Annotated in this window: 392 protein-coding genes, 4 tRNA genes, 8 pseudogenes and 1 riboswitch (2 of these 405 running past the window's edge); of the genes and pseudogenes, 178 read left to right on the forward strand and 226 right to left on the reverse strand. The window is 71.5% G+C overall.

The features are described 5' to 3' along the window. The 3 genes in view from ABZ016_RS07350 to ABZ016_RS07360 are tightly spaced (at most 52 nt apart) and all read right to left on the reverse strand, a layout consistent with a single transcriptional unit that may run on beyond the window. Window positions 1-459 carry the 5' portion of a GNAT family N-acetyltransferase gene (locus ABZ016_RS07350; protein WP_356915567.1) on the reverse strand. Its footprint begins 135 nt before the window's first position, so the window shows 459 of its 594 coding nt (coding positions 1-459); it begins with the start codon at window positions 457-459; its stop codon lies off the left edge, out of view. A gap of 27 nt (window positions 460-486) precedes the next feature. Further along, complete coding sequence (locus ABZ016_RS07355) at window positions 487-969, reverse strand: GNAT family N-acetyltransferase (protein WP_356915568.1); 483 nt, start codon at window positions 967-969, stop codon at window positions 487-489. A 52-nt stretch (window positions 970-1,021) separates the two neighbouring features. Beyond that, window positions 1,022-1,195: a hypothetical protein gene (locus tag ABZ016_RS07360; RefSeq protein ID WP_356915569.1), complete on the reverse strand. Its 174-nt coding sequence runs from the start codon at window positions 1,193-1,195 to the stop codon at window positions 1,022-1,024. Window positions 1,196-1,651: 456 nt separating this feature from the next. Here ABZ016_RS07360 and ABZ016_RS07365 point away from each other — a divergent pair, with 456 nt between their 5' ends. Both ABZ016_RS07365 and ABZ016_RS07370 read left to right on the forward strand, forming a co-directional pair. Further along, window positions 1,652-2,131 (forward strand): hypothetical protein, encoded by a 480-nt coding sequence (locus ABZ016_RS07365; RefSeq protein WP_356915570.1) that lies wholly within the window; start codon window positions 1,652-1,654, stop codon window positions 2,129-2,131. 25 nt (window positions 2,132-2,156) lie between these two features. Beyond that, window positions 2,157-2,921 carry an SDR family oxidoreductase gene (locus ABZ016_RS07370; RefSeq protein WP_356915571.1) on the forward strand — a complete coding sequence of 255 codons (765 nt, stop codon included), beginning with the start codon at window positions 2,157-2,159 and terminating at the stop codon, window positions 2,919-2,921. 75 nt (window positions 2,922-2,996) lie between these two features. Here the strand turns inward: ABZ016_RS07370 and ABZ016_RS07375 are convergent, their stop codons facing one another. From ABZ016_RS07375 to ABZ016_RS07400, 6 genes are all read right to left on the reverse strand, one after another. Then, window positions 2,997-4,499 carry an SDR family NAD(P)-dependent oxidoreductase gene (locus tag ABZ016_RS07375; protein ID WP_356915572.1) on the reverse strand — a complete coding sequence of 501 codons (1,503 nt, stop codon included), beginning with the start codon at window positions 4,497-4,499 and terminating at the stop codon, window positions 2,997-2,999. A gap of 105 nt (window positions 4,500-4,604) precedes the next feature. After that, a complete protein-coding gene (locus ABZ016_RS07380; protein WP_356915573.1) occupies window positions 4,605-5,948 on the reverse strand; it encodes a wax ester/triacylglycerol synthase family O-acyltransferase in 1,344 nt (447 codons plus the stop codon). Between the two features lie 144 nt (window positions 5,949-6,092). After that, complete coding sequence (locus ABZ016_RS07385) at window positions 6,093-8,711, reverse strand: PA14 domain-containing protein (protein ID WP_356915574.1); 2,619 nt, start codon at window positions 8,709-8,711, stop codon at window positions 6,093-6,095. A 100-nt stretch (window positions 8,712-8,811) separates the two neighbouring features. Further along, on the reverse strand, window positions 8,812-10,032 hold the full coding sequence (gene glgC, locus ABZ016_RS07390) for a glucose-1-phosphate adenylyltransferase (RefSeq protein WP_356915575.1): 1,221 nt from the start codon (window positions 10,030-10,032) through the stop codon (window positions 8,812-8,814). A 51-nt stretch (window positions 10,033-10,083) separates the two neighbouring features. Continuing rightward, window positions 10,084-11,235 (reverse strand): glycogen synthase, encoded by a 1,152-nt coding sequence (gene glgA / locus ABZ016_RS07395; RefSeq protein ID WP_356915576.1) that lies wholly within the window; start codon window positions 11,233-11,235, stop codon window positions 10,084-10,086. Between the two features lie 39 nt (window positions 11,236-11,274). Then, a complete protein-coding gene (locus ABZ016_RS07400) occupies window positions 11,275-12,012 on the reverse strand; it encodes a (2Fe-2S)-binding protein (RefSeq protein WP_356915577.1) in 738 nt (245 codons plus the stop codon). Between the two features lie 228 nt (window positions 12,013-12,240). Here ABZ016_RS07400 and ABZ016_RS07405 point away from each other — a divergent pair, with 228 nt between their 5' ends. Further along, the gene (locus ABZ016_RS07405; RefSeq protein ID WP_356915578.1) at window positions 12,241-13,512 is read left to right on the forward strand and encodes a DMT family transporter; all 1,272 of its coding nucleotides are present in this window, start codon (window positions 12,241-12,243) and stop codon (window positions 13,510-13,512) included. Here the strand turns inward: ABZ016_RS07405 and ABZ016_RS07410 are convergent. Further along, window positions 13,502-14,746 (reverse strand): transglycosylase family protein, encoded by a 1,245-nt coding sequence (locus ABZ016_RS07410; protein ID WP_356915579.1) that lies wholly within the window; start codon window positions 14,744-14,746, stop codon window positions 13,502-13,504. The two genes, ABZ016_RS07405 and ABZ016_RS07410, sit on opposite strands and share 11 nt — an antisense overlap. A 351-nt stretch (window positions 14,747-15,097) precedes the next feature. On the opposite strand from ABZ016_RS07410, the gene gndA reads away from it, so the two are divergent. Next, entirely contained in the window at window positions 15,098-16,537 is a 1,440-nt protein-coding gene (gene gndA / locus ABZ016_RS07415) for an NADP-dependent phosphogluconate dehydrogenase (RefSeq protein WP_356915580.1), read from the forward strand. 695 nt (window positions 16,538-17,232) lie between these two features. On the opposite strand, the gene ABZ016_RS07420 is transcribed toward gndA, so the two are convergent. Both ABZ016_RS07420 and panD read right to left on the reverse strand, forming a co-directional pair. Next, window positions 17,233-17,577 (reverse strand): GNAT family N-acetyltransferase, encoded by a 345-nt coding sequence (locus ABZ016_RS07420; protein ID WP_356915581.1) that lies wholly within the window; start codon window positions 17,575-17,577, stop codon window positions 17,233-17,235. A 21-nt stretch (window positions 17,578-17,598) separates the two neighbouring features. After that, a complete protein-coding gene (gene panD / locus ABZ016_RS07425) occupies window positions 17,599-18,018 on the reverse strand; it encodes an aspartate 1-decarboxylase (RefSeq protein ID WP_356915582.1) in 420 nt (139 codons plus the stop codon). A 257-nt stretch (window positions 18,019-18,275) separates the two neighbouring features. On the opposite strand from panD, the pseudogene ABZ016_RS07430 reads away from it, so the two are divergent. Further along, a pseudogene (locus tag ABZ016_RS07430) lies at window positions 18,276-18,451 on the forward strand (IS5/IS1182 family transposase); the annotation flags it as partial. A 420-nt stretch (window positions 18,452-18,871) separates the two neighbouring features. On the opposite strand, the pseudogene ABZ016_RS07435 reads toward ABZ016_RS07430, so the two are convergent. From ABZ016_RS07435 to ABZ016_RS07455, 5 genes and pseudogenes are all read right to left on the reverse strand, one after another. Further along, window positions 18,872-19,171 (reverse strand): annotated as a pseudogene (locus tag ABZ016_RS07435) (nucleotidyl transferase AbiEii/AbiGii toxin family protein); the annotation flags it as partial. 97 nt (window positions 19,172-19,268) lie between these two features. Beyond that, window positions 19,269-19,415, reverse strand: a pseudogene (locus ABZ016_RS07440) (SDR family oxidoreductase); the annotation flags it as partial. Between the two features lie 101 nt (window positions 19,416-19,516). After that, window positions 19,517-19,672, reverse strand: a complete 156-nt coding sequence (locus tag ABZ016_RS07445; protein WP_356915583.1) for a transposase — start codon at window positions 19,670-19,672, stop codon at window positions 19,517-19,519. A gap of 421 nt (window positions 19,673-20,093) precedes the next feature. After that, the gene (locus tag ABZ016_RS07450; RefSeq protein ID WP_356915584.1) at window positions 20,094-20,237 is read right to left on the reverse strand and encodes a transposase; all 144 of its coding nucleotides are present in this window, start codon (window positions 20,235-20,237) and stop codon (window positions 20,094-20,096) included. Between the two features lie 210 nt (window positions 20,238-20,447). Continuing rightward, the gene (locus tag ABZ016_RS07455) at window positions 20,448-20,675 is read right to left on the reverse strand and encodes a hypothetical protein (protein WP_356915585.1); all 228 of its coding nucleotides are present in this window, start codon (window positions 20,673-20,675) and stop codon (window positions 20,448-20,450) included. Window positions 20,676-20,735: 60 nt separating this feature from the next. Between ABZ016_RS07455 and ABZ016_RS07460 the strand changes: the two genes are divergently transcribed. After that, the gene (locus ABZ016_RS07460) at window positions 20,736-21,584 is read left to right on the forward strand and encodes an oxidoreductase (RefSeq protein ID WP_356915586.1); all 849 of its coding nucleotides are present in this window, start codon (window positions 20,736-20,738) and stop codon (window positions 21,582-21,584) included. Continuing rightward, window positions 21,584-22,198 (forward strand): TetR/AcrR family transcriptional regulator, encoded by a 615-nt coding sequence (locus ABZ016_RS07465; protein ID WP_356915587.1) that lies wholly within the window; start codon window positions 21,584-21,586, stop codon window positions 22,196-22,198. Before ABZ016_RS07460 ends, ABZ016_RS07465 begins: the two co-directional genes overlap by 1 nt. A 478-nt stretch (window positions 22,199-22,676) precedes the next feature. Here the strand turns inward: ABZ016_RS07465 and ABZ016_RS07470 are convergent, their stop codons facing one another. The 6 genes from ABZ016_RS07470 to ABZ016_RS07495 all read right to left on the reverse strand — a co-directional run bounded on the left by ABZ016_RS07470 (window position 22,677) and on the right by ABZ016_RS07495 (window position 28,965). Then, complete coding sequence (locus ABZ016_RS07470) at window positions 22,677-23,201, reverse strand: hypothetical protein (protein ID WP_356915588.1); 525 nt, start codon at window positions 23,199-23,201, stop codon at window positions 22,677-22,679. Between the two features lie 11 nt (window positions 23,202-23,212). Next, window positions 23,213-24,193 (reverse strand): hypothetical protein, encoded by a 981-nt coding sequence (locus ABZ016_RS07475; RefSeq protein ID WP_356915589.1) that lies wholly within the window; start codon window positions 24,191-24,193, stop codon window positions 23,213-23,215. A gap of 36 nt (window positions 24,194-24,229) precedes the next feature. Further along, window positions 24,230-24,829 (reverse strand): carboxymuconolactone decarboxylase, encoded by a 600-nt coding sequence (locus ABZ016_RS07480; protein ID WP_356915590.1) that lies wholly within the window; start codon window positions 24,827-24,829, stop codon window positions 24,230-24,232. A gap of 10 nt (window positions 24,830-24,839) precedes the next feature. After that, window positions 24,840-25,337 (reverse strand): hypothetical protein, encoded by a 498-nt coding sequence (locus ABZ016_RS07485; RefSeq protein ID WP_356915591.1) that lies wholly within the window; start codon window positions 25,335-25,337, stop codon window positions 24,840-24,842. A gap of 455 nt (window positions 25,338-25,792) precedes the next feature. Beyond that, window positions 25,793-27,271, reverse strand: coding sequence for a class II fumarate hydratase (fumC, locus tag ABZ016_RS07490; protein ID WP_356915592.1), 1,479 nt, complete (start codon window positions 27,269-27,271; stop codon window positions 25,793-25,795). Further along, window positions 27,268-28,965, reverse strand: a complete 1,698-nt coding sequence (locus tag ABZ016_RS07495; protein WP_356915593.1) for an NAD-dependent malic enzyme — start codon at window positions 28,963-28,965, stop codon at window positions 27,268-27,270. Before ABZ016_RS07495 ends, fumC begins: the two co-directional genes overlap by 4 nt. A 273-nt stretch (window positions 28,966-29,238) precedes the next feature. On the opposite strand from ABZ016_RS07495, the gene ABZ016_RS07500 reads away from it, so the two are divergent. Continuing rightward, window positions 29,239-29,544 (forward strand): hypothetical protein, encoded by a 306-nt coding sequence (locus ABZ016_RS07500; protein ID WP_356915594.1) that lies wholly within the window; start codon window positions 29,239-29,241, stop codon window positions 29,542-29,544. A gap of 135 nt (window positions 29,545-29,679) precedes the next feature. Here ABZ016_RS07500 and ABZ016_RS07505 read toward each other — a convergent pair. Together ABZ016_RS07505 and ABZ016_RS07510 are read right to left on the reverse strand one after the other, a co-directional pair. Further along, window positions 29,680-30,545: pseudogene (locus tag ABZ016_RS07505) on the reverse strand (alpha/beta hydrolase). A 162-nt stretch (window positions 30,546-30,707) separates the two neighbouring features. After that, window positions 30,708-31,106, reverse strand: coding sequence for a nuclear transport factor 2 family protein (locus ABZ016_RS07510; protein WP_356915595.1), 399 nt, complete (start codon window positions 31,104-31,106; stop codon window positions 30,708-30,710). Here ABZ016_RS07510 and ABZ016_RS07515 point away from each other — a divergent pair. Then, the gene (locus ABZ016_RS07515) at window positions 31,098-31,256 is read left to right on the forward strand and encodes a hypothetical protein (protein ID WP_356915596.1); all 159 of its coding nucleotides are present in this window, start codon (window positions 31,098-31,100) and stop codon (window positions 31,254-31,256) included. The genes ABZ016_RS07510 and ABZ016_RS07515 overlap by 9 nt on opposite strands. A 1,519-nt stretch (window positions 31,257-32,775) precedes the next feature. Here ABZ016_RS07515 and ABZ016_RS07520 read toward each other — a convergent pair. The 5 genes from ABZ016_RS07520 to ABZ016_RS07540 form a co-directional block, all read right to left on the reverse strand. Next, window positions 32,776-33,777 carry a helix-turn-helix transcriptional regulator gene (locus ABZ016_RS07520; protein WP_356915597.1) on the reverse strand — a complete coding sequence of 334 codons (1,002 nt, stop codon included), beginning with the start codon at window positions 33,775-33,777 and terminating at the stop codon, window positions 32,776-32,778. A gap of 97 nt (window positions 33,778-33,874) precedes the next feature. Then, window positions 33,875-37,552 (reverse strand): S8 family serine peptidase, encoded by a 3,678-nt coding sequence (locus tag ABZ016_RS07525; RefSeq protein WP_356915598.1) that lies wholly within the window; start codon window positions 37,550-37,552, stop codon window positions 33,875-33,877. Between the two features lie 229 nt (window positions 37,553-37,781). After that, entirely contained in the window at window positions 37,782-38,093 is a 312-nt protein-coding gene (locus tag ABZ016_RS07530; protein ID WP_356915599.1) for an ANTAR domain-containing protein, read from the reverse strand. Beyond that, complete coding sequence (locus ABZ016_RS07535) at window positions 38,005-39,201, reverse strand: PP2C family protein-serine/threonine phosphatase (RefSeq protein WP_356915600.1); 1,197 nt, start codon at window positions 39,199-39,201, stop codon at window positions 38,005-38,007. The genes ABZ016_RS07530 and ABZ016_RS07535 overlap by 89 nt, the downstream gene beginning before the upstream one ends. A 166-nt stretch (window positions 39,202-39,367) precedes the next feature. Further along, complete coding sequence (locus ABZ016_RS07540) at window positions 39,368-41,269, reverse strand: NAD-binding lipoprotein (protein ID WP_356915601.1); 1,902 nt, start codon at window positions 41,267-41,269, stop codon at window positions 39,368-39,370. Window positions 41,270-41,489: 220 nt separating this feature from the next. Here ABZ016_RS07540 and ABZ016_RS07545 point away from each other — a divergent pair, with 220 nt between their 5' ends. From ABZ016_RS07545 to ABZ016_RS07555, 3 genes are all read left to right on the forward strand, one after another. Continuing rightward, a complete protein-coding gene (locus tag ABZ016_RS07545) occupies window positions 41,490-43,511 on the forward strand; it encodes an NAD(P)/FAD-dependent oxidoreductase (protein WP_356915602.1) in 2,022 nt (673 codons plus the stop codon). Then, window positions 43,512-43,787: a hypothetical protein gene (locus ABZ016_RS07550; RefSeq protein ID WP_356915603.1), complete on the forward strand. Its 276-nt coding sequence runs from the start codon at window positions 43,512-43,514 to the stop codon at window positions 43,785-43,787. 424 nt (window positions 43,788-44,211) lie between these two features. Next, entirely contained in the window at window positions 44,212-44,523 is a 312-nt protein-coding gene (locus ABZ016_RS07555; RefSeq protein ID WP_356915604.1) for a hypothetical protein, read from the forward strand. Between the two features lie 13 nt (window positions 44,524-44,536). On the opposite strand, the gene ABZ016_RS07560 is transcribed toward ABZ016_RS07555, so the two are convergent. Then, entirely contained in the window at window positions 44,537-45,253 is a 717-nt protein-coding gene (locus ABZ016_RS07560) for a response regulator (RefSeq protein WP_356915605.1), read from the reverse strand. Continuing rightward, on the reverse strand, window positions 45,250-46,881 hold the full coding sequence (locus tag ABZ016_RS07565) for an ATP-binding protein (protein ID WP_356915606.1): 1,632 nt from the start codon (window positions 46,879-46,881) through the stop codon (window positions 45,250-45,252). The genes ABZ016_RS07560 and ABZ016_RS07565 overlap by 4 nt, the downstream gene beginning before the upstream one ends. 97 nt (window positions 46,882-46,978) lie before the next feature. Between ABZ016_RS07565 and ABZ016_RS07570 the strand changes: the two genes are divergently transcribed. Further along, entirely contained in the window at window positions 46,979-47,962 is a 984-nt protein-coding gene (locus tag ABZ016_RS07570; RefSeq protein WP_356915607.1) for a tripartite tricarboxylate transporter substrate binding protein, read from the forward strand. Window positions 47,963-47,964: 2 nt separating this feature from the next. Here the strand turns inward: ABZ016_RS07570 and ABZ016_RS07575 are convergent, their stop codons facing one another. Together ABZ016_RS07575 and ABZ016_RS07580 are read right to left on the reverse strand one after the other, a co-directional pair. Beyond that, window positions 47,965-48,474, reverse strand: a complete 510-nt coding sequence (locus ABZ016_RS07575) for a hypothetical protein (protein ID WP_356915608.1) — start codon at window positions 48,472-48,474, stop codon at window positions 47,965-47,967. An 84-nt stretch (window positions 48,475-48,558) separates the two neighbouring features. Further along, window positions 48,559-50,439 (reverse strand): ABC transporter ATP-binding protein, encoded by a 1,881-nt coding sequence (locus ABZ016_RS07580; RefSeq protein ID WP_356915930.1) that lies wholly within the window; start codon window positions 50,437-50,439, stop codon window positions 48,559-48,561. Window positions 50,440-50,736: 297 nt separating this feature from the next. On the opposite strand from ABZ016_RS07580, the gene ABZ016_RS07585 reads away from it, so the two are divergent. The 8 genes from ABZ016_RS07585 to ABZ016_RS07620 all read left to right on the forward strand — a co-directional run bounded on the left by ABZ016_RS07585 (window position 50,737) and on the right by ABZ016_RS07620 (window position 62,529). Then, complete coding sequence (locus tag ABZ016_RS07585) at window positions 50,737-51,636, forward strand: lysylphosphatidylglycerol synthase transmembrane domain-containing protein (RefSeq protein WP_356915931.1); 900 nt, start codon at window positions 50,737-50,739, stop codon at window positions 51,634-51,636. A gap of 254 nt (window positions 51,637-51,890) precedes the next feature. After that, window positions 51,891-52,988 carry a mechanosensitive ion channel family protein gene (locus ABZ016_RS07590; RefSeq protein ID WP_356915609.1) on the forward strand — a complete coding sequence of 366 codons (1,098 nt, stop codon included), beginning with the start codon at window positions 51,891-51,893 and terminating at the stop codon, window positions 52,986-52,988. Between the two features lie 205 nt (window positions 52,989-53,193). Continuing rightward, window positions 53,194-55,413, forward strand: coding sequence for an NADP-dependent isocitrate dehydrogenase (locus ABZ016_RS07595; RefSeq protein WP_356915610.1), 2,220 nt, complete (start codon window positions 53,194-53,196; stop codon window positions 55,411-55,413). 138 nt (window positions 55,414-55,551) lie between these two features. After that, complete coding sequence (locus ABZ016_RS07600) at window positions 55,552-56,361, forward strand: N-formylglutamate amidohydrolase (protein WP_356915611.1); 810 nt, start codon at window positions 55,552-55,554, stop codon at window positions 56,359-56,361. 490 nt (window positions 56,362-56,851) lie between these two features. Next, the gene (locus tag ABZ016_RS07605; RefSeq protein ID WP_356915612.1) at window positions 56,852-58,144 is read left to right on the forward strand and encodes a hypothetical protein; all 1,293 of its coding nucleotides are present in this window, start codon (window positions 56,852-56,854) and stop codon (window positions 58,142-58,144) included. 145 nt (window positions 58,145-58,289) lie between these two features. Beyond that, window positions 58,290-59,129, forward strand: a complete 840-nt coding sequence (locus tag ABZ016_RS07610) for a hypothetical protein (RefSeq protein ID WP_356915613.1) — start codon at window positions 58,290-58,292, stop codon at window positions 59,127-59,129. Continuing rightward, the gene (locus tag ABZ016_RS07615; protein WP_356915614.1) at window positions 59,126-60,220 is read left to right on the forward strand and encodes an ATP-binding protein; all 1,095 of its coding nucleotides are present in this window, start codon (window positions 59,126-59,128) and stop codon (window positions 60,218-60,220) included. The genes ABZ016_RS07610 and ABZ016_RS07615 overlap by 4 nt, the downstream gene beginning before the upstream one ends. Window positions 60,221-60,273: 53 nt before the next feature. Then, a complete protein-coding gene (locus ABZ016_RS07620) occupies window positions 60,274-62,529 on the forward strand; it encodes a hypothetical protein (RefSeq protein WP_356915615.1) in 2,256 nt (751 codons plus the stop codon). On the opposite strand, the gene ABZ016_RS07625 is transcribed toward ABZ016_RS07620, so the two are convergent. From ABZ016_RS07625 to fxsA, 3 genes are all read right to left on the reverse strand, one after another. Continuing rightward, window positions 62,507-63,376, reverse strand: a complete 870-nt coding sequence (locus ABZ016_RS07625) for a hypothetical protein (protein WP_356915616.1) — start codon at window positions 63,374-63,376, stop codon at window positions 62,507-62,509. The two genes, ABZ016_RS07620 and ABZ016_RS07625, sit on opposite strands and share 23 nt — an antisense overlap. A 190-nt stretch (window positions 63,377-63,566) precedes the next feature. Continuing rightward, on the reverse strand, window positions 63,567-67,262 hold the full coding sequence (fxsT, locus tag ABZ016_RS07630) for an FxSxx-COOH system tetratricopeptide repeat protein (RefSeq protein WP_356915617.1): 3,696 nt from the start codon (window positions 67,260-67,262) through the stop codon (window positions 63,567-63,569). A gap of 124 nt (window positions 67,263-67,386) precedes the next feature. Next, window positions 67,387-67,581: an FxSxx-COOH cyclophane-containing RiPP peptide gene (gene fxsA / locus ABZ016_RS07635; RefSeq protein WP_356915618.1), complete on the reverse strand. Its 195-nt coding sequence runs from the start codon at window positions 67,579-67,581 to the stop codon at window positions 67,387-67,389. Between the two features lie 255 nt (window positions 67,582-67,836). Between fxsA and ABZ016_RS07640 the strand changes: the two genes are divergently transcribed. Both ABZ016_RS07640 and ABZ016_RS07645 read left to right on the forward strand, forming a co-directional pair. Continuing rightward, window positions 67,837-69,069: an FxsB family cyclophane-forming radical SAM/SPASM peptide maturase gene (locus ABZ016_RS07640; RefSeq protein ID WP_356915619.1), complete on the forward strand. Its 1,233-nt coding sequence runs from the start codon at window positions 67,837-67,839 to the stop codon at window positions 69,067-69,069. A 17-nt stretch (window positions 69,070-69,086) separates the two neighbouring features. Then, a complete protein-coding gene (locus ABZ016_RS07645) occupies window positions 69,087-70,550 on the forward strand; it encodes an HEXXH motif-containing putative peptide modification protein (protein WP_356915620.1) in 1,464 nt (487 codons plus the stop codon). Here the strand turns inward: ABZ016_RS07645 and ABZ016_RS07650 are convergent. From ABZ016_RS07650 to ABZ016_RS07670, 5 genes are all read right to left on the reverse strand, one after another. After that, a tRNA-Pro gene (locus tag ABZ016_RS07650) sits at window positions 70,516-70,589 on the reverse strand. The genes ABZ016_RS07645 and ABZ016_RS07650 overlap by 35 nt on opposite strands. A gap of 79 nt (window positions 70,590-70,668) precedes the next feature. After that, window positions 70,669-70,983 (reverse strand): hypothetical protein, encoded by a 315-nt coding sequence (locus tag ABZ016_RS07655; RefSeq protein WP_356915621.1) that lies wholly within the window; start codon window positions 70,981-70,983, stop codon window positions 70,669-70,671. Between the two features lie 136 nt (window positions 70,984-71,119). After that, window positions 71,120-72,085 (reverse strand): M20/M25/M40 family metallo-hydrolase, encoded by a 966-nt coding sequence (locus tag ABZ016_RS07660; RefSeq protein WP_356915622.1) that lies wholly within the window; start codon window positions 72,083-72,085, stop codon window positions 71,120-71,122. Between the two features lie 11 nt (window positions 72,086-72,096). Next, window positions 72,097-74,865, reverse strand: a complete 2,769-nt coding sequence (locus tag ABZ016_RS07665) for a hypothetical protein (RefSeq protein WP_356915623.1) — start codon at window positions 74,863-74,865, stop codon at window positions 72,097-72,099. A gap of 210 nt (window positions 74,866-75,075) precedes the next feature. After that, window positions 75,076-76,074, reverse strand: a complete 999-nt coding sequence (locus tag ABZ016_RS07670; protein WP_356915624.1) for a LacI family DNA-binding transcriptional regulator — start codon at window positions 76,072-76,074, stop codon at window positions 75,076-75,078. Window positions 76,075-76,184: 110 nt separating this feature from the next. Here ABZ016_RS07670 and ABZ016_RS07675 point away from each other — a divergent pair, with 110 nt between their 5' ends. Next, window positions 76,185-77,348, forward strand: a complete 1,164-nt coding sequence (locus ABZ016_RS07675; RefSeq protein WP_356915625.1) for a Gfo/Idh/MocA family oxidoreductase — start codon at window positions 76,185-76,187, stop codon at window positions 77,346-77,348. A 9-nt stretch (window positions 77,349-77,357) separates the two neighbouring features. Here the strand turns inward: ABZ016_RS07675 and ABZ016_RS07680 are convergent, their stop codons facing one another. Both ABZ016_RS07680 and ABZ016_RS07685 read right to left on the reverse strand, forming a co-directional pair. Then, window positions 77,358-77,969, reverse strand: coding sequence for a TMEM175 family protein (locus tag ABZ016_RS07680; protein WP_356915626.1), 612 nt, complete (start codon window positions 77,967-77,969; stop codon window positions 77,358-77,360). A 64-nt stretch (window positions 77,970-78,033) separates the two neighbouring features. Further along, window positions 78,034-79,065 (reverse strand): LacI family DNA-binding transcriptional regulator, encoded by a 1,032-nt coding sequence (locus tag ABZ016_RS07685; RefSeq protein ID WP_356915627.1) that lies wholly within the window; start codon window positions 79,063-79,065, stop codon window positions 78,034-78,036. A 109-nt stretch (window positions 79,066-79,174) separates the two neighbouring features. Between ABZ016_RS07685 and ABZ016_RS07690 the strand changes: the two genes are divergently transcribed. The 3 genes from ABZ016_RS07690 (at window position 79,175) to ABZ016_RS07700 (ending at window position 82,223) form a co-directional block, all read left to right on the forward strand. After that, window positions 79,175-80,332 (forward strand): phytanoyl-CoA dioxygenase family protein, encoded by a 1,158-nt coding sequence (locus tag ABZ016_RS07690; protein WP_356915628.1) that lies wholly within the window; start codon window positions 79,175-79,177, stop codon window positions 80,330-80,332. Between the two features lie 7 nt (window positions 80,333-80,339). Continuing rightward, window positions 80,340-81,116 (forward strand): SDR family oxidoreductase, encoded by a 777-nt coding sequence (locus tag ABZ016_RS07695; protein WP_356915629.1) that lies wholly within the window; start codon window positions 80,340-80,342, stop codon window positions 81,114-81,116. A gap of 102 nt (window positions 81,117-81,218) precedes the next feature. Then, a complete protein-coding gene (locus tag ABZ016_RS07700; RefSeq protein ID WP_356915630.1) occupies window positions 81,219-82,223 on the forward strand; it encodes a Gfo/Idh/MocA family oxidoreductase in 1,005 nt (334 codons plus the stop codon). An 18-nt stretch (window positions 82,224-82,241) separates the two neighbouring features. Here the strand turns inward: ABZ016_RS07700 and ABZ016_RS07705 are convergent, their stop codons facing one another. Then, window positions 82,242-82,847 carry a GPP34 family phosphoprotein gene (locus tag ABZ016_RS07705; RefSeq protein ID WP_356915631.1) on the reverse strand — a complete coding sequence of 202 codons (606 nt, stop codon included), beginning with the start codon at window positions 82,845-82,847 and terminating at the stop codon, window positions 82,242-82,244. 132 nt (window positions 82,848-82,979) lie between these two features. Here ABZ016_RS07705 and ABZ016_RS07710 point away from each other — a divergent pair, with 132 nt between their 5' ends. Further along, the gene (locus ABZ016_RS07710; RefSeq protein ID WP_356915932.1) at window positions 82,980-83,996 is read left to right on the forward strand and encodes a Gfo/Idh/MocA family oxidoreductase; all 1,017 of its coding nucleotides are present in this window, start codon (window positions 82,980-82,982) and stop codon (window positions 83,994-83,996) included. 49 nt (window positions 83,997-84,045) lie between these two features. Here ABZ016_RS07710 and ABZ016_RS07715 read toward each other — a convergent pair whose 3' ends face one another. Genes ABZ016_RS07715 through ABZ016_RS07735 form a run of 5 tightly spaced genes read right to left on the reverse strand, consistent with a single transcriptional unit; the run spans window position 84,046 to window position 89,010 of the window. Next, window positions 84,046-85,074 (reverse strand): Gfo/Idh/MocA family oxidoreductase, encoded by a 1,029-nt coding sequence (locus ABZ016_RS07715; protein ID WP_356915632.1) that lies wholly within the window; start codon window positions 85,072-85,074, stop codon window positions 84,046-84,048. A gap of 19 nt (window positions 85,075-85,093) precedes the next feature. Then, window positions 85,094-85,996: a sugar phosphate isomerase/epimerase gene (locus tag ABZ016_RS07720; protein ID WP_356915633.1), complete on the reverse strand. Its 903-nt coding sequence runs from the start codon at window positions 85,994-85,996 to the stop codon at window positions 85,094-85,096. A 1-nt stretch (window position 85,997) separates the two neighbouring features. After that, window positions 85,998-86,909, reverse strand: coding sequence for an ATP-binding cassette domain-containing protein (locus ABZ016_RS07725; RefSeq protein WP_356915634.1), 912 nt, complete (start codon window positions 86,907-86,909; stop codon window positions 85,998-86,000). Between the two features lie 5 nt (window positions 86,910-86,914). Then, window positions 86,915-87,991, reverse strand: a complete 1,077-nt coding sequence (locus ABZ016_RS07730; protein ID WP_356915635.1) for an ABC transporter permease — start codon at window positions 87,989-87,991, stop codon at window positions 86,915-86,917. Beyond that, on the reverse strand, window positions 87,991-89,010 hold the full coding sequence (locus ABZ016_RS07735) for a sugar ABC transporter substrate-binding protein (RefSeq protein ID WP_356915636.1): 1,020 nt from the start codon (window positions 89,008-89,010) through the stop codon (window positions 87,991-87,993). The genes ABZ016_RS07730 and ABZ016_RS07735 overlap by 1 nt, the downstream gene beginning before the upstream one ends. Before the next feature lie 321 nt (window positions 89,011-89,331). On the opposite strand from ABZ016_RS07735, the gene iolC reads away from it, so the two are divergent. From iolC to ABZ016_RS07765, 6 genes are read left to right on the forward strand one after another with little or no spacing between them, the layout of a single operon-like run. Continuing rightward, window positions 89,332-90,309 (forward strand): 5-dehydro-2-deoxygluconokinase, encoded by a 978-nt coding sequence (gene iolC, locus ABZ016_RS07740; protein WP_356915637.1) that lies wholly within the window; start codon window positions 89,332-89,334, stop codon window positions 90,307-90,309. Between the two features lie 13 nt (window positions 90,310-90,322). Next, a complete protein-coding gene (locus ABZ016_RS07745; RefSeq protein WP_356915638.1) occupies window positions 90,323-91,201 on the forward strand; it encodes a deoxyribose-phosphate aldolase in 879 nt (292 codons plus the stop codon). 54 nt (window positions 91,202-91,255) lie between these two features. Beyond that, window positions 91,256-92,149 (forward strand): 5-deoxy-glucuronate isomerase, encoded by an 894-nt coding sequence (iolB, locus tag ABZ016_RS07750; protein ID WP_356915639.1) that lies wholly within the window; start codon window positions 91,256-91,258, stop codon window positions 92,147-92,149. Then, entirely contained in the window at window positions 92,146-94,017 is a 1,872-nt protein-coding gene (iolD, locus tag ABZ016_RS07755) for a 3D-(3,5/4)-trihydroxycyclohexane-1,2-dione acylhydrolase (decyclizing) (RefSeq protein ID WP_356915640.1), read from the forward strand. Before iolB ends, iolD begins: the two co-directional genes overlap by 4 nt. 54 nt (window positions 94,018-94,071) lie before the next feature. After that, on the forward strand, window positions 94,072-95,565 hold the full coding sequence (locus tag ABZ016_RS07760) for a CoA-acylating methylmalonate-semialdehyde dehydrogenase (RefSeq protein WP_356915641.1): 1,494 nt from the start codon (window positions 94,072-94,074) through the stop codon (window positions 95,563-95,565). Window positions 95,566-95,587: 22 nt separating this feature from the next. Beyond that, entirely contained in the window at window positions 95,588-96,373 is a 786-nt protein-coding gene (locus tag ABZ016_RS07765; RefSeq protein WP_356915642.1) for a GntR family transcriptional regulator, read from the forward strand. A gap of 9 nt (window positions 96,374-96,382) precedes the next feature. Here the strand turns inward: ABZ016_RS07765 and ABZ016_RS07770 are convergent, their stop codons facing one another. Then, the gene (locus ABZ016_RS07770; RefSeq protein WP_356915643.1) at window positions 96,383-97,198 is read right to left on the reverse strand and encodes a DUF427 domain-containing protein; all 816 of its coding nucleotides are present in this window, start codon (window positions 97,196-97,198) and stop codon (window positions 96,383-96,385) included. 103 nt (window positions 97,199-97,301) lie between these two features. Here ABZ016_RS07770 and ABZ016_RS07775 point away from each other — a divergent pair, with 103 nt between their 5' ends. After that, window positions 97,302-98,663, forward strand: a complete 1,362-nt coding sequence (locus tag ABZ016_RS07775; protein WP_356915644.1) for a GAF domain-containing SpoIIE family protein phosphatase — start codon at window positions 97,302-97,304, stop codon at window positions 98,661-98,663. An 81-nt stretch (window positions 98,664-98,744) separates the two neighbouring features. Next, window positions 98,745-99,752: an MASE1 domain-containing protein gene (locus tag ABZ016_RS07780; protein ID WP_356915645.1), complete on the forward strand. Its 1,008-nt coding sequence runs from the start codon at window positions 98,745-98,747 to the stop codon at window positions 99,750-99,752. Window positions 99,753-100,111: 359 nt separating this feature from the next. Here the strand turns inward: ABZ016_RS07780 and ABZ016_RS07785 are convergent. Beyond that, window positions 100,112-100,185 (reverse strand) — tRNA-Pro (locus ABZ016_RS07785). A 99-nt stretch (window positions 100,186-100,284) separates the two neighbouring features. Between ABZ016_RS07785 and ABZ016_RS07790 the strand changes: the two genes are divergently transcribed. The 3 genes from ABZ016_RS07790 to ABZ016_RS07800 are packed head-to-tail and all read left to right on the forward strand — an operon-like array spanning window position 100,285 to window position 102,490. Further along, the gene (locus ABZ016_RS07790) at window positions 100,285-100,842 is read left to right on the forward strand and encodes a DUF309 domain-containing protein (protein ID WP_356915646.1); all 558 of its coding nucleotides are present in this window, start codon (window positions 100,285-100,287) and stop codon (window positions 100,840-100,842) included. A gap of 49 nt (window positions 100,843-100,891) precedes the next feature. Beyond that, complete coding sequence (gene cobF, locus ABZ016_RS07795) at window positions 100,892-101,662, forward strand: precorrin-6A synthase (deacetylating) (protein ID WP_356915647.1); 771 nt, start codon at window positions 100,892-100,894, stop codon at window positions 101,660-101,662. A 27-nt stretch (window positions 101,663-101,689) separates the two neighbouring features. Next, window positions 101,690-102,490, forward strand: a complete 801-nt coding sequence (locus ABZ016_RS07800; protein WP_356915648.1) for an HAD-IIA family hydrolase — start codon at window positions 101,690-101,692, stop codon at window positions 102,488-102,490. Here ABZ016_RS07800 and ABZ016_RS07805 read toward each other — a convergent pair. Then, on the reverse strand, window positions 102,476-103,249 hold the full coding sequence (locus ABZ016_RS07805; protein ID WP_356915649.1) for a sulfite exporter TauE/SafE family protein: 774 nt from the start codon (window positions 103,247-103,249) through the stop codon (window positions 102,476-102,478). The two genes, ABZ016_RS07800 and ABZ016_RS07805, sit on opposite strands and share 15 nt — an antisense overlap. Before the next feature lie 103 nt (window positions 103,250-103,352). Further along, entirely contained in the window at window positions 103,353-104,540 is a 1,188-nt protein-coding gene (locus ABZ016_RS07810) for a thiolase family protein (RefSeq protein ID WP_356915650.1), read from the reverse strand. A gap of 185 nt (window positions 104,541-104,725) precedes the next feature. Here ABZ016_RS07810 and ABZ016_RS07815 point away from each other — a divergent pair, with 185 nt between their 5' ends. From ABZ016_RS07815 to ABZ016_RS07825, 3 genes are read left to right on the forward strand one after another with little or no spacing between them, the layout of a single operon-like run. After that, window positions 104,726-104,980: a WhiB family transcriptional regulator gene (locus tag ABZ016_RS07815; RefSeq protein ID WP_356915651.1), complete on the forward strand. Its 255-nt coding sequence runs from the start codon at window positions 104,726-104,728 to the stop codon at window positions 104,978-104,980. Next, complete coding sequence (locus ABZ016_RS07820) at window positions 104,977-105,459, forward strand: DNA starvation/stationary phase protection protein (protein WP_356915652.1); 483 nt, start codon at window positions 104,977-104,979, stop codon at window positions 105,457-105,459. Before ABZ016_RS07815 ends, ABZ016_RS07820 begins: the two co-directional genes overlap by 4 nt. Before the next feature lie 39 nt (window positions 105,460-105,498). Beyond that, entirely contained in the window at window positions 105,499-105,843 is a 345-nt protein-coding gene (locus tag ABZ016_RS07825) for a DUF3140 domain-containing protein (RefSeq protein ID WP_356915653.1), read from the forward strand. Here ABZ016_RS07825 and ABZ016_RS07830 read toward each other — a convergent pair. Next, the gene (locus ABZ016_RS07830; RefSeq protein ID WP_356915957.1) at window positions 105,840-105,971 is read right to left on the reverse strand and encodes a hypothetical protein; all 132 of its coding nucleotides are present in this window, start codon (window positions 105,969-105,971) and stop codon (window positions 105,840-105,842) included. The genes ABZ016_RS07825 and ABZ016_RS07830 overlap by 4 nt on opposite strands. On the opposite strand from ABZ016_RS07830, the gene ABZ016_RS07835 reads away from it, so the two are divergent. Continuing rightward, on the forward strand, window positions 105,918-106,493 hold the full coding sequence (locus ABZ016_RS07835; protein ID WP_356915933.1) for an endonuclease: 576 nt from the start codon (window positions 105,918-105,920) through the stop codon (window positions 106,491-106,493). The genes ABZ016_RS07830 and ABZ016_RS07835 overlap by 54 nt on opposite strands. 28 nt (window positions 106,494-106,521) lie before the next feature. Here the strand turns inward: ABZ016_RS07835 and ABZ016_RS07840 are convergent, their stop codons facing one another. From ABZ016_RS07840 to ABZ016_RS07870, 7 genes are read right to left on the reverse strand one after another with little or no spacing between them, the layout of a single operon-like run. Continuing rightward, window positions 106,522-107,211, reverse strand: coding sequence for an SDR family oxidoreductase (locus ABZ016_RS07840; protein ID WP_356915654.1), 690 nt, complete (start codon window positions 107,209-107,211; stop codon window positions 106,522-106,524). After that, a complete protein-coding gene (locus ABZ016_RS07845; RefSeq protein WP_356915655.1) occupies window positions 107,208-108,089 on the reverse strand; it encodes a cupin domain-containing protein in 882 nt (293 codons plus the stop codon). Before ABZ016_RS07845 ends, ABZ016_RS07840 begins: the two co-directional genes overlap by 4 nt. Next, window positions 108,086-109,462 carry an amidohydrolase family protein gene (locus ABZ016_RS07850; RefSeq protein ID WP_356915656.1) on the reverse strand — a complete coding sequence of 459 codons (1,377 nt, stop codon included), beginning with the start codon at window positions 109,460-109,462 and terminating at the stop codon, window positions 108,086-108,088. Before ABZ016_RS07850 ends, ABZ016_RS07845 begins: the two co-directional genes overlap by 4 nt. A gap of 39 nt (window positions 109,463-109,501) precedes the next feature. Then, the gene (locus ABZ016_RS07855; protein WP_356915657.1) at window positions 109,502-110,482 is read right to left on the reverse strand and encodes an alpha-ketoacid dehydrogenase subunit beta; all 981 of its coding nucleotides are present in this window, start codon (window positions 110,480-110,482) and stop codon (window positions 109,502-109,504) included. Then, window positions 110,470-111,447 (reverse strand): thiamine pyrophosphate-dependent dehydrogenase E1 component subunit alpha, encoded by a 978-nt coding sequence (locus ABZ016_RS07860; protein WP_356915658.1) that lies wholly within the window; start codon window positions 111,445-111,447, stop codon window positions 110,470-110,472. Before ABZ016_RS07860 ends, ABZ016_RS07855 begins: the two co-directional genes overlap by 13 nt. Further along, window positions 111,447-112,784 carry a Xaa-Pro peptidase family protein gene (locus tag ABZ016_RS07865; RefSeq protein ID WP_356915659.1) on the reverse strand — a complete coding sequence of 446 codons (1,338 nt, stop codon included), beginning with the start codon at window positions 112,782-112,784 and terminating at the stop codon, window positions 111,447-111,449. The genes ABZ016_RS07860 and ABZ016_RS07865 overlap by 1 nt, the downstream gene beginning before the upstream one ends. Before the next feature lie 52 nt (window positions 112,785-112,836). Then, complete coding sequence (locus ABZ016_RS07870; RefSeq protein WP_356915660.1) at window positions 112,837-113,475, reverse strand: XRE family transcriptional regulator; 639 nt, start codon at window positions 113,473-113,475, stop codon at window positions 112,837-112,839. A gap of 178 nt (window positions 113,476-113,653) precedes the next feature. Between ABZ016_RS07870 and ABZ016_RS07875 the strand changes: the two genes are divergently transcribed. The 6 genes from ABZ016_RS07875 to ABZ016_RS07900 all read left to right on the forward strand — a co-directional run bounded on the left by ABZ016_RS07875 (window position 113,654) and on the right by ABZ016_RS07900 (window position 119,664). Continuing rightward, entirely contained in the window at window positions 113,654-114,487 is an 834-nt protein-coding gene (locus ABZ016_RS07875) for a hypothetical protein (protein WP_356915661.1), read from the forward strand. A 138-nt stretch (window positions 114,488-114,625) separates the two neighbouring features. Beyond that, window positions 114,626-115,438: an SAM-dependent methyltransferase gene (locus ABZ016_RS07880; RefSeq protein WP_356915662.1), complete on the forward strand. Its 813-nt coding sequence runs from the start codon at window positions 114,626-114,628 to the stop codon at window positions 115,436-115,438. A gap of 24 nt (window positions 115,439-115,462) precedes the next feature. Next, a complete protein-coding gene (locus ABZ016_RS07885) occupies window positions 115,463-116,866 on the forward strand; it encodes a glutamine synthetase family protein (RefSeq protein ID WP_356915663.1) in 1,404 nt (467 codons plus the stop codon). A 1-nt stretch (window position 116,867) separates the two neighbouring features. After that, on the forward strand, window positions 116,868-118,007 hold the full coding sequence (locus ABZ016_RS07890; protein ID WP_356915664.1) for an amidohydrolase family protein: 1,140 nt from the start codon (window positions 116,868-116,870) through the stop codon (window positions 118,005-118,007). A gap of 95 nt (window positions 118,008-118,102) precedes the next feature. Further along, window positions 118,103-118,630: an NUDIX hydrolase family protein gene (locus ABZ016_RS07895; RefSeq protein ID WP_356915934.1), complete on the forward strand. Its 528-nt coding sequence runs from the start codon at window positions 118,103-118,105 to the stop codon at window positions 118,628-118,630. A gap of 32 nt (window positions 118,631-118,662) precedes the next feature. Continuing rightward, complete coding sequence (locus tag ABZ016_RS07900) at window positions 118,663-119,664, forward strand: glycoside hydrolase family 43 protein (protein ID WP_356915665.1); 1,002 nt, start codon at window positions 118,663-118,665, stop codon at window positions 119,662-119,664. A 53-nt stretch (window positions 119,665-119,717) separates the two neighbouring features. Here the strand turns inward: ABZ016_RS07900 and ABZ016_RS07905 are convergent. After that, window positions 119,718-119,791: transfer RNA gene (locus tag ABZ016_RS07905), tRNA-Pro, on the reverse strand. A 136-nt stretch (window positions 119,792-119,927) separates the two neighbouring features. Between ABZ016_RS07905 and ABZ016_RS07910 the strand changes: the two genes are divergently transcribed. Together ABZ016_RS07910 and ABZ016_RS07915 are read left to right on the forward strand one after the other, a co-directional pair. After that, a complete protein-coding gene (locus ABZ016_RS07910) occupies window positions 119,928-120,647 on the forward strand; it encodes a transketolase (RefSeq protein WP_356915666.1) in 720 nt (239 codons plus the stop codon). Between the two features lie 29 nt (window positions 120,648-120,676). Then, a complete protein-coding gene (locus ABZ016_RS07915) occupies window positions 120,677-121,600 on the forward strand; it encodes a transketolase C-terminal domain-containing protein (RefSeq protein WP_356915667.1) in 924 nt (307 codons plus the stop codon). Window positions 121,601-121,613: 13 nt separating this feature from the next. On the opposite strand, the gene ABZ016_RS07920 is transcribed toward ABZ016_RS07915, so the two are convergent. From ABZ016_RS07920 to ABZ016_RS07975, 12 genes are all read right to left on the reverse strand, one after another. Then, complete coding sequence (locus ABZ016_RS07920) at window positions 121,614-121,973, reverse strand: MmcQ/YjbR family DNA-binding protein (RefSeq protein WP_356915668.1); 360 nt, start codon at window positions 121,971-121,973, stop codon at window positions 121,614-121,616. 30 nt (window positions 121,974-122,003) lie between these two features. Further along, the gene (locus tag ABZ016_RS07925; RefSeq protein WP_356915669.1) at window positions 122,004-122,537 is read right to left on the reverse strand and encodes a GNAT family N-acetyltransferase; all 534 of its coding nucleotides are present in this window, start codon (window positions 122,535-122,537) and stop codon (window positions 122,004-122,006) included. Further along, window positions 122,534-123,109, reverse strand: a complete 576-nt coding sequence (locus ABZ016_RS07930; RefSeq protein ID WP_356915670.1) for an XRE family transcriptional regulator — start codon at window positions 123,107-123,109, stop codon at window positions 122,534-122,536. Before ABZ016_RS07930 ends, ABZ016_RS07925 begins: the two co-directional genes overlap by 4 nt. A gap of 46 nt (window positions 123,110-123,155) precedes the next feature. Then, on the reverse strand, window positions 123,156-124,073 hold the full coding sequence (locus ABZ016_RS07935; protein WP_356915671.1) for a LysR family transcriptional regulator: 918 nt from the start codon (window positions 124,071-124,073) through the stop codon (window positions 123,156-123,158). A 31-nt stretch (window positions 124,074-124,104) separates the two neighbouring features. Then, on the reverse strand, window positions 124,105-125,298 hold the full coding sequence (locus ABZ016_RS07940) for a glycine C-acetyltransferase (protein WP_356915672.1): 1,194 nt from the start codon (window positions 125,296-125,298) through the stop codon (window positions 124,105-124,107). A 36-nt stretch (window positions 125,299-125,334) separates the two neighbouring features. Next, the gene (tdh, locus tag ABZ016_RS07945; RefSeq protein WP_356915673.1) at window positions 125,335-126,363 is read right to left on the reverse strand and encodes an L-threonine 3-dehydrogenase; all 1,029 of its coding nucleotides are present in this window, start codon (window positions 126,361-126,363) and stop codon (window positions 125,335-125,337) included. A 183-nt stretch (window positions 126,364-126,546) separates the two neighbouring features. Then, window positions 126,547-127,119, reverse strand: coding sequence for a GAF domain-containing protein (locus ABZ016_RS07950; protein WP_356915674.1), 573 nt, complete (start codon window positions 127,117-127,119; stop codon window positions 126,547-126,549). A 61-nt stretch (window positions 127,120-127,180) separates the two neighbouring features. Further along, window positions 127,181-127,810, reverse strand: coding sequence for an ATP/GTP-binding protein (locus ABZ016_RS07955; protein WP_356915675.1), 630 nt, complete (start codon window positions 127,808-127,810; stop codon window positions 127,181-127,183). Continuing rightward, complete coding sequence (locus tag ABZ016_RS07960) at window positions 127,788-128,159, reverse strand: DUF742 domain-containing protein (protein ID WP_345663025.1); 372 nt, start codon at window positions 128,157-128,159, stop codon at window positions 127,788-127,790. The genes ABZ016_RS07955 and ABZ016_RS07960 overlap by 23 nt, the downstream gene beginning before the upstream one ends. A 2-nt stretch (window positions 128,160-128,161) precedes the next feature. Then, window positions 128,162-128,596 carry a roadblock/LC7 domain-containing protein gene (locus tag ABZ016_RS07965; RefSeq protein ID WP_356915676.1) on the reverse strand — a complete coding sequence of 145 codons (435 nt, stop codon included), beginning with the start codon at window positions 128,594-128,596 and terminating at the stop codon, window positions 128,162-128,164. Window positions 128,597-128,664: 68 nt separating this feature from the next. Next, a complete protein-coding gene (locus ABZ016_RS07970; RefSeq protein ID WP_356915677.1) occupies window positions 128,665-130,650 on the reverse strand; it encodes an ATP-binding protein in 1,986 nt (661 codons plus the stop codon). Window positions 130,651-131,084: 434 nt separating this feature from the next. Continuing rightward, window positions 131,085-132,350 (reverse strand): MBL fold metallo-hydrolase, encoded by a 1,266-nt coding sequence (locus ABZ016_RS07975; RefSeq protein WP_356915678.1) that lies wholly within the window; start codon window positions 132,348-132,350, stop codon window positions 131,085-131,087. 125 nt (window positions 132,351-132,475) lie between these two features. Here ABZ016_RS07975 and ABZ016_RS07980 point away from each other — a divergent pair, with 125 nt between their 5' ends. From ABZ016_RS07980 to ABZ016_RS07990, 3 genes are all read left to right on the forward strand, one after another. Further along, window positions 132,476-133,654: a Glu/Leu/Phe/Val dehydrogenase dimerization domain-containing protein gene (locus ABZ016_RS07980; RefSeq protein WP_356915679.1), complete on the forward strand. Its 1,179-nt coding sequence runs from the start codon at window positions 132,476-132,478 to the stop codon at window positions 133,652-133,654. Window positions 133,655-133,728: 74 nt separating this feature from the next. Beyond that, window positions 133,729-134,349 carry a TetR/AcrR family transcriptional regulator gene (locus tag ABZ016_RS07985; RefSeq protein ID WP_356915680.1) on the forward strand — a complete coding sequence of 207 codons (621 nt, stop codon included), beginning with the start codon at window positions 133,729-133,731 and terminating at the stop codon, window positions 134,347-134,349. Window positions 134,350-134,405: 56 nt separating this feature from the next. After that, entirely contained in the window at window positions 134,406-135,167 is a 762-nt protein-coding gene (locus ABZ016_RS07990; protein WP_356915681.1) for a ZIP family zinc transporter, read from the forward strand. Window positions 135,168-135,262: 95 nt separating this feature from the next. On the opposite strand, the gene ABZ016_RS07995 is transcribed toward ABZ016_RS07990, so the two are convergent. The 4 genes from ABZ016_RS07995 to ABZ016_RS08010 form a co-directional block, all read right to left on the reverse strand. After that, window positions 135,263-136,048 carry an SGNH/GDSL hydrolase family protein gene (locus ABZ016_RS07995; protein ID WP_356915935.1) on the reverse strand — a complete coding sequence of 262 codons (786 nt, stop codon included), beginning with the start codon at window positions 136,046-136,048 and terminating at the stop codon, window positions 135,263-135,265. Between the two features lie 145 nt (window positions 136,049-136,193). Continuing rightward, the gene (locus tag ABZ016_RS08000) at window positions 136,194-136,907 is read right to left on the reverse strand and encodes a DUF6250 domain-containing protein (protein WP_356915682.1); all 714 of its coding nucleotides are present in this window, start codon (window positions 136,905-136,907) and stop codon (window positions 136,194-136,196) included. Between the two features lie 175 nt (window positions 136,908-137,082). Further along, window positions 137,083-137,991: a peptidoglycan DD-metalloendopeptidase family protein gene (locus ABZ016_RS08005; RefSeq protein ID WP_356915683.1), complete on the reverse strand. Its 909-nt coding sequence runs from the start codon at window positions 137,989-137,991 to the stop codon at window positions 137,083-137,085. A 4-nt stretch (window positions 137,992-137,995) separates the two neighbouring features. Then, a riboswitch (cyclic di-AMP (ydaO/yuaA leader) is annotated at window positions 137,996-138,157 on the reverse strand. Between the two features lie 309 nt (window positions 138,158-138,466). Further along, on the reverse strand, window positions 138,467-140,536 hold the full coding sequence (locus ABZ016_RS08010) for an alpha-galactosidase (RefSeq protein ID WP_356915684.1): 2,070 nt from the start codon (window positions 140,534-140,536) through the stop codon (window positions 138,467-138,469). 180 nt (window positions 140,537-140,716) lie between these two features. Between ABZ016_RS08010 and ABZ016_RS08015 the strand changes: the two genes are divergently transcribed. Then, window positions 140,717-141,514 carry a tyrosine-protein phosphatase gene (locus tag ABZ016_RS08015; protein ID WP_356915685.1) on the forward strand — a complete coding sequence of 266 codons (798 nt, stop codon included), beginning with the start codon at window positions 140,717-140,719 and terminating at the stop codon, window positions 141,512-141,514. Between the two features lie 9 nt (window positions 141,515-141,523). Here ABZ016_RS08015 and ABZ016_RS08020 read toward each other — a convergent pair whose 3' ends face one another. The 20 genes from ABZ016_RS08020 to ABZ016_RS08115 form a co-directional block, all read right to left on the reverse strand. Beyond that, the gene (locus ABZ016_RS08020; RefSeq protein WP_356915686.1) at window positions 141,524-141,643 is read right to left on the reverse strand and encodes a DUF6126 family protein; all 120 of its coding nucleotides are present in this window, start codon (window positions 141,641-141,643) and stop codon (window positions 141,524-141,526) included. Then, window positions 141,640-142,293, reverse strand: coding sequence for an XRE family transcriptional regulator (locus ABZ016_RS08025; protein ID WP_356915687.1), 654 nt, complete (start codon window positions 142,291-142,293; stop codon window positions 141,640-141,642). The genes ABZ016_RS08020 and ABZ016_RS08025 overlap by 4 nt, the downstream gene beginning before the upstream one ends. A gap of 59 nt (window positions 142,294-142,352) precedes the next feature. After that, window positions 142,353-143,768: an aspartate aminotransferase family protein gene (locus tag ABZ016_RS08030; RefSeq protein ID WP_356915688.1), complete on the reverse strand. Its 1,416-nt coding sequence runs from the start codon at window positions 143,766-143,768 to the stop codon at window positions 142,353-142,355. After that, the gene (gene dxs, locus ABZ016_RS08035; RefSeq protein ID WP_356915689.1) at window positions 143,765-145,660 is read right to left on the reverse strand and encodes a 1-deoxy-D-xylulose-5-phosphate synthase; all 1,896 of its coding nucleotides are present in this window, start codon (window positions 145,658-145,660) and stop codon (window positions 143,765-143,767) included. Before dxs ends, ABZ016_RS08030 begins: the two co-directional genes overlap by 4 nt. Before the next feature lie 28 nt (window positions 145,661-145,688). Next, window positions 145,689-146,846 (reverse strand): flavodoxin-dependent (E)-4-hydroxy-3-methylbut-2-enyl-diphosphate synthase, encoded by a 1,158-nt coding sequence (gene ispG / locus ABZ016_RS08040; protein WP_356915690.1) that lies wholly within the window; start codon window positions 146,844-146,846, stop codon window positions 145,689-145,691. Window positions 146,847-146,850: 4 nt separating this feature from the next. Further along, window positions 146,851-147,873, reverse strand: coding sequence for an adenosyl-hopene transferase HpnH (gene hpnH / locus ABZ016_RS08045; RefSeq protein WP_356915691.1), 1,023 nt, complete (start codon window positions 147,871-147,873; stop codon window positions 146,851-146,853). A 5-nt stretch (window positions 147,874-147,878) separates the two neighbouring features. After that, entirely contained in the window at window positions 147,879-148,520 is a 642-nt protein-coding gene (locus ABZ016_RS08050; protein WP_356915692.1) for a 1-hydroxy-2-methyl-2-butenyl 4-diphosphate reductase, read from the reverse strand. Continuing rightward, window positions 148,520-150,514 carry a squalene--hopene cyclase gene (gene shc / locus ABZ016_RS08055; RefSeq protein WP_356915693.1) on the reverse strand — a complete coding sequence of 665 codons (1,995 nt, stop codon included), beginning with the start codon at window positions 150,512-150,514 and terminating at the stop codon, window positions 148,520-148,522. The genes ABZ016_RS08050 and shc overlap by 1 nt, the downstream gene beginning before the upstream one ends. 120 nt (window positions 150,515-150,634) lie before the next feature. Continuing rightward, window positions 150,635-151,699, reverse strand: coding sequence for a polyprenyl synthetase family protein (locus ABZ016_RS08060; RefSeq protein ID WP_356915936.1), 1,065 nt, complete (start codon window positions 151,697-151,699; stop codon window positions 150,635-150,637). Window positions 151,700-151,773: 74 nt separating this feature from the next. Then, entirely contained in the window at window positions 151,774-153,180 is a 1,407-nt protein-coding gene (gene hpnE, locus ABZ016_RS08065; RefSeq protein ID WP_356915694.1) for a hydroxysqualene dehydroxylase HpnE, read from the reverse strand. Next, window positions 153,177-153,311 (reverse strand): DUF6380 family protein, encoded by a 135-nt coding sequence (locus ABZ016_RS08070; RefSeq protein WP_356915695.1) that lies wholly within the window; start codon window positions 153,309-153,311, stop codon window positions 153,177-153,179. The genes hpnE and ABZ016_RS08070 overlap by 4 nt, the downstream gene beginning before the upstream one ends. After that, the gene (hpnD, locus tag ABZ016_RS08075) at window positions 153,308-154,258 is read right to left on the reverse strand and encodes a presqualene diphosphate synthase HpnD (protein WP_356915696.1); all 951 of its coding nucleotides are present in this window, start codon (window positions 154,256-154,258) and stop codon (window positions 153,308-153,310) included. The genes ABZ016_RS08070 and hpnD overlap by 4 nt, the downstream gene beginning before the upstream one ends. Further along, window positions 154,255-155,160 (reverse strand): squalene synthase HpnC, encoded by a 906-nt coding sequence (gene hpnC, locus ABZ016_RS08080; protein WP_356915697.1) that lies wholly within the window; start codon window positions 155,158-155,160, stop codon window positions 154,255-154,257. The genes hpnD and hpnC overlap by 4 nt, the downstream gene beginning before the upstream one ends. Before the next feature lie 359 nt (window positions 155,161-155,519). Continuing rightward, window positions 155,520-156,299 carry an ABC transporter ATP-binding protein gene (locus ABZ016_RS08085; protein ID WP_356915698.1) on the reverse strand — a complete coding sequence of 260 codons (780 nt, stop codon included), beginning with the start codon at window positions 156,297-156,299 and terminating at the stop codon, window positions 155,520-155,522. Next, on the reverse strand, window positions 156,292-157,221 hold the full coding sequence (locus ABZ016_RS08090; protein ID WP_356915699.1) for an ABC transporter permease: 930 nt from the start codon (window positions 157,219-157,221) through the stop codon (window positions 156,292-156,294). Before ABZ016_RS08090 ends, ABZ016_RS08085 begins: the two co-directional genes overlap by 8 nt. A 110-nt stretch (window positions 157,222-157,331) precedes the next feature. Beyond that, window positions 157,332-158,204: a glycosyltransferase gene (locus tag ABZ016_RS08095; protein WP_356915937.1), complete on the reverse strand. Its 873-nt coding sequence runs from the start codon at window positions 158,202-158,204 to the stop codon at window positions 157,332-157,334. 5 nt (window positions 158,205-158,209) lie between these two features. Further along, window positions 158,210-158,989 carry a CDP-alcohol phosphatidyltransferase family protein gene (locus tag ABZ016_RS08100; protein ID WP_356915700.1) on the reverse strand — a complete coding sequence of 260 codons (780 nt, stop codon included), beginning with the start codon at window positions 158,987-158,989 and terminating at the stop codon, window positions 158,210-158,212. Beyond that, window positions 158,967-160,028, reverse strand: coding sequence for an iron-containing alcohol dehydrogenase family protein (locus ABZ016_RS08105; RefSeq protein ID WP_356915701.1), 1,062 nt, complete (start codon window positions 160,026-160,028; stop codon window positions 158,967-158,969). Before ABZ016_RS08105 ends, ABZ016_RS08100 begins: the two co-directional genes overlap by 23 nt. Beyond that, the gene (locus ABZ016_RS08110; protein WP_356915702.1) at window positions 160,016-160,768 is read right to left on the reverse strand and encodes a phosphocholine cytidylyltransferase family protein; all 753 of its coding nucleotides are present in this window, start codon (window positions 160,766-160,768) and stop codon (window positions 160,016-160,018) included. Before ABZ016_RS08110 ends, ABZ016_RS08105 begins: the two co-directional genes overlap by 13 nt. Continuing rightward, on the reverse strand, window positions 160,765-162,570 hold the full coding sequence (locus tag ABZ016_RS08115) for a DUF5941 domain-containing protein (protein WP_356915703.1): 1,806 nt from the start codon (window positions 162,568-162,570) through the stop codon (window positions 160,765-160,767). The genes ABZ016_RS08110 and ABZ016_RS08115 overlap by 4 nt, the downstream gene beginning before the upstream one ends. Before the next feature lie 279 nt (window positions 162,571-162,849). On the opposite strand from ABZ016_RS08115, the gene galE reads away from it, so the two are divergent. From galE to idi, 3 genes are all read left to right on the forward strand, one after another. Continuing rightward, window positions 162,850-163,821 (forward strand): UDP-glucose 4-epimerase GalE, encoded by a 972-nt coding sequence (gene galE / locus ABZ016_RS08120; RefSeq protein WP_356915704.1) that lies wholly within the window; start codon window positions 162,850-162,852, stop codon window positions 163,819-163,821. 154 nt (window positions 163,822-163,975) lie between these two features. Further along, window positions 163,976-164,914 carry a cation diffusion facilitator family transporter gene (locus ABZ016_RS08125; protein ID WP_356915705.1) on the forward strand — a complete coding sequence of 313 codons (939 nt, stop codon included), beginning with the start codon at window positions 163,976-163,978 and terminating at the stop codon, window positions 164,912-164,914. Between the two features lie 289 nt (window positions 164,915-165,203). After that, window positions 165,204-165,797 (forward strand): isopentenyl-diphosphate Delta-isomerase, encoded by a 594-nt coding sequence (gene idi, locus ABZ016_RS08130; RefSeq protein WP_356915706.1) that lies wholly within the window; start codon window positions 165,204-165,206, stop codon window positions 165,795-165,797. A gap of 31 nt (window positions 165,798-165,828) precedes the next feature. Here the strand turns inward: idi and ABZ016_RS08135 are convergent, their stop codons facing one another. Further along, on the reverse strand, window positions 165,829-166,335 hold the full coding sequence (locus tag ABZ016_RS08135) for an ATP-binding protein (protein ID WP_356915938.1): 507 nt from the start codon (window positions 166,333-166,335) through the stop codon (window positions 165,829-165,831). A 218-nt stretch (window positions 166,336-166,553) separates the two neighbouring features. Here ABZ016_RS08135 and ABZ016_RS08140 point away from each other — a divergent pair, with 218 nt between their 5' ends. Beyond that, window positions 166,554-167,309, forward strand: coding sequence for an enoyl-CoA hydratase/isomerase family protein (locus ABZ016_RS08140; RefSeq protein WP_356915707.1), 756 nt, complete (start codon window positions 166,554-166,556; stop codon window positions 167,307-167,309). Here the strand turns inward: ABZ016_RS08140 and ABZ016_RS08145 are convergent. Both ABZ016_RS08145 and ABZ016_RS08150 read right to left on the reverse strand, forming a co-directional pair. Further along, entirely contained in the window at window positions 167,296-167,931 is a 636-nt protein-coding gene (locus ABZ016_RS08145; RefSeq protein WP_356915708.1) for a DJ-1/PfpI family protein, read from the reverse strand. The two genes, ABZ016_RS08140 and ABZ016_RS08145, sit on opposite strands and share 14 nt — an antisense overlap. Before the next feature lie 28 nt (window positions 167,932-167,959). Further along, on the reverse strand, window positions 167,960-168,919 hold the full coding sequence (locus ABZ016_RS08150) for a GlxA family transcriptional regulator (RefSeq protein WP_356915709.1): 960 nt from the start codon (window positions 168,917-168,919) through the stop codon (window positions 167,960-167,962). Window positions 168,920-169,034: 115 nt separating this feature from the next. On the opposite strand from ABZ016_RS08150, the gene ABZ016_RS08155 reads away from it, so the two are divergent. The 4 genes from ABZ016_RS08155 to ABZ016_RS08170 all read left to right on the forward strand — a co-directional run bounded on the left by ABZ016_RS08155 (window position 169,035) and on the right by ABZ016_RS08170 (window position 173,328). After that, window positions 169,035-169,904, forward strand: a complete 870-nt coding sequence (locus tag ABZ016_RS08155; RefSeq protein ID WP_356915710.1) for a hypothetical protein — start codon at window positions 169,035-169,037, stop codon at window positions 169,902-169,904. Window positions 169,905-170,051: 147 nt separating this feature from the next. Then, a complete protein-coding gene (locus tag ABZ016_RS08160; protein WP_276327110.1) occupies window positions 170,052-170,183 on the forward strand; it encodes an LPFR motif small protein in 132 nt (43 codons plus the stop codon). A 99-nt stretch (window positions 170,184-170,282) separates the two neighbouring features. After that, window positions 170,283-172,667 carry a Tex family protein gene (locus ABZ016_RS08165; RefSeq protein ID WP_356915711.1) on the forward strand — a complete coding sequence of 795 codons (2,385 nt, stop codon included), beginning with the start codon at window positions 170,283-170,285 and terminating at the stop codon, window positions 172,665-172,667. 112 nt (window positions 172,668-172,779) lie between these two features. Then, on the forward strand, window positions 172,780-173,328 hold the full coding sequence (locus tag ABZ016_RS08170; RefSeq protein ID WP_356915712.1) for a putative glycolipid-binding domain-containing protein: 549 nt from the start codon (window positions 172,780-172,782) through the stop codon (window positions 173,326-173,328). Here the strand turns inward: ABZ016_RS08170 and ABZ016_RS08175 are convergent. Then, window positions 173,325-174,965 (reverse strand): ABC-F family ATP-binding cassette domain-containing protein, encoded by a 1,641-nt coding sequence (locus ABZ016_RS08175; protein WP_356915713.1) that lies wholly within the window; start codon window positions 174,963-174,965, stop codon window positions 173,325-173,327. The two genes, ABZ016_RS08170 and ABZ016_RS08175, sit on opposite strands and share 4 nt — an antisense overlap. Window positions 174,966-174,994: 29 nt before the next feature. Further along, on the reverse strand, window positions 174,995-176,014 hold the full coding sequence (locus ABZ016_RS08180; RefSeq protein WP_356915714.1) for an oxidoreductase: 1,020 nt from the start codon (window positions 176,012-176,014) through the stop codon (window positions 174,995-174,997). 67 nt (window positions 176,015-176,081) lie between these two features. On the opposite strand from ABZ016_RS08180, the gene ABZ016_RS08185 reads away from it, so the two are divergent. Beyond that, window positions 176,082-177,032 carry an FAD-dependent oxidoreductase gene (locus tag ABZ016_RS08185; protein WP_356915715.1) on the forward strand — a complete coding sequence of 317 codons (951 nt, stop codon included), beginning with the start codon at window positions 176,082-176,084 and terminating at the stop codon, window positions 177,030-177,032. Between the two features lie 164 nt (window positions 177,033-177,196). On the opposite strand, the gene ABZ016_RS08190 is transcribed toward ABZ016_RS08185, so the two are convergent. The 3 genes from ABZ016_RS08190 to ABZ016_RS08200 all read right to left on the reverse strand — a co-directional run bounded on the left by ABZ016_RS08190 (window position 177,197) and on the right by ABZ016_RS08200 (window position 182,229). Further along, complete coding sequence (locus ABZ016_RS08190) at window positions 177,197-178,936, reverse strand: BCCT family transporter (RefSeq protein WP_356915716.1); 1,740 nt, start codon at window positions 178,934-178,936, stop codon at window positions 177,197-177,199. Window positions 178,937-179,002: 66 nt separating this feature from the next. Further along, entirely contained in the window at window positions 179,003-180,277 is a 1,275-nt protein-coding gene (locus ABZ016_RS08195; protein ID WP_356915717.1) for a M14 family metallocarboxypeptidase, read from the reverse strand. Further along, complete coding sequence (locus tag ABZ016_RS08200; RefSeq protein WP_356915718.1) at window positions 180,274-182,229, reverse strand: Xaa-Pro dipeptidyl-peptidase; 1,956 nt, start codon at window positions 182,227-182,229, stop codon at window positions 180,274-180,276. Before ABZ016_RS08200 ends, ABZ016_RS08195 begins: the two co-directional genes overlap by 4 nt. Before the next feature lie 201 nt (window positions 182,230-182,430). On the opposite strand from ABZ016_RS08200, the gene ABZ016_RS08205 reads away from it, so the two are divergent. Further along, window positions 182,431-183,924, forward strand: coding sequence for a M1 family metallopeptidase (locus tag ABZ016_RS08205; RefSeq protein WP_356915719.1), 1,494 nt, complete (start codon window positions 182,431-182,433; stop codon window positions 183,922-183,924). Between the two features lie 47 nt (window positions 183,925-183,971). Here ABZ016_RS08205 and ABZ016_RS08210 read toward each other — a convergent pair whose 3' ends face one another. Further along, window positions 183,972-185,438, reverse strand: a complete 1,467-nt coding sequence (locus ABZ016_RS08210; RefSeq protein ID WP_356915720.1) for an amino acid permease — start codon at window positions 185,436-185,438, stop codon at window positions 183,972-183,974. 219 nt (window positions 185,439-185,657) lie between these two features. On the opposite strand from ABZ016_RS08210, the gene ABZ016_RS08215 reads away from it, so the two are divergent. Continuing rightward, the gene (locus tag ABZ016_RS08215; protein ID WP_356915721.1) at window positions 185,658-186,362 is read left to right on the forward strand and encodes a MerR family transcriptional regulator; all 705 of its coding nucleotides are present in this window, start codon (window positions 185,658-185,660) and stop codon (window positions 186,360-186,362) included. On the opposite strand, the gene ABZ016_RS08220 is transcribed toward ABZ016_RS08215, so the two are convergent. Genes ABZ016_RS08220 through ABZ016_RS08230 form a run of 3 tightly spaced genes read right to left on the reverse strand, consistent with a single transcriptional unit; the run spans window position 186,348 to window position 190,940 of the window. Next, complete coding sequence (locus ABZ016_RS08220) at window positions 186,348-188,534, reverse strand: 3-hydroxyacyl-CoA dehydrogenase NAD-binding domain-containing protein (protein WP_356915722.1); 2,187 nt, start codon at window positions 188,532-188,534, stop codon at window positions 186,348-186,350. The genes ABZ016_RS08215 and ABZ016_RS08220 overlap by 15 nt on opposite strands. Before the next feature lie 34 nt (window positions 188,535-188,568). Further along, window positions 188,569-189,783: an acetyl-CoA C-acetyltransferase gene (locus tag ABZ016_RS08225; RefSeq protein WP_356915723.1), complete on the reverse strand. Its 1,215-nt coding sequence runs from the start codon at window positions 189,781-189,783 to the stop codon at window positions 188,569-188,571. An 11-nt stretch (window positions 189,784-189,794) separates the two neighbouring features. After that, window positions 189,795-190,940, reverse strand: a complete 1,146-nt coding sequence (locus ABZ016_RS08230; protein ID WP_356915724.1) for a CaiB/BaiF CoA-transferase family protein — start codon at window positions 190,938-190,940, stop codon at window positions 189,795-189,797. A gap of 336 nt (window positions 190,941-191,276) precedes the next feature. On the opposite strand from ABZ016_RS08230, the gene ABZ016_RS08235 reads away from it, so the two are divergent. Then, window positions 191,277-192,455 carry a saccharopine dehydrogenase NADP-binding domain-containing protein gene (locus tag ABZ016_RS08235; RefSeq protein ID WP_356915725.1) on the forward strand — a complete coding sequence of 393 codons (1,179 nt, stop codon included), beginning with the start codon at window positions 191,277-191,279 and terminating at the stop codon, window positions 192,453-192,455. 22 nt (window positions 192,456-192,477) lie between these two features. On the opposite strand, the gene ABZ016_RS08240 is transcribed toward ABZ016_RS08235, so the two are convergent. After that, a complete protein-coding gene (locus tag ABZ016_RS08240; RefSeq protein WP_356915726.1) occupies window positions 192,478-192,624 on the reverse strand; it encodes a hypothetical protein in 147 nt (48 codons plus the stop codon). A gap of 199 nt (window positions 192,625-192,823) precedes the next feature. Between ABZ016_RS08240 and ABZ016_RS08245 the strand changes: the two genes are divergently transcribed. Next, window positions 192,824-193,018, forward strand: coding sequence for a hypothetical protein (locus tag ABZ016_RS08245; protein WP_356915727.1), 195 nt, complete (start codon window positions 192,824-192,826; stop codon window positions 193,016-193,018). Here the strand turns inward: ABZ016_RS08245 and ABZ016_RS08250 are convergent. Further along, window positions 193,006-193,698 carry an endonuclease V gene (locus ABZ016_RS08250; RefSeq protein WP_356915728.1) on the reverse strand — a complete coding sequence of 231 codons (693 nt, stop codon included), beginning with the start codon at window positions 193,696-193,698 and terminating at the stop codon, window positions 193,006-193,008. The genes ABZ016_RS08245 and ABZ016_RS08250 overlap by 13 nt on opposite strands. Before the next feature lie 61 nt (window positions 193,699-193,759). Here ABZ016_RS08250 and ABZ016_RS08255 point away from each other — a divergent pair, with 61 nt between their 5' ends. Then, on the forward strand, window positions 193,760-194,053 hold the full coding sequence (locus tag ABZ016_RS08255) for a YciI family protein (protein ID WP_356915729.1): 294 nt from the start codon (window positions 193,760-193,762) through the stop codon (window positions 194,051-194,053). Between the two features lie 10 nt (window positions 194,054-194,063). Here the strand turns inward: ABZ016_RS08255 and ABZ016_RS08260 are convergent, their stop codons facing one another. Both ABZ016_RS08260 and ABZ016_RS08265 read right to left on the reverse strand, forming a co-directional pair. Continuing rightward, window positions 194,064-194,387, reverse strand: coding sequence for a plasmid stabilization protein (locus ABZ016_RS08260; RefSeq protein WP_356915730.1), 324 nt, complete (start codon window positions 194,385-194,387; stop codon window positions 194,064-194,066). Between the two features lie 70 nt (window positions 194,388-194,457). Continuing rightward, the gene (locus ABZ016_RS08265; RefSeq protein WP_356915939.1) at window positions 194,458-195,513 is read right to left on the reverse strand and encodes an oxidoreductase; all 1,056 of its coding nucleotides are present in this window, start codon (window positions 195,511-195,513) and stop codon (window positions 194,458-194,460) included. A gap of 304 nt (window positions 195,514-195,817) precedes the next feature. On the opposite strand from ABZ016_RS08265, the gene ABZ016_RS08270 reads away from it, so the two are divergent. From ABZ016_RS08270 to ABZ016_RS08295, 6 genes are all read left to right on the forward strand, one after another. Beyond that, the gene (locus ABZ016_RS08270) at window positions 195,818-196,234 is read left to right on the forward strand and encodes an SsgA family sporulation/cell division regulator (RefSeq protein WP_356915731.1); all 417 of its coding nucleotides are present in this window, start codon (window positions 195,818-195,820) and stop codon (window positions 196,232-196,234) included. Between the two features lie 476 nt (window positions 196,235-196,710). Further along, on the forward strand, window positions 196,711-198,336 hold the full coding sequence (locus ABZ016_RS08275; protein ID WP_356915732.1) for an ABC-F family ATP-binding cassette domain-containing protein: 1,626 nt from the start codon (window positions 196,711-196,713) through the stop codon (window positions 198,334-198,336). Window positions 198,337-198,346: 10 nt separating this feature from the next. Next, window positions 198,347-200,650 carry an excinuclease ABC subunit UvrA gene (locus ABZ016_RS08280; RefSeq protein WP_356915733.1) on the forward strand — a complete coding sequence of 768 codons (2,304 nt, stop codon included), beginning with the start codon at window positions 198,347-198,349 and terminating at the stop codon, window positions 200,648-200,650. A gap of 139 nt (window positions 200,651-200,789) precedes the next feature. After that, entirely contained in the window at window positions 200,790-203,186 is a 2,397-nt protein-coding gene (locus tag ABZ016_RS08285; RefSeq protein ID WP_356915734.1) for an Orn/Lys/Arg decarboxylase N-terminal domain-containing protein, read from the forward strand. A 276-nt stretch (window positions 203,187-203,462) separates the two neighbouring features. Continuing rightward, window positions 203,463-204,239: a dimethylargininase gene (gene ddaH / locus ABZ016_RS08290; RefSeq protein WP_356915735.1), complete on the forward strand. Its 777-nt coding sequence runs from the start codon at window positions 203,463-203,465 to the stop codon at window positions 204,237-204,239. A 189-nt stretch (window positions 204,240-204,428) separates the two neighbouring features. Beyond that, the gene (locus ABZ016_RS08295; RefSeq protein WP_356915736.1) at window positions 204,429-205,406 is read left to right on the forward strand and encodes an acyl-ACP desaturase; all 978 of its coding nucleotides are present in this window, start codon (window positions 204,429-204,431) and stop codon (window positions 205,404-205,406) included. A gap of 81 nt (window positions 205,407-205,487) precedes the next feature. Here the strand turns inward: ABZ016_RS08295 and ABZ016_RS08300 are convergent, their stop codons facing one another. Further along, a complete protein-coding gene (locus tag ABZ016_RS08300) occupies window positions 205,488-205,733 on the reverse strand; it encodes a WhiB family transcriptional regulator (RefSeq protein WP_356915737.1) in 246 nt (81 codons plus the stop codon). A gap of 223 nt (window positions 205,734-205,956) precedes the next feature. Here ABZ016_RS08300 and ABZ016_RS08305 point away from each other — a divergent pair, with 223 nt between their 5' ends. After that, window positions 205,957-206,742, forward strand: coding sequence for a VOC family protein (locus ABZ016_RS08305; protein WP_356915738.1), 786 nt, complete (start codon window positions 205,957-205,959; stop codon window positions 206,740-206,742). Between the two features lie 7 nt (window positions 206,743-206,749). On the opposite strand, the gene ABZ016_RS08310 is transcribed toward ABZ016_RS08305, so the two are convergent. Both ABZ016_RS08310 and ABZ016_RS08315 read right to left on the reverse strand, forming a co-directional pair. Continuing rightward, window positions 206,750-207,787 (reverse strand): LacI family DNA-binding transcriptional regulator, encoded by a 1,038-nt coding sequence (locus ABZ016_RS08310; protein ID WP_356915739.1) that lies wholly within the window; start codon window positions 207,785-207,787, stop codon window positions 206,750-206,752. 104 nt (window positions 207,788-207,891) lie between these two features. Continuing rightward, window positions 207,892-208,869 carry a multicopper oxidase domain-containing protein gene (locus tag ABZ016_RS08315; protein ID WP_356915740.1) on the reverse strand — a complete coding sequence of 326 codons (978 nt, stop codon included), beginning with the start codon at window positions 208,867-208,869 and terminating at the stop codon, window positions 207,892-207,894. A 189-nt stretch (window positions 208,870-209,058) separates the two neighbouring features. On the opposite strand from ABZ016_RS08315, the gene ABZ016_RS08320 reads away from it, so the two are divergent. Together ABZ016_RS08320 and ABZ016_RS08325 are read left to right on the forward strand one after the other, a co-directional pair. Further along, on the forward strand, window positions 209,059-211,539 hold the full coding sequence (locus ABZ016_RS08320; protein ID WP_356915741.1) for a ThuA domain-containing protein: 2,481 nt from the start codon (window positions 209,059-209,061) through the stop codon (window positions 211,537-211,539). Window positions 211,540-211,586: 47 nt separating this feature from the next. Continuing rightward, window positions 211,587-213,728, forward strand: a complete 2,142-nt coding sequence (locus ABZ016_RS08325; protein WP_356915940.1) for a family 16 glycoside hydrolase — start codon at window positions 211,587-211,589, stop codon at window positions 213,726-213,728. On the opposite strand, the gene ligD is transcribed toward ABZ016_RS08325, so the two are convergent. Both ligD and ABZ016_RS08335 read right to left on the reverse strand, forming a co-directional pair. After that, window positions 213,715-214,746, reverse strand: coding sequence for a non-homologous end-joining DNA ligase (gene ligD, locus ABZ016_RS08330; protein WP_356915742.1), 1,032 nt, complete (start codon window positions 214,744-214,746; stop codon window positions 213,715-213,717). The genes ABZ016_RS08325 and ligD overlap by 14 nt on opposite strands. 53 nt (window positions 214,747-214,799) lie before the next feature. Continuing rightward, complete coding sequence (locus tag ABZ016_RS08335; protein ID WP_356915743.1) at window positions 214,800-216,560, reverse strand: SpoIIE family protein phosphatase; 1,761 nt, start codon at window positions 216,558-216,560, stop codon at window positions 214,800-214,802. A 156-nt stretch (window positions 216,561-216,716) separates the two neighbouring features. Between ABZ016_RS08335 and ABZ016_RS08340 the strand changes: the two genes are divergently transcribed. Next, window positions 216,717-217,781, forward strand: a complete 1,065-nt coding sequence (locus ABZ016_RS08340) for an ATP-dependent DNA ligase (RefSeq protein ID WP_356915744.1) — start codon at window positions 216,717-216,719, stop codon at window positions 217,779-217,781. Window positions 217,782-217,802: 21 nt separating this feature from the next. Here the strand turns inward: ABZ016_RS08340 and ABZ016_RS08345 are convergent, their stop codons facing one another. After that, window positions 217,803-218,993 (reverse strand): zinc-dependent alcohol dehydrogenase, encoded by a 1,191-nt coding sequence (locus ABZ016_RS08345; RefSeq protein WP_356915745.1) that lies wholly within the window; start codon window positions 218,991-218,993, stop codon window positions 217,803-217,805. 198 nt (window positions 218,994-219,191) lie between these two features. Here ABZ016_RS08345 and ABZ016_RS08350 point away from each other — a divergent pair, with 198 nt between their 5' ends. Then, window positions 219,192-220,172, forward strand: a complete 981-nt coding sequence (locus ABZ016_RS08350) for a DUF3048 domain-containing protein (protein WP_356915746.1) — start codon at window positions 219,192-219,194, stop codon at window positions 220,170-220,172. Between the two features lie 14 nt (window positions 220,173-220,186). On the opposite strand, the gene ABZ016_RS08355 is transcribed toward ABZ016_RS08350, so the two are convergent. Continuing rightward, window positions 220,187-220,651 carry a MarR family transcriptional regulator gene (locus ABZ016_RS08355; RefSeq protein ID WP_356915747.1) on the reverse strand — a complete coding sequence of 155 codons (465 nt, stop codon included), beginning with the start codon at window positions 220,649-220,651 and terminating at the stop codon, window positions 220,187-220,189. Window positions 220,652-220,858: 207 nt separating this feature from the next. Here ABZ016_RS08355 and ABZ016_RS08360 point away from each other — a divergent pair, with 207 nt between their 5' ends. The 8 genes from ABZ016_RS08360 (at window position 220,859) to ABZ016_RS08395 (ending at window position 228,233) form a co-directional block, all read left to right on the forward strand. After that, window positions 220,859-221,614, forward strand: coding sequence for a CoA transferase subunit A (locus tag ABZ016_RS08360; RefSeq protein WP_356915748.1), 756 nt, complete (start codon window positions 220,859-220,861; stop codon window positions 221,612-221,614). Continuing rightward, window positions 221,614-222,258 (forward strand): CoA transferase subunit B, encoded by a 645-nt coding sequence (locus tag ABZ016_RS08365; protein ID WP_356915749.1) that lies wholly within the window; start codon window positions 221,614-221,616, stop codon window positions 222,256-222,258. Before ABZ016_RS08360 ends, ABZ016_RS08365 begins: the two co-directional genes overlap by 1 nt. Continuing rightward, window positions 222,255-223,457, forward strand: coding sequence for an acetyl-CoA C-acyltransferase (locus tag ABZ016_RS08370; RefSeq protein ID WP_356915750.1), 1,203 nt, complete (start codon window positions 222,255-222,257; stop codon window positions 223,455-223,457). The genes ABZ016_RS08365 and ABZ016_RS08370 overlap by 4 nt, the downstream gene beginning before the upstream one ends. Before the next feature lie 113 nt (window positions 223,458-223,570). Continuing rightward, complete coding sequence (pcaH, locus tag ABZ016_RS08375; RefSeq protein ID WP_356915751.1) at window positions 223,571-224,344, forward strand: protocatechuate 3,4-dioxygenase subunit beta; 774 nt, start codon at window positions 223,571-223,573, stop codon at window positions 224,342-224,344. A 6-nt stretch (window positions 224,345-224,350) separates the two neighbouring features. Then, entirely contained in the window at window positions 224,351-224,956 is a 606-nt protein-coding gene (gene pcaG, locus ABZ016_RS08380; protein WP_356915752.1) for a protocatechuate 3,4-dioxygenase subunit alpha, read from the forward strand. After that, a complete protein-coding gene (pcaB, locus tag ABZ016_RS08385; protein WP_356915753.1) occupies window positions 224,953-226,248 on the forward strand; it encodes a 3-carboxy-cis,cis-muconate cycloisomerase in 1,296 nt (431 codons plus the stop codon). Before pcaG ends, pcaB begins: the two co-directional genes overlap by 4 nt. Continuing rightward, window positions 226,245-227,363, forward strand: coding sequence for a 3-oxoadipate enol-lactonase (pcaD, locus tag ABZ016_RS08390; protein ID WP_356915754.1), 1,119 nt, complete (start codon window positions 226,245-226,247; stop codon window positions 227,361-227,363). The genes pcaB and pcaD overlap by 4 nt, the downstream gene beginning before the upstream one ends. A gap of 78 nt (window positions 227,364-227,441) precedes the next feature. Beyond that, a complete protein-coding gene (locus ABZ016_RS08395) occupies window positions 227,442-228,233 on the forward strand; it encodes an SDR family NAD(P)-dependent oxidoreductase (protein ID WP_356915755.1) in 792 nt (263 codons plus the stop codon). Window positions 228,234-228,270: 37 nt separating this feature from the next. Here the strand turns inward: ABZ016_RS08395 and ABZ016_RS08400 are convergent. After that, a pseudogene (locus ABZ016_RS08400) lies at window positions 228,271-230,955 on the reverse strand (AAA family ATPase). Between the two features lie 180 nt (window positions 230,956-231,135). On the opposite strand from ABZ016_RS08400, the gene ABZ016_RS08405 reads away from it, so the two are divergent. The 4 genes and pseudogenes from ABZ016_RS08405 (at window position 231,136) to ABZ016_RS08420 (ending at window position 235,100) form a co-directional block, all read left to right on the forward strand. Further along, window positions 231,136-232,443 carry an MFS transporter gene (locus tag ABZ016_RS08405; protein WP_356915756.1) on the forward strand — a complete coding sequence of 436 codons (1,308 nt, stop codon included), beginning with the start codon at window positions 231,136-231,138 and terminating at the stop codon, window positions 232,441-232,443. Window positions 232,444-232,447: 4 nt separating this feature from the next. Further along, complete coding sequence (locus ABZ016_RS08410; RefSeq protein WP_356915757.1) at window positions 232,448-233,599, forward strand: anhydro-N-acetylmuramic acid kinase; 1,152 nt, start codon at window positions 232,448-232,450, stop codon at window positions 233,597-233,599. A 55-nt stretch (window positions 233,600-233,654) separates the two neighbouring features. After that, window positions 233,655-233,774, forward strand: a pseudogene (locus tag ABZ016_RS08415) (DUF2510 domain-containing protein); the annotation flags it as partial. A 171-nt stretch (window positions 233,775-233,945) separates the two neighbouring features. Then, a complete protein-coding gene (locus ABZ016_RS08420) occupies window positions 233,946-235,100 on the forward strand; it encodes a hypothetical protein (RefSeq protein WP_356915941.1) in 1,155 nt (384 codons plus the stop codon). Between the two features lie 156 nt (window positions 235,101-235,256). Here ABZ016_RS08420 and ABZ016_RS08425 read toward each other — a convergent pair whose 3' ends face one another. Beyond that, complete coding sequence (locus ABZ016_RS08425; protein ID WP_356915758.1) at window positions 235,257-235,865, reverse strand: TetR/AcrR family transcriptional regulator; 609 nt, start codon at window positions 235,863-235,865, stop codon at window positions 235,257-235,259. A 164-nt stretch (window positions 235,866-236,029) separates the two neighbouring features. Between ABZ016_RS08425 and ABZ016_RS08430 the strand changes: the two genes are divergently transcribed. Both ABZ016_RS08430 and ABZ016_RS08435 read left to right on the forward strand, forming a co-directional pair. After that, a complete protein-coding gene (locus tag ABZ016_RS08430; RefSeq protein ID WP_356915759.1) occupies window positions 236,030-236,833 on the forward strand; it encodes a phosphatase PAP2 family protein in 804 nt (267 codons plus the stop codon). Then, window positions 236,830-237,777, forward strand: a complete 948-nt coding sequence (locus tag ABZ016_RS08435) for a hypothetical protein (RefSeq protein WP_356915760.1) — start codon at window positions 236,830-236,832, stop codon at window positions 237,775-237,777. The genes ABZ016_RS08430 and ABZ016_RS08435 overlap by 4 nt, the downstream gene beginning before the upstream one ends. Here ABZ016_RS08435 and ABZ016_RS08440 read toward each other — a convergent pair. Continuing rightward, window positions 237,767-239,818: a phosphocholine-specific phospholipase C gene (locus ABZ016_RS08440; RefSeq protein ID WP_356915761.1), complete on the reverse strand. Its 2,052-nt coding sequence runs from the start codon at window positions 239,816-239,818 to the stop codon at window positions 237,767-237,769. The two genes, ABZ016_RS08435 and ABZ016_RS08440, sit on opposite strands and share 11 nt — an antisense overlap. Window positions 239,819-239,987: 169 nt before the next feature. Between ABZ016_RS08440 and ABZ016_RS08445 the strand changes: the two genes are divergently transcribed. Beyond that, complete coding sequence (locus tag ABZ016_RS08445; protein ID WP_356915762.1) at window positions 239,988-241,271, forward strand: MFS transporter; 1,284 nt, start codon at window positions 239,988-239,990, stop codon at window positions 241,269-241,271. On the opposite strand, the gene ABZ016_RS08450 is transcribed toward ABZ016_RS08445, so the two are convergent. The 3 genes from ABZ016_RS08450 to ABZ016_RS08460 form a co-directional block, all read right to left on the reverse strand. Continuing rightward, on the reverse strand, window positions 241,250-242,314 hold the full coding sequence (locus ABZ016_RS08450; RefSeq protein WP_356915763.1) for a hypothetical protein: 1,065 nt from the start codon (window positions 242,312-242,314) through the stop codon (window positions 241,250-241,252). The two genes, ABZ016_RS08445 and ABZ016_RS08450, sit on opposite strands and share 22 nt — an antisense overlap. Window positions 242,315-242,490: 176 nt before the next feature. Beyond that, a complete protein-coding gene (locus tag ABZ016_RS08455; RefSeq protein WP_356915764.1) occupies window positions 242,491-242,703 on the reverse strand; it encodes a peptidoglycan-binding protein in 213 nt (70 codons plus the stop codon). Beyond that, entirely contained in the window at window positions 242,700-242,924 is a 225-nt protein-coding gene (locus tag ABZ016_RS08460) for a LysM domain-containing protein (protein WP_356915765.1), read from the reverse strand. The genes ABZ016_RS08455 and ABZ016_RS08460 overlap by 4 nt, the downstream gene beginning before the upstream one ends. A 195-nt stretch (window positions 242,925-243,119) precedes the next feature. Between ABZ016_RS08460 and ABZ016_RS08465 the strand changes: the two genes are divergently transcribed. From ABZ016_RS08465 to ABZ016_RS08475, 3 genes are read left to right on the forward strand one after another with little or no spacing between them, the layout of a single operon-like run. Beyond that, window positions 243,120-244,190: an aromatic ring-hydroxylating dioxygenase subunit alpha gene (locus tag ABZ016_RS08465; RefSeq protein WP_356915766.1), complete on the forward strand. Its 1,071-nt coding sequence runs from the start codon at window positions 243,120-243,122 to the stop codon at window positions 244,188-244,190. Continuing rightward, window positions 244,187-244,381, forward strand: a complete 195-nt coding sequence (locus ABZ016_RS08470) for a hypothetical protein (RefSeq protein ID WP_356915767.1) — start codon at window positions 244,187-244,189, stop codon at window positions 244,379-244,381. The genes ABZ016_RS08465 and ABZ016_RS08470 overlap by 4 nt, the downstream gene beginning before the upstream one ends. Further along, complete coding sequence (locus ABZ016_RS08475) at window positions 244,378-245,313, forward strand: PDR/VanB family oxidoreductase (RefSeq protein ID WP_356915768.1); 936 nt, start codon at window positions 244,378-244,380, stop codon at window positions 245,311-245,313. The genes ABZ016_RS08470 and ABZ016_RS08475 overlap by 4 nt, the downstream gene beginning before the upstream one ends. A gap of 7 nt (window positions 245,314-245,320) precedes the next feature. Here ABZ016_RS08475 and ABZ016_RS08480 read toward each other — a convergent pair whose 3' ends face one another. The 7 genes from ABZ016_RS08480 to ABZ016_RS08510 all read right to left on the reverse strand — a co-directional run bounded on the left by ABZ016_RS08480 (window position 245,321) and on the right by ABZ016_RS08510 (window position 251,487). Continuing rightward, window positions 245,321-245,992 carry a GntR family transcriptional regulator gene (locus ABZ016_RS08480; RefSeq protein WP_356915769.1) on the reverse strand — a complete coding sequence of 224 codons (672 nt, stop codon included), beginning with the start codon at window positions 245,990-245,992 and terminating at the stop codon, window positions 245,321-245,323. Between the two features lie 54 nt (window positions 245,993-246,046). Next, window positions 246,047-247,048: a proline racemase family protein gene (locus tag ABZ016_RS08485; RefSeq protein WP_356915770.1), complete on the reverse strand. Its 1,002-nt coding sequence runs from the start codon at window positions 247,046-247,048 to the stop codon at window positions 246,047-246,049. Window positions 247,049-247,053: 5 nt separating this feature from the next. Continuing rightward, window positions 247,054-247,944 (reverse strand): dihydrodipicolinate synthase family protein, encoded by an 891-nt coding sequence (locus ABZ016_RS08490; RefSeq protein WP_356915771.1) that lies wholly within the window; start codon window positions 247,942-247,944, stop codon window positions 247,054-247,056. After that, on the reverse strand, window positions 247,941-249,305 hold the full coding sequence (locus ABZ016_RS08495; protein ID WP_356915772.1) for an FAD-dependent oxidoreductase: 1,365 nt from the start codon (window positions 249,303-249,305) through the stop codon (window positions 247,941-247,943). Before ABZ016_RS08495 ends, ABZ016_RS08490 begins: the two co-directional genes overlap by 4 nt. Then, complete coding sequence (locus ABZ016_RS08500) at window positions 249,295-249,594, reverse strand: (2Fe-2S)-binding protein (RefSeq protein ID WP_356915773.1); 300 nt, start codon at window positions 249,592-249,594, stop codon at window positions 249,295-249,297. Before ABZ016_RS08500 ends, ABZ016_RS08495 begins: the two co-directional genes overlap by 11 nt. Then, window positions 249,591-250,745 carry an FAD-binding oxidoreductase gene (locus ABZ016_RS08505; protein WP_356915774.1) on the reverse strand — a complete coding sequence of 385 codons (1,155 nt, stop codon included), beginning with the start codon at window positions 250,743-250,745 and terminating at the stop codon, window positions 249,591-249,593. Before ABZ016_RS08505 ends, ABZ016_RS08500 begins: the two co-directional genes overlap by 4 nt. An 82-nt stretch (window positions 250,746-250,827) precedes the next feature. Then, window positions 250,828-251,487 (reverse strand): hypothetical protein, encoded by a 660-nt coding sequence (locus ABZ016_RS08510; protein WP_356915775.1) that lies wholly within the window; start codon window positions 251,485-251,487, stop codon window positions 250,828-250,830. Window positions 251,488-251,725: 238 nt separating this feature from the next. Between ABZ016_RS08510 and ABZ016_RS08515 the strand changes: the two genes are divergently transcribed. The 3 genes from ABZ016_RS08515 to ABZ016_RS08525 all read left to right on the forward strand — a co-directional run bounded on the left by ABZ016_RS08515 (window position 251,726) and on the right by ABZ016_RS08525 (window position 253,364). Further along, window positions 251,726-252,385 carry a helix-turn-helix transcriptional regulator gene (locus tag ABZ016_RS08515; RefSeq protein ID WP_356915942.1) on the forward strand — a complete coding sequence of 220 codons (660 nt, stop codon included), beginning with the start codon at window positions 251,726-251,728 and terminating at the stop codon, window positions 252,383-252,385. A gap of 32 nt (window positions 252,386-252,417) precedes the next feature. Then, window positions 252,418-252,948, forward strand: a complete 531-nt coding sequence (locus ABZ016_RS08520) for a toxin-antitoxin system, toxin component (protein WP_356915943.1) — start codon at window positions 252,418-252,420, stop codon at window positions 252,946-252,948. Window positions 252,949-253,121: 173 nt separating this feature from the next. Then, a complete protein-coding gene (locus ABZ016_RS08525; RefSeq protein ID WP_356915776.1) occupies window positions 253,122-253,364 on the forward strand; it encodes a hypothetical protein in 243 nt (80 codons plus the stop codon). A gap of 106 nt (window positions 253,365-253,470) precedes the next feature. On the opposite strand, the gene ABZ016_RS08530 is transcribed toward ABZ016_RS08525, so the two are convergent. Continuing rightward, window positions 253,471-254,130: a 4'-phosphopantetheinyl transferase superfamily protein gene (locus tag ABZ016_RS08530; protein WP_356915777.1), complete on the reverse strand. Its 660-nt coding sequence runs from the start codon at window positions 254,128-254,130 to the stop codon at window positions 253,471-253,473. Continuing rightward, complete coding sequence (locus tag ABZ016_RS08535) at window positions 254,127-254,987, reverse strand: metallophosphoesterase (RefSeq protein ID WP_356915778.1); 861 nt, start codon at window positions 254,985-254,987, stop codon at window positions 254,127-254,129. Before ABZ016_RS08535 ends, ABZ016_RS08530 begins: the two co-directional genes overlap by 4 nt. 261 nt (window positions 254,988-255,248) lie before the next feature. Here ABZ016_RS08535 and ABZ016_RS08540 point away from each other — a divergent pair, with 261 nt between their 5' ends. Continuing rightward, a complete protein-coding gene (locus ABZ016_RS08540; RefSeq protein WP_356915779.1) occupies window positions 255,249-256,376 on the forward strand; it encodes an ATP-grasp domain-containing protein in 1,128 nt (375 codons plus the stop codon). Between the two features lie 24 nt (window positions 256,377-256,400). Here the strand turns inward: ABZ016_RS08540 and ABZ016_RS08545 are convergent, their stop codons facing one another. The 5 genes from ABZ016_RS08545 to ABZ016_RS08565 form a co-directional block, all read right to left on the reverse strand. Further along, window positions 256,401-257,270, reverse strand: a complete 870-nt coding sequence (locus tag ABZ016_RS08545) for a sulfotransferase (RefSeq protein ID WP_356915780.1) — start codon at window positions 257,268-257,270, stop codon at window positions 256,401-256,403. 143 nt (window positions 257,271-257,413) lie between these two features. Further along, a complete protein-coding gene (locus ABZ016_RS08550; RefSeq protein WP_356915781.1) occupies window positions 257,414-258,664 on the reverse strand; it encodes an alpha-L-fucosidase in 1,251 nt (416 codons plus the stop codon). 3 nt (window positions 258,665-258,667) lie between these two features. Then, window positions 258,668-261,709 carry a glycoside hydrolase family 38 C-terminal domain-containing protein gene (locus ABZ016_RS08555; protein WP_356915782.1) on the reverse strand — a complete coding sequence of 1,014 codons (3,042 nt, stop codon included), beginning with the start codon at window positions 261,707-261,709 and terminating at the stop codon, window positions 258,668-258,670. A 55-nt stretch (window positions 261,710-261,764) separates the two neighbouring features. Then, a complete protein-coding gene (locus ABZ016_RS08560; protein ID WP_356915783.1) occupies window positions 261,765-263,102 on the reverse strand; it encodes a 6-phospho-beta-glucosidase in 1,338 nt (445 codons plus the stop codon). Window positions 263,103-263,292: 190 nt separating this feature from the next. Continuing rightward, window positions 263,293-264,057 carry a DeoR/GlpR family DNA-binding transcription regulator gene (locus ABZ016_RS08565; RefSeq protein ID WP_356915944.1) on the reverse strand — a complete coding sequence of 255 codons (765 nt, stop codon included), beginning with the start codon at window positions 264,055-264,057 and terminating at the stop codon, window positions 263,293-263,295. A gap of 147 nt (window positions 264,058-264,204) precedes the next feature. Between ABZ016_RS08565 and ABZ016_RS08570 the strand changes: the two genes are divergently transcribed. From ABZ016_RS08570 to ABZ016_RS08610, 9 genes are all read left to right on the forward strand, one after another. After that, on the forward strand, window positions 264,205-265,257 hold the full coding sequence (locus ABZ016_RS08570; RefSeq protein ID WP_356915784.1) for a carbohydrate kinase family protein: 1,053 nt from the start codon (window positions 264,205-264,207) through the stop codon (window positions 265,255-265,257). Window positions 265,258-265,304: 47 nt separating this feature from the next. Next, window positions 265,305-266,582 (forward strand): extracellular solute-binding protein, encoded by a 1,278-nt coding sequence (locus tag ABZ016_RS08575; protein WP_356915785.1) that lies wholly within the window; start codon window positions 265,305-265,307, stop codon window positions 266,580-266,582. A gap of 126 nt (window positions 266,583-266,708) precedes the next feature. Next, window positions 266,709-267,593 (forward strand): sugar ABC transporter permease, encoded by an 885-nt coding sequence (locus ABZ016_RS08580; RefSeq protein WP_356915945.1) that lies wholly within the window; start codon window positions 266,709-266,711, stop codon window positions 267,591-267,593. After that, on the forward strand, window positions 267,590-268,438 hold the full coding sequence (locus ABZ016_RS08585; protein ID WP_356915786.1) for a carbohydrate ABC transporter permease: 849 nt from the start codon (window positions 267,590-267,592) through the stop codon (window positions 268,436-268,438). The genes ABZ016_RS08580 and ABZ016_RS08585 overlap by 4 nt, the downstream gene beginning before the upstream one ends. A 213-nt stretch (window positions 268,439-268,651) precedes the next feature. Further along, on the forward strand, window positions 268,652-269,515 hold the full coding sequence (locus ABZ016_RS08590) for an alkaline phosphatase family protein (protein WP_356915946.1): 864 nt from the start codon (window positions 268,652-268,654) through the stop codon (window positions 269,513-269,515). Further along, window positions 269,512-272,445 carry a glycoside hydrolase family 2 TIM barrel-domain containing protein gene (locus ABZ016_RS08595; RefSeq protein ID WP_356915787.1) on the forward strand — a complete coding sequence of 978 codons (2,934 nt, stop codon included), beginning with the start codon at window positions 269,512-269,514 and terminating at the stop codon, window positions 272,443-272,445. The genes ABZ016_RS08590 and ABZ016_RS08595 overlap by 4 nt, the downstream gene beginning before the upstream one ends. 42 nt (window positions 272,446-272,487) lie before the next feature. Continuing rightward, window positions 272,488-274,338, forward strand: a complete 1,851-nt coding sequence (locus tag ABZ016_RS08600; protein ID WP_356915788.1) for a LamG-like jellyroll fold domain-containing protein — start codon at window positions 272,488-272,490, stop codon at window positions 274,336-274,338. Window positions 274,339-274,360: 22 nt separating this feature from the next. Continuing rightward, a complete protein-coding gene (locus ABZ016_RS08605) occupies window positions 274,361-276,034 on the forward strand; it encodes a PHP domain-containing protein (protein ID WP_356915789.1) in 1,674 nt (557 codons plus the stop codon). A gap of 52 nt (window positions 276,035-276,086) precedes the next feature. Then, on the forward strand, window positions 276,087-276,914 hold the full coding sequence (locus ABZ016_RS08610; protein WP_356915790.1) for a PaaX family transcriptional regulator C-terminal domain-containing protein: 828 nt from the start codon (window positions 276,087-276,089) through the stop codon (window positions 276,912-276,914). Here the strand turns inward: ABZ016_RS08610 and ABZ016_RS08615 are convergent. From ABZ016_RS08615 to ABZ016_RS08630, 4 genes are read right to left on the reverse strand one after another with little or no spacing between them, the layout of a single operon-like run. After that, window positions 276,905-277,360, reverse strand: coding sequence for a MaoC family dehydratase (locus ABZ016_RS08615; protein ID WP_356915791.1), 456 nt, complete (start codon window positions 277,358-277,360; stop codon window positions 276,905-276,907). The genes ABZ016_RS08610 and ABZ016_RS08615 overlap by 10 nt on opposite strands. 11 nt (window positions 277,361-277,371) lie before the next feature. Next, window positions 277,372-278,880 (reverse strand): long-chain fatty acid--CoA ligase, encoded by a 1,509-nt coding sequence (locus ABZ016_RS08620; protein WP_356915792.1) that lies wholly within the window; start codon window positions 278,878-278,880, stop codon window positions 277,372-277,374. 10 nt (window positions 278,881-278,890) lie between these two features. After that, window positions 278,891-279,766 (reverse strand): amidohydrolase family protein, encoded by an 876-nt coding sequence (locus ABZ016_RS08625; protein ID WP_356915793.1) that lies wholly within the window; start codon window positions 279,764-279,766, stop codon window positions 278,891-278,893. A gap of 23 nt (window positions 279,767-279,789) precedes the next feature. Further along, the gene (locus tag ABZ016_RS08630) at window positions 279,790-280,707 is read right to left on the reverse strand and encodes an SDR family oxidoreductase (RefSeq protein WP_356915794.1); all 918 of its coding nucleotides are present in this window, start codon (window positions 280,705-280,707) and stop codon (window positions 279,790-279,792) included. 115 nt (window positions 280,708-280,822) lie between these two features. Here ABZ016_RS08630 and ABZ016_RS08635 point away from each other — a divergent pair, with 115 nt between their 5' ends. From ABZ016_RS08635 to ABZ016_RS08650, 4 genes are all read left to right on the forward strand, one after another. Continuing rightward, window positions 280,823-281,356, forward strand: a complete 534-nt coding sequence (locus ABZ016_RS08635; RefSeq protein ID WP_356915795.1) for a MarR family transcriptional regulator — start codon at window positions 280,823-280,825, stop codon at window positions 281,354-281,356. A gap of 80 nt (window positions 281,357-281,436) precedes the next feature. Continuing rightward, window positions 281,437-282,783, forward strand: a complete 1,347-nt coding sequence (locus ABZ016_RS08640) for an MFS transporter (protein WP_356915796.1) — start codon at window positions 281,437-281,439, stop codon at window positions 282,781-282,783. After that, entirely contained in the window at window positions 282,780-284,150 is a 1,371-nt protein-coding gene (locus ABZ016_RS08645; protein ID WP_356915797.1) for a prolyl oligopeptidase family serine peptidase, read from the forward strand. Before ABZ016_RS08640 ends, ABZ016_RS08645 begins: the two co-directional genes overlap by 4 nt. Next, window positions 284,147-284,911 carry an IclR family transcriptional regulator gene (locus ABZ016_RS08650; RefSeq protein ID WP_356915798.1) on the forward strand — a complete coding sequence of 255 codons (765 nt, stop codon included), beginning with the start codon at window positions 284,147-284,149 and terminating at the stop codon, window positions 284,909-284,911. The genes ABZ016_RS08645 and ABZ016_RS08650 overlap by 4 nt, the downstream gene beginning before the upstream one ends. Before the next feature lie 115 nt (window positions 284,912-285,026). On the opposite strand, the gene ABZ016_RS08655 is transcribed toward ABZ016_RS08650, so the two are convergent. Continuing rightward, window positions 285,027-286,325 carry a lipase family protein gene (locus tag ABZ016_RS08655; RefSeq protein ID WP_356915799.1) on the reverse strand — a complete coding sequence of 433 codons (1,299 nt, stop codon included), beginning with the start codon at window positions 286,323-286,325 and terminating at the stop codon, window positions 285,027-285,029. 326 nt (window positions 286,326-286,651) lie between these two features. On the opposite strand from ABZ016_RS08655, the gene ABZ016_RS08660 reads away from it, so the two are divergent. Both ABZ016_RS08660 and infA read left to right on the forward strand, forming a co-directional pair. Beyond that, on the forward strand, window positions 286,652-287,443 hold the full coding sequence (locus ABZ016_RS08660; protein WP_356915800.1) for a GNAT family N-acetyltransferase: 792 nt from the start codon (window positions 286,652-286,654) through the stop codon (window positions 287,441-287,443). Continuing rightward, a complete protein-coding gene (gene infA / locus ABZ016_RS08665) occupies window positions 287,440-287,664 on the forward strand; it encodes a translation initiation factor IF-1 (RefSeq protein ID WP_007386266.1) in 225 nt (74 codons plus the stop codon). Before ABZ016_RS08660 ends, infA begins: the two co-directional genes overlap by 4 nt. Window positions 287,665-287,747: 83 nt before the next feature. Here infA and ABZ016_RS08670 read toward each other — a convergent pair whose 3' ends face one another. From ABZ016_RS08670 to ABZ016_RS08685, 4 genes are all read right to left on the reverse strand, one after another. After that, window positions 287,748-288,494: a phosphotransferase gene (locus ABZ016_RS08670; RefSeq protein WP_356915801.1), complete on the reverse strand. Its 747-nt coding sequence runs from the start codon at window positions 288,492-288,494 to the stop codon at window positions 287,748-287,750. A 74-nt stretch (window positions 288,495-288,568) separates the two neighbouring features. Next, window positions 288,569-289,450 (reverse strand): SDR family oxidoreductase, encoded by an 882-nt coding sequence (locus tag ABZ016_RS08675; RefSeq protein WP_356915802.1) that lies wholly within the window; start codon window positions 289,448-289,450, stop codon window positions 288,569-288,571. Between the two features lie 176 nt (window positions 289,451-289,626). Continuing rightward, on the reverse strand, window positions 289,627-291,246 hold the full coding sequence (locus ABZ016_RS08680; RefSeq protein ID WP_356915803.1) for an NAD(P)/FAD-dependent oxidoreductase: 1,620 nt from the start codon (window positions 291,244-291,246) through the stop codon (window positions 289,627-289,629). Beyond that, the gene (locus tag ABZ016_RS08685; protein ID WP_356915804.1) at window positions 291,239-291,748 is read right to left on the reverse strand and encodes an SRPBCC family protein; all 510 of its coding nucleotides are present in this window, start codon (window positions 291,746-291,748) and stop codon (window positions 291,239-291,241) included. The genes ABZ016_RS08680 and ABZ016_RS08685 overlap by 8 nt, the downstream gene beginning before the upstream one ends. 301 nt (window positions 291,749-292,049) lie before the next feature. On the opposite strand from ABZ016_RS08685, the gene ABZ016_RS08690 reads away from it, so the two are divergent. Then, a complete protein-coding gene (locus ABZ016_RS08690; RefSeq protein ID WP_356915805.1) occupies window positions 292,050-293,444 on the forward strand; it encodes a glycoside hydrolase family 16 protein in 1,395 nt (464 codons plus the stop codon). A 63-nt stretch (window positions 293,445-293,507) separates the two neighbouring features. Here ABZ016_RS08690 and ABZ016_RS08695 read toward each other — a convergent pair whose 3' ends face one another. Beyond that, a complete protein-coding gene (locus ABZ016_RS08695) occupies window positions 293,508-294,401 on the reverse strand; it encodes an AraC family transcriptional regulator (protein ID WP_356915947.1) in 894 nt (297 codons plus the stop codon). 166 nt (window positions 294,402-294,567) lie between these two features. Between ABZ016_RS08695 and tkt the strand changes: the two genes are divergently transcribed. Genes tkt through ABZ016_RS08735 form a run of 8 tightly spaced genes read left to right on the forward strand, consistent with a single transcriptional unit; the run spans window position 294,568 to window position 305,064 of the window. Beyond that, entirely contained in the window at window positions 294,568-296,643 is a 2,076-nt protein-coding gene (gene tkt / locus ABZ016_RS08700) for a transketolase (RefSeq protein WP_356915806.1), read from the forward strand. A gap of 19 nt (window positions 296,644-296,662) precedes the next feature. Then, on the forward strand, window positions 296,663-297,808 hold the full coding sequence (gene tal, locus ABZ016_RS08705; protein ID WP_356915807.1) for a transaldolase: 1,146 nt from the start codon (window positions 296,663-296,665) through the stop codon (window positions 297,806-297,808). Next, the gene (gene zwf / locus ABZ016_RS08710; protein WP_356915808.1) at window positions 297,805-299,472 is read left to right on the forward strand and encodes a glucose-6-phosphate dehydrogenase; all 1,668 of its coding nucleotides are present in this window, start codon (window positions 297,805-297,807) and stop codon (window positions 299,470-299,472) included. The genes tal and zwf overlap by 4 nt, the downstream gene beginning before the upstream one ends. Then, entirely contained in the window at window positions 299,469-300,404 is a 936-nt protein-coding gene (opcA, locus tag ABZ016_RS08715; protein WP_356915809.1) for a glucose-6-phosphate dehydrogenase assembly protein OpcA, read from the forward strand. The genes zwf and opcA overlap by 4 nt, the downstream gene beginning before the upstream one ends. A 4-nt stretch (window positions 300,405-300,408) precedes the next feature. Continuing rightward, window positions 300,409-302,061: a glucose-6-phosphate isomerase gene (gene pgi, locus ABZ016_RS08720; RefSeq protein ID WP_356915948.1), complete on the forward strand. Its 1,653-nt coding sequence runs from the start codon at window positions 300,409-300,411 to the stop codon at window positions 302,059-302,061. 1 nt (window position 302,062) lies between these two features. Beyond that, window positions 302,063-302,947 carry a phosphogluconate dehydrogenase (NAD(+)-dependent, decarboxylating) gene (gene gnd / locus ABZ016_RS08725; protein ID WP_356915810.1) on the forward strand — a complete coding sequence of 295 codons (885 nt, stop codon included), beginning with the start codon at window positions 302,063-302,065 and terminating at the stop codon, window positions 302,945-302,947. Between the two features lie 4 nt (window positions 302,948-302,951). Beyond that, complete coding sequence (locus ABZ016_RS08730) at window positions 302,952-303,539, forward strand: histidine phosphatase family protein (RefSeq protein WP_356915812.1); 588 nt, start codon at window positions 302,952-302,954, stop codon at window positions 303,537-303,539. 58 nt (window positions 303,540-303,597) lie between these two features. After that, complete coding sequence (locus ABZ016_RS08735) at window positions 303,598-305,064, forward strand: membrane-associated oxidoreductase (RefSeq protein ID WP_356915813.1); 1,467 nt, start codon at window positions 303,598-303,600, stop codon at window positions 305,062-305,064. Here the strand turns inward: ABZ016_RS08735 and ABZ016_RS08740 are convergent. After that, the gene (locus tag ABZ016_RS08740) at window positions 305,051-306,856 is read right to left on the reverse strand and encodes a TIM barrel protein (RefSeq protein ID WP_356915814.1); all 1,806 of its coding nucleotides are present in this window, start codon (window positions 306,854-306,856) and stop codon (window positions 305,051-305,053) included. The genes ABZ016_RS08735 and ABZ016_RS08740 overlap by 14 nt on opposite strands. Before the next feature lie 14 nt (window positions 306,857-306,870). Further along, window positions 306,871-307,746, reverse strand: coding sequence for a shikimate dehydrogenase (locus ABZ016_RS08745; protein WP_356915815.1), 876 nt, complete (start codon window positions 307,744-307,746; stop codon window positions 306,871-306,873). Between the two features lie 141 nt (window positions 307,747-307,887). On the opposite strand from ABZ016_RS08745, the gene ABZ016_RS08750 reads away from it, so the two are divergent. Together ABZ016_RS08750 and ABZ016_RS08755 are read left to right on the forward strand one after the other, a co-directional pair. Continuing rightward, window positions 307,888-308,559: a TetR/AcrR family transcriptional regulator gene (locus tag ABZ016_RS08750; protein ID WP_356915816.1), complete on the forward strand. Its 672-nt coding sequence runs from the start codon at window positions 307,888-307,890 to the stop codon at window positions 308,557-308,559. Window positions 308,560-308,730: 171 nt separating this feature from the next. Beyond that, on the forward strand, window positions 308,731-310,089 hold the full coding sequence (locus ABZ016_RS08755; protein ID WP_356915817.1) for an MFS transporter: 1,359 nt from the start codon (window positions 308,731-308,733) through the stop codon (window positions 310,087-310,089). Window positions 310,090-310,136: 47 nt separating this feature from the next. Here ABZ016_RS08755 and ABZ016_RS08760 read toward each other — a convergent pair whose 3' ends face one another. Then, window positions 310,137-310,526, reverse strand: coding sequence for a VOC family protein (locus ABZ016_RS08760; RefSeq protein WP_356915818.1), 390 nt, complete (start codon window positions 310,524-310,526; stop codon window positions 310,137-310,139). Next, a pseudogene (locus tag ABZ016_RS08765) lies at window positions 310,523-310,686 on the reverse strand (transcriptional regulator); the annotation flags it as partial. The gene ABZ016_RS08760 and the pseudogene ABZ016_RS08765, both read right to left, overlap by 4 nt. Window positions 310,687-310,792: 106 nt before the next feature. Here ABZ016_RS08765 and ABZ016_RS08770 point away from each other — a divergent pair. Then, window positions 310,793-312,025, forward strand: a complete 1,233-nt coding sequence (locus tag ABZ016_RS08770; RefSeq protein WP_356915819.1) for a serine hydrolase domain-containing protein — start codon at window positions 310,793-310,795, stop codon at window positions 312,023-312,025. A 6-nt stretch (window positions 312,026-312,031) separates the two neighbouring features. Here the strand turns inward: ABZ016_RS08770 and ABZ016_RS08775 are convergent, their stop codons facing one another. From ABZ016_RS08775 to ribA, 3 genes are all read right to left on the reverse strand, one after another. Next, window positions 312,032-313,189, reverse strand: coding sequence for a saccharopine dehydrogenase family protein (locus ABZ016_RS08775; RefSeq protein ID WP_356915820.1), 1,158 nt, complete (start codon window positions 313,187-313,189; stop codon window positions 312,032-312,034). Between the two features lie 12 nt (window positions 313,190-313,201). Then, entirely contained in the window at window positions 313,202-314,242 is a 1,041-nt protein-coding gene (locus ABZ016_RS08780) for a saccharopine dehydrogenase (RefSeq protein WP_356915821.1), read from the reverse strand. Between the two features lie 174 nt (window positions 314,243-314,416). Then, window positions 314,417-315,076, reverse strand: a complete 660-nt coding sequence (gene ribA, locus ABZ016_RS08785; protein WP_356915822.1) for a GTP cyclohydrolase II — start codon at window positions 315,074-315,076, stop codon at window positions 314,417-314,419. Between the two features lie 41 nt (window positions 315,077-315,117). Between ribA and ABZ016_RS08790 the strand changes: the two genes are divergently transcribed. Then, complete coding sequence (locus ABZ016_RS08790) at window positions 315,118-315,846, forward strand: creatininase family protein (RefSeq protein WP_356915823.1); 729 nt, start codon at window positions 315,118-315,120, stop codon at window positions 315,844-315,846. Window positions 315,847-316,010: 164 nt separating this feature from the next. On the opposite strand, the pseudogene ABZ016_RS08795 reads toward ABZ016_RS08790, so the two are convergent. From ABZ016_RS08795 to ABZ016_RS08815, 5 genes and pseudogenes are all read right to left on the reverse strand, one after another. Continuing rightward, window positions 316,011-317,066: pseudogene (locus tag ABZ016_RS08795) on the reverse strand (lysylphosphatidylglycerol synthase transmembrane domain-containing protein); the annotation flags it as partial. After that, entirely contained in the window at window positions 317,063-318,166 is a 1,104-nt protein-coding gene (locus ABZ016_RS08800; RefSeq protein WP_356915824.1) for a class I SAM-dependent methyltransferase, read from the reverse strand. The pseudogene ABZ016_RS08795 and the gene ABZ016_RS08800, both read right to left, overlap by 4 nt. Then, window positions 318,163-319,362 (reverse strand): glycosyltransferase family 4 protein, encoded by a 1,200-nt coding sequence (locus tag ABZ016_RS08805; protein ID WP_356915825.1) that lies wholly within the window; start codon window positions 319,360-319,362, stop codon window positions 318,163-318,165. The genes ABZ016_RS08800 and ABZ016_RS08805 overlap by 4 nt, the downstream gene beginning before the upstream one ends. Continuing rightward, window positions 319,359-319,757: a 6-carboxytetrahydropterin synthase gene (locus tag ABZ016_RS08810; protein WP_039934123.1), complete on the reverse strand. Its 399-nt coding sequence runs from the start codon at window positions 319,755-319,757 to the stop codon at window positions 319,359-319,361. The genes ABZ016_RS08805 and ABZ016_RS08810 overlap by 4 nt, the downstream gene beginning before the upstream one ends. A 194-nt stretch (window positions 319,758-319,951) precedes the next feature. Beyond that, the gene (locus ABZ016_RS08815; protein WP_356915826.1) at window positions 319,952-320,932 is read right to left on the reverse strand and encodes a zinc-binding alcohol dehydrogenase; all 981 of its coding nucleotides are present in this window, start codon (window positions 320,930-320,932) and stop codon (window positions 319,952-319,954) included. 108 nt (window positions 320,933-321,040) lie between these two features. On the opposite strand from ABZ016_RS08815, the gene ABZ016_RS08820 reads away from it, so the two are divergent. After that, entirely contained in the window at window positions 321,041-321,802 is a 762-nt protein-coding gene (locus tag ABZ016_RS08820) for a CDP-alcohol phosphatidyltransferase family protein (RefSeq protein ID WP_356915827.1), read from the forward strand. Window positions 321,803-321,813: 11 nt separating this feature from the next. Here ABZ016_RS08820 and ABZ016_RS08825 read toward each other — a convergent pair whose 3' ends face one another. Then, complete coding sequence (locus tag ABZ016_RS08825; protein WP_356915828.1) at window positions 321,814-322,197, reverse strand: helix-turn-helix domain-containing protein; 384 nt, start codon at window positions 322,195-322,197, stop codon at window positions 321,814-321,816. 113 nt (window positions 322,198-322,310) lie between these two features. Between ABZ016_RS08825 and ABZ016_RS08830 the strand changes: the two genes are divergently transcribed. Further along, window positions 322,311-322,712, forward strand: a complete 402-nt coding sequence (locus ABZ016_RS08830; protein WP_356915829.1) for a Rid family hydrolase — start codon at window positions 322,311-322,313, stop codon at window positions 322,710-322,712. A gap of 8 nt (window positions 322,713-322,720) precedes the next feature. Here ABZ016_RS08830 and ABZ016_RS08835 read toward each other — a convergent pair whose 3' ends face one another. Next, window positions 322,721-324,235, reverse strand: coding sequence for an ABC transporter substrate-binding protein (locus tag ABZ016_RS08835; RefSeq protein ID WP_356915830.1), 1,515 nt, complete (start codon window positions 324,233-324,235; stop codon window positions 322,721-322,723). 122 nt (window positions 324,236-324,357) lie between these two features. Between ABZ016_RS08835 and ABZ016_RS08840 the strand changes: the two genes are divergently transcribed. Beyond that, window positions 324,358-325,317 (forward strand): ATP-binding protein, encoded by a 960-nt coding sequence (locus tag ABZ016_RS08840; RefSeq protein WP_356915831.1) that lies wholly within the window; start codon window positions 324,358-324,360, stop codon window positions 325,315-325,317. A gap of 19 nt (window positions 325,318-325,336) precedes the next feature. Here ABZ016_RS08840 and ABZ016_RS08845 read toward each other — a convergent pair whose 3' ends face one another. Continuing rightward, a complete protein-coding gene (locus ABZ016_RS08845) occupies window positions 325,337-325,879 on the reverse strand; it encodes a hypothetical protein (protein WP_356915832.1) in 543 nt (180 codons plus the stop codon). A 169-nt stretch (window positions 325,880-326,048) separates the two neighbouring features. On the opposite strand from ABZ016_RS08845, the gene ABZ016_RS08850 reads away from it, so the two are divergent. Genes ABZ016_RS08850 through ABZ016_RS08860 form a run of 3 tightly spaced genes read left to right on the forward strand, consistent with a single transcriptional unit; the run spans window position 326,049 to window position 327,265 of the window. Next, complete coding sequence (locus ABZ016_RS08850) at window positions 326,049-326,654, forward strand: HD domain-containing protein (RefSeq protein WP_356915833.1); 606 nt, start codon at window positions 326,049-326,051, stop codon at window positions 326,652-326,654. A 49-nt stretch (window positions 326,655-326,703) separates the two neighbouring features. Beyond that, window positions 326,704-327,024, forward strand: a complete 321-nt coding sequence (locus ABZ016_RS08855) for a hypothetical protein (protein WP_356915834.1) — start codon at window positions 326,704-326,706, stop codon at window positions 327,022-327,024. A gap of 13 nt (window positions 327,025-327,037) precedes the next feature. After that, window positions 327,038-327,265: a hypothetical protein gene (locus ABZ016_RS08860; RefSeq protein ID WP_356915835.1), complete on the forward strand. Its 228-nt coding sequence runs from the start codon at window positions 327,038-327,040 to the stop codon at window positions 327,263-327,265. 143 nt (window positions 327,266-327,408) lie between these two features. On the opposite strand, the gene ABZ016_RS08865 is transcribed toward ABZ016_RS08860, so the two are convergent. The 5 genes from ABZ016_RS08865 to ABZ016_RS08885 all read right to left on the reverse strand — a co-directional run bounded on the left by ABZ016_RS08865 (window position 327,409) and on the right by ABZ016_RS08885 (window position 333,947). After that, window positions 327,409-329,517: an Hsp70 family protein gene (locus tag ABZ016_RS08865; protein ID WP_356915836.1), complete on the reverse strand. Its 2,109-nt coding sequence runs from the start codon at window positions 329,515-329,517 to the stop codon at window positions 327,409-327,411. Further along, the gene (locus ABZ016_RS08870; protein ID WP_356915837.1) at window positions 329,514-330,164 is read right to left on the reverse strand and encodes a hypothetical protein; all 651 of its coding nucleotides are present in this window, start codon (window positions 330,162-330,164) and stop codon (window positions 329,514-329,516) included. The genes ABZ016_RS08865 and ABZ016_RS08870 overlap by 4 nt, the downstream gene beginning before the upstream one ends. A gap of 47 nt (window positions 330,165-330,211) precedes the next feature. Beyond that, complete coding sequence (locus tag ABZ016_RS08875) at window positions 330,212-331,912, reverse strand: hypothetical protein (RefSeq protein ID WP_356915949.1); 1,701 nt, start codon at window positions 331,910-331,912, stop codon at window positions 330,212-330,214. 128 nt (window positions 331,913-332,040) lie between these two features. After that, complete coding sequence (locus tag ABZ016_RS08880) at window positions 332,041-332,616, reverse strand: hypothetical protein (protein WP_356915838.1); 576 nt, start codon at window positions 332,614-332,616, stop codon at window positions 332,041-332,043. A gap of 116 nt (window positions 332,617-332,732) precedes the next feature. Beyond that, on the reverse strand, window positions 332,733-333,947 hold the full coding sequence (locus tag ABZ016_RS08885; protein WP_356915839.1) for a DNA sulfur modification protein DndB: 1,215 nt from the start codon (window positions 333,945-333,947) through the stop codon (window positions 332,733-332,735). Between the two features lie 159 nt (window positions 333,948-334,106). On the opposite strand from ABZ016_RS08885, the gene ABZ016_RS08890 reads away from it, so the two are divergent. The 4 genes from ABZ016_RS08890 (at window position 334,107) to ABZ016_RS08905 (ending at window position 342,855) form a co-directional block, all read left to right on the forward strand. Beyond that, window positions 334,107-336,326 carry an N-6 DNA methylase gene (locus ABZ016_RS08890; RefSeq protein WP_356915840.1) on the forward strand — a complete coding sequence of 740 codons (2,220 nt, stop codon included), beginning with the start codon at window positions 334,107-334,109 and terminating at the stop codon, window positions 336,324-336,326. Between the two features lie 105 nt (window positions 336,327-336,431). Then, window positions 336,432-338,441, forward strand: coding sequence for a class I SAM-dependent DNA methyltransferase (locus ABZ016_RS08895; protein WP_356915841.1), 2,010 nt, complete (start codon window positions 336,432-336,434; stop codon window positions 338,439-338,441). Further along, entirely contained in the window at window positions 338,438-339,676 is a 1,239-nt protein-coding gene (locus tag ABZ016_RS08900) for a restriction endonuclease subunit S (protein ID WP_356915842.1), read from the forward strand. Before ABZ016_RS08895 ends, ABZ016_RS08900 begins: the two co-directional genes overlap by 4 nt. Then, window positions 339,673-342,855 carry a type I restriction endonuclease gene (locus tag ABZ016_RS08905; RefSeq protein WP_356915843.1) on the forward strand — a complete coding sequence of 1,061 codons (3,183 nt, stop codon included), beginning with the start codon at window positions 339,673-339,675 and terminating at the stop codon, window positions 342,853-342,855. Before ABZ016_RS08900 ends, ABZ016_RS08905 begins: the two co-directional genes overlap by 4 nt. A gap of 67 nt (window positions 342,856-342,922) precedes the next feature. On the opposite strand, the gene ABZ016_RS08910 is transcribed toward ABZ016_RS08905, so the two are convergent. Next, complete coding sequence (locus ABZ016_RS08910) at window positions 342,923-343,129, reverse strand: DUF397 domain-containing protein (protein WP_356915844.1); 207 nt, start codon at window positions 343,127-343,129, stop codon at window positions 342,923-342,925. After that, window positions 343,126-343,968 carry a helix-turn-helix transcriptional regulator gene (locus tag ABZ016_RS08915; protein WP_356915845.1) on the reverse strand — a complete coding sequence of 281 codons (843 nt, stop codon included), beginning with the start codon at window positions 343,966-343,968 and terminating at the stop codon, window positions 343,126-343,128. Before ABZ016_RS08915 ends, ABZ016_RS08910 begins: the two co-directional genes overlap by 4 nt. Before the next feature lie 121 nt (window positions 343,969-344,089). On the opposite strand from ABZ016_RS08915, the gene ABZ016_RS08920 reads away from it, so the two are divergent. The 4 genes from ABZ016_RS08920 (at window position 344,090) to ABZ016_RS08935 (ending at window position 349,926) form a co-directional block, all read left to right on the forward strand. Continuing rightward, complete coding sequence (locus ABZ016_RS08920) at window positions 344,090-344,533, forward strand: ATP-binding protein (protein WP_356915846.1); 444 nt, start codon at window positions 344,090-344,092, stop codon at window positions 344,531-344,533. A 128-nt stretch (window positions 344,534-344,661) separates the two neighbouring features. Next, entirely contained in the window at window positions 344,662-346,275 is a 1,614-nt protein-coding gene (locus ABZ016_RS08925) for a serine/threonine-protein kinase (protein WP_356915847.1), read from the forward strand. Window positions 346,276-346,324: 49 nt separating this feature from the next. Continuing rightward, complete coding sequence (locus ABZ016_RS08930; protein WP_356915848.1) at window positions 346,325-348,478, forward strand: DEAD/DEAH box helicase; 2,154 nt, start codon at window positions 346,325-346,327, stop codon at window positions 348,476-348,478. A 275-nt stretch (window positions 348,479-348,753) separates the two neighbouring features. Further along, a complete protein-coding gene (locus tag ABZ016_RS08935) occupies window positions 348,754-349,926 on the forward strand; it encodes a hypothetical protein (RefSeq protein ID WP_356915849.1) in 1,173 nt (390 codons plus the stop codon). A 26-nt stretch (window positions 349,927-349,952) separates the two neighbouring features. Here ABZ016_RS08935 and ABZ016_RS08940 read toward each other — a convergent pair whose 3' ends face one another. From ABZ016_RS08940 to ABZ016_RS08955, 4 genes are all read right to left on the reverse strand, one after another. Next, entirely contained in the window at window positions 349,953-351,878 is a 1,926-nt protein-coding gene (locus ABZ016_RS08940; protein ID WP_356915850.1) for a DUF262 domain-containing protein, read from the reverse strand. 106 nt (window positions 351,879-351,984) lie between these two features. Beyond that, window positions 351,985-352,848: an alpha/beta hydrolase gene (locus ABZ016_RS08945; protein ID WP_356915851.1), complete on the reverse strand. Its 864-nt coding sequence runs from the start codon at window positions 352,846-352,848 to the stop codon at window positions 351,985-351,987. Between the two features lie 134 nt (window positions 352,849-352,982). Further along, complete coding sequence (gene fusA, locus ABZ016_RS08950) at window positions 352,983-355,025, reverse strand: elongation factor G (RefSeq protein WP_356915852.1); 2,043 nt, start codon at window positions 355,023-355,025, stop codon at window positions 352,983-352,985. Between the two features lie 333 nt (window positions 355,026-355,358). Further along, complete coding sequence (locus tag ABZ016_RS08955; RefSeq protein WP_356915853.1) at window positions 355,359-355,754, reverse strand: DUF6223 family protein; 396 nt, start codon at window positions 355,752-355,754, stop codon at window positions 355,359-355,361. A 230-nt stretch (window positions 355,755-355,984) separates the two neighbouring features. Between ABZ016_RS08955 and ABZ016_RS08960 the strand changes: the two genes are divergently transcribed. Continuing rightward, entirely contained in the window at window positions 355,985-357,112 is a 1,128-nt protein-coding gene (locus tag ABZ016_RS08960; protein ID WP_356915854.1) for a sensor histidine kinase, read from the forward strand. Next, window positions 357,109-357,768: a response regulator transcription factor gene (locus tag ABZ016_RS08965; protein ID WP_356915855.1), complete on the forward strand. Its 660-nt coding sequence runs from the start codon at window positions 357,109-357,111 to the stop codon at window positions 357,766-357,768. Before ABZ016_RS08960 ends, ABZ016_RS08965 begins: the two co-directional genes overlap by 4 nt. A gap of 35 nt (window positions 357,769-357,803) precedes the next feature. Here ABZ016_RS08965 and ABZ016_RS08970 read toward each other — a convergent pair whose 3' ends face one another. From ABZ016_RS08970 to ABZ016_RS08990, 5 genes are all read right to left on the reverse strand, one after another. Then, window positions 357,804-358,718: a YceI family protein gene (locus ABZ016_RS08970; protein ID WP_356915856.1), complete on the reverse strand. Its 915-nt coding sequence runs from the start codon at window positions 358,716-358,718 to the stop codon at window positions 357,804-357,806. A 142-nt stretch (window positions 358,719-358,860) separates the two neighbouring features. Next, complete coding sequence (locus ABZ016_RS08975; protein WP_356915857.1) at window positions 358,861-359,697, reverse strand: NAD(P)H-binding protein; 837 nt, start codon at window positions 359,695-359,697, stop codon at window positions 358,861-358,863. Window positions 359,698-359,722: 25 nt separating this feature from the next. Further along, window positions 359,723-360,838, reverse strand: a complete 1,116-nt coding sequence (locus tag ABZ016_RS08980; protein WP_356915858.1) for a maleylacetate reductase — start codon at window positions 360,836-360,838, stop codon at window positions 359,723-359,725. Then, a complete protein-coding gene (locus ABZ016_RS08985) occupies window positions 360,835-361,704 on the reverse strand; it encodes an intradiol ring-cleavage dioxygenase (protein WP_356915859.1) in 870 nt (289 codons plus the stop codon). The genes ABZ016_RS08980 and ABZ016_RS08985 overlap by 4 nt, the downstream gene beginning before the upstream one ends. A 57-nt stretch (window positions 361,705-361,761) precedes the next feature. Next, on the reverse strand, window positions 361,762-363,510 hold the full coding sequence (locus ABZ016_RS08990) for an FAD-dependent monooxygenase (protein ID WP_356915860.1): 1,749 nt from the start codon (window positions 363,508-363,510) through the stop codon (window positions 361,762-361,764). Window positions 363,511-363,694: 184 nt separating this feature from the next. On the opposite strand from ABZ016_RS08990, the gene ABZ016_RS08995 reads away from it, so the two are divergent. Next, on the forward strand, window positions 363,695-365,455 hold the full coding sequence (locus ABZ016_RS08995; protein WP_356915861.1) for a helix-turn-helix domain-containing protein: 1,761 nt from the start codon (window positions 363,695-363,697) through the stop codon (window positions 365,453-365,455). 76 nt (window positions 365,456-365,531) lie between these two features. Here ABZ016_RS08995 and ABZ016_RS09000 read toward each other — a convergent pair. Next, window positions 365,532-365,616, reverse strand: a tRNA-Leu gene (locus ABZ016_RS09000). A 142-nt stretch (window positions 365,617-365,758) separates the two neighbouring features. Here ABZ016_RS09000 and ABZ016_RS09005 point away from each other — a divergent pair. Beyond that, window positions 365,759-367,096 (forward strand): DUF2254 domain-containing protein, encoded by a 1,338-nt coding sequence (locus ABZ016_RS09005; RefSeq protein ID WP_356915862.1) that lies wholly within the window; start codon window positions 365,759-365,761, stop codon window positions 367,094-367,096. Window positions 367,097-367,242: 146 nt separating this feature from the next. On the opposite strand, the gene ABZ016_RS09010 is transcribed toward ABZ016_RS09005, so the two are convergent. The 3 genes from ABZ016_RS09010 to sucC form a co-directional block, all read right to left on the reverse strand. Beyond that, window positions 367,243-368,784 (reverse strand): aldehyde dehydrogenase family protein, encoded by a 1,542-nt coding sequence (locus tag ABZ016_RS09010; RefSeq protein ID WP_356915863.1) that lies wholly within the window; start codon window positions 368,782-368,784, stop codon window positions 367,243-367,245. A gap of 111 nt (window positions 368,785-368,895) precedes the next feature. Beyond that, entirely contained in the window at window positions 368,896-369,777 is an 882-nt protein-coding gene (sucD, locus tag ABZ016_RS09015) for a succinate--CoA ligase subunit alpha (RefSeq protein WP_356915864.1), read from the reverse strand. 14 nt (window positions 369,778-369,791) lie between these two features. Beyond that, a complete protein-coding gene (gene sucC / locus ABZ016_RS09020; RefSeq protein WP_356915865.1) occupies window positions 369,792-370,922 on the reverse strand; it encodes an ADP-forming succinate--CoA ligase subunit beta in 1,131 nt (376 codons plus the stop codon). Window positions 370,923-371,064: 142 nt separating this feature from the next. On the opposite strand from sucC, the gene ABZ016_RS09025 reads away from it, so the two are divergent. From ABZ016_RS09025 to ABZ016_RS09045, 5 genes are all read left to right on the forward strand, one after another. Continuing rightward, the gene (locus ABZ016_RS09025; RefSeq protein ID WP_356915866.1) at window positions 371,065-372,747 is read left to right on the forward strand and encodes a thiamine pyrophosphate-binding protein; all 1,683 of its coding nucleotides are present in this window, start codon (window positions 371,065-371,067) and stop codon (window positions 372,745-372,747) included. 8 nt (window positions 372,748-372,755) lie between these two features. Next, on the forward strand, window positions 372,756-373,997 hold the full coding sequence (frc, locus tag ABZ016_RS09030; RefSeq protein ID WP_356915867.1) for a formyl-CoA transferase: 1,242 nt from the start codon (window positions 372,756-372,758) through the stop codon (window positions 373,995-373,997). Window positions 373,998-374,001: 4 nt separating this feature from the next. Continuing rightward, a complete protein-coding gene (locus tag ABZ016_RS09035; protein WP_356915950.1) occupies window positions 374,002-376,146 on the forward strand; it encodes an acetate--CoA ligase family protein in 2,145 nt (714 codons plus the stop codon). Window positions 376,147-376,267: 121 nt separating this feature from the next. Continuing rightward, a complete protein-coding gene (locus ABZ016_RS09040; RefSeq protein ID WP_356915868.1) occupies window positions 376,268-377,656 on the forward strand; it encodes an OFA family MFS transporter in 1,389 nt (462 codons plus the stop codon). A 1-nt stretch (window position 377,657) separates the two neighbouring features. Beyond that, a complete protein-coding gene (locus ABZ016_RS09045; protein WP_356915869.1) occupies window positions 377,658-379,049 on the forward strand; it encodes an OFA family MFS transporter in 1,392 nt (463 codons plus the stop codon). Between the two features lie 67 nt (window positions 379,050-379,116). Here the strand turns inward: ABZ016_RS09045 and ABZ016_RS09050 are convergent, their stop codons facing one another. The 19 genes from ABZ016_RS09050 to ABZ016_RS09140 form a co-directional block, all read right to left on the reverse strand. After that, the gene (locus ABZ016_RS09050; protein ID WP_356915870.1) at window positions 379,117-380,172 is read right to left on the reverse strand and encodes a sugar phosphate isomerase/epimerase; all 1,056 of its coding nucleotides are present in this window, start codon (window positions 380,170-380,172) and stop codon (window positions 379,117-379,119) included. A gap of 81 nt (window positions 380,173-380,253) precedes the next feature. Beyond that, entirely contained in the window at window positions 380,254-381,669 is a 1,416-nt protein-coding gene (locus ABZ016_RS09055; protein ID WP_356915871.1) for a nucleotide pyrophosphatase/phosphodiesterase family protein, read from the reverse strand. Next, on the reverse strand, window positions 381,666-382,835 hold the full coding sequence (gene eboE / locus ABZ016_RS09060) for a metabolite traffic protein EboE (RefSeq protein WP_356915872.1): 1,170 nt from the start codon (window positions 382,833-382,835) through the stop codon (window positions 381,666-381,668). Before eboE ends, ABZ016_RS09055 begins: the two co-directional genes overlap by 4 nt. Window positions 382,836-382,838: 3 nt before the next feature. Next, window positions 382,839-383,750 (reverse strand): TatD family hydrolase, encoded by a 912-nt coding sequence (locus tag ABZ016_RS09065; RefSeq protein WP_356915873.1) that lies wholly within the window; start codon window positions 383,748-383,750, stop codon window positions 382,839-382,841. Next, complete coding sequence (locus ABZ016_RS09070; RefSeq protein WP_356915874.1) at window positions 383,750-384,475, reverse strand: EboA domain-containing protein; 726 nt, start codon at window positions 384,473-384,475, stop codon at window positions 383,750-383,752. The genes ABZ016_RS09065 and ABZ016_RS09070 overlap by 1 nt, the downstream gene beginning before the upstream one ends. After that, window positions 384,472-385,344, reverse strand: coding sequence for a sugar phosphate isomerase/epimerase family protein (locus ABZ016_RS09075; RefSeq protein ID WP_356915951.1), 873 nt, complete (start codon window positions 385,342-385,344; stop codon window positions 384,472-384,474). Before ABZ016_RS09075 ends, ABZ016_RS09070 begins: the two co-directional genes overlap by 4 nt. A 95-nt stretch (window positions 385,345-385,439) precedes the next feature. Then, entirely contained in the window at window positions 385,440-386,345 is a 906-nt protein-coding gene (locus ABZ016_RS09080; RefSeq protein WP_356915952.1) for an SCO3242 family prenyltransferase, read from the reverse strand. 110 nt (window positions 386,346-386,455) lie between these two features. Beyond that, a complete protein-coding gene (locus ABZ016_RS09085; protein WP_356915875.1) occupies window positions 386,456-387,595 on the reverse strand; it encodes an inositol-3-phosphate synthase in 1,140 nt (379 codons plus the stop codon). A gap of 83 nt (window positions 387,596-387,678) precedes the next feature. After that, the gene (locus ABZ016_RS09090; RefSeq protein ID WP_356915876.1) at window positions 387,679-391,401 is read right to left on the reverse strand and encodes a ThuA domain-containing protein; all 3,723 of its coding nucleotides are present in this window, start codon (window positions 391,399-391,401) and stop codon (window positions 387,679-387,681) included. Window positions 391,402-391,562: 161 nt separating this feature from the next. Further along, window positions 391,563-392,561, reverse strand: coding sequence for a sugar phosphate isomerase/epimerase family protein (locus tag ABZ016_RS09095; protein ID WP_356915877.1), 999 nt, complete (start codon window positions 392,559-392,561; stop codon window positions 391,563-391,565). Window positions 392,562-392,576: 15 nt separating this feature from the next. Further along, window positions 392,577-393,788, reverse strand: a complete 1,212-nt coding sequence (locus ABZ016_RS09100; RefSeq protein WP_356915878.1) for a Gfo/Idh/MocA family oxidoreductase — start codon at window positions 393,786-393,788, stop codon at window positions 392,577-392,579. A 55-nt stretch (window positions 393,789-393,843) separates the two neighbouring features. Then, entirely contained in the window at window positions 393,844-394,890 is a 1,047-nt protein-coding gene (locus tag ABZ016_RS09105) for a substrate-binding domain-containing protein (protein ID WP_356915879.1), read from the reverse strand. 17 nt (window positions 394,891-394,907) lie between these two features. After that, window positions 394,908-395,927 (reverse strand): ABC transporter permease, encoded by a 1,020-nt coding sequence (locus tag ABZ016_RS09110; RefSeq protein ID WP_356915880.1) that lies wholly within the window; start codon window positions 395,925-395,927, stop codon window positions 394,908-394,910. Beyond that, window positions 395,924-397,441, reverse strand: coding sequence for a sugar ABC transporter ATP-binding protein (locus tag ABZ016_RS09115; RefSeq protein ID WP_356915881.1), 1,518 nt, complete (start codon window positions 397,439-397,441; stop codon window positions 395,924-395,926). The genes ABZ016_RS09110 and ABZ016_RS09115 overlap by 4 nt, the downstream gene beginning before the upstream one ends. 110 nt (window positions 397,442-397,551) lie before the next feature. After that, window positions 397,552-398,733, reverse strand: a complete 1,182-nt coding sequence (locus ABZ016_RS09120; RefSeq protein WP_356915882.1) for an ROK family transcriptional regulator — start codon at window positions 398,731-398,733, stop codon at window positions 397,552-397,554. 200 nt (window positions 398,734-398,933) lie between these two features. Continuing rightward, the gene (locus ABZ016_RS09125; protein WP_356915883.1) at window positions 398,934-399,611 is read right to left on the reverse strand and encodes a GntR family transcriptional regulator; all 678 of its coding nucleotides are present in this window, start codon (window positions 399,609-399,611) and stop codon (window positions 398,934-398,936) included. A 143-nt stretch (window positions 399,612-399,754) separates the two neighbouring features. After that, window positions 399,755-400,693, reverse strand: a complete 939-nt coding sequence (locus ABZ016_RS09130; RefSeq protein WP_356915884.1) for a beta-ketoacyl-ACP synthase III — start codon at window positions 400,691-400,693, stop codon at window positions 399,755-399,757. A 150-nt stretch (window positions 400,694-400,843) separates the two neighbouring features. Then, the gene (locus ABZ016_RS09135; RefSeq protein WP_199808545.1) at window positions 400,844-400,984 is read right to left on the reverse strand and encodes a hypothetical protein; all 141 of its coding nucleotides are present in this window, start codon (window positions 400,982-400,984) and stop codon (window positions 400,844-400,846) included. Continuing rightward, complete coding sequence (locus ABZ016_RS09140) at window positions 400,953-402,290, reverse strand: OFA family MFS transporter (protein WP_356915885.1); 1,338 nt, start codon at window positions 402,288-402,290, stop codon at window positions 400,953-400,955. Before ABZ016_RS09140 ends, ABZ016_RS09135 begins: the two co-directional genes overlap by 32 nt. A 223-nt stretch (window positions 402,291-402,513) precedes the next feature. On the opposite strand from ABZ016_RS09140, the gene ABZ016_RS09145 reads away from it, so the two are divergent. From ABZ016_RS09145 to fdhD, 5 genes are read left to right on the forward strand one after another with little or no spacing between them, the layout of a single operon-like run. Continuing rightward, entirely contained in the window at window positions 402,514-403,485 is a 972-nt protein-coding gene (locus ABZ016_RS09145) for a 2-dehydropantoate 2-reductase (protein ID WP_356915886.1), read from the forward strand. Then, window positions 403,482-405,401, forward strand: coding sequence for a molybdopterin-dependent oxidoreductase (locus ABZ016_RS09150; protein WP_356915887.1), 1,920 nt, complete (start codon window positions 403,482-403,484; stop codon window positions 405,399-405,401). Before ABZ016_RS09145 ends, ABZ016_RS09150 begins: the two co-directional genes overlap by 4 nt. Before the next feature lie 6 nt (window positions 405,402-405,407). Continuing rightward, complete coding sequence (locus ABZ016_RS09155; RefSeq protein ID WP_356915888.1) at window positions 405,408-407,240, forward strand: NAD(P)H-dependent oxidoreductase subunit E; 1,833 nt, start codon at window positions 405,408-405,410, stop codon at window positions 407,238-407,240. Beyond that, window positions 407,237-408,097 carry a 2Fe-2S iron-sulfur cluster-binding protein gene (locus ABZ016_RS09160; RefSeq protein ID WP_356915889.1) on the forward strand — a complete coding sequence of 287 codons (861 nt, stop codon included), beginning with the start codon at window positions 407,237-407,239 and terminating at the stop codon, window positions 408,095-408,097. Before ABZ016_RS09155 ends, ABZ016_RS09160 begins: the two co-directional genes overlap by 4 nt. Window positions 408,098-408,105: 8 nt before the next feature. Then, window positions 408,106-408,954: a formate dehydrogenase accessory sulfurtransferase FdhD gene (fdhD, locus tag ABZ016_RS09165; RefSeq protein ID WP_356915890.1), complete on the forward strand. Its 849-nt coding sequence runs from the start codon at window positions 408,106-408,108 to the stop codon at window positions 408,952-408,954. 97 nt (window positions 408,955-409,051) lie between these two features. Here fdhD and ABZ016_RS09170 read toward each other — a convergent pair whose 3' ends face one another. Beyond that, window positions 409,052-409,489, reverse strand: a complete 438-nt coding sequence (locus ABZ016_RS09170; RefSeq protein ID WP_356915891.1) for a MarR family winged helix-turn-helix transcriptional regulator — start codon at window positions 409,487-409,489, stop codon at window positions 409,052-409,054. 104 nt (window positions 409,490-409,593) lie between these two features. Between ABZ016_RS09170 and ABZ016_RS09175 the strand changes: the two genes are divergently transcribed. From ABZ016_RS09175 to ABZ016_RS09185, 3 genes are all read left to right on the forward strand, one after another. Continuing rightward, window positions 409,594-410,511, forward strand: a complete 918-nt coding sequence (locus ABZ016_RS09175; RefSeq protein WP_356915892.1) for a zinc-binding dehydrogenase — start codon at window positions 409,594-409,596, stop codon at window positions 410,509-410,511. A 156-nt stretch (window positions 410,512-410,667) separates the two neighbouring features. Then, complete coding sequence (locus tag ABZ016_RS09180; protein ID WP_356915893.1) at window positions 410,668-412,551, forward strand: sialidase family protein; 1,884 nt, start codon at window positions 410,668-410,670, stop codon at window positions 412,549-412,551. Between the two features lie 11 nt (window positions 412,552-412,562). Further along, window positions 412,563-413,807, forward strand: coding sequence for a DUF4185 domain-containing protein (locus ABZ016_RS09185; protein WP_356915894.1), 1,245 nt, complete (start codon window positions 412,563-412,565; stop codon window positions 413,805-413,807). Here the strand turns inward: ABZ016_RS09185 and ABZ016_RS09190 are convergent. Then, the gene (locus ABZ016_RS09190) at window positions 413,743-414,756 is read right to left on the reverse strand and encodes a bile acid:sodium symporter family protein (RefSeq protein ID WP_356915953.1); all 1,014 of its coding nucleotides are present in this window, start codon (window positions 414,754-414,756) and stop codon (window positions 413,743-413,745) included. The two genes, ABZ016_RS09185 and ABZ016_RS09190, sit on opposite strands and share 65 nt — an antisense overlap. A 170-nt stretch (window positions 414,757-414,926) precedes the next feature. Here ABZ016_RS09190 and ABZ016_RS09195 point away from each other — a divergent pair, with 170 nt between their 5' ends. From ABZ016_RS09195 to ABZ016_RS09205, 3 genes are all read left to right on the forward strand, one after another. Beyond that, window positions 414,927-415,805 carry a LysR substrate-binding domain-containing protein gene (locus tag ABZ016_RS09195; protein ID WP_356915895.1) on the forward strand — a complete coding sequence of 293 codons (879 nt, stop codon included), beginning with the start codon at window positions 414,927-414,929 and terminating at the stop codon, window positions 415,803-415,805. 298 nt (window positions 415,806-416,103) lie between these two features. Next, window positions 416,104-417,930, forward strand: coding sequence for an AMP-dependent synthetase/ligase (locus ABZ016_RS09200; protein WP_356915896.1), 1,827 nt, complete (start codon window positions 416,104-416,106; stop codon window positions 417,928-417,930). A gap of 156 nt (window positions 417,931-418,086) precedes the next feature. Next, complete coding sequence (locus ABZ016_RS09205; protein ID WP_356915954.1) at window positions 418,087-418,878, forward strand: aldo/keto reductase; 792 nt, start codon at window positions 418,087-418,089, stop codon at window positions 418,876-418,878. 76 nt (window positions 418,879-418,954) lie between these two features. On the opposite strand, the gene ABZ016_RS09210 is transcribed toward ABZ016_RS09205, so the two are convergent. After that, entirely contained in the window at window positions 418,955-419,869 is a 915-nt protein-coding gene (locus ABZ016_RS09210; protein WP_356915897.1) for a methyltransferase domain-containing protein, read from the reverse strand. 134 nt (window positions 419,870-420,003) lie between these two features. After that, the gene (locus ABZ016_RS09215; RefSeq protein WP_356915898.1) at window positions 420,004-421,725 is read right to left on the reverse strand and encodes a glycoside hydrolase family 6 protein; all 1,722 of its coding nucleotides are present in this window, start codon (window positions 421,723-421,725) and stop codon (window positions 420,004-420,006) included. A 401-nt stretch (window positions 421,726-422,126) separates the two neighbouring features. Here ABZ016_RS09215 and ABZ016_RS09220 point away from each other — a divergent pair, with 401 nt between their 5' ends. Next, a complete protein-coding gene (locus tag ABZ016_RS09220) occupies window positions 422,127-425,045 on the forward strand; it encodes a glycoside hydrolase family 48 protein (protein WP_356915899.1) in 2,919 nt (972 codons plus the stop codon). A gap of 236 nt (window positions 425,046-425,281) precedes the next feature. Continuing rightward, complete coding sequence (locus ABZ016_RS09225) at window positions 425,282-427,939, forward strand: cellulose binding domain-containing protein (RefSeq protein WP_356915900.1); 2,658 nt, start codon at window positions 425,282-425,284, stop codon at window positions 427,937-427,939. Window positions 427,940-427,984: 45 nt separating this feature from the next. Here the strand turns inward: ABZ016_RS09225 and ABZ016_RS09230 are convergent, their stop codons facing one another. The 3 genes from ABZ016_RS09230 to ABZ016_RS09240 form a co-directional block, all read right to left on the reverse strand. Next, complete coding sequence (locus tag ABZ016_RS09230; RefSeq protein ID WP_356915901.1) at window positions 427,985-429,856, reverse strand: rhamnogalacturonan lyase; 1,872 nt, start codon at window positions 429,854-429,856, stop codon at window positions 427,985-427,987. Between the two features lie 116 nt (window positions 429,857-429,972). After that, window positions 429,973-430,716 carry a class I SAM-dependent methyltransferase gene (locus tag ABZ016_RS09235; RefSeq protein ID WP_356915902.1) on the reverse strand — a complete coding sequence of 248 codons (744 nt, stop codon included), beginning with the start codon at window positions 430,714-430,716 and terminating at the stop codon, window positions 429,973-429,975. A gap of 4 nt (window positions 430,717-430,720) precedes the next feature. After that, on the reverse strand, window positions 430,721-431,026 hold the full coding sequence (locus ABZ016_RS09240) for a 4a-hydroxytetrahydrobiopterin dehydratase (protein ID WP_356915903.1): 306 nt from the start codon (window positions 431,024-431,026) through the stop codon (window positions 430,721-430,723). A gap of 128 nt (window positions 431,027-431,154) precedes the next feature. Between ABZ016_RS09240 and ABZ016_RS09245 the strand changes: the two genes are divergently transcribed. Then, on the forward strand, window positions 431,155-431,970 hold the full coding sequence (locus tag ABZ016_RS09245) for a helix-turn-helix domain-containing protein (protein ID WP_356915904.1): 816 nt from the start codon (window positions 431,155-431,157) through the stop codon (window positions 431,968-431,970). On the opposite strand, the gene ABZ016_RS09250 is transcribed toward ABZ016_RS09245, so the two are convergent. Then, window positions 431,952-432,377 carry a hypothetical protein gene (locus tag ABZ016_RS09250; protein WP_356915905.1) on the reverse strand — a complete coding sequence of 142 codons (426 nt, stop codon included), beginning with the start codon at window positions 432,375-432,377 and terminating at the stop codon, window positions 431,952-431,954. The genes ABZ016_RS09245 and ABZ016_RS09250 overlap by 19 nt on opposite strands. Before the next feature lie 241 nt (window positions 432,378-432,618). Here ABZ016_RS09250 and ABZ016_RS09255 point away from each other — a divergent pair, with 241 nt between their 5' ends. Together ABZ016_RS09255 and ABZ016_RS09260 are read left to right on the forward strand one after the other, a co-directional pair. Further along, window positions 432,619-433,482 carry a helix-turn-helix transcriptional regulator gene (locus ABZ016_RS09255; RefSeq protein WP_356915906.1) on the forward strand — a complete coding sequence of 288 codons (864 nt, stop codon included), beginning with the start codon at window positions 432,619-432,621 and terminating at the stop codon, window positions 433,480-433,482. 85 nt (window positions 433,483-433,567) lie between these two features. Then, a complete protein-coding gene (locus ABZ016_RS09260) occupies window positions 433,568-434,029 on the forward strand; it encodes a molecular chaperone TorD family protein (protein ID WP_356915907.1) in 462 nt (153 codons plus the stop codon). Here ABZ016_RS09260 and dnaK read toward each other — a convergent pair. The 6 genes from dnaK to ABZ016_RS09290 form a co-directional block, all read right to left on the reverse strand. Continuing rightward, on the reverse strand, window positions 434,026-435,897 hold the full coding sequence (dnaK, locus tag ABZ016_RS09265; protein WP_356915908.1) for a molecular chaperone DnaK: 1,872 nt from the start codon (window positions 435,895-435,897) through the stop codon (window positions 434,026-434,028). The two genes, ABZ016_RS09260 and dnaK, sit on opposite strands and share 4 nt — an antisense overlap. 64 nt (window positions 435,898-435,961) lie before the next feature. Next, window positions 435,962-436,702, reverse strand: a complete 741-nt coding sequence (locus ABZ016_RS09270; protein WP_356915909.1) for a glycerophosphodiester phosphodiesterase family protein — start codon at window positions 436,700-436,702, stop codon at window positions 435,962-435,964. Further along, window positions 436,699-438,084 carry a hypothetical protein gene (locus ABZ016_RS09275; RefSeq protein WP_356915910.1) on the reverse strand — a complete coding sequence of 462 codons (1,386 nt, stop codon included), beginning with the start codon at window positions 438,082-438,084 and terminating at the stop codon, window positions 436,699-436,701. The genes ABZ016_RS09270 and ABZ016_RS09275 overlap by 4 nt, the downstream gene beginning before the upstream one ends. Before the next feature lie 381 nt (window positions 438,085-438,465). Further along, complete coding sequence (locus tag ABZ016_RS09280; RefSeq protein WP_356915911.1) at window positions 438,466-438,894, reverse strand: OsmC family peroxiredoxin; 429 nt, start codon at window positions 438,892-438,894, stop codon at window positions 438,466-438,468. Between the two features lie 121 nt (window positions 438,895-439,015). Next, window positions 439,016-441,088 (reverse strand): phage holin family protein, encoded by a 2,073-nt coding sequence (locus ABZ016_RS09285; RefSeq protein ID WP_356915955.1) that lies wholly within the window; start codon window positions 441,086-441,088, stop codon window positions 439,016-439,018. 216 nt (window positions 441,089-441,304) lie between these two features. Further along, window positions 441,305-441,706, reverse strand: a complete 402-nt coding sequence (locus ABZ016_RS09290) for a hypothetical protein (RefSeq protein ID WP_356915912.1) — start codon at window positions 441,704-441,706, stop codon at window positions 441,305-441,307. Window positions 441,707-441,789: 83 nt separating this feature from the next. On the opposite strand from ABZ016_RS09290, the gene ABZ016_RS09295 reads away from it, so the two are divergent. Together ABZ016_RS09295 and ABZ016_RS09300 are read left to right on the forward strand one after the other, a co-directional pair. Next, complete coding sequence (locus tag ABZ016_RS09295) at window positions 441,790-442,563, forward strand: MBL fold metallo-hydrolase (RefSeq protein WP_356915913.1); 774 nt, start codon at window positions 441,790-441,792, stop codon at window positions 442,561-442,563. 35 nt (window positions 442,564-442,598) lie between these two features. Further along, window positions 442,599-443,213, forward strand: a complete 615-nt coding sequence (locus tag ABZ016_RS09300) for a VTT domain-containing protein (RefSeq protein WP_356915956.1) — start codon at window positions 442,599-442,601, stop codon at window positions 443,211-443,213. Between the two features lie 86 nt (window positions 443,214-443,299). Here the strand turns inward: ABZ016_RS09300 and ABZ016_RS09305 are convergent, their stop codons facing one another. From ABZ016_RS09305 to ABZ016_RS09320, 4 genes are all read right to left on the reverse strand, one after another. Further along, complete coding sequence (locus ABZ016_RS09305) at window positions 443,300-444,361, reverse strand: MBL fold metallo-hydrolase (RefSeq protein WP_356915914.1); 1,062 nt, start codon at window positions 444,359-444,361, stop codon at window positions 443,300-443,302. Next, the gene (locus ABZ016_RS09310; protein ID WP_356915915.1) at window positions 444,358-445,605 is read right to left on the reverse strand and encodes an aminotransferase class I/II-fold pyridoxal phosphate-dependent enzyme; all 1,248 of its coding nucleotides are present in this window, start codon (window positions 445,603-445,605) and stop codon (window positions 444,358-444,360) included. Before ABZ016_RS09310 ends, ABZ016_RS09305 begins: the two co-directional genes overlap by 4 nt. A gap of 189 nt (window positions 445,606-445,794) precedes the next feature. Next, a complete protein-coding gene (locus tag ABZ016_RS09315; RefSeq protein WP_356915916.1) occupies window positions 445,795-446,520 on the reverse strand; it encodes a hypothetical protein in 726 nt (241 codons plus the stop codon). A 147-nt stretch (window positions 446,521-446,667) separates the two neighbouring features. After that, window positions 446,668-447,462 (reverse strand): RNA polymerase sigma factor SigF, encoded by a 795-nt coding sequence (locus ABZ016_RS09320; protein WP_356915917.1) that lies wholly within the window; start codon window positions 447,460-447,462, stop codon window positions 446,668-446,670. Window positions 447,463-447,704: 242 nt separating this feature from the next. On the opposite strand from ABZ016_RS09320, the gene ABZ016_RS09325 reads away from it, so the two are divergent. From ABZ016_RS09325 to ABZ016_RS09350, 6 genes are all read left to right on the forward strand, one after another. Next, a complete protein-coding gene (locus tag ABZ016_RS09325) occupies window positions 447,705-449,498 on the forward strand; it encodes a thiamine pyrophosphate-requiring protein (protein WP_356915918.1) in 1,794 nt (597 codons plus the stop codon). A gap of 303 nt (window positions 449,499-449,801) precedes the next feature. Beyond that, a complete protein-coding gene (locus tag ABZ016_RS09330) occupies window positions 449,802-450,203 on the forward strand; it encodes a DUF2795 domain-containing protein (protein WP_356915919.1) in 402 nt (133 codons plus the stop codon). Window positions 450,204-450,282: 79 nt separating this feature from the next. After that, complete coding sequence (locus ABZ016_RS09335; RefSeq protein WP_356915920.1) at window positions 450,283-450,717, forward strand: CBS domain-containing protein; 435 nt, start codon at window positions 450,283-450,285, stop codon at window positions 450,715-450,717. Beyond that, a complete protein-coding gene (locus ABZ016_RS09340; RefSeq protein WP_356915921.1) occupies window positions 450,714-451,361 on the forward strand; it encodes a diguanylate cyclase in 648 nt (215 codons plus the stop codon). The genes ABZ016_RS09335 and ABZ016_RS09340 overlap by 4 nt, the downstream gene beginning before the upstream one ends. 5 nt (window positions 451,362-451,366) lie before the next feature. Then, window positions 451,367-451,909, forward strand: coding sequence for a type 1 glutamine amidotransferase domain-containing protein (locus ABZ016_RS09345; protein ID WP_356915922.1), 543 nt, complete (start codon window positions 451,367-451,369; stop codon window positions 451,907-451,909). After that, window positions 451,909-454,011, forward strand: coding sequence for a catalase (locus tag ABZ016_RS09350; protein ID WP_356915923.1), 2,103 nt, complete (start codon window positions 451,909-451,911; stop codon window positions 454,009-454,011). The genes ABZ016_RS09345 and ABZ016_RS09350 overlap by 1 nt, the downstream gene beginning before the upstream one ends. A 71-nt stretch (window positions 454,012-454,082) precedes the next feature. Here the strand turns inward: ABZ016_RS09350 and ABZ016_RS09355 are convergent, their stop codons facing one another. Further along, window positions 454,083-454,370, reverse strand: coding sequence for a DUF6158 family protein (locus ABZ016_RS09355; protein ID WP_356915924.1), 288 nt, complete (start codon window positions 454,368-454,370; stop codon window positions 454,083-454,085). A 65-nt stretch (window positions 454,371-454,435) separates the two neighbouring features. Here ABZ016_RS09355 and ABZ016_RS09360 point away from each other — a divergent pair, with 65 nt between their 5' ends. Beyond that, window positions 454,436-455,536: a Vms1/Ankzf1 family peptidyl-tRNA hydrolase gene (locus ABZ016_RS09360; protein WP_356915925.1), complete on the forward strand. Its 1,101-nt coding sequence runs from the start codon at window positions 454,436-454,438 to the stop codon at window positions 455,534-455,536. 126 nt (window positions 455,537-455,662) lie between these two features. On the opposite strand, the gene ABZ016_RS09365 is transcribed toward ABZ016_RS09360, so the two are convergent. Further along, a protein-coding gene (locus tag ABZ016_RS09365; RefSeq protein ID WP_356915926.1) for an ATP-binding cassette domain-containing protein crosses the window boundary here: on the reverse strand, window positions 455,663-456,491 show its 3' portion. Its footprint extends 791 nt past the window's final position; only the last 829 of its 1,620 coding nucleotides appear in the window; the start codon falls outside the window, past its right edge; its stop codon occupies window positions 455,663-455,665.

The following is a 456,491-nucleotide window of genomic DNA, read 5'->3' on the forward strand; positions in this document are numbered from 1 at the left end:
GAAGGACGCGGAGACGGACCGGCCCTCGGCGTCCTCGGGGTAGCCCTCCACGCCGCCGCCTCCGAGCCGCGCGATCTCCTGGAGGGCGCCTTCGAGGGCGGCGGCCGCCACGCCCCTGCGGCGGTGGGCGCGATCGACGAAGAAACAGGTGATCCGCCAGTCCGGAGGGGTGCCGGGGTCCTTGTCGTAGGCGCGCCGGTGTTTGATGCGGGGCAGTTCGGAGGGCGGCCCGAACTGGCACCAGCCGACGCAGTCCTGGCCGTCGTAGACGAGGGCGGCGTGCGCGCGGCCCTCGCGGACCCGGGCTTCCTTCTCGGAGCGGTTCTGCTCGGGGGTCCTGTCACGGCCCACGCCCTCGGCGTGGAAGGCCATGCACCAGCAGCCGCCCCACACCCCCTTGTGCCGCTCGACGAGGCCGGCGAAGTCCGCCCAGGTGGCCGCCTCCAGAGGTCTGGTCACGAAGCCGGCCATGGAGTCTCCGATGCTCTAGAGCGTCCGGTGCATGATGTGCAGCCCCACGAGGCCGTGCCGGGGGTGCTCGAACGCGTCGGGCACCGTGCCGAGGATCGTGAAACCCAGGGAGGTCCACAGTTTCACGGCCGGGTTGGTCTCCACCACGGCGTTGAACACCATGCCGCGGTAGCCGGCCGCCCGGGCTTCGGTCAGGAGGTGTTCGGCGAGTGCCCGGCCGTAGCCGCGGCCGCCCTGGCCGGGGTCGACCATGAAGCCGGCGTTGGCGATGCCGGCGGCGGGACCGCCGTAGTTGGGGGTGAGGTAGGCGGAGGCGACGACGGTGGCGTTGTCGTCCTCGACGACGTAGACGCGTTTCGCCGGGTTCATCCACAGGACCCGGGCATCCTCCTCGGAGGTGTCCGGGTCCCATGCGTAGGTCTCGCCCGCGGCGACGATGCGGCGCCAGAACGGCCAGATGCGAGTCCAGTCGTCAGCCGTTGCTTCCCTGATCAGCATGGTCCGAGTCTGGCAGGCCCATGGGCTCGGCGATCGCGAAGGGGCCGCCCGGTCAGTCGACGCTGGGCAGGATGTGGGGCTCGGCGAGGTCCTCCTCGTAGCCCGCGAGGCGGATCGGGGCCGACCGGGCCCACACATCGAGGCTGCCGAGCTTGTCGGACCGGCGGACCTTGCCCTCGGTGCGTTCCTTGGGGCGTTGCTCGCGATTCGTCTTCTCCGGTGTCACCGCGCACTCCTTATGTGTCGGTCACCCTCGGGACGTGTGCGCCGGTCCTGCTGCGCCTGACGCCCACTCGGGCTTCTGATGCCAAATGCAGTTCGGACGCGGTGGCGCCGGTAACTCGCGGGAGCGCAGGCAGTGGTGAACCGGCTTGTCCCATGACGGACCGTGGGTGTGGGTAGGACCCGAGCTGCTGTCCGTCCGCCCTAGATTAACCAAATGAGCGGGCCCCCGCTCGATGGGGCTGAAAACGAGCGGTAACAATCGCGCGTCATCCCGTGTTCAACTCGATTTTACGCACCGATTTGTCACTCGCAGTCCCTTTTGCGGATCACCCGAACGGCGTATGTCCACGGCGACGCTTTCGAGTCGGTTGTGCAGTTCAAGCGCCGTTGGCCGGGTCGAAAGCTCGCCATGATCTGCTGCCGCACGGCAACGGCTGTCTCGCTGGAGGACTGACGCATGGAGCTGCGCAGCGTCGAGGAGCTGATGGATCTGCTGTACGCCTGCCGGGGCACCAGGGACGTCCCGGACCGTGACCGGCCGCCGGTCGACCTGCATGATCACGCGCTGCGGACCGCCGCGCTGCTGCGCCGGGGCCGCCCGGCGGACAAGGAGCTCCAGGTGGCGGGGCTGGTGCAGCCCGTCGGCGGGCTGCTGTGGCCCGGCGCCCCCGGCCGGTCGCGCCGGCCACGCCGCCGACGCGGTGCGCCCCCTGCTGGGCATGGGGCCCCCTGGTCCTTGAGACCTTGGGGGAGGGTCGCCCACCTGGTACGCCGCTGGCCGTACCAGGACGCCCCGGCCGACGACGACCTCCTCACCCTGCGCCAGGCGGCCGAGGAGGGCCGCACGGCCGGGTTCGACGCCGGGGTCCTGGAGGACTGGCGCACGATCCTGGAATTGCTGGCCGCCCACAACTCCCGCCTCGGGGCTGTTGACTGACGGCTCGTCATGAGACGGTACGCTGATGACACCGGCACCGTACGGACTCGAGGGCAGAGCCGCCGTGGTCACGGGCGCCACGCGCGGCATCGGACGCGCGGTCGCGCGGGCGCTCGCCTCGGCGGGAGCCCTGGTGTGCGTCACCGCCCGGGACGCCGACGAGGTACGGCGCGCCGCCGCGGAACTGGGCGGCATCGGCCGCGCGGGCGACGTGGCGGACCCCGGCCTCCCCCGCCGTCTGACGGACCTGGCCCTGCGCGAGTTCGGCCGCCTCGACGTCCTGGTCAACAACGCGGCGACGAACGAGCCGTACGGGCCGCTGATGGAGGCGGACCCCGGGGACTGGCGCACGGCCTTCGTGATCAACGTGGAGGCACCGCTCAGGTTCGTGCAGTGCGCCTGGCGGGCCTGGATGGCGGAGCACGGCGGCACCGTGATCAACGTGTGCACGGAGGGCGCCGGGCACGTCGGCCCGAACGTGGGGGCTTACGGCACGAGCAAGGCGGCGCTGCTCCACCTGACTCAGCAGCTGGCCGGCGAACTGGGACCCCGGGTACGCGTGAACTCCGTCTCCCCCGGCCTGGTACGCACCGAGATGGCCCGGTTCGTATGGGAACCCACTGAGTCAGAGGTATCGGCAGCCCTGCCGCTCGCCCGGATCGGGGAGCCGGAGGACATCGCGAGGGCGGTCCTGTGGCTGGCCTCGGACGCGGCGGAGTGGGTGACAGGTGCCGACCTGCTGGTGGACGGCGGCACCCGAGTGAGGGCAGCGCGTACCCCCACCCTTTAGGGGCGCGGGACTGTGTAGATGTGCGGCTCCGCCGCGTGGGCGCGAGCAACCACACTCAACCCGCACCCGAAACCCCTACCACTTCCCAGGCGCGTAATCCTTCAAGAACACCCCGTACACATCTTCCCCCGCCTCACCCCGCACGATCGGGTCGTACACCCGCGCCGCCCCGTCGACCAGGTCCAGCGGCGCGTGAAACCCCGCCTCCGCAAGCCGCAGCTTGTCGTAGTGAGGCCGCTCATCCGTGATCCACCCCGTGTCGACCGAGGTCATCAGAATCCCGTCGGCCTGGAACATCTCCTGCGCACTGGTCCGCGTCACCATGTTCATCGCGGCCTTCGCGGCGTTCGTGTTGGGATGCCCCGCACCCTTGTAACCGCGCCCGAAGACCCCCTCCATCGCCGACACGTTCACGACGTACGCGCGCCCGCTCTCCGCCTTCCTCGCGGCCGCGGCCATGGCCGGGCGCAACGCGCTGATCAGGATGAACGGCGACGTGTAGTTGCAGAGCTGCGTCTCCAGCAGCTCCACCGGGGAGATCTGGTCGATCGTCTGCACCCACGTGTTGGAGTCGACGACGTCGGGAACCAGCCCGCCCGCGTCGATCGCCGTGCCGTCGAGGTGCCGCTCGACGCTGGCGTTGCCCGCGACCAGGGCCAGGTCGGCGACCTTCTGGGCGTCGAGCCCGCTGGTGCCGAGGGGCAGGGCGGCCAGGCCGTCGACCGCGCCGGAGTTGAACGCGCCGATGACGTGGTGGGCGGGCAGCTCACCCGCGGGCAGCGGGGCGCTCTCGCCCTCGACCAGGGCGGCGTAGGCGGACGGCAGGCGGCGTACGGTCTGGGTCGCGTTGTTGACGAGGATGTCGAGCGGACCCGCCTCGGCGACCTGCTCGGCGAGCGCCACGGCCTGGGCCGGGTCGCGCAGGTCGATGCCGACGACCTCCAGGCGGTGCATCCAGTCCGCCGAGTCGTCCATGGCCTTGAAGCGGCGGATGGCGTCCTTGGGGAAGCGCGTGGTGATCGTGGTGTGCGCGCCGTCGCGCAGCAGCCGCAGCGCGATGTACATGCCGATCTTGGCGCGGCCGCCGGTGAGCAGGGCGCGCTTGCCGCTGAGGTCGGCGCGGGCGTCTCGCTTCTCGCGGTTCAAGCGGGCGCAGTCCGGACAGAGCTGGTGGTAGAAGTAGTCGACTTCCACGTACCGGGTCTTGCAGGTGTAGCAGGAGCGCGGGCGCTGGAGGATGCCCGCGATCCTGCCCTCCTCGGTGTTCGACGACGGCAGCAGCCCCTCGGTCTCGTCGTCGATGCGCTGGGCCGAGCCGGTCGCCGTGGCCTCCGTGACCGCCTTGTCGTGGGCGGTCTTGGCGGCCCGGCGCTCCTGGCGGCGGCGCTGCTTGACCGTGCGGTAGACGCCCGCGGTGGCCCGGCGCACGGCGATGGCGTCCGGGTGGTCGACCTCCAGCTTGTCGAGTTCCTCGAGCACGCTGAGGCAGACGGCCAGGCGCTCCGGGTCGATGCCGGGTCCGTACGAGAGCCCGCTCGCCTCGTCCATGGCCTGCGGGCCGTCCTGTGTCACCGTCATCGCCGCTGTCGTTCCCTGCTCTGCCGTCGCGGCGCGCCGTTCGCGCACGCTTACGAACGGCGGATTTTACTTCAGCGCCGGGCCGCACCGCCAAACCCGCTCGTTTCAGGTCCGGCAGGCCGCGCTCAGCGTCCGCACCTCCTCCGAGAAGGCCGCGGCGAACCGGTCGAGGTCCGGCACGGCCCGCCCGTCGGCCACGAGTCCGTAGTGGACGCTCCCCCGGTACGTCGAGACCGCCACGGCCAGCGAGTGGCCGGGGGCCAGCGGGGCGAAGGGGAAGACGGCCGTGAGCGGGTTGCCGCCGAGCCTCAGGCCGAGACTGGGCAGGGGCACGCTGGTGACCAGGATGTCGAACCAGAGCCGGGCCGCCTGGCCGACCAGTGGCCCGCCGAGCCGGTGGCCGAGCGCCGGGACGTGGTCGGCGAGCAGCGCGACGGCGCCCGCGCCCCGGTTGGGGCCGGCGTCCTTGTTGCGGTCCATGGCGGTGCGGACCGCGGCGAGACGGGCCAGCGGGTCCGGATCGTCCACCGGAAGCCGTATCAGGTAGCCGGAGAGCCGGTTGCCCTGCGGACAGGCGGTGCGCGGGCGGCGCTTGGAGACGGGGATCAGGGCGCGGGGCGCGACGCCCTCGACGCCGTCGCCGCGCTCGTCGAGCCAGCGGCGCAGGGCGCCCGCGACGACCGCGATCAGCACGTCGTTGACGGTGCCGCCGACGGTCTTGCGGACGCGGTGCACGTCGTCGAGGTCGAGCAGCACTCCGGCGGTGCGGCGGGTGCCGCTCGGCTCGCAGGTGAGCGCGGGGGTGGTGCGCACGTCGAGGGAGGAGCGGGCGACGGAGGCGCCGATGTCCAGGGCGCGGCTCACGTCGGACAGTGCGCCGCGCAGCAGGCCCGGCAGCTCGCGCACGTCCGGCAGCAGGGGGCGGGCGGGTTCGGCGGGGCGGGGCCGGGGGCTCGGCAGGTCCATGGGGTCCATGACGCCCGCGGCGAGGGTCAGCGCCCGCAGCCCGTCGGCCAGGGCGTGGTGGAACTTGAACAGCACCGCGTAGGACATGCCGTCCTCGCCCGGCACCACATGGGTCTCCCACGGCGGCCGTCCGCGCTCCAGCGGGCGCTCCATGAGCCGGCCCGCCACCTCGTGGAAGTCGGCGGTCGGGGCGTGCAGCCGCACGTGGTTCAGGGGGTCGAAGTCCGGGTCGGGCTCGCGGGCCGCGCCGCCGAAGGCGAGCGGCCGGCGCAGGGCGGAGGCGAGCGGCTGCCACACGTCCCGGATGCGCATCCGCAGTCCGGGCACGCCGGCGGCCCGGGCCGCGAGCAGGTCCGCCGCGTGGGCGCCCGCGGCCGGCGAGTGGGCGGTGAAGATCCCGAGCGCACCGAGGTGCATCGGGTGTTCCGCGGACTCGATGTTCCAGAACGCCAGGTCGAGAGGAGCGAGCAGGTCAGCAGTCAAGGGCTTGCCTCGCGTCGACGACGGGTGGGCCAGCAGTCAATCGCCCTACGCCGATTACGGTCAAGTACGATCACGCTACATACAGTTAACACCAGATTAAGTCCCGCCCCTGCGAGGGGGGCGGGACTTATGGTGCATGTGCGGTCAGTCCAACACAGGTTGCGGCGCCGGGCACCCCGTGGGAGTCACCCGGGAGGCGTCACGGATCAGCGCCTGGTGGGCGGCCTTCAGGCGGGCCGTGTCCGGTTTCAGCACGGCACGGTCGTAGGTGAGGAAGCCGTTCAGCTCGCCCTCGACGTCCGCGATCTGGGTGTACACGGCGCCGTTGCCGCCCTTGCAGGCCAGCGCCCGGACCTCGGCCAGCTTCGTCAGGTAGTCCTCGGTGTAGGTGGCCGGGTCGACGTCGACGTACGACTGCTGCACGGACCAGGCGTGGCCGGGCACCGCCAGTCCAAGGCCGCCGTACTCGCCGCTGACCAGGGCACGTTCGCCGTCCGGGTGAGGCGGCAGGGCCGGACTGGGATAGCCGTGCTCGTCCATGATGTCGCCGGTGCCGCCGTCGGCGCCGAGGTTCAGCCCGGACTGGCCGTTGACCAGCCGGGTGGGATCCCAGGCCTTGGCCTGTTCCGCCACCCGGCCGATGTCGTACTGCCCCCAGCCCTCGTTGAAGGTGACCCACATGATCACCGACGGGCTGCTGACGTGCTCGTCGATCATCTCCTTCATCTCGCGCTCGTAGCGGGCCCGGGAGGCGGTACTGGGGTTCACCCCGGCCGTCATCGCCGGCATGTCCTGCCACACCAGCAGACCCAGCCGGTCGGCCCAGTAGAACCAGCGGTCCGGCTCGACCTTGATGTGCTTGCGGACGGAGTTGAAGCCGAGCCGCTTGTGCGCCTTCAGGTCGAAGGCGAGGGCCTCGTCGGTGGGGGCGGTGTGCAGGCCGTCCGGCCAGAAGCCCTGGTCGAGGGTGGCCATCATGAAGACGGGCTCGCCGTTGAGGAGCGTGCGCGGCACGCCGTTGATCTTCTCGACGGCGATGGAACGCATCCCGAAGTAGCTGCCGACCCGGTCGGCGCCCACCGTCACCTTGAGCTTGTAGAGGAAGGGATCGTCGGGCGACCAGAGGTGCGGGTCGCGGACCGTCAGGGTCAGCGGGCGTCCCGTGCGGCCGCTCGCCGTGGCCACCTTGCGCCGGCCGTCGTACGCCGTCGCCGTGACCGGTACGCCGTCCCGGACGCCCCGTGCCTCCACGGTGAGCTTCTCGCCGGCCACGTCGGGCGTGAGCTTGAGCGAGTCCACGTGGTCCCGGGCCACCGGCTCCATCCAGACGGTCTGCCAGATGCCGGAGGACGGGGTGTACCAGATGCCGCTGGGGTCCAGGCGCTGCTTGCCGAGCGGCGGGTTCTCGCCGGAGGCCGCGTCGGTCGGGTCGTAGACGCCGACGATCAGCTCCTGGGTGCGGCCGGGCTTCAGCGCGTCGGTGACGTCGGCGCTGAACTTGTCGTAGCCGCCTTCGTGCGTGGCGACCTTCGTGCCGTTGACGTACACCTCGGAGCGCCAGTCGACGGCGCCGAAGTTGAGCCTGAGCCGCTTGCCGGAGCCGATGTGCCAGTCGGCCGGGACCGTGAAGGTGCGGCGGTACCACATGCGGTCCTCGTGCCGTTCGACGCCGGAGAGCTGGGACTCCACCGGGTACGGGACGAGGATGCGCTCCTTCAGCGTCCTGCCGACGGGCGGCTGCTCGCCCGGCTCGGCGGCGGCGAACTGCCAGCGGCCGTTGAGGGTGCGCCAGGCGTCCCGGGTCAGCTGCGGGCGCGGGTACTCCGGGTGGGCGTTGCCGGGTCCGACCTCGTCGGCCCAGCGGGTGCGCAGCTGGTGCGTCGAGTGGTTGGAGCCGCTGCTCCAGAACTCCCTGACAACGTTGCCGTCGGCATCGGAGAGGCCGCCCCGTCCGTCGTAGCGGACGTCGGCCGTGCCGCGGGCCGTGCCGGTCTTGTTGCCGACGACGGGTTCGTCGAGGGCGACCAGGAGGGAGGTGGGGTCGGACGGGTCCGGCCGGGCCGTGCCCAGGGGCCACTCGGCGCCGCCGATCACCGCCTTGAGGTGGTCGGTGAAGCCCGCCGGGGGTGCGGCGAGGGGGCGGGCGAAGTCGAGTTTCAGGGTGCGGCCGGTGGACTGGACGGTCGCCGCGAGGGCCCCGTCGTAGTCGAAGCCGTCGGGGAGGCGGAACGCCGACTGCGGTACGGGCTCCTTGCCGCCGCCGGGCTGGGTCCAGCGGAGGTGGAGGTTGGAGCCGCCGTAGTGCTCGAAGTACTCGACCTTGATGTCGTAGGCCTGGCCGGCGGTCAGCTCGACGGGCTGGGCGGTCTGCTCGCGGTCCCAGTCGTCGACCCAGTGGTCGATGGCGAGCCTGCCGTCGATCCAGAGGCGGAAGCCGTTGTCGCCGATGATCGAGAAGGTGTGGGCGCCGGTCTTCTCCGGGACGATCTTGCCGGTCCAGCGGACGCTGACGTCGTCCGAGCGGCCGGTGGTGAAGTTCAGGCGCGGCTCCAGGTTGTCGAAGTCGAGGTCCTGGTCGAAGGTCGTCGCCTTGAGGGTGTGGAAGTCGAAGGCGCCGGGGGCGGACTGGGTGTAGTACTCGCCCTTGAGGCCGTGGATCTCCACGGGGTCGTCCGCCAGGGCGGGTGCCGCGGTCAGGCCGGTGAGGGCGAGGAGCGCGGCGAGCAGTAACGCGGTCCGGTTTCTGAGGCGTCCGGTACGCACGGAACCTCCGTAACAACGTTGTCATGTACAGGAGGTGGCATGACAACACGGATTCCGCTCTTCGTCCAGTGGCAGGACAAAGTCCCGGGGCCGCATCTCGTCAGGTGACCAGCTGCCCCTTCCCGAGGGCGATGACCCCGCCCTTGGACACGGTGTACAGCTCGGCGTCCCGCTCCGGGTTGACACCGATCGTCGCCCCCGGCGGCACCTCGACGTTCTTGTCGAGGACGGCGCCGCGCACCACGGCGCCCCGGCCGATGTGCACGTTGTCGTGCAGCACCGAGCCCTGCACCACGGCCCCCGGGTCGACCACGACACCCGGCGACAGCACGGAGCGCGTGACCTGTCCGCGGACGAGGCAGCCCGCGCTGATGATGGACTCGCTGGCGATGCCGCCGGCGTTGAAGCGGGCCGGCGAGAGCTGGTAGGAGTGCGTGTAGATGGGCCAGTCGCGGTTGTACAGGTTGAAGGCGGGGCGCTCGGCGATCAGGTCCATGTGGGCCTCGTAGTAGGCGTCGAGCGTTCCGACGTCCCGCCAGTAGCCCTGGTCGCGGGTGGTCTCGCCGGGCACGTGGTTGGCGCTGAAGTCGTACAGCGCGGCCTCACCCCGGTCGGTGAGCTGGGGCAGGATCGAGCCGCCCATGTCGTGCACGGAGGACTCGTCCTCCGCGTCCCGCCGGAGCGCCTCGATCAGGGCCTTCGTGGTGAAGATGTAGTTGCCCATGGAGGCGAAGACGTAGTCGGGGTCGTCGGCGAGACCGGGCGGGGCGGTGGGCTTCTCCAGGAAACGCTCCACCGTCTGGCCGTCGGAGCCCGGCGTGATCACCCCGAAGGCCGAGGACTCGGTGCGCGGCACGCGGATCCCCGCCACCGTCACGCCCGCGCCGCTCTCGATGTGCTGGGCGAGCATCTGGCGCGGGTCCATGCGGTAGACGTGGTCGGCGCCGAAGACGGCGACGTACTCGGGCTGCTCGTCGTAGACGAGGTTCAGCGACTGCAGGATCGCGTCGGCGCTGCCCAGGTACCAGCGGGGGCCGAGGCGCTGCTGGGCGGGCACGGGCGTGACGTAGTTGCCGAGCAGGTTGGACATCCGCCAGGTGGTCGTGATGTGCCGGTCCAGCGAGTGCGACTTGTACTGCGTCAGGACGCAGATGCGCAGGATGTCGCCGTTGACGAGGTTGGACAGGACGAAGTCCACCAGGCGGTACGTACCACCGAAGGTGACCGCGGGTTTGGCGCGGTCCGCGGTCAGGGGCATCAGACGTTTGCCCTCGCCGCCGGCCAGCACGATTCCCAGGACCGAAGGACCACCACGCCGCATGGCCGCTCCCCTCACGCCGATTTCCCGATGCCTGCCCCTGAGCAGGACGGGCTAAGCCTGTTTCAGGATCTCCTCGTAGAGCCGGACCGTGCGGCGGGCCACCGCGTCCCAGCCGAACTCGCCGACCGCGCGTTCGCGCCCGGCCTCGCCCATCCGCCCGGCGGCCGCCGGATCACCCAGGAGGGTGTCCATGGCCCGGGCGAGACCCGCTTCGAAGCCGTCGCCGGGCGGGACCAGCAGGCCCGTCCCGCCGTCGTCCACGACCTCGGGGATACCGCCGACCGCCGAGGCCACCACGGGCGTGCCGCAGGCCATCGCCTCCAGGTTCACGATGCCGAGGGGCTCGTAGACCGACGGGCAGACGAACAGCGCGGCGTGCGTGAGGAGCTGGATCACCTCCGGACGCGGCAGCATCTTCGGGATCCAGAACACGCCGTCGCGGACCCGGCTCAGTTCCCCGAACAGCTCGCGGAACTCCTGGTCGATCTCCGGTGTGTCCGGTGCGCCCGCGCACAGCACGACCTGCGCGGCGGGGTCGATGTCCCGCACCGCGCGCAGCAGGTGGGGCACGCCCTTCTGGCGGGTGATGCGGCCGACGAACAGCACGTAGGGGCGGGAGCGGTCGATGCCGATCCGGTCCAGCGCGTCCGTGCCGTGGTCGGGCCGGTACAGGCCCGTGTCGATGCCGTTGTGCACGACGTGGACCCGCTCCGGATCCAGCCCCGGATAGCAGCCGAGGATGTCCTCGCGCATGGCGGCGGACACCGCGATCACCGCGTCGGCGGCCTCGATCGCGGTGCGCTCGGCCCAGCTGGACAGCTCGTAGCCGCCACCGAGCTGCTCGGCCTTCCAGGGGCGCAGGGGCTCCAGGGAGTGGGCGGTCATCACGTGCGGGATGCCGTACAGCAGCTTGGCGAGGTGGCCGCCGAGGTTGGCGTACCAGGTGTGCGAGTGGACCAGCTCACGGCCTTCCAGGGCGGCCGCCATGGCAAGGTCGACGGAGAAGGTGCGCAGCGCGTCGTTGGCGCCGTCCAGCGTCGGCCAGGGCCGGTGGCGCCGTACGCCGTCGACCCGGCCCTCGCCCCAGCAGTGCACGTCGAGGTCGACCAGGGGTCTCAGTTCCCGGGCGAGGAACTCCACGTGGACGCCTGCACCGCCGTACACGTCCGGCGGGTACTCCCGGGTCAGCAGTCCCACTCGCACCCGCAACTCCCTGCTCTCAGCGGCCGTTCCCTTTCATGGTCACCCAGATGAGGCGCGTGGGGAAGAGCGAGGCGGCCGTGTGAAGCAACAGTCGCCGCAGACGCCCCCGCCGGGCACGCGGTAGTACAGACAGCAGCTGCGGCGCCGGAAGGCGGTGCCGGTCAAGGTTCCGGTGCCGGCGAGCAGGGGGTGGGCGAGGAGTTCCGCGGCCAGGTCACGGGCCCGGGCCGCGGTGTCCGTACGGCCGTGCCGCCGGGCCCAGCGGTCGACCTCGCGGGCGGCGCCCGCCAGGGCGGAGGCGGCGTTGCCCCGCAGCAGGCCGGGTGCCAGGCGGTAGTGGGCGCGCAGGGCCGCCGACAGAGGTTCGAGGTGGCCGCGCAGGACGACGTCCGCGACGGTCGGCGCGTCCCCGGGGAGCGGCCGTACGTGCGTGAGCCACAGGTCGTCGGGGGCGCTGCCGTCGGCGTCCCAGCGCATCAGCCGGGCGTCGAGGTCGGGGACGGTGTCGTGGAGCGCGGCGCAGCCTAGGGCCACGGACCACAGGCGGGCCGCGAGACCCTGGTGGGCCACGGAGGCGGCGACACGCGACTCCGGGGCGTACAGGGCGTTCGCGACCTTGTGCACCCTGAAAATCAGGGGATTTCCGTACACGTCCGGTGACGCGTCGGCGTAGGCCTGTGCGAGAGTGGGAAGAGGCCCTGCCGCCGCTCCTTCCGTGCGCAGCACGAAGAAGCCGCCGAGCGGGCGGAGCGCGGTGAGGTCGGGGTCGAGGTCCACGAAGAGCAGTAGTACCAAGGCCCTTGAGGGACGCGACCCGGTGGCCCCCGACCGGAGTCGCCCACCCTGGGGATGACGGGGTTCCCCTCGTACTCCATCGGCAGTAGGACCCAATGAGTGCTCAGGGACGACGACGGGAAGATCTGGACACGGCAGGGTGTTGGTCATGAAAGCCGACAGTTCGCCGCGCCGGGCCGAGCGCCCCCGCCTGCCGCAGAGGAGCAGCCGATGAGCGCCCTCGCGTTGTCCGTCCTGCTCTCCCTCGTCTCCGCGGTCGCCTACGCGGGCGGGGCGATCGTGCAGGAGCGGGTGGCGGAGTCCTCGCCGGGCGAGCAGTACGCGCCGCTGCGCCGGCCGGGCTGGTGGGCGGCGGTCGGGCTCAACGGCCTCGGCGGACTGCTGCACGTGGTGGCTCTGGCCTACGGGCCGCTCAGCCTGGTGCAGCCGCTCGGTGCGCTGACCATCGTGGTGGCCCTGCCCATGGCGGCGCTGTTCGTCGGCCGCAAGGCGGGCTCCACGGCCTGGCGGGGCGCGATCATGGCGACGGTGGGGCTCGCCGGTCTGCTGTCCCTGGTCGCCGCGTCCGACGCGCGGTCGCTGGACACGCCTCAGCGGGTGGCCGTCGCCGTCGTCACCGCCGCCGCCGTCGTGGCGCTGATGATCGCCGCCCGGACCGCGCACCGGCACCCGGCGGTGCGCAGCATGCTGCTGGCGACCGCCTCGGGTATCGCGTTCGGCATGTCCTCGGTGTTCACCAAGACCGTCGCGGTCGACTGGACCGGCGGGGTGTCGGCGGCGGACGTGCCGTCCCTCGCCGTGATCGGTGTCCTGGCCACGGCCGGGATGCTGCTGTCGCAGGCTTCCTACCGGGGTGCCGGCCTCGCGGCACCGCTGGCCACGCTGACGGTCGTGAATCCGGTGGTGGCGGCCGCCGTCGGCATCACCATGTTCGGCGAAACCTTCCGCTACGGCACGACGGGCACCGCGCTCGCCCTGAGCTGCGGTGTGGTGGCGGGGGGCGGCCTGATCCTGCTGACGACGGAGCGGCTCGCGCAGACCCAGCCGGAGCGGACCGGGACGGGCCCGGAGGTCACCGGGACAGGTCTGGTCCCGGCCGGCACGGGACTCGCCGACCGGGATCTCGCGACGCCGGTCGTCCTGCCCCGGCCCAGCGGGAACGGGGGCGGCCCGAGCTCGACGGTGGGCGGCCTGCCGGCGAACGGCGTCGGTCTGCCCGAGACGGTGCCCGAGGTCGTCGGCGCGCTGCCCGACACCGTGGGCGCTCCGCCCGTCGCCGTCGGCGTGCTGTCCAAGGCATCGGTGTCCGTGCCTCGGCCTCTGGCTGCCGACGTACCCGGGGCCGACCCGGACGTCACGCGCGGGAGCGGGGAACCGCCGGTGGACTCCGGCGAACGCCCGCTCTCCTACGTGCCCTTCTACGGCATCCCGTACGTCCCGCTGCCCACGGTCGACCGGCACCGCATACGCGTCAGATCCTGACCCCGGCGGCCCGCAGATAAGCGATCGGGTCGACGTCCGAACCGAAACCGGGCCCCGTCCGCACCTCGAAGTGCAGATGCGGGCCCGAACTGTTGCCGGTGGAGCCGGACCGGCCGATACGCTGACCGGCGGTCACCGTCTGCCCGTCCCGCACGGAGATCGCCGACAGGTGGGCGTACTGGCTGTAGCGCCCGTCGCCGTGCCGGACCACCACCTGGTAGCCGAACGAACCGCCCCATCCGGCGCTGACGACACTGCCCGCCGCGACCGACCTGACGGACGTGCCCGTGGGCACCGGGAAGTCGACACCCGTGTGGTAGCCCTTCGACCAGGCGGAGCCCGCCTTGCGGTACGGCGTCCCGAGGGACGCGCTCACGGGGGCGACGACGCCCTGCCGGGTCGTCGTGGAGCGTGCGGCGCGTTCCTTGCTCCCGCCCTTCGACCGGTCCTTGGCGCGTTCCTCGGAGCGGTCGGTGGACGGCTTCTTCGACGACGGCTTCTTCGACGACGGCTTCTCGGGTGACGGCTTGGCCGACGGGACCCGCTCGGGCGCGGGACGCGTCTTCGTGGCGCCCTCGCCGCGCAGGGCGAGCCGCTGGCCGGGCACGATCAGGTCGGGGTCGGCTCCTATGGCCGAGCGGTTCGCGGCGTACAGGCCTCGCCAGCCGCCCCGCACCTCCCGCTCCTCCGCGATACCGGAGAGGGTGTCGCCGCGCACCACGGTGTACATCTCGGCGCTGCCCGCCCGGGACTGGGGTGTGGACTGCGGCCGCACGTCCTCGATGGACGTCTTCGCCTTCTTCTTCGCGTGCTTCGCGGTCCGCTCGGCCGCCGGCCGGATCTCCGGCTCGGCTCCGCCCCGGGTCAGTCCCGCCCGGGCCGAGCACACCGGCCAGGCGCCCGGGCCCTGCCCGTCGAGCACCTTCTCGGCCACCGCGATCTGCTGGTGCTTACTGGCCAGGTCCGCACGGGCCGCGTAGGCCCGGCCACCGTAGGCCTCCCAGGTGGACTGGGTGAACTGCAACCCGCCGTAGAACCCGTTGCCGGAGTTGATGTCCCAGTTGTTGCTGGACTCGCAGGCGGCGACCTTGTTCCAGGTGCCCACGTCCGCCGCCTGGGCGGTGCCGGCGCCCATGAGGGGGAGCGCCATACCCGCGCCGCCCGCCGTGACGGTGAGTGAGGCGCGGTTGATCCTGTTCGGCTGATACCGGCGATGCCGGCCGCGTACGGCCATCGAAGAGCCCCCCTAGACATGCGTCAGGAGGGGCAAAAGTAAGCGCTGCTAACCGGCCAGGACAAGGCGGCTATCGGCCGCCCGGTTGCCCAAATGGCCGGTATGAGGCCCCTGTTGCGCGACGTGCGCGACGGCGGTGCACCGCGGACGCCACCCCGTGCGCGAGTGCGGCGTGCGCGGGGACGCATACGTCGGCTGAGTGAGACCGGGTCTCTCGTGCGTATGTGCCTGCGCGACGTCGTGCGACCCGCGCGTACGGTCGGAGTAGCGGCACGTCAGGATGGTCGGCGGGGCATGCTGGTGGGGCCCCACGCGGCAGCACCGATACCGAGGTATTTAGGAGCCAACCGAATGAGCAGTACAGCGCAGATCGGCGTCACGGGTCTCGCGGTCATGGGCCGCAACCTCGCCCGCAACTTCGCCCGCAACGGCTACACGGTGGCGGTGCACAACCGGACGCCCGCGCGCACCCGCGCGCTGGTGGAGGAGTTCGGCGGAGAGGGCGAGTTCGTCGCCTGCGAGTCGGCCAAGGAGTTCGTGGCCGCGCTGGAGCGGCCGCGGCGTCTGGTCGTGATGGTGAAGGCCGGTGAGCCGACGGACGCGGTGATCCAGGAGTTCGCCCCGCTGCTGGAGCCCGGCGACATGATCATCGACGGTGGCAACGCGCATTTCGCGGACACCCGCCGCCGGGAGCGTGACCTGCGCGAGCAGGGCATCCACTTCGTCGGCATGGGCGTCTCCGGCGGTGAGGAGGGCGCGCTCAACGGCCCGAGCATCATGCCGGGCGGCCCGAAGGAGTCGTACGACTCGCTGGGCCCGATGCTGGAGAAGATTTCGGCGAAGGCGGCCGACGGCTCGCCGTGCGTGTCCCACGTGGGTCCGGACGGTGCCGGGCACTTCGTGAAGATGGTGCACAACGGCATCGAGTACGCCGACATGCAGCTCATCGGCGAGGCGTACCAGCTGCTGCGGGACGTCGCCGGCTACTCCCCCGCCCAGATCGCGGAGATCTTCCGCACCTGGAACCAGGGCCGTCTCGACTCCTACCTGATCGAGATCACGGCCGAGGTGCTGTCGCACGTGGACGCGGAGACGGGCAAGCCGTTCGTCGACGTGGTGGTGGACCAGGCCGAGCAGAAGGGCACCGGCCGCTGGACGGTCCAGATCGCCCTCGACCTGGGCGTTCCGGTGTCGGGGATCGCGGAGGCCGTCTTCGCCCGCTCCCTCTCCGGTCACGCGGCGCTCCGGGACGCCTCCCGCGGGCTGGCCGGTCCGCAGGCCAAGCCCCTGGGTGAGGCGGAGGCCCGGGCCTTCGCCGACCGGGTGGAGCAGGCGCTGTACGCCTCGAAGATCGTGTCGTACACGCAGGGCTTCCACGAGATCGACGCGGCGCGTGACGAGTACGGCTGGGACATCGACCTGGGTGCGGTGTCCGCGCTGTGGCGGGGCGGCTGCATCATCCGCGCGGCGTTCCTGGACCGTATCCGGTCCGCGTACGACACCCGGCCGGACCTGCCGAGCCTGCTGTCGGACGCGACGTTCGCGCAGGAGATCGCGGACGCGCAGGACGACTGGCGCGAGGTGCTGGTCGCCGCGACGCGGCAGGGTGTGCCGACGCCGGGCTTCGCCGCGGCCCTCGCCTACTACGACGCCCTGCGCGCGGAGCGGCTGCCGGCGGCGCTGACGCAGGGGCAGCGGGACTACTTCGGGGCGCACACCTACCGGCGGGTGGACCGGGACGGGTCGTTCCACACGCTGTGGGGTCAGGACCGGTCGGAGGTCTCCGCGTAGGCACACCGCGCCGATGACCGGCACGGGGCCGGTGGACGCCTGGGAAGACTGTCCACCGGCCCCGTTTCCATGCCCTGGTTCAGGACAGCGGCGGCCCGGGCTCGGGGTTCGGTACGGGTTCCGGTCCCGGGGGGATCGGGGACGGGTCGGGGCCCGGCACGGGGTCGGGGCCCGGCGGCGGTGTGGGCGACGGCGGAGGCGGCGTCGGCTCGGGGCCCGGCGGGGGCTGCGGGTTCGGCACCGGATCGGGGGGCGGCGGCTCGGGGTGCTGGGGATCCGGGCCCGGTGTCGGTGCCGGCGGCACGGGGTCGGGATACGGGTTGGTCATCAGGTCCTCCAGCCAGTGGTCGGCTCCGGCTCTGGACTACTCCCCCGCCTACCCGGCAGCCGCGTCGGCAGTCACTCCGGGGCGGGACGGGAGTCGACCAGGTGGGGTAGCGGGGCAGGCGCGTGGTGCTGCCGGGGCTGGAGGTGCGTGCACCGGCAGGGGGCGGGGGCGCGTCGGGGGGCGCTCAGGGTCGCGCGCCCCAAGGGCGGTTGGAGGGCACGCGCCCCACCTGTTCTGACACTGCTCGTCGGGCCGCGTCATCGGGGATGCCGGTGCCGGACGCGGCGGCGGTCCTTTGGTGGTGGACGAACGCCCACCCTGGCGCGGGGCCAGGGCGGGCGGCCGACGGTCGGTGATCGGCGGTCGGTCAGAAACGGCCCGGATGCGCCGCCAGCCACTCCTTCGACGCGGTCACCAGGTCCTGGCCCGCGGGCGGAGCCTCCTCGGGGTGGCGTTCGGCCCACTTGGTGACGTAGGGGCAGAGTGAGGCGACCGCGCTGTCCTCGCGGCCGGCGATGGCGTAGAGCTCGCGGGCCAGGGAGCCGGCGATGCCTTTGCCCTCGTGGGCCGGCTCGACGATCGTGTGGACGGGTACGAGCGCGCGCTCAGGGCTGTCGAGGACGAAGTACTCGATGCGGCCGACCACTTCACCGTCCACCACGGCCTCCAGACGGCCCACCGCCCGGTTGTCGCGGATCTCCGGGTCGCTCATTCTCACGCTCCTGTGTGTCGGTCAGGCGCTGACGGCCTGCGGGCTGCGCTGCTGGTCCGAGCCCGGCACCGGCTCGGACGGGTCGCTGCCCAGGTCCACGATCCGGTTGTCGCGGTCCACGTGCACGACCCGGGGGACGAGTGCCCGCGCCTCGGCGTCCGTCACCTGGGCGTAGCTGATGATGATCACCAGGTCGCCGGGGTGCACGAGGTGGGCGGCGGCCCCGTTGATCCCGACCACACCGGATCCGCGCTCGCCCTCGATGACGTACGTCTCCAGCCGGGCGCCGTTGGTGATGTCCACGATGTGCACGAGCTCACCGGGCAGCAGGTCGGCGGCGTCGAGCAGGTCGGCGTCGATGGTCACGGATCCCACGTAGTGCAGGTCGGCCTGGGTGACGGTGGCGCGGTGGATCTTGGACTTGAGCATGGTGCGCAGCACTTTGGACTCCTGGAAGACGGCTCCCTGCCTGCTTTGTGCAGGTCAAGGGCGGTCTTCACTCTACACGGGCACGCGTCGGAGTCGAAGATACTGAGGAACATCGACTTCACTCGGGCAAGAAGGCTCCTCACTGCGCTTTCGTGCAAGCCAGACTGTTGCACCATCGCCGACCATGCACCCGCTCGAACGTCCGTCCAGGAATGAGCGAGGACCCATGCTGACCTGATGCTGACTCACCTGACGATACGTCAGGCACGCACTTCGTCGAGCACTTAGCCACCCTCGGCACCGGCTGGAAATCGTTCAACGCACCCCGGCCAACCTGGGGCCTCGCCCGGTCCCAGAACATTAGGCGGTCGAGCGGACCTATGGCCGACTGACGCTGCACCGGCATCTGGTCCGAGACTACGAGATACTCCCGGTCCGATCCGAAGCCGCCTCACCGGGGAGCACACGGTTTGGGCACTTGTGGTTCAAACAAAGCCGGGCTCCCGACTGTGATCGATCGATCACGGCCGCTACCACTTGGTGGGCAGCTGAGTTCCGGTCGCCTGCCCAGACTGCTACTTCCAAGCCGCAAGGCAACGAAAAGGAGAAGGCAGTGGAAGGATCCGAAGCGCAAAACGTCCCGCTGTCCGTCTCGACAGCAATCGGTGTACCAGCGTGCGGATACGAAAGCGACAGCGCTGTCCGGAGTTGCCGGTGCACTACGTGCGATCACGGCGGGGACGGCACTGTCCACACCGGTCACCTCGTCGCGCTTGCTCACCACGGCTGTGGCACTGGTGGGCACACTGCTCGGAGCATCGGACAGCGGAGTTCTCGTATGGTCAGCTCGAACGTGGCCTTATCAAAAGAACGCCTCCTTGAGGACGTCCACCTCGCACTCCTCGCCTGTGTCCGGATCGGTGACGAGGAACCGGCCGCTGAGCGGATCGGTCTGGACGTGCGTGGTCCGCCATCCGCGCTCGCTGAGGCCTGCTGTGAGTGAGGCGACGATCTCCTGCATCGGAGCGGGGTTCTCGGTGGCGACGTCGAGGTCGCGGCTGAAGCGTTCGACCAGGCCGTGGGCCTGCACGGCGTATCCACCAGTGAGGACCAAAGGGTAGGGGGAGCCGAGATCGAGAATGTTGCGACAAGCGTTAGCCTCGATCGTCCATGAGTCGTCGTCGGGTCGCTGGCGACTCCGTCCTTGTGTGGTGCGGGTGTTCCGAGGCCGGCGGCCGTGTACTCCTCGACCGCGATGACCCTTATGCCCGCCGTCCGCCGTCGACCGACAGCGCGATCCCGGTGATGTAGGACGCGGCGTCCGAGCAGAGCCAGACTGCGGCTGCGGCGGCCTCTTCCGATGTGGCCATCCGGCCGAGTGGGGTGATCGCCTCCTGCATCGCGATCAAGGGGGCGGCAGAACATGGTGCGGCTGTCCGCTGACTCCTATGCCCAGCCGAAGCAGCGGCCCGTGGCCGTGCGAGACGCCGGCTCATCCGCTGACCATCGATCACCGAATCATCGCCTCGCTGGTGGCGGTCAGGGCCTCGTAGTCCCGGGCCAGACGGCAGGAGTTCATCAACCATGCGAACGTGCGCTCTGCCACCCACCGCCTCGGCAGCACCGCGAACCCTGTCGTGTCGTCGGTGCGCTTGACGATCTCCAAGGTCAAAGGCGAGGTTGTCCCGGCACCAACCGACGAGGCCGCCGGTGTAGCTGCCGTCGGCCCAGACGAGGGTGATGTCGCGGCGGAGCCGGGTCAGCAGGCCTGCCGCGGCGTCCCGGGCGCCGAAGTTCGCAGCGGTGACCGTGACGACCAGGAGCAGACCAGGGTGTCGGTCACGATGTGCCGTTTGCGGCCCTGCACCTTCTTCCCGCCGTCATAGCCGCGTGCGCCGGCACCGTCGTGGCGGCCCGCACCGGCTGCGCGTCGATGATCCCCGCCGTGGGCTCGGCCTCGCGGTCCTCGCGCTCACGGACCTTCCTGCGCAGCCGGTGTGGAACTCGGCGACCAGCCCGAGCTCGCGCCAGCGGTGGAAGAAGGCGTAAAACCGGCCCCAGCCGGGGAAGTCCGCGGGCATCGCCCGCTACGAGATCCCGCCCGCGACCAGGTAACGGATCGCGTCCAGCAGCTGCCGGTGACAGTAACTCCCGGGCCGTCCGCCCCGCCCCTGAAGCCAGGCCGACACCGGCAACAACGGCCGGACCTCCGCCCACTCCGCGTCCGTCATGTCCGACGGATACCGGCGAACCCGATCAGGATGATCGGCCGCGTTTGCCGTACACGTGCGCGAGGCAATCGCACGACACGGCGGGCGAGTTGGAGTCAACGGGCTCGAGCCGTACAACAACGACAACAGAGCCTCCGGAAACCGCTCGGAATGGGGTCGCACCCCCGAGCTACCAGGAGGCCCTGCCTGCATGCGCGCACCGCCGGAAGATCACCCGACCAGGAACTCCGACCGATCCACACGTTCCAAGACGGTTGAGATACGGCTTCTCAGGCGCTCGCTGGGTGTCCCTGTGATGATCGGGGTGCGTTCTGATTGTCGGCCTGGCTGCTGGGCCTTGACGGCGCCGATCCGGGCGGTGCGCGGCACGCAGATGGCCTGGGGGTTCCATTCCGTGAGCGCTGCCAGAATCGACGCGGCAACGATAAAAATCGACACGGTGTAGACTTTTGCTGAAGAGGGCGACCCGGCTCCTCGCGAGATCTCTCTGGAGGAACAGTGGAGAAGCAGAACTGGCTCATCACCGGCGTCAGCACGGGCCTGGGGCGCGCTTTCGCCCAAGCCGCCATGGCCGCCGGGCACACCGTCATCGGCACCGTCCGCTCCGAGAAGGACCTGCGGGCCTTCGAAGAGCTCAAGCCCGGGCACGCTCACGGCCGCATCCTGGACGTGACGGACGGTGACGCCGTCTCCGGCGCGGTCGCGGAGGTCGAGCGGAGCGTCGGCCCTCTGGACGTCGTCATCGCCAACGCCGGCTACGGCCTGGAGGGAACCTTCGAGGAAACCCCGCTGGCCGAGGTGCGACGGCAGTTCGAGGTGAACGTGTTCGGGGCGGTGGCCACCCTGCAGGCGGCGCTGCCCCACATGCGCCGCCGCCGCCGCGGACACCTGATGGCCGTCACCTCCATGGGCGGGCTCATGGCCGTGCCCGGCATGTCCGCCTACTGCGGCAGCAAGTTCGCCCTGGAGGGAATCCTCGAGGCGCTGGGCAAGGAAGTCGCGCAGTTCGGAATCCATGTGACGGCCATCGAGCCCGGCTCCTTCCGCACCGACTGGGCCGGACGGTCCATGGCACGTGCCGCACGGACCGTCGACGACTACGACGAGTTGTTCACCCCCATCCGCGAAGCGCGGCAGAAGGCCAGCGGGAACCAGCTGGGCAATCCGGCCAAGGCGGGGGAAGCGGTCGTGCACATCACGACGGTCGAGCAGCCGCCGGCCCACCTCGTCCTGGGCTCGGACGCGCTGCGGCTTGTCACCGCCGCGCGCACGGCCGTGGACGAGGACATGCGCGCGTGGGAGACACTCTCGCGTACGACCGACTTCACCGAGGGCGCTCAGCTCTGATGCCCGGCCACCATTCCGCGCGCAGCCGTCGCACCACCGAGCGCAAGGGGGATGTCCGGGAGCGGGCCATCCTCAACACCTGCGAAGCCCTGCTGGCACACAAGGGCTACGACGCCATGACCGTCGGCGACATCGCCCAGGGCGCCGGCATCACACGCGGGGCCCTGTACTTCTACTTCGGCTCCAAGCAAGAAGTGGTCACGGCACTCGTGGCCCGGACCGTCGAGCACCTGTGGGAACGGTCCCGGGCCACCGCGCAGACCGACGAGCCACGCCAGGCCATCGCAGCAGCCATGCAGCGCACGATCGAGCTGTGGAGCGAACACGGCCCGGTCCTGCGCACGGCGATCGACCTGTCGTTGACCGTGCCGGAGATCGGTGAACTGTGGAAGCACACGGCTGACCTGTTCATCGCGGCCATCACCGCCGTCCTGGAACGCGCCGGCATCCAGGCCGGCGCTGCACCGGACCAGGCCTCGGCGATGGCACGCGCCCTGTGCTGGATGATCGAGCGGACCTTCTACCACGCTTCACAGGAATCCCGCGAGAAGCTCCAAGAGGCGTCGGCGACATGCGAACACATCTGGCTGACCAGCGCCGGCCTGATCACGTGAGGTATCTGCCATGGACGCAGTGAGGCGCGGACCCATGAAGTCCGGGTCGAGCCTTGCCCCCGTGAAGTGGACACCTTTTCGCGTCGTTATGCGGTGAGGGTGCTGGTGACCAGTTCGTAGGCGATCGGAGCCCCAACTCCTCACCCCAGGGCCGCTGCCGGTCTCCCCTCCGGGGGCGCGCGGCACGGGTACGGTGTCCCGGGCGGTCAGGTCCAGGTCGAGATGTCTGTGCATATCCAGCTCGAACCGGCCATAGGGATTCACGCGGGTCCAGAACAGCAGGGAGAGCGCCCGCCGGTCCGCGTCAGTGAGGGTGTCAGCCCATTTCGGATCGGCGAAAGACCTAAGGGAGACCCCCGTCCGCGTTGGTCCCCATTCGGCTGTCCGTTTGGTGTTCTGCCAGACGCAACGAAGCTCCCCGGCTACGACTGGTGATTGTCGAGGTCAACCAGGTAGCCAAAGAGGCTTCGTTGCGTGGTCATGCTGTCGTGGGTGCAGTCTGGTCTTCCAGCGCGGGGCGGTTGTTGAACGGCGTTGCTGGCGGAGCCCCGGCCCGTTCATGTACCGCCGGATTTCTGTGGGCATGGCCGCTTTCCTTGAACTCCAGGGCGCTGCCGGCCGGGCCCCGGAAGAACATGGCCCACTGCTCACCGGGCTCGCCGGGAGAGCGGCGGTGCGGCTCGATGTCGAATCGCACCCCGGCGGCACGCAGCCGCTCGGCGAACTCGTGGAAGCGCTGCTCGTCCAACAGCAGGCCACAGCGCGGGACGGGCCCCGTGTGCTTCTCGACCAGGCTGGTACCCGCCGGTCGTGGAGCGCTCGCTACCAGGTGGGTGACCATCTGGTGTTCTTCGAGGTCCCAGTCCATCCGGTGATCGGTGCTGCGGCCCTCGGGCAGGACCAGTACTCGGCCGTAGAAGTGACGGGCGGCGGCGCCGTCGGCCTCGACGCAGGTCTCGATCGATACCGGGCCGGTGGTGACGATTTCGCTGTGCCGGTTCACGGGCTTCTCCGCTACCGGATGCCGGGGGTGAGCTCGACGCGGAGAAGGGCGGCGTTGCGGACGACGCCCTGCGGCGGGGCGGTCGTGCCGCCGTCCGTGGTCACGTACAGCGTGCGGCCCTCATCGCCGGGCTCGCGTCCCCAGCAGGCGCTCGACGGGCCGACGATGACCGGGTCGAACGGCTCTCCGAGCAGGTGGCGCACCTCGCTGCCGTGGCGGGGCGCCAGCGGCACGCGGTCGAGGGTGTTGGCGCGGTGCCGAGTGACGTAGGCGAAGCCGACGTCCTCGTCGACGCAGAAGTCGTCGCCGTTGTCGATGGCCGCGACGAACTCCGGCGGGCCGGAGGCGTCGAGCGTGGCCGGGTCGACCGGGACGCGCATGAAGACCCGCTGCGCGGTGGAGGTGTAGTACAGGTAGCCGGCCCGTGCGCCGTAGCGCACGCCGTTGACGCCGGGCTGCGGCGGCCAGGGCACCTCGCCGTCGGGGTCCGGGGCCATGGTGTCGTGCTCGGCCCAGACCCGCGCGGTCGCGCCGCGGGCCCCTTCGGCCAGGTCGACCCGCCAGATCAGGCCGGCGAAGCAGTCCGCGACGGCCAGCACGCCCGGCCCGAGCAGACAGCTGCCGTTCAGCGCTCGCACTCGGTCGTCGAAGGTGAAGATGGCCTCAGGGGTGACCGGGGTGCCCGGAGCCCAGCCCTTGAGATCGAGCCGGACCAGGTGGGACTCGTGCGTGGTGTAGCCCTCGGTGAGGCTCAGGACGAACACGTCCGGCTCGACCTCGACGATGCCGGTGACCGGGTGGTCGAAGGCATGCACGAGCACCGGGTCGGCGAGCGCGCGGGCGGGGCCGGGAACGTACCAGAGCTCTTGCTGGAGCACGGCGGTGATCAGCACCGACCCGTCGGCGCGCACGGCCAGGTTCTCAAGGAAGTACTTCTCGGGGAAGTAGGTGACTGGGGTGACGGTGACCTCGGGCAGCGGGGCGATGGCCATGGCAGGCTCCTCACATTCGGATGGGTGTCAACGGTGTTACTGGTCGAGACCGACGGCGTTGGACGGAACGTCGTAGGCCATCAGGGTGAGCGAGACGGCGGTGAACCAGCCCATGAGGACCGTGACGTCGACGAGACCGGCGTCACCGAGCAGTTCCTGGGCGCGGCGGAACAGCCCCTGGGGCACCACGCGCGCCGCGGCCAGCGCCGAAGAGAGCTCGTAGACGACCTGCTGCCGCGGGTCGCCGAAGGCGGTCGGCAGGCCCGCGATCAGCGCCTCCGCCTTGGCCGAGTCGAGCCCGCCGAGCCGCACGCCGATCTTCTCGTGCTCGAAGCTGCTGTACGCGGCGCCCCAGCGGCCGCAGATCACCAAGGTCGCGATCTCGATCTCGGCCTTGGAGAGCGTGGAATCCGCCTGGTAGTACGCGCCGATGGGCGCGATCGTCCTGAGCAGGTCCGGATTGGCGGCCCAGATCTTGTGCGGGCCCGGCACCAGGCCGCGCAGGCTGTTGGTGAAGTCGAACGCCGCGCGCATCTCCGCCGGCATCTGGCCGACCGGCGTCTCGGTGAACCGCCCGAACGTGCCGAACGCGTCCGGGTCTTCGAGCAGGGCCCTGGTCTCATTGATATCGGGCATGACTTCCTCCTCAGGTGAGCCAGGCAACGGCACGGCCCGCGGGGACGTCGTACGCGTTGAGCAGGGTGCCGAGCGCCAGGTAGTGGATGACGATGAACACCACCGCGTCGAAACCCGGCCGGCCGAGCCGGGTGACTGCGGTGTCGTACAGCGGCCCGGGCAGGGTGCCGCCGCGGATGAGCGCCGTGGCGATGTCGGCGGCGAGCAGTTCGTCCTCGCTCAGGTCGGCCGGGCGCGCGCCGGCGCTCAGCGCCGCCACCTGATCCGGGCGCAGGCCCGCCCGCGCGGCCAGCGGGGCGTGCGCATACAGCTCGTAGGCAACATTGAACCGGCCGCCGATCGTCAAGACGACGACCTGACGCGCCCGTTCACTCAGGCCGGGCAGCTTCTGGGCCAGGTTGACGAACTGGCCCAGAGGCACAGCGAGATCCGGGAAGTGGAGCAGCACGCCCCAAGGCCCCACGAACGCGCCGTCGGGATTCAGGACCTCGAAGCCCTGGTACTCCACGTCCTGGTCATCTTCATCCAGGCGTCATATAGGGCGCGCTGCTCGGTGGTCAGCTCCGCCGGGCGGAGCAACGGCAGTCGCATGGATCTTCTCCTCACATCGATTCTTGATGCGTTCCGCCCTTGAAAGCGCCGGTGTTCGTCGAGACCGGCAACCCGAACCAGGTCCAGATCTGTTGCGCCGGATGCCGGACCTGCGAGAGGCCATACAAGGCAGCGAGGCCGCCAATGCCGGCACCGAGGTCGCCGACCTCGGCCGCTACCTCGCCGTCGACCCGACGGCGAGGAACGCGACACCGATCATGTGGGGTCCTGCTGGGCTCACTGCCCGATGGCTGCGGAACGTGCGGTGTCTGATGGTGGTCTCGTATCGGGTTCTGAGGAGGTGGTGAGGGGCCAGCGCCGCCAGATCGCGGTGCAGACGACGCGGTCAGCGTGGTGCTCGAAAACCGGGCCCTACTGTGATCGATGAGGTGGGCGGGCCATGGCGGCTGGGTCGGCGATGCGGTCGAAGTCCTCGGCGCTGATGGAGCCGGAGTCCAGTGCGGCCTCACGCAGGGTGGTGCCCTCCTCGTCGGCCTTGTGCGCGAGGGCCGAGGCCTTGTCGTAGCCGATGGCTGGGGAGAGGGCGGTGACCAGCATGAGGGACCGGTCGACATAGGAGTCGATTTGGTCGCGGTGGAGCTGGGCGCCCTCGATGCAGTACTGGCGCAGGTTGGCGCAGGCGTCGGTCAGGATGGTGGCCGCGTGCAGGAAGTTGTTGATGATGACCGGGCGCATGGCGTTGAGCTCGAAGTTGCCCTGTGAGGCGGCGGAGGCGACGGCAGCGTCCTCGGAGAGAACCTGGAGGCAGACCATGACCATCGCCTCGCACTGGGTCGGATTGACCTTGCCCGGCATGATCGAGGATCCCGGCTCGTTGGCGGGGAGGATCAGTTCGCCCAGACCGCAGCGGGGCCCTGAGGCCAGCCACCGGATGTCATTGGCGATCTTCATCAGCGGCACGGCGAGGGCACGCAGGCCGGAGGAGGCGCCGGCCATGGCATCCAGGCCGCCCTGGGCGGCGAACTTGTTCTCCGCGGTACGGAAGGGGTAGCCGGTCGCGGCGGCGATCTCGCCGGCGATCTGCTCGCCGAAGCCGGGTGGGGCGTTCAGCCCGGTGCCGACTGCGGTGCCGCCCGCGGCGAGCTCGTACAGGCCCTCGGCGGAGGCAGTGGTTCGGTCGACGGCTTGCGTCAGTTGATGGGCGTAGCCGGACCACTCCTGTCCGACGGTGAGCGGGACCGCATCCTCCAGATGGGTGCGGCCGATCTTCACCACGTCGCGCCACTGTTCCGCCTTGGCCTCGATCGCCCGCTGAAGCGCCTGCACGCTGGGCAGCAGGTGCTCGTGGACCGCCTTGACCGCGGCGACGTGCATGGCGGTGGGGAAGGTGTCGTTGGAGGACTGCCCCATGTTGACGTGGTCGTTGGGGTGGATCGGGGACTTGCTGCCCAGCTCGCCGCCGACCAGCTGGATCGCTCGGTTGCTGATCACCTCGTTGGTGTTCATGTTGGACTGCGTCCCGGACCCGGTCTGCCACACATACAGCGGGAAGTGGTCGTCGAGCTTGCCCGCGATGACCTCGTCAGCGACCTTTTCGATCAGGTCGGCCTTCCAAGCAGGCAGCCGCCCGGCCCGCCCGTTGAGGATCGCGGCCGCCTTCTTGACGTAGCCGTAGGCGTGGTAGACCGCCTTGGGCATCCGGTCGTCCCCGATGGAGAAGTGGATCAGGGACCGCTGTGTCTGGGCACCCCAGTACCGGTCCGCCGGTACGTCGATCGCGCCCATCGAGTCCGTCTCCCGCCGGGTTCCGGTCGCGTCCAGACCGATGGGCACGTCGAGAACCTCCGGGGTGTCCTCGTCCTTGCCGGCGCCCGACTGCCGCGCGGTCATGCCGTCGCTCCGTTGCCGTAGACGGGCTCCCACATGGCCTGGCGGACGGCTTGGCCGGGATCGGCCGGCTCGCTGGTGGCGACGCTGTCGCTGACCGCCGCTTCGACCACCGCCGCTGCGGTGATCGCGGAGGACTTGCGCAGGTTCTCCACGGGTGGCAGCAGGGAGGCGCCGGGTGCGCTGACGTCGACCTGGTCGGCCACCGCCTGGGCAGCTGCGAGCAGCATTCCATCGGTCACCTTCGATGCGCCGGAAACGACCGTACCCAGGCCCAGACCGGGATACAGCAGCGCGTTGTTGGCCTGCGCGATCTCGTAGGTCACCCCGTCGTGCTCGACGGGTGGGACGGGGATTCCGGCGGCGACCAGGGCCTTGCCCTTCGACCAGGCGATGACGTCGGCCGGCATGGCCTCGATGCGCGAGGTCGGGTTGGACAGCGGGAGGATGATCGGACGCTCGGTGCCCTCGGCCATGGCCTCGACGACCTCGCGGGAGAACGCCCCGTGCACGGTGGAGGTACCCAGCAGGATCGTCGGCTCGACCTGCTTGACGGTCTCCAGCAGGGAGATCCCGCCGTCGTCCTTCGGCCAGTCGGCGACCTCCGACGGACCGCGCGCGTAGGGCTGCTGGAAGTCACGCAGATCACTTGTGTCGCGAGTGAGCAGGCCCGGCTTGTCGACCAGCCAGACCTGGGCCGTGGCCTGCCGGCGGCTCGCACCGTCACGAACCATGGCATCGCGCAGCTGGTCGGCGATGCCCACCCCGGCGGTGCCCGCGCCGAAGACCACCACCTTCTGCTCTCGCATCGGCACATCGCTGACCTTGATGGCCGACAGGACTGCGGCCAGGGTGATCGCACCGGTGCCCTGCATGTCGTCGTTGAAGATTCGGTAGCCGCCGTAGGTCTCCAGGATCCGCCGGGCGTTGCTGGGGCCGAAGTCCTCGAAGTGCAGCAGCGCACGCGGGAACATCGCCGAGACCGTCCGCAGGTACGCCTCGATGAACGCGTCGTAGTCGGCGCCCCGGACCCTCGGGTGCCGGTTGCCCAGGTACAGCGGGTCCTTCAGCAACGCCTCGCGGTCCGTTCCCACATCCAGTGACACGGGGATGACGCGGGCCGGGTCGATGCCGGCTGCCGCGGAGTAGACCGCCAGCTTGCCGGCCGCGATCTGAATGCCCCCCACGCCCCAGTCGCCGATGCCCAGGATCTGCTCCGCGTCACTGCACACGATCAGGTCCACGTCCTCGGGCCCGAGTTGGAGCGTGGCGAAGGCCTTCTCGATGTCCTCGGGCCGGTCGATGGACAAGAAGACGCCGCGCGGGCGGCGGTACTCATGGGAGTACTTCTCGATCGCCTCGCCCACCGTGGGGTCGTACACGACCGGCAACAACTCCACCAGGTGATCGGTGAGCACCTTGTAGTACAGAGTCTCGTTGCGGTCGTGCAGCTGCTCCAGATACACGTTCTTGGCCAGGTCACCGTCCTGGGCCTGCAGCTGCTGGTATGCGCGCTGCGCCTGCTGCTCCAGCGTCAGTACCGCGGACGGCAGGCGCCCGGTCAGGCCCAGCTCGTCCCGGTCCGCTTGCGTGAACCCCACACCCCGGTTGCGGAGTGGATCAGTCAGGACGCCCGGAGTAGCCGGAGTTCGCGCGGTGTGCTTGGTCATCATTGCTCTTCCTGAGGGCGCGTGCATGCTGATATCGCCCCACGGGCCTGGACCTGGAGCGTCACCCAGGTCCGTCACTGCCGTACGCGAGGCACCTGTCCCTGCCGCTCGTTGATAGTGAGCCGGTTCGCCGGGGCACCCGGGATTGCCGCCGCGGCCGGGACGATTGCGCGGGTAACCCCGCCGAGCTTGCTGACACATGCTTGGCCTCAAGACCATCGGGGATCGTTCAACTCCCACGACAAGGATCGCTTGGAGAATTACCGGGTGAAGACGCACTGCGAAAGCGAAGCTCGGGGAATGTCCGGCTCGCACATCGGCAGCCTGTCGGCGCAGCTTGGGGCCGACTGCGGCTGCGTCACGCCGCAGGGTGCGCGGATCGATGTCCGCGGCGAGGAGAGCCTCGGCGTGGCCCATGAGCCAGTGTTCGATGTCACGCTGATCGGTTTCCAGGTGGAATCGGAGCCCGAGGACAGGGACTCCGACAGCGAACGCCTGGCGCGGGCATCACGTCGTGGACGCGAGGTAGCGGGCGCCGACGGGCAGTTACAAACAGTCGTTGTGCCAGTGCAGGACGGAAACATCGGCGAGGAGACGCAGGGCTGAAGTCCTGCCTTCGGGTGTGAGGGCAAGGGGGGCGTATCCGATCTCTGTGGCTGGGCCTGATGCGACTGCTGCCCCACGCGCGCGGGCGAGAAGCCGGGCCCCGTACGCGCCCATATGCCTGGCCCCCGGCCCTACTTATCCCAGCACCCGCCCGAGGAAGCCGCGCAGGTAACCCGCGACGACGTCCAGGTGGCTCTCCAGCAGGAAGTGACCGCCGTTGATCAGGTGCACCTCCGCGTCCTTGGCGTCCCGGGCGAAGGCCCGCGCACCCGCCGGGCCGAAGATTTCGTCGTTGCGGCCCCACACGGCGAGCACCGGGACCTCGCTGGTGCGCAGGAACTCGTGCAGCAGCGGGTAGAGCGGGCGGTTGTTCTGGTAGTCGCGGAACAGCGCCAGCTGGACCTCGTCGTTGCCCTCGCGAGAGACGAGGGCGAAGTCATGCTCCCAGGTGTCCGGGCTGACAACGCTCGGGTCAGGCACGCCGTGCACGTACTGCCAGCGGATGGCGTCGATACTCAGCGCGGCGCGGACGGCGGGTTCGGTGTCGGGCCCTGGCTTCGCCCCGTAGGCCCAGACGTCGGTCCAGAACGACTCGACGAAACCGTCCTCGTAGCCGTTGCCGTTCTGGGTGACGAGGGCGGAGATCCGTTCGGGGTGCCGGAGCGCGAGGCGCCAGCCGATGGGGGCGCCGTAGTCCTGGACGTAGAGGGCGTAGCGGTCCAGGCCCAGTTGGTCGAGCAGTCCGGAGGTGAGTTCGGTGAGGGCGTCGAAGGTGTAGGTGAACTCCCTACGAGGGGGGCGTCGGAGTGGCCGAAGCCGAGGTGGTCCGGCGCGATGACGTGGTAGTCGCCGGCCAGCAGCGGGATGAGTTCGCGGAACATGAACGAACTGGTCGGGTAGCCATGCAGCAGGACGATCACGGGGGCGTCGGCGGGGCCGGCTTCGCGGTAGAAGATCTCATAGCCGTCGACGGTGGCGGTCCGGTGGTGCACCGAGCTCATATCTAACCCCTTTGAACAGTCGGGAACTACTCGAAACCGACATGGTTCCCTTCACGCGTCGGCGTCCCGGCCCCGCTGACGCGGGCCGCACCCGCGACATCGACGAATTCTGCGCGGTAACCGGCAAGCCGTGACCTCGCGGAGGCCATGCCCTGAGCCGGGTCACATCACGGCGTCGGTCTGCAGTGGGCCCGCAGTGACACGGAGCGTCCGGATGCGCACCGGCTCTTCCTGGTCGAGGTAGAAGATGTGCATGAAGGGGGCGCGCACCACCCGCTCCGGTTCGTCCTTCTTGGCCATGACCGCCTCACCGCGCAGCAGACGGACGCCGTCGCCCGCGGTCCAGAACTCCAGGACCTCATGGCTGATGACCAGCGGCGCGTCGATCTTGACGAAGAACTCCTTGATGGCCTCGACGCCGTGGATGTGCGCGGCGCCGAAGTACATGTCGGTGTTGTCGGTCAGGGGCGCGAAGCCCGTGCCGAACTCCAGGGTGTCGATGGCGTCCATGAACTTCAGGACCCAGCCGGGGACAGCTGTCGCTTGTGCGGTGTGAGCCATGGTGCGGACTTCCTGATCGGACTGCGGCGCACGACCCTTGCCACCCGCGCCTTCCCCACTCCCGGCGATCTGAACACCGCCCTCCCGCGGGGACGTCACAAGGCCATCGCCACGACGAGGGAAGAGAACAAGACCGCCACCGCCAGCTAGATTTGCGGCTGTCACCAACTACGCCGACTCTCCCGGACCGCGATGCCCTGACCTGCCACTACGCACCAGCCCTGGACTGACGTGGACGCCCGAAGACGGTCTCTGCAACCTGTGCCATGTGGTGCCGTTGCAGCCCAAACCGGAGAGCAGCCCCTACAAGCTTCGCTGCGGTCAGGCCGCATCCCACGACCGCGCAGGAGATAGCCCTCCTTCGTGGTGCCGTGCTTCTCCTCGTACCGCTCCATCGCTTCGCGCACCGAGCGTGGCAGGGGAACCTCCCGGAACTCCCCCGCCTTGCGATGCTTGAGCTTCGCCGGCTTATGCGTGTTGGAGTGGGTCTGCTCGTGCACCCGGTACACGTCGTCGGCCACGACATTGTTGATGTTCACCGCCCGGGCTTCCCCGTTCCGCAAGCCGCAGCCCACCATCATGACGATCTCAAGCGCGAGACCTTCGTCCGCGGCTGTGAGCGCCTTCTTCGCGTCGAGTACTCCGTCAGCTTGCGTTGACGAGGCCGCCACTGCTTCGCGTATTCCGCGATCGTCTGCTGACCGAGTTCGCGGCGCACCTCGGCGACGGATGGCGCCGTTGTCTTCTTCTCCGCGTAGATCTGCCCGAGACGCTCGGTAGCGTCGTCCTGCGTCTCGTAGCCGGCCCCTTCACGCTGCTTGCCGAGAGCGTCCCGGAACCGAATCGTGTACGGGGGCGGGCAACGGGTCGGCCTGGAACAACCGTCCTTGAAGAACGACCCCATCCCACGAGCCAGCTGTCGAGCCACGCATCAAGCCTTTCGAGCAGGGCGATGAGCGGCGCAGGAGGCCCCTGCCGTAGGCGCAGGTCAGCAAGCCGGACACCGTCTGGCCTGATGCTGACCTTTTGCTGACCTGGAGGCCGCTATCAGGGCTCTGACCTGCGAAAACACCCAACCGCTAGATCTTGGACTTGAACATGGTACGCAACATCGGGGTACTCCCAGAGGTAGGCTCCCTGCCTGCCTTTTCGCAGGTCAAGGGCTGTTACCGATTTTCCTGGTGCATCGCCAGGCGAGCGCAGGTGAGCTTCGCCGTTCTCCCGGAGCACGACGACGGCCCAAGCCTACGCAGCGCCAACCGAACGGTGTCCGTGACCGCCGTCACTCGGGCGTTCTGGACGGTGGTAAGAGGCGAAGACGGTCGGCCGGCAGTCGGGCCACGCGCCGCCATGGATCAAGTGTGTCGACACCGGCGCGGAGACGTGGACACGGCCATCGGCGCCTACCTGGCCGCACACCAGACCGACTCCGGGCCCGGCCCGGCCGAGGCCCGGTCGGCGATCGCGGTGGACGGCAAGGCGCTGCAAGGCTCCGCCCCCGCCACGCCCCGGGGCCACCGCCATCTGCTCTCGGCTGTCGCCCCCGCCCCCGCCCCCGCCCCCGCGGGCGCCGTGACCCAGCGGGAGGGTGGACTCCAAGACCAACGGGACCGCCGCTTTCCGGCTGCTGCCGGCCGAGCTGGACGTGGGGGAAGGGACTGTTGCGGCCCTACACCCAGCCGCGTTGGGAAGCCCGCATCCCCAGCTGGAACCTGCTCGCCGCACCCAGCCGCTCCTGCAGCTCGCTCACCCGCCGCCGCAGGGTCCGCAGACTCACCCCCAGATGGCGAGCCACCGCTTCGTCCTTCATCCCGGCCGCCAGCAGCCGGATCAACGTCCTCTCGCCGGCGGAGAGTTCACCGCCGTCGGCCGCCTGACCCAGCGGCGTCGCCTGCTGCCAGGCCAGCTCGAAGAGCTTCTGCAGGGCTTCGGTCACCGCCGAGTGCCACACCACTACGGCACAGTAGCCGCCGGCCACGGAGGCGTTCAGCGGCAGCAGCGCCCGGCATCCGTCGACCACCAGCAGCTTCACCGGCACGGAGGGCAACACCCGGGCCTGCTCGCCGAGTTCGACCATCCTCAAGGCGCGGGACAGGACTTTCGGATCCTCCAGGCCGGTCGCCGCGTAGATCCCGCGAGAGACGATCCCGCGACTGAGCAGATCGGCCTGGAGATCCACCTGCGGAGCGGGCGGGGCGAGATACGGCGGAGTGTCGAAAAGGCACACCTCGTGCTCTGCGCGCGCGTACATCTCCTCCAGGCGGGCCGCGATGGCGCCCTCGCCGGAGGCCACCTCGACCAGCCGGGACGGCTCCTCGCGCAGCAGCCCCGCCTCGTACGCGGTCGCCATCTCCTCGGCGGTGGCGGCCAGCAGCTCGGACTCCGTCTCGCGCCGCCGGATCAGCGCGCGGATCGCCACCCGCGGGTCGACCGCCCGTAACCCGCCCATGGAGTCCGGTGGTTGCAGCAGCCCGAGCGTGAGCAGCCGGTTGCAGGCCTCGCGGACCCGGGCCGGAGAGGAACCGGTCAGCAACGCCCAGCCGGCCGCTCCGGCGTCGGGCTGGTTGAGGATCGCCTGGTACAGCAGCTCGTCGAAGGCGGAGACCCCCACCGCGGCCCAGGGGCTCGCGGCAGGGGTCTGGCCTGCCGTGTCGTTTGCCGTGTTCACCATGGCTCGGCACGGTAGGCGATCTTTGTTACGGCTGTTAACGGGCTTGGGACACCGGTGACTTCAGGCCGATCACTTCAGGTCACCTACGTCGAGCCGGCTACTTCAGACCGAACGCCCGCAGTACGGTCTGGTCGACCGCGTTGCCGTTCCGGTCGGCGGCCCGCACGCGCAGCGACACGAACTCGGCGCGCTTCGGATGCCTGAGTTCCAGCTCGCCGCGCTTGACCTTCACCTCCTTCCAGGACGTGCCGTCGTCGTAGGAGACCCATGCCTTCAGGTCGGCGGCCGTGACGCTGCCCGACTGCGTGCGCACGGCGAGTCCGAGCACCGACTTCTGCTTGCGGTCGACGCGGTTGAGGAAGTCGAGCCCGTCCGCGTCGTAGTCGACCGAGAGCAGCGGCAGCGCCGTCCGCTGGTCGGTGTGCGCCGAGGTGAAGGACCATTCGGTGTGGGTGCCGGTGGAGTACGCGGCCCAGCCGGCCGTGCGCCGCGTGTCGAGCACGAGGCGGTACGCGGCCTTCGCCGCCGGGACGTCGAAGGTGCCGAGTCCGCCGAGTGCGGTGTCGCCGACCAGCTGTCCGTCCTTGTACAGCGTGCCCTTCGCGGTGTCCTGGGCGTTGTCCACCGAGCCGTAGTGACCCGGTGCGGAGTCACTCAACTCCGGGACCGAGAAGGTGAGTTTGTCGCCGGTGCGCTGGGAGAGGCCGTACTGCTCACTGGCCGCCGGGCGGACGACTTGGCGCAGCCAGTCCTCGGAGGGCAGCTTGCCCGCCTTGTCGAAGGTCCGCAGGGAATCCCACTGAGGCTTGGTGGCGTTCGTGTCGGGATAGACGGCGTGCCAGATCCGGCTGTCGGAGACGTTGTAGTACTCGGTGCGCTTGGTGCCGAGCCGCACATTGTTGGTGGTCGCGATGTCGGCCTTCTGCCAGGGACGGTACCGGTACACGGCGTCCTTGCCGACCTGGCCGGCCCGGCCCGCGTGGTAGCGAACGGTCTGCTTCACCGTGTTGGAGCCGTTCAGGTTGTACGTCTGGTTGGCCGAGACAGCGCCCGCCTGCGGGAACATCACGCTGTACACGAACGGGCTGACCGCGGTGCCCTTCAGCCTCAGCTTGACCTGCTTCCCGCTCTTGAGCAGGGCACCGAGCTTCGCACCGTCCTCGCCGGTGGCCGTCAGCAGCGGGATGGTCGCGCTCTTCACCCAGGAGATCCAGTACCCGGGCGTCTCGCGGTAGGCGAGGACGTAACCGGCCCCGGCGGCGGTCGCGTTGGCCAGCGCCTCGTCCGCCGTCGCGCCGGCACGCACCCGGACGACCGCCACCTTGCCCTTGACGTCGAGCCCGTCGAAGTCGGCCGCGGTGCCGCTGCCCGCGTCCACCGCCCGGACCGTGTGGTCACCGCTGATCTTCACCGGGAAACCGCTGGACGTCTGTGCGTAGTCGAGGGGCAGCGCGTACTTCTCGGGGCTGGTGACGCTCGCCGTCAGCTCCTTGGCGTACAGACGGAATTTGGAGGAGAACTCGAACATGCCCTGGGTGACCTTCTTGGTGGGCGCCACGTAGATGTGGTCGGTCCACCAGTTCTGGCTGTAGGTCAGGCCCCAGGCAGTGCCCGGGCCCTCCCGGTGCCAGTTGGTGCTGAAGCCCTGGAACTCGGAGTCCTCCTTGGTCTTCGGCTTGATCTCGACCGCCGTACGGGCGTCGAGGACGAGCTCGGTGTCGCCGTCGACCTTGATCTCCGGATCGCCGACGACCGAGGTGGCGATCTCCAGTCCGGCCGCGTCCCGCTGCGAGATCCAGGACGCCATGCTGTACGTACCGGCAGGCACCTTGAACGTGTAGCCGCTGCCGAGGAACCCGTACGTGTCCGGATACGCGCCGTTCAGTTCCTGAAGCATGAAGACCGACGCCGAGGTGGACGGCTTGCCGTCCCGGCCCACCAGCGACACCTTCAGGTCATAGGTCTTCGCCAGCTTCTCGAAGCCGATGGCGGTGGTGACCCGGACGCCGTCGGCGCTCGCGGTGATGTGGCCCGTGTACCGGCCCGTCGCCTCCTCGGCCGGGTCGACCGTGACTCCGACGGTCGCGGTGCCCTTCGCCGGGACGGTCACGGTGTCCGCGTTCAGGGCGGCATCGGGGAGGGACGAGACAACCTTCAACTCCACCGCTTTGCCGGTGGTGTTGGTGTAGGTGATGTCCTTGTTGTCGGCTTCGGTGTCGCTCTCCTCGTACGTACCGAAACTCAGGGCCGGCGTCGCGAAGACGCCCTGGTTGACGGCCCGTACGGCGTCGACCCGGCCGTCACCCTGCTCGAACACGGAGTTGACGGTGTTCGTCTTCGCGGTGGTCGCCAGCGCCTGCTTGATCTGCTGGCCCGTCCAGTCGGGGTGGGCCTGGGCGACCAGCGCGGCGGCGCCGGCGACATGCGGGGTCGCCATCGACGTACCGCTCGACGTCGTGTAGTAGTCGTCGACCGGCGTGCCCATGGTGGTGCCGGCCGCACGGGCGGCGGTGATGGCCGCGCCGGGCGCGGTGATCTCCGGCTTGACCGCCCAGTCGCCGAGACGTGGTCCCCGGCTCGAGAACGAGGCCAGCTTGTCGGCCTTGTCGACCGCGCCGACCGTCAGCGCCGAGTCGGCGATGCCCGGGGTGCCGAGGGTTTGCTCGGACGGGCCGGAGTTGCCTGCCGCGATCACGAAGAGGGTGCCGGTGGACGCGGACAGCTCGTCGACGGTCTCACTCAGCGCGTCCGAGGGGCCGGACGCGTCACCGCCCAACGACATCGACACGATCTTCGCGCCGGAGCGCGCCGCCCACTCCATGCCCGCGATGATCCAGGAGTCCTGGCCGCGGCCGTCGTTGCCCAGCACCTTGCCGACCAGCAGCTCCGTGCCCGGCGCCACACCCTTGCGCTTGCCCTGCGAGGCAGCGCCCGAGCCGACGATCGTGGACGCCACATGGGTGCCGTGGCCGTGGCCGTCCTGCACCGCCTGGTCCGGCACGAAGCTCTGCGTCTCGCCGATCTTCCCGGAGAGATCCGGATGACCGGCGTCCACACCGGTGTCCAGGACGGCGACCTTGACGCCCTTGCCGTCGTAGCCCGACTTCCACACCTCGGGCGCGCCGATCTGCGGCACGCTCACATCGAGGGACGCCTCGACCTTGCCGTCCAGCCAGAGCTTGTCGATGCCCTCGCCGAGTTGCTTCGCGGCCTTCGTGGTGGGTTCGGTGCCGAGCGCGGGGGCGATGTCCGACCAGAAGGCGGTCGACTTCTTCGCGCTGAGTGCGGCGCCGTCGATCGTGGGCAGCGCGAGCGTCCGGCGCGCGCCGTCGGGGGTCGCACTGCCCTTCGTGTACGTCGCGATCACCGGGGTGGTGCCGGTCTTCGCGTCGGCGTACCCCTGCTGCACGAGCTGGGTGACGTTGAAGAGGGCCGGGTCGAGGCGGCCCGCGTTCACCAGCGGGATCGCGTCCGCAGGCAGGACACTGACCTCGCCGTCCTTCTCGCTCGACACGAAGGTGGCGGCCTCACGCCCTTTGCCACGCTGCACGTCGACGGCGTACTTGCCGTCCGGGCCGACGCTGAGCGACACGGTGTCGCCGGTGATGAGGGTGACGGTCTGCGTCTTCGTGGCCGCGGTCCCGGCGCTGCTTCGCTTGGGCGCGTCGTCGGGTGCGGTGACCCGCGGTCCGGAATCGGCCGTGGCGGGCGTGATCGCGCCCGTGAGTAGTCCTGCCGCTCCTGCCACTGCCCAGAGGGCGTGGAGTCTTCGCATGGGTGGCGTCCTCCCCTGAACGCTGACAACGCTTCCGGCCTGGTCAGCGGAAGCCAGTGATCAGAGTGAGCGCTGCGCGGAAATCGGCTCAAGGGAATCCTGTGGCCGAGGAGTGCCAACGCCCTCTTCGGCCAAGGGACCTTATGAGGTCGAGGGTGCCCCAGTGGCCGGGCTGCTCGGTGACGATGCGCCACGCCTGTGTGATGACGCAATGCCCGAACCGGCCCCCCTACCGGGGCTCCTCCGGTGCGTCTCCCGGCATGCACCGTCGCATCGCTGCTTCCAGTTCCTGGAGCACGGGTTCCGGCAGTGGGTGGGAGACTTCGCGCAGCGTCTCGAAGGCGGCGGAAGGCGAAATGCCGTGCACCGCGGTGAGAACACCGATGGCCCGGACGACCGTTGAGTGGGAGTCGACCGCATGCGAGGTCCCTTCGCCGAGACCCTTCTGCCGGTCACCTCTGAGTAGGCCGGGGTTGCGCCGGTTGGGGGCCGTGCCAGTCCAGGCACAGGACGGTGGCGTCGTCTCTCGGCGGACGGCCACCGTAGGAGTCGGCGACCGCGGCGACCATGGTGCGCACGACCTCGCGGGGGTGCTCGACGCCGGTCTCGCGCATGAGGCGGGGCAGGTCGACCGTCTCGGCCTGGCGTTCCTGCATGCCGTCGGTATAGAGCACGAGACGGTCGCCGGGGCGCAGGTCGAGGTTCTGTACCTGGTGGGGGCCCTGTCCGACGACACCGAAGGGCAGGTTCACGTCCAGACGCAGTTCCTCGACCGTGCCGTCGCGCAGTCGCAACGGCCAGGGGTGGCCGGCGTTGACGAGCTGGGCGCTGCTGCCGTCCAGGGCGATGCGCACCAGCTGGCCGGTGGCGAAGGTCTTCCGGCCGTGGTCGACCAGGGCCTGGTGGGTTTGGCGGGCCTGTTCGGCAAGGCCGGTGCCGGCGCGGCGGGCGCCGCGGGAGGCGTTGACGAGGAGGGTGGCCATGAGGGAGGCGTCGACGTCGTGGCCCATGGCGTCGGTGATGGACAGGTGCAGGGTGTCCTCGTCGAGGGAGTAGTCGTAGGTGTCACCGGCGATGTCCGAGGCCGGCACCAGGGCGCCAGCGAGGGCGAATTCGGCGGCCTCGCACGAGGAGGCCGAGGGCAGGAGCTGGCGCTGGATCTCCGCTGCCAGGCTGACCGAGGTGGTGCGGTTGCCCCAGTGGTAGAGGTCGGTGAAGCGGCGGTCGGTGACGATGATGTACGCCAGCGCGTGCGCGGCCTCCTCGACCTGCTCCAGCACGTCCTCCGTCACTTCGGTGAGGAACACCTCCAGTACACCGATGGCGTCACCCCGGTTGGTGACCGGGGCCAGAACCCGCTGCCCCTGCCCGTCCTCCGACGCCCGCACTGGTTTCTGGGTGCGCAGGACCTTGTCGTAGAGGCCGCTGCCGGCGAGCGGGACCTGCTCGGTGCGGCGCTCGTGCTGCGCACTTTTGCTGTCGCTTACCCGCAGCAGGCGCCGGCCCACGACGTCGACGAACAGGAACGACACGTACCGCGCGCCGAACCGGTCACGCAGATTACGCGCCACGACATCGAGGGAGCCCACCGGCGCGGCATTCTCCGCCGCCGCCAACACATCCGCCAGCCCCATCCGATCACGCAACACATCAGCCTCCCTGGTTACGGATCCTCCTTCCCGCCGACGCGACAAGCATTGCCGCCGTTCCAACTCCGTCAGCACGCAGGCGCGCCTTGAGTGATGCGGCGACGCGCTCGGCCACGGCCGTATGGGCCCATGCATCCGTCAGCCCACATGCTGCCGACGCCGTCCGTCAGTCCTTGCCGACGACGACCACCTCGTCCCCGGCCGCCCAGCGGCGCCGCTCGGGCTTGGGTGGGTTGATCCGCACGCCGTAGCCGGGGCTCGTCGACGCGTCGTCGTGGCTGCGGTATCCGATGGCGCACTCACCTCGTTGCCGGGCCGCGGCCACCACCGTGGCGAAGGCCGTCTCACATCCCGGCAGCACGTAGTCGGTGGCCGGTCGCAGGCGAATGCCGGTGCCCTCGGCCGAGAAGAGTTCCTCGAAGACCGCTGCCAGGTGCCGGTTCTGGGAGATCTGTGCCATGAGCAGGCCGATGAGCTTGCCACTGATGATCACGTCCGCGCCGGGACCGATGGGGGCCAGTGCCCGGTTGCGGTCGTCGATCAGCTCGGTGACGACCGGCAGTTCGCGCCCGGTGGCTTCCTCCAGCTGACGCAGCAGCAGGAGGGTGACCAGCGTGCGGTTGTCGGGATCGCCCGCCGGCTGTTCGGGGGCGGGCTCCCGGCCGAGCACGATCACACTGTCGTAGGAGTGAACGTCCAGACGTCGCAGGGTCTCGGGACGGGTGACGTCCCCGTGGTGCAGTGTCAGGGTCAGGCCGGTGCCGCCGTGCGCCTCGGCCTCGCTCACCTGCCGGACCGTCGCCGCGTCGCCGTCGTCCGCCACCACGTCGACGGCTGATCCGGGCCGGGCACGGCGGCGCAACTGGTCGACTATGAGCGGCGCACGGCGGTTCCAGCCCAGCAGGAGGACCCGCTCAGGCCGCGTGGGCGTCGCGGGGCCGGAGGCCATCGCCGCCTTCTCGACCGACTCCGCGCAGTCGTCGAGCCAGACCGTGTCGTCGTCGCGGGAGATGACGATGAGCAGGTCGTCCGGAGCGATGGGCGTCTGCGCCGGCGGGTTGAGCAGGGGGGCGCCTCCTCGCATGATCCCGACGACGGTCGACGTCGAGTAGGCCAGCAGCGCGTCGCCGAACGGCCGGCCGGCCAGGGCCGGCTCGGTGATCAGGTAGAACTCGTCGCCGGCGAAGTCGAGGAGCTCCTGGTGGACCAGGGAGAGGCCGGGGCCGCGCGCGGCCTGGACGATCAGCCGCGCGGTGACGTTGTCGCTCTCCAGGACGACACCGCCCGGTCCGGCGGCGAGAGAGGCGGCCAGGCGGTAGCGGTCGTCCCGGACGACGGCGACGACGGGCGGACGGGAGCCCTCCCCGGCCAGGGCCGCCCTGAGCGCCAGCAGCGTCTTGACCACCTCGGCGTCCGCGTCGGGCTCGTCGTGGGGCAGGACCAGCACCACGCCGGCCGCGGCCGGGCTGGTCAGGGTGAGTACCGACGGGTCGGTGGTGGGGCCGCTGCGGCAGATCAGCCGTGTCCGGCCGACAGGACCCACCTTGGTGCTCAGGGCCACTTCCATGGCGGTCTTGTCCCGGTCGGCCAGCACGGCCACCGCCGCGCGAGGCTGGTTGGCGCCCGCGGCCACCAGTTCGCCCACCACCGTGAAGACCTGCTCCGACCACCCCAGGACCACGGCGTGGCCTTGTTCGAGCACGGTGGAACGGCCCCGTCGCAACTCGGTGAGCCGCTCCGTGAGCGCCGTGGTGATCAGGCCGACGAGCGTCGAGACGTACAGCAGGGCGACCAGGGCGAGCAGTACCGACATCGTCACGCGCAGCGGCGGCCCCGTGGCACCGCCCAGCCGCAGCGTCTCCCCGGTGAGGTGCCACACCTGCGCCAGCCGGTCCGCCGGGGACGCCGGCGCGTCGGGGTCGGTCCACACCAGCACGGCACTGGCCGGGACGACGACGGCCAGACACAACAGCGCCATCCAGCCGACGAGCGCGGACGCACCGCGGGCCAGCGTGCTGTCGAACCAGTAGCGGGCTCTGTCACCGAACCGGGTGTGCCGCTGCGCCACCTCTCCCCTCCCCCTTCGTCGCCCCGCGCTCCTGGGGCAGTCTGGGAGATCGATCGCAGCGGAAGACGGAGTTCGCCCGGCATTCATCCCTTCGGGTCCCCCGAGCCGTCCATGCCGGACGGACGTGTGTGACGTCAGGGTTTGTCGCGTCTTCGCTCCTTCGAGTCAACGCCGGTGCGAAGCGCGGGTGCCTGGTGGCGGCCGCCAGTACAAAAGCCGCATGACTGAAGATCACGCGGTTGTACGCGCAGACGGCGGTCTCTCCCGGAGGGGCTTCGCGGCGGCGGCCGGCACGGCCACAGTGGCGACGGCCCTCACCGGCGGTACCTCCGCGGCTCTCCCCGCAGCGGCCCCAGTGGCCGCACCGGCCGCTCCCGCCGCGCCGGGCGAGCGTCGTGGCGCCGACTTCGAACGGTGCCTCGCCGTCGCTCGCGCACTGCTCGTACTGGACTCCGACGACCGCCCCCTCGTCCCGCGTTACCAGCGCGTCCTCCACAAGGGGCTGCCGGCCCAGCGGCGGACACGTCCCAAGAACGTCCTGGTCATCGGCGCCGGTCCGGCCGGTCTCGTGGCTGCCTGGCTGCTGAGGGAGGCAGGGCACCGTGTGACGGTGCTGGAGGCCAACGGCAACCGCGCGGGCGGACGCATCAAGACCTTCCGCAAGGGCGGGCACGAACACGCCGACCAGCCCTTCGCCGATCCCCGCCAGTACGCCGAGGCCGGCGCGATGCGCATCCCTGCCAGCCATCCCCTGGTGATGGAGCTGATCGACCAGTTCGGCCTGAAGAAGCGGCGCTTCCACTATGTCGACGTCGACGCCGAAGGGCGTCCCGCCGCCCGCACCTGGATCCACGTCAACGGGATCCGTGTGCGGCGCGCCGACTACGCCCGCGCGCCCCGGCGCGTGAACCGCTCCTTCGGTGTCCCCAAGGCCCACTGGGACACCCCCGCCGCCACCATCCTGCGCTCCGCGCTGGACCCGGTGCGCGACGAGTTCAGCTACGTCGGCAAAGACGGCAAGCGGGTCGGCAAGCCGCTCCCCGAGCGGTTGCGGGGCTGGGCGCGTGTGGTGCAGCGGTTCGGTGACTGGTCGATGTTCCGCTTCCTGACCGAGCACGCGGGTCTCGACGAGCGGACCATCGACCTGATCGGCACCCTCGAGAACCTCACCTCACGCCTTCCGCTGTCCTTCATCCACAGCTTCATCGGCTCCTCCCTCATCAGTCCGGACACGCCCTTCTACGAGCTGGAGGGCGGCACGGCCGTACTGCCGGACGCCCTTCTCGAACGCGTACGCAAGGACGTGCGGTTCGACCGGCGTGTCACGCGGATCGCCTACCACCACCCCGACCGTCCGTCGCCGGACGGCGGACACGTCCGGAGCAAGGGCCCGCACGTATGGGTGGACACCGTGTCCGAGGGACGCGACGGTCCCGTCGTGCGCGAACAGTTCACGGCGGACGTCGCCGTGGTCACGGTGCCGTTCTCCGGACTGCGCCACGTACAGATCGCCCCGCCCCTGTCGTACGGCAAGCGCCGCGCGGTCTGCGAGCTGCACTACGACAGCGCGACCAAGGTGCTGCTGGAATTCAGCCGCCGCTGGTGGGAGTTCGACGAGGCCGACTGGAAGCGCGAGCTGAACGCCGTCGACCCGGGCCTGTACGAGGCCTACCGCACCGGCCGCGCCGCCTCCGACGGCAGCCTGCTCGGCGCTCACCCCTCCGTGCCCGCCGGGCACATCACGACGGGTCAGCGCACCCACTACGCCGCCAACCGCGCGGTCACCCGCGAGCAGCCGGAGGCGGTCGACGTCGTGGGGGGCGGCTCGGTGTCGGACAACGCCAACCGGTTCATGTTCCACCCCTCCCACCCGGTTCCGGGCAGCCCGGGGGGTGTCGTCCTGGCCTCCTACAGCTGGGCGGACGACGCGCTGCGCTGGGACTCCCTGGACGACGAGGCTCGCTACCCGCACGCCCTGTGCGGCCTGCAGCAGGTCTACGGACAGCGCGTCGAGGTCTTCTACACCGGCGCCGGCCGCACGCAGAGCTGGCTGCGCGATCCCTACGCCTACGGTGAGGCGTCCGTGCTCCTGCCCGGTCAGCACACCGAGTTGCTGTCCGCCATTCCGGCGCCCGAGGGTCCGTTGCACTTCGCGGGGGACCACACGTCCGTCAAGCCGGCGTGGATCGAGGGAGCCGTGGAGTCCGCCGTGCGGGCCGCCTTGGAGATCCATGGCGCGTGAGTGGCGTGGCCCCCGGGCCCACGGCACCGCCCCTGGCCCCGGCGCACCGACGCCGGGGCCGTCGGGCTCCCGTCACACGTCCGAACACCCGGCCGTCAACAGGAGCTGCCGCAGGACGACGAGCTACCACAGGACGAAGAGCTACCGCAGGACGAAGAACTGCCGCAGGACGAAGAGCTGCCGCCGGAGCAGGAGGACGAGCCGCCGCAGGAAGAACCGGACGGCGAGCTGTCGCAGGCGTCACTCGCGGCGTACCAGGACGAATCGCTGGAGTAGGTGCCGACGCCTCCTGCCACCACGGCGCCGCTGCTCGCCGGCCGTACCCCGTGTCCCGGCTCCCAGCCGTACTCGGACGCCTGCCAGCCCAGATCGTCCCAGGCGCGCCGCCAGGCGCGACGCATGAGCCAAGCACAGAGCACAACCACCCCCGGCACGGCAACGGCCAGCACGACCAGAGCAGTCACCATCACGTCCCCCCCTTCCACCGGGCCGGGTGCCCGGGTGCCCGTACCATGCCCTCCGCCCTTGCGATGTCAATCTCCCCTTGAGCAAACCAAGAGGTTCTCCAGGCGGGCGCCGTGAAACTTCTGTGCGCGAGGAGGAGACTTTAAGTTTCAAACTTCAAATGCGTCGTGGCAGCTGCGACAGTGAGTCCCACGGGGGCGACACATGACGTCATGTCACAGCACCGGGACGACAGTTGGCCTACCACGACCAGTACCAGCGGACAGCCGGCGCCTTCCTGAGCCCCGTCCTCGGATGGGTCCTGGCGCTCACCGGCGCGGTGGTGCTTCCGCTCGCCGCCGCGACCGCGCTCGAGCCGGACGTCGGGCAGTGGCGTGATCACAGCCCGGGCGTCTACACCGTGAAGGTCGCTGAGGAGGCGCCCGGGAAACCGGGCGCCTCGGCGCCGCGGGGCCGGGGCGGTGCCGCCGCGACGGTCTCCGCCCCGACCCCCGCGCCCTCACCCCTGCCGGCGCCGGCCCCTCCGTCGGGTGGCGACCCTCCGTAAGGCGGCTTCCGGGTCAGGCCCGCCAGACGTAGCGCCGTTCCGGACGCCCGGCCACGCCGTAGCGCAGGGACACCTCCGCGCGGCCGACGGTGTGGAAGTGCTCCAGGTAGCGGCGGGCGCTCACGCGGGAGACGCCCGTCAGCGCCGCGCACTCGGTGGCTGACAGGGTGCCCTCCGCCGCGCGCAGGGCCCGTTCGACCAGTTCCGCGGTCTCCACGCTCATCCCCTTGGGCAGAGTGGGGGCCGGTGCGGGGACGATCGCTCCGGCCAGGACACGGTCCACGTCCGCCTGGCCCCGTACGACGGCCGTGAGCAGCCGGCCCCGCTGGGCGGCGTAGCGCTCCAGGCGGGGGCGCAGGTCCTCGAAGTCGAAGGGTTTGAGGAGGTAGTCGACCACGCCGCGGCGGACGGCGCCGCGTACCGTGTCGGCCTCCTGCGCGGCGCTGATGACCATGACGTCGCAGTCGGGGCCGGCGGTGCGCAGCCGGGGGATGACGTCGAGGCCGAAGATGTCGGGGAGATACAGGTCGAGCAGGACGAGGTCGGGGCGCAGCGCGCCCACGGCCTCGATCGCCTGGCCGCCGGTGTGGGCCGTGCCGACGACGCGGAACGGCTCGACGCGTTCGACGAACGTGCGGTGGACCCGGGCGACCATGAAGTCGTCGTCGACGACGAGGACGTCGATGCCGTCCGCGGTTCCGTGCACCCTGTCGCGTGTTCCGGTGGTCATGGGGCCACTCCTTCCGCCAGTGCGTCGGTGAGCCGGCCGACGGTCAGGCGTGCGGTGAACACGGCCCCGTCGGGGGTGTTGGCCACCGAGATCTCACCCCCGTGCCGTTCGCAGACCAGCTTGGTCAGGGCCAGTCCGATGCCCCGCTCTCCCTCACGCGCGGCCTTGGTGGTGAAGCCGTGCGAGAACACCTCGCGGGCCAGTTCGGGGGCCACACCCGGCCCGGAGTCGCGGACCACGATCTCCACGCTGGAGGCGTCCTGCCGCAGCGCCACCTCGACCCACCGCTCCCCGTCCGGGGCGGCGGCGTCGACGGCGTTGTCCACGAGGTTGCCCACCACGGTCGCCACGTCGGCGGCGTCCTCCGGGGCCAGCCGCTCCAGCGCGGTGTCGTCCGAGATGCGCAGGCGGACCTTCCGTTCGGCCGCGAGGGACGCCTTGGCCATCAGCAGCGCCGCCACGGCGGTGTCCCGGACACGGCGGCTGAGGGTGACGTCGAGCGACTGGCGTCGCTGGTTCAGCGCGCGGATGTAGCGCACGACTTCGTCCTGCTCGCCGATCTGGATCAGCCCCGAGATGGTGTGCAACTGGTTGGCGAACTCGTGGGCCTGTGCCCGCAGCAGCTCCGAGGAGCTGCGGAAGGACCCGATCTCTCGTTCCAGCCGGGCCAGTTCGGTGCGGTCGCGCAGGGTGGTGACGGAGCCGAGGAGCCGGCCGTCCTTGGTGACGGTCATCCGGTTCATCACCAGGACCCGGCCGTGGCGGACGACGACCTCGTCCGGCTCACCGGCGGCGGTGGTGCCGGCCAGCACGTCCCGCAGCCGTCCTTCGATGCCCAGGCCGTCCAGGCTCTGGCCGACGCAGTCCTCGGGCAGGTCGAGCAGGCGGCGGCCCATGTCGTTGACGAGGGTGAGCCGTTGCTGCGGGTCCAGGGCGACCACGCCCTCGGCGATCCCGTACAGCATCGCCTCCCGGTGCTCGGCGAGTCCGGCGATCTCCCGTGGCTCCAGCCCGAGGGTCTGCCGCTTCACCCGCCGGGCGAGCAGCCAGGAGCCCGCCACGCCGAGTCCGCTGGCGATGCCCAGATAGGCGAGCAGGTACGAGGAGGCGCCGCTGAGGCGCTGCCACACCGTCGGATCGGCCTCACCGATCATCACCGTGCCGAGGATCCGGCCTAGGTTCTCCTCCGTCGCACCGAGGACGGGGACCTGGGCGGCCAGCTCGCGGTTGCCGTCCAGGGTCAGCTGCCCGGACCAGCCGCGCCCCGGGAGGGCGCCCCGCCGCGGGGGCAGCCGCTCGCCGACCACCGTGGGATTGGTGGAGCTGACGATCCGGCCGGCGGCGTCGGCCACCGTCACCGAGGTCACTCCGGACTGCGCCTGTGTGGCGTGCACCAGCGGGGCGAGCGTCTCCCCGGGGGCGGGGCGCACCAGCTGGCTGCGTATCAGCGGGTTCGCGGCCAGCTGTTCGGCCAGTGCGCTCACCCGGCGTCCTTCGACGCGGTTGAAGGTGGCCTGCGACTGGGCGAGCGAGACCGCGGCGACCGCCAGCAGCACCACCACGACGATGGCGAGCTGGAGCACCAGCATCTCGCCCGCGAGCGAATGGCGACGGAAGGTGGCGACCACAACGAACTCAATCTTTACTGCTGACACAAGTGGGGCGGCTCATGTGCCGAGTCGCACAATCATGACCCCGGCCAGGGAAAACCGGAAGTGAGGTGGCATGAGACGTCCCGCACGCGCTCTGCGCGGCGCCTTCGCCGCCCTGGTCCTGCTGGTGGCCTGCGGATGCGGGGGGTGGCCGGGCGACGGGCCGGCACGGGATCTGCGGCTCATGGTGCCGAACACTCCCGGCGGGGGCTACGACACCACGGCCCGCACCGCGGCCAGGGTGATGGAGGAGAGCGGCATCGCCTCCGACGTGCAGGTGTTCAACCTGCCGGGGGCCGGGGGCACGGTGGGGCTGCAGCGCCTCGCCGACGAGAAGGGCAACGGCGATCTCGCGCTGCAGATGGGGCTGGGCGTGGTGGGCGCCTCGCACGCGGCCGGGTCACGGGTGACCGTCACCAAGACCACCCCGATCGCCCGCCTGATCGAGGAGGCCGGCGCGGTCGTGGTGCGCGCGGACTCGCCGTACCGGACGATCGGCGCTCTGGTGGACGCCTGGCGCGAGGACCCCGGCCGGCTCAGGGTGGGCGGTGGTTCCTCCGTCGGCGGGCCCGACCATCTCCTGCCGATGGAGCTGGCGCAGGCGGTGGGCATCGACCCGAGGAAGGTCCGCTACGTGCCGTACGACGGCGGGGGCGGTGATCTGCTGCCCGCACTGCTGGAGGGCCGGGTCGACGTCGCCACCAGCGGGTTCGGCGAGTTCCTCGACCAGCGGCGCGGCGGCCGGGTGCGGGTCCTCGCCGTCACCGGTGAACGGCCGGTGGGTGTCCTGCCGGGCGTCCCGACGCTGAAGTCCTCCGGGATCGACCTGGTCTTCGACAACTGGCGGGGCATCGTGGCCCCGCCCGGCATCAGCGACAGCGACCGGCGGCGCTGGGTCGAGGCGCTGACCGAGCTGCACGCCTCCCGCCGGTGGCAGGAGGAGCTCCGACGGCACGGCTGGACCGACGTGTTCGCCACCGGCCGCGCCTTCGAGTCCTTCCTCGCCCGGCAGGACGCGCAGGTCGCCGGTCTCGTCCGCCGTCTCGGACGACCGTGAGGTCAGGAGCCGCCCGCGGTGGGGCCGATGCCGCTCAGCTCCCGGACGGTGCCGCCGAGTTTCGCCCGGAGGGGCTCGAGCATCTTCGGCTTGGCGCTGACCACCCAGCGCATGCCGACGAGGTACTTGCCCCCGTACACGCGGGCCGACTCCAGCCAGGTCTCCTTGAGTTTCTCCTCGGGGAAGGTGGTGATGAGGAAGTCGCCCTTCTCGGTGTGGCACACGCCCTCGCGCAGTTCGTCGGCCTCGGTGCGGATCTTCACCTTGCAGCCGGCCAGTCCGGCGATCACCTCCACCTTCGCCGGGGCGACGACGCCGGCGGCGGGAGCGGCGGCGGCTTTGCTCGGTGTCGCCGCCTTGCCGCCGCCGGCCGGCTCGTCGTCGCCACCGCCGCCGCAGGAGGTGACCAGGGTTAGCACGGCCAGCGCGGCGGCCGGTGCCGCCACGCGCATCCGGTGGGTGTGCGAGGGGGTCCGGTCGGTGGATCGTGCGTGCGGTTGCTGCTGGGACACGTCGCCTCTCCGCGTGCGGTCTGTTCTGCCCTGGCGGGCAGGCAGGGGTACTCGGAAGAGGTACGGATGCGCGCCCGGAACCGTTCACACGCTTTCCGCGAGAGAACTCTCCGTCCCGCCGAACTGGGTCCGGTACAGCTCCGCGTACCGCGCTCCCGCCGCGAGCAGTTCCTCGTGCGTGCCGCGTTCCACGATCCGGCCGGCCTCGACGACCAGGATCTGGTCCGCCGTCCGGACGGTGGAGAGCCGGTGGGCGATCACGACCGCGGTCCTGCCTTCGAGGGCTTCGGAGAGTGCTTCCTGGACGGCGGCCTCGGAGGTGTTGTCCAGGTGGGCGGTGGCCTCGTCGAGGATGACGACGCGCTGCCGGGCCAGCAGCAGCCGTGCGATGGTCATGCGCTGGCGTTCGCCGCCGGAGAGCCGGTAGCCGCGTTCACCGACCACGGTGTCGAGGCCGTCGGGCAGGGAACGTACGAGGTCGTCGAGCCGGGCCCGGCGCAGGGCGTCCCACAGGTCGGTCTCCGTGGCGGTGGGGCGGGCCAGGAGGAGGTTGGCGCGGACGGTGTCGTGGAAGAGGTGCCCGTCCTGGGTGACCATGCCGAGGGTCTCCCGCAGGGACTGGGCGCTGAGGTCGCGGACGTCGACGCCGCCGACGCGCACGGTGCCCCCGTCGGTGTCGTAGAGGCGCGGCAGCAGTTGCGCGACGGTGGACTTGCCCGCGCCGGAGGAGCCGACGAGCGCCACGGTCCGGCCCGGTTCGGCGCGGAAGGAGATGCCGTGCAGGACCTCGTCGCCGCCGCGCCTGTCCAGGGAGGCGACCTCTTCCAGGGAGGCCAGCGAGACCTTGTCGGCGGCGGGGTAGCCGAAGCGGACGTCGTCGAACTCGACCGCGACGGGACCGTCGGGCACCGGGCGGGCGTCCGGCTTCTCCTCGATGAGCGGCCGGAGGTCCAGCACCTCGAAGACCCGCTCGAAGCTGACCAGGGCGCTCATCACCTCGACGCGGGCACCGGCCAGCGCGGTCAGCGGCGCGTACAGCCGGGTGAGGAGCAGCGCCAGGGACACGACCGCGCCCGCGTCGAGCGTGCCGCGCAGGGCGAGATAGCCGCCGAGGCCGTAGACCAGGGCCAGGGCGAGGGCGGAGACGAGGGTGAGGGCGGTGATGAAGGCCGCCTGCGCGGTGGCCGTGCGGACGCCGATGTCCGCGACCCGGCGGGCGCGTTGCGCGAACTCCGCCGACTCCTCCTCCGGGCGTCCGAAGAGCTTGACGAGGGTGGCGCCGGGTGCGGAGAAGCGCTCGGTCATGCGGGTGCCCATCGCGGCGTTCAGCGTCGCCGCCTCCCGCTGCATGCGGGCCATCCGGCTGCCCATGCGCCGGGCCGGGATCACGAACACCGGCAGCAGCACCAGCGCCAGCAGGGTGATCTGCCAGGACAGGGTGAGCATTACGGCGAGCGTGAGCAGCAGCGTGACGAGGTTGCTGACCACCCCGGAGAGGGTGTTGCTGAACGCGCGCTGGGCGCCGATGACGTCGTTGTTGAGACGGGAGACGAGGGCTCCCGTACGGGTGCGTGTGAAGAACGCCACCGGCATGCGCTGGACATGGTCGAAGACGGCGGTGCGCAGGTCGAGGATGAGGTGCTCCCCGAGCGTCGCCGACAGGCGCCGGCCGAGGATGCCGAGTGCCGCCTCCGCCACCGCGATCAGTGCGATGAGCACGGCCAGGCGTACGACGGTGTGCTCGTCGCCGTCCGCGACGATCACGTTCACGACCCGCCCGGCCAGGACGGGAGTCGCCACGGCGAGCAGGGCGGTCCCCACGCCGAGCAGGACGAAGAGGGCGATGCGGCGCCGGTGCGGTCGGGCGAACACGCCGATGCGGCGCAGGGTGGTGCGGGCGAAGGGGCGGCGCTCCTGCTCGGCGTTCATGACGCTGTGCAGTTGTGTCCACGCTGTGGTTTCCATGCTCATGGCAGTAAAGGTAGAACCTCAAGCAATCTTGAGGTCAAGACGTTCGCGTATCTCCCCGGCATACCGCACAATCAGCCCGATCCCCCTCTCTCCGCTCCCCTCGCAAAGGCCCTTATGACGCTCTCCTCACAGCCGCTTCCCGCGCGTAAGACGCCGTCCCCGCTTCCGCAACCCGCCGTTGGCGGGGCGTGGGAAACCTCTTCGGACGTGACAGCGGTACAACTCCCCGAACTCCGCCCGGGACGACTCCCCCGTCGCGTCCCGGTCCGCCGCCTGCGTCAGATCCTGTGCCTGCTTCCGCTCCTGCTCGTGACCGTGGTCGCGGTACAGCACCGGTCGGTGCTCGCCGAGGGTTTCGCGCACTTGGGCACCGCCGAGTGGCCGTGGCTGCTGGCCGCGGTCGGCGCGACCTGTCTGACCTGGGTCGCCGCCGCCTGCACCCGGCAGGGAGCGGTGGTCGAACGGCTGCCCCGACGGCGGCTGCTCGCGACGCAGTTCGCCGCGGGCGCGGCCAACCACCTGCTGCCGACCGGGCTGGGCGCGAGCGCGGTGAACCTGCGGTTCATGACGGTGTGCGGACTGCCGCTCGCCCGCTCCTCGGCCGCCCTCGCGCTGTATCTGCTGGCGGAGAGCGTCGGCCGGGTGGCCCTGCTCGGCGCCCTGCTCGTCGCGTTCCCCGACGCGCTGCGGCTCGGCACGCTGCTGCCCGACGCGGCGTTCGGCCCGCTGCTGGCCGCCGCCGGCGTGGTGCTGGTCGTCGCGATCGCGGTGCTGGTTTTCGTGCGGCGGGTGCGCTCCGCCCTGGTGTCCTTCCTGCGGACGGCGCTCGGCGAGGCCCGTTCGGTCCACACCCGCCCGGCCCGGGCCCTGGCCCTGTGGGGCGGCTCACTTGCCTTCCCCGCGCTGCAGGCCTCCGTACTGGTCCTGGTGGGGCAGGCGTTGGGGCTCTCGGTGCCGCCCGCGCACATGGCGGTGGCCTACCTGGCGGCGACGGTCGCCGTGGCGCTGGTGCCCACCCCGGGCGGGCTCGGCTCGGTGGAGGCGGCACTGGTCATGGCACTGGTGGCGGCGGGCGGCCCGGCCGCGGTGGCCACCGCCGTGGTGCTGGCCTTCCGGGTCGTCACGGTGTGGCTGCCGCTGCTGCCGGGCGCGGTGACGCTGGCGACGCTGGTGCGGCTGAAGGTGATCTGACCGCCCGGCAGGCACCCGGGTTCGCCGGGCGGTCCGCGGTGGGATTCCGTCACCTCCTGCCCCGGTTCGGCCCGTTCCCCGGTACGGAACCCCGTGCGGAATGCGGCAGGATGAACGACCGTGCCGGCCGCGGGTCAGGGTGGTCCGGCGCGACGGAACATCCCGGAAAGACGAGCAGGTGACGACGTGACGAGACTTCATATCCGGCCGCAGGCGACAGTGTTCGCCGCAGTTCAGCGCCCCGGAGGTGAGCGGTGAACCGTGCGCTCACCGTGGACGACCTGGTCTTCGCCGGGATCGCCCTGGGGTCGGGTCTGCTGGCGGCCTTCGCGCTGCGCATGCTGCTGCGCTGGCTGGGCGGGCACGCCGACCGCACCCGCTGGACGGGGGACGACGTCATCGTGCACGCGCTGCGGGCCGTGGTGCCGTGGGCCGCGATCGTGGGCGGCGTGGCGGGCGCGGCGGCGGTGCTGCCGCTGACCCGCACGGTGCAGCACAACACCAACCAGGTGCTGACGGTGCTGCTCATCTTCGTGGCGACGGTGTCGGTGGCACGGGTGGTCACCGGACTGGTGCGCACGGTGACCCAGTCGCGTTCCGGTGTCGCCGGCTCGGCCACGATCTTCGTCAACATCACCCGGATCCTGGTCCTGGCGATCGGCTTCCTGGTGGTGCTGCAGACGCTGGGCATCTCCATAGCCCCGCTGCTCACCGCCCTGGGTGTCGGCGGTCTGGCGGTGGCTCTGGCGCTGCAGGACACCCTCGCCAACCTCTTCGCGGGCATCCACATCCTCGCCTCCAAGACCGTCCAGCCCGGTGACTACATCCGGCTGAGCAGCAACGAGGAGGGCTACGTCGAGGACATCAACTGGCGGCAGACGACGATCCGCAACCTGTCCAACAACCTCGTCGTGATCCCCAACGGTCAGCTCGCGAAGACGAACATGACCAATTTCATGCGCCCCGAGGAACAGCTGACCGTCCTGGTGCAGGTCGGGGTGGCCTACGACAGCGACCTGGATCATGTGGAGCGGGTGACCAACGAGGTCATCGCCGAAACGATGGCCGAGGTCGAGGGCGCCGTGGCGGACCACGAGCCGATCATCCGGTTCCACACCTTCGGCGACTCCCGCATCGGCTTCACCGTGATCCTGGGCGTCGGCGAGTTCAGCGACCAGTACCGGATCAAGCACGAGTTCATCAAGCGCCTGCACAAGCGCTACCGCGCCGAGGGCATCCGCATCCCCGCCCCGGCCCGGACGGTGGCGCTCCAGCAGGGCGCGGCCGTCATCCCGCAGCAGCGGACCGGCGAGATCGAGCCGGGCGAGATCACCGCGGCGCGCTTCGACTGAGAGGTCCTGAGGCGCTCCGCCGTGCGGACGTCGCCGACGGTGACCGGCGCGACCCTGCCGTAGGCCGTCGGCGACGCACCGCAGTCGCCCGTTCACCGTGGGGTGGCCGGTTGCCCGAAATCGGTCACGGACCCCTGTCGAGACGAGGTCGATCACGAGATATCTTGATGTCGAGCAATGTTGCAGACGTGGAGCGGAGCACCCGGTGACTGACTCGACCATCATCTATACGCACACTGACGAGGCCCCGGCCCTGGCAACGTATTCCTTCCTGCCGGTGGTCCAGGCGTACGCCTCGCAGGCGGGTGTCGCCGTCGAGACCCGCGACATCTCGCTGGCCGGGCGCATCATCGCCGTGTTCCCGGAGTACCTGAGCGAGGACCAGCGCATCCCGGACTCCCTCGCGGAGCTCGGCGAGCTGGCCAAGACGCCCGCCGCCAACATCATCAAGCTGCCGAACATCTCGGCGTCCATCCCGCAGCTCAAGGCCGCGATCGCCGAGCTGCAGGGCCAGGGCTACGCCCTGCCGGACTACCCGGACGACCCGAAGACCGACGAGGAGCGCGAGATCCGCGCCCGCTACGACAAGGTCAAGGGCTCCGCCGTGAACCCGGTCCTGCGTGAGGGCAACTCGGACCGCCGCGCCCCCGCCTCGGTCAAGAACTACGCCAAGTCCCACCCGCACCGCATGGGCGCCTGGACCGCCGAGTCCAAGACGGACGTGGCGACCATGGGCGTGGACGACTTCCGCTCCACGGAGAAGTCCGTGGTGATCGCCGAGGACGGCGCGCTCCGCATCGAGCTCAAGGGCGACGACGGCTCCACCACCGTGCTGCGCGAGTCCGTACCCGTCCAGAAGGGCGAGGTCGTCGACGCCTCCGTGATGCGCGTCGGCGCGCTGCGCGAGTTCCTGACCGCGCAGGTCGCCAGGGCCAAGGCGGAGGATGTGCTGTTCTCCGTGCACCTGAAGGCCACGATGATGAAGGTCTCCGACCCGATCGTCTTCGGCCACGTGGTGCGCGCCTTCTTCCCGAAGACGTTCGCGCGTTTCGGCGACAAGCTCGCCGCGGCCGGCCTCACCCCGAACGACGGTCTGGGCGGCATCTGGAAGGGCCTGGACGCCCTGCCGGAGGGTGCCGAGATCAAGGCCTCCTTCGACGCCGAGCTCGCCGAGGGCCCGGAGCTGGCGATGGTCGACTCCGACAAGGGCATCACCAACCTGCACGTGCCGTCGGACGTCATCATCGACGCCTCCATGCCGGCCATGATCCGCACCTCCGGCCACATGTGGGGTCCGGACGGGCAGGAGCACGACGCCCTCGCGGTCATCCCGGACTCCTCCTACGCGGGCGTCTACCAGGCCGTGATCGAGGACTGCAAGGCCAACGGCGCCTTCGACCCGTCCACGATGGGCACGGTGCCGAACGTCGGCCTCATGGCGCAGAAGGCCGAGGAGTACGGCAGCCACGACAAGACCTTCGAGATCGCCACCACGGGCACGGTCCGCCTGGTCGACCAGAACGGCACCGCCGTCATCGAGCAGACCGTCTCGGCCGGTGACATCTTCCGCGCCTGCCAGACCAAGGACGCCCCGATCAAGGACTGGGTGAAGCTGGCCGTCACCCGCGCCCGCGCCACCGGCGACCCGGCGGTGTTCTGGCTGGACGAGACCCGCGCGCACGACGCCAACCTGATCGCCAAGGTCAACACGTACCTCGCCGAGCACGACACCGAGGGCCTGGACATCCGGATCCTCAACCCGGTCGAGGCCACGAAGCTGTCGGTGGAGCGCATCCGCCGCGGTGAGAACACCATCTCGGTCACCGGCAACGTGCTCCGTGACTACCTGACCGACCTGTTCCCGATCCTGGAGCTGGGCACCAGCGCCAAGATGCTGTCGGTGGTCCCGCTGATGGCGGGCGGCGGCCTCTTCGAGACCGGTGCGGGCGGCTCGGCGCCGAAGCACGTGCAGCAGCTGGTCAAGGAGAACTACCTGCGCTGGGACTCCCTGGGTGAGTTCTTCGCCCTGGTGCCGTCCCTCGAGCAGTACGCCAAGGTGACGGGCAACGCCCGGGCCCAGGTCCTGGCCGACGCCCTCGACCGCGCCACGGCGACCTTCCTCAACGAGGACAAGTCCCCGACCCGGCGCGTCGGCGGCATCGACAACCGCGGCAGCCACTTCTACCTGTCCCTGTACTGGGCACAGGAGCTGGCCCGGCAGACCGACGACGCGGAGCTGGCGAAGGCCTTCGCCCCGCTCGCCGAGACGCTCGCCGCCAACGAGCAGAAGATCGTCGACGAGCTGATCGGCGCGCAGGGCAAGCCGACCGACATCGGCGGCTACTACCAGCCCGACCCGGCGAAGGCGGCGGAGGCCATGCGCCCGTCCGCGACCTGGAACGGCGTCCTGGCGTCCCTGAGCTGACGTCACCGGCCCCGGGCTGATCGCCCGACGGCATGCGACTCCGCCCCGACCGGCATGATGTCCGGCCGGGGCGGGGTCGTCTTCGGACAAGCTGAGGCCCCGAAGGAAACTTCTGACACCGTCCCGTGGAGCCGCCGCATGACCGACGCCCCGCAGTCCTTCGACGTCCTGCCCGGCGCCGAGTGCTCCCCCGTCATCCTGCACGTTCCGCACGGGGCGCGGGAGGTGCCGCCGTCCGTACGGGCGGACATCGTGCTCGACGACGAGGAACTCGCCCGGGAGCTGGACCACATCACCGACGCGCACACGGCGGAGATCGCCGAGGTGGCGGCGGGCCTGGCCGGAGTCACGCCGTGGCGGTTCGTCAACCGGCTGTCGCGGCTGGTCGTCGACCCCGAGCGGTTCCCGGACGAGCGGGAGGAGATGCGGGCCGTCGGCATGGGGGCGGTGTACACACGGACCACGCACGGCGACGTGCTGCGGCCCGGGCACGTCGAGGCCGGGCCGCTCGTCGAGCGGTACTTCCTGCCGTACGCGCGGGCGATGACACGGGCGGTGGAGGAACGCCTGGCGGCCACCGGGCGGGCGGTGATCATCGACGTGCACTCGTACCCCAGCGCCCGGCTGCCGTACGAGCTGCACGGCGAGGGGCCCCGGCCGCCGGTGTGTCTCGGCACCGACTCCTTCCACACCACCGACGGGCTGCTGCACGCCGCGCGGACGGCGTTCGGGGAGACGGAGCTCGACAGCCCGTTCAGCGGCGCCTACGTTCCGCTGGAGTTCTACGGCACCGACCCGCGGGTCGAGGCGCTCATGGTGGAGATCCGCCGGGACACCTACATGACCGAACCGGGCGGCCCCGCCGGGCCCGGTCTTGAGCGGCTCGCCGGCGCCCTGGCACGCCTCGTCGACGCCGTGTCCGGCTGGGCCGACACCGTGTCCGGCTGACCGGCCAGGAGGCGTCGTCGAGGAGGTAGGGGCGAACGCGGCGAACGGGTGGGTGACGTCCTCGACCACGCCATGTCCGGGACCGGACGCCGGTGTACCAGCGCGTGCGCCGCCGTCCGCTCGTTCACGCCGTTGTCCGGCCGGTGCGGGGGCGCACGGCTCGCCGGCAGCCCTGTCTTGCGGGGCCTCGCCGAGGCGCGGGGCGGACACGGGGCGCACCGGCCGGGCGGTGTGGATCCTCCCCAGGGGTGAAGAGCGTTCAGCGGCAGCCGCCACCGGGCATCGTGCAAGGGACGTCCTCGTCACGGAGGGACACCGGGCATGGGGCCACCGCGGGCAGCGGGAGAACGGCTGGCAATGGCGTTACCCGTTCGAGTGGTGGCGCCTAGGCTTGATTGCTCTCGCGGTTGCACATCCGTACCAGAAGGCGCACGCGGTGCCAGTGGCCCGGCTACGCTCGCGGCGGAACACCGGGGGATGGGGGGAGCCAGTGGAGAGGTCCCGACGCGACCGCGCCCGGCGGCCGAAGCTGCCGGCCGCGGTCCCCGCCGTGCTGCTCGGCGCGCTCGGCGCTCTGGTCATCGGGACGGTGACCGGCCTGGCGGCGGACCCGTCGCGCCTGGTCGGCACCGGCGGATACGTCTTCGCCACCGGACTGCTGCTCGCCGTGGGCCTGTACGGCAGCACGTACGGCATCGACCTCGCGGACCTGCGCCGTGATCTGCGCGGTGTGGTGGTGGCCGTCACCCTGGGCGTCCTCGTCAAGGCCGGCCTGATCGCGGGCGTCATGGTGCTGGCCTTCGACCGCCCGGAGTACCTGATCCTCGGCATCGTCGTGGCGCAGATCGATCCGCTGTCGGTGGCCGCCCTCAGCGAGGACGGCCACATGTCGCAGCGGGCCCGGTCCCTGCTCACGGCGTGGGCGTCCTTCGACGACCCGATGACGGTGCTGCTGACGCTGTACGTCGCCGGCTACGCCTACACGGCGGCCGGGAACGCGGGTACGCCCTCGGTGGTGGGCGGCGGTGCCCGCGGCTACCTCCTCGGGCTGGCGCTCAACGCGCTGCTGCTGGCCGGTGCCCTGCTGCTGTGGTGGGCGGGCGGCAGGCTGTGGCCCGCCCGGCGGGACGCCGGGGGGACCGAAGAGCCGGGAGATGCGGGGGCGTTCACGGAGCCGTGGAGGCTTCGCGGGCCGGCGACACCGCTCGCCGTGCTCCTGGTCGTCGCCATGCTCGTGCTCGCCGCGCTGCACACCCTGATGCTCGCCGTGGCCGTCGCCGGACTGTTCCTGCGCGCGAAGGCGTTCACCCGCCCTCTCGCGCGGGCGGTCACCAGCGCCTTCCTGCTCGCCACCGCCCTGCTGGGCCTGTTCGTGGCCCAGGGGGTGTCGCCGGCGCCGGGTCTGCTGCTCGGCGCCTCCGCGTTCGGGGCGCAGGCCGTGGTGGCCATGCTGCTGATGCCGCTGTTCGTCCGCGGGCTGTCCCGGAGGGACCGGTTCCTGCTGGGGATCGGCCAGCAGAACGGTCTCACGGCCGTGTTGCTGGCCCTGACCCTGGAACGCGACTTCCCGAAGACCGTCGGGATCGTCGCCCCGGCCGTGGTGACCGTCAATCTGCTGCACTACGGGGCACGGATCGGGTTCGGCTGCTGGTCGCGCCACCGGTCCCGGAAGACGCGGCAACCCGGGGCCGGGCAGGAGCGTCTCCCCGGACGTCCGGCGGGTGAGGACGGCACGGGGGCGGGGCGCCCGGCCACGGCCGACGGACTGCGGTCCTCCGCGTGAGCGAAGGGTGTGCGGCGGCCCGGAGGGGGCGCGGCCAGGGGAACGGGGAGGCCGGATGGGCGAGCGGAGAGCGAGCGGGCGACGGAACCGTAGGCGTGCCGTGTTCGGTGTCCCTGTGTTCGTTTTCCCTTTGTTCGGTGTCCCTTTGTTCGGTGTCCCTGTCCTCGCGCTGCTCCTGCTGTCCGCCACCGCCGGACGAGCCGCCGCGGACAGCGGAAAGAGCGATGTCCGTCTGGTGTACTGCCTGGCCGACGAGCACCGGCGCGACCTCAGGGACGCGGCACTGCGGATCGGTGTGGTGCGGCGTCCCGCGGGGGCGGCCGGCGGAGTGGGCGCCGTCGAGGTTCCCGGACGGGGCGGCGGTGTGCTGTCGCTGGACGAGTGGGCCGAACGGCACCGGGGCGACTTCGAGCGGGCGTGCGACGCGCTGATGGCGGCCGCGGGCGACCCGCCGGGGGCGTCCGCGGACCAGGGCGGTTCCGGTGGTCTCGGCGGGTTCCTCGACGGGGCGTACCTGCTGGTGACCGGTGCGGCGCTCACCCTGGTCGGGCAGATGACGGAACGGATCTCGGCGGAGCGGCGCACGCGCGGTCGGCAACTGGCGGCGGCCGTGCGGGAATTCCGGAGGATCGCATGGCTGTATCTGGCGGCGTACGAACAGGATCCCGAGACGGGCCACGGCGAGGTGCTGCGGGCCCGGGAGGCGCTTTCCGGCCTCCTCGCCCAGGTGCCCGGTCCCGCCCCGCGCCGCGAGGCGGCGCGGCGGATCGCGGACTCCCTCCCCCTGTCGGACGGACTGCCGCGCAGCAGGAACGGGCACCTCTTGCAACCGCACGAGAGAAAGAGCGAGGCGGACGGCGTGCGCACCATGCTGGACCGGCACACACGGGACGTGGCGGACCTGCGGAGACCGGCACCCGTCTGGTGGGTGCGCGGGCTGCGCGGCAGCGGCCGTTCCACGAGCGCCGGAGGACAACGCGAATGACCGACTCCGACTGGGCGAACCCCTACGGAGTGCGCAAGCCGTACGGCTCGAACGGCGCGAACCACGGTGACGGCGGTGAGTACGGCGCGAACGGCGCGGCCACGCTCAGCGCCGACCACCCCCTGGTGCCGTGGAAGCAGCCCGACCACGCGCACCAGTGGGTCGACGTGGACCACTCCCGGGAGGAACTGGACCGGTTCGGCAGGGACTGGCCCGAGCTCGGCGAACTCCTCGACGCCAGCGTGGGGCACGGCCGGGTGGTGATCGTCAGCGGACCACCCGGCATGGGCAAGACGACGCTCATCCACCGCTGCATCTACGAGGTGAAGCAGCGGGTGGCAGCGGCGGCGTCCGCGGCGGGCAACCCGCTCCCGGTGTTCGTGCCCACCGCCGGGCTGGAGAACGACGGCCGCCGGATCAGCGTCGACCCGGACGGCTCGTTCGCGCCGACCCGGCTGATCAACGCCCGCATACGCCGCGAGATAGCGAAGAAACTCCTGCTCCACGAGTTCCCGGAGTCCCGGGTACAGGCGATCGTCGCGGAAGAGGATCCGTACCAGGCCTACGGTGAGATGAGCGATCTGCTGGTGCAGCGCAACGCGCTGCTCTTCGCGGTGATCCCGCACATCCGGTGGAACGACGCTCACCTCAGGGCGGCGTTTCTGCGCACCTGTCTGAGCCATGCGCACACCAGGATCGTACTGTTCGTCGAAGTGAGCCACGGCGCGGCGGAGACGGCGAGGGAAGTGGCCACCGCGCTCAGCGGATCGGCGGCGGTCACCCATCTCGCGCTGCGCGAGCTGAACTCGGAGGACATCTGGCGGTTCAGCCACAGCGCCCGGGCGGCGGGCGGCGGGGCGCACGTCCTGGTCGAGCCGGACAGGAGCTCGCTGATGGCGGCCCACGACGAATGGAAACCCTCCGACGTGCGCGAACTGCGGAAGGTGTTCCACTCGGCGGCGGCCGCGCTCGCCCACTCCCCGCACCCTTGGCCGATCGACGCCGACGCGCTCAGACCCCACTGGGAGCGGCGGCGGGCGAACCGCGACGCCCTGCTCCGTGCTCCGATCCGGCCCCGCCCCGGCGGCTGACGCCCGCCACGCCACCCCGACCGCGCCTCTCAGGACCCGCAAGGAGTGCCATCGTGGCCGCAAACAGTGCAGACACCTGGTACAGCAACCCCTTCCCCCTGGTTCCGGTCGTGCGGCTCGGCCCGTCGGCGGACCTCGGTGAGGCCCCGGTCGAGGCCGCGGACTCGGGCAACGCCCATGTCCCCACCCAGATCCTCGGGGAACTCCAGGGCCTGGTGCGCGACTACCTCCGGGACCGGCCCCGGGGTGGCCGGCGCGGCCGGGCCATCGCCGTGGTGGGTGAGTTCGGTCTGGGCAAGAGCCATGCCGCGCGCGAGGTCTGCAACGGCCTGACCCGTCCGGACGGCCCGGCCATGTGGATCGTCGACGAGCCGGTGCAGGACTTCGGCCGGATGTACCGCGACCGGTTGCGCGGCCCCGCCGACACCCCGGAGGGGCGCGCCGCGTTCGAGGAACTGGTGCGGGACTACTACGCCTACGTGACGGCGGTCCGGGTCGGTGAGCAGAGCGCGGACCCGCAGCCGGGCCGGCCGGACGACGTCCCGCTGGACGACATCGCCCTCGACGACATCGCCAGCGGACTGCGCGACCGTGTCCTCGACCCGGACAAGGTGGTCTCCGCCCTGCGCTACGACCCCGAGGTGATGCACGCCGATCTGCGGGTCACGCTCGGCGAGGTGACGGAGCACCGCCGGTTCGCCACCGCGCTCGCCCTGCTCCAGGACCCCCGGTTCACCTCGATGGTGTGGGCGTGGCTGACCGGTGACCAGCCCGCCCAGCAGCTGAGGGAACGCGGCATCAAGGACGCCGTGACGGGCATCGACCCGGTCTTCGACGCGCTGGCCGTCCAGGGCTTCCTGCACGGCCGGGTCGGCAAACCGTACGTCCTGCTGATCGACTCTCTGGAGAAGGTCCTGGACTGGCCGGAGGAGTCCCGGCGTACGTTCGTCGACGCTTTCGAGCGGCTGGTCAACGTGTATGTGAGCCGGGGCGGTCTGCTGGTGTTCTGCACCTCGCCGCGCGGGCTCAACGCGTTCCGCCCGAGTCTGCACGAGCGCGTCGTGCAGCTGTGGCCGACCCGCTTCACCACGGAGCTCACCGGCGAGCTCGTCGCCGAGTACGTGGGATCGGGTGCCCGTCCGGGCCGGGACGGGGACGGGGCCGGGCGCGGACCCGTGCCCTTCGACGCCGAGTCGGTCGCTATCCTCCAGGAGCTCACCGGCGGGGTGCCCCGGGAGATCCTCAAGACCTGTCATCACGCCTGGCAGTTGAGCGAGGACCGGCGGGGCGCGGTCCGGGAGGTGACCGCCGCGACCGTGCTCAAGGCCGTACGCGGTCTGCACGACAACGTGTCCGAGGACCAGGTGCTCTCCACGATCCACGACGCGCTGGCCCTCGGACAGTGGCGCATCGCGTCGTCCGACCCGGTCCCGGCGCGGGCCGCGTCCGACGACGGGCCGCTGGTGGCGTACTGGCTGGAGCCCGTCCCCAACGCCTACATCGCGATCGTGGTCACCGCGTCGGTGCTCGTCGCGGACGACGAGGAGCGCGTCACCGCGCGGGTCCGGGCGCTGCGGGGCGTGTTGCATCCGGCGCGGGCCGAGGTGCTGCTGGTGGTCAACGGTCTCGTGTCGCGGACCATGCGGGACCGGCTGGCGCGTTCGCTCGGCTCGCAGCCCCTGGTGTACCGTCCGGGCGACTTCCCGGCGGCCGTGAACCAGGCCCTGGACCGGCTGCGGACCCGCCTCACGGAGCTGCGTCAGGAGGCCGATCTGGCGGAGCTGACCAGCGAGTTGCGCAGTGCGCTCGGCGAGCACGGCTCCCAGCTGGGGCAGTTGCGCCGGACGGTGAGCGATCTGGCCCGGCGCGATCTGGTGGTGACGGCGCCCGGACCGGCGCGGTCGGCGCTGCCGGAGCCCGTGGAGGGGCGGTTCGAGGAAGTGTTCGCCCTCCTCGACACGGCTGTGGGACGGCTGGCCGGCGGCTTCGGCGAGGGCGATGGCCCGCCCGTGCGGACCGGACGGGCCGATCTGACGGCCCTGGGCTGCGCCACCCTGGTGCGGCAGCTGACGGAGCGGTTCCGCGCGGGCGCCGACGCCTGGTTCCGTGCCGCCTCGTCCGCTGCGCCCGCCGAGGAGCAGTGGGCAAGGCTGCGCCGGATCTGCCGCGAGTACGAGACGGCGGTGGAGGTGCTGCCCGTGCAGTCCCTCGGCGGCGGCCCCGCGCACCGGCCGACCGCGACGCGGGCGGTGGAGGGGCTCGCCGACGAGGTGTGGAGCGGGCTGGTCAGCGCGGTCCGGGCGCAGTGATCGCGCCCAGCGCGTCCACCAGTTGACGCAGCCGGCCCTCCGCGTGGTCGACCTGCCGCTGGTCCAGCGTCACCCCGAGGACGTAGTCCCGCGGCGACAGCCAGAGCACGTACACGGCGCCCTCCTGCACGTCCAGGACCAGGCGGTCGGCGGGCGGCCGCACCACCAGCCGCAGCGCGTCGGTCAGCCGGGCCAGATGGCCGCGCAGACTCTGGGCGAGGTCCCGGTAGGCGGTACGGCGTGAGCGCACACTGACGTCGAGGAAGCGCGGGCCGAGTTCGGGGCTCTCGAAGACGTCGCCCGCGCAGACGAGTTTCCAGTCCCGGTAGAACGCGGCGTACTGCAGGTCGAGGGTGTTGACGTGGGCGCCCCACACGGCCCGCAACCGCATCTCGGACGGGCTGTCGCGCTCGGCCGCCGTCCCGAAGTCGATGCGCAGTCTCCCCTTGTGCTCCGGCAGCGGCTCGGCCAGGTCCGTCAGGCCGCCGGGCAACTCGTCGGGCAGGTGGTGCACCTGGGTGCGGATGGTGGAGACGAGGCGGTTCATGGCCGCGTCCATGGCGGGCACCCCGCCGGGCGTGTCGGTGAGCGCGGACAGGTACTCCCCCGCCTTGACCCGGCCGCCCCACAGGCCGCCGTGCGCGTTGGCGAGCACCACACGCATCAGCTCGCCCGTGCCCAGCGGCCGCATCAGCGCGCCCAGGTCCTGGGTGCACAGCAGGAGCCGGCTGCCGGGCAGGGCCTCGTTCGCGAGGTCCTCGCCGCCCACGGTGACCAGGCTGCTCAGCGGCGGGCAGTCGCTCCGGCGGACGACGAAGTCGATGATGCCGTTGCTGTAGTGGGACACGGACCTGAGCGCGTGGACGTCGACGAAGGCCCCTTGGCACAGCTCGGTTATTCGTCCGTGGCCCTCCGGGGACCAGTGGGGCTCCGTGAAGAGTTCGGTCTCCGGGTGCGGGGCTGCTGCCACGTACGCTCACCTTTCCGTCGGGGATTGCCCGGGTGTCCGGGCGACGGTGCCGGGCCCGGCGCGGGGCCTAGATCCCGGGCAGTTCCAGATCGATGTCGAAGTCCCTGGCCGGTGCGGTGGTGGTCCGGGAAGCGAGCCGGGCGTGGTGCGCACCCACTCGTCGCCCGTCGGGGCGATGCCCCATGTCCAGGTCCCGCAAACGACGCAGGGCGCGCTCGGCGAGTCCGGCCGCCTCCTCGACCCGCCCGGACGCGGCGAGCGTGGCCGCGAGGGAGTTCTCCGCGGCGGACACCCAGGCGTGGCTGTCGCCGAGCCGGTCCTCCAGCAGGTTCAGCGCGGCCCTGCCGACGGCCTCGGCCTCCTCGACGGCTCCGGTGGCCCTCAGGTACACCCCGAGCCGGACCCCGGCCAGTCCGGCGTAGGGATGCCACGGGCCGAGCGTGTTCTCCAGGACGCGGCCGCACCGGCGGGCCTCGTGTCCGGCCTCGTCGTGCTTGCCGAGGGCGTGCAGATCGGCGGCCAGGCTGAAGCGGCAGCGCACGGTGTCGAGGTGGTCGGCGCCGAACCGGCTGGTGTACTCGGCGAGCAGCCGCCGGTCGCGTTCCAGGGCCTTCTCGTAGCCGTAGACCGTCTCGTGGGAGCGGGCGGAGTTGTAGGTGATGCGTCGTTCGCTGACGGCGAGGCCGAGTTCGATGCGGAGCCGGGTGCCGGTCCCGGCGTCGCCGTGCCGGTGCAGCCACTGCCGCAGCAGGTCCTGGGACTCGGCGTCGCGGCCCAGCGTGCGGTAGACCCAGGCGAGCAGGTCGGCGAAGCGCCAGACGGCCGGGTCGTCCTCGCCGCCGACGGCCTGGCGGTAGCGGAACCGGGCGAGGAGCCGGGCCAGTGCGTCGGGGGCCCGTCCGCTCAGGGCCTCGGTGAACGCGAGGTTGTGCTCGGCCTGCACGGTCGCGGGGTGCTGCGGGCCGAGCAGCAGCGTCAGGCCCTCCAGCACCGGGCGGGCCTGGAACAGCGCGTCGGAGAACCTGCCGAGGGAGCGCAGGACGGCGCCGTAGGAGTCGGCGGACAGCAGCGTTCTGGGGTGCAGTGGGCCCAGCAGTCTGCGGTGGCCGCGCAGGGCCTGCTCGGACAGCTGCCGCGCCTGTTCGTAGGCCCCGTCGAGACGGTGGGCGCGTGCGGTGAGGTTGAGCAGGCGCAGGTACTCGGGTGACGGGTCGTCGCCCTCGGGGCACCAGGCCGTCCGGGCGCGGTCGGAGATGTCGAGCAGGCGGGCCAGGTCGGCGGTCTCGCCGCGCTGGCTCAGGGCGTTGAGGTGGCGCAGCAGGGAGCGCCGGACGGCCGGCCGGTCGTCCTCCCACAGACGCAGCGAGTACACCTCGCGCGCCCAGTCGGCGGACAGGCCGCGGTTCTCGTCCGGGGTGAACTCGGCGAGGGTGCCGCGCAGCACCCCCTCGATGTGGGCGCGCTCGGCCGGTTCCATGCCGGCGCGGACGGCGTCCCGTACCGCGTGGTGCTGTCCGAGGGGCTGGTCGGACCGGTCGAAGTCGACCTCCAGGAGCCCGACCCGGGACAGGGACCACAGGGCGACGCTCACCATGTGCTCGTCGGGCAGCCGCAGGTCGGCCGGGGAGTCGTGCGCCGGCGTGCCGTCGGGGTGCCGGGCGGTGGTGTCGTCGCGGGCGAGTTCGGAGAGGATCCGCCGCGAGCGCAGGAGTTCGAGTCCCATGCCGCGGCCGGTGAGCAGGGAGGCCGCGTTCAGCAGCCAGCCGAGGGCGTCGCTCGTGCGGCTCTCGGCGCGCCAGGCGGCGGCGCCCGGCGTGTGCAGCGCGGTCTGGCGGGCCACCTGCACCATGACCGTCACGGGCGGGGCCGCGTCCGTGCGTTCGAGCTGGGCCTCCTGGGCGGTGCGGTAGTCGGCGAGGAGGTGCTGGACGGCGGCCCGGGCCGCGGCCGGGTCGCCCATGCCGTCGTCGCGCCGGTGGGCCGCTGCGCGCTCGGCGAGGCAGAGGGCGGCGATGCGCACGGCGAGCGGGACGAAACCCAGGACCTGCCCGACCCGCTGCGCCTGTTCCTCGTCGATCTCCGGGAGCCGTTCCCCGAGGACGGCCCGGCACTCGGCCGGCGCCATGGGCGGCAGGGCGAAGGCCGCCATGCCGGGCGTGGCCGGGGCGGTGCGGCTGGTGATCAGTACGTGCCCGCGCGCGTGCGGCGTGGGCAGCAACTCCCGCAGGTCGTCAGGGGTGTCGGCACCGTCGTAGACGAGCAGCCAGCTCTGCGTGTCGGTGCGGGAGAGGTGCTCGAAGAGGGCCGGGGAGGCGCCGTCGCCCGTCGTGGTGAGGTCCAGCCGGCCGGCGAGCCGGTTCAGGCCGCGGCGGGCGCGCGGGATCTCCCAGGACCGCACCCACCACACCACGTCGTAGGCGGAGCCGAAGCGGTGGCACAGCTCGCGGACGGTCTCGCTCTTGCCCCAGCCGCTCGCGGCGTGCACGACCAGTGGGGTGCGGTCCCGGCCCGCCGTGTGCAGTTCCTCCAGGAGACTGCCGAGGACCTCGTCCCGGCCGACGAAGCCGCTGTAGCGGGGGGCCACGTTGGTCACGGCGGGCAGCCGAGGGAAGCGGGCGCCGGGGGTGCTGTCCGCCGGGGGCGGGGCGCCCAGGCCGAGTCCGGAGTACAGCCGCCGCGCGGCCTCGTCCTCGTCGGTGCCGCGCAGGTCGATGCGTTCGTGGTGAGCGGCGCCGGGGTCCGGGAAGGGCTCGTCGGCGAGGACGATCCGGACGTCGGGGTGGGACAGCGCGGCGAGTTGGGCGAGCGCACCGTGGTCCATGTCCGCCGGGGAGAGGAACAGCAGAGCCGTGCCGGGCGCCGGCCGGTCGCCGGAGTAGGCGTCCTGGGCGCGTAGTTCGGTTCGGATGCCGCCGCGCCGGAACTGGTCCTCCAGCCAGGCGGCCCAGGGGGCGTGGCGCTGGGAGTGGACGATGGTGACCCGGCCGAGCGGCACCGGCCGCCGGTTGCGGAGCCAGTCGGCGAGCCGCTCGTAGTAGGGGCGCAGCCCCGTGACGGACCCTTCGGGCTCGCTCTCCACGGCGAGTTGCCGGGTGTCCAGGTAGAGGGGGTTGTAGGGGATCTCCAGGAAGGCGACCTCGGAGGTGCGGCCGGTCCGGGCCAGGGGGCCGAACTTGCGGCGCACCCGTTCACGCGCCCCGCGCAGCCGGTCGTGGGACTCGACGTTGCTCTTCAGGCCGAGGGCCAGCAGCCGCACGGGCCGGTCGGAACGGCCCCCGCTCAGCTGCTCGGCCAGGGCGGCGGCACCGTCGATGGACCAGGCGGTCATCGCGAAGCAGAGCACCAGCGAGTCGGCCAGGGAGCCGAGCCTGCCCTCCGGCGGCGCGCCGGGCGCGTCGGGCAGCGGGGCTTCGACGAGGACGTGGTCGTAGCGGAGTACGACGGTGTCCGAGGCGAGGGCGAGGAGCCCGGCCGCGTCCCGCCGCGCCACGGAGAAGATCCGGCCGGACACCGGCTCGGGCACGGACGCGTCCGGGTCCCGGACGCCGGCGGACTCGGACGAGGCCGTGTTCGCCGAGGTGCGGGTGGGGCGCTCGGGTACCGGCGTCCCGGAGGCGCGGCCGTCCACGATCAGGACACTGCGGTTGCTCGCGGCCAGCAGATCCGCGACGTTGCGCACCGTCGTGCTGACCCCGAGGTTCTCCGCGGTGGAGCAGAACAGAGCGAACCGTCCGGGGCGGTCGGCTGCGTGGGTGTCGGGCATGGCCACTCCGCTTCGGACGGCAGGTGCTGGACGGTGGGGCACGACAGGCAGAGAGGGTCAGTATAGGGCGGGTTGCCCCTGATCAGGCGGTTTCGCACGAGGGTGGCGTCGGCCGCAGGACCGGTCACTGGCTCTCGTCATGGCCGGTGACGAAGGGGTCGCCCGCGGTGCGCCCCGTCCGCAGCCGGCGCAGGGTCTCCCCGAGCACCGAGGGCGGCAGTGCGGCGACATCGTCCAGCGGCACGTCGGTGAGGTCCAGTACGACGGACTCCAGGGTGACCTCGTCCCGCTCGGCACCCGCTTCCTCGAGCTCTGCCATGCCCCATCCTCCGCGGTGCCCGACGGACGACGCGCCGCGGCGGCCCAGCACCCCTGCGCGTCCGTGTCCGGGGACTCGGTGTCCAGTGTTGACGTCCCCACGGCGCCCCTGATGAAAACGGCTAGTTTCGGGCGGTGACGGCCCGGGCGACGGAATCGCGTTATTGACGCTCTGTCAACGGCACCGAATACTGGGCCCAATGGCGCGGGCCGGGCGGGCACCGGGCCGGGTCGGCATGCGAACCGGGGGGTACGTATGGATCGACTGCGCCCCGCGGAGCCGCCGTGGCCGGTCGCGGCGGATGTCGCGGCGAGGGAAGCGGCCGGTTGGGTGCCCGTACCGTTCCACTCCTTCGTGCTCAAGGTGCACAGCCGCTGCGACCTGGCCTGCCAGTACTGCTACATGTACCGCTCGCACGACATGAGTTGGCGCGGGCAGCCGCGCACCATGACACCCGACACGCTCGACCGCACGGCCGGGCGCATCGCCGAGCACCTGGCGGCGCACGGCGTCCGCGAGGCCGGGGTGGTCCTGCACGGGGGCGAGCCGCTGCTCGCCGGGGAGGCCGCCGTGGGCCGGACGGTCTCGGTCCTGCGTGCCGCGGTCGGCCCGGACGTGCGGCTGCACCTCAGCCTGCAGACCAACGGGGTACGGCTGACCGAGCGCTGGCTCGACCTGTGCGCCACGCACGGCATCCGCGTGTCGGTCAGCCTGGACGGCGACCGCGCGGCACACGACCGGCACCGTCGCGGCGCCGACGGCCGCGGCAGCCACGCCCGCGTCACCGCGGCCCTGCGGCGACTGGCCGAAGGACCCCATCGCGAGCTGTTCGCGGGCCTGTTGTGCACCATCGACCTCCGCAACGATCCGGTGCGCTGCTACGAGCATCTGCTGACGTACCGGCCGCCCGCGGTGGACTTCCTGCTGCCGCAGGGCAACTGGCGCACTCCCCCGCCGGGCCTGGCCCCCGGCCGGCCGGGCACGCCGTACGCGGACTGGCTGTGGCTGGTGTTCGAGCGGTGGTACGGGGCCCGGCGACGGGAGACCCGGGTGCGGCTGCTCGACGACATGATGACGCTGCTGCTGGGCGGTACTCCCCGGACCGAGGCGCTGGGCCTGGCCCCGGTGCGGTACGCCGTGGTGGAGACGGACGGCTCGCTCGCCCAGGACGACACCCTGCGCACCGCCTACCACGGAGCCTCGCGGACCGGCCTCCACGTCCGGGACGACACCTTCGACGCGCTGCTGCGCCATCCGGGCGTCGCGGCCCGCCAGTGGGGTGCCGACGGCCTGTCCGCGCAGTGCCGTGACTGCCGGCTGCGGCAGGTGTGCGGCGGCGGGCACTACGCCCACCGCTACCGGCCGGCCACCGGGTTCGCCAACCCCAGCGTCTACTGCGCCGATCTGTCCGCGCTCATCCTGCGGGTCAGGGAGCGGCTGGCGGGAGACCTGGACCGGCTGCGCGGCGTGCCGGCGGAAGCCGCATGAGGCGGGCGGGGACGCCGGTGCCGCTCCGTGTGCCCGGCAGGCTCTTCACCGCGCTCGCGGCGGGCGGGGGCGGGGCCGAGGCCCTGGACCTGCTGGCCCGCGCGGAGTACAGCCGCCGCCTGGCGTGCGCGCACGCGGTCACGGAGGCCGCGCGTGCCGTCGGCGGCGGTGTGGCGGACGCGGCCGGGCAGGCGTGGGAGCTCCTCTCGGCGGCCCACCGGGCCGAGCCCCGGGCGGTGTCGGCGGTGCTCGGGCATCCGTCGGCGGGTACCGCCCTGACCGGTCTGCTGTCCCGCCTGGACCGTGCCGTCGAGGCCGGGGGCACGGGCCCCGGGGTGGAGGGGTCGGGTGAGGTGCCGATCCGCTGGTTCAGCGCCCTCGCGGCGGCCGCCGCGGTCCGCGCGGGCGTGCCCGCGCGAATGTGCTGGCCGCTGACGACGGACCGGGTCTTCCTGCCCTCGCTCGGCGGTGCCGACTGCCCGGGCGCAGGGCCCGGTGACCTGGCCGAGGTGGAGATCGACGCGGGCGGGCGGGCCCGGATCGGGGTGGCGGGGCGGTGTTCGACGCCCGGCCCGGTCGTGGTGCCGCGGGCCCCCTACGGGCCGGCGGGGCGATGGCGGGCCGCGCACCGGCTCGTACTGCTGGACACGGGCGCGCCGCTGTTCCTGGACGATGTCGACCCGCTGCGCTTCCCCGGCGTGCCGGAACGGCCGCTGGGTCTGACGGCGGACGAGCTGCGCTGGTGGGAGGCCATGACCCGGGAGGCGTGCCGCCTGCTGCGGGCCCACCACCCTGAGACCTATGCCGAACTCGCCGCCGGACCAAGGACGTTGGTGCCCCTCGGGAGCTCGGGCGGCTTCAGCGGAAGCAGCGCGGAGGCCTTCGGGGCCATGGCGTTGTCCCGGCCGCGAACCGGTCGCGGCCTCGCCCTGTCCCTCGCCCACGAGTTGCAGCACAGCAAGTTCGCCGCCGTCCTGCACCTGTTCGACCTCTTCGAGGCCGAGGGCACGGAGCGCTACTACGCGCCCTGGCGCCCGGATCCGCGCCCGCTGGTCGGTCTGTTCCACGGGGCGTACGCGCACCTGGGGGTGGCGGACTTCTGGAACCGCCGCCGCGCCGTGGAACAGGATCCCGGCGAACTCGCCCGGGCCGAGGCGCACTTCGCCCGCTGGCGGTCGGGCGCCCGGCAGGCCACGGAGGTCCTGCTGGCCTCCGGGCGGCTCACGGCACTCGGGCAGCGCTTCGCCGAGACGATGCTGCACACCCTCGACGCCCTGTGCCGTCTCCCGGTCCCCGCCGAGGCCCGCCGCCTGGGCCTCGCCCTGGCGGCGGAGCACCGGAAGGAGTGGGCGCGGAGGAACGGCGCGCCGGAGGCACCGTCGATCGAAACGGCCGGAGGCCGTATCGGCGAACTCCGACACGGCCTCCGGCCTGCTGCCTCACATGTCGGGACGACAGGATTTGAACCTGCGACCCCTTGACCCCCAGTCAAGTGCGCTACCAAGCTGCGCCACGTCCCGATGCGTCTCGCGCGGGTGAACCGCGTGATCACGCAGGTCAACCCTACCCCATGGGGAGAGTGGGACGGGGAGGGCGGGCTCAGCCTCGCGGTCCCCGGGATGACAGGTGTTCGGAGTGCGGGGCGCCGTGGGGGTGGGTGCCGAACAACTGCTCGCCGGTTTCCGGGAACTCGTCGCGCGGCCCCCGGCGGCGGCCGGTCCGGGCCCCGGTCCAGCCGACGAGGCCCGCTGTCGAGACGGCCACGGCGAGAACGGCCCACCAGGGGATGTCCGCCGTGGTCGCGTGACCGGCACAGGCCGCGACGGCAAGGAGTGCCGTGACGGCCCCTCCGGCACACCGCCGGTGCCGCGTCTCGTCCACGTCCTGGTCCCCCTTCGCCCGCGCGATCGCCATGCCCTGGGATTCCCGCCCCCGGGCATATGCCGCAAACAATACGCGAGGCCGACGGTAACTCCCTACCAGGGCATACAGGTTGAGACGCACATGATCCGCCCCAGCCAGTGCGCGCCCGCCGACGCCGGTGGGTCGCCTAGCCGGTGGCGTCGAGCGCTTCGGCGAGTACGGTCGCCAGCGTGAACCTCGTGACGTCGGCGAGATACTCGTAGTCGAGCGTGGCCGGCTCGTCGGAGGACTGGTGGTAGTGCGGGTTCCCCTCCCCTTCGTACGCGCCGATCGCCACGTCGCCCCGCGCTTCGAACGGCATGTAGTCACTGGCGTAGATGGGCCCGAGGTGCACCGGCAGCGTCGTGAGGTCCGCCGCCGCCTGCGCCATGACCGCGCCCAAGGCCAGGGAGGCGGCGTCGTTGCCGGGCACGGCGTTCCCCAGGTCGCGCTCCACCGTCACGGCGCCGTCCGCGGGGGGTCTGCCCACCATGTCCAGGTTCACGACCCGGCAGGGTTCGGTCCCCGCGGCGTGCAGCGCCGCCGCGTACGCCGTGGACCCCCACAGCCCCTGTTCCTCGCCGGAGAACGCCACGAACCGGACCGTGCGGGCCAGTGCGACCGGGGCGAGCAGACGGGCGATCTCGAGGGTCGCGGCCACCCCGCTGGCGTTGTCGTCCGCTCCCGGCGCGCGTGCCATGACGTCGCCCAGATCCGCCGTGCGGGAGTCGTAGTGGGCACACAGCACGAGGTCGGGCACGCCCGCCGCCGTGCCTGGCTTGGTGCAGATGACGTTGTCCGCGCTGTGACCGGCGTTGGTCCAGGTCCGTCTGGTCACGTCCGGGTACCCCGCCTCCGACAGCCGGTCCGCGACCTCGTCGGCCGCCGGTCCGATGAGCGGGGAGAAGGTGTGCCGCGTGTGGAAGGCGGCCAGTGTCTCCACGGTGTCGCGCAGCGCCGGTGCCGACACCGCCCCGACCAGCGCGGCGACGGTCTCGTCCGCCCGCTTGCCCGTCGCCCGGCGTTCCGCCGGTACGAAGCGTTCGGCCGGGCTGGGCGGGTTCCCCTTGAGCGGTGGCGCGAGCGGCAGGGCCGCGAGTACGTCATGGTTCATCTCGGCCGTCCTCAGCCGGTGTTGAGCGCGGGCAGGCAGGAGGCGCAGCCGTTGTATCCCCGGACGAGCGCGTCCTCGGCGCGCCGGAAGGGCACCTTGCTGCCGGCACCGAGCCTGGACCAGTGCGGGCAGGTGGAGACGTGCAGTTCATGGCTGTGCGGGTTGCCGAAGAAGAAGTCCTTCAGCTCCTGCACGGCCGTGATCTGGATCGTCATCCGCCCCACGAGCTGCCCGTCCTGGTACTGGGTGGCCACGAACGGATACGACTGGAGGTGTTCCGCGTGGTGGGAGAAGTCGATCGTGAGGTCCGCCGCCACCCGGTCGTCGGGCTCCAGTGTGAACCCGTCGACGACGGCTTTCCCGCCTCCGGACATCTCCAGCGTGGAGCGCACCGGGCCCGGCTCGGTCACGGTGAGCCCCGTCAGCGCCGCGTCCTCGGTGAGGCGGCTCAGTGTGCGGACGGAGAGCCGTGTGTCGTCCGGCAGGGCGGTCGCGTCCAGGTGCCAGGAACCGCTGCTTCGGGCGAGACCGCCGTGCAGCGTGATCGTCGTGTGCGTCTTGCCGCCGGGTGCGGCGAGCTGTGGCGCCACGTTGCGCTGGCCCACGTTGTTGTCGAACCGGACCAGCCGGCCGAGCGGCACCGGTCCGTTGAGGGTGGCGGTGACGGCGGGGTCGGGGGCCCCGTGCACGACGGCGACCAGGCATTCCTGGTCGGCGATCTGCGGAGTCCACACGAGCGGCCCCACCCGAACCGATCCGCCCGCCGGGATCGGCTGGTCGACCACCAGAGTGCCCAGCGACTGGAAGTGCGTGGGCCAGAGCATCCCCGTGCCCGGATCGCACCGGAAGGCCTCCACCTGGAACGCTCCGCTCGCGGCCGCCCGGGTCCCTCGGTTGTGCACCCGCACGTAGAGGTGGTTGGGCCGGCCGTTGACGGGCGGTTCGTGGCCCAGCTCAGGGTTGTCGCCCGTGCTGAGGCCGTTGTTGCGGACCCAGATGTCGGGCGACGTCCAGAACTGGTCGCCGCTCGGCAGGGTGCCTAGGTCGGCGGGGTTGTCGCCGATGTAGACGTCCACCGGCCGCGGAGCCCACAGTCCCTGATGCACGAAGGCCTCGTCCATCACCTTGCTGTAGAGGCCGCCGGTGAGCGTGGAGTCGGCGGCGATGCAGCCCTTGGCCATGCTCACGGCGTGGGCGGCGTCCGGGGAGTCGCTGTCCGGCACGATGAGCAGCATCTCGAGCATCGTCCGGTTGATCGCGTCGGCCGCAGCGACCCGGGCGGCGGGGTCGGGCGAGTCGCCGCCCATGCCCAGGTAGCACCGCCACAGCGCGGTGCCGAGCATCGAGTTGCGCAGGTTGAATCCGAAGTCGCTGAACGCCGGGTCGTCGAATCGTTCGGTGAGGTCGAGCCGGCGCTCGGTGCTCCACCGGTCGGTGGCGTTGTTGTCGAAGGGGAAGGTCTCCGTGCGCCGGTGTCCGCCGGGGTTGAACCGGTCGCGGTAGGTCGCGGGAAGCGCGTCGCAGACGCTGTGCTCGTACGAGGTGGATCCGCCGTGCTGGGCGTCGAGCCAGTCGAACACGCCGTGGGTGTACTCGTGGCCGATGACCCCGAAGTCGCCCGCGTCGGGTGCGCCGCCCTCGCCGAAGCGGATCCGCGGTGGGGTCAGGGTGCCGTGCCACTCGCTCTGGTCCTGGCCGTTGTAGGCCTGGGCGTCGACCTCGACTTTGACCATGTGGGCGTTGAGCGTCGCGTTGCCCAGGCTGCGCAGGTAGCGCGCGAAGCAGTCGAGCCAGTAGTAGGCGTTGGCGCTGAGGAAGGCGCGGTCGGCGGGGTAGGAGCGGTAGGTGAAGTCCGGCGAGGCCTCCTGGGGCTGGGGGAAGGACGGGGGGTCCCAGTCGGTGCACCTGAACCAGTCCCCGTCGAGTTGGAATCCGCCCCCGTCGGCCGGAGCGACCTCGGCCTGCACGTCGTGGCGGAAGGCGTCGAGGGTGGCGGCGCTGGAGTGACCGTGCAGAGTGCCGTCGTCGGACTCGGTGACCGGGTCGGGAAGGAAGACCTTGAGGTCGGCCGTCACGTATTTTCCCACGAGGGCGAGCCAGAGCAGCTTTCCGGAGACGGCATCCAGGACGACACGGAAATGTTCGAAGGGGCCGGTGGTCTCGACGAGCAGATCGTGGACGAGATGGAGGGCGCCGTCGGGCTTCCGCCCCTTCTTCAGCAGGGCGGTCGATGCGGTGGGGTAGTCGTTCTCAGGCAATGCGGGTCGGGACGTGTCCCGCAGATACACGAGTTCGTCCCTGATGACGCCGGCGGATTCGAAATCCTTCTGGAACGGCGCCAGGGCGTTTTTTCGCACGTCGTCGAGCGGGCGGGCCGTGCCGGGGTCGGGGGCGTCCGAGACGTCGACCTCAGCCGAGTGGTCGACCTGGATGACGGCGGCCTGTTTCACATCGGCCACGGCCTGGACGGTGGCGCCCACGACCGGGAGATCTCGGTGGAACTGCTGGTAGCGCACGCGCAGTGTGGCCGCCCCCTCGGCGGAGTCCACCTCGCGCAGGTCGATGCGGTCGGTCCGCAGGGCGTCGGACCGCGCCTTCATGAAGCGGTCGATGGCCTTGCGTGCCGTGGACGCGCGGTTCAGAGTCGCCCCGGGATCCGCGTACGCCCGCAGAACACCGTCGGAATCGGCGTGTTCACCCACTCCCGGAACCATTCTCAGTGGCTTGTCGGCCTCCGGGCCCGGCATGTTCCTCTGCTGGTCGGCAGGGTGCGCATCCATGATGCCTCCTCCAAGCCGCCTTGCCGCACGCGCATTTGGGCTGACGGAAAAAGTCTAGTCCCGGGTTTCAGGACCGGCGACTTGGGAAATCCCGCCGGAATCATCCTCGTTGGCGGGCAACTGATTGACGATTCGACAGTGGAAAACGAAAAGGCGGACCGCTCAGTCATCGGCCCGCTCGGCCGACGCGCCCAGCCGACGGACATCCGGTCAGGGCGGCGGCCCCGTCGTCCCCCGGATCTCCAGCGCCGGCGCCGCCAGATGCAGTCGGCCCTCTCCCCCGGGCCTCTCGAAGCGGTCGAGGAGGAAGCGGGCGGCCCGGCGGCCGACTTCGTGGCCGGCGTTGTCGACGGTGGTGAGCCACAGGTGGCGCAGGCGGGAGATGCTCGTGTTGTCGTAGCCGACCACGGACACGTCGTGCGGGACGCGCAGGCCCAGTTCCTCCGCCGCCGACAGGGCACCGACGCAGGTGATGTCGTTGACGGCGAAGACGGCGGTGGGGCGGTCGGGCCGGCTGAGGAGGCGGACGGTCGCGCGGTAGCCGCCCTCCTCGGTCATGTCGCCGGTCTCGATGACGGCCCGGTCCGCCAGGCCGTGTGCCCGCATCGTCGCCTCGAAGCTGCGGCGCCGCAGTTCGCCGACGGCTCCGTAGCCGGCGAGGTGCGCGATGCGCCGGTGCCCGAGGGCGATGAGGTGCTCGGTGACCAGCCGGGCGCCCTGCTCGTCGTCGCCCGCGACCTGGTCCACCCCGGGCGGCACCGGCTCGCGGGTGCCCGCCAGCACGACGGGCATCCGCCCGGCGACCGCGCCGAGAGCCGCCGGGTCGGGCAGGGTGCCGACTACGACCAGGCCGTCCACGCCGAGATCGAGGAGCGGGTCGGCCGGATCCTGGCCGGTGCGGCGGTTGAGGCGGGCGTCGGCCAGCAGCATGTGCAGACCGCCCGCGTGCAGCAGGGAGTTCAGGCCGTCGAGGAGGTCGACGAACCAGGGGTTGCGCAGGTCGTTCAGGAGCACGCCGACCGTGCGGGTGCGCTGTTCGCTGAGGCTGCGGGCGGCGGCGTTGGGCCGGTAGCCGAGTTCCCGGGCGGCGCGGAGCACGGCCTCCCGCTTCTCGGGGCGTACCTGGTCGGAGCCGCGCAGCACGAGGGAGACCAGCGACTTGGAGACGCCGGCCCGTTCGGCCACGTCACGGATCGTCGGTGGTCTCATGAATGGACCGTTCCATGCGGGTCAGCGGCTTGTCAAAGGGTTGACAGCCGCGGGAAACCGCGCCCAGGGTGGGCTGGACAGGTTCTGGAACGGTCCAAAGAGGGGCTCTCATGGTGGACACGCTCGGCGTCGCCGTCGTCGGATTCGGCTGGATGGGGCGGGTGCACACGCAGGCCTACGCGCGCGTGCGGCACCACTATCCGCAGCTGCCCCTCGTCCCTGAGCTCGTGACGGTCGCCGAGGAGGTACCGGGCCGGGCGGAGGAGGCCGCCGCCCAGTTCGGGTTCGCCTCGACGACGCGGGACTGGCGCGAGGTGGTCGCCGACCCGCGCGTGCGTGCGGTCAGCATCACCGCGCCGAACTTCCTGCACCGTGAGATCGGCGTCGCCATGGCCGAGGCGGGCAAGCACATCTGGATCGAGAAGCCGGTGGGCCTGACCGCCGAGGACGCCGGTGCGGTGGCGGACGCGGTGGCCGAGGCGGGCGTGCAGGGCACGGTGGGCTTCAACTACCGCAACGCACCGGCCGTCGAGGCGGCCCGCGAGCTGATCGCCTCCGGGGAGATCGGCACGGTCACGCACGTCCGCGTCCGGCTGTTCAGCGACTACGCGGCCCATCCCGAGGGTGCGCTGACGTGGCGGTACGAGCGGGAGCGGGGCGGCAGCGGAGTGCTGGGCGACCTGGCCTCGCACGGTGCGGACCTCGCCCGTCACCTGCTGGGCGACATCACCTCGCTCACCGCCGACACGGCGATCTTCCTGCCGGAGCGGGCCCGGCCCACCGGCGCCACGGCCGGTCACAGCCGCGCCTCCGGTGGCGAGCTCGGCCCGGTCGAGAACGAGGACTACGTCAGCTGTCTGCTGCGCTTCGCCTCCGGGGCGCGCGGTGTGCTGGAGGCCTGCCGGGTGTCGGTCGGCGAGCAGAACAACTACGGCTTCGAGGTGCACGGCACGAAGGGGGCGGTGTTCTGGGACTTCCGCCGGATGAACGAGCTGGGTGTCAGCCGCGGCACGACGTACCAGGACCAGTCCGTCACCACGGTGTACGTCGGCCCGGGCCACGGTGAGTTCGCGGCGTTCCAGCCGGGGGCGGCGAACGCCATGGGGTACGACGACCTGAAGGTCGTCGAGGCGTACCGGTTCCTCCGGTCGGTCGCCGAAGGCACACCGCACGGGGCGACGCTGCGGGATGCCGTGCACAGTGCTGCCGCGCTGGACGCCATGGCGCGATCGGCGCGGAGCGGCACCTGGGTGGAGCTGCCCGGGCGGGGGTGAGGCCGCGCCTCAAGCGGGGCCCTGGAGCCGCCGTCCCAGATAGACCTTGATCGGGACGAGGACGAGCCACAGCCACATGATGCTCGGCCCGGTCACCAGGGCCAGGGGAACCGTGGCGACGAACACCACCACCGACGTGGCGCTGTCGAGGAGGTAGAGCGCGGTCGCCGCCTCGGAAGGCCTGTCGTGGCGGAGCCAGGGGCGTTTCATCAGGAGCGCGGCCACACCGAGGTGGCAGGCGCCGAGCGCGGCGACCGCCCCCGCGTAGACGGCGACCGACACCGGCTGAGCCCCGTACTCGGCGATCAGCCTCGTCGGAAAGGGCACGAGCGCGGCGACGCCGAGCCCGACCACGGAGACGGTGATCACCTGGCCGTCGACCTCCCGGACGTCCTGGAAGATCTGTCGGTGGTCGCGCCAGAAGCTCCCCAGGACCGCGACACTCAGCGCATAGGCCCCGAAATCGGGGAGCAGTTCGCGCAGGGCCGCCCGGTACGCGGCGGGAGCGAGATCCCGGGGCACTGAGAGATCGAGTACGAGCAGCGTGATGGCGATGGCGAACACACCGTCGACCAGAGCCACCAACCGCTCAGGGCCGCCGTCCGGGCGCGAGGTCCACATGGGCCTGACGGTAGGGGCGGGGGCGGGTTCCCTCCCGGATCCACGCCCGGCCACCCCGCCCTGATCACACGGCCGCCTGCGGCGGCATGTTGTACGGCGTCACCACCTGGATCGCCGAGGGCAGGGTCGGTCCCGCCGGCGGCAGGGCGCCGTGGGCGCGCATGACGATGTGGCAGGCCTCGCGGACGTCCTGGCGCAGGTCGTGGTGGAGCACGGCGGACAGGCGGTGCTCGCGCAGCAGCCGGGTGTTGTCGTGGTCGAGATCGTGCGCGACGAAGACGGCGCACTCACGGCCGAGATCGTCGAAGGCGCGGAGGGTGGCGATGTTGCCGCCGCCGATCGAGTACACCGCGCGGATGTCCGGATCGCGTTCCAGCGCGGCCCGCACCAGCTCGTACTGGGTGACGTCGAGCCCCTGCCCCCCGGCGATCTCCACCAGCGTGCGCGCGGGGTGGCGGGCCCGCATCACACCGCGGAAACCCATCTCGCGCTCCTCCTCGTTGCGGAAGAAGCCACTGCTGAGGCTGGTGAGGATGTTGCCCGGCCGATCGCCCAGCCACTGGCCCATCAGGTACCCGGCCGTCGCCCCCGCGGCCCGGTCGTCGATACCGACGTAGGCCTGGCGGGCACTGGCGGGCAGGTCGGTCACCAGCGTCACGACCGGGATGCCGGCGGCTTCGAGCCGGCCGACGGCGGCGGTGACCTCGGGGACGTCCGGGGCCTTGAGGATCACGCCCTGGGAGCCGCGCCGGGCGATCCGGTCCAGGATCCGCACCAGCTCCCCGGCCGGCCCGGTCTCCCGGAAGTGGAAGCGCGAGCGGAGCACCGCCGGATGCAGGGACGGCAGCTCGGTCTCCAGGGCGGCCCGGATCGCGGTGGTGAAACGCTCCGGCGCCTGCATCACGATGTCGACCATGAACGTCCGGCCGACGAGCCGGACCTGCGTGCGCTGCCGGTCCAGGTCGGCTATGGCCCGGCGCACCTCCTGCGCGGTGCTCTCCCGCACCCCGCCACGGCCGTTGAGGACCCGGTCGACGGTCGCCTCGCTCAGGCCCGCCTGACGGGCGATCTCCCGGATCGGGAACGGGTGGCCCATACGCAGGCTCCTTGAGGGGTTTTTGATGGGTCGCTGCTGGTTGTTCGAGGGGTTTGTACTGACAAGAATGACAGGGCTCCGTCGCTCCGTGACCCCCGAAGGGACGACGATGTCCTTCACTTCCGTCCACCACCGCGCCTGGCTGTCCGAGCAGCACTGCGATCTGGACGCGTTCCGCGCGCTGGTCGAGCAGGCCACGGACCCCGCCGACTATCCGCACGCCTCCGCCGTGGAGCGCAACGTGCCGGTCTACGACAGCGGCCTGCTCGAAGGCGACCGCGTGATCCAGTCCGAGCTGGTGCGCGCCCTCGCCGACGGGCCGGGCATTGTCGTCTTCCGCGGCGCCTTCCCCGAGGCGGAGGTCGTCGACCGGGCCACCGCCGTGTTCGAGGCGCTGATCGCCGAGCAGCGCGCCTCGGGCGCGACGGCCGGAGACCACTTCGCCAGGCCGGGCGCCAACGACCGGGTGTGGAACGCGCTGGAGAAGGCGGCGCTGTACGACGCGGAGGCGTTCGCCGACTACTACGCCAACGACATCCTCGCGCTCGTGGCGACGGCCTGGCTGGGCCCCGGCTACCAGGTCACCTCCCAGCTGAACGTGGTCAACCCGGGCGGCGCGGCCCAGACCGCGCACCGCGACTACCACCTGGGCTTCCTGTCCAACGAGGTCGCCGCCGCCTACCCGGCGCACGTGCACCGGCTCTCTCCCGTGCTGACCCTCCAGGGCGCCGTGGCGCACTGCGACATGCCGGTCGAGTCCGGGCCGACGATGTACCTGCCGCACTCGCAGAAGTACGAGCCGGGCTATCTCGCCTGGCGGCTTCCCGAGTTCCGGGCGTACTTCGAGGCGCACCAGGTGCAGCTGCCGCTCGCGAAGGGCGACGCGGTCTTCTTCAACCCGGCCCTCTTCCACGCCGCCGGCACCAACCGCTCGGCGGACGTCCGGCGCATGGCCAACCTGCTCCAGGTGTCGTCCGCGTTCGGGCGGGCGATGGAGACGGTGGACCGGGAGGCCGTGGCGAACGCCGTCTACCCGGCGCTGCTCAAGCGCAAGGCCGAGGGCCGGGACCAGGCGTGGCTGGACCGGGTGGTCGCGGCGAGTGCCGAGGGCTACCCCTTCCCGACCAACCTCGACAGCGACCCGCCGGTCGAGGGCCTGGCCCCGCCCTCGCAGGCGGACCTCGTACGGCGGGCGCTGCGCGAGGAGTGGACGCCGGAGACGCTCCGTTCGGAGCTGCGGGCCGGTACCGAACGGCGAGAGAGCTGAGGAACTCATGGGACTTCTCGACGACAAGGTCGTCCTGGTCAACGGCGGCAGTCAGGGGGTCGGCGCCGCCATCGCGCGGGCCGCGTCCCGCGCGGGGGCGGTCGTGGCCGTGACCGGGCGGCGTCCCGAGCCCGGCGAGGCCCTGGTGGAGGAGGTGATCGCCGCGGGCGGCAAGGCCATGTACGTACGGGCCGACCTGTCGGACGCCGAGCAGGCGAAGGCCTCCGTGACCCGGGTCGTGGAGGCGTACGGCCGGGTCGACTGCCTGGTGAACTCCGCCGGTCTGACGTCCCGGGGGACGCTGCTGGACACCACGCCCGAACTGTTCGACCAGCACATCGCGATCAACCTGAAGGCGCCGTTCTTCGCGATGCAGGCCGCGGTCGCGGACATGGTGGCGCGGGGGGCGCCCGGCACGGTCGTCAACATCATCACGTCGTCGGCGCACGGGGGGCAGCCGTTTCTGGCGCCGTACGTCTCGGCCAAGGCGGGGTTGATCGGGCTGACCCGGAATGCCGCGCACGCCCACCGGTGGGACCGGGTCCGGATCAACGGCCTCAACATCGGCTGGACGGCGACCGAGGGGGAGGACGCCACGCAGAAGGCGTTCCACGGGGCCGGGGACGACTGGCGTGACCAGGCCGCCGCGAAGCTGCCGATGGGCAAGCTGGGCCAGCCGGACGAGATCGCCGAGTTCGTGGTCTTCCTGCTGTCGGACCGGTCCGGGGTGGTCACCGGGTCGGTGATCGACTGGGACCAGAACGTGCTGGGAGGACTCGACTAGCAATCTGCCGCGCTTTGTCCGTCTGTCGCGTGCGGCGCCGTCGTGGCTGGTCGCGCAGTTCCCCGCGCCCCTGAGGGCGTGCACCACACCAAGGAGCAATTCATGCGTATCGGAATTCTCGGCCTCGGCCGCATCGGCGCGTTCCACGCCGAGACCCTCTCCGGGCTCGACTCGGTCGACTCCCTCGTCGTCACCGACCCGTTCGCGGGTGCCGCCAAGGCCGCCGCGGAGCGGTTCGGGGCCGAGGTCGTGGACTCGCCCGAGGCCCTGCTGGCCGCGGGCGTGGACGGCATCGTCGTCGCGGCGGCGACCGACGCGCACCCGGCACTGATCCTCGCCGGGGTCGAGGCCGGTGTCCCGGTCTTCTGCGAGAAGCCCGTCGCCAAGACCATGAGCGAGGGCGTCGAGGTGCTCAAGGCCGTGCGCGGCAGGGACGTGCCGATCCAGATCGGCTACAACCGGCGTTTCGACACCGGGTTCGTCAACGCCCGCGCCGCCGTGCAGAGCGGCGAGCTCGGCAAGCTGCACACGGTGCGGTCGACCACGCTGGACCCGGCGCCGCCGCCGGCCGCCTACATCGCCGCCTCGGGGGGCATCTTCCGCGACTGCTCGGTGCACGACTTCGACATCATCCGCTGGGTGACCGGCCGTGAGGTGACGGAGGTGTACGCGATCGGCGGCAACCGCGGTGCCGACTTCATCAAGGAGGCCGGCGACGCCGACACCACCGGCGCGATCCTCACGCTCGACGACGGCACGATCGCGGTCGTCTCCAACTCCCGGCACAACGCCCGTGGTTACGACGTCCGCATGGAGATCCACGGCTTCACGGACTCCATCGCCGTCGGCCTCGAGGACAAGCTGCCGCTGCGCTCGGTCGAGCCGGGCGTGACCTTCCCGGCGGGCACGCCGCACGACTTCTTCATGGACCGCTTCACCGCGGCCTACCGTGCCGAACTGATCGCGTTCACCGAGGTCGTCGCCGGTACCCGCCCCTCCCCCTGCACGATCGAGGACGCCCTGGAGGCGGGCTGGATCGCCGACGCGTGCACCCTGTCGCTGCACGAGCACCGTCCCGTGACCATCGAGGAGGTACGGGTGGGCTGACGTGGAGGCCGCCGCGGCTCACGCACCGCGCCAGACGTTGGCGAACGCGTCGTCCTCGATGGCCCGGCGGCGGCGGACGGCGTCCAGCTCCGTCACGGCGTCGACCACCGCGGCGAGCACGGCCTCGGCCGCTTCGTCGGGCGCCGGAAGGTCCTCGGGCACCTCGTCGCGCACCCCTACCGCGGCCGCGAGTGTGGCGAGCACCGGCTCGTCGGTCGCCCGGCGGTGCCGGGCGCGCTGCCGGGCAGGTGACTCGACCGGCGTCGGCCAGGTGGTGCTGCGGAAGGGGAGCCAGGACGCCCGGGGCCGTGAGACGAGCCCCTCTTCCTCCAGCGCGGTCAAGTACTGCCGGGCCAGTCCACGGCCCCTGCGCCACAGCCAGTCCTCGATCGGCTCGTACGGCTTGTCGCGCACGAGTGCGGTCGCGGCCCGGTCCAGCAGCGGGTCGTCGAGGGGCGGTGCCAGGCGGGGCACGATGCGGTCGCCCTCCAGCGTCACCACCTCCGCACCGAGCAGGTCGATCACCTCGGCCCCGGCCAGCCCGAGCGACAGCTCGCCCTGCGTCACCGGCCGGCTCGTGGCCGCGTCCATCGCCACGATCATCAGGTCGCGTGCTGTGCCCATCACGGCTCCCCTCGAAGGCACTGATCACGCTACGCCGCTGCCGCCCGCGGGGCGACCAGGATCTTTGTGCACACTGTCGACGCATGAGCACCGTACCGTGACGATCCAGGAGACATGGCAGACATGGCAGACATGAGCGAACCAGTCCGGGAACCACTGCGCATAGGACTGCTGGGAGCCGCGCGGATCACCGAACGCTCCCTGATCGCCCCGGCCCGGGCGACCGGCCACCGACTCGTCGCGGTGGCCGCCCGCGACCGTGCCCGCGCCGAGGCGTTCGCCGCCGAGCACGGTGTGGAGCGGGTGGCGGGTTCGTACGCCGAGCTGGTGGCCGATCCCGAGGTCGACGTCGTCTACAACCCGCTCGCCAACGGCCTGCACGGCCCGTGGAACCTGGCCGCCCTCGCGGCGGGCAAGCACGTCCTGTCGGAGAAGCCGTCGGCGAGCAACGCCGCGGAGGCGGCAGAGGTACGGCAGGCCGCGGAGAAGGCCGGGACGGTCTTCATGGAGGCCTTCCACTACCTCTACCACCCCGTCACCCGGCGCCTGCACGAGCTGCTGGACTCCGGCGAACTCGGAGAGCTGCGGCACGTCGAGGCGATGGTCGCCATCGCCGCGCCGCCGGACACCGACCCGCGCTGGTCGCTGCCGCTGGCCGGCGGCGCCCTGATGGACCTGGGCTGCTACAGCCTGCACGCCCTGCGCATGCTCGCGCCCTGGGCGGGCGGCGCGCCACGCCTGGCCGGGGCCCGGGGTGAGGAGCGCGCGGGCGCGCCCGGCGTCGACGAGTGGCTGGACGCCGACCTGGAGTTCCCCGGCGGCGCGACCGGCTCGGCCCGCTGCCACATGGCGTACGACGGGCTGGACATGAGCATCCGGGTCGTGGGCTCCCGGGGCGAGGCGAGGGCGGCGAACTTCGTGCTGCCCCAGGAGGACGACCGGATCGTGGTCCGTACCCCGGAGGGTGAGCGCACGGAGCACCTCGGGACGCGCTCGTCGTACACGTACCAGCTGGAGGCGTTCGCCGCCCGGGTGCGGGACGGGACGCCGCTGCCGCTGGATCCGGACGACGCGGTGACGACGATGGAGCTCATCGACGCCTGTTACCGCACGGCCGGGTTCGAGCCCCGGCCGCGTACCAGGATCTGACACCCGCACGGAAAGGGCCCGGGGTGTGGCCCCGGGCCCTGTTCACGGTTCACTCGTAGAGCGAGGGTCTGCCGACCAGATCGATCTCGACCCGGCCGCCGTCCTCCAGGGCGCGGACCCCCGCCTCGCACACCGCCGCCGCGGCGTAGCCGTCCCAGGCGCTCGGGCCGGTGACCTCGCCTCGGCGGGTGGCGTCGACCCAGGTCTGGATCTCCTGGTCGTAGGCCGTCTCGAAGCGTTCGGTGAAGTCCTGGGCGATGGTGCCGCCCCAGCGGCCGGCCATGTTGGTGACCAGGGCGTGGCCGTCGCCGATGCGGGCGGTGCCGCGCTCGCAGACCACCTCGGCCTGGACCTGGTAGCCGAAGCCGCAGTTGACGAAGATCTCCACGTCGGAGAGGGCGCCGCCGTCGGTCTCGAAGACGACGAACTGCGGATCGCGCAGCCCCTCGGGGGCGTTGGCGGACGGGGTCGGCCGCAGCACGGTGACCGCGGTGATCTCGTGGCCGAGCAGCCAGCGGGTCGCGTCGGCCTCGTGGGCGACGGAGTCGCTGATGAGCATGGAGCTGGTGAAGAAGGGCGGGCTGGCCGCGTTGCGGTGCCGGTTGTGCACCATCAGCGGGCGGCCCAGCTGGCCCGTCGCCAGCAGGGCCTTCAGCTTCACGTACTCGGGGTCGTAGCGGCGCATGAAGCCGACCTGGACCCGGCGGTGGCCGAGGCGCAGTTCGGCTTCGAGGACGCGCAGGGCGGAGGCCGCGTCGGGGGTGAGCGGCTTCTCGCACAGGACGGGCAGATCGCGCTCGAAGGCTTCGAGCAGCGTGGCCTCGTGGGCCGGGCCCGGGGAGGCGATCAGGACGGCGTCGACGTCGGCCGCGGCCATCGCGGCGGCCGGATCGGTGTAGGCGGTACAGCCGTCGACGCGGGAGGCGACGGCCTTCGCCCGTTCCGCGTCGACGTCCACGACGGCCGTCACCCGTGCTCCACTGGTGACTTGGTGGATGCGGCGCACATGGTCGGCGCCCATCCGTCCGGTACCGATGACTGCTACACCAAGGGCTGTGGGGGTGGCGCGCTCAGTCATGGGCCGTCCTTTCGGGTCGTCAGGCGCCGCAGGACCGGAGGAACTTGCGGGTGCGCACCGCGATCGGCAGCGGCTTGTCCGGCTCGCAGGGGTACATGTCCTGCTCGACGATGGCGAACAGGTCCACGCCCAGCTTCTGGGCCGCGGTGAGGACGGGACCCAGCTCCGGGACACCGGCGGGCGGTTCGCACATCACACCGCGCGCCACCGCGGGGCCGAACGGCACCTCGTTCTTCACCACGTCCGCGAGGATCTCCGGATCGACCTGCTTGAGGTGGAGGTAGCCGATGCGCTCGCCGTACGTCTCGATCAGCTTGACGCTGTCACCGCCGCAGTAGGCGTAGTGCCCGGTGTCCAGGCAGAGGTTGACCGCGTCGGAGTCGGTCGAGTCGAGGAACTGCTCGACGTGTTCCTCGGTGTCGATGTGGGTGTCGGCGTGCGGGTGGACGACGATGTCCAGGCCGTACCGGTCCTTCACCTCGCGGCCGAGGCGCTCCATGCCGGTGGTGAGGTTGCGCCACTGCTCGGTGGTGAGCTCCGGGGCCTCCAGGATCTCGGCGGTCTTGTCGTCACGCCAGAAGGACGGGATGACGACCAGGTGCTTGGCGTCCATGGCCTGGGTGAGGGCGGCGACCCTGCTGACCTGCTCCCAGGTGGAGTCCCACTCGGAGGGGCCGCGGTGCAGTCCGCAGAAGATCGTGCCGGCGGAGACCTTGAGGTTCCGCTTGGTCACCTCGTCGGTGAGCCGGGCCGGGTCGGTGGGCAGGTAGCCGTACGGACCGAGTTCGATCCACGAGTAGCCGGCCTCGGCCACCTCGTCGAGGAAGCGTTCCCAGGGCACCTGCTGGGGGTCGTCGGGGAACCAGACACCCCAGGAGTCGGGGGCGGAGCCGACCCGGATGCGGTCGAGCGCGAGGGCCATGTCAGGACTTTCCTTCCGAAGACGTGGCTACGGGGGCGGTGAGGTCTCCCGCTTCGGGGAGTTCCTCGACGTCGACGCCGTGGACCTGTGCCAACTCGTGCTTGAGGGAGGCGAGTTCGGCGCCGCCGGCCATGTGGTTGGTCAGCTCTTCGAGGCTGACGTCGGCGCGGGAGGCGGAGAGTTCCATGGTGCCCAGGCGCAGGACGCTGAAGTGGTCGCCGACCATGTAGGCGTGGTGGGGGTTGTGGGTGATGAAGATGACGCCGAGGCCCTTCTCGCGGGCGGCGGCGATGTACTTGAGCACCACGCCGGACTGCTTGACGCCGAGGGCGGCGGTGGGCTCGTCCAGGATGAGGACGCGGGCGCCGAAGTAGACGGCGCGGGCGATGGCCACGCACTGGCGCTGACCGCCGGAGAGGGTGCCGATGGGCTGTTCCATGTCGTCCAGGACGATGCCCATGGCGCGCAGCTCTTCGTCCGCGGTCTTCTTCATCTTCTCGATGTCGAGACGGCGTACGGGCCAGGGGCCCTTGGTGATCTCGGAGCCGAGGAAGAAGTTGCGCCAGACCGGCATCAGCGGGACGACGGCGAGGTCCTGGTAGACGGTCGCGATGCCCTTGTCGAGGGCCTCGCGCGGGGTGGAGAAGCGCACGGGGGCGCCGTCGACGAGGAACTCGCCCTCGGTGTGCTGGTGCAGCCCGGAGATGATCTTGATGAGGGTGGACTTGCCGGCGCCGTTGTCGCCGAGGACGCAGGTCACCTTGCCGGGGTGCACGGTGAGGTCGACGCCGTGCAGGGCGCGGATGTTGCCGTAGGACTTTCCGGCGCCGCGCAGTTCCACGAGGGTGGGGTCGTCGGCGGGCGGGGTGTCCTCGAGGACGGCCCCGTGGGTGCCGGATTCTTTGCTGGTCATTGCGGTCACCTCCGGGTCGCCGTGCGCTGGACCCACAGATTGATGAGGACGGCGCCGAGGAGCATCACGCCGAGGAAGGCCTTGAACCAGTCGGGGTTCCAGCCGGCGTAGACGATGCCCTGCTGCACCATGCCGAACATGAAGGCGCCGAAGACCGGGCCGATCGCGCTGCCGGAACCGCCGGTCAGCAGACAGCCGCCGATGACGGCCGCGGCGATGTAGATGAGCTCCTGGCCCACGCCCTCGCCGGACTGCACGGTGTTGAAGGAGAACAGCTGGTGCATGCCGACGAACCAGGCGCCGAAGCCGACCAGCATGAACAGGGAGATCTTGGTGAAGGTCACCGGGACACCGACGGCCCGCGCGGACTCCTTGTTGCCGCCGACCGCGAAGATCCAGTTGCCGTACTTGGTGCGCAGCAGCACCCAGGTCGCGAGGGCCGCGAACACCAGCCACCACACCACCGTGATCTTTACGTTGACCCCACCCACGTTGAAGGTCGAGGCGAAGATCTTCTGCGCCTGCGTGAAGCCGTCCATGTCGCTGATGTCGTCGGTGGCGACGTTGTCGGTGACCAGCTTGGTCACCGCGAGGTTCACGCCCTGGAGGATCAGGAAGGTGCCCAGGGTGACCAGGAAGCTCGGCAGGCCGGTCTTGACCAGCAGCCAGCCGTTGAAGGCGCCGATGCCGAGCGACACCGCGAGGGCGACGATCACACCCACCCACACGTTCAGCGTCAGCTGGTAGCTGAGCATCGACGCGGTCAGCGCCGAGGTGATCACGGCGACACCGGCCGACAGGTCGAACTCGCCGCCGATCATCAACAGCGCCACGGGCAGCGCCATGATCCCGATGGTCGAGGACTGGTACAGGATGTTGGCCATCGAGCTGCCGTCGCGCACGGGCGGGGCGGCGAACAGGAAGAACACGAGCACCGCGACGGCGCCGAGGAAGACGCCGACCTCGGGCCGGGCGAGCAGCCGCAGCGCCAGCGGGCGCTGCCGTGTCCGGCCGTCGGACTGCTTGGGGCCGGGGGCCGGCGGTGTGTCCACCGCCGGCGTGGCCTGCTGGGTCATGCTCATCACCGGGTGCCCTTCGCGGCGAACTCCCCGATCTTGTCCACGTTGGACTTGTCGACGAAGGCCGGACCGGTCAGCACGGGCTGCTCACCGCCGCCGCTGTAGTTGCCGTTGTTCTTGTAGAGCCACAGACCGTCGACGGCCAGGTAGCCCTGGAGGTAGGGCTGCTGGTCGACGGCGAACTGGATGTCGCCGGCCTTGATGGACTTGATCAGGTCCTTGTTGAGGTCGAAGGTGGCGACCTTCGCCTTGCTGCCGGCGTCCCCGACCGACTGCACCGCGGTCAGCGCGAAGGGCGCGCCGAGCGTGACGACGTAGTCGATGGAGGGGTCCTGCTTCAGCTTGGCGGTGATCGTCGACTTCACGGCCGGCATGTCGGTGCCGTTGACGTTCTGCGGGTCGACCTTGCCCTCGAAGGTCTTCGCCACACCGTCGCAGCGCTGCGTCAGGCCGACGTTGCCCTGCTCCTGCATAACACAGAGGACCTTCTTGGCGCCGACCTCGTTGAGCTTCTTGCCGAAGGCCTCGCCGGCCACGGACTCGTCCTGGCCGAAGAACTCCAGCATGTTGAGCTTCTTCCAGTCGCTCAGACCGGAGTTGAGCCCGACGACGGGTATGCCGGCCTTCTCGGCCTTGCCTATGACGCCCTTGAGGGCGTCCGGCTTGGCGAGGGTGACGGCGATGCCGTCGACCTTCTGGTCGATCGCGTTCTGGACCAGGTTGGCCTGGTTGCCCGCGTTCGGGTCGGCGGAGTAGACGAGCTTGATGTTGTCCTTGGCGGCTGCGGCCTCGGCACCCTTGCGGACGGTGTCCCAGAAGGTGTCGCCGGGCGCCTGGTGGGTGACCAGGGCGACGGTCATGCGCGGCGTGGTCGCCTTGCCGGCGGAGGCGTTCGCGGCGCCTTCCTCGGACTTCTTGCCCCCGGAACTGCTGGAGCAGCCGGCGAGGGTCAGGGCCGCCACCGCGGCCACGGCGACGACGGGCGCGATCCTGCGAGAGCGGGGGTGAGAAGAGCGGTCCATCTTTCCTGGCACCTCACTGTGCTACTGCGGGGGAAAGGGGAGGGGATCACGAGGATCCGTGGTCCCGGAGCCTTACGGAGTCCGGATCATGATGCCGCAAACACACTGTTGCGATGCCACGGGATCCAAGTCCCTGCCGCGCTCGCTGTCAATACTTTGTTAAGACATCATTTCACAAGCAGGTCCGAATGTAAGTACAAACTATTGACAGCGCCGCCCTCGGAGGCCTAAATCTGGGATGCGGCAGGTCCATGGATCCACGCCCCCACCGTGTCAGGGCGCCCCGGGACCCGCATCCCCAGCTTCCCGAGGAGGTCGCGCATGGCCGAGCCAGCCCAGTATTTCGACTTGATCACGATGGGCCGCATCGGGGTCGACCTGTACCCGCTCCAGACCGGTGTCCCGCTGCCCCAAGTGGAGACGTTCGGGAAGTTCCTGGGAGGTTCGGCGGCCAATGTGGCGGTCGCGTCGGCCCGCCTCGGGCGCCGTACGGCGGTGATCACCCGGACCGGCGACGACCCCTTCGGCACCTACCTGCACGAGGAGCTGCGGTCCTTCGGCGTCGACGACCGCTGGGTCACCCCGGTCGAGTCGCACCCCACGCCGATCACGTTCTGCGAGATCTTCCCGCCGGACGACTTCCCGCTGTACTTCTACCGCCGCCCGAAGGCGCCGGACCTGGAGATCCACACCGACGAACTGGACTTCTTCGCGATCCGCGGCGCCCGCATCTTCTGGATCACCGGAACCGGCCTGAGCGAGGAGCCCAGCCGCTCCGCCACGCTCGCCGCCCTCAAGGCCCGCGACAAGTCGGGCCTCACCGTCTTCGACCTCGACTGGCGCCCGATGTTCTGGCGCGACCCCGAGGAGGCCCGCCCGTACTACCGCGAGGCCCTGCGCCACGCCACCGTCGCGGTCGGCAACCTCGACGAGTGCGAGATCGCCACCGGCGTGCGCGAGCCGCAGGCCTGCGCCGACGCGCTGCTGGAGGCGGGTGTGGAGCTGGCCGTCGTCAAGCAGGGGCCCAAGGGCGTCCTGGCCGTGCACCGTGACGGCAGCCGGGCCGAGGTGCCACCGGTGCCGGTCGAGGTGGTCAACGGCCTGGGCGCGGGCGACGCCTTCGGCGGCTCGCTCTGCCACGGTCTGCTCTCCGGCTGGGACCTCGAGAAGACCATGCGCCACGCCAACGCCGCCGGCGCCCTCGTCGCCTCCCGCCTCGCCTGCTCCTCCGCGATGCCCACCGAGTCCGAGGTCGAGGACCTCCTCACCGGGGTGCCGTCGCCGAGCACGAGCCACTGAAACGGAGCCTTCCTTGAACATCGGCATCCCCGACCTCACCGCGGTCAGAGCACGCCATCCCGAGGCCGTCGCCGAGGCGGCAGCTCAGCGGGTGCGCCGGCCCCTGATCGGCGACAGCGGCCGGCTGATGATCGTGGCCGCCGACCACCCGGCGCGCGGCGCCCTCGGGGTCGGCGACCGGCGCCTGGCCATGGCCAACCGCGCCGATCTGCTGGAAAGGCTGTGCGTCGCGCTGTCGCGGCCCGGGGTCGACGGGGTGCTCGCCACCGCCGACATCCTGGAGGACCTGCTCCTGCTCGGGGTGCTGGAGAACAAGGTCGTCATGGGCTCGATGAACCGTGGCGGACTCGCCGGGGCCTCCTTCGAGATGGACGACCGTTTCACCGGCCACCGCGCCGAGGACATCGACCGGCTCCGCTTCGACGCGGGCAAGCTCCTGGTCCGCATCGACTACGACGACCCGGGCTCGCTGACCACCCTGGAGTCCACCGCCCGGGCGATCGACGCCATGGCGGCCCGGCGACTGCCCCTGTTCGTCGAGCCGTTCATCTCCCGGCGGATCGACGGCAAGGTCCGCAACGACTTGTCCGCCGAGGCCGTGACGAGGTCCGTCGCGATCGCCTCGGGCCTCGGCGGCACCTCCGCCTACACCTGGCTGAAGCTGCCCGTCACCGACGACCCGGACGACATGGCGGAGGTCCTGGAGACCTCCACGCTGCCCGTGGTGCTGCTCGGCGGTGAGGTGGGCGAGGACCAGGAGGGCGCGTACGAACGCTGGCGCAAGGCCCTGCGTCTGCCCACCGTCCAGGGTCTGGTCGTCGGGCGCTCGCTGCTCTACCCGGCCGAGGGCAGCGTGGCGCAGGCCGTGGACACGGCCGTCGGACTGTTGTGATGCACAAGGCACCTGTGACGCAAGCGGCACCTGCTGTGATCCGAAAGGCACACGATGACGTATCACCTTCCCGCCGGTAAGGCCCTCGGCGGCCCCTACACCGTCGACGTCACGCCCGAGAAGGCAAGCTGGAACCATTCCAGCCTGCGGATCCTGGAGCTGCCGCCGGGCGGCACCCATACCTTCGACACCGACGACAGCGAGTGGATCGTCGTCCCGCTCAGCGGCGCCTGCACGGTCACGGCGGCGGACGACTTCGGGCAGGACACCTTCGAACTCCAGGGCCGTGCCGATGTGTTCAGCGGTGTCAGCGACTTCGCGTACGTGCCGCGCGACGCCCGGGCGACGGTGACGTCCGCCGCGGGCGGGCGGTTCGCGCTGACCGGCGCCCGCTGCTCGCGGCGGCTGCCCGCCCGCTACGGACCGGCCTCCGAGGTGCCCGTGGAGCTGCGGGGCACCGGGAACTGCTCCCGGCAGGTCAACAACTTCGGCGCGGCGGGCGTGTTCGAGTGCGACAAGCTCATCGCGGTCGAGGTGATCACCCCGGGCGGCAACTGGTCGTCGTTCCCGCCGCACAAGCACGACGAGCACCGGCCGGGCGAGGAGTCCGTGCTGGAGGAGATCTACTACTTCGAGTTCGCCGGCCACGACGGCGTCCCCGGCCTCGGCTACCAGCGGGTCTCCCCGTCCGGGCCGGGCCGGGACACCGACGTGCTGGCCGAGGTCCGCGACGGCGACGTCGTCCTCATCCCGGACGGCTGGCACGGGCCCTCGATGGCCACGCCCGGCCACCACATGTACTACCTGAACGTCATGGCGGGCCCGGAGGACGAGCGCGCCTGGCTGATCTGCGACCACCCCGACCACGCCTGGGTCCGCGACACCTGGCCGGACCAGCCGGTCGACGCCCGGCTCCCCCTCTACACCGCCCCGGAGACCTCCGTATGACCGCCGCCACCCGCAGACTGACGACCGCCCAGGCCCTGGTGCGCTTCCTGTCCGTCCAGTACACCGAGCGGGACGGCGTGCGGCGCCGGCTGATCGCCGGGACCTGGGGCATCTTCGGCCATGGCAACGTTGCCGGGGTCGGCCAGGCGCTGGTCGAGTACGCCGATGTGATGCCCTACCACCAGGGCCGCAACGAGCAGTCCATGGTGCACGCGGCGGTCGGTTACGCCCGGCAGCTGAACCGCCTGTCCGCGCAGGCGGTGACGACCTCCATCGGCCCGGGCGCCACCAACCTGGTCACCGGCGCCGCCCTCGCGACGATCAACCGGCTGCCGGTGCTGCTGCTGCCCGGCGACTACTTCGCCTCGCACGCCCCCGATCCGCTGCTCCAGCAGCTGGAGCACCCCGTCGAGGCCGACGTGTCGGTCAACGACACCCTGCGCCCGGTGTCGCGGTACTTCGACCGGATCACCCGCCCCGAGGCGCTGATCCCGTCGGCGCTCCAGGCCATGCGTGTGCTGGCCGACCCGGCCGAGACCGGCGCGGTCACCCTCGCCCTGCCTCAGGACGTGCAGGCGGAGGCGTACGACTGGCCGGAGGAGTTCTTCGCCGAGCGCGTCTGGTACGTACGGCGTCCGGCGCCGGACCCGGTGGAGCTGGCGGCGGCCGTCGAGGCGGTCCGGGCGGCCGAGCGGCCGCTGATCGTGGCGGGCGGCGGCGTCCACCACAGCGAGGCCGAAGAGGCGCTGAAGGCGTTGGTCGAGGCCACCGGTGTGCCGGTCGCCTCCACCCAGGCCGGCAAGGGCTCGCTGCGGTACGACCACCCCGCCGACCTCGGCGGCATCGGCCACACCGGCACGGCCGTCAGCGACGAACTCGCCCGCACCGCCGACCTGGTGATCGGTGTCGGCACCCGCTACACCGACTTCACCACCGCCTCCGGCACCCTCTTCCAGAACCCGGACGTACGGTTCCTCAACCTCAACATCTCCGGCTTCGACGCGCACAAGCTGGCCGCGCGCACGCTGGTGTGCGACGCACGGTCCGGTCTGGAGAAGCTGCTGGAGGGTCTCTCCGGTCACCGGGTGAGCGAGGCGTACGAGGCCGGGTACCGCGCCGGCAAGGAGCGCTGGGACGAGGTCGTCGAGGACGCCTACCGCGCCGGCGACGAGAGCGCGGTGCCCACCCAGACGCAGGTGCTCGGCGCGCTGGACGCGGCCGTGGGCGACACCGACGTGGTGATCAACGCGGCCGGTTCGCTCCCCGGCGACCTGCACAAGCTGTGGCGCTCCCGCAGCCCGCGCCAGTACCACCTGGAGTACGGCTACTCCTGCATGGGCTACGAGATCCCGGCCGGCATCGGTGTCCAGCAGGCCGCTCCCGGCACACCGGTCTGGGCGCTGGTCGGCGACGGCACCTATCTGATGATGCCGACGGAGATCGTCACGGCCGTCCAGGAGGGGCTGCCGGTCAACATCGTCCTCCTCCAGAACCACGGCTATGCCTCCATCGGCGGTCTGTCGGAGGAGACCGGCGGTGAGCGGTTCGGCACCGCCTACCGCTTCCGGGCCGCCGACGGCACCTTCACGGGCGCCCCGCTGCCCGTGGACCTCGCCGCCAACGCCGCCAGCCTCGGCATGGACGTGCTGCGCGCGAAGACCGTGCGCGAGCTGCGCGAGGCGCTGGCCGCGGCCCGTGCCTCCGACCGTCCGACGTGCGTGTACGTCGAGACCGACCCGGCGCCCACGGCTCCCCCGGCGGAGGCCTGGTGGGACGTGCCCGTGGCCGAGACCGCCTCCCGGGAGGCCGCCGTCGAGGCCCGCGAGCGCTACGACCGCCAGGTCGCGGACCGCCGCCACCACCTCTGAACACCCGCCGCACTCCCCCGCTGAACTCCGGCTCCACGAAAGGCCCTTGGCACCATGAAGACCATCACCCACTGGATCGACGGCAAGCCCGTCGAGGGCACCTCGGGCCGGTTCGGCCCCGTCTACAACCCGGCCACCGGCGCCCAGGAGAAGCAGGTCGCGTTCGCGACCGTCGACGAGGTGGACGCCGCGGTCGCCTCGGCCAGGACCGCCTTCGAGTCCTGGGGGGAGTCCTCGCTCGCCAAGCGCACGGCGATCCTGTTCAAGTACCGCGAGCTGCTGGACGCCCACCGCGACGAGATCGCCGAGCTGATCACCGCCGAGCACGGCAAGGTGCACTCCGACGCGCTCGGCGAGGTCGCGCGCGGCATGGAGATCGTGGAACTCGCGTGCGGTATCTCCGTCCAGCTGAAGGGCGAGCTGTCCACCCAGGTCTCCACCCGGGTCGACGTGGCCTCCATCCGGCAGCCGCTGGGCGTGGTCGCCGGCATCACGCCGTTCAACTTCCCCGCGATGGTGCCGATGTGGATGTTCCCGCTGGCCATCGCCTGCGGCAACACCTTCGTCCTCAAGCCCAGCGAGAAGGACCCGTCGGCGTCCCTCAAGCTCGCCGAGCTGGCCACCGAGGCCGGTCTGCCGGAGGGCGTCCTGAACATCGTGCAGGGCGACAAGACGGCCGTGGACCGCATCCTGGAGCACCCGGACATCGAGGCGGTCTCCTTCGTCGGCTCCACCCCGATCGCCAAGTACATCCAGCGAGCGGCCGTCGAGCACGGCAAGCGGGTGCAGGCCCTGGGCGGCGCCAAGAACCACATGCTGGTGCTGCCCGACGCCGACCTGGACCTCGCCGCCGACCAGGCGATCAACGCGGCGTACGGCTCGGCGGGCGAGCGCTGCATGGCCGTGTCGGTCGTGGTCGCGGTCGGCGACATCGGTGACGAGCTGGTCGGGAAGATCACCGAGCGCGCCAAGAACCTCCGGATCGGCCCGGGCAACGACCCGGCGAGCGAGATGGGCCCGCTGATCACCCGCGAGCACCGCGACAAGGTGGCGTCGTACGTGGCGAGCGCGGCCGAGCAGGGTGCCGAGGTCGTCGTGGACGGCACCGGCTACTCGGTCGACGGCCACGAGAACGGCTTCTTCCTCGGCGTCTCCCTGCTGGACCGGGTGCCGCTGACGGCGGACGCCTACCGGGACGAGATCTTCGGCCCGGTGCTGTGCGTGGTCCGCGCGGAGACGTACGAAGAGGCCATCAAGCTGATCAACGACTCCCGCTGGGGCAACGGCACCGCGATCTTCACCCGGGACGGCGGCGCGGCCCGCCGCTTCCAGCTGGAGGTCAAGGCGGGCATGGTCGGCGTCAACGTGCCGATCCCCGTGCCCGTCGGCTACCACTCCTTCGGCGGCTGGAAGGACTCGCTCTTCGGCGACCTGCACATCTACGGCAACGACGGCATCGCCTTCTACACCCGGGGCAAGGTCGTCACCACCCGCTGGCCGGACCCGTCCGACGGCGGCATCAACCTCGGTTTCCCGAGCAACTCCTGACACCCGTAGGGGGGGTTCGACCATGGCGAAGACCGGCGACCGGGCCCGCACCGCGCCCGCTCCCGCCCTCGGCTCGCTGGACTTCGCCCTGGACCGGGGCAGCCCCGTGCCGTTGTACTACCAGCTGGCTCAGCAGCTGGAGGCGGCGATCGAGCACGGGGTCCTGGCGCCGGGCAACCTCCTGGGCAACGAGGTCGACCTCTCCGTGCGCCTCGGCCTGTCCCGCCCCACCGTCCGCCAGGCCATCCAGTCCCTCGTCGACAAGGGGCTGCTGGTCCGGCGGCGCGGGGTGGGCACACAGGTGGTGCACAGCCAGGTGAAGCGACCGCTGGAGCTGAGCAGCCTCTACGACGACCTGGAGGCGGCCGGGCAGGGGCCGACCACGCAGGTCGTGCGCCACGAGGTGGTGCCGGCCTCCTGCGACGTGGCCGCCGCCCTCGGTGTCGCGGAGGGCAGCGAGGTCGCCTTCCTGGAACGGCTGCGCCGCACGCACGGCCAGCCGGTCGCCCTCTTGTGCAACTACCTGCCGGCGTCGCTGCTGGACCTGGACGGCGACCGCCTGGAGTCGACCGGCCTGTACCGGATGATGCGGGCGGCGGGCATCACCCTGCACAGCGCCCGCCAGACCGTCGGCGCCCGCGCGGCCACCGCCGAGGAGGCCGCCCGCCTGGACGAGCAGCGGGGAGCGGCACTGCTCACCATGCGGCGCACCGCGTACGACGACACCGGGCGCCCGGTCGAGTACGGCACGCACATCTACCGGGCCTCGCGCTACACCTTCGACTTCCAGTTGCTGGTGAGGCCGTGAGGGGGCGGGTCACCTCGTGCGCAGCATCCGGCTGAAGGGTGTCTCCGGGCGTTCCAGACGCTCGCCGTCCAGCGTGATGTCCACGGCCTCGTTGAAGAAGGCGACGCGCCCCCGGACCGCCGCCACCGCGGGCAGCGGGTCGGGATAGCTCCAGACGATGTTGGGCGGCACGTCGCCCTCGCCGCGCCAGGACCAGTACTCGGCGGTGCCCTTGTAGGGGCAGCCGGTGCTGTGGTCGGTGGCGTCGAAGAGGTCGAGGCGGACGTCCGCGCGGGGCAGGTAGTAGCGGGTGGGCAGGGAGGTCTCGAAGAGCAGGACGGGGTCGTGGGTGTCGGCGACGAGCTGCCCGTCGACCTCGACCCGGACATGGCGGCTGCTCGGCAGGGCGTCCACGCGTTTGTGCGGGTCACGGGGGTGGATGAAGATCTCCTCGTCCTCCTCGTACCAGTGGTCGAGGCCCGTGTCGGTGCGCCGGAACCATTCGAAGGCGACGTGGCCGGCCAGGTCGTCGGCGGGGAACCGCCAGGCCGCGCCTGCGCGCACCTCGCCGTCCGCGTCGAGGTCGTAGAAGGTCCGGGAACCGGTGTGCGTGCCGGTGGGCGGGTTCTTCGCGGGGCGGAGCAGGTCGGTGCGGACGTCCGCGTCCGGGAAGACGTACTGCGGCACGGGCAGGTGGGGCTCCCAGACGAGGACCGGGTGCCGGCTGTCGACGACGGTGACATCGCCCTTGCGGCCGCGCACCCAGCGCACGCTGGGTTCCCACATGAGGCCTTCGGGGGTGGTCCTGATCGACCGGGCGCCGGGGTGCGCCGGGTGGGTGGTCATGGCCGGTGCTCCTTCCGGAGGTCCGGATGTCCGGTTCCCTCCACGATCCCACGATCTCGGCGCGCACTAAGCTGTACGAGGTGAGAGACCCCGCCATGGCGGCATGACACCCGGCCACGAGGCGCTCGTGATGGCAGGAGAGAGGCGAGGACAGCGGCCGAGGCAGCCGCAGCTGCCCGACCTGCACGTGCGCCTGCGTACGGAGCTGGGCCGGATCGACGAGCAGTTGCGTGCCCTGCTGGACACCATGGACCGGATGCAGGGGCTGCTGGACGCGGTGGTGGCCATCAGCCGGGAGGTGGAGCTGACCGCGGTGCTGCACCGCATCGTGACCACCGCCATGGATCTGGTGGGCGCCCGTTACGGAGCACTGGGTGTGCTCAACGAGTCGGGCGAGCACCTGGAGGAGTTCATCACGGCCGGTCTCTCCGAGCGGGAACGCGCCGACCTGGCCGGGACCGACCTGCCGCGCGGACTGGGTGTGCTCGGGCATCTGATCAGCCATCCCGAACCCCACCGGATCGTCGACATCGAGGCCCATCCGGCCTCCGCCGGTTTCCCGCCCGGCCATCCGCGTCTGCGGACGCTGCTGGGTGTCGCCATCAGCGTCCGTGGCGAGGTCTACGGCGACCTGTACCTCTCCGAGCGGCGTGACGGGGAGCCCTTCGACATCCACGACGAGAACGTCGTCACGGCCCTGGCCAGCGCGGCCGGCATCGCGATCGAGAACGTCCGTCTGTTCGAGCAGGTCCGGATCGGAGCGGAGCAGTTCCAGCGGCTCCTCCTGCCCGCGCTGCCCGACCTGCGGCCCTTCAGCGCGGCGGCCGTCTACCGCCCGGCGGCCGAGCCCAGCAAACTCGGCGGGGACTGGTACGACGCGATCCCCCTGTCCGGGGACGTGGTGGCGGTCGTCATCGGGGACGTGGTCGGCCACGATCTGAAGGCCGCGGCCGCCATGGCCTCCACCCGCAACATGCTGCGGGCCCTGCTGTTCGACCTGGGCAGCACACCCGGTGCGCTGCTGGCCCGGCTCGACCGCACGCTCCAGGCCATCACCACCAACCCGGTCACCACCACCGCCCTGGCCCGCATCGAACCGGAGGAGCCGGGCTGGCGCATCGACTGGAGCACGGCGGGCCACGTACCGCCCCTGCTGATCCCCCCTGACGGTCCGGCGGAGTACCTGGACGCCGAGCCCGGACTGCCGCTCGGGGTGGACCTCGACGAACCCCGCCCCGACCACTCCCGGTTCCTCGCCCCGGGCTCCACGGTGGTCTTCTTCACCGACGGGCTGGTCGAACACCCCGCCCACTCCATCGACGAGAGCCTGGACGCGCTCGCCGATCTCGCCACCGCCCATGCGTCCCGGCCCCTGCCCGAGTTCGTGCGGGCCCTGGCCGATGACCACCCGAGCGACGGCCACGACGACATGGCCGTCCTCGCCCTGCGCACCCCGCCCGTCTGACGCCACTCGCCCGACGGTTCCGTGGAGGTTGCGGCGGATCCGGTGGATGATGGTCGAGGGGATGTCCATGCGGAGGCCCCGATGACTGTCGCGCGGCATACCTGGCCCCGGTCCCACGGCTTGGTCGCCCTGGAGATCTGCGCCGTCGCCGCGCTGTACTACGGCTCGGCCGAGCTCGGACTGCTCCAGCAGCTGGTGCGTGGCCAGGTCACGCCGCTGTGGCCGCCGAGCGGTATCGCGGTGGCCAGTCTGCTCCTGCTCGGGCGGCGGGTCTGGCCCGGGATCGCGATCGGCGCGTTCCTGGCCAACGTCTGGCTGGGGCCATCGGTCCTGTCCGTCCTCGCCATCGCGGCGGGCAACACGCTCGCACCCGTCTGCTCGTTCGCCCTGCTCCGCCGTGTCGGTTTCCGTCACGAGATGAACCGCCTGCGCGACGCCCTCGCCCTGATCTTCCTCGGCGCCTTCACCGGCATGCTGGTCAGCTCCACGGTCGGCACCGGGACGCTCGTCCTCACCGGTGTGCTGGACGCCGGCGACTTCTGGCCGACGTGGTCGGTCTGGTGGACCGGTGACGCGATGGGCGTGCTGGCGGTCACCCCGGTCCTGCTCGTCCTCCGCTCGGCGCGGTGGCCCGGGGGCGCCTCGCCGGCCCGCTGGGCGGAGGGGGTCCTGCTGCTCGCGGCCACGGTCGGTGTCGGCACCGTCGAGACCAGCAGCACGCCCCTGCTGTTCCTCGGCTTCCCGCTGCTGATCTGGGCGGCCTTCCGCTTCCAGCTGGCCGGGGCCGCACCCTGCGCCCTCGCCGTGTCCACTTTCGCGATCATCTCGGCCGGCCAGAAGGCGGGCCCGTTCGCCGGCCACGACCTGTTCACCAACATGATCACCCTGCAGGCGTTCAACGGTTCCGCCTCGCTGACCGCCCTCCTGCTCGCAGCAGCGGTCGGCGAACGCGCCCAGGCGGAAAGGGAGATTGCGCTGGCCTGCAGACAGCTCGCCTCGATGGTCACCATGGTCTCCACCAGTGACCGCCGCCCAGCCCTGCCCGCCGACGAGGACGACCGGACGGTCGGGGACACGGCTCGTCAATGATGCGCAGCGAACGCGTCGGGGTGGGCGGCGCGTGCCACCCACCCCGATGCGTCGGCGCGCCCGCAGGACTTGTTCAGGACTGCGGACGGCTGCCGTGGTTCGCGCCGTTCTTGCGGCGGGCCTTCTTCTTGCGACGTCGCTTCGAGGACATCGAACCTCCTCTTTCCGGCTTTGGGCCACTTTCCACCGGATTGTCATGTCCGGTGACTACAGAGCCGCTTTCCCGCCGACGCGACGCCAAACCCGCACGGCGCCAATGCGTGGGGGTGGCCTATGTCACGGTGGTGGCCCGGCCCGAGAACGACGAAGAGGCCACTTCCGCTTGCGCGGAAATGACCTCCGACCTGCTGCTTCGCAAGTCGGGACGACAGGATTTGAACCTGCGACCCCTTGACCCCCAGTCAAGTGCGCTACCAAGCTGCGCCACGTCCCGGTGCGCGGTCAGCCGCGGTGGGCCGCGTGATCGCGCGAACAGCACTTTACCCCACACCCCTGGCCACGCCGAAAACGGCCCGGGCGGGACAATCGGCGTATGGGCAACATGGGCAGCAGGGGAAGCACGGACGGCACGTCGAAGGACCGGCCGGGCGGCGCGCGGGACCGGGACGACGAAGGCCGGGCGCGCAACGCCCGGCCGCGGGACGGCCTCGGACGGCCCCTGCCGTACGACGCGCAGGGCGTGCCCCGGCAGCCCGAGGGCGTCGTGCGCGCGCCGGAGGAGACCGTCGCCGAGGCGCAGCGGCTGCTGGACGAGGGGAAGCCGTTCCACGCGCACGAGGTCTTCGAGGACGCCTGGAAGTCGGGGCCCGAGGAGGAGCGGGAGCTCTGGCGCGGGCTCGCCCAGCTCGCCGTGGGCCTGACGCACGCCGCCCGCGGCAACCTCACGGGCGGGGCGCGGCTGCTGCGGCGCGGCGCGGGCGCGGCCGAGGCGTGGGTGTCCGGCTCAGGGCGGGCACTCCCGTACGGGATCGACGTCGAGCGGGTCGCCGTCTGGGCGCGCGAGCTGGCGCTGGACGTGGAGGGCAGCGGCCGGGCCGTGGACGCGGCGGCGCGGTCGCCCCGGCTGCGGGACGCGGACTCGGGGCGCTGACCTGGGGCGCGGTGAAGGCGCTGCCGGCGCTGTGCGGCAGACTCGGGGCGTGCGAAGGATTCATGTCATCGGTATCGGCGCGGGCGACCCCGACCAGCTGACCCTGCAGGCGGTCAGGGCGATGCGCGGCACGGACGTGTTCTTCGTCCTGGACAAGGGCGAGGCCAAGGCGGACCTCACCGGGCTGCGCATGAACCTGCTCGACACGCACCTGCCGGACAGGACGTACCGGGTCGTGGAGGCGCGCGACCCGGAGCGGGACCGCACCGCCGACGGCGCCGCCTACTCCCCCGCCGTCGGGGACTGGCGCAGCGCCCGGGCCGGCCTCTACGAGCGGCTGATCGGCGAGGAGCTCGGCCCGGACGAGACCGGCGCCTTCCTGGTGTGGGGAGACCCCTCGCTGTACGACGGCACGCTGGGGATCCTGGAGGAGGTGCTGGAGCGGGGCTCGGTGGCCTTCGAGTACGACGTCGTGCCGGGCATCTCCAGCGTCTCGGCACTCGCCGCCCGGCACCGCACGGCGCTGAACCGGGTGGCCATGCCGGTGCAGATCACCACCGGACGGCGGCTCGCCGAGGGCTTTCCGGAGGGCGTGGACGACGTGGTGGTGATGCTCGACGCCCACCAGACCTTCCGGCGGTACGCGCGGGAGGACGTCGACATCTACTGGGGCGCCTGTCTCGGCACCCCGGACGAGATCCTCGTCTCCGGTCCGCTCGCCGAGGTCGCGCCCCGCATCGAGCGGCTGCGTGCCGAGGTCCGAAAGCGCAAGGGCTGGGTCATGGACACGTACCTGCTGCGCCGGCACCACCGCGACTGACCGGCCGCGGTTGGCTATCGTCCGGACATGGAGTCCGTGCGTGCCGTGCTCGTCGACATCGACGGGGTGCTCACCGTGTCCTGGCGGCCCCTGCCGGGGGCCGTGGAGGCGTTGCGGGAGGTCCGGGAGGCCGGTTTCGCCGTCCTGCTGGTCACGAACACCACCTCCCGTACGCGGGCGTCGATCGCCGCGACCCTCGGCGATGCGGGGTTCCCGGTGGCGGCCGAGGACATCCTGACCGCGCCCGCAGCCACCGCCGCGTATCTCGCCGAGCGCTGTCCCGGCGCCCGGTGCTCCCTGCTGAACAGCGGCGACATCGAGGAGGACCTCGAGGGTGTGACGGTCGTGGACGCGGCGGACACCGGTGCCGTGCCGGATGTCGTGCTCGTCGGCGGGGCGGGGCCCGAGTTCGGGTACGAGGCACTGGACCGGGCCTTCGGGCATCTGCAGCGCGGGGCCCGGCTGGTGGCGATGCACCGGAACCTGTACTGGCGTACGGCCGAGGGGCTGCGGCTGGACTCCGGGGCGTTCCTGGCCGGTCTCGAGCGGGCGGCCCGGGTGGAGGCCGAGGTCACCGGCAAACCGGCGCGGGCGTTCTTCGAGGCGGCGCTCGCGCGGCTGGGCGCCGGTGCCGGGGAGGCCGTGATGGTCGGCGACGACGTCGAGTCCGATGTGCTCGCGGCGCAGCGGGCGGGGATCACCGGGATCCTCGTGCGGACGGGCAAGTTCCAGCCGGAGGCGCTCCGGGACGCCGACGGCACGCCCGACCACGTCATCGACTCGTTCGCGGACCTGCCCGGGCTGTTGCGGGAGTCAGCGCAGCAGTAGTTGCAGACCGCCCACGACGGTCGCCGCGATGACCAGTTGCTCGAACAGCCGCTGGTTGATCTTGTGCACGGCCCACTTGCCGAGCAGCGCGCCGGGGACGACGAACACCACGAGCGCCAGGTCGAGGAGGAGCGAACGGGCGTCGATCAGGCCGAGCCCGGCGCTGAAGGGCAGCTTGGAGACGTTGACGATCAGGAAGAAGAAGGCCGAGGTGCCGAGGAAACCGAGCTTTCGAAAGCCCGCGGACAGCAGGTACATCGACATCACGGGGCCGCCCGCGTTGGCGACCATGGTGGTGAACCCGCCGAGGACGCCGTACGCACGGGCCTTGAGGCGGCCCGCCCGGGTGGTGACCGACTCCGGCTCCTCCTCCTTGTCCGCCGTACGCCTGCGCCACACCGTCACCGCCGCCATCAGCAGCAGGATCGCGCCGATCGAGGTCCGGACGATCGCGTCGTCCGCCCACATCAGGAACACGGTGCCGACGACGACGCCCGCGGCGACCGCCGGGAACAGCCGCCACAGCGTGGGCCAGTGGGCGTGCCGCCGGTAGGTGGCGACGGCCAGCAGGTCCCCGGCGATCAGGATCGGCAACAGGATGCCGGTGGAGGCGCGGGCGGGCAGCACCGCGGCGAAGACGGCGAGGCTCACGGTGTTGGCCCCGCTCACGGCGGTCTTGGAGAAGCCGACGAGCAGGGCCGCGAAGGCGAGGGCGGCGAACTCCCAGCCGGTGATGTGCCAGAGCGTCACGGTGTTCATGCGAACACTGATGCTATGTGCAACGAACCGGGGCGTGCAGGGCCGTCTCGCCTGGTGGTTGTCCTGCCCCGTCGTTCCGCCCGGTGGCCCTCCCCTGCTGTTCCTACGCCCGCTCGACGAGCAGCGCGCTCCCCTGCCCCACCCCGACACACATCGTGGCCAGGCCCCGCCCGGCGCCGGTGCGCCGCATGCGGTGGAGCAGCGTCGTCAGGATGCGGGCGCCCGAGCAGCCCAGGGGGTGGCCGAGGGCGATCGCCCCGCCGCTCGGGTTGACCAGGTCGGGATCGATGCCGAGTTGGTCGACGCAGGCCAGGGCCTGGGCCGCGAAGGCCTCGTTGAACTCGGCCTCCTCCAGGTCACCGATGCTCCAGCCGGCGCGGGTGAGTGCCTTGCGGGTGGCGGGGACCGGGCCGATGCCCATGACGTCGGGGTGGACTCCGGCGGAGGCGCCTGCGACGTAGCGGCCCAGGGACTCGAGGCCCAGCTCGTTCAGGGCCTCCTCGCTGACCAGGAGGAGACCGGCGGCGCCGTCGTTCATCGGGGAGGCGTTGCCCGCGGTGACCGTGCCGCCTTCCCGGAACACCGGCTTCAGCCGGGACAGCTTCTCGGGGGAGGTGTCCTCGCGGACGCACTCGTCGGTGTCGACGACCACCCCGTCGGGGCGTTCGACGGGCAGGAGTTCGGCGTCGAAGTGACCGTTCTTTCGGGCCAGGGCGGCCTGCCGGTGGCTGCGCAGGGCGAAGTCGTCCTGGCGTTCGCGCGGGATGCCGTACCGCGCGGCGACCTCCTCCGCCGTCTCGCCCATGGCGAGCAGGCCGTGCAGGTCCCGCATGGCGGGGTTGACCAGGCGCCAGCCGAGGCGGGTGTCGGCGGTCTCGATGCGGTGCGGCAGGGCCTCGTCGGGGCGGGGCAGGACGAAGGGGGCGCGGCTCATCGACTCGGAGCCTCCCGCGATCACGATGTCGGCCTCGCCGGCGGCGATGGTGCGGGCGGCGGTCGTCACGGCCTCCAGGCCGGACGCGCAGAGCCGGTTGACCGTGGCGCCGGGCACGGACTCGGGGAGGCCGGCGAGCAGTGCGGCCATGCGGGCGACGTTGCGGTTGTCCTCGCCGGCCTGGTTGGCGGCGCCCCAGTAGACGTCGTCGACGCGGGCGGGGTCCAGCGCGGGCACGCCGGCGACCAGGGCGCGGACGACGGTCGCGGCGAGGTCGTCGGGCCGTACCGAGGAGAGCGAGCCCCTCAGCTTGCCGATGGGGGTGCGGCGGGCGGCCGCGAAGTGGACGGGACGCACGAGAGGACTCCTCACACCACACATTAATTAGCACTGCTAGTTTCGGACTATAGCCCGTCCGTCGCCGCCGGGGAAGATTTCACTGGGTCCCGGTGTCCATTGAGCGCGTTATCGCAGGCCAGGGGGACCGGTTTACGCGTTCCGCTCAGGGTTTGCACCCGTGCGCCCGGGGCACCCGCGCGTTCATGGAGTGGTTGCGGAGCGCCGCCTGCGTGGACGAGGACCCCGAGCTGTTCTTCCCCGTGGGCACCACGGGCCCGTCCTTGCGGGACATCTCGGCCGCGAAGCGGATCTGCTCCCGCTGCCCGGTGACCGACCAGTGCCTGAGCTTCGCGCTGAGCAGTGGCCGGACCTCGGGTGTGTGGGGCGGGACCTGCGAGGAGGAGCGCGACGCACTGCTCCGGACCACGAACGACGCGGGAAGGAGAAGCACCCTATGACGCCTGTGAGGAGCACGCTGCCCGACGACGCCCGGAAGGTCGCCTGCGAGGCACTGCAGGACACCCTCGTGGATCTTCTCGGGCTCTCGCTGATCGGTAAGCAGGCGCACTGGAACATCGTCGGACCGCGGTTCCGGTCGATCCACCTGCAGCTCGACGAGGTGGTCTCGGCCGCGCGCAACTTCGCCGACACGGTGGCGGAGCGGTCCGCGGCGCTCGGTGTCCCGCCGGACGGCCGGCCCGAGACCGTCGCCAAGGCCTTCGCCCTGCCCGCCCCCAAGGAGGGTTGGGTGCGTGACTCGGACGCCGTGCAGGTGATGGTGGAGTCGCTCCAGGACGCGGTCGGCCGGCTGCGCGAGCGCATCGACGCGACCGAGAAGGCCGATCCGGTCACCCAGGACCTGCTGATCGCCATCACCGCCGAGCTGGAGAAGCAGCGGTGGATGTTCGACGCGGAGAACGTCCCCGGCGAGGGCTGACCGGCGCACGCACGTACGTACGTACGGAAGGGGCACCCGATGACCGACGCCCTTGAACTCGACGCGCTGTGGGAGGACTTCCACCGCGTGGTGAACATGACCTCGCAGGAGCTCGCGGCCTGGCTGCGGGTGCGGGACGCCGACGAGGACACGGAGCCGCTGCCCGAGCAGGCGGGTTCGCAGACCGGACAGCACGTCCTCGCGATCCTCCAGAAGCGGCGTACCGATCTGACCGAGGACGACCTGCGGGTGATGCGGAAGGTCGTGGACACGGTCACCTCGCAGGTGGACGTGGAGAACGAGCCGGAGCCCGAGGTGACGGAGGCCGACACCCGCCGTCGGCGCCGGCTGATGACCGTCGGCCACGACCCGCTGAAGGGCTAGCCCTGAACCGGCAGGAGCGCGTCGTCCGCGAACTCGTCGGCGCGCACGGCCGGACCTACGCGGACGAGGCGGGCATCCGGCTCAAGGACACGCCGCAGCCGCTGTACCGGCTGCTGGTGCTGTCCCATCTGCTCAGTGCCCGCATCCGCGGCTCGATCGCGCTGGCCACCGCCCGCGCCCTGCACGAGGCGGGGCTGCGCGATCCGCGCCGCATGACCGAGGCCGCCTGGCAGGAGCGCGTCGACGCGCTCGGCCGGGGCGGCTACCGGCGCTACGACGAACGCACCGCCACACAGCTCGGCGAGGGGGCCGAACTGCTGACCGAGCGGTGGGGCGGAGACCTGCGGCGGCTGCGCCGCGAGGCGGACGGCGAGGTCTCCGAACTACGCCGTCTGCTCCGGGAGTTCCCCGGGATGGGCCCGGCCGGTACCGACATCTTCCTGCGCGAGGCCCAGGGCGTATGGCCGGAGGCGGCCCCCTACCTGGACGCCAAGGCCCTCCAGGGCGCCGAGCGCCTGAACCTGCCGACGGACCCGGAACGCCTCGTCGGCCTGGCCGGGAGCACCGGTCCGGCCGTTCTCGCCGCGGCGCTCGTGCGGGCGGCGGTGGACAAAGAGGTGGCCGAGGACACGCTTCGGCGTGCCGGGTGACGAGGGCGCGCCGCGTGGACGAACCGGGTCAGCCCAGCAACCACCCTCCGTCCACGGTCAGTTCGACGGCGTTGACCGAGCCGTTGCGGAGCAGGAAGTCCACCGCGTCCACCACGTCCGCCATCGTGGCGAGCCGCCCGGTGGGTGTCTCGGTGCGCAGGGCCGCGAGCACCTTGTCCGGTTTGGCCTGCCAGTACGGGCTGTCGCCGACGACCCCGGGATGCACGGTGTTGACCCGGATGGGGGCGAGTTCCACGGCGAGGGAGTTCATCAGGCCCCGTACCCCCGCGTTGACCGTCGCGACCGTCGTCGCGCCCGGGTAGGGACGCTCCTTGGCCTGGCCGCCGAACAGCACGACCGCGCTGCCGTCGTGCAGCCGGGGGCGCAGCGCGTGCACGACCTCGGTGTAGCCGACGAGCTTGAGGGTGACCAGGTCCAGGGCGGCGCCGATGTCGTACTCGGTCACCTTGTTGTCGTCCCGGGAGACGCCCGCGATCACCAGATGGTCGACCCGCCCGACGTCGGCCACGGCCGCCGCGATCTCCAGCGGCCGCGCCAGGTCCAGGGCGATGCCCCGGGCGCCGAACTCCTTGGCCACCGTGCCGGCGCGGTGGGCGTCACGGCCGGTGAGGACGACCTCGTCCCCGCGCTCGGCGCGGGTGCGAGCGAACTCGCGGCCGATCCCCGAGGTGCCGCCGACGACAAGGACGTTGCTCATGAGCCCTCCTGAAGCGCCTGGCGCAGGTAGTCCCAGTCCCTGGTGAACCGGTAGGAGTGCCGTGCGGGCGGCTGCGGCGCCTGTGTCTCCAGCCACCGCAGGGGCCCCTGCCCGGCGTTGACGAAGCCATGCACGCAACCGGCGCCCGCCCACGCGAGGTCACCGGATTCCAGCCGGTACCGCTCGCCGTCGAGCGTCGCTTCCGCCACGCCCTCGAGGATCAGGTACGTCTCCTCGAAGGGGTGGTCGTGCGTGCCGATGACACCGTCGGACGCGTACCGCACCATGAACATCGTCGAGCCGACCGCGCCCAGGTCGCGGTCGACCATCATCTTCACCGTGATGCCGCTGTAGACCAGGAGCGCGGTGCGCATGCTCGCCGTGACGGCCAGCAGGTCCTGGGACTGCTTGGCGGGGTCCATCTGGTCGGGCTCGAAGTGGCCGAAGGAGCGGGTGCGCGGGTCGCGGACGTCGATCCGGGCCGGTTCACGGACGGGCAGCTCCGGCACCGCCTGGGTGTCGTGTCCGTAGCGGGCCCGCGGTACCGGCGCCAGCATGTCCGCCCAGCGGCCGCCGGTGCCTCCGGCGCCCCGCCAGGCGTGCGGGACGCCGACCGGCAGCAGTCCGTAGTCCCCCGCCTGAAGCAGGTACGACCCTTCGGGCGCGTCGAGGACCACCGCACCGTCGAGGATGAGGAAGCTCTCCTCGTAGGAGTGCACATGCGCGGGCACGCGGCCGTCCGGTCGCAGTTCGCACAGGCCGAAGCCGGTGTGCACACTGCCGTCGTCCTCACCGACCAGGGCCCGCCGGCGGTGTCCGTGACCGTCGTACGGCGGCTCGGGCACGTCGGCGGCGCGGCGCACCAGGTGGTTCGTCATGCGGTGGCCTTCTCGCCCTTCGCGGTCGCCGCCTTCGCCTCCTTCGCGGCGACGAGCCGGTCGCGGGCCTCCGCGAGGAGCCGCAGGGCGTGTCCGGTGTCGGTGAGCATCCTGCCGTCGCGCTTGTGGACCACGCCGTCGACGAGGACGGCGTCCACGTTGGACACGTCCGCGCACAGGGTGACCGCGGCGGCCGCGTCGTGCACGGGTGCGACGTTCAGCGCGGTGGCGTCGATCGCGACGATGTCCGCGCGCTTGCCGGGGGTCAGGGAGCCGGTACGGTCCTCCAGGCCCGCGACGTGGGCCCCGTTGAGGGTGGCGATCTCCAGCATCTGACGCGCTGTCAGCATGGTGCTCGGGACCGGCAGGTTGGCCTGCCAGCAGTCGGCGTTGACCCGGGCGCGTTCGGCGCCGAAGGCCGCGCGGATCTGGGTGAACATGTCGCCGGGCACGGTGGTGACGACGTCGATGCTGAAGGACGGCCGCAGGCCGTGTTCGATGGCCTGCATCACGGGCGGCCAGCCGTGCCCCATCTGGAGTTCCACCTGTGGTGCGACGGACACCGTGCCGCCGCTGTCGGCGACCAGCCGCCACTCCTCCTCACTGAGGTGGCAGGAGTGGACGTAGGTGGTGTCCGGTCCGAGGAGGCCCAGGCCGTGGAGCTGCTTGACCATGCCGAAGCGACCGGCGAGCCGTCCCATGGCCACGTGCACGGTGATCGGGAGGCCGAGTTCACGGGCGAGGGCCCACTCGGCGGCGACGACGTCGTTGACGCAGAAGCCGGGTCCGCGCGTGGCGAGGCCCATGGTGAGCAGGCCGTCGTCGGACGCGAAGTACCGGGCGCGGATCCGCCGCACGTCGTCCGCCGGGATCGCGAGCTTGCTCTCGAACCAGTAGTCGGCGAGGGAGGTGTTGGCGCTGCCGTACGCGTACTGCGCCCGGATCCCTGACTCCGCCAGACCCTGGATCGCGGCGTCCGGATGGTCAGGGGTGTTGTTGATGTGCGACCAGTCGACGAGCGTGGTGATGCCGGCGTTGATGCACTCCAGCGCGCCCGCGAGGTTGGCCGCGTAGACGTCCTCCGGGGTGTACAGGGGCGCGAAGGTGTCGAGGATGTCGACGAAGTAGTCGTCGAGGGTGGCGTTCGGGGCGACGCCCCGGATCGGGGCCTCCCAGGTGTGGCGGTGGGTGTCGACGAAGCCGGGGATCACGATGCGGCCGGTCATGTCGAGGACCTCGGCATCGGCGCCGATCTCCGGTTCCACGGCCACGATCCTGCCGTCCTCGACGAGGACGTCCCCCTGGGGCAGGTCCCCGACGGCGGGGTCCATCGAGATCACGTGACCGGAGCGCAGCAGTTTCCTGGTGGTCATCGCGCTTCCTCCCATGGGGTGCTGGTGACGGTGGACGGCTCAGTAGGCGGCGAGTCTGCGGACCTCCGTGACGACCTTGTCGACCGTGGGGACGACCTGCTGCTCCAGCGCGTCGGCGAACGGCAGCGGGACACACTCCGCCGTCACCCGCCGCACGGGCGCGTCCAGCAGGCCGAAGCCCTCGTCGGCGACGATCGAGACGACGGTGGCCCCCCAGCCGCCCTGGTACGGGTTCTCCTCGACGGTGACGAGCCGGGAGGTCGTGCGCACCGAGCCGAGGACGGCGGCGGCGTCCAGCGGGACCAGACAGCGCAGGTCGACCACCTCCGCCTCGATCCCCTCCCCCGACAGCACCTCGGCGGCCTTCAGGGCCAGGGGCACCGTGGTGGCGAGCGCGACGAGCGTGATGTCGTCGCCCGGGCGGACGACGCGGGCCCGGCCCAGCTCGACGACGTGGCCGGGCGGCGGCGGCGTCCCCTTGGTCGCGAGGAGCGCCTTGTGCTCGAAGAAGACCACGGGGTCGTCGCTGCGGATCGCCGCCGCCATCATGCCGATGACGTCGGCGGGTGTCGCCGGTGCCGCGATCTTCAGGCCCGGGACGGTCAGGGCCCAGTTCTCGGTGGCCTGGGAGTGCTGGGCGCCGAAGCCGAGTCCGCCGCCGTTGGCGGTGCGCACGACGAGCGGCACGGTCACCTGGCCGCCGGTCATGTAGCGGACCTTGGGGATCTCGTTGGCGAGGTAGTCCCAGCAGCAGGCCAGGAAGTCGGAGAACATGATCTCGGCGACGGGCCGCATCCCGGTCATGGCGGCACCCATCGCGGCGCCCACGATGGCCTGTTCGGATATGGGCGTGTCCCACACCCGCTCGGGACCGAACTCCTTGTGCAGTCCCGTGGTCGTCTTGAACACTCCGCCGGCCGCACCGATGTCCTCCCCCAGGCACACGACCGTGGGGTCCCGGCGCATCTCGCGGGCGATGCCCTCGGCGACCGCCTCCCGGTAGGTGATCACGTCCGCCATGCGACACCTCCGTCGGCCCATACGTCGGTGAGTGCCTCCCTCGGTTCGGGCGGTGGCGCGGCCTTCGCCGCCTCGACGGCCCGCTCCACGACGGCCCGGGCCCGCTCGCCGGCCTCGGCCACCGCCGCCTCCGGCACGCCCAGCTCGGCGAGCCGTCCCCTCGCGACGTCCAACGGATCGTGCTCGAGCCACCGTTCGACCTCCTCGGCCGGTCGGTAGGTCGCCGGGTCGGCGCGGCTGTGCCCGAAGTGCCGGTAGGTCTCGGCCTCCAGCACGGCGGGCCCGTCCCCGGCCCGGGCCCGCCGTGCGAGCCGCTCCACCGCCTCCTCGACGGCCACGACGTCGTTGCCGTCGACGACCTCGCCCGGGATGCCGTAGGCGGGTGCCCGGTCGGCGGCGGGCCGGGGTACCGCCGTGACGTCGGCGATGGGCGTGTACTCCATGTACAGGTTGTTCTCGCACACGAACAGCACAGGCAGCTTCCACACGGCGGCCAGGTTGAGCGACTCGTGGAAGGCGCCGATGTTGGTGGCGCCGTCACCGAAGAAGGCCACCGCGACCTGGTCGGTCCCCCGCAGCCGGGCCGACCAGGCCGCGCCGACCGCCATCGGCAGGTGGGAGCCGACGATGGCGTACGAGCCGAGCATGCCGGTCGACGCCTTGGTCAGGTGCATGGAGCCGCCCTTGGCCTTGCACAGCCCGGTGGCCCGGCTCATCAGCTCGGCGAGGCACTCCTGCGGGGTGGCGCCGCGGGCGAGGGCGTGGTGATGGCCCCGGTAGGTGGCGAACACGTAGTCGTCCGGGCGCAGGGCGGCGCTCGCACCCACCGCGACGGCCTCCTGTCCGGCGGCGAGGTGGGTGGTGCCCTTCACCAGGCCCTGGAGGAACAGGTCGTGGGCGGCCTTCTCCGTGCGGCGGATGACGGCCATCCGCTCGTAGGCGGCGAGGAGCCCGGCCCCGTCCATCAGGGCGCCCCGTCCGTGTGCGAGGTGTTGAGGTGGGACTGCGACTCGCGCCGGGTGTTCAGCTCCCCGCCCACCGTCCAGTATTTGCGGCCCGCCACCAGCAGTTCCTCCGCCGGGAACTTGGTGATGACCTCGCACCCGTCGGCGGTGACGACCAGTTCCTCCTCGATCCGGGCGGCGGACCAGCCGTCGGCGGCCGGCCAGTAGGTCTCCAGGGCGAACACCATGCCCTCTTCGAGGACCTCGGGGTGGTCGAGGGAGACCAGCCGGCTGAAGATCGGCTTCTCCCAGATCGACAGTCCGACGCCGTGGCCGTACTGGAGGGCGAAGGCGGCGGTCTCGTCCGCGAAGCCGAACTCCTCGGCACGCGGCCAGACCCGGACGATGTCGGCGGTGGTGGCGCCCGGCCGGACGAGGGCGATCGCCTGGTCCATGTACGCGCGGCAGCGCACGTAGGCGTCCCGCTGCGCGCGGGAGGCGGAGCCCACCGCGAACGTGCGGTAGTAGCAGGTGCGGTAGCCGAGGTGGCTGTGCAGGATGTCGAAGAAGGCGGGATCGCCGGGGCGGATCAGGCGGTCGCTGTAGACGTGCGGATGCGGTGAACAGCGTTCGCCCGAGATGGCGTTGACGCCCTCGACGTACTCGCTGCCGAGGTCGTACAGGACCTTGCTGACGACACCGACGCACTCGTTCTCACGGACGCCCGGCCGCAGGTACCCGTACAGCTCCTCGTAGGCCGCGTCGACCATGGCGCAGGCCTGCGTGAGCAGGGCGATCTCGTCGCCCGTCTTGATCCGGCGGGCCTCCAGGAAGACCTGCTGCCCGTCGACCACGTCGATGCCCTCGGCGCGCAGGGCGGTGAGGACGGGCATCTCGGCGACGTCGACGCCGAGGGGCTCGTTCGCCAGTCCGTGCTCGCGCAGCTCGTGGGCGATCTTGGCAGCCACGTCCTCGGCGACGCCCGCGTCCGGGTGGAAGGCGCCGCGCAGGGTGGAGATGCCGGCGCGGGCGCCGGTCGGCGGGCCGCCCTTGCCGTCGCTGTAGTCGAGCCAGGGGTTGTACAGCTGGTGGTGGCGGGCGGCGGAGCCGAAGTCCCAGACGACCGGTTCGCCGTCGCGCACCAGCAGGGCGAAGCGGATCAGCTTGTCCATCGCCCAGGTGCCGATGTGGGTGGCGGTCATGTAGCGGATGTTGGCGAAGTCGAAGCTGAGCACCGCGCCGAGCGCAGAGCGGTTCAGGGACTCGTGGAGCCGGGCCAGCCGCTGTCCGCGCAGCCGGTCCAGGTCGATGCGTTCTTCCCAGTCGACGGCGTTGGGGCCGTATGTGCGGATCGCCATGACGACCACCCCCACTTCGGAGTGAACGCCCGGGCCGTACGGGTGTCAAGTGTCACTGAACGTCGCCCGACACGAACCAGACACCCACGGCCGGTACCTCTCCATCGTTGCGGTAGCGGTGGGGAGTCGTCGACTCGAAGCTGACGGCGTCGCCCGGCCGCACGGTGTACTCGTCGAAGCCGAGGGTGAGGACGAGCTCGCCGGAGGTCAGATAGCCGTACTCGGCGCCCGGGTGCCGCATCAGGCCGCCGGAGCCGGAGGAGGAGCCGCCGGGCCGGTAGGTCACCAGCAGGAAGTCGACGTCCACGCCCGGCACCCGCCCGAGCCGCTCCCACACCACCCCGGAGTCCAGCTCCAGCGTCTCGCGTCCTGCGGCGCCGACCAGCGGGCCGATGCGCCGGCCGGGGTCGGCGGCCAGGGCGGCCAGGGCGTGCAGGACGGTGCCGGGTGGGCTCGCGCCGGCCACGGGCACGGAGGCCGGGGCGTCGAAGAGCGACTCGACGGAGATCCCCAGGGCCGTCGTGATGGCGTACAGCGTGCTGACGGACGGCTGGCTCTTCCCGGTCTCGATCTGGGACACGAGGCTCGCCGACACGCCGACCTCCCGGGCGAGGGCGCGCAGGCTGGTCCCGCGCTCCAGCCGCGCCTGCCGGATACGCGCCCCGACGGGCGGCACGACGGCGGATGACACGGGCGGCTCCTCTCCCGAGTGGCATGTGTGCAGCTTCATTGAACAGTCCGTGCGGCCCGCCACGCCAGGGGACGGAGGGGCGGCACCGCGCTCACCCGAACAGTCCGGTGCCGGTGGTGGGGCGTCGGGGCCGGTGGTGCGCTGAGGACACGCGTCACGTTCTCAGGAGGCAGTTGCGATGACCCGTCGTTCACCCCGGCTCGCCGGCGTCCTGTCCTGCGCCCTGGTGGCGGGCGCGCTGCTGACCACCGCCTCCTGCTCGTCGGAGGACGGCGACCGGGACGGCTCGCGGGTCTCGGAGGTCACCGCGTCGCAGGTGGCCGGGGAACGGCAGACCCCCTCACCCTCCCCCACCGCCACCCTCACCGAGGACGGTGCACGGAGCGCGCTGATCACCGAGGCGGACATCGAGGACGACTGGACCCAGGTCAAGCAGACCGAGGCCGAGGACTGGCACGACAACCTGCTCATCGGCACGGTCGACGTCTCCGACTTCCTCACCGCCAGGACCGACGCCGCCGACTGCCAGCGGCTCCTCGACGCGCTGTTCGGCGACAACCTCCTCGGCAGGCCCTCGGGCGTGTCCGCCCTGCGCGGCTTCACCCAGGGCGACTCGCGGCTGCTGTACCAGGTCGCCTCCTACGACCGGACCGACTCGCAGGACTCCCTGAACTGGATGGCGAGCCTGCCGCAGAAGTGCGCCCAGTTCACCGCGACCGCGAAGGGCGAACAGCGCACCGTCCAGGTCATCGAGACGCCGCTGCCCGAGGTGGGCGACGCCCGTGAGGGTCTGCGTGTGACGGTGCAGGGCACGGCCGGGGGCACGCAGGCCACGCTGACCCTGGACGTCGCCGCCGTCCGGGTCGGCGACGACGCGATCACCGTCACGGCGGGCGGGCTCGACGGCGGTGAGCAGGACTCCGTCGACCAGGCGGTGAAGCTCGGCACCCAGCGTCTGAAGGACGTACTGGCCGGCAAGACTCCCTCGTCGAATCCCAGCCTGTTCGACTGACCCGGCCCCGCGCCTCTCCCCGCAGCGCGGCCAGCGGCCCCGCCGGCTCCGCCGATTCCCGGGACAGCGTGATCACCGGAGCGGCACAATGGGCGGCGACGACCGGCGTCGGTCGCTCGTGCGAGGAGAGGAAGAGACGTGAGTGAGAGCCACACCCCGCCGAGCGGCTCGGCGCGGCTGAACACCGGTGTGGCGCACAACGCGCGGGTGTGGAACTACTGGATCGGCGGCAAGGACAACTACGAGGTCGACCAGCAGGTCGGCGAGCACGTCGCCGGCATGTTCCCGATCATCCGGGACATCGCCCGGGCGGACCGGGAGTTCCTGGGCCGGGCCGTGTCGTTCCTGGCCGGCGAGCGCGGGGTGCGGCAGTTCCTCGACATCGGCACGGGACTGCCCACGGCGGACAACACCCACGAGATCGCCCAGCGGATCGCGCCCGACTCCCGCATCGTCTACGTCGACAACGACCCGATCGTGCTGGTGCACGCCCGCACCCTGCTGACCGGCAGCAGCGAGGGCGTCACCGCCTACATCGACGCGGACGTGCACGACCCGGACGCCATCGTCGAACGGGCCGGGCAGACCCTCGACCTCGGCCGCCCCGTCGCCGTGATGATGCTGGGCATCCTGAACTTCGTCCTGGACGCCGAGAAGGCCCGGGACATCGTGCGCCGCGTGATGGCCGCGGTCCCCTCCGGCAGCTTCCTGGTCCTCACCCACCCGACCTTCGACGACGAGCTCGGCGGCGCGGGTCAGATCCCGGCCATGAAGTTCTGGAACGAGAACGCCACTCCCCCGATCACCGCCCGCGCCGGCGCCGACATCGCCGCCTTCTTCGAGAGCCTGGAGCTGCTGGAGCCGGGCATGGTGTCGTGCGGGCAGTGGCGTGCCGAGCCCGGCTCCGCCGTGCTGGTGCCGCAGTACGGCGCGGTGGCCGTGAAGCCCTGAGAGCCCGCTCGTCGAGGAGGACGCATGACCACCCTGGCCGATCCCGTGCCCGGCGGCCGTCCCGGCGATGTCGAGCGGGCCACCGCGGCGGGCGGCGAGCTCGCCGGGCGGGGCGTGCACGGCGTCGTCCTGGCCTACGTCGACACCGCGGGCATCGGCCGGGTGAAGACCGTCCCGACGGCCAGGCTCGCCTCCGCCGCGGCCTGGGGCGTCGGCATGTCCCCGGTGTTCGACACGTTCCTGGCGAACGACTCCGTGGTCACCACCGACGTGCTCGGCTCCCCCGACGGCGACCTGCGTCTCTACCCGGACCTCGACCAGCTCGTGGTGCTGGCCGGGCAGCCCGGCTGGGCGTGGGCGCCGGTCGACCGGGTCACCCAGGACGGGGAACGGCACCCCGGCTGCACGCGCACGTTCCTGCGCCACGTCGTCACCGGGGCGGCCGAGCGGCACGGCCTGACCTTCAAGGCGGCCGTGGAGGTGGAGTGGACCGTGGCCCGGGCTGACGCGCCCGGCGACGCGTTCGTGCCGGCGACGACCGGACCGGCGTACGGGGCGGTCCGTCAGATCGAACTCGGCGACTACACCGCCGACCTGCTGGCGGCGTGCGCGGCCCAGGGCCTCGACGTCGAGCAGGTCCATCCCGAGTACGCGGCCGGGCAGTTCGAGATCTCGGTGGGTGCCGTCGATCCGGTGGCGGCGGCCGACCGCAGCGTGCTGGTGCGGCAGACCGTCCGGGCGGTGGCCCAGCGGCACGGGCTGCGCGTCTCCTTCGCCCCGGCCGTCGTCGGGCAAGGAGTCGGCAACGGCGGGCACGTCCACCTCTCCGTCTGGCGCGACGGAGTCAATCTGCACTCCGGGGGCGAGGGCCGGTACGGCATGACGGCCGAGGCCGAGTCGTTCACGGCCGGCCTGCTGGCTCATCTGCCCGGCCTCACGGCGGTGACCGCGCCGAGTCCCGCCAGCTATCTGCGGCTCAGGCCCTCCCAGTGGGCCGGGGTGTTCACCGCCTGGGGCCGCGAGACCCGGGAGACCGCCCTGCGCGTCGTCACCGGCACCGCCGGCCTGGGCGACCAGGCGGCCAATCTGGAGGTCAAGCCGGTCGACCTGGCCGCCAACCCCTACCTGGCGCTCGGCTGCCTGATCGCCGCCGGGCTGGATGGCCTGGCGTCGTCCGCCGCCCTTCCCGGGGAGATCACCGGGGATCCGGCGCGGCTGACCGAGGCGGAGGCGGCGGCCCGGGGCGTGCGGCGGCTGCCGGTCTCGCTGGAGCGGGCCGTGGAGGAGTTCCGCGCGGACGAGCCGCTGCGGGCGGCCCTCGGCCCGGTCCTGGCCGACGCGGTGATCGCGGTGCGGCGCGGGGAGCTGGCGTCCGTCGCCGGGCTGGACGACGACCAGGTGGCGGCGGCGTACCGCTGGAAGTACTGACGTGAGCCCGGTCCGCGAAGCGCTCGACGCCCTCGGCCTGGTCGACCACCACTGCCACGGCACGGTGACCGCCGACCTCGGCCGGGAGACCTTCGAGCCGCTTCTCACGGAGGGCGACGCCTGGCCGGGCGTCTCGCCCTTCGACAGCCCCGTGGGCGTGGCCGTGCGCCGCCACTGCGCCCCGGTGCTGGACCTGCCGCGGCACGCCCCCGCCGAGGAGTACCTCGCCCGGCGCTCCGAACTGGGCTGGCGCGAGGTGCAACGGCGCTTCCTGCGGGCCTCGGGCACGGACGTCTTCTGCGTCGACACCGGCTACTCCCCCGACCCGCTGACCACCCCCGCCGAGATCGCCGGGGCGGCGGGCGGGTCCGCGTACGAGGTCGTACGGCTGGAGAGCGTCGCGGAGTCGGTGCGGGCCGCAGGGGTGGAGCCGGACGCTTACGCGGACGCCTTCCGCGCGGCGGCGCTGGACGCCGTGCGGCGGCCCGGCACGGTGGCCGTGAAGTCGGTGGCGGCCTACCGCACCGGCTTCGGCCTGGACCCGGCCCGCCCGCCGCACTCGGAGGTCACCGAGGCCGCCCGGCACTGGCTTCTCCGCGGCGGCCGGCTGGACGACCCGGTCCTGGTACGACACCTGCTGTGGACCGCCGTCGACCTCGGCCTGCCGCTCCAGCTGCACACCGGGTTCGGCGACAACGACATCCGGCTGCACCGGGCCGACCCGGCCCTCCTCACGGACTGGCTGCACCTGACCGCCGGGACGATCCCCGTCCTGCTGTTGCACTGCTGGCCCTACCATCGGCAGGCCGCCTACCTGTCCGCCGTCTTCGAGCACGTGTACGTCGACGTCGGGCTGACCCTCCACCACGTCGGCCCCGCCCGGGCGGGTGCGGTGCTCGCCGAGGCCCTGGAGATCACACCGTTCCGCAAACTGCTGTACAGCTCCGACGCCTACGGTGTGGCCGAGTTCCACCACCTCGGTGCGCTCGCCTTCCGGCAGGGCCTGGCGGGGCTGCTCCAGGAGCGGGTGGACGCCGACGAGATGTCCCTGCCGGACGCGCTGCGGTTCGCCCGGTGGGCCGGACGGGAGAACGCCCTGCGGGTCTACCGGCTGCCGGCCGGTCCTCCGGAGAGCCACTGAATGACGATGGAACGACGTGTGGCCGGTCACAGTTCTCGGGGAGCGGCTATCCAGGAAGTCCGAACGGCTGAAAGTATGATCAATCAATGTCTGACATGACCGAAACCACGCCCGGCTGGCTGTCCTCCGACGAACTGGAGATGACACGTGCCCGCATGCCGATCCTGTACGTCGAGGCCGTCCCGGTCCGCGTCGACGACAGCGGCGAAGTCACCAGTGTCGGCCTGCTGCTGCGCATCGGGCCGGACGGTACGGTCAGCCGGACACTGGTCTCCGGCCGCGTACTGCACCACGAACGCGTTCGCGACGCCCTGCTGCGCCACCTGGAGAAGGACCTCGGCCCGGTCGCCCTGCCCCGCGTCCCGGCGTCGCTCCAGCCGTTCACGGTCGCGGAGTACTTCCCGACGCAGGGCATCACCCCGTACCACGACCCCCGCCAGCACGCGGTGTCCCTCGCCTACATCGTGCCGGTGACGGGCGACTGCCGGCCCCGGCAGGACGCCCTCGACCTGGTGTGGTTCAGCCCGCAGGACGCCGTGTCGGAAGCGGTGCAGAGCGAGATGCCGGGCGGCCACGGGGTGCTGCTCAAGCAGGCGCTGGCGCACGCGGGCTGCGTGATCTGACCGAGGGCGGGCCCTCACGAAGGGGTGAGCCGATGCGGCTTGTGGACATGCCGCTGCACGATCCGTTCGTCCTCGCCGACGAATCGACGCGCACCTACCACCTCTACACGTCCAATGTCCCGTCCGTGTCGGGCGTGGACGGCACCGGCACGATGGTCTACCGCAGCCACGACCTGCGCGACTGGACCCGCCCCGTCGTGGTGTTCCTGACCTCTGCACAGGAGGGCATCTGGGCGAGGGACGGCGCGTGGGCGCCGGAGGTGCACGCCTGGCAGGGCAGGTACTACCTGTTCACCACGCTGCACGACGAGAACCGGCCGCTCCCGGTCCCGGCGCCGAACCGGTGGGGGGTGCCGTTCCGCACCCCGACCCACATGCGAGGCACGATCAGCGCCGTCTCCGACTCGCTGCTCGGGCCCTTCACCGTCCTCGACCCGGCACGCCCGGTCCCGCCGGAACACCTCATGACCCTGGACGGCACCCTGTACGTCGACTCGTCCGGGCAGCCCTGGATGGTGTACGCGCACGAGTGGCTGCAGACCATCGACGGAACCATGGAGGCCGTCCGGCTGGCCCCTGACCTGTCCCGGGCCATCGGCGACCCGGTCTACCTCTTCAAGGCCTCGGACGCCCCCTGGACCGCCGAGCAGATCCCGGCCGGCGTACCGCACCAGCTCCCGCCGTACATCACCGACGGCCCCCAGCTGTACCGCACCCCCGACGGGTCCCTGCTCATGCTCTGGTCGACCTACGAGAAGAACACGGCCGGCCAGGACGGCACCGTCAGCGGCGGCTACGTGCAGACGTACGCGGTGTCCCGCTCGGGAGAACTCACCGGGCCCTGGCAGCAGCACCGCCCGCTGGTCCGCGACGACAGCGGCCACGGGATGCTGTTCCACACCTTCGACGGCCGCCTGATGATGATCCTCCACCGGCCGTTCGAGAACGCCCGCGGAAAGCTCTACGAGATGGACCTGCAGGGTCATGAGCTGACGGTGCGGCGCCGGCGTGACGACCTGGACGGCGGCGGCTGACCCGGAAAACGTCAGCGGGTCCGCCGATTCCGGCAGACCCGCTGTCGATACTGTCGGGACGACAGGATTTGAACCTGCGACCCCTTGACCCCCAGTCAAGTGCGCTACCAAGCTGCGCCACGTCCCGTTACCCGTCTGACCTGGGGATTCCCCCGGCCGAACGCGCAGGGAAACAATACCGCACTCACGCTGGTGATCGCGCATCCGTTTCCGGGCGGTCTTCACTTGACCTCAATCTTGGTTGAGGTTGCACGCTCGTGGACATGACGAACGCGACGGGCACGACCGACACGCCGGACACGACGTACACCTACGCCGACCTGCCGGGGCTGATGGCTCTGATGACCGGTGACGAGAAACACGGCCCGGCGGCGACCTCCACGCTGGACGTCCTGTGGGTGCTCTACGACCGGGTGCTGCGGGTGAGCCCGGAGCGGTGGGCCGACCCGGAGCGGGACCGCTTCCTGCTGTCGAAGGGGCACGGCCCGATGGCGTACTACGCCGTGCTGGCCGCCCGGGGGTTCGTGCCGGTGGAGTGGCTGCCGGGCTTCGGCTCGTACGACTCCCCGCTCGGCCACCACCCCGACCGCACGCTGGTGCCGGGTGCGGAGATCGGCAGCGGCTCGCTGGGGCACGGGCTGCCGATCGCCGTGGGGACCGCGCTGGGGCTGCGCGCCCAGGGGCTCGACGGGCCGCGGGTGTGGGCGCTGATCGGGGACGCGGAGCTGGACGAGGGGAGCAATCACGAGGCGATCGCCTATGCGGGACCCGCCGGGCTCGACCGGCTGCACACCGTCGTGGTCGACAACTCCTCCGCGTCCTACGCGCGGCCCGGCGGGATCGCCGCCCGCTTCGAGGCGGCCGGCTGGTCCGCGCTGACCGTCGACGGCCGTGACCACGAGGCGCTGTACGCCGCGTTCACCGCGCCGCACCCGGGCCGCCCGCACGTGGTCGTGGCCCGGGTCGAGCCCAAGTCCGCCTGAACGCCCCACCCGAAAGGAACTCGAACTCCATGGACACCATGCGTGACCGTTTCGCCCCTGTCGTCTCCCGGCTGCTGGACGAGGACCCCCGGGTCGCCGTCGTTCTCGCCGAGATCGGCGCGGCCGGCTTCGAGGAGGCCGCCCGTCGCCATCCCGAACGGGTCGTCAACGTCGGCATCCGCGAGCAGCTCCTGGTCGGGGCGGCGGCCGGGCTGGCCCTGACCGGGCTGCGTCCCGTCGTGCACACCTTCGCCAGCTTCCTCGTCGAGCGGCCCTTCGAGCAGATCAAGCTGGACCTCGGTCATCAGGACGCGGGCGCGGTGCTGGTGAGCGCCGCCGCCTCCTTCGACTGGCCCGCCGGCGGGTACACCCACATGGCGCCGGGCGATGTGGCGCTGCTCGACACCCTGGACGGCTGGACCGTCCATGTGCCGGGCCACCCGGACGAGGCCGAGACGCTGCTGAGGCAGGCGGTCGCCGCGGGCGACGACAAGGTGTACGTGCGGCTGTCGATCCAGGCCAACGGGCGGGCCCTGCCCGTCGACGGGGAGCGGTTCCGCACCGTCCGTGAGGGACGGTCCGGTGTCGTGGTCGCCGTCGGGCCGATGCTCGACACCGTGCTCGCCGCCACCGAGGGCCTCGACGTCACCGTCCTGTACGCGACCACCGTCCGCCCGTTCGACGGGGCCGCCCTGCGCCGGTCCGCCCGGGCGGCCGGCACGGACGTCGTGCTCGTCGAGCCCTATCTGGCGGGCACCTCGACGGCCGCCGCGAACGACGCGCTGGCCGAGGTCCCCCACCGCGTCCTGGGGCTGGGCGTGGGCCGTCGCGAACTGCGCCGGTACGGGCAGATCGAGGAGCATGTCGCCGCCCATGGCCTCGACGCCCGGTCCTTGCGGGAGCGCATCGGGAGCTTCCTCGGGGCGGGCGCGGCCGTCGTCGCCCCCGCGTAAGAACCGGGGGCCGTCACTCCTCCTCCGGGAGGCCCAGCCGGGGGTGCGCTTCCAGGAGCCGGGGCGGGGCCGCCTGGCGCCAGGAGTCGGCGAGGATGTCCCGCAGTTCGCCCTCGTCCTCCAGCGCGTCGAGTCTGGCCCGCACCCAGGCGAACTGCGCCTCGTGGGAAGCGATCCAGAACTTCCCCGGCTCGGCGAGCACCAGTTCGTCCCGCTCGACCTTGGGGCAGCGCACGGCTATGGACGTCTCGTTCTCCGGCAGCGTGGCGAACATCTTTCCCGCGACCCGGAAGGTGGGCATGCTCCAGGCGATCTTCTCCGTGGTGTCCGGCAGGGACAGGGCGATACGGCGTACGTCTTCGGCGTCCGGCATGGCAGGCACGGTAGCCGCTGTCACTGACAATCACCTGGTGAGAGCGTCTGTGGCTATGTGCTTGTAGTAGATCGTCGTCGGCCGCAGCTCTCCGTCGGGGCTCGCCGCGTAGTCGGGGATCGCGCCGATCGCGGTCCAGCCGGCGGACCGGTACAGGTGCTCGGCGGGGCTGCCGGTCTCGGTGTCGAGGTGCAGGAGGGTGATTCCGGCGGCCGCCGCCGCGTCCTCCGCGACGCCCAGGAGTCTGCGTCCGAGGCCCCGGCCACGGGTGTCCCGGTGCACCATGAGCTTGACGAGTTCGGCACGGTGGCGGCTGTTGGCCTTGCCGGGGAAAGCCAGACTCACGGTGCCGAGTACCCGGTCCCCGTCGTACGCCGCCCAGAGGGCGATCCGGCCGGCGGCCACGTCCGCGGACCGCTCCTCCCACCAGGTGAGCGCCTCCGCGCGGTCGAGGGGCGCGAGGAAGCCGACCGATGCGCCGGCGTCGACGGTGTCGACGAGCAGATCCGCCAAGGCGCCCGCGCTCGCGGCCAGTCGGGTTTGGTCGAGCCGGTCGACGATCACGGCCGCACCACCGCCAGCAGGTACCGGACGCCGTCAGGAGCGGTACACCGGAACCGGGTCGGTCCCCACACCCGCATCCGCAGGCAGTCTCCGGTGGCGAGCTGGTACTCGGTGTCCTGAGCGGTCACCACAAGTGCCCCTTCAAGGATCCAGATGTGCTGCTCGAGGCCGGCCACGGGCGGACGGTCGTAGGCGATGTCGGCGCCGGCCGTCAGCCGTCCCTCGACGAGTTCACCGCGCAGGGCGGGGTGCGGGGGCGACACGGACCGCCGTACGAAGCCGGAGGCCTGGTCCTGCCACACGGGCTGGTCCGCTGCGCGCGTCACGGCTGCCGGTTCGGCCTCGACCTCGCTGAGCAGCTGGGACATGGTCCGGCCGTAGACGGCGCACAGGCGGTTCAGGAGCGCGGCCGTGGGGCTGATCTCCGCGCGCTCGGCCCGGGACAGGGTGGACCGGCTCACGCCGCTGCGTTCGGCCAACTCGCCCAGAGACCAGCCGCGTTCGGCCCGCAGCTCGGCCAGGCGCAGGCCGAGCCGGGTGTCGACGGGGTCCACGCCGTCCGTTGTTCTCATATCCGGGACGGTATCCCAGATGTGAATCACGCTTGTTTCGGAGTCCTCACACCGGCAGGGGCTGCGTCTGGGCCGATGCGCCGAGCGCGTCCAGCACGGGGCGGATCAGGGGGTGCTCCTCGGCTCCCCGGCGTACGGCGGCGAACACCCGCCGGGTGGGAGCCGTGCCGTCGACGGGGCGGACGAGCACCCCGGTGAGGTCCATGCCGCGCAGCGCCGAGCGCGGCACCAGGGCGACGCCGGCGCCCGCCGCGGCGAGGGCGACGACCGCGCGGAAGTCGTCCGAGGAGTGCTCCATGCGGGGCTGGAAGCCGGCGTTCTCGCAGGCCAGGACCACCACGTCGTGACAGGGGTTGCCGGGGTACGGGCCGATCCACGGGTCCTTGGCCAGCTCGGCGAGCGGGATCTCCGCCGCATCGGCCAGACGGTGGGTGACCGGGACGACCGCGTCGAAGGGTTCCGCGTACAGCGGTACGTGGGTCAGTCGCGGATCGTCGGCGGGCGGGGCGCCGCGGTACTCGACGGCGACGGCGACATCGAGCTGCCGGTCCAGCACCATCGGCAGGCTCGCGTCGCCCTCGGCGTCCTGGACGCGGATGCGGATCCCGGGCGCCGACTCGGCGAGCCGGGCCACCGCCGGCGCGACGACCAGGGCGATGCCGGTGGCGAAGGAGGCGACCGTGACGGTGCCGGCCTCACCCGAGCCGTACGCGGCCAGTTCGGCCTCGGCCCGCTCCAGCTGGGCGAGGACCGCGTTGGTGTGACCGAGCAGGATCTCTCCGGCGGCCGTGAGCCGTACGCCCTTGGCGCCGCGTTCGACGAGCCGGTGGCCGGTCTCCTGCTCCAGCGCGGCGAGCTGCTGGGACACCGCCGACGGGGTCAGGTACAGCGCGGCGGCAGCCGCCGTCACCGTACGGTGGTCCGCCACCGCACGGAGGATGTGGAGCCGCCGCGCTTCGATCATGCGATCGATTCTCTCAGGTCCCCGGCGTCTCTCAGCCGGCCAGCTCCGCCCGTGCCGCCACGAAGGCGTCGACCGCGCGGTTGACGTTGTCCGTGGAGTGCGCGGCCGACAGCTGCACCCGGATCCGGGCCTGCCCCTGCGGCACGACCGGGTACGAGAAGCCGATCACGTACACGCCGCGCTCCAGCAGCAGCTCCGCCATGCGCCCGGCGACCGACGCGTCGCCGATCATCACCGGGGCGATGGGGTGGTCGCCGGGGAGGACGTCGAAGCCCTCCTCGGTCATCCGGCTCCGGAAGAGGGCCGTGTTCTCGGCCAGCCGGACGCGCAGGTCGTCCGCCGACTCCAGCAGGTCCAGGACCTTCAGGGAGGCCGCAGCGATGACCGGGGCGAGGGTGTTCGAGAAGAGGTACGGCCGGGAGCGCTGGCGCAGCAGCGCGACGATCTCGGCGCGGGCGGCGACATAGCCGCCGGAGGCGCCGCCGAGGGCCTTGCCGAGGGTGCCGGTGATGATGTCGACGCGGTCCATGACGCCGTGCAGCTCGGGCGTGCCGCGGCCGCCGGGGCCGACGAAGCCGACGGCGTGCGAGTCGTCGACCATCACCATGGCGTCGTAGCGGTCCGCGAGGTCGCAGATCTCGCGCAGCGGGGCCACGTACCCGTCCATGGAGAACACGCCGTCCGTGACGATCAGCCGGCGCCGGGCGTCGGAGGCCTCCTTCAGCCGGGCCTCCAGCTCGGCGAGGTCACGGTTGGCGTAGCGCAGACGGCGGGCCTTGGAGAGCCGGATGCCGTCGATGATCGACGCGTGGTTGAGCGCGTCGGAGATGACCGCGTCCTCCGGGCCGAGCAGCGTCTCGAAGACGCCGCCGTTGGCGTCGAAGCAGGAGGAGTACAGGATCGTGTCCTCCTGGCCGAGGAACGCCGACAGCCGCGCCTCCAGTTCCTTGTGCACCTCCTGGGTGCCGCAGATGAAGCGGACGGACGCCATGCCGTAGCCCCAGCGGTCCAGGGCCTCGTGGGCGGCGGCGACGACCTCGGGGTGGTCGGCGAGGCCGAGGTAGTTGTTGGCGCAGAAGTTGAGGACCTCGCCGGGGCGGCCGCCCGCGGTGACGTTCACGGTGGCGGACTGCGGGGTGCCGATCACGCGCTCGGGCTTGTGCAGACCGGCGGACCGGATCTCGTCGAGGGTGGCGCGCAGGTCGTCGCGTACGGAGTCGAACATGAGGGGGGCTCCTAAAGGTGCTTGCGGTGAAGGGGATTACGCGGTCCAGTCGAGGATGACCTTGCCGCCGCGGCCGCTCGCCGCGTCGGCGAACGCCGCCTCGAAGTCGCGGTGGCCGTAGCGGCCGGTGATCACGGGGGCGAGGTCGAGGCCGCCTTCCAGCAGCACGGACATGGCGTACCAGGTCTCGAACATCTCGCGGCCGTAGATGCCCTTGACGGTGATCATCGAGGTGACGATCCGGGCCCAGTCGACGGGGAACTCCTCGGCGGGCAGGCCGAGCATCGCGATCCTGCCACCGTGTGTCATGTTGGCGATCATGTCGCGCATCGCCTCGGGGCGGCCGGACATCTCCAGGCCGATGTCGAAGCCCTCCCGCAGTCCGAGCGCGCGCTGCCCGTCGGCGATGCCGGCGCCGGAGACGTCGAGCGCGAGGCTCACACCGATCTTGCGGGCCAGTTCCAGCCGCTCCTCGCTGACGTCGGTGATCATGACGTGGCGTGCGCCGGCGTGCTTGGCCACGGCGGCGGCCATCAGGCCGATGGGGCCCGCGCCGGTGATCAGGACGTCCTCGCCGACGAGCGGGAACGACAGCGCGGTGTGCACGGCGTTGCCGAACGGGTCGAAGATCGCGGCCACGTCGAGGTCGACGGGCACCCGGTGCACCCAGACGTTGCCGGCGGGCAGGGCCACGTACTCGGCGAACGCCCCGTCCCGCCCCACCCCCAGCCCGACGGTGGCACGGCAGAGGTGACGGCGGCCGGCCAGACAGTTCCGGCACTTGCCGCACACCAGGTGGCCCTCACCGCTCACCCGGTCGCCGACGGCGATGTCGGTGACGTCCCGTCCGGTCTCGACGACCTCGCCGACGAACTCGTGCCCGACCACGAGCGGCGTGCGGATCGACTGCTGCGCCCAGCCGTCCCAGGCCCTGATGTGCAGGTCGGTGCCGCAGATGCCGGTGCGCAGCACCTTGATCAGTACGTCGCCGGGCCCGACGGTGGGCTCCGGGACGTCCGTGAGCCACAGTCCGGGCTCCGCCTTCTCTTTGACCAGCGCCTTCACCGCTACGGCTCCTGGGGGTGAGTCCCGGCTCCGGGCATGCCGAAGAAACCCCTGGGCCGGGAGTGGAGTGGGATCGCACTGCAATCTGCCGTACGGCGGCGGCACCGGTCCATCGAGGATTTCTTAAGCGCCGCCTCAGCTCCGCTTCACGCCCGCACGGGCGTGCCGTGGGGAACGGGGCGGTCAGCAGGGCAGCCGGCCGTCCCAGCCCTCCAGGTGCAGGGCGAGCTGCGCGGCGTGTTCCTTGATGGCGGTCAGGCCCGGCTTCCCCCACGCCCGTGGGGCGACGTCGGCGACGCTGACCGTGCCCAGGACGAGACCCGTGCCGTCGATGAGGGGGGCCCCGAGATAGGAGTGGACGCCGAACTCGTCGACCACCGGATTGCCCGCGAATCGCGGGTAGTCGCGGACGTCCTCCAGGACCAGGGCCTTGCGTCGTACCACCACATGGGGGCAGAACCCGTGATCGCGGGGCAGGGCACGGCCCACCCGGGGGCTGGTGCCGTCGCTCCGTACCACCGGCAGGACGTCCGGGACGTGCAGGCCGGCGTAGAACTGCCCTTGTTCGTGAGGGAAGTTGACCATGGCGTACGGCGCCCCGGTGAGTTCGGCGAGGCCGTGCGCGAAGGCGTCGAGCGCGGGTTCGGGGTGCTCCCCCAGGCCCAGCTCCCGCAGGCGGCGCACGCGGACGGGGGCCTCCTTGTCCTCGGGTGTGAGCAGCAGACGACCGGCCGGGCGGGGCGGGTCGTAGCTCATGGGCGTGCTCCTGGGTTGTGGGCATGTGTCATATAGGGGCTCCCTGAGGGGTGTTGAGGTGTCACATGTGGGCGCCGTATCCCGTCGCAGGGGCCGGCGTGTGGGCGATGAGATGGCGTACGAGCGTCAGCAGGGTCTGGACCCCGGAGCTGGAGATCCGGGCGTCGCAGCACACGACGGGGATCTCCGCGGTCAGATCGAGGGCGGCGCGCACCTCCTCGGGGTCGTAGCGGTAGGCGCCGTCGAACTCGTTGACGGCGATGATGAAGCCGAGGCCGCGCTGCTCGAAGAAGTCGACGGCCGCGAAACACTCCTGGAGCCGTCGGGTGTCGGCGAGGATGACCGCCCCGAGGGCGCCCTCGCACAGCTCGTCCCACATGAACCAGAACCGTTCCTGGCCGGGGGTGCCGAACAGGTAGAGCACGTGTTCGGGGTCGAGCGTGATGCGGCCGAAGTCCATGGCCACGGTCGTCTCGACCTTGTTCTCGATGCCGTCGAGGTTGTCGGTCGCGGCGCTGACGGTGGTGAGGAGTTCCTCCGTGCTGAGCGGCGCGATCTCGCTGACCGCGCCGACGAAGGTCGTCTTGCCCACTCCGAACCCGCCCGCGACCAGGATCTTCAGTGCGGTGGGGAACGGGTCGGCGCCGTGGCCGGGTCCGTCGGTGTAGTCAGAGCTGTCGTCGTAGTCCATCGAGCACTGCCTCCAGAAGGGCCCGGTCCGTCGGGTTGTGGTGGAACGCGGGGGGCTTGGTGGTCAGCGCCCCGCAGTCGACGAGGTCCGCCAGCAGCACCTTGGTGACGGCCACCGGCAGTTTCAGATGGGCGGCGACCTCGGCGACCGGGACGGGCGCGCGGCACAGGTCGAGCGCCTGGGTGTGCTCGGGGCCGAGGTAGCCGAGGGGGGTCGCCCCGGTGGCCATCAGCTGCGACATCAGGTCGAGCGCGACGGTCGGACGGGTGCGGCCGTCGCTGACCGTGAACGGGCGCACCAGCCGCCCGGCCGCGTCGTCGAGCCAGGGCCCGTCGCCGGCCGCCGCCACGTTCAAGGCCTCATCGCAGGGGATTCGACGGACTGCTGGCGGGGAGCGGTCACCAGATACGGACGGACGCTCTTGACCAGCATGGCCATCTCGTAGCCGAGCACCGCCGCGTCTGCCTCGCGGCCGGCGAGCACGGCCAGGCAGGTGCCGGAGCCGGCGGTGGTGACGAACAGCAGGGTCGAGTCGAGTTCGACCACGACCTGCCGTACGTCGCCGCCGTCGCCGAAGCGGATACCGGCGCTGCGGCCGAGGGAGTACAGGCCGGAGGCCAGGGCGGCCATGTGGTCGGCGCTGTCCGGGTCGAGGCCGTGCACGGACTTCACCAGTCCGTCGCAGGACAGCAGCACGGCGGCGGTCGTGTGCGGTACGCGCTGCACGAGGCCGCTCATCAGCCAGTCGAGATCGGATACCTGGGCGGTCGGCGCATCGCTCGCCATGGTGGATCGACTCCTTGGGGTACGAAGGTCTGCGGGAGCGCTGGGGGCAGGGGTGGAAACGGGGGTGGTCATCCGGCGGGCGCGCTCCCGTCGTGCCGGGTGGTGAGGTGGTTCTGGGGTGACGGCTCTGTGGGGAACGACTCCGTGTGGGCCGGCTCTGTGTGGGCCGGCTCTGTGTGGGCCGGTTCCATGTGGGTGGCGACCCACTTCGCGTCGTCGGTGGTCCCGGCGTTCGCGGCCTCGATGTGCTGCTGGGCCTCGGCGAGGCTGATGCCGCGCTGGAAGGCCGCCATCAGGCCCGGGTCGTGGCCGACGAGGTGGTCGGAGTCCTGGCGGGGTGCCGGGCCGTCCCGCAGCTGGGGCACGATGTGTTCCTGGGCGCGGCGGCGGGGCAGTCGGGGTTTGCCCATGGTGCCGCGCACGCCGCCCCGCGCGGTGGGAAGCTCGGTCACGTTCTCGGCGAGGGCGGGCCGGTCGTCGGGTCTGATGCCGGGCCTCGCCTCAGCCGGGGTGGGACGCTCCCGACAGGTTCCGCGGACGGGCAGGGGCGCGGGCCGGCCGCTCGACGGGCTTGCGCCCCGGGCCGGCTGAAACTCCCGCTGGAGACCCGGAGGTGGGACGGGCGTGGCGAGCGGGACCGGCGACGGCGAGTCGGACGCGGTCGATGGGAACCCGGGCACGGTCTCCGCGTGGGACTCGGGAACGACCGGCCCGTCCAGCCCATCCCTCCCGGCACGCCCGGGCTGCTGTACGTGCTGACGCACCGGCACAGCCGGACCCTCGGCACCCGTCGCCGCACCTTCCGGCAGGCCCGCGTCGCCCCCGGGCGCCTTCGCCTCGGTCCCCAGCAGCGCCTGCGGCACGACGAGCACCGCCTGCACTCCGCCGTAGATGTTGCTCTGGAGGCGGACGGTGATGCCGTGTCGCCGGGCCAGCTGCGAGACGACGAACAGTCCGATGCGGCCGTCCGCGAGGAGCCGCGCGACATTCACCTGGTCGGGGTCGGCGAGCAGCGCGTTCATCCGCGTCTGCTCCTCCAGGGGCATGCCGAGCCCCCGGTCCTCCACCTCGACGGCGAGCCCCGAGGTGACGAGGCCCGCGCGCAGCAGCACCTGGGTGTGCGGGGCGGAGAACACCGTGGCGTTCTCGGCGAGTTCGGCCAGCAGGTGGATGACGTCGGCGACGGCGTGTCCCCGCAGGGTGCCGTCGATCGGCGGCACCAGCTTGACCCGCGAGTACTGCTCGACCTCGGCGATGGCCGAACGCAGCACCTCGGTCATGGGGACCGGGTTGCTCCACTGGCGGCGGGAGGGGGCACCGCCGAGCACGGCGAGGTTCTCGGCGTGGCGGCGGATGCGGGTGGCGAGGTGGTCGACGTGGAAGAGCCCCTTGAGCAGCTCGGGGTCCTCCATCTCGTTCTCGAGCTCGTCGAGAAGGGAGATCTCGCGGTGCACCAGTGACTGCAGGCGGCGGGCCAGATTGACGAAGACGTCGAGCTTCTGTTCGCTGCCTGCCTGACTGGACAGCTGTGAGGCCTGGACGACCGCGGTGACGGCACCGTCGTGTGCCCGGGTCAGGTCGGCGGCGAGCAGTTCGAAGTCGTCGGCGTCGTCCGGGTCGCCGCCGCGCGGGTTGCTCGGCGGCACCTGCTGCGGTGGTCCGTCGCCGCGGCGCAGCGTCTCGACCAGGGTGCGCAGGTCGGCCTCGCGCCGCGCGGTGGTGCGGCGCAGGACGCCGACGCGGTCGTGCACGGACCGGGCGACACGGTTGGCGGCCACGGCGGCCACGATGATGCCGACCGAGGTCACCGAGAACGCCCCGGCGAGGACGGCCCACAGTGTGGGGCCCGGCCGCGCTCCGGTGGACCGGACGGTGAAGAGGACGGCCGCGCAGCCGCTCAGAGCGACGGCGACGGGAGGCAGCACGGCGATCCGCAGCAGCTGGGGCCGTATGTGGGTCTCGGGCAGCGCGGGTGCGGTGCGCGAGGCCGGCCGCCCGTGCCGCCCGCCCTCACGGCGGTCTGCGCGTGCGGCCGGGGCACGGAGGTGAGACATCGGTGTCCTCGTACTGGTCCGTCGGTCCTGGTCGCCAGTGGGGCTCGCGGGGGCACGACCGGGATCACGCGGTCGCTTCCGCCGGTCGCCGGCGTCCGTCGTGCGCGGGCAGCGGGGCTCCCCCTCGCGTCGACTCCCTCGTCCGCCTTGCACCTGCACGTGCCGGTCCCCACTCCCTGGTCCGCCTGCTCACCGACGGACACTGACAGTAGTCGTCAGCGCATCATGTGCGGTGGGCAGTTGACAAACTCATACGGCAAGCGTCCTGCTCTGGTATGAGGTCTCGCACGACAGATCGATAATCCCTTCCCACGTCCGGCCGCGCTCGAAGCCGGTTCGATCCGACCTGGTCAGAAGTGGTCATACGCAGACGGCGAGGGCCGGGGAGCCTCTCGCTCCCCGGCCCTCGCCGTCGGCCTTCCGTCCGTCTCCGGTCAGCTCGCCGGGAGCGTCTCCGGGTCCCCGGTGCCCTTCTCCACACCGGACCCGCCGTCACTCACCGTGTCGGCCTGGGCCACGGCTGCCGCGTCCGAGGCGGTCTTGATCGTGGCGTCGGCGAGGACCTCCCCGGCCGGGAAGCCACCCGCCGGGGCGAGCGCCACCCCACGCCACCACGGCTCGGACGGGACGGTCTCGGCCGTGGGCTCGAAAGGCTCGCCGGGGCGGGGCAGGGCGGCACGGGCCCCCGCAGCGCCGGCGGCCGCGATCGTCCCCTCGCCCGGTTCCGCCCACGGGTGGGTCGCCAGGTTGAAGGTGGCCCAGTGGATCGGCAGCATCAGGCCGTGCTCCGGCGCGCCCTGGAGGTCGAGGTGGGCGCGCATGCCCTCGTCGGGGGTCATGTGGATGTCGGGCCAGAAGTCGGAGTACGCGCCGATCTGGATCATCGTGGCGTCGAACGGCCCGTGCTCGGCGCCGATCTCCTTGAAACCGTCGAAGTAGCCGGTGTCGCCACTGTGGTAGATCCGGTGCTCGTCACCGGCGACGACCCAGGAGGCCCACAGGGTGTGCTGGGTGTTGCGCAGCCCGCGGCCGCAGAAGTGCCGGGCGGGGGTCGCGGTCAGGGTGAGGCCGCCGATCCTGGTCGCCTCGTGCCAGTCCAGTTCACGCAGCCGGCTTTCGGCCACGCCCCAGTGCTCCAGGTGCGCCCCGACGCCGAGCGGCACGGCGAACAGCGTGTCCGTGCCCGCCAGGGCCTTGATCGTGGGCATGTCCAGGTGGTCGTAGTGGTCGTGCGAGATGACCACGACGTCGACCGGGCCGAGCGCGGCCAGCGGCAGGGGCACCGGATGCAGCCGCTTGGGGCCGGCGAAGGCGAACGGGGAGCAGCGCTCGCCCCACACCGGGTCGAACAGGACGCGTGTGCCGTCGATCTCCGCGAGCACGCTGGAGTGCCCCATCCAGGTCAGCCGCAGCCCCGTGGCCGGGGGCCGGGCGAGGTCGGCGAGCGTGGTGGCGTGCACCGGCACGGTGCCCTTCGGGCTGCGCCGGGGCCGGGTCTCCTTGTCGAAGAAGACCTTCGCGAAGTCCAGGGTCGAGCCCGAGGGGCGGGTGCGCGCGGGGCCGCCGGGGTTCTGGAAGACCCCGTCCTTGAAGTGGGGCGATCTGCGGATGCGCGCCATGCGCTCACCGCGCGGGTCCGCGCCGAACGCCCCGGGCCGCAGCGCACGGAGCCCGGAGCTCAGGGAACGGAAACCGGCCACGGTACCTCCAGGTGGAGTCGGTCAGGCCTTCCATTATGGTCGGCCCCTCCTACAACAGCGGGGCGCAGGTGTCCCACCGGAGGCCATACTGACCGATGATTCAGTAATCCGGCGAAGGAGCCCGTATGGCCGCCCCCCTGCTGTCCCTCACCTGGACCGACCATCTCACCGGCCACCAGGGCTTTCTGGTCGTCGACCGGCTGGTGCGCGGCGTCGCCAGCGGCGGTCTGCGGATGCGGGCGGGCTGCACCCTGGAGGAGGTCACCGGCCTGGCCCGTGGCATGACCATGAAGGAGGCGCTGCACTACGACCCCGACAGCCGCTACGTCCCGCTCGGCGGCGCCAAGGGCGGCATCGACTGCGACCCGCGGGACCCCGAGGCCTACCCGCTGCTGGTGCGCTACCTGCGCGCCATGCGGCCGTACGTCGAGAGCCTCTGGACGACGGGCGAGGACCTGGGCCTCACCCAGGACCTGGTGGACCGCGCCGCGGCCGAGGCGGGGCTGGTCTCCTCCGTCCAGGCCGTGTATCCGCTGCTGGACGACGAGGCGGAGGCGCGGCGGCGGCTCGCGGACGCGTTCGCGGTCGAGGTGGACGGCATCGGGCTGGACGAGCTGGCCGGCGGCTGCGGTGTCGCCGAAGCGACCCTCACGGCCCTGGACCGGGCCGGCGTGCCGTACGCGGGGACGCGGGTCGCCCTCCAGGGGCTGGGCACCATGGGCGGAGCCACCGCACGCTTCCTCACCCGGGCGGGGCTCACCGTCGTGGCCGTCGCCGACGTCAAGGGCACGATCGCCAACCCGGCCGGCCTCGACGTCGAGGCGCTGCTCGCCGCCCGGGACGGGTACGGGACCGTGGACCGCTCCGCACTGCGGTCCGACGACCGCGAACTGCCGGGCGAGGCCTGGCTGTCGGCCGACGCGGACGTCCTGGTCCCGGCAGCCGTCTCGTACGCGATAGACGCCGGCAACCAGGACCGGATCACCGCCCGCTGGGTGGTCGAGGCGGCCAACATGCCGGTACGGCCGGAGGCGGAGCTGCTGCTGTCCGCCCGCGGGGTGACCGTGCTGCCGGACGTCGTGGTCAACTCCGGGACGAACGCCTGGTGGTGGTGGACGCTGTTCGGGGACGTCGGCGCCGACGCGGAGGAGGCGTTGGCGCACGTGCGCCGCTCGATGCGGGCCCTGGTGGAGCGGATGCTCGCCCGTGCGCGGGCCGACGGGACGACCCCTCGGGCCGCCGCCCACGCGATCGCCGCGGACCGGCTGCCGGAGCTGGCGGACCGGTTCGGCTGGTACCGCTGAAGGTCCCGCGGACCGTGCCGGACCGGCCGGATCACCCCGTCGATGGGGCGCACGCGCGTGTGTAGGGTGACGGCGTGACGAGAGTCCGGTTGAGCGTGGCGGAGCGGCGGGGGGAACTGCTGCGGGCCGCCGTCGAGCAGATCGAGGCCCGGGGCGTGGCGGCGGTGCGGATCGCCGACGTGGCATCGGCGCTCGGGGTGAGCAACGCGCTGGTGCTCTATCACTTCTCGACGAAGGAGCAGTTGGTCGCAGCCGCCTTCCGGCACGCGGCGGAGGGCGACCTCGCGCATCTGCGCAAGCTGCTCGGCCGCCGTACCTCGGCGCTGCGCCGGCTGCGGTCGGCCGTACGGTGGTACGCCCCCACGGGCCAGGCCAAGGGCTGGCGGCTGTGGATCGAGGGCTGGGCGGCGGCGCTGCGCGAGCCCGCGCTGCGGGAGGTCACCCAGGAGCTCGACCGGGAGTGGAAGGCGGCCATCGCCGAGGTCATCTCGGAGGGCGTGGCAGCCGGCGAGTTCCGCTGCCCCGACCCGCACGGCACGGCCCTCCGCCTCACCGCGCTCCTCGACGGATTGGCCGTGCAGCTGACGTCCTACGAGGCGGTGCCGCTAACCCGTGCCCAGGAGTGGGTGGACGAGTTGCTGACGCGCGAACTGGGTCTGAGGCCGGCCGGCTTGACCGGCCCGGCCGTGGGGTAGGCCGGCCCGGTCGGCCGTGGGGGGTGGGCACGCTCGCCGCGGGTAGACGGCGCACCATGCCAGAAGTGATGCAAGCAGGCGGCTGGGGGCTGCTGGCCGGATCCGCGCTGCTGCTGGGAGCGGTGGTCGGCTACCGGTTGCGCGTCCCGCAGAAGGTCATCGCGCTGGTGATGGCCTTCGGTGCCGGTGTACTGCTCTCAGCGGTCTCCTTCGAATTGGTCGGCGAAGCGTACGAGGAGGGCGGACTCGCCCCGGCGGTCGTCGGAACGCTGGCCGGGGCGGCGGCCTACACGGCCGGCAACCTGTGGCTGGCGGGCCGCGGCGCCCGCCACCGCAAGCGATCCGGCCATCGCCCCGCTCAGGCGCAGCCCTCGGAGGAGGAGAACAATGGCTCCGGCCTGGCGCTGGCCCTGGGCGCACTGCTCGACGGCGTCCCCGAGTCCGCCGTCATCGGTGTCAGCCTGCTCGACGGCGGGGCCGTCAGCATGGTCACCGTCGCGGCGGTGTTCATCAGCAACGTCCCCGAAGGACTGTCCAGCTCGGCCGGCATGAAGAAGGCCGGACGCGGCAAGGGCTACGTCTTCGGCGTGTGGGGGGCGATCGCCGTCGCGAGCGTCCTGTCCGCGGTGCTCGGCTACACCGTCGTGGGGGGCTTCTCCACGGACGTGGTCGCCGCGGTGACCGCCGTGGCCGCCGGCGCGATCCTGGCCATGGTCGCCGACACGATGATCCCGGAGGCGTTCGAGGAAGCCCACCTGGCGATCGGGCTGGTCACCGTCAGCGGCTTCCTGGTCTCCTTCGCCCTGTCGCACGCCTGAACAGGACGCTGAAGTGGCTGGGTCCGCCCTCCGTCCAGCCCGGGCACGGCTCCCCGAAGCCGGGGAACGAGCCCAGGGCCGGTGTGCCGGCCCCCTCACGCCACCGAAGCGATCCGCATCCTGATGTCGTCCGGCGACAGCGCGCCCTTGGCCGTCACATGGTCCCCCGACGACTCCCCGCGCAGCCGCCGCCCGATCCACGGCACCAGGAACTCCCGTGCCCAGTGGACGTCGTCCCGCCGGATGTCGAGGGTGCCGCGGGGCGGCAGCGGGGGCCACTCCTGCTCGGGGTCGGCCGGTACATCGACGCCGAGCGCCTGCCCCGCGCGCAGCGCCACCCGTGTGTGCCCCTCCGGGGACAGGTGCAGCCGGTCGGAGTCCCAGGCCCTGCGGTCCTGGACACTGCGCAGGGACCACAGGTCGAGGACCGGGCAGCCGTACCGGTCGGCGATGGCCCGGACATGCCCGTTGTACGTGGCGATCTTGCCGCGCAGGTGCTTGAGCACGGGCACGCCCCGGGTGTCGAAGCCGGTCGTCACCATCACCGTGCCCGCCACCGCGGCGAGTTGCGCGACCGCTCGCTCGAAACGCTCGGCCACCTCGTCCGGGTCGGTGCCGGGCCGGATGATGTCGTTGCCGCCGGCACAGAAGGAGACGAGGTCCGGGGCCATGTCGACGGCCCGCGGAACCTGCTCCGCCACGATCTGGTCGAGGAGCCTTCCGCGCACGGCGAGGTTGGTGTAGTGGAAGTCGCCCTCGGGCCGGCGGTCGGCGAGCAGGACGGCGAACCGGTCGGCCCAGCCGACGAACGCCCCGTCGGGGCCGGGATCACCGACGCCCTCGGTGAAGCTGTCCCCCACCGCCACGTACGACCCGATCACTGCTCTGCTGTCACTCTTCGAATCGTCTGCCACAGCCGCTCATGATTCACCTTGGAATGTGACCTACGCGACCGTAGGAAGGGGTTGACGGGCGGTGACATAAGCCACTCCTAAAGTGTTCACCAACTCCGGAATAGGCCGCTTGTCAGGAACGTTGGAGTGTCGACCAGACCCGGAAGCCCGTGATGCGGAAGTGGCTCCACACGGTCCGGAAGGCGAAGTGCCCACTCGTGTAGGGCTGCGGGTCGCGGTAGTCGAACACGAGCCGCCCGTTGTTCCACCACCGCACCGTCGAACCGTCGGAGACGATCCGGACCCGGTTCGGCTCGCCCGGCACGAGCAGCGGCTCGGTGTAGTCGAAGACCAGGGGGCGGACTCCGGCCTCACCGACGTAACGCCGCAGCCGGGTCGTGGTGTTGTAGTTGGCCCCGTAGCCGGCGTAGTACGTGGTGAGGTGGTCGTACTCGTCGAGGGCGCCGCCGCGCGGCGTCGCGAAGAGATCGTCCGGGGAGCGGACGTCGGTCGCGTTCCAGAAGTTGTTGAGGTCCGAGACCCGGTCGTTGACCCCGCCCTCGGCGACGGGCGTGGCGGTGTATTCGAGCACGTACGGACCTTGGAGTCGCCGTTTGAACCAGACGGTCGCCCCGCTGGGGACGTCGATCTCCAGCACACCGCGGGAGGCGCTGACGGTGCCGCCGTCCTGCAGTTCGGTCACCCACTGGCCGAGGCCGTGACAGAAGTCGTCGTGGGCGATGAGGCGGCGATGCCGAGGCGCGGCGTTCGCGCTCCCGGTCGGGGCGAGGGCAGCCAGCGCGGCTCCGGCTGCCAGGGCTCCGAACGTTCTGCGGGTGGTCGGCACGGGACACAGCTCCTTCAGAAAGCGCTTGCACTCACGACGGGATCACTGTGTCCCAACTGCCGTCCGCTGTCGATCCCTTGAGTGCGATCGCCGGCCGCCGCACACACCGAAAGCCGGACCCGGGGATCGGGGTCCGGCCTTCGGAGGCGTGTCAGGCAAGGGGCGTGCGGGTCGGTCAGCCGACGGAGACGCCGTGGGCGCGCAGGTAGGCGACCGGGTCCACGTCCGAGCCGTAGTCCGGCGTGGTGCGGATCTCGAAGTGCAGGTGCGGTCCGGTGACGTTGCCCGTGGCGCCGGACAGGCCGACCTGCTGCCCGGCCGTCACGGTCTGGCCGGCCGAGACGGAGAGCTGGGACAGGTGGGCGTACTGCGCGTACTTGCCGTCCTCGAGCTGGATGACGACCTGGTTGCCGTACGCGCCGCCCCAGCCCGCGGAGACGACCGTGCCCGCACCGACGGCCTTGAGGGAGGTGCCCGTCGGGACGACGAAGTCGACACCGGTGTGGTAGCCGCTGGACCACATGCTGCCGGCCATGTGGTACGGGGTGCCGATGGTGGCGCCGTCCACGGGGAGGGTGAAGCCGGAGGCGGCGGTCTCCGCGGCCGGCTTGGCGGCAGCCGGCTTCGCGGGGGTGCCGGCCTTGGGGGACGACTCGGCGGCGGACGACTTCTCGGCCGACGCCTTCGGCGCGGGCTGCGCCTCGGGCGCGCTCGCCGCCTTCGTGCCGATCGAGAGCTTCAGGCCCGGGTGGATCAGCGACGGGTCGTCACCGACGGCGTCGCGGTTGTCCGCGTAGAGCTTCTTCCAGCCGCCGCTGACGTGCTGGTCGTCGGCGATCTTCGCGAGCCAGTCACCGGCCTTCACGGTGTACGTGTGGGCACCCGTGGCCTTTTCGGCGGCCTTCTTTCCGGCGGCCGGAGCGGACTGGGCGGCTTTTTCCGGGGCCGACTGCGGGGTGGCGGCGTGGGCGCCGGCGGCCCCCATGAGGGGAAGGGCGAGGGCGGCCCCGCCGGTTCCGGCGACGGCTATGGAGCGGGTGAAACGCTGGGTCTTCGGGCGGCGGTGCTTACCCTTCGCGGGCATGGCGGATTCCTCTCCGGCGCCTGCGAGGTGAGCTGTCGGGTTCGGGCTGGAGATGCCCGGCCGCGCCGAGGTGCGGCTTAACCCCAAGCCGTTCCGGGAACCGGAACAGGCGTCTTACCTGTGGGTCCCCCGCTCCTGCCGTACGTCGGGTCAGTGTGTGCGGGCTCCGGTCGGCGGCAGGATTAGGCGTCCGTCCGGATTGGTGTGGAACGTAAGCGACCAAGACGCAATGGGACAAGCTTGCGGTTGCGCATGACGGCCTTTTCCTTGACGCGTCGGCACATTTCCCGTCACCGAGCGTGGATTACCGATCTCCGGTTTTCCTCAAAGGCCCTGAATATCGGCACAATTACGTGAACATGACGACAACACATCGTCACGAATATGACGATGCCCACACACGTGGACCCCATCTCCTTTACTTTTGGGGCACGTTATGTCGAAGCGGCCTAAATCCCCTATTCGGACAGAACGGCTACTTCCGCTTAAGGCGGACGACCGTGGCGTCCAGGTCCCCGCGCAGCCCGACCCGCAGTCCGTGATGGAGCAGGACGGCACCTCGGTGAACTTCGCCCGATTCGAGGCATTCGTACGTTGCCGACGGGTCGAGGCCACGCAGCCTGAGCGCCGGGAGGGGTTCGCCGTAGCGCTGCGCCTGGAGCCAGGCGAGGACGACGGTCTCGTCGCCGAGGACGTACTGCACCGAGCTCAGACCGCCTTCCGGCGCGCGCAGCCGGTAGAGGTCGCCGTGCTGCACCACGGGCCGGATCTCCTTGTAGAGCCCCACCCAGTCCCGCGCCTCCGCCAGCTCCTGCTCCGTCCACTTCGTGAGGTCGCCGCCGACCCCGAGCACACCGGCCATGGCGCTGACGAAACGGAACCGCAGGGAGCTGGCCCGCTGGTTGAGCATGACGTTCGGGCTGTCGGTGACCCAGGCGGCCATGACCCGCGCCGGGTGGACCTGGCTGAAGCCGTGCTGGATGGCGAGCCGGTCGAGCGGATCGGTGTTGTCGGAGGTCCACACCTGGTCCGTACGGCTCAGCACACCGAGGTCGATCCGGCCTCCGCCGCCCGAGCAGGACTCGAAGGCCACCCCCGGGTGGGCGGCCCGCAGCCGGTCCAGCAGCGCGTACAGACCCCGGACGTGGTCGACCCAGAGCCGCTGCGGATAGGGGTCGTCCGGCCAGCCGGCGTCGGAGAAGCAGCGGTTGAAGTCCCACTTGACGTAGTCGATCGGGGCGCTGGAGAGCAACGCGTCGAGCCGCTCCCAGAGGTACTCCTGGACGTCCTCGCGGGCGAGGTTCAGTACGAGTTGATTGCGGAACTCCGTCCGCTTTCGTCCCGGTTGGTACTGCACCCAGTCCGGATGGGCGCGGTACAGGTCGCTGTCCGGGTTGACCATCTCCGGCTCGACCCAGATCCCGAACTGCATGCCCAGGCCGTGCACATGGTCGGCGAGCGGCCTGAGCCCGCCGGGGAAGCGGTCGGGATTCGGCGTCCAGTCACCGAGCCCGGCCCGGTCGCTCGTACGCGCGCCGAACCAGCCGTCGTCGACCACGAACAGCTCGACACCCATGGCGGCGGCCCGCTCGGCGAGCGCCCGCTGCTGCTCCTCGGAGATGTCGAACTCGGTGGCCTCCCAGGAGTTGAACAGCACCGGCCGGTCCCGGTCCGCGTCCGGGACGACATGGGCCCGCTGATAGGCGTGCCAGGCACGGCTGGCCCCGCCGAAACCGCCGTCGCTCCAGAGTCCGGCGAAGACGGGCGTCGTGTACGACTCTCCCGCGCCCAGCGTCAGCAGGCCCGAGTCGTCGTACCCGGCCCCGCCGGTGATCTGCACGCGCGCGTCCGGGAGTTGGGCCACGGCGATCCGCCAGGACCCGGACCAGCCCAGCGCGCATCCGTAGACCTCGCCGCGTTCCTCGGTCGCGTCGGTGTCGAGCGCGACCCACGGCAGGTGCTGGTGGGAGGTGTGGCCGCGGCGACTGCCGATGACCTTCTCGCCGTGGGTGAGGGGGGAGCGCTCGAGGCGGGACTCGGCGCCCCAGCGGCCGTGCAACTGGGACAGCCGCCAGCTGTCGCGGTCGGGCAGGGTCCAGGTGGCGGAGTCGGCGCGCAGCACCTCGACGGCCGGGCCCTGGTTCTCCAGGGTCACCCAGCGCTCGATCACGTCCTCACGCATCCGGTAGTGCAGCGTGATGGTCAGTTCGCCGTCGCGGAAGCGGAGCCGCAGCTCGCCGCCCCCGGTGTCATGCCCCTCATAGGCCCACTCCGTGCCGCGCCGCTCACCGGTGCGCAGGGACAGGGCGGGGCGGACGAAGCGCGGGCCGCCTTCGACCGGGTACTCCTCGCGTCCGTCGAGCGGGGACTCGAAGGGCCAGTAGTCCGGCAGCGGGCGGACCGCCAGGGCCTCGGCGTCGGCGAGGCCGATCCGCGGGCCCCAGTGCAGGTGCAGCAGCTCGTCCCGGTCGGTGACGTGGACGGCGTAGCTGCTGGCCGGCCCCGAGAGGACCCACGTACGACCGTCTTCGGAGATGTCCAGCATCAAGGCCTCACAGATTCGAACAAGCCCGACCAGGTGCGACCAGGCCCCAACATCATCGACGGCTTCGGGGGCTCCGGGCAACGCCTGTGGACAACTGATTGCCCCTGGCAGCCATGTCGTATCGTCGAGTGGTGCCTGTCGACGAACCGCGTCGGCGGGCGCCGACTGGGAGGAGCCCCCGTGACACAGCAGGTCCCGTCGACCGAACCCGAGCTGGCCGGAGTGCGCAACTTCCGTGACGTGGGCGGGCTGCCGACCGTGGACGGACGGCGGGTGCGGCAGGGCGTGCTGTTCCGCAGCGGGCACCTCGCCCACGCGACCGGGGAGGACGCCGCCTTCCTGACCGGTCTGGGCCTGCACACGATCTTCGACTTCCGCAACGCGGCCGACCAGAAACTCGAAGGGCCGGACGTCGAGCTGCCGGGCGTGCGCAATGTGAACCTGCCGCTGAGCGACCCGGCCGACGGCGCCGAGTTCTGGAAGATGGTCCGCGACGGCGACCTGGACCAGCTGCGCGCGATCCTCTCGGACGGCAAGGGCGCGGGCCGCATGATCGCCTCCTACCGCACGATCATCAAGCACCGCACCGCCGAGCACTCCCAGGTGCTGCACGCGCTCGCCGAGGACAGCGTCCCGGCGCTGATGCACTGCGCGGCGGGCAAGGACCGCGCGGGCCTGTCCATGGCGGTGACACTGCTCGCCCTGGGCGTCGAGCGCGAGGCGATCGTCGACGACTACCTGAAGTCGAACGCCAAGCACCGCCGCTACAAGGTGCACCGCAGCAGCTCCGCCGCCTCGGCCTACTCCCCCGAGGTCATGGACCTGCTCAGCCCCCTGTTCGACGCGCGCGTGGAGTACCTGACGGCGGCCTTCGACACCATCGACGAGAAGTGGGGCGGCGTCGACGCCTACCTGGAGGAGGGCCTCGGGCTCACTCCCCAGGCCCGCAAGCGCCTGCGGGAGCGGCTTCTCGACTGAGGCCCTCGGCTAACGGGCCCCCGCCTCGAACAGGAACCACACGAACGCGGCGAAGAGGTGCCCCGCCACGAGGTAGATGAACAAGCGCACCCACAGGGCGCGGGGAAACTTCTCCTCCATGTCGGTCATGACAGGTCTCCAGGGGTGGGGCCCAGGCACAGTGCGGCCGTGGGGCTCTGCAGCAGGGTGTGGACGAAGAGCAGTTCGACGCCGTCGTGGTCCTCGGCGGCGATCCGGTGCGGGGTGAGCGAGTCGAAGTGGGCGCTGTCGCCGGGCGCCAGCCGGTGCGTGGTGTCGCCGAGGCGCAGCCGCAGCCGTCCCCGCAGTACATGGAGCCACTCCTCGCCCGGATGGACGCGCACGATGTCGCCCTGGGAGCCGTACGGGACGTGGACGCGCAGCGCCTGCATCCCGCGCCCGGGGGCGCCGGCCTGCCAGTACGTCCAGCCGCCCGCCGTGGTCGGCTCCATGTCGGCCGCGCGCACCACGGCCTCCCGGTCGGCGGCCGTCTCGCCGAGCAGTTCGGAGACGGTCGTACCGTAGACACGGGCGAGTGCGAGCAGCATCGGCAGCGAGGGCTGTCGCTGCCCGGTCTCCAGCCGGGAGAGGTGCGCGGGCGACAGCCCGGCGGCGCGGGCGGCGGCCTCCAGCGTCAGGGAGGCCTGGCGCCGCAGCGCCCGCAGCTGCGGCGCGACGGCGGGCAGCGCACCGGCGGGGCCGGTGGGCGGATCGGCCTCGGCGTTCGGCCCGGAGGAGCGCTCGGGCTCGGAAAGGCTCATGTCCTCATTGAGCCGCACGCTTGCCTCAGCGGCAAATTTCTTGTCTCACAGGCAAAAGCTCAGCGGTTCGCCACCGCCTGTTTGACGAGCGTCCGCCCGAAGTCCCAGACCAGCCCGCCGTCATGCGCGTCGTCCATCACGGCGGTGAAGGCGTCGACGAACCGGTCCACCTCCCGCTCGCCGATGATCAGCGGCGGGATCAGCTTGATCACCTCCATGTGATCGCCGGAGACCTGGGTCAGGATCCGGTGCTTCTGGAGCAGCGGCACCACGACCATCTGGGCGAAGAGCCCCTTGCGCGCGGCCTGGAGCATGGCCCAGCGGCCGCGTAGTTTCAGCGACTTCGGCCGGCCGAACTCGATGCCGATCATCAGGCCCCGGCCGCGCACGTCGGCGAGCATCTCGTACTGGTCCGTCAGCGCCGCGAGCCGCGATCTGAGCAGTTCCCCGGTGCTGCGGACGCCCGCGACGATCTGCTCGTTCTCCATCACCGACAGCACCGCGAGTCCGGCCGCCATGGCCTGCGCGTTGGACCCGAAGCTCGCCGAGTGGACCAGCACCCGGTCCATCGACGAGTAGACCTTCTTGAAGATCCAGTCCTTGCCGAGCGTGGCGCCCACCGGCACATAGCCGCCGGAGAGCGCCTTGGCCACGCACACCAGGTCGGGTTCCACGCCCTCCTCGTGCTGGTAGCCGTAGAAGTCGCCGGTCCGGCCGAGGCCCGTCTGCACCTCGTCGGCGATGAGCAGTGCCTTGTGCCGGTGCAGCAGCTCCTGGGCGGCCCGAAGGTACCCGGGCGGGGCCGCCAGCACGCCCTTGCCCTGGATCGGCTCCACGATCAGGGCGGCGACGTCGCCCTTCCTCAGCTCCCTCTCCAGTGCGTCGAGGTCGCCGAGCGGTACGGCCGTGTCGGGGAGCAGCGGGGCGAAGCCGTCGCGGAAGCCGGACTCGCCGTTGACGGAGAGGGAGCCGGTGGTCAGGCCGTGGAAGGCGTGCGCGCAGTACAGGATCCTCGGCCGGCCGGTGACGAACCGGGCGAACTTCAGCGCGCCCTCGACCGCCTCCGTGCCGCTGTTGCCGAAGAACACCCGGTCCAGGTGCGGGCTGTGCGCGAGGAGCCTCTCGGCCAGCAGGCCGGGCAGCGGCTGGCAGTCGAAACGGGTGAGGTCGGCGAGACCGGCGTCCAGCACGTCGTGCAGCGCCTTGCGCACGACGGGGTGGTGGCGGCCGAGGCCCATCACCCCGAAGCCGGCGAGCATGTCCAGGTAGTCGTTGCCGTCCGCGTCGTAGAAGTAGGCGCCCTCGGCGCGCTCGTAGACGTTGTCGAAGCCGATGGTGTGCAGCATGCGCGGGAGCTGGTGGTTGAGGTACCGGGTGTGCAGCTCGTAGCGCTCGGCTCCGCGTTCGGTCAGCAGTCTGCCGAGGTCGAACGCCCCAGCCTGCGACGACTCCGACGCGGGTTCGGCGGTTGTCATTCCTGTGGCTCCTTGGACAGCTCTTCCTTGACGGTCAGGCTCGCGCTGATCCGTCCGGCGATCTCGACGGGCGTCAGGCCGATGTCGGCGAGCACCTCGCCGCGCTTGGCGTGCGCGAGGAACTGCTCGGGGATGCCGAACCGCCGTACGGGGACGTCGACGTCGGCATCGCCGAGGGCCAGCGCGACGGCCGAGCCGACCCCGGCCGCCCGGCTGTTGTCCTCGACGACGGCGACCAGGCGGTGTGCGGCGGCGAGGCCCGGGAGTGCCGGGTCCACGGGCTTGACCCAGCGGGGATCGACGACGGTGCAGCCGATTCCGCGGGCTTCGAGCAGGTCGGCGGCCTGGAGGCAGACGGGCGCCATGACACCGACGGCCACCAGGAGGACCTCCGGCTGAGCGGAACGGTGCAGCACGTCGAGGCCGCCCACCCGGTCGACAGCCGGGATGGACGGGCCGACGGACTCCTTCGGGAAACGCAGCAGGGTGGGCGCGTCGTCGACGGCGACGGCCTCGCGCAACTGCAGGCGCAACTGGTCGGCGTCGCGGGGCGCGGCGATCCTGAGGCCCGGGACGACCTGGAGGACGGACATGTCCCACATGCCGTTGTGGGAGGCGCCGTCGACGCCGGTGACACCGGCCCGGTCCAGCACGAAGGTCACCCCGCAGCGGTGCAGGGCCACGTCCATCAGGAGCTGGTCGAAGGCGCGGTTCAGGAAGGTGGCGTAGACGGCGACGACCGGGTGCAGGCCGCCCGTCGCCAGGCCGGCCGCGGAGACGGCTGCGTGCTGCTCGGCGATGCCGACGTCCCACACCCGGTCCGGGAACCGCTCGGCGAACCCGCCGAGGCCGACCGGGTGCAGCATGGCGGCAGTGATCGCGACCACGTCGTCCCGTTCCTCACCGATCCGCACGATCTCCTCGCCGAACACGGAGGTCCAGGAAGGGCCGCCCGACGGCGCGAGCGGCTCGCAGGTCAGCGGGTTCATGACGCCGACGGTGTGGAAGTGGTCCTCCTCGTGGGCCAGGGCGGGTTCACAGCCGCGGCCCTTCTCCGTCAGGCAGTGGACGAGGACCGGCCCGTGGAAGCGTTTCGCCCGCCGCAGCGCGGACTCCACGGCCCCGATGTCGTGCCCGTCGATCGGCCCGACGTACTTCAGGCCCAGGTCCTCGAACAGGCCCTGCGGGGCGAACGCGTCCTTGAAGCCCTTCTTCGCTCCGTGCAGGGCCTCGTAGAGGGTGTTGCCGACCAGGGGTGTGCCCTGGAGCACGTCCTTGCCCCAGGCCAGCACCCGCTCGTAGCCGTCGGTGGTGCGCAGGGTGGCGAGGTGGTTGGCGAGGCCGCCGATGGTCGGGGCGTAGGAGCGTTCGTTGTCGTTGACGACGATGATCAAGGGGCGGTTCCGGGCCGCCGCGATGTTGTTCAGCGCCTCCCAGGCCATGCCGCCGGTCAGGGCGCCGTCGCCGATCACCGCGACGACATGGCCCTTCTCCCCCCGTACCTGGCGGGCCTTGGCGAGCCCGTCGGCCCAGCCGAGCGCCGTGGAGGCGTGGCTGTTCTCGATGACGTCGTGCTCGGACTCCTCGCGCGAGGGGTAGCCGGACAGGCCGCCCTTGCCGCGCAGTTTGGAGAAGTCCTGGCGTCCGGTGAGCAGTTTGTGGACGTAGCTCTGGTGGCCGGTGTCCCACAGGATGCGGTCGACCGGTGACTCGAAGACCCGGTGCAGGGCGACGGTCAGCTCGACCACGCCCAGGTTGGGTCCCAGGTGCCCGCCGGTCCTTGCGACCGCGTGCACCAGGAACTCCCTGATCTCCTCGGACAGTTCTCCCAGCTCCGCCCCGGACAGCGCCTTCAGGTCGCGTGGTCCACGGATGCTCTCCAGAATCGTCACGCTCGGGCCCCCTTCAATTCCGTGCCGCTCAGCTCACGGTGACGGCCGGCTCCCCCGACCCCACGCCGTCCTGCTCCATCTGCTCGGCGATCTTCATCGCCTCTTCGATCAGCGTCTCGACGATCTTCGACTCGGGGACGGTCTTGATGACCTCGCCCTTCACGAAGATCTGCCCCTTGCCGTTGCCGGAGGCCACCCCCAGGTCGGCCTCCCGCGCCTCGCCGGGGCCGTTGACCACGCACCCCATGACGGCGACGCGCAACGGCACCTCCATGCCTTCGAGCCCGGCCGTGACCTCGTCGGCCAGCTTGTAGACGTCGACCTGGGCACGGCCGCAGGACGGGCAGGAGACGATCTCCAGCCTGCGCTGCCTGAGCCCCAGGGACTCGAGGATCTGGATGCCGACCTTGACCTCCTCGGCCGGAGGCGCCGACAGCGACACCCGGATCGTGTCGCCGATGCCCCGCGACAGCAGCGCCCCGAACGCCACCGCCGACTTGATCGTGCCCTGGAACGCCGGCCCGGCCTCCGTCACGCCCAGGTGCAGCGGATAGTCACAACTCTCCGCGAGCTGCCGGTACGCCTCGATCATCACGACCGGGTCGTTGTGCTTGACGGAGATCTTGATGTCCCGGAAGCCGTGCTCCTCGAACAGGGACGCCTCCCACAGGGCCGACTCGACCAGGGCCTCGGGGGTGGCCTTGCCGTACTTCTGGAGGAGGCGCCGGTCCAGCGACCCGGCGTTGACGCCGATCCGGATCGGGGTCCCGTGGTCCTGGGCGGTCTGCGCGATCTCCTTGACCCGGTCGTCGAACTGCTTGATGTTGCCGGGGTTGACGCGGACTGCGGCGCAGCCCGCCTCGATGGCCGCGAAGACGTACTTGGGCTGGAAGTGGATGTCGGCGATCACCGGGATCTGCGACTTGCGGGCGATGGTCGCCAGCGCGTCCGCGTCGTCCTGCGTGGGGCAGGCGACCCGGACGATCTGGCAGCCGGACGCGGTGAGCTCGGCGATCTGCTGCAGCGTGGCGCCGACGTCCGACGTACGGGTCGTCGTCATCGACTGCACCGACACCGGGGCCCCGCCGCCGACCGCCACCGGGCCGACCTGGATCCGGCGCGAGACGCGCCGCTCCGCGATCGGCCGGGCCGGTACCTCGGGGACCCCCAGGGGGACGGCGGTCATGGCGTCATTCCCGGTTTCCGGAGACCGTCTCGCGCATGGCGCGCAGGGACTCCTTCAGGGACCCCATGGTGGCGAGGACGGCGGTCGGCTCATAGCCGCAGTGCGCCATGCAGTTGGCGCAGCGCGGGTCCTTGCCGCGGCCGTACTTGTCCCAGTCGGTGTCCTCGACCAGCTCGCGGTACGTCGGCACGTACCCGTCGGCCATCAGGTAGCAGGGGCGCTGCCAGCCGAAGAGCGAGTAGTTCGGGATCGCCCACGCGGTGCACGGGAAGTCCACCTTGCCCTCCAGGAAGTCCAGGAAGAGCGGGGAGTGGTTGAGCCGCCAGCGGCGCCGGTTGCCGCCCGCGAAGGCCTTCCTGAACAGCTCGCGGGTCTGCTCCACGCCCAGGAAGTGCTCCTGGTCGGGGGCCTTCTCGTAGGCGTAGGCCGGCGAGATCATCATCTCGTCGACCTTGAGGTCGTCGTTGAGGAAGTTCAGCACCTCGACGACGGTCTGCGGGGTGTCGGTGTTGAAGAAGGTCGAGTTGGTGGTCACCCGGAAGCCGCGCCGTTTGGCTTCCTTGATGGCCTCCACCGCCTCGTCGAACACGCCCTCCTTGGCCACCGACTCGTCGTGCCGCTCACGCAGCCCGTCGATGTGCACGGCGAAGGCGAAGTAGGGGGAGGGCTCGAACTTGTCCATCTTCTTGCGCATGAGCAGTGCGTTGGTGCACAGGAAGACGTACTTCCGCCTGGCCACCAGCTGACGTGCGATCTCGTCGATCTGCGGGTGCATCAGCGGCTCGCCACCGGCGATGGACACCATCGGGGCGCCGGACTCCAGCACCGCCCCGACCGCCTGGGCGACCGGCATCCGCTGCTTGAGCACCCCGGCCGGATGCTGGATCTTGCCGCACCCCTCGCACTTGAGGTTGCAGGCGTACAGCGGCTCCAGCTCGACGATGAGCGGGAACTTGTCCCGTCGGCGCAGCTTCTGTTCAGCCAAGTACGTAGCGACCTTGATGGACTGTCGGAGCGGCATGGCCATCTGGCTCACCTCCTGGGGAGCAGCAAGGAACGGTGCCATTCGAGATAAGCGGGAAGGACGGAGCGAAGGACACGGAAAGCTGATATTCCACCGCGCACCGTGCCGATCCGGACGAGTTCATGTTCAGGAGCGTCCACGACCACCCGGACGGCCGCAACCGGGCGCTCGCCCGCGCGCACGGCGCTCAGGAGCGTGGCAGCGGACTCCATGTCGACCGCGATCGCTCCGGTTGCGAACAGATCGGACCGTTCGGGGCCGCGCACGACGTGGTCGGAGCCGGTGAGCGGGCCCGTGTGCACGGTCCGTCCGGGCACGACCCGGGCCAGCTCCTTGACCAGCCGCTCGGTCCCCACACAGGCGGTCGTGCCGTGCGGGTCGCGGGTCTCCTCGGCGACGACCAGGTCCCCGGGGTGCATACCGGGGGCGAGTCCCGCGCAGAAGCCGGTGGCCAGGACGGCGGCGTCGCGCAGGGCCGGGTCGGCGAGCATCCGGGTGACGGACCGCTCGGCCGCCGCCGGTCCCATGCCCGTGCGCAGCACGGTCACCGGCCCGCCCGCGCCGTCGCGCTCCCCCGCCCGCAGGGCGAGCTGCTCGATACCGAGCGCGCAGGCGATCAGCAGCGGGGCCGGGGCGGACCGGGTGTTCATCAGCCGGCCTCGCGCCGGTCGGCGAAGGGCTCCCCGTGGACGTACCGGCCGAGCGCGGTGAGCGGGAACACCTGCCGGTAGAGGTGGTAGTTGATCGAGAAGTCCCACGGGAAGCCCGTCCCCGTGAAGTACGGCTCGTCCCAGGAGCCGTCCTCCCGCTGGGTGGCGGCGAGCCACTCGACGCCGCGTTCGACGGCCTTGGAGTCCCGCTCCCCCGCCGCGAGCAGGGCCATCAGGGCCCATGCCGTCTGGGAGGCGGTCGAGGCGCCTCGGCCGCTCCACTCCTTGACGTACTTGTAGGAGCGCAGGTCCTCGCCCCAGCCGCCGTCGTCGTTCTGGACCGACTCCAGCCAGGTCACCGCCCGCCGGATCGCCGGGTGTGCGGCGGGGATGCCGGCCGCGACCAGGGCGGGTACGACGGATCCGGTGCCGTAGACGTAGTTGACGCCCCAGCGTCCGAACCACGAGCCGTCCGGCTCCTGCTCCGCCAGCAGCCACTCGATGCCGCGCCGGGTGCGCGGGTCGTGGGCGAGACCCTCCACCGCGAGCATCTCGACGACGTGCGCGGTGACATCGGCGGAGGGCGGGTCGATGACCTCGCCGAAGTCGCAGAACGGCAGCCGGTTCGGGAACGGGCTGGTGTTGTCGACGTCGAAGGCGGCCCACGCCCCGTTCTTCGACTGCATGCCGAGGGTCCAGCGCATCCCGCGCCCGACGGCCTTGTCCACCCGCACCGGGTCGTGGTGGGTGATCCGGCGCAGCGCGAGGATCACCTCGGCCGTGTCGTCGATGTCGGGGTAGTTGTCGTTGTGGAACTCGAACGCCCAGCCGCCGGGCGGGAGTCCGGGCCGGCGCACCGACCAGTCACCGGGGCGGACGATCTCCTCGCCCAGCATCCAGTCCGCCGCTTTCACCAACTGCGGGTGGTCGGCGGGCAGTCCGGCGTCGACCAGCGCGATCGCGGCGAGGCAGGTGTCCCACACCGGCGACTGGCAGGCCTCGACCATCCGGGCCCCGTCCTCGCGCCAGACGGCGAAGCGGTCCAGGGACGCCAGGCCTTCGCGCATCACGGGGTGCCGGAGGTCGTAGCCGAGCAGGTGCAGGGCGATGATCGAGTACACGGCGGGGGGCTGGATGCCGCCCCAGCAGCCGTCGTTCTCCTGCCGCTCGATGATCCAGCGGGCGGCGGCGTTCATGGCGGCTCTGCGCAGTCTGCGGGGCGCCACCTTCCGCAGGGCGTGCAGGCCCTTGTCCATGCGCTGGAAGGCCCCGTCCCAGCTGAACGCCGGCGCGAGGGGCCTGGGCGGGTTGGGCCGGTCCGGGTCGGTGTGCAGCTCGTCGAGCGGGAAGGGCGCGGGGCGTACCGGCCGCTTCGCCGAGACGATCGTCAACGGCACTATGGTCTGCCGTGCCCAGCAGCCGAAGTCGTAGATGTTGAGGGGCACCCACTTGGGGAACCAGATGAGCTCCGGCGGGAGTTCGGGCAGGTCCTCCCACTTCCACCAGCCGAAGAGGGCCAGCCAGATCCGGGTGAAGACCCGGGCCGCGGCGATGCCGCCCTGTTCGCGGATCCAGGCGGAGGCCTTCGCCAGGTGCGGCGCGTCGGGCGCGTCACCGGCCAGGCGCAGGGCGACGTACGCCTCGATGGTGGTGGAGAGTTCGCCCGGTCCGCCGTAGAAGGAGGCCCACGTGCCGTCCTCGCGCTGCTCGCCGCGGATGAAGAGCGCCGCGGCCCGAGCGGTCTTCTCGTCGAGGATCCCGAGGAACTGCCGCAGCATCAGGTCCTCGGCGTCCATCGTGACGTTGGTCTCGAGGTCGCCCTTCCACCAGCCCTGGGCGTCCTGGCGGGAGAGCAGGAAGTGGGTGGCGCGCTGCGCGGCGCGTGCGGCGGTTTCCCGGACCCCGGCCGCCACCGGGGTGTCGATGTCCTGTTCGCTGGCCGCGTCGGCGCGGGGTGGCAGGGCCCCGGTGCTTCCGTCGGTCGTCGCTGTCATGGCTTCCCCTTCGTGCAGTGGTGCAAGGCAGTGCAGCTGCTGTGGGTCCGCCGTCGGCCGGTGCGTGGTGGCTCGCGGCACCGGTCGGCGACTACGCGAGGGTTATTCGGCCGATAGTGATCATCTCTTCCGTACGACGACGAAGTCGGCGAGTGCCGCGAACTGCGCCCGCACCCGGTCGGGCATGTCCACGGCATCGAGGGCTTCGAGGGCGATGGTGTGCTGACGGCGTGCTTCCCCGGCGGTCCACTCACGGCCGCCGGCCTCCTCGATGAGGGCGGCTCGGGCCGCGAACTCCTCCTCGGAGAAGTTCTCGAAGTCGCTGCTCTTGGCGTCGGCGGCGAGGATCTCGCCGAGCCGCTCGGAGGCGCTGCCGCCCGCCGCGAGCGCGGCCACGACCGGCAGCGACTTCTTGCGCTGGCGCAGGTCGCTCCAGGTCTGCTTGCCGGTGGAGTCCGGGTCGCCCCAGATGCCGAGGAGGTCGTCGACGGCCTGGAAGGCGAGGCCCAGGTGGTAGCCGTACTTCTCCAGGGTGTCGGCGGTGCGCTCGTCGGCGCCGCCGAGGACCGCGCCGATGGAGCTGGCGCAGGCGAGCAGAGCGCCGGTCTTGTTGCCCTCCATCTCCAGGCACTCCTCGACGGTGACGCGGTCGCGGTGCTCGTAGGAGATGTCCTGGGCCTGACCGTCGATCAGAGCGCGGGTGGCGGTGGTCAGACGGCGGGTGGCGCGGCCGGCCTCGACGGTGCCGAGTTCGAGGAGCATCTCGTTGGCGAGGGCGAAGAGGGCGTCGCCGACCAGGATGGCCTGGGCGGGGCCGTGCACCTTCCAGACCGTGTCACGGTGACGGCGCTGTTCGTCGCCGTCCATCAGGTCGTCGTGGAGGAGGGAGAAGTTGTGGACGAGTTCCACGGCGACGGCGCCGGGGATGCCGGTCTCGGGGGCGGCTGACATGACCTCGGCGGACAGCACCGCGAGGGCGGGGCGTACGGCCTTGCCGCCGTCACCCGCCGCGGGCCTGCCCTGGGCGTCGATCCATCCGAAGTGGTAGGCGGCAACAGTGTCCATGGGAGGTGCCAGGCGGTCGATGGCCGCCCGCAGTACCGGCATGGCCAGGGTCCGGCCGCGCTCCAGGAGCGCGGTCACGTCCACCGCGGTCTCTCGAGCGGCCTTCGAGGCCGGGGGCACAGTGGGCACAGTCTCTCCTCTTGTTGCGGTACCGGAAGTGCGGGAGCCGTCTGCCGCGCTGCCCTGATCGAGCATCACGCCGCCTCCTCGAACTCGAAGAGGTGACGAGGGCGAGGCCGGCCCAGGGCGCCCAGCACGGCGTCCGCCGCACCGACTCCGCTGCGGACCGCACTCTCCATGGTCGCGGGCCACCCTGTGGCGGTCCACGCTCCGGCCAGGTACAGGCCGGATGCCTTGGTGCGGGCGCCGGGCCTGAGGCGCCCGACGCCGGGGGTGGGAGCGAACGTCGCCGTGCGCTCCCGGGTGACGAAGAAGTCCCTCACTTCGGCGCCGCGGGTCAGCGGCAGGAGTCGCTCCAGTTCGGGCAGGTACCGCTCGCGGAGCACGGCCACGGGCTGGTCGATCTCGTCCTGGGCCGCCGACTGGGACAGGGCGAGGTACTGCCCGTCACGCAGCCCGGACGCCCCCGTGCGGTCGAAGACCCACTGCACCGGGCTGCCGAGCGCGGCGAAGAACGGCCGGGTCAGCACCTTCCGGTCGTAGACCACATGGACGTTGAGGATGGGCGCGGTGCCGATCTCCAGGAGCCGTTCGGGGGCGTCGAGGGCACCGGCGGGCAGCAGGTCGTGGGCCTCGCGCTGCGGTACGGCGAGCACCACCGCGTCGGCCTCCAGCATCTCGCCGGGGACCTGGACGCGCCACCCGCCGCTCCCGTCCCCGCAGACGGAGGTGACCCGGGCACGGAGCTCGGTACGGACGCCCGCGGAGTCGAGCGCCTTGCGGGCCAGCCGGTCGTGCAGGTCGCCGAGCGGGACGTGCGCCCAGCCGATGTCGGCCGCGCCCGGGTCGGACAGCAGGCCGGTCTTGAACACCATCGCGGCGAGTGCCAGGGAGGCGTCGCCGGCGACCGCGTTGAGGGTGGCGACTCCGACCAGGTCCCACAGGGCCTCGACGGCCCGCGCGGACTGGCCGTGCGCGGCCAGCCAGCTGCCGAAGTCCTGCGTGTCCAGGGCCGGATCGGCGAGGTCCAGCCCCTTGAGCGCGAGCGCGGCCCGCCCCACCCTGGCGCGGTCGGTGAGCGACAGGTGCGGGTAGGCGGCGAGGCTGCGTCCCAGGTGCAGGGGCACGGGCAGCGGGTCGCGCCGCAGCCTGCCGAGCCGGCGTCCCGCGGGCCGCGCGGCGTTCAGGACGGGTACGTCGAGCCGGTCCTGCAGCGGGGCCAGTGCCGCGCCCTCGACGCGGTCGAGGAACCAGCGGTAGGCGGTGCAGCAGCGCAGGTAGACGTGCTGTCCGTTGTCGACGGTGAGCTCGCCGCGCTGGAAGGAGAAGGCCAGGCCGCCGAGTCGCGGCCGGCCCTCCAGCAGGGTGACGCGCACTCCGGCGTCGGCGAGCGCGAGCGCGGCGGTGGTGCCGGCGAGCCCGCCGCCCACCACGACGACGTGCCGCCCGTCCGGCCCCTGGGACCGCGTGCCGTGGGTCATCGTGCCCCCTCCCCTGCGCCGCGGGCGTACTGCTCGAACGGAGCACGACCCGCCGTCTCCGACAGGGACGCGACACCATGTCGGAGGGTTGCCCACCGCTTTCCGCCGAGGGCGGCACTTTCGTCCGTCACGCACGCCTCCTGACGACCCGTCGGGTCACATGCCGGGCGTCCAGGCCGGACAGGCCGCGTACCGCGACGTAGGCCTTCTCCCGGCCGGGCAGGGAGACGCGGCCGCGCAGGACGGCCTCCGGGTCGCGCTCGATGCGGTCGAGGAGGCGGCGGTAGATGCCGGCCATGGCGGCGACGCAGGCGCCGCTGCGCCGGTCGAGCATGGGGAGCAGCCGGTAGCCCTCGGCGAAAAGAGCGCGGGCCCGTCGCACTTCGAAGTGCACGAGGCCCGCGAAGTCGGAGCCCTGAGGTGGCCGTGGCCCGGTGAAGCCGGCCGAGCAGCCGAACTTGGCGAGGTCGTCGGCGGGCAGGTAGGTACGGCCGCCCACGGCGTCCTCGCGGACGTCCCTGAGGATGTTGGTGAGCTGGAGCGCGAGGCCGAGCGTGTCTGCGTACTCGGGCGCGCGGTCGACGCCGCGCGCCCCCGGTTCCGTGCCGAACACCCCGAGCGAGAGGCGTCCGATGGCGCCCGCCACACAGCGGCAGTAGACCTTCAGGTCGTCCCAGGTCTCGTAGGTCTCGCCGCGGACGTCCATCAGGACGCCGTCGATGAGCTCGTCGAGTCCGCCGAGCGGGATCGGGAAGTGACCGGCGGCGTGCGCGAGGGCGACGGCGACCGGGTCGGTGTCGTCCTCGTCGACCTCGCCCTCGCGGATCCGGGTGAGGAGCGCCCGGGTCTCCTCCAGCCTGGGGACCTTGACGTCGTCGGCGAGCGCGCCGTCGCCGATGTCGTCGACCCGCCGCGAGAACGCGTACAGCGCCGACATCGCGCGGCGCTGGGGCGCCGGCAGCAGCCGGATGCCGTAGGCGAAGTTACGGGCCTGCCGCCCGGTGACGGCCTCGCAGTAGCTGTAGGCGGCGAGTACCGGTGGGGACGCGTGTGGTTCCGACTCCACGGTCCGGATCACCCCTTCCCTCGCAGAGTCACGCCCACCTCACGCAGCAACTGGACCTTGCCGGGCTCGGGCGGGCCGGAAAGTACGTCGTAGTCGGCGGCGGCGATCGCGCGGACGGCCGCCCTTCCCCCTGCCACGAACCCTGCGAGCAGCAGCTTCAGCCTGCCGTGGACGCTACCCACCAAGGGGGCGCCTTCATTCAGGAGGTCCCGGGCCCTTTGCGCTTCGTACGCAATCAACGCACGGACCGACGCTCCGGCGGATTTCGTGGCGAGATCCGCCTCCTGGACATGGAAACGCTTCATGTCGGCGGCGGGCAGGTAAACACGGTCACGGCCGAGGTCCTCGGCCACGTCCTGGAGGTGCTCGACGATCTGGAGGGCCGTGCAGATCATGTCGGAGCGGCGGATCCGCTCGGGCGTGGACGTGCCGGTGACGGCGAGGACGAGACGGCCGACCGGGTTGGCGGACAGTTCGCAGTACGCGACGAGGTCGTCGTAGGTCTCGTACCGCCTGACCTGCTGGTCCTGACGGTTGGCGGCGATCAGGCCGAGGAACGGCTCCGGGGTGAGCGAGCGGCGGCGGACGGTCGGCCGGAGGCGGCGCAGCAGGGGGTGGTGCGGGGTGGTCGAGCCGAAGACCCTGCGCAGGTCGGCCTCGAACGCGTCCAGCAGGACCAGCCGGTCCGCGGCCTCCTCGGGGGACAGGCCGAGCAGCCGGGCGTCGGCGCCGCCGGGAGCCAGGTCGCCGTCGCCGATGTCGTCGACGAGGCGGGCGAAGCCGTAGACGGCCATGAGGTCCTCGCGCCAGGCCCGGGGCAGGAAGAACGGGGCTACGGGGAAGTTCTCTCCCGCGGCCTTGTCGAGGGTGCCGCGCTCCGGATCGAGGGCGCGCGCCGTGCCGGTTCCCGTCACCGCCGACTGCCCGGAGCGGGGACGGCACGTGCTGCGTGGAGCTGGGGAGTTTCCGTAGCCATCGCCGTCACATCTCCCGTTCTACACTGCCGACCCAATACACACTATTTCGGACACGCCGCCCAGCCGTCCGCACGGTGGTCCGACGAGCGGTGTCGCGCATTATCGCCCTGATTGCCGTGTTTCGGGACCGGTACAGCTTACGTTGTACAACGTGTCGCGGTTCGCCAGGGTGTCCCGCGCATCACGAGAACGCACCGATTGGCCCCAAGATTCCTGAGATGGGCCGGAGTTGACGTTTCCTTTGCAGACGCGGGGCCCCGCCGGAACAGTTCCGTCGGGGCCCTGAACGAACCCGGCTACTTGCCCGTGAACTTCTCGTACTCCTTGAGCACCTCGTCGGTCGGGCCGTCCATGCGCAGCTCGCCGCGCTCCAGCCACAGGACACGGTTGCAGGTGTCGCGGATCGACTTGTTGTTGTGACTGACCAGAAACACCGTGCCGGCTTCCTTGCGCAGCTCCCGGATGCGGTCCTCGGAGCGCTTCTGGAACTTCCGGTCGCCGGTGGCGAGGGCCTCGTCGATCATCAGGACGTCGTGGTCCTTGGCCGCGGCGATGGAGAAGCGGAGCCGGGCCGCCATGCCGGACGAGTAGGTGCGCATGGGCAGGGTGATGAAGTCACCCTTCTCGTTGATGCCGGAGAAGTCGACGATGTCCTGGTAGCGCGCCTTGATCTCCTCACGGGACATGCCCATGGCCAGCCCGCCCAATATGACGTTCCGCTCGCCGGTGAGGTCGTTCATCAGGGCCGCGTTGACGCCGAGCAGCGAGGGCTGGCCGTCGGTGTAGACCTTGCCCTGCTCTGCGGGCAGCAGGCCCGCGATGGCACGCAGCAGGGTCGACTTGCCGGAGCCGTTGGAGCCGATCAGGCCGATGGCCTCACCGCGGTAGGCCACGAAGGAGACGCCCCGCACGGCATGCACCTTGCGCACGCCCCGCTCCTCGCCTCGCTTGAGGATGCGGCTCAGGGCGGCGGTGGCGCTGCCCTTGCCGGTCTTGGCGCCGTTGACGCGGTAGACGATGTGCAGGTCGTCCGCGATGACGGTGGGAATCCGCGCGTCCTGCTTCTGCTCAGCCACGGCCGTACCTCTCCTCCGCCTTCCAGAAGTACACGAAACCACCGAGGGCGAAGAGCGCGGCCCAGCCGCCCGCGACCGCCCACACGTGGTCGGGCAGGTTCTCCGAGCCGTAGCCGTCGATGAGGGCGAAGCGCATCAGGTCCATGTAGATCGCCGCCGGGTTCCACTGGAGGAGGTTCGCGATCCAGTCCGGCTTGTCCCTGAGGAAGATCGGGATGGAGAACATCACCCCGGACGCGTACATCCACGTCCGCATCACGAACGGCATCAGCTGCGCGAGGTCGGGGGTCTTGGCGCCCGCCCGGGCCATGATCATCGCGAGGCCGGTGTTGAAGCAGAACTGCAGGACGAGCACAGGCACGATCAGCACCCAGGACAGGTCCGGGTAGCTGCCGAAGCCGACCGCGACGGCGAACAGCACGACCATCGAGAACAGCAGCTGCTGGAGCTGCTGCAGCGCGAAGGAGATCGGCAGGGAGGCCCGGGGGAAGTGCAGGGCGCGGACCAGCCCGAGGTTGCCGGAGATCGCGCGCACGCCCGCCATCACCGAGCTCTGCGTGAAGGTGAACACGAACACGCCCGTGACCAGGAACGGGATGTACACCTCACGGGACATGCCCCGGTCGGCCTCCAGCAGCAGGCCGAAGATGAAGAAGTACACGGCGGCGTTCAGCAGCGGCGTGGCCACCTGCCACAGCTGGCCGAGCTTGGCCTGGCTGTACTGGGCGGTCAGCTTCGCGCGGGAGAAGGCGAGGATGAAGTGCCGCCGGTCCCAGAGCTGACGGACGTACTCGATGAGGGACGGCCGGGCGCCGCTGACGCTCAGCCCGTGCTTGGCGGCCAGTTCGGTCGCCGTGAGGCCCTCGTCGGGCGCCGCGGGCGGGTTCACCGCGACCGTGGCGTCGTGCGTTGTCTCACTCACTAGTGGAAACTTTCGTCTTCGAGATGCGCGGCCTGTGCGGGCCCGCATGAGCCGGGGGCCAGCGTACGGCCCCTCCCGGGTGCTCCCGGGCACTCCCGGATACGAGCTTGTCAGATGACGGGGGGCCGGCCCAGTCGGGTCAGCCGCCACACCGTACGCCACTTCATGGGCCGCCGTGGCCCGCACTCGGTGGTCCAGCCCTCACGGAATCCGCCGAACCAGGCACGCAGCGCCGGGCGGGACGGACGGCGTACGAGGGTGAGCAGCAGCCACACCCCGAGGTAGACCGGGACGAGCGGCGCGGGGAGGTTGCGGCGGGCCAGCCAGACCCGGTTGCGGGCGACCATGCGGTGGTAGACGGCGTGCCGCGAGGGAGCGGTGGTCGGGTGGTAGAGCACCATGTCGGACCGGTAGTCGATCATCCAGCCGGCGTCGAGGGCCCGCCACGCCAGGTCGGTCTCCTCGTGGGCGTAGAAGAACTCGTCCGGGAGGCCGCCGACCTCGGCGAGGACACGGGTGCGGACGGCGTTGGCGCCGCCGAGGAAGGTGGTCACGCGCGAGGAACGCATCGGGTCGGAGGCGCGCAGCCGGGGCACGTGGCGGCGCTGCGTCTCACCCGTCTCGGGGTCGGCTATGCGAAAACTCACGATGCCGAGCTTCGGGTCCGCCTCGAACGCCTTCCGGCACAGCTCGGCGGTGTCATGGCTCGCGAGCAGGCCGTCGTCGTCGAGGAACAGCAGGATGTCGACGTCCCGGCCGGCCGGGCCGAAGGCCTCGATGCCGACGTTGCGTCCGCCGGGGATGCCGAGGTTCTCGGGCAGCTCGATGGTCCGGACGCCCTCGGGGACGTCCGGGACGGGCGAGCCGTTGCCGACGACGACCACCTCGACCGGGTCGCCGTCCTGCTTGGCGACCGAGTCGAGCAGGGCACGCAGCTCCTCGGGCCGGTTGCCCATGGTGATGATGACGGCGCCGACCTTCATGCCGCTCACTTCAGCCTGCTGGAGGCCAGGATGGACACGAGGTGCAGCAGGGTCTGCACCAGCGCGATGCCGGCCATGACCGCCACGCCGAGCCGGGAGAAGAAGAGGTCGCCGCGGACCTGGTCGACGATCGCCAGCACCAGGATCAGCAGGGACGCCTCGATGCCGAGGATCAGCCGGTGGAACTTCAGGGCGGCGGCGGCCTTGCGGGCCAGCGCCATGCCGGAGGAGCGCATCTCGGCGGCGGCTTCCTTGACCGGCGGCTTTCCGGCCTGGTGGCGGGCGACCCCGACGAGGTCGGTCTCCGCCTTGATCAGGATGGCGCCCAGGGCGGCCAGGGTGCCGAGGAAGGCCCACAGCCAGTCGATACGGCCGCTGCCCCACAGGTCGGCGGCACGCAGGCCGAACCCGGTGAGCACCGCGGCGTCGGTGAGGTAGGCGCCGACGCGGTCCAGGTACACGCCGTTCAGGGAGTACTGCTTCTTCCAGCGCGCGATCTCGCCGTCGACGCAGTCCAGCAGCAGGTACATCTGGACACACACCACGCCGAGCACGGCGCCCGCGATCCCCGGCACGAGCAGTGCCGGGGCCGCGAGCACACCGAAGACGGTCATCAGGTACGTGAGCTGGTTGGGCGTGACCCTGGTGTTCACCAGGTAGCGGTCGACCCGCAGGGACACCTCACGCATGTAGAGGCGTCCCATCCAGTGCTCACCGCTGCGCCGGTCCTTCACCCCTGCGGGGTGAACGACGGGGCGTAGTTCAGCTACCGATGGCCTTGACATAGTCGGTGTAGGTGTCCTTGATCTGTTCGGTGTTCAGGTCGAGGTGTTCGAGGATGGTGTAGCGGCCGGGCCGGGTCTCCGGGGCGAACTCGACGGCCTTGACGAACTCGTCCGGCGTGAAGCCGATCTCGTCCGGCAGCACGGGCAGGCCGTGCCGGCGGAGCACCTCGGCCATGGAGGCCGCCTCCTCGTGGGCTCCGCGCAGGTACATCGCGAACGCGGCGCCGAGGCCGCACTGCTCGCCGTGGGCGGCGGCGCGCTTCGGGTACAGCAGGTCGAAAGCGTGGTTGATCTCGTGGCACGCGCCGGAGGACGGGCGGGAGTCGCCCGACACGGACATGGCGATACCGGTGAGGACCAGGGCCTCGGCGAGCACCTGGAGGAAGCCGTCGTCGCCGACGCCGCCCGGGTGCCTGAGCACCGCCTCGCCGGCCTGCCGGGCCATGGCGGCGGCGAGACCGTCGATCTTCTCTCCGTTGACGCGGTTGGCCAGCTCCCAGTCCGCGACCGCGGAGATGTTGGAGATGGCGTCGCCGATGCCGGAGCGGACGAAGCGGACGGGGGCCTCGCGGATCACGTTGAGGTCGATGACGACCGCGATCGGGTTGGGCACCCCGTAGGAGCCGCGGCCCGCGTCGTTGTCGAGGGTCGCGACCGGTGAGCACAGTCCGTCGTGCGCGAGGTTGGTGGCGACGGCGACGAGCGGGAGGCCGACACGGGCCGCCGCGAACTTGGCGCAGTCGATGATCTTCCCACCGCCCAGCCCGACGACGGCGTCGAAGTGGCCGGCCTTTATGTCGCTCGCCAGCCGGACGGCGTCGTCGATGGTGCCGCCGCCGACCTCGTACCAGGTCGCGCCGGGCAGCGTCGGCGCGATCCGCTCGCGCAGCCGGGCGCCGGAGCCACCGCTGACCGCGATGGCGAGCTTGCCGGACTGCGAGATCCGCTCGTCGGCGAGCACACAGGCCAGGTCGTCGAGGGCCCCGGGGCGGATGTCGACGACGACCGGTGAGGGAATCAGCCGGGTCAGTACTGGCATGCGATCTCCCGTCCGCGGGCGAGATCGTCGTGGTTGTCGATCTCCACCCACTTGACGTCGCCGATCGGCGCCACGTCGATACGGAAGCCGCGGTTGACCAGTTCCTGGTAGCCGTGCTCGTAGAACTGCTGCGGGTCGGTCTCCCACACGGTCTTCAGCGCGTCGGCCAGCTCCGGGGCGGCGTCGCCCTCGATCAGGGTGACGCCGATGTACTCGCCGGTGGCCTCGGCGGGGTCCATCAGCTTGGTGATCTTCGTCATGCCCTTCTCGGGGTCGACGACGACCTTCATCTCCTCGTCGGCCAGGTCCTTGACCGTGTCCAGGGCGAGGATGATCCGCTTGCCCTCGCCGCGTGCGGCGAGCAGCGTCTTCTCGACGGAGACCGGGTGGACGGTGTCGCCGTTGGCGAGGATCACACCGTCCTTGAGGGCGTCACGCCCGCACCACAGGGAGTAGGCGTTGTTCCACTCCTCGGCCTTGTCGTTGTCGATGAGGGTGAGCTTGAGGCCGTACTTCCGCTCCAGCGCTTCCTTGCGCGCGTACACGGCCTCCTTGCGGTAGCCGACGATGATGCCGGCCTCGGTGAGGCCGACCTCGGCGAAATTGGCGAGTGTGAGGTCGAGAACCGTGGGTTCGCCCTCTATGCCCGCGGGGCCCACCGGCACCAGAGCCTTGGGAAGGCTGTCGGTGTAGGGGCGCAGACGCCGTCCGGCGCCGGCCGCCAGCACGAGGCCGATCATGCGGGTTCTCCTTCATCGTGTACGGCGGGCGCCCCTGCGGACACCCAGAAGCGGATGCTCTCGACGAGCACCACCAGGGCCACGGCCACGGCGAGCACCGCGAGCGCGACCTTGAACTGCGAGGCGGTGAGCAGTGCGGCGAGGACGGTGACGAGCAGCGTCCGTCCTTCGTGCCCCCCGATGGAACGCACCAGCCAGGCCGGGGGCGCTCCGGCGTTGCCGCGGATGCGGTACACCGTGTCGTAGTGATGGTAGGCGACCGCGGCCACCAGCCCGAAAGCCGCGGGAAGGGCTCCGCCCACGTCCGCCTTGGCCGCGAGGACCAGGACGGTGCCGTACTCGGCGGCCCGCAGGAACGGGGGGACCAGCCAGTCCAGGGCGCCCTTGAGGGGGCGGGCGACGGCGAGGCCGGAGGTGAGGACGTAGGCGAGGGCCGCGACGATCGGCCAGGGCCCGCCGAAGTCCGTCAGCGCGGCCGTGAGGACGACGGCGAGACCGCCGAGGAGAGTGACGGCCGGGGTCACGAAGCCCGGCAGCTTGCGGGCGGGGCCCTTGAGCGCCTCCGCGAGGCCCTGGGCGAGCGGGCCGCTGTCCGCGAGGTCGGCCAGCGCCCCGGCGGCCCGGTCGGTGCGCCGCGCCTTGCGGGTCAGGGAGCGCAGCACGCGGCCGGCCGTGGTGTAGGTCGCGGCGAAGGCGCAGCCGATGAGCAGCGCGTAGAAGGTGATGCGGGGGGTGGTGACCGCGGTGAGCACCGCGATCATCGCCCAGCGCTCACCGATGGGCAGGACGATCATCCGCCGTACCCAGACCGTCCAGCCGACGCTGTCGAGCTTGTCGGAGAGGGCGGCGGTGGGGCTGGTGTTGGCGGTGGCGTCGTGGTTGGCCTCGTTGAAGGAGAAGTCCACGACGTGCCGGCAGGTCTGGAGGACCATGGCGCCGAGGGCCAGGGCCCAGACGTCGTCGCCGCCGCGGGCGGCTCCGAGAGCGAGGCCCGCGTAGTAGGCGTACTCCTTGGCCCGGTCGAAGGTGGCGTCGAGCCAGGCGCCGAGCGTGGAGTACTGCAGGGAGTAGCGGGCGAGCTGGCCGTCGGTGCAGTCCAGGACGAAGGACGCGATCAGCAGGACGCCGGCCGCGACGAAGCCGCCGCGGGTGCCGGTGGCCGCGCAGGCCGCCGCTATGAGGGCGGTGACCAGCGAGGCGGTGGTGACCTGGTTGGGGGTCAGGCCGCGGCGGGCGCACCAGCGGGCGATGTAGCGGGAGTACGGGCTGATGCAGTAGGTGGTGAAGAAGCCGTCGCGGGACTTCACGGCCGACTTCAGGCGCACGGCCTCGTCGTCGACGTCGGCCACCGCCTGCCGTGCCTCGTTGCGGGCCTGGGGGTCGGCGGGGACGGCGGCGACGAGGCTGCCCAGCTCGGGGCGGTGCACCTCGGTGCCGTCGGCGTCCAGGGCGGTGAGGATGCGGTCGGCGAGGCTGTCGACCAGGGTGGTGCCGCCGCCCGCGGAGTTCTCGCGGGCCATCGCCCGGGTCAGGGCCTGGCGGCCGGCGGGCTGCGCGGTGACGGCGCCCGGGACCGCGGCGAGCGGGAAGCGGGGGTCGGTGAGGCCGAGGCGCAGCGCGTGCACATGCCCCACGAACCGGGCGTCGACCAGGGCGACCCGCTGGTCGCCCGGGACCCCGGCGAGCAGGGCCTCGGCCTCGGCGGCGTCGGACGCGACCCGTACGTCGAAGCCGAGGGACCGCAGATCACCCTCGATCGACGAACCGGGCACCGGCTGACCGGTGAGGATGGCGGTCGACAACCGAACTCACTCCCTGGGTACCGACGCGTCCGCGCCGGTCAGTACATGGTGGGGGCGCCCGCGCCGGTGGCTCCCGGGCGGCATTGTCGGCAGAGGCTATCGGATGCCGGGAAGGCCGTGTTCACCGCCTGTTCGGCGGATTGATCAACGCGGTTCGCACAAAGCCGCTGCCGCGATCATCATCGTGGATCCGGGGGCCGCCCCACAAACCGCGCCTCCCAGACCGGGCATCGGGGACATTGCGTCGGCTTCGGGGGCGGCAGCTTAGGGTGGGCGACCATGACTTGGCTGATCACCGGCGGGGCCGGCTACATCGGGGCCCATGTGGCCAGGGCCATGACCGAGGCCGGCGAGCGCGTCCTCGCGCTGGACGACCTCTCGGCCGGGGTGCCCGCGCGGCTCCCGGACCGTGTCCCGCTCGTGGAGGGCTCCTCCCTCGACGGTGACCTGCTGAAGCGGGTGTTCGCCGAGCACGGCGTGACGGGGGTGGTGCATCTCGCGGCGCGCAAGCAGGTGGCGGAGTCCGTGGCGGAGCCGACGCGGTACTACCGGGAGAACGTCGGCGGTCTGACGACCCTGCTGGACGCGGTCGCCGAGGCCGGGATCGCGCGCTTCGTGTTCTCCTCGTCGGCGGCCGTGTACGGGGACCCGGGTGTGGATCTCATCACCGAGGACACGCCCTGCGCGCCGGTGAACCCGTACGGCGAGACCAAGCTCGCCGGGGAGTGGCTCGTGCGGGCGGCGGGCCGGGCACACGGGATCTCCACGGTATGTCTGCGCTATTTCAACGTGGCGGGCGCCGCGGCGCCGGAGCTGGCGGACACGGGCGTCTTCAACATCGTCCCGATGGTCTTCGACCGGCTGACGCGCGACGAGGCGCCGCGGATCTTCGGCGACGACTACCCGACCCCGGACGGCACCTGCGTCCGTGACTACATTCATGTCGCCGACCTGGCGGAGGCGCACCTGGCGGCGGCCCGGCGGCTCGCGGAGGGCGGTCGCACCGGCGATCTCACGGTCAACATCGGGCGCGGTGAGGGCGTCTCGGTGCGCGAGCTGATCACGGTCATCGGCGAGGTCACCGGCGACCGGCGGGCCCCGGTCGTCGAGGGACGCCGACCCGGGGACGCGCCGCGGGCCGTGGCCTCGGCGGCCCGGGCGGCCGGGGAACTCGGCTGGACCGCGCGGCGCGGGGTGCGCGAGATGGCCGAGTCGGCCTGGCGGGGCTGGCTGCTGCACCACGGCTCCTGACCGCCGGACGGCCCTGGAGGCGCCCTGACCTGCATATCGTTTCCGCAGGTCAGGGCACATGACAACGGTGTTCAGTGCCGCGTTGCACATACCCCCTCCCCGTAGTTCACTGGGGTGCCCGAGCACGATCAGCGGACACAGGAGGGCAGCCTTCATGGGGGCAGGGCACGATCACGGGCACGCGCACGGCGCGGCGGCCGGCGCCACGGCGACCTCGGCGTACCGCGGAAGGCTGCGGGTGGCGCTGGCGATCACGCTCGGCATCGTGGTCGTACAGATCGTCGGTGGTGTACTCGCCGACTCGCTCGCGCTGGTCGCCGACTCGGCGCACATGGCGACGGACGCGCTGGGCCTCGGCATGGCGCTGCTCGCGATCCACTTCGCGAACCGCCCGCCCAGCGACCGGGCCACCTTCGGCTACGCCCGCGCCGAGATCCTCGCCGCCCTGGCCAACTGTCTGCTGCTGCTCGGGGTCGGCGGCTACGTCGTGTACGAGTCGGTCCAGCGCTTCATCACACCGGCGGACACGGAGGGCGGGCTCGCCATCGTGTTCGGTGTGATCGGCCTCGTCGCGAACATGGTGTCGATGGCGCTGCTGATGCGCGGCCAGAAGGAGAGCCTGAACGTGCGGGGCGCGTTCCTGGAGGTGGCGGCGGACGCCCTGGGTTCGGTCACGGTGATCGTCGCGGCCGGAGTGATCATGCTCACGGGCTGGCAGGCCGCCGACCCGATCGCCTCGCTCGTGATCGCGCTGATGATCGTGCCGCGTACCCTGAAGCTGCTGCGCGAGACGCTCGACGTCCTGCTGGAGGCGGCGCCCAAGGGCGTGGACATGGCGCAGGTACGGGCCCACATCCTGGCGACCGACGGTGTGGAGGACGTCCACGACCTGCACGCCTGGACGATCACCTCGGGCATGCCGGTGCTGTCGGCGCACGTGGTGGTCAGCTCGGACGTGCTGAGCGCGATCGGCCACGAGAAGATGCTCCACGAACTGCAGGACTGTCTCGGTGGTCACTTCGACGTGGAGCACTGCACCTTCCAGCTGGAGCCGAGCGGTCACGCGGAGCACGAGGCGCACCTCTGTCACTGACGCCACCGCTGGTGCCGGTGGTGCTGATGGGGCGCGTTCGGATGCGAGTGCGCCGGGGAACGCAGCCCTACGGCGCACGCCCGCGTCCTGACTCCCACAGCACCGGCAGCGACGATTTTCGGCCCACGCGGCCGGGCACGATCACCTCCTGGGTGCCTCTTCCGACGACCGAGCGGCCCCGTCCGGGCACCGCGCCGTCGCGCGGGACATGCGGGCGCGCCGCGAAGTGCCGGGAGTGCCGGATTCGTACGGCAGACTTGGGGCGCGAAGACCGATGTGAAGGATGGGTATGCCGATCACACCTGCCACCGCGACGCACAACCCGTCGAACGGCACCGCAGACGCGATTTTGCTGGAACTGGTCGACGAGGACGGCGTGACGATCGGCACCGCGGAGAAGCTCGCCGCCCACCAGCCACCCGGGCAACTGCACCGCGCGTTCTCCGTGTTCCTCTTCGACGAGTACGGCCGGCTGCTGCTCCAGCAGCGCGCGCTGGGCAAGTACCACTCCCCCGGTGTGTGGTCGAACTCGTGCTGCGGCCACCCCTACCCGGGCGAGGCGCCCTTCGCGGCGGCGGCGCGGCGGACCTTCGAGGAGCTCGGCGCCTCGCCGTCCCTGCTGGCGGAGGCGGGCACGGTCCGCTACAACCACCCGGACCCGGAGTCCGGGCTGGTGGAGCAGGAGTACAACCACCTCTTCGTCGGCATGGTGCAGGCCGTGCTGCGGCCGGATCCGGAGGAGGTGGCGTCGACGGCGTTCGTGACCCCGCCCGAGCTGACGGAGCGGCACGCCAAGGACACCTTCTCGTCCTGGTTCATGACCGTCCTGGACGCGGCCAGGCCGGCGATCAGGGAACTGACGGGCTCGTCGGCAGGCTGGTGACTGCTCCTCGGCGGGGGGCAGCGCCCGGGGTCTAGGAGAAGCGCGCGGGCTTGAGCGGCAGGGCGACCCAGATCACCTTGCCGCCGCTCGCGGTGTGGTCGACCTCGCACAAGCCACCCGCCTCCCGGGTGACCTCGCGCACCAGCAGCAGCCCGCGACCGCCGGTCCGGCCGTGGTCCGTCTCCAGGGCGGTGGGCCGGTAGGGGTGGTTGTCCTCCACGGACACGCGCAGCCACTCGGCGCCGACGGCCACCTCGACGGCGATCGTCGGGGACAGCACCGCGGCATGCTTCACGGCGTTCGTCACCAGCTCCGAGACGATCAGCAGCAGCCCCTGGGCCAGATCGTCCGAGACCGGCACGCCCTGGCGCAGCAGCAGGTCCCGTACGGCGTGCCGGGCCTGCGGGACCGAGGCTTCGACCGCCGGAGCGGAGAACCGCCAGACCCCCTCGTACGGCAGCGGGTGCGCGGGCCCGGGGCCGAGGGGCGCCGCGCCGCCCTCTGGGCGTGGGCCCGGCACGCGCCCGTCGTCGTCCATCGTCCGGTCGCCACCCTCGCGCTCGATTGTCGCCACACCCCGAGTGTTGGTAACGATGCGCTCCGGACTCCGGGCCTGAACAGAAGTCAGCAACTATCGAGCACTTCTGACCGTTGGCGTATGACACGGTCAGTTGTGGGACTGGTCCTGCCTCTGTTGTGCCGTCTCGGCGAACTATTCGGGTTGTACGGGTTTGGCCTCCGGATAGCATCCGGCGCATGGAGCCGCAGCTGCAGTACAGCGTCACCGACGCGGTCGCGACCGTCGTCATACGCCACCCGGAGAAGCGCAACGCCATGACGGCGGCGATGTGGCGCTCCCTGCCCCCGGTGCTCGACGCGCTGGCGGGCGATCCGGCCGTGCGGGCGCTGGTGCTCACCGGCGAGGGCGGGACGTTCTGCGCCGGGGCCGACATCTCGACGCTCCTGGGCTCACCGGAGGAGGCGCAGGGGCTGGCCGTGGCGGCCGAGGAGGCGCTCGCCGCGTTCCCGAAGCCGACCCTGGCCGCGGTGCGCGGGCACTGCGTGGGCGGCGGGGCGCAGCTGGCGGCGGCCTGTGATCTGCGGTTCGCCGAGGAGGGGGCGCTGTTCGGTGTGACGCCCGCGAAGCTCGGCATCGTGTACCCGGCGTCCTCGACCAGGCGGCTGGTGTCCCTGGTGGGGCCGGCCACCGCCAAGTACCTGTTGTTCTCCGGGGAGTTGATCGACGCGGAGCAGGCGCTGCGCACCGGCCTGGCCGACGAGGTGCTGCCCGGGGGTGAACTCGGCAAGCGGGTCGCCGAGTTCACCCGGACCCTGGTGTCCCGTTCGCAGCTGACGCAGGCCGCGGCGAAGGAGTTCGCGGACGGGCGTACGGACCGGGACGCGCACTGGGCCGGGCAGGCACGCGCGAGCGGCGACACCGCCGAGGGCGTCGCCGCGTTCCTGGAGCGCAGGCAGCCGCGGTTCGGCTGGAGTGTGCCTACGTCAGGATGACGCCGGAGTGCGTGCGGAGCAGTTCGACGATGTGCGCGGGGGCCTTCTCCGGCGACCCCGCGTCGTAGGGCGGCTGGGGGTCGTACTCGGCGGCGAGCTGCACCGTTTGGGCATGGTCGTCGCCCGCGATCCGGCCGAGCAGGGTCAGTCCCATGTCGATGCCGGAGGAGACCCCGGCGGCGGTGACGTACTTGCCGTCGGTGACGACCCGCTCCCCCGTGGGCTCGGCGCCGTGGCGCTTCAGCTCCTCCAGGGCCAGCCAGTGGGAGGTCGCGCGGCGCCCCTTCAGGAGTCCGGCGGCGGCGAGCAGCAGGGAACCGGTGCACACGGACGTCGTCCAGGTGCTGGTGGCGTCGGCGGTGCGCAGCCAGGTGAGCAGGGGCCCGGCCGAGGCCAGCGGCAGCGGGCCGGGGCCGCCGGGGACGACGACGATGTCGGGGTTCGGCACCTCGGCCAGGGCGCGGTCGGCGGTGAGCGCGAGGTTGCCCGAGTCGTTCCGTACGGGGCCGGCCTCCTCGGCCACGAAGACGGTCTCCGCGCCGGGGAGTCGTCCCAGCGTCTCGTAGGGGCCCACGGCGTCCAGGGCGGTGAAGCGGTCGTAGAGGACGATGGCGATCTGCACGGTGTCCCTTTCGGTCGGTGTGGCGGGCTCAGGGTGTGGTCGCGGGGCGGAAGCGGCGGCGGTATTCCGCCGGTGGTGTGCCCAGGGTTTTGAGGAAGGCGCGGCGCATGGCCTCCGGCGTGCCGTAGCCGCTGGTGCGGGAGATCTCCTCGATGCCGTCGGCCGTGTCCTCCAGGAGGCGGCGGGCGTGTTCGAGGCGGACGCGGTCGACGTAGCGGCCCGGGGTCATGCCGGTCTCGGCGCGGAAGGCGCGGGCGAAGTGGCGGGGTGAGAGGCGGGCGCGGGCGGCGAGGGACTCGACGGACAGGTCCGCGTCGGGGCGTTCGGTGATGAAGCGCTGCACCTCCCGGAGGGGCTCGCGCCGGGCGGTCTGTGCGGCGAGCTGAGCGCTGAACTGGGCCTGGTTCCCGGGCCGGCGCAGGAACACGACCAGGTGCCGGGCGATGGTGAGGGCGGCGTCCCGGCCCAGGTCCTCCTCGACCAACGCGAGGGCGAGGTCGATGCCGGCGGTGACACCGGCCGAGGTGGCGATGTGCCCGTCGCGTACGTAGACGGGGTCGGGGTCGATCTCGACGGCCGGGTGCCGGCTTGCGAGCCGGTCGCAGTACGCCCAGTGGGTCGTGGCACGGCGGCCGTCCAGGAGCCCGGCTTCGGCGAGGACGCTCGCGCCGGTGCACACGGAGACCAGACGCCCGGCGCGCGGGCCGTGCTCGCGCACCCAGCCGACCAGGCGCGGGTCGGGACGCAGGCTGCCCGTGCCGCCGGGGACGAGGAGGATGTCCGGGTCGGGCGCGCCGGCCAGGGCCGTGTCGGGGACGAGGGTCAGACCGCTGGTGGTCCGCACGGGAGCGCCGTCCAGGGAGGCCGTGCGGATCCGGTAGGACCCCGGGGAGAGCAGCTCCGCGCCGGCGAAGACCTCCACGGGCCCGGTGACGTCGAGACTCTGCACGTCGTCGAAGAGCACGGCGAGAACGGTGCGCTGGGCCATGCGGTCGATTCTTCGCGGGTGCGGAGGACGGCCGCAATGACGAGTTCCCCACCTTTCCTGCCATGGGGGGTCGCGGCCGCAGAGGCCATACCAAGCGGTTGGTAACCTGCCGGGCATGACGACTGCCGCCCTTGAGCCGCTCGCCGGCCGACGCTGCCAGAACGTGCTCAACTCCCTGCACGCGACGCACTACTTCTCGCCGGACCTCGGGCGGGAACTGGGCGCCGCCGGAGTCACCCGTCCGCACGCCGTGAACTTCGCCGTGCGGGCCGCCGCCCTCGGACCGGTCGGGGCCGGGGCGGTGGCCGCGGCCTTCTACAACTACAAGTACGAGCTGGTGGCCCGGCACGTGCCCGCGGTGTGGGAGAGCGCCACGCCCGGCCAGGTGCTGGCGGCCCGCGCGCGTGCGGTCGACGCCACGCTGCGCCGGCTGCTGGGCGAGGAGGCCGTGGCGTCGGCGGAGATGGCCGAGGCGGCGCGGCTCGCGCTGCGCGCCACCGAGGCCTGTTCGCGCGGGGCGAGGCCGCTCTACGCCGCCCACGCCGACCTGCCCGTCCCCGAGGAGCCGCACCTCGCGTACTGGCACGCGGCGACCCTGTTGCGCGAGCACCGGGGCGACGGGCACCTCGCCGTGCTGATGTCCGCGGGGCTGGACGGTCTGGAGGCTATGGTCACCCACACCGCGACGGGCAGGGGCATGGCGCCGAAGTGGGTGTTCTCCACCCGCGGCTGGAGCCAGGAGGACTGGGACGCGGCGACGGGCCGGCTGCGTGAGCGCGGACTGCTGGAGGGGACCGGCGACCTGACCGAGCGGGGCGTCGCCCTGCGCGAGGAGATCGAGCGGGAGACCGACCGCCTCGACCGGGCACCGTACGAGCACCTGGGCCCGGAGGGCGTGGCCCGGCTGACCGAGCTGGGCGGGGCGTTCGCGCAGGCGGCGGTCGCGGCGGGGGCCTTTCCGGCGGATCTCCTGGGCAAGGCCTGATTGCCCGTTGCGGACCCGCGGTGACCGTTTCCGAGCCCGCGGTTGCCGTACCGGGGACTCCGTTCGGCTGTGACGCATGGTGAGGCCTTGACGAGGTACCCGATCTCTCCCGGCCGTTGCGGTCGGGAGAGGAGAAAGGGGAATTTCGTGTTCCGTGCTATCGCAGACGTGCTGCGCCAGATCGGCGGCGCCATCGCCACCGTCGTGACACTGCCGTTCCGGGCCCTGGCCCGGCTCTTCGGCGGGGCCTCCTCCGCCACCCGCAGCCGCAGGGCCTGATCCCGGTCCCCGACTTGCCGGGGCCGCCCTGATCCCCGAGTCGCGCTGTCACCTGCCACAATTGCCGCGCAACCTCAGTGGAGAAGGCGGTACGGGATCGTGACGACACCCGGGTCCCTGGGAGCAGGGTCCATCGAAGGCAGGATCGCCGAGGAGCTCGGCGTACGGGAGCGGCAGGTCAGGGCCGCCGTGGAGTTGCTCGACGGCGGTTCCACGGTGCCCTTCATCGCCCGCTACCGCAAGGAAGCGACCGAGATGCTCGACGATGCGCAGCTGCGCACGCTCGAGGAGCGGCTGCGCTATCTGCGGGAGCTGGAGGAGCGCCGGAGCGCGATCCTGGAGTCGGTGCGCGAGCAGGGCAAGCTCACCGAGGAGCTGGAGGCACGGATCCGGGGCGCCGAGACCAAGGCGCGCCTGGAGGACGTCTACCTCCCGTACAAGCCCAAGCGGCGCACCAAGGCGCAGATCGCGCGTGAGGCCGGTCTCGAGCCGCTGGCGGAGGGGCTGCTCGGCGACCCCGGAGTCGAGCCCCTCGCCGCGGCCGCCGCGTTCGTCGACGCCGACAAGGGCGTGGCCGATCCGCAGGCCGCCCTCGACGGCGCCCGGGCGATCCTCACCGAGCGGTTCTCGGAGGACGCCGACCTGATCGGCGAACTGCGTGAGCGCATGTGGGTGCGGGGGCGGCTGGCCGCCAAGGTGCGGGACGGCAAGGAGGAGGCGGGCGCGAAGTTCGCCGACTACTTCGACTTCGCCGAGCCGTTCACCGAGCTGCCCTCGCACCGCATCCTCGCCATGCTGCGCGGCGAGAAGGAGGAGGTCCTCGAACTCGTCCTGGAACCCGAGGAGCCGGCCGACGGCCCGTCCTCGTACGAGGGAATCGTCGCGAACCGGTTCGGGATCGCCGACCGCGGCCGCCCCGCCGACAAGTGGCTGACGGACACGGTCCGCTGGGCGTGGCGCACCCGCATCCTCGTGCACCTCGGCATCGACCTGCGCCTGCGGCTGCGCACGGCAGCCGAGGACGAGGCGGTGCGGGTCTTCGCGGCGAACCTGCGCGACCTGCTGCTCGCCGCCCCCGCGGGCACGCGCGCCACGCTCGGTCTCGACCCCGGTTTCCGCACGGGGGTCAAGGTCGCCGTGGTGGACGCGACCGGCAAGGTCGTCGCCACGGACGTGATCCATCCGCACGTCCCGGCCAACCGGTGGGACGAGGCCATCGCCAAGCTGGCCCGGCTCGCGAAGGAGCACGCGGTCGAGCTGGTCGCGATCGGCAACGGCACGGCGTCCCGCGAGACCGACAAGCTCGCCGGTGAACTCATCGCCAAGCACCCGGAGCTGAAGCTCACGAAGGTGATGGTGTCCGAGGCCGGCGCCTCCGTGTACTCGGCGTCCGCCTTCGCCTCGCAGGAGCTGCCCGACATGGACGTGTCGCTGCGCGGTGCCGTGTCGATCGCCCGGCGTCTTCAGGACCCGCTGGCCGAGCTGGTGAAGATCGACCCGAAGTCGATCGGTGTCGGCCAGTACCAGCACGACCTGTCCGAGGTGAAGCTGTCGCGGTCGCTGGACGCGGTGGTGGAGGACTGTGTGAACGGCGTCGGCGTGGACGTCAACACGGCGTCGGCGCCGCTGCTCGCCCGGGTCTCCGGCATCACCTCCGGGCTCGCCGAGAACATCGTGGCGCACCGCGACGCCAACGGCCCGTTCACGTCCCGGGGTGAGCTGAAGAAGGTGGCGCGGCTGGGCCCGAAGGCGTACGAGCAGTGCGCGGGCTTCCTGCGGATCCGCGGCGGTGCCGACCCGCTGGACGCGTCCAGTGTGCACCCGGAGGCGTACCCGGTGGTGCGGCGCATGGTGAAGACCGTGGGGCAGGAGGTCGCCGGTCTCATCGGCAACACCTCCGTGCTGCGCTCGCTGAAGCCGCAGGAGTTCGTGGACGACACGTTCGGTCTGCCGACGGTCACCGACATCCTCAAGGAGCTGGAGAAGCCCGGCCGCGACCCGCGTCCCGCCTTCAAGACGGCTGTCTTCAAGGAAGGCGTGGAGAAGATCTCCGACCTGTCGGCCGGGATGGTCCTGGAGGGCGTCGTGACGAACGTCGCCGCCTTCGGGGCGTTCGTGGACGTCGGTGTCCACCAGGACGGTCTCGTGCATGTCTCCGCGATGTCGAAGACCTTCGTGAAGGACCCGCGGGACGTGGTGAAGCCCGGGGACATCGTCAAGGTGAAGGTCCTCGACGTCGACATCCCGCGCAAGCGGATCTCGCTGACGCTGCGTCTCGACGACGAGGCGGCCGCGCAGGGCGCGCAGGGGCAGGGCGCCGGTTCCGGTGAGCGCCGGCAGCGCGGGGGGCGGCCGCCGCAGCAGCGGCAGGGTGGGCGTGGCGGGGGTGGTGGTTCTCGCCAGGCGGCGCCGCCGGCCAACAGTGCGATGGCCGATGCTCTGCGCCGGGCCGGGTTGGTGGACCCCAAGGGCGGCAAGCGCTGACGGTGTGCGCCGGGGAGACCGTGGGGAGCTGCGGGTCCGTTGTGGCTGGTCGCGCAGTTCCCCGCGCCCCTGAAAGCGGAGCTTCGCTCCCTTTCAGACCTAAGGTGGGGGCATGTCTGCCATCACCTGGGAAGTGTCCGCGAGCCGGGGGTTCGAGACCGCGTGGCCCGAGCTCGGGGAAGGGGTGCTGCGGGCGCGTGGGCGGGCCGTCGGGATCGTTCCGGAGCCGTACTGGATCTCGTACGAACTCGACTCGGCCGACGGGTTCGTGACCCGTCGGCTGCGGGTGACGGCCGAGTCCGCCGACGGCAGCCGCACGCTCGATCTGCGGCACGACGGAAAGGGAGCCTGGACCGCGAACGGCGAGGCGCTGCCCGGCGTCGACGGCGCGCTCGACTGCGATCTCGGGCTCTGCCCGCTCACCAACACCATGCCGGTGCTCCGGCACAGGCTCCATCAGGTGCCCGGCGAGCGGGAGTTCCTGATGGCCTGGGTGTCGGTGCCGGACCTCGCCGTGCGGCCGTCGCGGCAGACGTACACGCATCTCGGGCCCGGGCGGGTCCGCTACGCCTCGGGCGACTTCCGCAGTGACCTGGAGTTCGACGCGGAGGGGTACGTCGTGGACTATCCCCGGCTCGCCACTCGTCTGACGGCCCGTTAGCGCTCGGTCACCTTGCCGTCCGCCACGTCCAGGCGGCGCGTCACGTGTACGGCGTCGAGCATGCGGCGGTCGTGCGTGACGAGGAGGAGGGTGCCCTCGTAGGCGTCGAGGGCCGACTCCAGTTGCTCGATGGCGGGCAGGTCGAGGTGGTTGGTCGGCTCGTCGAGGACCAGGAGGTTGACGCCACGGCCCTGGAGCAGCGCCAGGGCGGCTCGGGTGCGCTCGCCCGGGGAGAGGCTCGCCGCGGGGCGCAGGATGTGGTCCGTCTTGAGGCCGAACTTGGCCAGGAGAGTGCGGACCTCGACCGGTTCGGTGTCCGGGACGGCCGCGCGGAAGGCGTCGAGCAGTGCTTCCCGGCCGTGGAACAGCTTGCGGGCCTGGTCGACCTCGCCGAGCAGGACGCCCGAGCCGAGAGCGGCGTGCCCGGCGTCGAGCGGGACACGGCCGAGCAGGGCGGCGAGCAGCGTGGACTTGCCGGCGCCGTTCGCGCCCGTCACCGCGACCCGGTCCGCCCAGTCGATCTGGAGCGACACCGGGCCGAGGACGAAGTCGCCGCGCCGCACCTCGGCGTCCCGCAGGGTCGCCACGACCGCGCCCGAGCGGGGTGCGGCGGCGATCTCCATGCGCAGTTCCCACTCCTTGCGGGGCTCATCGACGACCTCCAGCCGCTCGATCATGCGCTGGGTCTGCCGGGCCTTGGCGGCCTGTTTCTCGCTGGCCTCGCTGCGGAACTTGCGGCCGATCTTGTCGTTGTCGTTGCCCGCCTTGCGGCGCGCGTTCTTCACGCCCTTGTCCATCCAGGCGCGCTGCGTCTGGGCCCGGTCCTGGAGGGCGGCCTTCTTGTCGGCGTACTCCTCGTAGTCGTCGCGGGCGTGCCGGCGGGCCACCTCCCGCTCCTCCAGGTAGGCCTCGTAGCCGCCGCCGTAGAGGTTGATCTGCCGCTGGGCGAGGTCGAGTTCGAGGACCTTCGTGACGGTGCGGGTGAGGAACTCGCGGTCGTGGCTGACGACCACCGTCCCGGCGCGCAGACCGCTCACGAAGCGTTCGAGGCGCTCCAGGCCGTCCAGGTCGAGGTCGTTGGTCGGCTCGTCGAGGAGGAAGAGGTCGTAGCGGGACAGGAGCAGGGAGGCGAGTCCGGCGCGGGCCGCCTGGCCGCCGGAGAGGGAGGTCATGGGCTGGTCGAGGTCGATGGCGAGCCCGAGCGAGTCGGCGATCTCCTCGGCGCGTTCGTCTAGGTCGGCGCCGCCGAGTCCGAGCCAGCGCTCCAGGCTCGTGGCGTAGGCGTCGTCGGCGCCGGGTGTCCCGTCGACCAGGGCCTGGGTCGCCTCGTCCATGGTCCGCTGGGCCTCGGTGACGCCGGTGCGGCGGCCCAGGAACGCGCGTACGGTCTCGCCGGGACAGCGGTCCGGCTCCTGGGGCAGGTGGCCGACGGTGGCGGTCGGCGGGGACAGGCGCAGCTCGCCCTGCTCGGGTGCGACGAGCCCGGCGAGCATCCTGAGCAGGGTGGACTTGCCCGCGCCGTTGGCTCCGACCAGACCGATCACGTCGCTGGGCGCCACGACGAGGTCGAGGCCGGTGAACAGGGAGCGGTCGCCGTGGCCGGCGGCGAGGTTCTTGGCGACGAGGGTGGCAGTCATCAGAGCGCTGATCCTAATGGGCGGGTCGCTCAGTGCGTCACGGCCGTCACCAGGACGCTTGTGGAGGTGCGCGCCACCACGAACGACTGCCCCTTCACGGCCTTGCCGTCGAGGGCGACGCGGTGGTGGCCCGCTTCGAGGACACCGTCGAAGACCTCGTGGGTGTGGGGCCGGGCGAGCCGGTCGAGGCGGTACGCCGTGAGCGTGACCCGGCAGGCCGAGGTGACGTCGACGTCCGCCGTTCCGCCCCGTGCGGTCAGCCCGGTGAGGCGGCGCCGCTCGGCCGGGCCGCGGTCCAGGGCGTGTTCGATCTGGGCGACGAGCAGGGGGACGATCGGGGCGAGGCCGTCGACGTGGGCGACGGGGACCCTTGCGCGCTCGAAGGCGTCTCGGACGGCGGCGCGTTCCCTCTCTCCGACGGAGTGGCCGAAGACGACGGCGTCGTAGCCGCGCAGTTCGTCGGCGGGCACCGCGTCGGTGTCGTGGGCGATGTCGGCGCCGACGCCGATGGTGCGCAACGCCGCGGCGAGCTTGGCCAGGACGGTGACTCGGGCGCCGATCAGCAGGACGCGGCGCCGGGTGTCCGGGGCGCCGTCGAGCAGGGGGCTCAGCGCCGCGCGGTACTCGGCGCCGCGGAAGCGGAACGGGCCGATGCCGTGGTAGCCGTTGAGGTCGAGGTCGACGTGTTCGTCGGTCTGCCAGGCGAAGTCCCGCCAGACGACGTCCTCGCCGTCCCTGCGGATGACCGCGGTGACGGCACCGCAGGCCAGGTCCTCGCACTCGGGGCAGCCGTAGACGACGTACCGGCCGCCGGGCAGCGGGGCCGCGCTCTCCAGGAGCAGGCTGCGGACCTGCGCGGTGAAGATCGCGGGTGGTACGTCGGAGGCGAGCGGGGAGACCGCGTCGAGGTCGGAGAGCTGGAACAGCAGCGGGCGTCCGTCGACGATGAAGTCCACGAAGTCCCGGTGGACCTGGTAGCCACCGTCGGTGAGGACTCCGCCGGCCCGCATCGCGGGTGCCAGACCGAAGGTCGTGTATTCGGCACACATGCTGTGAGTATTCCCGCACAGCGCGTGATGTGAGCACGGCATGACACATTCCGCTACGGTCCGGGTCATGGCTGGCGAGCGGAGTGACGAGATCGTCGTTGTCGGTGGCGGGGTCGTGGGGCTGACGGCCGCGGTGGTGCTCGCGGAGCGAGGGCGGCGGGTGCGGGTGTGGACGCGGGACCCTGCCGAGGCGACCACCTCGGCGGTGGCGGGCGCGTTGTGGTGGCCGTACCGGATCGAGCCGGTCGCGCTGGCTCGGGTGTGGGCGCTGCGGACCCTGGAGGTGTACGAGGAACTGGCGGCGCGGGACGTGCGGAGCGGTGTACGCGTGGTCGAAGGGGTACTGGGCGAGACCCGTCTCGACGAGGTCGAGGGGTGGCTGGCGGGACGGGTGCCGGGGCTGCGCGCCACCACAGCCGGGGAGTACGCCGGGCCCGGGGTCCGGGCACGGTTGCCGCTTCTCGACATGCCCGCCCATCTGCCGTGGCTGCGGGAGCGGTTCGTGGCGGCGGGCGGCGTGGTCGAGGCGCGCACGGTGTCCTCGTTCGCGGAGGCCGACGCGCCGGTCGTGATCAACTGCACGGGCCTGGCCGCGAGGGAGCTGGTGCCGGACGAGTCCGTACGGCCCGTACGCGGACAGCTGGTCGTGGTCGAGAACCCGGGCATCGACACCTGGCTGGTGCGCAAGGACGAGACCGGGGACTACGCGTACATGTTCCCGCAACCGGGCGGGCTCGTCCTCGGCGGTACGGCCGAGGAGGACGCCTGGTCGCTGGAGCCCGACCCCGCGACGGCGGAGACGATCCTACGGCGCTGCGCCGCCCTGCGACCGGAGATCGCGGGGGCGCGTGTACTGGCGCACCGGGTCGGTCTGCGCCCCACTCGTCCCACAGTTCGCCTGGAACGCGAACCACTGCCGGACGGGCGCCTGCTGGTGCACAACTACGGCCACGGCGGCGCGGGGGTCACGGTGGCCTGGGGGTGCGCCGAGGAGACGGCTCGGCTGGTACTCGACTGAGGGACCCGACCGATCGAGCCGCGTCGGAGACGCGAACGACCGGATCCCCCGGGCCGAGGGGCCCGGGGGATCCGGTCGTCGGCGACGGGCGAGTCGGTCGCTGACCCCGGGGCGGCGGGCCGGGCGGCCCGGGGCGATGGTGCCCCGGGCCCCTCGGTTCACGGTCAGTGCTTGCCGATCGGGTCGCCTTCCACGTCCGGGCCGCGGCCCGGGCCGACGCGGAACTCGAACTCGCCGTCGTACTTCTTGTGGCCTTCGATGACGGCCTGTTCGACGGCCTCGGAGCCCATCTGCTCACGGACCATGACCGGGTCGCGGCGCAGGTCGCGCATGAGGGCGACGCACATGAAGGTCATCACGACGACGAACGGGGCCGCCGCGAGGATCGTGAGGTTCTGCAGGCCGGTCAGGGCGTCGCCCTGACCGCTGCCGACGAGGAGCATGATCGCGGCCACCGCACCGGTGACCACACCCCAGAACACCACCACGAACCGCCCGGGTTCGAGCGCTCCCTTCTGTGACAGGGTGCCCATGACGATCGACGCCGCGTCGGCGCCCGACACGAAGAAGATGCCGACGAGGATCATCACGAGCAGGCTCGTGACGGTCGCGAGGGGGAACTGCTGGAGCACGTCGAAGAGCTGGCCCTCAGGGGTCGCCTCCTTGCCGAGCTGACCCCCTTCCTGCATCTTCATCGCCGAACCGCCGAAGATGGCGAACCAGATCAGACTGACCGTGCTGGGTACCAGGATCACACCGCCGACGAACTGCCGGATGGTCCGGCCCCGGCTGATACGGGCGATGAACATGCCGACGAACGGCGTCCAGGAGATCCACCAGGCCCAGTAGAAGACGGTCCAGCTGCCCAGCCAGTCGGCGACATCCTTCCCGCCGCTGGCCTCCGTACGTCCGGCCAGCTGCGGCAGGTCGCCGAGGTAGGCGAAGACCGATGTCGGCAGCAGGTCGAGGACGATGATGGTCGGGCCCGCCACGAACACGAACACGGCGAGGATCAGGGCCAGCACCATGTTGGTGTTGGACAGCCACTGGATGCCCTTCTCCACACCGGAGACGGCGGACGCGACGAAGGCCAGGGTCAGCACCGCGATGATCGTGACGAGCAGCCCGGTGCTCACCTTGTCCATCCAGTTCAGCTCCTGCACACCGGAGCCGATCTGCAGCGCGCCCAGACCGAGCGAGGCTGCGGAACCGAAGATGGTCGCGACGATGGCGAGGATGTCGATGACGCGGCCGGCGGCGCCGTTCGCGTGCTTCTTGCCGATGAGCGGGGTGAAGACGGCACTGATGGTCTGGCGCCGCTTCCTGCGGAACGTGCTGTAGGCGATGGCGAGACCCACCACCGCGTAGATCGCCCACGGGTGGAGCGTCCAGTGGAACAGGGTGGTGGCCATGGCCGTTTCCATGCGGTCACCGGAGTCGGCCGGATTCGTGCCCGGCGGGGCCGTCGAGTAGTGCGACAGCGGTTCGCTCACGCCGTAGAACATCAGGCCGATGCCCATGCCCGCGCTGAACATCATCGCGACCCAGGACACCGTGCGGAACTCGGGCTCCTCGCCCTCGGCTCCGAGGTGGATACGGCCGTAACGGCTGGCGGCGAGCCACAGCGCGAAGACCACGAAGCCCGAGGCGGCGAGCATGAACGCCCAGCCGCCGTTGTGCATCAGCCCGCTGAGCATGCTGGTGGAAACGCTTTCGAGCGAGTCCGTGGCCGTGGCCCCCCAGACCACGAAGGCGAGGGTGAGCACGGCCGTGACCCCGAAAACTATCCGGTCGGTGGCCGGCCTTCCCTGACCTGGAAGGCCCGCTTCCGATCCTGGGAGTGAGCCTTCCGCATGCTGCTCCTGATCTCTTGGTCGGTCATGCGTCACGGCGGCACCTTTCATGGGGACGTAGGAGAGACGTAAGTCCTCCGTAACGCCCCTACCACGTGTGGCGCAATTTCACCCCCTTCAACATTGCGTTTCGGGAACGGCTGCTGTCAGGTGGTACGTCGCCCGCTCGTCCAGCAGGAGCGGGACAAGCGCCCGCAGGGACTGCCGCAGGGGTACGAGCACGCCGTCATCGTCCTTGCGTACGCGTACTCCGTGCAGCGCGAGTTCGTCCGCGACCTCGGTGTACTGGGCGTCCGTGAGCCGGTAGCCGCAGGGCGGGTTCCCGATCACCTCGGCGGGTTCGGGCGCGTCGTTGTCGGCGCCGCCGACGTAGACGGGCCCGGTGTCGGCCCAGCCGGTGAGCCGGGCCCGGCCCGTCGCCGCCTCGACCGCGCCCCGTCGTTGGTCGGTGTAGGCGAACAAGCCCTTGAGCGCGTCCAGTTGGGAGGTGACCCGGCGCCGGTTGTTCAGCGCCTCGTCGTCCTTCTCCGCGTCGGTGAGCGGGTCCACGCGACTCTCGATGAGCAGACCGACCGCATGCTTTACACCGGACATATTGCGCAAAATGCGCTCCTGCCCGTCACCGGCGACCTGTTTGACCGGCTCGCCGGTCCCGGGGTCCGTCCAGATGCCGTACGTGCCGGTCGAGTGGCCGGCCCGCTGCGCGGCGGGGCGGACGTACGCCTCGGAGAGGGTCCGCGCCTCGTCGTGGACCGCGTCGTGGGTGTTGAGGTTGCGCGGCCACAGGTCGAAGAGGTCCTTGTCGTAGTACGGGGGTGTGGCGCCGTACTCGTGCAGGTCGTACACCAGGTCGGGGCGCTGGTCGCGGATGACGGCGGCCAGGGCGCGGCCCTCCGCCGTCCGCAGGGCGAGGTGGTCGCGGTTGATGTCGACGCCGTCGCTGTTGCCGCGGGTGTCGGCGGCCCGGCCGTCGGGATTGGCGGTGGGCACGACGAGGACCGTGGTGCGGTCCAGGAAGCGCCGGGTGCGGCTGTCGCGGGCGTACGCGAGGTCGCGGATCGTGGTCAGGCAGGCTTCGCGGCCGGAGGGCTCGTCGCCGTGCTGACTGCACACGAGCAGCACCTTGTTGGGCGTCGGGCGGGTGCCGATGCGGACGAGCTGGAGCGGGCGGCCCTGCTCGGTGGTACCGAAGCGGGTCATGGAGACGCGGCTGCTGGACCGGTCGACGGCCTTCAGGAAGTCCTGTTCCTCGGGCTGCGCCGTCCAGCGGGCTCCGTCGGTCTGTTCGAAGCCGGTGCGCGGCGGGGTGTCGGTGCCGGCCCGGGCCGGAACGGCGACCAGGGAGGCGGCGAGGGCCGCGGCGGTCAGGGTCAGGGCGCGGACGCGGTTCACTGGCTGCCCTCCGGGACACGGTGAGTGGTGCGCGGGTTGCGTACGCCGTCCAGGAATCCGGCGTCGGGGGTGGTGAACGCGGCGCCCGTGGTGGCGCGGGCGAAGGCGGCGGTTCCGCCGACGAACGGGACGCGCGCCGAGGTGCGGGACAGGTCGAGCGTGAGCTTCGGCCGGTCCGTGGGAGGGTCGATGAGGCCCTTGTCGGTGCCGGCGACGATCAGTGCCAGGCGGTGGCCCTGGGGGACGACGTGGTCGGTCGCCGCCAGGTCGAGGGTGATCGTGTACCGCTTGCCCGGAGTGAGCGGGGCGCCCTTCAGGTCGGAGGCGTGGTTGCCGAGGTCGGCCCAGCCGCGGCTGACGATCGTGTAGTCGACGTCGGTGGTCTTCGCCCTGGTCGCCTTGAAGCAGGCGCTGTCACCGGCGGTGCTCGCGCCCCAGCAGGTCCGGTCGGTGAGGGTGGTGATGCCTTCGCCGCCGTCGGCGTAGTCGCGGATGGTGCCGGGCCCGATGTCCACGAGGACGGCGGAGAGATGGGCCGTCGGGGTGGAGGGCCGCGCGGTGACGGTGACCTGGGAGGAGCCGGAGACGCGCAGGTCGCGGCTGAGCGGCCGGGTGACGAAACCGGCCTTCTCCGGCGTCGGCTTGTCGATCTGTGCGGCCCAGTCGGTCTCGCCCAGGTCCGGGTCGTCGGTGAGGGTCCCGGTGCCGTGACCGCGGCGCAGACCGAGGGTGCCGACGCCGGCCTGGCTGCCGCGGTCGGGGTGCAGGGTGGCGGCCCGGGTGCCGTTCGGCGGCCAGACCCTGGAGGTGGTCCACTGGTCGGGGTGCCGTTCGATGTCGGCCATGGGCTCATGGTCGATGCCGTTGTCGTAGCCCATGAGTTCGTGGTCGAACCAGCGGTGCAGGGTGTCGACCCAGGCGCCGCGGCGGAAGTCGAACGGGTCGACGTGGCCGGTCTGGGAGAGCCAGATCTTGCGCTCGACGCCGTTCTTCGCGAGGGCGTCCCACCACTGGCCGACGTGCTTCATGCGCACGTTGAGGTCCTGCATGCCGTGCACGAGGAACACGCTGGCCTTGACCTTGCGCGCGGCCCTGACGTAGTCGCGCTCGGTCCACAGCGGCGTCCAGTCACCGGTGCGCGGGGCGCCGTCGACGAGCTTCTGCTGCACGGCGCCGCACTTGGCGCGGGCGTCCGGGCTGTCGACGTAGTCGGACAGCCACTCGGGGCCGGAGTCGTACAGCGGGGCGCCCTGCTGGAAGTAGTAGTCGTACCAGGAGGAGATGGCGCTGATCGGGACGATGGTCTTCAGGCCCTTGACGCCGGTCGCGGCCACGCCGTTGGCGATGGTGCCGTCCCAGCTCTTGCCGATCATGCCGGTGCGTCCGTTGGTCCAGCCGGCCTCGGCGCGGGTGGTGCCTGTGCGGCTGGTGTAGGCCTTGGCGCGCCCGTTGAGCCAGTCGACGACGGCCTTCGCGGACTGGACGTCGGAGCGGCCGCCGACGTCGACGCAGCCGTCGGAGCGGTTGGTCCCGGCCAGGTCGACGCCGACGACGGCGTAGCCGCGCGGCACGAAGTAGTTGTCGTAGAACAGGGGCATCTGTACGACGCGGCCGTCGGCGTCGTACGTCTTCTTCTGGCTCTCGTTGCCGCGTCCGCAGCAGGAGTAGTACGGGCTGGCGTCCATGATGACGGGGACCTTGCGGCCCTGCCTGGCGGGTTCGCGGGGGCGGACGATGTCGACGGCGACCCGGTCGGCCCTTCCGTCGCCGTCGCCGTCCAGCCCGGTGTCCACCCAGACGGCCTCGCGGATGGCGTTCTCGTAGGAGTGGACGGGCTCGCTCCCGCGTGGGGCGGCGTGTGCCGCGGCCGGGGTGAGCAGCGTGGCCATCAGGGCGGCCGCGGCCGCCGTCGCGAGCGGTCTCCAGGTCGTGAAGCGCGTGCGTTTCGGCATGGCCGGACGCTACATCGGTCAACTCCTGTTCAGAAGAGGGCACCTGACGGACCGGCGTGTCCGGGGCGCCACCGTGGGCCGGGTGTGCTCATGTCGGCCGAATGGCGATCGTGTGACAACAGGGGCCATGGACATGACCAGTGAGGCCGGGAGTCAATAGGCTCCGGAAGGACTTCGGGACCCTACGACTTGGAGTTTTGCGTGCACCGCAGAATCATCGCGCCGGGAGCCTTGACGGCGGCTGTTCTCCTGCTGGCGATCCCGGCATCGGCCGCGTCCTGGTCCCCCGGCGCGCCGGGCATCGGTGACCCCTACTACCCGGCCTACGGCAACGGCGGATACGACGTCTCCCACTACGACCTCAGGCTGAAGTACCAGCCGGCCACCGACGTACTCGAGGGCACGGCGAGCCTCGTGGCCCGCACCACGCAGGACCTGTCCCGCTTCAACCTGGACTTCCTGCTGGACGTCGACGAGGTGCGGGTCAACGGGGCGAAGGCCTCGGTCCGGACGTCGGGCGAGCACGAGCTGGAGGTCACGCCGAAGACCCCGCTCGCCAAGGGCACGCCCGTCACGGTCGTCGTGCGCTACCGCGGGGTGCCGTCGTCGAAGCAGGCGTACGGCTTCACCAGCTGGCACCGCACACCGGACGGCGGTGTCGCGGCGAACGAGCCCGAGGCGGCGGCCTGGTGGTTCCCGAGCAACGACCATCCGCTGGACAAGGCCACCTACGACGTGTCCGTGCTGGTCCCGGACGGCACGCAGGCCATCTCCAACGGCACGCTCCAGTCGACGAGTTCACGGCTCGGCTGGACCCGCTGGAACTGGCGCTCCGACAAGCCGCAGGCCACGTATCTCGCCACGCTCGCGGTCGGGAAGTTCGACATCACCACCGGCACGACCGAGAGCGGCATCCCGGTCCTCAACGCGTACAGCGAGAACCTGGGCGCGAACGCCGGCCCGGCCCGGGCGAGCCTCGAACGGACCGGGGAGATCGCGGACTGGCTGGCCGGGTACTTCGGCCCGTACCCCTACAGCGCGCTCGGCGGATACGTGCCGAACACGACCACCGGGTACGCGCTGGAGACCCAGACCCGGCCGTACTACAGCCCGCGGCAGTTCGCGAACGGGTCGAACGTGTCCCTCGTCGTCCACGAGCTGGCGCACCAGTGGTACGGCGACGCGGTGTCGCTCAAGCGCTGGAAGGACATCTGGATCAACGAGGGCTTCGCGCGGTACGCGCAGTGGCTGTGGTCCGAGCACGAGGGCGAGGGCACGGCGCAGGAACTCGCCGACCACGTGTACGCCTCGCATCCGGCGGACGACTCGTTCTGGACGGTGAAGCCCGGCGACCCGGGCCCGGACAACCAGTTCGACATCGCGGTCTACGACCGTGGCGCGCTGGCCGTCCAGGCACTGCGCAACGAGATCGGTGACGAGGCGTTCTTCGCGATCCTCAAGGGCTGGCCGCAGAAGTACGCCTACGGCAACGCGTCGGTCGCCGACTTCCAGCGGTACGCCGAGGAGGTCTCCGGCAAGCCCCTGGCCGCCCTCTTCGACACCTGGCTGTTCCAGCCGTCCAAGCCGACGGCCTCGGCGGCCCGGACGGCGTCCGTCGCGAAGGACGGCGGGGCGGTGACGCAGCCGAAGTCGTGGAAGAGGATCGCGGCGACGAACGGCGTGCACGAGCACTGAAGCCCGCGCCGCCGTGGGCCAGGGCCACACACAGCGGCCCTGGCCTGCTACTTCGAGAGCTGCGACAGCTCCTGGTCGGCCGCCTGCGACACCCGTCGGCGGATGCCGAACCAGCCCGCGACCAGCATGACCGCGATCAGCGGGACGAGCAGGAGCGTCTTCCGGCCGACCTCGGGGTCGTTCCACATCATGCCGAGGCAGGCCAGCAGGAAGGCGATCGTGGCGATCTCCGTGACCGGGCTGCCGAAGAGGCGGAAGGAGGGCCGGGCGACGAGGCCCTCCTTGGCGCGGCGGACGAAGACCAGGTGGCAGATCATGATGATCACCCAGGTGCTGATGATGCCGAGCGAGGCGACGTTCAGCACGATCTCGAACGCCTGGGCCGGCACGAGGTAGTTCAGGCCGACGCCGAGCACGCACACCGCGCAGGTCAGCAGGATGCCGCCGTAGGGGACCTGGCTGCGGTTCATCCGGGCGGTGAACTTCGGCGCGGAGCCGGCCATCGCCATCGAGCGCAGGATGCGGCCCGTGGAGTACAGGCCCGAGTTCAGCGAGGACATCGCGGCGGTCAGGACCACCAGGTTCATGACGTCGCCCGCCGCCGGGACGCCGATCTTCGACAGGACCGTGACGAAGGGGCTCTGGTCGGCCGAGTAGACCGAGCCGGGCAGGAGCAGGGCCAGCAGGACGACCGAGCCGACGTAGAAGAGACCGACCCGCCACATGATCGAGTTCACCGCGCGGGGGACGACCTTCTCCGGCTCGGCGGTCTCGCCCGCGGCGACACCGACGAGTTCCAGCGCGGCATACGCGAAGATCACGCCCTGCATCACGAGGACCACGGGCATCATGCCGTGCGGGAAGACGCCGCCGTTGTCCGTGATGACGCCGACGCCCGGCGTCTGGCCGCCCACCTCGTGCTGGGTGGCCAGCAGGAAGATGCCGATCAGCATGAAGCCGACGAGCGTCGCGACCTTGATGATCGCGAACCAGAACTCCATCTCGCCGAAGATCTTCACCGAGATGAGGTTCACCGCGAGCACGACCGCGAGGGCGGCCAGCGCGAGCACCCACTGCGGGATGTCGGTGAACAGGCTCCAGTAGTGCGTGTAGAGGGCGATCGCGGTGATGTCGGCGATGCCGGTGGTCGACCAGTTCAGGAAGTACATCCAGCCGGCGACGTAGGCGCCCTTCTCGCCGAGGAACTCGCGCGCGTACGAGACGAAGGAGCCCGAGGAGGGCCGGTACAGGACCAGCTCGCCGAGGGCCCGGACGACGAAGAAGGCGAAGATGCCGCAGACCAGGTAGGCCAGTGCGAGCGCGGGGCCCGCGTTGTGCAGCCGGCCGCCGGCGCCCAGGAAGAGCCCCGTGCCGATCGCGCCGCCGATGGCGATCATGTTGACGTGGCGGGCCTTGAGGTCCTTGCTGTAGCCGGCGTCGCCCGCGTCCGCGGGCACCTGTGCCGCGTCGCTGGGAGATGCGGCTGCTGCCGTGTTCACGGCGTCCTTGCTCACGGGTGGATCCACTCTCTGGTGCTCCCGAGCGGGTCGCGCTCGGCTGTCCGGACGTACATAAGGTCCGCGCCCTGTAAAGGCACAGACCAAGGGGCCACCTTCCCCCACCGTGCGCGGCCCACGCGGTGGCGTACGTCACAGAGCGCGACTTCTCACACTGTCGTCACATCGACCGCCGGGATGTGTCACAGCGCTGGTGAGACAGCGATACTGCTGCGCATGACGACCGACACCGAGGAACCGACCCTCACGATCGACGAACTGGCCGCCCGGGCCGGTGTCACGGTGCGCACGGTCCGCTTCTACGGCACGAAGGGGCTGTTGCCGCCACCGGTGCTCGGCCCCCGGCGCGTCGGGCACTACGGGCGGGAGCATCTGGCCCGGCTGGCGCTGATCGAGGAGTTGCAGCACCAGGGCATGACGCTGGCGGGCATCGAGCGCTACCTGCGGCAGCTGCCTCCGGACCTGAGCGCGCACGACCTCGCCATCCACCGGGCCGTGGTGGCCTCCTGGGCGCCGGACACCGTCGAGACCCTCACGCGGGAGGAACTGCGCCGGCGCGCGGGGCGGCCGCTCGGCGAAGAGGACGTCCAGCGGCTCGTCGCGATGGGCGTGGTCCGGCCCGTGGACGACGGGTACGAGGCCGACCTCGGTCTGCTCCGGCTGGGTGTCGGGCTGCTGGACGTGCCGCTCTCCCAGGAGGCGATCTTCGCGGCGCGCACGGTTCTCCTCGACCACGCGCGCGCCGCGGCCCGTGAGCTCTCCCGGCTCTTCCGCGACGAGGTCGCCGAGCGTGACGCCCGGGACGTGCGGTCCCTGTCGGCGCACATGCACCCGCTGGTGGTGCAGGCGCTCCTCACGGCCTTTCAGCGGTCGCTGAAGGAAGAGCTGGGCGAGTGGCTGACCGGATCAGCCGCGGACTGAGTCGCTGAACCGCTCCCCCCGCTCGGCCTTCTCCACCAGCAGGGCGGGCGGGGTGAACCGCTCCCCGTAGCGCTCGGCGAGTTCACGCGCGCGTGCCACGAACCCGGGCAGGCCTCCCTCGTAGCCGTTGACGTACTGGAGCACGCCGCCGGTCCAGCCCGGGAAGCCGATGCCGAAGATGGAGCCGATGTTGGCGTCGGCGACGGAGGTCAGCACGCCTTCCTCCAGCAGCCGGACCGTGTCCAGCGCCTCGGAGAAGAGCATGCGTTCCTGCATGTCCCTGAAGGGGATCGAGTGTCCCGGCCTGGTGTAGTGCTCGCGCAGTCCGGGCCAGAGCCCCGCGCGCTTGCCGTCGTCCCCGTAGTCGTAGAACCCGGCGCCGCCGCTGCGGCCCGTGCGGCCGAACTCGTCGACCATGCGGTCGATGACGGCCTCGGCGGGGTGGGCCGTCCAGGTGCCGCCCGCCTCCTCGACGGCCCGCTTCGTCTCGGCCCGGATCTTGCGCGGCAGCGTGAGCGTCAGCTCGTCCATCAGGGACAGCACCTTGGCCGGGTAGCCGGCCTGGGCGGCGGCTTGTTCGACCGAGGCGGGCTCGATGCCCTCGCCGACCATGGCGACGCCCTCGTTGATGAAGTGCCCGATGACGCGGGAGGTGAAGAAGCCGCGCGAGTCGTTGACGACGATCGGCGTCTTGTTGATCTGCCGGACCAGGTCGAAGGCGCGGGCCAGGGCCTCCTCGCCCGTCCGTTCGCCCTTGATGATCTCGACCAGCGGCATCTTGTCGACCGGCGAGAAGAAGTGCAGACCGATGAAGTCGGCCTGGCGCTCCACGCCCTCGGCGAGCGCGGTGATGGGGAGGGTGGAGGTGTTGGAGCACAGCAGCGCGTCGGGGGCGACGACGTTCTGGATCTCCTGGAACACCTTGTGCTTGAGGGAGGTGTCCTCGAAGACGGCCTCGATCACGGCGTCGCAGCCCGCGAGGTCCTGGACCTCGGCGGTGGGGGTGATGCGCCCGAGCAGTGCGTCTGCCTTCTCCTGGGTCGTACGGCCCTTGGCGACGGCCTTGGCGCAGAGTTTCTCGGAGTAGGCCCTGCCCTTGAGGGCCGCTTCCAGGGAGACGTCCTTCAGGACGACGTCGATGCCGGCGCGGGCACAGGAGTAGGCGATGCCGGCGCCCATCATCCCGGCGCCCAGGACGGCGACCCTGCGGACCTTGCGGGGCTCGATGCCCTGGGGGCGGTTCGCGCCGGAGTTGACGGCCTGGAGGTCGAAGAAGAAGGCCTGGATCATGTTCTTCGAGATCTGCCCGGCCGCGAGGTCCACGAAGTAGCGGGCCTCGATGATCTGGGCGGTCTCGAAGTCGACCTGCGAGCCCTCGACGGCGGCGGCGAGGATGTTGCGCGGCGCCGGGTAGGGAGCGCCGCCGGTCTGCTTGCGCAGGGTGGCCGGGAAGGCGGGCAGGTTCGCGGCGAACTTGGGGTTGGCGGGCGTGCCGCCCGGGATACGGTAGCCCGGCTTGTCCCAGGGCTGCTGGGCCTCCGGGTTGGCGTCGATGAAGGCGCGGGCCTTGGCGAGCATGTCCTCCCGGCTGTGGGCCACGTCGTCGACGAGGCCGTTCTCCAGGGCGCGGCGGGGGTTGTACTGGGTGCCCTGGAGGAGGACCTTCAGCAGGGCGTCGGCGATGCCGAGCATCCGGACGGTGCGGACGACTCCGCCGCCTCCGGGCAGCAGGCCGAGGGTGACCTCGGGGCAGCCGATCTTCGAGCCGGGCGCGTCGAGGGCGATGCGGTGGTGGCAGGCCAGGGCGATCTCGTAGCCGCCGCCCAGCGCGGCGCCGTTGAGCGCGGCGACGACCGGCTTGCCGAGCGTCTCGATGCGGCGCAGGTTCCGCTTCATCGCCATGCCGCCGTCGAACAGCTCCTGGGCCGTCTCGGGGGTGACGCGGATGAGGTCGCGCAGGTCGCCACCGGCGAAGAAGGTCTTCTTCGCGGAGGTGATGATGACGCCCCGGATGGAGTCCTTCTCGGCCTCCAGGCGGTCGGTGACGGCGGCCAGGGAGTCGCGGAACGCCTGGTTCATGGTGTTCGCGGACTGGTCGGGGTCGTCGATGACGAGGGTGACGAGGCCGGTGCCGTCCTGTTCCCAGCGGATGGTGGTGGACTCAGTGCTCATGTGGAGGTGCTCCGTGTGATCCGTCGGGAGGTGGTCAGATGCGCTCGACGATGGTGGCGACGCCCATGCCGCCGCCGACGCACAGCGTGGCGAGGCCGTAGCGCTTGTCCTGGCGCTCGAGTTCGTCGACGAGGGTGCCGAGGATCATCGCGCCGGTCGCACCGAGGGGGTGGCCGAGCGCGATCGCGCCGCCGTTGACGTTGACCTTGTCCAGGGACAGGCCCATGTCCTTCACAAAGCGCAGTACGACCGCGGCGAACGCCTCGTTGATCTCGACCAGGTCGATGTCGTCGATGGACAGTCCGGCCTTGGCGAGGGCCTTGCGGGTGGCCGGGGCGGGGCCGGTGAGCATGATGGTGGGCTCGGAGCCGGACACGGCGGCGGAGACGATCCGGGCCCGGGGCGTGAGGCCGTAGCGCTCGCCGACCTCCTTGGAGCCGATCGCGACGAGCGAGGCGCCGTCCACGATGCCGGAGGAGTTGCCGGCGTGGTGGACGTGGTCGATCTTCTCCACCCAGTGGTACTGCTGGAGCGCCACCGCGTCGAAGCCGCCGAGCTCGCCGATGTCCGCGAAGGACGGCTTGAGCCCCGCGAGGGAGTCGGCGGTGGTGCCGGGGCGCGGGTGCTCGTCGTGGTCGAGGACGACGAGGCCGCTGCGGTCCTTCACCGGTACGACGGACCGGTCGAAGCGGCCGTCCTTCCAGGCGGCGGCCGCCCGCTCCTGGGAGAGGGCCGCGTACTCGTCGACGTCGCGCCGCGAGAAGCCCTCGATGGTGGCGATGAGGTCGGCGCCGATGCCCTGCGGCACGAAGTTGACCTCGAGGTTGGTCATCGGGTCGTTGAACCAGGCGCCGCCGTCGGAGGCCATCGGCACCCGGGACATCGACTCGACGCCGCCCGCGAGCACGAGGTCCTCCCAGCCCGAACGCACCTTGGCGGCCGCCAGGTTGACGGCCTCCAGGCCCGAGGCACAGAAGCGGTTCTCCTGGACACCGGCCACCGTGTCGGGCAGCCCCGCGGCGATGGCGGCGATCCGGGCGATGTCGGATCCCTGGTCGCCGACCGGGCCGACGACGCCGAGCACGATGTCGTCGACGGCGGCCGGGTCCAGGCCGGGGAAGCGGGCGCGGATCTCGTGGATGAGTCCGACGACCAGGTCGATGGGCTTGGTGCCGTGCAGGGCGCCATTGGCCTTGCCGCGTCCGCGCGGGGTGCGGATCGCGTCGTACACGTACGCTTCGGTGCTCACGAGGAGGCCTTTCACTGAGGGTTTCGGGACGACGGGAGGAGCCCGGGGACGTCCCAGTCCCGGGCGACCTCCGCGGTGTCGGCGCCCGGCAGCGCCGGGCCGGTGCGGACGGAGGTCGGGGTCGCGGAGAAGCGGGGGGCGGGGGCGGGCTGGGTGATGCCGCCGTGGTCGGTGAAGGTGCCGCGGGCGGCGAGATGCGGGTGGTGCGGCGCCTCGCGCAGCGACAGCACCGGCGCCACGCACGCGTCGGAGCCCTCGAAGACGGCTGCCCACTCGTCCCGTGTCCGGGTCTTGAAGCGGATCGCGACCTGTTCGCGCAGCTCGTCCCATCGGGTGACGTCCTTGCGGGCCTCGGCCTGGTCCTCGATGCCGAGCAGGGCGAGGAACTCCGCGTAGAACCGTGATTCCAGCGCGCCGACGGCCATGTACCGGCCGTCGGCCGTCTCGTAGGTCCCGTAGTACGGGCAGCCGCCGTCCAGGAGGTTGGCGCCGCGGCGGTCCTGCCAGCCGCCGGCGGCGAGCATGCCGTGGATCATCGTGGCGAGGTGCGAGGCGCCGTCGACGATCGCGGCGTCCACGACCTGGCCGGTGCCCGTCTCCCGCGCGTGGTGCAGGGCGGCGAGGACGCCGACGACGAGGTAGAGGGAGCCGCCCGCGTAGTCGCCGAGGAGGTTGGCCGGGACCGCGGGCGGCTCGTCCGGCCGGCCGATCATGCCGAGCGTGCCGGTGGGGGCGATGTACGCGATGTCGTGCCCGGCGCGCTGGGCGAGCGGGCCGTCCTGGCCCCAGCCGGTCATCCGGCCGTAGACGAGACGCGGGTTGCGGGCGTGGCAGTCCCCGGGGCCGACACCGAGGCGCTCGGCGACGCCGGGCCGGTAGCCCTCGACCAGGACGTCGGCCCGTGTGGCCAGGTCGAGCACCCGGGCGGGCCCGTCCGGGTGCTTCAGGTCGACGACCACGGAGCGCTTGTTGCGGTTGGTGACGTCGTACGCCGGGTCGATCGCGAGCCCGGGCCCGCCGGGCCGGTCCACGCGCACGACGTCGGCCCCGAAGTCGGCGAGCAGCATGGCGGCGAACGGGCCGGGTCCGATCCCGGCCAGTTCGACGACCCGCACACCGGCGAGCGGACCGTGCCCTGGCGTCCTTGCCGTGGTCATCCAGCCCCCAGTGCTGTGACACAAGTGATGTAACACCAGTGATGCTAAGAACACGTTCCACTCGGCACAAGAGCTGCACGAGCAAGCGCTTAGCAATCTGCCGGACGGGGCCGGGCCCCGTCCAGTACCGCTCTCGGCCGCTTCGGCGGGATCACCCGGCGGCTCTGCTTCATCCGGTCGGCGGCCCCGGGGCGGACTCGCGTGCTTTCTCCCGCTTCTTCAGGGCATTCCCGGTCGTGGTCATCGTCGTTCCTCCGGGCTCGTCGTCGGGCTCCGCACTCCTCACGCTAGCCTCGGCCACCGACAGCGGCACGGGCTGAACGACCGAGGGGTGTCATGAGCGGGTTGAACAGGACGGACTGTCCGTACGACATCGTGCTTTTCGGAGCCACGAGTTTCGCCGGAGCGCTCACCGCGGAGTATCTGGCCGGCCACGCGCCCGACGGGCTGCGCTGGGCGATCGCGGGCCGCAGCGCGGAGAAGCTGGAACGGCTGCGGGAGCGGCTTCCGGCGGGCGCCGAGGTCGGGGTGTTGCGGGCGGACGTCTCCGACCCGGCCTCGGTGCGCGCGCTGGCCGAGAGCGCGCGGGTGGTGGCCACGACGGTCGGCCCGTACGTGACGTACGGCGAGGAGCTCGTCGCCGCCTGCGCGGACGCCGGGACCGACTACCTCGACCTCGCGGGCGAGCCCGAGTTCGTGGACCTCATGTACGTGCGGCACGACGCACGCGCGCGTGAGACCGGGGCGCGGCTGGTGCACGCCGCCGGGTTCGACTCGATCCCGCACGACCTCGGCGTGTACTTCACCGTGCGGCAGCTGCCGGAGGGTGTACCGCTGACCGTGGACGGGTTCGTGACCGCCGACGCGGCCTTCTCGGGCGGTACGTTCGGCTCGGCCCTGAACCAGTTCGCCCGGCAGCGGGAGATGGCGGCGGCCGCGCGGGACCGGCGGCGCCACGAGCCGCGGCTGGTGGGCCGGCGGGTGTCGGCGCCGACGGCCGCGCCGCGGTTCGCCAGGGAGGTCGGCGCGTGGGCGCTGCCGATGCCGACCATCGACCCGCAGATCGTGCGGCGGTCGGCGACGGCCCTCGACCGGTACGGGCCGGAGTTCCGCTACCGGCAGTACGCGGCCGTCCGGCGTCTGCCGGTCGCCGTGGGCGGGGTGGCGGCCGTGGGTGCCGTGGTCGCCGCCGCCCAGCTGCCGGCCGCACGGCGCTGGTTGTCCGGCCGGCTCAGGCCCGGGGACGGGCCGAGCCCCGAGAAGCGAGCGAAGAGCTGGTTCTCCCTGCGCTTCGTGGGCGAGGGCGGTGGCCGGCGGGTGTACACGGAGGTCTCGGGCGGCGATCCCGGTTACGACGAGACGGCGAAGATGCTCGCCGAGTCGGCGCTGTGCCTCGCCTTCGACGACCTCCCGAAGACGGCGGGGCAGGTCACGACGGCGGTGGCCATGGGCGACGCGCTGGTCGACCGGCTGCGCGCGGCGGGCATCCGCTTCCGCGTCGCGTCGACGCGCTGAGCGGGCGCCGCGGGGCTCCGGTCTAGAGCGGCCACTCGGCGATGGTGTAGATCATCCCGGCTATCCAGGCGAGTCCCGCCAGCACGGCGAGGACCAGCCCGATCGTGACGGCCCGCTCGACGGTCTGGGTCGGACTGGCGACAGACTTGGGGGCGCGGTGCGTTGTCATGCGCCCCAGCCTGCCGACGAGGCGCCGGCCGGGCATCCGTACAGGTACTCAGAGCCGGTACTCAGATCGCGCCGCCCGTCCCACGGCAGGCCGCTCCCCCGGTTTGAGACTTTCCTCGGCCCTCCTCGCGAAACGGCGGGCGACGACGGGCAACGGCGCGAAAAGTACCAAGAACGAGTTCAATGAAACCATTGAAGGCATGAAGTTCCTTCTCGAAGTCACCATGGACGACGCGGCGTTGGCGAGGGACCCGGCGGGCGAGCTGGGCCGGATCCTCAGGTACTGGGGCGGCAATCTGCACCACTACGCGCTCCGGCCGGGAGACGGCTCGGTCGTCTACGACTCGGAGTACCGGGAGGTGGGCCGCTGGCGGGTGGCCGATCAGCCGGAGTAGGTCTGCCGCAGCGCCTTCCGGCAGAGCGCGTCCGCCCTGCGGGTGGTCTCCGGGAGGCGGTACTCGGGGGTGAGTGCGAGGGTGTGGGCGCAGGCGTCGGCCAGGGTCACGCGATGGCCGACGGAGACGAAGACCGGCTTGACGCCGTCGCGCGTGCGCAGGGCGCGGCCGACCTCCTCGGAGCCGGCGAGCAGCGCGGAGGTGCTGCCGCGCGGGGTGTCCGGCTCGTCGTGGGCGAAGGTGAAGGGGTTCTTGGCGATACCGATCGTGGGCAGCCCGGTGAGCACCCCGAGGTGGCTGGCGAGACCGAAGCGGCGAGGGTGGGCGAGCCCGTAGCCGTCGCAGACCACCAGGCCGGGCGGGCACGGCAGGGCGTCGAGGGCGGCGAGGACCGTGGGGATCTCGCGGAAGGCGAGCAGTCCGGGCACGTAGGGGAAGGAGACCCGGCCCACCGCCGTGGCCTCGGCGACCACGGCGAGACTCGACGCGTCCAGGACGACCGCCGCCGCGGCGACCACGTCCCGCTCGTCGTCGTACGCGACGTCGACCCCCGTCACATGGCCCGTCCCGGGCGGCGGCCCGGGTTCGTCGAGGATCACACGGGCCCGCAGTTCGTCCTGGACGGCGCGGGCCTGCTCCTCGGTCGCGGGCCAGCCTTCGGGGATGCGTACGGTCGTCATGGTGACCTGAGCCTATGGTCTGCCCGCGGCCGGGCGGGCGCCCGGGGGTAGGCTCGTGATCATGTTCGTGCTGGAGCTGACCTACACCGCCCCGCTGGAGGCCGTCGACGCCGTGCTGGAGGCGCATGTGGCGTGGCTGGACGAGCAGTACGCGCAGGGTGTCTTCCTCGCGTCCGGGCGCAAGAACCCCCGCGACGGCGGGGTGATCGTCGCCGTCGCGGAGGACCGTGCGCGGATCGAGGAGATCGTCGCGGGTGACCCGTTCGTCACCGCCGGCGTGTGCGCGTACCGCGTCACCGAGTTCGTGGCGACGAAGACGGCACCCGCGCTGGAGGCCTACCGGGAGACCCTCTGAGGCGTGGGCCTCACTTGCCCAGCGCGCGCTGGAGCTGGCTCTTGTTCATGTTGGACCGGCCCTCCACGCCGCGGCGCTTGGCCTCCTGGTAGAGCTGGTCGTAGGTGGGCCCCTGGGAGCCCTGCCCCGACCGCTGACCGCCGCGCCTGCCGGACGACATGTCCTTCGTCGACGTACGGCTCGCCGTCTTCGACTCGCCGGAGCGGGCGCGTTCCTTGTTCACCGTCCGCGAGGCGATCTCCTTGGCACGGCCGGTGCTCTCACCCCGGTCCTGCGCGCTCTTCTTGATGTGCTCGTACTGTCGTTCCCGCTTGGGGCTCGAACCGCGTGGCATGACCGCTCACTTCCTTTCACGACCAGTGAACGAGTACCCACACTGCCAAGAATCAGCGCATACCGCTCGCTCAGTGCTCCAGGCGGGCAACCCGCCCCTTCTCACCGGCGGCCCAGCAGCCGTGGCCCGGTGCGCAGTCGACGGTGTCGTAGGAGCCCGTGTCGACCGTGCGCCAGGTGCGGCCGCCGTTCGTGGTGAGGTCGGTGCCGGTGGGGCCGACGGCGAGGGCGGCGGTGCGGCTGTGCGGGAGCCAGGCGGCGCCGGAGCGGTAGGCGGGCGGGGGCGCGGTGGCGGGGCGCCAGGTCCGGCCGCCGTCGCCGGTGCGTGCGGCGGCGTCCGGTGAGGGCCGGCCGGGGTTGAAGTCGCCGCCGACGGCGAGACCGTGGGTGCGGTCGCGGAAGGCGAGCGCGAAGACGCCCCGGGCCGGGTCGCCCGCCGGGAGGGGCGTGTCGGTGGCCGTCCAGGTGAGTCCCCGGTCGGCGGAGTGCAGCACCCGGGCGCGTGCGGCCCCTCCGGTGGCGAGCCAGACGTCCTTCGGACCGGACGTGACCAGACACTGTCCGCTCGCCGCGAATCCGGCCTCGCCCTCCTGCGCGGCCGGCATGCCCGTGTCCGGCAGCACCTTCCAGCTTCGGCCGCCGTCGCCGGTGGACAGGATGCGGAACCTGCCGTCCACCGGGTCGCTCATCGCGAGGCCGTGGCGGTGGTCGAAGAAGGCGAGGCAGTCGTAGAAGGCCTTCGGGTCGGTGTTGCGGAAGGACTCCGTCCAGGTCGTGCCGCCGTCGTCGGTGCGGTACACCCGGGACGCCTCGCCCTCGCCGATGGCCAGGACCACGGCCCGGCGCGCGTCGAACGCCTCGACGTCCCGGAACTGCAACTCCGCGGCGCCCGGGGGTGAGACGTTCCGCCAGGTCGACCCGCCGTCGGTGGTGCGCAGCACGGTGCCGCCGGTCCCGGCGAGCCAGGCGGTGTTCCGGCTGACGGCGGCGAGCCCGCGGAACCGTACGTCGGGGGTGCCGGTGTCCTTGAGCTCCCAGGGCGGCCCCCGGTGCTCCGGCCCGTGCGCCTGGGCGGGTACGGCGGCCGGCGCGGCCAGCGCGACCAGTGCCGCCGCGCACGCCACCACCGTGGTCACCCGGTGCTGTGTCCGTCCCGTACGTCGCGTGCTCCCCAAGCGCCTCATGGCCGGCGAAGCTAGCCCACCGCCCGGGCGCCGTCCAGATGGCCTCACCCGTGTTCCGGGTGTTCCCGCGGTCGCCACAAGTGCCCTTCCGGGCACGCGAGGAGAGTCACGTCACTCCCGTGCATGAACGCGGTGACAGAGGTCACTCGCATTTCGTGTGCACGGATTGGCTGATTCCGTCGTCTCTTCCAGTGCTCGGGTCTCATACGCCCGGAAGTCCGTCCAGCCGTCACAAGGGAGCAAGGCGTTGTCCATCGTCATCGAGCAGCCCGTGGAGGCCCGCCTCGTCGCCGCCGCGCCGCGTATGCCGAGCATTCCCGCGACGCTGCACTACGACCGACGTGACCCGTTCGCCGTCCGCATGACCTTCCCCGCCCCGGCCACGCTGGAGGGGGTCGACGTCTGCTGGACCTTCTCGCGCGAGCTGCTCGCGGCCGGCCTGAAGAACGCCGAGGGACACGGCGACGTGCGGGTGCGGCCCTACGGGTACGACCGCACGGTGCTGGAGTTCCACGCCCCCGAGGGCACCGCCGTCGTGCACGTCCGCTCCAGCGAGGTGCGCCGGTTCCTGGAGGCCACGAGCGAGCTCGTGCCGGTCGGCCTGGAGCACCTCCAGCTGGACCTGGACCACGACCTGGCCGAACTGATGCGGGACGCGTGCTGAGCCGACCGTCCTGAGCGAAGGGGCGTTGGCCGTCCGCTCGGGGCGGGGCGGCTTCCCCTTTGTCTGCCGGTCAGGAGCAGATCCGGTCGGTGAGCGCCGCCCTGCCCCGCTCGGCCTTCACCCCGCCGCCGGCCCCGGCCAGGGCGCGGCTGGGGCCACACGGCGGCCGGACAGGCCGGTGATGGCTCATTAATTCCGTTGACAGGCCTCGACCGCCCTCGTACGGTCTACAGCGTCCTGTTGCCGCCGATTGGAGAAGGACGTTGCTCGTCTGAGGTCCTGAGACACCGCGTCACCCACCACAGGTGTGTGCGCTGCGTGCGACCTCGGCATATGAGCCGTCCTCCGGGCACAGGGCCTTTTTTCATGTACATGAAGCGCCCGTGAAGTGTGCCCCTGGAGCCTCCTCCCTGGTCGCAGGTGTCTCGATACGCGATTGCCCCTGGCCGCATCAAGCAACCGCGAAAGAGGCCCGCATGCCTACTTCCATCACCGTCACGTCCCTCTCCTTCACCTGGCCCGACGGCTCCCCCGTCTTCGAGGACCTCGACGTCGCCTTCGGCCCGGGCCGCACCGGCCTGGTCGGGGTCAACGGGTCGGGGAAGTCGACCCTGTTGAAGCTGATCGCCGGTGAGCTCGCACCGGCCGACGGCACCGTCCGCGTGGCCGGCGAGGTCGGCTACCTCCCGCAGAACGTCACGCTCGACACCACCCTGCGCGTCGACGAGGCGCTCGGCATCGCCGACCGGCGGGCCGCGCTGCACGCCATCGAGGCCGGGGACGTGTCCGAGACGCACTTCGAGACCGTCGGCGACGATTGGGACGTGGAGGAGCGAGCCCTGGCCACCCTCGGCGAACTCGGCCTCGGCCACGTCAAGTTGGACCGCACCATCGGCGAGGTGTCCGGCGGCGAGTCGGTGCTGCTGCGGCTCGCCGCGCTGCTGCTGCGCCGTCCCGACGTGCTGCTGCTGGACGAGCCGACCAACAACCTCGACCTGTACGCGCGCAGGCGGCTGTACACGGCCGTGCAGTCCTGGCCCGGCGTCATGGTCGTGGTCAGCCACGACCGGGAACTGCTGGACCTCGTCGACCAGATCGCCGACCTGCGCTCCGGCGAGATCACTTGGTACGGCGGCAACTACTCCGACTACGAGGAGGCCCTCGCGGTCGAACAGGAGGCGGCGGAGCGCATGGTGCGCGTCGCCGAGTCCGACTTCCGTAAACAGAAGAGGGAACTGACCGACGCCCAGGTCAAACTGGCCCGCCGCAAGCGGTACGGGCAGAAGATGTGGGACCAGAAGCGCGAACCGAAGATCGTCATGGGCGCGCGCAAGCGCGCCGCGCAGGAGTCGGCGGGCAAGCACCGCATCATGCACGAGGAGAAGCTCGCCGAGGCCAAGGAGCGGCTCGACGAGGCGGTGGAGGCGGTACGGGACGACGACGAGATCCGGGTCGACCTGCCGTACACGGCCGTGCCGCCGGGGCGGACCGTCCTCACCCTCCAGGATCTCGGGCTCCGCTACGGCGCCCGGGTGGAGGGCGGCTTCGAGCTGCGCGGCCCCGAGCGGGTCGCGCTGATCGGGCGTAACGGCGCGGGCAAGACGACGCTGCTGCGCACGATCACCGGGGAACTCGAAGCGGAGTCGGGCGAGGTGACGGCGCATGTCCCGCTGCGGTTCCTGCCGCAGCGGCTCGACATCCTGGACGGGGAGCGGACCGTCGCCGAGAACGTGGCCCGGTTCGCGCCGGGCGCCACCAACAACCGGGTCCGGGCGCGGCTGGCCCGCTTCCTGTTCCGGGGGGCCCGGGCCGACCAGAAGGCGGCGACGCTGTCCGGCGGCGAACGCTTCCGGGCGGCACTGGCCGCGCTGATGCTGGCGGAGCCGGCGCCGCAGCTGCTCATGCTGGACGAGCCGACCAACAACCTCGACATGGCGAGTGTGCGGCAGCTGACCACGGCCCTGGAGTCGTACGAGGGAGCGCTGATCGTGGCCAGTCACGACCTGCCGTTCCTGGAGTCGGTCGGCATCACGCGGTGGCTGCTGCTGGAGGAGGGAGAACTGAGGGAAATCACGCCAGAAGCTGTCGGGTTTCCCGCCTAGCGTCGGTGGCATGACCGACTTCACGCACGATGTGATCACCCTGACCGGAGCCCGCGAGAACAACCTCAAGGACGTCACCCTGCGCATCCCGAAAGGCCGGCTGACCGTGTTCACCGGCGTTTCGGGGTCGGGCAAGTCCTCCGTCGTCTTCGACACGATCGCGGTGGAGTCGCAGCGCCAGCTGAACGAGACGTTCCCGTGGTTCGTCCGCAACCGGCTGCCCAAGTTCGAACGGCCGCACGCGGACGGACTGGAGGACCTCTCCCCCGCGATCGTCGTCGACCAGCGGCCGGTCGGCGGCCACTCCCGGTCGACCGTCGGCACCATGACGGACGTCTACTCGGTGATCCGGGTGCTGTTCTCCCGGCACGGCACCCCGAGCGCCGGGCCGGCTACGGCCTACTCGTTCAACGACCCTTCGGGCATGTGCCCCGAGTGCGACGGCCTCGGCCGGGCGGTGCGGCCCGACTGGGACCGCATCCTCGATCCGGACCGCTCCCTCGCCGACGGGGCGGTCCGCTTCCCGCCGTTCGCGGCCGGGACCTGGCAGGGGCAGACGTACACCAACAGCGCCGACCTGGACCCGGACAAGCCGGTGGGGCGGTTCACCGCCGCCGAACGGGAGTTCCTGATGCGCGGGCGGCCCGGCAGCAAGGTCACCGTCAACGGCAGCGGCGGCACCTGGTCCACCGACTACGAGGGGCTGGCCGATCGTTTCGAACGGCTGTACCTGAAGCGGGACCTGTCGGCCATGAGCCAGAAGACCCGCGACCTGGTCCAGGGGTTCCTGGTGGAGGGCGTCTGCCCGGCCTGCCGGGGAGCCCGGCTGGGCGCGGCCGCGCTCGCGACCCGGATCAACGGCCGGTCGATCGCCGACTGCGCGCGGATGCAGGTCACCGACCTCATCGCCGTGCTGAAGGAGATCGACGACCCGGTGGCCGGGCCCGTCGCGGGGGCGGCGGTGGCCGCGCTGGAGCGGATCGAGGCGATCGGGCTCGGCTACCTCAGCCTCGACCGGGAGACCGCCACGCTCAGCGGCGGGGAGGGGCAGCGGCTGAAGACCGTGCGGCACCTCGGCTCCAGCCTGAGCGGGATGACGTACATCTTCGACGAGCCGAGCGTCGGCCTGCACCCGCGGGACGTGGGCCGGCTCGGCGACCTGTTGCTGCGGCTGCGCGACAAGGGCAACACGGTGCTGGTGGTCGAGCACGACCCGGACGTCATCGCGCTGGCCGACCATGTCGTCGACATGGGGCCGGGGGCCGGTGCGGAAGGCGGCACGGTGGTGTTCGAGGGGACGCCGGGCGGGCTGGCCGCGTCCGGCACACTCACCGGACGGTGCCTGCGCCGCCGTACGGCGGTCAAGGAGACGGTGCGGCAGGCCACCGGCGAACTGTGGGTCGAGGGCGCCGGCCGCCACAACCTGCGGGACCTGACCGTACGGTTCCCGGCCGGGGTGCTCACCGCCGTCACCGGGGTGGCGGGGTCGGGGAAGAGCACGCTGGTCGGGGAGTTCACCGCCGCGCACCCCGACGCCGTGGTCGTCGACCAGTCGTCGATCGGGATCTCGGCCCGGTCCACCCCGGCGACGTACCTGGGGATCATGGACACGGTACGGAAGATCTTCGCCCGTGCGACGGGGGCCGGCGCGGGCCTGTTCAGCTTCAACTCCGGCGGCGCCTGCGGCACCTGTGAGGGCCGGGGGATCATCTACACCGACCTCGCCTTCATGGACCCGGTGACGACGACCTGCCACGACTGCGAGGGGCGGCGCTTCAAGGAGGAGGTGCTGCGGCTGACGGTGCGGGGCCGGTCCATCGCCGACGTCCTGGAGATGACGGCCGAACAGGCCCTCACCTTCTTCGACGACACGGGCGTACGGCGCCGGTTGCGCGCCCTGCGGGACGTCGGACTCACGTACCTGACCCTCGGCCAGCCCCTCTCCACACTCTCCGGCGGCGAGCGGCAGCGCATCAAGCTGGCCACGCGGCTGCACCGGACGGGCGCGGTCTACGTCCTCGACGAACCGACGACCGGCCTGCACATGGCGGATGTGGACGGCCTGGTCTCTCTGCTGGACCGGCTGGTCGACGCGGGCAACACGGTCGTCGTCGTCGAACACAACCTGGACGTGGTGGCCCGGGCCGACTGGGTGATCGACCTCGGCCCGGACGGCGGCCGGGACGGCGGCGAGATCGTCTTCGAGGGGACGCCGCGTCAGCTCCTGGGCGTGACGGGATCGTCCACCGCGGAGCATCTGCGGCGGGCGCTGGACTCGGCGGGCGTTTCCGCGGAGGCCGGTCTGCCGGTGTGACGGGCTCTCGCCCCGTCAAGGTGCGGTGCGGGCGGTGGACCGATGGGGTGGTTTGACGTTCCGGCGGCCGATCAGGCGTACCGGCCCGCGAACACTGGGAGGGGGGTGGTGCGGGCCGCCCGGGGAGGGGTTGCGGGGCATGGGGGACAGCACGGTTCTGGTGGCGGTGGCGGAGCGTCCGGAGGACGGGGGCGTCACCGCCGGGCAGCTGGCGAGGATCGCCGAGGCGATCCGGGCACGCGGCTCACAAATCCGTTGGGCGGTGAGCGTCGCCGACGCGGAGGCGGTGCTCAGGACCGAGGCGGGCCTCGCCGCCGCGGTGGTCGCCTGGGACCTTCCGCCCGGACCGCGAGCCGTGGGTGCGACGGGCGGTGAGACGGGCGGTGCGGCGGTGCTGCGCCGGATCGGGAGGCGCTTCCAGGACCTGCCGGTGTTCCTCGTCATGGCGGACGAGGGGCTGCGCGAGCTGCCGCTGTGGGTGTCGCAGGCGGTGGTGGGCTACGTGTGGCCGCTGGAGGACACGCCGGCGTTCATCGCGGGCCGGATCTCCACCGCCGCCCGTGCCTACCAGGACGCCCTGCTCCCGCCCTTCTTCCGGGCACTGCGCCGTTTCGACGACGCCCACGAGTACTCCTGGCACACCCCCGCCCACTCCGGCGGTGTCGCCTTCCTGAAGTCGCCCGTGGGCCGGGCGTTCCACGACTACTTCGGGGAGCGGCTGCTGCGCAGCGACCTGTCGATCTCGGTCGAGGAGCTCGGCTCGCTGTTCGAGCACACCGGGCCCATCGGCGAGGCCGAGCGCAACGCCGCCCGGGTCTTCGGCTCCGACCGGACGTACTTCGTGCTGCACGGCGACTCCACCTGCAACCGTCTGGTCGGCCACTTCAGTGTGACCCGTGACGAGATCGCCCTGGTGGACCGCAACTGCCACAAGTCGGTCCTGCACGGCCTGGTGGTCTCCGGTGCCCGGCCGGTGTACCTGGTCCCCACGCGCAACGGCTACGGTCTGGCCGGACCCCTGCCGCCGGCCGAGATCGGGGCGGAGTCGGTGGCGGGGCGGATCGCCGCGAGCCCCCTGACGGCGAACGCCGTGTCGGCCCGCGCCCAGTACGCGGTCTTCACCAACTCGACGTACGACGGCCTGTGCTACGACGCGGTCGCCGTGGCCCGGGCCCTCGCCGCCGGCACGCCCCGGCTGCACTTCGACGAGGCGTGGTTCGCCTACGCCCGCTTCCATCCGCTGTACGCCGGGCGCTACGGCATGTCGGTGGACGAGCAGACCTTCCCCGGGCCCGACCGGCCGACGGTGTTCGCCACGCAGTCCACGCACAAGCTGCTGGCGGCGTTGTCGCAGAGCGCCATGGTGCACGTCAGGCCCGCGCCCCGGGCGCCGGTGGAGCACGAGCGGTTCAACGAGGCGCTGATGATGCACGGCACCACCTCGCCGCTGTACCCGATGATCGCCTCGCTGGACGTGGCCACGGCGATGATGGACGGTCCGCAGGGGCAGTGGCTGGTGGACGAGGCGGTGACCGAGGCGGTCCGGTTCCGCCAGGAGATGGTGCGCCTCGGGCGGCGCGTCGAGGCCGCCGGGGACCGGCCGCCGTGGTTCTTCGGCGTGTGGCAGCCCCGTGAGGTGACCGACCCCGCGAGCGGGACGCGCCTGCCTTTCGACGAGGCTCCGGCGGAACTGCTGCGGACCGAGCCGTCCTGCTGGCACCTGGAGCCCGGCGCGGACTGGCACGGCTTCCCGGGGCTCACCGAGGGCTACTGCATGCTCGACCCGATCAAGGTCACCCTGACCTGCCCGGGGATCGACGCCACCGGTGACGTGGCCGGCTGGGGCATTCCCGCGCGGGTGCTCACCGCGTACCTGTCCACACGCGGGATCGTGGTGGAGAAGACCGACAGCTACACCACGCTGGTGCTGTTCTCCATGGGCATCACCAAGGGCAAGTGGGGCACGCTGCTGGACGCCTTGATGGACTTCAAGGACCTCTACGACGGTGACGCCCCGCTCGACCGGGTGCTGCCCGCGCTGGTCGCCGAGCACCCGCGGCGCTACTCCGGGCGGAGTCTGCGCGGGCTGTGCCAGGAGATGCACGACCAGCTGCGCGAGATCCGCCTGGTCGAGCTCCTCGACACCGCCTTCCGGCAACTGCCGGAGCCCGTCTCCCCGCCGCAGCTGTGCTACCAGCGCCTCGTCCGCGGCGGGACGGAACGGGTCCGGCTGACCGACGCGGCAGGCCGGGTCGCCGCCGCGATGGTCACCGTCACACCGCCCGGCATCCCCGTCCTCATGCCCGGCGAGAGCGTCGGCGACGCGTCCGGCCCCCTGCTGCGGTACCTGACCGCCCTGGAGTCCTTCGACCGCCGCTTCCCCGGCTTCGGCAGCGAGACCCACGGAGTGGTCCGCGACCCCGACACCGGCGATTACAGCATCGAATGCCTGCGTCAGAAGACACCCGAACGAACCGACGCCACGACGGCCCCGGCCCAGCGCCGCGCCTCGGAGGAGGCCGGGACAGCCGGATAGCCCGACCAGGCACGCCGTGACGCCTCACCGGACCCTGATCGCCCGGGCCCGCCCGGCCGGCGGCGTGAGCGCCCCGCAGTGCCTGCGCGCCGGTACCGCAGGGTCGGACGGTTCAGGCGTTCTGGGTGGGCTGCGCGCAGCGTGCCCTGCCCCGGGGGTGTCCTCTCCCGGGATCGCCCTGCATGATGGGCGGCTGACGCCCGATGGGTTCCGGTCGATCCCGGAGGTTCCATGGGGGCGGTCCAGACACGTCCCATCCGATACGGAGTCATGCTAGTGCCCAGCAAGAAGGCCCTCGTCCGCCGCCCCAGCCCACGCCTCGCCGAGGGGCTGGTGACACACATCGAGCGGGAGAAGGTCGACGCCGACCTCGCGGTCGAGCAGTGGGAGGCGTATGTGGAGGCGCTGCGCACGCACGGCTGGGAGACCATCGAGGTGGACCCGGCCGACGACTGCCCGGACTCGGTGTTCGTCGAGGACACGGTCGTGATGTACAAGAACGTCGCGCTGATCTCGCGCCCGGGCGCCGGCTCCCGGCGCGACGAGACCGCCGGGGTCGAGGAGGCCGTGGCCGGACTGGGCTGCTCCGTGAACTGGATCTGGGAGCCGGGCACGCTGGAGGGCGGCGACGTACTGAAGATCGGCGACACGGTGTACGTGGGCCGTGGCGGTCGCACCAACGCCGCCGGCGTGCGGCAACTGCGGGCCGCCTTCGAGCCGCTGGGCGCACGGGTCGTCTCCGTGCCGGTCAGCAAGGTGCTGCACCTGAAGTCGGCGGTCACCGCCCTGCCGGACGGGACGGTCATCGGGCACATCCCGAAGATGGACGCGCCGTCGCTGTTCGCGCGCTTCCTGCCGGTGCCGGAGGAGGCCGGGTCGCACGTGGTGCTGCTCGGCGGTGACAAGCTGCTGATGGCGGCCAGCGCGCCGAAGACCGCCGAGCTGTTCGCGGACCTCGGGTACGAACCGGTCGTCGTGGACATCAGCGAGTTCGAGAAGCTGGAGGGATGTGTGACGTGTCTCTCGGTCCGACTGCGGGAGCTGTACGCCTGACCGGGTGGACAAACCGCCCGTTCGGCCCTAGACCTGCGTGTCCGCGAGCCGCACCGCCGCACCGGCGACCCCGCTGATCAGCGGCCTTTACAGCGCCCTTAACCTACGGACTCGTAACCTACGGCAACGTAGCCTACGATGCCGTAGGTTTCCGCTCACCGCTCGTACGCATGTCCCCCTGGAGAGTCCATGACGATCACCACTCCCCACCTCGGCAGCCCCGCCGGCGCCTGGACCGACGCCCAGCTGCTGTACGCACTGGAGGAAGTGGTCGAGAAGGAGCTCAACCGGCATCTGCAGGTCGCCAAGGACTGGATGCCTCACGAGTATGTGCCGTGGAGCGACGGACGCAACTTCCCCGGCCTCTTCGACGACGGCGAGGCCTGGGAGAAGGAGCAGTCCAAGGTCACGGAGATCGGCCGCATCGCGCTCATCGTCAACCTGCTGACCGAGGACAACCTGCCCAGCTACCACCACGAGATCGCCTCGCTCTTCGGCCGCGACGGCGCCTGGGGCACCTGGGTGCACCGCTGGACGGCGGAGGAGGGCCGGCACGGCATCGTGATGCGGGACTACCTGCTCACCTCGCGCGCCGTCGACCCGGACAAGCTGGAACAGTTCCGCATGTCGCACATGAGCGAGGGCTTCGAGTCGGACAACCGCCACTCGATGCTGCACTCGATCGCCTACGTCGCCTTCCAGGAGCTGGCCACCCGCATCTCGCACCGCAACACCGGCCACCAGTCCGGTGACCCGGTCTGCGACCGCATGCTGGCCCGCATCGCGACCGACGAGAACCTGCACATGGTCTTCTACCGGAACCTGCTGAAGGCGGCGTTCCAGCTCGCCCCCGACCTGACCATGCAGGCGGTGCGCGACGTGGTCGTGAACTTCCGGATGCCCGGTCACGGCATCCCCGGGTTCGAGCGGGCCGCCGCGCAGATGGCGATCGGCGAGGTCTACAACCTGCGCATCCACCACGACGACGTGCTTCAGCCCGTGCTGCGCTTCCTGAAGATCATGGAGATCGACGGCCTGGGCCCCGAGGGCCTCAAGGCGCAGGAGGAGCTCGGCCTGTTCATGGGCGGCCTGGACTCCGAGGCGTCGAAGTTCGACGAGAAGCTGGCCGCTCGCAAGGCCCGGATGGCGGCCCGCGCCGGCGCCTGACGGCGGAGCGGGCCCCCACGGCCCGGTGACCTGAGGCCCCGGCCGCCACGAGCGGCCGGGGCCTCACGGCGTTCCGGTCGGCTAGCGCGAGGCCCGCCGCAGCTCCAGACGTTCCTTCTCCGACAGGCCGCCCCAGACACCGAAGCGCTCGTCGTTGCTCAGCGCGTAGTCGAGGCAGGCCGCCTGGATCGGGCACATTCCGCAGATCCGCTTCGCCTCCCGTACCGAACTGCCCGGCTCGGGGAAGAAGAAGTCCGCCCCGGTCTGCGCGCACAACGCTTCCTGCTGCCAGGCGAGTTCGGGCGAGGTGATCGTGTCGATGTGCATGGTCAGCAGCGTCGCGGTCGGCGAAAAACGTTCGATCAACGCGGGATCAACACGCGTTTCACGTGCCTCCGGCGGTCCCGATGGTGTCCTGCCGGGTGAGGCGACGCACGGCGGCGCGCGGGATCGCGGGAAACACGCCGCCCGGCGCTCCGGCGGCGGCTGTCAGTGGGCGGTGCGAGACTCGGCAGAGAGACGACGGGACTGAAGTGCGAGGAGGGCCACGATGCTCACCACCCGTTATGTCACCGGCGCTCCGAACTGGATCGATCTCGGCACCCCCGACATCGACGGCGCCGCCTCCTTCTACGGCGGTCTCTTCGGCTGGCGCTTCCAGCCGGGCGGGCCCGAGGTCGGCGGCTACGGCCTCTTCCAGCTGGGCGGCAGAACCGTCGCCGGCGGTATGCGGACCACGCCGGAGCAGGGCCCGCCGTCCTGGACCGTGTACTTCCAGGCGCCGGACGCGGACGCCACGGCGAAGGCGGCCGAGCAGGCGCACGGCTCGGTGCTGGTGCAGCCGATGGACGTGCGGGATCTGGGCCGCATGGCGATTCTCGCCGACCGGGCCGGGGTGCCCTTCGGACTGTGGCAGCCGGGCCGCAACGAGGGCCTGGAGGTCGTCCGTGAGCCCGGTTCGCTGTGCTGGCTGGAGCTGTACACGGCGGACGTCCCGGCCGCGGCCGCCTTCTACCGCTCCGTGCTCGGCCTGGAGACGTACGGCGTCACCTTCCCCGGCGGCACCTACACCACCTTCAACCCGGCCGGGGAGGGCGAGAACGCCATGTTCGGCGGTGTCGTCCCGCTCTCCGACGACCCGGCCGAGGAGGAGGCGCACTGGCTGCCGTACTTCGAGGTCCCCGACACGGACACCACGGTCGCCCGGGCCCGGGAACTGGGCGGCACGGTCCGTATGCCCGCCACGGACCTGCCGGACGTGGGCCGCGTCGCCAGACTCACCGACCCCTACGGGGCCCGTTTCGCGGTGATCCGCAGCGAGCCGCCGGCGGCCTGAGGCCGCCCTAAGCGGAGGCCCGCCGTACCAGCGTCGTCGGCAGGACGACGCTGGACGGCGTGCCGGCGGCGCCCTCGCGCGAGCTGCCGCGGTCCAGGCCGCGCAGCAGCAGACGGGCCATCAGGCGTCCCATCTCCTCGATGTCCTGGCGGACCGTGGTGAGGGGCGGGTCGGCCTGTTCCGCCAGGGGCAGCATGTCGTCGAAGCCGATCACGGCCACGTCGTCGGGCACCCGGCGGCCGGACTCGCGCAGGACGCGCAGCGCGCCGGAGGCCGTCAGGTCGTTGGCGGCGAACACCGCGTCGACGTCCGGGCAGCGGTCGAGGAGTGCGCGCATGGCCCGCTCGCCTCCGGCGGGCGTGAAGTCGGCCTCGACGATCAGGCGCGGGTCGGCGTCCACCATGACGTCCCGGTAGCCGTCGAGCCGGTCCACCGCGGACGTCTGGTCGAGTGCGCCGGTGATGTGCGCGATCCGGGTGCGGCCGAGGCCGGCGAGATGGCGGACGGCGTCGCGGGCGCCGCCGCGGTTGTCGCTGTCGACGTACACCACGCCGCGCCGGTCACCGCTCCAGCCCGGCCGTCCGCCGAAGACCGTGGGGACACCGGCCCGCTGGACCAGCTCCGGCAGCGGGTCGTCGAGGTGCAGGGAGAAGACCAGGGCACCGTCCACATGCCCGCCCGCGAGGTACCGGCCGACCCGGGCGTGATCGTCCCGGCCCTCCGTGAGCAGCAGGACGAGCTGGTTGTCGTGGGCGGTGAGCTCCTTGCTGATGCCCCGCAGCTGCAGCGCGAAGAACGGGTCGGCGAACACCCGGGTCTCCGGTTCGGCGACGACGACCGCGACCGCGTCGTGCCGCCGGGTCACCAGGCTGCGGGCGGCCTGGTTGGGCACGTACCCGAGCTCCTCGACCGCTTTGCGGACCCGCTCGACGAGGACGTCCCTGACCCCGTCCCCGCCGTTGACCACACGGGAGACGGTGGCCCGCGAGACACCGGCCCGGGCGGCCACGGCCTCCAGGGTGGGACGCGGCGCTGTGTCGGTCACTTCGGGGCTCCTCACCTGCGGATGCGGATCAGGATAGCCCCGGGCGCGCGGCACGGTGAGAGCGCTCTCGCCCGCCTCGGGGAGCACCCGGCCCCAGGCGCCCGTCAGTGCTCGTGGCCGCCCCCCGGCGGTTGCTCCCCGTGCTCGTGCGGGTCGTACCCGGGAATCGTCCCGTCCGGCTTCTTCACCAGGAACAGTCCGACCATCCCCATGTCGGAGTGGCTCTGCACATGGCAGTGGTACATCCAGGCGCCCGCCCCGACCCCCTCCCCCGCGATCACCTGGAAGCCGAACGAGTCGGCCGGGCCGGTGATCTTGTTGTCGATGACCTGGCTGGGGTCGTCGGGGCCGGTCAGCATGCCCGTGCGGTTGTCCGCCCAGCGGTGACCGTGCATGTGGAACGTGTGGTAGAACTCGCCGTGCGTGATCACGACGAACTCGACCCGGTCACCCACCGTGGCCTCGAAGTCCGGTCCGGAGTGCGGCGGCCTGTTGTTGATGCGCATGTCGTTGAAGACGACGGTGTGCGTACGGTCGGGCAGGACGTCGCCCTTGCGGCGGACGATCACCGGGCCGTAGAGGCCCTTCTGGAGCCCCTGGGTGCCGTGCTCCGTGCCGACGACGTGGTCGTGGTAGTGCCAGTAGCCCGCGCTGCCCGCCCGCCAGGTGCCGTCCTTGCGGCGGCCCGGGGCGTGGGTGCGCCAGGTGTAGGTGCGGGTGCCGCCCGGTTCGACGTGACTGCGGTTCAGTTTCGTGCCGTCGCTGGTGATCTCGTAGTCCAGGCCGTGGACGTGCAGGCTCACCGCCACGTCCATGGTGTTCTCGAACTCGATGTGCAGCGTGTCGCCTTCGTTGAGCTCGATCAGCGGGCCCGGGATGCTCGCCTTGCCCTTCTCCAGGCCGTACCCCATCTGGCCGTCGGCGAGCTTCTCGGCGTACAGCTTGATGTGCTTCACCTCGCCTCCGGCGGGTGCCGTCTTGGCCGGTCCGTCGGCGCTCACTGCCTCCGGGGCGACGGACAACGATGTCGCGACGGCCGCGCCGCCCAGCAGCACGCGCCGGTTGAAGCTGCGTCTGTCCATGCGGAACTCCCCACCCTGGTAAGGCTTTTACGGAGGCGTACCTGTGATGAACCTGTGGAACGGTACCGGCCGTGCCCCCGTTTATCCACACTCAAGACAAAGTTGGAGCCATCCCGGTCATAGGTATTGGCGTGCCGCGCAAAGGGGTTTAGCTTCCTTGGCGGTGTTGCTGTGACCGAGGAGGTGCCCATGCACTTACGAGGGCTGAGCAAGAGAAGACGCGTCTGGGCGGCCTCCGTGGCCGCATCGGTGGTGACCGCCGGACTGCTGTCGGGGCCCGCCGCGAACGCGCGGCCCTATCCGGAACCCCCGCTGACAACGATGTCGATCAAGTCGCCGCCGGGCGGCGCGAACGTACGGGTGCTGATCTTCCACGGTTCCGCGGCGGCCGGGGAGGAGTCGCCGGTCGTGAACGCCGGGATCGAGGCCATCGAGAAGATCGGGCTGTCGGGCCCGGAGAATCGCCGCTTCAAGGTGCAGGCCACCGACGACGCCTCGGTGTTCACCGACGAGACGAGGCTCGGCCGCTTCAACGCGATCGTGTTCCTGACCGGCGGGGGCGACGTCCTCGACGCGGAGCAGGAGGCGGGTCTCGAGGCGTACATGGAGGCCGGCGGCGGATTCGTCGGCATCCATGACGCGGCCCGCGCGGAGCCGTACTCGGACTGGTTCACCGGACTGGTGGGTGCCCGTCCGGCCGCGTCGAGCCCCGCGGCCGTCCAGCGGGCGATCGTCGAGGTCGGCGACCGCCGGCACCCGGCGACCAAGGACCTGCCGGTGCAGTGGAAACGCCCGGACAAGTGGCTGAACTGGGTGAAGAACCCGTCGGGTGACGTCCACACGGTGGCCCGGGTCAGGGAGTCGACCTACCAGCCCGGGACCGGCTCCAACGGCTGGGACCATCCGGTGAGCTGGTGCCGGGACTACGACGGCGGCCGGTCCTTCTACACCGGTATGGGCGGCACGGTGTCGTCGTACGACGAGACCGACTTCCGGGACCATCTGCGCGGTGCGCTGATGTGGACGACCCGGCTGGAGCAGGCCGACTGCAAGGCGACGATCAACGCCAACTACACGGCGGAGCGGCTGACCAAGCCCAACCAGCCGGGGCAGAACGACCAGATCGGCGAGCCGCACGGGCTGGTCACCGCGCCCGACGGCCGGGTGTTCTACATCGGCCGGGGCGGCGCCGACTCCTCGCAGCCGGTGGTGACCGACTGGAACAACCCCGACATCGGCAAGGGCAAGGGCGAGATCCACGTCTACGACCCCAGGACCAAGCAGGTGACTTTGGCAGGAGCGCTCACCGTCTTCGGCAACAAGGGCGGCGGCGACGAACTGGTCAAGGTCGAGGAGGGACTGCTCGGCATCGAACTGGACCCCCGGTTCGAGCAGAACGGCTGGGTCTATCTGCACTACACGCCCCACTCGCAGATCAACCGTGACACACGGATGGCCGAGCGGCGCGTCTCCCGCTTCACGCTCGACCGGGCCACGAACAAGCTGGATCTTTCCAGCGAGAAGGTGCTGCTGAAGTGGCCGGTGCAGATCCACAGTTGCTGCCACTCGGGCGGCGGGCTGGCCTGGGACTCCAAGGGCAACCTGTACATCGCCACCGGTGACAACAACTCCAGCGGGTTCAGCGGCGGTTACTCGGGCAACAACCCGCAGCCCAACTACAAGGGCGTGTCCTTCGCCGACGCGCGGCGCACGGCCGGCAACACCAACAACCTCAACGGCAAGATCCTGCGCATCCACCCGGAGCCGGACGGGACGTACACGCTCCCCGAGGGCAACCTCTTCACCGGGAAGGAACCCGACGAGGGCGGCGGCAAGACGCGCGGCGAGATCTACGTGATGGGCGTACGGAACCCGGCACGTATCTTCGTCGACAAGTCGACCGACGTGCTGTACGCGGGCTGGGTCGGCCCGGACGCGAGCGCGCCCTCGACGACCTGGGGTCCGGCCAAGTACGACACGTTCGCCGCCATCACCAAGGCGAGCAACCGGGGCTGGCCGTACTGCATGGGCAACAAGCAGCCCTACCGGGACCGCAATCTGCCGGACCCCTCCAAGCCGCTGGGCTGGTACGACTGCGACCACCCGAAGAACGAGTCGCCGAACAACGACGGTCTGGTCAACCTGCCGCCGGTCACCGGCAACAACATCTGGTACTCGCCGCAGGGCGGCGCACCGGACTACCCGCGGGACGCGAACGGTGTCCCGTCGTACAAGCCGGAGGAGGCCACGTACCGGCTGCCCTGGCTGAAGGGCGGCGGGCAGGCCGCGATGAACGGGCCGGTCTACCGGTACGGCACGGTCGCGGCCGACAGCGCCGTGAAGTGGCCGGCGTACTGGGACGGCAAGTGGTTCGTCGGGGACTTCTACGACGCCGACCAGCCGCGCAACGCCGTGCTCATGGACCCGAAGACGCAAGGGGACGGTGGTCTGCCGGTGCACTCGGAGTCGCTGAAGAAGATCGTGCCGATCGGCAACGACGGCATCAAGAACCTCATGGACTGGAAGTTCGGCCCGGACGGCGCGCTGTACGTCCTCGACTACGGCCGCGGCTTCTTCACCTCGGACTCCAAGTCGGCCCTGTGGCGGGTCACCTACAAGGGCGGCGGGCCGACCCCGGCCGCCGGTCAGCTGGCGAGGGGGACCGAGTGACCCGGCACGCAAGGATCTGGGCCGCCGTACTGGCCGCCCTGCTCGTGATGCTCGGCCTGCAGGCGATGCCCGCGGCCGGGCAGCCGAAGGCGGAAGCCGCCGAGCAGGTGCTCACCTGGACGGCCGGCAACGACATCGACAAGTACCTCTCGGCGCCGAAGACGGCGGTCGCCGGCACCGCCACGATCGTGTTCGAGAACAGCGTGGCCACCGGCAACACCACGGGCATGCCGCACACGCTGACGTTCGTGACCAGCGATCCCGAGTTCAACAGCGATGTGCAGCTCAACATCATGGCCAACCCGAACGACGCCCAGGGCGGCAAGTACACCGCCCAGGTCACGCTCACACCCGGCCGGTACTTCTACCACTGCACGATCCCCGGTCACGGTCAGATGCAGGGCATCCTCGTGGTGACCGAGGGCACGGGCGAGGACACCACGGCGCCCGAGGCGACGGCGCGGGTGAGCGGCACACAGAACGCGCAGGGCCAGTACGTCGGTTCGGCGAGCGTGGCGCTGCAGGCCACCGACGGGGGCGGTTCCGGCGTCGAGAGGATCGAGTACGCGATCGGTGACACGGGTGCCTGGCAGCCGTACACCGCGCCGGTCGTCGTCGACCAGGTCGGCGACCACAAGGTCCGCTACCGCGCGTTCGACAAGGCGGGGAACGTCTCCGCCGAGAAGAGCACCGCGTTCACGGTCGTGGCGCCGCAGTCGGACGACACCACCGCGCCGGAGACCTCGGCGACCGTGACCGGTGAGCGCGACCCCGGCGGGGCGTACATCGCCATGGCGACGGTCACCGTCTCCGCCTCCGACACGGGCTCCGGGGTCAACACCATCGAGTACGCGGTGGGCTCCGGTTCCTGGCAGCCCTACACCGCTCCCGTGATGGTGCACGAGGTGGGTACGCACACCGTCCGCTACCGCGCCACCGACAAGGCGGGCAACGTGGCGGCCGAGAAGAGCGTGCAATTCACCGTCGTGGCGGCACCGCCGCAGGACACCACCCCGCCGGTGACGGGCGTGACCGTGGAGGGCACCAAGAACTCCGACGGCGCGTACGTCAACAGCGCCCGGGTGACCGTCACGGCGACCGACGAGCACGGCTCGGGCGTCGAGAAGACCGAGTACTCGCTGGACGGCGGGCCGTACCTGGCGTACACGGCCCCGGTGGTGGTCGACCGGGCGGGCGCGCACACCGTGGCGTACCGGGCGACCGACAAGGCGGGCAACACCTCGGCGGCACGCACCGTGACCTTCACGGTCGTCTCCGGGCAGGTGCCGGCGCCGAACTGCCCCGAGTACGACGAGCGGCTGACGGTGATCGTCGGAACGGTCGACTCGGGCGTGCGCAACCGGGTCACCGACAACCGCTGCCGGATCGGCGAGCTGATCGAGGACGAGAAGGAGTGGACGTCCCACGCGCTGTTCCTCAAGCACGTGACGTCCGTGCTGGACGAGTTGCTGAAGGACGGGGTGATCGACCAGCGGGAGTACAACGCCGTCCGCAAGGCGGCCAAGCAGTCCGGCATCGGCAAGCCGGGGCAGACCGAGGGCTATCGGACGCTCTTCGACGGCACCGCGGCCTCCTTCGGCAAGTGGCAGCAGGTGGGCGGTGGTTCGTTCGGGCTGAACCCCGACGGGACGATCACTTCCAGCACCACGACGCCCGGTATGGGCATGCTGTGGTTCCCGCAGCGCAAGTACGGCGACTTCTCGCTGAAGCTCCAGTGGCGGGACGACGCACCCGGCACCGGCAACGCCAACTCGGGCGTGTTCGTGCGCTTCCCCTGGGTCCACGACCACCCGGAGGAGTCACGGCCGGAGTGGGTCGCCATCAAGTACGGGCACGAGGTGCAGGTGCTCGACCGGCCCGACGGCGACATGTACAAGACGGGCTCGGTCTACGGGTTCGACCGGGTGGGTCTCGCCGGTGCCGGCGTGACGCAGAAGGGCACCTGGAACGACTACGAGATCCGTGTGGTCGGCCAGCACTACTCGGTGTACCGCAACGGTGTGCTGATCAACGAGTTCGACAACACCGGCGGTCAGGAGTTCACCCCGCCCCGCTCGGACGACCCGGGCACGGACGGGCGGCGGTTCGCCTCCGGTTACCTCGGGCTCCAGGTGCACTCCACCACGGATGTGGTGTCCTACCGGGACATCCGCATCAAGGAGTTGTAGGCCCCTCGGGCGCCTTCCTGGCCCTGCTCGGCTGCACCCGCCTCGGTTCTCCCGGCATCTTCGGATACTCGGGCGGGTACGGCAGGTCCCCGAGCCCGTGGTCGTGTTCGTCGCGGCGGGCGAGGTCGAGCAGGGACTCCAGGGAGTAGCGGTGGTCGTCCATGTCCGCGTGCACATCGCCGAGTTCGGCGAAGCGCGCGGGCATGGTCGCGAGGTCGAAGTCCCGGGGGTGCGCCACCCCGACCTCGTCCCAGCGCAGGGGCGCGGAGACCGGGGCGTGCGGGCGGGGCCGCACCGAGTAGGCGGAGGCGATCGTGCGGTCGCGCGCCGTCTGGTTGTAGTCCACGAAGATGCGCTTGCCCCGCTCCTCCTTCCACCACTTGATGGTGACCTGCTCCGGCATCCGCCGCTCCATCTCCCGCCCGACGGCGATGGCGGCGCGCCGGACCTGGGTGAAGGTCCAGCGCGGTTCGATGGGTACGAAGACGTGCAGGCCCCGGCCGCCCGAGGTCTTGGGGAAGCCGCGCAGTCCGCCGAACTCGTCGAGTACCGCCCGCAGTTCGTGAGCGGCGTGGACGGCGTCCTCGTAGTCCGTGCCGGGCTGCGGATCGAGGTCGATGCGGAGTTCGTCCGGGCGGTCGACGTCCCCGCGGCGCACCGGCCAGGGGTGGAAGGTGAGGGTGCCGAACTGGGCGGCCCACACCACCGCTCCGACCTCGGTCGGGCACATCTCGTCGGCGCTGCGGCCGCTGGGGAAGGTGATGTGCGCGGTCGGGATCCAGTCGGGCATGTTCTTCGGTGCCCGCTTCTGGAAGAAGTTCTCGCCGTTCACACCCTCGGGGTAGCGCTCCAGGGTGGTCGGGCGGTCGCGCAGGGCGCGCAGGATGCCGGGGCCGACGGCGATGTAGTAGCGGGCGAGGTCCAGCTTGGTGAAGCCGCGCTCGGGGAAGAACAGCTTGTCCGGGCTGGACAGCCGTACGGTCCGTCCGCCCACCTCCAGTTCCACCGCGTCACCCATGCGAGCCACGGTAGGCGCAGGGCGCGGGCCTCGCATGCGGAGCGTCGCCGGTGTCACGGGGAGCGCAGGCGGGTCGCGAGCAGGGTGACGTCGTCCTCGGTGGTGCCGTGCACGAGGCGGGTGACGAGGGCGTCGACGATGCTCTCCAGCGGGCCGTCGATGTCGAGGCGCAGATGGGTGAGGCGGCGCAGCGAGGAGTCGATGTCCCTTCGCCGGTCCTCGATCAGTCCGTCGGTGTACATGAGCAGCACCGTTCCGGGGCGCAGGGGCAGGGTCACCTCTTCGTAGCCGCCGAGGTCGGTCCCCAGGGGCGGGCCGGTCGGGACGTGTACGAGTTCCGCCGGGGCGTCGGGGTGCAGCAGCACGGGCGGCGGGTGCCCGGCGCCCGCGAAGGTGCAGGTGCCGTCATGGGGGTCGACGAGGGCGAGCAGGCAGGTGGCCACCCGGTCCAGCCCGATGCTCGCCAGCCGGTGGTCGGCCTCCTGGAGGATGCGTTCGGCGGGCGCGCCGGAGGCGGCCATGGTGCGCAGCAGGGAGCGGTACTGGCTCATGGCGACGGCGGCGGTGAATCCGTGCCCCATGACGTCGCCCATCACCTGGAGGGTGCGGCCGCAGGGCAGGGCCATCGAGTCGAACCAGTCCCCTCCGACGAGGGCGCGCTGCCCCGCCGGGAGGTAGCGGGAGGCCGTCTCGATGTCCGGGTGCGGGGTGCCGGGCTCGGACATCAGGGCGCGTTGGAGTTCCAGCGCCATGGTGTGTTCGAGTGTGTACTGGCGGGCGTTGTCGATGGAGACGGCCGCCCGGGCGGCGAGTTCCTGGGCCACGACCACGTCCTCGTCGGTGAAGGGTGCCGAGTCGCCGGCGCGGCACAGGTACAGGACCCCGACCGGGTGGTCGCGCGTCGGCAGGGGAACCACGACGACGGAGTGGATCCCTACTTCGCGGACCACTTCCACGTCGACGGGTGTGCGCAGCATCTTCAGCAGCACGTCGTCCGACGCGAGGTTCCCCACCCACGGGCGGCCTGTGTTCAGGCAACTCCGGACCGGCGAGTCGCGCGGGACGTCGAAGTAGTACCCGGTCCTGGCGGTGAGTCCGATGCGGGCGACGATGTCCGGGCCGCCCGCCGAGGCCATGACGCGCAGCCGGAGGACACCGGGGGCGGGGGGCGGCAGGTCGTCGGCCTCCTCCGTGTCCACGATCCGCACGGACGCCCGGTCCGCCAGGCTCGGCACCACGAAGTCGGCCAGCTCCGCACAGGTCTGTTCGACGCGGAGCGAGGTGCCCACCCGGGTGGCGGCGGTGTCCAGCAGCGCCAGGCGCTGGTGGGCCCGCTCGAGGTCGTCCATGTACTGGCGCAGTCCGCTGACCTCCACCGCGATGCCGCACAGGCCGAGCACCCGGTCGCCGTACTCCAGCCGGTGGTAGACCGCGCTCCACTGCCGCTGCCGGAACGGTGACGGGGCGTGGGTGGTGCCGGTGACGGACAGCGCCCGGGGGCGGCCGTCGCCGAGGATCATGCGCAGGATGTCCTCCGAGCGGTGGATGTGCGGCAGGACCTCGCCCATGGTCCGGCCGTGGAACGCGTCCGGTGGCACGCCGCTCATGCGGGCCATGGCGTCGTTCACGTACCGGAAGCGCAGCCGTTCGTCCACGATGGCCACGGCGGCGGCGGTGCCGTCCAGGACGTCGCGGAGGATCTTGTACTCGCGGGCCTGTTCGACGGCCTCGGCCGGGGCGTCGGCCAGCATGGACAGCAGCGCGTCCTCGGCGCCGGAGAAAAGCGTCTTCAGCGGAGAGTGGTCGTAGCCCACGCGGATCCTCCTCGTCCGCCCCCTGATCAGAGCACGCCACGTTCCAGTGTGTGGTGGGCGACCGGCATCCGCATCCTCGGGTGATTCCGCCCTGACCTGGCCTTTCGCCCGGGTGCTCGACAGGCGGTCCGCGATGGCCGCTCTTAGAGTCGGAGCATGGACCTGCCGGTGATGCCCCCTGTGCTGCCGATGCTCGCCAAGTCCGTGGCGGCGATCCCGTCGGGTATGCAGTACGAGGCGAAGTGGGACGGGTTCCGGGCGATCGTGTTCCGTGACGGGGACGAGGTGGAGCTCGGAAGCCGGACCGGGAAACCTCTGACCAGGTATTTCCCCGAGCTGGTGGCGGCCGTGCGGGAGCGGTTGCCGCAGCGGTGCGTGGTGGACGGGGAGATCGTGATCGCGCGGGAGGGGCACCTGGACTTCGACGCGCTGACGGAGCGGATCCACCCGGCGGACTCGCGGGTGCGGACGCTGGCCGAGCGGACACCGGCCTCGCTGGTCGTCTTCGATCTGCTGGCGCTGGGGGACGAGTCGCTGATGGACGTGGCGCTGACCGAGCGGCGGGAGGTGCTGACCAGGGAGTTGTCCGGGGTGACGGCGCCGGTGCACCTGGCGCCGGCGACCACCGACATCGACGTGGCACGTCAGTGGTTCGAGGAGTTCGAGGGGGCGGGGCTGGACGGTGTCATCGCCAAGCCCCTGACGGTGCGCTACCGCCCGGACCAGCGCGCCATGTTCAAGATCAAGCACGAGCGTACGGCGGACGTCGTCGTCGCCGGGTACCGCCTGCACAAGAGCGGCCCCGTGGTCGGCTCGCTGCTGCTCGGCCTGTACGACGACCGGGGCGCCCTCCAGCACGTGGGCGTGTCGGCCGCCTTCACGATGAAGCGGCGCGCCGAGCTGGTGGAGGAGCTGGAGCCGCTGCGGATGGACGACGTCCAGGGCCATCCGTGGGCGGCCTGGTCCGACGAGGCCGCGCACGAGAAGGCGCGGCTGCCCGGGGCGCCGAGCCGCTGGTCGGGCCGTAAGGACCTGTCGTGGGTGCCGCTCAGGCCGGAGCGGGTGGTCGAGGTGGCGTACGACCACATGGAGAACGGGCAGCGCTTCCGGCACACTGCCCGTTTCCGCCGCTGGCGTCCGGACCGGACCCCCGAGAGCTGCACCTACGCGCAGCTCGAGGAGCCGGTCCGCTACGACCTGACGGAGATTCTCGGCGTCTGAGAGCGGCTCTCTGAGAGCGGCTCAGGGCTGCATCAGCACCTTGACCGCGCCGTCCTGCTTCTGCTGGAACATCTCGTACGCCTGCGGGGCCTCGGAGAGCGGCACCCGGTGGGTGGCGAAGTCGTCCACGCCGAGCGGGTCCTCGTCGGTCAGGTACGGGATGATGTCGTCGCTCCAGCGGCGGACGTTGGCCTGGCCCATGCGCAACTGGATCTGCTTGTCGAACAGCGTGAGCAGCGGCAGTGGGGCCGCCGTGCCGCCGTAGATGCCGGACAGCGAGATGGTGCCGCCGCGGCGGACCAGGTCGATGGCCGTGTAGAGGGCGGCGAGGCGGTCGACGCTGAAGCGTTCGGCGAGCGGGCCGCTCAGCTTGCGGGGCAGGATCGACGCGGCGTTCTGCACCATGCGCGCGGCCGCGCTGCCGTGCGCCTCGGTGCCGACGGCGTCGATCACGGCGTCGGGGCCGCGGCCGTCGGTCTCGTCGCGGATCGCGGCGACGAGTTCCTTCTCGTCGTCGAAGGACCTCAGGTCGAAGGTCTCCACGCCCCGTGCGCGAGCCCGGCGCAGCCGCTCGGGGACCAGGTCCACGCCGAACACCCGTCCGGCGCCGCGCACCTGGGCGACGCGGCAGGCCATGTCGCCGATCGGCCCGAGACCGAGTACGGCGACGCTGCCGCCCTGCGGGACGTCGGCGTAGGCGACCGCCTGCCAGGCCGTGGGCAGTACGTCGGAGAGGTAGACGAAACGGTCGTCGGACGGTCCCTCGGGGACCTTGATCGGGCCGTACTGCGCCTGGGGGACGCGCAGGTACTCGGCCTGGGCGCCCGGCACCGAGCCGTACAGCCGGGTGTAGCCGAACAGCGGGGCACCCATGCCCTGGCTCTGGACCTGGGTGGTCTCGCACTGGGTGGGCAGGCCGGTCAGGCACATCCAGCAGTTGCCGCAGGCGATCTGGAACGGGACCACGACCCGGTCCCCGGCCTGGAGGTCCGGGACGCCCGCGCCGACCTCCTCGACGATGCCGATGGGTTCATGACCGAGGATGTCCCCCGGGGTCATGAACGGGGTGAGCACTTCGTACAGGTGCAGATCGGACCCGCACAGCCCGCTGGACGTGATGCGGATGATCGCGTCCGTCGGCTCCTGGATCTTCGGATCGGGCACGGTCTCCACCCGCACGTCCCGCTTGCCCTGCCAGGTCAATGCCCTCATCGCCTCGCGCTCCCTCCGTAGCGTGCGCGTCGGTCGTACGGCCAGGCCCGAGTACCCGGGCACTCCGCGCTGAACCTTGAGCCGATCGGCGGACCCTGCGGAGACCCTCCGCCAGAAACGATCGTCTATGGCCGTCTCCGCACATATAAGAGCACAATCAATACAAAACGTTGATATGAGACACGGTGGACGGTGGTCATGGGACGAGGGGTGCGCGGACGGCGTGCGGCGACGACAGCGGCCCTGCTCGCCGCCACGATGACCGCCGCCCTGGCGGCGGGCTGTACCGGCGGGAGCGGCTCAGGTGACGACGGACGGGGATCGCCCAGCGCGTCGAAGCCCGGGACATCGCCGTCGGCGACCGGCGGCTCGGTGCTCGCGGTCAAGATCGACAACGCCCCGGCAGCCCGGCCGCCCACGGGGGTCGACGCCGCGGACGTGGTGTACGCGGAGCAGGTCGAGGGCGGGCTGAGCCGGCTGATGGCGGTGTACGCGACCCGGCTGCCGAAGGCCGTCGGCCCGGTGCGCAGCGCCCGCGAGTCGGATCTTGAGCTGCTGCGCCAGTTCGACCGGCCCACGCTCGCCTTCTCCGGCGCCCAGAAGAAGCTGCTGCCACTGATCGACAAGGCGCCGCTCAAGACGGAGACGCCGGGCAACGCGGCGGACGCCTATTTCCGCGCCTCCGACCGGCAGGCTCCCCACAACCTCTATCTGCGGCCCGGCAAGGTCATGCCCGACCCACCGGGCGAGGCCGCCCTGACCACCGGCTTCCACTACGGCTCCGCCCCCGCGGGCGGCACGGCGACGGCCTCGCAGACGGTGCGCTATCCGGCGGCGCGTTTCACCTTCACCTGGTCACAGACCCGCGACCGCTGGCTGGTCGGCATGGACGGCACCCCGGCGACGACGGCCGACGGGAAGCGGATGGCGGCGGCGACGGTCGTCGTGCAGTACGTGAAGGTGCGCCAGTCCGCCTTCCGCGACTTCCTCGGCAACAGCACGCCGTACACCGAGACGGTGGGCTCCGGGAAGGCGAAGGTGCTGCGCGACGGCCGCGCCTACGACGTGGACTGGAAACGTGAGAAGGCCATGGACGGGACGGCATTCACCACCGGCGACGGCACACCCGTGAACTTCGCGAAGGGCCAGGTGTGGGTGGTGTACGCCGAGGCCCCGTGACGGGCCCGCCCGCTTCAGCCGGGCGCCACCAGGGGCTCCCCCGGGTTGCGCAGCCCCTCGGCCGCGTCGGCCACCCGCCGGATGAGGTCGAAGAAGACCGTCCGCTCCTCGGCGGTCAGCGGGGCGAGGAACACCTGGTTCATCCGGGCGGTGCGCACGGTCAGTTTGCGGTGGGTACGTGCCCCCTCGTCCGTGAGGCGCAGCAGGAAGCGGCGGCCGTCCTCGGGGTCGCGGACCTTGTCGAGCAGTCCGCGCCGGCTGAGCCGGCTGATCACCTCGGCGATGGTGGACCGGTCGAGTCCCACCCGCTCCCCCACCGTGCGCTGGTCCAGGCCGGGTTCGGCGACGAGCGTGTTGAGGACCGCGAACTGGGGCGAGGTGATCTCCTCGGAGACCATCGTGTTCCACAGCAGGTAGTGCGCCTGCTGGAGCCGCCGGGCCAGGTGTCCTGGGTGGGTGGTGAGGTCCGCCGCCGCCATGTGCACCCCTCGGTCGTTTTCGTCGGTGCACTGAACAATACCCGGCCGCACCGGGACTGTCTGCCGTCCCTACGCGAGGATGAAGGCACATATACCGAGGTCTTGACGGCCCACTGTCCCGATGGCAGCGTGAGGGGAGCTTCACGGAAATACTCAGTGCCCTGACTAAATCACGGTCGGGACGCTCGGAAGAGATGGGGCTCTCGGATGGACAAGGTGGTCGCCACAGCCCTGGAGGCGGTGGCCGACGTGCCGGACGGCGCGTCGCTCGCGGTGGGCGGTTTCGGGCTGAGCGGTGTGCCGAACGTGCTGATCCAGGCGCTCCACGAGCGCGGGGTGACCGGAGTGTCGGTGGTCTCCAACAACTGCGGGGCGATGGAGTCGGGCCTCGCGGTCCTGCTCGCGTCCGGCCGGATCGCCCGGGTGACGGGCTCCTACATCGGCGCGAACAAGGAGTTCGCCCGGCAGTACCTGGCCGGGGAGCTGGAGGTCGAGCTGATTCCGCAGGGCACGCTGGCCGAGCGGCTGCGGGCCGGCGGTGCCGGGATCCCCGCCTTCTACACCCCGGCCGGGGTCGGCACCCAGGTCGCCGAGGGCGGGCTGCCGTGGCGCTACGACGGGCAGGGCGGGGTCGCCCTCGCCTCCCCGCCGAAGGAGGTCCGGGAGTTCGACGGCACCCCGTACGTGCTGGAGCGTGGCATCCGCACCGACTTCGCCCTGGTCCGGGCAGCGAAGGGCGACCGGCACGGCAACCTCGTCTTCAACAAGTCCTCCCGCAACTTCAACCCCCTCGCGGCGATGGCCGGGCGGGTCACGATCGCGGAGGTGGAGGAACTGGTGGAGCCCGGCGCGATCGACCCCGACGCGGTGCACCTGCCCGGCGTCTTCGTGCAGCGGGTCCTCGCGCTCACCCCTCAGCAGGCGGCGGACAAGCAGATCGAGCAGCGGACGGTGAGGTCCTGATGGCCTGGAGTCGCGAGGAGATGGCCGCGCGCGCGGCCCAGGAACTGAGGGACGGCCAGTACGTCAATCTCGGCATCGGCCTGCCCACCCTCATCCCCAACTACCTCCCGCCCGGCGTCGAAGTGGTGCTCGAGTCGGAGAACGGCATCCTCGGCACCGGCCCCTACCCCACCGAGGACACCGTCGACCCGGACCTGATCAACGCCGGCAAGGAGACCGTCACGGTCCTGCCGGGCGCCTCCTTCTTCGACTCGGCGCTGTCCTTCTCGATGATCCGGGGCGGGCACATCGACGTCGCCGTGCTGGGCGCCATGCAGGTCTCCGAGCGGGGCGACCTGGCGAACTGGGCGATCCCGGGAAAGATGATCACCGGCATCGGCGGGGCGATGGACCTGGTGCACGGGGCCCGCACCGTGATCGTGGTGATGACCCACACCGCCAAGGACGGCTCCCCGAAGATCCTCACCGAATGCGCCCTGCCACTGACCGGCAAGGGGTGCGTGAACCGGATCATCACCGACCTCGGCCTCCTCGACGTCACCGACGACGGGCTCGTCCTGGTGGAGACCGCGCCCGGTGTGAGCGCCGGCGAGATCGTCGCCGTGACGGACGCCGAACTCACCGTCCCGGAGGGCCTGAAGTGAAGGACGTCTACATCGTCGACGCGGTCCGCACGCCGATCGGCCGCTACAACGGCGCGCTGGCCACGGTCCGTCCCGACGACCTGGCCGCCCACGCCATCCGTGAACTCCTCGTCCGCACGCCCGCCCTGGACCCCGCGCGGATCGAGGACGTGTACCTCGGCAACGCCAACGGCGCCGGTGAGGAGAACCGCAACGTCGGCCGCATGGCCGCGCTCCTGGCCGGTCTGCCCACGTCCGTACCCGGCGTGACCGTCAACCGGCTGTGCGCCTCCGGCCTGGAGGCCGTGATCCAGGCGGCCCGCGCCATCGCGGTCGGCGACGCCTCGATCGCGCTGGCCGGCGGGGTCGAGTCGATGACCCGGGCGCCCTTCGTGCTGCCCAAGTCCGACAAGGCCTTCCCGGCCGGTCACACCGAGCTGTACTCCACCACCCTCGGCTGGCGCATGGTCAACCCGCGGATGGAGCCCCAGTGGACGATCCCGCTGGGCGAGAGCGCCGAACTCATCGCCGACAAGCACAAGATCGGCCGGGAGCAGCAGGACGAGTTCGCGCTGCGCAGCCATGAAAAGGCGGCGCGGGCGCAGGCCGAGGGCCTGTTCGACGGTGAACTGGCGCCCGTGACGATCCCGCAGCGCAAGGGTGAGCCGGTGGTCTTCGCCGTCGACGAAACGGTCCGCGCGGATGCCTCCCTGGCGGCGATGTCCAAGCTGAAGCCGTCGTTCCGCCAGGAGGGCGGCACGGTGACGGCGGGCAACGCGTCCCCGCTGAACGACGGTGCGGCGGCGTTGCTGCTCGTCGATGAGGAGGGGCTGAGGGCGACAGGCCGCGAACCGCTGGCGCGCGTCAGCGCGACGGGTGTCTCCGCGACCGACCCGCACCTCTTCGGGCTGGCGCCCGTGGAGGCGGTGAACCGCTCGCTGGCCAAGGCGGGCAGGGGGTTCGGCGACCTGTCCGTGCTGGAGCTGAACGAGGCGTTCGCCGCGCAGGTGCTGGGGTGTGTCGCCGAGTGGCCCGAGTTCGATCCCGCGATCCTCAACCCGCAGGGGGGCGCGATCGCGCTGGGGCATCCGCTCGGTGCGTCGGGAGCGCGGCTCGCCGGTACGGTGGCCCATCAGCTGGCCCGGCGTGGCGGTGGTGTGGGTGTGGCCACGCTGTGTATCGGGGTGGGGCAAGGGCTCGCCCTCGTTCTGGAGCGCTGAGCGATGCGCGCGGCCGCGGGCCGTGCGTGGCCGGTCGCGCAGTTCCCCGCGCCCCTTCGGGGCACGCCCCTCCCTCTGTCGACGACAACCGGAAGAACCTTTCAGGGACCGCCATGACTCTCACGCAACACGACATCGACCAGGAGATCGCGGCCGAGCGCGCCGCCTACGAGAAGCGCCTCGCCGACGGCGGGCCCGTCGAGCACCAACCGCGCCGCGACTACGCGCCGTACCGCTCCTCGGTGCTCCGCCACCCGAAGCAGCCGCCGGTCACCATCGACGTCAGCCAGGACCCGGAGCTGGTGGAACTCTCCTCCCCGGCCTTTGGGGAGCGGGACATCACCGAGATCGACAACGATCTCACCCGGCAGCACGACGGCGAGCCGATCGGCGAGCGCATCACCGTCTCCGGCCGCCTCCTGGACCGGGACGGCCGCCCGGTGCGCGGCCAGCTCGTGGAGATCTGGCAGGCCAACTCGGCGGGCCGTTACGCCCACCAGCGCGAGCAGCACGACGCCCCCCTGGACCCGAACTTCACCGGCGTGGGCCGCACGCTCACCGACGGCGAGGGCCGCTACCGCTTCACCACCGTCCAGCCGGGCCCCTACCCGTGGCGCCAGCACGTCAACGCCTGGCGGCCCGCGCACATTCACTTCTCGCTGTTCGGCACGGCGTTCACCCAGCGGCTCGTGACCCAGATGTACTTCCCCAGCGACCCGCTGTTCCCCTACGACCCGATCATCCAGTCGGTGACGGACGACGCGGCCCGGCAGCGGCTGGTCGCGACGTACGACCACAGTCTGTCGGTGCCGGAGTTCTCGATGGGCTACCACTGGGACATCGTGCTGGACGGCCCGCACGCCACCTGGATCGAAGAAGGGCGCTGACCTGCCATGACGAAGATCGACACCGGCCGGCCGGAGAGCGTGCTGCCCACCCCCTCGCACACCGTCGGCCCGTTCTACGGCCATGCCCTGCCGTTCCGCGGCGGCGAGGACATCGCGCCCCTGGGGCATCCGGACACGGTCACCGTGCACGGGTACGTCCTCGACGGGGAGGGCCGGCCGCTGCCCGACGCCCTGATCGAGCTGTGGGGACCGGATCCGGACGGCAACGTGCCGACGGCCGACGGTTCGATGCGCCGCGACCCGGCCACCGGCGGCTTCCTGGGGCGCAACGGCGTGGAGTTCACGGGCTGGGGGCGGATCCAGACCGATGCGAACGGCCACTGGTACGCCCGGACCCTGCGGCCCGGCGCGCGCGGGCGGAACGCCCCGTACCTCAGCGTGTGCGTCTTCGCGCGCGGGCTGCTGGTCCACCTGTACACGCGGATCTACCTGCCGGGCGACACGGCGGCGCTCGCCGCCGACCCGCTGCTGTCCCGGCTCGCGGAGGGCCGCCGCGACACGCTGGTCGCCGTGGCGGAGGGCGGCGGGACGTACCGTTTCGACATCCGCCTTCAGGGCGAAGGCGAGACGGTCTTCCTGGAGTTCCAGTGACAGCTGAGCACGGCGACACCGGTCTGCTCGCCCCGGGGTGGGCCGGCTCGGCGGCCTCCTCCGCCACCGGCGACCACGCGTACCTCTGGGCGCTGCTCGACGCGGAGGCGGCGCTGACCCGGGCTCAGGCCACGCTCGGGCTCGTCCCCGCCGAGGCGGCCACGGCGGTGACCGAGGCGGCCGCTGCCGGCGCCTTCGACGTGCGGTCCCTCGCCGAGCGGGCCCGCGCGGGCGGCAACCCCGTCATCCCCCTGGTCGCGGACCTGACGAAGGCCGTCGGCGAGGAGTACGGCCCCTACGTCCACCGGGGAGCGACCAGCCAAGACATCATGGACACCGCGACGATGCTGGTCGCCGCGCGTACGCTCGGCCCGGTCCTCGACGATCTGGGGCGCACGGAGCGGGCGCTGGCCTCCCTGGCCGCCGCGCACCGGGACACCGCCATGCCGGGCCGGACGCTCACCCAGCACGCCGTGCCGACGACGTTCGGGCTGAAGGCGGCCGGGTGGCGGTCGCTGGTGCTCGACGCGCGGGACCGGGTGCGGACCGTACGGGACGCGCTGCCCGCCCAACTCGGCGGTGCTGCGGGGACGTTGGCCGCCTTCGGGGCGTACGGCGGGAGCGATCCCGTCGAGCTGCCGGCGGTGTACGCCCGTGAACTCGGGCTGCGGGCGCCCGATCTGCCCTGGCACACCCTGCGGACACCGATCGCCGATCTCGCGGGGTGCCTCGCCCTCACGGCGGGCGCCCTCGGCAAGGTCGCCGTGGACGTCCTCACCCTCTCGCGCACCGAGATCGCCGAGGTCGTGGAGGGCAACGGCGGGGGCTCGTCCGCCATGCCGCACAAGTCCAATCCCGTACGGTCCACCCTCATCGCCTCCGCCGCGCGGCGGGCCCCGCAGCTCGCGGCCACGCTGTACGGGTCGCTGGCGGCGGAAGACGAACGTCCGGCCGGGGCCTGGCATGCGGAGTGGGAGCCGCTGAGGGACCTGCTGCGGCTGGTCGGCGGGGCCGCCCGGGACGCCGCCGAGCTGGCGGAGGGACTGCGGGTCAGGCCCGAGGCCATGCGCGAACACCTGGACCTGACCGGCGGGTTGATCGTCTCCGAGCGGTTGTCCGCCGAGCTGGCCCCGGTGCTGGGCCGGGCCCGCGCCAAGGAGCTCCTCACCCGGCTCGCCTCCGAAGGGCAACCGCTCGCGGAGGCACCCGAGCTGGCCGGCGTGGATCTCGATCCGGCCCATTACACGGGCTCCGCCGGAGTCCTCACCGACCGTGCCCTGGAGCGACGTTGACACTTCTGAACCATCATGCGGAAGGTCCCGCCTCCGCTCCCCCACTGCTGCTCGGCCCCTCGCTCGGCACCTCGTACGCCCTGTGGGACGACGTGGCACCCGAGCTGTCGATCACCCATCGGGTGGTGCGCTGGGACCTGCCCGGGCACGGCGGTTCGGCGGCCGGTCTCATCCGGGCGGGCGCGAGCGTCGGTGACCTCGCCGGGCAGGTGCTGGCGCTCGCCGACTCGCTCGGCATCGAGCGGTTCGCGTACGCGGGTGTGTCGCTGGGCGGGGCCGTGGGTCTGCATCTCGCGGTGCATCATCCGGAGCGCCTGACGTCGCTGGCCGCGATCTGCTCGTCCGCGCACTTCAACGGGTCCAAGCCGTGGGAGGAGCGGGCCGCACTGGTGCGGCGGGAGGGGCTGGCCGGGCTGGCGGACAACGCCGGCGCGCGCTGGTTCGCCGGAGACTTCACCGTGCCACGCCTGGTCCGCGACCACCGGGACGCCGACCCGGACGCCTACGCCGCCTGCTGTGACGCACTCGCCGCGTTCGACCTGCGGGACCGGCTGCCGGAGATCACCGTGCCGACTCTGCTGGTCGCCGGCCGGGACGATCCGGCGACGCCGCCCTCGCACCTGCGGGAGATCGCCGACGCGGTCCCGGGCGCGGCGCTCGTGGAGATCCCGGGCGCCTCGCACCTGGCGCCCGCGCAGTGCCCGGAGGCGGTGCTGGCCGCGCTGCGGGCCCACTTCGGCGAACCAGCCGGACGCGGCATGGCGGTACGGCGCGAGGTACTCGGCGACCAGCACGTCGACCGGGCACAGGCCCGGCAGACCCCCTTCACCGCGCGCTTCCAGGACTTCATCTCGCGCTACGCCTGGGGCGAGATCTGGACCGACCCGACACTGTCGCGCCGCGAGCGCAGCATGATCACCCTCACCGCGCTGGTCGCGCACGGCCACTACGACGAGCTGGCCATGCACGTGCGCGCGGCGCGGCGCAACGGGCTGACGCCGGAGGAGATCGGCGCGGTGCTGCTGCAGACGGCGGTGTACTGCGGCGTCCCGGCGGCGAACTCGGCGTTCGCGACGGCTCAGCGGGTGCTCGCGGAGGAGGACGAGGTCTCGTAGGCGCCGGAGGGTGACCCTGCCGGTCGTACGCTCGACGGCAGCTCGCTCCGGCGCGCACGGCGTGCCTACGGTGGGGGCATGTCCACCATCCTGATCACCGGCGCGACCTCGGGGCTCGGCCGGCACGTCGCCTTCGAGCTGGTCCGTTCCGGGCACGTCGTCCTCGTTCACGGCCGGGACGCGGGCCGTACCGAGCGGCTGGCCGAGGAGTTGCGCACCGAGGGGGACGCCGAGGCGTTCGTCGCCGACCTGGCCTCACTGGCGCAGGTGCGCGAGCTGGCCGGGCACGTCGCCGACGCGCGTCCCGAGCTGGACGTGCTGGTCAACAACGCTGGGGTGGGCTTCGGGTCGCCCGGTGCGGGACGTGAGCTGAGCGCCGACGGGCATGAGCTGCGGCTCGCGGTCAACTACCTGGCGCCGGTGGTGCTGACCCGGGCGCTGCTGCCGGTGCTGCGGGCGAACGCGCCCGCCCGGATCGTCAACGTCGGCTCGGCCGGCCAGGAACCGCTCGTCTTCGGGGACCCCGAGTTCACCCGCGGCTACGACGGTGTCTCGGCGTACTGCCGCAGCAAGTTCGCGCTCGCCGCGCATACCTTCGCCCTCGCCGAGGAGCTGGAGGGCACCGGTGTCTCGGTGAACGTGCTGCATCCGGCGACCTACATGGACACGGCCATGGTCCGTGAGGCGGACGTGACGCCGTGGAACACCGTCGCCGACGGGGCGGCCGGCGTGCTCGCCCTGGCCACGCGGGACACGGGGAGCGGCGTCTTCTACGACGGGACACGGCCGGGGCGGGCCCACGCTGCGGCCTACGACCCGGAGGTACGGACGCGACTGGCAGCGGTGACCGATCAGCTGGTACGGGCCTGACCGGCCGGCCGGTGCGGACCCGGCCCGGCCGGGGCGCTCAGCGCAGCCCGGCGCCCGTCTCCCGTTCCGCCCGCGCCCGCGCCGCCAGGCCGTCCGCGCCGCACGAGACCGCCAGGTCCAGGCCGCGGTCGAGGTCGGTCATGGAGCGGGCGGCGATGCCGTACTCGATGCGGGCCGCCGCGTGTTCGTACTGGCAGGGCGAGGCCTCCAGGTAGGTGACGGCCTGGGCGGCGAGCCGGACCGCGCGCTGGCCGGTCTCCAGGGCGGCGGCGCAGCGCAGGGCCTCCCCTATCGCGGTGTCCGTGCCGAAGCGCTCGGCCCGGCGCCGGACGTCGACGGAGAGCCGGGCGGCACGGGCCGGGTCCGCGGTGCTGAGGGCCCGGGCGAGATCGGCCGCCCAGGGGACGAGCACCGGATTGTGGTGGCCGCGTGCTGCCGCCGCCTTCTCGGCGGCCTCCAGTTCGTTGATGCCGTCCTCGGTGCGGCCGACGGCCAGCAGCAGCCTGCCGCGCACCGAGCGCGGGTCCGGCAGGACGATGGTGGACGGGTAGGGCGGGGCGAAACCGTGCCGTTCGGCGACCTCCCAGGCCTCCTCGACCCGGCCGCGGGCGAGCAGCGTGTCGACGAGGTTGCAGGTCGCGGACCAGTACAGGGGCAGGCCGCGGCCGACGCGCTCGGCAAGGCGCAGCGACTCGCGCAGGGACGCCTCCGCGTCCTTCAGCCGGCCCCGCCTGCGGTGACCGAGCCCCACGTAGGCGTGGGCCAGGGCGAGGTGGCCGCCGCTCCAGCCGGCCGTCTCGTAGGCGCGCAGGGCCTCGTTGTAGAGGGACTCGGCGCGGTCGAGGCGGTCGGTGAAGGCGTACGCGTTGGCCAGCATCAGCAGCAGTTCGATGCCCCACTCGGTGTCGGTCCAGCCGAGCCCGGGGGCCAGGCGGCCGTTGACGAGGGCGCGGTCGCACAGCTCGGCGACCTCCTCGGCGTTCTCGCCGTGCATCAGGGCGTCGAAGCCGCGCAGGATGAGCAGCGCGCGTTCGGAGTTGTCCCGGCCGGTGCAGGTGCTCGCGAGTTCGGCGAGCCGGTGGGAGCGGCCCGGTGAGGTGGCCTCGCCGGCGTGGAGGCCCTCCCACATGAAGTGCACGGCCTGGAGCCGCATCCGGGCGGGCCCGGGCTGGAGCCGGGCGGCCTCCGCCTCGACCGTGCGGACGGCCTCCTCCAGCTGGTCGTTGTGGAGCAGCGCCTGGGAGAGCCGGAAGACGGCGTCCACCCGCTGGTCCTCGTCGAGGCCGGGCATGGCGAGCGCGGTCCGCAGGTGGCCGATGGTGCGGGCGGGCGCGGTCAGGAAGGTGGCCTCGGCGAGTTCGTACAGCACGTGCGGGTGGGAATCGGGCCGGGGCGGTTCCTCCAGGGCGCGTTCCAGGCAGCGGCGGGCCGCGTCGGGGGCGCCGACGGCGAGGTGCTCGCGGGCGGCCTCGCGGAGTTGCCCGACGAGTTCCTCGTCGTCGTCCGGGTGGACCTCGATGAGATGGCGGGCGGCGGCCGCGGCGCCGTGCCCCTCGTCGGTGACGATCCGGGCGGCGATGCCGTGCATGGCGGTGCGCAGGGCGTCCGGGATGGAGTTGTAGACGGCGGTGGCGATCAGGGGGTGGACGAACTCCAGGTCGCCGTCGCCGCTGCGGCCGGTCGCGGGGTCGGGTGCGGTGAGGATGCGGGCGGTGCGCAGCAGTTCGGCGCAGCGGCGGGCGTCGGCGGGCTTGAGGGTGGCGAGCTTGGCGACCAGGTCGATGGAGATGCCGGTGCCGAGGATGGCGGCGGCCCAGGCGAACCTGGTCGCGTCTATACCGAGTTCCTCCAGGCGGGCGACGAGGCCGCCGCCGCGGGCCGAGCGGTTGAGTTCTCACAGTTCCCCGGCCCGCGCCTCGACCGGTTCGAGTTCGCTGTCCTGCACCTTGGCGAGGAGTTCGACGGTCTCGTAGGGGTTGCCGGCTGTGACGGCCCAGACCTCGCGGCAGAACGCGGCGTCGGCGTGCGCGCCGAGGGTGGCGCGGGTGAGTCCGGCCGTGGCGTCCGGGGTGAGGGCGTTCAGGGTCGTCACGGGGCCGTCCGCGGCCGCGGCGACGGTGTCGAGGTGGCGGGCGCTCGCGCCGGGGACGTCGTCGGGGCGGCGGGTGACCACGACCAGGACGGACGTCTCGTCGAGGCGCTCGGCGAACGCCGCGAGCCAGTGCAGGGTCTCCTGGTCGGCCCAGTGGGCGTCGTCGATCAGCAGGACCAGTGGCCAGTCCCGGCGGGAGAGCCTGCGCACGGCGGCCACCAGACCGTCGCAGACGCCCTGCGGGTCGGCCTGCCGCTCGCCGGGGTCGGCTATGCCGAGGGCGGGGCCGGCGATGTCGTACCAGTCGCCGAGGTACTCGCGGGCCTCCTCGGGCAGCATCGACACCAGCGCGGGTTGCAGTAACTGCCGTACGACGTTGAAGGGGACCGACCTGAGGGTCTCGCCGCCGCGCGCCGACCAGACCGTGCAGTTGCGGGCCTCGGCGATGCGGCGGGTTTCGGCCAGCAGCGCGGTCTTGCCGAGTCCGGCCTCGCCCCGGAAGACCAGCAGTCCGCCGGACGAGGAGCGGTCCGCACACAGACGGTCGAGCGCCCGTGTGACGGCGGCGACTTCCTCGTCGCGCTCCCACAGGGAAGCCGAGGCGGCGGCCGTGGGCCGTACCTCCGTCATCCCGCTACCTCCCCAAGTCGCCCGAACGACGTACAGACGTCGAGCGTATCCCTCCGATTGCCTGAGTGGAGGGTGGACCGGGCACCTGTTGCCGTGACGGGTGACACCGGGTGCGGCCGGACGACGCAGCCGGTCCGCCACCAGCCGTCTTCGGGCCAACACCCCACGGAGGTACGGAAAATGACGTCCATTCACCAGTTAGGGGAGCCACGTCGCGGCCGCCGGGCGCTGGTCGCGGGGTCGGTGGGCAATCTCATCGAGTGGTACGAGTTCGGCGTCTACGGCTACTTCGCGACGATCATCGCGGCGAGGTTCTTCACACCGGAGGGCGGCAGCGAGGCCGAGGGACTGGTGAAGACGTACGCGTCGTTCGCCCTGGCGTTCTTCTTCCGTCCCGTCGGGGCGGCGCTTTTCGGCCGTCTGGGCGACCGGTTGGGCCGGCGTCCGGTACTGGTCCTGGTGATCACGCTGATGACGGTCGCGACGACGCTGATCGGCGCGCTCCCCACGTACGCGCAGGCGGGTGCCCTGGCCCCCTGGCTGCTGACGTTCCTGCGGGTGCTCCAAGGACTGTCGGCGGGCGGGGAGTTCGGCGGGGCGGTGTCGGTGATGACGGAGTTCGCGCCGCCGGGCCGGCGAGGGCTGTACGGATCGTGGCAGTCGTTCACCGTGGCGCTGGGGCTGCTGGCCGGGGCGGGGGCGGCGGCGCTGCTCGCCACGGTGCTGACGGAGGAGCAGCTGGGCGCGTGGGGCTGGCGGCTGCCGTTCCTGCTGACCCTGCCGCTGGGACTGGGCGCGTTGTGGCTGAGGCTGCGGCTGGACGAGACGCCGGCGTTCGAGGCGGAGCGGTCGCGGGAGACCGAGACTCCCCCGCCGCGCGAGGTGGCGAAGGCCGTCGCGCTGGGCGCGGGGCGGATCATGGGCTGGGCGGCGGCCGGCTACACGTTCCTGGTCGTGCTGCCGTCGTATCTGCAGAGTTCGCTGGGCGCGACCTTCCAGCAGGCGCTGGTCGCCACCGTGCTGGCCAACCTGGGCTTCGCGGTCACGATCGTGCCGGCCGGGCTGCTGAGTGACCTGGTCGGGCGGCGGGCTGTGGTGCTGACGGGGACGGTGCTGGTCGTGGTCCTCGCGGTGCCGCTGATCGACCTTCTCCAGCAGTCCGAAGCCTCGACCACCGTGAAGGGGGTGGCGGTGTTCGGCGCGGGCTCGGTGGTGGGACTGATGGCGGGACCGGGTCCGGCGATGCTCTCGGAGATGTTCCCGACGCGGGTGCGCTACACGGGCCTGGGGCTCGCCTACGCGCTGTCCAACGCGGTGTTCTCGGGGTGTGCCGGGCTCGTCATCACGGAGACGATCGAGCGGACGGGGAGCGTGGACATCCCGGCGTACTACGCGGCGGCGGCGTGCGCGGTGAGCGTGCCGGCGCTGCTCACGCTGCCCTCCCGGAGGGTGCGCGGGGCGGAAGCGGTTCAGGAGAGGACTGGTTGAAGCGATGCGGGTGATCGGTCTCATGTCCGGCACGTCGTACGACGCCATCGACGCGGCGGCGGCCGATCTGGAGCTCGTCGGGGACAGCCTGGTGCTGAAGCCGCTCGGCATGGTGAGCGAGACGTACGACGGTGAGGTGCGCGAGCTTCTGGCAGCCGCCCTGCCGCCGGGGACCACCACGCTGGGCGAGGTGTGCCGGCTGGACACCCGGATCGGGCAGGCCTTCGCGGCGGCGGCGGTCCGGGCCGACCGTGAGCTGTGCGCGGGGCGGGCCGAGTTGGTGGCCTCGCACGGGCAGACCGTCTACCACTGGGTCTCCGGCGAGGCGGTCCACGGCACCCTCCAGCTCGGGCAGCCCGCCTGGATCGCCGAGGCGACCGGGCTGCCCGTGGTCGCCGACTTCCGGCCGCGCGACATCGCCGCCGGCGGTCAGGGCGCGCCGCTGGTCAGCCTGGTCGACCTGCTGTGGCTGCGCGGCCGGCCGGGCCGGCCCGTCGCACTCAACCTCGGCGGCATCGCCAACCTCACCGCGCCCGACGGGACCGCGTTCGACACCGGGCCGGGCTGTGCGCTGATCGACGCGGCCGCCCGGGGGTTCAGCGGCGGATCCCTGGCCTACGACGCGGACGGGGCCCTGGCCGCCCGCGGCCGGGTGCACGGGCCGCTGCTGGACCGGCTGCTGGAAGAGCCGTACTACGCGCTGCCCGCACCCAAGACCACGGGCAAGGAGCTGTTCCATCTCGGTCATCTGCGGGACGCGCTCGCCGGGTTCGGGACGCTGCCCGCCGAGGACGTCGTCGCCACGCTGACGATGCTCACGGCCCGGACGGTGGCGGACGCCGTGCGGTCCGTGGCCGCGACGGAGGTCATCGGCTCGGGCGGCGGGATGCGCAACCCCGTTCTGATGGGGATGCTCGGTAGTCTGCTGCCGGCGGTGGCGGTGCGAGCGTCGGACGAACTGGGGCTGCCGTCCGACGCGAAGGAGGCCTACGCCTTCGCGGTGCTGGGGTTCCTGACGCTGCACGGGCTGCCGGGCACCGAGCCGGCGAGCACCGGGGCCCGTCGTCCGAGCGTGCTCGGGTCGGTGACACCGGGCCGGGACGGGTTGCGGCTTCCGCCGCCGGGTCGGCGGCCGAGGCGCCTGCTGGTGGACTGACGCGTTACTCGACTCCTCTCATGCCTCTTTCACGCACGCCTCATACGGTGGGGGCATGACGCAGGAGACTCCTCCCGGGTGGTACCCCGACCCCGGACAGAAAAGTGACGGGCCCGCCACCGAGCGCTGGTGGGACGGCAAGGCCTGGACGGACCGCATCCGTCCGGTGTCGCCGGCCACCGCATGGGGTCCCCCTACGCAGGCCCCGACCACCGGGAACTCACCGACGGAGCCGCCCGCCGGCGACCGTCCGGCCCCTTCCGGGGACCCGGCCGACTCGGGCCGGCCAGGGGCCGAGGGGCATTCGGACCCGACCGGCCTTTCGGACACCACCGAACATCCGGGCATCGCCGAGAATTCGGTGCCTGCGGACCATCCGAGTACTGCCGGGCAGCCGGACACTGCCGGGCATACGGCCGCTGCCGGGCAGCCAGACACCGCCGCACAACCGGATATTGCCGGTCAACCGGATCCAACCGGACATCCGGGCGTCGTCGGACAGCAGGGCCCCGCCGGGCACCCGGGCGCCCTCGGACACCCCGGTCCCGCCGCATACACGGGCACACCCGGACATCCTGGCCCCGCCGGATACCCAGGCAGCACTGGACAGCCAGACCCCGCCGCACACCAGGGCGTTGCCGGGTATCCCGGTGCGGCCGGGTACCCCGCGTATCCCCCCGCACCTCCGGCCGGCCGGGGCCGGCGGCTGCGGATCGGGGCGGCCGTGGGCGCGGCCGTCGTGGTCCTCGCCAGCATCGGCGTCGGCGTGTACGCCCTGACGGACAACGGTGGCGGAGGCGGCGGTTCGGCCACTTCGCAGGGCCCCGGCGGCCCGGGCGGCCCGGGCGGAACCGGAGGCCAGGGCGGGCCGTTCGGCGGACCTGGCGGCTCGGGAGGCTCCGGCGGGTCCGGTGGTTCCGGTGGGTCCGGTGGCCAGAGCCCGTCGCCGCAGCAGTCCGAGCCGCCGAAGATCAGGAGCGGCTCGGTGACCGACGCGGTCTCCGGGATCAGCCTGCCGATCCCCAAGGGCTGGTACGGCCAGGAGATCAGGGCCGGTGCGCAGGTGACGTCCGACGACTCCTACAAGTGCCCCGGCGACACCTCCGCGACCTGCACGAAGGGCGGCGCCTACTCGGCACCGGCCCTGCTGCTCGGCACCAAGGGCGGCACCGCCGAGGAGGTCGCGAAGGCGGACATCGCGGCGAACGCCGAGGAGTCGTACGGCGGCAAGTCCTACGGCGGGATCACCTCGCACGACGTGCTGGACTCCAAGGCCGTGACCGTGGCCGGGCAGAAGGGCTACCTGGTGCGCTGGAAGGCCGTCACCAGCAAGGGTGCCGACGGCATCGTGGAGTCACTCGCGTTCCCCTCCCCCGCGAACGCGAAGCAGATGGTGATCGTCAGGTTCGGCGTCGACGCCGACCAGAAGGAAGCCGTCCTCGACGACATCGCCAAGGGCATCAAGGTGTCGACGGGCAACGGCAACGGCCAGGACGTCTGACGACGAACGACCCGCCGGACAGCGGTCGGCCGGGTGGGGCGCCCCCGCCGCTCACAGGGGCACCCCACCCGGCCGGGGGGTGCGCGCCGCCCCCGTCCCCACGGGTCGGCGCGGTCGGGTCACCGTCCGGTCATCCGGGGGACGGCGGCCCGAGTCTCATGTCAGGCCGAGTGCGGGCAGCACCGCGGCGTCGACGAACCGGACCAGGTAGTCCGGGTCGGCGTACTCCCCCTCCAGGACGGGCCGGATGCGCAGGATGCCGAACATCTGCGCCGGGATGTACTCCAGCGCCGGATGATCCGCGGGCACCTCTCCGCGCTCGACACCCCGCCGGATGATCTCCTTCAGCGCGGCGATCTCCGGCTCGATCAGCGCCTCACGCAGCGCGCACCGCAGCTCCGGGTCCTGCGTCGCGGCGTGGGCGAGCGCCTGGAGCAGCGGGGTGTCCCGGCCGGACAGCTCTCCCGCCGCCCGCGCGGCCTCGCGCAGGTCCCCGGCGAGCGAGCCGGTGTCGACGCGGCGTACCCGCCGGTGCGAGCGCAACGCCGCCGCCACGAACTGGGGCTTGGTCTTCCACTGACGGTAGAGCGTGGACTTGCTGCACCGGGTGCTGGCGGCGATCCCCTCCATGGTGACGGAGTCGTACCCGCACTCCCGGAGCTGTTCCAGCACGGCGTCGAAGAACTCCCGCTCACGCTCGGGCGTGATCTTGGAGCGGCGCGAGGAACCGACCGGCTCGGGTCGGTCCGCAGCCTGCGACGTCATGGGCGGTGCTCCCGGTTTTCGTCGGCGGCCCGGGAAATTCCCGGTCCGCGGTGTGTCGTACGTCTATCGATACGTCAGTGTACCGGTACGGAACCGTATCGGTACACTGACGTATCGGTACGCACTCGTACCGATAACAGCACCGTCACCGAAGGGGCCGGGGGATGAATGCCCGCACCGAGCCTGCGCCGGCGGGGTCCGACGCGATAGCGCGACCGCCGCTCGTCCGGGAGTTCCTGCTCGTCGCAGGGCTCTTCCTCGTCTACAAGTTCGGCCGGCAGCTGGCCACGGGACACACCGGCGAGGCCTTCCGCAACGCGCACCGCGTGTGGGACCTCGAACGAGCGGTCCATCTGCCCCGCGAGGGCGCGGTGCAGTCCCTGCTCCTGCACGGCGACGGCCTCGCGCACGTCGCGAACACCTATTACGCCACCGTCCACTTCCCCGCCACCGTCGCCTTCCTGGTCTGGCTCTACCTGCGCCGGCCGGCCCACTACGTGTGGGCCCGCCGGGTCCTGGCCGTCGTCACGGCAGCCGCACTGGTGCTGCATCTGCTGTTCCCGCTCGCGCCGCCGCGCATGCTGGCCTTGACCGGTCTGGTGGACACCGCGCGGGTCTACGGGCCGTCGGTGTACGGCGATCCCGCGACCGACTCCCTGTCGAACCAGTTCGCGGCGATGCCGTCGCTGCACTTCGGCTGGGCTCTGATGGTGGCGATCGGCCTGATCGTCGCGACCCGCTCGCGGTGGCGCTGGCTGTGGCTGGCCCATCCGCTGCTGACACTGCTGGTGATCGTCGGCACCGCGAACCACTACTGGCTGGACGCGATCGTGGCGACGGCCCTGCTCGGCCTCGCGCTCGCGGCCGTCGACCTGCCGCACCGCACGGCGAGCACGGCCGGTCGCGCGCAGGACAGGCTCGTGCCGGCTCCGGCCGAGGAGCAGACGCTCGTGGGGGCCGGCCGATGAACGCCGTGCTCGTCGCCGTCGCCCTGTCCCTCGTCTCCGCCGTCGCCTACGCGGCCGCGGCGGTCGCCCAGGAGCGGCTCGCCGCCCGCTCCCCCGGCTCGGGCACGCTCCGGCTGCTGACGAGCGGAGCCTGGTGGTGGTCGGTCGGGCTGAACGCGTCGGCCGCCCTGCTGCACGTCGTGGCGCTCCGGTACGGTCCGCTGACCGTGGTCCAGCCGCTCGGCGCGCTCACTCTGGTCGCGGCGGTGCCCCTGGGGGCGCGGATCGCCGGACGGCGGGTGCGCGCGGTCGAGTGGCAGGGCACCGCGCTGACGCTGCTGGGCCTGGGCGCGATCCTGGTCACCGCGTCCGGTCCGGCACCGGACGACGTGCTGAGCGTGCCCGAGGCGCTGGCGGTCGCGGGCGCCACCGCGGCGCTCATCGGGGTGCTGTCCCGGCCGGGCGCCCGCCCCGGGCTGCGGCACGCGACCGCGTCGGGGGTCGCCTCCGGGGTCGGGTCGGCGCTCACGCAGACCGTGACGGTGGCCGCGACGGACCGGTCCGGTCCGCTGCTGAGTGTCCAGGTGGTCGGGGTGGCGCTGCTCGTGGCGGCCTTCGCGGCCGGCGGGCTGCTGCTGTCGCAGACGGCGTACCGGGGCGGTCTGGGCGCCCCGCTCGCCATGGTGACGCTGGCCAACCCGCTGGCCGCGGCCGTGATCGGTCTGTCGCTACTGGGGGAGCGTCTCCAGGGCGGCCCGGCGGGCGTGCTGCTCGCGCTCGCCGGGGCGGGCCTCGCGTCCTGGGGCGTGGTGCTGCTCAGCCGGACGGCACCCGCCCCGGAAGCGGTGGACGACGACCATCCGGTGGCCGCCGTCCTGGCCCTGGAACCCGGGTCGGCGGCGGTCGAACCGGCGCTGGTGCCCCGGCCGCACGATCCGGGGCACCTCACTCCCGTTACGCGGTGATGATCGCCGGGTCGCTCACCCCCGGCTGCCCGTTCTCGACGTGCCCCGCGAACCGCCGCAGGAACGCCTTGTCGCCCTCGGCGGTGACGGTCAGGTCGTACCAGCGGCGGCCGCGGGCGAGGTCGACGGTTCGCCGTATCCGCGCGCCCGGGCGGACGGTCACGGTCGAGGGCCGGCCGCCGTAGCCGTCGGAGAGCTTCAGCCGGGCCGTGCCGGATCCCTGGTTGGTGAAGGTCAGTTCGATGTCGTCGCCGGTGTGGCGTGCGGTGACCTCGCAGCCGGCCGTCCCGTTCGAGCCCTTGAAGACGCGCACGAAGCCGTTCGGACCGTGCACGGTCAGGTCGTACGAGCCCCCGGAGTACGCTGAGTTCCAGGTGTCGGAGAGCGACTTGCCGGCCTCGGTGGTGTACATCCAGGGGCCGTCGGTGCGGTTGCCGGAAGTGATGTGGAAGGCACCGCCCGCCTTCGCCCCCGAGGCGAAGGTGAGGGTGAGCTTCCCGGCCGCCGCGTCGACCGAGGCGTCCACGTGCGGGGCGTACTTCAGGGGCCGGGAGCGGCGCAGGCCGCGCTCCTGGCGGGGCATGCGCGGGTCGGCGGGCGGAGTCGGCTTGTAGTCCGGGTGGCGCTCTCGGTCCTGCGGCTGGTACTCGTCGGTACCCGGCAGCGGGGCCGGACGCGCGTCCTTGCGGGAGAAGTCGAACGCGGCCGTCAGGTCACCGCAGACGGCCCGTCGCCACGGCGAGATGTTGGTCTCGCGCACGCCGAAGCGGCGCTCCATGAACCGCAGGATCGAGGTGTGGTCGAGGGTCTCCGAGCAGACGTAGCCGCCCTTGCTCCACGGCGAGACGACCAGCATCGGCACGCGGGGGCCGAGGCCGTAGGGGCCGGCCGTGTTCTTGCCGTCGCCGGGGAAGAGGTCGAGGGAGACGTCGACGGTGGACAGCCCTCGGGAGGCGTCCTTCGGGGGCAGCGGCGGCACCACGTGGTCGAAGAAGCCGTCGTTCTCGTCATAGGTGATGAACAGGGCGGTCTTCGACCAGACCTCCGGGTTGGAGGTGAGCGCGTCGAGGACCTGCGCGATGTACCAGGCGCCGTAGTTCGAGGGCCAGTTGGAGTGCTCGGAGAAGGCCTCGGGGGCGGCGATCCAGGAGATCTGCGGCAGCTTGCCGGCCTTCACGTCCGCCTTCAGCACATCGAAGTAACCGTCGCCGGCCTTGGCGTTCGTGCCGGTGCGGGCCTTGTCGTACCAGGGGTCGCCGGGCTTCGCGTCACGGTACTTGTTGAAGTAGAGCAGCGAGTTGTCGCCGTAGTTGCCGCGGTAGGCGTCCTCGATCCAGCCCCAGGAGCCCTTGGCGTCGAGGCCGTCGCCGATGTCCTGGTAGACCTTCCAGGAGATGCCCGCCTGCTCCAGGCGCTCGGGGTAGGTCGTCCAGCCGTAGCCGAGCTCGTCGTTGCCGAGGACCGGACCGCCGCCGGTGCCGTCGTTGCCCGTGCACCCGGACCACATGTAGTAGCGGTTCGGGTCCGTGGAGCCGATGAACGAGCAGTGGTAGGCGTCGCAGACGGTGAAGGCGTCGGCGAGGGCGTAGTGGAAGGGGATGTCCTCACGGGTGAGGTACGCCATGGTCGTGGTGCCCTTGGCGGGCACCCACCGGTCGTACTTGCCGCCGCGGTAGGCCTGGTGGCCGTCGGGCCAGGAGTGCGGCAGGCCCTCCAGGAACTGCATGCCGAGGTCGTCGGCGTCCGGGTGGAACGGCAGGATCTCCTTGCCGTCCTTCTCCTGGTGCCAGACCGGCTTGCCGTTGCCGAGGGTGACCGGGCGGGGGTCGCCGAAGCCGCGGACCCCTCTCAGGGTGCCGAAGTAGTGGTCGAAGGAACGGTTCTCCTGCATCAGGACGACGATGTGCTCGACGTCCTCGATCGACCCGGTGCGGTGGTTCGCCGGGAGCGCGGCGGCGCGCTGGATGCTGGCGGACAGAGCGCTGAAGGCCGTGGTGGCCCCCGCGAGTTGAAGAAAGCGGCGCCGGTTTACTTCGGACATGTAGGACAGACCTCTCATCCTGAGGTGCGGGATGGCCGGAACGTGACGGAATCTGCGCGGAAGGAGTGTTTCAGGGACACCAAACGCCAAGGAAGGGGCGCGTGACACTCGTGTGAAAGTCGCCGGTACGGAAGGTGTGCCGGGGCGCCGGCAGGGGAGGGTGAGGGGCGTGACAGAGACGCAGACGGTTTCCCCGCCGACGAAACGGCCCGTCCGCCAGCTCCTCGCCGCCTCTGTGGGCAACGCCGTGGAGTGGTACGACTGGTACGCCTACACGTTCCTGGCGACCTTCATCGCCGACCAGGTCTTCCCCAAGAGCGCGGACAACTCGCTGGTGCCGCTGCTGTCGACCTTCGCGGTGTTCGCGGTGGGCTTCTTCATGCGCCCGGTCGGCGGGCTGGTGATGGGCGCGGTCGCGGACCGGCACGGGCGACGGGCCGCGCTGACGGTCACCATCCTGCTGATGGGCGGCAGCAGCCTGCTGGTGGGGCTGACCCCGACGTACGCGGCGGTGGGCGTGCTGGCGCCCGTGGTCCTGGTCTTCGCCCGGCTGCTCCAGGGCCTGTCCGTGGGCGGCGAGTTCGCGGCCTCGACGACCTTCCTGGTCGAGTCGGCGGCACCCGGCCGGCGTGGGCTGTTCTCCAGCTTCCAGTACGTGTCGACGACCATCGGGCAGCTCGTCGCCTCCGGCATCGCCACGCTGCTGGTGGACACGCTGAGCGCCGGGCAGATGGACAGCTGGGGCTGGCGGGTCCCGTTCGTGTTCGGGGCCGTGCTGAGCCTGGTCGGCTTCTGGATCCGGCAGGGCGCGCAGGAGACCCGCAGCGCAGAACAGCAGCAGGCCCCGCGCCCGGGCCTGTTCGAGGCGCTGCGCCGGCACCCGCGCGAGTCGCTCCTCATCTGCGGCATCACGGCGGGCGGCACCATCGCCTACTACACATGGACGTCGTACCTGCCGACGTACGCCGAGCTCAACGCCGGCATCGAGAAGTCGGACGCGCTGCTCGCGGGCACCATCTCACTGGCCTTCTTCGCCCTGCTGCAACCGCTCGGCGGCCTGCTCTCGGACCGCTTCGGCCGTCGCCCCCTGCTGCTCTTCTTCGGTCTGGGCTTCGCGCTGCTCTCGGTGCCGCTGCTGCATGCCCTGCGCGACTCGTTCGCGGTGCTGCTGCTGGTGCAGTGCGGGGGCATGGTGCTGCTCACCGGGTTCACCTCGATCAGCGCGGCCGTGAACGCGGAGGTGTTCCCGCCCCGGGTGCGCGCGGCCGGCATCGGCTTCCCGTACTCGCTGACGGTGGCGCTGTTCGGCGGGACGGCCCCGTACGTCGGCACACTGTTCAAGGAGCTGGGGCACTCGGGGCTGTTCCCGTGGTACGTCGCGGTGCTCTGCCTGTTGTCGTCGCTGGTGTATCTGCGGCTGCCGGAGACGGCTCACGCGCCGCTGCGGCGGTGAGCGGGCGCCCCGTCGGGGCCCGGCTCACCGTCCCCCTCGACCGTGCCGCTCGGCTCGTGCGGTCCCGATCCGTCCTGGAACCCGGCCGGTGATCCGGGTGCCCCGGGCTCTCCCGGCGCCGGGCTCTCCTTGACGGCGGCCCGCTCGGGGTCGGTGATGGCCTCGGTGGGCCTGCCCACCTCCGACAACGTCTCCTGGGCGCGGTCGTCCACGAGCCGGGTCACCAGGTACTGGGCGGCGCCGAAGGCCGCGGCCCAGCCGAGGACCTGCGCCCTGCTGTCGAGATCGCTCAGCCCGGGGACGAAGGCGCCCCTGATCAGCAGCAGCCCGAGGAAGGCCGTCAGCGCGCCCGTGGGGAACTTCAGCACCGCGGACGCGAGGGGCAGCATGTAGGGGGCGTCGGTGCCCCGGATGCGGCGCAGTGAGGCGATGACGGTGAGCGCGGCGCCGGCGAGTCCGGCGATCTCGACGGTGAGGACGTCCGTCGGCTTGGCCAGGCGGCTGGCGTCGGTGCCCGCCGGCACGTTGTGATATTCCGCGGTGGGGCAGACGACGGTGATCCGGTCCGCGGCCTCGGGACCGTTCTGGGGGGTGAAGCACAGGCTGAGCGAGCCGGGCGAGTACCAGCCGTAGAGGGCGAGGCCCGCGACACCGAGCAGCACGACGAACGTCGCGGTCCACAGGATGTTGCGCAGGCTGCGCACCCGGGCCAGTTCGTCGTCCAGGGCGTTGTACGCGGCGTCGAGCGCCCGGGTCATGAGGTCCCGGTCGCCGGGCGTCATGCCGCCGGAGATGATGGGCCGGATCCGCTGGGCGAGTCTGACCCGCCGGGGGTCGTCGATGTCCAGATGCCGCTTGACGAGCGCCATGACCTCGCTGGCGCGGCCCGCGGCCTCCTCGTCGGACACCAGCTGAAGCAGCAGTACCTCCGCACTGCGGAGGTTGGACGAGACGCCCTCGCGGGCAGCGGAACCCGACCACGGACGGCGCCAGCCGAATTTCTCCTCGGCAGCGATGCGCGCCCTTTCGAGATGCCCCCGCATTCCCTCGACGAGCGTCGCGCGTTCTTCCGGGCAGGGCCTGAGACTTTGGTGTTCCAGCTGCGCCTCGAGATACGCGATCCGCGTTTTCGCTCGTGCACGCCACGCAGACCGGGGCGGCCCGTTACGCAGGCCTGTGATCCGGCTGTGCGTACGGGCCGACCGGCTTTCTGTTCTGGTCATTCGTAAACTGCGGGCACATGCAGCTTTTTCCAGGACGTCGGGCCCGGAATGCCGTCAGCGTCGGCACCACGGTATCCGAGCTTGTACTGCCACTCGGCGTACGACTTCTGGTCGGCCGGGCTCCACCTCTGATCGGGGTCGCCGGGGTACATCGAGCAGTTCTCCTCGATGAGACGGTAGCCCATGGCTTCGATCAGCGGGCTGATCATCGACGGTCGGAAGAAGTCTGCTCCTGGAAAGGGGCGTACTCACCCTCCTCTTCCGGGGGCGGGGCCACGCGTATGCGGTCACCGGGGTGAATGAGATCGGGATTCGTGATCTGCGGGTTCCACTCCAGAATCTGATCCAGTGTCCGGTGGAACATGCGCGCGATCTTGGTGAGGTTGTCACCGCGTTTCACTACGTAGAACTGCGTTGTTGTCTTTTCCATGCATCCAGGCTAAAACAATCCCCCGCGACAACAAAGTCCAGAATTCCGTTTCAGTTTCACTTTTTGATGCGGAAACGGCTTGGAAGCCCTTCCGCCTGACAGAAGCCGCCTTGCGCGCCGGCCGCCGCCGTCAGGAACCTGAGTGCGACCACGGCCGCGGGGCGACGGCGCCCCGCTCTCAGGGACGGGAACGCCATGCCTCACACCACCGCCTTCGCCAGGAACCAGTGGTACGTCGCCGCCTACAGTCACGAGGTCGGGCGGGAGTTGCTCGGACGGACGATCCTCGGTGAGACGCTCGTGCTCTACCGGACCGAGGAGGAGGGCACTCCGGTCGTCCTGCACGACCGGTGTGTGCACCGCCGGTACCCGCTGTCCGAGGCCCCGACCCGCCTCGACGGAGACAGGATCGTGTGCGGGTACCACGGGTTCACGTACGACACGACCGGTACGTGCGTGTACGTGCCGGGGCAGAAACGGGTGCCGCGCACGGCCCGGGTCGCCTCCTACCCCGTCGTGGAGCAGGACTCGTTGGTCTGGGTGTGGATCGGCGATCCGGCGCTGGCCGATCCGCAGGGCATCCCGCGGGCCAGGCACCTCGACTCCCCCGGCTGGGTCACGGTGCGCGGCATGGAGCCGATCGACTGCGACTACGGCCTGCTCGTCGACAACCTCCTGGACCTGTCCCACGAGACGTATCTGCACGGCGGGTACATCGGCACTCCCGAGGTCGCCGAGACACCGATCACGACCGAGGTCGACGAAGGCGCCGGGATCGTCCGGGTGAGCCGGCACATGGACGACGCCGAGTGCCCGCCGTTCTACGCCAGGTCGACCGGTATCCAGGGGCGGATCACGCGCTGGCAGGACATCGAGTACCACGCCCCCTGCCTGTACCTGCTGCACAGCCGTATCGCCCCGGTCGGCGTGCTGCCCGAGGCGGACGGCAGCGACCCGAACGGCTTCCACACCGAGATCACGTACGCGATCACGCCCTCCGGCGACGGCGAGGTGTACGACTTCTGGGCGGTCTCGCGGGACTGGGCGACGGACGACGCCGAGGTCACCGAGTTCCTGCGGGGCAACAATCACACGGTCGTGATGCAGGACGTGACCGCCCTCAACCTGCTCCAGAAGACGCTCGGCACCGAACGCACCGGCTACCAGGAGCTGAGCATCAACATCGACACCGGCGGTCTGGCCGCCCGCCGTATCCTCGCCCGGCTGGTGGAGCAGGGCGCCAAGCCGGTGGAGAAGGTCCAGTGACGAGGCTCCCCTCGGCGGCAGGGCCGCGCGAGATCTACCGCATCGACTGGCTGCCCGGCACCGACCTCCTGCACGGCACCTGCCACTGCGGCCGTGAGCACACCGCGCAGGACCCGGTCGAGATGTGGGAGTGGATGCTCGCCCATCCGCGGGGGCACTCGGTCGACGAGTCGCGAGGGAACGGTTCATGAGCGCGTACGAAGAGGAACTCGTCGTCGAGCGGCGGGAGTTCGCAGCCGACGGAGTGCTGGCCCTCACGCTGCGCCACCCGCTGGGTGAGGAGCTCCCGGTCTGGGAGCCGGGTGCCCACATCGACGTCGTGCTCGGCCCCGGGCTGGAGCGGCAGTACTCGCTGTGCGGTGACCCGGCGGACCGGTCCGCCTGGCGGATCGCGGTGCTGCGCGAGCCGGACGGGCGGGGCGGCTCGGCCCATGTCCACGAGCAGGTGGGGCCGGGCGACAAGGTCCGGGTGCGCGGGCCCCGGAACAACTTCGGCCTGGAACCCGCCCCCCGCTACCGCTTCGTCGCGGGCGGCATCGGCATCACCCCGATCCTGCCGATGCTGGCGGCGGCCGACGCGGCGGGTGCCGAATGGACGCTGCTGTACGGCGGGCGAACGCGCCGGTCGATGGCCTTCGAGGAGGAACTCGGCCGGTACGGGGACCGGGTGACGATCGCGCCCGAGGACGAGACGGGGCTGCTGGACCTCCCTTCCGTACTGGACGACGTCCCCGACGGCACGCTCGTCTACTGCTGCGGCCCCGGGCCGCTGCTGGACGCGGTCGAGGAGCGGTGCCCGTCCGGGGTGCTGCGGGTCGAGCGTTTCAAGCCCAGGGAACAGGAGGCCGGTGACGCCACGGAGTTCGAGGTGGAACTGGCGAGGAGCGGCAGGACGGTGACCGTCCCGCCGGACGTGTCCGTGCTCGACGCCGTGCGCGCCACGGGGGTCGAGGTGCTCTACTCCTGCACCGAGGGCACCTGCGGAACCTGTGAGACGGACGTGCTGGACGGTGAACCGGACCACCGTGACTCGGTGCTCACCGACGAGGAACGCGCGGCGGGCGAGACCATGCTGATCTGTGTCTCCCGCTGCCGCGGGAAGCGGCTGGTGCTGGACCTGTGACGGTGGGTCAGGGTGCCGCCCACAGACCCCGGACATGCCCGAGGTGCCGGGTCATCACGTCCCGTACGGCCGCCTCGTCGCGGGCGAGCAACGCGTCCAGGATCTCCAGGTGTTCCTCCGCCGACGCCTCCAGCCGTCCCTGTTCCACCAGCGCCGTCAGCCCGTACAGCCGGGAGCGGCGCCGGAGATCGCGGACGACGTCGACGAGATGGTCGTTGCCGGCGAGGGCCAGCAGACCCAGGTGGAAGCGCAGGTCGGCTTCGACGTAGGCGATGAGGTCACCGGCCGCGGCGGAGGTGACGATCTCCTGGGCGACCGGGCGGAGCGCCTCCAGCGCCACCGGGTCGGCCGTGCGGGCGAGGGCCGCCGTCGTGGGGATCTCTATCAGCGCCCGGATGTGGGTGTACTCGTCGAGTTGCCGCTCGGAGACGGCGGTGACCCGGAAGCCCTTGTTGGGCACGGTGTCGACCAGGCCCTCCTTGGCGAGGTCGAGCATGGCCTCGCGCACCGGGGTGGCGGAGACACCGAAGCGGGCGGCGAGGCCGGGGGCCGAATAGACCTCGCCCGGGCGCAGTTCACCGGCGATCAGCGCGACCCGCAGCGCGTCGGCGACCCGCTCCCGGTGGCTGGGTTTCCTGCTTCCCAGCACCGGCAGGGCGGGGGTGTGCTGCGGGGCCATGGCGGTCGGGGATCCTCTCGTGTTCTGCTCGTGTGCGGCCTGCTCGTGTGCGGCTTACAGGACGAACCCAGCCGGGAACGGGTCCTCGGGGTCCAGCAGGTACTGGGCGGTGCCGGTGATCCAGGCTCGTCCGGTGAAGCTGGGCAGCACGGCCGGGCGGCCGGCCACCTCGGTGGTGCCGAGCAGTCTGCCGGTGAAGCGGGTGCCGATGAAGGACTCGTTCACGAACTCGGTGTGCAGCGGGAGCTCGCCGCGCGCGTGCAACTGTGCCATGCGGGCACTGGTGCCCGTGCCGCAGGGCGAGCGGTCGAACCAGCCGGGGTGGATGGCCATGGCGTGGCGGGAGTGGCGGGCGGTGGAGCCGGGAGCGGCCAGGTAGACGTGGTGCAGGCCGTGGATGGACGGGTCCTCCGGGTGGACGGGCTGCTCCTCGGCGTTGACGGCGGCCATGAGGGACAGGCCGGCCTGGAGGATGTCGTCCTTGCGGGACCGGTCGAAGGGCAGGCCGAACTCCTCAAGCGGCGCGATGGCGTAGAAGTTGCCGCCGAAGGCGAGGTCGTACGTCACCGTCCGCCCGTCGGCGAGGGTCGCCTTGCGGTCGAGGCCGACGGCGAAGGAAGGCACGTTCCGGAGGGTCACCGCCTTCGCCGCGCCGCCCTCGACCGCCACCTCGGCGACGACCGGACCCGCCGGGGTGTCGAGACGGATGGTGGTGACCGGCTCGACGACCTCGACCATGCCGGTCTCGACGAGCACGGTCGCGACGCCGATCGTGCCGTGCCCGCACATCGGCAGACAGCCGGAGACCTCGATGTAGACGACGCCCCAGTCGCAGTCGGGCCGGGTCGGCGGCTGCAGGATCGCGCCGCTCATGGCGGAGTGCCCGCGCGGCTCGTTCATCAGCAACTGCTTGATGTCGTCGCGGTGGTCACGGAAGTACAGCCGCCGCTCGTTCATGGTGGACCCGGGGATGGTGCCGATGCCGCCGGTGATCACCCGGGTCGGCATGCCCTCGGTGTGCGAGTCGACGGCGTGCAGGACGAGTCCGCTGCGCATGGTCCCTACCCCAATCCGGCCGCTACGGCCTTCTCCGTGGCGGCCCGCACCGCCGCTTCCTGCTCGGGCAGCAGCGGCACCCGCGGTGGGCGGCACGGGCCGCCGTGTCGGCCGACGATGTCCATCGACAGCTTGATGGCCTGGACGAACTCCACCCGTGAGTCCCACCGCAGCAGCGGATGCAACTGCCGGTACAGGGACCGTGCGGTGTCGAGGTCGCCGTCGACGGCCGCGTGGTACAGCTCGACCGACGCCTGCGGCAGGGCGTTCGGGTAGCCCGCCACCCAGCCCTTGGCACCCGCGACGGCCAGCTCCAGCAGGACGTCGTCCGCGCCGATCAGCAGGTCCAGTTCCGGCGCGAGTTCGGCGATCCGGTAGGCCCGGCGGACGTCCCCGGAGAACTCCTTCACGCCCTGGATGTGCCCCTCGCCGTGCAGCCGGGCGAGCAGTTCCGGCACGAGGTCGACCTTGGTGTCGATCGGGTTGTTGTACGCGACGACCGGCAGGCCGGCCTCGGCGACCGCGGCGTAGTGGGCGACGACGGACCGCTCGTCGGCGCGGTAGGCGTTCGGCGGCAGCAGCATCACCGCCCGGCAGCCCGCCTCGCCCGCCTGCTCGGCCCAGCGCCGGGACTCGGCCGACCCGTACGCGGCGACGCCGGGCATGACCCGCTGCCCGCCGATCGCGGCGACGGCCGTTTCGACGACCCGGGCGCGTTCCTCGGGGGTGAGCACCTGGTACTCGCCGAGGGAGCCGTTCGGCACGACGCCGTCGCAGCCGTTCTCGACCAGCCAGGCGCAGTGCTCGGCGTACTTGTCGTAGTTCACGGCGAGGTCGTCGTCCAGCGGGAGCGCGGTGGCGACGAGGACGCCGCGCCAGGGGCGGTGATCGGTCATGACAGTCCCTCCTGGGGGTGTTGCCGGGCGAGGACGCCGAGCGGTACGGGACGGGCGAACGGCCTTCTGGTCGGGGTGGGCGGGCATCCGGCGAGGCCCGCGACCGCGACGGCGCACATCCGGCCCTGGCACCAGCCCATCCCGGCACGGGTCAGCAGTTTCACGGTGCGCGCGTCGCCCGCTCCGAGGTCCAGGGCGTCGCGCACGGCACGGGCGGTGACCTCCTCGCAACGGCAGACGACGGTGTCGTCGGTGACCTGCTCGGGCCAGTGCGCGGGCGGCGCGTAGGCGGATTCGAGGGCGGCGGCCGTCTTCCGGAGTCCGGTACGGGCCTCGAGGGCGGCGGGGGCCGGGGTGGGCTCGGTGCCGCGGAGGCGGGCGGCGGCGGAGCAGCCGGCGATGTGTCCCTCGGCGAGGGCGAGGGCGGCGCCGCCGATGCCGGTGGCCTCGCCGGCCGCCCAGACGCCGGGTACGTCGGTGCGCTGCTCGGTGTCGACGGCGACCGTGAGCCCGTCGAGGCGGCAGCCGAGGCCCTCCGCCAGGTCGGTGTGCGGGAGCATGCCGTGGCCGATGGCCAGGGTGTCGCAGGGCAGGTGCCGCTCGCTTCCGGACCGGACGCGTCCGGCGGCGTCGAGGGCGGCGACCGTGACGCCGGTCAGCCGGTCGTCGCCGTGGGCGCGGACGACGGTGTGACGGGCCAGGAACGGCACCCGCCGGCGCAGCAGCCGGGCGGCGTAGGCGGCGCCCTCCGGGAGTTTGCCGGCCAGGGCCGCGCCGTGGCGGGCGAGGCGCCCCGGGCCGGTGGACTCGACGAGTGCGGCGACCTCGACGCCGGCTGCCGCGAGTCCGGTCGCCACGGGCAGCAGCAAGGGCCCGGTCCCGGCCACGACCGCCCGGCGCCCCGGCACCACGAGCCCGCCCTTGAGCATGGCCTGGGCACCCCCGGCGGTGACGACGCCGGGGAGGGTCCAGCCGGGGAAGGGCAGGACGTGCTCGTAGCCGCCGGTGGCCAGGAGCACGGCATCGGCGTGCACCTCGGCCGGCTCCTCCTGCTCGGGGCCGAGCAGCGCGTGCACGGTGAAACCGCCGGTCCGCCGTTCCACGCACCACACGTGGTGATCCGTCAGCACGCGTACGGCACGGGCGGCGAGTCCGTCGCGCAGCCGTTCCCAGGTGCGCCACCGGTGGTGCAGCGCCTCGGGCCGCCCGGCCCCGAGTCCGGCGGCGGGCTGCCGGTAGAACTGTCCGCCGGTCTCCGTCGCGCCGTCCACGAGGGCGACCCCGACGCCGCGTGCGGACGCCGCCAGGGACGCGGCCAGTCCGGCGGGTCCGGCCCCGATCACGGCGAGGTCAGTGCGCACTGCCCGTCCCCTCCTGCGTGCGGATCACGTCCCCCGGCCGTGCCGGCACCAGACAAGCCCGCCGGCCGGTGCGGTCGTTGACGGTCACCAGGCAGTCGAAGCAGACGCCGATCCCGCAGAACACCCCGCGCGGACGGCCCTCGCCGCGGGTGGTGCGCCAGGACGTGACGCCCGCGGCCCACAGCACGGCGGCGATCGTCTGCCCGGGCAGGGCCTCGACCGGTCGCCCGTCGAAGGTGACGGTGAAGGCGGGGCCGGGCCTGGCGCGGGCGAGCTCCAGCGGATTCACTCGGCCTCCTCGGGGAAGCGGTCGGGCCGGAACGGTGTGAGGTCCAGGTCGGGCGTCCGGCCGGTCAGCGCCTGGGCGATCAGGTGCCCGGTGCCGGTGGCCAGCCCGATGCCCGCGCCCTCGTGCCCGCAGGCGTGCAGCAGGCCGGGCGCCCGGGGGTCGGGGCCGATCGCCGGCAGGTGGTCCGGCAGGTACGGCCGGAAACCGGCGTACGTCCGTATGGCCCGGATCCCGGCGAGGAACGGGAAAAGCCGTGTCGCACCGGCCGCGAGGGCCCGCAGGGCCGGGAGCGACACCGTCCGGTCGAACCCGACCCGTTCGCGGCTGGCGCCGATCAGGACCGGCCCGGCGGGTGTGCCCTCCACGACCGGAGAGGTCTGCAGGCCCGCCGAGTCGCTGGCGACGTCGGCCACGTAGTCCGCGGCGTACACCTTGTGCCGGACGCGCGGCGGCAGCGGCTCGGTGACCAGGACGAAGCCGCGCCGGGGCAGCACCGGCAGCGACACCCCGGCGCGGGCCGCCACCTCGCCGCCCCATGTACCGGCCGCGTTGACGACCGCCGGCGCGTGGATGTCACCGCGGCCGGTGCGCACCCCGCGCACCACGCCGCCGGGGCCGGTCAGCACCCCGGTCACCTCCCGGCCGGTGAGCAGCCGTGCCCCCGAGGCGCGCAGCAGGTGCGCCGCCGCGAGGGCGGGCATCACCTGGGCGTCCTGCGGGTAGTGCATGCCGCCCGCGAGGCCGGGCGTCAGGTACGGCTCGAGATCGGGGAGCCGGTCGGGCGGCACCGGGGCCGCCTCGACCCCCGCCGCGCGCTGCCCGGCGGCGAGTTCCTCCAGCCCGGCCAGTGCCGCGTCGGTGCCGGCGATGACGACACCGCCCTTGGCCTCGTACTCGACCGCCTTCGCCAGCCCGTCCCGGGCCAGTTCGGCCCACAGCCGGGCGGAGAGCAGGGCCAGTTCGAGCTCGGGTCCGGGTTCCTTGTCGGAGACGAGGAGGTTCCCCTCCCCCGCGCCTGTGGTGCCGCCGGCCACCGGACCCCGGTCCACCACGACGGTGTCCAGGCCCGCGCGGGCCGCGTACAGGGCGCAGGCGGCGCCCACCACTCCGGCTCCGATCACCACGACATCGCAGGTCAGCGACTCGCTCACAGCGGTACTATGTCACACACCACACCGGATGGGAATGGTGCGGACAAGGGGCGGACACGGTCCGGACATACGTACGGAGCGGTCAGCCGACCGCCGGGACGACCCTCAGATGTGAGGCGGTACGACGCGAGCGGCGGTCCCGGGAGGGGGCGCGGCGGGACTCGCGCAGGACGAACGTGAGCCGGGTGCATCCCAGTTCGTCGAGTGTCCTGGACGTCTCGGCGACGATCCGGCAGTCGGTGGCTCCCCAGCGCGGGTCCGGGTGCAGCAGCGGCCGTACGGCGCCGTCCTGCTCCACGGCGGCCTCGCCGACCGAGCGGATCCAGTGCGGCAGGCCGTGCCGGTAGGCGGCCTCCATGATCGGGTCCTGGGCGATCTCGCGGCGGATCGCCTGGAGTCCGTGGTCGGGGCCGTGGCTCTCCACGGTCCGCGCGAAGTGCGCGAGCATCGGCAGGCACCAGCTCGACTCGTGCTCGCCGAGCACCGCGGGTGCGTCGGGGTGGAACAGCACGAACCTGAGGAAGTTGTCGCCCGGCATGGCCGTCGGATGCGGGCCGACGCCACCGAAGAGGGACCGGAAGGCGCTGTTGGTCAGCACCACGTCCCAGCAGTGGTCGACGACGAGCGAAGGGGAGGCCACGGCCTCCATGAACGCGGCGTAGTCCTCCAGGTAGGCCTGGACTTCGGGAGTCTCGGGGACGGGCCGCGGTGCCGGCCGCTGCCCTCCTGCCTGAAATGCCATCGGGAGGTCACCCCTCTTGCCTGTGCGGCCTTGACGCGGCGCCCCGATCCTGCTGCCCGGAGCTGAGGCGTGTCAACTATCGTGGCATTCCGTGCCTGTTGACGGCTGAAATTGGCCACAGTTGTGGCGAGACCTGGATGTGAGTTCGAAGCACCGGCTACGCTCCGGGAAGTTCACGCCGGGGTAGGTCACGGCATCCACTTGTGAGAAGCCTGTGAGAGACGTAGGAGATCTGTCGGTGACGGGTGGCTTCGTCGAGAATCCTGGCGCCACGCCGACGGCTGTGCTAGTGGCCGTCGTCGCCCGTGTCACCGCACTCACCGACCGGCTCGGTGTGCCGCACGCCGAGGTCTTCGACACCGGGCGTCTGTCCGCCGCGTCCGGCGTCCCGGAACCCGTGGTCAAGGTCCTGCTCAGCGGTCGGCCCGCGGGCGAACCCGACGTGCAGGCCCGGTTCCTGCAGCGCCTGGACCTGCTCCGCAGGACCCGGCTCAAGCCCAACGGCCGCAAGTACACCCAGCAGGAGATCGCCGACGGCGCGGGCATGTCCCGGCAGCAGGCCGGCGCCCTCATCAACGGTGACCGGCGGCCGACCATGGAACACTGCGACGCGCTCCAGCGGTTCTTCCGGGTACACGCCGGTTTTCTCACGGCCGAGGACCCCGAGGCACTCGTGAGCGCCCTCCAGCACATCGAGCAGGAGCTGTTGCAGCAGCTCGCGGAGCGCGAGCGGCAGGCTGCCGCGGCGGCCGACGATCCGCTGGAGCGGCTGCTGCAGGACCACGGCGTGCGCGGCATCGCCTGGCGGGCCGCGCAGCTGCCCACCGACCAGCACCGCGACAAGGTCGCGGAGTGGCTGGACATGCTCCTGGAGAGCGTCAAGCGGCCCGATTCGTGACCGTGGGGAGAACTGTGGGCATCGGTAAGGAAATGCGCCGCCTGTGCGGCGAGCTGGTCGCGGAGCTGACCCTTCCCGCGCCGGCGCGGCCCGAGGAGCTGTACGCCGCGCTGTGCGACGCCATGAGCAGACGCCGTGGCCGCCCCGTCCGCTTCCGTACGGCCGCCTTCCCGCCCGGGACCGCGAGCGGGCTGTGGCTCGACATGGCCGAGCAGGACCTCGTGGTGATCGAGGAACGCACGGCTCCCGATCACCAGTTGGTGATCCTGGGTCACGAGCTGTGGCACATGAAGGCCGGGCACTGCTCCCACCACGTCGAGGGTGCCGCCGTCGCGGCCCGGCTGCTCGACGAGGACGCCGATCTCCAGGCCACCGTCCTGAAGGTCGCCGCCCGCACCCGCTTCGACCAGGACGACGAGAAGGAGGCCGAGACCTTCGGCCTGCTGCTCGCCAGCAAGTGCCGAGCGTGGCTGGCGGGTTCGGCGTCGCGGGGCCCGGTGCAGCGGGACCATCTGGCGGGGCGGATCGAGGCGTCGCTGGGGTATCCGGGGCCTCAGGGCTGAGGGCGCTCGCAGGGCTGACGTGCCGTCGCCTGTGCGCCGAGCGGGCGAACCGCAGGGCGCCGGGGCCGGATTGTCAGTGGTGGGCGGCAAGCTGGGGGTGCGCCTTCTCTGTGCGGGGGCGTGCGCGCCGCGAGGCGCGGGACCGATGACGCCGACACGGGGAGAGCCGACCGATGCCCACCGCCGTACTGACCGACCGTGAACGCACCGCCGTCCAGGCCTATCTGCGCCTGCTGCACACGGTCCGGGCCTCCTTCGACCTGGAGACCGGCCCGTCCGGCTCCAGGCGGCCGCCGGTCGTCCCGCCCGCCGTCCTCGCCGAGGCGGAAGCGGCCCTGGAGCAGGCGGGCCTGACCGGCAACGAGGAGGCGTTCTTCCGGCTGTTGCAGAGCTGGTGTCCTGAGCCGGGGCCCTGAGCCGGTACGGAGCGAACTCGGGTGCTGCGGGTGGTTGTCCGTCCGCGGCTCGTCCGTGGCCGTTCGCGCAGTTCCCCGCGCCCCTCGGGGGCGCGGCGGAGCGCGCTCAGTCGTGCGGTACGGCGACCGCTGTCGAGACCAGGCCCCGCTCCACGGTCCAGCGGCCGTCGAAGTGGTCGAGGCGGCGGCCGCCGACCAGCGGCCCGGGGACGAGGAGCGCAGCGCGGAAGCCGCCGTCCTCGGTGAGCTCGATGTCGGCTTCCATGAAGTCCAGCCACTTCCCGGTGAGGGGGAACCACGCCTTGTAGACGGACTCCTTCGCGCTGAACAGCAACCGGTCCCAGTGGACGTCGGGGCGCCGGGCCTCGAGCCGGCGCAGGCGCTCCGCCTCCGACGGCAGGGAGACCGAGGGCAGGACGCCCTCGGGCAGCGGACCGTGGGTCTCGGCGTCGATGCCCACGGAGGCCAGGTCGGCGGCACGGACCAGCGCGGCGGCGCAGTAGCCGTCGCAGTGGGTCATGCTGCCGGCCAGCCCGGGCGGCCAGCCCGGGGCGCCGCGCTCCCCGGGCAGGATCGGCTGCGGCGGCACGCCGAGCTTCTCCATGGCACGGCGGGCGCAGGAGCGGACGACGGCGAACTCCCGGCGGCGCTTCTCGACCGCCCGCGCCACGAGCGCCGCCTCCTCGGGGAAGAGGGGTGCGTCCGCGCCGTCGTGGTCGAACGCCTCGACGGTGACCACGGTCTGCGGCAGCAGTTCCTCGATCACTGCTCCTCGTCCTCCCTCGGCAGGATGCGCCGCAGCCGTCCCGGATCCCCGGACCTCTTGCGCCACTCGCGGGGGTAGCCCACCGACACCTCCTCGAAGCGCACGCCCTCGTGCCAGGTGGTGCGGGGGATGTGCAGATGGCCGTAGACCATGGTGTGGACCCGGAACCTGCGGTGCCAGTCGGCGGTCAGGTCCGTGCCGCACCACATGGCGAACTCGGGGTGCCACAGGACGTCCATGGGATGCCGGTCCAGCGGGTAGTGGTTGACCGGGATCACGGGCAGGTCCGCGGGCAGTTCGGCGAGTCTGCGCTCGGTCTCGGCGACCCGGGCCCGGCACCAGGCCTCCCTGCTCGGATACGGGTCGGGGTGCAGCAGGTACTCGTCGGTGCAGACGATGCCCGTGCCGTGGGCGTACTCCAGGCCCTGCTCCTTGGTGGCGCACCCGGCCGGCAGGAACGAGTAGTCGTAGAGCGTGAACAGCGGGGCGACGGCCACGGGGCCGCCGGGGCCGTCCCAGACGGGGTAGGGGTCCTCCGGTGTCGCCACGCCGAGTTCCCGGCACAGCTCGACCAGGTGGTCGTACCGGGCGACGCCGCGCAGCGTGACGGAGTCGCTCGGATGGGTCCACAGCTCGTGGTTGCCGGGTACCCAGACGACCTTGCGGAAGCGGCCCGCGAGGGTCTTGAGCGTCCAGCGGATGTCGGCCACGGTCTCCGCGACGTCACCGGCCACGAGGAGCCAGTCGTCGTCCGTCGCGGGCCGCATCCGCTCGACGAGCTCGCGGTTCTCCGGGTAGCCGATGTGCAGATCGCTGATGGCCAGCAGTTGTCCGGCACCACCGGCCGTCGACGTCACCTCTCGCCCCCTCCGCGCGCGCTTACGCGAACGCCCCCACGAGATCACATCCCGGGGCCGGGAACAAGGCGACCCCACGGGGGCAGCCCCCGAAATCCGTAACACCCACGATGCACGAGACGGGCCTGTGAGGCCGTATGATCTGCCCCACCACCACCGCAACGAACTTCCCTTTTACAGGGGCGGTTTGGTGACCCTCCATTCCTCCTGCCCGGGCACGGGCTGCTCAGCCCTGCCCGCGAACCGTGAAAGGCGGCCTGCATGGTCTCTCGCGTACGCGTCTGGCTCAACCGCACGTACGCGGAGAACGTGTTCTTCATGGATCAGCTGCGGAGAAATCCCAGCGACCGGGCCGTCGAGATCCACGCCACCCACGGCGACCCCGACTCCCCCGTACTGGCCTCCGCCGACACCGCCGAGCTGGAGCCCGAGGGCCTGTCCCCGGCCGGGTACGTCGAGTACGCGCTGGACCAGTGCGCGCGGCGCGGAGTCGACGTGTTCGTGCCCCGGCTGCACCAGTCGGCGATCGTGGCCCACCGCGCCGAGTTCGAGGCGGCCGGTACGGCGCTGCTGGCACCGCCGCCCGAGGCGGTGGCCGTCTTCCACGACAAGGTGATCGCCTACGAGGCGGTGCAGGCGATCGGCGTGCCGGTGCCACCGTGGTACCGGGTGCGATCGAGTGACGAACTTCTCGCCGCTGTCGAGAAGCTGGAGGCCGACGGGCACAGGGCGTGCTTCAAGCCGGCGTCCGGTGCGGGCGGGGTGGGCTTCCGCGTGATCACGCGTACGCCGTTCTCGCTGACGCAGCTGAGCGGGTTCCCCAGCCCGTACGTACCGCTCGACCTGGTACTGGAGGCGCTGCGGCAGGCCGAGGAACCGGTCGACTGGCTGGTGATGCCGCGCCTGGAGCAGCCCGAGGTGTCGGTGGACTGCCTGACCGGTCCGGACGGCCGGATCCGGCTGGCCGTGGGTCGTACCAAGAACGGCCGCCGCCGGGGCTTCACGCTGCACGAGCAGTGGCTGGAGCCGGCCCGGCGGATCGCGGAGGACTTCGGTCTGCACTACCTGTCCAACATCCAGTTCCGGATGTTCGGCGACCGGCCGGTCCTCATGGACGTCAACACCCGCCCGGCCGGCGGCCTGCACCAGCTGGCGCTGTGCGGCGTCAACGCGCCCTGGGCCGCAGTGCAGCTGGCGCTCGGCGAGGATCCGGGCGACATGACGCCGCCGTTCCTCGGCCAGGACTACACGGTGGTGTCCGGGCCGCGTCCGCTGCGGCCGGTGTCACTGCCGCAGCAGCGCCCGGAGCCGGCGGAGCCGCTGCCGGCGATGCCGGTCGACTCCGTCGGGGCCGCCGTGCGGGGCGCGGTCGAGGCCGTGCGGCTCTAGCACCGTGTCCGTGGCGTCGCTTCGCTAGGCGGCGTACCCCCACGCCCGGGCCAGTTCCCTGAGGCGTGGGGGCAGTTCGACGTCCGGGGCGGCGGTGCGGGCCGGCTGGATGCGGCCGGACTTGATGGTGCTGGACCAGTCGCCGAGCTGGGGGCGGAACGTGCCGTGGTCCTTGCTGCCGTAGTCGAGCATCCCGGGCTCCCAGGGGAGGCCGAGGTACTCGCAGACGTCCCGGGTGGCCCGCTCCGGCTCGGCGGTGAGCTCCTCGTACGTCATCACGTGGGGGTCGAGGTGCCGGCGGGCCTCCTCCAGCTTCTCGCTGTAGTCGAGGACCTCGGCACGCACCGCCTCCTGATCCGGATCGGTGCGGCGGGCGGTGAGGGACGCGACGACCGCGCCGGGGTGGCGGAGCAGCAGGATGTAGCGGGCGTTCGGCCAACATCGGCGCAGCCGGGGCCAGATGAGGGTGTTCGGCGGGGTCTTGTCGACGATGACGTCCTTGCCGCTGCGGGTGAGTTCCAGGTGCAGCACCCGGTCCCACAGCACGTGTTCCAGCTCGTCCTTGTCGAGATGGAGGGCCCGCATGGCCTCCGCGGTGAAGTCGCGGGACAGGTTGACGTGCACGGTGCGCAGGTGCATCTCGTGCGGGGCGCGGATGCGGCTGTGGCTGTTGAGCAGGACGCGCAGCAGGGTCGAGCCGGAGCGCACCGACGACAGGACGAAGACCGGCGAGTCCACCAGCCGGGGGGCGAGCGGGGCGGTGTAGGTGTCGGCGGCCGGGCGGGGGGCCGGAATGGCGTCGAGGTCCCGGCGCGGTGGACTGACCGCCTGCATCACCAGCCTTCCGCGACGCTTCAGTCCCTTGCCGATCGCAGCCATACGCGGGTCTCGCACGGTGACACCTTTCGTTCGCGTTGTGCGTTCCGCATCCCAGGGGGGCCGGGCGAACCGAAGGTGTCGGGAAGGCGAACCGGCCTGCTCACGGGCGTCCACATACCGCCTGTGAGCAGGCCGCTTACCGCTTTCTTAAACTTTCGTCAGAACCGTCCGGCTCCGCGGTACAGCTCCAGCTCCCCTTCCAGTTCGACGGCCAGGACCGTGGCGTGCGGGTCGAGGTCCGGCGCCGCCGGAGGGTCGATCCAGAGGATGCCGGGTGTCTCGTGGAGGCCGCCGGTGACGCGGTGGCCCAGCTCCGTGCCGCTGCCGAGGACCGAGACCCGGCGGACCTTGCTCAGCAGGCCGCGGACGTTGATCTCGGCGCGCGGGGCGTCGAAGAGCACGAGGTAGAGGGTGCGGCGGTCCTTGGACAGGGTGCTCGGGCCGTAGTGGTGGCCCGGCGGGAGTCCCCGTACCGTGCCGTACACCGCCTCCGCGTGCCGGGCGATCCAGTCGCCGAGCCCGTGCAGCCGCTCCGCCTGTTCGGCCGGGATCGTGCCGTCCTCGCGCGGGCCGACGCTCAGGAGCAGGTTGCCTCCCCCGCCGATGGTCTCGGTGAAGTAGCGGATCAGCTGGTCGACCGACTTGTGGTTGTGGTCGTGGTGCTGGTGGCCCCAGGAGTCGTTGATGGTCAGGCACAGCTCCCACGGGCCCTCGGGCGGCAGGACGGGGGCGCCCTGTTCGGGTGTGGCGTAGTCGCCCTCGCTGAGCATGCGGGCGTTGAAGACGACGTCGGGGACCTCGGAGCGGATCAGCGCGGCCAGCTCGCGGATGCGCCACTGCTCCTCGCTGCGGTCCCACTCGCCGTCGAACCACATCAGATCCGGCTTGTAACGGGAGGTGAGTTCGCGGATCTGGCCGTCGCGATAGGCGAGGAACCTCTCCCAGGCATCGAGGTCCTCGTCCTCGGCCGCGACCTCCGAGTAGCGGTTGTCCTCCAGCTCCGGGGGGCGGCCGGGTTTGCGGGTGGAGGCGTAGTCGGGGTGGCTCCAGTCCGAGTGCGAGTAGTAGAGGCCGACCTTGAGGCCCTGTTCGCGCAGGGCCTCGGCGTAGCCGGCGATCAGGTCCCGGCCCACGTTCAGGTCGCCGTGGGCGGTGTCCCACAGGGCGACGCCGTCGTGGTGGCGGCTGGTCAGTACAGCGTACCGGGCGCCGGCCCGCGCGAAGAGCTTCGCCCAGTCGCGCGGGTCGTAGCGGGATGCCGTGAAGCGGTCGAGCTGGGACATGTACCGGTCGTAGGGGACGATGTCGTCGTAGAACGACCAGGACTCCTGCACGCCGTCGACGGCGTAGACGCCCCAGTGGATGAAGATCCCCAGCTTGGCGTCCTCGAACCACGGTTGCATGGCCATGGGTCAGCCCCTGCGCAGACGCAGCGTCAGGATCTGGAAGGGCCGCAGGGTGACGGGGACACCGCCGTCGGCGACGACCGCGTCCTCGAGCGGTCGTTCCAGCAGGTCGGTGATCTGCGCGCCCGCGAGCGGGAAGCCGGTGCGCAGGACGCCGGTCGCCCGGCCGCCGCGGGACTCGTAGAGTCGTACGACCACGTCGCCGGAGGTGTCGTCGGCGAGCTTGACCGCCTCCACGGTCACGCCCTCTCCCTCGACGGAGACGACGGGCGCGGGCGCGCCCGCCGCTTCGGCCGTCCGGAGCGGGAGGTTGAGCGCGTAGCCCTCGGCGACCGCGTCCTCGATGGTCGCGCCGGGCAGCAGCGCGTAGGTGAAGCGGTGGCGGCCCTGGTCGGCCTCGGGGTCCGGGATGCGCGGGGCGCGGACCAGGCTGAGGCGGACGGTGGTCGTGGTGCCGCCGTCCTCGCGGACCGTGCGGGAGACGTCGTGGCCGTACGTGGAGTCGTTGATGACGGCGACGCCGTAGCCGGGCTCGCCGATGTGCACCCAGCGGTGGCCGGAGACCTCGAAGCGGGCCGCCTCCCAGCTGGTGTTGGTGTGGGTGGGGCGCTGGATGTGGCCGAACTGGATCTCGGCGGAGGAGTGCGGGGCGCGGATGTCGACCGGGAAGGCCGCCTTGAGGATCTTCTCGCTCTCGTGCCAGTCGATGTCCGTCTCGATGTCGATCCGGGGGCTGCCGGCGCGGACCGTGATCGTCTGGGTGATCCTGGAGCCCTTGCCGAACTCCCGCTCGACGCGGACCGCGCCGATCAGCGGGTCCTGCTCGACGACCGTGACGGACGAGGTGTCGAGGAGGTCCGTGTAGCGGTTCTTGTAATGCTTGTCGATGTCCCAGGCGTCCCAGTAGTTGGGCAGGTCGGTGTGCAGGCGGAGCAGGTTGCCCGGCTCGGCCAGGACCTCGCGGTCGGCGCGCAGGTCGCGGACGGAGGACAGGGTGCCGTCCGCGGCGACATCGACACGGACCAGCCCGTTGTCGAGGACCCGGCCGTCCACCGTCACCGGCTGCGGGGGCCGGGCGTCGGCGAGGGGCGCGGAGCCGCTCGCGGGCACCTCTACGAACACCGGTGCGCCGTCGCCGGTGCGGACCACTTCGGCACGGCCGTAAGGGCTGGTGTTGAAGACGCGGGGCCCGCCGGCGCCGAGTGCGGAGACCGCCTCGGCGGTCAGCGCGTGGAGCTCCTGCGCGACACGGGCGTACTCGGCCTCGGCCTCGCGGTGCACCCAGGCGATGGAGGAGCCGGGCAGGATGTCGTGGAACTGGTGCAGCAGCACCGTCTTCCAGAGCCGGTCGAGCTTCTCGTACGGGTACGCGTAGCCCGGCGCGTGCAGGGCGGCCGTGGTCGCCCACAGCTCCGCCTCGCGCAGCAGGTGCTCGGAGCGGCGGTTGCCCTGCTTGGTGCGGGCCTGGGAGGTGTAGGTGGCCCGGTGCAGCTCCAGGTAGAGCTCGCCGACCCAGACGGGCGCGTCCGGGTACTCCTCGCGGGCCTTGGCGAAGAACTCGTCGGGGTGTTCGACGACGACCTTCGCGGAGCCCTCCAGGTCGGCCAGCCGGCGGGCGCGTTCCATGATCTCGCGGGTGGGGCCGCCGCCGCCGTCGCCCCAGCCGAAGGGCGCGAGGGAGCGGGTGGCGCCGCCCTTCTCCTGGTAGTTGCGGACCGCGCGGGACATCTCCTCGCCGCTGAAGCGGGCGTTGTAGGTGTCGACCGGCGGGAAGTGGGTGAAGATGCGGGTGCCGTCGATGCCCTCCCACCAGAAGGTGTGGTGGGGGAACCTGTTGGTCTGGTTCCAGGAGATCTTCTGGGTGAGGAACCACTCGTTGCCGGCGAGCTTGGCGATCTGCGGGTAGGCCGCGTTGTAGCCGAAGGAGTCCGGCAGCCACACTCCCTTGGTCTCGATGCCGAAGTGGTCGATGAAGAACCGCTTGCCGTGGACGAACTGGCGGGCGACGGCCTCGCCGCCGGGCAGGTTGCCGTCGGACTCGACCCACATGCCGCCGACCGGCGCCCACTGGCCCTTCTTGACCGACTCCTGGATGCGCGCCCACACCTTGGGGTAGTTGTCGCGCACCCACTCGTACTGCTGGGCCTGGGAGCAGGCGAAGATGAAGTCGTCGTACTCGTCGGCCAGGGACGTGACGTTGGAGAACGTGCGGGAGGTCTTGCGCTTGGTCTCACGGATCGGCCAGAGCCAGGCGGAGTCGATGTGGGCGTGCCCCACACCGGAGACGGTGTGCGCGCTGGCGTGCGCGGGGCGGGACAGGACGGGCTCGAGCGCCTCGCGCACGGCGGGGGCGGAGCCGGAGACGTCGTCCAGGTCGAGCAGGTCCATCGCCCGGTCGAGGGCGTGCGCGATCTCGTGCCGGCGCGGGTCGTGCTCGCCGAGCTCCAGCATCAGTTCGCGCAGCACCTGGACGTCGAGGTCGAGGTGCCAGACCTGCTCGTCGAGGACGGCGATGTCGGCGGCGCGGAAGGTGTAGAGGGGCTTGTCGCCCGCGGTGAGCTTGTCGCCGAGGTGCGTGGTCCTCGAGAAGTTGTCCGCGAGGATGTCGGGGTTGGAGGCGGCCTCGACCAGGTAGTCGACCGTCTCCCCGCCCGCCGCCGGGTTGGCGATCGCCACGTACTGGTTGAGCGGGTTGACGGCCTTCAGCGGGGTGCCGTCCGTGAGGTGCACCAGCGCCTCGGCCTGGTTGCCCGGCCAGTCGCCGACGAAGCCGAGGTCGATGATGGCCTCGACGCGCCGGCCGGCCCAGTCCTCGGGCACCCGGCCGCGCATGCGGAACCAGGTGGTGCCCCAGGGCGGGCCCCACGGGGTGCCCATCGCGAAGGGCTCGTAGGGAGCCGCCGCCGCCTCCTCGAAGGGCACCGGCTCTCCGGGAGCCTGCCACGCCTCGACCTCGAAGGGGACGGTGGCCGCGTAGATCGCGGTCTTGATGCGCTGGTCGTGGAGGCGCTGTACGCGCTCTTCGATCCGGCGGCGTTCGTCGTGCATGAAGAGTCTCCAGGAAGCGGGAAGAGCGAGAGGGAAAGCGCTTACCGATCGGCGTTCACCTAAGGTACGCCAGCCCGGGGTGGACCTCGGTGTAGCCCTCGACCAGCCGGTGGGCCACGTTGACGGAGTCGACCAGCGGGTGCAGCGCGAAGGCCTTCACGGCGGTCGTGCGGGAGCCGGACTCGGCCGCGGCCAGCACCTCGCGCTCGACGGCCTTGACCGCGCAGACCAGTCCGGTGGCGTGGCCGGGCAGCGGGTCGACGGTGACGGGGTGGGCGCCGTTGGCGTCGACGAGGCAGGGGACCTCGATCACGGCGTCCGTGTCGAGGACCGACAGGGTGCGCTGGTTGCGGACGTTGAGGATCAGGGTGGTGCGTTCGTCCCGGGCGATGGCCCGCATCAGCGCGAGGGCGACCTTCTCGTAGCCGCCGGACAGGTCGTCCTCGTCGCGCTCGCCGGCACCGGCGGTCTCACGGTTCTCGGCCATGTAGGTGGCCTCGCGCTCGGCCCGGGTGTCGTCCCAGACCTTCAGGGCCGGGGCGCCCGGGTTGCTCATCTCGGCGTAGAAGCGGGCCTGCTGGTCGTGCAGGAAGGCACCGCGGGTCTTCTCGGCCTGCTGGTAGGCGCGGACGGCTTCCCGGTTGAAGTAGTAGTAGTGCAGGTACTCGTTGGGGATCGCGCCCAGGGAGCGCAGCCAGTCGACGCCGAAGAGCTTGCCCTCCTCGAAGGAGCCGAGCAGGTCGGGGTCGGCGAGCAGGCGCGGGAGCTCGTCACGGCCGGCGACGCGCAGGCCGCGCACCCAGCCGAGGTGGTTGAGGCCGACGTAGTCGATCCACGCCTCTTTCGGGTTCGCGCCGAGCACCCGGGCGATGCGGCGGCCGAGGCCGACCGGGGAGTCGCAGATGCCGATGACACGGTCGCCGAGGTGGCGGGACATGGCCTCGGTGACCAGGCCGGCCGGGTTGGTGAAGTTGATGACCCAGGCGTCGGGCGCGAGCCGGGCCACGCGCCGGGCGATGTCGACGGCGACCGGGACGGTGCGCAGGCCGTAGGCGATGCCGCCGGCGCCGACCGTCTCCTGGCCCAGCACGCCCTCGGCCAGGGCCACCCGCTCGTCGTCCGCACGGCCCTGGAGGCCGCCGACGCGGATCGCGGAGAAGACGAAGTCGGCGCCCCGCAGGGCCTCGTCGAGGTCGGTGGTGGCGGTGACCTCGGGCGCGTCGGGGACACCGGCCGCCTGCTCGGCGAGCACACGCGTCACCGCGGACAGCCTCCCGGCGTCCAGATCGTGCAGGACGACATGCGTCACCCGGCCCTCGGCGTGGTCCTGGAGGAGTGCTCCGTACACCAGCGGCACGCGGAAACCTCCGCCGCCCAGAATCGTCAGCTTCACCGGGTTCCTCCGATTCGGAAGGGTGCGCGCGGCGCGCGGCGGGAAGCGGGCACGCGCCACCTCCTTGAACGTGCTCCAGGACCCGGGGCCGGTTCCGGCCCGGGTGGTGTCGAGGGTGTGGGACGCTGCTGGGCGCCGAGCGGCGGGGCGGCCCGCGCCGGCGCTCCCCGCGCCCCGGCCGGAGGAGGGTTCATGTCCGCACCCTTCCCGCCACGACGAGCTCGACGCCCGCTTCCGTGAAGGAGGCCCGCGTCGCCGGGTCGACCGGCTCGTTCGTCACCACCGCGTCCAGGTCCTCGGGACCGCAGACCTTGGCCATGCCGTGGCCGGGGAACTTCGCCGCGTCGGCGAGCAGGACCACCTTCTCGCTCGCGTTGATCATGGCGCGTTTGACCGGAACCTCCACGACGGTGGTGTCCATGACCTGGCCGCCGGGGCGTACCCCGCTGGTGCCGAGGAAGAGCCAGTCGGCATGCAGCTGGCGCAGGTTGTCCTCGGTGAGGAAACCGACGAGGGAGCGGTACTCGCGGCGGACCATGCCGCCGAGCAGGACCAGCTCGATGCCCTCGTCGTCGGCGAGCTCCTCGTAGACCACCAGGTTGCTGGTGATCACCGTGAGGCGGCGGCCGTGCAGCTGACGGGCCAGGCGGTAGGCCGTCGTCCCGATGTCCAGCAGCACCGACTGGCCGTCCCTGATCATCTCGGCGGCACGTTCGGCTATGGCGTCCTTCTCGGACACCCGCACCTCGGCGACCTCGGCGAAGGGCTGGTCGCCCTCCTCCACCACGGCGCCGCCGTGGACACGCGTCAGAAGGCCGTCCTCCTCGAGTTTCACCAGGTCACGCCTGATGGTGGCCGGGCTCACGCCCAGCTGCTCGGAGAGGTCGGTCACAGCCGCGGGGCCGCCGGAGCGCAGGGCCCGCAGGATCAGTTGGTGTCGTCGTTCTGCCAGCACGGCGGGAACACTACTCGTCATCTTCAATCATTTCCATGCTCAGTTCTGCTCGGGTATTGACCAATCTCTCGGAGCAGCGCACGATTCCGGTCACAGAAATGAAGAGTTTTGACGATCTCCGTCAAACTCGAGCGAGAGGACACCTCCGTGGACGACGACCGGCCCGATGTGCTGCTGACCGGGCTGCTCTTCTACGACCTCGTCCTCACCGGGCTCGGGAAGCCGCCGACACCCGGCGAGGAGATCTGGACCCGGGGCATGGGCTGCGGCCCCGGCGGCATCGCGAACCTCGCGGTGGCCGCTTCCCGCTTCGGCCTCAGGACCTCACTGGCCACGGTATTCGGCGACGACTTCTACGGCGAGCACTGCCGGGACGTCCTGTGCGACCAGGAGGGCGTCGACCTCTCGCTCTCCCGTACGGCGGACGACTGGCCGACCCCGGTCACCGTCTCCGTCGCCTACGGCCACGACCGGGCCCTGCTCACCCACGGCCAGGAGCCGCCGTTCTCGCAGGACGTGCTGATGGGCGACCCGCCCGGGGCGCGTACCGCTTTGGTGCACCTGGAGGCGGAACCGCGCGAATGGCTCGCCAAGGCCGCCGCGAACGGCACCCAGGTCTACGCCGACGTCGGCTGGGACCCCACGCAGGAGTGGTCGAAGGCCCTCCTGGAGCAGCTCGCCCTCTGCCACGCCTTCCTCCCCAACGAGGCGGAGGCCATGGCCTACACCCGCACGGACAGCGCCGTGGCCGCGCTCGGGATCCTCTCCGAGCTGGTGCCGGTCGCGGTGGTGACGCGGGGCGGGGACGGCGCCCTCGCCGTCGACCAGATCACCGGCGAGTACGCGGACGTTCCCGCCCTCGATGTCGACGTGCTCGACGCGACGGGTGCCGGGGACGTCTTCGGCGCCGCGTTCGTCACCGCCTCGCTCGGCGGCTGGCCGCTCGCGGAACGGCTGCGGTTCGCGGTGCTCGCGGCCGGACTGTCCGTCGCCCACCACGGCGGGGCCCTCGCGGCCCCCGGCTGGTACGGCGTCGACCGCTGGTGGCGCACCCTGACCGACCCCGAACTGAAGCGGGCCTACGGCTTCCTGGCCCACCGGCTCCCGGAGGACCCCGGGCCGGCCCTCGCCCACGCCCCCGTCACCCCGCCGGCCCCTCACACGTCCGTCGGCCCACGCGCCTCCGAACGGCGGCACTGACCCTCGAAACCCCTCGGCACGTCGAACAGCAACAGCAGGAGAGACCCGTGGACCTTTCCCGTAGACGCTTCCTCCAGGCCGCCGCGTTCACCGCGGCCGCCTCCGGTCTGACCGTGGCATGCGGCAACGGCTCGGAATCGGCCGGGAGCAAGAACGGCAAGAACCTCACCCTGTGGTACTGGGGTGGCGCGCTCAGCGACAAGGTGGTCGCGGAGGCGAAGTCGCACTTCAGCAAGGACGTGAAGCTGACCGTCGCCTCCATCGGCGGCGACTTCAAGTCGAAGCTCACCACCACTCTCGCGGCGGGCACCTCCGTGCCCGACATCACCGGCATCAAGGGTGAGGACATGGCGTCCTTCCTGCCCAACGCGAACCGGTTCCTCGACCTGAACGACCTGGGCTTCAAGGACATCTCGTCCCAGTACCTCGACTGGAAGACCAAGCTCGCCCGGACAGAGGACGGCAAGCAGGTCGGCTTCCCCATCGACATCGGCCCCACCGCACTCTTCTACCGTGCGGACCTGTTCGACAAGGCCGGGCTGCCGACCGACCCCGACAAGGTCGCCGACGAGGCCGGCACCTGGGAGGAGTACTTCGCACTCGGCACCGAGCTGAAGAAGAAGCTGCCGGGCATCTACCTGGTCAACAACATCAGCTCAGTGTTCAACATGGCGGTCGGGCAGGGCACCGAGCGGTTCATCGACAGGGACAACCGCTTCATCGGCGACCAGGACCACATCCGCAAGGCGTGGACCACCGCGGTCCGCCCCTACACTCTCGGCCTCGACGCCAAGATCAACGACAACACCTGGAACGCCGCCGTCGGCAAGAGCCTGGGCACCGAACTCGGTGCGGCCTGGCACGCGCTGGACATCGAGCAGGCGGCCCCGAAGACCAAGGGCAAGTGGCGGGTCTGCGCGATGCCCGGCGGACCGGCCAACCAGGGCGGCTCCTACCTGGCCCTGCCCAAGCAGTGCCGGAACCCCGAAGAGGCGTTCAAGATCATCAGCTGGATCCTGAGCCCGGAGAACGACGCCCGTGGCTTCGCGGACGCCGCGATCTTCCCGGCCGCGCCGGCGGCGTACTCCGATCCGGCCATGAGCGGAGGCGACCCCTTCTTCGGCGGGCAGAAGATCATCGAGGTGTTCGGCCCGGCCGCCAAGGCCATACCGGCCAGCTACGAGGCACCCGCGGACGCCGCCGTCATGGCTCCCTTCATGACCGAGCTCACGAGCATCGAGGCCAAGGGCAAGAAGCCCGACGACGCCTGGAAGGACGCCGTCAGCCAGGCCAAGCAGATCGCCCGCCGCCAGGGGGTGAGCTGAGCGATGTCCTCACCTCCGGTCACCGGTCCCGCCGCGGTGCCCCGGCGCCACGGCGGGCCCGGCCCGGCCCGCCTCCGCCCCCGGCGTACGCCGCCGGCGGGCGCCGTGCGGCCGAGGCGTCGCGGGGTGCTGTCCCACTGGCGGCAGTACCTGGCGATCTCGCCGTTCTTCCTGATCTTCGGCGCCTTCTCGTTCTTCCCCGTCTTCTACTCGCTGTACCTGGCCTTCCAGCGCTGGGACGGCATGGGCACCATCCAGTTCGTGGGCCTGCAGCAGTTCCGGTTCCTCTGGGACGACCCGATCTTCTGGATGTCGATCCGCAACACCCTGGTGATCTGGGTCCTGTCCACCGTCCCCACGCTCTTCGGCGCACTGGTGCTGGCGACGCTGCTGCACTCGGTGCGGCGCTTCAAGGGCTTCTACCGCATCGCCCTCTACATACCGAACGTCACCTCGATCGTCGCCGTGTCGATCTTCTTCGGCGCGGTGTTCAGCAACAACTTCGGCCTGGTCAACGCGATCCTGGGCACGGTCGGCATCTCACCCGTGCCGTGGCTCAGCAATCCCTGGCTGATCAAACTCGTCATCGCGCTGCTGATGACCTGGATGTGGACCGGCTACAACATGATCATCTATCTGGCGGGGCTCCAGGCCATCCCCACCCAGATCTACGAGGCGGCCAGGCTGGACGGCGCCGGGCCCGTCCGCACGTTCTTCCAGATCACCATGCCGATCATGCGGCCCATCATCCTGTTCACGGTCGTCATCTCGACCATCAACGGCCTGCAGAGCTTCAGCGAGCCCCAGGTCCTCTTCGGCAGCAACGCCGCCAACCCGAACCTCGGCGGTCCCGGCCAGGCCGGTCTGACCACGTTGCTGTACTTCTACCAGTCGGCCTTCGTCAACAACGACTACGGCTACGGCGCGGCCATCGTGTGGGCCTTCTTCGTACTGATCATGGTGCTGGTCGTCGTCAACTGGCGGGTCGTCCAGCGCGGGAGGAAGTCATGACCGCAGCGGTCAAGAGGCGGTCACGGCGTCCCAAGGGCCTGACCGCGCACATCGTCCTCGTCCTGGCCGTCCTGATCTCGGTGTTCCCGTTCCTGTGGACGATCGTCATGGCGACGAACACCACCGAGGACATCTACAAGAGCCCCCCGAAGCTCACCTTCGGTTCCCACCTGCTGGAGAACATCCGGCACGTGCTCGACACCATCGACTTCTTCGGGTCGATGCTGAACACGCTCGTCGTAGCGACCGTCACCACTGTGCTGGTGCTGTTCATCGACTCCCTGGCGGCGTTCACCTTCGCCAAGTTCGACTTCCCCGGACGCAAGGTGCTGTTCGCCATGCTGGTGGGGTTCATGATGCTTCCGCTCCAGCTGGCCGTCCTCCCGCAGTTCATCCTCATGTCCGACATCGGCTGGGTCGGTACGCTCAAGGCGCTGACCCTGCCCGCCCTCGCCAACGCCTTCGGCATCTTCTGGCTGCGCCAGTACATCGAGAGCGGCGTGCCGGACGAACTCCTCGACGCCGCGCGCATCGACGGCGCCGGGTTCTTCCGCCAGTACTGGAACATCGCGCTGCCGATGATCAGGCCGGCGCTGTCCTTCCTCGCCATCTACGCCTTCGTGGGTGCCTGGAACGACTACATCTGGCCGCTGGTCGTGCTCACCGACCCCAGCCACCTCACCCTTCAGGTGGTGCTCGCCCAGCTCCACGTCGGCCACACCACCGACTACAGCATGGTCATGGCCGGTGTGCTCATGGCGTCCGTTCCGCTGGTCGTGGTCTTCACGATCTTCGCCCGCGGCTTCATCGCGGGCGCCACGGAGGGCGCGGTACAGGGGAGCTGAGGGCCGCGCCCGAAGGGGCGCGGGGCTGTATCGATGTGCGGCTCCGCCGCGTGGGCGCGACCAGCCATGGCGTCGGGGCAGCCGACGACGGACAAACCGCCCCGAGCTCGTGGTCGATCGGGCCGGTGCGGCACACACGAGCGACCAGGGAGGCGAACAGTGACGGACATCGACACCGCCGACAGCGCACGCCCCAAGGTCCTCGTCGTCGGCATGGACGGCCTGCGTCACGACCGGCTGACCCGCTCCCCTTCCGCCGCACCCGTGCTGCACCACCTGATGGCCACGGGTGCCCACGGCACGAGCCTGCTGCCCTACGGCCGGGCCGGCGACGAGCCCTCGTCCGGCATGGCCTACACCGACTCCGGGCCCGGCTGGTCGAGCATCCTCACCGGGGTGTGGCCCGACCGCCACGGGGTCACCGGCAACGATTTCAAAGGTGCCGACTACGCCCGCTACCCCGACTTCCTGACCCGTGCCGCCACCGCCCGGCCCGGTCTGCGCACGGCGGCCGCGGTGTCCTGGCCGGCCCTGGTCCGCCGCGGCACCCTCGGCCGGGCCATCGGCCGGCGGGTGCGCCACAACGGCGAATCCAGGGGGTATGAAACCGCGGACCGCCGCGTCGCCCGCACCGTCATACGCTGGCTCACCAAGTCCGACCCGGACGTCCTGTTCGTGTACTTCGGCGCCACCGACGAGGCCGGTCACGCGACGGGCCCCCTCTCCCCCGCCTACGACCGGGCCCTCCTCGCCCAGGACGCCCACCTCGGGCGGCTGCTGGAGGCCATCGAGGCCCGGGCCTCGGATCCGCGGCGGGCCGACGAGCGCTGGACCGTGCTGATCACCACGGACCACGGCCATCTCGACTCCGGTGGCCACGGCGGCGACTCGCGTGCCGAGCGGGAGGTCTTCGTCGTGCTGGCCGAGCCGGGCATGCCCGGGGGCACCCGGCTCGACACGCCCCGCCTCGTCGACATCGCCCCCACCGTCCTGGACCGTCTCGGCATCCCCGTCGACCCCGCCTGGGGCCTGCAGGGCCGTGTTCTTCCCAGACCCACACCTTCGGAATGGTCATGACCGACGCACCCTTCGATCCCCTGCTCGCCCTGCGCCCCTGGGAGGCACCCGAGGTGACCTCCTGGCGGCGGTTGCCGATGCACGCCGTCGACCGGCGGGCCGGGGCCGTCTTCCTGGACGGCGACTGGCGCTTCCAGCTGCTGCCCGCTCCGGACGCCCCGCTCGGGGAGGTCTGGTCGTCGTCGTACGTACCCGGCGTGTGGACCATGCAGGGCACGGACGATCTCCCGCAGTACCTGAACATCCGCATGCCGTTCGCCGAGTTCCCGCCACAGGTGCCCGCGGCCGACCCGACGGGGGTCTACGAGCGAGCGGTGGACGTGCCGGCCGAGTGGGCCGGGCGGCGGATCGTGCTCCAGGTGGGGGCCGCCGAGAGCGTGCTGCTGGTGCACGTGAACGGGCGGCCGGCCGGGATCTCCAAGGACTCCCACCTGGCCGCCGAGTTCGACCTGACGCCGCTGGTGCGCCCCGGGGAGCGGGCGGTCCTGCGTCTCACCGTCGTGAAGTGGTCGGACGCCTCGCACATCGAGGACCAGGACCACTGGTGGCACGGCGGAATCACCCGCTCGGTGCTGCTGTACGCGAGGGACCCGCTGCATCTCGCGGACGTGACCGTGCGCGCCCGGCGGAACGGCGACCTGTGCGTGGACTGCCGGGTGCGGGACGCGGCCGGGGCGCTGCCCGAGGGCTGGTACGTCAGCGGTGAGCTGGACGGGCAGCTCCTCACGCAGGACACGGAGTTCGACCGGGCCAACGCCGAGGAGGAGCGGGTCTCCGGCTTCCTCGGCGAGGCCCGGCTGCGGGCCGCCGTACCGGACGTCCGCACCTGGACGGCCGAGACGCCCGAGCTGTACGGCCTGACCGTCCGGCTGCACCGCGCCGACGGCACGGTCGCCGACACCTCCCGGCACCGGATCGGCTTCCGTGACGTCGCGATCGACGGCCGGGACCTGCTGGTCAACGGCGAGCGCGTATTCATCCGGGGCGTCAACCGGCACGACTTCCATCCGCTGACGGGACGCACGGTGTCGTACGGCGACATGCGCGCGGACCTCGTCCTGCTGAAGCGGTTCGGCTTCAACGCGATCCGCACCGCGCACTACCCGAACGACCCGGCCCTGTACGACCTCGCCGACGAGCTCGGCTTCTACGTCGTCGACGAGGCCGACATCGAGTCCCACGACCACGCCCACGAGATCGCCGACGACCCGCGCTACCTGAACGCCTTCGTCGACCGGGTCTCCCGGATGGTGCTGCGCGACAAGAACCACCCGTCCGTCATCATCTGGTCGCTGGGAAACGAGTCCGACTACGACGCGAACCACGACGCGGCGGCGGGCTGGGTGCGCCGGCACGACCCGACCCGGCCGGTGCAGTACGAGGGCGCCGCCAAACGCGGCTGGGCCGACCCCGGCCTGGCCTCCGACATCGCCTGCCCGATGTACGCGCCGCTGGAGGAGTGCCTGGCGCACGCCATGTCCGGCACCCAGACCAAACCGCTCATCCAGTGCGAGTACTCGCACGCCATGGGCAACAGCAACGGCACGCTGGCGGACCATTGGGAGGCCATCGAGACCACCCCGGGTCTTCAGGGCGGGTTCATCTGGGAGTTCTGGGACCACGGCATCCTGCAGCGTGTGAACGACGGCAGACCGGCCGGGCGTGGGGGCGCCGGGCTGTATGACAACGGTGTCGCCGCGCCCGGGCATCGCTGGGCGTACGGCGGCGACTTCGGCGAGACGGACCACGACGGCGCCTTCATCGCCGACGGTGTCGTCTTCCCCGACCGCACGCCCAAGCCGGTGCTGTTCGAGCACCGGGAGATCGCCGCGCCCCTGCGGATCGACTGCTTCCGGCACGAGGGCGTCGTCCTGAGCAACCACCAGCACTTCCGGGGCCTGGACTGGCTGGCCGGCGAGTGGGAGCTGTCCCTCGCCGACGGCGCGACCCGTACGGCTCCCGCCGGGCTGCCCGATCTGCGCCCCGGGCAGACGGCGGCGGTGCCGCTGCCGTTCGAGCTGCCGGAGGACGGCGGCGAGGCCTGGCTGACGCTGCGGGTCACGACGGCCGGGGACGAGCCGTGGGCGCCGCGCGGCACGGTGGTGTGCCTGCCGCAGGTGCGGCTCCGGGCGGCGCCCCCGGTCAGGCACACCCCGGTCCCGGGCCGTCCGGTGGAGGTCGGCGAGGACGGGCTGCTGGTCCATCCGCTGCTGACGGCCGCGCCCACGTTGTCCCTGTGGCGGGCGCCCACCGACAACGACGAACTGGGCGGCATGGCGGGCCGCTGGCGGGACTGGGGGCTTCCGGCGCCCGCCCGGAAGGTCGTCGCCGTCCGGCGGGACCCGGGACGGGTGGCCGTGGTGTGCGACTACCTCTGCGCGGGCGGGACCGTCCGTCACGAGCAGGTGTTCACAGCGGTCGAGGACGGACTGCTCGTGGAGGAGTGCGCCGAGCTGCCCGAGGCGCTGCACGACGTGGCCCGGGTCGGGTCGGTCTTCGAGACGGCCGCGGGGCTGAACCTGCTGGAGTGGTTCGGGCAGGGCCCCTGGGAGTCGTATCCGGACCGGGAGTCGGGCGCGCCCGTGGGGCACCATTCCCTGCCGGTGGACGAGCTGTTCACCCCGTATCTGCGGCCTCAGGAGAGCGGCGGGCGGCACGGAGTGCGGCGGTTCACGCTGTCCGCCCCCGACGCCACCGGGCTCGCGGTACGGCTGGACCGGCCCCGTCAGGTCTCCGTGACCCGCCATCGCGCGGCCGATCTCGCCGCCGTGGCACATCACGACGAACTGGTGCCGCGGGCCGGGTGCGTGGTGCACATCGACGCGGCGCACCGCGGGCTGGGCACGGCGTCGTGCGGGCCCGACACCTTCGCTTCCTACCTCGTCGCGACCGGCGTCCATCGCTGGAGCTGGGCGCTGCGCGTTCTCTGAGTTCCTCCAGTTCCTCCCCTCTCAGTCACCCATGGAGCACCCGTGTGCGTTTCGCATGACCACGACCTGGGCGAGGCGCCCCAGGCCGGTGCCGGAAGACGCAGTTTCCTCCGGGCCACCGCGCTGCTCGGCGCCACCGCCGCCGCCGTGACCGCGCTGCCGTCCGTCACCGCGGAGGCCGCCACCGCGCAGGCCGCCACCGCCGCTTGGCGTCCCGACCCGCGCAGCCGCCGCTTCACCCTCGCGGTGATGCCGGACACGCAGTACCTCTTCGACGGGCCGAGCATCGACAGGGCTCCGGTCGAGGCGTCGCTGCGCTATCTGCTGGAGCACGGCCGGGAGGAGAACATCGTCTTCCTGTCGCACCTCGGGGACCTCACGCAGAACGGCGCGAAGGAGGAGTTCGCGGCGATCGGCGAGGCGTTCCGGCTGCTGGACCGGCAGGGCGTCGGCTACAGCGTCCTGGCCGGCAACCACGACGTGAAGTCGTCGACGACCGACCAGCGCGGTGCGACACCGTACCTGGACGCCTTCGGCCCGAAGCGGTTCGAGGGCAAGCCGACGTTCGGCGGCGCCTCCCCGGACGGCTACAACACCTTCCACCGGTTCGAGGCGGGCGACCGGGAGTGGCTGGTGCTCGCCCTCGACTGGCGGCTGTCACCGCAGGGGTACGCGTGGGCGAAGGAGGTTCTGGCGAAGCACCCGAAGACGCCGGTGATCCTCACGACGCACGAGCTGGTCGTCGAGGACGACACGCTGTCGGACTACGGGCAGCAGCTGTGGGACCAGCTGATCGAGGACCACGACCAGATCTTCCTGGCCCTGGGCGGCCACTACTGGCCCGCCGGCCGCGCGACGCGGAAGAACGCGGCCGGCCATGACGTCCATCTGCATCTGACGAACTACCAGAACCGTTACTTCGGCGGCGCGGCGATGATCCGTCTGTACCGGTTCGACCTGGACCGCGGTGTCATCGACGTGGAGACGCTCTCGCCGTGGATCCTCGGCCGGGCCGCGAAGGGGCTCAACGAGCTGGAGCGGCAGGAGATGGAGCTCAGCGGCGACGCCGACCGCTTCTCCGTCGAGATCGACTTCCAGAAACGATTCTCCGGCTTCGCGCCCGTGCCCGCCCGGGCGGCCCGGCCCGTGGCGAAGATGCTGCTGCCGGGCACGGTGGCGTACTGGCGTTTCGACAAGCCCGTCGACGGCACGGCCGTAGCGGTCCGCGACCTGTCCGGGCGGGGCAACGACCTCTCCCTGGTCACGGTCGGCGGGGGCGCGCTGGGCTGGTCGGCGGACCACCACCCCGACCAGCCCGGTCACGGCAGCCTGGAGTTCCAGGGCTTCAAGTCGCCGCTGAAGGGCGCCTATCTGCGCACGGTCGACGGTGCCCCGCTCAGCAAGGCCACCTTCCAGGACGGCTACACCATCGAGGCGTTCTACCGGCTGCCCGCCGACTGGGACCCGGACCACAACGCCTGGTCGGGCCTGGTCGGCCGGACCGGCACGGGCGGCGCCGCCGGCAAGACCGCCGACGACCCGGACGAGCCGCTGGCCACGCTGTCGCTGTCCAACGACCGGGAACCGCAGTGGGCGATGCGCCCCCTGAACCAGCAGGGCATCGCCACCAACTGGGGCCAGGAGACCCCGTTGGAGACCTGGTGGCACCTCGCGGTGGTCAACGACGGCGAGCACAGCACGCTGTACGTCGAGGGCTGTCCGGTGCTCCGCAACCCCAGGGCGTCCGCGGTCGGCATCACCTCGGTCGGGCGGCCGTGGCTGCTCGGCGGCTACGAGTACGGCGGAAAGATCGACCAGATCTTCCACGGCCGGCTCGGCGACGTCCGGATCGTCGCACGGGCGCTGCCCGTCACCTCCTTCATGAACCACTGAGATCCCGAAGGGCTTGTCGATCATGTCCGAACAGCAACTGCCCACCTGGGCCGATCCGTCCGTCTCCCCCGCCGCCCTCGACCCGCAGGGCGTGTCCCGCCGCGGGCTCCTGCGCCGCGCCGGCCTGTTCGGCGCCGCGTTCGCCCTGGGCTCGGCGGCCACCCCCGCCCTGGCCGCCGGTGACAGCGGACGACTGGGCGGCGAGGACCCCCGCCTCGCCTACCTCGTCGGCGACCACCACGTCCACAGCGTCTACAGCCACGACGCGAAGTACACCTTCTCGCAGCTGGCCACCGCGGCCGCCAAGTACGGCCTCGACTGGATGGTGTTCAACGAGCACTCCAACTTCGGGCACGCCTACTACGGCGCCGCCATGGAGCACGAGGAGATCCTCAAGGCCCGCGCCGAAAACCCCCGTCAGCTGATATTCCAGGGCCTGGAGTGGTACATCCCGGCCGCCGAGCACTGCACGATCTTCGCCGCGCCCGGTCCGCACGAGGTCGACCTGCTCACCCGGTTCGAGCTGGCCTACGACGGCAAGCTGCTGGGCTACACGGACGGTGCCCCGGACAACCCGAACACCGCGCGCAACGAGGCGCACGCAGTCAAGGCCATCCAGTGGCTCGCCGAACAGCGCCGTACCGGATACGTCGACGACGTCCTCGTCTTCGCCAACCATCCGATGCGGCTGGGCATCGACTCCCCGCACGAGATGCGCAACTGGCGGGACGCGGCCCCCGAGATCATGATCGGCATGGAGGGCGCGCCCGGCGCGCAGGGCGGTGGTATCCCCGGCTGGGAGGGCCCCGACTCGCAGCGCGGCGAGTACACCAACAAGCCGTCCGTGAACTCCTGGGCCGGCTACCCGGAGAACGCCTACGTGCTGTACGGCGGCTTCGACTGGATGACGGCGACGGTGGGCGGCATGTGGGACGCGATGCTCGCCGAGGGCAAGCTGTTCACGATCACCACCAACTCCGACGTCCACCGGGTCGTCTTCGACACGTGGAAGAACGGCGACTGGCTGCCGGGGCAGACCTTCGACAACACCGGCAGGATTCCCGACCCGGTGAACACCGACACCCCGCAGCCCGGCGGCGACTTCTGGCCCGGCCAGTTCAGCCGCACCCATGTGGGCGTCACCCGCTACGGCTACCGCGCGGTCATGGCGGGCCTGCGCGCGGGCCGGGTCTGGCTCGACCACGGGCATCTGCTCGACGGGCTCGACGTCCGGCTGAAGCGGGAGCACGACCGGGGCCGGGGTGTGACGCTCGGCGGCCGGCTACGGGTCCGCAAGGGTGAGAAGCTGACGCTGGACATCACCGTGACGACCGCCTCGCGGCCCAATCCCCAGGGCGTCCTGCCCGAACTGGCGCACGTGGACGTCATCCGCGGCGCGGTGCACGGCCCGGTCACCGACCGCGACACCTGGAAGGCCCCCGACACCCGGGTCGTGCGGTCGCAGGACGTCTCCGGTCGCAAGGGCACCTACACCCTGCGCGTCCCCCTGACGGCGGGTGACGAGTCCTTCTACGTCCGGCTGCGGGGCAGCGACGGAAAGCGCAACGGCACCGGCTACCTGGGGGCCTCGGTCGACCCGCACGGGCCGGTCCCGCACACACCCGGGGACGGTGACCCGTGGGCCGACACGTGGTTCTATTCGAACCCCGTGTTCGTCGACGTCGAGGGTTCCTGAGCCCGGGTACCAGCAGGTCACCGACTGATCGGGCGGAGGTACGGTGGGCCGCGTGACCGGTGAAGAGTCGCTGCGGCCCCAGTCCCTCATGCTGACGTTCCTGGGCGACCAGGTGCTCGGGCGTGACGTGTGCGTGTACTCGGGCAGCGTCATCGACGTGTTCGCCCGCGCCGGCATCGGCGAGCAGGCCACCCGCTCGACGCTGACCCGCATGGTCAAGCGCGATCTGCTGCGCCGCCAGCGGGAGGGCCGCCGGATGTACTTCGGGCTGACCGGACGCTCGGAGGCGGTGCTGCGCGACGGCGAGCGGCGCATCTGGCAGACCGGAGCCGTCAACCGGCACTGGGACGGCACCTGGACCCTGCTCGGCTTCTCCCTGCCGGAGTCCTGGCAGCGCCAGCGCCACGACCTGCGCTCCCAGCTGACCTGGAGCGGCTTCGGCCCGCTGTTCAACGGCCTGTGGATCGCCCCGGGCGAGGTCGACGTGTCGGGACTGGTGGCCGAGCTCGGCCTGTCCGCCCATGTGAAGGTCTTCCGGGCGCACGCGGACGTCGGCACGGACATCGGCCAGATGATCGAAGAGACCTGGGAACTGTCCGAGCTGGCGGCCGGCTACGAGGCGTTCGTGCGGCGCTGGCAGCCCTGGGAGGACGGCCTGCCGGAGGCCGACGACGCCCTCGTGCTGCGGCTGCGGCTGCAGACGGAGTGGCTGCGGATCGTCCGGCGCGATCCACGTCTGCCGGTCAAGCACCTGCCGGACGACTGGCCGGCGGAGCAGGCCGAGAAGACGTTCCGGACCGTGCACGACCGGCTCTCACCGCTCGCGCACGCCTCGGCGCAGCGCCTGCTCGACCTGGTGCCCGCGCGGTCTCAGGCGTAGAACCGCGACAGGCTCTGGAGCACCGCGGCCGGCTTGCCGGCGCCCTCGACCTCGATGGTTCCGTCGACCGTGATCTGCACGCCGCCCGGCACGTCCTCGACCTCGGCGAGCTTCGCCACCAGCCGGATGCGGGAGCCCACCTTCACGGGGGAGGGGAAACGCACCTTGTTGAGGCCGTAGTTGACCTTGGTCGTCACGCCCTGGACGTCCAGGAGCTCGGTGAACAGCGGGATGAAGAGGGAGAGCGTGAGGTAGCCGTGCGCGATGGGCGCGCCGAAGGGGCCCTGCTCGGCCTTCTCGGGGTCAACGTGGATCCACTGGTGGTCCCCGGTCGCGTCGGCGAAGGTGTCGATCCGCTCCTGCGTGACCTCGATCCACTCGCTGGTGCCGAGGTCGCCGCCCGCGAGCTTCCTGAGTTCGTCGAGGCCGTTGACGGTGATGCTCATACAGCTGTCCTTCACTGGGAGTCGGAGCCGTAGCGCTTGCGCACACGGGACTTGAGGAGCTTTCCGGAGGCGGTGCGGGGCAGTTCGTCCGCCACCACGACCGACTTCGGGATCTTGTACTTGGCGAGGCGGCCCGCGAGCGACGCGAGCACCTCGTCGGGGTCGAGTGCGGCGCCCTCGCGGGGCACGACGACGGCGCGCGGCACCTCGCCCCACTTGTCGTCCGGGACCCCGATCACCGCGCACTCGACGATGTCCGGGTGGGCGAGGAGCTGGTCCTCGATCTCGGCGGGGTAGATGTTCTCGCCACCGGAGATGATCATGTCCTTGATGCGGTCGACGATGTGGACGTAGCCGTCCTCGTCGACCTGGGCCGCGTCGCCGCTGCGGAACCAGCCGTCCGCGAAGGACGCGGCCGTCTCCTCGGGCAGCCCCCAGTAGCCGGGCATGACGTGCGGCCCGCGGACGACGACCTCGCCGACCTCGCCGACGTCGACCGGTGCGAGGTCCGGGCGGACGACGCGCACGTCGCTGAAGAAGTGCGGCACACCCGCCGACCCCGCCTTGCCGACGGCGTGTTCGGCGTCCAGGAAGAGCGTGCCGGGGGCGGCCTCGGTCATGCCGTAGCCCTGGAGGAAGGTCAGGCCGCGTTCCTGGTACGCGGCGATCAGCGGGGTCGGGACCGGGGAGCCGCCGCAGGTCAGGATGCGGAGCGAGGAGAGGTCCGCGCCCGGCCAGCGCGGGTGCCTCGCCACCTGGTCGAATATGGTCGGCACGCCGAACATGAAGGTGATGCGGTGCCGCTCGATCAGATCGAAGGTCGAGTCCGGGTCGAAGGCCTCGACCAGGACGCAGGCGCCGCCCTTCAGCAGGACCGGGAGCGTCAGCATGTTCAGGCCGGCGGTGTGGAACAACGGGGCGGAGACCAGGGCGCGTTCGTCGGCGATCAGGTCGGTGTCGACGAGGACGTTGATCGCGTTCCAGGTGAGGTTGCCGTGGGTGAGCATGGCGCCCTTGGGGCGGCCGGTCGTGCCCGAGGTGTACATGATGATGCAGGTGTCGTCCGGGGCGACCGGCGCGTCGACGGGCTCCGTGCCGGCCGCGGCCAGCGCCTCCTCGTACTCGGCGCCCACCTCGACGTAGGTCCGGACGTCCGTGCTGCCCGGCAGTCCCGCGACCAGACCGGCGTGCGAGGGGCCGTAGAGGAGGGCCTTGGCGCCGGAGTCGGCGAGCTGGTAGGCGATCTCGGGCCCGGCCAGGCGGGTGTTGAGGGGGACGAACACCGCGCCGAGTGTCCCGGCCGCGAACAGGGTCTCCAGGTAGGAGGGGTGGTTCGGGCCGAGGTAGGCGATGCGGTCGCCGCGGCGGACGCCCCTCTCGCGCAGCGCGTGGGCCAGGCGGGTGGTGCGCTCGTACAGGTCGGCGTACGTGTGGGTGGTGTCGCCGTGGATCAGGGCGGTGCGGTGCGGGGTCTTGCGGGCCCGGCGTGCGGGCCACGACCCCAGTCCCTCGTTGCGCATGTCACGCCCCTTACGGTTTCGTCAGCCCGAGCAGGCGGGCGGCGTTCTCCTTGAGGATCTTCGGCCGGACCTCCTCCTTGATCGTCAGCTTGGCGAAGTCGGCGAGCCAGCGGTCGGGGGTGAGGACGGGGAAGTCGGAGCCGAAGAGGACCTTGTCCTTCAGCAGGGTGTTCGCGTACTGCACGAGCTGCGGGGGGAAGTACTTCGGCGACCAGCCGGACAGGTCGATGTGCACGCCCGGCTTGTGCGTGGCGACGGCGAGGGCCTCGTCCTGCCAGGGGAAGGACGGGTGCGCCAGGATGATCTTCAGGTGCGGGAAGTCGGCCGCCACGTCGTCCACGTGCAGGGGGTTGGAGTACTTCAGCCGGATGCCGCCCCCGCCGGGGACTCCGGCGCCGATACCCGTCTGGCCGGTGTGGAAGAGGGCGATGGCGCCCGTCTCCTCGATGACCTCGTACAGGTCGTAGGCCACCGACCGGTCGTTGGGGAAGAACCCCTGGATGCTGGGGTGGAACTTGAAGCCCTTCACCCCGTACTCCTCGACCAGGCGGCGGGCCTGCCTGGCGCCCGCCTTCCCCCGGAAGGGGTCGACGGAGGCGAACGGGATCAGCACGTCCGCGTTGGCGGCGGCGGCCTCGGCGACCTCCTCGTTGGGGACGGGCGGGGTGCCGGTGGCGGACTCGGCGTCCACCGTGAAGATCACGGCGGCCATCTTCCGCTCGCGGTAGTAGGCGGCCGTCTCCTCCAGGGTCGGCTTCCGTTTGCCCTCGACCTTGAAGTAGGCGGAGGAGGCGTCGTGCAGGTCGTCGTCCAGGGAAGAGTGCCCCTTGGAGGACACCTCCGCGTGGGTGTGGACGTCGATCGCGACCAGTGACTCGAGGTCCATAACGGGGCCCTTCACGGGGTCCATCACGCCTCCGGGAGCTTGGGCGCCGGGATGCCGACCGACTGGAGTTCGGCACCGACCGAGGTGGGCCAGGCGTCCGCCAGGGTGCCGGGGGTCCAGCCGCCGTCGGCGTACGCCGTCCTGATCTCCTGCGGATGCGACCAGAGTGCCACCTTGTCGCCGCCGATGCCGATGCACTGGCCGGTCACGCCGCGCGCGGCCTCGGAGGCCAGGAACGGGACCAGGGCGGCGCAGTCCTCCGGGGTGCCGAAGCCCTCGCCCTTGCGCAGGACGTCCGGCAGCGGCTCGCCGTTCCTCATGGCCTCGACGTACGGGGCGAAGGCCGGGATCGTCTCGGTCATCGCGGTCGCGGCGACCGGGACGATCGCGTTGACGGTGATGTTCGCGCGGCCGAGCTCCATGGACCAGGTGCGGGCCATCGCGGCGATTCCGGCCTTGGCGGCGGCGTAGTTCGTCTGGCCGAAGTTGCCGCGCTGGCCGGCCGGTGAGCCCACCAGGATCAGTGAGCCGCCCTCGCCCTGTTCGCGCATCCGGACGGCGGCGGCCCGGGCGCAGGTGAAGGTGCCCTTGAGGTGCGTGGTGACGACCGCGTCGAAGTCGTCGTCGGTCATCTTCCACAGGACCTTGTCGCGCAGGATGCCCGCGTTGGTGACCAGGACGTCCAGTCGCCCGAACTCCTCGACCGCGCGGTTCACCAGCCGCTCGGCGGCCTCGGTGGTGCCGACCGGGACGACCTCGGCGACGGCCCTGCCGCCCGCCTCCTCGAGGGACTTCACGGCCGCCTCGGCCACGGCCTCGTCGACGTCGTTGACCACCACGGACGCGCCGTGGGCGGCCAGGGCGTGCGCGTAGGCGAGTCCGAGGCCCCGGCCGCTGCCGGTGACGACGGCGACCTTGCCGGAGAGATCGATGCTGGGCACGGGTGGGTCCCTTCACACGGGGTTCGGCTTCGAGCCACACAGGTTCGGCTTCGAGATCGAAGCTAAGAGCAATAATTGTTGACGTCAATAGTTGTTGATGACCCGCGGGTGCGAGATGCTGGAATCTCCAGCCGTACCGAGCACAGGACGCACCGAGCACAGGGAGCCCGCCATCACACGCCAGAACGTCACCCCGAAGCCCATCGACGCGGACGAGCCGTGGATGCGCGGGCTGCACGCGGACACCGGCTACCTCCTGTACCGCCTGGGCCTGCGCTCGGGGCAGTTGTTCAACACCTTCCTCCAGGAGTCGGGGCTGCGCCTGCGCCACTACGCCGTGCTGCGCTTCCTCGCCACCGCCGAAGGCGCCCTCCAGCGCGAGCTGAGCGCCCGGCTCGGCTACGACCCGAGCGCGATCGTCGGCCTGGTCGACGACCTGGAGAAGCAGGGCTTCGCCGAGCGCCGCCCCGCCCCCGACGACCGCCGCAGCCGGATCGTCGTCCTGACCGAGAGCGGCCGCGCGTTCCTGCGCGACACCGACGAGGCGGGCCAGCGGGTGACCGGCGAACTCGTGGGCCCGCTGGACGCGGCCGAGCGGGAGTCGCTGCACGCGCTGCTGCTGAAGATCGCGGCCGACGGCCTGAACTGATGTTGTGCAAATGATTGACGGCTGCACGATGGATGCATAACTTCACGGACCAACCGCGCCCCGTCCCCAGGGAGCCCACCGTGCAGCCATCGCCCTCACTCGCCCGACCCGCCCCCGATTCAAGGCAGTTGCGCCGCGTCGCCGTCTCCGGCCTGCTCGGCACGACCGTCGAGTTCTACGACTTCCTCGTCTACGGCACGGTCGCCGCGCTCGTCTTCGGCGACCTGTTCTTCCCGCGGGCCGACCCGGCGGTCGGCACCATCGCCGCGTTCGGCACCTTCGCCGCGGGCTATCTCGCCCGGCCGCTGGGCGGCATCGTCTTCGGCCACTTCGGCGACCGGATCGGCCGCAAGTCGATGATGCTGCTGACCATGGTCCTGATGGGGTCCGGCAGCTTCCTCATCGGACTGCTGCCGACCTACGACGCGATCGGGGTCTGGGCCCCGGTCCTGCTCGTCGCCCTGCGCGTGGTGCAGGGCATCGCGATCGGCGGCGAGTGGGGCGGCGCGATGCTCATGGTCGTCGAGCACGCCGAGCAGGCGCAGGGCTCGCGACGCGGTCTGTGGTCCAGCTTCACCCAGCTGGGCGCCCCGCTCGGCTCCGTGCTGTCGGCCGGTGTGGTCACCCTCGTCGCCGGCCTGCCCGACGACGAGTTCCGCTCCTGGGGCTGGCGGGTGCCGTTCCTGCTCAGCGTCGTGCTGCTGGCCGTCGGGCTGTTCGTGCGCCTGAAGGTCGCCGAGAGCCCGCTGTTCGCCCAGGCCGAGCGGAAACCGGTGGACAAGCCGCCGATCGTGGAAGTGCTGCGCCGCCCGAAGCCCGTGCTGCTCGCCGCCTGTGTCGGCATCGGTGCGTTCACCACGCAGTCCCTGCTGACGAGCTTCATGATCTCCTACGCCGTGGACCAGGGGTACACCCGTCCGCAGGTGCTGACCGCCGTGACCGTCGCCTCCTGCGTGGCCCTCGCCGTCCTGCCCGCCGCCTCCGCGCTGTCGGACCGGGTCGGCCGCCGGCCCGTCGTGCTCGCCGGGGCGGTCGCCTCGGCCGCGCTCGCCTTCCCGGTGCTGGCGCTGGTCGACTCCGGCTCGCCCGGACTGCTGATCCTCGCCCTCGCCCTCGGCCACGGCGTCGCCCAGTCCACGATGTACGGACCGCTCGGCGCCCTGCTCACCGAGATGTTCGGCACCCGCGTCCGCTACACCGGCGCCTCCCTCGGCTACCAGGCGGCCACCCTGGTCGGCGCCGGGTTCTCCCCGCTGATCGCAGGCAGCCTCCTCGCCTCCAACGGGGGCGGGAGCACTCCGGTGTCGCTACTGCTGTGCGCGGGCGCGGCGATCACCGCCGTCACGGTGTGGCGCCTGCGCGAGACCCACACGGACGCCCTGGACTCCCCCGCCACCACCCCCACCCTGGAAGGAACCCCGCGTTGAGGATCCGCCTCGCCTTACTGACCGCCTGCCTGTCCCTGGCGACGACCGCGCTGCCCGCGCAGGCCGCCGCCACCGACACCCACCTGGAGGGCCGGCTCCCCTCCGGCGCCGCCTACGTGCTGGACGTCCCCGCGTCCTGGAACGGCACGGTGCTGCTCTACAGCCACGGCTACAGCCCGGCCGGAGCCCCCAACCCGGCCCAGAACACGCCGAGTCCGGCCGCGCGCGACAAGCTGCTGACGCGGGGTTACGCCCTGATCGGCTCCTCGTACGCGACGAACGGCTGGGCGGTCACGGAGGCGGTGCCCGACCAGCTCGCCACACTGGACCTGTTCACGGAGAAGTTCGGGGCGGCCCGCAGGACCCTGGCCTGGGGCACCTCGTACGGCGGCTTCGTCACCAGCATGCTCGCCGAGCGGCACGCCGACCGGTTCGACGGCTCGCTGTCGATGTGCGGGCTGGTCCAGGGCGGTGTCGCCAACTGGAACAGCACGCTGGACCCGGTGTTCGCGCTGCGCACGCTGCTCGCGCCGGGTTCCGGGATCCGGCTCGCGGGGTTCGCGGACCAGGCGGAGGCGGTCGCGGCCGCGAAGGCCCTCGGCTCGAAGGTCGACGCCGCCCAGCGGACGCCGGACGGCCGGGCCCGGATCGCCCTGGCCGCCGCCCTGCACAACATCCCCGGCTACAACGACTCCTCCCAGACCGAGCCGGGCCCCGCCGACTGGGCGGGCCGGCAGTCCAACCAGTACGCCGCCGTCCGGGGACTGCTCCAACGGCCCGCCTTCAGCTGGCGGCAGGAGGCCGAGAGCCGGGCAGGCGGCAACCCGTCCTGGAACACGGGCGTCGACTACACCGCGATGCTCGCCCGGTCCCCGCTGTACAAAGAGGTGACCGAGCTCTACAAGGAGGCGGGACTGTCCTTGCGCACCGACCTCTCGGCCCTGGGCCGGGCACCCCGGGTCCAGGCCGATCCACCGGCCGTTCGGTGGATGCGGAACACCAGCGTGCTCTCGGGCCGGCTCAACGACCCGCAGCTGAACATCCACACGACCGGTGACGCGCTGATCCCGGTACAGGCGGAGAGCGCGTACCGCCGGGCGGCGACGGGGGCCGGCTCCGCGGGGCTGCTGCGCCAGGCGTATGTCGAGGGCCCGGGCCACTGCACCTTCACCACGGGCGAAACCCTGGCCGCGCTGCACACGCTGGAGCGGCGTCTCGACACCGGCCGCTGGGACGTGCGGCCCGGCACCCTCAACTCGACGGCGGCCGCGGAGGATCCGACGGCCGAGCCCCGCTACGTCCCCTACCGTCCGGCCGCCTATCCCCGCCCCTACGACCTGACCCACCCGGGAGACAACCGTCCATGACCGGAACAGGGGGCGCCCCCACCGCGCCCGGCCGGCTGCTGTCCGTGCTCGCGGCCTTCGACCACGAGCACCCGGCCCTGTGCCTGACGGACATCAGCCGGCGGGCCGGACTCAGCCTGACCACCGCCCACCGCCTGGTGGGCGCGCTCACCGAGTGGGGCGCCCTGGAGCGCGACGAGTCCGGCGTCTACCACGTCGGGCTCAGGCTGTGGGAGCTCGCCGCACTGGCTCCGCGCGGCCTCGCCCTGCGGCAGATCGCGCTGCCGTACCTGGAGGACCTGTACGAGGCGACCCACGAGAACGTGCAACTGGCCGTGCGGGACGGCTCGGACGTGGTCTACATCGAGTGGCTGTCGGGCCGGTCGGCGGTCGGCGTGCACATCCGGGTCGGGGCCCGCTGGCCGCTGCACGCCACCGGGGTCGGGCTCGCCCTGCTCGCCCACGGCGATCCGGAGCTCCAGGAGAAGTACTGCGCGGGCGAGCTCGCGTCGTTCACGCCGTACACGATCACCGACCCGGCGCGGCTGCGGCGGGAACTGGCCGAGGTGCGCCGCAGCGGGGTCGCGGTGAGCGACCGCCAGGTCACGGAGGACGCGCTGTCGGTGGCCGCGCCGGTACGCGGGGCGGACGGCTCGGTGACCGCCGCCGTGTCCATCGTGGTGCCCCATGCGGACGCCCAGGTGCCGGTCCTGGTCCCGGCGGTACGGGTGGCGGCCCGGGGGATATCGCGGGCGCTGGGGTGGCAGCCCGAGCGGGGGTGAACCGCTCGGTGCCGAAGCCGAGACCGACACCCTGCCGCGAGCGGGACGATGCCTGCCACGGTCGGGGCGGCACCGTGCTGCTGCGCGGTGCCGCCCCCCAGCACATGCGCCCCGCTCAGCAGTTGCCCGGCATCGGCTTGCCGGCGAAGCGGTCGCCGAGCCACTTCACCACGTCGTCCACCGCCTGGAAGTCACCGAGGAGGTGGTCACCGGGGTAGGTGTTCCACTGGGTGGGGATCCGGGCGGCGCAGTACGCCCGTCGCGTGGCCTCCTCGGTCTCGGCCGGGATCACCTCGTCGAGGAGACCGCGGTACTGGAGCACGGGGAAGGGGATCTCGTAGCGGGCACCGGAGCCCGCGGGGCCCACACCGGCCCCGAGGGTGTTGCCGTCGACGATCTGGCCCCAGGTCCTGCCGTCGGGGCCGCGGAGGGCGAAGATCTGATCGAGTGTCAGCCGGTCCGTGGTGTAGTTCTCCGTCCGGCCGCCGGCGAAGCGCGCGAGGGTGCCGACGAGACAGAGCTTCTTCGCGTCCCGGACGGCCGTCCGGCCCTCGTCGTCGAGGAGTTCCTCGAAGGGCATCTCCGGGTTGGTGGTGGCCATGCCGATGACGGCGTCGAGCAGGAACCCGGCGAACGCACCGCCGTTGAGGCTCTTCGCGACGACCTTCAGATCTCCGGGCACCCCGCCGGACGCCACGCCCGCGACATGCAGCCCCGGGGCGTACGACCGCGCCAGCTGCGCCGCCCACAGGCTTCCGGCGCCGCCCTCGGAGTAACCCCACAGGCCGACCCGGGCACGCGCGCTCAGCCCACTGCCGGGTACTTTCGATGCCGCCCGCGCGATGTCCAGCAACGCGTGTCCGGCGTCGGCTCCGGAGACGTACGGATGGACCTGGCCGTCGAGATAACCGGCGCCGTCCGTGGCGGCGACCGCGTACCCGGCACGCAGCAGCGCGGCGATGTTGCCGCCCTCGTAGGCGTCCTGGTACTCCCCGGCGAGTTGCTTGGAGAAGGCGCACTGCGGTCCGATGCCGAGCGTGCCGGGCGCGAACGCGACCAGCGGACGCTCGCCGGAGCCGGTCCACGCCGCCCGGGGCACGACGACCGTCCCGGCCACGGCGACGGCCCGGCCCCGTCCGTCGGTGGACGCGTACTGCACCTTCCATGCGGTGAACGGGACGCCGTCGCCGACCATCGGCAGGGCGTCGACCGGGCGGCAGGCGAGGACGGTACCCGGAGCCGCCGTGACACTCGCGGGAGGCCGGTAGATCTCGGCGTCCACGGCGGCGCAGCCGTCCGCCGCGGGACGGGCACCGGCCGTCGCCACGGGCACGGCGAGGGCGGTCGCGAACAGCGCACCGACGCCGAGCAGCGCGACTCTGCGCACCGCCGGCTTGTTCGACCTGTGTGACATCACGTCAGAGCTTCCCTTCCGTGGGGTGAAGCGGAGGCGTGACGACGGTACGAACGAGTAGGTGAGCAGTGATAGTTAAGAACTTACGAAGCGGGACGGCGGGACGTGCGCGCCCATGACAACGCCTGGGTCCCGCCCCGGAAAAGGCTTTGAGCGAGGCGGCGCCCGCTGCTACTTTCATGGCGGACCGTGAAGTCGTCGTATGGAGGTGAGCCCCGTGAACGCAGTTACCCGTGGGTGCTCCCTCAACCCGTCACGGTCCGGCGGCTGACGTTCGGTGTCGCCAGGAGCGCCTGAGATCGAGGCACTCCTGGAGGGAGACTCCGATGGACACGAAGCCTTTCCATTCCGGCCTGAGCGACGACGCGCTGACGATCACGCGCGTCGCGGACAGCCAATGGCATGCGCTGGACGACGACCTGGTGGTCGGTCGCGGGCATGCGCAACACCGTCCCGACGGACGCCTGTTCGTCAGCATCGACGCCTGGCACGACGCCGCGTTCGACCAGCTCGCCGAGCCCATGCTGGCGGGCCTCCCGGCACCGCTGTACACGGTGGTCGACGAAGCCGATGTCGAGCTGACGGCGCGTTGGCGGCGGGCCGGTTTCACGGTCCGGCGCCGCGAGTGGGAGTACGCCGTGCCGACCGACCCGCGCGTCACCGGGCTCGAAGCGGCCCTGCCGCCCGCGGGCGTGACGATCGTGCCCGCCGGCCAGGCGGACGAGAGTCTGCTGCGGGCGGTGGACCGCGCGATCCGTGACGAAGTCGAGGCGACCGTCGGGTGGCAGTCGATGCCCGCGGAGGTGATCCCCCGCCCCGAAGGCGACACCGTCGTCGACCCGTCGCAGTACGCCGTGGCCGCGGGCCCGGACCGCTATCTGGGTCTGATCCGGGTGGCGAGGGTGAAGCGGCCGCGCATCGGACTGGTCGCGGTCCGGGCCGGCGAGCAGCGCCGCGGCATCGCGCGGGCGCTGCTGGCCCACGCGCTGGGGACGCTGCACCGTTCCGGGGCCGCCGCGGCCTGGACCGAGGTCGACGAGTCCAACCGAGCGGCCGCGGCGCTGTTCGAGGGCATCGGCGCCCGGCCGATGAGCAGCAACCTGGAGCTGGTGCGATGACGAGGAACAAGAACGTCATCGAAGTCGAGGGCAAGGTCGTCGAGTGCCTGCGCAGCGCCATGTTCACCGTGGAGCTCGAGAACGGCCACCAGGTGCTCGCGCACATCAGCGGGAAGATCCGCAAGAACTACATCAAGATCATGCTGGAGGACCGGGTGCTGGTGGAGCTCCCGCCGTACGACCTGACACGCGGCCGGATCGTGTTCCGCTACCGGAACTAGCGGCGTCCGGCACCTCCTTCGGCAGCTGACCCGGGGCCCCGGTCACGGCGCTTCCGTGACCGGGGTGGCGCGCCCGCGCAGCCTCACATCCGGGATCTCAGCACGTCGACTTCGCAGCCCGGCGCGGTCGGGTCGAAGCCGTGCTCGATCAGCCAGCGAACCGCGAGCAGGCTGCGCAACGACCACCACGCGCGGATCACCTCGAGGTCGACATCGGCGCCATAGCCGGCGACGACGTCAGCGAGGTGTTCCTCGTGTCCGAGCGTCAGCGTGGCGAGGTCGAACAGGGCGTCGCCCTGGCCCGCCTCGGACCAGTCGATGATGCCCGTGATCTCGTCGCGGTCGACGAACACGTGCGTGATCTGCAGGTCGCCGTGCGTGAACACCGGAGTCCACGGCCGGATCGCGGCCTCGGCGACCTTGCGGTTGCGGGTGACCAGGTCGGCGGGGAGGACACCATTCGTCACGAGCCGCTCGCACTCGCCGTCGAGTTCCGCCGCCAGTTTGCCAGGGTCCCGGCCGCCCCGACCGGGCCAGGGCGGCAAGGGCGCGTCGTGCAACTTCCGGACGGCGGCACCCGCGGCGGCCCACGCCGCCGGCGACGCGGTCGACGGCTCGCCGAGACGGCCGAGCGCCGTGCCCGGGACCGCGGCGATCGCGAGTACGGGCGGCTTGCGCCACAGGACCTTCGGGGTCGGGACCGGCGCCAGGGCCATGGCCTCGACCTCGACGTCGATGCGGGCCTGATCGGCATCCACCTTCAGGAACACGTCGCCGACACTCAGGGTCGCGCGCTCGGAATGGGCGACGACGACCTCGACCTCATCCATGAGCGACCAGTATCCCGGCAGTGGTCGTCGACGTCGCCTGGTTTGTCGCATGCGATCGCGCGGGTTCGTCCGCGTCAGGGGCGCGGTCCGGAAGCGGCGCGGTCGGCCGAGCCGCCGGCGCCGAGCGGCCCGGTGCAGGGGACGGGCTCGGTGGCCTCCAGGCGGGGCAGCTCGTGGCGGGACACCCGCAGCACCACGGCCGGCAGGGCCGCGCGCACGGGCTGGGCGAGCCGCAGCCACGCCGGGGCGTACACGGCGGTCCTGCGGCGCTCCAGGCCCCGGACCAGGCGGGCGGCGATGGTGTCGACGCTGTACACCCGGCGGGCCGGCGGGGGCATGTGGGCACGCAGTTCGCGCAGGACGGCGTACCGGTCGGCGGCGCGGATCATGTCGGTGTCCGTCCAGCTGGGATAGGCGACGCCCACACCGACCCCCCGGTGCGCCACCTCGGCCCGCAGGGAATGCGCGAAGGCCTCGACCCCGGCCTTGGAGGCGCAGTAGGCACTCATCAGAGGGGCGGCGCCGATCGATGCCAGGGAGGCGACCTGGAGGAAGAAACCGGCCGTCTCGAGCAGGTCCGGCAGAAATGCCCGGGCCGTCTGGGCGCTGCCGGTGAGGTTGACGTCGATCACCCTGCGCCAGGCGGCCGGGTCCGAGGCGAGGAACATGCCGCCCTCGGCGATGCCCGCGTTCGCCACCACGGCCGAGGGACGCCCGAGGCCGGTTCGGACCGTCTGGGCCGCGGCGGTCAGGGCGGCGGGATCGGTGATGTCGACCTCGAGGGCCAGGGCCGGGCCCGGCAGGGACGCGGCGACCTCGTCCAGGGCGGCCTTCTCATGGCCGAGGAGCGCCACCCGGGCACCCCGCCGGGCGACTTCGTGGGCCATCGACGCGCCCAGGCCGCGGGCGGCTCCGGTGATGACGACCGTGCGCTCGGCGAGCGGACTGCTGCGCATGGGCTGCCCTTCTTTCGGTCTCTGAGCGGGTCTCGGCCGTCGCCTCCTGTTCCGCGAGTCGTGCGCCGGGTGAAGTACGCGCCGGGCGAGCCGGAGGGCACCCCGTGGCATCCGCCGTCCTGTCCTCCTGTCCCTCCGTCCTCCTGCCCTCGTACCCCTGCGTCCTCCCCACTGCGTCAGCGCTTGGTTCCCGTGCGGTCGCGCTGCGCCAGGAGCCGTTGGACGCTGGCGAGGCCGGGTGGCCGGTGGCGGCGCAGCGCGGCCCGGGCGGCGTTGGCTCCGGGTGCGCCGTGCACGCCGCCGCCCGGATGGGCCCCGGAGGAGGCCAGGAAGAGGCCCGGCACCGGGGTCTCCGGGCGTCCGGTGCCGGGGACGGGGCGGAAGACGAGCTGCTGGTGTATCGCGGTGGTGCCCCCGTTGATGGCGCCGCCGGCCAGATTGCCGTCGAGCGCCTCGATGGTCGGGGGCGCGAGGATGCGGCGGGCGCGGATCAGGGCGCGAAAGCCGGGCGCGAACCGTTCCACCTGGCGTTCGACCCGGTCGGCCATGATTTCCTGTTCCTTGGTGTCCCACCGGCCGGTGATGCCCTCGTCGGCGGCGTCGGCGGCGATCTCGTGGGGGATGTGGGTGTAGGCCCAGGCGGACTCGGTGCCCTGCGGGGAGCGGGTGGCGTCGGCGGTGGTCATCTGGCCGAAGATCGCGAAGGGACGGTCCGGGACCTGTCGCATCGCGATCTGCGCGGCGAAGCGGGTGAGCTCGTCGAGGCCGTCGGCGAGGTGCACGGTCCCGGCCCGGGAGGCCTGCTCGGCCTGCCAGGGCACCGGGCCGTCCAGCGCCCAGTCCACCTTGAACGTGGCGAAGTCCCACTGGAAGCGCCGCAGATCGTCCAGCATCTGCGCGGGCAGGTGCGCGGGCTCGACGAGTTCCCCGTACAGGGCGGGCACCGACACGTCCGCCAGCACCGCCCGGCGAGCCGCGACGGTGTCCCCCGCCGCCGTGCGCACACCGACGGCCCGGCCGCCGCGGACGACGATCCGCTCGGCGCGCCGGCCGCAGCGCACCCGGCCGCCCCGGGTCTCCAGGCGTTTGACGAGGGCCCTGGTCAGCGCGCCGGAGCCGCCTTCCGGGACGGGGAAGCCGTAGGTCTGTCCCAGCATGGTCATCAGCCAGCCGAAGCCGCCGCTGCCGGCCGATTCCGGGGCGAGGTCGGCGTGCAGGGCGTTCCCGGCCAGCAGCAGCCGGCCGCCCTGGCCGCGGAACTCCTCCTCGCCCAGGCGGCGCACCGGCAGCACCAGGGAGCGTGCCATGCGCAGTCCGCCCGCAGCCCGCAGCCGCAACGCCAGCCGGGCCCCGGCGCGGACGGGCGGGAACGGGGTGAACAAGGCGTCCAGGAGGTCGGGCCGCAGGTGCTGCCACACGTCGTGCAGCCGCTGCCAGGCTGCCCCGTCGCCCGGGGCGAAGGTCTCGACGGACGCCGCGGTCGTCTCGATGTTCCGGTCGAGGAGGGCACAGCTGCCGTCGGCGAGGGGGTGCGCCAGCACACTGGGCGCGTGGCTCCACCGCAGTCCGTGGTCCTGGAGGCGCAGCGCGGCCAGGACGGGCGAGGCGGCGGCCAGTGGGTAGAAGGAGCTGAACAGGTCGTTGACGAACTCGGGGTCGACGCCCCGGTCGTGGCGCACCGCGCCGCCCGGCTCGGGCTGCTCCTCCAGTACCTCGACGCTCCACCCGGCGTCCGCCAGCAGGTTGGCGGCCACCAGGCCGTTGGGCCCCGCGCCGATCACCACGGCGTCAGGCATGGTGGGCTCCGCCCGTGTCGGACCCCACGGTCACCTGGCCCAGGGCGCGGCGCGCTCCGCCCGCGTCCCGGGCCTCGCCCTCACACAGTTCGGCCAGCCGGGCCAGCATGGCGCGGTGGCGCAGCTGGATCAGGGCTTCGAAGCCCACGTTGTGCATCCGGCCGCCGGCCCCGCTCAGGGGGTGCTCGTCCACGATCACCAGGCAGTGCTCGCCCCACGGCCGCAGTTCGATCGCGATGCGGGCCGTCCCCAGCACACCGGCGTGGGCCTCCAGCTCCAGCCGGGTGCCTTCCTCGTGGTGGCGGACGACCGTCTCGTTGTCGAGCCGCACCGGTCCGAGGCGGACCTGGAAGCGGATCGCCGCGCCGGTACGGGGCCACTGCCCACGCAGCGGGTGGGTCTCGGAGGTTCCCACCACCCACTCCGCGTAGCGGCTTCCGTCGGCGAGGACGGCCCACACGTCGCGCGGGCTGACTCGGATCAGTCGATGGCGAACGGCCACGGATACCTCCATGTGCTGCCCGGACCGGTTGGTCCTTCGTCCGGCCCGAGTGCCCCGGCGGCACCCGTTCAACAGCGCGGGTGCGATGACGTCACCCTTTTCGACGAGCGCGCGGCAGTACAGGGTGAGAGCGCTCTCGACCGGCGTACGGACGGCACAGCCCGTTCAAGCTGTGCACTCATCGGCCGCCCCGCACATTTCCCGGCTTTACCTCTTGACGACCTGGATGCCGTGGAGCACATTGACGGCACCTTGAGAGCGCTCTCACCCTCCCCACTCCGTATCCGAGAGGCATCCCCACATGAGTGACACCTCCGGCAGACTCCGCGCTCGGCACCCCTTCCGGCGGGCGTTCGCCGCCGTCGTCGGCACCCTCGGCCTCGCGGCGGCCGCGACCACCGCGGCGACCCCGTCCGCGAACGCCTCCGCCCCGCCGCCCCCGTCGGGCTGGAACCAGCTCTTCCTGGACGACTTCACCGGTCCCGCCGGCAGCGGCGTCAACACGTCGAACTGGCGGTACGCGACGGGCAAGGGCTACCCGGGCGGCCCCGCCAACTGGGGCACCGGCGAGATCGAGACGATGACGAGCAGCACGGACAACGTCTCGCTCGACGGCAACGGCAATCTGCGCATCACCCCGCGACGGGACAGCGCCGGCAACTGGACCTCCGGCCGTATCGAGACCAACCGCACCGACTTCCAGCCCCCGGCAGGCGGCAAGCTCCGGGTCGAGTCGCGCATCCAGGTACCGAACGTCACGGGCGCGGCGGCCAAGGGCTACTGGCCCGCCTTCTGGATGCTGGGCGGCCCCTACCGCGGCAACTACTGGAACTGGCCGGGCGTCGGCGAGCTGGACATCATGGAGAACACCCAGGGCATGAACACGGTGTTCGCGACGATGCACTGCGGTACCTCGCCGGGCGGCCCCTGCAACGAGACCAGCGGGATCGGCAGTTCGACCACCTGCCAGGGGACGTCCTGCCAGGCCGGCTTCCACACCTACGGGATGGAGTGGGACCGCTCCACGAATGTCGAGGAGATCCGGTTCTACCTCGACGGCGTCAACTATCACACCGTGCGCGCCGACCAGGTCGACGCGACCACCTGGCGGAACGCCACCGACCACGGCTTCTTCGTCATCCTCAACGTGGCGATGGGCGGCGGCTTCCCGGACGCGTTCGGCGGCGGTCCGGACGCCGGGACGCAAGCAGGCCACGCGATGGTCGTCGACTACGTCCAGGTCCTGTCGTCCGGCGGCGGCACCACACCTCCGCCGGCCGGCAACCGCGACGCCTTCTCCACCATCCAGGCGGAGTCCTACGACGGCCAGTCCGGAGTGAGCACCGAGTCGACGTCCGACTCCGGCGGCGGCCAGAACGTCGGCTCCCTGGCCAATGGCGACTGGCTGCACTTCAAGGGCGTGAACTTCGGTTCCTCGGCGGCCCGGCAGTTCACCGCGCGGGTCGCGAGCGGCGCGGCGAGTGGTGTCAGCGGGCTGGTCGAGGTGCGGCTGGACAGCCGGAGCAACGCACCCGTCGGGAGTTTCGCGGTGGGCAGCACCGGCGGCTGGCAGTCCTGGCGGACGATCCCTGCGAACATCAGCTCCGTGACGGGGACGCACGACGTGTATCTGACCTTCACCAGCGGTCAGCCGCAGGACTTCGTCAACGTCAACTGGTTCACGTTCGGGCACTGATTCGGGCACTGACCGTCCTCGGCCGGGGGCTCCACGCGCGCGTGGGGCCCCTTCTCGCTGCCCTCAGCGCAGGTCCGCCCGGAACGCCGCCGGGGTCTGGTCCGTGTGCTGGTGGAAGAACTTGGAGAAGTTGGCGGCGTCGGGGAAGCCGACCGCCGCGCCGACCCGGCCGATCGGCAGGTCGGTGTGGGCGAGAAGCCGTTTGGCCTCCAGGACGACGCGCTTGTCGATGAAGGCCTTGGGGGTGTCGCCGGTGGCGGCGCGGACCGCGCGGACCAGGGTGCGGCGGGAGTAACCGAGCGCGTCGGCGTAGGCGCTGACGCTGTGGTTGGTGGCGAAGTCCCGCTCCACCGCGCCCCGGAAGAGGGTGAAGGTGGAGTCGGACGGCCGGCGAACGGACTCCGCGCTCGCGGCCAGATGGGCGAGTCGCAGCAGGAACGCCGTCAGCGAGTGGCGCAGCACGGCGGTGTGCAGGCTGAGCGGCAGGGTGGCCGTGTCCTCGTACTCGCGGCGCAGTTGGCCGAGCGAGTTCCGCAGGCCGGCGAGTTGCGCCGGCTCGGGTCTCAGCAGGGGCGGCAGGTCGTAGCGGTACAGGCCGGTGGCCTCCACGGTGGCGCGGGGCAGGAAGCCCGGCTGCATGGTCAGCACCGTTCCGCGGTACTCGCTGCCCGGCGAGAACCGATGGACCTGCCCCGGGCGGATCCACAGCAGGTCCCCGGCCATGGCCTCGTGCTCGGTGAAGTCGACCATGTGCCGGACCGGGCCCTCGCCGAAGAGCATCACGACATGGAAGTCGATGCGGTGCACGCGCTCCAGCGGCGCGTCGGCGTGCCAGGTGCGGCCGGTGCCCATCGGGCCGACCTGCATACCGACGCCGCCGACGCTCAGCTCGACCGGGAAGGGGAACGTATCGATCCCGTCGCCGCCCTGGATGTCTCTGTCCGCCGTATCCGCCATATCCGCCATGTCCGCCTCGTGCCGCCCCGTTCGCGCGCCGCGCCGCCGCCGGGTGTCCCACTTTCACCACAGGCTGGCACACGGCGACCTTCCTTCCAATAAGTCAGACTTTTAGTTTTGAACGCGTCAGACCAGCCACTTCGCTCTTATCGAGGACTTCTTGAAGATGAGCACGCAGACAGCGGACCGCTTCGAATGGACCGAACTCGACCGGCGTGCCGTCGACACCGCCCGCCTGCTGGCGGCGGACGCCGTCCAGCGGGTCGGGAACGGCCATCCCGGCACCGCGATGAGCCTGGCACCGGCCGCCTACACGATCTTCCAGAAGGTGATGCGGCACGACCCCGCCGACCCGGAGTGGGCCGGCCGTGACCGCTTCGTCCTCTCCCCCGGTCACACCTCGCTGACCCTCTACACGCAGCTGTACCTCGCGGGCTACGAGCTGGAGCTGGACGACCTGAAGGCGTTCCGCACACACGGCTCCCGGACCCCCGGGCACCCCGAGTACGGGCACACCGCGGGCGTGGAGACCACCACGGGCCCGCTCGGCCAGGGCGTCGCGAACGCGGTCGGCATGGCGATGGCGGCCCGTTACGAGCGCGGCCTGTTCGACCCGGAGGCTCCCGAGGGCGAGTCGCCCTTCGACCACACGATCTGGGCGATCGTCTCCGACGGCGACCTCCAGGAGGGCGTCTCCGCCGAGGCCTCCTCGCTGGCCGGCCACCAGAAGCTCGGCAACCTGGTCTTCCTCTACGACGACAACCACATCTCCATCGAGGGCGACACCGCGACCGCGTTCTCCGAGGACGTGCTGAAGCGCTACGAGGCGTACGGCTGGCACGTGCAGCGGATCGAGCCGCAGGACGACGGTGACGTCGACGTGCGCGCGCTGTACGCGGCGCTGCAGGCGGCCCGGGCCGAGACCGGGCGGCCTTCGATCATCGCGATGCGCACCATCATCGCCTGGCCCGCCCCGAACGCGCGGAACACCGAGGCCTCGCACGGCTCGGCGCTCGGCGCGGACGAGGTCGCCGCCACCAAGCGCGTCCTCGGCTTCGACCCGGAGCAGAGCTTCGCGGTCGCCGACGAGGTGCTGGCCCACACCCGCGGGGCCCTGGACCGGGGCGCCGAGGCGCACGCCGTCTGGGACAAGCGGATCGCCGCCTGGCGCGGCGAGAACCCGGAGCGCGCCGTCACCTTCGACCGGGTCAGCAAGGGCGAGCTGCCCGCGGGCTGGGAGGACGCCCTGCCGGTGTTCGAGCCCGGCAAGGCGGTCGCCACCCGTGCCGCGTCCGGCAAGGTGCTCCAGGCCCTCGGCGGGGTTCTCCCCGAGCTGTGGGGCGGTTCGGCCGACCTGGCGGGCTCCAACAACACCACGATCGACAAGGCCAGCTCCTTCCTCCCCACGGGCAACCCGCTGCCGGAGGCCGACCCCTACGGCCGCACGGTCCACTTCGGCATCCGCGAGTTCTCCATGGCCGCGGAGATGAACGGCATCGCGCTGCACGGCAACACGCGGATCTACGGCGGCACCTTCCTGGTGTTCTCCGACTACATGCGCAACGCGGTCCGTATGTCGGCCCTGATGCAGCTGCCGGTGACGTACGTGTGGACGCACGACTCCATCGGCCTGGGCGAGGACGGCCCGACCCACCAGCCGGTCGAGCACCTGGCCGCGCTGCGGGCGATCCCGGGCCTGAACGTCGTCCGTCCGGCCGACGCCAACGAGACCGCCATCGCCTGGGCCGAGATCCTCCGGCGGCACTCCACCGATCCGGCCCCGCACGGCCTCGCGCTCACCCGCCAGGGCGTGCCGACGTACGAGCCGAACCCGGAAGCGGCGCGCGGCGGTTACGTGAGGTTCGAGGCGGAAGGCGGCGAGCCCCAGGTGATCCTGATCGCCACCGGTTCCGAGGTGCACGTCGCCGCCGACGCGCGTGAGCGCCTCCAGGCGGCGGGCGTGCCCACCCGCGTGGTGTCCATGCCGTCCGTGGAGTGGTTCGAGGAGCAGCCGCGCGCCTACCGCGACCGTGTCCTGCCGCCGTCCGTGAAGGCCCGGGTCGCGGTCGAGGCCGGGATCGGCCTGACCTGGTACCGGTTCGTGGGCGACGCGGGACGCATCGTCTCCCTGGAGCACTTCGGCGCCTCCGCCGACGCGAAGACCCTGTTCGCCGAGTTCGGCTTCACCCCCGAGAACGTCGTCGCCGCGGCCCGTGCGTCCCTCGACGCCGTGCGCGGCTGATCCGACCGCCCGAAAGAAGATGATCACTGTGACCGAAGCGACCGCGAGCGCGGGAGCACTCAAGCGCCTGTCCGACGAGGGCGTGTCGATCTGGCTGGACGACCTGTCCCGCCGGCGGATCGAGTCCGGCAACCTGGCCGAGCTCGTCGCCACGAGGAACGTCGTCGGCGTCACCACCAACCCGTCCATCTTCCAGGCCGCCATCGGCTCCGGGGAAGGTTACGAGGAGCAGCTCGCGGACCTGGCCGTGCGGGGCGTCACCGTGGACGAGGCCGTCCGCATGATGACGACCGCCGACGTGCGGGCCGCCGCCGACGTCCTGCGGCCGGTGTACGACGCCACCGGCGGCCGGGACGGCCGGGTGTCCATCGAGGTCGACCCGCGCCTGGCCCACGACACGACGGCGACCGTCGCGGAGGCCCGGCAGCTGGCCTGGCTGGTGGACCGCCCCAACGTGATGATCAAGATCCCGGCGACGAAGGCCGGCCTGCCGGCGATCACCGAGGTGATCGGGGCGGGCATCAGTGTGAACGTGACACTGATCTTCTCGCTGGAGCGCTACCGCGAGGTGATGGACGCCTACCTCGCCGGGCTGGAGAAGGCCCAGGCGGCCGGTCACGACCTGTCGGGCATCCACTCGGTCGCGTCCTTCTTCGTCTCCCGCGTCGACTCCGAGATCGACAAGCGGCTGACGCTGCTGGGCACGGACGAGGCCCTCGCCCTGAAGGGCAGGGCGGCGCTGGCGAACGCGCGGCTGGCCTACGAGGCGTACGAGGAGGTCTTCGCCGGGGCACGCTGGCAGGCCCTGGGAGGCGCCCGTGCGAACCGGCAGCGCCCCCTTTGGGCCTCCACCGGTGTGAAGGACCCCGCCTACAAGGACACCCTGTACGTGGACGAGCTGGTCGCTCCGGGCACGGTCAACACCATGCCGGAGGCCACGCTGGACGCCGTCGCCGACCACGGCGGCGTCCAGGGCGACACCGTCACCGGCGGTTACGCCCAGGCGCGCGCCGATCTGGCGGCCGTGGCACGGCTGGGCATTGCATACGACGAGGTGGTGCGGCAACTGGAGTACGAGGGCGTGGCCAAGTTCGAGGTGGCCTGGCAGGACCTGCTGGACGCGGTCACCAAGTCCTTGAACAGCAAGGGAGTTGACGCGGAATGAGCGAGGGGATCCCCCAGACGGCCGAGCAGGAGACCAAGGGGACCAAGGAGGACAAGGAGGCTCGGGCCGCCCAGGAGGCGGCCGGGGTGGAACAGACCGGGGTGAGCGGCCACGTGGCCCCGCCCGCGGAGCACGGCGACCCCGACTTCACCAACCCGCTGCGCGACGCCCAGGACCGCCGTCTGCCCAGGATCGCCGGCCCCTCCGGGCTCGTCATCTTCGGCGTGACCGGCGACCTGTCCCGCAAGAAGCTGATGCCGGCCGTGTACGACCTGGCCAACCGCGGTCTGCTGCCGCCGGGCTTCTCGCTGGTGGGTTTCGCCCGCCGGGACTGGGAGGACCAGGACTTCGCGCAGGTGGTGCACGACGCGGTCCGTGAACACGCCCGGACCCCGTTCCGCGAGGAGGTCTGGCAGCAGCTCGCCGAGGGCATGCGCTTCATCCCGGGCGACTTCGACGACGACACGGCGTTCAAGCAGCTGCGCTCCGCCGTCGACGAGCTGGACGCCTCCCGGGGCACCGGCGGCAACTACGCCTTCTACCTCTCGGTGCCGCCGAAGTTCTTCCCCAAGGTCGTCCAGCAGCTGAAGAAGCACGGGCTGGCGGGCGCCCCCGGGGACTCCTGGCGCCGCGCGGTCATCGAGAAGCCGTTCGGGCACGATCTGACGTCGGCCGAGGAGCTCAACTCGATCGTGCACGACGTGTTCGATCCCGAGCAGGTCTTCCGCATCGACCACTACCTCGGCAAGGAGACCGTCCAGAACATCCTGGCGCTGCGCTTCGCCAACCAGATGTTCGAACCGATCTGGAACCGGTCGTACGTCGACCACGTGCAGATCACCATGGCCGAGGACATCGGCATCGGCGGCCGGGCCGGGTACTACGACGGCATCGGCGCCGCCCGTGACGTCATCCAGAACCACCTGCTCCAGCTGATGGCGCTCACCGCCATGGAGGAGCCGGCCGCCTTCGACGCGGCGTCGCTGCTCACCGAGAAGCTGAAGGTGCTGCGGGCCGTGCGGCTGCCGGAGGACCTGGGCCGGCACACCGTGCGCGGTCAGTACGCGGCGGCCTGGCAGGGCGGCACGAAGGTCAGCGGGTACCTGGAGGAGGAGGGCATCGACCAGTCCTCCACGACCGACACGTACGCCGCGGTCAAGCTCCAGGTCGACAACCGCCGCTGGGCCGGCGTCCCGTTCTACCTGCGCACCGGCAAGCGGCTCGGCCGCCGGGTGACGGAGATCGCCGTGGTCTTCCAGCGGGCCCCGCACTCCCCCTTCGACTCCACCGCGACCGAGGAGCTGGGCTCCAACGCGATCGTCATCCGCGTCCAGCCGGACGAGGGCATGACGGTCCGGTTCGGCTCCAAGGTGCCGGGTACGTCGATGGAGATCCGGGACGTGACGATGGACTTCGCCTACGGCGAGTCGTTCACCGAATCGAGCCCGGAGGCGTACGAACGGCTGATCCTGGATGTCCTCCTGGGCGACGCCAACCTGTTCCCCCGTCACCAGGAAGTGGAAGAGTCCTGGAAGATCCTCGACCCGATCGAGCAGTACTGGGCCACGCACGGCCGGCCCGCGCAGTACGCCTCGGGCAGTTGGGGACCCGCGGAAGCCGACGAGATGCTCGCACGAGACGGACGGAGCTGGCGCAGGCCATGAAGATCGACCTGACCGACACCACGGCAAGCAAGATCAACAAGGCGCTGGTGCAGGGCCGCCGCGCCATCGGCACACCGGCCGTGGGCATGGTCCTGACGATGGTGATCGTCACGGACGAGGAGAACGCCTACGACTCGATCAAGGCGGCCGAGGAGGCCTCGCACGAGCACCCCTCGCGCACCCTGGTCGTCATCAAGCGGCAGGCCCGCACGCCGCGCGACCGCACCCAGTCCCGGCTGGACGCCGAGGTCCGGGTGGGCGCCGACGCGGGCACCGGCGAGACGGTGGTGCTGCGCACCTACGGCGAGGTGTCCGACCACGCCGACTCGGTGGTGCTGCCGCTGCTGCTGCCGGACGCGCCGGTGGTGGTGTGGTGGCCGGTGGAGGCTCCCGAGGTGCCCTCGAAGGACCCGCTCGGGGCGCTGGCCCAGCGGCGGATCACCGACCTGTACGCGGTCGCGAACCCCCTGGAGGCGCTCCGGAGCCGGGTCCGCTCCTACGCGCCCGGCGACACCGACCTCGCGTGGACCCGGCTGACGCCCTGGCGTTCCATGCTGGCGGCGGCGCTGGACCAGGCCCGGGCACGGGTCATCTCGGCGGCCGTGGAGGCCGAGGCCGAGAACCCGGCCGCCGAGCTGCTGGCCCGCTGGCTGGAGGCCCGGCTGCACGTCCGGGTCGACCGGGTGGTCACCGGCGGGCCGGTCGTGACCGCGGTCCGCCTGGGCACGGAGCGGGGCGAGATCGTCATCGACCGCCCCGAGGGGCCGCTGGCGACGCTGACCCTGCCGGGCCAGCCCTCCCGGACCCTCGCGCTGAAGGTCCGTGCCACCTCCGAACTCATCGCCGAGGAGCTCAGGCGCCTCGACGCGGACGAGATGTACGCCATCGCCCTGAACGGCGAGGCAACCGAGGAGACCCCTGCTCATGTCTGACCCGCTGTCCGACTCCCCCGAGCTCACCCGGCGGCCCGAGTGGGCCGCCCTGGAGGACCACCGCACGGACGCCCTGCCGCAGCCGGACCTGCGCGACCTGTTCGCGGCGGACCCGGGGCGCGCCGAGCGCTACGTCGTGCGCGTGGGCGATCTGCGGATCGACTACTCCAAGCACCTGGTCACGGACGAGACGCTGGCCCTGCTCCAGGAGCTGGCCACCGCCACCGACGTGTTCGGGCTGCGCGACGCCATGTTCCGCGGCGAGAGGATCAACACCACCGAGGACCGGGCGGTGCTGCACACCGCCCTGCGGGCGCCGCGGGACGCGGTGATCGAGGTCGACGGCGAGAACGTCGTCCCGGGTGTGCACGCCGTGCTCGACAAGATGGCCAGCTTCGCGGACCGGGTCCGCTCCGGCGAGTGGACCGGCCACACCGGCAAGCGCATCCGCAACGTCGTCAACATCGGCATCGGCGGTTCCGACCTCGGGCCGGCGATGGCGTACGAGGCGCTGCGGCCGTTCACGGCCCGGGATCTGACGTTCCGCTTCGTGTCGAACGTGGACGGCTCCGACCTGCACGAGGCGGTGCGGGACCTGGATCCGGCGGAGACGCTGTTCATCGTCGCCTCCAAGACCTTCACCACGATCGAGACCATCACCAACGCGACCTCGGCGCGCTCCTGGCTGCTGAACGGTCTGGGTGGCGACGAGAAGGCCGTGGCCCGGCACTTCGTCGCCCTGTCGACGAATGCCGGGAAGGTGTCCGGGTTCGGCATCGACACGGCCAACATGTTCGAGTTCTGGGACTGGGTCGGCGGCCGCTACTCCTACGACTCCGCGATCGGCCTGTCCCTGATGATCGCCATCGGCCCGGACCGGTTCCGGGAGATGCTGGACGGGTTCCGCATCGTCGACGAGCACTTCCGCAACGCCCCCGCCGAGGCCAACGCCCCGCTCATCATGGGCCTGCTGGGCATCTGGTACGGCAACTTCCACGACGCCCAGTCGCACGCGGTGCTGCCGTACAGCCACTACCTGTCGAAGTTCACCGCCTACCTCCAGCAGCTCGACATGGAGTCCAACGGCAAGTCGGTGGACCGCGCGGGCCGTCCCGTCCGGTGGCAGACGGGTCCGGTGGTGTGGGGCACGCCCGGCACCAACGGGCAGCACGCCTACTACCAGCTCATCCACCAGGGCACCAAGCTGATCCCGGCCGACCTGATCGGCTTCGCCCGGCCGGTCGCCGAGCTGAGCGACGAACTCAAGGCGCAGCACGACCTGCTGATGGCCAACCTGTTCGCGCAGGGGCAGGCGCTCGCCTTCGGCAAGACCGCCGAGGAGGTGCGGGCCGAGGGCGTGCCCGAGGAGCAGGTCCCGCACCGCACCTTCAAGGGCAACCACCCCACCACGACGATCCTGGCCACCGAACTGACCCCGTCGGTCCTGGGCCAGCTCGTCGCGCTCTACGAGCACAAGGTGTTCGTGCAGGGCGCGGTGTGGAACATCGACTCCTTCGACCAGTGGGGCGTGGAGCTCGGCAAGGTCCTCGCCAAGCGCGTCGAGCCCGCCCTGACCGAGGGCGCTGACGTCCCCGGTCTCGACCCGTCCACGGCCGCGCTGGTGGCCGCCTACCGCAATCTTCGGGAAGTGAACTGACATGCAGATCGGTCTTGTGGGTCTCGGCAAGATGGGCGGCAACATGCGCGAGCGCCTGCGCAACGCCGGCCACACCGTCGTCGGCTACGACACCAACCCGGACAAGTCCGACGTGGCGAGTCTGGCCGACCTGGTCAACCAGCTGGAGGCGCCGCGCACGGTCTGGGTCATGGTCCCGGCCGGCGACCCCACCCAGCACGTCATCGACCGTCTGGCGGACCTCCTCAAGCCGTACGACACGGTGGTCGACGGCGGCAACTCCCGCTGGACGGACGACGAGAAGCACGCCGAGGAGCTGAGCAAGCGCGGCATCGGCTTCGTCGACGCGGGCGTCTCGGGCGGTGTGTGGGGCCTGAAGAACGGCTACGCCCTGATGGTCGGCGGCGAGAAGGAGTACGTCGAACGGCTGCAGCCGATCTTCGACGCGCTCAAGCCGGAGGGTCCGTACGGCTACGTCCACGCGGGCAAGGTGGGCGCCGGGCACTTCGCGAAGATGGTCCACAACGGCATCGAGTACGCCATGATGCAGGCCTACGCCGAGGGCTGGGAGCTGCTGGAGGCCGTGGACTCGGTGGACAACGTCCGCGAGGTGTTCCGCTCCTGGCAGGACGGCACCGTGATCCGCTCCTGGCTGCTCGACCTCGCGGTCAACGCGCTCGACGAGGACGAGCACCTGGAGAACCTCCGGGGATTCGCCCAGGACTCCGGGGAGGGACGCTGGACCGTGGAGGCCGCGATCGACAACTCCGTGCCACTGCCCGCGATCACCGCCTCCCTGTTCTCCCGGTTCGCCTCCCGGCAGGACGACTCGCCGCAGATGAAGATGATCGCGGCGCTGCGCAACCAGTTCGGCGGGCACGCCGTCGAAGCCGCGAAGAAGGCGTAGCACTGTGGGAGATCTGCTGCTGGTCCGCCACGGCGAGACGGAGTGGAGCCGGAGCGGACAGCACACCAGTTACACCGACCTGCCCCTCACCCCGCGCGGTGAGGAGCAGGCCAGGTCGCTCGCTCCGCTCCTGGCCGGCCGTCGCTTCGCGCTGGTCCTCACCAGCCCCCTCGACCGCGCCCGACGCACCGCCGAACTGGCGGGACTGACGGGCGCCGGCCGGGAGGCGGACCTGCACGAGTGGTACTACGGCGCCTACGAGGGCGTCACCACCGAGGAGATACACCGCGACCGCCCCGACTGGGACCTGTGGACCCACGGTGCGCCGCCCGGCCCCGAGGGCAGTCCGGGCGAGTCCCCGGACGAGGTCGGCGCAAGGGCCGACCGCGTGCTGGCCCGGGTGACGGCGGCGCTGCCCGAGGGCGACGTGATGCTGGTGGCGCACGGCCACTTCCTGCGCGTCCTGACGGCCCGCCGGCTGGGTCTGACACCGGCCGAGGGAAGGCTGTTCCGGCTGGAGACGGGCACGGTCAGCCGGCTGTCGACCGAGCACGGGCGACCGGTGATCGAGGAGTGGAACACGCGGGCGTAACGCGCCCCGGCCGGGGGCGGGTTGACAGCCCCCGGCCGGGACGTCAGAGTCCCCGCTGATGGAGATCGACAACATGACACCCGCCGAGGAGCGGGTGTGGCGCGCCTTCCCGCGCGGCCAGGACGTGGACTTCCGGGGGCCGGCGGACGAGCGTCCCGGGCGAGGCGCGGACTGGGGCCCGGAACGGACCGTACGCGCGTCCGTGTTGCGGGCCCTGCTGCTGAGCGCGCCGCAGGAGGACGGGGAGACCGCCGCCCTCAGACTGGGGGGTGCGCGGATCACCGGGGTGCTCGACCTCAAGTACAGCGAAGTCGATCACGCCGTGCGCCTGAGTCACTGCTCCTTCGAGAAGGCCCCCGTGCTGTACGCGGCGCGCGTGCGCCATCTCAACCTGCGCGACTCCGTCCTGCCCGGCCTGGACGCCGCCACGCTGCGGGTGGACGGCGTCCTGCGCATGTCGGACTGCCTGTTCGACGGGCCCGTGCGGCTCGGTGGCGCACAGATCGCCGGGGCGCTGTTCCTGGACCGGGCCGACATGGACGAACGGTCCGCCGGTCAGCCCGCACTCCAGCTCAACCATGTGACCATCGGGGACGGCCTGTCGGCTCCGGGCCTGCGCGCGCGGGGCGGAGTACGGCTGACGGGCGCGTCGGTCGCCGGATCCGTGGACCTGAGCGATGCCCGGCTGCGGGGCGGCACGGGGGAGGTCGTCCTCGACGCGGAGCTGGCCGCGGTGGAAGGCGACGTCCTGCTGCGCGGCGTGGAGGTGTCCGGCTGGATCGGTCTGCGCGGTGCCCGGATCGAGGGCCGCCTCGACCTGTCGCACGCGCGGCTGTCGAACCCCGGTGATGCGGCGCTGCGGGCCAGCAGCTGCACCATCGGGGAGGTCTGGCTGCGCAAGAGCCCGCCCATGGAGGGCACGCTCAACCTGCGCCGCGCCCAGCTGGACGTCCTGTGGCTGGAGCCGGACGTGGTCCCTGAGGAGGTCCTGCTCGACAGCCTCGTCTACACCTCCCTCACCCCGCACGCGCCCGCGGAGCGCCGCCTGGCGATGCTGGAGCGGGACGGCGAGGGCTATGTCCCGCACGCCTACGAGCAGTTGACCGCCGCCTACCGCCGGATCGGCGACGACCAGGCCGCCCGCATGGTCCAGCTCGCCAAACAGCGCCGCCACCGCGGCACGCTGCCCTGGTACGGCCGGCTGTGGGGTCATGTGCAGGACGCCACCGTCGGCTACGGCTTCCGTCCGCTGCGGGCCGCCGGCTGGCTGGTGTCGCTGCTCGTGATCGGCTCCGTCGTCTACGCGCTGCACCACCCGCAGCCGCTGAAGGCGGACGAGGCCCCGGAGTTCAACCCGGTGTTCTACACGTTCGATCTGCTGCTGCCGGTGATCTCCTTCGGGCAGGAGGGAGCGTTCGCCCCCACCGGCGGGTACCAGTGGCTCGCCTACGCCCTCGTGCTCACGGGCTGGATCCTCGCCACCACCGTCGTCACCGGCATCACCCGGACCGTCAGCCGCCAGTGAGCGCCCGCACCGCGTGCTGGGCCGCCAGCCGCACCGGGGCGTTGGCCGCGCCGTAACCCCGGTAGCCGTCGTCACGCTGGACCAGTTCGAAGAAGACACGGCCGACGGTGCGGGTGTAGCAGTGCAGGAAGACGCCGTGGGCGTCGCGGTCGTAGAGGATGCCGAGGTCGCGGTAGGTCTCCAGCTCGCCGTCGGGGAGCTCGAAGCGGGCGGCGAGGTCGTCGTAGTAGTTGGCCGGGACGGGCAGCAGAGCGCCGCCGGCGTCGCGGAAGCGGCGGGCCGAGGCGATCACGTCGTCGGTGGCCAGGGCGATGTGCTGGGCGTGCACGGTGTCGTCCGTGGGGGCGGCGCCGACGGTGAGGGCGATCCGGACGCTGCCGTCGGCGTTGGTCACGGCGCGGCTGCGCAGCAGACCGTAGGGGTCGGCGAGGTCCACGCTCTCCTTGCCGTGCAGGCCGAGCACCCCGCGGTGGAAGAGGACCGCCTCGTCGAAGTGGTGCCAGGGCTGGGTGAGGGCGACGTGGTCGATGCGGCGGATGCCCGCCGGCGCGGGCTCCCGGTCCGTGTCCTCGAAGTCGGCCCGCCAGTCGGGCAGGCCCGGGCGGCCGGTGGCGCAGAAGAACAGCTCCGTGCCGTCGGGGGCGGCGACCGCGTCGAGCGGGGCGTCCCCGGGTGCCCGGCGGCGGGGCAGGACGGGAGCCAGCAGCGCCTCGGCACGCTGCGCCGCCGCGGCGGGGTCCGGTGACTCGAGCCCGATCGCGGCGAGCCGGGTGCCGTCGCGGCGGACGACCGGCCCGGTGTTGACGAGGATCCGGGCGTCTCCCTGCTCCCACAGGGCGACGGGCTTGCCCCGATGGCGGGCGGTGCGGGTGAATCCCAGGGCCCCGAGCAGGGCGGTGAGGGGCTCGGCGTCGGGCGTGACCAGCTCGGCGAAGGCGACGCCGGTGGGGACGACCGGTGCGGGCAGTGGCGCCCGGCCCACCGTCTCCTGGAGGACCAGCAGGGAGCGCCGGGCGTCGACGGCGGTCGGGCCGGCCTCGGCCTGCCGGAAGACGTCGTTGAAGACCTCCAGGGAGAGCGGGCCGTCGTAGCCGGTGGCCAGGACGTGCCGCAGCAGGCCGGCGACGTCGAAGCCGCCCTGGCCGGGGAAGCAGCGGTAGTGGCGGCTCCACTGGAGGACGTCCATGGCGAGCAGCGGGGCGTCCGCGAGCTGGAGGAAGAAGATCTTCTCGCCGGGGATGTCCGCTATGCCTTCGAGGTCCTTCGGGTCGGAGCTGCGGGACAGGATGTGGAAGCTGTCCAGGCAGGTGCCGAGGGCGGGGTGGCCGGCCGACTCGACGATGCGCCAGGCGTGGTCGTACGTGCTGACGTGCCGCCCCCAGGCGAGTGCCTCGTAGGCCACCCGGACGCCGCAGTCCCGGGCGAGGTCGGCGAGCCGGCTCAGCTGCTCGGCGGCGAGGGCGTCGTCGTCCACCGCGAGCGGGGAGACGCTGGAGCAGACGAGGACCGTGCCGGCGCCGAGCCTGCGCATCAGCTCGAACTTGTGCCGGGCCCGCCGCAGGTTCCGGGCGAACGCGTCCTCGGGGACGGCCTCGATGTCCCGCATCGGCTGGAAGAGGTCGACGGTGAGGCCGAGGTCGGCGCAGCGGGCGCGGATCTCCTCGGGAGTGAGGGGGCTGGCCAGCAGGTCGTTCTCGAAGATCTCCACCCCGTCAAAGCCGGCCCGGGCGGCGGCGTCAAGCTTCTCGGTGAGGGACCCGCTGAGGGAGACGGTGGCGATGGACGTACGCACGGAGACACCCCTCTCTAGTTCGTGGCCCCTACGGCGCCGGCCAGTTCGGTCAGGTCCGCCAGCATGTGTGCGGCGTCGGGTTCCCGGCCGGTGAACAGGCGGAACGCGTCGGCGGCCTGGAAGGCGGCCATGCCGCCGCCGTCGAGGGTGGCGCAGCCCAGTGCGCGGGCGGTGCGCAGCAGTTCGGTCTCCAGCGGGCGGTAGACCACCTCGGCGACCCAGAGCCCGGGGCGGAGCAGCTCGGCGGGCAGGGGCAGGCCGGGGTGGGCCGCCATGCCGGTCGGCGTGGCGTGCACGATGCCGTCGGCCTGTGCGAGCAGCCCGGCCTGCCGGTCCGGGGGGGCGGCCGCCGCGCGGCCCCGGCCGAACGCGCGGTTCAGGGAGCCGGCCAGAGCGGCGGCCCGCTCGGGCAGGGCGTCGACGAGGGTGATCCGCTCGGCGCCGAGGGTGAGCGTGGCGTGTGCGACGGCCGCGCCCGCACCGCCGGCGCCCAGCTGGACGACCCGTTCCAGGGGCGCGTCGGGCAGTCCCCGCGCGAAGGACGCGGCGAAGCCGGTGACGTCGGTGTTGTGGCCGACGGCGCGGCCGTCCTCGAAGACGACGGTGTTGACCGCGCCCAGCGCCTCGGCCTGCGGGGCGAGCGCGTCCAGGTGCTCGATGACGAGCTGTTTGCACGGGTGCGTGATGTTCAGCCCGTCGAAACCGAGGTCGCGGGCGGCACGCACCAGGTCGCCCACCGCCTCCGGCGGCACGCCGAGCGTCTCGATGTCGATCAGCCGGTACAGCAGGCGCAGCCCCTGCCGGCCGGCCTCCCCCTCGTGCAGCGCCGGGCTGAGTGACGGGCCGATGCCGGAGCCGATCAGTCCGACGAGATACGAGTCCTTGGGCACGCGGGCCTCCCGAGCGGCTCACTAATGTACGAACTAGTACGTTAGCTATATCAGCCCGGCACGGGCTCGGGAAGACCCCGCGGGCGGACGTGCCCCTGCTTCTACAATCACCGGCACGGACCCTCCGCCCGAAGGAACCTGATGACCAGCGTCGAAGAACCGGCCCGTCCTGGCGAGCGCGAGCGCGTCCGTGACGCCGCCCGCACCCAGGCGGAGATCCTCGACGTCGCCACGCAGGAGTTCGCCCGGGCCGGCTACGACGGCGCCCGGGTGGACGAGATCGCCGCCCGCACCCGCACCACGAAGCGGATGATCTACTACTACTTCGGCGGCAAGGAACAGCTGTTCACCACGGTGCTGGAACGGGCCTACGGCGTGATCCGGGAAGCCGAGCAGGAGCTCGACGTCGAGCATCTGGACCCGGTGGCGGCCATCCGGCGGCTGGCCGAGGTGACCTTCGACCACCACGAGCAGCACCCGGACTTCATCCGCCTGGTCAGCATCGAGAACATCCACGAGGCGCACCACATCGCGGCGTCCGAGAAGCTCGGCAGGATCGGCTCCCCCGCCCTGGACGTGATCCGCCGCATCCTCGAGGAGGGTCGCAGGTCAGGTCTGTTCACGGCCGATGTGGACGCCGTCGACCTGCACGCGATGATCTCCTCGTTCTGCTTCTTCCGCGTCTCCAACCGGCACACCTTCGGCGCGCTGTTCGGCCGCGACCTGGTCGACCCGGCGCGGCGCACGCAGTACCGCACCATGCTGGGCGACATGGTGATCGCGTACCTCACGGCGGAGCGCGCCTCGGACTGAGACCTCCGGCGCGCGACCTCTTGACACCGGCGGCACACGGGCGCAGCATCACTGGCCAACCCCTACTAACTATCCAGTGGGTTAATTAGCCGCGATCCGGCAGTCCCCCCTCTGCACCGCCCTTTCCCTCACTCCGCCTGTGCCCAGGGTGGAGCCCCCTAAGGAGCCGCCGTGTCCGTCCCCGCCACGCCTCGAGGGGCCGCAGCCCCACCCGGCCAGCCCAGGAAAGCCGCCACCGCCGCCTGGATCGGCAGCGCGCTGGAGTACTACGACTTCTTCATCTACGGCAGCGCCGCCGCGCTGATCTTCCCCGAGGTGTTCTTCGACGAGTCCGACCCGGCCACGGCGACCCTGCTGTCGCTGGCCACGTTCGGCGTCGCGTACGCCGCCCGCCCGGTGGGCGCGCTGGTCCTCGGGCACTTCGGGGACAAGCTGGGCCGCAAGAAGATCATGGTCTTCACGCTGATGCTGATGGGCCTGTCGACGTTCCTCATCGGCTGTCTGCCCACCCGGGCCCAGGCCGGCACCCTCGCCCCGGTCCTGCTGGTGCTGTGCCGGGTGCTCCAGGGCATCTCGGCGGCGGGCGAACAGGCCAGCGCCAACTCCATGACGCTGGAGCACGCACCGCCGGGCCGGCGCGGCTTCTTCACCAGCTTCACCCTCAGCGGCACACAGGGCGGCCAGCTGCTGGCCACGCTGGTCTTCATCCCGATCGCCGCGCTGCCCGAGGAGCAGCTGCTGTCCTGGGGCTGGCGGGTGCCGTTCTGGCTGAGCGTCGCGGTCGCCGTCGTCGGCTACGTCATCCGGCGCAAGCTGGACGAGACCCCGGCCTTCGCCCAGCAGGCCGCCGAGGAGGGTGTCGTGAAGCTGCCGCTCGCGGTGCTGCTGCGCGAGCACTGGGCCGACGTGCTGCGGGTGATCGCGGGTGCGCTGATCGCCTCGGTCAGCACGATCTTCACGGTGTGGGCGCTGGCGTACGCCACGAGCGACGCGGTCGGTATGTCGCGCACCGCCATGCTGTGGGTGGGCGCCCTGGCCAACGTCGTGGCGCTCGCCGCGATCCCGCTGTGGGCCACACTGGCCGACCGGATCGGCCGCCGTCCGGTGTTCCTGATCGGTGCGGCCGGCAGCGCGGTGACCATGTTCCTGTACCTGTGGGCGGTCTCCACCGGCTCCTACCCGCTGACCTTCCTGACGGGCGTCCTCTGCTTCGGTGTGGTCTACAGCGCCGCGAACGGTGTGTGGCCGGCCTTCTACGGCGAGATGTTCAGGACCCGGGTGCGGCTGTCCGGGGTGGCCATCGGCACGCAGATCGGTTTCGCGGCGGCCGGCTTCGCGGTGACGTTCGCCGCGCAGATCGCCGGGCCGGGCGGCGACGACTGGCCGGCGGTGGCCCTGTTCACGGCGGCGCTGTGTGTGCCGCCGGTCATCGCCGCGCTGTCGGCCCGTGAGACGCACCGGGTTCCGACGGAGCAGCTGGGGGTCCGCAACCCGCGGGAGGCCGGTCAGCCGGCGAAGGTGACGGCCTGACCTCCTGAGGACCGCCTGTCATGACGGGCCGGTGTCCGGCGGCGGCCTCAGGACTTGCTGTGCACGATCTGGATCAGATTGCCGCAGGTGTCGTCCAGGACCGCGCTCGTGATGGGGCCCATCTCCACCGGCTCCTGCGTGAAGCGCACCCCCAGGCCGCGCAGCCGCTCGAACTCCGCCCGGACGTCGTCCACGGCGAACGAGGCGGCCGGGATACCGTCCTGCACCAGCGCCGTCTTGTACGGCTGCACCGCGGGGTGGCCCGAGGGTTCGAGGAGCAGCTCGGTCCCCTCGGGGTCCTCCGGTGAGACCACGGTCAGCCACCGGTCCGTTCCCACGGGAACGTCGTGCTTCTTCACGAAGCCCAGCACGTCGGTGTAGAAGCGCCGCGCCTTCTCCTGGTCGTCGACGAAGACGCTGGTGATGTGGATCCTCATGCGCTGTCCTCCGGTGAGTCGGTCCTGAGCCATCGGTTCATGACGCGCTCAAGGGGTTCGGTGTGTTCAGGCCGTGGAACTCGTAGCGGCCCTGGCGCCGTGAAACGACCAGACCCGCCGATTCCGGCACGGCCAGATGCTGACCGATCGCCTGGCGCGAGGCAAGTGGCGACGTGCCCGTCAAATCCCGCACCGGGAGAAAGTCTGAGCCGGTCCGGGCGGGGTATGCCGGTCCTCACCTCGACGAGCACGACGGAGGACGATCGATGGCACAGCTGCGACAAGAGGTCGAACCGGGTGAGGCCGGACTGGATCCGCAGGTGCTGGGCCGCCTGGACCGGCACCTCGCCGGCCTGGTGGACGAGGGGCACCTGCCGGGCTTCCTCGTCTCCATAGCCCGGGGCGGACACGTCGCCCACCTCACGACGCACGGGCTGCGCGACATCGCGGCCGGGCTGCCCGTCGAGTCCGACACACTGTGGCGGGTCTACTCCATGACGAAGCCGGTCACCGCGGTCGCCGCCCTGCTGCTGGTGGAGGAGGGCCGGCTGTCGCTGGACGATCCGGTCGCCGACCACCTGCCGGCGTTCGCCGCCCCACGGGTGTACGAGAGCGGGTCGGGCGCCGACGTCAGGACCCGTCCGGCCGGCGGCCCGATACTCGTCCGGCATCTGATGACCCACACCTCGGGCCTGACCTTCGGCTTCTACCACACCCACCCCGTCGACGCCCTGTACCGCGAGGCCGGTCTGGAGTCGTCGGTGCCGCCGGGTGCCGACCTCGCGGAGACCATCGAGGTGTACGCGAGTCTGCCGCTGCAGTTCGAGCCCGGGACACAGTGGAACTACTCGGTGGCCAGCAATGTCCTGGGCCGGATCATCGAGGTCGTGTCCGGACAGCCGCTCGACGTGTTCTGCGCCGAGCGGATCTTCGGGCCGCTCGGCATGACCGACGCGGGGTTCCACGTCACGGACGAGCAGGCGCCCCGGCTGTCCGAGATGTACGGGGAGAAGGAGGGCGGCGGCATAGCCCCGGCCCCGGGGCTGCCGCTGCGCGGCGGACGGCCGCGGTTCCTGTCGGGCAGTGGCGGCATGGTGGCCTCCGCCCACGACTACCACCGGTTCATGGAGCTGCTGCGCCGCCGGGGCGAGCTCGACGGCGTCCGTCTCCTCGCCCCGGACACCGTGGACCTGATGACCGGCAACCAGCTGCCCGGCGGCGCCGACCTGCGCGCCTTCGGCAGCCGTCCCGCCCATGACGAGCCCGGCAACGCCGGTGTCGGCTTCGGCCTCAACGTCTCCGTGGTGATCGACCCGTCCCGCACGCAGGCGCCGTCCGCGCTCGGCGCCTACGGCTGGAGCGGGGTCGCCACGACGACCTTCTGGGTCGACCCGGGCCACGACCTGACCGTGCAGTTCATGACACAGGTGCGACCCAGGTCCTCCCACACGGTCTTCCGCGACCTCAAGCGGCTGGTCCACGAGGCCGTGACGCACTGAGGCCGCTCACCCCTCGACGCGCTGCGTGAACTCGACCCCCTCACGGGCGAGTTCACGCAGCCACTGCCCGGACCGCTCCGCCGTCTCCGCGGCCCGGTTCAGGCCGGGCGGCAGGGAGCCGTCCAGCACGTGGCGGACGCCCAGGGCGAGGGTGCGCGAGACGCAGCGGGCCATCGCGCTCTCCCGCGCGTCGCCCACCAGGTCCAGGAGGTAGCCGCCCGCCCAGGAACGGCCCGTGCCGGCCCGCACGTCCAGCGACACGGCGAGCACGACCCGGTCCCGGTCGTCCTCCGTGGTGGGGTAGGCGGCGGCCAGCTCCCGGGCGAGGGCGGCGATCCTGGTGTCGTCGCCGCTCTTCAGCTCCTCGAAGACACCGTCCCAGGCCCGCAGCCAGCCCTCCAGGCGCAGGGTGCCGCGCACGAACGTCCGCGGTGTCCAGGTGTCCGGCAGCCCGTACTGCTCGACGAACGGGACGCTGTCGCGGTTCGGGTAGACCTCGAAGGTCTCCCCGCCGACGAGATGCCGCCGGGTCGCCTCCCACGGACGGTCCGCGACCGTCTCGGCACCGTCCTCGATGTAACGGGCAGGAGAACGAAGGGCGTTGAGGACACCCGCGGGCGCCCAGCTGAAGCGGTAGGTGAAGTCGTTCGGGACGGCCGGGACGCCGCCGCAGTACGACGTCAGGGTGTACGAGGCGGGCGTCCCGTCGCCGATCGCCTCCCGGGCCCGGGCCACGAGGGCGTGGGCGAAGAGGTGGTCGATGCCCGGGTCGAGCCCGGCCTCGGTGAGGACGACGAGGCCGGCCTTCTCAGCGGCGGGCACCTGCTCCAGTACCGCCTCGGACACGTAGCTGGAGCAGGCGAAGTGCGCCCCCATCCGGACGCACTCCGCGAGCAGCGGCGCGTGCTCCGGCGCGGGCAGCATGGACACGACCACATCGCCGGGGGCGAGTTCGGCGGTCAGCGCGGCGAGGGTGTAGGTGCGGGGCTCGGCCCGTCCGCCGAGGCCGAGCCGGTCGAGGGCGTCGGCCGCGCGGCTCTCGGTGCGGTGCCAGAGGCGTACGCGCGCGGCGGTGTCGCACAGCGCGGCCAGGCCACTGCCCGTGGACAGGCCGGCGCCGACCCAGTGGACGGTGCCGCTCGCGGGTGCCGGGTCAGTGGTCAAGGGACTTCCCCCTCAGTCGAGACCGTGTTCACGAGATGCCTGACGGAACCGGTCCAGGCAGTGTCCCCAGGGCCCGGTGATTCCGAAGTCGAGCAGGTGGGGCAGCAGGGCCGCCGAGAAGTCGGCGCTGGACTCCAGCGGCAGCAGGGAGGGCAGGTTGTCGATGGCGATCAGGTCGAGCGGGGGCTCCTTGCGCAGCCGGCGTACGGGCTCGTCCCAGTCGGTGGTGTCGTCGTACACCGGGAGGACGTTGAGCGGGGAGCCGACGTCGCAGGTCACGTCGCACAGGGTGCGCAGACGTCGGTCCGGGCTGTCGAGGTCCTGCTCACGCAGGAAGGGCGGGACGGGGCTGGTGGCGAGCACCGCGTTGACCATCACGTCGTGCCGCAGCAGGGCGCCGCGGTCCAGGTCGCGGGTCTCGGCGAGGTCCCAGCAGGTCGGGTCGGCACCGGCGGCTGCGAAGGCCGTGCGGGCGCCGCGTCCGCTGCGGCCCAGGGCGCCGATGACGAGGCCGGTGAACTCCGGGTCGCCGGGGGCGGGCCGCAGCGTCTCGTCCAGGTCCTCCTTCGTCGTGGGCGCGAGCGGTGCCCGCAGCCGGCCCCGGTGCTGGAGCACCGCCAGGGCCGCGCCCAGATAGCCGGCCCGGAAGCCGAACGCGGCGAGGCGCCGCCCGGTGTCGTCCACCAGGTATTCGAGGTCGAACAGCGTCCCGCCTCCGGCGGCGAACCGGCGCAGCAGGTCGCCCGCGCCCGGCTGGCCCTTGTAGGCGTGGCCGAAGAAGATGTGCCGGTGGGTCAGTTCGACCGGATCCGCCGGCAGTTCCTTCAGGCCGAGCACCACGGCGTCCGGCGGCGCCGACACCCAGGAGCCCGAGGGGGCGACGCGGCAGCCGGCCGCCTCGTACTCCTCGATCGGGAAGACGCGCTGCGGCGACTCCTCGACGGTCAGTGCCACGCCGTTGTCGACGAGCCGCCGGGCGTCGTCGGGCACGATCGGTGTGCGTCGCTCGGTCGTTCGGGCCTCGTGGCGCAGCCACAGCTGGAGCTCGGTCATCCCGGGTGGGCCTCCGGACGTGAGGCGCCGGCCGCCTGCTGGCCGGCGCTCAAGGGTCGGACGTCCACGAAGCGTACGCGGCCCGCCCGCGGGTCGCGTACGAATCCGTCCAGGTCACGTCGTGGGAAACCGGAATCGGCCCCGGTCTCGGAGGAGCGTTTCGGGAGGTGCGTCTCAGGAGGAGTTGACCACCGCGTCCAGGTGGGGCAGGTGGTGGTCGAGGCGCTCCCGCTTGGTGCGCAGGTACGTGATGTTGTTCTCGCACGGCGGGATCAGCAGCGGCACCTGCTCGGCGACGCTGATGCCGTGGCTCACCAGCGCCTCGCGCTTGCGCGGGTTGTTGGACATCAGGCGGACGGACTTCACACCCAGGTCGTCCAGGATCCGGGCGGCCACCCCGTAGTCGCGTGCGTCGACCGGCAGACCGAGCGCGAGGTTGGCCTCGACCGTGTCCAGGCCCTCCGCCTGCAGGGCCATCGCGCGCAGCTTGGCGAGCAGGCCGATGCCCCGGCCTTCATGCCCTCTGAGGTAGACCACGACACCGGCGCCCTCGGCGACGACCGCGCGCAGGGCGGCGTCGAGCTGGTCACCGCACTCGCAGTGCTGGGAGCCGAAGGCGTCGCCGGTCAGGCACTCCGAGTGCAGCCGGATGAGGACGTCGTCCGGGCCGATCTCGCCGTAGACCAGCGCGACCTGTTCGTCACCGCGGTCGTGGTCCATGTAGCCGATCGCCTGGAATTTCCCGTACGCGGTGGGCAAGGGGGCATTCACGACGCGTTCCACGCCGGTCCGCTGCGGTGCCTTCTTGCCGAGTACGCCAATTTTGTCTGTCATGATTCTCGAGTTCCTAAGCTGAGACGAAAGGCCGTGACGATATGAGTGATCTGGTGCCGGCGGACACCACGGAAGACGTACGGACGCGAGCTGCCGGCGTCTCACGGCAGGTCGCGGTGCTTCCCGTGGGGAGCTTCGAACAGCACGGCGCGTATCTTCCGTTGGCGACCGACACGCTGGTGGCCTGTGCCGTCGCGCGGGAGATAGCCGGCGCGTACCCGGTGCACCTCCTTCCTCCGGTGACGATCTCGTGCTCGCACGAGCACGCGGGCTGGCCGGGGACCGTCAGCATCTCCTCGGTGACCCTTCATGCGGTGGTACGGGACATAGCGGCTTCGCTCCGCCGGTCCGGCGTCGACGCCCTGGTGGTGGTCAACGGGCACGGCGGAAACTACGTACTGGGCAACGTCGTTCAGGAGTCCTCCGCCCGCGGCGAGCGGATGGCGCTCTTCCCGGCCGCGGAGGACTGGGAGGCGGCGCGGGAGCGGGCGGGTGTGGTCACCTCGCTGCTCACCGACATGCACGCGGGGGAAATAGAAACCTCCATCCTTCTGCACGCTCATCCCGAAATGCTCCGGCCCGGTTATGAGACCTCCGACTTCGTCGCTGACGACCGGCGTCATCTGCTCACCCTCGGCATGTCCGGCTATACCGATTCCGGTGTCATCGGCCGTCCTTCGCTGGGTTCGGCGGAAAAGGGGAAGGAACTCCTGTCGAGCCTGGCGGATTCCTTCGGGGCGTATTTCTCGTTGCTGACGTCCGACGCGTAGTCACGCGCCGGCGCGCGGCCTGGTCCCGGGTCCGGTGCGACGGACCGGGACTCCGCGCGCAGCCCCGCGTACCAGCGGGCGACGAGCACGACGAGGCCGGGCAGGCTCGCCGCGAGGCTGAGCACGCCGTAGACGACCGCGACGGCGAGTCCCCGGCCCGCGCCGAGGCCGGCGGCCCCGAACGCCCAGGCGGTGACGCCCTCCCTCGGTCCCCAGCCGCCGACGTTCAGCGGCAGGCCCATCGCGAGCAGCGCGAGGACCGCGAGCGGTACCAGGACGGCCACGGAGGCGGCGACCCCGGCCACGCGGGCGGCGAGTACGAACATGGCGACGTAACCTGCCAGAACGACCACCGAGCTGACGATCACCCCGGGCCCGTTGCGGCGGGACATCAGCCCTTCCCGTGCCTCGGCGAGCGTGCCGCGCAGGGCCCGGCCCCGGCGGGAGGGCGCCGCCCGGTTCATGCGCAGGGCGAGGACGACGGCGAGTGCCCCGAGGGCGGCCAGGACCGCGAGCGGAGCGATGTGCCGGGTCTCGGCGAGCACCGGGGACGGCATGGTCAGCAGGATCACGGCACCGGCGGCGAACAACGCGAGTTGCCCGGCGGCCCGTTCGAGCACGACGGCCTTCACACCGCGCCGCACGTCCCCCTCGCTCTGCCCGTGCCGCACCGCCCGGTGCACATCGCCGAGGATGCCGCCGGGCAGGGCCGCGTTGAGGAACAGCGCGCGGTAGTAGTCGGCGACGGCGGGTCCGAGCGGCAGCCGGATCCGGAGCCCTCGGGCCACGAGCGCCCACCGCCAGGCGCTGCACACGGTGGTGACGAGCCCGATCCCGAGCGCGAGCAGCAGCGTTCCGGCGTCGATCCGCCGCAGCCCGTCCAGGAAGACGCCGGTACCGAGCCGCCAGAACAGCACGCCGAGGATGGCGACTCCGGCGAGGGTCCCGAGGTGCGTACGGACCTTGCGGGAGCCGATCCGGGCCAGGGCGGCGCGGACCGGGCCGGGCGACGGGGAAGCGGCGCGGGGGCCGGGGCCCGCCGCGTCGGTCACGGACGGCGGGGCCTCGGAGACGTCGGCGGTTCTGCGCGACGGCTCGGCGACTGCCGCTGCCGGGGCACCGGACTCCGCGAGCGGACCCCGGTTCCCGCCGGTCTCCGGCAGCCGGGTGCTCTCGGCGGAGGCCGGCCGTGGACGTGTTCCCGTCGCCTGGGGGCTCATGACGCTCCGCCCGCCGGACGGACCAGAGCCAGGAGGTCCGTGTGGTGGACGGTGACGCGCAACTCGCCCGCGGCGCAGGACGCCAGGCGGTCGGCCAGGTAGGCGTCGGCCGCGGCGCGCAGATCGGGGCGCTGTTCCACGGCGGCTCCGACCCAGCCGCGCAGCCACTGTTCCGTGAGCGCCGCCTGGTCGGGGCCGAGCCGCCAGGGGCTCGGATGCAGCCGCACCGTCGCACCGTTCTCGGAGAACGCCTCGGCCGCCGCCGTGACCGCGTCGGGGCCGAGCAGGCCGTCGCGGCGCTGGTGGTCGTTGAACGCCTGGGCTATCGCCGCGTCCAGGGGGTGGGAGGGGGTCAGCTCCACGCGTCCGGCGACGGACAGCGTCAGCAGCGCGGGGCAGCCGGCTCCGGCGCAGGCGGCGGCGAGGGTGTCGATCTCCTCGCGGGTGAGGACGTCCAGCAGGGCGGACGCCGTCACCAGGGACGCGCCGTGCAGGGCGTCCGGCGTGAGGCGGGCGATGTCACCGCGCCGCGTCTCCACCGTGACCCGGCTGCCGTCTGCGGCGGAGCGCGGTGAGGCGACCGCGGCGAAGTGCAGCAGGTAGGGGTCGCGGTCGTGCAGGATCCAGTGCTGGGCACCGTCCAGGCAGGGCGCGAGCCAGCGGCCCATCGATCCGGTGCCGCAGCCCAGGTCGTGGATGACGACGCCGCCGGACTTCCCCGGGAGGTTGGCCAGCCGGATGCGCAGCGGGTCGAGCAGGTCGTGCGCCCGCGCCGCGGCGTCGGCGGGCTCCCGCAACTGCAGCCACTCCGGGGCGTAACGGGGCGGGTCGTCCGGCCCGGCCTCGCGCAGCTTCACGGTGGGGCGCGAGCCGGGCTTGGCACTGGGGCCGGCGCCCGGGATGACGGCGGCGCCCGGGGCGTCGTCGCCCGGCCCCGGAACGACGGCGCCCTCCGCGCCCGGCGCGAAGGCACCCGCTGTGCCCGTGGCCGCGAAGCCACCCGGTCCCGGAGTCACGGCGTTCGCCGGCCCGGCCTCGCCCCGTGGCCCGGGCTGGGTCGGGATCGCGCCGCTCTGCTGGGTCGTCACCGGATTCGTCATGCGGCCCTCCGGGGGTCGGTCGGGAGCCGGCGCAGTACCCCCGCCAGGCTCTGTGCGGTCGTCGCCCAGCCGTCGAGGGCGGCGCGTCGGCTGCGGGCGGCGGCCTTGAGGCGGCGGCGTACGTCCGCCTCGCCGAACCAGCCCCGCAGTTCCGCGGCGATGGCGGCGGAGTTCTCCGGTGGCACGAGAATGCCGGGCATCCCGCCGTCGGGGGCGCGGCCGACCGCCTCGGGGAGTCCGCCGACGTCCGTGGCCATGACCGGGATGCCCCGGGCCAATGCCTCGGTGACGGCCATGCCGTACGTCTCGGCGTACGAGGTGAGGACCATGAGGTCGGCCTTGGCGTAGCTGGCGTCGAGTACGGCGCCGGACTGCGGGCCCGCCAGCTCCAGCCGGTTCTCCAGCCCGTGCTTCTCGATGAGGGACCGCAGGTGGGCGACGTACTCCGGGTCCTGGGTGAGGCCGCCGACGCACACGCAGCTCCACGGCAGGTCGGTCACCGTGGCCAGTGCCTCCACCAGCCGGTGCTGTCCCTTGCGCGGCGTCACCGCGGCGACGCACAGCAGCCGGGAGACACCGTCGGTGCCGGGCGCCAGGGGCGCGATGTCCGCGCCGGGGGCCGCGACATGGACCCGCTCCGGGGGCAGGCCGTGGTGGGAGACCAGCCGGCGGACCGCCCAGTCGCTGGTGGCGATCACTGCGGGCACCGCCCGCAGCACCGTCCGCTCCCTGGCGTCCAGTTCGGCGGCCACCACCGGGTCGAGCCCGGTCTCGTCACCGAGCGGGAGGTGGACGAGGACGGCCATGCGCAACCGTTCCGCCTCCGGTACGACGATCTCCGGCACTCCGCAGGCCACCAGCCCGTCGAGCAGGACGACGGAGCCGTCGGGCAGGCCGCTCAGGGCGCGGGCGAGTTCCGTACGGGCCGCCGCTCCCGGCCGGGGCCAGTCACCGGCCACGGCGTGCTTGGTCACCTGCCAGCCGAAGCCGGGCAGGTCCAGGCACACGCGCCGGTCGTAGGCGTTGCCGCCGCTGGGCGCGGCCGGGTCGTCGACGCCGCCCGGCAGCACGAAGTGCACGGTGCGCAGGGACATGGGGATGATCTCGGCGTTCTTCAGGGCGGCGTGCTGCACCGGAACGTAGTTCAGGCGTGCCGGTCCGGTCTGTCCGGGCCGCTCGATCGTCGTGTCGGTCACAGCGCACGCTCGTAACTCGCCCAGGCGATGTGCGACTCGTGCAGGCTGACGGTGAGGCCCGCGAGACCCTTGGCGCCCTCGCCGAGCGCGCCCTTGTGGATCCGCTCGGCGAGCCGGTCGGCGATGACTTTGGCCAGGAACTCCGTGGAGGTGTTCACTCCGGCGAAATCGGGCTCGTTGTCGAGGTTGCGGTAGTTCAGCTCGCTGACGACCGCTCCGAGTTCCTGGGTGGCCAGCCCGATGTCGACGACGATGTTGTCCTCGTCCAGCTGTTCGCGCCGGAACGTGGCGTCCACGAGGAACGTGGCGCCGTGCAGGCGCTGCGCCGGTCCGAAGACCTCGCCGCGGAAGCTGTGGGCGATCATGATGTGATCGCGGACGGTGATGCTGAACAACGGACGACCCTCCAGGTGCGGCGCGTCTGCTCCCCCGCCGTTTGCTGCCGGGGATGCCGGGTAGTACGGCTGCTTGCCTTCCCCTGTTCAGCCCCGAGTACGTCTTTTCTCAGGTCAGGCCCGCTTGTCGGGGCGATGTCGTACCGGATGGAGCGATTTGTCAGCCGATGCGTCAATCGCTCCCGTCGTACGCATCAGTCGTTTTCGTCGTAGCGGACGCGGTGGCACAGGGCGGGGATCTCGCCGGAGGCGAGCTTCGGCAGCACGACGGGCAGGTCCTCGAAGGCGGATTCGCCGGTGACGAGGGTGTCGAGCGCCGGGTCGGCGAGCAGGTCGAGAGCGACGGCGAGGCGGTCGGCGTAGGTACGGTTCGGGCGGGCCGGGGAGACGGTGCCGACCTGGCTGGAGCGGATGACGAGCCGCCGTGAGTGGAAGGCCTCACCGAGGGGCACACTGATCTGCCGGTCGCCGTACCAGCTCAGTTCGAGCACGGTCCCTTCGACGGTGAGCAGTTCCAGAGACCTGGCGAGGCCCTGCTCGGTGGCGCTGGCGTGGACGACCAGATCGCAGTCGCCCCGGGCGTTCTCGGGGGTGGCGAAGCCGACGCCCAGGGCCTCGGCGATGGAGGCACGGGAGGGGTCGGCATCGACCAGCTGGACGCGGACACCGGGGAACCGGGCGAGCAGCGCGGCCACCGAGCAGCCGACCATCCCGCCGCCGACCACGGCGATCCGGTCGCCGACCAGGGGCGCGGCGTCCCACAGGGCGTTGACGGCGGTCTCCACGGTCCCGGCGAGCACGGCCCGTTCGGCGGGCACGGTCTCGGGGACGGGCGTCACCGCGCTCGCCGGGACGACGTAGCGGGTCTGGTGGGGGTAGAGACAGAACACCGTACGGCCGGCGAGCTCCTCGGGCCCCTCCTCCACCACTCCGACGTTGAGGTAGCCGTACTTCACCGGCCCCGGGAAGTCGCCCTCCTGGAACGGTGCCCGCATGGCCGTGTGCTGGCTGACGGGTACACCCCCGCGGAAGACGAGCGTCTCCGTGCCGCGGCTCACACCGGAGAAGAGCGAGCGGACCAGCACCTCGCCCTCGCCGGGATCCGGCAGGACGACGTCCCGGATCCCGCCGCGTCCGGGCGACTCGATCCAGAACGACCGTGCGGTGTGCTTCATCGAAGTCCTCCTGAACGATCGGGAAGCGGCTTGCGTACCGAGGGGTGCACAGGCCGCGCACAAGGTAGCGGCGTTGATCGACTCTGTCACACGGCCGGAGGGTGTTCGGTGGCCCTGAACAACACTTACGACGCGAGGCTCGTACAGCAGGAGACCGCCCTGGGGGCGGGCGTGCAGGTCCTGCTGCTGGCCCTGATCGGCACGGCGATCGGGATGGGCCCGGCGGGCTGGCTGAGCGGTCTCGCGTTCGCGTTCGCCACCTGGGCGGTGCTCTCCCGGGCCCTGCACCGCTCCCGGCTGCGCAGCTTCGGCGCGGCGAACCGGGTCACCCTCGGCCGGGCCACCCTCGTCGGCGGGGTCACCGCGCTGGTGGCGGACTCCTTCCAGAGTTCGCCGCCGGTGTCGCTGTTCGTCGGCCTGACGGCGGTGGCCCTGATACTGGACGGTGTCGACGGCAAGGTGGCCCGCCGCACCGGCACCTCCACCCCGCTCGGCGCGCGCTTCGACATGGAGGTCGACGCGTTCCTGATCCTGGTGCTGAGCGTGTACGTGTCCATGCAACTGGGCCCGTGGGTCCTGCTGATCGGCGGCATGCGGTACGTGTTCGTGGGCGCCGCCCGGGTGTGGCCCTGGCTGACCGCGGCACTCCCGCCGAGCACCGCCCGCAAGACGGTCGCGGCGCTCCAGGGCGTGCTCCTGCTGCTCGCCGGCGCCGACCTCCTGCCGTACGCGGTCAACTTCGGCGTGGCGGCCCTGGCTCTGGGCCTGCTGGTGTGGTCGTTCGGACGGGATGTGCTGTGGCTGTACCGGAGCTCCCGGGTCGAGGAGGCCCCGTCGCCGCGGCAGGTTCCGGAACTGGTCGCGGGCTGACGCCCGGCCGATCAGGTGCCGAACCGCCCGCGCGCCGCCTCGATATGACCGAGGTACTGGTGGGTCCAGCCGCAGAGCAGGTCCACCGTGGCGCGCAGGGCCCGGCCCGGCTCGGTCAGCGTGTATTCGACCTTCGGCGGCACGGTCGGGTGCACCTTCCGGTCGACCAGGCCGTTGCGCTCCAGCATCCGCAGGTTCTGGGTCAGCATCTTGTGGCTGACGCCCTCGACCTGGTCGCGCAGCTCGCTGAAGCGCAGGGTGCGTTCGCCGAGGGCCTCGATGATGAGCAGTGCCCACTTGTTGGCCACGTCCGAGAAGATCTCCCGCGCCAGTGAGTCCGCCCGTCGCAGGTCCGCGTCCTCGGGCAGGCCGTTCAACTCCTGCTTGGTCACCATCTGGTTCCCCAGTCACCGAGAAGTGCGTTCTTCCAGGTCGGCGCTCACTCTCCTACGGTTTCCGAGTAACCACAAGAGAGCGCGGTTCCGCGCTCTGCGAAGGGACGGGAACCATGACCACCATCGACGTCTACGACCACGGCATCCCGGCCGAGAGCCACTTCGGCTACGCACAGGCGATCAGGTCCGGCGACCTGATCCATGTCTCGGGGCAGCTGTCGTTCGACGACTCGGGCGCCTTCCACCCCGAGGACGACTTCGCCGCCCAGCTCGAGCGGACCCACGTCAATCTCGGCAAGGTTCTGGCCCACTACGGCGCCACCCGCAACCAGGTGGTCTCCCAGACGCTGTACGCGGTGGACCTGGTGAAGAACGCCGGCACCGTGGCGGAAGCCAACCGGGCGTACTTCGGCGGCCATCGCCCGGTCAGCACGGCCCTGGGTGTCACGGAACTGACCTTCCCCGGACAACTCGTGGAGATCAGCTGCGTGGTCGACCTGAAGCTGCCTGCCTGACCCGCGGGTCAGCGGCGCGTCCCGGCGTTCACGAGGGTCCGCTCGTACGGGTCGAGCACGACGCCCCTGACCTTGGTGGAGACACCCGCGATGATCTGCTGGTGGGCGAGCGGCACGACCGCGTCCGTGCCGAGGATCTCGGCCTCGGCCGCCATGGCCGCGTCCTGCCGCTCACCGGTGCCGTCGGTGCCGTCGGCCTTCTCGACGGCCCGGTCGACGTTCTTGTCGCACAGCAGCGCCAGGTTGTAGCCGCCGTCGCAGGTGTAGTCACTGGCGAGGATGCCGACGGGGTCGCCGGTGTCCAGGAGGCTGTTGCGGGCGCCGATGAACGCGTCGAACTTCCCGGCCAGCGCGTCGCTCTCCAGCCGTGAGTACTCGCGCACTTCGAGCTTCACCTCGAAGCCGGCCTTCTCCAGCTGCTGTTGCACCACCTGGGCGACTTCGGGGAGCTCGGGCCGGTTGTCGTAGGTGGCGAGGGTGATCCGCGCACCGTCGGGCCGGGCCGCCTCCGCGCGTCCGGACGGCTTCACGCGCTTGCTCTCGGCCCAGGTGACGGCGGGACCGTAGATGCCCGCGCCCGGGTCGGCGTAGCCCTCGAAGACGCCCTTGACGATGGTCGAGGCGTCGACCGCCTCGCGGGCGGCGGCCCGCAGCTTCGGGTCCTTGAAAGGCCCGGATCGGGTGTTGAGCTGCAGGCTGGTGGTGCGGGTGGTACCGGCCTCCTCGAGGGTGGCCTTGTCGAGTGTGGCGGCCTGGGCGACGGGGATCGCCTCGGCGATGTCGACGTCACCGGTGCGCACCGCGTTGGCGCGCGCGGTGCCGTCCTTGACGAAACGCGCGTCGATACCGGAGGCCTGGGCGCGGCCGCCCCAGTAGTCGTCGAAGCGGTCGAGGGTGGCGGAGCCGCCGCCGCTCACCTTCGTGATCTCGAAGGGCCCGGTGGCGGTTCCGACCGGGTCGGGGGCGCCCTTCTCGCGGTACGCCTTCGGGGAGAGGATCGCCAGGCTCGGGCTGGACAGGCGCATGGGCAGGACGGGGTCGGCGGCGGTGGTGGTGACGCGTATGCCACTCTCGCCGTCGGCCTTCGCGGTGAGGCTGACACCGGCGAGCGCGGCGGGCGCGGGCTTCGCCCTCGTGGCACGCGTGAGCGCGTCCGCCACTGCCGACGGGGTGACGGCCGTGCCGTCCTGGAAGGTGGCCTCGCGCAGGGTGAACACCCAGGTGCGGTCGCCGTCCCGGCGCCAGGACCGTGCGAGCGCGGGGGTCGCGCCACCGTTGGCGTCCAGGGCGGTCAGCCCCTCGGTGACGCCGAGCCGGCTCAGCAGCGTGGCGTCGGCACCGTACGGCGAGAAGTTCTCGGCGGGCGGGAAGGCGAGGGCGACGCGCAGCCGGGAGCCGGACTCCCCGCCGTCCGACGACGACCCCCCGCCCGGGGAGGCGAAGCAACCGGCCAGGCCCGGGATGAGGGCGAGGGCGGCGAGGAACCGGACGGGACTCTTGATGCTCTGAACACGCACTTGCACAGCATATGCATCAGGGTCCTTGCACCCACTCGCCCCCCAACGGCCCAAGGAATTTGACAGTGGTGACGATCACTCCCTAAACCTAACCACATGACATCCATTTTCAAAAGGGCGGAACGGTCGTGAGGGTCGCCTTCGTCGGCAAGGGCGGCAGCGGCAAGACCACCCTGTCGGCGCTCTTCTCGCGCCACTTGGCCCGCTCCGGCGCCCCGGTCCTCGCCATCGACGGCGACATCAACCAGCACCTGGCGGAGGCGCTGGGCTCCACCGAGGTGTCCGCTCCTCCCTTGGGCGAGCACACGGCCTCGATCAAGGACTACCTGCGCGGTACGAACCCGCGTATCCCCTCCCCCGAAGCGATGATCAAGACAACCCCGCCGGGACGAGGCTCACGCCTGCTCCGCCCGCTCGGCGACGACGAGTTGCATGCCCGGCACGTCGGCCGTGCGGGCGGTGTACCGCTCATGGTCACGGGCGAGTTCGACGAGTCCGACCTGGGCGTGGCCTGCTACCACTCCAAACTCGGCGCGGTCGAGCTGTACCTCGGCCACCTCGTGGACGGCCCCGGCGAATACGTCGTGGTCGACATGACGGCGGGGGCGGACGCCTTCGCCTCCGGCCTGTTCACCCGCTTCGACATCACCTTCCTGGTGGCGGAACCCACCCGCAAGGGCGTCTCGGTCTACCGCCAGTACCGCGACCACGCGGAACGGTTCGGCATCCGCATCGCGGTCATTGGCAACAAGGTGACCTGCGAGGACGACCTGCTCTTCCTCAAGGAGCAGGTCGGCGACGACCTGTTGACCCACCTGGTGCACTCCCCCTGGGTCCGCGCGGCGGAGCAGGGCCGCACCGAGTCCGGCCCGGACGCCCTGGCGTCATTGGAGCCGCACAACCGGCACGCCCTCACCGTCCTCCGCGAGGCCGTGGACTCCCACGCCCGCGACTGGGACCGCCTCCACCGCCACGCGGTCGAGTTCCACCTGCGCAACGCCCGGGCGTGGGCGGACGCGCGCACCGGGGAGGATCTGGCGGCACAGGTGGATCCGGACTTCGTCCCGGGGCCGGCCGCCCTGCCCTGAAGGCGCACCCGGCAGCCGGCTACTCGATCCCCGTGGCATCGAGTAGCCGGACCAGGTCCTTGCGCCCGTACCCGAGCAGTCGGGCACGGTCAGCGGCCATCAGCACCAAGTGCGCGACGATCTCCGCCGCGTATCCGTCCTTGCTGTCCGCGTCGAACCACTCGTGAGGCTTCTCGACCCCCAGGCTGTTCATCACCAGCCCGTGCTCCCGGCGGACCTCCGCGACGGTACCGGCGACCGCGTCCATGAGCGTCTTCCCCGGCCGTTCGCACTCCAGGGCGAAGCACCCCCGGTCGACCGCCACGCACCCCTCCGGCGGACGCGCCCGCAGCCCCGCGTACCTCTCGTCCCCGTACCCGGAGGACCGGAACTCGTCGTGCACCAGAGAGAACCGGTGGACCCCGGGCGGGACCGGAGGCGGTGGAGGCGTGTACTCCCACCCGGCGTCCTCGTACAACTGCCGCTTCACCTCTTCTTCTTCGGCATGCGTCACGGTGAAGCCGTTGGCCTCGTTGCGTCCGGTTGTCGTGCCGTCGGGGTTGCGGTGGAAAGTCAGGCCCATCTTGTGCTCCCGTTACCGTGCTGAGAAGGGACAACAAAACCCGTCACCAGCTCGAACGGCTCGCGGGCCGGGCTGGTGCCCACTCTCCGGAGCACCACACGATCGCGTGAAAAGGGTCAGTGCGGGAACCGGCGGACCGAGCGGGATCGGCGGTTGTTACGCTCCTCCGGTGAGGATTCCGGGCCCCGCAGAGATCCGAGCGCTGCACGAGAAGCACGCTCCCACCGCCGAGGCGTTCACGCTCGTCCACACGCACTGCGAGATCGTCTGGGGAATCGCCGAGCAGTTCCTCTCCGCACCGCACCTCGCCCACCTCGACGCCGAACTGGTCCGCGCCGGCTGCCTCCTTCACGACATCGGCGTCTACCGCCTCTACGGAGACGACGGACGGCTGGACCACGAGAACTACATCCGGCACGGCCTGCTCGGCCACGAGATCCTCGAAGCGGAGGGATTCCCCGAAGAGCTGCGCCGCTTCTGCTCCCAACACACCGGGGTGGGACTCACGCGGCACGACATAGTGAGCCAGGGTCTGCCCCTCCCTCCCGCCGACTACCTGGCGGTCACGGAGGAGGAGAGGCTGGTGATGTACGCGGACAAGTTCCACACCAAGTCCAAGCCCTCGGCGTACCTCTCCCCCGACGAGTACGCCTCCCACATCCGTCGTTTCGGCGAGGACAAGGTGACCGCCTTCCAAGCCCTGCGCGCGGACTTCGGCGACCCGGACCTCGACCGGCCGGTGCCTTGCGGCGGCGGACTCCACCTGGGTCGGTGAACACTGCAAACTGTCCGTCCGGACATCGTCGTTGGCCTACGGTGACGTCATGACGACGATGCCTCTCCCCCATCTCACCCCGATCGGCACCTGCTGGTGCGGATGCGCCAGGAAGGTCGGCCCCGGATCCTTCTTCGCCCCGGGTCACGACAAGGTGGCCGAGGCGGCGCTTCTGGCGGTCGAATACGGCTCCTCCGTGGCCCAGTTGCTGCACGCACACGGGTACGGTCCAGGACACTCGGTGAGCACGCGTGCCGTGTCCGAAGGGGTGTGGCAGAGGTGCTCGTCGTGCGACTACGCAGGCACCCGCGCGAGCATCGCCAACCACACCAAACGGGCGCACTCCACCGCGCTCACCGACCCTGTCTGAGGGGCGGCGAACGATGACCGAGGCGGCTCCGGCCACCAGCCAGCGCGCCAACCTCGAGCAGGCGGTGCGGACGTACGGCGGCTCCTGGGACACCGAACGCAGCCTGCGCGCGCTGCGCGATGCCGGACACGACCCGCAGGACAAGCACACCCGCCGGATCCTCCGGGATCTCGCGCAGAAGGGCCTGCTGACGAAGGTGGAGGACCGGCCGGTCCGTTACATCACGGTGCGGGCGGATTGAGGACGCCGTGCGCCGTGCTCGGGCCAAGGCGGCGCACCCGGTCGTGCCGCCGGTGGTGACGCCCACCACCGACGGCTGCCGAGCGCCGTACCGCCTCCCATGCGTCGTCTGCGGCAGCGCAGCCCCGGCCGGCCGAGCCGACGTCAGCGCCGACGCCCCGCAAGTCCGGCCACGTTGGGCCTGCGTGGGTTGAAGACCCACACTCCCTGGGAGTGAGTGGCGCCCAACACCCTCCCGTCGTCCAGAAGCCACGGGTTGCCCTTTTGGAAGGGAGCGAAATTGTCGTTGGAGACGATCACTCCGCCCACCTCTTCGGCGATGCTGATGACGAGGGCGTCCCCTCGGCCCTCGGTACCGGCCGGCGGCTGCACCACCGTGCCGGCGGCGATCGCCTCCTCCACCAGCGGACGCTCGTCGGCGGCGACATCATGCCGGAGCGTCGCGTCGACGACGACATGAATGTCCCGGTCCGGGTTCTTGAACCGCAGTGACTTGATCGCTGCCTGGAGCGCCTGGAAGCTCGGCCGTCCGCCCACGTGACGCGGCGGGCGGCCGTTCCACGCGAGGTTCGAACCGTCCACCACCAGGGCCGCGGCAGGTTGCTTGGCGGCCTTGACCGACTGAGCCATCGTTGCGGGCGTTGGCCGGACCGACGCTCCGGCGCCACCCTGTCGATCCTGCGCCGGAACCGCTGGGGCCGCCGGGACGGCCGGAACCGGTTGGGGATGCGTCGGCCGGGGCATCTCGCGGCCGCTCGTGCGCAGCGAGAAGAGGTCGCGCAGCTCGCTCTCGATCTCCGGCGAGACGGTCTTGTCACCGAAGACCCGGACCTCACCGTTGAGGACGGGCTGCCCCGTCTTCTGCAGCGTGGCCCGCACGGTCAGCAGACCTTCCTTGCTGTAGGTGTACTCCAGGTCGAACGCGCCGTCCTCAGCGGCTTGTGAACGCTCAGGATAGGAAAGAACGAGTTCGGTGAGCTTCACGTTGTCCGGATGGTCGACGGGCCGGTCGGGGTCCCCCTCCCACACCTCGACGGTCAGTTTGGACACACCGTCCCTGGAGGGCTGGTAAGACTTCTTCCGCTGCTGCGGAAGCCGCTGGTTGCGGTCGATCAGCGCGCTGAACTCGCGCTTGCCGTACTGGTCCTTGGTGACTGTGCCGAGTGCGTGCGTGTTCACCACGCGGATGATGCTCTTCAGCTCTCCGTCCATGGCGGCCGCGCAGATCGCCGCTCCCTCGGCGACGGCGGTCAGCGGGTCGCAGAGATCCGCGCCGACGAGTTCGCAGTCCAGGGCCTCGGCCACGGCGTCGCGCACGGCGGGAATCTGGCTACTGCCACCGATCATCAGCACGGCCTTGAGTTCGCCGGGATCGATGCGGGCCTGGTCGAGGCACTCCTCGACGGGGTCGAGTGCACGGGTGATCAGGTCCTGGATCGCGGCGGAGAACTCGTCCTGCCCGATCTCCACGGCGTTGCCGTCCGGCGTGGTGATACGCACGAACTCCTGGGAAGACAGCAGGATCTTGTTGCGCTCGATGTCGAGGGCGAACTGTCGCTGCTCGGACTCGGTCCACTTCCTGCGCGCGGGTGCCCGGTCGAGCACCATACGGCGCAGCCGCGCGTCGATCTCCAGACCGCCGAGCTGGTTGACGCCGCGGCTGGCCTTCTCGTCGAAGAATCCGTCGTCGTGCAGCAGCAGGGTGGCGTCCATGGTTCCGCCGCCCCAGTCGAAGACGAGGAACTCCCCGTCCTCCTCCATGGTGTGCGCGTAGGCGATGGCGGCGGCGGTGGGTTCGTTCAGCAGCGTCTTGACCGAGATGCGCGCCGCCCGAGCCGCTTCCCGGGTACGGAAGCGCGCCGCCCCCGTGGCGTTCGCCGGAACGGTGATCACCGCCTCACCGATCTCGGTAGCGGCTTCCTCCTCCGCGGCGGTGACCATGGAGCGGAAGACTCCGGCGGCCGCGGTGGTGGCGGCGAAGCGTCGCCCTCCGACCGTCACGAGCGGTTCTTCGCGCAGCAGCCGCTTGCATGCCTCGACGGCTTTCTCGGACCGCAGCTTGGCCTCCCAGCCGAACAGGGCTCCGGCGCGGAGGGAACTGGTGCCCACCACCGAGGGGTAGAGCTTCTCGAAACCGGGCCGCCCCCAGTCCGCGTCGAGCCCCTGGCCACCGAGTTCCAGGATCTCGACGTACTCGCCGTTCCACTGGGCGGCAACCGAGTTGGTGGTGCCGAAGTCGATCCCCGTCGTCATTCTTCCTCCCCCAGTGCAGGGCCGGATACCCGCCGCAGGTGTCCGGCCAGAATGACCTTTCCGGTCACTTCGTCGACGTATGCCGGGCGCAACACCTCGAACGTCTCGCCCTCGCCCTCGGTGACCACGAACCGGTCGCTCTCCTCAGGCTCAGTCACCCTCAGGATGCGCAGTGCCCGCAGGTGTTCCCCCATGGCTCCGCCCAGCAGATCACCACCGTGCGCCGTCTGCGCCCACACGAGAGCGTCGATCTCCGCGAGACGCCCCGCGAACTGGGTACGCGTGCGGAACTCGTCGAGCACCGCCTTGCGCACCGCCATGTTCAGAGCCGTGGACGGCGGGGACTCGCCGGAGCCCGCCTCTTCCAGGGCGGTCGGGACCCGCTCGACGACTCCCTGGATGATCGTCTTGGCGTCGATGGGCTCCAGTGCGGCAGGTACCGCCTGTTGCTGCGCGAGGGCCGGCTGTTCGTCCGACCGCTGCCGCTTCTCCCTGCGGCGCTTCAGCCCGCCGGGCGTGTGCGGCGCGTCCGTCTGACCCTTGCCGGGCTGTATCCGGCCGCAGTGCGGGCAGGGGCGATGAACACGCTCATTCTTGGGAACCTTCTTCTCACCACGGCGTGCCGTGGGCTTCCTTTTCGCGGCCATGGACTGGTTGCGCCTCGCTCACCGTCGTGCGTTCATCGGAAAGACCGTCAGCGGGTGGGGCCGTGCCGGTCGAGGTGCGGTGGAGTGCTGCGGAAGTCGTCGAGCAGTTCGACGGCCGCCAGAGCGCGGATCGACTCGAGGTCCGCACCGCTCGTGACGGTGCTCCGACGTGCCATCGGCTCCAGCGGAGGCACCAGTCGCCTGGGCACGGTCTCGGGAAAGTCGTACCGGCACCGGTCGAGAGGCACCTGGAAGAAGACGTCGAACCCGGCCTCGTGACGCGTGGCCTCGTCGATGCGGTCCTGTGCCCGGTTGAGCCGGGCCTGCGCTGCCTGGTCCCGCACTTGTTCGTACTCGCGGAACAGGTCACGGCAGTGCCGGTCCCAGCCCTCCTGTCCGTGGTCCAGGCCGAGTTCGAGGAACGGGTTCGTCATCATCCCCCGCTTGTTCCTCGACGTGGCCCTCCAGGTCCGTACGTGCGCGAGGTTACGCTCGGCGACCGGACCACCGTTCTCCGCGGCCTTCTCGGCGTACGTCTCGGCGAGGGCCAGTTGCTCCTTCGACGCCCGGTCGCTGTCGGCCTCGGGTGAGGTTACGGCGGCGACGTAGGCGGCGATGGTGTACGCCTCTTCCATGAGGTCGGCGGGCAGGGCCGGGTCCTGCCTGCGTTCCCGCACGAAGGCCTCCGCCTGACGGCGCGCCCCTTCGAAGTCGCCGGTCTTCAGCAGGTCGTAGGCACGGTTGAGCGCGACCAGAGCGTAGAAGTCGCTTCGCCGGGGGTCGACGGGCGTGGTCGGCCGCCACAGCGCGGCCATCAGCCTCCACAGTCCGCGGTCGCGAAGGGTCTCGCGGTCCCACTGCCCCACGAGCGCCCCGGATCGGAGGTCACGCAATTGGATCTGCTCAGCGCGGGGCAAGGCGGCGTCCAGAGCGTCGAGGGACGGCAGCTGGACCTCCCTGACCACGTCGTACAGCAGATCCCAGACGTCCTCGGGTTCCTGGCGCATGATCGTCTCGTCGGCCAGGAACGCCCGACGGCGCAGCATGGTGTGCCAGCCGATCCGTGCGGCCTCTTCAGCGCTGACGGACTTGGGTGCGAGGCGGGCTCGGAGGTACAGCGCCTCCCTGTCGTCGCGCGCCGCCCACGGCTCGTCCTCGGCCAGCAGACCGCCGTGGTCGATGAGGTCGTCGAGGACCGACAACGGTGCCCACGGCAGTACGTGTGCCAGGGCCGCGTTGGGCACGGGAACCGCGCCTCGGGTGGCGGCCGTGGCGAACAGCGAGAAGGCGGGGCCCCCCGACACCGCCCGGGACCTCGCGCTGACCAGTTCGAGCCCGGGAGCGGTGGAGCACAGGACACGACATCGCTCCAGCCCCGCCTCGTTCAGCCATCGCACCCCCGCAGCCCAAAGCGCGCGCACACGCCGCAGGACGGCCTCGGGCTCCAAGGCGGCCAGACCTGCCCGGACCGTGGGCAACAGCGCCTCCCGGTCCGGTGCGCCCTCCATCGCCTGGCGGAGTACCGCGTTCTGGGCGTCCGTCAACGAGGACGCCCCCTCGATCTCCCTGAGGACCTCGAGGACCTCATCGACGGCTTCACCGCCATCGACTCCGACCCAGCGCCACTTCCGCTGCACGAACCCACTGGCGCCGGCCGAGCCGCCTCCGCTCCGGCGCTCGCGCGCTCGAGCCAGGCGCTCCTTCTCCGCGGCTATCGCCGCGCGGCGGGCGGCAACCGGGTCGGTCATGTCGTACACGCCGACAGAGTAACCTCGCACAGGAATCTCACCTAGCCCTCCCCCTACCTGCAAAAAACGCAGGTAGTGTGCCTACTTCGGGCTGCGCCTCAGCTCCGGACGGATGCGGGCTTTCCGCTTCAGCCCGCCTTCTTCCACTCCTGGCACCGGTTGGTCTTGAAGTACTCCCCCTCGTTGAGCGTCACCCGGCCCGGCCTGTTGAGGTTGTTGTTGGCGATGATGGCTTCGAACTCGCCGCTGGCGTTCCTGGCCCGCTCCCAGTAGCAGCCCAGCTCGTCCTCCGGCCCGGCCGTCCTGTAGGTGCCGGGCTTGATGTCCTCACCGACCACGAACTCGCCCTCGCCGGAGAAGCTGGTCGCAGGGCCCGGCTTCTTGGTTTTCCTCGGCTTGGCCGTCACCGTCTCGGTGACCGTGGGAGCGGGCTCGGCGTCGGCCTCGGCCGTCTCGGTGACGGTGACCGTGGGGCGGGGGCCGGCCTTGGTGTCGGCGGCCGTCGCCTTGCCGGAATCGGCGGAGTCCCCGCCCGCGCCGATGGCGGCGCCGATGAGCAACGAGACCAGGGCGACCGCACCGTACTTCAGCCACCGTCTGCGGCGGCGCGCGGGCTGTGCGGGGCCGGTGGGCGTGCCGAGCCCGAAGGGGCCGGCACCCTGCGGACGGTGCTCGGGCTGCGGGGGCGGCTGGTTGAGGGTCATGGCGTACTCCGTTTTCTGGGTGCGTGTGACGTGAGGTGGGTGGGTGGGTGAAGTGCTGGACCGTCATGAGGTCGGCTCTCCTCAACGGTCGCTCAACCCCTGGTAGCACTCCGGGTTCAGAAGCCCCGAATCCTGCGGCCCGCCTTGGTCGCCGGATAGAGGATCGCCTCGGCGACCCGGCCGCCGGAGTCCTTGACCCCGCCGCTGAAGTTGAGGCGTCCGGACGTGCCGGTCTTCGCGGCGACGCCGTCCCAGTACTTGGCCTCCCGTTCCCAGCGGATGTCGTCGAGGAGGCGGACCAGGTCGTCGGTGCGGAAGGCGGACGCCGAGTCGGTCCACGGCATGGTGTGGTGGGCGGCGATGCCGATACCCGCGAGGACGGCGGGCGCGGTGATGGCGCTGCGCTCGGTGAACTCGCGGGCGTGGCGGGCGATCAGCTGAGCGAGGAGCGGCACGACGGCCGCCTCGACCTGCTCGGGCCGGTACCCCGTCGGCAGTTCGTCCTCTTGGACGGACTCGGCGGACCGCTGGAGGCCGCCTCGCCCGTAGAGGGTGGTGACGACGAGGGCACGCAGCGCGGAGAGGGTGACGACCTCGCGGTCGGTCGCGGACACCTGCCGCTTGCTGACGTTCACCAGCCGCGCGAAGGGCACCGGCTGCCCGTCCACGTCGACGTTGACCGCGTCCGCGACCAGGTGCGCGAGCCGGGTGCCGTAGTCGCGCTGGTCCATGGACATGGCCAGGTTCTTGGCGACGGCCACGCCCTGCACGTTGCGGTCGTAGAAGATCTGCCGCGCGTCGGCGGGCGCGAGGTCGACGTACAGCTCGAACGGCAGGCGCACCTGGGCGAGTTCGGGGTACGTCAGGCCGTACGCCTCGGGGTCGTCGTAGAGGTCGTGCCAGGCGGTGGTCTGGGTTTCGCCGTCGATGGCGATGACCATGGTGCCCGGCGCGACGGTGAGGGTGCGCAGGCCGCTGCCGGGGACGAGTTCGTCGCTGAGGGCGGCGAGCGGTCCGGCGTGCCACAGGGTGACCGGCGGCGTGGACCAGGCGGCGCCGAGCTCGCCCTTGAGGCCGGCGGCGATGTACTCGGCGTACGGGCCGACGTTCTTGCCCTTCTGCGAGGACTTCAGCGTGCGCTGCACGGTGGCCCGCAGCTCGGCGTGCCGGCGCACCAGGCCGGACGCGGCTTTCAGCTTGCGCGGGTCCTCCTCGGCGCGGGGCGAGGGCACCAGCTGGACGAGCGTGGGCACCGACATCGTTCCGACGACGGCGTCGGCACGGAACGGCATCACCGTGAGCTGGGTGCCTTCCACGACGGCGGTCGGCATGGTCAGAAGCATGAGACTCCCCCCGGAGATTCTGCGGCTTCCACGTGGAAGCAACACCGGAGAAGCATGTCAATGAAAGCATCGTCAATCACGTTGACAGATTTGACGAACGTTGTAGGTTGTTGACTGCTCACTCCAGAGAGGCTCAGGACTCCCGCCATGCCCCAGTCATCCGCGCAGGTGACCGCCGCCGAGATCTCCCGCATCGCGGGGGTCACGCGCGCCACGGTCAGCAACTGGCGCCGCCGGCACGAGGACTTCCCCGCGCCGTCCGGCGGCACGGAGAGCAGTCCGCTGTACGACCTGGAGTCCGTGCGGGCCTGGCTGTCCGCGCGCGGTCACGTCTCGGCGGCGACCCCGGCGGAGGAGCTCCGTACGACGCTGCGTCTGCGCGCGCAGAGCGGTGGGAGCGGTGTGCCGGAGGGCCTGCTGCTCCTGGTCCTCGCGGCGGCGGGTCACTCACCGGGGGAACTGACGGCCGTCACGGAGTCGCCGGACGCGGATCTCGTCGCGCGCGCACAGCGCGACGCCGTCACCGCGGCCGACGCCGTGCCGGCCGCCGGTCCCGTCCGTTTCGGTGCGGGCGACGCGGCGGTGCTGCGCGCGTTGTACGCGTGTGTACGTGACGAGGGGGGCCAGGCCGCGCTGGGCGTGCTCGCGGAGCGGGAGCTGGAGGACAGCGCCGCGTCCGGCGCGTATCTGACCCCCGGGCCGCTCGCGGACCTGCTCGCCCGTCTGATCCCAGGGTCCGCGTCGAGCGTCCTCGACCCGGCCTGCGGCGGCGGCACCTTGCTCGCCGCGGCCGCCCGCCGGGGAGCGCGTGAGCTGTACGGCCAGGACACCCTGCCCGTGCAGGCCCTGCGCAGCGCCGTGAGCCTGATGCTGACGGCTCCGGAGGCCGAGGTCACCGTGCGCGCCGCGGACAGTCTCCGCACGGACGCCTTCCCCGACCTGCTCGCCGACGCGGTGGTGTGCAACCCGCCGTACGGCGTGCGCGACTGGGGCCACGACGAGCTGGCGTACGACCCGCGCTGGGCGTACGGCGTCCCGGCGCGCGCCGAGTCGGAGCTGGCGTGGGTGCAGCACGCGCTCGCCCATCTCGTGCCCGGTGGTTACGCGGCGCTGCTCCTGCCACCGGCCACGGCCGGGCGGGCGTCGGGGCGGCGCGTGCGGGCGGAACTGGTGCGCAGCGGGGCCCTGCGCGCGGTGATCGCGCTGCCGGCCGGCGCGTCGGTGCCGCTGCACGTCGGGCTCCAGGTGTGGGTGCTGCAACGGCCCGAACCGGGCGGCCCCGCACGCAAGTCGGTGCTGTTCGTGGACACGGCGGCGGACGCGGCGACGGGTACGGGGACGGCGGCCGGGCGCGGTGGAACGGCGGTGACCGCGCGGACCCGGGGCGGGGGCCGGTCCTCGTCCGTGGACTGGGAGGGCGTCGCAGAGCGCGCCCTGGGCGCGTGGCGGACGTTCACGGAGAACCCGGACACCTTCGAGGGCGAACCCGGTGTCGCGCACGCCGTCGGCGTGGTGGACCTGCTGGACGACGTGGTGGACCTGACTCCGGCGCGGCTCGTACGGGCGTCGCGGGCCGAGGTCGACCCGGCGGAGCTGTCGGCCGGGCTCGACGCCGCGCGCCGCGGCCTCGTCGGCGCCGCGCGGTCCCTCGCGCAGACGGCGGGCCGGGAGGGCTGGAGCACCGCGGGCGCCTCGGCCCGCGAGTGGCGGACGGCGACGGCGTCCGACCTCGCGCGCGGCGGGGCACTCACCCTGCTGCGGACCCTGCCGGAGGGCGCGCGGGGCCGCGCGGACGGCGACGGGGGCGGGAGCGGGCAGCGGCCGGACACGGGCCGCGCCGTGCTCACCGGCTCGGACATCGCACGCGGGTCGGGCCCCACGGGCGACCCGGCGGAGCTGCCCAGCCACACGGCGCCCGTGATCGCCTTCGGGGACGTCCTCGTACGGGCGGTGGCGAGCGAGGACGGTTCGATGGCCAGGGTCGCGGGCGAGGAGGACGCGGGCGCGCTGCTCGGGCTTCACGTCCACCTCTTCCGGCCTGACCCGGCGCGCCTGGACGCCTGGTTCCTCGCCGGGTTCCTGGGCGCGGAGGAGAACATCGCGGCCGCGTCGACGGGCAGCACGGTCCTGACGGTCAGCCCGGGCCGGCTGCGCGTGCCGCTGCTGCCGCTGGAGGAGCAGCGGCGGTACGGGGAGGCGTTCCGGCACGTGCACGAGCTCCGGGCGGAGGCGCGGCGGGCGACCCTGCTGGCGGAGGAGACGGCGCGGCTGCTGGCGGGCGGGCTCACGGGCGGGCAGTTGCTGCCCACGCGTGAGGCGGCGGAGGGAGACGCGGTGGGGGGCCGGGGTGACGATTCACCCCATTAGGCACGCGGCCCCTCACACATAGACCACACTTGTCGGACCGTCCCGGTCGGCTGATCGGCCCGGGCGGTGGGGTTGGGACATTTCGGAAGGAATCCGGGGATCCAGTTGAACAGCAGTAAGCACACGGAGTTGGCGAACCACGCGTGGTCCGTCGCCGACCTCCTGCGGGGGGACTACAAGCAGTCCGACTACGGCAAGGTCATCCTGCCGTTCACGGTGCTGCGGCGACTGGAGTGCGTGCTGGAGCCGACCCGCGAGAAGGTCGCGGAGATCGCGGAGCAGCACAAGGACGGCGGCATCGACCCGGACCGCTTCCTGCGGCGGGCCTCGGGCCACTCCTTCTACAACCGGTCCAGCCTGACCCTGAAGAAGATCGCCGCGGACCCGCAGAACGCGGCGCAGAACCTCCAGGTGTACGTGGGGGCCTTCTCGGACAACGCGCGGGGCGTGCTTGACCGCTTCGAGTTCGCGCAGCAGATCAAGCGGCTGGACGCGGCCGGGCTGCTCTACCAGGTCATCGGCAGGTTCACGGACCTGGACCTGCGTCCGGAGGTCGTGCCCAACCACAACATGGGCTACATCTTCGAGGAACTGATCCGCCGCTTCGCCGAGCAGTCCAACGAGACGGCCGGTGAGCACTTCACGCCCCGCGAGGTCATCCAGCTCATGGTGCGGCTGCTGGTCGCCCCGGACGGCGACGCGTTGCAGCTGCCCGGCGCGGTGCGCACGGTCCTCGACCCGGCCTGCGGCACGGGCGGCATGCTCTCCGCGATGGACGACCTCATCAAGGAGCTGAACCCGGACGCCACGGTGGAGGTGTTCGGGCAGGAGCTCAACCCCGAGTCGTGGGCGATCTGCCGGTCCGACCTCATGATCAAGGGCCAGGACCCGGAGAACATCGCCTTCGGCAACTCCTTCTCCGACGACGGGCACGCCCGGAAGTCCTTCGACTACATGCTGGCCAACCCGCCGTTCGGCGTGGAGTGGAAGAAGGTCAAGGACGAGGTCGAGCGCGAGCACCAGACGCTGGGCGAGGCCGGCCGCTTCGGGGCGGGGCTGCCGCGCATCAACGACGGATCGCTGCTGTTCCTCCAGCACATGATCTCGAAGATGAAGCCGGTGGATGTGAACGGCGGGGGCGGCTCGCGGCTGGCGATCGTCTTCAACGGCTCGCCGCTGTTCACGGGCGCGGCGGGCTCGGGCGAGTCGGAGATCCGCCGCTGGATCCTGGAGAACGACTGGCTGGAGGGCATCGTGGCCCTGCCGGACCAGCTCTTCTACAACACCGGGATCTCGACGTACTTCTGGATCCTGACGAACCGGAAGAGCCCGGACCACAAGGGCAAGGTCGTGCTGCTGGACGCGCGGGACCAGTGGTGCAAGATGCCGAAGTCGCTTGGCGACAAGCGCAAGCGGCTGGGGGACGGATCGAACGGAACGCCCGACCACATCGCCGACATTACGCGGTTGTACGGGCGGGCTTTGGAAGCCGCGAATGACGAGAGCCACCCGCTGCACGGCAAGGTGAAGGTCTTCCGCAACGAAGACTTCGGCTACCAGCGGATCACGGTCGAACGCCCACTAAAGCTGCGCTTCGAGGTGACGGAGGCGACACTGGCGGCGCTGGAATTGTCCAAGGTCATCCAGAAGCTCCCCCAGGCTTCGGCTTTGGCCGACGCCTGCAAGTCCTTGATGGGCACAAACTGGGCCACGAAGCATGAGACCTGGCTCACCCTCAAGGACGCGGTGGTCGCGGCCGGCTCGACGTGGCCAACGGCGGCGTCTTTCAGTAAGGCGCTGCGTGAAGTGATCGGTGTCCGGGACCCGGAGGGCGAGGAGCAGCGCGTCAAGGGGCAGTCGGAGCCGGACGGGGAGCTTCGCGACTACGAGAACGTCCCGTTGGGTGAGGACGTCGAGGAGTACTTGAGGCGGGAGGTCCACCCGCATGTGCCAGATGCGTGGATTGATCACAGTAAGACGAAGATCGGGTACGAGATTCCGTTCACGCGGCACTTCTATGTGCACAAACCGCCGCCGCCGTTGGCGGAGATCGACGCGAAGTTGAAGGCGTTGGAGGCAGAGATTCAGGGGCTACTCAGAGAGGTGACGGAGTGACCTGGAAAGAGACACGGCTGAAGCACCTGTGCGTCGACTCGGGACAATACGGCCTGAACGTCCCCGCCGACCATTACTCGGCGGCCGGAACCCGCCTCATCAGGACATCCGACATCGCAGCCGACGGCACCCTGAGAGACGCCGAGTGCGGGGTGCATGTAGACATGACCATTGAGGCCCGGCATCAATTGGCCCCGGGGGACATCCTATTGTCTCGCAGCGGCACTCTTGGGCGCTCGTTCCTCATTCCGGAGCAGGCACAGGGATACACGTTCGCTGGATTCCTCATCCGGTTTCGCCCGAAGCCGGGAGTGGAACCCCGCTTCCTGAACTACGCAACACAGTCCGCCGGATTTCAAGGAACGGTGCATTCCGAAGCCGTCGCCTCCACTATCCAAAACTTCAACGCCGACCGCTACGCCAACATCTCGATGCGTGTCCCCGCTCTCGAGGAGCAGCAGCGCATCGCCGACTTCCTCGATGCCGAGACGGCGCACATTGACCAGCTCGTGGACTTGCGTAGCAATCAAATGCAACTGGTCAAAGAATGGTACGCTTCTACACTGGATGCGGCCTTCAGTCGTGATAACCACGCACCAACCCGTCTCAAGTACCTATTGGCATCAAGGCCTCGTTACGGTGTCCTAGTTCCTCAATTCATCGACGGTGACGGGGTACGATTCATCCGAGTTAATGACCTGCTCGACCTACCTGGACGAGCCGCATCGTTGCGTCGGATCCCCAAAGAACTTTCGTCCCAGTACGCACGTACGGTGACCCAAGCCGGAGATGTACTTCTAAGCGTTGTGGGAACCATGGGACGCTCTGCCATCGTGCCGCCAGAACTAGAAGGCGCAAATGTCGCCCGCGCTGTGGCCTCCCTTCGCCCAAGAGTTGGCATCCCACCCGAACTTATCTCCGCCTGGCTCACCACCCCTGAGTTCATGCGTCAGGCAGCGCTCGCTACGAGCTCTGATACGGCTCAGCCAACTCTTGGTATGGAAGATCTTTCCAACTTCAGTCTCTTCTGGCCTGATACGCCAGCTGCCCAGCGCGATCTACTGCGGATTATTCAGACTACGCAAGAACGCTACAAGTCCTTGACCAGAGCTTTTCAAGCTCAGTCCCGTTTGTTCGCAGAACGCCGCCAAGCCCTCATCAATGCCGCTGTAACCGGCCAGTTCGACGTTTCCACCGCCAGCGGCCGCAACGTAACCGAAGGAGTATCCGTATGAGCCCCATGCACGGTGAATCCTCCTTCGGGTCCGCCATAGTCGCCGCCCTCTGTGAGCGAGGTTGGCGCGAGGCGAACCCCGAGGACTACAAGGCCGATCTCGGGCTCGACACAAACGAGTTGTTCACCTTCATCGGTGCCACGCAGCCCGACGAGTGGAACGAACTGCTCACCGTCTACGGCGGCAACCCCAACGAGGCACAGCGCGGTTTCGCTCAGCGGCTCGACCGGGCCGTCGCCGACGACGGGCTGCTCCACGTCCTCCGCAACGGTGTCAAAGACCGCGGAGTCCGTCTCCGCGTCGCCTACTTCAAGCCCAACCTCATCTCCGCCGACTCCGTCCTCAACGGCTACCGCGCAAATCGCCTCACCGTCGTACGCGAACTCCCCTACGCCACCAAGCAGGCCGACTGGGGTCACCGCCTCGACCTCACCCTGTTCCTCAACGGCATACCGGTCGCCACGGCCGAGTTGAAGAACCCGCTGACCGGGCAGGGCGTCGAGCAGGCCAAGGAGCAGTACCGCACCGACCGGGACCCGACCGAGCTGATCTTCACGCGGCGCGTGATCGCGAACTTCGCCGTCGACCCGGACCTGGTCTTCGTCACCACGCAACTGCGCGGCAAGAGCACCCAGTTCCTGCCCTTCAACACCGGCTCGAACGGCCCCGGCCAGCCCGGTGGGGCAGGAAACCCGGCACCCACGGCCCACGGCACGTACGCCACCTCCTACCTCTGGGAACAGGTCTGGCAGCGGGACAACTGGCTCGACCTCCTCCAGCGCTTCGTGCACCAGCAGAAGGACAAGACACCCGGCGGCGGCACCACCAAGAAGACGATCTTCCCCCGCTTCCACCAGTGGGACGTGGTCCGGAAGCTCACCGCGCACGCCTCAGTCCACGGCGCCGGCCAGAACTACCTGGTCATGGCCTCGGCAGGGTCCGGCAAGTCGAACACCATCGGCTGGCTCGCCCACCGCCTCAGCGACCTGCACGCCCGCACCGACCCTGCCGTTCTCAGGCCCGACGCTCTCGCCGACGGCCGGATCAAGCCCGGCGAGCCGGTCTTCGACAAGGTCATCGTGATCACCGACCGCCGCGCCCTGGACGCGCAGCTCTCGGCAACCGTCGGCAGCTTCTCGCAGACGGACGGCCTGGTGGTGAAGGTCGACGAAAAGCACGGCGTGAAGAGCGAGCAGCTCGCCCGCGCCCTCTCCCGGGACACCGGCAAGATCGTCACCGTCACCCTGCACTCGTTCCCGGCGCTGCTCGACTACATCAAGCGCAACCCCACCGAGATCAAGGGGACCCGCTTCGCGATCATCGTCGACGAGGCGCACTCCTCGCAGTCAGGTGACGCCGCCACCGCCGTGAAGTCCGCCCTGCGCGACCTCGGCCTGGACGCCGACTCGGACGACGAGGGCGCGACCACGGTCACCGTGGACGACCAGCTCAAGGCGAAGGCCGTGGCTCGCTCCCGAGCCGCCAACCTCTCCTACTTCGCCTTCACCGCCACGCCCAAGTCCAAGACCCTCGAACTCTTCGGCACGGAAGGCGTCGAGAACGGCACGACCGTCTACCGCCCCTTCCACACCTACTCCATGCGCCAGGCCATCGAGGAAGGCTTCATCCTCGACCCGCTGCGCAACTACGTCACCTACAACACCTACTGGAAGCTCGCGAACCTCAACCGAGACGAGAAGGAGGTCGATCCCTCCAAGGCGAACAGCCATCTCGCCCGGTTCGCCCTCATGCACGAGCACACCGTGTCCCAGCACGCCACGGTGATCGTCGAGCACTTCCTCGCCCACACCCGCGGCCGGCTCGGCGGACGGGCCAAGGCGATGGTGGTCACGGCCTCCCGCCACTCCGCCGTGCAGATGGCCCGCGCCATCCGCAGTTACATCAAGGACCGTGAGTACGACACCAAGTACCCGGACCTCGGTGTGCTGGTCGCGATCTCCGGCACCCTCACCATCGACGGCGAGGAGACCACCGAGGTCAAGGAGAACGGCGGTCTCTCCGAGAACGCGCTGCCCAAGGCCTTCGCCTACACCCGCGCCGACGACAAGGCCGCGAAGGCCGGCGGCAAGGGTCAGCAGGAGTACCGGATCCTGGTTGTCGCCGAGAAGTACCAGACCGGCTTCGACCAGCCACTCCTGACGACGATGTACGTCAACAAGACGCTGACCGGCATCGCCGCCGTGCAGACGCTGTCCCGCCTCAACCGCACCGCCGAGCGCAAGTCCCAGGCCGATCTCGCCGTCCTGGACTTCGTCAACGAGGCCGAGGACATCCAGGACGCCTTCCGCCCGTACTTCGAGGAGGCGCACACCCTCCCCACCGACCCCAACCTCCTCTACACGGCCCAGAGCCGCGTCATGTCCGCGCCGATCATCTCGGAGCAGGACATGGACGAGTTCGTCGCCGCGTACTTCGAGGCGCAGGAGAAGGCCGGCGGCTCGCAGTCCAAGTGGGAGAAGCTGCACGCCGAGCTGTACCGGCTCCTCTCCCCCGCCGTCACACGCTTCACCGCCCTCCTGGAGAGCGAGGAGGAGGACGACGTCGAGACGGCCGAGGAGTTCCGCGCCCATCTCAACGACTACGTCCGCAAGTACGGTTTCCTCGCGCAGATCGTGCCGTACCGCGACGCCGAGTTGGAGCGCCTGTACCTGTACGGGCGTTACCTGCTCAACCGGCTCCCACGCCTCGCCGACGGCGGCGTCGACATAGGCGAGGTCGACCTGAGCCACCTGCGCGTGGAGAAGACCGGCGAGCACGACGTGTCCCTAAACCCCGAGGGTCCCGCCGAGCTCAAGGGGTTCGGCGACGGGGTCGGCGGTGCGAAGGACGCCGAGAAGTCACTTCTGTCCGAGCTGATCGACAAGTTCAACGCCAAGTTCGGCACGGAGTTCACCGAGGAGGACGTCCTCCCGGCCTTCAACGCCACGAAGAAGGACCCGAAGGTCCGGGCCGCCGCCCTCGTCAATGACGAGGAGAACTTCGGCATCGTCTTCGACAAGAAGTTCGAGGAGAACATGATGGACCATGTCTCCACAATCGACACGCTCGGCAAGCGCTACTTCGGTACGGACCGGGACTTCAAGTCCAACCTCGACCGCAGCGCCCGCCGCGCGGCCTGGCGGATGATCCGCCGGGAGGAAGGGCTGGACGACATCTGACGCGAGTGGGGCCCGGTGCGAGTGCTTAGCACCGGGCCCTGTTCGTCGTACGTCCACCGGTTCCGGTTCAGCGCTCGACGGCCGTCCGCACGAAGCCACTCCATGCTTCGGGGTTGAATGCCAGCCTGGCCGCTGCGGGCTGCTTCGAGTCCCTGACGAGGACGGCTCCGGGGGCTGCGGCGACCTCCACGCATTCGCCACCGTTGCCTGTGCTGTAGCTGCTTCTGATCCAAGCGGCCTCGGGCACAGCCGCCTTGCTGTGCTGCACGCTCATGTGTCTCCCATCAGTTGCTCGATGAACGCCACTGACTCGCTCGGTGTCAGCGCCTGTGATCGGAGGATGCCATAGCGCGCCTCAAGCGTGCGCACATATGTCGCGTCGGTGTAGAGGCGGCTGAGATCCTGTACTTCCGCGTACGCCAGGCGTTGCCCATTGTCGACGTCGATCAACGAGAACGGGCCGCTCAAGGCGGCGTTGTCCTCCCGCTCGATCGGCATGACCTGCACCTCCACGTTCCTAGACTGGCCGGTGACGAGGATTTGTTCCAGGGTCTCGCGCATGACTTTCGGACCACCGATCGGCCTGCGCAGCACCGCCTCCTCGATCACGAAGCTCAGCAAGGGTGCAGGACGTCGGCAGAAGATCTTCTGGCGCACCATGCGTGCCTCAAGTCGCTGTTCGATCACATCGTCCTCCAGCAACGGCCGCTGCATGTGGAAGACGGCACGTGCGTAATCCTCCGTCTGCAACAGACCCGGCACTGCATACACCGCATAGACACTCAAGGCCGTGGCCCTGGCCTCCAACCGAGCCATGTCCCGGAAGAACGCCGGATACTGAGCCTTCTCCACCTCCTCCTTCAGCGCCGTGAGCACCCCACCCACCCCCAGCACCTCGTCCGCCTTCTCGATGAACTGGGGCTTCGGGATCCGCCGCCCCTGCTCGATCGACGCCACCGTGTCCGCCGAGTAGCCGAGCCGCTTGCCGAACTCCGCCCGTTCCAGCCCCGCCTGCGTCCGCAGCAGCTTCAACTGGCGCCCGAACGCCGTCACCACGCCCGTCCCCGGCTCGTCCTCCGGCCTCTGCTGCTGTCCGTCCCTCACCTCGGTCATCGCCTTACCGCCTCTCCCCCGCGTACCGACCCGTACAGCGCCCGCGCGCACCTCGTACAAAGGCCCGTAAGCGGCGCGTCACCACTGGTCACGCTAGGCCACCGCACGCCACGGTGAGTACATGACCGCAACACAATCACCCGTCACGGTGCACCAGTTCACGATGCGCTTCAGCTCCACCCCGCGAGGTGCCCGTCTCGCCCGCCGCATGTGCGAGCACTGCCTCGTCGCCTGGGGCGTCCGGTACGACAGCGACGCCCACGACGCGATCACGCTCGTGGCCGCGGAGCTGTGCGCCAACGCGGTACAGCACGGACACGTCGCGGGCCGGGACTTCCAGGTGCACCTGACGGCATCCCCGCCGGCCCGCACCGTACGGGTCGAGGTCACCGACACCCGTGGGGAGAGCCTCCCCCTCCTCCCCACCGACCCGTCGCCCGACGGCGAGGGCGGGCGCGGTCTACTGCTGGTGGCGGCGCTCGCCGACCGCTGGGGCTGTTCGCCCCGCGCCGGGGGCGGGCCCGGCAAGACCGTCTGGGCGGAGTTCACGGCTTACCCCGCCTGACCTGATCACGCAACCGGAGCCACGCAGGTTGGACGCGATCGCCCTCACCCGGAAGACTGATCCCGGACCACATCGAACACCTCTGAAGAAGTCTTCGGAAACTCGACGCGGGCGGGGGCCAGGACCAGGTGCCGGACGGACGACGGATCGCAGGGCGTTACGAACTGCTTGAGCAGTTCAGTCACGGCGGCATGGGGGACGTGTGGCGCGGCTACGACGCCGTGCTGGACCGGCCGGTCGCCGTGAAGCTGATCCGTCCGCAGGCCGTGACGTCGCCGCACCTGGCGGAGGAGTTCGAGAAGCGGTTCCGGCGCGAGGCGCGGGTCACCGCCCGCATCCAGCACCCGGGCGTGCCCCAGGTGTTCGACGCGGTGCTCGACGAGTCGTACGAGCAGCTGTTCCTGGTGATGGAACTGGTCGACGGCGTGCCGCTGACCACGTACGTGCACCCGGACCGGCCGCCGCTCCCGGTCAGCTGGGCGGTGGCCGTTGCGGCGCAGGTCGCGACCGTGCTGTCGTACGCGCACGACGTGCCCGTCGTCCACCGTGACCTGAAGCCGGGCAACATCCTGGTCGCCCGGGACGGCACGGTGAAGGTGCTGGACTTCGGCATCGCGGCGATTCTCCGCACGGATGTCACCAAGCTGACCGCGACGGGCAGCCCGGTCGGGACGCACCAGTACATGGCGCCGGAGCAGGTGCGCGGCGGGCGGGTCACGCCGCGCACCGACCTGTACGCGCTCGGCTGTGTGTTGCACGAACTGCTCTGCGGACAGACGCTGTTCAGCGGCGACAGTGAGTGGCAGCTGATGATGCAGCACGTCAACGCGGCCCCGGTGCCGCTGCGCGGGCTGCGGGCCGATGTACCGGAAGCCCTGGAGGGCCTCGTCCTGCACCTGCTGCGCAAGGCGCCCGAGGCACGCCCGGCAGACGTGCAGGAGGTGTACGAGCGGCTGCGGCCCTTCCTGCCGGTGCCCGGCGAGGAGTCCGAACCCGAGGTGGCGGGGCTCGCCGGGGCACCCGACCCGACCGGCATCTTCCGGCGCCCCTACGCGCCCCGTTCACGCACCGGCACCGCGAGCGCGCAGGCGCCCGTGTCCGCCGCCGGACCGGACGCGGCGCCGCCCGTCGTCCCCGCGGCCGAGCGGGAGGCGCTGCGGGAGCAGATCCGCGAGGTGCACGCTCACTACCTGGCCCTGATGGAGGAGGAGCGGTACGCGCAGGCCGCCGAGGTGGTGGGCGAGATGATCGAACCGGCCGCACGGGCCCTCGGCTCGGAGAACAAGGCCGTTCTGCGGCTGCGTACGCGGCAGGCGGTCAGCCGTCAGCTGGCGGGCGACCACCGGGCCGCGCTGCCGGAGTTCGAGGCGCTCGCCGACGCCTACGCGCGGGTGAGCGGCCGGAGCAGCGAGGAGGCCCTGGAGTGCCGGGCGCAGGCGGCGCGCTGCCGTGGCGAACTCGGCCAGGTGACCGAGGCGCTGGCCGGGCTGCACGGCGTGCTCGACGCCGTCCGCGCCGTCGACGGCGACGTGAGCGAGAACGCGGTGGAGCTGCGCCGGGACATCGGCATGTTGCTGCTCGCACAGCAGCGGGCCGCCGACGCCTTCACCGTCCTGGAGCCACTGCACGCGGACCTGTGCGTGGTTTATGGCCCGGACGACGAACTCACCGCCGAGGTCGCCGAGACGCTGGCCGTGATCCGTCTGGATCTCGATGGTGGCGGAGCCGGTTCCCCTCCCTGACCTGCTCCTTCCTCTCACCGCAGCCCGCCCGTCCCACTAGGATCCCCGCATGCCGCAACTCGCCTTCGACATCGGCTTCTTCGCTGAACTTCCCAAGCTCCAGCCGCCGGTCAGGAAGGGCGTCCTGGACGCCTGGGAGAAGTTCGGCCGGTTCACCCTGGACCAGCTCTTCAAGGACCCGGGGCTGAAACTGGAGAGCCTGACGAAGGCGAAGGACAAGCAGATCCGGACGATCCGCATCGACCAGTTCTGGCGCGGGGTGGTGCTGGCGCCGCCCTCCGGGGACACGTTCGTCCTGCTGCGGGTCATGCCGCACGACAAGGCCATCGCCTGGGCACTGAAGCAGAAGTCCAGCATCAACGAGGTGACGCGGGCCGTCGAGATCCGGGACGCGGCGACCCTCGACGAGATCACGCCGGCGTACGAGCGGGTGGCCGAGACCTCGTCGAAGGAGCGGTTGTTCGCGAAGTTCTCCGACGGGGACCTGAAAGCGCTCGGCATCGACGACGAGACACTGCGGCAGGCCCGTTCGCTGGTCGACCAGGAACAGCTGGACGTCTTCGCGCCGCTACTGCCGCAGGACCAGCGGGAGGTACTGCAGTACCTCGCCGCGGGCTGCACGGTCGAGGAGGTCTGGCAGGACATCGTGGCACCCGCCCTGCAGGCGTCCACGCAGCCGGTGGACACACGCGACTACGAGACGGCGATCCGGCACAGCCGGGCCCGCATCGCGCTGGTGACGGCTCCGGAGGAGCTGCGGGACATCCTCGAGAAGCCCTTCGCGGCCTGGCGGGTCTTCCTGCACCCCTCGCAGCGGAAGGTGGCCTACCGGGCGTCGTACTCGGGTCCCGCGCAGGTCACGGGCGGTCCAGGCACCGGTAAGACCGTCGTCGCGCTGCACCGGGTGAAACACCTGCTCGGCCACCTGCGCGAGGGTGACCGCATCCTCCTCACCACCTACACCAACGCGCTCGTCAACGCGCTCCGGGCGGGGCTGGAGTCCCTGGTGGACGACCCGGAACTGCGCGAACGCGTGGACATCTCAACCGTCGACGGCTTCGCGAGCCGGGTCGTCGCGGAGGCACCGGACGCGGTACCGCTGCGGCCGCTGATGAGCAACGAGGAGGTGAGCCGCTGGGGCAAGGCCGCCAAGGCGACGGGCTTCACCGGCAGCGCGCAGTTCCTGGCTCAGGAGTATCGGCACGTCGTCCTGGCGCAGGGCATCACCACCCTGGCCGAGTACGAGGCGGCGGACCGGCGGGGGCGGGGCAGCCGGCTGACGGCCGCCGAGCGGCCGCTGGTGTGGGAGACGGTGGAGCGCTTCACGGCCGGCCTCGCCGCGGACGGGGCCCGGACCTGGCTGCAGACGTGCGCGGAGGCCGCACGGCTGCTGGAGGAGAAGGGACCGCCGTACCGGCACGTCGTGGTGGACGAGGCGCAGGACCTGCACCCGGCGCAGTGGCGGCTGCTGCGCGCGGCCGTCCCGGCCCGCCCGGACGACCTGTTCATCGCGGGCGACCCGCACCAGCGCATCTACGACTCGAAGGTGTCGCTGAAGTCGCTCGGCATCAAGGTGACCGGGCGGTCGGTGAAGCTGCGCAAGAACTACCGCAGCACCCAGGAGATCCTGCGCTGGTCCACCGCCCTGCTGATCGGCCGTCCGATCGCCCAACTGGACGACGAGGGCCGTCGCGACACCCTGCTCGGTTACCGCTCCGCCCTCCACGGCGACGGGCCCGTCGTACGGGACGCGCCGACGGAGGAGGTCGAACTGGACATGCTCGTCGACCAAGTGAGGGCGTGGCGGGACGCGGGTGTGGGCGCCGGGGAGATCGGGGTGAGCGCCCGCTTCAACAAGACGTGCGCGAAGGCCGTGGCGCGTCTGAAGGACGCCGGCGTTCCCGCCGCCACACTGCGCGCCGCCGACATCGCCACCGGGGACGGGACGACGGCCGTGCGGGTCGGAACCATGCACTCGTTCAAGGGCCTGGAGTTCCGCTGCGTCGCGGTCATCGGCGTCACCGAGGACGCGCTGCCGTTCCCGAAGGCGGTCACACCACCCGAGGTGGACACCAAGCAGCACGAGACGGACATGCTGTCGGAACGCTGCCTGCTGTTCGTAGCCTGCACGCGGGCTCGCGACAGCCTGTACGTCTCCTGGTCCGGCAAGCCGAGCCCGTTCCTGGCGGAGGCGGGGGTGTGAAGCGAGGGGCCTGCTGATCTGGTGATGCCGCCACGATTCAGGCAGACTCTTCACCAGTTTTTCACGTCCGCACGCGAACGTGGAACAGGTTGATCGCCACCCTTGACGCCTCAGCAGCCGACGTTGACGGGTGGCGCACGACCACCGGATCAGGGCGGGGCACGGCGATTCCGTGCAGCAGTAGGGGGCCGATCGTGAGTTCTGAGGACGCACAGTTCCTGGGGGTAAAGGTCCTGGAGAGCATGCGCACCCATGTCCGCTGGACTCTGCAGAGGATGTCCGAGCCGGTGTCCTTCTCCTGCAGCCAATGCGGGCGCGTGACCACGGACGTCGTGGTCGCGATCAAGACCACGAGTGCGGGCAGAAAACACCCCCACTGCGCAGACTGCCATCGGCAAAGAGTCACCAACGCGACCGGGGGCCGCGAGGCTGATTCCACGACCGGAGCCGGCGCCGCGCCTCTTGACGATATTGAAGAGGCAAAGACCTCAGGGCTCGACCAGGTGGTGCTTGTCCGGCAACCGGATCCGGGCCAACCTCATGACGTGGTCGAGACGACCTCCGAACTCCAGTGGACGTTCGTGATCCGTCGGCGTCACCTGGACCAAGGCCAGTGTCCACTGCCCGCGCAGGCCGCACGCCGGATCCGGACAGCGAAAGTGGTGCATCTTCACGACGGCCGCGCCTTCCCCACAGTGCTGCTTGATTCCCTCCGCAAGAAGGTCACCAAAGAGCACCTCCGAGGGATCCGCTGGCCGCGGGCGGAACTCATGCCGGGCACACGGATCACGGCCAAGCTCGACCGGAGCAGGCTGCGCCTGTTCCTCACTCCGCTGGAACGTCCGGTCTTCATCGCGAAAACGAGGTTCCCTTACGAGTACGACCCCCGCATCATCGCCCGTGAACTCCCCACCAGCCTGACGTACAGCCCGGCTGGTGTCGGTGCGTCACTCGATGTGCTGGTGCAGGCGACGATCCGCAAGCTCGGCTATCTGGACGCGGCGGGCAGCGCGCTGCTGCCGGTGGAGAACCTGATCCGCGGGGTTCGAAGCCGTGGCGCATCCGGACAGTACTCAAACGACGCGATCCGGGCTTCGGTGAACGGGCTCATCAACCGAAAGCGCCTCACCTGGCGAACGGGAAGCTGCGCGGCCGACGGCGTTCTCCACTTTCCGGCCCGTCCGGGCGAGAGAACGGTCCGTCTCGTCTGCTACACGCCCTTCGTACTGCCCAAGCCGAAGAATCAACGGGTCGTACATCTGCCGAGCGCCTCTTCCCGGCACGGCGTGGCCGGGCACCTGATGAAGATCGAGCACCTGGGCAAGCAGGCCAGCGATACGGCCCAAGCCGCGTACGCCGAGGCTCACCGGAGCGCGGACCTTACCAGAACTCACAAGCTCCCGAAGGGACACACCTACGTCAGGCCGCATGAGCGCGGAGGCGCATAGGCGGGGCGGAAGAGAAGTGCTGTCCGCTACCGAATGCTCTGCAACAGCTGCCCCGTGGCAGTGACGGTCCAGAACGACCAGCCGTTGCGGTTCGGATTGACGTGCGGGTTGAGGGCGTGCACCACGGCGACTGCCGCCCCGCTGGGAGTCTCGTAGTCACCGCGACCAGGACCTGAGGGAATGGTCACCGTGCGGGACGAGGGGTCGTAGTAGGCCTGGGTACGGCGGCCCTCGTAGACCGCGTGGATCTCGACCCCCTGCTCGGTACGGAGCTTTTGCACCTCTGCCCCGACCAGAGTGGGTGCGGCCGGGTCCTCCGCGATCAGCTCCTCGTCGGCGGGCAGCTCGTCGGTGTCCCGGTGGGCGGCCTGCGCGTCATAACGGGGAAGACCCAGCAACTCGTTGAGGACATTGGCCAGCGAGCGCCTGCGTGCGGCCAGGAAGTCGGGAAAGCGGTCGAGGGACCACAACTCCGGCTCCTCGGGGATCCACTGTTCGGCCAGACGTTCCGAAGCGATCTCCGTCATGTACTGGTCGGGCAGCCTTGAGGAGATCATCTTGTTGGTCTGGCCGGTAATGAAGGCCAGGTTGGCGAGGCTGTTCCACTCCTCCTTCGCGTACGTTCCCTGGACCCGGGCGCGCGGAAACACGTGGTGGAACTCGATGTTGGCACCCGTGTTCATGGGCTGGTCACTGATGGCGATGTTGGTTGCCCAGTCCCGTGCCGTGCCGCGGAGCGCGGCGATGTAGAGCAGCTTGAAGAAGGGGTGCGTGGAGTACTTCTGCTCCAAGTCCCTCGGGTGCAGTGCGCTGTCCAGAGACCGCGTGCCGGAGGCCCGGCGGATGAGCTCGGCGAACAGGCCCTCTCCCTCGCGCGATTTGATCAGCCTGGCCTCCGCATCGAGCTTGCCCTCGACCTGCAGGGAGTAGTGGCTGAACGCCATCGCCGTGTACACCCAGCGGCGCAACAGCTGGGCCTCTCCGGGGCGGAGCTTGCCGTTCCGGTGGTGCAGCAGCAGGGCGGGCACGATCGTGACGTTCGGCGACGAGAGAACCTCGGACCGGGGGACCGAACACTCGCTCTTCAGGAAGTCGATGGCGAAGCGCAGGGCCCTCTCCGTGTCCTGCCAGGCCTCCTTCAGCGCGGCTTCGTCCACGTCCGCCCCGATGAGCTTGATGTGATGGGCGCCGGTTCCCGCCAGGAGGCTCATGAGGCGCAGGACGGCTTCCCGGTTCAGGGGGAAGTTGCTGTCCTGCAGTTCCTGGTGGAAGGAGTCCATGGTGTCCAGGCCGTCGGCCCAGCGAGCCGCGATGGCGCTGTACACGAGATCGCCCTTGGAAAGCCGCCGGCCGCCCTTGTTCAGCCGGGCGAAGAGCTCGGCGACCTCCTCGTAGTCGTCGGACTCGTAGGTGATGACGGCGATCTGGTGATGCCGGATGTTGTTCACCTTCTGCATCCGCCGGGTCCAGGCGTCGAAGTTCGGATCGTCGAGCGGCACCCCCGCCTTGAGCAGGACCTGGTAGAACTGCACGTTCTCCTGGAGAAGCGTCGATACCGGGATCAGCAGCGGATCCTTGCGCTGTACGGCGCTCGGGTTGACGAACTCCTCGGTCCGCACGTCGAAGCGCAGGTCGATGAGCCGGCCGTCGGCCTTCGACTCAGGCCGGTACACCCAGGCGAGGGAGGACAACCGCTGTTGTCCGTCCAGCAGATAGAGAGGCTGATGCTTCGACTTGTCGGCCTGGACGACGGCGGCAGTCTTGAAGGGGACTGTCAGGTTGGTCTTCCAGAGCAGCAGGGCACCGACCGGGTAGCCCCGGTAGAGAGAATCGAAAAGATCACGTACGTCGGGCCTCATCCAGACGAAGTCGCGCTGGATGGAGGGAATGACGACCCTGCCCTGCAGCAGGTTGTCGACCTGAGAAATGATCTTGTCGTTTTCCAGCCCCATGCTGCCGCCCCCAACCTGCGAGTGATCTACACCACCCAAGATAACTGTCGTCACCGCCACCGGTCTTGTCCGCAGTACTCCCCTGGCCACGTCCCGTCATCGGAGTTCACTGACCGCTGACGCTACCGGCCTCGTCCAGAAAGGCCGCCAAGGCGCTGACGAACCGCTGCGGACCGTCGAGCCAGGGAAAATGCCCGGCCCCGTCCTGCACGGCCAGTTCAGCCCTCGGGAAGAGGCCCGCGTACTCCTTCATCACTCGCGCGGGCCCCGCCACGTCGTACTCCCCGGCGAGGACGAGTACTGGCGAAGGAGACCCGGCGAGTGCGGCCCTGGTCGTGTCGGGATCGAAGGCGCCGTCGGAGGCGTACAGGGCCGCGGCCTCGTCGTTGCGCTGGTGCTCCTCCGCCGCGCGGAACGCCCGCGCCGCGTCGTCCCAGCGGCCGTACCAGAACGGGGCGACGGCGCCCCAGTCGTCCGCCGTCGCCCGGCCGGACGTGATCGCCTCCAGGGACGTGTACGCCGGGGCGAACCAGGGTTCGTCCCGGCGCAGGCGTGCCGTCTCCAGCCGGTCCTCGGCCGTGATGCCGAGGCCGACGGCGAAGACGCTGGGCGTGACGAGGGCGAGCCGCGCCACGCGGTCCGGGTGCCGGGCCGTGTACAGCGCGGCCAGGTTCGCACCGGCCGAGTGAGCGAGCAGGTCCATCCGCTCCAGCCCCAACTCCTCGCGCAGCGCCTCGACATCCGCGACCTGCCGGTCGCAGCGGTACGACGCCGTGTCCCCCGGTACCGCGGACCGGCCGGTGCCCCTGAGGTCCAGCCGAATCAGGGTGCGGTGGGCTGTCAGGCCCCCCAACTCCCCCAGATACACGGAGTCCTGCATGGGACCCCCTGGGAGGCAGACCAGGGGCGGGCCGTCGCCCGTCACGTGGTAGGCGAGGGTGGTGCCGTCGGAGGCGGTGAAGGTGGGCATGATCGCGAGGTTGGCAGGAGGCGGTGTCCGGGGCAACCGGAAATCCACCGGGGCGGAGTACGGCGTGCCGTCCACGGTGTGTCGGCCCCCTGAGGGACACCGGCCCCTCCTCTTCCGGAGGGGCCGGCGCCGTACTACCGCACCGGTGTCACGACCGGCGCCGGCGCGTACCCGGTAGGCCGGGTCGTGAAGGTGCCACGCCCCTGGGTTCGGCTGCGCAACCGGGTCGCGTAGCCGAACAGTTCGGCCAGCGGCACGGTGGCGGTGACGACCGCGGCGCCCGCGCGGGTCTCCGACCCGGTGACCTTGCCGCGCCGGGCCGCGAGGTCGCCGAGCACCCCGCCCAGCGCGTCCTCGGGCACGGTGACCGTGACCTCGACGACCGGCTCCAGCAGGACCATCGCGCAGGCGCGCAGAGCCTGACGGAGGCCGAACCGGCCGGCCGTGCGGAACGCCGTGTCCGAGGAGTCCTTCACATGCGTCGAACCGTCGGTGAGCGTGACGCGCAGCCCGGTCACCGGGTGCCCGCCGAGCGGGCCCTCGGTGAGGGCGTCACGGCAACCGGCCTCGACCGCGCGGACGTACTCCTGCGGCACGCGTCCGCCGACCACGGCCGAGCGGAACTCGAACCCGCCCTCCGCGAGCGGCTCGACATCGAGGACGACATGGGCGAACTGCCCGGCGCCGCCATCCTGTTTGACGTGCCGGTACACCAGTCCGGACACGCCCCGGCCGACGGTCTCGCGGTAACTGACCCGGGGGCGTCCGACGTTGACCGCCAGCCCCAGCTCGCGCCGGAGCTTCTCCACCGCCACCTCCAGGTGTAGTTCCCCCATCCCGGACAGCACGGTCTGCCCGGTCTCCGGATCGGTCCGTACGACCAGCGAGGGATCCTCCTCGGTGAGCCGCGCCAGCCCCGACGCCAGACGGTCGGTGTCACCGGCCCCGCGGGACTCGACCGCGACCGACACCACCGGCTCGGGCACACCCGGAGGCTCCAGCAACAGCGGGGCGTCCGGCGCGCAGAGGGTCGAGCCGGCGCGGGCCGACTTGAGCCCCACGACGGCGACGATGTCCCCGGCGACCGCCCGGTCCAGCGGGGCGTGCCGGTCGGCCTGGACGCGCAGGATCCGGCCGATCCGCTCGGTGCGTCCCGCGCTCGCGTCCCACAGGGTGTCTCCCTTCTCGATCGTCCCGGAGTAGATCCGCAGGTAGGTCAGCCGTCCTGTAGGGGTGGCGTGCACCTTGAACGCGAGGGCGGCCGTAGGCGCCGTGGGGTCGGCGGCCCGCTCCTGCTCGTCACCGTCGGCCGTGCCCCGGACCGGCGGCACGTCCAGCGGCGACGGCAGGTAGGCCACGACCGCGTCGAGCAGCGGCTCGACCCCGCGGTTGCGGTAGGCGGAGCCGCACAGCACGACCACTCCGGCACCGTCCCGGGTCAGGTCCCGCAGCGCCGCGGAGAGGCTCCGCTCGGAGAGCGTGCCGGTGTCGCAGAACTCCTCCAGGGCGCCCGGATGGAGTTCCGCCACGGTCTCCTCCAGCACCCGGCGGCGTGCGAGGGCTTCGTCCCGCAGGGCGTCCGGCACCGGCGCGTCCTCGAAGGCGTCGCCGTCGGACCACAGCAGGGCGCGCATGCGGACGAGGTCGACGACACCGGTGAAGGTGTCCTCCGAGCCGACCGGCAGTTGCACCACCAGCGGCGCCGGATGCAGTCGCTCCCGGATCGACGCGACGGCCGCGTCGAGGTCGGCACCGGCACGGTCCATCTTGTTGACGAAGGCGATCCGCGGAACCCCGTGCCGGTCGGCCTGCCGCCACACCGACTCACTCTGCGGTTCCACCCCGGCCACCGCGTCGAACACGGCCACCGTCCCGTCGAGGACCCGCAGCGCACGCTCGACCTCGTCGGCGAAGTCGACGTGCCCCGGGGTGTCGATCAGGTTGATCCGGTGACCGTCCCACGCACAGCTCACGGCCGCGGCGAAGATGGTGATGCCCCGGTCCCGTTCCTGCGGGTCGAAGTCCGTGACGGTGGTGCCGTCATGGACCTCGCCCCGCTTGTGCGTGGTTCCGGTGGCGAACAGGATCCGTTCGGTGACGGTGGTCTTGCCGGCGTCGACGTGGGCGAGGATGCCGAGGTTGCGGACGACGGCGAGCGGGTTGTGGTGAGTGCGCACGGCCCAGGGCCTTTCGAAGCGTTCAGAAAAGGGGCAGCGCGATTTCGGGGCGAGCAGGGCAGGGCACCACAAGGCCCTGCCGTCTTGTCAGGGTCCCGTGGTCTCAGACGTTCGTCCCGGTCATCCGGCACCGGCCGCGCAGCGGGCACCGGAGCGACGAGGACACGAGGATCACCTCGTAGCGCGACAGGGAGACGGTGACAGCGGTGTGGTCACGCATGGCCGTCTCCCTTCGTTCGTCACGACGGTGCGCGCCCGCTCAAGTCGTGGGCGGCACTGGATACTCGGTGAGTGTAGGGAAGCGCAGCGGAACCGGGCCAGGGATTATTCCTCTCAGGAGGGCCCGAACTCCCGCTCGCGTTCGTAGCCGTCGGCGGTCCGCTCAGCGCGTCGGGACCGGGTGAGAGCGCGCCTGCCGAAAATCACGGCGATCAGCCCCAGCGGGATGGCCGCGACGGCCCCCACCATCCCGTTGCCCGTGCCCGGGCCACCGCTGGAGGTGGCCAGATGCAGCACCGCGAGGGCCACGCAGACCAGGCCCACCGCCATGGCTGTCATGGCGCCGGTGCGCGCGTTGCCGGTGCTGATGCGGCCGGCGGCACGTGCCACGGCCAGCCGGCCGATGACCACGCCGATCAGACCTACGCCCAGGGCCAGGTTGGCCCCTGTCCGCCCGTCACCGATGGCTCCGCCCTCAGCGGCCACCATAAGGACATCTGTTGCGCTCATGCCACTCTCCTCGTTCTGGCGCGGGGAAGCCGCGGTGTCGTCGGGCCTCGATCGTGACTGCCGGCCGCGCCGCCGGTCGTCCGGCGGGCGCGGTCTTTTCGGACTGCCGCCGGCAGGGCAGTCGGCTGCCGCGTCTGCGGCAAGCGGCCGACGAGTACCGCGGGCGTGGTAGCCGGTCGCTCCTCCGTGGGCGGGACTCGCCCGCACCGGCGTCCGGCTAGGGTGCGCGCATGGACACAGGGGGTTTTCGTGTCCCGGCCGGTGCCCTGGACTGGGCGATCGCCGTCGGCGTGGCGGCACTGCTGCTGGGGACGGGGTTGTCCGGGCAGCACCCGGCTGGGGAGCGTGAGCTGGTCGGCGCCGTACTGGCGGCGGCGGGCGGCCTGACGCTGGTCGCCCGTCGGAGGGCTCCGATTGCCGTGCTGGCCGTCACCGGTCTGTGCGCGGTGGGGTACGAGGCGGCGGGAATCGAGGTGCTCGCCGTCTCGTATCTGATCGCGGTGTACGGCGCCGTGCGGGCCGGGCACCGTGCCCTGACGGTAGCGGCGTCCGTGTCCCTGCTCGTCGTCCTCCCCCTCACGGCGCTGGTCTTCCGCGAAGGGCCGGCGCGCCAGGCGTTCGCGCAGGCCCGGAACGTGCTGGAAATCGCCTGGCTGATCGCCGCGTTCGCCGCCGGGGAGGCGTTGCGGCAGGCCGAGCGGCGGGCGGACGAAGCCGAGCGCACCCGGGAGGAGACCGCGCGGCGCCGCGCCGACGAGGAGCGGCTGCGCATCGCGCGGGAACTGCACGATGCGCTCACCCACCAGATCTCGGTCATCAAGGTGCAGTCCGAGGTCGCCGTCCATGTCGCCCGCAGGCGCGGCGAGCCGGTGCCCGAGACGCTGCTGGCGATCCAGAAGGCCGGACGGGAGGCGACCCGGGAGCTGCGCGCGACCCTGGAAGCCCTGCGCGACGACGACCCGACACCGCCGCAGAGTCTCGAGCACGTACCGGAACTCGTGGAGCGCGCCGGTTCGATGGGTCTCGACGCGACGCTGACGATCGAAGGGCCCCGGCAGGACGTGCCGGCCGCGGTGGGACGGACCGCCTACCGCATCATCCAGGAGGCGCTGACCAACACCGCCCGGCACGCCTGCGCCACCATCGCGGCGGTCCGCATCACCTATGAGCCGGACGCCCTTGTCATCCAGGTGGACGACGACGGCAAGGCCACCCCCGATGACGCCCCGCCCCCCGGCCTCGGGCTGCTCGGGATGCGCGAACGCGTCACCGCTCTCGGGGGCCGGCTACGCGCGCGACCGCGCACCGGACACGGTTTCACCGTCCGAGCCGAACTCCCTGTGGAGCGATCCTCATGATCCGTGTCCTGCTGGTCGACGACCAGCCGCTCATCCGCAGTGGCTTCCGCGCGCTGCTCGATCTCGAGGACGACATCGAGGTCGTGGCCGAAGCCGCCGACGGCGAAGAGGGGTTGGTGCTCCTCGAGGAGCACCTGCCCGACGTCGCACTCATCGACATCCAGATGCCGGTCATGGACGGTATCGAGGCGACCCGGCGCATCGCCGCGGACCCGTCCCTGGCCGGTGTGCACGTCGTCATGCTGACCAACTACGGCATGGACGAGTACGTCTTCGACGCGCTGCGCGCCGGTGCCGCCGGGTTCCTGGTCAAGGACATCATGCCGGAGGACCTCCTGCACGCGGTACGGGTAGCCGCCCGTGGCGACGCTCTGCTCGCCCCTTCCCTCACCCGCAGGCTGATCCACCGGTACGTCACCCAGCCACCCCCGGCCACCAGTACGGCGCTGGAGGAGCTGACCAGCCGTGAACGGGAAGCGGTCGCCCTGGCCGCACAGGGCCTGTCCAACGACCAGATCGCCGGCCGCATGGTGATCAGTCCGATGACCGCGAAGACCCATATCAACCGGGCCATGACGAAACTCCACGCCCGCGACCGCGCTCAACTCGTGGTCCGCGCCTACGAATCCGGCCTGGTCACCCCGCGCCACCGCTGACAGCCGGGACAGCGGTGGCGGAGATACGGTGGTTCCTATTCCGGCGGGGTCGGGGTGTCGTGGGTGCGGTACATCGCCTGGACGTCCAGCTCCAGTTGGACCGTCGGGCCGACCACCGCGATGCCCCGGGCCAGCATGGAACGCCAGTTCAACGTGAAGTCCTCGCGGTGCAGTTCGGCCGTCGCGAGGGCCGCGCAGCGCAGTTCCTGGCCGTAGCCGCCGTTCACGGTGCCGAGGTACGTCGTGTCCAGCGAGACCGAGCGGCTGACGCCGTGCATGGTGAGGCTGCCCAGCAGCGACCACTTGCTGCCGCCCCGGTAGGCGAAGCGGGTGCTGGTGAAGTCGATGTACGGGAAGCGTTCGACGTCCAGGAAGTCACCGGACCGCAGATGGTTGTCGCGGGTGGTGTTGCCGGTGGTGATGCTGGAGGCGTCGATGCGGACGCGCACCCGGGATTCGGCCATGTCATGGGCGATCTGGATCCCGCCCTCGAAGCGTTCGAAACGGCCGTGGACATGGGCCATGCCGACGTGCTTGGCGATGAACCGGATCGCGGTGTGCGGCGGGTCGAAGAGCCAGGTGCCGGGCGTCGGCAGCTGGAGCGCCTCGGCCGGTCGCAACCAGACCCGCTCGGTGGGCGTCGGAGTGCCTGTCGAGATCTCGATGGTCTCGCGGTGCGGCTGGAGGCCCTCCGCCGCGATCATCAGGCTGTACCGGCCGGGTGGCAGCGCGGCGAGGAAGTAGCCGTACGGGTCGGTCGTCCCGCGGGCGGCCACCCGGTGGGTGTCCAGTGCGGTGACGGTGACGTCCGCGGCGGGCAGGGGTGAGCCCATCGGGTCGACGACCTCGCGGGTCACGGCGCCGGCGCCGGACGGGAGGGGGAGGGCGAGGCCCGCCGCTGCGGCGGAGGTGCCCTTGAGCCACCGGCGCCGGAGCAGTGCGAGGGCCATGTGGTTCACCTTTCTTCGGGTGGCACGGCCGCGCGGCGGCGTTCCGCCGACGGCCGCACCCTGTTGCGGTCACACCCCCTTTGTCGATCTTGCCGGACCGGGCTCGGACACAGGTGTCTCAATACGAGACAGTCAAGAGGGTTTACGGCCTGAATGCGTCGGCGTGTGCGGCGGCCCACTGGGCGAAGGTCCGGGCCGGGCGGCCGGTGACCTTCTCGACGGTGTCCGAGACCGTACGGCCCGCCTCGGGGGTGTTGCCGTACACCTCGAGCAGGAAGCCGATCACGTCCTCCGGCAGGTACGCCGCCCGCCACTCCGCGACGGCCTGCTCCTCGGTCAGCTCGACGAGGGCGATCTCCCGGCCGACGGCGGCGGCGACGGCCGTCACCTTGTCGCCCACGGTGAGCACTTCGGGGCCGGTGATCACGTACTCCTGGCGTCCGTGTCCCTCCTCCGTGAGCGCGACCGCGGCGACGGCGCCGATGTCACCCTCGTGGACCATGGCACTCAGCCTCGAGACGAACGGCTCCCGCACCTCGCCCGAGGCGACGATTCCGTCCGCCCACTCCAGGGCGTTGGCCATGAACTCGACCGGCATGAGCACGGTCCAGTCGATGCCGTCGTCGGCACGCACCGCGTCCTCCAGCGGGGTGGGCCCGCCGCCGTGCAGCACGGTGATCCGGCGGACACCGGCCGAGCGGGCGAGTTCCAGGATCCGCGGGCCGGTCTCCAGCGGGGTGAAGGAGGCCCCGCCGAAGGTGATCAGGTGGAGGCCGGTGACGCCCTCCAGGGCCGGTGCCAGCGTGCCGGGCTCGGTCAGATCCCCCTCGGCCACCTCCACCCCGGCCGGGAGACCGGCCTTCGTGGCGTCTCGTGTGAGGGCGCGCACCTCGTGGCCCCGGGCGAGCAGTTCGGCGACGACCTGGCGGCCGACGGTTCCGGTGGCACCGGTGACGAGGATCTTCTGCGTCTGTGTCATGCCATGACGGTAGGAAGCCTTGCGGTCAGCCGGTGTCCGCGATCCGGAGCCCGGTGGTGTCCGGCGGGCCTCCTTCGTACGCCGCGAGCAGCACGGCCCGGGCCCCTTCCGCCGTCACCGGGCGGGGGTTGGCGTACGGCTCGCCCGCGACGCGGTCCGCCGCCGGTGCCACATCGTCTTCCCGCAGGCCGAGTTCGGCGAGCGAACGGGGCGCGCCGAGGCGTCCGGACAGTTCCCACAGGGCGCCCGGTACGTCGTCCGCGTCGAGTGCCCGGCGCAGCACGGTCAGCGCCTGTGGGACGGCGGGGGCGTTGTGGGCGAGGGCGTAGGGCAGCACGACGGTGTGCGTCTCGGCGTGCGGCAGCCCGTACGTGCCGCCCAGCACGTGGCACAGCTTGTGGTGCAGCCCCATCGTGGTCGCGCCGAGGCAGGCGCCGCACAGCCAGGCCGCGTACAGCGCCCGGCCGCGGGCCTCCAGGTCCTTGGGGCCGGCGGCCAGTCGCGGCAGCGCCTCGGTCATCGCCCGCACGCCCTCCTCGGCCATGACCGAGACCAGCGGCGAGGCGTCCGGGGCGTACAGCGCCTCGACGGCGTGCGCCAGCGCGTTGACGCCGCTGGTCACGGTCAGCGGTACGGGCAGGGAGAGGGTGAGCCGGGGGTCGTAGACGACACTGCGGGGCTGCACGACGGGGTCGCGGCCGGTGCGTTTGGCGCCGTGCTCGGTCAGGCCCCAGACCGGGGTCATCTCGGAACCCGAGTAGGTGGAGGGCACGGCGATCAGCGGCAGACCGGTGCGCAGGGCGATCGCCTTGCCGAGCCCGATCGCGGAGCCGCCGCCGACCGCGACGCACCCGTCCGCCCCGGCGGCACGTACCGCGGCGACGGCCCGGTCGGCGTCCTCGACGGGTACGTGCATACGGGCCTCGGCATGCAGCCCGGCGCAGGAGTCGCCGAGCGCGTCGGCGACCGCCCGGGCGACGCGCTCGCCCCGGCTTCCGCACACCACGAGCAGCCGCCGCAGACCGAGGCGCGCCGCCTCGCCCGGGGTCGCGGTGACGGCCGCGCCGGGCCGGAAGACGACGCGTACGGGCCGCGTCTCGTAGGAGAAGTCGCTCTGGAAGAAGTCGCCCGGCGCGGTCATGACGCCCGCTCCAGGACGAGGTCGAACCGGGCCTGCCGGAAGGGGTTCGCCACGCCGAACTCCCGTGCCAGGGAGGCGTCGTCGGTGGTCGCGAAGTCCTGGACCAGGCTCCGCCGCACGGCGAACACCGCGTCGGAGTCGAGGTAGTCGCCCCCGGCCACGAAAATGTGCGTGGTGACGGGCGTGTGTCCCTCGGCGGTGGCGATGAAGTGGATGTGCGCGGGACGGTACGGGTGCCGCCCGGTCGCGCGCAGCAGGTCGCCGACGGGGCCGTCGGTGGGGATCGGGTACGGCGCCGGGACACAGGTGCGGAACCAGAAGCGGCCCTCGGCGTCCGCGGTGAACAGTCCGCGCCCGTTGCCGGCGGGCTGGACGTCCGGCTGCTGGACGTCGTAGTAGCCCTTGTCGTCCGCCTGCCAGACGTCGACGGCGGCGCCCGGCAGCGGTGTGCCGTCCTCGGACAGGACCCGGCCGCTGACGACGCACGGCTCGCCGCCGCCGACCAGGTCGATGTCGTCGCCGAGGGCGCGGACCGGGGACTCGGTCATGTGGAAGGGGCCCAGCACGGTCGACTCGGTGGCTCCGGGCGTGTGCCGGCCGTGGACGGTCTCCAGGAGCATGGACAGGCCGAGCACGTCCGACAGCAGGATGAACTCCTGCCGGGTGTCGGTGCAGGCCTGCCCGGTCGCTGTGAGGAAGGCGATGGCGCGCTCCCACTCCTGCTGGGTGAGCCGGGTCTCGCGCGCGAAGTCGTGCAGATGCCGGACGAGGCCGGTGAGCAGCTCGCGCAGCCGCGGGTCGGCGGTCGCGCCGAGACTGGCGACCGCCTGCTCGGTGACACTGGTCCCGGTCGCGTCGGTGGTCATCCCGGCTCCTCGTCGTCGACGTCCGCTGCTTCCGTTTCCCGTTCCATGATGGCGCGCTCAGGCATGTCCGAGGATCCGCCGGAGCGCGTCGGCGAGCAGTGCTCCGGCGTCCGGGGCGGCGCCGGCGTGCCGGAAGGCGACGAAGCCGTCGGGGCGGACGAGCAGGGCGCCCGTGTCGGAGATCTCGCTCAGCCGCGCCCAGTCCCCGTACGGGTCCTCGTACTCCTGTCCCGGGCCGATCACGACGGTGGCGATCTCCAGGTCCTGGGCCTCGGCCGCCCGTACCCAGGCCTCTCCCCCGATGCCGGTCAGCAGGGTGAAACGGCCCCGGCCGACAGTGTCGAGGGTGGAGAGCGTGCGGGTGCCGGAGGTGATCCAGGCGTGCGGGAGCCGGGCGCCGGGGCGGGAGGACGGCTGGTGGTGCAGCTCGGGGTCGCGGGCGAAGCCGGGGTCGGGCGTGCCGTCCGGGACGATCGCGGCAGAGCTCTCGGCCGGATAGCGCTGGTTGAGGTCGACGCCGTGGGCGTTGAACTCGTACACCTTGAAGGCGATCGCCTCGCGCAGCGCGGCGCGCTGCTTCTCGGCGGCCTCGCCGGTGTCCTTCCGGGCGGCGATGTTGGCCCACAGCTGCTCGGGGGTCTGCGGGGAGAGCCCGTCGAGCGCTTCGAAGACCGGGGCTGTCTCGCGGATGGACTGGTTGGCGCGGGTGACGATCTGCCGGCCGATGGGCGCGCGTTCGGCGGTGTAGCTGTCGAGCAGCCTGGGGTGGGCGGTGCCGTCGAGGACCAGTTTGAGCTTCCAGGCCAGGTTGTAGGCGTCCTGGATGGAGGTGTTGGAGCCGAGGCCGTTGGACGGCGGGTGGCGGTGCACGGCGTCGCCGGCGCAGAAGACACGGCCGTCGGCGTACCGCTCGGCGTACATCTCGTTGACGGTCCACGCCGAGGACGACTTCACGGTCACCGGGATCTCGTCGTCCCCGACGAGCCCCCGGACGATCTCCTCGGCGTACTCGGTGGTGAGGTCGGGGGCGCCCGCGGTGACGTCGTAGCCCCACACGATCAGCCACTCGGTCCAGGGTCGGACACAGCGCACCAGGCCCGCGCCGATGCCGCCGACGGTCGCGCCGGGTGCGAGGACCCAGTACAGGGTGGAGGGGCGGTGGGCGGTGTACCGGGTGAGGTCCGCCTCGAAGACGATGTTGATGCTGCCGGCCACGCCCATCTGGCCGCCCATCGGCAGCCCGGCGTCCGCGGCGACCTTGGAACGTCCGCCGTCGGCGCCGATCAGGTACTTGGCGCGGATCTCGTACGTGTCCCCGCGCAGCCGGTCCCGGACGGTGGCCGTGACACCGTCGGCGTCCTGGTGGTGCGACAGGTACTCGGTCTCGAAGCGCAGCCGGGTGCCGCGGGCCACGGCCGCGTTCACGAGGACCGGCTCCATGAGGTGCTGCGGCATGTCGCACATGCGTGTGGGGCTGGCGAGTTCGTGTGCGGCCTGGACCAGCGGGTCGTTGCCCCAGGAGCGCACCCGGCCGAGTTCCTCGCCCGCCAGGCTGGTGCAGAACGTCGTGTTGCCCATCAGGTGCTGCGGGGTGGCCTGCGCGACGACGTCCTGTTCCACGCCGAGGTCGCGCAGCACCTCCATGGTGCGCTGGTTGGTGATGTGCGCGCGGGGCGTGTCCGCGAGGCCGGCGTAGCGGGTCACCACGAGGTTGGGCACGCCGTAGGTGCTCAGGGCGAGCGCGGCCGAGGCACCGGCGGGGCCGCTGCCCACGATCAGGACGTCGGTCTCGACGACGGTGGACACGGGGGTGCTCCTGCGGGAGAAGTCGGGGCTGATGTCAGGGTTGACGTAGAGCGTTCATGATCATGTGACGGCCGGGCACGCCGCGGGTGTCTCATTACGAGACACCTCTCACCGAGGCCGATGTTCCGCCGCCGGGAGCAGCAGATGTTGGCTGTTCAACCGAACCCGCTACGGTGTGCATGCCGTGACCACCACAGAGCCCTCCCCCGCTGCCACCGCCCGGCCCTCGCTGCGTATAGCCCGCGAGCGGTTCCTGTCGGGGCGTCCGCTGCCCGGCGGCGTTCCCGAGGAGGTCGTCGCGGCGTGGCGGCGGGCGCGGTTCTTCGGAGTGCCGCACGACCTGCCGGAACCGGCCGCCGCTCCTGTCCGGCCACCGGAGTCGGCGCTGCTCATTGCCGCCCGGCCGGTGCTCGAGAGGATCGTCCCCGCGCTGGGCGCGGACCGGTCGCTCCTCCTGCTGACCGACGAGCGACTGCGCGTGCTGTGGACCGCGGGGAGCATGCCCGGGCTCGACGCGTGCTCCGTCCTCGCGGAGCAGGAGGTCGGAAACAACAGCGCGGCCCTCGCCCTGCGCACCCGGCGCCGGGCCGAGGTGCACGGGCCCGAGCACTTCCTCGACCGCTGGCAGGAGGTGTCCGCCGTGAGTGTCCCGGTGCTCGGGCCGGAGAGCGGACAGGTGCTCGGCACGGTGACCGTCGCGTCGCGGCTCGCCGCGCGTGCACCCCATCCGCAGGCGGCCCTCGCGGAGGCCGCCGCCGCGGCGGTCGAGACGGAGTTGCGGGCGCGGGCGGGGCGGGCGGAACGGGTCCTGCTGGACGCCTATCTGCGCGGGGCCGTACCTGCCGGACCGGCCGGCGCCGGCCGCGAGGCGGACGGTGCCGCGCGCGGGCCCGACCGGGCGGTGATCGCCCTGGACGGTCGCAATCGCCTGATCAGCGAGGGGGCGCAGCGGATGCTGACACCCGAGGTGCTGGAGGCCCTGGAACGTACGGCGGTGAGCGCGCGGCACGCGGAGGTACGGGCTGAGGCCGAGCTGCCCGACGGCTCGGGGTGCGCCGCGCGGGTCACCCCCGTGCGTCTGGACGACGGCACGGTCACCGGGATCGTCGCCGTCCTGGAACCGGTCGGCGACCCCACGCCGCCGGCCTCGCCGCGCCCGGCCGTCGCCCTCACCGGCTCCTCGGTCCCGTGGCGGCACACCGTCGCGCGTGCGGTGGAGCTGATGCGGTCCCCGGAGCCGGTTCTGCTGACAGGTGAGAGGGGCACGGGCAAGTCCGCGCTGGCCCGGGAACTGCTCGGCTCGGCGGCGGTCCATGCCGTCGACGCGGCGCAGGACGCCGGGCTCGACCGGACCCTGCCGGCCTGGGGGGCCGATCGCCCGCTCCTGCTCCGGCACGCCGAGCGCCTCGCCCAGCCCGGCGTGGCTGCGCTCAACTCCCTGCTCGACACCCGCCCGGACGCCCGGCTGCTGGTCACCTACACGCCCGGCGCGCCGGTGGGCCCCTGTCTCCAGCGGCTGCTGGACATACTGTCCGCCCGCTCGGTGATCCTGCCCCCGCTCCGCGAACGCACCGAGGACATACGGGAGCTGCTCCCGGCCCTGACGCCCCGCCCGGCGCCCGGGCGACCGCCACTGACCTGGACCCTGGACGCCCTGCGAGCGCTCGAGCGCTACGCGTGGCCCGGCAACGTCACCGAGCTGGCGCATGTCGTCCGGGCCCTGGCGGAGCACCGGAGGGCATCGGGGCCGGTCCGCCGGGCGGAGCTGCCGGACGCCGTGCGGGAAGGCCCGGCCGCGCGGCCCCTCAGCCCGATGGAGCACGCCGAACGCGCCACGATCCTGGAGGCCCTGCACCGCCACGGCGGCAACAAGGCACGCGCGGCGGCGGCACTCGGCATCGGCCGGGCGACCTTGTACCGCAAGCTGCGGGGTTACCGGGAGTGAGAAGCCGCTTCGGCGAGCAGGCAGGCAAACAGCTCGGGCGGGCCGGGATGCTTCCCGACCCGCCCGAGCTGGTCTGTGTCCGAGGGGGGACTTGAACCCCCACGCCCGATAAAGGGCACTAGCACCTCAAGCTAGCGCGTCTGCCATTCCGCCACCCGGACGAGGTGTCCGCCGCCTTGCCAGGGCTGCCCCCGGCGGCGACATGGACAACCATACCAAGGTTTCGGAGTGCCTTTCACCTGCGTTTCCTTCCGCATGGCGGCGGTCCGGGACCTTGCGCGCCGTTGCGCCTAGGGTCGCACCATGAGTAACTGGATGGTTACGCAGACCTCGTCTCCCGGTCGACGCCCGCGTGCGCTGTCACCGCTCAGGGAGCATCTGCGGGACACGTTCTGGTTCGCCCCGTTCGCCGCGATGCTGATCGTCTTCGTGGTGTGGGTGGGGGCGCAGGCGATCGACACGGTCATCGTCGACTCGCTCAAGGAGGACGGCGACTACGACACGCTCGGCGAGTTGCTGCGGTTCGCGGAGGACGCGAAGGCCGTGGTGAGCGCGGTCGGCTCGGCGATGATGACCTTCATCGGGGTGGTCTTCAGCATCTCGCTGGTGGCGGTGCAGATGGCGAGCGGGCAGTTCACGCCGCGCGTGGTGCGGCTCTTCGTGCGGAGCCGGATCACCAAGGCGACCTTCGCGGTCTTCCTGGCGACCTTCGTGCTGACCCTGCTGGTGCTGACCGCGTTCGACAGCACCGACGACCCTCGTACCGTCACGTCGGTGCCCCTGGTGCAGTCGGTCCTCACGCTCTGCATGGTCGCGCTGAGCCTGTTCCTCTTCGTGCTGTACGTGAACACCACCCTGCGGCTGATGCGGATCAGCCATGTGATCGCGCGGATCGCCACGGAGTCCTTCGCGGTGGCCGCGTCCATGCCGGTGCCGGTACCGGTGGGCGGGGAGGACGTCCTTCGCCTCGACTCCCCGACCGCGTGGGTGCCGCACGAGGGCCGGGCGGGGGTGCTGCGGGACGTGCACATCGCGCGGTTGGTGCGGGTGGCGCGCAAACACGGGGTCGTGCTGCGGCTGGTCCCGCGCATCGGGGACTTCGTGGTACCCGGTACGCCCGTGCTGACGGTCCACGGCGGCCCGGCCCCGCCCCGCAGGACGCTGCGTCACTCGGTCTCGGTGGGGGTGGAGCGGACCTACCACCAGGATCTCGGCTTCGGGCTGCGGCAGTTGTCCGACATCGCGCTGCGCGCCCTGTCACCGGCTGTCAACGATCCGACGACCGCCGTCCAGGCGCTGGACCGCGTCATCCAGTTCCTGGCCTCGCTGAGCCGGCGCCCGCTGGACGCCGTGCTGCACCGGGACCGCGGTGGTGCGGTACGGCTGGTGCAGCCCGTGCCGGGGTGGACCGAGCTGGTGGATCTCGGTTTCACGGAGGTACGGGGCAACGCCGTCGGGAGCCCGCAGGTCTCCCGGCGCATGCTCGCCGGGCTGGACGACCTGCTGCGGCTCGCCCCACCGGAGCGACGCGAGCCGCTGGTGCGCCATCGCGAGCTGCTTCGGCAGGCGGTCGACGAGACCACCGCGCCCCCGTCGGACCGCGCATTCGCCCTGCGCCCGGACCGTCAGGGCATCAGCTGACGCACGCCGGGACGACGTCCCGCGCCGGGTAGCACGAGGCGCCCCGGCGCGAGATGCAGCCGCCGCTCCTCACGGCCCCGCCCCGTTCCTGGCGCTTGCCCACCGCCATGCGGCACGAGCCCGCCCCCTCGGTGGCACGAGCCTCCTCACGGCAGGAGCTGGTACTCCGGGAAGTTCCCCGGCAGCCGCTCCCCCGCCGGTCCCCGCGTCACCGCGCGCACCAGCAGCTCACCGCCGACGAACGCGCCGCGCCAGGACGCCCCGAGCCCGCCGAACAGCTCGTCGCGGTCACCGCGGGAACGAGGGCGGCCGTCGCCGACCTTGAACGCGCGGATCTGCGGTGCGAGCCGCGCGTAGGTCGCCCGGTCGTCCGTGGACAGCGTGGCCACCAGCGCGCCGTTCGAGGCGTTCATCGCGGCCAGCAGCTCCGCCTCCGTGTCCACCAGGACGATCGTGTCGACGGGGCCGAACGGCTCCGCGTGGTGCAGTGGAGAGGACGAGGGCGGGTTGAGGAGCGTGACCGGCTGGACGTAGGCGGAGGTGTCCTGGCCGGGCAGGAAGCGCGCCCCGGACGGATCGCCGCGGTGCAGCGGTACGGCACCGCGCTCGATCGCCTCAGCGACCTGGTCCTGGAGTTCCTTCGCCTTGGCAGCGTTGATCACCGGCCCGAAGTCCAGCTCGGGGTACGGTTCGTCGGGTTTCGCCACGGCGAGCGGGTGACCGACCCTCAGTGTGCGTACCGCCGGGAGGTACGCCGCCAGGAACGCGTCGAACAGCTGCCGCTGGACGACGAAGCGCGGGTACGCCGTACAGCGCTGCTTGCCGTAGTCGAAGAGCTTGGGGATCACCGCCGTGAGCGCGTCCCAGTCCGAGTAGTTCCAGATGCCCCAGGTGTTGAGTCCCTCCTGTTCGAGTACATGCCGTTTGCCGAGGTCGGCGACGGCCGTGGCCACCGCGGCGCCGGTGTCGCGGCCGCCGACGAAGGAGACGCAGCCGATCTCGGGCGCCCGCACCAGCGCCTGGGACAGCTCGCCCCCGCTGCCGCTGACGAGGGTCACGGGTATTCCCTCGCGGGCGGCGAGCGCACAGGCCAGGGTCAGGCAGGCGACACCGCCGTCGGTCGGGGTCTTGGCGATGACCGCGTTGCCTGCCAGTGCCTGCACCAGCACTGCGTGAACGAGCACGCTCATCGGGTAGTTCCAGCTGGCGATGTTGGACACCGGGCCGTCCAGTGGGGCCCGGTCGGTGAGCATCGGTTCGATGCCGTCGACGTACCAGCGGACCCCGTCGACGGCCCGGTCGACGTCGGCCTGGGCGAGCCTCCAGGGCTTGCCGATCTCCCAGACGAGCAGGAGCGCGAGCAGCCGGCGGTGTTCGGTGAGGGCGTCGAGGGTGGCCGCGACCCGGGCCCGGCGCTCCTCGAGCGGGACGTGCCGCCAGGCGCGGTGCTGGTCGAGGGCGGCGCGCACGGCCTGGTGGGCGGTGGTTGTGTCCAGGCGCGGCGGGCCGGCGACCGGGCTTCCGTCGACGGGGCTTACGGCGGGCAGGACCCGGCCGTCCGCCCGCCAGGCGGAGTTCCAGAGGTTGAGGACCCGGTCGTCGCGGAAGGCCTCCGGGGCGACGGCGAGGCAGCGCTGCCACGCGTCGGGCCAGGAGGTGCCGGTTTTGAGGGTGAGGGTGGGTGCCATGGGGTTGCTCCGCTCTCGGTGCACAGTCGGGGGCGGGGAATCAGCCGTGATGGCCTGCTGTCGGCCTGGGAGCGCGGTGGCCCGCTGTCGGCCTCGGAACGCGGTGGCCCGCTACCGGCCTTCGAGACGCGCGAGCACCAGCTGCGCCGTCTCGGTCGGTGTGCTGCCCACACTCACCCCGGCGGCCTCCAGCGCCTCCTTCTTCGCCTGTGCCGTGCCGGACGAGCCGGACACGATCGCGCCCGCGTGCCCCATGGTCTTGCCCTCGGGTGCGGTGAACCCGGCGATGTAGCCGACGACGGGCTTGGTGACGTGCTCGCGGACGTAGGCCGCCGCGCGTTCCTCCGCGTCGCCGCCGATCTCGCCGATGAGGACGATCAGTTCGGTGTCGGGGTCGTCCTGGAAGGCGGCGAGGCAGTCGATGTGGCTGGTGCCGACGACCGGGTCGCCGCCGATGCCGACGCAGGTCGAGAATCCGATGTCGCGCAGCTCGTACATGAGCTGGTACGTCAGTGTGCCCGACTTGGAGACCAGGCCGATCCGGCCAGGTTTGGTGATGTCGGCCGGGATGATGCCCGCGTTGGACTGTCCGGGCGTGATGAGGCCGGGGCAGTTGGGGCCCACCACGCGCGTGCCCTTCTGCTGGGCGTAGGCGGTGAAGGCGACGGAGTCGTGGACGGGGATGCCCTCGGTGATGACGACCGCGAGGCCGATGCCGGCGTCGGCGGCTTCGAGGACGGCCGCCTTGGCGAAGGCGGGCGGGACGAAGACGACGCTGACGTCCGCTCCGGTCGCGCGCATCCCGTCGGCGACCGTGCCGAAGACGGGGACGGCCCGGTCGTCGAAGTCGACGGTGCGGCCGGCCTTGCGCGGGTTGACGCCGCCGACGACGTTCGTGCCGGCCGCGAGCATGCGCCGGGTGTGCTTCATGCCCTCGCCGCCGGTCATGCCCTGGACGAGGACCTTGCTCTCCTTGGTGAGGTAGATGGCCATGGTGTTCCGTCTCCTCAGGCTGTGGTGGCGAGTTCGGCGGCACGGCGGGCGGCGCCGTCCATCGTGGTGACCTGCTCGACGAGCGGGTGCGCGTGCTCGTCGAGGATGGCGCGGCCCCGGGGCGCGTTGTTGCCGTCGAGGCGGACCACGAGCGGCTTGGTGAGGCGGACGGTGTCCAGGGCCTGGACAATGCCGTCGGCGACGGCGTCGCAGGCGGTGATGCCGCCGAAGACGTTCACGAAGACGGACTTCACGGCCGGGTCGGAGAGGATGACCGACAGTCCGTCGGCCATGATCCGGGCGCTCGCTCCGCCGCCGATGTCGAGGAAGTTGGCGGGGCGCGCACCGCAGCCGGCGACCACGTCGAGGGTCGACATGACGAGGCCGGCGCCGTTGCCGATGATGCCGACCTCGCCGTCGAGCTTGACGTAGTTGAGGCCCTTGGCGGCGGCCGCCGCCTCCAGATCGTCGTCGTGCTCCGTGTCGTCCGCGCCCCAACGTGCCTGGCGGAAACGGGCGTTGTCGTCGAGCGTCACCTTGCCGTCGAGGGCGAGGATCTGCCCCTGTCCGGTGCGGACGAGCGGATTCACCTCGACGAGGAGGGCGTCCTCGCGGACCAGGACCTCCCAGAGCCGTACGAGGACGTCGACGGTCTGCGGCGGCAGTCCGGCCGCCTCGGCTATCTCGCCGGCCTTCGCGGAGGTGACGCCCTGGGCGGGGTCGACCAGGGCGCGGGCCACGGCCTCGGGCCGGCTCGCGGCGACCTCCTCGATCTCCATGCCGCCTTCCGCGGAGGCGATCGCGAGGAAGCGTCCGGCCGCGCGGTCGAGCACGTAGGACACATAGAACTCGGCCTCGATGTCCACCGGTTGGGCCAGCATCACCTTGCCGACGGTGTGACCCTTGATGTCCATGCCGAGGATCTGACGGGCGGTGAGCTCGGCGGCGGCCGGGTCCGCGGCGAGTCTCACCCCGCCCGCCTTGCCCCGGCCACCGGTCTTCACCTGCGCCTTGACCACGACACGGCCGCCGAGCCGGCGTGCGATCTCACGGGCCTCCTTGGGTGAGCCCGTCACCTCGGCCCGCGGCACCAAGATGCCGTGTTCCTCGAAGAGTTCCCTTGCCTGGTGTTCGTACAGGTCCATTTCGGCTCCTGTCTAAAAGTGCCGCACGCCCCCTGGACACCACCCACCGGATGCGGGATAACAAGCTTCATACAGTATCCGTCGACTGTATGCAATGTACTGCGAGTCGTTCCAACCCCCGACGAAGGGACAGGACTTCGCCATGCCCGACGACACCCAGGACGTAATTTCCGGTGGTCATCTCGTAGCCAAGGCACTGAAGGCCGAGGGGGTCGACCGCATCTACACGCTGTGCGGCGGCCACATCATCGACATCTACGACGGCTGCGTCGACGAGGGCATCGAGGTCGTCGACGTACGCCACGAACAGGTCGCCGCCCACGCCGCCGACGGCTACGCCCGCATCACCGGCAAACCGGGGTGCGCCGTGGTCACCGCCGGCCCGGGGACGACCGACGCGGTCACCGGTGTCGCCAACGCCTTCCGCGCCGAGTCGCCGATGCTGCTGATCGGTGGTCAGGGGGCCCTCACCCAGCACAAGATGGGGTCCCTCCAGGACCTGCCGCACGTCGACATGATGAACCCCATCACCAAGTTCGCGGCGACCGTGCCCGACACGGCGCGCGCGGCGGACATGGTGTCCATGGCGTTCCGCGAGTGCTACCACGGCGCGCCCGGCCCCTCCTTCCTGGAGATCCCGCGCGACGTGCTGGACGCCAAGGTGCCCGCGGCCAAGGCACGCGTGCCGCAGTCGGGCGCCTACCGCGCCTCGACCCGCTCGGCCGGCGACCCCGAGGCCATCGAGAGGCTCGCGGACCTGCTGGTGCACGCCGAGAAACCGGCCATCCTGCTGGGCAGCCAGGTCTGGACGACCCGGGGCACCGAGGCGGCCGTCGAACTGGTGCGTACGCTGAACATCCCGGCGTACATGAACGGCGCCGGCCGCGGCACCCTCCCGCCGGGCGACCCGCACCACTTCCAGCTCTCCCGGCGGTACGCCTTCTCGGGCGCCGACGTCATCGTCATCGTCGGGACGCCCTTCGACTTCCGCATGGGCTACGGCAAGCGGCTGTCGGCGGACGCGACCGTCGTGCAGATCGACCTCGACTACCGCACGGTCGGCAAGAACCGCGACATCGACCTCGGCATCGTGGGCGACGCCGGGCTGGTGCTGAAGGCCGTGACCGAGGCGGCCTCCGGACGCCTCAACGGCGGTGCGTCGAAGCGCAAGGAGTGGCTGGACGAGCTGCGCGCGGCCGAGCAGACCGCCCTGGAGAAGCGGCTGCCGCAGCTCAGGTCCGACGCCTCGCCCATCCACCCCTACCGCCTGGTCAGCGAGATCAACGACTTCCTCACCGAGGACTCGATCTACATCGGCGACGGCGGCGACATCGTCACCTTCTCCGGGCAGGTCGTGCAGCCCAAGTCGCCCGGGCACTGGATGGACCCGGGCCCGCTGGGCACGCTCGGCGTCGGTGTCCCCTTCGTGCTCGCGGCCAAGCAGGCGCGGCCCGACAAGGAGGTCGTCGCCCTCTTCGGCGACGGCGCGTTCTCCCTCACCGGCTGGGACTTCGAGACTCTGGTCCGCTACGACCTCCCCTTCGTCGGCATCGTCGGCAACAACTCCTCCATGAACCAGATCCGCTACGGCCAGGCCGCCAAGTACGGCAAGGACCGCGAGCGGATCGGCAACACCCTCGGCGATGTCCGCTACGACGAGTTCGCCCGGATGCTCGGCGGTCACGGCGAGGAGGTCCGCGACCCCGCCGACATCGGCCCGGCCCTGCGGCGCGCCCGCGAGTCCGGCAAGCCGTCCCTGATCAACGTCTGGGTCGACCCCGACGCGTACGCCCCCGGAACCATGAACCAGACCATGTACAAGTGAGGTGCCCGATGACCGCTACGTCCACCAAGGCCCTCGACGGCATCCGCGTCCTGGACATGACCCACGTCCAGTCCGGGCCCTCCGCGACCCAGCTGCTCGCCTGGCTCGGCGCGGATGTCGTCAAGCTGGAGGCTCCGACCGGTGACATCACGCGCAAGCAGCTGCGTGATCTGCCGGACGTCGACTCCCTCTACTTCACGATGCTCAACTGCAACAAGCGGAGCATCACCCTCAACACCAAGACCGAGCGCGGCAAGGAGATCCTCACCGAGCTGATCCGGCGCTCGGACGTCATGGTCGAGAACTTCGGGCCGGGCGCGGTGGACCGGATGGGCTTCACCTGGGACCGCATCCAGGAGATCAATCCACGGATCGTCTATGCCTCCATCAAGGGGTTCGGCGAGGGCCCGTACACCAACTTCAAGGCGTACGAGGTCGTCGCTCAGGCCATGGGCGGGTCGATGTCGACCACCGGTTTCGAGGACGGGCCGCCGCTGGCGACGGGGGCCCAGATCGGGGACTCGGGGACGGGCGTGCACGCCGTGGCGGGCATCCTCGCCGCGCTCTTCCAACGGGAGCGCACCGGTCGCGGGCAGCGGGTCAACGTGGCCATGCAGCACGCCGTACTGAATCTGTGCCGGGTGAAGCTGCGGGACCAGCAACGCCTGGCACACGGGCCGCTCGCTGAATATCCCAACGAGGACTTCGGCGACGAGGTTCCCAGGTCCGGGAACGCGTCCGGCGGCGGCCAGCCCGGCTGGGCGGTCAAGTGCGCGCCGGGGGGCCCGAACGACTACGTGTACGTCATCGTGCAGCCCGTGGGCTGGCAGCCGATCAGCGAGCTCATCGGCCGGCCCGAGCTGGCCGAGGACCCCGAGTGGGCGACGCCCGAGGCGCGGCTGCCCAAGCTGAACAAGATGTTCCAGCTGATCGAGGAGTGGTCCTCGACACTGCCCAAGTGGGAGGTGCTGGAGCGGCTCAACGCCCACAACATCCCGTGCGGGCCGATCCTGTCCACCCGGGAGATCATCGAGGACCGTTCGCTGGTCGCCAACGAGATGGTCGTCACCGTGCCCCACCCCGAGCGGGGCGAGTTCGTGACCGTCGGCAGCCCGCTCAAGCTGTCCGACTCCCCCGTGGAGGTGACCGGTTCACCCCTGCTCGGCGAGCACAACGAAGAGGTCTACGTCGGCGAACTCGGCCTCGGCGACGAGGAAGTGCGCCTGCTCAAGTCGAACGGGGTGATCTGACGTGATGGCCGAAGACCGGGTGCTGCGGGTGCGGTCCCTCCTCGACTCGGTGCGGTCCGAGGGCCGGACCGCACTGACCGCGCCCGAGGGCAAGGTGATCGCCGACGCGTACGGGATCGCCGTACCGGGCGAGGAACTGGCGACCGACGTCGAGGAAGCCGTGGCGTTCGCGGCGCGCTTCGGCGGTCCCGTCGTGATGAAGATCGTCTCGCCGGACATCCTGCACAAGACCGACGCCGGCGGGGTGGTCGTCGGGGTCGAGGGAGCGGCGGACGTACGGGCCGCGTTCCACCGCATCATCGACAACGCGCGCGCCTACGACGCGAAGGCCCGGATCTCGGGTGTGCAGGTGCAGGAGCTGCTGCCGCAGGGGCAGGAGGTCATCGTCGGGGCGGTCACGGACCCGACGTTCGGGAAGGTGGTCGCCTTCGGGCTCGGCGGAGTGCTCGTCGAGGTCCTCAAGGACGTCACCTTCCGGCTCGCCCCGGTGAAGCCCGACGAGGCGCTGTCCATGCTGGACTCGATCCGGTCGGCGGAGATCCTGCGCGGGGTGCGCGGCCAGGCGGGCGTGGACCGGTGGGCCGTGGCCGAGCAGATCCGCCGGGTGTCGGAACTCGTCGCGGACTTCCCGGAGATCGCCGAGGTGGACCTCAACCCGGTGATCGCGACGGCGGAGGGGGCCGTAGCGGCCGACATCCGGGTGATCCTCGCCGAGTCGCAGCCCACGCCCCGCCGGAAGTACTCGAGGGACGAGATCCTCGCGTCGATGCGCCGGCTGATGCAGCCGCGCTCGGTCGCCGTCATCGGCGCGTCCAACGAACAGGGCAAGATCGGCAACTCCGTGATGCGCAACCTCGTCGACGGGGGCTTCGCGGGCGACATCCACCCGGTGAACCCCAAGGCCGATGACATTCTGGGCCGCAAGGCGTACAAGAGTGTCACGGACGTTCCCGGTGAGGTGGATGTGGCGGTCTTCGCGATCCCCGCCAAGTTCGTGGCCTCCGCACTGGAGGAGGTGGGACGCAAGAAGATCCCGAACGCCGTGCTGATCCCCTCCGGTTTCGCGGAGACCGGCGAACACGAACTCCAGGCGGAGATCGTGACGATCGCCGAGCGGCACGGCGTACGGCTGCTGGGGCCGAACATCTACGGCTACTACTCGACCTGGCAGGACCTGTGCGCCACGTTCTGCACGCCGTACGACGTCAAGGGCGGGGTGGCGCTGACCTCGCAGTCGGGCGGCATCGGGATGGCCATCCTGGGCTTCGCACGGACCACCAAGACGGGTGTGTCGGCGATCGTCGGGCTCGGCAACAAGTCGGACCTGGACGAGGACGACCTGCTGACCTGGTTCGGGGAGGACCCCAACACGGAGTGCATCGCGATGCACCTGGAAGACCTCAAGGACGGGCGTGCCTTCGTGGAGGCGGCCCGGGCGACGGTGCCGAAGAAGCCGGTGGTGGTGCTGAAGGCGGGCCGTACGGCGGCGGGCGCCAAGGCGGCCGGTTCGCACACCGGGGCTCTCGCGGGCGACGACGCGGTGTACGACGACATCCTGCGGCAGGCCGGGGTCATCCGGGCGCCGGGGCTGAACGACATGCTGGAGTACGCGCGCGCGTTGCCGGTGCTTCCCGCACCCAAGGGCGACAACGTCGTGATCATCACCGGGGCCGGGGGCAGTGGCGTGCTGCTCTCCGACGCGGTGACGGACAACGGCCTGTCCCTGATGGAGATCCCGCCCGACCTGGACGAGGCGTTCCGCGCGTTCATCCCGCCGTTCGGGGCCGCGGGCAACCCGGTGGACATCACCGGGGGCGAGCCGCCGTCGACGTACGAGGCGACGATCCGGCTGGGTCTGGAGGATCCGCGCATCCACGCGCTGGTCCTCGGCTACTGGCACACCATCGTCACTCCGCCGATGGTCTTCGCGGAGCTCACCGCGCGCGTGGTGGCCGAGTTCCGGGAGCGCGGGATCGAGAAGCCGGTGGTGGCGTCCCTCGCGGGCGACGTGGAGGTGGAGGAGGCCTGCCAGTACCTCTTCGAACGAGGCGTCGTGGCGTACCCCTACACGACGGAGAAGCCGGTGGCCGTGCTCGGCGCGAAGTACCGCTGGGCGCGTGAGGCAGGGCTGTTGGGGGGCGGTTCATGAGGTGAGGGAGCGGGGGCCGGCCGACGGTGCGCGTCGGCCGGCCCCGGGACCCGCACGCGCACGGAAGGCATGGGACAGGGGGCGCTGGCCAGATCTTTCGACGCAAGGGGTGCGACACGACATGACAACGACCGATCTGCCCACAACGGTTCCCTACCGGGAGGTCACCGACGCGAACGGTCGCGTCTACCGCCTAGGTGAGACCGACATCGACATCATGGGCCGCAAGCGCAAGTGGATGGTGATCCTGCCCTGGATCGGCATGATGGGCATCTCCTCCGCCGAGTACGCGTTCGCGTCCGCCGAGGACACCCTGCACACGGCGCACAGCTGGAACAGCATGCACATCTTCTGGATGATGACCGTCTGGGTCTTCTTCCAGGCCGCGGTGGCCTTCCCCGCGGGCAAACTGCGGGAGAGCGGAAAACTGCCGGCCCGCTGGGCCATGATGCTCGGCGCGACGGGCACCCTGCTGGGCTACCTGTCCCTCGCCTTCGCGCCGCACGTGGTCTTCGCGTACATCGGCTTCAGCATGTTCAGCGGCATGGGCGCCGGCATGGTGTACGCCACCTGCGTCAACATGGTCGGCAAGTGGTATCCGGAGCGCAAGGGCGGCAAGACCGGCTTCGTCAACGGCGGTTTCGCCTACGGCTCGGTGCCCTTCGTCTTCCTCTTCAACGGCTACATGGACCTCACCAACTTCCGCTGGGTACTGGTCTCGGTGGGTGTGTTCCTGGCCGGGATCGTGGCGTGCTCCGGCTACTTCTTCAAGGACCCGCCGAAGAACTGGTGGCCCGCCTCGATCGACCCGCTCAACCCGCCGAACGACCCCCGCGCGGCCCGCTCGCTGCGGATGAACCCGCCGGCGGTCCGCCAGTACTCCCCCAAGGAGGCCTGGAAGACCGGCCGGGTGGCCCTGATGTGGTTCTGTCTGGCGTGCACGTCCGGCGTGAACATCTTCGGTATCGCCTTCCAGGTGGACATCGGCGAGGAGGCCGGGTTCGCGGGCGGCATCGTGGCGACGGCCATGTCCTTGAAGGCGGTCGTCAACGGTACCGGCCGCGGCGTCATCGGCTGGCTCTCCGACCTCTACGGCCGCAAGCGGTGCCTGCTCGTCGTCTGCCTCATCCTGGGCCTCGCCCAGTACGGCATCCTCTGGTCGGCGGAGAGCAAGAACCTGACGCTGTTCCTGATCTTCTCCGCGATCTCCGGCTTCGGCGGCGGCGCCATCTTCCCGATGTTCGCGGCGCTCACCGCGGACTACTTCGGCGAGAACAACAACGCCTCCAACTACGGCATGGTCTACAGCGCCAAGCTCGTCTCCGGTCTGGGCGCGGGCATGGGCGCCGTGGTCGTCGGCGCCTGGGGCCACTCCGGTGCCTTCATCCTGGCCGGCTCCATCTCGCTCTTCGCCGGCTGCGTGGCGCTGTTCCTGACACCGCCGGGACGCGACAAGGAAACGCGCCGCATCTCCCCCAACCCGCAACCGCTCGGCGAGGACACAGCCTGACATGACGGCAGATCCGTACGAAGCACGCACCGCCCCCTTACCCTCCGACGCCGCACACCGTCCCTACCGCGAGGTGACCGACTCCCACGGCCGTGTCTACCGCGTCGGCGAGACCGACCGGGACATCCTCGGCCACTCCCGCAAGATCATGGTGTATCTGCCGTGGATCGCCATGATGGCCATCAGCGTCTTCGAGTACGCGTACGGCTCCGCGGAGGACACCCTGTCCCACGCGCACGGCTGGACGCAGAGCAACACCTTCTGGATCCTCAGTGTCTGGGTGTTCTTCCAGGCCGGCATCGCCTTCCCGGCGGGCTGGCTGCGGGAGAAGGGCCATCTGTCGGCCCGTTCGGCCATGTACCTCGGGTCGGGCCTGTGCCTGCTGGGGTTCCTGGCCCTCTCGCACCTGAACAACGTGCTGCTGGCGATCCTCGGCTTCGGCGTGGTCGGCGGGGTCGGCGCCGGGCTCGTCTACGCCACCTGCATCAACATGGTCGGCAAGTGGTTCCCGGAGCGGCGCGGCGCCCGCACGGGGTTCGTCAACGGAGGGTTCGCGTACGGGTCGCTGCCGTTCATCTTCATCTTCAACTACGGCTTCGACACAGCGAACTACCACCGCGTCCTGGACCTCATCGGCGCCTACGTCATGATCGTGGTCGTGGTCTGCGCGTTCTTCTTCAAGGACCCGCCGAAGAACTGGTGGCCCGCGGAGATCGACCCACTGTCCTTCTCCGGGGACCGCAAGAACGCGGCGAGCCTGGCCAAGAACCCGCCCGCGGTACGGCAGTACACCCCGAAGGAAGCCATCCGCACGGGCATGCTGCCGCTGATGTGGCTCTCGGTGGTGATGACCGCCGGCGTGTCGATCTTCGGCATCTCGTTCCAGGTCGACTTCGCCAAGGACGTGGGCTTCGGCCCGCTGGTGGCGGCGTCGTCGATGGGCGTGATGGCGGTGGTCAACGGCATCGGCCGCGGTGTGGTGGGCTGGTTGTCCGACCGGTGGGGCCGCAAGTCCACCCTGGTGTTCGTCATCGTCGTACTGGGTCTCGCCCAGTTCGGCGTGATCTGGGCGGGCGACCTGAAGAGCGAGTGGCTGTTCCTGTTCTTCGCGTTCCTGTCCGGCTTCGGCGGCGGCGCGTTCTACCCGCTGTTCGCGGCGCTCACCCCGGATTACTTCGGGGAGAACTACAACGCCACCAACTACGGGCTGGTCTACAGCGGCAAGCTGATCAGCGGCCTGTTCGGCGGCGGCCTGGGCTCGATGGTGGTCGCGGCCTGGGGCTACAACGGCGCGTACGCGCTGGCCGGGGGCGTGTCGATGCTCGCCGCTCTGGTGGCCCTGCTGCTGCGCCAGCCGGGTCGCGCACCAGCTCGGGCGCTGACCTCGGGCTGACGGCCGCGGCACCGTGAGGAGGCCCCTCCCCCTTTCGGGGAGGGGCCTCCTCATGTCCGTACAGCGGTCAGCACTTCTCCCGCAGGGAGTGCAGGTGCGCGCTGGAGCGGCGCGCGAACGTGAGGGACTCGGCCGGGTTGTCGTGCTCGGCCTGCCAGTGGTGGGCCAGGCGGTGGCCGCGCAGCCGGGTCACGGCGGAGATGAACCGCTGGTAGTCGATGTCGCCGTCACCGACGTCGGTCATGCGGTAGCCGTACGGGTTCGACGGGTCGCTCACCCCGTCCTTCACGTGGAACAGCGGGTAGCGGTCGGGCTGCCTGAGGACGTAGTTCAGGGGTTCGAAGGGGGCGGGCGTGCCGTCGGGCCGCTTGGAGAAGCGGAACTGGCCGACGTACGCCCAGTAGATGTCCATCTCCAGGAAGACCAGGTCCGGGTCGGTCTCCTTGAGCAGGACGTCGTAGAGGCGGACCTTGGGGTTGTCGGTGGCGAAGGAGAACTCCTCGGAGTGGTTGTGCTGGTAGAACTTCATGCCCCGGGCCTTCGCCGCCGCGCCGTAGGTGTTGAAGTCGTCGGCGGCGCGCTTCCAGGCGTCGACGGTCGAGCCGTAGCGGAACGGGCCGGAGGCCGTGCCGATGTGCTTGAGGCCGAGGGCCTGGGCGTCGTCGAGGACCTTGGTGAGGTTCTGGGCGAAGGTGTAGGCGTTCGGGTCGTCGGAGTAGTAGCCGACGTGGCTGCCGATCGGGTTCAGGCCGTGGTTCCGTGCCAGCCGCCTGAGCTGGGCGAGGGTGATGGGGCCGGCCGAGCCCTGGGTGTAGCCGGCGAACTCGACCTCGTCGTAGCCGTACTTCTCCAGTTCCGCGAAGACGGGGCCGAAGCCGAGGGTGGAGACCTTGTCGCGGAGGCTGTAGAGCTGGATGCCGAGGCGGCCGGGCGGCAGGACGGGGCGGCCGCGGCCCTTGGCGCCGGAGGCGGTGCCGGTGGCCTCCGACGCGGTGCCGGCGGCGGTCGCGGGGGCGGCGGCGCCCAGCAGGGCGGCGGCGGTGGCTCCGGCGGCCACGCCGAGCATGCCGCGTCTGCTGAGGCGCTGGGTGAGCTCGGGGTCGGGCTGGGAGAAGCGGCTCATGCGGGGAACTCCTCGTGATCGCGGGGCGTTGTCAGTGGTGAGTGCTTCACTTGTGACCGGTCGGAACTGAGGGCTGCGGCCTCAGGCGAGTCCGGCGAGTCGGAGCAGCAGTGACTTCACATCGGTGGCCGCGACGCGGTCACCGACGGCACGGGGGGTGGAGCAGATGAGGAGCGGACCGTCGTCGTCGCTCTCCGGAAGGCGGCCGTGGCTGCCGCGAATAGGTGAGGGATCCAGGGGCACGACCGCCATGCGGTAGCGCATGCCGAGCTTCTTGCGCGCCAGTGCGGTGGCCGCCTTGACCTTGACGTAGGGGTCGAGGGGATCCATGAAGAGCTCGACCGGGTCGTAGCCGGGTTTGCGGTGGATCTCGACGAGCTGTGCGAAGTCGGGCGCGTGGGCGTCGTCGAGCCAGTAGTAGTACGTGAACCAGGCGTCCGGTTCCGCCACGGCGACGAGTTCGCCCGCGCGCGGATGGTCGAGGTGGTGGGCCTTCTTGCCCTCGTCGTCGAGGAGTTGTCCGATGCCCGGCAGGCCGTCGAGTGCGGCCCGGGTGGCGTCCAGGTCCTCGGGGCGGCGCACGTAGACGTGGGCGATCTGGTGGTCGGCGACCGCGAAGGCACGGGACGCCATCGGGTCGAGGTACTCCATGCCGTCCTGCGTGTGCACCTCCAGCAGGCCGGCGCGACGCAGGGCGCGGTTGATGTCGACGGGCCGGCTCACCCGGGTGATGCCGTACTCGGACAGCGCGACGACCGTGCGGCCCTCGGCGCGGGCGTCGTCCAGGAGCGGGGCCAGGGCGGCGTCCAGGTCGGCGGCCGCCTTCAGGGAGCGCGGGTCGTCGGGGCCGAAGCGCTGCAGGTCGTAGTCGAGGTGAGGGAGGTAGCAGAGCGTCAGGTCAGGGTGCCGGGTGTGGATGATGTGGCGGGTCGCGTCGATGATCCACCGGCTGGAGACCAGGTCCGCTCCGGGGCCCCAGAAGTGGAACAGGGGGAACGTGCCGAGTTTCTCGGTGAGTTCGTCGTGGAGTGCGGCCGGCCTGGTGTAGCAGTCGGGCTCCTTGCGGCCGTCGGCGTAGTAGACCGGACGGGGGGTGACGGTGATGTCGGTGTCGGCGCCCATGGCGTACCACCAGCAGATATTGGCGACCGTGTAGCCGGGGTGGGCGCGGCGGGCGGCGTCCCAGAGTTTGTCGCCGGCCACGAGTCCGTTGTGCTGGCGCCACAGCAGGACGTCGCCGAGTTCGCGGAAGTACCAGCCGTTGCCGACGATGCCGTGCTCCGAGGGCATGGTGCCGGTGAGGAACGTGGACTGGGCGGCGCAGGTGACGGCGGGCAGGACGGTGCCCAGCGGGGCGCGGGAGCCGGACCGGCCGAGCGCCTTGAGGTGGGGCATGTGGTCGAGGAGACGGGGGGTGAGGCCGACGACGTCGAGGACGAGGAGCGGTGTGGGGCGGCGGCCTGGGGTGTCGGGGGCCGGGTGCTCCGGGGTGCTCATGGCAGCTCCTTCAGGCCGAGGTCCGTCAACAAGTCGCGGGCGAGGGCGAGTTCGGCGGCGATGCCCTCGGCGAGCTGGGCGCGGCTCTTGGGGCGCAGCTCGGGCGGGAGGGCCTGCCACGTGTAGGTCTCGACCTCGAGGTGGCGGGTGAGCGGGGCCGGGCCGCCGACGAGCCGGGTCAGTGCGGATTTCAGGACCGGGAGTGTGGAGGTGAGAGGTGCGGCGGGGGCGGCGTGCAGGGGGACATGGAAGTGCGCCCGCCAGGGTGCCCCGTCCGGCAGGGCGTGGCCCGCGACGGCCTCGTCGAGGTCGTCGGTGGCGCGCAGGCCGGCGGCGGTGGAGGTGCGGGTCTGGTGCAGGAAGCGGGGTTCGGCGAAAGCGGCGAGGGCCTCACGGACTTCGGGGAGATGGGGGTGTTCGGCGTGCAGCGCGGCGGAGAGCTGGGATTTGACGACGGGGACGCGGGCCTCGGTGAGGGCGTCCAGGGCGGTGTGCGGGTCCTCGAAAGAGGTGGCGAGGTGGCAGGTGTCGACACAGATGCCGATGCGGTCGTGGGCGACCGCGGTGACCGGGGCGATGGCGTCGTGGGTGGTCTCGACGACGCAGCCCGGTTCCGGTTCCAGCCCGACGCGGATGGAGCGGCCGGTCAGCTCTTCGATGGCGTCGAGGCGTTCGGCGAGGGTGCGCAGGGCGGTGCGGGCGGTCTCCGCGCGCTCCTCGTCGTACGCGGTGCGCCAGGCCAGGGGCAGGGTGGAGATGGTGCCGTCGGTGACGTCGTCGGGAAGGAGTCCGGCGAGGACCCGGGCCAGGGCGGTGGTGTGGCCGAGGCGCTCGGGGTCGGCCCAGTCCGGCTTGTAGACGCGGTACTTGACCTCCTCGGCACCGAAGCCCTCGTAGGGGAATCCGTTGAGGGTGACGACCTCGAGGCCGCGCCGGTCGAGCTCGCCCCGCAGGCCGCGCAGTGCGGACGGGTCGGTGTGCAGGGTGTGGGCGGCGTCCTTGGCGAGCCACAGACCGATGCCGAGCCGGTCGCGGCCCAGGCGGCGGCGCACGGGTTCGCAGTGGTCCCGGAGCTGGGCGAGGACACCGTCGAGGGTTTCGGCGGGGTGGACGTTGGTGCAGTAGGCGAGGTGGACGGTGGAGCCGTCGGGGTGCCGGAAGCGCATGGTTCACGCCTCCGTGTCGGGGACTCGGACGGGCGCCTCGGGGCCGGGGTCCGGCTCGTGCGGGTCCTTCGGGGCGCCGCGCAGGATGGAGTTGCCCTCATGGGTGGCTTCCGTGCCGGCGACGTCGAGGTTCAGCCGGCCGCTGAGCCCGTAGAAGGCGACGGGGTTGCGCCACAGCACCCGGTCGACATCGTCCTCGCCGAAGCCCTCGGCCAGCATCAGGTCGGCGACCTTGCGGGTCTTGAGCGGGTCGCTCTTTCCCCAGTCCGCGGCGGAGTTGACCAGGACCTGCTCGGGCCCGTACGCGCGCAGGATCGCCACCATTCGTTCCTCGTCCATCTTGGTGTCCGGATAGACGGAGAAGCCCAGCCAGCAGCCGCTGTCCTTGGCCTCCTTGACGGTGGTCTCGTTGAGGTGGTCGACCAGGACGCGTTCCATGGGGAGCGCGGACTCCCGGACGACGTCGAGGGTGCGGCGCAGGCCGGCCAGCTTGTCGCGGTGCGGGGTGTGCACGAGGGCGGGCAGGCCGTGGTCGGCGGCGAGCTGCAGCTGGGCGGCGAGGGCGGTGTCCTCGGCGGGGGTCATGGAGTCGTAGCCGATCTCGCCGACGGCCACGACGTGGTCCTTGACGAGATACCGGGGCAGTTCGTCGAGGACGGGCGCACAGCGCGGATCGTTCGCCTCCTTGGGGTTGAGGGCGATGGTGCAGTGGTGGGCGATGCCGTACTGGGCGGCGCGGAAGGGCTCCCAGCCGAGGAGGGAGTCGAAGTAGTCACGGAAGGAGGCCGGGGAGGTACGGGGCTGGCCGAGCCAGAAGGCGGGTTCGACGACGGCGCGGACGCCGGCTGCGTGCATGGCCTCGTAGTCGTCGGTGGTCCGGGACGACATGTGGATGTGGGGGTCGAAGATGCGCATCAGGACTCCTTGCCGTGGGGGTGGTCCGTGCCGGGGGCCGGGGGCGCGGACTCGGTCAGGTCCAGGACGCGGTGCAGGTCCTCGGGGACGGGGCGGCCGGCGGCGGTGCGTTCGGTGGCGTAGTCGGCGAGCATGCGGGCGAGCTCGCCGTCGCCGCGGGAGCGCTCGTCCAGGTTCGCCACGTGGTCGACGGGCACGCCGGTGAACAGGCACTTCAGCACGGCGTGACGCCAGTCGTGGGCGGCCAGGTGCCGGGCCGCGTACGGGCCGACGGCGGCGCTGAGGAGCCGGGTGTCGTTGGTGCGCAGGGCGTCCTCGACGAGCGGGAGGGCGTCGGGGCCGGACACGAGGTGGGGCAGGGCGTGCAGGACGGCGCGGCGCTCGTCGGCGGTGCCCTGGAAGTACACCCGGGTGAGGGCGTCGGTGTCGGCACGGGCCGCGTCGAGGATGAGGACGCGTGCGGTGTCGGCGTGCGTGGCACCGCAGCGGCGGCCGGCCTCGGCGAGACGCAGTTCCCACACGGAGATGGGCCCGTGGAGGCCGGGGTGGGCGGTGGCTTCGTCCAGGGCGTGCTCCAGCCAGGCGCGGGCGGCCGGGTCGAGCTGGGTGCTGAGGTGGTCGCGGAGATCGCTGAGGGAGGGGGTGCGGGCGGTGTCGGGGCCGGATCGGCCGGTGTGGGTGGTGCTCTCGGTTCTCGCCGGGGGTGTGGCGCGGGGGTGGGTCATCTGGTGCTGCTCCCTTCAGGGGTGGCGGAGGGAGCGCCGTGGGGTGGCGCGGCCTGCTGGAGGGCCGGAGCGGGGGCCGGCGTCAGGGTGGCCGCGGCCCGCTCGGCGTGCTGGAGGAACGGGAGGGAGTGCTCGGCGTAGTGGGGGCCGGCGTGGGAGTGGCGGGGCAGTTCGACGACGGTCAGACCCTGGTAGCCCGAGGTGGCGAGGGCCGCCAGGACCGGCGGGAAGTCGATCTCGCCGTCCCCGAAGGGGAGGTGCTCGTGGACGCCGCGCCGCATGTCCTCGATCTGGACGTGCCGCAGCCAGGGGGCGGCTTCCCGCACGCAGTCGGCGGGAGAGAGGGGTTCGAGACATTGGCAGTGGCCGAGGTCGAGGGTGAGACCGAGGGGTTCGGGGTCGCCGAGGACACGTCGGAGGTGGTGGAAGTCGGCCAGGGTGGCGAGGAGGTGGCCCGGTTCCGGTTCGACGGCGAGCGGTGTGCCGGCGGAGGCGGCGGCCTCCAGGACGGGCGTGAGGCTCTCGGCGAGGCGCTTCCACGCGGTGTCCGGGTCGGTGCCGTTCGGGAGGACGCCGCTGAAGCAGTGCACCGCGTGCGCACCGAGGTCGGCCGCGACCCGGACGGCTCTCAGGAGCAGGTCGACGCGGCGGGCCCGGTCACCGGGGTCCGGGTCCAGCAGGGACGGGCCGTGTTTGCGGCGCGGGTCGAGCACATAGCGGGCGCCGGTCTCCACGGTGACGCCGAGACCGAGCTCGTCCAGCCGGTGCGCGACCTTGCGGGTGCGGGCGGCGAGGCCGGGTGCGAGCGGGTCGAGGTGCATGTGGTCGAGGGTCAGCCCGGCGCCGTCGTAGCCGAGGTCGGCGAGCATGCAGAGCGCGTCGTCGAGCCGGAGGTCGGCGAGGCCGTTGGTGCCGTAGCCGAAGCGGAGACGCCGAGGGGCGTCGAGAGGAGAGGTAACCGGGGTCACGTCACACTCACCTTTCTCGCGAACCGCGCTCCCAGCGGGGCCAGGGCCGCGATGAGGAGGGCCGTGGCCGGTCCCTTGGAGCGGGCGGACAGGGTGGCCTGGAGGGGGATCGTGGCGCGGATGCCGGCGCCGACGGCCCGTTGGGTGAGAGGAGGCGAGGGGTTGAGGGCGGCGTGGACGTAGGGCCGGGCGGTGGTCGCGGCGTAGGCGGCGGCGAGGACGGTGGTGACATGTGCCGCGGGGTTCCGGCCGGGCGCGGGCTCGGGGGACAGAGTCGCTCGGGACCCGGGGAGGTCATGGGTGGCGGCGCCTCGGTGGTCTGAAGGACGCCGCGTCACCGCGCGGGTCAGCAGGGCCGTCGTCGTGAGCGCCGCCAAGGGCGCCATGGGTGAGCCGCCCTGGGCTTCCTGGCGGGAGACGGTGGTGACGGCCAGGGTGTGGGTCCCGAGGAGGGCCGCGGAGGGCAGTGCGTTCCGGGTCCGGCCGGTGGTGGCGGCGGCTCCCAGGAGCAGGTCGAGTCCGCGGGCCGCGGCCATCGCCACAGGGCCCGCGGGGGTGTGCTTCAGGGTGAGGTCGTACGCCCAGACGGTCGCCGCCAGGGGTGTGGCGACGGCCAGGGCCGGGCGGCCGGCACGGGCCGCCAAGGCCAGTCCGCCCGCGGTGAGGACGCATGCGGCGGTGAGCGCGGCGGACGGCCGGATGCGGCCGGAGGGCAGGGGGCGGTGCGGGCGTTCGACGGCGTCCACCTCGCGGTCCGCCCAGTCGTTGAGGGCCATGCCGGCCTCGTACAGGCAGAGGGAGGAGCCGATGGCGAGCAGGGTGCGGGTGCTGGGCGGTGCGCCGGCGGCGGCCGTGCCGGCCAGGGCGTCGCCCGGCACGCTGAACAGGGCGGGCAGACGCAGGAGTTCGGCCCAGGCGCGGCCGCGTCCTGAGCGGCCGTGGGGCTCCGAGCGTGTCTCGGCGGCGGCGTCTCCCGTGTTGCCCGGGCGTCCCGGCCGGCTCTGGCGCCGCGTCACCGGCGGCCCTCCTTCTCCTCGCCGAGGCTCCGCGCGAACCGGACCAGCGCCTCGTACTGCTCGCCCAGCCCCGACGGCCCCTCCCCCACCGGATCCTTGAAGTAGAAGCCGAGTGCGTCGAGCGGGCCGGACAGTCCCGCCGCGTGGGCCTGTGCCGTCAGGCGGGCGAGGTCGAGGACGAGCGGAGCCGCCAGGGCGGAGTCGCAGCCCTGCCAGATGGTCTGGAGGATCATGCGGGTGCCGAGGAAGCCGTCGAAGGCGATGTGGTCCCAGGCGGTCTTCCAGTCGCCGAGGGCCGGGACGTCGTCGATGTGCACCTCGCCCTCGGGGACGGTGCCGAGGGTGTCGGCGAGGACGCGTTCCTTGCCGGCGTTCTTGGCCGCGGCGGCGGCCGGGTCGGCGAGGGCCGCGCCGTCGCCGCCGCCGAGCAGGTTGGTCCCGGACCAGGCGCGGACGGTGAGGGCGCGTTGCGCGAACATCGGGCCCAGCACGGCTCGCAGCAGGGTCTGCCCGGTCTTGCCGTCCCGGCCGGCGTGGGGCAGGCCGCTCCGCTCGGCCTCCCGGGCGGTGGCCGGGTGGTGCATGCCCTCGGAGGGGGTGAAGTTGACGTAGGGGCAGCCGGCGCGCAGGGCGGCCAGTGCGTACAGGGTGCTGGCCGGCAGCGGGGCGTGGGGTCCTCGGGACGCGGGTTCGGTGGAGGCGACGTTCACCACCACGGCCCGCTCCAGATCGTGGTGGCGCATGAAGTCGCGTATGTCGTCGGCGAAAGCCGTGATCAGTTCGGCTTCGCTCCTGGTGTCCCCCGGCGTGGGGCCGCCGGGCCTGATCTCCCGGTCGGCGGCGGCGAGTTCGGCCGCGACGGCGGTGGCGACGCCCGGCGGGAGGACGCCACCGGCGGTCAGGACCTCGGCGCGTTTGGGCAGGGGGCAGTCGAGGGTGTCGTGGCCGCCGAAGACGAGGTCGGACAGCGCGGGCAGACCGCTGTCGGTGAACGCCGGGGTCTCGGTCACCATCCCGGTGGGCGGGTGCAGACCCGCGGTGACGGCAGCGCACCCCGTGACGACGGTGGTGGCGACGGAGCCTCGGGCTCCGATCAGCCACACCCCCACACGCGGTCGGGAGAGGGACGCGGACATGGGCAGCCTCCTGTCGTGCGCGAACACCGGGGGGAGAAGCGGAGACGGCGGGCGGGGGTCCGGCGTCCCCCGCCCGCCGCCGTTCAGTCGCCCTTGACGGGCAGTTCCTTCAACTGGATGTTGCGGAAGGAGACCTGGTCGTCGGCGCCGTGGTTCTGCAGGCCGATGTAGCCGTCGGTCAGGCTCCGCTCGGGGTCCTTGTTGGTGAAGTCGTTGATCTTGACTCCGTTGAGGAACACCTGGAGGCGTTCGCCCTGGACCTTGATCTCGTAGGAGTTCCACTGCCCGGGCGGCCGCAGGACCTGGTCACGGGCCTTGATGTTCGCCGACTTGAACGAGTAGACGGAGCCCGTGGTGCGGTCGGGCGCGTCCGTGGCGTCGATCTGGATCTCGTAGCCCTTGTTCACCGCGGACCAGGGGTCGTCCGAGGCCGGGAAACCCACGAAGATCCCGGAGTTGTCGTCGCCCTGCATCTTCCAGTCGAGCTTGAGCGAGTACGACTTCAGCTCCTTGGCCTGGTACCAGAGCAGACCCATGCCGCCTTCGGTCTCCAGCGTGCCGTCCTTGACGTTGAACTTGCCGGGGCCGGCCTGCTTCCAGCCGTCGAGGGTCTGGCCGTTGAAGATCTTCCGGTAGTCCTTGCGCGGCTTGCAGTCGGCCTTCACCTGGCCGGTGGCGTACTGGAGGCCGCCGAGCAGGTGGGCGCGGAAGGCCTCGTCGGCGTAGGACTCCTTGGTGTGACCGCCGCCGGTGTAGAAGGACCGGCCGCCGCCGTAACTCTGGCACCAGGCGATCGGGTGGTCGCCCTTCATGTTCCCGCCCTGGTAGGTGGTCTCGTCCAGAGTGGCGAGGACCTTGGCCTGCGCACGCGGGTTGGTGCGGTAGTTGTACCACTCGTCGGTGCGCTCCCAGGCGTCGCCGAGGTGCGCGGTCGACGGGTGGTCGTGGTCCTCGACGCGGACGGTGGCCTTCTGGATGGCCGGGTGCGAGTCGAAGTAGGCGCCGACGAGACCGCCGTAGAACGCCCAGTCGTACTCGGTGTCGGCGGCGGCGTGGATGCCCATGTACCCGCCACCGCCGGCCACGTAGTTCTCGAACGCCTTCTGCTGCTCGGCGTTCAGCACATCACCAGTGGTGGACAGGAAGGCCACCGCGTCGTACTTGGCGAGGTTGGTCGTGGTGAACTGCCTGGCTTCCTCGGTCGCGTCGACCGTGATGCCGGCCGGGCCGCCGAGCTCCTTCAGAGCGGTGATGCCGGCCGGGATGGAGTCGTGGCGGAACCCGGCGGTCTTCGAGAAGACCAGGACCTTCTTGCCGCCCTTGAACGGCTCCTTGGAGAACTCGAAGTCGTCCACGTCGAACAGCGCGCCCTCGCCGCCCTTGAAGACCAGGTAGATGTCGGTGGTCTTCTTCGGCAGCGACCGCAGGGGCACGTCGACGTTCTGGAAGGTCTCCCAGCCGCCGGTCGGCGGGATGTAGGCCGAGCCGTGCAGCGGCCCGTCGGGCGAGCCGGTGCGCAGTTCGACGAAGCCGCCCGCGCCGCCGGAGGAGGCCCGCACGGTCATCTTCTTCTGCCCGTCGAACCGGTAGGGGCTGAAGGAGATCCAGTCGCCGTCGTTGATGTCGCCGACGGTCTTGCCGCCGTTGGCGCCGGTCTTGTCGATGACGGAGACGCCCGACTGAGTCGTGAAGTGCTCGCCCTGGCGGTGCAGCGGCTGGAGCACGGTGCGGGCGGTGCCGGTCAGCGTCTCCTGGCCGTTGGCCCCGCCGTCGGTGTAGCTCGCCCCGACGACGCCGTAGATGTTGGCGTTGGGGTCGTGGCCACCGTCACCGGGGGGCGGCGTCAGGGTGCCCTCGCAGCCCGTCTCGCTGCTCAGCTCGTGGGCGTGGGAGTCGTGGCCGAGGCTGTAGACGACCTTGACCTTGGAGCAGTCGACCGTCTCCTCGGGGTCGGTGACGGTCACCTTGAACGGGACGGGCTTGCCGAACTCGGCCAGGGTGCCGTTGCCCGGGACGTCGATCCGCACCTTGGGCTCGGTGTTGCCGACCACGATCCGGACACTGGCGTTTCCGGTGTTGCCCTCGGGGTCCTTCGCGGTGAAGGTGGCGCTGTAGGTGCCGACCTTCTTGTACTGGTGGGTGGGGTTCAGGCCCTCGCCCTTGGTGCCGTCGCCGAAGTCCCAGCTGTAGGTGAGGTCCGGGGAGTCGGCGTCCTTGGCGGAGGCGGTGAACTTCACCTTCACGCCGGCCGCGCCGGACGTCTTGTCGGCGCTCACCTCGGCGATCGGGGAGAAGCCGTCCTCGGCGTTCTCGATCCGGTACAGCGCGGAGTCCTTGTCGCCCTGGAACCAGGAGAGGCCGTAGTCGAGGACGTAGAGCGCGCCGTCCGGACCGAACTCCATGTCCATGATCTGGGTGCCGGTCCACGGGAAGTCGTTGATCTTCGCGACGGAGCCGTCCGTGTTCTGCTCGATCCGCTTGATCCAGCGGCGGCCGAACTCACCGGCGAAGAAGTCGCCGTCGTACGCCTCGGGGAACTTCACGCTGGAGTCGAGCGCGGGGTCGTAGCGGTAGACCGGGCCGGCCATCGGGGACTCGGAGCCGGTGCCGAACTCGGGCACGGACCCGTCGTCGTACGGGATCCAGGCGGCCTGCGCGGGCGGCAGGTCGACCAGGCCCGTGTTGTGCGGCGAGGTGTTCTTCGGCGCGTCGCAGTCGAACTTCTCGCCGGACTCCTTGGTGGCGAAGTCGTAGTCGACGTAGGCGTCGTTGTCGCCGGTGCAGAACGGCCAGCCGAAGTTGGCGGCCTTGGTCACCTTGGCGAACTCGACCTGTCCCGCCGGGCCGCGCTTCGGGTCGGCGGCGCCCGCGTCGGGGCCGTAGTCGCCGACGTAGACGGTGCCGGTCTTGTCGTCGACGCTCATCCGGAACGGGTTGCGGAAGCCCATCGCGTAGATCTCGGGGCGGGTCTTCTCGGTTCCGGGGGCGAAGAGGTTGCCCTCCGGGACGGTGTACGAGCCGTCCTCGGCGACCTTGATGCGCAAGATCTTGCCGCGCAGGTCGTTGGTGTTGCCGGCGCTGCGGCGGGCGTCGAAGGCGGGGTTGCGGCCGTCTCGGTCGTCGATCGGCGTGTAGCCGTCGGAGGAGAAGGGGTTGGTGTCGTCACCGGTCGACAGATAGAGGTTGCCGTCCGCGTCGAAGTCGATGTCGCCGCCGACATGGCAGCAGGTGCCGCGGGAGGCCGCGACGTCGATGACCTTCTTCTCGCTGGCCGTGTTCAGTGTGCCGTTGGCGTTCAGCGTGAAGCGGGAGAGGCGGTTGACGCCGTCGAACTTCTTGAAGTCCTCGGCGGTGCCGGTCTCCGGGGCGTCGCCCGCGGGGGTGTCCAGCGGCGGAGCGTAGTAGAGGTAGATCGCCCGGTTGTTCTTGAAGTCCGGGTCGATGCCGACACCCTGGAGGCCTTCCTCGTCGTGGCTGTAGACGGGGATCTTGCCGGCGATCCTGGTGACGCCGCCCTGGTCGGTGAGGCGCAGCGTGCCGTCGCGCGAGGTGTGCAGGACGCTGCGGTCCGGGAGCACGGCGAGCGACATGGGCTCGCCCGTCTCGGGTTCGCCCTTGGCGAGCGGCACCTGCTGGAACTGGCCCTCGGCGGCGGTCGGTTCGTCGTGTTCCGGGTGGCCGGGGTGGGCGCCGGCGACCGTGGCCGGGGTGCCCACGGCCAGGAGCAGGCCGGTGAACAGGGCGACGGTGGCGCGAAGCCCGGGACGTCTGCGGGTGTGGGTGCTTCTGAGTCCGGTTCTGTGCACGAAGTCCCTCCGGGAACGGGGTGGCCGTACGGGGTGGGTGCGTAGACGTGCGGGGTGGGTGCGTAGACGTGCGGTGCGGGCGCCGGGGTGCGCCGTCACCCCGGAGGTGTGTGTCCTGAACGCATCAAGATGAGTGCCGCGTCCTTGGCCGGGCCCGTGGTTCAGCTGTTGAACGCGGCGTCGAAGGACGCGCTGGGCGGTTCGTAGTCGAAGGCCTTGAGGCGGGTCAGCGCCTCGGGCGCCCCTTGGAGCCGGTCCATTCCGGCGTCCTCCCACTCGACGGAGACCGGGCCCTGGTAGTCGATGGAGCGCAGCATCCGGAAGACGTCCTCCCAGGGGACGTCGCCGTGGCCGGCGGAGACGAAGTCCCAGCCGCGCCTGGGGTCGCCCCAGGGCAGGTGGGAGCCGAGCCGGCCGTTGCGTCCGTCGAGGCGCTTGCGGGCCTCCTTGCAGTCGACGTGGTAGATGCGGTCGCGGAAGTCCCACAGGAATCCGACCGGGTCGAGGTCCTGCCACACGAAGTGGCTCGGGTCGAAGTTGAGGCCGAAGGCGGGGCGCCGGCCGACGGCTTCCAGGGCCTTCTGGGTCGTCCAGTAGTCGTAGGCGATCTCGCTGGGGTGGACCTCGTGCGCGAACCGCACGCCCTCGGCGTCGAAGACGTCCAGGATCGGGTTCCAGCGGTCGGCGAAGTCCTGGTAGCCGCGTTCGATCATCGTGTCGGGCGCCGGCGGGAACATGGCGACCAGGTGCCAGATGGCGGAGCCGGTGAAGCCGATGACGGTGTCGACGCCGAAGGCGGCGGCGGCGCGGGCGGTGTCCTTCATGCGTTCCGCGGCCCGCTGCCGGACGCCTTCCGGGTCTCCGTCGCCCCACACCTGCCCCGGCAGGATCGCCTGGTGCCGTTCGTCGATGATGGCGTCGCAGACGGCCTGGCCGACGAGGTGGTTGGAGACGGCCCAGCACTTGAGGCCGTACTTGTCGAGCAGGGCCCGGCGGCCGTCCAGGTAGGACGGGTCGGCGAGTGCTTTGTCGACCTCGAAGTGGTCTCCCCAGCAGGCGAGTTCCAGGCCGTCGTAGCCGAAGTCGCGGGCCAGGCGGCAGACCTCTTCCAAAGGCAGGTCCGCCCACTGGCCGGTGAAGAGCGTGAAGGTGCGGGGCATCGGAACAGGCCCTCCTCAGACCGCGATCGGTGTGTAGACGGAGTTCTTCTCGGCGCTCTCCTCGACCGCCGCGAGCACGCGCTGAACCTGCAGCCCGTCGGCGAAGGAGGGTTCGGGACGGCGGCCCTCGGCGATGGCGTGGACGAGGTCGCGCGCCTGGTGGACGAAGGTGTGCTCGTAGCCGAGACCGTGGCCCGGCGGCCACCAGGCGTCCAGGTAGGGGTGGTCGGGTTCGGTGACGAGGATCCGGCGGAAGCCCGCCTCCGCGCCGGGCTCGGTGCCGTCGTGGAAGGACAGCTCGTTGAGCCGCTCCAGGTCGAAGGCGAGCGATCCGCGCTCCCCGTTGAGTTCGATGCGCAGGGCGTTCTTGCGGCCCGTGGCGTAGCGGGTGGCCTCGAAGGAGGCGAGGGCGCCGGAGGGGAAGCGGGCCGTGAACAGGGCGGCGTCGTCGACGGTGACCTGGCCGGTGCCGGCGGACGTGACGGTGGACAGGCCGCTCGTGGCCCCGGTGGGCAGGGGCCTCTCCCGTACGAAGGTCTCCGTGAGCGCGGAGACGCCGGCCAGCCGCTCCCCCACCAGGTACTGCGCGAGGTCGACGATGTGCGCGCCCAGGTCGCCGAGCGAGCCCGAGCCGGCGTGCTCCCTGCGCAGCCGCCAGGTCAGCGGGAACTCGGGGTCGACCAGCCAGTCCTGGAGGTACGTCACGCGCACGTGCCGCAGCCTGCCCAGGCGGCCCTCGGCGACCATCCGGCGGGCCAGGGCGGTGGCCGGCACCCGGCGGTAGTTGAAACCGACCATCGCCACCTGCCCGCGCTGGTGGGCCTCCTCGGCGGCCCGCGTCATCGACGTGGCCTCCTCGACGGTGTTGGCGAGGGGTTTCTCGCACAGGACGTGCTTGCCGGCCGCGAGGGCGGCGAGGGCGATCTCGGCGTGGCTGTCCCCGGGGGTGCAGATGTCGACGAGGTCGACGTCGTCCCGTTCGACCAGGGCACGCCAGTCGGTCTCGGTGGACGCCCAGCCGTGCCGGTCGGCCGCCGCCCGTACGGCGTCGGCGTCCCGGCCGCAGATCACGGCCTGCACGGGGTTCAGCGGCAGGTCGAAGACACGGCCCGCGGTGCGCCAGCCCTGGGAGTGGGCGGCGCCCATGAAGGCGTAGCCGACCATTCCCACGCGCAGGGGTGGCTTGCCTGCCTCGGTCCCCTCTGACTGCTCCTGCGGCTGTCCCATACGGGTGTCCTCCTCGTCCTGGTCGGGTGGCGCACGTGGGGAGTGCGGGGTGGGATCACTTGAAGCCGGTGGACATGTACTGGTCGACGTTGGTCTTGTCGACGACGGCCGAGTAGAGCGTGATCGACGACGGGATCTCGAACTCGGCCATGCCGCCGATGCCCTTGCCCTGGCCGAGGGCGCGGGCCAGGTCGATCGCGGAGGCGGCCATGGTCGGCGGGTACAGCACGGTCGCCTTGAGCACGCCGTCGTCCTGCTTGATGGCCTGGAAGGCGGAGAGCGCGCCGGCTCCTCCGACCATCAGGAAGTCGTCGCGGCCGGCCTGTTCGATGGCGCGCAGCGCGCCCACGCCCTGGTCGTCGTCGTGGTTCCACAGCGCGTCGAACTTCGACTGGGCCTGGAGCAGCTGGGCCATCTTGGCCTGTCCGGACTCGACGGTGAACTCGGCGGCCTGCCGGGCGACCTTCTTGATGTTGGGGTAGTTCTTCAGGGCGTCGTCGAAGCCCTTGGTGCGCTGCTTGGTCAGCTCCAGGTTGTCGAGGCCCGCCAGTTCGATGACGCGGGCGCCCGACTTCCCCTTCAGCTTCTCGCCGATGTAGTGGCCGGCGTTGAGGCCCATGCCGTAGTTGTCGCCGCCGATCCAGCAGCGATACGCCTGTGGGGTGTTGAAGATCCGGTCGAGGTTGACGACCGGGATGCCGGCGCGCATCGCCTTCAGGCCGACCTGGGTGAGGGCCTTGCCGTCGGCGGGCAGCACCACCAGGACGTCGACCTTCTTGTTGATGAGGGTCTCGATCTGGCCGATCTGCTGGGCGGTGTCGTTGGAGCCCTCGGTGATCTCCAGGGTGACGTCCGAGTACTTCTCGGCGCGTTCCTTGGCGTTGTCGTTGATGGCGTTGAGCCAGCCGTGGTCGGCCTGCGGTCCGGCGAAGCCGATGGTGACCCGCTTGCCGGGCTTGTCGTCGGCGGCCGGCTGGTCGTTGCCGGCCGGTTCGTCCTTGGACTCGGAGGGCTCGTTGCTCGTGCACCCCGTGAGGACGGCACCGGCGGAGACGGCGGCGGCCCCGAAGAGCAGTCCTCTGCGGCTCGTGATCTGTGTCATGGCGGGGGAACCTTTCCTCAGGTCGTGCTCGCGGTACGGCGCTGGACCAGCACGGCGGCGACGATGATCGCGCCCTTGGCGATCTGCTGGACGTCGCTCTGCAGGTTGTTCAGGGCGAAGATGTTGGTGATCGTGGTGAAGATCAGGACGCCGAGGACGGAGCCGGTGATGGTGCCCCGGCCTCCGGTGAGCAGGGTGCCGCCGATGATCGCGGCGGCGATGGCGTCGAGTTCGTAGAGGTTGCCGTTGGTGTTCTGGCCGGAGCCGGACAGGACGATCAGCAGGAAGGCGGCGATGCCGCAGCACAGGCCCGACAGCAGGTAGAGGTAGAGACGCTGGCGGCGGACGTCGATGCCGGCGAGCCGGGCGGCCTCCGGGTTGCCGCCGACGGCGACCGTGCGGCGCCCGAAGGTGGTGCGGTTGAGCACCAGCCAGCCGATGACCGTCACGACCGCGAAGACCAGGACAAGGGGCGGGATGCCGAGGACGTAGGCGTCGCGCTCGCCCAGGTCGAGGACGGACGGCACGGTGACGATCTGCGTCTTGCCGTCGGTGATCTGCAGGGCGAGGCCGCGGGCGGAGGCCAGCATGGCCAGGGTCGCGATGAACGGCACCAGAGCGCCGTAGGCGATGAGCACCCCGTTGACCAGTCCGCAGCCGACTCCGACGATCATCGCGGTGAAGAGGATGCCGGCGAAGCCGTACTCCTGGGTGGCGACCGTGGTCGCCCACACGGAGGCGAGGGCCACGATCGCGCCGACCGAGAGGTCGATGCCGCCGGAGACGATGACGAAGGTCATGCCGACGGTGACGACACCGATCACGGAGGCCTGGGTGAGGACGAGTTGCAGGTTACGGGTGTCGAGGAACTCGTCGGGCTTGGTGATGCCGCCGATGAGGACCAGCACGGCGAGCACGCCGAGCAGGGAGAGGGTGCGGACGTCGGCGCGGGCCAGCAGGCCGCGCCAGGCGGGGGGCCGGGCCTGGGGCACCTTGTCGGTGATACCGCCCCGCGGCGGGGAGACGGGCTGCGTCATGACGCCGGGCTTCCTTCCATGACCAGGTCGAGTACGCGGTGTTCGTCGAGGTCGCGGGCGGGCGCCGTGTGGACGACACGGCCCTCGCACAGCACCAGGACGCGGTCGGCGAGGCCGAGCACCTCGGGCACCTCGCTGGAGACCAGCAGCACGGCGAGGCCCTCGTCGGCCAGCCGCCGGATGACGGCGTAGAGCTCGGCACGGGCTCCGACGTCGACGCCGCGGGTGGGTTCGTCGAGCAGCAGCACCTTGCAGCCGCGCAGCAGCCAGCGGGCCAGGACGGCCTTCTGCTGGTTGCCGCCGGACAGGGTGCGCACGGGCACGGACGGGTTGTCCGGCCGGAGCGACAGCTCGCGGGTGGCCGCCCGGGCGGCACCGAGTTCGGCACGCCGGTCGACCCAGCCGCCGCGCGAGAAGCGCGACATGGAGGAGACCGACACGTTGCGGGTGACGGACTCCAGCATGAGCAGGGCCTGCGCCTTGCGTTCCTCGGGGGCGAGCCCGAGTCCGGCGCGTACGGCGGCCCGGACACTGCCCGGCCTCAGCGGCCTGCCCTCGACCAGCACCTGTCCGGACGTCGGTTTCCGGGCCCCGTAGACGGTTTCCAGGATCTCGGAGCGGCCCGAGCCGACGAGTCCGGCGAGGCCGACGATCTCGCCCGGCCGCACGTCGAGGTCGAGCGGCTCGAACTCCCCCTGGCGGGCCAGTCCCCGGACTTCCAGGACCGGTTCGCCGGGCGGCGGGGAGACGGGCCGGTCGGGGAAGACGTACTCGACGTTGCGGCCCGTCATCAGTGCGACGACCTCGCGGGTGGGTGTGGTCTTCGCGGGGAGTCCGTTCGCGACGGCCCGTCCGTCCTTCAGCACGGTCACCCGGTCGCCGATGCGGCGGATCTCCTCCAGACGGTGCGAGATGTAGACGACGGCGACCCCGGCGGCGGTGAGGTCGCCGACGATGCGGAACAGGTTGTCGACCTCGTCCGGGTCGAGAGCGGCGGAGGGCTCGTCCATCACGATGAGGCGCACGTCGTGGGAGAGCGCCCGCGCCATGGACACGATCTGCTGCTGCGCCGCGGACAGCTCCCCGACCAGTCGCGCCGGGTCGACCTCCGGATGCCCTAGTCGCTTGAGGAGCTGCGCCGTCGACTCCTTGGCGGCCTTCCCGCGTACGACGAACCCGGCGGTCGTGGGCTCATGCCCCAGGTGGACGTTCTCGGCGACCGACAGGTGCTCCACCAGGTCGAGTTCCTGGTAGATGGTGGCGATGCCGAGGCGCATGGCGGCGATCGGCGAGCGGAGGGTGACGTCCTCACCGCGCCAGCGGAGGCGGCCGGTGTCGGGCTGGTGGGCGCCGGCCAGGACCTTGATGAGGGTCGACTTCCCGGCGCCGTTCTGGCCGAGCAGGCAGTGCACCTCACCGGCCTGGACGTCGAGGTCGACGCCGTCGAGGGCGCGGACTCCGGGGAAGGACTTGGTGATGCCGGACATGCTGAGCAGCGGTGGTTCTGGTGCCATGCGATTCCCCTTGGCGGGCGGGCCGGTGTCAGGGCGCTTGTCGAGCAGGCGTGTTCAGGGCAGGGCAGAGCAGGGCGCTGTGCTGGGTGAGCCGTGCTGTCGTAAGAGGACTACGCGGGTGAGAACAGGTGGTCGCTGATGAGCCGGGCCGCGCCGATGACTCCGGCCGCGGGACCCAGCTCGCCCAGCACGATGGGCAGGTTTCCGGTCGCCAGGGGCAGCGACTGGCGGTAGACCTGGGTGCGGATCGCGGCGAGCAGGGTGTGGCCGAGGCCGGTCACCCCGCCGCCGATCACCACCAGGCCGGGGTTGAAGAAGCTGACCAGGCCGGCGATGACCTGGCCGGTGCGGTCGCCGCCCTCGCGGATCAGCTCGAGCGCGGTGGCGTCGCCGGCGGCGGCCGCGGTGGCGACGTCGACGGCGGTGAGGCCGCCGTTCGTCTCCAGCCGTGCGGCCAGCTCCGCCGAAAGCCCCTGCTGGGCGGCCTCCATGGCGTCGCGGGCCAGGGCCGCCCCGCTGAAGTGGGCCTCCAGGCAGCCCCGGTTGCCGCAGGCGCAGGGCCTGCCGTCGGGCACGGCCTGGATGTGCCCGATGTCGCCGGCGCTGCCCGTCGTACCGCGGTAGACCTCACCGCCGACGACGATGCCGCAGCCGATGCCGGTGCCGATCTTGACACAGAGGAAGTCGCCGACGGTACGGGCGACGCCCGCGTGCTGCTCCCCCATCGCCATGAGGTTCACGTCGTTGTCGACCATGACCGGGCAGCCGAGTTCCTGGCTGAGCGCCTCCCGCACGGGGAAGCCGTCCCAGCCCGGCATGATCGGCGGAGCCACCGGCACGCCCTCGGGGAAGCGGACCGGGCCCGGGACGCCGATACCGGCGCCGTCGAACCCCTCCGCGAGCCCCGATGCCCTCAGCTTCGCCGCCATGGCCAGCACTTGCTCGAAGACCGCGACCGGGCCCTCGCGTACGTCCATGGGCTGGTTGATGTGCCCGAGGGTCTCCAGTTCGGCGTTGGTGACGGCGACGTCGATGGAGGTCGCGCCGATGTCGACACCGAGGAAGCGGAGCCCCGGGTTGAGCCGGATGTTGTGGGATCGGCGGCCGCCGCGCGAGGCGGCGAGTCCGTCGGCCACGACCAGCCCCGTCTCCAGCAGCCGGTCCACCTCCACGGCGAGCTTGGACCGCGAGAGGTCGACCTGGTCGCCCAGCTGGGCACGGGAGTTGGGGCCGCCGTCGCGCAACAGCCTGAGCAGTCGGGCCTGGTGGGCGTTTCCGGGTCGTGCGGTCATACGTCTCACGAGCCCCTCCCCGCCTCGATCGGCCTGTGCGCGCCGGTTTTCCGCCACATCAGTGGCTTGCTTTCGGAGGGAACGTAGCAGCGGCTGCCGGAGGTGGGAAGAAGTCGAGCAGAAATTGCCCTCTACTTTTTCCACTTACAGGACAAAGAAGCGGTGACGGGTGCCCGGCCTCGCAGCTGGGCGCGGCGATGTTACGAGCGCGGACGCGCGTGGTACGAACGGCGCGTGTGCTCCGTGTGCTCGCGCATCAGCTGGGTGGCCCGCTGTTCGTCGCGGTCGGCGATCGCGGCGATGAGTTCGCGGTGCTCGATCCAGGACTGGTGGCCGCGTCGGCGGGCGACCGGGGTGTAGTACCAGCGGACCCGGCGGTCGACCTGGGCGGCGAGTTCCGCGAGGACGGCGTTGCCGGCCAGCTCCATGATCTTCGCGTGGAAGCGGGCGTTCATCGCGACGGCGGCGTCCACGTCGTCCGCCTCGACGGCCTGCTCACCCTGCGCGCAGAGCGTCTCCAGGGCGGTGATCCCGGCACTGCCCGCGTTCGCCGCCGCGAGCCGGGCCGCCTCGGCCTCCAGGAGCGTACGGACCGTGAGGAGCTGGTCGGCCTCCTCCTCCGTCGGCTCGTGCACGAACGCGCCCTGGGCGGGCCGCAGATCGACCCAGCCCTCGGTGTTGAGCCGCTGCAGCGCCTCGCGCACCGGCTGCCGGGAGACCCCCAGATGTCCGGCGAGTTCGCTCTCGACGAGGTGCTGGCCGGGCTGGAGGGCTCGGGTGGTGATGAGTTCGAGCAGTGCCTCGTAGACACGGTCGCGCAGCGGACCAGGGCGTTCCAGCTTGGGTACCGCCCCTTGGGGCAGGCCTGTCGACAGCATCGCGGTCCCCCTCCTCGGCAGGGCCGTGCACAGCGCGGCGGAAGCCGGTGTCGCCGTAGAGTCAGTATCGATTGTCTTTCGTCTACAGTCTACGGCGCACGAGTGCCAGGGTTTCGGGGAGTTGGCCGCGTCACACAGGAGCCTCAGGGGCAGCGGACGATCTGCCCCGCGTACGACAGGTTCCCGCCGAAGCCGAACAGCAGGACCGGGTCGCCGGTGGTGACCGCGCCCTGTTCCACCAGCTTCGAGAAGGCCAGCGGGATGCTCGCGGCCGAGGTGTTGCCGGACTCGGTGACATCGCGTGCGACGACCGCGTTCACGGCGCCGATCTTCTCGGCGAGGGGTTCGATGATGCGCAGATTGGCCTGGTGCAGCACGACCCCGGCGAGGTCCGCCGGCTCCAGACCGGCCCGTTCGCACGCCCGGCGCGCGATGGGAGGCAGCTGCGTCGTCGCCCAGCGGTAGACGCTCTGGCCCTCCTGGGCGAAGCGCGGCGGGGTGCCCTCGATCCGCACCGCGTGCCCCATCTCCGGCACCGAGCCCCACAGCACCGGTCCGATGCAGGCCTCCTGGGAGGCCTCGACCACCGCGGCGCCCGCCCCGTCGCCGACGAGCACGCAGGTGGAGCGGTCGCTCCAGTCGGTCACGTCGGACATCTTGTCGGCCCCGATGACCAGGGCGCGGCTCGCGCCGCCCGCGCGGACGGCGTGGTCGGCGGTGGCCAGGGCGTGGGTGAAGCCGGCGCACACGACGTTGAGGTCCATCGTGGCGGGCTGCGGGATGCCGAGCCGGGAGGCGACGCGCGCGGCCGTGTTGGGCGAGCGGTCGACGGCGGTGGAGGTGGCCACCAGCACCAGGTCGATGTCGGCGGGGGCCAGACCGGCGGCCGCCAGGGCCTTGGCGGCGGCGTGGGCGGCCAGCTCGTCGACCGGCTCGTCGGGCCCGGCGAGGTGGCGGGTGCGGATGCCCACCCGGCTCCTGATCCACTCGTCACTGGTGTCCACCATGCCCGCCAGGTCCTCGTTGGTGAGCACCTTGGCGGGCTGGTAGTGGCCGACGGCGGCGATGCGCGAGCCGTTCATGTGGGCGGTCCCCCTCGTTGCCTTGGGTAGCGGGACCCACCAGTCTGATCAGTGACTCACGGGTACGACGGCAGGCAAGGCGACAGGAAACCGGGGCCCGGGTTGTCAGCTTCGGTCAGGTCCTCGGACGCCCGGGCACCTGTCGAACGACTAACCGGTGAACAGCTGGGTCGCCTTCCGGACCAGCTCGTACAGCCCGTAGACGAGCGGCACCCCCACCCATACCCAGGCGAGGGCGATCAGCCACCGCCGGTCCGGGCTAGGCGGACTCTGACTGCTGTCGCTGGACATGGCCGGCCTCCTTCGGCTGGGGGACGTGGTGGCGGGGGTGGACGGGGCGGACCAGTTCGTTGGCGACGAAGCCGACGACCAGCAGGCCGATCATGATGATGAACGACATCCCGTACAGGGACGCGCCGTGCCGGCCGGCCTCCTCCTGCCGGTCGGCGATCCAGTTCACGATGAGCGGCCCGAGCACTCCCGCCGTGGACCAGGCGGTGAGCAGCCGCCCGTGGATGGCGCCGACCTGGTGGGTGCCGAAGAGGTCCTTCAGATACGCCGGGACGGTGGCGAAGCCGCCGCCGTAGAAGGAGAGGATCACCAGGGCGCACAGGACGAACAGCGGCTTGGAAGAGTCGCCGAACAGGGCGATGAGCGCGTACATCAGCGCGCCGACGCCCAGATAGACGCGGTAGATGTTCTTGCGGCCGATCAGGTCGGACGTCGACGACCAGCCGATGCGGCCCGCCATGTTCGCCGCCGACAGCAGGGCGACGAAGCCGGCGGCGGCCGTCACCGTCACCGTCACCGGGGTGGAGGTGTCCGCGAAGAAGTCCGTGATCATCGGGGCGGCCTTCTCCAGGATGCCGATGCCCGCCGTCACGTTCATGCAGAGGACGATCCACAGCAACCAGAACTGCGGGGTGCGGATGGCCTGGTTCGCGGAGACCTGCGGGCCGGCGAGCACACTCGGCCCGCTCTCCACCGGCTTCTCCGTGCGGGGCACCCGCACCAGCAGCACACCCAGCAGCATGAAGACCGCGTACGACAGCCCGTGCACGAGGAAGGCCAGCGCGATCCCCGAGCTGTCGCCGCCGAACGACTCCAGCATCTGCGCCGACCAGGGCGAGGCGATGAGCGCGCCACCGCCGAAACCCATGATGGCGATGCCGGTGGCCATGCCGGGCCGGTCCGGGAACCACTTGATCAGGGTGGAGACGGGCGAGATGTAGCCGATGCCGAGACCGATGCCGCCGACGAAGCCGTAGCCGAGGACGATCAGCCAGTACTGCTCCGTGGCCGCGCCCAGCGCGGAGAGCAGGAACCCGGACGAGAAGCAGACCAGGGCCACGGTCATCGCCCAGCGCGGGCCGTTGCGCTCCACGAGCGTGCCGCCGAACGCGGCCGACAGGCCCAGCATGACGATGCCCAGCTGGAACGGCAGCGCGCTCTGCGTGCCGCTGAGGCCGAGCGCGGACTCCAGGGGCGGTTTGAACACGCTCCAGGCGTAGGCCTGGCCGATGGAGAGGTGTACGGAGAGAGCGGCGGGCGGAACGAGCCAGCGGCTCCAGCCCGGGGGTGCGACGGGGGGACTCATGAACCCCGGACGGTAGGGATCCGAAGGGGAGTTGAGAAGGCGGCGCGTCGACCGTATGCGGTGAACGGTATCCGGCATGCGCCGAACGGTCGTCGCGCGGACCCTTGCCGCCCCAACCTCCATACTGTAGACAATATTTCGTCGACACTGCCGTGCGCCCCACGTAATCCGGCCGCACGGCACCCACCTCCGCGGTATCCCTCAAACCGAACGGAGTGTTCCCGTGAAAGTCGCAGTTCTCGGCGCCGGTGCCATCGGCGCCTACGTCGGCGCCGCGCTCCACCGCGCCGGTGCCGATGTGCATCTCATCGCCCGTGGACCGCATCTGGCGGCCATGAGGCAGCACGGAGTCCGGGTGCGCAGCCCGCGCGGCGACTTCACCGCGCACCCCCACGCGACCGACGACCCGGCCGAGGTCGGCCCGGCCGACTACGTCTTCCTGGGCCTGAAGGCCAACGCGTACGCGGCGTGCGGGCCGCTCATCGCGCCGTTGCTGGGCCCGGAGACGGCGGTCGTGGCGGCCCAGAACGGCATCCCCTGGTGGTACTTCCACCGGCACGGCGGGCCGTACGACGGCCACCGCGTCGAGAGCGTGGACCCGGACGGCGCGGTCAGTGCGGTGCTCGCGCCCGAACGGGCCGTCGGCTGTGTCGTCTACGCGGCGACCGAGCTCGAAGGGCCGGGCGTCGTACGGCACCTGGAAGGGACGCGGTTCTCGATCGGCGAACCCGACCGCAGCGTGTCCCCGCGGTGCGTGGCGTTCGGCGAGGCGATGCGGGCGGGTGGCCTGAAGTGCCCGGTCGAGCCGGATCTGCGGAGCGACATCTGGGTCAAGCTGCTCGGCAACATCTCCTTCAACCCGATCAGCGCGCTGGCCCGCGCGACGATGCGTCAGATGTGCCTGCACGGCGGCACCCGCAGGGTCATCCAGATCATGATGACCGAGACGCTCAGCGTGGCGAACGCCCTCGGCTGCGAGGTCGGCGTCTCCATCGAGCGCCGGCTCGCGGGCGCCGAGCGGGTCGGCGACCACCGCACCTCCACGCTCCAGGACCTGGAGCGCGGCAAGCCGCTCGAACTCGACGTGCTCCTCGCGGCCGTCGTCGAGCTCGCGGACATCACCGGCGTGGAGGTGCCCACCCTGCGCACCGTGCACGCCATCTCGGACCTGCTCGCGCTGAGGAGCGCCGCATGAGGAAGCGTGAACCGAAGACCTACACCCGACTCACCCACCCCCTGGTGCGGGACTCCCGCGACGAGCCGTTCCGGCAGGCGAGCTGGGAGGAGGCCCTGGACCGGGCCGCCCGGGGCCTGGACCGCAATCGCGACGCGTTCGGAATGTTCTCCTGCGCCCGCGCCACCAACGAGATGAACTACGTGGCGCAGAAGTTCGCCCGGGTCGTCATGGGCACCAACAACGTCGACTCCTGCAACCGCACCTGCCACGCGCCGAGCGTGGCCGGCCTGTCGGCGGCGTTCGGCTCCGGCGGCGGGACGTCGTCGTACGAGGAGATCGAGCACACCGACGTCATCGTGATGTGGGGCTCCAACGCCCGCTTCGCGCATCCGATCTTCTTCCAGCACGCGCTGAAGGGCATCCGGAACGGGGCCCGGATGTACGCGGTCGATCCGCGCCGGACGTCGACGGCCGAGTGGGCGGAGAGCTGGCTGGGCCTCAACGTCGGCACCGACATCCCGATGGCGCACGCCATCGGCCGCGAGATCATCCACGCGGGCCTCGCGAACGAGGCGTTCATCGAGCGGGCCACCACCGGCTTCGAGGAGTACAAGGCGCTGGTCGAGCCCTGGACGCTGTCGCTCGCCGAGAAGGTGACGGGCGTACCGGCCGCCGCCGTACGGCAGTTGGCGCACGCCTACGCCCGCGCCGAGCGCGCCCAGCTGTGCTGGACCCTCGGCATCACCGAGCACCACAACGGCACCGACAACGTCCGCGCCCTGATCAACCTGTCCCTGCTCACCGGGCACGTCGGCCGCTACGGCTCGGGCCTGCAGCCGCTGCGCGGGCAGAACAACGTGCAGGGCGGCGGCGACATGGGCGCGATCCCCAACCGCCTGCCCGGCTTCCAGGACATCCTCGACCCGGAGATCCGGCTGAAGTTCGAGTCGGCCTGGGACACCGTCATCCAGCCGCACTACGGGCTGAACCTCACGGAGATGTTCGAGGCGATGGAGGACGGCTCGCTCAAGGCCGTCTACTGCGTCGGCGAGAACCCGGCCCAGTCGGAGGCGGACAGCGAGCAGGCCGTACGGCGGCTGCGGTCCCTCGACTTCCTGGTCGTGCAGGACATCTTCCTGACGAAGACGGCCGAACTCGCGGACGTCGTGCTGCCGGCCACCGCCGGCTGGGCGGAGACCGACGGCACGACCACCAACAGCGAGCGGCGCGTGCAGCGCGTCCGCAAGGCCGTCACCCCGCCCGGCGAGGCCCGCGAGGACATCGACATCATCTGCGACCTCGCGGCCCGCCTGGGGCACGACTGGAAGTACGCCGACGCCGAGACCGTGTGGAACGAGCTCAGGTCCGTCTCGCCCGACCACTACGGCATGACCTACGACCGCCTGGAGGAGCACCAGGGCATCCAGTGGCCGTGCCCCAGCACCGAGCGGCTGGAACCCACCTACCTGCACGGCCGGCTGTGGGACCCCGACCCCGCGGGGCGCGGCCGGCTCGCCCCCTTCGGGCTCGTGCAGCACGACCCGCCCGTGGACCTCACCGACGAGCAGTACCCGATCCGGCTCACCACCGGACGGCGGCTCGACTCGTACAACACCGGGGTGCAGAGCGGCGGTTACGCCTCGCCGCTGCGGCGCGGCGAGTACGTCGAGCTGTGCCCCGAGGACGCCGAGCGCTACGGCGTGGTGGTCGGCGAGCGGGTGCAGGTGACCTCGCGGCGCGGGTCGGTGACCGCCCCGGTGTGGGTGGACACCGCGCTGCGGCCGGGGCTCGCCTTCATGACCATGCACTTCCCGGACGAGGTGGACACCAACGCGCTGACGATCGAGGCGAACTGCCCGATCGCGGGGACGGCGGAGTTCAAGGCGTCGGCGATCCGGATCGAGAAGCTGCCCATCGCGACCATCGTGGGGTGACGCACAGTGGACCTGCACTTCGGTGACAGCAAACCGACGGACGAGGAGCGGGCGGCCGTGGACGCCCTGCTCGGCCCTCCGGAGTCCTCCTGGGAGGGCGCCGCCCGCGACGAGATGGGGGCTGCCGATCTCCGGTGGGCCCGCGGCGGGCGCGAGGCCCGGGACCGCCGCGACCTGCTGCTGCCGGGGCTGCACGCGATCAACGACCGGATCGGCTGGATCAGCGACGGCGCCCTGGACTACCTGTGCCGACGGCTGACGGTACCGCCGGCGGAGGCGTACGGGGTCGCCACGTTCTACGCGATGTTCTCCGTCAAGCCGCGTCCGGCGACCGTGCTCCATGTGTGCACGGACCTGGCGTGCGCGGCGGCCGGGGCGCCGGAGCTGTGCGCGGGGATCGAGGCACGGCTCGGTCCCGGCAGTGGGGTGAGCGTGCAGCGCAGCCCCTGCCTGGGCCTGTGCGAGCGCGCTCCGGCCGCGCTCGCGATCAAGGCCGGGGATCCGGTGCGGACGGCGGTCTCGGCGCCGGCGACCGTGCACGACGCCGTCCTCGCCGCGAGTTCACCCGACTCGGCACCCGAAGAACCGCCTGCGGCGACGGCGGTGCCGCAGGCCGGGCAGGACGGACTGATGCTGCTGCACCGCGTCGGCGTGGTGGACCCGACGTCCCTCGACGACTACCGCGCCCACGGCGGCTACACCGCCCTGCGCCGGGCCTTCGCGCTGGGGCCCGCCGGGGTCATCCGCGAGGTCACCGACTCCGGGCTGGTCGGACGCGGCGGCGCCGCCTTCCCCACCGGCCGCAAGTGGCAGGCCACGGCGTCCCAGCCCGACCACCCGCACTACCTAGTCTGCAACGCCGACGAGTCCGAACCCGGCACGTTCAAGGACCGCGTGCTCATGGAGGGCGACCCCTACGCGCTCGTCGAGGCGATGACGATCGCCGGGTACGCGACCGGCGCCCACAAGGGCTACCTCTACCTGCGCGGCGAGTACCCGCGCGCCCTGCACCGGCTGGAGCACGCCATCACACAGGCACGCGCGCGTGGGCTGCTGGGCGACGACGTCCTCGGCCAGGGCTACGCCTTCGACATCGAGATCCGGCGCGGCGCGGGCGCCTACATCTGCGGTGAGGAGACCGCGCTGTTCAACTCCATCGAGGGCTACCGGGGCGAGCCCCGCTCCAAGCCGCCGTTCCCCGTGGAGAAGGGCCTGTTCGGCAAGCCGACGGTCGAGAACAACGTGGAGACGCTGGTCAACGTGCTGCCGATCCTCACGATGGGCGCCCCGGCGTACGCGGCGATCGGCACGGAGCGGTCCACCGGCCCGAAGCTGTTCTGCGTGTCGGGGAGTGTGCAGCGGCCCGGTGTCTACGAGGTGCCGTTCGGCGCGACACTGGGCGAGCTGCTCGCACTCACCGGGGTGCGTGAAGGGTTGAGGGCGGTGCTGCTCGGCGGGGCGGCGGGCGGTTTCGTACGGGCCGACGAGCTCGACGTCCCGCTCACCTTCGAGGGGACACGTCAGGCGGGCACGACGCTCGGTTCGGGGGTCGTCATGGCCTTCGACGACACCGTGCCCCTGCCCCGGCTGCTGCTGCGCATCGCGGAGTTCTTCCGGGACGAGTCGTGCGGGCAGTGCGTGCCGTGCCGGGTCGGCACCGTGCGCCAGGAGGAGGCGCTGCACCGGATCGTGGAGCGCACCGGTGCCGACGCCGCCGGGGACATCGCCCTGCTGAGGGAGGTCGGCCGCGCCATGCGGGACGCCTCCATCTGCGGTCTGGGGCAGACCGCGTGGAACGCCGTGGAGTCAGCCATCGACCGTCTGGGGGCGTACGAATGACCGTCACACCACTGGGGATCCCCCGCCGTCTGCTGGAGTTCACCCTCGACGGGGAGCCGGTGCGGGCGCCCGAGGGCTCGACGCTCCTCGACGCCTGCCGGGCCGCCGGGAAGGACATCCCGACGCTGTGCCAGGGCGACACGCTCCGGCCGAAGAACGCCTGCCGCGTCTGCGTCGTCGAGGTCGAGGGGTCCAGGACCCTCGTCCCGGCCTGCTCCCGCAAGGCCGAACCCGGCATGGAGGTGCACACCGGCACCGAGCGGGCCCGGCACAGCCGGAAGGTCGTCCTCGAACTGCTCGCGTCCTCCGTGGACCTGTCGACGACACCGCGAGTCGCCGAGTGGCTGAAGGAGTACGAGGCGAAGCCCGACCGCTTCGGCCCGGACGCCGCCCGGCTCAACGAGGAGCCGAAGGTGGACAACGACCTGTATGTCCGCGATTACGACAAATGCATCCTTTGCTACAAGTGCGTGGACGCGTGCGGCGACCAATGGCAGAACAGCTTCGCGATCTCGGTCGCCGGGCGTGGTTTCGACGCCCGGATCGCCGTGGAGCACGACGGGCCGCTGACCGAGTCGGCGTGCGTGTACTGCGGGAACTGCATCGAGGTGTGCCCCACGGGCGCGCTGTCCTTCAAGTCCGAGTTCGACATGCGGGCGGAGGGTACCTGGGACGAGTCGCGGCAGACGGAGACGACCACGGTGTGCGCGTACTGCGGAGTGGGCTGCAACCTGACGCTGCACGTACAGGACAATGAGATCGTGAAGGTCACCTCGCCGCACGACAACCCGGTGACCCACGGCAACCTCTGCATCAAGGGCCGCTTCGGCTACCAGCACGTACAGAACCGGGGCTGATCAGGACTATGGGACGAGTCACCGAACGACGCAAGGTGATCCGGATACGGGACGGGGCGGTCTCCAGCCGCCCGGACACACTCGTGGCGGAGGAACCCCTGGAGATCCGGCTGAACGGCAAGCCGCTGGCGATCACCATGCGCACCCCGGGCGACGACTTCGCCCTGGCGGCCGGCTTCCTGGTGAGCGAGGGCGTGCTGGGCGGGCAGCGGGACCTGCGGAACATCGTGTACTGCGCCGGTGCGACGGTCGACGGCTCGAACACGTACAACGTGGTCGACGTGCAGACGGCTCCGGACGTGGTGATCCCCGACATCACCCTGGAGCGGAACGTCTACACGACGTCCTCCTGCGGTCTGTGCGGCAAGGCGTCCCTGGACGCGGTGCGCACGACGGCCCGCTGGCCCGTCGCCGACACTCCCCCGGTCCGGGTCTCCCCGGAGCTGCTCTCGAGCCTGCCCGACCGGCTGCGCGCCGCCCAGCGGGTGTTCGACCGGACCGGGGGCCTGCACGCGGCGGCCCTCTTCTCGGAGGACGGTGAACTGCTGGACGTCCGGGAGGACGTGGGCCGGCACAACGCCGTCGACAAGCTGGTCGGCCGCGCGCTGCAGAACGGTGACCTGCCGCTGTCCCGGACGGTCCTGCTCGTCTCGGGGCGAGCCTCCTTCGAGCTGGCGCAGAAGGCCGTGATGGCCGGGATCCCCCTGCTGGCGGCGGTGTCCGCGCCGTCCTCGCTGGCGGTGGACCTGGCCGCCGAGACGGGCCTGACCCTGGTGGGTTTCCTGCGGGGCACCTCCATGAACGTGTACGCGGGTGAGGACCGCATCGCCCTGCGGGCGGCGGCCGTCCAGGGCTGAGCAGTCCTCCGCGCGACACGGCGGCGGGGCCCCGGCCGGCGGGGAGCGCCCCCTGCGCCGCAGGGGCCCCGTCTCGACCTCCGGTCCGCGAGGGCCGTCAGTCCCCCGTGCCGGATATCCGTCGCAGCATTCCCATGAACTGCTCCCGCTCCGCCGCCGACAGCGGGGCGAGCAGTTCGTCGTTGGCGGCGCGGGCCGCCTTCTCGCAGCGTTTCAGCAGCCGGGCGCCCGCCCCGGTGAGGGACACGGCGTTCTTGCGGCGGTCCCTCGGGTCCGGCTCGCGCACCACCAGGCCCGCCGCCTGCAGGTCGTTGAGGATGCCGACCAGGTCCTTGGGGTCCAGCCGGACCCCGCGGCCGAGGTCGGCCTGGGCGACGGGGCCGAGATCACGGACGGCGGACAGCACCACGTGGTGCCACATCCGCATGTCCTGCTCGGCCAGCGCATCGGCCACCAGGGCCCGGCCGCGGGCGGCGGCGCGGCCGAGCAGCCAGCTGGGCAGGGAGCGGATCGCGGGGAGGGGGGCTTCCGGCATGGCCGCAGCCTAACCAAGAATTCATTGGTCTTCCCTATGACCCTCCTATACCGTTGGGGATCCCAACGAATTCATCGGGGTTCCCCACGATGTCCGGAGGTGCGATGCGTCGCGTCCGCTACGAATCCCGAGGCGGCCCCCTGTTCCTGGAGGAGGCGCCGGTCCCCGCGCCCGGCCCTGGGGAGCTGCTCGTGCGCACGGAGGCGATCGGCGTCACCCTCCCGGTCGTCCGCAAGGTCACCGAGGCGACCGAACCGATTCCGCTCGGCGGCGAGATCGCCGGGGAGGTCATGGCCGCGGGCGAGGGCGTCACCCGCTTCGGCACCGGCGACCGCGTGACAGGGCTCTGCTTCGGCCATGGCTACGCCGACTTCGCACTCCTGCACGAGGCCATGGCCTCCCCGGTGCCGGCGGACGCCCGGGCCGTCGACGCGGTCGCCCTGGTCCGCAGCGGCCTGGTCGCCCTCGGTGCCCTGGAGGCGGCACGGCCCGAGCCGGGCGAAGCGGCCCTGGTCACCGCAGCGGCGAGCGGTGTCGGCCACCTGGCCGTGCAGCTGGCCCGGACCCGGGGCGCCGGCCGGGTCGTGGGGGCCGTCTCCGACCCGGCCAAGGCCGGCTTCGTGCGCGATCTTGGCGCCGACCATGTCGTCGCGTACGGCGACGACGGCTGGGGCACCTTGGTCGACTACGCCCTGGACGCCGTCGGCGGTGCGCTGCTCACCCCGGCCCTCGCCGCGCTCGCCCCGGGAGGACGGCTGGTGGCGTACAGCTCGGGCGGCGGCACCGTCGAGGCGTACGACCTGCTGGTGGGCGCCAAGTCGGTGATCGGGTTCCAGATGGCCCGCATCGCCCGCGGGAACCCGGAGCTGTACGAGCGGTGGCGCCGGGAACTGTGGCGGCTGTTCGCCGCGGGCGAGATCGAGCCCGCCGTGCACGGGGAGTTCGCCCTGGCGGACGCGGCGAAGGCACACGAGGTGATCGAGACGCGCGCCAACCTCGGCAAGGTCGTCCTGATCCCCTGACGCACGCTTCTTGTGGGGGGTCCGTGAGTCCAAGTACCGTCTGTGGCCCCACACATGGGACGTGGGATGTCCGGTTGTCCGCACTTCCGCCGCCCGGATGTCCGCGCCCATGCCTCGGTGGTCCAGCCGACAGACGCATGAAGGGCAGGTCGCACCATGCCGTCAAGTCTTCGCACCCGTCTGAGATCCACCCTGAGATCCCCCCTGACAGCCGTTCTCACCGCCGCGGCACTGCTCGCGCCCACCGCCCCGGGCGGCGCTCAACCCGTCGCCGCCTTACCGGAGTTCGAGCAACAGGTGCTCTTCAAGGCATCCCAGGACTCCGGTTACGCCTGTTTCCGCATCCCGGCGATCGTGCGGACCACGGCCGGCACGCTGCTCGCCTTCGCCGAGGGCCGCGTCCTCAACTGCGGTGACGCGGCCGACATCGACCTCGTCGTGAAGCGCTCCACCGACGGCGGCCGCACCTGGGGACCGCTTCAGGTCGTCAACGAGGGCGCCGGCGACACACACGGCAACCCGGCGCCCCTGGTGGACCGCAGAACCGGCCGGATCCTGCTCGCCGAGACGTACAACACCGGCCGTACGGACTCCGGCAGCTGCACGATCCCCTGCGATCGCACCCCGCATCTCCAGTACAGCGACGACGACGGCCGCACCTGGTCCGAGCCGCGCGACCTGAGCGCCGAGATCCTGCCCGAGCAGTGGAACTCCTGGTACGCCACCGGGCCCGTGCACGGCATCCAGCTCACCCGCGGCAAGCACGCCGGGCGGCTGGTGTTCGGCGTCAACACCGAGACATGGGACGGCAGCCGGGTCAGCGCGAACCACGCCGCGCTCATCGTCAGCGACGACGGCGGCGACCACTGGCGGGTCGGCGCCACCGACTCCTGGCCCATAGCTCAGGACGGCACGTTCCGGCAGAAGCCGTCCGAGGTGACGCTCACCGAACGCGCCGACGGCGCGATCCTGGTCAGCGGCCGGGAACAGGACGGAACCGACCTGGGCCACCGCGCGCAGACCCTCAGCCGGGACGGCGGCGACAGCTTCGCCACGCCCTTCCGCGGTCTACCGGAGCTCTACACCCCGCAGGTCCAGGGCGCGACCCTGCGCCTCGGCGGGCGGATCCTGCTGTCCGCCCCGGCCGACCCCGACCGCCGCCGGACGATGATGGTCCGCTCCTCCTACGACGGCGGGCGCACCTGGGACAGCGTGGACCGGGGCACCGTCGTCACCACGGACTGGTCCGGCTACTCCGACATGGCGGCGGTCGACTCCTCGACGGTGGGCCTGCTGTACGAGGGCGGCGCGGTCGACGCCCGCGACGAGATCCGCTTCGCCCGTTTCACCGAGGACTGGCTGAAGCCGCGCCGCGGCCGCGACCCGACCACCCGCGACGCCGCGCCGGGCGCCGAGCCGGCGGCCGTGCTCGGCGGGGCCCTGCGGACGGCCGGCGTGCACGGTAGTGCGCTGTCCTTCGACGGCGGCGACGACGCCGTACGCCTGCCGTACCGCTCCCGGCTCCCGCTCGGCGAGGGCGACTTCACGGCCTCGCTCTTCTTCCGCTACACGGCCACGACCGGCGAACAGCCCTTCCTGTGGATGGGCGGCATCGGCACCACCCAGCCCCAGATCTGGCTGCGCGGGGAGCCGGCGAGCGACCGGGTCCGCGCGCTGATCACCACCCGGTCTGGCGCGACGACCGTGCGGACGGCCTCGGTGTCGACCGCCGGCGCCCACAACGACGGCCGCTGGCACCACCTGGCCCTGCGCCGGGGCGGCGGGAACCTGACCCTGTTCCTCGACGGTTCGCCCCTCAGCACCCCGGACGTGCCGGGCTCGGTCAGCCGTAACTCCCCGTTCGGTGTGCACATCGGCCAGCGCATGGACAGCCGGGCGTTCCTCACGGGCGCGGTCGACGACGTCCGCGTCTGGGACCGGGCCCTCTCCGACGAGGAGTTGGCTTCCGGCGCCACGGGAGCGGCGGCCCGCGGGACGGTGCTGTGGCTGCCCATGGACCAGGTGAGCGGCAGCAACTAACGTCACGGAGCGTGCCCGACGACGCAGAGGCAACACGAGCACGAGCACGACAGCGCACCGGGACCGGGATCGGCATGCTGCTGGTCCTGGTTCTGGGGGCCGCGCTGCTGATCGCCCTGCCGGAGGACGAGAGTCCGGACGACGACGGCACCTGCCCGGCCCGCACGGTCCGCTCCTGGCAGGCGGACGACGGTCTCACCGCCGAGTTCGCCCGCTACGGCGACGACGCGAGCCGCGCCGACGACTGGACCGGCGGTGACGGCACGCACTCGGTGCGGTTACCGGACGGCCGGGTGCTGTGGTTGTTCTCGGACACCTACCTGGGCCGGGTGTACGGGCCGCCCAACCCGGCCGGCGAGTCCCACGCCTGGCGGGACACCACCGCGCCGCTGGTGCGCAACTCGGCGGTGCTGATGCGCGACGGCCGGCTGGAGACGACCCTGCCCGCCCCGCTCTTCGCCGACCCGGCGCCGAACCGGTGGCGCTGGCCGGTCGCCGCCCGGGTCGAACCCCGCTCCCCCGGCTCCTCCGAGCAGGTCGTCCGGGTCCTGCTGTGGGTGCGCACGGCCGGCCAGGCCCCGTGGATCTACGGCGTGCCCACGGCCACCGAGGTCGCCACCCTGACCCTGCCCGGCCTCCGCCTGGAGTCGATCGTCGAGGTCCTCGGCCAGCAGTCGGTCCCCGACCCGTCCCGGCGGGTGCTGTTCGGCACGACGCTGGTCGGGGAGGACGGCTGGACGTACGTCTTCGGCGGCGACGACGGCCGGGCCGCCTCCCGTCCCGCCTCGCACGCGTACGCGGCCCGGGTGCCGGAGGGCAGGCTCGCCGACCCGGCGGCCTGGCAGTACTGGAGCGGCTCGGCGTGGGTGCCGGGCGCCCGTCCCCGGCCGGTGCTCGGGGACGGGCGGAGCCGGGGCGTGGGCAGCGCGTTCTCGGTCGTCCGGGACGACGGGACGTACGTGCTGTTCACCATGGCCACGGGCACGAAGGGGCTGACCACCGTGGCGTCGTACTGGGCGTGCTCCCCGGCCGGGCCGTGGCACGGGCCGGCGAAGGAGTTCAGCCCGTCGCTGCCGCAGGGGCAGGTGGCCGCGTACAACCCGCAGGCCCACCCGGTGCTGAGCGGCGACGGGCGTCTCGTCCTGAGCTACGACGTCAACTGGCTGGAAACGACGGGGGCCGCGGCCCAGCTCAGCCGGAACGTGTCCCTGTACCGACCGCGGTTCGTGACGCTGCGGCTGGCTCCGGAGCCGTGACCTCCGCCGCCGGGTCGTGCGAACGGCGCTTGGCGATCACGGCGCAGACCATCAGCTGCATCTGGTGGAAGAGCATCAGCGGCAGCACGGCCAGCGAGGCGTGCGCGCCGAACAGGACGCTCGCCATGGGCAGTCCGGCGGCCAGTGACTTCTTCGAACCGGCGAACTGCAGGACGATCCGGTCCTCCCGGGCGAAGCCCAGCGCCTTGCCGCCGTACCAGGTCAGCAGCAGCATCACGGCGAGGACGACGGCCTCGACGGCGAGCAGTCCGCCCAGCCGGACGGGGCTGACCTGGTGCCAGATGCCCTGGACCATGCCCTGGCTGAACGCGGTGTAGACGACGAGCAGGATCGAGCCGCGGTCCACCAGCCCGAGGACCTTCTTGTGCCGGGTGACGAAGCCGCCTATCCAGCGGCGCAGCAGCTGCCCGGCGAGAAACGGCACGAGCAGTTGCAGCACGATCTTCAGCAGCGAGTCGGCGGAGAACCCGCCGCCGCTGCCGCCGAGCAGCGAGGCCGCGAGCAGCGGGGTGGCGATGATGCCGACGAGCGAGGAGAAGGAGCCCGCGCAGATCGCGGCGGGCACGTTGCCGCGCGCCATCGAGGTGAAGGCGATCGACGACTGGACGGTGGACGGGACGAGCGTGAGGAAGAGCAGGCCCTGGTAGAGCGGGTCGGTGAGGATCACCGGCACCAGCCCGCGGGCTGCGAGACCGAGCAGCGGGAAGGCGACGAACGTGGCGGCCAGGACCGTGACGTGGAGCCGCCAGTGCCGCAGGCCGTCCAGCGCCTCGCGGGTGGAGAGCCGGGCTCCGTAGAGGAAGAACAGGAAGGCGATCGCCGCCGTGGAGGCCCCGGACGCGACGTCGGCGGCCGACCCGCGGGCCGGGAACAGCGCGGCGACGCCCACGGTCGCCAGCAGGAGAAGGATGAACGGGTCGATCGGCATCCGGCGCGGCCGGCGCAGGCGTTTCACGGTGCTCCACTTGCTCGGTACTTACAGGTGCTGCGGGGCCGGGGCGGCCCCCTTCCATCCTGCTCCTCGACCCGGCGATCGGGAATCCCGTATACCGCTCTCACTGCTATCGCGTTTCATGATGGCGGCGCTAACCTGGTGCCATGTACGACCCCTCCCATCTGCGCACCTTCCTGTCGGTGGCGCAGACGCTGAGCTTCACGCAGGCCGCGCGGCGGCTCGGGCTGCGGCAGTCCACGGTCAGCCAGCACGTACGGCGGCTGGAGGACGCCACCGGCCGGACGCTGTTCAGCCGGGACACGCACTCGGTGGAGCTGACGGAGGACGGCGAGGCCATGCTCGGCTTCGCCCGCCGGATCCTGGAGGTGCACGAGCAGGCGGCGGCGTTCTTCACGGGCACCCGGCTGCGCGGCCGGCTGCGGTTCGGCGCCTCGGAGGACTTCGTGCTGACCAGGCTGCCCGAGATCCTCGAGGGCTTCCGGCACGAGCACCCGGAGGTCGACCTGGAGCTGACGGTCGAGCTGTCGGGCACGCTGCACGAGCAGCTGACCGCCGGGAAGCTGGACCTCGTCCTCGCCAAGCGGCGGCCCGAGGACCCGCGGGGCGAGCTGGTCCGGCACGACAGGCTGGTGTGGATCGGCGCGGAACGCCTCCGGCTCGACCCGGACCGCCCGGTGCCGCTCATCGTCTATCCGCCCCCGGGCATCACCCGCGCGCTCGCCCTGGAGGCGCTGGAGCGGCAGGGCCGTGAGTGGCGGGTGGTGTGCACCAGCGGCAGCCTCAACGGTCTGGTCGCCGCCGCCCGGGCCGGTCTCGGCGTGATGGCCCACTCCCGCGGCCTCATCCCGCCGGGGCTGGTCCGGGTCCCGGACCGCGCCGGTCTGCCGGAGCTGGGGCAGGTCGACTTCGTCGTGGTGCACGGCCGGCGACGCCCCTCCGCGCAGGGCGCGGCGGACGCCCTGGCGGCGGCCATCCTGGCCGGTGGCGACCGGCTGCACCGCAGCTCGCCCAAGGGCCTGTGACAACCGGAGTGACGGAATCCGCTGCCGTCACGCTGACAGAAGAGGCCCCCCTTTCGGGGCGCTCCGCGGCGTGCCTGGAGTCGTACAGATTCGGTGGAGATTACGGCACCGAAACTTACTCAACCGTCAGGATCCTGTCCGACCCTTCCCCATGTGAGCGCTTTTTCCCCCACTGACCAGCACCGACAAGCGCCGCTCAGCTTCGGACCCCCTCCCGCACCCTGGCCCCGTGGGGTAGCTTTCACCGCGCTGTGCGGAGCGTCACTCAACAAAAGCGCTGAGGAGCGGGGAGCGGGGTTTGCGCGAGTTTTCCAACCCTCCGTTGGCGTTGGCACCTGCGGTGGGCGGTCTGGCCGACGTGGTCTTCCAGCATGCCCAGGAAGACCCGTTGCACATCGCACTGGGCCGCAAGGACGAGACGGGCCACTGGCGGGACGTGACCGCCGCCGAGTTCCGTGACGAGGTCCTCGCCCTGGCGAAGGGTCTGCTGGCGAGCGGCATCCGGTTCGGCGACCGGGTCGCGATCATGTCCCGGACGCGGTATGAGTGGACGCTCTTCGACTACGCGCTGTGGACCATCGGCGCCCAGGTCGTGCCGGTGTACCCGACCTCCTCGGCCGAGCAGTGCTTCTGGATGCTGTACGACGCCGAGGTGACGGCCGCGATCGTGGAGCACGAGGACCACGCGATGACGATCGCCACGGTCATCGACCGGCTGCCGCAGCTGCGCCGCCTGTGGCAGCTCGACTCGGGCGCCCTGCACGAGCTGTACGACGCCGGCGCCCATCTCGACGACGAGGTGGTGCACCGCCACCGGCAGGCCGTCACCCCCGACTCTGTCGCCACGATCATCTACACCTCGGGCACCACGGGCCGCCCCAAGGGCTGTGTCATCTCGCACGGCAACTTCATGTACGAGGCGGACACCGTCATCGAGCGCTGGGAGCCGGTGTTCCACTCCAAGCGGGGCGACGAGGCCGCCACCCTGCTGTTCCTGCCGCTCGCCCACGTCTTCGGGCGGATGGTCCAGGTCGCGGCGATACGCGGCGGGGTGAAGTTCGGCCACCAGCCGCAGCTGAACGCGGCCGCCCTGCTGCCCGACCTCGCCGCGTTCAAGCCGACGTTCTTCCTGGCCGTGCCGTACATCTTCGAGAAGGTGTTCAACGCGGCCCGCCGCAAGGCCGAGAAGGAAGGGCGCTCCGGCCCCTTCGAGAAGGCCGTGGACATCGCCATCAAGTACGCGGACGCGATCGAGGCGAAGGCCTGGGGCATCGGCCCCGGCCCCTCCGCCGGCCTGCGCATGCAGCACCAGCTGTTCGACAAGCTCGTCTACACCAAGATCCGCGCCGCGATGGGCGGCCGCATCCGGCACGCCATGTCGGGTGGGTCGGCGATGGACCGGCGGCTCGGGCTGTTCTTCGCCGGGGCGGGCGTCCACATCTACGAGGGGTACGGCCTGACGGAGTCCACGGCCGCCGCGACCGCCAATCCGCCCGGGCGCACCCGGTTCGGCACGGTCGGCCAGCCCATCCCGGGCATGACCGTGCACCTCGCGGACGACGGCGAGATCTGGCTGCACGGGCAGAACGTCTTCCAGGGCTACCTCAACAACCAGAAGGCCACCGACGCGACCCTGCACGACGGCTGGCTGGCCACCGGGGACCTCGGCTCGCTCGACGAGGACGGCTACCTCACCATCACCGGCCGCAAGAAGGAGATCCTGGTCACATCCGGCGGCAAGAGCGTTTCCCCCGGCGTACTGGAGGAACGTGTCCGTGACCATCCCCTGGTCAACCAGTGCATCGTCGTCGGCAACGACCGCCCTTACATCGCCGCGCTGGTGACCCTGGACCAGGAAGCCGTGGAGCACTGGCTGGCGATGCGGGGCAAGCCGCGGCTGTCGCCGGTCGAGCTGGTACGCGACGCGGATCTGGAGACGGAGGTGCGGCGCGCGGTGGTCGCCGCCAACACCCTCGTCTCGCAGGCCGAGTCGATCCGCACCTTCCGCATCCTGGCCCAGCCGTTCACCGAGGAGCACGGGTTGCTGACCCCGTCCCTGAAACTGAAGCGCAGGGCGATCGAAAAGGCGTACGAGAACGAGGTCGAGGCGCTGTACCGGGCGTGAAAGCCAGGTAACAGGGGATTTGTACGTCTGAATTCTCCCGTCAGGAATGCATCACGGCTCGTGATCGTTGACGATGGGAGCACACCTGACCACAAACCGAAGGATCGAGAGCTCGTGAGCAAGGTCCCCCCGATCACCCTGAACAACGGCGTCGAGATGCCCCAGCTGGGCTTCGGTGTCTGGCAGGTGCCGGACGACGAGGCCGAGTCCGCCGTGGCGACGGCGCTGGAGGCCGGGTACCGCAGCATCGACACAGCGGCGATCTACGGCAACGAGGAGGGCACCGGCAAGGCCATCGCCGCGTCCGGCCTCCCCCGCGACGAGCTCTTCGTCACCACCAAGCTCTGGAACGCCGACCAGGGGTACGACTCCACGCTGCGCGCCTTCGACACGTCGCTGGAGAAGCTCGGCCTGGACTTCGTCGACCTGTACCTGATCCACTGGCCGACGCCGGAACGAGGTCTTTACGTCGACACGTACAAGGCGTTCGAGAAGCTGCACGCCGACGGCCGGATCCGGGCCATCGGTGTCTCCAACTTCCTTCCCGAGCACCTGGAGCGGCTGATCGGCGAGACGTCGGTCATCCCGGCCGTGAACCAGATCGAGCTGCACCCGCACCTCCAGCAGAGCGCCGCCCGTGAGTACCACGCGGAGCAGGGCATCGCCACGGAGGCCTGGTCGCCACTGGGCCAGGGCAAGGGCCTGCTGGAGGTCCCGGCGATCGTGGCCATCGCGCAGAAGCACAACCGCACCCCTGCTCAGGTCGTGCTGCGCTGGCACATCCAGCTGGGCAACGTGGTGATCCCGAAGTCCGTGACGCCGTCCCGGATCAAGGAGAACATCGAGGTCTTCGACTTCAGCCTGGACACGGAGGACCTCGCGGCCATCAGCGCCCTCAACGAGGACCGCCGCCTGGGCCCGGACCCGGCGGAGTTCAACGGCGCGTAAGGCTTCCAGACTGCCCGCGGCTACGTCGCCCCACACGGCCGCACAGCTGCGGGCGGTCCTCACCTCCGCGCCGGCGTCAGACCGCCCGCACGGCCGTGTGCACGGTGTGGGCCTCCAGGACGAACAGGTCCGGGCGACGGTGCACACTCGCCGCGTCGTCGGGGTCGAGAAGCCGGTCGAGGGTCGCGAGGTCCTCGGGATCGAACCCGTCCGGGATCCTCTCGCGCATGTGCGTCAGGGACGCGGCGACATAGGCGCGGGCCCGGTCCGGGACGGGTGCGGGGAGGTCCAGGAGGAAGCTGTGCGTCCTGGCCGGCTTCAGCCCCACCGCGGCCAGCAGGCCCGGCCAGTTCTCCGTCTCCGCCACATGCCCCGGCAGTTCGTGCCGCATCCGCGTGAACCACTCCGCCTCCAGCGCGTCGAACCTGGCCTGGAGACCGGGCCGCCCGATGCCGATGTCGCGGGGCAGGAACCGCCGGGGCAGTCCGCCCTCCACGAGGGCGAGGGTCCCGCCGGGCGCCAGCCTGGCCGCGAAGGCGGCGAGCGCGGCCCGCTGGTCACCGAGGTGATGCAGGCTGCGGCTCGCCCAGAGCAGATCGGCAGGGTAGTCCAATTCGTCGAGTACGCCCGGTAGTTCACCGGCGATCGTGCTGAAGCGGTCGGCGACGCCCTGCCGCTCGGCCCGCGCCCGGGCCCGCTCCAGCAGCGGCTCGGAGCCGTCCACCGCCACGACCCGCGCGCCCGGGAACGTCTCGGCGAACAGACACGACACGACGCCCGGCCCGCTGCCCGCGTCGACGATCAGCCCCGGCTCGGTCACCTCCTGCGCCAGCCAGCCCAATGCCCGTTCGTACAGGGGCGCGAACAGCTCCGCCTGGGACTCCAGCAGCGGGCCCATCTCGGCCCAGTCGAGGTCCGTGTGGTCGTGATGGTGGCCGGAGTGGTGGCCCTGGCCGTGGTCGTGGCCTTCGTGGTCGTGGTCGTGCGCCATGGTGGTCAGCCTCTCGCTCGGATGCCGTCAGCCTGCGCCGACGCACCGGGAAAGAGCCACAGCTGTTGCCGCTCCCGCAAAATCCGCCGGAGCCGAAGCCCCGGCGGATCCCGTGGGGACGGTGTGTCAGCCGCTCAGGACAGCGGCGGGTACGCGTTCTGCATCAGCTGCCGGAACTGGGCGGAGAACCAGTGCCCGGACAGCGGCGCGTCCGGCAGCGCACCGGACATGTTGTTGTTGTTGCGCGGGTTGCCCGTGTAGGTCGGGTCGCACATCCGGTCGAAGCCCTTGCCCTCGTCGTTCGCGATCTCCTTGCTCGCCCCGTCGGACTCGCCCGGCGGCTTCATCCACACGTACGCGTCGATCCCGGCAGCCGGGTTGGCCCGCGGGCGCTCACCCAGGCCGGCTCCGGACTGGTTGCACCAGTTGCCGACGTGGATACGGCGGTCGTAGCGGCCGCCGTCGACGTAGGTGTCGACGGAGGTCTGCGCACCCGGGCCGCTGGGCCGGGCGGTGCCGCCCCAGCCGTTGCGCGAGGTGTCGATCAGCATGCCGATGCTCGACGGGAAGCCGGCCGAGACCAGCTGGTTGCGGAAGCCCTGCGCGAAGGACTGCTCGTCGGTGTAGCGGTTCCAGTCGACCCACTTCGACTCGCGGACGGACTTGCCGGCCACGTTGTCGTTGATGGAGAAGTTGTTCTCCTTCAGGGCGCTGTAGTTCGCCGTGTTGGTGATGAAGCCGTGGACGTCGTTGACCGTCGCGCCCTCGGCGGTGGCCGCCTCCTTGAACAGGGTCGCGGAGGCACCGAAGTTGTCGTCCCAGCCGATCCAGCCGTGGTGGCCGGCATCGACGTAGTTGTAGACGTTCGGCACGTCACCGAGCTTGTTCAGCGCGTAGCCGACACCCTTGACGTAGTTGCCGTTGGCCTTCATCACGTCGCACTGCGGGGTGGCCGTCGGGCGGCTGCCGGTGTTGGTGACGAGGTTGGGCAGCGAGTCGATCTCGACGGTGGTGACGATCCGCAGCGAGGCGTACTTCGAGTCGGCGAGGATCGCCTTGATCGGGTCGATGTACTGCGTCTTGTACTTGTCGATCTCCGTCGGGCCGAGCTCGCCGTTGGAGGCGAGGGCGGCACAGTCACGGCCGGGCAGGTTGTAGATGACGAGCTGGACGACGAGTTCGCCGGAGCCCTTCTGGCGCAGCGCCTCGTCGAGGTGGGCGCGCAGGCCCATCTTGCCGCCCGCACCGTTGATCGCGGCGATCCGGTCCAGCCAGACGCCGGTCGGCTGGTTGGAGACGCGGCTGCCGCCCGGCTCGGCGGCGGCCTTGGCGGACCACTCCGGGTTCACGTACACCTTGGCGCCGGCGTAGGGGTTGTCGACCCGGTTGGAAGGGCCGCCGGGGTCCGGTGGGTCGGTCGGTCCCGGGTTGCCTCCGTCGTCGACGTTGCAGGTCACGCCGTCGAGGGTGAAGGTGGCCGGCACGGCGTTGCTGCCGCTGTAGCTGCCCTGGAAGCCGAAGCTGACCGAACCACCGGTCGCGAGCTGGGCGTTGTAGCTCTCGTTGGCCGCGGTGACGGTGGCGCCGCTCTGACCGATCTTGGCGTTCCAGCCGCTGGTGACCTTCTGGTCGCCGGCGTAGGACCACTTCAGCGCCCAGGACGACTTGGCTGCGCTGTTGTTGGTGATGGTCACGGCGGCGGTGAAGCCGGTGCTCCACTGGTTCTGGATCTTGTAGTCGACGGTGCAGGGGACGGCGGCGGTGCCGACGCCTCCCGGGTCGACGGCGAACGCGGTGCCGGTGGCTCCGGCGACCAGGGCCATGGCGGCCAGTAACGCTGTTCTCGTGCGGCTCATGAGTGCGGGAATCCCTTTCGGTCGTGGGGGTGTCAGCCGTTCGGGACGTGCTCCGACAAGGACATGAGGAACTCGGCACCGGCACTCGCGCAGCCGGGACGACCGCGCTGGGGGCGGCTCCAAGTACTGAACGCGAGGGGGTGTCGCATGAGCGACTCCTTGCAGGTCGGGCATGCCGTGATGGTCGTGCCGACTGATGGAACCGCTCCCACTGGTGTCAAGGAAGGTAGCGGCAAGTGTCGGCAAAGAACAGGGGAGTCGCTGACTTTCGCTCAACACACGGTGTCGAATCTTTTCGACTCTTCAAGGGCCTTGACCGATACCTGACCCGTCCTCACCATGGGAGCGCTCCCACTGGTTCAAGCCTTGACTTCTCCGAGCCGCAAGGAGGAACCAGCACCATGCATCCCCCACCCCGGAGACGGGGAGCGCTGCGGCGTCTGTGGACCGCCGCACTCGCCGCTCTCACGCTTCCGTTGACGATGCTCTCCTCAGGGTCGACTCCCGCGCAGGCGGCGGCACTCCAGTGCAGTGTCGATTACAAGACGAACGACTGGGGCTCCGGCTTCACCGCGGATCTGACCCTCACCAACCGCGGCACGGACGCCATCGACGGCTGGACGCTGACGTACGCCTACTCCGGCAACCAGAAGCTGGGGAACGGCTGGAACGGCACCTGGTCGCAGTCCGGCCAGACCGTCACCGTGAAGAACGCCCCCCACAACGCACGGGTCGCCGCGGGCGCCGCCGTCTCCACCGGCGCCCAGTTCACCTACAGCGGCAGCAACGCCGCACCGGCCTCGTTCTCGGTCAACGGCACGGTCTGCGCCGGCGCGCACCAGCCGCCGATCACCGTGCTGACCAGCCCGGCCGCGGGCGCCGTCTACACCCAGGGCGCGGCGGTCCCGCTGGCGGCCACCGCCGCCGCCGCGGACAACGCCACCATCAGCAAGGTGGAGTTCTACGACGACACCAAGCTGCTGGGCACCGACACCAGCGCGCCCTACGCGCTGTCCGTCTCCGACCTGGCCGTCGGCAGTCACTCCCTGGTGGCGAAGGCCTACGACAGCATGGGCGCCTCGGCCGACTCCACCCCGGTCGGCATCACGGTCACGTCCGGACCCACCGTCGTCGCCTCACCGCTCCAACTGGGCGTCCAGTCCGGCAAGTCCGGTACGTACGAGGTGAAGCTGTCCAAGCAGCCGGCGTCCAACGTGACGGTGACCTCGGCCCGCGCGAGCGGCAACTCGGGCCTGTCGGTCTCGGCCGGCGGCTCGCTCACCTTCACCCCGCAGAACTGGAACACCGCGCAGAAGGTGACCGTCGCGGCCGCGGCATCGGGTACGGGTTCCGCCGTCTTCGAGTCGACGGCACCGGGGCACGCCAAGGCCTCGGTCACCGTCACCCAGCTGGCGGCGGCGAAGGACTACGACGCCCGCTTCCTGGAGCTGTACGGGAAGATCACCAACCCGGCCAACGGCTACTTCTCCCCCGAGGGCATCCCTTACCACTCGGTCGAGACGCTGATCGTCGAGGCCCCGGACCACGGCCACGAGACGACCTCGGAGGCGTACAGCTACCTCCTGTGGCTCCAGGCCATGTACGGCAAGGTGACCGGCGACTGGTCCAAGTTCAACGGCGCGTGGGGCCTCATGGAGAAGTACATGATCCCCACCCACGCCGACCAGCCGACCAACTCCTTCTACAACGCCTCCAAGCCGGCGACCTACGCGCCCGAGCTGGACACCCCCGACGAGTACCCGGCCAAGCTCGACACCGGCGTCTCGGTCGGCCGGGATCCGATCGCGGCCGAGCTGAAGAGCGCGTACGGCACGGACGACGTGTACGGCATGCACTGGCTCCAGGACGTCGACAACGTGTACGGCTACGGCAACGCGCCCGGCAAGTGCGAGGCGGGTCCCTCGGACACCGGCCCGTCGTACATCAACACCTTCCAGCGCGGCTCGCAGGAGTCCGTGTGGGAGACGGTGCCGCAGCCGACCTGTGACGCCTTCAAGTACGGCGGCAAGAACGGCTATCTGGACCTGTTCACCGGTGACGCCTCCTACGCCAAGCAGTGGAAGTTCACCAACGCCCCGGACGCCGACGCCCGGGCCGTGCAGGCCGCCTACTGGGCGGACCTGTGGGCGAAGGAACAGGGCAAGGGCGGGGACGTCTCCGCGACGGTCGCCAAGGCGGCCAAGATGGGCGACTACCTGCGCTACTCCATGTACGACAAGTACTTCAAGAAGGTCGGCAACTGCGTCGGTCCCTCGGCCTGCCCGGCGGGCACCGGCAAGGACGCCTCGTTCTACCTGATGTCCTGGTATTACGCCTGGGGCGGCGCCACGGACACCAGTGCCGGCTGGGCCTGGCGCATCGGCTCCAGCCACGCCCACGGCGGCTACCAGAACCCGCTGGCCGCGTACGCGCTCAGCAGCTACGCGCCCCTGAAGCCGAAGTCGGCGACGGGCGCGGCGGACTGGGCCAAGTCCCTCGACCGGCAGCTGGAGTTCTACCGCTGGCTGCAGTCGAACGAGGGTGCCATCGCGGGCGGTGCGACCAACAGCTGGGCGGGCCGGTACGCGACCCCGCCGGCCGGGAAGTCGACCTTCTACGGCATGTACTACGACGAGAAGCCGGTGTACCACGACCCGCCGTCCAACCAGTGGTTCGGCTTCCAGGCGTGGTCCATGGAGAGGGTCGCCGAGCTGTACCAGCAGACGGGGAACGCGCAGGCCAAGACGGTCCTCGACAAGTGGGTCGACTGGGCGCTGTCGAAGACCACGTTCAACCCGGATGGCACGTTCCGGATCCCGTCGACGCTGCAGTGGTCGGGGCAGCCCGACACCTGGAACGCGTCGAGCCCCGGCTCCAACAGCGGGCTGCACGTCACCGTCGCCGACTACACCAACGATGTCGGTGTGGCGGCCGCGTACGCCAAGACCCTGACGTACTACGCCGACCGCTCCGGTGACACGGAGGCCGCGGCGGCCGCGAAGAAGCTGCTCGACGGGATGTGGGACAACCACCAGGACACGCTCGGGATCGCCGTTCCGGAAAACCGGGCGGACTACAACCGGTTCGACGACAAGGTGTTCGTCCCGAGTGGCTGGACGGGGACGATGCCGAACGGTGACGCGATCAACTCGTCGTCGACGTTCGAGTCGATCCGGTCCTTCTACGAGGACGATCCCGCCTGGTCGAAGATCGAGAGTTATCTCGCGGGCGGGGCGGTTCCGTCGTTCACGTATCACCGGTTCTGGGCTCAGGCGGATATCGCCTTGGCCATGGGCTCGTACGCGGAGCTTCTCGAGTAGTCCCCGCCGGGCGCTCCGCGGGGGTGCGCGGTGTCTGCGGGCTGTATGTGGCTGGTCGCGCCCACGCGGCGGAGCCGCACATCGATGCAGCCCCGCGCCCCCAGGAAAGACAGGTGCGTCCGAAGCTCTGCGTGCTCGGCCCTGCACCTGACGCGGGGCCACCACGGCCGGGCGGCTCCACCCGCACAGGGGCCGCCCGGCTCTCGCACGTTCCCCCTCACGGAAGGAACCCCACCGTGCGAAGAACCAGCATTCTCACGGCCGTGCTGGCGCTGGCGGCCGGGCTGTTGTCGGGCGCCCCCAGCGCCCTGGCCGCCGATCCCCCGTCGACGAAGCTCGCCGCCGATACCTACACCTGGAAGAACGCCCGGATCGACGGGGGCGGGTTCGTGCCCGGCATCGTCTTCAGCCGGACCGAGAAGAACCTGGCCTACGCCCGCACCGACATCGGCGGTGCCTATCGCTGGCAGCAGTCGTCGAAGACCTGGACGCCGTTGCTGGACTCGGTCGGGTGGGACGACTGGGGCCACACGGGGGTCGTCAGTATCGCGTCCGACTCCGTCGATCCGAACCGGGTATACGCGGCGGTCGGTACGTACACCAACAGCTGGGATCCGAAGAACGGGGCCGTCATGCGCTCCGCCGACCGGGGTGCCACCTGGCAGAAGGCGAACCTGCCGTTCAAGCTGGGCGGCAACATGCCGGGGCGGGGCATGGGTGAGCGGCTGGCGATCGATCCGAACCGCAACAGCGTGCTGTATCTGGGCGCGCCCAGCGGCAAGGGGCTGTGGCGGTCGACGGACTCGGGGGTGACCTGGTCGCAGGTCACGAACTTCCCCAACGTCGGCAATTACGTGCAGGACCCGAGCGACACCAGCGGCTACGCGTCCGACAACCAGGGCATCGTCTGGGTGACCTTCGACGAGTCCACCGGCACCTCGGGCAACGCCACGAAGACGATCTACGTGGGGGTCGCCGACCAGGACAACGCCGTGTACCGCTCGACGGACGCGGGCGCGACCTGGCAGCGGCTGGCCGGCCAGCCCACCGGCCATCTCGCCCACAAGGGCGTCCTGGACGCGAAGAACGGCTATCTGTACCTCGCCTACAGCGACAAGGGCGGCCCCTACGACGGCGGCAAGGGCCGGCTGTGGCGGTACGCGACCGGGACCGGGACGTGGACGAACATCAGCCCGGTGGCGGAGGCCGACACGTTCTACGGCTTCAGCGGGCTGACGGTGGACCGGCAGAAGCCGGGCACGGTCATGGCGACCGCGTACAGCGCCTGGTGGCCGGACACGCAGATCTTCCGCTCCACGGACAGCGGCGCGACCTGGACCAAGGCCTGGGACTACACCTCGTACCCGAACCGTGAGAACCGCTACACGATGGACGTCTCGTCGTCGCCGTGGCTCACCTGGGGCGCGAACCCGCAACCGCCCGAGCAGACCCCGAAACTCGGGTGGATGACGGAGTCCCTGGAGATCGACCCGTTCGACTCCGCCCGCATGATGTACGGGACGGGCGCGACGATCTACGGCACCGAGAACCTCACGAACTGGGACAGCGGAGGGAAGTTCACCGTCAAACCGATGGTGCGGGGGCTGGAGGAGACGGCGGTCAACGACCTGGCCTCTCCCCCGTCGGGCGCCCCACTGCTGAGCGCGCTCGGCGATGTCGGCGGCTTCCGGCACACCGATCTCACCAAGGTGCCGTCGATGATGTTCACGCAGCCGAACTTCACGACGACCACGAGCCTGGACTTCGCCGAGTCGAACCCGAACACGTTCGTACGGGTCGGCGATCTCGACTCGGGCCCGCACATCGCGTTCTCGACGGACAACGGCGCCAACTGGTTCGCCGGGAGCGACCCCGCGGGCGTGAGCGGCGGCGGCACGGTCGCGGCGGCGGCCGACGGCAGCCGGTTCGTGTGGAGCCCGCAGGGCGCCGGAGTGCACCACACGACCGGCTTCGGCACGTCGTGGCAGGCGTCCGGGGGGATCCCCGCCGGGGCGATCGTCGAGTCGGATCGTGTCGACCCGAAGACCTTCTACGGCTTCAAGTCGGGGAAGTTCTACATCAGTACGGACGGCGGGGCGACCTTCAAGGAGTCACCGGCGACCGGGCTGCCCGGCGGTGACAGCGTCCGCTTCAAGGCGCTGCCCGGCGGGAAGGGCGACGTGTGGCTGGCGGGCGGCGCGAGCGACGGGGCGTACGGCCTGTGGCACTCGACGGACGGCGGCACGAGCTTCACGAAGCTGTCGAACGTCGAGCAGGCCGACACCGTCGGCTTCGGCAAGGCGGCACCCGGCGCCTCCTACCAGACCCTCTACACCAGCGCGAAGATCGGCGGCGTCCGCGGCATCTTCCGCTCCACGGACAAGGGCGCGAGCTGGACCCGCGTCAACGACGACGCCCACCGCTGGGGCTGGACGGGCGCGGCCATCACCGGCGACCCGAGGGTGTACGGCCGTGTCTATGTGTCGACGAACGGCCGTGGCGTCATCTACGGCGACAGCTCCGGCGGCGGGACGACGGACCCGGGTCCGGGCCCCGACCCGACACCGACCGGCGCCTGCAAGGTGACGTACAAGGTCACCAGCCAGTGGTCGGGCGGCTTCCAGGCGGACGTACAGGTCACCAACACGGGTACGAGTGCCTGGAGCGGCTGGTCACTGGGCTGGTCGTTCACGGACGGGCAGAAGGTGTCCCAGGCCTGGAACGCCGAGGTCGCGCAGTCGGGTTCGGCCGTGACGGCGAAGAACGTCGGCTGGAACACCGACGTGGCGGCCGGTGCGTCCGTGAGCTTCGGGTTCACGGGCAGCTCGTCGGGGACGGCCCATTCGAGACCGGCGTCGTTCAAGCTGGGTGACCAGACCTGTACGGTCACCTGAGCCGGCGTCGGAGGGCGCGTGCCGCTCACGGCACGCGCCCTTTCGCTACGGCGTGTAGACCGTCGGGCGCGGTGCGGCCGCCATCCCGTTCCCGATGAAGAAGCTCGGGTGCGGGGGCTGGTTGTACGCGGTGTTCTGCCACGCGAGGGCCGTGCGGTACTGCGTGTCGTGCAGCAGGGTGGTGATCTTCGTGCTGGTCTCGTACGGCGTGGAGTAGATCCGGAGCGCCGTGTTGTCGCTGGTGGGCCAGATGACCTCCTCGCGCCAGTCGCCGAGGACGTCCCCGGACAGGGACGGGGTCGCCTTGGTGCCGTTGTTGGAGTGGACGCCGGATCCGGTCAGCAGGCGGGTGTCGCCCGACGTGCCGTACTTGTCGATGCGGGTGCCGTCGAGGAGTTCACGGACGGGGTCGCCGTCCCACCAGGACAGGAAGTTGATGCTGGACGGCTCCCGGCCGAGGGAGGCGCCGGTCGCGGAGCGCAGCGTGGTGTCGCGGGCGGACCAGGCCTCCGCTCCGGGGCTGCCGGCGTAGATGTCGGCGGCGACTCCGCGGCCGTTGTCCCCGCCGGAGGCCGTCTGCCACAGGATCTGGCCGGTGCGCGCGTCGGCCATCCAGGAGCCCGGTGAGCCGCTGTTCTCCGAGACCTTGAAGTACTCCAGGCCCGCGCGGGACGGGTTGAGGTCGCCGACGTGGGCGGCGTCGCCGTGGCCCAGCTTCGTCGTCCAGAGGCCGCTGCCGTTGTCGTCGACGGCCATCGCACCGTAGACGATCTCGTCCTTGCCGTCGGCGTCGACGTCCGCGACGGACAGGCCGTGGTTGCCCTGGCCGTCGTAGCCCTTGCCGCTGTTGCTGGAGGAGTTGGTGTCGAAGGTCCAGCGGCGGGTGAAGGAGCCGTTCCGCCAGTCCCAGGCGGCGATCACCGTGCGGGTGTAGTAACCGCGGGCCATGATCAGGGAGGGTCGGGAGCCGTCCAGGTAGGCCGTGCCCGCGAGGAAGCGGTCGACGCGGTTGCCGTAGGAGTCGCCCCAGGAGGAGACGGTGCCGCGGGCCGGGACGTAGTCGACGCTCTGCATCGCCTTGCCCGTCCGGCCGTTGAACATGGTGAGGAACTCGGGGCCGGCGAGGACGTAGCCGCTGGAGTTCCGGTGGTCGGCCGAGGAGCTGCCGATGACGGCGCCGGTGCCGTCCGTCGTGCCGTCGGCGGTCTTCATGGCGACCTCGGCCTTGCCGTCGCCGTCGTAGTCGTACACCTGGAACTGCGTGTAGTGGGCGCCGGAGCGGATGTTGCGGCCCAGGTCGACACGCCACAGCCGGGTGCCGTCGAGCTTGACGCCGTCGACGATCGTGTTGCCGGTGTAGCCGGACTGGGAGTTGTCCTTGGCGTTGGTGGGCTGCCACTTCAGGACGAGGTCCAGGGCGCCGTCGCCGTCGAGGTCGCCGACGGAGGCGTCGTTGGCCTCGTAGGTGTACGCCACCCCGTCGGGGGTCGTGCCGCCGGCGGGCGGGGAGATCGGGACGTCCTTGTAGCCGGTGCGGAACTGGATCGCGTGCACCGAGTCGCCCTGCTCCGTGCCGTTGACGATCGCGCGGACGGTGTAGTCGGCCTGGGCGGGGGCGCCGGAGTGGAAGAAGTTCGTGGTACCGGTGAGGGGAGTCGAGTTGACCTTCGTACCGGCCCGGTAGACGTTGAACGACACGTCGTCGGGGTCGGTGCCGAGCCAGCGCCAGCTGACCAGGTTGCCGCTGCCGGTGTGGACGCTGACCACGCCCCGGTCGAGTTTCTCGGCCTGCCGGGCGGTGGCGGCCTGGGCGGTGTCGCCGCCGGCGAACGTCAGACCTGCGCCGACGAGCGCCGCCGCGGTCACGGCCACCGGGAGGAGCACTCGGCGTCTGCGGTGCCTGTACGGGTGCTTCACTGACGGACCTCCTGGGAGAATGGGGGGTTCCGTCTGTGGTCGCCGCCGGTGGCGCGGGAGTTGCCGTGTCTTCGCGCCGGTTCACCCTCCCTGGCCGGACGGCCGGGCCGTGCGGTTCACCCTGGCTTGCGGAACGACCGCAGGCTGAACACCGGGTCGGGGCGTGGGCGGTCCTGGTCGGGGAGTCGCGCCAGCCGGAGGGCGAAGCCGTCGGCGAGCGGGTCGCCGGGCGGCAGCGTGACGAACCAGCCGCGTCTGAGGTCCGCGACCGTGCGACGCGGGCTGCGGCCCTGGCCGTGGCCCCGGAACCGGGCCTGCCCGGCCGGGACCAGGCCGTGCCCGGTGGCGTGGCGCTCGACCTCCGCCGCCGCGTCCCGGACCGGGCTCGGCGGGCGGGACGCCAGGACGACATCGATGTCACTGCCCACGTTGTGGGAGGCCGCCTTGTCGACGGTGGTGACGTAGAACCCGCCGGGCCGCAGCACCCGGGCGCACTCGCCGACGATGGCCCGCACGTCGGCGGGACCGGCGGCCAGGTGCAGCAGCCACACGCTGCTGACGACGTCGAACGTGTCGTCCCGGAAGGGCAGCCGCCGGCTGTCGGCGAGCAGGACGGCACCGGGCAGCCGGGCGGCGGCCTGCCGGGCCATCGCCGGGGCGAGGTCCACGCCGGTCACCCGCATGCCGTCGCGCGCGGCGGCGAGCCTGCGGGTGACGATGCCGGTGCCGCAGGCCACGTCGAGCAGGCTGCGGGTGTCCGGCGGCACGAGGCTCAGCACCGCTTCCGCGGCGGCGGCCGCCCTGGGCTCACCGCCGCGCGAGGCGTCGTACCGCTCCGCTTCCTTGTCGTAGTCGAGCACCCGGTCAGTGTGCCCCGTGCCCGGGGGCCAGGTCCTCCACCCTGCGGGCGAGCTCGAAGTCCTTCCCGGTGACGGCGCCGCCCGCGCTGTGCGTGTGGACGGACAGGGCGACGGTGTTGTAGCCGAGCGTGAGGTCGGAGTGGTGGTTCAGCTCCTCCTGGACCTGGGCGATGTGCACGACCATCGCGGTCGCCGCGAAGTGCGAGCCGAGCCGGTAGGAGCGGGTGAGGCGGCCCTCGTCGAGCGACCAGCCCGGCAGCTCGGCCAGCCGGTCCTCGATCTCCTTCTGCGACAGCGGTTCGACGGGCATGGGCTGCGCTCCTTCCCTTGCGCCGGTGTCCTGGTCCCTGCTTTCAGCCTGCCACAGCGGGCCGCCCGGGGCCCTGGTCGGAAGGCTGTGCCTGTCCGGGACGACCGGTTCTCGACTACGGTCCCGGCATGACCACTCACCCGTCCACCGCCGGGAAGGGCGTGGGTCCGCTGCTGCGGGCCTGGCGCGAGCAGCGGCGGGTCAGCCAGCTGGAGCTGGCCCTGCGCGCGGACTCCTCGGCCCGGCACATCAGCTTCGTCGAGACCGGCCGCTCCCGGCCCAGCGAGGAGATGGTGCTGCGGCTGGCCGAGCATCTGGACGTGCCCGTGCGGGAGCGCAACGCGCTGCTGCTCGCGGCCGGTTACGCCCCGCGCTATCCGGAGACGCCGCTGGACGATCCGGCGCTGGGCGCGCTGCGGGAGGGCATCGAGCGGCTGATCAGCGGCTACGAACCGTATCCGGCGCTGGTGGTGGACGCGGTGTACGACGTGGTGGCGGCCAACCGGGGGGTCATGACGCTGGTCGACGGGGTCTGCGAGTCGCTGCTGGAGCCGCCGCTGAACGCGATGCGGCTCACCCTGCACCCGCGGGGCCTCGCGCCCCGCATCCGCAACCTGCGCGCCTGGCGCGGTCATCTGCTGGAGCAGATGGAGCGGCAGATCGCGCTGCACCGCTCCGCGCCGCTGCGGGCCCTGTACGAGGAGGTCGCGGCGTACCCGGTGCCGGAGGAGGAGCCGGGCGCCGGTCCCGAGGAGCCCTCGGACGCGGTGCCGTACGTCGCGCTGCCGCTGCGCATCGAGCACGAGGGGCGGACGCTGTCGTTCATCTCCTCGATCTCCACGTTCAACACACCGATGGACGTGACCGTCGCCGAGCTGGCCATCGAGACGCTGCTCCCGGCCGACCCGGCGACGGTCAAGTACCTTCAGACGCTGCTTCCCTGACGGGCCTTCAGAGCCGTGTGCTGGAGGGCGGCGAACCCGGCCACGGTGAGGGCCTGGAGCACCGTCCACACGGCCCCCGCCGTGCTCGGCGTGAGCCAAAGCGCCAGGGCCGCGAGGCTCAGTACCGCCCAGGCGAGATTGGCCTCGACGACGGCCCGTACGCCGGCCGCCGGCGGTGCCGGCCGGGCGGCCAGCAGACCCACGCCCGCCGCGTAGACGGCGAGGAACGCGCCCAGTGCGAGCAGCAGCGCGGAGTCGACGCCGAGGAGACGGCCGAGGGGCCCGGGGAGCGCGAGGTAGGCGAGGGCGTTGGCGCCGGTCACCACGGCGTCCAGGGCGAGGAAGCGGCGCAGCGTCGACTGCGGCGCGGAGGTACGGGCGAGCGCGGCGAGCTGGGTCGCGGACATGGTGGATCACCCTCCGTCGGGTCGTGGTGCGGCGGCTGGGCCGTCTCCCCGGGGCGGAGTGCGCCGGCCCGGGGAGCCGGTACGTCCACGATCCCGGTCCGGCCGCGTCCGGTCGATTACCCGCGGGGTAATCACCCGGTGCCCGTCGTTTCCCGTGATCTCCTCGCCGCCGGCCTCTGGGAGAGGGTCGGCGGTACGTGACAGACTGATCGCGGATCCGGGGGCGTCGGGGAGGCGTGGCGTGAGTGAACGGCGGGCCGCACCCACCGTGGGCCAGGTGGTGCTGGGCAAGCGGCTCCAGGAGCTGCGCGAGGCGGCGGGCCTCAGCCGTGACGAGGCCGCCCGGGTGCTGCGCGTCGCCCCGGCGACCGTCCGGCGGATGGAGACGGCCGACGTCGCGCTGAAGATCCCCTACGTGCAGATCCTGCTGACGGCGTACGGCGTGCCCGACGACGAGGTGACCGCGTTCGTCGACCTCGCCGAGGAGGCGAACCGGCCGGGCTGGTGGCAGCGGTTCCACGACGTGCTGCCGGAGTGGTTCAGCCTGTACGTCAGCCTGGAGGGCGCCGCGCGGATCATCCGTTCGTACGAACCGCACTTCGTGCCGGGGCTGCTCCAGACCGAGGGGTACGCGCGTGCCGTCCTGGAGGCGGGCACCATAGGGAACTCCGGCCCCGGGGCCGTGGAGCGGCACGTGTCGCTGCGGATGGAGCGGCAGCGGCTGCTGGAGCGCGAGAACCCGCCGCACCTGTGGGTCATCATGGACGAGACGGTGCTGCGCCGCCCGGTGAGCGTCGACGGTCAGGTGATGCGCGACCAGCTGGACAAGCTGCTGGAGTACTCCGCACGGGACCGCGTCACCCTCCAGGTCGCCGAGTTCAAGGACGGCCCGCACCCCGGGACGTACGCGCCGTTCTCGCTGTTCCGCTTCGCCGAGCCCGAGCTGCCCGACATGGTCTTCACCGAGTACCTGACCGGCGCGCTCTACCTCGACTCCCGCAAGGAGGTCTCCGCGCACCTGGAGGTCCTCGACCACATGACGGCGGGCGCCGCGTCGACACAGCGCACGGAGGGGCTGCTGCGGGAGTACCGCGACAGCTTCTGAGCGACCCGTTCGGGCGTAGCCGACGGGTGCGCCGCCCGGGGCGCCTCTAGCGTCGTCAGCGAGGGAGCGCACGCAAGGAGGCCTGATGCCCGGCTTCGAGCTGCTGTACCAGGCGGCCGCGCTGTGCCTGACGTACCCCGGTGACGACTTCCGTGCCCGGCTGCCGCTGCTACGCGAAGCCGCCCCGCAGCTACGGGAGTTCACCGACCACGCGACCGTCACCCCGCCGGGTGAGCTGGCGGCCCACTACCTCCAGGTCTTCGAGAGCACCGAAGGCAACAGCCTGTACCTGAGCCACTGGCGCCGGATCTCGCAGGAGCACTTCCAGGAGCTGTACAGCTCCCACGGCCTGGAGCTCACCGGCGGGGAGCTGCCCGACTTCCTCCCCGCGGTCCTGGAGCTGGCGGCCCGCACGGGCGACACCGAGGTGCTGACGGAGCACCGCGTCGAACTGGAGCGGCTGGGCTCCCGGCTGTCCGACTGCGGCACTCCGTACGCGTCCGTCGTCGACGCCGTGTCCGCGACGCTGCCACCCACCCCGGGCTAGGCCGCGCCGCCCTTCTCGTCGCGCTGGTCCTTCTCCTCGTCCACGATCTCCGCGTCGACCACGCCCTCCTCGTCCTGCGGGGTGCCGGGGGTGTCCTCGGTGGGGGGCTGCTGGGGCTGGGACTGGGCGTACATCGCCTGGCCCATCCGCTGGCTGACCGAGGCGAGTTTCTCGACGCCGGCGCGCAACGCCGAGGTGTCCGCCTGCTGTTCGAGCTGCTGCTTGAGTTCCGTGACGGCGGACTCGACCTCGGACCTGGTGTCGGCCGGGATCCGGTCGCCGTTCTCCCGGAGGAAGTTCTCGGTCTGGTAGACGAGTTGCTCGGCCTGGTTGCGCGTCTCGGCGGCCTCGCGGCGTTGCCGGTCCTCCTCCGCGTACTGTTCGGCCTCGCGCATCATGCGGTCGATGTCGTCCTTGGGCAGGGCCGAGCCGCCGGTGACGGTCATCTTCTGTTCGCGGCCGGTCGCCATGTCCTTGGCGGAGACGTGCATGATGCCGTTGGCGTCGATGTCGAAGGCCACCTCGATCTGCGGCACACCGCGCGGGGCCGGCGGCAGGCCGGTCAGGTCGAAGACGCCGAGCTTCTTGTTGTAGGCGGCGATCTCCCGTTCGCCCTGGTAGACCTGGATGCCGACCGAGGGCTGGTTGTCGGCCGCCGTCGTGAAGATCTCCGAACGCCGGGTCGGGATGGTGGTGTTGCGTTCGATGAGCTTCGTCATGATGCCGCCCTTGGTCTCGATGCCCAGGGACAGCGGGGTGACGTCGAGCAGCAGCACGTCCTTGACGTCGCCGCGGATGACGCCCGCCTGGAGGGCGGCGCCCACGGCCACGACCTCGTCGGGGTTGACGCCCTTGTGCGGGTCCTTGCCGGTGAGTTCCTTGACCAGGTCGGTCACGGCGGGCATCCGCGTCGAGCCGCCGACGAGGATCACGTGGTCGATCGCGGACAGCTTCACACCGGCGTCGTCGACCGCCTGGTGGAAGGGCTTCTTGCAGCGGTCGAGCAGGTCCTGGGTCAGCTCCTGGAACTGGGCCCGGGTCAGCTTCTCGTCGAGGTGCAGCGGGCCTTCGGCGGAGGCCGTGATGTAGGGCAGATTGATCGTCGTCTCGCTGGAGCTGGACAGCTCGATCTTGGCCTTCTCGGCGCCCTCGCGCAGCCGCTGCACTGCCATCTTGTCGCCCGCGAGGTCGACGCCGTACTGGCCCTTGAAACGCTTGACGAGGTGGTCGACGATCCGCTGGTCCCAGTCGTCGCCGCCGAGGTGCGTGTCGCCGTTGGTGGCCTTCACCTCGATGACGCCCTCGCCCATCTCCAGCAGCGACACGTCGAAGGTGCCGCCGCCGAGGTCGAAGACCAGGACCGTCTGGTCGTTCTCCTTGTCCAGCCCGTAGGCGAGGGCGGCGGCCGTCGGCTCGTTGATGATGCGCAGCACCTTCAGGCCGGCGATCTCCCCGGCCTCCTTGGTCGCCTGTCGCTGGCTGTCGTCGAAGTACGCCGGGACGGTGATCACCGCGTCGGTGACGTCCTCGCCGAGGTAGGACTCCGCGTCCCGCTTCAGTTTCTGCAGTACCCGCGCGGACAGCTCCTGCGCCCGGTAGCGGGTGCCGTCGATGTCGCCGTGCTCGGGGAAGCGCCAGTGCCCGTCACCCATGTGGCGCTTGACCGAGCGGGCGGTGCGCTCCACGTTCGTCACGGCCTGCCGTTTGGCGACCTCCCCGACCAGCACCTCGCCGTTCTTGGCGAACGCCACGACCGAGGGTGTGGTCCTGGCCCCCTCCGCGTTGGCGATGACGGTGGGCTCGCCGCCCTCCAGCACGGCGACCACCGAGTTCGTGGTTCCGAGGTCGATCCCGACCGCTCGTCCCATCGCTGTCCCCTTCCGCCAGGGCGACTCTTCACACACTCCAGCACAAAACTTGAGTGCGCTGTTGTCAATGCCGCGACGGGGTGATCGGTCCGCGCAGCGCCACCGCGCGCCGGGGCCGGTCGGTGACGAGCACGTCCACGCGCGGGTGGGCGAGGAAGGCCCGCATCAGGGTGTCGTCGTTGACCGTCCACACCATGGTGAACAGTCCGTGCCGGGTCGCCTCGCGCAGCACGTTGGTCCTGGCCAGCCGCTGGTGGACGGCGACACCGTGGGCCCCACTGGCCCGGATGCGGCGGACCGGGAACAGCTCGCTGAGCCGGGTCCCGGGGAGGCGGGCCAGGGCCAGTTCCCGGCGGTCGCGCCCGAGGGACAGGGCGGTGCGCACGCCGGGGAAGGCCTGTGTCACGGCGGCGACGGAACGGTCCTCCAGCGTGGTGACGACCAGACCGTCCGCGCCGAGCAGGGCGACCGCCCGGTCGATCACCTCGCGCTCGTAACCGACCTCCTTCAGGTCGAGGTGTGCCACGAGCCTTCCGGCGATCAGTGCCATGACGTCGTCCACGACCGGCACGTCGTATCCGGCCCGCTCGCTGAGCTCCGCATGCGTGAGCGTGGACAGCGGCGGACCGGTGTGCCCGGCCCGGGGGTCGTGGTAGACGACGAGGACGCCGTCCGCCGTGCGGCGGATGTCGAACTCGACGTACTCCGCGCCGGACTCCAGCGCGTCCTTGTACGCCTCCCAGGTGGCGGCCTCGGCGCGCTCGGAGCCGCCCCGGTGGGCGGAGACGGCGGGGCGTGGCGTCATGGTCGGGGGCTCCCGGAGGGCGTGCGCGGGGGCGGTACGGGTACGGCGTCGTCGCCGGGGGCCGGCAGCAGCGAGCCGGAGCGGGTGCTGATCCGTCGGAGCAGGACGTAGCCGATCACGACGAGGACGACGAAGGGCAGCCAGGCCAGCGCGTAGGCCGTGCCGTAGGCCCGCAGGTCGAGGATGGAACGGTGGTCGTCGACGTTCGTGCCGTTCACGCCGAAGAAGGCCAGCAGCAGGGTGGGCGGCAGGGCGATCAGGGTGGCGGCGGCGACCAGGCCGGAGACGGTGCGGTCGCGGCGGTCGTCGCGCTCGGCGAGTTCGGCGTCCAGGGCGGCGGAGCGGGCACTGATCACCGAGGTCAGGCGCTCGACCATGCGGGCGGAGTTCTCGAGGCTGTCGCGGATGCCGAGGGCGTCGCGCAGCGCGGACTGGAAGGCCTCCATGACCATCTCGGGGATCAGCAGGCTGTCGACGTAGGCCTCGACGCCGAAGGCGAGGTCCAGCTGGAGTTCGTTGACGCCCGCGGAGAGGCGGGAGATCAGGGAGCGGATCTCGGTGGGCGAGTCGGTCAGGGCCTGTTCGTTGGCCTTCATCGTCGCGAACGCCGCGAGCCGGGTGCGCTGGAGCGCGGACAGGGCGGAGATCATGCCGACGGCGACGAGCATCAGGCCGTTCTCGACGTGCGGGGCCCAGCCTGCCTGCACGGAGACGCCCCGGCCGAGGGCGGACAGGGTGAGGCCGTGGTTCCTGACGTGGGGCGCGAGGCTCGCGTCGTGGGGCGTGGCGGGGTTCCAGGGCATCCTGCCCCGGTAGACGATCTCGTTGAGCAGGACCGCCTTGCGGGCCTCGTCGGCGCTGAGCAGCTCCCGCTGTAACCGGCCGCCGGGGAAGACGAGCTGGTGGACGTTCTGGCCGAGGGTCAGCGGCCGGCCGCCGAGCTGTGCGGTCAGCACCGTCAGCAGCGGGCGGTCGTCGAGTTCGATGCGCTCGCGGTCGAAGCAGGTGGTGGCCAGCCAGGCGGCGAGGTCGCCGGCCGTGGTCTCGCCCGCGAAGGCGCAGTCGACGACCAGCGTGGCGTCGCCGCGCGGGGTGGTGACGACGAGGATCCGCAGGGACGCGAGGCCGAGGCCGTGGTCGCCGTGCGGCAGCCGCAGCCGCCGGGGCGCCACCTGTTCGTCCAGCATCGGTACGGGGAGCACGTCCTGGCTGGTCATCAGGTGGGAGGCGAAGCGGCCGTAGTCGTAGCGGTCGACGAGGGCGCCGAGGGCGGTGTCGCGGGGCCGCAGCCGGCCGGAGAGGCTGAACAGCAGCAGGACACGGGTCCGGTCGCGGGTGGCGGAGTCGAGCACCGTCGCGTGCGTGGACGTTCCCGGCAGCATCGCGTTCCTTCCGGCCCGTCGGTTCGAAAGCGTCTGGTTCATACCCCGGGCGCGGGTGGCGAACCGACGAGGGCGGGGACCGCACCTGGGGAGCGGACGGACGGCACGGGGGCGCCTTTGGTGGGCGGACCGATGGCATGGCGGGCCGCCCCAGGGGGACAGACCGACGGCGTCGCGGCCCGCCACAGGCGAGCGGACCGGCGGCATCGCGGGCCGCCCCCGGGAGCAGACCTACGACGGCGCGGGCCGCCCCAGGGAAGCAGACCGGCGACATCGCGGGCCGCCTCAGGGAAGCAGACCGACGACGGCGCAGGCCGTCCCCGGGAGCAGACCTACGACGGCGCGGGCCGCCTGGTGGGCGGTCCGCGCGACGTGGGTGGGTCAGGCGAGCTTGGCGGTCAGGGTGATGGGCGTGGCCTTGAGGGCCTGGCTGACCGGGCAGCCGACCTTGGCCTCGTCGGCGGCGGCGAGGAAGGCCGCCTCGTCGATGCCGGGGACGGTGCCCTCGACGGTGAGGTGGATGCCTGTGATGCCCTCGCCGGGCTGGAACGACACGTCGGCCGAGGTGACGAGCTTGGTGGGCGGCGTCCCGGCCTTGTTGAGGATGTTGGAGAAGGCCATGGAGAAGCAGCTGGAGTGGGCGGCGGCGATCAGCTCCTCGGGGCTGGTCTTCCCGTTCGCCTCCTGGGCGCGCGAGGCCCACGTGACCGGCTGCTCGCCGATGGCACCGGAGGTGTCGAAGGTGACGACGCCCTTGCCCTCGAGCAGGTTGCCTTCCCAGACGGTGTGTGCGGAGCGCGTGGTAGCCACGGTTCTTCCTTTCGCGTGCGGACTCGCGTGTGGGCCCGTCTCCGGGTCCCGTGCCCCCATCCGATCACACTCCGGTTCGGCGCACGCGGAAGACCGGGCCTCGGCCGGTGCCGCCGGCGTCTCAGGCGGCGCGTTCCTCACTGCTCTCCACCGGCACCTGGGGGCCGTTCGACTCGCGCAGCCAGCGGCGCAGCACGCGGTGGACGTGTTCGGCGCCGGTGAGCTCCTGCCCCTCGTCGACCGGCGCGGAGAGGAGGAGCGGCGACAGCAGGAACGGTTTGCCCTGTGCCCCGCCCAGACCGCCGTGGGAACCGATCTGCTCCTCGAAGGCGAGGACTTCGCCGTCGGCCGGGTCGTGGAAGGAGTTGACCATGATGTCGGCGGTGTGCGGGAAGAGGTGCGTACGGCGTACCGCGTCGGCGGCGCCCGGCCCGAACGGGGCGAGCGGGCCCGGGTCGTCGTCGAGCTGGGCCAGCGGTATCTCGGCGCCGTACGCGCCGAGGACGACACCGCCGTGCTGCTCGCTGCGCACCAGCAGGAAGCCGACGCCGGGGTGGTTGGCGAGGGTCGGCAGCAGCGCGGGGTGACGGGCGTCGATCTCCTCCTTGCTCATCCGGTGCGTGACGTCCGGGAAGGAGACCAGGCCGAGGTTGCCGGAGGCCAGCACGATCGGCTCGGGGCGCCGCTCGGGACGGTGCCGCTCGCCGCCCTCCTCGACCGGTATGCGCAGCGCGGCACGCACGGCGGCGCGGGCCTCCGCCCCGCTGCGGGTGCGCTCCGCCCGGCGCGGCACGGGCAGTCCGCAGCCGGCCCGCACCAGGTCGCCGAGGGTGAGCCCGTAGCGGGAGCGGAACGTCTCGCCGGGGCTCTGGCCGTGGTCGGACAGCACGACGATCCGGTACGGGCGCGGGGCGTGCTCGGCGACGTTCTCGATCAGGGCGAGCGAACGGTCGAGGCGTTCGAGGACCTTCTGCGCGTCGCGGCTCGCCGGGCCGGAGTGGTGGGCGACCTCGTCGTAGGCCACGAGGTCGGCGTAGACGGCGGTGCGGCCGGCGAGCATGTCGCCCATGACGGAGGCGACGACGACGTCCCTTTCGACGACCGTCGCGAAGGCCCGGACGAAGGGGTAGAGGCCGGCGCGGGAGACGCGCGGGCGCTGCTTGCTCAGGCGGGCCCGGGTCGACTGGCCGATCTCGCGGCCGACTTCGGCGACGAAGGACAGAGCCGTGCGCACGGCGTTCGCCGGGTCCGAGAAGTAGGCGAAGTAGCCCGCGCGGGAGCGGTTCTCCCGGCTGCGGCGGCGGGTGGCGATGGACAGTACGAGGGCCTGTTCGCCGGCGCCGCCGCTGAACAGGTTGCCCCGGCTGGCGCCGTCGACGGTGAGCAGCCCGCCGTGTCCCGCATGTGCGACGGCGCGGCGCTGGAGTTCCGCGGCGCTGGTCGGGCGGTTGCAGACGACCACCTCGCGGGAGTCCTTCTCGTACCAGCGGAACGCGGGGACGTCGTGGTTGCTGCCGTGCAGGATGCCGAGCTGGCTGGCGCCGGTCTGGCTGGACCAGTCGGTGCGCCAGGGGGTGAGCCGGTGGGTGGGGCGGCCGCCGTCGCCTATGTCGAGCCAGCGGGCGACGGTGGGCATCGCGCCCTTGCCGACGGCGTCCAGCAGGACGTCGTGGCCGACGCCGTCGAGTTGCAGGAAGACCGTGCCGGGGGCGGCGGGGCTCGGCGGTCCGGATCTGCGGCGGCGGTCGGAGAGCCGGTACAGCCGGCGGCGGTAGGCGTCGTCGTCGCGCACGGCCAGGGCGGCGCCGGTGGCGGAGGCCACCGCGGACATCACGGCGGCGACCACGACGGCGGTCTCCGGGGCGGCGGCCCCGCGCTCGGCGGGGTTGAGGTGCAGGGCGAGCAGCAGCAGCGCGCCGTTGAGGAAGAACACCAGCAGGCCGAGCACGAGCGCCGGCACGAGGAGCAGGAGACGGACGAGCAGCGGCCACACCAGGGCCGACAGCAGACCGAAGACGCCGGCGCCGAGGGCCGCCGTGACGGCGATGTCGGTGGCGCTGTCACCGTTCTCCGAGCGGAGCCGGAAGTCCGGGAGGATCCCGGCGAGCACGAGCATGGTGACGGTGCAGACGGCCCACACGGCGACGCTCCGCCCGACCTGACTGGCGACCCGCCGCCACCGCACGCCCCGCACGCCCAGCCACCTCACGTCCCGGCCCGTCACCACGGGCTTCCTGTTCACAGTGTCTCAACGCCGGCGGGACGCCTTCTGTCCCCGCATGTAGCTTCCGGTCGAGGTCGCTCTCTTTCCCGCCGCGCCGGTGCGCAACCCCGGCGGCGGTACCGGGCGGCGGTGTCCGGCGGCCGTGCCCGACCCGGGCGGCCGGTGAGGCCGCGGGCAACCGAGCCGTCAGCGCCCGTCGTAGCCGGCCGTCGGCATGGAGAGCCGACGGTGCACGCACGCCTTCATGGCCGCGTCGTACGCCGGTTCCTCGTGCCCCACCGTCTCGACCCGTACTCCGCGCCGCGCGCACTCCGCGGTGAACTGCTCGACGGACGCGAGCGCGCTCTCCAGGACCCGCCTGCTGGGCGCCACGAACAGGTCGAGGCCGGGCCGGACGCCGTCCCACAGCGCGCAGTGGTCGGGACGCAGCCCGCGGACCAATAACTCACGGCTCACCACGTAGCCGCGCTCGGCCGCCCAGCGGGCGCACATCGCGTGCTGGCTGCGGGAGTCCACCAGGAACGGATCCTCGTCCAGCTCCTCCAGCGGCGTCAGACTCGCGATCGCCGTGACCCGGACCGGCACCATGGCGTCCCCCCTCACCTCCGGTTCAGCCGCCGACCCTACTCCTGCACGTAGGCTTCGGGGAGTCGCGCGAAGGAGGCAAAGAGGTGCCGGTGGAGATCACCTGGTGGGGTCACGCGACGTGCACGGTCGAGGATTCGAACGTACGCGTACTCACCGATCCTCTGTTCGCGCGCCGGCTCGCGCATCTGCGCCGCCGGCGCGGGGCGCTGCCGCCGCCCGGCGCCCATCGCGCGGACGTGGCTCTGGTCTCGCATCTGCACGCCGACCATCTGCACGTACCGTCGCTGATGCGGCTCGCGGAAGGCACGCGCCTGCTCGTGCCCCGGGGCGCGCGCCGTGCGGTGCCGGGGCTGCGCCGGCTCACGCACCTCCAGGTGAGCGAGATGGCACCCGGGGACGAGACACCGGTCGGCGACGTCGTCGTACGGGCCGTGTCCGCGCGGCACGACGGGCGGCGGCTGCCGTTCGGACCGCACCGCTCCCCCGCGCTCGGCTACGTCATATCCGGCGAGGCCCGCACGTACTTCGCCGGGGACACCGGGCTGTTCGAGTCGATGGCCGAGGAGGTCGGGCCGGTCGACGTGGCACTGCTGCCCGTGGGCGGCTGGGGGCCGTACCTCGGCGAGGGACATCTGGACGCGGGCCGGGCGGCGCAGGCGCTGGAGCGGCTTGCGCCGGGCAGTGCGGTGCCGGTGCACTACGGCACGTACTGGCCGATCGGGATGGACGCCGTGCGCCCCCACGAGTTCCACGCGCCGGGCGATGAGTTCGTGCGGCTCGCGGCCCGGCGCGCGCCCGGCGTGACGGTGCACCGGCTCGGACACGGGGAGAGCGTGCGCCTGGAGGTCGCGCGGTGACCTGGACCGTGCCCTTCGCACAGGTCGGTGGGCCCCTGCTCGCGGCGTCGGCCGTCACTCCGGCGTCCATCGTGTCGGAGTCCACCCAGCAGGCGGTCGGATACCCCACCCTCTTCCTGCTGGTGCTGGCCGGGGCGCTGGTGCCGGTGATCCCGACGGGCGCGCTGGTGAGTTCGGCCGCCGTGGTCGCCTTGCATCAGACGGCGCCGTTCTCGCTGCTGATGGTGTTCGTGACGGCGTCGCTGGCGGCGTTCCTCGGGGACGCGGCGCTGTACTGGCTGGGGCGGCGCGGGTTGAAGTCGAAGAACGGGTCGCGGTGGCTGGGGGCGATCCGGTCGCGGGCGCCGGAGGAGCGGCTGGCGCAGGCGCAGGAGAAACTCGCGGCGCATGGTGTCGCCGTGCTGGTGTTGTCCCGGCTGGTGCCGGCGGGGCGTATCCCGGTGATGCTGGCCTGTCTTCTGGCCGAGTGGCCGCTGCGGCGGTTCTCCCGGGGGAATCTGCCGGCCTGTCTGGCGTGGACGGTGACGTATCAGTTGATCGGGATTCTCGGGGGGTCGTTGTTCGCCGAGCCGTGGGAGGGTGTGCTGGCGGCGGTCGGGCTGACCTTGGTGATCAGTGCGGTGCCGGCTGTGTGGCGGCGAGTGCGGTAGCGCCGTAGCGCCGTTGTTGGTCGCGGTTGTCTTCAGGGTGCGGGTTGTGTGGGGCTGGTCGCGCAGTTCCCCGCGCCCCTGAGGGGTCAGATTCCCTCAAGCACCCGTGAAGAGCCGATCGGCAGGTCCCAGAGGTTGTCTCGGGGCAGGCCTGACTTTTCCCATGCGGCCTGCACCCGTGTGAGGGGCTCCATGACCGGCTCCGCCGACAGGACGAAGGTCGCCCAGTGCATCGGGGCCATCCTGGTCGCGCCGAGGTCCTGGGCCGCTTGGACGGCTTCCTCGGGGTCGCAGTGGACGTCCCTGAGCCACCAGCGCGGTTCGTAGGCGCCGATGGGCAGCAGGGCCAGGTCGATGCCGGGGTAGCGGCGGCCGATGCGGGAGAACCAGTGGCCGTAGCCCGTGTCGCCGGCGAAGTAGACGCGCTGACCCTCCTGGTCGGTGAGCACCCAGCCACCCCACAGGCTGTGGCAGGTGTCGGTGAGGGTGCGCTTGGACCAGTGGTGGGACGGGACGAAGTCGAAGCGGACGCCGCCGAGTCGGGCCGCCTCCCACCAGTCGAGCTCGGTGACGCGCGTGAAGCGGCGGCGGTGGAACCAGCGGGCGAGACCGGCCGGGACGAACACCGGGGTGTCGCGCGGGAGCCGGCGCAGCGTGGGGGCGTCCAGGTGGTCGTAGTGGTTGTGGCTGATGACGACGGCGTCGACGCGCGGCAGCGCCTCCCAGGGGACGCCCACGGGGGTGATGCGGGCCGGGGTGCCGAGGATCCGGCGGCTCCAGACCGGGTCGGTGAGGACGGTGAGCCCGCCGATGCGGACCACCCAACTGGCGTGTCCCGCCCACGTGACGGCGACCGTGCGGGCGTCGACGCGGGGCAGCGGGCCCGGCTCGTAGGGCAGCCGGGGAATGTCGGCGAGGCCTTCGGGCCCCGGTCTCACGGCACCTTCGCGGGCGAAGCGGGCCATGGCCTTCAGGCCGGGGAGCGGGGCGGTGAGCCGGTCGTGGAAGGTGCGCGGCCACACGCGGTGCTCGGCCAGCGGCCTCGGTTCGGCCAGCGGCGGCTGAGGGGTCACCAGGGGGGACGGGAGGGCCGGGTCGTCGGTTTTCCGGGTGGTCGTACTCGTGGTCGACTCGGACTGCTGCGTCATCGAGGAGACTCCCATCGCTGAGCGTCGTCGCGGAGATCGTCGAAGACCGACTTCAGTTGGATCAACGCGCGGTGCACGTGCGGCAGTTCCAACGGCGTGGGCGAGGTGAGACATTCCGCGCGTTCCGGGTCGGAACCGGCCAGCAGTGCGCCGGTGGAGAGCCGCACGCGCGGGGCTTCGAGCTCGTCGCCGAAGCGGTGGCCGCCCGGGGCCGGCATGCCGAGGCGGGCGGAGAGGAAGTCCTCCAGTTCCTGCGCGTCGCCGACGCCGTGCGCGTTCAGCGCGGGGCGCAGCGGGGTGAGGTCGACGTACAGGTGGCGGCCGGCCTGCGGGGGCCGGGCGAGGGCGCCCGCGGCGACCACGGCGGAGTGCGCCTCGGCGGCCAGGCGCGCGTGCAGGCGCACGGCCGTCGCGACACGCTCCGCGACCGGTTCCGGCTCCCCCAGGGCGTAGGCGGCCGCGGCGGCGACGGGGGCGGCGACCCGGGCGTCGAGCGCGGTGAGGACGTCGAGCACGCGCGCGTGGAGGCCGTCGGCGTCTTCGCCGGCCGGGAACCGGGCCACGGCGGCCGGCCAGCCGGGCGGGAGCAGGGCACCGGCCAGGTCGCTGACGACGGTGACCCCGTCGGTCAGCATCTCGGCGGGGCTGAGCAGCACGGTGTCGTGCGGGTCGTGCAGGGTGTCGCGCCAGGTCTCGTCGCTGACCAGGTGCAGGCCCTCCCCCTGAGCGGCCTCGACGGTCTCGTGCAGCAGTTCGGGAGGGGCGACGGTGGCCGTGGGGTCGTCGGCGACGGACAGCACGAGCAGGCGTGGATCGCCGCCCTCGGCACGGACCCGGCGCACGGTCTCCAGCAGGGCGTACGGGTCGGGGACACCGCCGCTCTCCGGCGGGGTCGGCACGTGGAAGGCGGGGCGTCCCAGCAGGCGGGCGTAGGGCGCCCACCAGGCGGCGCAGGGCCTCGGCACGAGGACGTCGCCGCCGAGGGCGGCGGTCAGCGCGAGCAGCAGGGCGGGGGCGCCGGGGCCGGCGGCCACGCGGTCGGGGCCGCAGTCCAGTCCGCGCCGGTCCCAGTAGCAGCAGGCGGCTTCACGCAGGGCCGAGCCGCCGCCGACCGGCTCGTGGCCGCCGCGGGAGGCCGCCGCCGCGAGCACCGCGGACAGCTCGGGGAGCACGGGCAGTCCGTCCTCGGGGAGGGGCGGCCCGAAGCGGACCGGGCCGTGGCCTTCCGGGTCGGTCCGCCGCATCCGTACCTCCGCAGTGCCTGGTGCCCCTTGTGTCGCCTCCGGCGCGTACGCCCGGCTGGTGCCCTCGGCCACTGAGTACCCAGGGTGGCGTCGCCCCATGGGCGTGCGGCCGGGTCGTGACGGTCACAGCATGAGCGCACCGCGCGGGGGAAGCGGATGCCGTCCGCGCGGCCGCGGCGTGCGCCGGGGTCAGCGATAGGGGTCGCTCTCCCGGTTGCGCAGCCGGTGCGCCGCGGCGCCGAACGCGCCCGCGATCAGCACGCCGCCCGCGACCAGGGCGGGCACGGAGTCGGTGAAGGCCCCGCCGTCGCCGGCGCGTACCCCGCGCCGCTGGACGACGGCCCCGTCGCACTCGGTGTCGCCGCGATGTGCGTCCGGGGCGGCGCTCTCGGTTGCGTCGGGGCAGGGCTCGGGGGTGGGCTCGTACGGCTGCTCGTGCCCGCCACCGCGGTCATCACCGCCGCCGCTGTCACGGCCACCGCCCCCGCCCCCGCCGTGGGCCACCGTGAACGTCGCGCTCCACTCGGTGCCCTCCCCGCCGGGGGCTGCCGGGCAGGTGCCGTCGACGGTCCATGCCGAGTCGTCGCCGAGGGCGTCCGGATCGTCCTCGAAGCTCTCCGCCGAGGCGATGTGCGCCGTGCCCCGGTAGGCGGGCCCGGACAGCTCGTCGTCGTTGCCGGTCACCTTGCGCAACGGGACCGTGCCCTCGTCGAAGGCCTGCGAGGTCGCGTCGATGGTGTCGGGGGGCGGTCCCCCGTCCGGATCACAGCTGACCGAGACGGTGAGCGTGCCTCCGGGTTCGACGGTGGCGGGACCGGCCTCGGCGGTGGGGTCGGCGGCCACGACGGGCGCGAAGCCCATCAGGGCCGAGCCGGCCAGGACGGCGACGGAGAGTGCGTGGAGGGTGCGGCGCATGGGGCGAGCTCCTTCGGGCGACGGCAGGAATGCCCTTCTGCCATCACAGCCCGTTCACGACGGGCTCGCGCGAAACCGGACCCCATTAGCGGGACGGCCTCCGCCGACCGAGTGAAGTGGGAGGGCCTTCAGGGGCGCACCACGGCGCTACGCGACATCTCGCATGACCTGCTCCCGCACCCGGCCACAGGACCGGCTGATCAACCGGGACACGTGCATCTGCGAGATCCCCAGCTCCTCGGCGATCCGGCTCTGGGTCATGTCCCCGAAGAACCGCATGTACAGGATCGCCCGCTCGCGCTCCGGCAGCGCCGCCAGCCGGGCCTTCACGGACTCGCGGTCGACGACCGTGTCCAGCGCCGGGTCCGCGGACCCCAGCGCGTCGCTCAGGGAGTACCCGTCCTCGCTGCCGGGCAGCTCCGCGTCCAGCGAGAGGGCGGTGAAGCTCTCCAGGGCCTCCAGCCCGGCCTTGACGTCCTCCTCGCTCATCCTCGCGTGCTCGGCGATCTCAGCGACGGTCGGCCGGCGTCCGGAGATGGTCTGGGACAGGTCCTGGGAGGCGACACGCACGCGGTTGCGCAGGTCCTGGACCCGGCGGGGAACGTGCAGAGTCCACATGTGGTCGCGGAAATGCCGCTTGATCTCGCCGGTGATGGTGGGCACCGCGTAGCTCTCGAAGGCGTTGCCGAGCTCGGGGTCGTACCGGTCGACGGCCTTGACGAGGCCGAGGGCCGCGACCTGGCGCAGATCCTCGAAGCTCTCGCCGCGGCTGCGGAAACGTCCGGCGAGGCGGTCGGCCATCGGCAGCCAGGCCTCGACGATCTCGTCGCGGAGCGCGTCCCGCTCGGGTCCGGCGGGAAGGCCGGCGAGCCTGCGGAAGGCGTCGGCCGTGTCGGGTGCGTCGTTGTGGGGGTGCTGCTTCGTCCTGGTGTGGGTCGGCATGTTGCGTCGCACTTCCCTTGCAGGGTGCTTTGGGGTGGACGGTCACCGTGGGAGCGCATCGGCTGTGGGACGGAGGCGCCGGCGGTGGCACTGCGGCGCCACTCCCACGGGCGTGCCTCCTGTCCGAAGCACTGAGGTGCGCCTGCCCCCGGCCCCCACCCGCAAACCCGCCCAGGTTTTCCGCCCGAGCGCAGGGTGACTCGTACTGCTGGCCCTTTCCCCCTACGTCCGGGAGGTCGTACATGAGCACCAAGGTCGCCGACCACGTCCTGCAGAGGCTGCGCGAGTGGGGGGTGGAGCAGGTCTTCGGTTATCCGGGCGACGGCATCAACGGACTGCTCGCCGCTTGGGGCCGGGCCGAGAACGAGCCGCGTTTCGTGCAGTCGCGGCACGAGGAGATGTCGGCGTTCCAGGCGGTCGGCTACGCCAAGTTCAGCGGCCGCCTCGGGGTGTGCGCCGCGACGTCGGGGCCGGGGGCGATCCATCTGCTCAACGGCCTGTACGACGCCAAGCTGGACCATGTGCCGATGCTGGCGATCGTCGGCCAGACGCACCGCACCGCGATGGGCGGCTCGTACCAGCAGGAAGTGGATCTGCACACGCTGTACAAGGACGTCGCCTCGGAGTTCGTGGAGACGGTGACGGTACCGGAGCAGCTGCCGAACGTGCTGGACCGCGCGATCCGCACGGCGTACGCGCGGCGCTGCCCGACCGCGATCATCATCCCCGGTGACGTGCAGGAGCTGGACTACTCGGCGCCGACGCACGAGTTCAAGATGGTGCCCTCCAGCCTGGACCGCAGTTCGTGGACGGCGGTTCCGTCCGACGACTCGGTGCGGCGGGCGGCGGAGATCCTCAACTCCGGTGACAAGGTGGGGATCCTCGTCGGGCAGGGCGCGGCCGGTGCACGGGCCGAGGTGGAGCGGATCGCCGAACTGCTCGGCGCGGGCGTCGCCAAGGCGCTGCTCGGCAAGGACGTCCTGAGCGACGAACTGCCGTACGTCACCGGCTCGATCGGCCTGCTGGGGACCCGGCCGTCGTACGAGCTGATGCGGGACTGCGACACGCTGCTGACCATCGGGTCGTCGTTCCCGTACACCCAGTTCCTGCCGGAGTTCGGCAAGGCGCGGGGCGTGCAGATCGACATCGATCCGCACATGATCGGGATGCGCTACCCGTACGAGGTGAATCTCGTCGGGGACGCGAAGGCGACGCTGGAACGGCTGATCCCGCTGATCGAGGAGGGACGCGGCCGCGAGTGGTACGACACGGTGTGTGCCAACGTGACGCGCTGGCGTGACGTCATGGAGCGCCGGGCGGAACTGGACGCCGATCCGATCAACCCCGAGTACGTGGCCCGGGCCCTGGATCCGCTGCTGCCGGACGACGCGATCGTCACGTCCGACTCGGGTTCGACGGCGAACTGGTACGCGCGGCATCTGACCATGCGGCCGGGCATGCGCGGCTCGCTCTCCGGCACGCTGGCGACGATGGGCTGCGGTGTGCCGTATGTGATCGGCGCGAAGTTCGCGCATCCGAACCGGCCCGCTATCGCACTGGTCGGGGACGGGGCGATGCAGATGAACGGGATGGCGGAACTGATCACGGCGGCGAAGTACCGCCATCTGTGGGACGACCCGCGTCTGGTGATCGCGGTGTGGAACAACCAGGACCTGAATCAGGTCACGTGGGAGATGCGGGCCATGGAGGGCGCGCCGTCGTTCCTGCCCTCGCAGGAGCTTCCGGACGTGCAGTACGCGGCGTTCGCACGCTCGCTGGGGCTGACCGGCATCCGGGTGGAGAAGCCGGAGGACGTCGAGGCGGCCTGGCGGGCCGCGCTGCAGGCGGACGGTCCCGCGGTGGTCGAGTTCCTGACCGATCCGGCTGTCCCACCGATCCCGCCGCACGCCACCTGGGACCAGATGGAGGCGACCGCCGCGTCGGTCCTGAAGGGCGACGCGGACCGGGGATCGATGGTCAGGCAGGGCTTCAAGGCGAAGGTGCAGGAGTTCCTGCCGGGGCGGGAGAAGAAGTAACCGCAGCGGGGGCGGGATTCACGTCGGCCGGTTCGCGCCGGCCGGCGTCCTCGTGCGACTGCGGCAGCAGGAGTTCCTCGTATCGGCCCAGCACCAGCACCGCTCCGAGCATGAGCAGCGGAATGAGCACAGCGAGCATCGCCATGGCGGGTCCTTCCCCAGGGATGTGTGGGGGGTGTGAGCCGGGTCTCCCGCAGACCGTGGCGCAAACCAGTGCGACGGCGGTGATCCGGTGGGCCGCGCCCGTGTCGGCCCCCGGTGTTCGGGTACGCGGTGCGGGCCCCCGAACGTCTGGAGGGAGACATGCAGCGAGGCAGCGACCGGCTGAGCGTCCACCGTGACGACGAGATGAAACACGAACTGCAGGGTCTGCTCAGGTCCGGGCACCCCACGCGCAGTGAGGAGTGGCACGACCCCGAGCCGGCCGCGGATGACGACCCCGAGGTCGCGTACGGGCCGGTGACGCCGGGCCGTGCGTCGACGTCCCTGGAGTCGGTGCGGCTGGAGCTGGCCCGGATCCTGGGCCGCAGGGCGTTCCCCGCGAGCGCCCGTGAGCTGGCCCGCGAGCTGCGCGGGCACCAGGCACCCGATGTCCTCGTCGAGGCCCTGGAGCGGCTGCCGCACCAGGAGCGCTACGGCAATGTCCAGGAGCTGGCCGAGGCCCTGATCCGGGCCAGGGAGACCGGACCGGAGGAGTACGCGTAGGACGGCGCCGGGGCGCACCGGGGCCGGTGTCGTGCCGGCGCCGGTGCCCCCGCCCGCCGGGGAACGGAGGGAGGGCCCAGTGAAGGCCGAGTTGGTGAAGGACGTGATGACGCCGGGTGTGGTCGCCGTGCGCCCGGACGCCTCGCTCGTCGAGGCGGCACTGTTGATGCGCACGCAGAACATCGGCGACGTGGTGGTCGCCGAGGGGCAGGACGTGATCGGTGTGCTCACCGACCGTGACATCACGGTGCGGGCCGTGGCCGACGGTGCCGACCCGATGACGGTGAGCGTGCAGACCGTGTGCACGCCGGATCCGGTGACGGTGACGCCGGAGGACCGGGTGGCGACCGCGGTCGCGCTGATGCGTGAGCACGCGGTGCGCCGGCTGCCGGTGGTGGAGAACGGGCTGCCCGTCGGGATCGTGAGCCTGGGCGATGTGGCCGAGGCCGAGGATCCCGCGTCGGCGCTCGCCGACATCAGCCGCGCCGATCCGGATGCCCGGGGTGGTGCATGAGCACGGACCAGGCGAAGCAGATCAGTGCCACCGGCGTCACAGTCGACGTCGGTGACGCCACGACCCGTTATCTGCTGTACGGCCTGCTGCCCAGCTGGTTCGTCCCCGGGGTGGCCGACTGGGTGATGCACCGGCGAACCCGTATCGAGGAGACGGCGGGCACCAAGGAGTCGTTGATCCACTCGCTGATGATGGCCGAGGTCGGCATCCCGATCGCGCTGACGCTGCGCTACGAGGTGAACCCGCTGCTGCTCACCGTGCAGTTGGGCGGGGCCGCGGTGCACGAGGCGACGGCGCTGTGGGACGTGCGTACGGCCGTGAGGAGCGAGCGGGAGGTCAAACCGATCGAGCAGCACATCCACAGCTTTCTGGAGTCGCTGCCGTTCGGGGCCCTGGCCGCCCTGATGTGCCTGCACGCCGACCAGGTGAAGTCGCTGCTGCGCGGCGGCGCGGGCGATCCGGACGCGTGGCGTCTGGTGCCGCGCCGGCGGCCGCTGTCACCCGGCTACCTGGCGGGCATCGCCGCCGCCATCGGCACGTGTGTGCTGCTGCCGTACGGCGAGGAGTTGCTGCGGTGCGTTCGGGCCGGCCGCAGGAACAGCAAGAAAAGCAAGAACAGCAAGAGCAAGAGGGAAGGACGTTGAGCATCATGCGTATCGCGTTTCTGGTCGCGCCCGAGGGCGTCGAGCAGGTCGAGCTGACCGATCCGTGGCAGGCGGTGAAGGACGCCGGCCACGAGCCCGTGCTGGTGTCGACGCAAGCGGGCGAGATCCAGGCCTTCAACCACCTCGACAAGGCGGACACCTTCCCCGTCGACGAGGTCGTGGGCGAGACATCGCCGGGTTCGTTCGGGGCCCTGGTGCTCCCGGGCGGCGTGGCCAACCCGGACTTCCTGCGGATGGACGACAAGGCGGTCGCCTTCGTCCGGGACTTCTTCGAGCAGGGCCGCCCGGTGGCCGCGATCTGCCACGCGCCGTGGACGCTGGTCGAGGCCGACGTCGTACGCGGCCGTGAGCTGACCTCCTGGCCGAGCCTGCAGACCGACATCCGCAACGCGGGCGGCACCTGGGTCGACAAGCAGGTCAAGGTCTGTGACCACGGGGCCGGCAAGCTGGTCACCAGCCGCAAGCCCGACGACCTGAAGGCGTTCTGCGAGACCTTCCTCGACGTCTTCGCCGAGGAGGCCGCCTGATGGCGTTGCCCGCCGACCGCAAGCAGGAGCAGCGCGAGGCGTCCCGGGCGGATGATCCGGCCGGCGGGCCGCTCACCACCGACCAGGGAGTCGAGGTCGATCACACCGACGACTCCCTGACCGCCGGGGAGCGCGGCCCGACGCTGATGGAGGACTTCCACTTCCGGGAGAAACTCACCCGCTTCGACCACGAGCGGATCCCGGAGCGGGTGGTGCACGCGCGGGGCGCGGGCGCGTACGGGTACTTCGAACCGTACGAGTCGTGCGCGGAGTTCACCCGCGCGGCGTTCCTCCAGGACCCGTCGGTGCGGACGCCCGTGTTCGTGCGGTTCTCGACCGTGCAGGGCCCGAAGGGGTCGGCGGACACCGTGCGGGACGTGCGCGGCTTCGCGACCAAGTTCTACACGTCGGAGGGCAATTACGACCTGGTCGGGAACAACTTCCCGGTCTTCTTCATCCAGGACGGCATCAAGTTCCCGGACTTCGTGCACGCGGTGAAGCCCGAGCCGCACAACGACATCCCGACGGGCGCGTCCGCCCACGACACCCTGTGGGACTTCGTCTCGCTCCAGCCCGAGACGCTGCACGCGATCACCTGGCTGATGTCGGACCGGGCGATCCCGCGCAGCTACCGCATGATGCAGGGCTTCGGCGTGCACACCTTCCGGTTCGTGAACGCCGAAGGGCGCGGCACGTTCGTGAAGTTCCACTGGAAGCCGAAGCTGGGCGTGCACTCCCTGGTGTGGGACGAGGCCCAGGAGTGCCAGGGCCGGGACCCGGACTTCAACCGGCGTGACCTGTGGGACGCGATCGCGGCGGGTGAGTATCCCGAGTGGGAGCTGGGCGTCCAACTCGTGCCGGAGGAAGACGAGTTCGCGTTCGACTTCGATCTGCTCGACGCGACGAAGATCATCCCTGAGGAGCAGGTGCCGGTGCGGCCGATCGGCCGGATGGTGCTGAACCGCAACCCGGAGAACTTCTTCGCGGAGACCGAGCAGGTCGCGTTCCACACGGCGAACGTCGTGCCCGGCATCGACTTCACCAACGACCCGCTGCTCCAGGCACGGAACTTCTCCTACCTGGACACCCAGCTGATCCGGCTCGGCGGGCCCAACTTCTCGCAGCTGCCGGTGAACCGGCCGGTCGCGCCGGTGCGCAACAACCAGCGCGACGGCTACCACCAGGGGGCCATCCACTCCGGCACGAACTACTTCCCGAACTCGCTCGGCGGTGGCTGCCCGGCCCACGCCGGCGCCGGCTCGGGCGCCTACACCCACTACGCCGAACGGGTGGACGGCCACAAGATCCGGCGTCGCAGCCCCAGCTTCCAGGACCACTACAGCCAGACGGCGCTGTTCTGGAACAGCATGGCCGACTGGGAGAAGCAGCACATCGTGGAGGCGTTCCGGTTCGAGCTCGGCAAGGTCGGCGCGATGACGGTGCGGGCGCGTACGGTCGAGCACCTGGCCAAGGTCGACGGGGATCTGGCCGCGCAGGTGGCGCGGGGTATCGGGGTGCCGGAGCCGTCCGCCGCGGAGGCCGCGTCCAAGCAGTCCTCCCCCGCCCTCAGTCTGGAGTCACTGCGCGGCGACGGTTCGATCCGGACCCGGCAGATCGCGGTGCTCGTCACGGACGGCGTGGACGCGGAGCAGGTCACGTCCGTGCGGGAGCGCCTGGCCGCCGAGGGGGCGATCGTCGAGGCGCTGGCGGCCACGGACGGGACGATCACCGGGGCCGACGGTGAGACGTACGCGGTCGACCGTGCGCTGCCGACGGTGGCGTCCGTGCTGTACGACGCGGTGCTGCTGCCCGGCGGGCCCGTCGGCACGCCGCCGACCGCGGCCGACCCGGACGCGGTGCGGTTCGTGCGGGACGCCTACCGGCACGGCAAGCCGGTCGGCGCGCTGGGCTCGGGGGTGGGCGTCCTGTCGGCCCTGGAGCCGGAGGGCCTCAGGCTGTCGACGGAGTTCCACCGCGTGGTCACCGACCAGGGCGTGGTCACGGACACGTCGCCGGGGCCGGCGAGCGAGGAGTTCCTGGACGCGTTCGTGGGTGCGATCGCGGCGCACCGGCACTGGGGGCGAGGGCCCGTGCGGCACTGAGCGGGGGCCGGGCCGGGCTCGTTCCGGTCCGGCCCCGGTCCGCCGTGGTCCGGTGGTGTCCTTCGAGGGGCTCAGGTGCCGGGGGTGGTGGGAGTCGCCGACTCCCCGCTCCCCCGCTCCCGGGCCCCTTCGCGTGTGCGGCCGGCGGCCACCGGGCGGTTCGGGTTGCGGCGCAGGTACTCGCCCTCGAGCTGTGCCATGCGTTCGTTGTGGGCGCGCAGCGCGTCGTTCGAACCGTAGAGCAGCGTGTCGTGGCGCGTGCGGTGGATCGTCTCCAGCTCTTTCATGAGCTGCTGGTCGTCCAGCCGGTCAGGGTCCACTCCGGTCATGGTGTCGCCCCGCTCCTCGTGTTCGTTCATGGGGTCCGGGTACCCGCCCGGGAAGCAACTGAGCACTACCCCCGAGCGGCATCCGGGAGGGAGCCATGGATCTCGCTTTTCTGCACCCACTGTACGAACACTCCGGCCCCTGGGCCTCCGTGTACGTCGACACGTCCCGGCATACGGAGGACACCCCCCACGAGCGGCGCCTGACGGCTCAGGCGATGGCCAGGGAGCTGGCCGCGCAGGGCGCGGACGAGGCGACCTGCCGGGCCGTGCAGAGCGCGATCGAAGACCTGGCGCACTCCTCCGAACCACACGGCCGGGCCCTGTTCGCCCGCGCCGGTGAGGTGGTCCTCGACCCGCCGCTGGCCCGTCCACCGCAGGGCGGCGACTGGGCCGAGTGGGCGCCGCTGCCGCGGGTCACGCCCCTGCTGGAGCTGGCCGGCGACGACCCGGTGTGCGTGGTCGCCTACGTCGACCGCAAGGGCGCGGACTTCGAGCTGCGCAGCGCGCTGGGCAGGGAGGACGCCGGGAGCGTCACCGGGCGCACGTGGCCGGTGCACCGGACGAGCACCGTCGACTGGTCCGAGCGGCATTTCCAGCTGCGGGTGGAGAACACCTGGGAGCACAACGCCGCGGAGATCGCCGACGCGCTCGCCGTGTGCCAGGAGGAGACCCGGGCCGACCTGCTGATTCTCGTCGGTGACGACCGTGAGCGGCGGTCCGTGCACGAGCGGCTGCCCAAGCGGCTGCACGACCTCGTCGTCGAGGCGCCGCACGGCAGCGGCAGCCGGCTCCTCGACGAGGACGTGGAGCGGGCCCGTGCCGAGCACGTGGGCCGGCGTGCCGAGGCGGAGCTCGACCGTTTCCGGGCCGCACGGCGCTCCGACGACGAGGGCCGGGCCGGCGCCGTGGAGGGGGTGCCCGCGCTGATCGAGGCGGCGCGTGAGCACCGCATCGACGAGCTGCTGATCAGGCTGGACGGGCCGGACGCGCACCGCGAGGTGTGGATCGGTGAGGATCCTGACCAGGTGGCTGTGCGGCGTACGGATCTGAAGGTGCTGGGCGAGCAGAACTCGTGGCCGGCCCGGGCGGACGATGCGTTGATCCGGTCGGCGGTGGCCACGGACGCGCCCGCGTTGGCGGTTTCCCAGGAGGAGGTGCCGGTAGGGGGCCTTGGGGCGCTGTTGCGCTGGAAGTGAGCGGGGCCATGCTGTGCGCCCAGCCGCCGTAGGGGTACTGCACACGTCGCGTGTGCCGGTGCGTTGTGGCTGGTCGCGCAGTTCCCCGCGCCCCTGAGGGGGCTGCGCCCAGGGGGCGCAGCCCCCTCAGCGCGCTCGTTCCACCCGGCGTTCGTCCCAGACCGGGTTCGGGGTTTCCCGGACGCGGCCGTCGCTGCCGAAGACCAGGTAGCGGTCGAAGGAGCGGGCGAACCAGCGGTCGTGGGTGACCGCGAGGACCGTGCCCTCGAAGGCCTCCAGACCTTCCTGGAGGGCCTCCGCCGATTCCAAGTCCAGGTTGTCGGTCGGTTCGTCGAGCAGCAGGGCCGTGGCGCCCTCCAGCTCCAGGAGGAGGATCTGGAAGCGGGCCTGCTGACCGCCGGACAGGCGTTCGAACGTCTGCTCGGCCTGGTTGGTCAGCTCGTAGCGGCGCAGCCGGGACATGGCGGCGCCGCGGTCCTGGGCATGCTCCTTCCACAGGATGTCGAGGAGGGTGCGGCCCCGCAGCTCCGGGTGTGCGTGGGTCTGCGCGAAATGACCGGGGACCACCCGGGCCCCCAGCTTCCAGCCGCCCGTGTGCGCCACGTCCTCGCCGGCGAGCAGGCGCAGGAAGTGGGACTTCCCGGAGCCGTTGGAGCCGAGGACGGCGACGCGTTCGCCGTAGAAGACCTCCAGGTCGAAGGGCTTCATCAGGCCGGTCAGCTCCAGGTTCTCGCAGGTGACGGCCCGGACGCCGGTGCGGCCGCCCTTGAGCCGCATCCGGATGTCCTGCTCCCGGGGCGGCTCCGGGGGCGGGCCGGCCTCCTCGAACTTGCGGAGCCGGGTCTGGGCGGCGCGGTAGCGGGACGCCATGTCGTGACTGTTCTCCGCGGCTTGACGGAGCGTCAGCACCAGCTTCTTCAACTGTGCGTGCTTCTCGTCCCAGCGCTTGCGCAAC

The organism is Streptomyces sp. NPDC006372 (genome assembly GCF_040612515.1).
GTDB lineage: Bacteria > Actinomycetota > Actinomycetes > Streptomycetales > Streptomycetaceae > Streptomyces.

Bases quoted from the DNA above. Each gene is read 5' to 3' on its own strand.
- ABZ016_RS07355 (WP_356915568.1), bottom strand. From the start codon at position 969: ATGCTGATCAGGGAAGCAACGGCTGACGACTGGACTCGCATCTGGCCG.
- ABZ016_RS07365 (WP_356915570.1), top strand. From the start codon at position 1,652: ATGGAGCTGCGCAGCGTCGAGGAGCTGATGGATCTGCTGTACGCCTGC.
- ABZ016_RS07370 (WP_356915571.1), top strand. From the start codon at position 2,157: ATGACACCGGCACCGTACGGACTCGAGGGCAGAGCCGCCGTGGTCACG.
- ABZ016_RS07375 (WP_356915572.1), bottom strand. From the start codon at position 4,499: ATGACGGTGACACAGGACGGCCCGCAGGCCATGGACGAGGCGAGCGGG.
- glgC (WP_356915575.1), bottom strand. From the start codon at position 10,032: ATGCGGCGTGGTGGTCCTTCGGTCCTGGGAATCGTGCTGGCCGGCGGC.
- ABZ016_RS07405 (WP_356915578.1), top strand. From the start codon at position 12,241: ATGAGCGCCCTCGCGTTGTCCGTCCTGCTCTCCCTCGTCTCCGCGGTC.
- ABZ016_RS07410 (WP_356915579.1), bottom strand. From the start codon at position 14,746: ATGGCCGTACGCGGCCGGCATCGCCGGTATCAGCCGAACAGGATCAAC.
- gndA (WP_356915580.1), top strand. From the start codon at position 15,098: ATGAGCAGTACAGCGCAGATCGGCGTCACGGGTCTCGCGGTCATGGGC.
- ABZ016_RS07420 (WP_356915581.1), bottom strand. From the start codon at position 17,577: ATGAGCGACCCGGAGATCCGCGACAACCGGGCGGTGGGCCGTCTGGAG.
- ABZ016_RS07450 (WP_356915584.1), bottom strand. From the start codon at position 20,237: ATGACGGACGCGGAGTGGGCGGAGGTCCGGCCGTTGTTGCCGGTGTCG.
- ABZ016_RS07465 (WP_356915587.1), top strand. From the start codon at position 21,584: ATGCCCGGCCACCATTCCGCGCGCAGCCGTCGCACCACCGAGCGCAAG.
- ABZ016_RS07475 (WP_356915589.1), bottom strand. From the start codon at position 24,193: ATGGCCATCGCCCCGCTGCCCGAGGTCACCGTCACCCCAGTCACCTAC.
- ABZ016_RS07480 (WP_356915590.1), bottom strand. From the start codon at position 24,829: ATGCCCGATATCAATGAGACCAGGGCCCTGCTCGAAGACCCGGACGCG.
- fumC (WP_356915592.1), bottom strand. From the start codon at position 27,271: ATGACCGCGCGGCAGTCGGGCGCCGGCAAGGACGAGGACACCCCGGAG.
- ABZ016_RS07495 (WP_356915593.1), bottom strand. From the start codon at position 28,965: ATGCACGCGCCCTCAGGAAGAGCAATGATGACCAAGCACACCGCGCGA.
- ABZ016_RS07500 (WP_356915594.1), top strand. From the start codon at position 29,239: ATGTCCGGCTCGCACATCGGCAGCCTGTCGGCGCAGCTTGGGGCCGAC.
- ABZ016_RS07510 (WP_356915595.1), bottom strand. From the start codon at position 31,106: ATGGCTCACACCGCACAAGCGACAGCTGTCCCCGGCTGGGTCCTGAAG.
- ABZ016_RS07520 (WP_356915597.1), bottom strand. From the start codon at position 33,777: ATGGTGAACACGGCAAACGACACGGCAGGCCAGACCCCTGCCGCGAGC.
- ABZ016_RS07525 (WP_356915598.1), bottom strand. From the start codon at position 37,552: ATGCGAAGACTCCACGCCCTCTGGGCAGTGGCAGGAGCGGCAGGACTA.
- ABZ016_RS07545 (WP_356915602.1), top strand. From the start codon at position 41,490: ATGACTGAAGATCACGCGGTTGTACGCGCAGACGGCGGTCTCTCCCGG.
- ABZ016_RS07560 (WP_356915605.1), bottom strand. From the start codon at position 45,253: ATGACCACCGGAACACGCGACAGGGTGCACGGAACCGCGGACGGCATC.
- ABZ016_RS07570 (WP_356915607.1), top strand. From the start codon at position 46,979: ATGAGACGTCCCGCACGCGCTCTGCGCGGCGCCTTCGCCGCCCTGGTC.
- ABZ016_RS07580 (WP_356915930.1), bottom strand. From the start codon at position 50,439: ATGGAAACCACAGCGTGGACACAACTGCACAGCGTCATGAACGCCGAG.
- ABZ016_RS07600 (WP_356915611.1), top strand. From the start codon at position 55,552: ATGACCGACGCCCCGCAGTCCTTCGACGTCCTGCCCGGCGCCGAGTGC.
- ABZ016_RS07615 (WP_356915614.1), top strand. From the start codon at position 59,126: ATGACCGACTCCGACTGGGCGAACCCCTACGGAGTGCGCAAGCCGTAC.
- fxsT (WP_356915617.1), bottom strand. From the start codon at position 67,262: ATGCCCGACACCCACGCAGCCGACCGCCCCGGACGGTTCGCTCTGTTC.
- fxsA (WP_356915618.1), bottom strand. From the start codon at position 67,581: ATGGCAGAGCTCGAGGAAGCGGGTGCCGAGCGGGACGAGGTCACCCTG.
- ABZ016_RS07640 (WP_356915619.1), top strand. From the start codon at position 67,837: ATGGATCGACTGCGCCCCGCGGAGCCGCCGTGGCCGGTCGCGGCGGAT.
- ABZ016_RS07655 (WP_356915621.1), bottom strand. From the start codon at position 70,983: ATGGCGATCGCGCGGGCGAAGGGGGACCAGGACGTGGACGAGACGCGG.
- ABZ016_RS07660 (WP_356915622.1), bottom strand. From the start codon at position 72,085: ATGAACCATGACGTACTCGCGGCCCTGCCGCTCGCGCCACCGCTCAAG.
- ABZ016_RS07665 (WP_356915623.1), bottom strand. From the start codon at position 74,865: ATGGATGCGCACCCTGCCGACCAGCAGAGGAACATGCCGGGCCCGGAG.
- ABZ016_RS07670 (WP_356915624.1), bottom strand. From the start codon at position 76,074: ATGAGACCACCGACGATCCGTGACGTGGCCGAACGGGCCGGCGTCTCC.
- ABZ016_RS07675 (WP_356915625.1), top strand. From the start codon at position 76,185: ATGGTGGACACGCTCGGCGTCGCCGTCGTCGGATTCGGCTGGATGGGG.
- ABZ016_RS07680 (WP_356915626.1), bottom strand. From the start codon at position 77,969: ATGTGGACCTCGCGCCCGGACGGCGGCCCTGAGCGGTTGGTGGCTCTG.
- ABZ016_RS07685 (WP_356915627.1), bottom strand. From the start codon at position 79,065: ATGGGCCACCCGTTCCCGATCCGGGAGATCGCCCGTCAGGCGGGCCTG.
- ABZ016_RS07690 (WP_356915628.1), top strand. From the start codon at position 79,175: ATGTCCTTCACTTCCGTCCACCACCGCGCCTGGCTGTCCGAGCAGCAC.
- ABZ016_RS07695 (WP_356915629.1), top strand. From the start codon at position 80,340: ATGGGACTTCTCGACGACAAGGTCGTCCTGGTCAACGGCGGCAGTCAG.
- ABZ016_RS07700 (WP_356915630.1), top strand. From the start codon at position 81,219: ATGCGTATCGGAATTCTCGGCCTCGGCCGCATCGGCGCGTTCCACGCC.
- ABZ016_RS07705 (WP_356915631.1), bottom strand. From the start codon at position 82,847: ATGGGCACAGCACGCGACCTGATGATCGTGGCGATGGACGCGGCCACG.
- ABZ016_RS07710 (WP_356915932.1), top strand. From the start codon at position 82,980: ATGAGCGAACCAGTCCGGGAACCACTGCGCATAGGACTGCTGGGAGCC.
- ABZ016_RS07715 (WP_356915632.1), bottom strand. From the start codon at position 85,074: ATGACTGAGCGCGCCACCCCCACAGCCCTTGGTGTAGCAGTCATCGGT.
- ABZ016_RS07720 (WP_356915633.1), bottom strand. From the start codon at position 85,996: ATGGCCCTCGCGCTCGACCGCATCCGGGTCGGCTCCGCCCCCGACTCC.
- ABZ016_RS07725 (WP_356915634.1), bottom strand. From the start codon at position 86,909: ATGACCAGCAAAGAATCCGGCACCCACGGGGCCGTCCTCGAGGACACC.
- ABZ016_RS07730 (WP_356915635.1), bottom strand. From the start codon at position 87,991: ATGAGCATGACCCAGCAGGCCACGCCGGCGGTGGACACACCGCCGGCC.
- ABZ016_RS07735 (WP_356915636.1), bottom strand. From the start codon at position 89,010: ATGGACCGCTCTTCTCACCCCCGCTCTCGCAGGATCGCGCCCGTCGTC.
- iolC (WP_356915637.1), top strand. From the start codon at position 89,332: ATGGCCGAGCCAGCCCAGTATTTCGACTTGATCACGATGGGCCGCATC.
- iolB (WP_356915639.1), top strand. From the start codon at position 91,256: ATGACGTATCACCTTCCCGCCGGTAAGGCCCTCGGCGGCCCCTACACC.
- iolD (WP_356915640.1), top strand. From the start codon at position 92,146: ATGACCGCCGCCACCCGCAGACTGACGACCGCCCAGGCCCTGGTGCGC.
- ABZ016_RS07760 (WP_356915641.1), top strand. From the start codon at position 94,072: ATGAAGACCATCACCCACTGGATCGACGGCAAGCCCGTCGAGGGCACC.
- ABZ016_RS07765 (WP_356915642.1), top strand. From the start codon at position 95,588: ATGGCGAAGACCGGCGACCGGGCCCGCACCGCGCCCGCTCCCGCCCTC.
- ABZ016_RS07770 (WP_356915643.1), bottom strand. From the start codon at position 97,198: ATGACCACCCACCCGGCGCACCCCGGCGCCCGGTCGATCAGGACCACC.
- ABZ016_RS07775 (WP_356915644.1), top strand. From the start codon at position 97,302: ATGACACCCGGCCACGAGGCGCTCGTGATGGCAGGAGAGAGGCGAGGA.
- ABZ016_RS07780 (WP_356915645.1), top strand. From the start codon at position 98,745: ATGACTGTCGCGCGGCATACCTGGCCCCGGTCCCACGGCTTGGTCGCC.
- ABZ016_RS07790 (WP_356915646.1), top strand. From the start codon at position 100,285: ATGGGCAACATGGGCAGCAGGGGAAGCACGGACGGCACGTCGAAGGAC.
- ABZ016_RS07800 (WP_356915648.1), top strand. From the start codon at position 101,690: ATGGAGTCCGTGCGTGCCGTGCTCGTCGACATCGACGGGGTGCTCACC.
- ABZ016_RS07805 (WP_356915649.1), bottom strand. From the start codon at position 103,249: ATGAACACCGTGACGCTCTGGCACATCACCGGCTGGGAGTTCGCCGCC.
- ABZ016_RS07815 (WP_356915651.1), top strand. From the start codon at position 104,726: ATGGAGTGGTTGCGGAGCGCCGCCTGCGTGGACGAGGACCCCGAGCTG.
- ABZ016_RS07820 (WP_356915652.1), top strand. From the start codon at position 104,977: ATGACGCCTGTGAGGAGCACGCTGCCCGACGACGCCCGGAAGGTCGCC.
- ABZ016_RS07825 (WP_356915653.1), top strand. From the start codon at position 105,499: ATGACCGACGCCCTTGAACTCGACGCGCTGTGGGAGGACTTCCACCGC.
- ABZ016_RS07830 (WP_356915957.1), bottom strand. From the start codon at position 105,971: ATGGGACAGCACCAGCAGCCGGTACAGCGGCTGCGGCGTGTCCTTGAG.
- ABZ016_RS07840 (WP_356915654.1), bottom strand. From the start codon at position 107,211: ATGAGCAACGTCCTTGTCGTCGGCGGCACCTCGGGGATCGGCCGCGAG.
- ABZ016_RS07845 (WP_356915655.1), bottom strand. From the start codon at position 108,089: ATGACGAACCACCTGGTGCGCCGCGCCGCCGACGTGCCCGAGCCGCCG.
- ABZ016_RS07850 (WP_356915656.1), bottom strand. From the start codon at position 109,462: ATGACCACCAGGAAACTGCTGCGCTCCGGTCACGTGATCTCGATGGAC.
- ABZ016_RS07855 (WP_356915657.1), bottom strand. From the start codon at position 110,482: ATGGCGGACGTGATCACCTACCGGGAGGCGGTCGCCGAGGGCATCGCC.
- ABZ016_RS07860 (WP_356915658.1), bottom strand. From the start codon at position 111,447: ATGGACGGGGCCGGGCTCCTCGCCGCCTACGAGCGGATGGCCGTCATC.
- ABZ016_RS07865 (WP_356915659.1), bottom strand. From the start codon at position 112,784: ATGGCGATCCGCACATACGGCCCCAACGCCGTCGACTGGGAAGAACGC.
- ABZ016_RS07875 (WP_356915661.1), top strand. From the start codon at position 113,654: ATGACCCGTCGTTCACCCCGGCTCGCCGGCGTCCTGTCCTGCGCCCTG.
- ABZ016_RS07885 (WP_356915663.1), top strand. From the start codon at position 115,463: ATGACCACCCTGGCCGATCCCGTGCCCGGCGGCCGTCCCGGCGATGTC.
- ABZ016_RS07895 (WP_356915934.1), top strand. From the start codon at position 118,103: ATGACCGAAACCACGCCCGGCTGGCTGTCCTCCGACGAACTGGAGATG.
- ABZ016_RS07900 (WP_356915665.1), top strand. From the start codon at position 118,663: ATGCGGCTTGTGGACATGCCGCTGCACGATCCGTTCGTCCTCGCCGAC.
- ABZ016_RS07910 (WP_356915666.1), top strand. From the start codon at position 119,928: ATGACGAACGCGACGGGCACGACCGACACGCCGGACACGACGTACACC.
- ABZ016_RS07915 (WP_356915667.1), top strand. From the start codon at position 120,677: ATGGACACCATGCGTGACCGTTTCGCCCCTGTCGTCTCCCGGCTGCTG.
- ABZ016_RS07920 (WP_356915668.1), bottom strand. From the start codon at position 121,973: ATGCCGGACGCCGAAGACGTACGCCGTATCGCCCTGTCCCTGCCGGAC.
- ABZ016_RS07930 (WP_356915670.1), bottom strand. From the start codon at position 123,109: ATGAGAACAACGGACGGCGTGGACCCCGTCGACACCCGGCTCGGCCTG.
- ABZ016_RS07935 (WP_356915671.1), bottom strand. From the start codon at position 124,073: ATGATCGAAGCGCGGCGGCTCCACATCCTCCGTGCGGTGGCGGACCAC.
- ABZ016_RS07940 (WP_356915672.1), bottom strand. From the start codon at position 125,298: ATGTTCGACTCCGTACGCGACGACCTGCGCGCCACCCTCGACGAGATC.
- ABZ016_RS07950 (WP_356915674.1), bottom strand. From the start codon at position 127,119: ATGAGCTACGACCCGCCCCGCCCGGCCGGTCGTCTGCTGCTCACACCC.
- ABZ016_RS07955 (WP_356915675.1), bottom strand. From the start codon at position 127,810: ATGGACTACGACGACAGCTCTGACTACACCGACGGACCCGGCCACGGC.
- ABZ016_RS07965 (WP_356915676.1), bottom strand. From the start codon at position 128,596: ATGGCGAGCGATGCGCCGACCGCCCAGGTATCCGATCTCGACTGGCTG.
- ABZ016_RS07970 (WP_356915677.1), bottom strand. From the start codon at position 130,650: ATGTCTCACCTCCGTGCCCCGGCCGCACGCGCAGACCGCCGTGAGGGC.
- ABZ016_RS07980 (WP_356915679.1), top strand. From the start codon at position 132,476: ATGGCCGCCCCCCTGCTGTCCCTCACCTGGACCGACCATCTCACCGGC.
- ABZ016_RS07990 (WP_356915681.1), top strand. From the start codon at position 134,406: ATGCCAGAAGTGATGCAAGCAGGCGGCTGGGGGCTGCTGGCCGGATCC.
- ABZ016_RS08005 (WP_356915683.1), bottom strand. From the start codon at position 137,991: ATGCCCGCGAAGGGTAAGCACCGCCGCCCGAAGACCCAGCGTTTCACC.
- ABZ016_RS08010 (WP_356915684.1), bottom strand. From the start codon at position 140,536: ATGCTGGACATCTCCGAAGACGGTCGTACGTGGGTCCTCTCGGGGCCG.
- ABZ016_RS08020 (WP_356915686.1), bottom strand. From the start codon at position 141,643: ATGACCGACATGGAGGAGAAGTTTCCCCGCGCCCTGTGGGTGCGCTTG.
- ABZ016_RS08025 (WP_356915687.1), bottom strand. From the start codon at position 142,293: ATGAGCCTTTCCGAGCCCGAGCGCTCCTCCGGGCCGAACGCCGAGGCC.
- ABZ016_RS08030 (WP_356915688.1), bottom strand. From the start codon at position 143,768: ATGACAACCGCCGAACCCGCGTCGGAGTCGTCGCAGGCTGGGGCGTTC.
- ispG (WP_356915690.1), bottom strand. From the start codon at position 146,846: ATGACCGCCGTCCCCCTGGGGGTCCCCGAGGTACCGGCCCGGCCGATC.
- hpnH (WP_356915691.1), bottom strand. From the start codon at position 147,873: ATGGCCATGCCGCTCCGACAGTCCATCAAGGTCGCTACGTACTTGGCT.
- ABZ016_RS08050 (WP_356915692.1), bottom strand. From the start codon at position 148,520: ATGAACACCCGGTCCGCCCCGGCCCCGCTGCTGATCGCCTGCGCGCTC.
- shc (WP_356915693.1), bottom strand. From the start codon at position 150,514: ATGACAGCGACGACCGACGGAAGCACCGGGGCCCTGCCACCCCGCGCC.
- hpnE (WP_356915694.1), bottom strand. From the start codon at position 153,180: ATGACCCACGGCACGCGGTCCCAGGGGCCGGACGGGCGGCACGTCGTC.
- ABZ016_RS08095 (WP_356915937.1), bottom strand. From the start codon at position 158,204: ATGAAGGTCGGCGCCGTCATCATCACCATGGGCAACCGGCCCGAGGAG.
- ABZ016_RS08100 (WP_356915700.1), bottom strand. From the start codon at position 158,989: ATGTCAAGGCCATCGGTAGCTGAACTACGCCCCGTCGTTCACCCCGCA.
- ABZ016_RS08105 (WP_356915701.1), bottom strand. From the start codon at position 160,028: ATGCCAGTACTGACCCGGCTGATTCCCTCACCGGTCGTCGTCGACATC.
- ABZ016_RS08110 (WP_356915702.1), bottom strand. From the start codon at position 160,768: ATGATCGGCCTCGTGCTGGCGGCCGGCGCCGGACGGCGTCTGCGCCCC.
- galE (WP_356915704.1), top strand. From the start codon at position 162,850: ATGACTTGGCTGATCACCGGCGGGGCCGGCTACATCGGGGCCCATGTG.
- ABZ016_RS08125 (WP_356915705.1), top strand. From the start codon at position 163,976: ATGGGGGCAGGGCACGATCACGGGCACGCGCACGGCGCGGCGGCCGGC.
- idi (WP_356915706.1), top strand. From the start codon at position 165,204: ATGCCGATCACACCTGCCACCGCGACGCACAACCCGTCGAACGGCACC.
- ABZ016_RS08135 (WP_356915938.1), bottom strand. From the start codon at position 166,335: ATGGACGACGACGGGCGCGTGCCGGGCCCACGCCCAGAGGGCGGCGCG.
- ABZ016_RS08140 (WP_356915707.1), top strand. From the start codon at position 166,554: ATGGAGCCGCAGCTGCAGTACAGCGTCACCGACGCGGTCGCGACCGTC.
- ABZ016_RS08150 (WP_356915709.1), bottom strand. From the start codon at position 168,919: ATGGCCCAGCGCACCGTTCTCGCCGTGCTCTTCGACGACGTGCAGAGT.
- ABZ016_RS08155 (WP_356915710.1), top strand. From the start codon at position 169,035: ATGACGACTGCCGCCCTTGAGCCGCTCGCCGGCCGACGCTGCCAGAAC.
- ABZ016_RS08170 (WP_356915712.1), top strand. From the start codon at position 172,780: ATGTCTGCCATCACCTGGGAAGTGTCCGCGAGCCGGGGGTTCGAGACC.
- ABZ016_RS08175 (WP_356915713.1), bottom strand. From the start codon at position 174,965: ATGACTGCCACCCTCGTCGCCAAGAACCTCGCCGCCGGCCACGGCGAC.
- ABZ016_RS08180 (WP_356915714.1), bottom strand. From the start codon at position 176,014: ATGTGTGCCGAATACACGACCTTCGGTCTGGCACCCGCGATGCGGGCC.
- ABZ016_RS08185 (WP_356915715.1), top strand. From the start codon at position 176,082: ATGGCTGGCGAGCGGAGTGACGAGATCGTCGTTGTCGGTGGCGGGGTC.
- ABZ016_RS08190 (WP_356915716.1), bottom strand. From the start codon at position 178,936: ATGAAAGGTGCCGCCGTGACGCATGACCGACCAAGAGATCAGGAGCAG.
- ABZ016_RS08200 (WP_356915718.1), bottom strand. From the start codon at position 182,229: ATGCCGAAACGCACGCGCTTCACGACCTGGAGACCGCTCGCGACGGCG.
- ABZ016_RS08215 (WP_356915721.1), top strand. From the start codon at position 185,658: ATGACGACCGACACCGAGGAACCGACCCTCACGATCGACGAACTGGCC.
- ABZ016_RS08220 (WP_356915722.1), bottom strand. From the start codon at position 188,534: ATGAGCACTGAGTCCACCACCATCCGCTGGGAACAGGACGGCACCGGC.
- ABZ016_RS08230 (WP_356915724.1), bottom strand. From the start codon at position 190,940: ATGACCACGGCAAGGACGCCAGGGCACGGTCCGCTCGCCGGTGTGCGG.
- ABZ016_RS08235 (WP_356915725.1), top strand. From the start codon at position 191,277: ATGAGCGGGTTGAACAGGACGGACTGTCCGTACGACATCGTGCTTTTC.
- ABZ016_RS08240 (WP_356915726.1), bottom strand. From the start codon at position 192,624: ATGACAACGCACCGCGCCCCCAAGTCTGTCGCCAGTCCGACCCAGACC.
- ABZ016_RS08245 (WP_356915727.1), top strand. From the start codon at position 192,824: ATGAAGTTCCTTCTCGAAGTCACCATGGACGACGCGGCGTTGGCGAGG.
- ABZ016_RS08250 (WP_356915728.1), bottom strand. From the start codon at position 193,698: ATGACGACCGTACGCATCCCCGAAGGCTGGCCCGCGACCGAGGAGCAG.
- ABZ016_RS08255 (WP_356915729.1), top strand. From the start codon at position 193,760: ATGTTCGTGCTGGAGCTGACCTACACCGCCCCGCTGGAGGCCGTCGAC.
- ABZ016_RS08260 (WP_356915730.1), bottom strand. From the start codon at position 194,387: ATGCCACGCGGTTCGAGCCCCAAGCGGGAACGACAGTACGAGCACATC.
- ABZ016_RS08275 (WP_356915732.1), top strand. From the start codon at position 196,711: ATGCCTACTTCCATCACCGTCACGTCCCTCTCCTTCACCTGGCCCGAC.
- ABZ016_RS08280 (WP_356915733.1), top strand. From the start codon at position 198,347: ATGACCGACTTCACGCACGATGTGATCACCCTGACCGGAGCCCGCGAG.
- ABZ016_RS08285 (WP_356915734.1), top strand. From the start codon at position 200,790: ATGGGGGACAGCACGGTTCTGGTGGCGGTGGCGGAGCGTCCGGAGGAC.
- ABZ016_RS08295 (WP_356915736.1), top strand. From the start codon at position 204,429: ATGACGATCACCACTCCCCACCTCGGCAGCCCCGCCGGCGCCTGGACC.
- ABZ016_RS08300 (WP_356915737.1), bottom strand. From the start codon at position 205,733: ATGCACATCGACACGATCACCTCGCCCGAACTCGCCTGGCAGCAGGAA.
- ABZ016_RS08305 (WP_356915738.1), top strand. From the start codon at position 205,957: ATGCTCACCACCCGTTATGTCACCGGCGCTCCGAACTGGATCGATCTC.
- ABZ016_RS08315 (WP_356915740.1), bottom strand. From the start codon at position 208,869: ATGGACAGACGCAGCTTCAACCGGCGCGTGCTGCTGGGCGGCGCGGCC.
- ABZ016_RS08320 (WP_356915741.1), top strand. From the start codon at position 209,059: ATGCACTTACGAGGGCTGAGCAAGAGAAGACGCGTCTGGGCGGCCTCC.
- ABZ016_RS08325 (WP_356915940.1), top strand. From the start codon at position 211,587: ATGCTCGGCCTGCAGGCGATGCCCGCGGCCGGGCAGCCGAAGGCGGAA.
- ligD (WP_356915742.1), bottom strand. From the start codon at position 214,746: ATGGGTGACGCGGTGGAACTGGAGGTGGGCGGACGGACCGTACGGCTG.
- ABZ016_RS08340 (WP_356915744.1), top strand. From the start codon at position 216,717: ATGGACCTGCCGGTGATGCCCCCTGTGCTGCCGATGCTCGCCAAGTCC.
- ABZ016_RS08345 (WP_356915745.1), bottom strand. From the start codon at position 218,993: ATGAGGGCATTGACCTGGCAGGGCAAGCGGGACGTGCGGGTGGAGACC.
- ABZ016_RS08350 (WP_356915746.1), top strand. From the start codon at position 219,192: ATGGGACGAGGGGTGCGCGGACGGCGTGCGGCGACGACAGCGGCCCTG.
- ABZ016_RS08355 (WP_356915747.1), bottom strand. From the start codon at position 220,651: ATGGCGGCGGCGGACCTCACCACCCACCCAGGACACCTGGCCCGGCGG.
- ABZ016_RS08360 (WP_356915748.1), top strand. From the start codon at position 220,859: ATGGACAAGGTGGTCGCCACAGCCCTGGAGGCGGTGGCCGACGTGCCG.
- ABZ016_RS08365 (WP_356915749.1), top strand. From the start codon at position 221,614: ATGGCCTGGAGTCGCGAGGAGATGGCCGCGCGCGCGGCCCAGGAACTG.
- pcaH (WP_356915751.1), top strand. From the start codon at position 223,571: ATGACTCTCACGCAACACGACATCGACCAGGAGATCGCGGCCGAGCGC.
- pcaG (WP_356915752.1), top strand. From the start codon at position 224,351: ATGACGAAGATCGACACCGGCCGGCCGGAGAGCGTGCTGCCCACCCCC.
- ABZ016_RS08395 (WP_356915755.1), top strand. From the start codon at position 227,442: ATGTCCACCATCCTGATCACCGGCGCGACCTCGGGGCTCGGCCGGCAC.
- ABZ016_RS08405 (WP_356915756.1), top strand. From the start codon at position 231,136: ATGACGTCCATTCACCAGTTAGGGGAGCCACGTCGCGGCCGCCGGGCG.
- ABZ016_RS08410 (WP_356915757.1), top strand. From the start codon at position 232,448: ATGCGGGTGATCGGTCTCATGTCCGGCACGTCGTACGACGCCATCGAC.
- ABZ016_RS08425 (WP_356915758.1), bottom strand. From the start codon at position 235,865: ATGACGTCGCAGGCTGCGGACCGACCCGAGCCGGTCGGTTCCTCGCGC.
- ABZ016_RS08430 (WP_356915759.1), top strand. From the start codon at position 236,030: ATGAATGCCCGCACCGAGCCTGCGCCGGCGGGGTCCGACGCGATAGCG.
- ABZ016_RS08435 (WP_356915760.1), top strand. From the start codon at position 236,830: ATGAACGCCGTGCTCGTCGCCGTCGCCCTGTCCCTCGTCTCCGCCGTC.
- ABZ016_RS08440 (WP_356915761.1), bottom strand. From the start codon at position 239,818: ATGTCCGAAGTAAACCGGCGCCGCTTTCTTCAACTCGCGGGGGCCACC.
- ABZ016_RS08450 (WP_356915763.1), bottom strand. From the start codon at position 242,314: ATGCGGGGGCATCTCGAAAGGGCGCGCATCGCTGCCGAGGAGAAATTC.
- ABZ016_RS08455 (WP_356915764.1), bottom strand. From the start codon at position 242,703: ATGATCAGCCCGCTGATCGAAGCCATGGGCTACCGTCTCATCGAGGAG.
- ABZ016_RS08460 (WP_356915765.1), bottom strand. From the start codon at position 242,924: ATGGAAAAGACAACAACGCAGTTCTACGTAGTGAAACGCGGTGACAAC.
- ABZ016_RS08465 (WP_356915766.1), top strand. From the start codon at position 243,120: ATGCCTCACACCACCGCCTTCGCCAGGAACCAGTGGTACGTCGCCGCC.
- ABZ016_RS08475 (WP_356915768.1), top strand. From the start codon at position 244,378: ATGAGCGCGTACGAAGAGGAACTCGTCGTCGAGCGGCGGGAGTTCGCA.
- ABZ016_RS08480 (WP_356915769.1), bottom strand. From the start codon at position 245,992: ATGGCCCCGCAGCACACCCCCGCCCTGCCGGTGCTGGGAAGCAGGAAA.
- ABZ016_RS08485 (WP_356915770.1), bottom strand. From the start codon at position 247,048: ATGCGCAGCGGACTCGTCCTGCACGCCGTCGACTCGCACACCGAGGGC.
- ABZ016_RS08490 (WP_356915771.1), bottom strand. From the start codon at position 247,944: ATGACCGATCACCGCCCCTGGCGCGGCGTCCTCGTCGCCACCGCGCTC.
- ABZ016_RS08510 (WP_356915775.1), bottom strand. From the start codon at position 251,487: ATGGCATTTCAGGCAGGAGGGCAGCGGCCGGCACCGCGGCCCGTCCCC.
- ABZ016_RS08520 (WP_356915943.1), top strand. From the start codon at position 252,418: ATGCGCCGCCTGTGCGGCGAGCTGGTCGCGGAGCTGACCCTTCCCGCG.
- ABZ016_RS08525 (WP_356915776.1), top strand. From the start codon at position 253,122: ATGCCCACCGCCGTACTGACCGACCGTGAACGCACCGCCGTCCAGGCC.
- ABZ016_RS08540 (WP_356915779.1), top strand. From the start codon at position 255,249: ATGGTCTCTCGCGTACGCGTCTGGCTCAACCGCACGTACGCGGAGAAC.
- ABZ016_RS08550 (WP_356915781.1), bottom strand. From the start codon at position 258,664: ATGGCCATGCAACCGTGGTTCGAGGACGCCAAGCTGGGGATCTTCATC.
- ABZ016_RS08555 (WP_356915782.1), bottom strand. From the start codon at position 261,709: ATGCACGACGAACGCCGCCGGATCGAAGAGCGCGTACAGCGCCTCCAC.
- ABZ016_RS08585 (WP_356915786.1), top strand. From the start codon at position 267,590: ATGACCGCAGCGGTCAAGAGGCGGTCACGGCGTCCCAAGGGCCTGACC.
- ABZ016_RS08590 (WP_356915946.1), top strand. From the start codon at position 268,652: ATGGACGGCCTGCGTCACGACCGGCTGACCCGCTCCCCTTCCGCCGCA.
- ABZ016_RS08595 (WP_356915787.1), top strand. From the start codon at position 269,512: ATGACCGACGCACCCTTCGATCCCCTGCTCGCCCTGCGCCCCTGGGAG.
- ABZ016_RS08605 (WP_356915789.1), top strand. From the start codon at position 274,361: ATGTCCGAACAGCAACTGCCCACCTGGGCCGATCCGTCCGTCTCCCCC.
- ABZ016_RS08615 (WP_356915791.1), bottom strand. From the start codon at position 277,360: ATGAGCATCACCGTCAACGGCCTCGACGAACTCAGGAAGCTCGCGGGC.
- ABZ016_RS08620 (WP_356915792.1), bottom strand. From the start codon at position 278,880: ATGCGCAACGAGGGACTGGGGTCGTGGCCCGCACGCCGGGCCCGCAAG.
- ABZ016_RS08625 (WP_356915793.1), bottom strand. From the start codon at position 279,766: ATGGACCTCGAGTCACTGGTCGCGATCGACGTCCACACCCACGCGGAG.
- ABZ016_RS08635 (WP_356915795.1), top strand. From the start codon at position 280,823: ATGCTGGAATCTCCAGCCGTACCGAGCACAGGACGCACCGAGCACAGG.
- ABZ016_RS08650 (WP_356915798.1), top strand. From the start codon at position 284,147: ATGACCGGAACAGGGGGCGCCCCCACCGCGCCCGGCCGGCTGCTGTCC.
- ABZ016_RS08655 (WP_356915799.1), bottom strand. From the start codon at position 286,325: ATGTCACACAGGTCGAACAAGCCGGCGGTGCGCAGAGTCGCGCTGCTC.
- ABZ016_RS08660 (WP_356915800.1), top strand. From the start codon at position 286,652: ATGGACACGAAGCCTTTCCATTCCGGCCTGAGCGACGACGCGCTGACG.
- infA (WP_007386266.1), top strand. From the start codon at position 287,440: ATGACGAGGAACAAGAACGTCATCGAAGTCGAGGGCAAGGTCGTCGAG.
- ABZ016_RS08670 (WP_356915801.1), bottom strand. From the start codon at position 288,494: ATGGATGAGGTCGAGGTCGTCGTCGCCCATTCCGAGCGCGCGACCCTG.
- ABZ016_RS08675 (WP_356915802.1), bottom strand. From the start codon at position 289,450: ATGCGCAGCAGTCCGCTCGCCGAGCGCACGGTCGTCATCACCGGAGCC.
- ABZ016_RS08680 (WP_356915803.1), bottom strand. From the start codon at position 291,246: ATGCCTGACGCCGTGGTGATCGGCGCGGGGCCCAACGGCCTGGTGGCC.
- ABZ016_RS08690 (WP_356915805.1), top strand. From the start codon at position 292,050: ATGAGTGACACCTCCGGCAGACTCCGCGCTCGGCACCCCTTCCGGCGG.
- ABZ016_RS08695 (WP_356915947.1), bottom strand. From the start codon at position 294,401: ATGGCGGATACGGCGGACAGAGACATCCAGGGCGGCGACGGGATCGAT.
- tkt (WP_356915806.1), top strand. From the start codon at position 294,568: ATGAGCACGCAGACAGCGGACCGCTTCGAATGGACCGAACTCGACCGG.
- tal (WP_356915807.1), top strand. From the start codon at position 296,663: ATGATCACTGTGACCGAAGCGACCGCGAGCGCGGGAGCACTCAAGCGC.
- zwf (WP_356915808.1), top strand. From the start codon at position 297,805: ATGAGCGAGGGGATCCCCCAGACGGCCGAGCAGGAGACCAAGGGGACC.
- opcA (WP_356915809.1), top strand. From the start codon at position 299,469: ATGAAGATCGACCTGACCGACACCACGGCAAGCAAGATCAACAAGGCG.
- gnd (WP_356915810.1), top strand. From the start codon at position 302,063: ATGCAGATCGGTCTTGTGGGTCTCGGCAAGATGGGCGGCAACATGCGC.
- ABZ016_RS08735 (WP_356915813.1), top strand. From the start codon at position 303,598: ATGGAGATCGACAACATGACACCCGCCGAGGAGCGGGTGTGGCGCGCC.
- ABZ016_RS08750 (WP_356915816.1), top strand. From the start codon at position 307,888: ATGACCAGCGTCGAAGAACCGGCCCGTCCTGGCGAGCGCGAGCGCGTC.
- ABZ016_RS08760 (WP_356915818.1), bottom strand. From the start codon at position 310,526: ATGAGGATCCACATCACCAGCGTCTTCGTCGACGACCAGGAGAAGGCG.
- ABZ016_RS08770 (WP_356915819.1), top strand. From the start codon at position 310,793: ATGGCACAGCTGCGACAAGAGGTCGAACCGGGTGAGGCCGGACTGGAT.
- ABZ016_RS08780 (WP_356915821.1), bottom strand. From the start codon at position 314,242: ATGACCGAGCTCCAGCTGTGGCTGCGCCACGAGGCCCGAACGACCGAG.
- ribA (WP_356915822.1), bottom strand. From the start codon at position 315,076: ATGACAGACAAAATTGGCGTACTCGGCAAGAAGGCACCGCAGCGGACC.
- ABZ016_RS08790 (WP_356915823.1), top strand. From the start codon at position 315,118: ATGAGTGATCTGGTGCCGGCGGACACCACGGAAGACGTACGGACGCGA.
- ABZ016_RS08800 (WP_356915824.1), bottom strand. From the start codon at position 318,166: ATGACGAATCCGGTGACGACCCAGCAGAGCGGCGCGATCCCGACCCAG.
- ABZ016_RS08815 (WP_356915826.1), bottom strand. From the start codon at position 320,932: ATGAAGCACACCGCACGGTCGTTCTGGATCGAGTCGCCCGGACGCGGC.
- ABZ016_RS08825 (WP_356915828.1), bottom strand. From the start codon at position 322,197: ATGGTGACCAAGCAGGAGTTGAACGGCCTGCCCGAGGACGCGGACCTG.
- ABZ016_RS08830 (WP_356915829.1), top strand. From the start codon at position 322,311: ATGACCACCATCGACGTCTACGACCACGGCATCCCGGCCGAGAGCCAC.
- ABZ016_RS08845 (WP_356915832.1), bottom strand. From the start codon at position 325,879: ATGGGCCTGACTTTCCACCGCAACCCCGACGGCACGACAACCGGACGC.
- ABZ016_RS08855 (WP_356915834.1), top strand. From the start codon at position 326,704: ATGACGACGATGCCTCTCCCCCATCTCACCCCGATCGGCACCTGCTGG.
- ABZ016_RS08860 (WP_356915835.1), top strand. From the start codon at position 327,038: ATGACCGAGGCGGCTCCGGCCACCAGCCAGCGCGCCAACCTCGAGCAG.
- ABZ016_RS08865 (WP_356915836.1), bottom strand. From the start codon at position 329,517: ATGACGACGGGGATCGACTTCGGCACCACCAACTCGGTTGCCGCCCAG.
- ABZ016_RS08870 (WP_356915837.1), bottom strand. From the start codon at position 330,164: ATGGCCGCGAAAAGGAAGCCCACGGCACGCCGTGGTGAGAAGAAGGTT.
- ABZ016_RS08875 (WP_356915949.1), bottom strand. From the start codon at position 331,912: ATGACCGACCCGGTTGCCGCCCGCCGCGCGGCGATAGCCGCGGAGAAG.
- ABZ016_RS08880 (WP_356915838.1), bottom strand. From the start codon at position 332,616: ATGACCCTCAACCAGCCGCCCCCGCAGCCCGAGCACCGTCCGCAGGGT.
- ABZ016_RS08885 (WP_356915839.1), bottom strand. From the start codon at position 333,947: ATGCCGACCGCCGTCGTGGAAGGCACCCAGCTCACGGTGATGCCGTTC.
- ABZ016_RS08890 (WP_356915840.1), top strand. From the start codon at position 334,107: ATGCCCCAGTCATCCGCGCAGGTGACCGCCGCCGAGATCTCCCGCATC.
- ABZ016_RS08905 (WP_356915843.1), top strand. From the start codon at position 339,673: ATGAGCCCCATGCACGGTGAATCCTCCTTCGGGTCCGCCATAGTCGCC.
- ABZ016_RS08910 (WP_356915844.1), bottom strand. From the start codon at position 343,129: ATGAGCGTGCAGCACAGCAAGGCGGCTGTGCCCGAGGCCGCTTGGATC.
- ABZ016_RS08915 (WP_356915845.1), bottom strand. From the start codon at position 343,968: ATGACCGAGGTGAGGGACGGACAGCAGCAGAGGCCGGAGGACGAGCCG.
- ABZ016_RS08920 (WP_356915846.1), top strand. From the start codon at position 344,090: ATGACCGCAACACAATCACCCGTCACGGTGCACCAGTTCACGATGCGC.
- ABZ016_RS08930 (WP_356915848.1), top strand. From the start codon at position 346,325: ATGCCGCAACTCGCCTTCGACATCGGCTTCTTCGCTGAACTTCCCAAG.
- ABZ016_RS08935 (WP_356915849.1), top strand. From the start codon at position 348,754: ATGTCCGAGCCGGTGTCCTTCTCCTGCAGCCAATGCGGGCGCGTGACC.
- ABZ016_RS08940 (WP_356915850.1), bottom strand. From the start codon at position 351,878: ATGGGGCTGGAAAACGACAAGATCATTTCTCAGGTCGACAACCTGCTG.
- ABZ016_RS08945 (WP_356915851.1), bottom strand. From the start codon at position 352,848: ATGCCCACCTTCACCGCCTCCGACGGCACCACCCTCGCCTACCACGTG.
- ABZ016_RS08955 (WP_356915853.1), bottom strand. From the start codon at position 355,754: ATGAGCGCAACAGATGTCCTTATGGTGGCCGCTGAGGGCGGAGCCATC.
- ABZ016_RS08960 (WP_356915854.1), top strand. From the start codon at position 355,985: ATGGACACAGGGGGTTTTCGTGTCCCGGCCGGTGCCCTGGACTGGGCG.
- ABZ016_RS08965 (WP_356915855.1), top strand. From the start codon at position 357,109: ATGATCCGTGTCCTGCTGGTCGACGACCAGCCGCTCATCCGCAGTGGC.
- ABZ016_RS08970 (WP_356915856.1), bottom strand. From the start codon at position 358,718: ATGGCCCTCGCACTGCTCCGGCGCCGGTGGCTCAAGGGCACCTCCGCC.
- ABZ016_RS08975 (WP_356915857.1), bottom strand. From the start codon at position 359,697: ATGACACAGACGCAGAAGATCCTCGTCACCGGTGCCACCGGAACCGTC.
- ABZ016_RS08980 (WP_356915858.1), bottom strand. From the start codon at position 360,838: ATGACCGCGCCGGGCGACTTCTTCCAGAGCGACTTCTCCTACGAGACG.
- ABZ016_RS08985 (WP_356915859.1), bottom strand. From the start codon at position 361,704: ATGACCACCGACGCGACCGGGACCAGTGTCACCGAGCAGGCGGTCGCC.
- ABZ016_RS09005 (WP_356915862.1), top strand. From the start codon at position 365,759: ATGAGTAACTGGATGGTTACGCAGACCTCGTCTCCCGGTCGACGCCCG.
- ABZ016_RS09010 (WP_356915863.1), bottom strand. From the start codon at position 368,784: ATGGCACCCACCCTCACCCTCAAAACCGGCACCTCCTGGCCCGACGCG.
- sucD (WP_356915864.1), bottom strand. From the start codon at position 369,777: ATGGCCATCTACCTCACCAAGGAGAGCAAGGTCCTCGTCCAGGGCATG.
- sucC (WP_356915865.1), bottom strand. From the start codon at position 370,922: ATGGACCTGTACGAACACCAGGCAAGGGAACTCTTCGAGGAACACGGC.
- ABZ016_RS09025 (WP_356915866.1), top strand. From the start codon at position 371,065: ATGCCCGACGACACCCAGGACGTAATTTCCGGTGGTCATCTCGTAGCC.
- frc (WP_356915867.1), top strand. From the start codon at position 372,756: ATGACCGCTACGTCCACCAAGGCCCTCGACGGCATCCGCGTCCTGGAC.
- ABZ016_RS09035 (WP_356915950.1), top strand. From the start codon at position 374,002: ATGGCCGAAGACCGGGTGCTGCGGGTGCGGTCCCTCCTCGACTCGGTG.
- ABZ016_RS09040 (WP_356915868.1), top strand. From the start codon at position 376,268: ATGACAACGACCGATCTGCCCACAACGGTTCCCTACCGGGAGGTCACC.
- ABZ016_RS09045 (WP_356915869.1), top strand. From the start codon at position 377,658: ATGACGGCAGATCCGTACGAAGCACGCACCGCCCCCTTACCCTCCGAC.
- ABZ016_RS09050 (WP_356915870.1), bottom strand. From the start codon at position 380,172: ATGAGCCGCTTCTCCCAGCCCGACCCCGAGCTCACCCAGCGCCTCAGC.
- ABZ016_RS09055 (WP_356915871.1), bottom strand. From the start codon at position 381,669: ATGAGCACCCCGGAGCACCCGGCCCCCGACACCCCAGGCCGCCGCCCC.
- eboE (WP_356915872.1), bottom strand. From the start codon at position 382,835: ATGCGCTTCCGGCACCCCGACGGCTCCACCGTCCACCTCGCCTACTGC.
- ABZ016_RS09065 (WP_356915873.1), bottom strand. From the start codon at position 383,750: ATGCGCATCTTCGACCCCCACATCCACATGTCGTCCCGGACCACCGAC.
- ABZ016_RS09070 (WP_356915874.1), bottom strand. From the start codon at position 384,475: ATGACCCACCCCCGCGCCACACCCCCGGCGAGAACCGAGAGCACCACC.
- ABZ016_RS09075 (WP_356915951.1), bottom strand. From the start codon at position 385,344: ATGCTCGCCGACCTCGGCTACGACGGCGCCGGGCTGACCCTCGACCAC.
- ABZ016_RS09085 (WP_356915875.1), bottom strand. From the start codon at position 387,595: ATGTCCGCGTCCCTCTCCCGACCGCGTGTGGGGGTGTGGCTGATCGGA.
- ABZ016_RS09095 (WP_356915877.1), bottom strand. From the start codon at position 392,561: ATGCCCCGCACCTTCACGCTCTTCACCGGCCAGTGGGCGGACCTGCCT.
- ABZ016_RS09100 (WP_356915878.1), bottom strand. From the start codon at position 393,788: ATGGGACAGCCGCAGGAGCAGTCAGAGGGGACCGAGGCAGGCAAGCCA.
- ABZ016_RS09105 (WP_356915879.1), bottom strand. From the start codon at position 394,890: ATGACACAGATCACGAGCCGCAGAGGACTGCTCTTCGGGGCCGCCGCC.
- ABZ016_RS09110 (WP_356915880.1), bottom strand. From the start codon at position 395,927: ATGACGCAGCCCGTCTCCCCGCCGCGGGGCGGTATCACCGACAAGGTG.
- ABZ016_RS09115 (WP_356915881.1), bottom strand. From the start codon at position 397,441: ATGGCACCAGAACCACCGCTGCTCAGCATGTCCGGCATCACCAAGTCC.
- ABZ016_RS09120 (WP_356915882.1), bottom strand. From the start codon at position 398,733: ATGACCGCACGACCCGGAAACGCCCACCAGGCCCGACTGCTCAGGCTG.
- ABZ016_RS09125 (WP_356915883.1), bottom strand. From the start codon at position 399,611: ATGCTGTCGACAGGCCTGCCCCAAGGGGCGGTACCCAAGCTGGAACGC.
- ABZ016_RS09130 (WP_356915884.1), bottom strand. From the start codon at position 400,693: ATGAACGGCTCGCGCATCGCCGCCGTCGGCCACTACCAGCCCGCCAAG.
- ABZ016_RS09135 (WP_199808545.1), bottom strand. From the start codon at position 400,984: ATGTCCAGCGACAGCAGTCAGAGTCCGCCTAGCCCGGACCGGCGGTGG.
- ABZ016_RS09140 (WP_356915885.1), bottom strand. From the start codon at position 402,290: ATGAGTCCCCCCGTCGCACCCCCGGGCTGGAGCCGCTGGCTCGTTCCG.
- ABZ016_RS09150 (WP_356915887.1), top strand. From the start codon at position 403,482: ATGAGGAAGCGTGAACCGAAGACCTACACCCGACTCACCCACCCCCTG.
- ABZ016_RS09160 (WP_356915889.1), top strand. From the start codon at position 407,237: ATGACCGTCACACCACTGGGGATCCCCCGCCGTCTGCTGGAGTTCACC.
- fdhD (WP_356915890.1), top strand. From the start codon at position 408,106: ATGGGACGAGTCACCGAACGACGCAAGGTGATCCGGATACGGGACGGG.
- ABZ016_RS09170 (WP_356915891.1), bottom strand. From the start codon at position 409,489: ATGCCGGAAGCCCCCCTCCCCGCGATCCGCTCCCTGCCCAGCTGGCTG.
- ABZ016_RS09175 (WP_356915892.1), top strand. From the start codon at position 409,594: ATGCGTCGCGTCCGCTACGAATCCCGAGGCGGCCCCCTGTTCCTGGAG.
- ABZ016_RS09180 (WP_356915893.1), top strand. From the start codon at position 410,668: ATGCCGTCAAGTCTTCGCACCCGTCTGAGATCCACCCTGAGATCCCCC.
- ABZ016_RS09190 (WP_356915953.1), bottom strand. From the start codon at position 414,756: ATGCCGATCGACCCGTTCATCCTTCTCCTGCTGGCGACCGTGGGCGTC.
- ABZ016_RS09195 (WP_356915895.1), top strand. From the start codon at position 414,927: ATGTACGACCCCTCCCATCTGCGCACCTTCCTGTCGGTGGCGCAGACG.
- ABZ016_RS09205 (WP_356915954.1), top strand. From the start codon at position 418,087: ATGCCCCAGCTGGGCTTCGGTGTCTGGCAGGTGCCGGACGACGAGGCC.
- ABZ016_RS09210 (WP_356915897.1), bottom strand. From the start codon at position 419,869: ATGGCGCACGACCACGACCACGAAGGCCACGACCACGGCCAGGGCCAC.
- ABZ016_RS09215 (WP_356915898.1), bottom strand. From the start codon at position 421,725: ATGAGCCGCACGAGAACAGCGTTACTGGCCGCCATGGCCCTGGTCGCC.
- ABZ016_RS09220 (WP_356915899.1), top strand. From the start codon at position 422,127: ATGCATCCCCCACCCCGGAGACGGGGAGCGCTGCGGCGTCTGTGGACC.
- ABZ016_RS09240 (WP_356915903.1), bottom strand. From the start codon at position 431,026: ATGCCCGTCGAACCGCTGTCGCAGAAGGAGATCGAGGACCGGCTGGCC.
- ABZ016_RS09245 (WP_356915904.1), top strand. From the start codon at position 431,155: ATGACCACTCACCCGTCCACCGCCGGGAAGGGCGTGGGTCCGCTGCTG.
- ABZ016_RS09250 (WP_356915905.1), bottom strand. From the start codon at position 432,377: ATGTCCGCGACCCAGCTCGCCGCGCTCGCCCGTACCTCCGCGCCGCAG.
- ABZ016_RS09260 (WP_356915907.1), top strand. From the start codon at position 433,568: ATGCCCGGCTTCGAGCTGCTGTACCAGGCGGCCGCGCTGTGCCTGACG.
- dnaK (WP_356915908.1), bottom strand. From the start codon at position 435,897: ATGGGACGAGCGGTCGGGATCGACCTCGGAACCACGAACTCGGTGGTC.
- ABZ016_RS09270 (WP_356915909.1), bottom strand. From the start codon at position 436,702: ATGACGCCACGCCCCGCCGTCTCCGCCCACCGGGGCGGCTCCGAGCGC.
- ABZ016_RS09275 (WP_356915910.1), bottom strand. From the start codon at position 438,084: ATGCTGCCGGGAACGTCCACGCACGCGACGGTGCTCGACTCCGCCACC.
- ABZ016_RS09290 (WP_356915912.1), bottom strand. From the start codon at position 441,706: ATGGTGCCGGTCCGGGTCACGGCGATCGCGAGTCTGACGCCGCTGGAG.
- ABZ016_RS09305 (WP_356915914.1), bottom strand. From the start codon at position 444,361: ATGACGCAGCAGTCCGAGTCGACCACGAGTACGACCACCCGGAAAACC.
- ABZ016_RS09310 (WP_356915915.1), bottom strand. From the start codon at position 445,605: ATGCGGCGGACCGACCCGGAAGGCCACGGCCCGGTCCGCTTCGGGCCG.
- ABZ016_RS09315 (WP_356915916.1), bottom strand. From the start codon at position 446,520: ATGCGCCGCACCCTCCACGCACTCTCCGTCGCCGTCCTGGCCGGCTCG.
- ABZ016_RS09320 (WP_356915917.1), bottom strand. From the start codon at position 447,462: ATGCCGACCCACACCAGGACGAAGCAGCACCCCCACAACGACGCACCC.
- ABZ016_RS09325 (WP_356915918.1), top strand. From the start codon at position 447,705: ATGAGCACCAAGGTCGCCGACCACGTCCTGCAGAGGCTGCGCGAGTGG.
- ABZ016_RS09330 (WP_356915919.1), top strand. From the start codon at position 449,802: ATGCAGCGAGGCAGCGACCGGCTGAGCGTCCACCGTGACGACGAGATG.
- ABZ016_RS09340 (WP_356915921.1), top strand. From the start codon at position 450,714: ATGAGCACGGACCAGGCGAAGCAGATCAGTGCCACCGGCGTCACAGTC.
- ABZ016_RS09345 (WP_356915922.1), top strand. From the start codon at position 451,367: ATGCGTATCGCGTTTCTGGTCGCGCCCGAGGGCGTCGAGCAGGTCGAG.
- ABZ016_RS09350 (WP_356915923.1), top strand. From the start codon at position 451,909: ATGGCGTTGCCCGCCGACCGCAAGCAGGAGCAGCGCGAGGCGTCCCGG.
- ABZ016_RS09355 (WP_356915924.1), bottom strand. From the start codon at position 454,370: ATGAACGAACACGAGGAGCGGGGCGACACCATGACCGGAGTGGACCCT.
- ABZ016_RS09360 (WP_356915925.1), top strand. From the start codon at position 454,436: ATGGATCTCGCTTTTCTGCACCCACTGTACGAACACTCCGGCCCCTGG.